A 461,373-nucleotide genomic window follows, 5' to 3' on the forward strand; every position below is an offset into this window, starting at 1 on the left:
TGCCAGTACTCCCACTGGCCAGCACGCAGACTTTAAGCCCATCATTTTCCATCACATTCTCTACTTCCTTTTACCTTAATTACTTGAATCTGGTGACGCAACAAGGTGAATTTTCACCATGTGCGAAAACTTTTTTGATCAGCTGTCTGCTAATTTATTAGTCACTCACTATTAGACCGCATTTTGGGGAAAAAGGCAATTATAGAGTGCGGAAGAAGGGCGGTTAAGGGGCGGAGCATAAGGGCGACTGGGCATAAAAAACCGGGCCTGGTTTTTGTGCCCAGTTGCCCTTATGCAGTAGCCCCTTGCCCTTCAGGAGCACGTTTCGACGCCAAATAAGCAAAGCACCAACGCTGACCGATTCTCTAGCAATAAAACCATATCGGGCATGAAAGCACAGAAAACTGAAAACAACATAGAAAGACAGCACACTGTAAAAAATCAGACTACAACAACTACTCCAAAAGCCCAATCAGTTGACCCAGCCCCACCAAACACCTACACTTACTCAAAACAGCAAAGGACGTGACACAATGGCAACAATTGGCGTAATCGGAAGTGGTCACATTGGCGCAACTCTGGCCAAGCAACTCATAGCAGCTGGCAACACCGTCATCATGAGCAACAACCATGGCCCAGAATCACTCAGCGGTTTAATTAAGGAACTCGGTCCTAATGCCAAAGCTGGTACACCAGCCGAAGCGGGTAAACAACCAATCGTCGTGCTGGCTGTTCTTCGTCCAGGCGTTGCCGACGTGGTAGCACAAACGCCAGACTGGACGGATAAGATCATTATTGACGCGACCAACGAACTGGGTCCAGACACGTATACAGATCCGGCTTATCCCGGCAGCGAATTGGTTGCCCACTTAGCACCCAACGCCCACGTCATCAAGGCCTTCAACACCCTGTTTGCCCGTTATATGACGGGGCAAACAGCAGCCGGCAAACGTGTTCTGTTCTACGGTGGTGATGATGCTGACAGCAAGCAAACTGCAGCCACCCTCTTCGAAAAGATGGGCTACGCACCAGTTGATCTGGGGACGCTAAAGGAAGCGGGGCCGATGATGGAATTCGGTGCACCACTTTCTGGTACCCACTTTATTCAACCGGACGAATAAGTGTTACATCTATACGGAAACGACTTGGTGAGCCTAGGTCCTTTTTATTTTTCACTGTGCCCCATGTAACCTCCCGTCACTGCAAATTCCTGAAATAACCACCGTTGGCGAGACTGGTGGCATGATAATCCATTGTTAGGATAATTGATTAAGCATAAAAATAGCTTAAGAGCGTGGAAGAAAACGGGTTGAGACCAGAACGTAAGGACAGGTAGTGGGAAATCCTGGGCTTGGATTTATCACTGCCTGTCCTTACGTAGCCGGTCTCAGTTTTCTGGAACGCGTTTCGGCTATGTTGCAATTAAGAAGATAAAATAAAAACCCCTCAGTCTTCGGTTCTAATCGAACCGGGCTAAGGGGTTTTTGTTTTTGAATTTCAGTTATATGCTACTTTAAAAACCAGTTTTTATTCAGCCGAGTGCGCCTTGCGACGTGGTTTCTGGCAGCAGAGCCGAAACGTGTTCCGCAAGGCAAGGGGCGGCCATGTAACGGACTCTGGCAAAAAATCCAGGCCCGGGATTGCGTGTTTTGTCTTCTGATAAGTTCTGGCTACTGGCGTTCTTGGCCTCGTAGCCGAAACGTGTTCCGCAAGGCTGAGGGCTACTGCGTAAGCCGACTCTGGCAAAAAATCCAGGCCCGGGATTTTCTGCCAGAGTCAGCTTACGCTCCGCCCTCAAAGCGCCTTGCTCCACACTCTCTAATTTATTGTAAAAATCTCCGAATTAGAATTACTACTCTGATTATTACTCCCGGTCTTAATAATCTCACCGGTATAGGCATTCACCCGCTTCAGGATCGTAGTTGATGAGCCGCTCATTCTGATTGCAAAGACCCACGTTGGGATGAACACGTACTGCCCTCGGGCCGTCAGCAGTCTTGTATAGGCGAGGTTGTCCCAGTCGACCCTCGCGCCGTTTGAGAGTTCGTTATATTGGTACAGCCACGTCAGCGCCTTTTCCTCCGAGATCGTCTTCGTCTTTTCCTTCAATAACTTAACGTCACTCAGGTAATTTTGACTGTAGCCGACAACTCGGCGTTCGCTATTCAGTGTGAACCGAATCTGGCCGTACTTGGAATAAACTGGGCCGGAAGCCACGCGTTGCACGTACACGACCTCTGTGTTGGTGGACAGCTGCTTACTATAGCTGTACGAATCACCAAACGCGACCAATACAGGATTGTCCACGATCTTATCTAACGTTTTCTTCGTCTTGCCCTTCGGTACGGTAACTGTGCGTTTAAATTCACTCACAAGTTCCGTGCCGTCAAACCGGTAGGACTGTTGTTGCAGTCCAGTGGCTTGCTGCCGCAACGCGGTGGTGTTATCCGCCGAGAAGTAGAACCCCTCATGCGCGCTGTTGGCAGGTTTATTAAAACTAATTTGGTCTTTTCGCATTTCTTCGAGAATGTTGCTGCCGCTGGATGAATCGGAGTTCGTCACGCTGCTGCGATTGTAAAAGACGAACAGGAAAACATCGATGGCGATGAAGATGATCAAGAAAATGCCCTGAATGCGTTTAAAGTTCATGAGTTGGTCCTCCTTCCCCCAAGCCTAGTTGTCATTGATGGCATCCGTGTACGGTTCCCACTTATGGTCGATCAAGACGTACCAGGTTGGCGACAGATTGACGGCCTTCTTGATATCGGTCGCCCGTGACCACTCATATCCTAATTTAATATCGGAGATCTTGCTCTGCTTGATACCCGCGTTTTTCAGATCCGCCATCAATGTTTTCATCGAAATCAACGTCGTCGTTGACCGTTCAGGTGGGATGGGAACCTGCAAACTATCCAGCGAGAAGTACATCCGGTATGACGTTTGATCCAGTGTCGTAAACCGAACTGCGCCGAACCCGGACTGGTCAAACACCGGCATCCCGCCAACGTAAGTCCGGAAAATCGTGGTGTCGTTACCGCTGTCATAGTAGAACAGCCGAATACTGTCCATTGGAATACCGACCATGACCATCTGCTTATAGGCATGGTTCATGGTGGAAAGGAAACTGCCGGACCCCGTCTTCGAGTTGTAGTTGGTAAACGTCACCGTGTCATTTGAATGATCAACGGTCATTTGCCGGAACCCGCGGTCGTTGTACTCGGTCTTGTTCTTTCGCCGTTTGACCTGAACGCTACTGCTATTATTAGTGGTCATAATTCGGTTGGCATAGTAAGTCTCTGTCTGTTGCGTGAGCTGAAAACTGTACGTTTTGAGCTTCACCGCGTTTGGATAGTAGACCAGCGGCTTGCCATTCAGTAATTTAATGTCGACCTGGTGCCGAACCATTTGATCGGACAGCACCTTCTTGAGTTTGTTGGAGTTGTTGCCCTTCAGCGTCACCCGATCGACCCGATAATTCTTATCATTTAACAAATACAGGTGGTTCGGATCATTCAACAGGATCTGAACCCAGTTGAACCGCATATTGGGAATCTTAAGATGATTTTGGAACACCTTGCGAAAGAAATTAACGGTCATCGATGTCTCGTAGTTCAGTAACAGCGTGTTTTTGCGGTGTAACTGTTTCAAATACTTGCTGCTGGACCCTTGGCTGACCGATTGAATGCTGGTCGATTTGAACCGGCTCATTTTATCGCGCAGCTGTGACACAATGTTGATCTGGCTATTGATCAGGATCTGTTGCTTGCCGGTCTTATTTGTTGAAATGATATAGGACGGCAAGTAAATATCCTGGAACGTTGTGTTATTCGTGTTATCGCTCGTTTTGGTGACCTTGGTACCACTGTTGCCATTTGAATGGGCCGGATTGGTCCACATCATGCCGGAAAGTACCAAACTGAGTACCAGAGCAACGCCAAGACCAGTTGGTAGTAGTAATTGTCTAAACTTCATCCCAGAGATCGTCCCCCTCATCATAAGGTTCATACGGCAGTGAAATGTAGAACGTTGAGCCGTGTCCCTCACGAGATTCGACCCAGATCTTACCGCCTAGTGACTGGACAACTTCCTTTGAAATGGCCAGGCCAAGCCCAGTGCCTCCCTGTGCGCGCGACCGCGCTTTATCGACCCGGTAGAACCGGTCGAAAACGTGCGGAATATCGGCGCGCGGAATCCCGAGACCCTGGTCAGCGATACTCATAATGACGTTGTTGTGCGTTTCGATCAGGCGACAGGTCACGACCCCACCATCAGGCGAATACTTGATGGCGTTGTTCATGATATTATCGAGCACCTGCGTGAACCGGTCAGTATCGATCTCGACCCACAGATCACGCTTTGTAAACTCACGCTTGATCGTGTAGTGCTTGTCGGAGCGTTCATTTTGTTCGTTTGAGTCGATGATCATATCGAACCGGTTCAGCACGTAGTTGAACAGTTCATTCAAGTTTACCAGTTCCAGGTTCAGTTTCTGCGTGCCGGAATCCATCCGCGACAAGGTCAACAGGTCGTTGATCATGCGAATCATCCGATCCGTTTCCTCCTGCGTGACCTTTAAGAACTTCGGTGCAATTTCAGGGTCCTTCCAAGCGCCGTCAGACAATGCTTCAATGTAAGACCGCACACTGGTCAGCGGCGTCCGCAGTTCATGAGAAACGTTGGACACAAATTGCTTCCGGTCCTGATCGATCTTCTGCTGTTCCGTCACATCGTGCAATACACAAGCCAGCCCGCTGATAAAGCCGGATTCCCGTTGAATTAGTGAGAAGTAGGCCTGCAGGATCAGGTCGTGGTCGTCAGTCGAAAAGTCCAGCATGATTTCATCTGGGTCTTCCAACAGGTCACGTAACGTATACTGCTTGCGGATATTCAAAATATCCAGAATTGATTGGCCGATTGCTTGATCGGAATCGACATCCAAAAATTCCACGGCCGTTTCATTAATGATCGTGACATTTCCGCGTCGGTCAGTCGCAATGACACCATCAGTCATGTGCGCCATCACAGAGTTCAACCGCCGCCGTTCAGATTCCGTGGATTCCTGGGCTTCCTCCACTCGAACAGACAGGTTATTAACGGCAATCGCCAACTGCCCCAGTTCGTCATTTCCGTAAATTTTCACCTGACCAGAGTAGTCCCCACGAGCGATTCGCAGGGTCTGCTCCTTCATTTCATTAATCGGCACAGTAATTGCCCGGGAAATAACGAGCGATAATATCAGTCCTAAGCCAACCGCAATAATCGCAGCCAGCAAATAAATGGTCGTTACCTGACTGATACTGTTATAGACGCTCTTTAAACTCGCCCTGATATACACCACCCCAACGGGCGTACTGCTCCCGCTGGATTGCTTGATCAAAGGCGTTATTTTCGTGTAGTAGTACTGGTTCGTTTCGGCGTCGTAAGTGGTTGATTCACTACCGCCGCTGTTATTATAAATGACTTTTTTAACGGCGTTATCCGTCGTTTTTTGGCCAACGATCGTTTGATTATTGGCTTCGTTCGTCCCCCGAATGGTGCCTTTGTTATCGATCACCCGAATTTCGGTGTTGGCCGTACTTGGGATGTTGGCATCGGACAGAAGAATGCGGATCTGCTTGTTGGCAGACGTCGTACTTGTCCGAGACAATTCATTGGTCAAATTCGTGCTCACGTAGCGTTGAAGGGAGATCTGGTTCTTAAACGTTCGCAGGTTTTGTGATTCCAGCTGCTGAACGAACACTGCCCCAACAATTTCCAACGTAATGATCAGCATCATTGCAAACACAAACGCAATCTTAAATTGAATCGACTGGTACCATCTTAGTTTTCGTTTCACTTAATGCTTACCCCTTTTAGAGCGTGGAGGAAAACGGGAGGAAGCGGAGTGTAAGGTGACTCTGGCGTAAACGCCCGAACTTGGCATCTACGCCAGAGTCGCCTTACATGCAGCTTTCTGTTTTCCGAAACGCGTTTCGGCACGGTGGTCAAGAAAGAATGCTCTCTTGTAAGCCAACTCATCCGAAAGAAAATAGTAGTCACCAAATTTGCACACACCAAAAAAGCCAGTCTTCAGGCTAAAAACGACAACCGACACTCAAACCCTTTAGGCTTGGGCGGCATCGCCATCGGTGTTACGCAAATAGTACCCTACCCCGCGTCGTGTCACGAGCCAGGTTGGGTGACTTGGATTGTCTTCGATCTTTTCACGGAGACGACGAACCGTGACATCAACGGTTCGAACGTCACCAAAATAGTCATAGCCCCAAACCGTTTGTAATAAATGTTCCCGGGTCATGACTTGGCCGATATGTTGGGCCAAATAGTGTAATAATTCAAATTCACGGTGGGTCAGCTCAATGTTTTGACCCCGTTTCGATACTGAATAAGCATCCGGGTGAATCACCAGGTCGCCAATTTCAATATCCTTATTTTCCTCTTCTTCCGGTGCAGCGGTACTAACAGTGTTTTGACGCCGTAAGTTTGCCTTGACCCGCGCAACCAGTTCCCGGTTAGAGAATGGCTTAGTAACATAGTCATCAGCGCCCAATTCAAGCCCTAAGACCTTGTCCAATTCGGAGTCTTTAGCGGTAACCATGATAATCGGCATATCGTGCTTCATGCGCACCTGACGTGCCACTTCAAGACCGTCAACCTCAGGTAACATAAGATCCAAAATAATCAGATCGGGGTCGACCTCTTCTACTTGTTGCAACGCTTCTTCACCATCTTGGGCAACAGAGACGTCGTAACCTTCCTTTGTTAAGTTAAACTTGATAATATCAGTAATTGGTTTTTCATCATCGACAACTAGAATTTTTTTCATCTGAATGTATCCTCCTTCAGATAACGATTCGTTTCAAGTAGGTTAAAGTTATTGTTTTAAGTGCTTTTCGGTTAATATTGATTCAAGTAGCACGGCCTGAACCAACGATTTCAGGAATTTGTGTTGACGATTGGTCTACACAACGCTTATTATATCACAGTATTCCTGATTACGCAGAGCACCGGTAACACCGTTCTATCACGCTTTTTTGCAAAAAAAACAACAAAATGCAAAAAAAATCAAAAAAGTTGTTGCCAACTCTAAATCTACATGATATTATATTTAACGTTGATTGATTGAGCAACACATCAACCGCAACACATTTTAAAGATATGGGCAGTTAGCTCAGCTGGCAGAGCAACGGACTCTTAATCCGTGGGTCCAGGGTTCGATCCCCTGACTGCCCATCATATACTATTAACCAGTTTTCATGCAGTGTCATAAGCACCGTGATTACTGGTTTTTTTGTACTTTTAACGCCGGTACCGTTGTCATTAGATGTCATTGTTTTTCAAAAAAAGTAAGCCAATTGGTAAGCCAAACATATAACAAAAAAGCCACTGTTTCCAGTGACTTAATACTTGCGCGGGGCAGTGACTGCTAGCCAAATTGGTTAGCAGTTTTTTTATTTATCAATATAAAAATAATCTTTCGGTGCTTCAGATGGCCGGCCACGTTTCCAATGACTATTTACTGAGCCATATTTACTAGGTACAGGATCAGGACTCATAGCTACAAATCTTCGCCCAACTGAATCCATGAATATGTTGATTCGACTGTACTCTCTAGTTGGTGTAACAAGCGTACAATTTTCGTGATTAATGCCATAAACATCTATAAAATCCATATTATCACATTGCTTTCCTGTATGCCTTTAATAAAAAAAGAACTGCTCCATCAAAAGCAGTTCTTCATAATATTAGACAAATTATTGTGGAACAACATTAGTCGCTTGAGGTCCTCGATCGCCTTGTTCAACATCGTAACTAACTTTTTGCCCATCGTCAAGACTCTTAAAACCGTCAGTTTGAATTGCTGAAAAGTGTACGAATACATCTTTATCATCTGAACCAGTGATAAACCCAAAGCCCTTATCAGCATTAAACCATTTTACAGTACCATTTTGCATATATATATCCTCCTAGGAATCAAACCAAAGTAACCAAATTGAATTAACACCTAAGAAAATAATAGATAGCAAAGATGAATGATACTTATAACTTCCGAACATGTCAATTTAACTAACTTTAACACTTTAATTCGCTGTATGCAACCCTAAATAATTCAAGCGCACAGTTTTTCATATAATTAAATTTGCTGGTGTTAACGGATAATCGTTCGCAAGCCTCGTTTCGGGTGAAACGTTTCTCAATAACATAATCGTGTAGGATAAATTGATACTGCGGATCATGGATCGCATTTAGCGCGTCATCGACCTCTTTCAGCTGATAAGATAGGTCAACATGGTTCACGAGGCTATTTTCAACGCCGTTGCCGCCACTGTGACTAGGAGCCACGCTTAAAGCCGGACTAGATACCTGACTAAACGTCCGAATTTCCTGTTTTAGTTTGGCATACTCTTTTAATAGATTACGAATCTTCTTAATATCTTGACGCATTGGAATCACACTTTCTGATTCCAAATATATGTATAAGGAGAGGGAGCCGCAATCTGCGACTCCCTTACTAACAATGAATTAAATGAATTACCCAAGGACACCTATATTATAACATTAAATTTAATAATTTTCACTTCTTTTATATTAAAGTGAAATAAATTCATCAATGCTTTTTATTCACTTATCAGCCCACGGAGTTGCTGGATCATGCTAACTACTTGGTAAGGAGTCTGCTTCATATCTACCACCCGGTTTTGATACCAGAATTGCGTTAGCAACGACACTGCAAAATCATATTGCTTATATTGGGTTAAATCAGCCGTAGTGCTAACAGCGGTCTGAATATATTCCTTAGCAGAATCTAAGTAGCCCAGAATTAAGGTATCATCTTCGGTCAAGTCCAATCGTAAGCTGGTTTTAATATCATCAACCGTCACAGCCATATCATCACTTCCTTTGTGGGGGTAACGATTCGTTCCCCCTTAGTTTTAATTTATGTATATAGGGGGTGTCCAAAGTGGCTCCCCCTTGTATGGGAGTGGCGAATTAACACCCCTTTATTTTCTTCTATTTACCGCTGGTTGCTGTTCCTAGTGCCACATTAATCGCAGCAGACTTATCAATCACTTCATAATCGTTCCGCACGATCACTGATAATCCTTGGCTGAACTGGTCGAACTTGTCCCATTGGGCGGTTACTTGGTTACGCCGGAAAACAGCCACGGCTTGTGACAAGTCCCCTACAATCATTGGGAACGTCCCGTCAGCGTTGTTGGCCAGTAACTTGTCACTAATCATGACGACTGGCGCCCCTAACAAGGTGAAGCCACTGGGTGCCGTTGGGTTCGGTTGTAATAGGTAACGCCCTTCGGAATCTTTCAAGGTATCAAGGTAGTTGAAACCGGACTGGTTCACTAACCACATTTTGCTCAAAGCGGGATCTAGCGCCACATTGAAAATCTTTTTGAGATCATCAATATTGGTAGCCGTTGCTTTGGCGAAACTGGTTCCCGTTAACAGGCCCATAATTTGGGTATTGTCAGTGTTATCAACCAATTGTTGTAATTGTGTTTTAACTTCGCTAACAATATCAACTTCGGCGTCTTCCACCACTTCATTAGATAAGGCAATTTTACCCGCACGGGTCTTCACATCAAACGGCACTTCCGTAAACATATTCGCATTAACGTCCGCAATATCGGCGAGTTCTTCCTTGGTGGCCAGTACGGCTGATTGTCGACTAGTCGAGATAGGATAAGTTCCAGAACCACTAGAGACTTGCTTAACCGTCGCATATTGGGCGAGATTGTAGGTGGATTGCTTTAATTGGAAAACAGGGGTGATCAGTTCCTTAGGAATAACCGCACTGGCACCACTCGTATTCAATCCGTCTCGGGTTTCACCGTGGCTTCGTACATAAGCTTCAAAGGCAGGAACACCGGTCTTGTTGTCATCTTCATTCGTGTTTGGATCAATAATTGTTTGCTTTGCCATATTATCAGGCTCCTTTTCTTGATTGATAAATTTTTCGTAACTACGCGTATCAACTTGTACATTCGTATCGTCGTAAGCAGGAACAGCCACTACTGACACATCGAACAGACTTTTGACTTGATTAATGGTGCGCGTGATATTGCCATCGTCATCTTTGGTCCATTCGTCGGTGTCGTCGTCACTATCAAAGCCAAATGAGCAGGAATCAACGTTCCCACTTTGAACTTCTTCGTAAACATCATTAGCAAACGACGTATTCGGTAGTTGCGCAATGAAATGTAGCCCCTTGTCGTCCGTTTCTAGCGTTAATGTTCCCGCCTTAACACTGGCTAACACTTGAGTGTAGTCGTGGTTATTGAGCATAAGAACGTTTGATAAATCGACACCATCAAGCGCCTTGGGGGTTACGATCTCGGTAAAACCACCTAAATCTTTACTTGGTGAGTTCCATACAATTGCGTAACCACTAATTGTTTTGCCCTTGTTTGTTTGGGAACCTTTAGGTTGCGGGTCTGCTGAATTTTCAGCTGGCCCATCTTCGGGTGTTTCTGGTTGTGGTGTTTGTGCTCGCAATTCGGCGTCAATCGTTAACCGTCGGTCTTGTTTCATGAATTAGTCACTCCATTCTTTTGTAAGTTTAGGAAAATATCGCCATCGTCAGTTGGTGGCAGGCCAATCTTGGCCCGGGCTTCATTGCGGCTCATAATGCCACCCGTAAATCCAGCCACCGCTTGGGCTTGCTGGGTCTGCGGATCAAGGCTCAATAATTTGTCCGTATTGAACGTGAAGTCATGGCCAAGCTTGAATGATAGTTCGCTGGTGAAGCTATCGAAGTAATGCTGTAACGTCCCTTGTAGATACTGCACGCCACTTTGCTCTTGGTTAGAATGATCGTTTTCAACCCCTAAGCGCTCCGGTGGTAAGCCAAAGGCTTTAGCAATTTGTCGGGTCGTCCAGTCATTAGAATTGACCAGCTTTAATACATCGGTATTTAAGGGTAGATTGCTAATATCCATACCATCATCAGTGACAATCGTATTAACCGCGTTTTCTCCGGTTGTAGTTTCATCAAACTGTTTTCGGACGTTTTCTTTGGCTTCTTTGCCTAAGTCCGTTTGGTGCAATTTAACAATGGTGGTGCCGTGCACGCCGGCAGTAAAAAAGCCGGTTAGCAATTTATTGCCGGCCGACTGAATCTGGCGCTCATCTTTGAGGGCATATAGTGGACTGATCCCCGATACCCCGTCTTTGGTGAAATATTTGAAATGCAAAATGTTGTTAGGCGCGATCTGACGACACGTTCCACTGGTTGGCGTATAAGTATAGGTCAACTTGCCGCTCACATCGTCTTGCTCAACCACCAATTGATTGTTTGGAATCAGTTTAAGGGTGTGATTAGGCAAAATCTCCGCGAAGCTATTGCCATTAAGAAGCAGGTTGGCCGCCAAGGCATATTTAAAATGGTAACCGTCCATATTGCTATTCGGGTTCTGATTAATCATGGTATTAAAAATGGCCGTATCACAAACGATCGGGTTGCTGGCAATATCACTGGCGATAATATTAATGGCCGCATAAATATCGCTATTCCGTAGCACCGCCGCACTCACAAACGTATAGGGGTCATTACTAGACAGACTAACCAAGGCGTCAGCCACTGGATCATGAGTGCCACTGGTGGTGCTTGCTTTAACAAAAATGCTCATGGGTTCACCTCCTTTTCTTCATAATTAATCAGTAGTGCCAAAACGATCAGGCTAACTCCGGCCAGCATGATGGCTGCATACCACCCTAACCAACCACCGACACCAACGACTAGCAGAATCAGCCCCATAATCAGCAGGATTGCAGATAGGTAATTAGAACAGATCTGTCGCAGTCGCATAATATTCGTTCGCATGTTGGTTCGCCTCGCTTTCTTGGTAATAGTCCATACCGGCCACATAAGCATTAATTAACGCCGCTATCGGGTCAATTCGGTTGCTATTGCGTGCCTTATCCAATTGCCAACCATTATTTAACACTTTCAAGATGGCGTTATTGACCGCATAAGCGAGAATCTGATTGCCATTGTGTTTAATGTGACCCGCATACAGCTGATCACGGAAATTTCGGGTGGGAATATTCAAGGTCAACGTCCCTTGACGCACTTCAAATAAAGGATAATTCAATTTTTCGAACTTAGTGATTAAGGTTTGGGCGTTGTATGGATCATAGGCCACGGCTTTCACTTTCCAGTTATATTGCCCGACTAATTGCTGTACATAGTCAAATAGCGCATCGTAATCAATAATGCCGCTGTCTAGTCGGGTGATACTACACTCGCCCGCCCGTTCCATCGATCGGTAATCAATACCATCACGTTTAATCTTAGAATCTAGGCCGTATTTAGTCCCCACAAACGCATGACTATCACAATAAAATTGACCGTTGCCAATTGGCACCAGCCAACTAACCGCGGTCAAATCATTACTTTTTGATAAATCAATGCCAATATACACATCGTGCCCCCGCAAATTGGGGAGTTCATCTAATTTACCAGCAGCCCAATCGTCGGCAGAAATATAGCTATCCTCACTGGCTTGCAACCACATATTGAAGTTCTTAACCAGCACCGGAATGAGGTTATTTTGCTTAATGGCAAGGTCAACATCGGCCTGAATTTTCTCCGTCATGCGTTGCTTAACATGTGGTTCACTGAACAACGGGTTTGCCTTGATCCAATTGGCTTGATCGTAAACTTCTTCGCGGTCGTCTAGTTCCCAAATTGCCACAAAGTAGCGATCAGCTTCAATCTTCCCCTTTAAAACGTCCGTCAACATCTCATATTCGGCGTGCATGGGGACGTTGAGGTTAAGCCCCGAAGTGGAAATCACCGCTAGCAATGAATTATCTTCTTGCGTTTGACCGGACTTTAAGACGTTGTATACCTTACGGTCTTTAGCCTCATGCCATTCGTCTAAAATAACCGTGGTGCCGGCATAACCATCAAGTGTACTGGTATCACTAGCAAGGGCTAGGGCTTGCGAATCAGTTTCTAGGTCGGTAATGGCTTGTTTCTGCACCTTAATGCGTTGCCGCATGTACTTCGACTGCTTACGGACTTGCCGTAAACCACTTGAAAGCATATCGTAGCCTAATTTAGCTTGTTTAAGGGCGTTGCTGACGAATAATACCTGTCGGTTACGGGCGGGCTGACGTTCTCTTAAAAGGCCATTAGCGGCCATACCAGAAGCGAGATAGGTTTTGCCATTCTTGCGTGCCATACTAATGAGCGCTCGATCATATCGCCGATTGCCAGTCAATTTTTCCCGCCACCCATATAACTCACTGATAATCCATTTTTGAAAGGGCTGCATGGTTAGCTTGGTACCGTCCGTTTTGGGCATTAATTCGATAAATTGAACCGCTTTTGTCGCCGCTTCTTCATCATAGTAGAATGGAAAACTCGCTTCTTTAGAACGGCTCAAATCGCGTTTAAATCGCTCACACGCCCATTTAATCTTTTGACCAGCCAGCACTTCACCGGACAAAACTTGATCAACGTATTCAATCATGACAACATCGCCTCAAAAGAATCTTCCGGCGTATCATCTTTCTGTTTATTCAATTCCATACGAGCCCGGCTAGATAATGACATGCCTAAATCATTAGCCAAGGATTTTAAGTCTTTCATGGCTTGAGATTGCAATGCTACATACGGGTTAGGCTTGCGCGCACCAGTTTCCTGATTAGTTTGAACCAATCCATTCTTACGAATATCGTTCTCGCAAGTCTGAATGGTGGCATAAGCCCGGCAGTAGCTTGCTAGAAGGGCCCGATCAAGTTCGCTAATGGGTGTGTTGGCTTTCAAGTACGGGGAAACGCGTTGCCATTCAGTCAAGGCACGGTCATGTAACCAATCAGGGGGCGTTAAATCGAGTGACGGGTAATCAAACAAGGCAGTCTCGGCGTCCTTACGCTGGTCGCGTTCTTCGTTCGTTAGATGTTTTTTTAGAGTTGATAGTTGCTTAATTTTTTGACCCATTTTCGGGCTCCTTTCGCTAAATTTATATGCAAAAAAGCCACCGCAGCATGGCTGAGGTAGCTTAAATGCACATATATTCGGAATTCGTTTATTATACGTAAATCGTAACACTTTCGAGGGAAAAGTGCAATATATAGTATGCTGTTATTGGTTAGCATACTCCATATAGTTATGCTTTACCCCTTGGCTTTTTATTTATGCAAATTTCGCATAAAGTAGTAGACATTTTCTGATTCCTGTCAATATTGGCAAAAAATCAAACTTTTAAAGGGAAATTTACGCACAGAAAGGAGTGTGCCCGCTCTTATCGGTTCATTCATAGCCCCCATATCATTGATACTCCGGCATTCATAGAACCTGCGTGTTCACATTAGCCACGCAGACCTAAGTCTGCATAATGCCGACTCAGCCGAAAATTCGGCTTAGCTCCCCAAAATTGGGGGCTCAAAATTGAGCCACGAAAGCAACCTATCCCGTCATCTTAACGGGTCAGCTAATGCACCAAGTTAGTGCGTTGGGGTCGTAACTTGCGACCACAGATAGTACAGCGGAAAATTCCGCTCAATAACTCGGCTGAAAGATGTCCCCAATTTTGGGGAGATATACTACCTAAGTTTAACTTAGCCAGCCATCTTTAATTCAGCTGAAAGATGTGCGCAATTTTGCGCAGATATACTACCTAAGTCCAGCTGAAAATTCAGCTCTACCTAACCATGTTCACTTGCGAATACTCTGTATAATCGCAACCAACATCTATTACCGACTATCGCAGTCATATCAAGGCCTAACGCTATTTCTTGTGCTACCCTCTTTTTGTCGTATTTCCCTAGCTTGTTTAGTCTTTTGATTATGGTGTCGGTAGCATAATGGTTGTAAGTTGCTTTCGTCTAGTCGCCGTGACCAATCATCACGCAACTCTACGATATGATCCACTACATCAGCCTTGCGTATCACACCATCTTGGTAGCATTGCACGCAGATTGGATTGTTTTCTAGGAATCGCCGGGACAACTTACGCCATTGAGATGACTTATAGAACTGCTGATAGCGTCCCTCATACTCGCCATACATGCGCTTGTGGTAGGTTTCGGCGTTAGCCTTATGCTGGTGCTTATCGCAGTAACGGACGTCATAGGGCACCAGCTGACGGCACCCAGCATGGTTGCATTGCTTCATAGGTTTTGCCATATAAATAGATCTCCTTACATACACAAAAGGCCGCCTGTAAAGACGACCTCTCATTTATTACCCGCGCTTCTGGTAGCGAACCAATGTGATGACATCAAATGAGTTAACCTCATCATCACCGGCTACGTTGTTGACCCGATAAAGGGTGTCACCGATCTTAACCAGTTGCTGCTGATTAACCTGCTCATTATGCCGTACCACAATCATCTTCGTATCTGTCAGGTTGTCTCCGGTTAGAGTAATTTGCTGATTAATGGTCTGGCTATACTCACCGAACCATAGTGAGAATTGCGGAACAAACTTCTGAACGGGCGCACCTGTATTAGGGTTCATCTCACCATTACCATATACCCCGAATTGGCAGCGGTGCTTCATACGCGATACATCATAGGCTTTCATTAACTAACCTCACTTATAAATAATCATGGCGCAATATTCTGAAGAAGAAGAATCTAAGTCTTTTCCAAATGCGTTGCTTGAAAACTTAATGTCAATAACACTGTCACTATCAATTAGGTTGGTTAATTCTCTGTTGATTGCTCGATCCAAATTCTGTGCGGTAATTTGGACAATTGTTTTTGTTTTAATCATTATAGTTAGATCCTTTCTGTATATTAATCATCTAATTGTTCCAACATCTTGTACGCATTTTTACGTTGTTCTTAATCGCTGAAAGGATTATTCAAGACTTGGCTTGAAATACTTCGGATAACATAGGCGTCAGCTAACCACCCTTGGCTTGATTTCATGAAGTGATTGTCACTGAATTGTGCATACATTGGATACATGAGCTTTAAATCTCTTACAGTTTCTGGCTCATATTCTCCATCTTTGTTTGGAGTAAAGCTTTCCACTAACCCATCATCCTTTGCTTTTTGAGTTGAATTGCCATTTTGATCTAAAATACCATTTTTCACCAAGGCTTTGTAAATATATGATTTCAACTTGTTAACTTTACTTGGGGGAACCGTCCCATATTGTTTGACATAAAGATCAAAAGCTTGCTCAACTAAACTTGGATAAATTACTTTCATTTTTCCTTTTCCTCCTGTATCTAAAACTTTTCGTTTTAACGTGGCACACGTGGCACACGTAAAAAAACGTTGATATAGCAACGCTTAAAAGTTCCTTGACGTGGCCCATTTGGTGGAACAACGTGGCACACTGACTTTCTTTGCAACGTTGTTTATAAACTTTAGCTATAATTCTCTAACATATCCGTGTGGTTGCTTGCCGTTAGTTCTAATTCGTTGTGACTTCCACCCGTCCATATTATCCATTAATAGCTTAATCCGCTTAGCTTCCGAATTAGTTCTTCCGGTTAAATAGCGATCCACTGTTTTGCAGAATACAACTGCCATAATTTCCCGCGTAGTCGTTTGTTTTAAAAGCGTCCGTTTCTCACTAACTTGTGCCAACAACCACGACGATTCACTGCCGTAGTCCCTAACATAGCTTTGCTTCAAGCTGGTACTCATGTTTTCCCAATCAACAGGCACTTCCATGGATAAAAATTCTTCAATGGCATCTTTCATGGGGTCGACAGTTTCAGCAGCCATCTGATACGTCTTTGCCTCTTTCATGGTCGCCTGATCCAGATATAGCAGTTCACCATTATCAAACCAATACTTGGCTTCCGCTAAAACTTGAAGAATGTAATTTTCGTCCGGGTGCCATACATCTAACTTGGCTTTACTAACGCCACATTTGATTGGAAAGAAGCGTCGCTCACCGGTGGCGTCTTTCAAATAGTCCGATTGGTTGGTTGTCCCGATGAAAACGCATTTACGGGGGTGTGGCAACGCATAGCGACCATAACTATTTCGGTAAATATCAGATTGCGCACTAATGAAATTTTTAATTCCCTCAATATCCGTTTTTTTCATCGCTGAAAGCTCGGCAATCTCAACTACCCAACTACCTTGCAATTGTTGGTAATCGTCTTTTTGTTTCCCCATGCCTTTTAATGTGTCGTTAAACTTATCCGGGTAAAGGTTTCGACCGGCTGTACTCTTGCCAAGTCCCTGACTTCCCTCAAGAATAGGCACAATTTCAAATTTAACGCCGGGAGCATAGACGCGGGCAATAAGGCCAGTTAGCCATTTTTTAGTAATGGTTCGGGTGTAATGATTATCTTCGGCACCTAAATAGTCAATGAAGTAACGTTCAGCACGAGGCTTACCGTCCCAAGCAACCTTTTCAATGCGTTCTTTAACCGGATTGACTAGCTTACAGCGAGATTCAGTGACTACCGTATCCGTAATATTTTCCTTACTGAACAATAAATCGTAACGATCTTCAAGGTAACTTCTCAATAAGGTATCGTCGCCATCATTCCAAAAACCTTTTTTAAATAATGGATCGTCCGTTTGTGGTGTCTTTACAATTTGCTCCGAGAACTCATCAAATACAACCAACCCTTTTAGTATTGGACCATTTTCCATAATCAAACGAATATTATATAATGACTTGGTTTTTATACCGCCGTTAGAATCCTGCTTAAATTCACTAGTCCAATCGGCGTCACGTTGCATTTTGATAACATTGTTGGCTGTTTCTCGGGTCTCTGCTGGTAAATCCATTGCTTTACCCATTAATGAACCCCCTTACTCTCTCGTTTTAAAATAGATTGAAAAATCACATTAACCTCTTTGCTTGGTAGTGCTGGATCAACAAACGAATCATTTATCACTGACAGCATGTTATAGACTGTCTTGGGATCAGCACCGACGCCAAACATACGACCGGCAATTTTAGTTAACCAAGCATTGCGATTACCTTGGGTTGTTCCGGTCACCATTTCATCTAGCAGACGCCCGGTATACTTCTTTTGCCGGGTGGTATAGGCGTGTTCTGACGCACTGTTCACTTTCTGTCCCGCCAACATATCAACTAGCCATTTAGGGGCCGGCTTAACATCGGCAAGCGTTCGGCCGTCTATTGGCTGGTACCGCTTGTTATTAACCATGGTGGGATAAACTGGTACGCCTCTGGTAATGATGTCAATTCCTGTATCTTTACCAAAAGCCGATTGAACAGTTTTGACTGGTGACCCCTTTGGGTAACTTAGAAACCAATGCAGTCCCCCTGACGGCGTTCGTTCGATATAACTATCTTTTGGTAACGGTTGAAAATGATGTTTCTTATATAACTGCTGGTAACTCGCTATGCCGTTAAAACCACTTTCGTGGCCAACGTCCATATCAACGACAAAGATATTTTTATCGGTTAATTTCAAACCAATGTTGTAAGCATGTTCGTTGTACCAATTTCGTATAGTTACTAAATCATTGCTAGCTGAATTAAATCCGTGAGTGCCTTTAATTGGGACTTTGGTATTCTCAACCAATGGATAAATTGAGAAACCGTGGTCTACGTAATCAAGGGCTTGGATTAGGTGGTTGATTTTATCATTCATATTAATCACCTAATATTTGGAACAAATGTCATTACTAACTTCTAACATCACACTAGCAATATTCGATAGATTACTTTCAAGATTGCTTGACTGCTCGCTTTTAAAGAAATAGTCACACCAATCACTATCATATTTCGCAACAGCTATTGCCATTGATAAATTATCAATACTTACTCTCAATGATTCCCACGCCGTTGCTAGTTTTTCAGATTGTTCCACTAATTCTTTATTTGTCATTTTCCATTCTCCTTATTCATGCTAAAATAAGGGAAAGCATATTTTGATGGATTTCTGACCTACTGTCGTCCAAAGCAAAGTAGGTCTTTTTTGTATACTTTCCCATGCGACTGACCTCACACTCAAAAATACCGACGCGGGTTCTTGATTAACTTAAATGCCACATTGCCAACAAACGACACAATCATAAACTTGATTACCCATAAAATTGTTGTTGCTATCATGAAATCACCTCCTCAAATTTATTCTGCCCCCGCACGGTACAATTAAATTGTTTTTGAGGCTAAATACTTATCTAGCTCTTTGCGTTCAATGCGTTTTAGTCTACCAATGCTAGTTACCTTTAAACCGTCATTAATCATCTTATAGACTGTATTCACACTACCAATGTGAAGCTCTTCCATCACTTGCTGGTACGTAAGCCAGCTTTTGTCCATGTTGTTCATATAAGTTCACCTCTTCTCTATTACATTTAAACAGTAACATAAATTACTGTATGGTTCAACTAAAAAAACCATTTGCAGTTATTTTTTTTACCCTTTGCAGTCAAGATTAAGTTGTTGTATATTCTAAATATAAGGAAGTGATTGTTTTTGATTAAAATAGATTTGAAAAAGCTGGCAAAATCAAAAGGTTTTACTCTGACAGACATTTCAAAGGCTACTGGTATTTCAATGAACACACTATCAGTATTAGGCAGAAACGTGTCAACAGGTATCCAATTCGATACTCTTGATAAAATATGTCGCTTTTTGACCTGTACACCGAACGATGTAATTAAAATTGTTTCTGATAGTTATATTGTCCATGTTGATGTTCAAAATATGAAAGAAAAGACAATACGCGCAGCAGCTACTAAGAAGTCTATATTGGATAATTCTCTAAAAAATAACATTATGTATAATATGGACAAAGAAGACACCATTTTTTATATAACTTTTCTTGCACTTGCTAACAAAAAGGCATTCTTTTCAATTGATTATTCAACATATGGCGCTGTAAATAAAAATGTAAAAGAACAAGAATCCAAATCACAAAGATGGTTGTCGTCTCTTGATAAAGAAAGCAAAATGTCAATTTGCAAACAAGGTATTGAAATATATTTGCAACATTATTGGGATGGTAACGTTCCTGAAAATATTTCTGTTTCTATAAATGATGGAAACGGCGGAAACGTGTATTCATTTGTTGATACTAAAAACGATAGTAAAGTTACATTAAGAAAACACCAATAAAAACTATATTTCTTACATAACACTGCCCCCGCACGGTACGTTATGGAGGAAATTATAAATGGCAACAATCAAGAAATATCAGGACAAGGACGGGAATACCCGTTATCAGTTTCAAGTTTATTTAGGTGTTGATCCCCAAACCGGCAAAAAGAAATCAACTCGGCGTCGGGGCTTTAAATCAAAAAGCGCTGCTCGTATTGCCTTATCCAGAATTGAAGTAGAGTTACAACAAGAAACAGTTTTACCAGTTGATAATAACATTATCTTTGTTGACGTTTACCATGAATGGTATGACCAGTATATTAATACCGTTCGTGAAAGTACTTGGGCACGTACCGCTGGCATGTTCGATAATCACATCTTGCCGTTATTTGGTAACAAACGGCTACGAACTATCACCGTTAATCAGTGCCAGTGTGCTGTTAATCTATGGTTTAAAGAAGTCACATATAACTATAAGCGTTGGTACAATTATCTAGTAGCAATCTTTGAATATGGTTTAAAACATGGCTATATCACACATAATCCAGCTAAGATGATTACAATGCCGGTTAAACCTGATAGTTGGGGTGATAAGCCTGACAACTTTTGGGATCGTGATCAACTCAAGACGTTCTTCAATTGCATTGACCAGCAAAAGGAACTCGAAAAGTATTGTCTCTTCCGGGTACTAGCGTTTGCAGGCGTGCGACGTGGTGAGTGTTTAGCCCTTACGTGGCAAGATATTGATTTTGTTCATAAGACCTTGCAGGTTAATAAAACGCTCACTCAAGGGAAACATGGCAAGCAGATCATTCAAGCACCTAAGACAAAAAAGGCCGCCGCACTGTCAGCTTAGACAATACAACGGTAGAAATATTACAACGCTGGCATAAACAGCAACGTGAATATTATTTATTCTTAGGCTTCAATACGTTACAGCCAGATCAGTTAATTTTTGCTAACACTAAGAACGGTTTTAAATCGCTTAATACTCCGGGTAAGTGGTTAAAACAGATCATCGCTGATTACCACTTAACCCCTAGTATTACCGTACATGGTTTTCGACACAGTCACGCCTCCGCTTTGTTTGCTGCTGGTGCCACCATTAAAGAAGTGCAAACCAGATTAGGCCATGAGGACGTTGCAACGACCTTGAATGTTTACACGCACGTCACTAAGGGCCAAAATCAGCAGGCGGCCAATAAGTTGGCCAATTATTTAGGCTTTTAAGCTTAGTATATTCAAGTGCTTTTTACTAAGTGTGCCACGTTGTTCCACCAAATGGGCCACGTCAAGGAACTTTTAAGCGTTGCTATATCAACGTTTTTCCACGTGTGCCACGTGTGCCACGTTAAAACGAAAAGTTTTAGATACAGGAGGAACTAGCCGTTTTTAGCGTTTCATAGTAAAAGTAAGCCAATTGGTAAGCCAAGGACAAAATGTTTCACATGAAACACCGCATAAGCACTGGTTTAATAGCGTTTATGTTTCAGTTGGGTTCAAACCCCTGACTGCCCATCATATCAACACCACTAATCAGCAGACACACCGCGTTAAACGCCGTGATTGCTGATTTTTTTGTGTTCATTTTTCATACGCTAGACCAATTTAGTAGTCAATGGTAGCCATTTTGGTAGCCACGAAACGACACCAATAAAATTTAATAGCATCAGTCATGAACGGTTAAGCATCTATCAAACGGATGCTTTTTTCCTTCACTCAAATCATGGTTATTTATGCCTCTTCACCAGCTATACTTAGAACTGTAGGATATTAAAGTAAAGGAAGATGGTATTTTTGATTAAAGGAATTCGCTTAGCTTTAGCCTTAGGAATTTTCGGCACCGGCATGTATACTACAACTACACAGGCCAACGCTGCAACATGGCATTCTGGTACGCCTGCTTCACTTCATAGTGGTTTCTGGAAAGCTAGTTATGAAAAGTATACTTATGCTCAATTTACTAAGTCTCATATATACTTGGTTATGTCAGATACTGCTACTTTCACTCATCCGTTTTACCGGCATATTTCCCACGGGTACGTTATTCGAATGAAAGATGCTACTGCTGGAACACCTATGAACCCAACTGGCGTTAAGTACCGCTACCTACGCGTAATTACTAGTAGTAAAAGCAAAATTAAAGTCTCATGGTCGTATAGTTATTCGAGATACATTAAAGGTCATTTCAAATACACCGCTTATCACCGTGAGCAGCACGATAAGTGGTTCTCACCCGCTAAAAGTTAATGGTTACAAGCACTCAAAATATTATGAAATCATCCAGCAAAAATCCAAACCATTTTTCAGTGCTACTTGAATAATAGAATGTAATTTCCCAGAGAATCGAGGTCCATATTATGGACAGTTCATTACAATTCAGCCTAAGTTTACTCAGAGACGCTTTCGCAAAACTATTAGCTACTTTCGAGTTATCTGGAATTACTGTTCAATCACTAGTTAGAACTGCAGGGATAAATCGTTCCACATTCTATCGACATTTCAATAATATAAATGACTTTACGGAATGGTTGTCAGACCAGATGCTAGAGGAAATCTCAAGTCAAGTAATACTGACTCCTGAAGACGAACTTGATTTTACAGAATTTTATCAGTATGCAACTAAAAATCGCCTGTTATTAAGTTCAATACTTACCACAAAGGGCTGGAAAGAATTCATAATCCGACTTCATTCTCTTGTGCTAAGACGCTATACATTACTTCTGAAAAAAAACATTTCAGACATACCCCCTAAAATACAAGCTGAATTTCTTATTGGTGGACAAATAAGCCTTTTTCATTGGTGGCTTAATCAATCAAATCCACCATCCACTTCAAAAATGGGAAAGTATGCCCAGCAACTTGGAATCCCTAAATAATTGCAACACATCTCATTGAAAGTGTTCTTCCTTGAAGATAAATTAGGACATAAAATATCCTTATTAAAAGTCAAAGAAGGTAATCACATGGAAATTAAAACGCAAGATGGATCATTGTTGAACGTAACAAAATATGGAAACGGGCCGGTCTTAATCCTAATCCCAGGTGCAAATGGAACAGGTGATATTTTTACTCCCGCGGCAAAAGTATTAGAAACCAACTTTACTGTCATTACGTATGATCGTCGCGGCTACGGTCGAACTGTTGTTGCACCTCCTTTGCCATCAGATGCCGCTAACGCAAACAGTGATTATCGACTCAAAGCTGATGTTCAAGATGTTTTCACGTTGGCTGATGAATTTAGTCCCAACAATCCAGTTTATGTTATGGGAACGTCTTCTGGATCAATCGTAGCCGAAGAAGCTTTTATTAAAAACCCTGAGCGTTTCCATCGAGTAGCAATTCATGAGACTCCACTTAATACAGTAATAGATAAAACTGGTAAATCAAATGCTCAATACGCCCAAATGATTCAAGAAGCATTAGGAGGTAACTTTGATGCACTAACAAATTTTTTTGAAAATAAAATGCACATTCAGCCTATTGATGCGCAAATGATGAATCTATCTAAGGACGCTAAACCAGATCCAATGAAAATGAAATCAATGATGTTTTGGCTCAAATATGAAGCTGCACAATATACAGGACAGGTTATTGATTGGTCAATATTTAAAGCGCATAAAAATAGAATCATCATTTTTAACGGTACTGATTCAGTAGGCTTTTTACCGCAAACAATTGATGATGAGATTAGTAAGGAAATTAATGTTCCCGTTACAGATATTCCAGGAGGCCATCTGGGCTATGCACAAAAACCATCAGCGTTTGCTGAAAAACTATCTGCCACTCTACTAGCCTAAATCATCAATAAATGATAAAAAGGCGCCAACTAAACCCGGCAATTTTGGGGTTTAGTTGGCGCCTCTTATTTTCTAGGAGTAACCCAGTCTTTTGCCACACGCTTTTTATATCAGTTAGTTTACTTATCCTGTGATATCTAGCTGAAATGCATCCGCGAGACGCTCAAAATAAAACAAAACATCCTTCTTCTTAATTTGAGGATTATTTAGCCAGGAGGCCATCATGCCAATCACACACCCATAAAGCAGCTCGACCGCCACTGGGTTTGTCTCGACATTTTTTGTCCATAAATTAACGTCAAGCACGAAACGCTGCTTGACAATTTCTTCAAATTTGCCGCGGAATTGCATCAAGTGTCGAAACAGGACCTGGTTATTATCAATCGTTTCAACTAAGTTAACGATGTTTTCTGACAACCTTAGATCTGTGTTAAGCGGGTCGGGAAAAACGCGATTCATCATTGCGGCTACCAAATCATTAAAAGTCGCAAAATGATGATAGAAAGTACTGCGGTGAATGTGAGCAGCATCGATAACTTGTAAGGCAGTTATATTGCCAGCCCCCGGTGTTTCAAACAAATGCAAAGCCGACTCAATAATGAGGGTATCGGTATCTGAATATTTCGACATTTTCTCCTCCAAAAAGGTACAGATATTTTTTTACACCTTGTTCTAAAATTGCCAGCTGACTATGCTTACTGCATTAAACCAATCAAGCATTTAGGAGGCTGATTAACATGACAACAAAACTTGATTTTCATTCACATTACTTGTTCCCCGGTCTATTAGATATTATCAACCAAGAGGCATCTGGTCTCGCCGGCGGGGTCAGAATGCCAACATGGTCAATCGATCAGGCATTAAAGATGATGGCAGATCAAGAGATTGACTATTCATTGCTGTCCGTCCCAAACCCTGAAATGTACACGGGCGAAGAGACCAGTACCGTTGATCTCGCGCGGGAAGCCAATCAGTATGGCCGTGATTTTCATCAAGCATATCCTGATAAATTAGGCTTTATGGCGTCACTCCCACTGCCGTATATTGACGAAAGCGTTGCGATGGTCAAAGAAGCACTCGATGAAGATAACGCTGATGGATTTATCCTTAAAACAAACGTTGATGGGCTTTACCTCGGGGATCCCCGGTTAGATCCAATCATGGCTGAACTTAATGCCCACAACGCCCTGATTGCGATTCATTCCGAAGCACCAACACCAGAAAATGCTGAAGTTAATCAGTTAACCCCCGATGCATCAATGGAATTTTTCTTTGACACCACCCGAACAGTTGTCAATATGACTGAGAGACAAATTTTTAGCCGTTTCCCAAACATTAATTGGATTGTACCACACGCCGGTGCAGTGCTCCCAGTGATTGCCCAGCGTATTTCAGCAGGTGCCGCCGCCTTCGGTCAGGATCACCCCCAAGACGACATCATGGCCGTTATGAACCATGTCTACTTCGATGTCGCTGGCATGGTTCTCCCCTATCAGCTGCCCTTACTGATGCAGATGGCTGATTCCAGTAAACTCCTTTATGGTGCTGACTACCCGTACACACCAGCGCCCGCAGTCACTCAAATGAGCCAACTACTTGAAACGACACCACTCTTATCTGCATCAACTAAAGCAGCCATTTTGTATCAAAATGGTGAACAACTATTACGTCACAACCAGACCGCAAAATAGACAAGTCTCATTATCGACTGCAGTGGTGTGCTGCAAAAACAAACGTCCATTTTGCGACTCAGCGATCCTCCCGCTTCCCGTTGGCCGCAATTTTAGCTACAATGAGTGAAAGATGGTCATTTAACTAAACGACTCTGCCACCGGAAACGAGGCCCACCATTTTGCCAGCACTCAAAACCCGTAAAAGCGACTTGCAGCTCCTAGATGCGCTCACTGTCCTGGTCGACGATAACGACCTCGATAAACTCAGTACGCGCCTCTTGATTAAGCGTGCAGGACTGTCTAAATCCACGTTCTACCGCCATTATGAGGATAAGTATGCGTTCTACGACTGGGCAATGGCCTATCTGCTGGGCAAAGATAACGAACCCACCTATCACCTAGAAACGCCGCTCTCGTTTTACACCAAGTATTTTGAGCACTACCAAACCTATCGTAAGGCGTTTAAAGCCTTCATTGTCAATGACCGGTGGAGCGGGTTCACTCAGAAGATGGTCGACTCTGGCATGGCAAATTACCGGGCAATTTTAGCCAAGATCAACCAGCCAAATGTGCCAATTACAACCGTGTCCGCCTACATTATTTCGGCGCACATCGGTGTCGCTGTGAACTGGATCCGCACCGATGATCCGACCCCGCCACAGGAAATGGCCGCGCAATTAACGCAGCTGACGACCGCTGTTTTAACCAGCTATGGCTTGGATTTTGCCACACTATTCAAGCTCGCCTGATCTGGGACACAATCGAAAATACTGGCTCTCCCTTTTTCTCCATTCAGTCACTAGAATGGTTAAAAAAAGGAGGGTCTTTTTATATGAAAAAGATTGATTTTCATTCTCACTATCTCTCACCAGGCTTCGTCGACCACCTGGCCAAGCACTATAACAGCATGGGTGATGGGGTAGCCACCCCATCATGGTCAGTTGATGACGCGCTAGAAATGATGGCCAACCAAGATATTCGATACTCACTATTGTCCATTTCAAGTCCGCAGGTTCACTCGGATGATGCAACGGAAACAGCCGAACTCGCCCAAGAAGTGAATGAATTTGGCCGTGATTTTTCCCGCCTGTACCCCGACCAGCTCGGCTTTATGGCCTCCCTGCCGCTCCCATATATTGACGAGAGTGTCAAAGCAGTCGAAACGGCCGTGAAGGATGACCAAGCAACCGGGTTCGTTCTGGAAACAAACTCTCGGGGCGTCTACCTCGGTGACAGCCGGTTGGATCCGGTTATGGATGCCTTAAACACCAACCACGCCCTGATTGCGATTCATCCGACCCAGCCCAACCCGATCACTTCCTCAGCCAATCAAAAAACCGCCATCCCGTTGATGGCGTTCTTCTTTGACACGACTCGAGCCGTTGCCAACATGTCTGAAAATCGGATTTTCAGCCGCTACCCGGACATTACCTGGATCATCCCGCATGCTGGTGCCCTACTGCCAATCATTGCACAGCGTATCACCATCGGTGCTTCTGCCCTGAAGCAAGAGGTACCGCGAGAAGACATGATGACGATTATGGGTAAGGTCTACTTTGACGTCGCTGGTGCAACCTTGCCTTATCAACTGCCAACACTGTTGCAGATGGCTGATCCCAACCGACTGCTTTACGGGGCCGACTATCCTTACACACCTGAATCAACCGTTGCAACGCTGGCAAAACAGCTAGATGAAACGGATCTGGTTTCTCCGGAATTAAAGAAAAATATCTTCTTTAATAATGGTCAAAAACTGTTGGCGACTCGCGAGATTCAAGTCAAATAATGGCGTTCATTTAATGAAAGGATCACCTCAAACATGAACATTCAAAACGTAACGGTTGCCGGTGGCGGTGTCTTAGGGAGTCAAATCGCTTATCAAGCAGCTTTTAAAGCCTTCAATGTCACACTCTACGATATTAACCAGCAGGCACTGACTGCTGCAAAGAATCGAATCACAGCGCTGAGAGGCGGGTACAAACAGGACCTCAACGTTACCGACAGTGATTTCGATAACGGCTTGGCGCACCTTAACTATACTGACGATATCGACAGCACTGTTAGCCACGCCGATCTCGTCATTGAAGCCATCCCAGAAAATGCGGCCATGAAAACGACCTTCTACAACCAGATCGGCAACTCAGCGCCTGACACAGCCATCTTTGCCAGCAACTCGTCAACCATGCTGCCCAGCCAATTTGCGGAGGCAACTGGCCGTCCTGAACGCTTCTTAAACATGCATTTTGCGAACCATATCTGGGTCAATAACACTGCAGAAATCATGGGCTCTCCAAAAACGAACAGTGCTGTGTACCAAGATGTTGTGACCTTCGCGAAGAACATGGGCATGGTGCCGATTCAGCTCAAAAAAGAGCAGCCAGGTTATGTTTTAAATTCGATGTTGACCCCGTTAATGGTGGCCGGAATGTCCCTCTGGGCGACCGATGTTGCGGACCCCCATACGATTGATAAAACGTGGATGATTGCGACCGGTGCGCCGATGGGGCCCTTTGCGATCCTCGATATGATTGGCACCCGAACTGCTATCACCGTGCCGCTTGCACAAGCTGGGGATCCGGATGGCAAAATTGCAGCGGCTATCAAAGCCAAACTACAGCAACGTTTAGATGACGGCAAACTGGGCATCGAATCCGGGGAAGGGTTCTACCACTACCCGAATCCAGAATTTCAGGACCCTGACTTTCTAAAAGCATAGTTGTTTGACCCTGTTCTACGCATTATACCGTTTCACCTCCCGCTAACGACATCAATTTCCAAAAACGACCCGCCAAGGTCACCTTCACATAAGCCTTGGCGGGTCGTTTCATTTCATTTTTTAGTTTGATTCAACAACGCATTCAACCGCCGAACAGACGCTCTTGCGACCCGCATGGACGTCACCCACATGATGACGTAAATGACGATAAATTCAATCGTGAAGGACAGCAGCCACGACCATAGGGGTGAGATTGGAAACCACCCTGCAAGCACCGCGAGCGGCGTAAACAGCACGTACGTGATAATGAAATTCGTGACCGTTTGGCGGGTAATGCTCCAGCGTTCCACCTCAAAGACTAGGGCGCCAACGGCAAACACAATTCCCATTAATGCCCATAGCCCGATTGAGGCGGCCGTGGCCATTAAACTGGACGAAAAGTGATTTACAAAGCTGGTTGATGATGGCATGAAAATGGGTGCTCGGTAAGCCAATGAAATCCCCATTGCGATCATAAACCCAATAAAGACGCCGACGACAACGCCAATGATGACACGACTCAGGATCGTTCGTTTCATTTTAAAAGCCCCTCTCTTAACTGTCGCATGCACCGCCGGGACGCAAAGGTCCGTTCGCCCGTCGTTAGGTTGACCTGATAACTCCCCGTTGGTGTGAGTTCAAAATCACGAATGCTGGCAACGGCGACGAGTTCGCTGCTTGAGACCTGAACAAACAGACCCTCTGGCAACAGTTCCTTCAATTCATATAACCGCTCCGATATCCGATACACCCCATCATCCGTTTCACAAACCACGTGCTTGTCTTCAGTATAGAACCGACTAATTTGGTACACCGACAATGGCCGCTGCCGCTTATCCTGAGTCCCCGTAATCGTCAGGTGGTTGGCAAGCTGATCAATGGTCTTTGCGAGGTGAACCAAGTCAGGCGTCTCCTTAGCGGCGTTGATCGTAATAAATGGCCGCAGGATCTGCTCAGCAATATTAAAGACGACGTTCATGGCTGTCCCTTCTTTCCTATCCTAGGCTTCACTCTTGAGTCTAGCGAACCACGTCCCAGAATGAAAGGATTTACGGACAAGTGGTCAAAAACAAAGATAAGTGGCGCAAAACAGGGATATAATAGAAGAAAAATAACCTAAGGGGAGGCGAATCTGCTTGAAAGCCAAACTCAAAGAACGGCTGGATGTCTTTGCAGACGCGGTAATTGCCATCAATATCACCATCATGGTCATGTCGTTGCCGCTCGACATTCATAACGGCGTGGTCGACTATCCGCAACTTTTTAAATCTATCGGCATCTATCTGGTCAGTTTTTGTTTCATAGCAAACTTGTGGTACCAGCACGCCCTGGTCTTTAACGAAGCTGAAACGGTGGCGAACCGCGTCATCGTGTTTGATCTGATTCTGCTATTCTTGATGTCGTTAATGCCAGCATTTACCAGATTAATGACGACCGTGACCAACTCAGATAACGTGATGCTATACGGCGGCCTAAGCCTGCTGATCTCATTTATCTTCAGTTGGATCTCACGAACTATCATTCAAGCCAAATACACGGATAAAGCCACCATGACCCAGATTTATAAAACGATATTCGGGTCGACCGTTTGGAACTCGTGGGTGATCTACATCGTGATCATCGGCCTCGGCTACTTCTTCCCAGAAATTGCCCTCGGCTTCTACCTGTTCATCCCACTTTGGTCGTTCTTCTCCCACACCCGCGAACAGGAAGAGTTTCAACAGATCGACCAAATGGAAGCCCAGGACCAGCAAAAGTTCCTGGCGTTACCAGCGCCGCAAAAGCGTGCGTTTCGCCGGTTGATCAGAACCTTCCAAATCGAACAGCGTCAGTCCGGCCACGACCGCGATAAACAGCATGCCGCCTGGATAAAATTTTCTGAGCAAGCGAAAACTGAATTCAATATTTCGGACGGAGCGCTGGCTAAGTGGATGAAGATCAACGGCAACGGCAATCGAAACAACAATCGGAACCATCAGGAGCACCAAGAAAACCGCGACGACCACCAGCAGGCACATCAAAATAAACAATAATAAAAAAATGCGTTCATCGATCATTTTCAGAATGACGATGAACGCATTTTTTTGTGTTCGTGGATAGATGCAGTATCACTGCAATTGTGGACAAGGTTCATAATTGATGACACTGCAACATTGCTTTTTTGAGACTATTAATTAAAAGATACCACCTAATTAGAGACTAGTATGAAGCATTGCTATCGATAACCTAATCAGCAGTCGAGGGCGGATTCTCTGCAAACTAGGGTCAAAGCTATTAAGATACTTAACTAACAGTACACTGTAAGCTCAATATGAGTGGAATGCAGCAATTTGGCACGGAGCTGTGGTGTCGACATCAGTTAGCGACCGTTCTTGGGTCGGTTACTGATGTGCGAGTCGATGGAGATCCATTCGAGAGCTGCGCAGCAGAAATCGAATTAGCTTCATCGCGAGCCACCACACGGAGTGCCAAATTGCGGAATGCAACGGACATAGAGGACCTATGCCCCTTGCTCAACCTTCTGAGAAGCAATGGTCTGCTCAATCGCTTTGCCAAGCCGCTGAATCCCAGTTACGATCTTCTCGTCGGTCATGTTGGAGTAATTCAAGCGGAACGTCCCAGGAATGACCTTGTCGGCGTAGAACGGTTCACCGGGGACAAACGCCACATCATTTTTGATGCAGGTATTAAAGAGGTCTTGGGTGTTAATGTCACCAGGCACCTCGACCCAGATAAACAGCCCGCCTTCAGGATGACTGTAGTGCACACCCTTTGGGAAATAGGTCTCGATGGCATCCATCATGACCCCTTCGCGTTCGCGGTAAACGGCTTTAATTTTCGCAATATGGTCATCAATGTTGTATTCACCCATGAATTTAGCGATGATGTGCTGTGTCAAATTGTCGGAGTGCACGTCGGCGGATTGTTTCATTAACGTAAACTTCTTAACAAGTTTCTTTTCGGCAACGATCCAACCGATCCGCAACCCAGGGGCTAAGATCTTCGAGAAGGTGCTCATGTAGATCACGCGCTCGTCATCGTCAATACTCTTGATCGGCGCAACGTCGTCACCAGCGTAACGGATGGCGCCGTATGGGTCGTCTTCAAGGATGATCACGTCATACTTTTTAGCAATTTCAATCATTTTCTGACGTCGGTCAAACGGCATTGTCCGACCGGTTGGGTTCTGGAAACTTGGAATGGTGTAGATAAACTTGGTGTTCGGGTTGGCAACTAAGGCCTGCTCCAACGCATCAATCTTCATCCCGTCGTCGTCCATCTCAACGCCAACTAAGTGGGCGCCATAGGTCCGAAAGACATCCAAGGCACACAGGTAGGTCGGTTGTTCAACGATCACCGTATCGCCGGGGTTCACAAACATCTTCGCGGTGAGATCGATGGATTGCTGCGACCCGGTGGTAATAATAATGTTGTCTGCCGTCGTGTGAATGTTGGACTTGACCATCCGCTTAACGATCTGCTCGCGAAGCTCAGGTAACCCGTTGGCAACACTGTACTGCAGCGCGGCTCGGCCAGATTCATCGTAGACCTCATCAGTTACTTTTTTAAGTTCGTCAACTGGAAATAATTCCGGTGCTGGCAGGCCACCTGCAAATGAGATGATCTTGTCAGAACCCGCCACCTTCAAAATGTTGCCGACGGGGTCTTCGTCGCTTTCTGGAACACGGTCTGAGTAGTGATAGTTCATGCTTGAGCGCCTGCCTTTTCTGTTGTCTGTGCGTCCGCTGTGTTTTCAGCAGGCTTGTGATATTTACGCATCATTTCGGCCATGTGGACTTCGTGAACCACAAACTCATGAGTCCGGCAAACGTAGTCATGTTCGCGGCCGATCTTTGCGATGTACCCGTTGATGTAATCCACTTCGGTTGGGCGACCTTTTGAAAAGTCTTGGTACATTGATGGGTAGTGATACTTGTACGCTTTAGAAACCGTGATCACAGAATCCGTTTCTTGTTGCCGGGTCTCAATTAAGTGAATACCAGCTCGTTCGCAGGCATCAAACGCTTCGTTGAAGAGTTGCTCAGACATTTCACGGACACCATCGTACTCAATGAACTGCCCCATTTGCATTTCAAACATGGTACAAAGGGTGTTCGTAACGGCGTTGAAAACGACCTTGGACATGCACATGCCCTTCCATTCGTCGGAGAAGATCGGCCCTAATTTTGCCTGAGTGAAGTCATCGAAAATGGCCTGAACTGTTTCGTCTGGTTTTTCGTTGTTGTAACGCGCCATGTGCATCTGTTCTGAATCAACGGCGCCCATGAAGTCAACGTTTGCTGGGCCATCCATCCGGGTGGCGATCATGGCGCTCCCACAAACGATGTGGTCTGCTGGGAAGTAGTCAGCAATTTTTTCAAAGTGTCCCATGCCGTTCATGGCTGAGAAGACGTACTGGTCATCGTGGAAGATGCCAGCCTTGTTATCGCGGTCAAGTTCCTCCGCAAGTTGCATTTGTTTTTTAAAGACGATCCAAACATCTGGATGACCGGTGTATTCTTCAGGGTAGTAAATATTGATTGGCACGATATGCCGATTTTCGTGGTCACGGGCTACAGAAACACCGCCTTGGCTACGAACCTGTTCAACGTTTGGTTCCCAAGTATCAATAAAGTCAACATCTACGCCGGCGTTTTCTTGTAACATGACACCGTACCGATATCCCATTGCACCTGCGCCAATAATGCCATACTTCATAATAACCACTCCTTAAATTATGTATTTGTTTGTCTGATCTACTATGCATTTTCTACGACAACGAAAAACGCCCTCTGGTCTCAAAGACCAAAGGACGTTTTCACGTGGTACCACCTTTTTTCAAATCAGTCTCGCAACTGATTCCTCCAACGTACGGCAGACTCGCTCTGCGATACGCGGCACGATAATGGGTGCACCCAGTTCACCTCGAAAAGTGAAGTTGTTCAACGCAATCTTTCTCATCGTAGTTTTAGTATCTTTTCACCGTACCGATACTCTCTAAGTAAAGCTATGACGTTACTCCATTGGGTTAGTCAAGTTGTCGTATTTGAAATGTTGCATGTAGCATAACCCCGAAGATGAGAAACTGTCAACTAATTTTAATAAATTAATTTTACTGGGGATCCTCCGAATGACTAGAAAGCGACTGGGGCAGTAAGGCACTCGGCCTGGCAATATTTTTTAAAATAAACTTGTGCGCTCGATTGCCATCACACTGAAAATAACCGCCGATAACGCTATCGGAAACCCCCAATTTAACAAACCATAACGTAGATAACGGCATGTTTCCCAAGCTTTCAACCGCACTTTGTGAATGAAATTGGTTGACAGCTAACAGTTATTAGGTATTTAATGGACATGTCCACAAAAGGAGGACGATTAGATGCCGCTTTACTCATTAAGCAAATTCATTGCTGGTATTTACCGGCATTCAAAAACTGAATTTAACCAACAGATTGCAGGTTTAGATGTTCGCGCCACTCAGAGTGACTTGTTGCTATTCATTTACGATAATCCGAACCTGGTTCAACGTGAAATTGCGACTGAAATGGTTATTGACCCGAGTTTATTAGCGCGTGATCTGCGTAAGCTCTCCCAGCAAAAACTCGTGACACGAACCAGTGATACGACTGATAAACGAGTCAACCGCATTAATCTCACACCGGCAGGCATTCGGGCCGCAGAGCGCTTGAAGCACACCATGATCAGCTGGTGGGACTCATTTTTCACACAGCATCCAGAGATCGACCAAACGGCCTTTTCAGATCAGTTGCAGAAGGTCTATGAAGCCCTTCAAAATACTAAGAACTAAATCCATTCAATTCAAAGGAGTCTTTTCGTGCGTGCAATAGTGAAACATTTTCTACTCTTATTTTTTGGGATCACCTTTATGTCAGCTGGCGTTGGGTTGTCACGGTTAGCGCAATTAGGGACGTCACCAATTTCCAGTATTCCCAATGTCACCAGTATCATCACGGGCTTTACGTTAGGCCAGTTGACAATTGTGTTCATGATCTTACTGATCGTACTCGAAGCCTTCATTTTACGCCGACAATTTTCATGGCAGAACATCCTGCAACTCATTCCGGGCATCGTATTTGGCTTCTTCATCGATGGGTTCGTTAAATTATTCAGTTTTCTGCCGATGACCACTTACTGGTGGCAGCTTTTCTTCACCGCCATTAGTATTCTGCTCCTATCCTTTGGGGTGTATCTGGAAGTCAACTCGCAGGCAATCATCATGTCTGGCGAAGGACTCACCGCCGCAATTAGTCTCGTCACGCACACGCCATTTCCAACAATCAAGGTGCGCCAAGACATTACGATGATGCTCATAGCAGCGGTCTTAGCACTGATCTTCCGTCACTCCCTGTCTGGTATCCGTGAAGGAACTGCGATTACGGCTATTTTGACAGGGCGATTCGTTAGTTTCTATACCAACAAAATGCCACGCTTTACAGCTTGGATGACGAAACCGGACCATCCTGAAGAGGATAAGGAATCGGTTGCGGAACAGCATTCGTAGAGAGTGGAGGAAAGCGTTCAGAAGGTGGAGCACAAAAGGACTCTGGTGAGAATTCCTGGGCTTGGAATTTTTGCCAGAGTCCTTTTGTGTGCAACCTTTTGCTTTCTGCAACTCGTTTCGGCCAAGCTGCCAAGCAACCACCAAAATGTTTCACGTGAAACACTTAATTACCAAAAGTATTTGACTCATCAATCAAAATGTTAGAACAAAGTCTCACTTTCACGCTTTCATTTTTGCGACGAAATGCAACACAGTGTCTCATTTATAAAAACAAATCATGAAATATCGTGTGAATACGATAAAAATCAAGAAAAAATTTCTTATCGTTCAAATAAAAATGAGCACCGATAAACACCGGTATAACAGGCATCCGTAGCTGTTATCACTTTACTTGTCAAAAGCCTTTACCAAATCTTTAACAACTTTATCAAAAAATTCATACTTTTATCATATTTTTTCTTTATTATATAGATATAGTCAATTACCAAGATAGTTGACTACCCCTTAAAATAGATAGCGATGTTTTCATGTTTTTTCTCCCCCTAAACAGTGAAAACTAAAAAATAGCGTTATCCACTCCCCCCTAGACCCACCGTCCCCTAACGGTGGGTCTTTTTTGTAGAGTGCAGAACCAGGGGCGGTTAAGGAGTGGAGCCTAGGGGACTTTATCCATGAAAGCCCGGGCCTGGCTTTCATGGGCGAAGTCCCCTAGGTGCAACTCCTTGCCCCGTGTCGCACGTTTCGGCTCGAGGACAGCAGCGCGCAAATGACATCGGAACCCTTGTAGTCTCTAATTCAAAATAACCATACCAACCACTCAACATCCCGAACGACTGACATTTTCTACTGTTTGATAACCCCCTACTTTCCAACACCGAACCCCAAATCAGGTCAATCATTTATCTAATCTGATACATAAGTATAGAAAAACCGAGCATGATTTAAATCATGCTCGGTTTGTTTTGCGTAGATTATTGTATTGTGGGAAGTGATTGTGGGTCTTTTTTAATGAGTGATGGTGGCAGCTACTTTCTATTAGCCTCGAGCTGAAACGTGTTCCAGAAGGCAAGGAGTTGCACCTAAGCAACTTCCGGCACAAAATCCAAACCAGTATGATTGCTACGAATTGCTACTGGCAGCCACCTTCTATTAGCCTTGAGCTGAAACGTGTTCCAGAAGGCAGGGGGCTACTGCAGAAGCAACTTCGACCAAAAAAGGCAAGGAACAGCCTTTTTCGGTCAAAGTTACTTCTGCTCCGCCCCCTAACCGCCTTCTTCCACACTCTACCCTTCTGGCGTATAAGCCACCGAAGAGAACTTATTAAACGACTTCACAAACAACAGCTTCACCGTCCCACGTGGACCCGAACGGTTTTTTTCGATAATGACTTCAACTTCACCCACATCTTGGGTCTCGTCATCTTGTCCGCCGCCGTCGTTATCATCATCGTCATCGCCGTCCCGCTCGTAATAGTCATCACGATACAGGAACGACACGATGTCCGCATCTTGTTCAATTGATCCTGATTCACGAATATCTGACAGCACAGGTCGTTTATCCTGCCGTTGTTCAACACCACGAGACAGTTGTGACAGCGCGATAACCGGCACGTGTAATTCCTTGGCCAGTTTCTTTAACTGCCGGGAAATTGCAGAAACTTCCTGTTGCCGGTTTTCAGCACCGGAACTTTCGATCAGTTGCAGATAATCGACCACAACTAACCCTAAGTTTCCGTTTTGCTCCTTATCCAATCGCCGACATTTTGCCCGAATTTCAGACATCTTAATACCAGCCGTATCATCGATAAAGATCTTCGCTTTGGATAAACTACCCATTGCCACGATCAAATTTTGCCACTCATTTTCTTCTAGTTGTCCAGTCCGCAAATGGTTGGCGTTGATACTGCCTTCCGCACAAAGCATCCGGCTGACCAATGACTCAGCACTCATTTCCAAACTGAAAATAGCAACTGCTTTATCCGTCTTCGTTCCAACGTTTTGCGCAATGTTTAACGCAAACGCGGTCTTCCCAACGGCTGGCCGGGCAGCTAGGATCATTAATTCATCTTCATGCAACCCGGTGGTCATGTCGTCCAGGTCCTTATACCCAGTAGACAGACCCGTAACGGTATCCCCCTGCTGAGAGAGCTTATCGATCTCTTCAAAGGTGTTGTTCAGCACGTCCTTAATGATCTTAAAGCCGGCCTGACTACGCGCCTCAGAGACGTTCATAATGGCTTGTTCGGCACCATCGATGATATCATCCACGGACTCATCTTCAGCATACCCATCCGTAACGATCTTCGTTGCCGTCTGAATCAGCCGACGCAGCGTGGCTTTTTCACCGATGATCTTTGCGTAGTACCCAACGTTAGACGCCGTTGGCACAGACGAAGCCAACTCGGCAATATAGGTCATGCCGCCAACGTCTTCAAGCTGATTCTGCCGTTTTAACTCATCGGAAACGGTCACGGCATCAATGGCCTCATCCCGGTCATTTAAATCTACCATGACCTGAAAGATCAGCTGGTGCGCACGCCGATAAAAGTCGTCTGCCTGGACTAATTCCATAGCGTCGACTAAGGCATCACCATTTAAAAAGATCGCCCCGAGAACAGCTTTTTCAGCCTCGATATTTTGTGGTGGTGTTTGATCACGTAACCCTTCACTCATTTGAATTCACCTGATTTCCTTTGGGGAAGAGTGTGGAAGGAGGCGGTTAAGGGGCGGAGCATAAGCGACTTTCGACAGAAAATCCCGGTCTTGGATTTTGTGTCGGAAGTTGCTTATGCAGTAGCCCCTTGCCTCCTGGAACACGTTTAGGCTACGTGGCCGAAACGTGTTCCGCAAGCCAGGGGGCTACTGTGTAAGCAACTCTGGTCAAAAAAGTCAGAACCAGACTTTTCTGCCCAGAGTTACTTACACTCCGCCCCCCTAACCGGCTTGCTCCACACTCTACTACTAAACGGGGCCACGACAACCAACCATAGGCTTTGCCGTCGACCCCGTCAATGAAACACAAACTTTCTCTATTTGGACTAACCGTTTTGGTGCATCCCACCGGTAACGCTACTTTTCGTCAACGTGCACCCGAATGGTTCCTGTTACATCTTTGTACAGCTTAACCGGCACGTTAATGTACCCAAGCATCTTAATTGGTTCTTTCATCTCAAGCTTGTGCTTGTTGATGGTGATGCCAAATTGCTTGTCGAGGGCTTGGATCAATTGCTTGCTGGAGATGGCACCGAACAAACGATCATCCGTTCCAGCCTTAGCTGTCAGTTGAACAACAGTCTTCTTGTCTTCCAAAACGGCCTTCAGTTTCACGGCTTCTTCACGGTCTTCTTCTTCGCGCTTTTCTTCGGCACGTTGCTGACCCTTTAATTGGCTCATGGCTGCTGAAGTGGCGGCTTTGGCCTTGTTTTGCTTAATTAAAAAGTTTTGGGCATAGCCGTCTGGCATGTCTTTGACTTCACCGCGTTTACCTTTACCGCGGACGTCTTGTAAAAAGATAACTTTCACAGGTAAGTCCTCCTTTTAAGGACGGTCTATTTGACCGCCTCATATCGCCCAAATTGGGCCTCATTAAATACTCTATCATAAATCCTAACTAAAGAGAACCTACTCCTTTTCGGGAGTCGGTTCTTCTTCGTCTTCGCCGTTTAAAATGGCGACTAATTGCTGTTTAACATCACTGACGGTACTGTCTGAAATCTGTGTCGCACCGCTGGATAGGTGACCGCCGCCGCCCATCTTTTCCATAATAATTTGAACGTTCAGCTGACCCGTGCTTCGAGCAGAAATCCCGATTCGGCCGTCATCACGTTTTGTAATGACAAACGACGCATCGATGCCCGACATGTTTAACAATGAATCCGCTGCTTGGGCAGCCGTCACGGAATCATAGATTTGGTCTTCTTCACCGGTAACCACTGCGAGGTCGCCATTGATAAATTCAACCAGCTCGATCAAGTGATTCCGTTGCAGATAACTGTCCACGTTTTCCTTCATAAACTGCTGCATTTGAACCAGGTCGGCACCGGCTGACCGTAAATAACTGGCCGCGTCAAACGTCCGAGACCCCGTCCGCAATGAGAACGACTTCGTATCAATAAAGATCCCCGTCAACATTGCAGTGGCTTCGATCTTATTAACTGGTTCGCTTTCCTGTGACTGGTATTCAAACATTTCAGTAATCAACTCACACGTTGAGCTGGCGTAGGGCTCGATGTAGACCAACATTGGGTTTTCAGGGAACTCTTCACCCCGCCGGTGATGGTCGATGATCACAGTCCGGTTTTCCAGCCGCTCATACAGCTCAGGTGAGATGGACAGCGACGTCTTGGAGTGGTCGACCATGACCAGCATGGACTGCTTGGTCACCTTGTTGAGCGCCTCATCAGGCGTGATGATGGCGTCAGCGATCTCGGGATAATCCTTGGTAGCGACCATGAGCCGCTGGACATCCGAGTGAATTTTTTCCTGGTCTAAAACGATGTAGCATTCCTTGCCATTCATTTGCGCGATCCGGCGAATCCCCATGCAGGCCCCAATGGCGTCCATATCAGGCTGCTGATGTCCCTGAACAAAAATGGTATCAGCTTGCGACATCAATTCTTGCAGCGCTTGGGAAATCATCCGTGCCCGAACTCGTGTCCGTTTCTCCATCGGGTTAGTCTTGCCGCCATAGAACCGCGCTTCCTCGTCCTGCGCACGGACAACGACCTGGTCACCGCCTCGACCCAGTGCCAAGTCCAAATTGGACTGTGCCTGATCAGCAAGTTTGGCTAAGTCAGCGCCACCATACGCGATCCCCATACTGAGGGTCAGTGGGAAGTTTTGCTTGGAAGTGTTCTCCCGGATAGTGTCCAGAATGCTGAATTTATCCTCTTCAATGGCCGTCAGCGACTTGGCATAGAGAAAGACCAAGAAGTGATCGTCATCCAGATGTTTGAGGTACATGCCAAATTTTTGCGCCCAAACGGAGAGTTCGTTTGTCACGTAGTTTCGCAGGTTCGACACGTCCTGGTCAGTCATGGATTGCGTTATTTCGTCGTAGTTATCCAAAAAGACCTGCCCAATGGCCAGCCGTTCGTTGTCGTACCGCGATTGAATCTGCGCAAAGTGGGTCACTTCCATGAGGTAGACGGCCCGAACATCTTTTTGGACGAGAAACGAAAATTGCCGTTCCCGCCACGTCACTGTTTGGGCATGCTCATCCGACGCATGGGCTTCGATGAGTTGTTCCAGTTCAGGGTCAACGTCGTTTAACCGTCGACTCAGCACCGTCTCGTCGCCAAAATAGCGCTGCAGGTATGGGTTCACCCATTCAATGGCATCGTTGTCACCAAACATCATGACCCCGACCGGCATGTCGATCAGTGCCTCCTGTTCACCTCGATTGATTCGAAATGACAGGTCAGCGATATACCGGTTCATGTCGGCGCTGATCTCATTCATGGTATTAAACGCGAACACGGAACTGACGATAATCAGTACCAGGAACGCAACACCCAGGATCCACGAGAAGATGAAGGCCATCACAACGCCGATCAGGGACAAGCACATGATAAAGAGCGCCAAGCCGCGCAATCGTTTATTTCTTAAAAATTCGGGTGAGTTATCCCTTGAGAAAAAACCGTTCATTCTAAGTCCTCTGTTTTCATTCGCTAATAATAATAGCCTTATTTTAGCACAAACCCGCACTCATATAAATCTGACGGCTTCCATGGTCGTTTTCATAAAAATTGGTGGTAATGGGTTTAACTAATGTGTTTTCTTGGTATTAGAGCCGTAACGTGGTTCAGAAAGCAGAAGGTTACATACAAGCCGACTCTGACACACCTCTAGGCCCGGGAATTTATGTCAGAGTTGGTCTTTCTTGGCATCATAGCCGTAACGTGTTCCGCAAGGCACGGGGCTAACGTGTAACGAACTCTGGACCGCCTTGCTCCCAATTTTTTGGCATCATAGCCGTAACGAGTTCCAGAAAGCAGAAGGTTGCACACAAGCCGACTCTGACATAAATTCCAGGACCGGGAATTTATGTCAGAGTCAACTTGTGCTCCACCTTCTAACCGCTTTCTTCCACTCTTCTCAAAAAAACACTTACGAAGCCGCCAATTTTCTGGTAGTGTAACCAATTGTGAAAAAGCATCCATTTTCAAGAAAGAGGTATTATTCATGGAACAACAAGCTACAATGAGTGCGTCACGGCCCCGGGTCGTGGTCAAGCACCCCGCTCTCGCCATGGCCAGTATGTTAATTGGCGCTTTCGTGGGGATGTTTAGTGAAACATCATTAAACATTGCCCTGCCAAAACTAATGGTCAGCCTGAGTATTTCGACCGCCACCGTTCAGTGGCTGGTCACCGGCTACATGTTAGTCATCGGAATTGTTTTACCGTTAAACAGTCTGATCACCAAGTGGTTTACTACCCGGCAAGTCGTTATCTTCGGATTATTGGACTTCTTAGTTGGCGCCGTTATCGCAGCGTTGGCACCAAGTTTTCCAATTCTATTATTCGGCCGGATGATTCAGGGTATCGCTACTGGCCTAATCTTGCCGCTGATGTTCACGGTTGCTATGCAGGTCTTTGCGCCGGCTAAACTTGGGGCAGCAATGGGTGCCTGTGCCATGGTCATCATGTTTGCACCAGCCATTGGCCCAACGCTGACCGGATTGATTTTAGCCAAACTTTCTTGGCATTGGATCTTCTGGGCCTTTGTCCCATTCCTGTTGATCGCACTAGTATTTGCACTGACATCACTGGAAAATGTTGGTAACATTAGTAAACCAAAAATCGATGTGCTTTCGATCCTAACCAGTGTCGTCGGGTTTGCCAGCATCGTGACCGCTGTCAGTTTCGCCAGCTCAAAAGGCTGGGGATCCCCACTTGTGTTAGGTCTGCTGCTATTTGGCATCATTGTCTTAGTCGTTTACGCTTACCGCCAAGTCCACATTGCCGAACCAATCTTGAACTTGAAGATCTTCGCTAATCCTGCTTTCCGAGCCGGCGCTTTGATGGTCATGCTTGACTTTGGCATCATCCTATCAGCTATGTACATTCTGCCAATGTACATGCAAAAGGGACTCCTGTTGCCCGTTGCAATGACCGGGATCATCATGTTGCCTGGTGGTATTGTAAATGCACTGGTCTCAGCTGTTTCAGGAAACTTATTTGATAATTTCGGTGCCAAATGGCTGACGCGGTTAGGGTTCCTGATTGCACTGATTGGTGCTATCATGCTGCTGACCACCAGTACACACACCGCTGTGGCCTTTGTAATTGCCGCTCACGTCGTTTTAATGATTGGCTGTCCTCTGGCTATGTCACCAGCTCAAACACATGCTCTGAGTGCATTAAAGGGGCCTGCGTCTGGTGATGGCAGTACCATCATGAATACGTTGCAACAGATCATCGGTGCAATTTCAACCGCTTTAGCAACGAGTTTGCTGGGCATTGGTGAAGCCGCCAGTCACGCAAGCGCACAGGGTGCCTTCACGGCCGGTGTGCACATGGCCGTTTATCTGCCAGTTGTGCTGTCCGTAGTTGCGTTACTGATTGCCTTTACCACCCGATCATTTAAGAAATAAGATAACTAAATGACTACCCAGATCGAAGGCCGCTCAGAAATGAGCGGTCTTTTTAGTTGGTCTCTTTAGCCACATCGACCCACCCAGTGGGATGCGAATACTGTTCAAGTTCAGCTAACGATAACCGAATAGCGGCATTGGTATCGCCAGCATCTGGATAAAGCGTGTCGTACTTTTTAAGCGACTCATCCAGATAAACTTTCACATCCGGGTTCAGTGCAAAGGGACAAACTCCGCCAACCGCGTGTCCGATTCGAGCTTCAACCTCATCGCGGTGGATCATGTTAGCCCGTTTGCCGAATGCGCGCTTAAATTTGCCGTTAGCGACGCGGGAAAGACCACTCGCAACAACTACGACGGCTTGCCCGTCAACGTCAAAGGCGAGCGTTTTTGCAATCTGATCAGGGTCGATGCCAAGGGTCGCAGCCGCTTCGGCAACCGTGGCCGTTGATTCATGGAAAACGTGAATCCGGTCAGAAAGGCCATAAGGTTCAAAATACTGTTCAACAGCTTCAAGTGACATAGCGTTACCTCCATTTCGTTGTCTTACATTCTATCATTTTATTTTAATATTTATAGCGTATTTTAATTTTATGTAAGATTCAAATTCTAAATCGTTTACATCTTGACACCACCCACCCAACATGCGATACTTACCCACGGTGCCAAACCATGGCAAGCAAAAACGATCGGCGCAGCAATGCGTTCAGAAGGTCGAGACGGCTTGCCGACTACATAGCGTTAGAGTGCAGAGCAAACCGGTTAAAGACTGGAGCAGAAGGCGACTATGATACAAAATCCAAACCCAGGATTTTATATCATAGTCGCCTTCTGTGCAAGTCTTTGGTTTGTGGCGCACGTTTCGGCTAGATAACAGTAGAACACGCATGTTAATACGGTTTTATGAGTAAGAAGTCCGAAAAGTATATCTAAAAAAGCCTGATCATATAAAATCAATTTGATTTTGTATGGTCAGGCTTTATATATCCTTATTCTGCAACGAACACAACAGTAGTATGAAAAACTAATTTTGGCTAGTCATTTCTGTGCTAAGTGGTCGGTCTTATTTTTGATGTTATTCAGTAAAAAGTCCCTGTCACTCCTTGCCCTCTACTGTCCTCAAGCCGAAACGTGCGACACGGGGCAAAGGGTTGCACCTAGCGGACTTCGGTCACAAATTCCAAGTTCGGGAATTTATGACCAAAGTCCACTAGGCTCCACCCTTTAACCGCCCCTGGTTCTGCACTCTAAAAGGGACCCCCAACCGTCTCCAGTCAGTGGTCCCTTCCTTTTTGCAATTAGTCTTCGGCAACGAAAGGCATTAAGCCCATGATGCGTGAACGCTTGATTGCGATTGTTAACTTACGTTGGTTCTTGGCACTAGTACCAGTAACCCGACGTGGCAAAATCTTGCCCCGTTCTGAAACAAAACGCTTCAGTAAGTCAGTATCTTTGTAATCGATGTATTCGATGTGGTTGGCAGCGATGAAGTCGACCTTACGACGACGACGTCCGCCTCTTCTTTGTTGAGCCATGTTATTCCCTCCTATTCAGATCCGTTTAGAACGGCAAATCATCATCGGAAATATCAATGCTGTCGCCGTTATTTGCAAACGGGTCAGCCTGATTTTGTCCGCTGTTTTGATTGTTGTTAGCCGCACCATTGGTGTTTGGATCACCAAACGGATTGTTGTTCTGAGGAGCACTATTATTACCAGCAGGCGCACTGTTGTAGTTATTGCTACCGCCGTTTTGGTTGTTGTTATAACTGCCGGAATTACCGTTACTGTTATTATTCGCTGAACGCGGTTCTAACAGTGCAAAGTTATCAACGACCACTTCGGTAACGTAAACACGCTGACCTTGTTGGTTTTCGTAGTTTCTGGTTTGAATTCGGCCGTCGATTCCAACTAACGCACCCTTGTGGGTAAAGTTAGCGAAATTTTCAGCAGATTTCCGCCAGATCACACAGTTGATGAAATCTGCTTCACGCTCGTTGTTTTGATTGGTAAATTGCCGATCAACAGCCAACGTAAAGTTTCCAACTGCCGCCCCACTTGGGGTGTACCGTAAATCAACATCTCTTGTCAAGCGTCCAGTTAGCAATGCTCGGTTGATCATAGGAATTGCTCCTCTCTATCTAGTTATAGTTGAATGTCTAAATTAGTCTTCGCGTTTGACGATCATGTGACGTAAGATATCGTCGCTGATCTTTGAAAGACGGTCGAATTCGTTTAAAGCTGCGTCGTCGTTGGAGTTCAAGTTAACGATGTGGTATACACCTTCACTGTAGCCGCCGATTTCGTAAGCGAAACGAAGCTTCTTCCAGTCTTTTGAATCAATCAATTCTGCACCATTGTCGGTCAGAACCTTGTCGAAACGGTCAACTAAGGCAGTCTTAGCTGCGTCGTCAAGGTCTGGGCGAATGATGTAAGTAATTTCATACTTCATGAAATTTGCACCTCCTTATGGACTTCAGGCCCTCTTCAGTTAGATTTAAGAGAGCAAGGAGAGTTATCCGAGAATGGATTACTCACAAAATAGTATTTTAGCAAATTTTCAGCTAAGATGCAACGCTTATTTAGACAAGAGATTTCGTATACCCTATATATACGAAATCAAAACGAGCGGTGTTTTTTTCTTTTTTGACTTTTTAAAAAAATAAAACTGACGCTTTAATTGCAGCGTTAACTCCGCCAACACTGGCCAGTAATAGTGCGTCGTTCAGCTGCTGGATCAAGCCACGAGCTCACAGTCCAATAATAGAACGGCCATTCAATTATCATTTTCTATCCTCTTGCCACTCTAACCACAAAAAAACGTCACCAGATCTTCATCCAGCAACGTTTCTTGTTTTAGTGTTTAGTCATCGTCATCCGTATCATCCGGATTACCCAGCATCCCTGAATCAGAGTCGTTGTCGGCATCACTATCATTTGTGGTGTCGTCATCGTCTTCTGCATCAGCAGCGTTTAGTAACCGGTCTAATGACGTGTCAGTCCCAGTAGTGGTTTCATTGGTGATCACTGGTGCATCACCATCTGAACCGCCATCATCCGTTGGTGTAACATCCTGCGCGTCATCACCATCGTCTGGGTCTTCCTTTTCAACAACAGCCATCGTAGCGACCTTGGAATCGTCATCCAGACGAATCAAGTGAATCCCTAAGGTTGCCCGACCCGTTTGTGAGACGTTTTCAACGCCGAACCGGATCATAACACCCTTATCAGTGATCAACATGATGTCTTCCTCACCGTTAACGGTAGTCAGACCAGCCAGTGGGCCGTTCTTTTCAGTGATGTTAATGGTCTTGATACCCTTACCACCACGGCCTTTCATGGCGTATTCATCGGCTGGGGTCTGTTTGCCATACCCCTTTTCGGAAATCACAAACACGTTGCTGGTTGGGCCAAGAATGGCGGAACCGACCACGTAATCATCATCCCGAAGACGAACCCCACGGACACCGGTAGCGGAACGGCCCATGGACCGTACGTCACTTGCTTGGAAGCTAACGGCATATCCGGAGTGCGTCCCAATGATCATGTTCTGGTCAGCGTCCACGATAGACACGTTGATCAGCTCATCGTCATCTTTCAAGTTCAAGGCTTTCAGACCATTGCTGCGAATGTTAGAGAATTCGTCGACAGGAGTTCGTTTAACCGTTCCTTTCAACGTGGTGAAGAACAGATACTTCTCTTGATCACCAGCAGCATCCGAGACATTGATCACCGCTTGAATGCTCTCCTTCGAGTCGACATTCAGCAGGTTAATGATCGGAATCCCCTTTGCGGAACGCCCATATTCAGGAATTTCGTACCCCTTCATCCGGTAAACCTTACCCGCGTTGGTAAAGAATAACAGGACGTCATGGGTCGAAGTGGAAATCAGGTGTTCGATGAAGTCATCATCATGGATGCCCATTCCCTGAATCCCACGACCGCCACGGTTTTGCGCCTTAAATTCGGTCGTTGGCAAGCGTTTGATGTACCCGTTATGGGTGAGGGAAACCATGACGTTTTCCTCTTCGATCAAGTCTTCGTCTTCGAGGCTCAGCACTTCACCAACCATCAATTCAGTCCGCCGATCATCGCCGAACTTCTCTTGAATTTCCAAGAGCTCTTCGTAAATGATCTGGTTTTGCCGGTCGCGACTTGCCAAAATAGCTTTGTAGTCTGTGATCGACTTTTGTAATTCATCGTATTCGTGCTCAACCTTGTCACGTTCCAAACCGGTCAAACGAACGAGCCGCATATCCAAAATGGCCTGGGCTTGTTTATCTGACAGTGGGAACCGTGACATTAATTCGGTCTTAGCAACGTCGGCAGTCTGGGAACCACGGATGATCGAAATGATCTCATCAATGTGGTCCAGGGCAATCTTTAACCCTTCCAGAATGTGCGCCCGCGCTTCCGCCTTCTTTAATTCGAAGGCGGTCCGCCGTTGAATGACTTCCAACTGGTGCGCCAAGTAGTACTGCAGGATTTCTTTCAAACTGAGCACTTTAGGTGAACCGGCAACGATGGCCAGCATGTTGAACCCAAACGACGTCTGCATCAATGTCATCTTGTACAGGTTGTTTAAAATAACCTCAGCACTAGCATCGCGGCGAACGTCCACCACGATCCGCATCCCTTCACGGTCAGACTCATCGTTAACATCCGTGATGCCTTCGATTCGCTTGTCACGGGCTAAATCAGCGATCCGTTCGATCAGCTTAGCCTTGTTGACCATGTATGGAATTTCGGTTGCAACGATACGTTGCTTACCGCTCTTATCAGATTCAATTTCAACTTTAGCGCGTAGGGTAATGGTCCCCTTACCCGTTTCATAGGCTTTCCGGATACCGGATTTACCCATGACCACGCCACCGGTAGGAAAATCGGGGCCTGGCAAAGCTTCCATCAGATCAGCGGTCGTTGCATCCGGATTCTTCATCAGGATGTGAATGGCGCTGATGACTTCCGCCAAGTTGTGCGGTGGAATGTTGGTTGCCATCCCAACGGCGATTCCTGAAGCTCCGTTAACTAAGAGGTTTGGGAACCGTGCCGGTAACACCGTTGGTTCCTTTTCGGTATCGTCATAGTTGGGTTGGTAATCGATGGTATCTTTGTTGATATCACGCAGCATTTCCAACGCAATTTTGCTTAAACGGGCTTCGGTATACCGCATGGCAGCGGCACCGTCACCATCGACGGACCCAAAGTTCCCATGACCGTCAACAAGGGGGTAACGGTAACTAAAGTCTTGGGCCATCCGGACCATAGACTCGTAAACCGCACTATCACCATGGGGGTGATACTTCCCCAAAACGTCCCCAACGATTCTGGCCGACTTCTTGTACGGCTTGTCTGGGGTAACACCCAGTTCGTGCATATCGTACAGGATCCGTCGGTGAACGGGTTTCAACCCATCCCGAACGTCAGGCAACGCCCGCGCCACGATAACACTCATGGCATAATCTAGAAATGATGTTCGCATGGTTTTCGCCAAGTCAACATCTTGAATTCGATTTGGTAAATCTTGATCAGCCAAATCAGTAACCTCCAATCAATGAGGCCGCGACATGATGTCTGAACCTCTGGCTTGTCCGTTTCTACGTTGTTTTACTTTGTTTATTGAGTTAATGGCATCTAAGTAACTTTCGACATAAAATCCAAAATTAGGATTTTATAAGCTACAAATCGCTACCTGCAAGCGGCTTTCTATTAGCCTTGAGCTGAAACGTGTTCCAGAAGGCAAGGAGTTGCACCTAAGCAACTTCCGGCACAAAATCCAAAACCGGGATTTTCTGTCGAAAGTTACTTATGCTCCGCCCCTTAACCGCCTTCTTCCACACTCTAGGCATCTAGGTTTTCTACATACTTCGCATTCTGCTCAATAAATTCACGCCGGGGTTCGACCTTATCGCCCATCAGTGTGGTGAACGCGTCGTTAGAATCCATGGCGTCGCTGGCATCAACTCGGAGCAACCGACGATTTTCTGGATCCATGGTCGTTTCCCAGAGTTGTTCAGCGTCCATTTCACCAAGCCCTTTGTACCGTTGGATAGCTGGTTTTGGTGACGGTGGCAGCTGGCCGACGAAGTCTTTTAATTCTTCATCGGAATCGATGTAACGGTGCATCTTCCCTTGGCGAACCTGGTACAGCGGCGGCTGAGCAATGTAAACGTAGCCTGCTTCAAGCAGTGGCCGCATGTACCGGTAGATCAAGGTTAACAACAACGTCCGAATATGGGCGCCATCGACATCGGCATCGGTCATGATGATCAGTTTGTGGTAGTTTGCCTTGCTGACATCGAAATCTTCGCCAAACCCAGTGCCCATCGCTGTAAACAGTGACCGGATTTCTTCGTTGGCTAAGATGCGATCCATGCTGGCCTTTTCAACGTTTAAGATCTTCCCACGAATTGGTAGGATGGCTTGGGTCAACCGTGACCGACCCTGCTTAGCAGAACCGCCGGCGGAATCCCCTTCGACGATGAACAATTCAGAAATTGCTGGATCTTTACTGGTGTTATCAGCTAACTTACCAGGCAGGTTACTGATTTCAAGGCCGCTCTTCTTTCGAGTAACTTCACGCGCCCGCTTAGCTGCAACCCGCGCCTTAGAAGCCAGCATCCCCTTATCAACGATCTTCTTAGCTTCATCAGGGTTTTCCATCAGGAACTTCGAGAAACGTTCGCTAAACAGGTGGTCAGTGGCCGTCCGGGCATCCGAGTTCCCAAGTTTCGTCTTCGTTTGACCCTCAAATTGTGGGTCCGGATGTTTAACTGAGACAACGGCGGTCAAGCCTTCACGGACATCTTCCCCGCTCAGGTTATCCTCGTTGTCCTTCATGAGATTGTTCTTGCGCGCATAGTCGTTGATGATCCGCGTCAAAGCACGTTTGAACCCTTCTTCATGCGTCCCACCTTCGTAGGTGTGGATGTTGTTGGTAAACGTCAACAGGTTTGAGTGGTAGTCGTCGGTATACTGCAACGCAACTTCAACCGTGATGCCCTTTTCTTCACCTTCAACATAGATTGGTTCAGGGAAAATGACATCCTTGTTTTTATTTAAATATTCAACGTAATGACGGATCCCGCCTTCGTACATAAAGGATTGTTCAGTTGGCTCGTCAGGCCGCTCATCACGGATAGTAATGCGCAGACCCTTGTTTAAGAAAGCCAGCTCGCGGATCCGGGTGGTCAGGATCTTAATGTCGTACGTAGTGGTTTCCCGGAAAATATCTGGGTCCGGCAAGAAGTGCACCGTGGTCCCGCGAATGTTTTCTGGTAACCCTTCGTCAATGACCTTCATTGGGGTCTTAACGTGGCCGTACGCAAAGTCCATGTAGTACCGCTTGCCGTCCCGAACGACCTTAACGTCCAGTTCGGAGGACAGCGCGTTCACAACGGATGCCCCCACACCATGCAGCCCACCGGAAACTTTGTACCCGCCGCCGCCGAACTTACCACCGGCATGCAGGATCGTAAAGACGGTTTCCAGAGCGGATTTCCCCGTCTTCTTTTGCGTGTCAACCGGGATCCCACGACCGTTATCAACAACGGTAATACTGTTGTCCTTTTCAACGGTCACATGGATGGCATCGGCGAAACCTGCCAGAGCTTCATCGATCCCGTTATCCACGATTTCCCAGACCAAGTGGTGCAGCCCTTGTGAGCTCGTCGTCCCAATGTACATCCCGGGCCGTTTCCGAACCGCTTCAAGTCCTTCCAACACTTGGATCTGGCTGGCATCGTATTCGCGTGCCTTTTCCTGCTTGCTTTCTTCCTTATCAGCCAAGTGATATTCCTCCTTTTGCTAAATACCGTTAGTCTCGTCATCAGCCGCATCCGCAGACGCGTCCTCATCACCATCGTCCGACTCAGAACTGATCTGACCGTTGTTGATGGTGAAGATCTTTGGTTGGTGAATCAACTTCTGGGCCACCCCGCTTAGACTCGTGGTGGTCAAAAATGTTTGCACCTTGTCTTGTATGGCAGTCAGTAGGTGAGTCTGCCGCATATCATCGAGCTCCGACAGAACATCGTCCAGTAACAGGACGGGATACTCGCCGGTTTGTTCGTGCATTAAATCAATTTCCGCTAACTTGACGCTGAGTGCTGTGGTCCGCTGTTGCCCCTGAGAGCCAAAGCTGGCGACGTCCTTGTCGTTCACAATGAATTTCAGGTCATCACGATGCGGTCCCAGCAGTGTCGTTCGTTGAAACAATTCTTTATCTCGCTTGGCCGCGTAACCGGCTTTTAAGGCCTCGTAAATGTGTGCCGTATCCACTAACGCATCGTCAGCGATACTCGTCGCATAATGAAAGGTCAGCGTTTCGCGCTGTTGTGAGATTTCTTGGTGGATCTGGGCGGCCCAGGTCTCCAGTTGTTTTAAAAACGTGATGCGTTGAAACATGATCTGCGCGCCATAATTAGCCAGCTGATCCGACAACACGTCGAGTAAAACAAGGTCCTTTTGCTGTTTAGCACCCAGTTCCTTCAGGTATTTATTACGTTGTTTCAGAATTGTCCGATATTGAGACAAGTTATACAGATACTTCTGGCTCATTTGGCCAAATTCCATATCCATAAACCGGCGGCGAATCTGGGGTGCCCCCTTGACCAATGACAGGTCTTCTGGCGCGAACAGGATCACGTTTAGCTGCCCAACATAGCGGGACAGCTTGGCCTGCTCTAAATGATTGACCTTGGCACGCTTACCGTGCTTTGACAGATCCAGTTCCAACGGAGTATTCCCGCTGGCCTTCTGCACCCGACCCTTCACCTGCGCTGTTTCCGCCTGCCAATTGATCAAGTCGCGGTCACTACTTGTCCGGTGATTGCGGGCTAAGGCCAAAAAATAAATGGCCTCCAGCAGGTTCGTCTTCCCCTGGGCATTTTCACCCAGCAAGACATTGACCCCGTCGCCAAACGCCACTGTCACGTCGTCGTAATTGCGGAAATTGTGTAACGCTAATGCCTGTAATTTCATGACTATTCAGCCTGATTTAAGCGTATAAAAAATAGCCCGACATCTTTGACATCAACCGTATCACCCGGATATAACTTACGTCCCCGGCGATTGTCCGGTTCGCCATTAACATCTACGGCATGCTCTTTGAGATACCACTTCGCCTGACCACCGGACCCAACGATTGCTTCTTCTTTAAGCATCTGGCCCAAGGTGATGTATGGCGGCTCAATGAAAACTTCCTTTTTCACGGCTTCACCCACCTTCATTTTCTCTGCTAATTATACGCTTTTTGAGGGTAAAAGTATACCTTTCAATCACGTACAAGCAATATGAGCGATTTTCTGGCTTGAATGTGTCTTTTATCAAAATCAGCCAAAATGCGCTTAGAATTTAAAAATTCATGGTTTCCAGCGAAATTACCCCTGTTTTTGGATTTTCGGAGACTGACTTTGAACGGATGTAACGAAAAGTTGGGTGATTTGTGGTGAATATGGGCTGATTTGGCTAGTTTAAGACATGGAAAACTGCTTTTGATGTTTGAAAATAAAAAGATGACTTAGTCAATGAACTACGGGCGAGATTTTGAATCGGTTTGGCTGATAAAAACCGGCAATGCACATTCAATAATTTTTTTGAGAGATGTGCCACGTCAGTTATGTGTATGCGTCATGGCTAATTTGATTGACTGTTTGTCGTTTTTTAAGGCAACGCTCTGTTAGGTACTCTTTTTGTCCAACTGATATTGCTTCTTTATTGCTTCGCGGATGATCAGTTTCAAGCAGACGGCCTCTTTGGCCATTTTGATAGACCTGGTGTTAGGTTCTATTTGGTGTCTTACCATTTTTCACAAAGTTATTTTGATGTAAAAAGAGACTTATTCCATTTTTGGAATAAGTCTCTTTTTTTGATTGATTTACTTGTTCATTTTGATACAAACTGGTTTTATTTGTTGGGTTTACGGTTGCTGTTATGCGGGTTTGTGCATTTTGGGTACCCAGCATCAAATATAAAACCTGGATTGGCCAATGAAAGTTACTGCTTTTTTTGGCAGCTGCTTTCTATTAGCCTTGAGTTGAAACGTGTTCCAGAAGGCAGGGGGCTACTGCAGAAGCAACTTCGACCAAAAAAAGCAAAACCAGGATTTTCTGATGAAAGCTATAAATTGCTACTGGCAACTGCTTTCTCTTAGCCTTTTGCCGAAACGTGTTCCAGAAGGCAAGGAGTTGCACCTAAGTAACTTCGACCAAAAAAGGCAAAACCAGCCTTTTTCGGTCGAAGTTACTTAGGCTCCACTCCTTAACCGCCTTCTTCCACACTCTCTAAAACGTTCTCACCGGCGTAATCAACTGAATAAAGTTCTCACTGTCTTCAGTTGGCACCAGCGTGAATGGTCTCAATGGTGATGTGAAGGCAATGCGGATCTCTGTTTGGCCGAAGGAACGCAGGGCGTCCTTCATGTAATCTGGGTTGAAGGAAATTTCCAGTTCGTCACCAGTCAATTCCTTTGGTGTCAACTCTTCTTCAACGTTCCCAACATCTGGGGAATTGCCGAAGATCGTTGCCTTTCCATCCTCAGAGTTCAGGGTCAATTTGACCACGTTATTCCGGGATTCATGTGACAACAGAGAGGCACGTTCGACCGAAGCCAGCAAGCTCTTTGCATCAAACTCAGCACTGGTCGTCGCTTCTTTTGGAATCAAGCGTGACGTGTCAGGGTAGTTGCCTTCCAACAACCGAGAATAAAACAGGCGGTCGTCGATCGTGAATAATACTTGATTGTCGGATAAGCGCATTTCAACATCAGGATTGTCATCGCTGATCATTCGTGACAGTTCCGTCAAACTTTTACCGGGAATGATGACGTCATAGGTCGCTGATGCTGATGTTGGCAGGGTGATTTTGCGTTGTGATAACCGGTGACTGTCCGTTGCCACAGCCAGTAGCTGGTCGTCAACTAACGTGAAATGAACACCAGTCAAGATTGGCCGACTTTCCTGATTTGAGACCGCGATAACCGTTTGATTAATGAGTTCGCGGAAGACGTCGCCGGATAAGGTGATGGCATCCGTTGCATCAATTTCTGGTAAGCGTGGATAATTGTTGGCGTCCAAGCCGTTAATTGTGAAGGATGCTGAACCAGAAGTGATCTCTGTTTGGAAACCTTCTGTCACATCTAACGTCATGTTGTCTTCAGGCAGCCGCTTAACGATGTCGCCAAAGAACCGGGCAGGTAACACGATGGCACCAGTGGATTCAATAGCTAACTGGTTATCTGGGTCATCAGCGTGGATCAAAGCTTCAATGGAAATGTCAGCATCGGACCCAGTTAAGGTCAAGCCGTTATCATCAGCAACTAGTTTCAAGCCAGTTAAAATTGGAATCGTGGTCTTTGATGAAATAGCCCGCGAAACGTTATTGAGTTCTTTTAAGAACGCAGCACGATTGATCGTAAATTTCATTTTGAGTGACACTCCTTAGTATCCATAATATAAAGATTAAAAGATAGTCGTAGTAGGGCGGTTGATACTGTGGATAAGTTTTCTTAAGATAACGTGTTACTAGGTTTTCCACTTGTGGATAACTTGTGCATAACTTTTAGACTTATCCCCAGGCCTCATTGTGACTTTCTTCTATAGAAGGTTCTAGTTAGCTTAATAATAGCCTACTTAACGCATTAAAAAAAGTAGTCGACTTCCTATTTTGTCAATCGATTACTTTCTATCTAACGCTCAGTTACTTTGGATCAGATAATCGCTAGTCATCCAGATTTAGAAAAATGAACTAGCGGTCGATCTCGGTTTTAAGATTACTAATTTCACTTTGCAGGTCGCTGTCAGTTTTGAGGGCTTCGGCAATCTTATCATAGGCGTGGATGACGGTCGTATGGTCCTTACCGCCAAACTCGTTCCCAATTTTTGGCAACGAGCTATCCGTCAGTTCGCGAGAAAGGTACATGGCAATCTGACGCGGCATGACGATGGATTTCATCCGTTTTTTACCCTTCAAGTCGGCCAGCGAGACGTGGTAGTACTTAGCGACCTTTTCTTGGATGGATGGGATCGTGACTCCACTACTATGCTTGTCGAGCTTTAAGCTCTTCAAGGAAGTCGCGACTAATTCAGTTGTGATCGGCTGGTGGACCAGCTTCGAATAGGCGTGGACTCGGGCTAAGGCGCCTTCAAGTTCACGCACGTTGGAGTCAATGTGGCTGGCGATATAACTCAGTGTTTCATCAGGGATGTCGATCGCGTCCGCAGTGGCTTTGTTGCGCAGAATCGCGATCCGCGTTTCGAGGTCCGGTGGGGTAATGTCAACGGACAAGCCCCAGGCAAACCGTGAAACTAGGCGGTCTTGCAACTTCGGAATCTCATGCGGTAACCGGTCAGAAGTGAGGACGATTTGCTTGCCGTCATCATATAAGGCGTTAAAGGTATGGAAGAATTCTTCCTGTGTCCCTTCTTTATCGGCAAAAAATTGAATATCATCAACGAGGAGCAGGTCAACGTTGCGATATTCTTCTCGAAACTGTTCTTGCGTTTTGGATTGGATCGCGGTAATGAAGTCGTTGGTAAAGGCTTCGCTGGTCACATACTTTACTTTTGTGTTCGGATCATCGTTTAACATCTTGTTGCCGATCGCGTGCATCAAGTGTGTCTTTCCAAGACCAACGCCGCCATAGAAGAAGAGCGGATTGTACATGGAGCCGGGTTCTTCTGAAACGACGAGGGCGGCGGCATGCGCCATTTGATTTCCCTTACCAATAACGAAGGTGTCAAAGGTATATTTCGGGTTCAATTTGGCGTCTTGGCTAACGTTGTGGGCATTGGTGGCCGGTTCTCGCGGCACCGTGGCGTTAGTCGCTTCATCTTCAACGACAAAGACAGGCTGGATGTCTTCTTGGGTTGCTTCGTAGGCAAACTCAACTAACGGTTGGGTTAAATTGCGTTTCCAATAATCCCGATGCAACTCAGACGGCAGCTTGATTGTAAGACGATGGTTGGTCAACTTCACGGGATCTGCAGTATCGATCCAAGTAGTGTAAGCCGTTGGTGCGACTCGCTTTCGGAAGTCATCCTTGATATCTCCCCACAGGGTGTCTAAATCAAGCACTGTTTTGTTACCTCCCCAATATTGAAATGATAAATTCAGTTTAGCATGCCACAAAAAAGTTTTCCACAGCCTTTTTACGTTGTGGATAATTGTTTCACAGGGTGTTTGGAAGTTATTAACAGGGGTGTGGATAACTGTGGACAAGTCTCTGTGAAACATTTTTATCCACAGGCTGTTGTGTAAAACAAATACAGTTATATCAAGTGTTTCACACGTTTGTCCCCAGAAAGAACACCCAAAAACGATTGCGAAACCACAGGGTGTGGATTGGTGGATAACTCAGTTAAAAAGATGTGAATTCAAAATCCAAATACACAGGTTATCCACAAGCTAAAGTCATGAAACAAATTTTAGAAACCCAAGAAAATTAAATTCAGTCTTTGTATTTAGGCGAGAGTATGGTACTATATTTTAGAAATGCATTTTACGATGTAAATATAGTGGTTCTTCGCCACAAAGCGCAGGAGGTGTTAGTTCTAATGAAGCGCACATATCAACCTAAGAAGCGTCATCGTTCACGGGTACATGGTTTCCGTAAGCGGATGAGTACGAGTAACGGCCGTAAGGTTTTAGCACGTAGACGTCAAAAAGGTAGAAAAGTATTGTCTGCATAAGACCACTGACCGTCAGTGGTCTTTTATTTTTATGACCAGAGATTCCACCTTTGGAGATGCACTATGCGAAAATCTTACCGCGTTAAAAAGGAGACCGAGTTTCAAGAAGTCTTTGAAGCGCGCCAATCAGTTGCCAACCGGCAATTTGTTCTATATAAAATGGAGAAACCTAACCAGAAGCATTTCCGGGTGGGCATCTCTGTTGGTAAGAAGATCGGCAACGCGGTTCATCGTAACTGGGTCAAGCGGCGGATTCGGCAATCCTTGCTGGAACTGAAGCCGTTCTTGAAGCAGGACGTTGATATTCTCGTCATCGCTCGGCCAACCACGTCTGAGATGCCCATGCCGGACATTAAGGCGCACTTGATTCACGTTTTAAAACTTGCAAAATTGCTTGATACTGAGTACAGCGAGGAAGACTAGTGAAAAAATTAAAACGCTTTGCGACGATGGGTAGCATTGTCGCGCTAGCCGTTTTCTTGACCGCCTGTGGTAATCAGCCGATTACGAGTCACAGTACCGGTTTTTGGGATGGCGTTGTTTTACTAAACTTCTCGAGAGCAATTATCTGGTTGTCGAACCTCTTTAATGGGAGTTATGGTATCGGGATCATCGTTTTCACGATTATCGTCCGGATCATTATTTTGCCATTGATGATCTTCCAAACCAGAAGTATGCGCAAGACCCAAGAAATTCAGCCGCAGTTAAAAGCACTGCAAAAGAAATACTCATCTAAAGATCAAGAAACAATGGCTAAACTGCGTGAAGAGCAGCAAAAGCTCTATAGCGAAGCTGGGGTCAACCCAGTGGCTGGTTGTTTGCCAATGGTTATTCAACTGCCAATCATTTGGGCATTGTATCAGGCGATCTTTAGAACGCACGTGTTGCGGACAGGGAGTTTCTTATGGCTGCAATTAGGGTCTCGAGATCCTTACTTTATCTTACCGATTTTGGCTGCCGTCTTTACGTTCTTTAGTTCGTGGCTCATGATGCAAGGCCAACCCGAATCAAACGGGATGACCACCATGATGACCGTCACGACACCAATTATCATTTTCATTACCGCCTTAAGCTTGCCAAGTGCCGTTTCCCTTTACTGGGTTGTAACGAATGCTTTCCAAGTGGGTCAGACCTTGGTTATTCAAAATCCTTGGAAGATCCGGCGTGAACGTGAGGCGCAGGAACGCGAGAAACAGGAACATGATCGCAAGGTCAAAAAAGCTGTTAAACGCGCAAAACAATCTCGTCGTAAGTAACTAAAAAATCGTGCCACCCGGGTGTGAATCCGGGTGGCGCGTTTTTTAGAGTGCGGAAAAAGGGCGGTTAAGGCCTTGCCCTTGGGAGCACGTTTCGGCTAAAGGCTAAGAGAAGGACGGGATGTGACTAGGCACAATTGTCCACGTCACAGATTGCAGTTGTGTCATAAATACATAGGAACCACAGAGTAGTAAACTGATTCAGGAAACTGCATGACAAGGTAGTATACGGTGTGAAGATTAAATATGAGAATCAGGTTTTTTGAGTCTTCTAGTTTATCTAGCCGAAACGCGCTCCAGAAAACTGAGACCGGCCATATAAGGGCAAGAAGTGACAAATCCAAACCCGGGATTTCCCACTTCTTGCCCTTATATTCTGGTCTCAACCCGTTTTCTTCCGCGCTCTCTTCTAGGCCACTGAGTCGAAACGCGCTCCAGAAAACTGAGACCGGCCATATAAGGGCAAGAAGTGACAAATCCAGACCCGGGATTTCCCACTTCTTGTCCTTATATTCTGGTCTCAACCCGTTTTCTTCCGCGCTCTGCTACAAAAACCACCAGTTTAAAGCGCTAACACTTAATTTTGCGCTATTATTAAGAGGGACCATGATATACTATATCTAATGGGGTTATACCCATGAAGGGAGAATTTACCATGACTGTATTTAAAGGCGATACCGTGGAAGCCGCTATTGAAGCCGGCTTAAAAGCATTGAGCTTAACCAGAACAGAAATCGAAACCACGGTTCAAGTAACGCCTCGGCGTGGTTTTTTCGGCATTGGCGCGCGTCAAGCAGAAGTTGATGTGACTGCTAAACAGACCGAAACCACGCACTCAGACGTCCAGGCGACTGCCGCTGCGGCAACAGAACCGCAAGCACAGCCCATGAACCGGACAACAACCGAAACAACCACCGAAACAACCACTGAAGAAACTACTGAAACTGAAGCATCCACTATTGAATTTGAAACAGAAGCCACCAGCAAGAAATCATACGCTGAAGTGGTTGCTGAACTAAAAGATTACCTAGATGAAATCGTTGCGCAGCTTGGCATTGATGCCACCAGCACGACAGAGATCAAGCACCGTCAAGTGACCGTTAACTTTAACACTGAAGCTGAGGGACTGCTGATCGGTAAACACGGCCGGACTATCAACGCTATGCAGAGTCTTGCTCAGGTTTATTTAAATCACAAACGCTTCTCAAAACTAGTTGTAACATTAGACGTTGCTAATTACCGGAGTCGGCGAATTGACACGCTGACCCGGCTAGCTGAAAACATGGCGCGCGAAGTTGTCGCAACCGGAAAACCAGTCTACCTGGATCCGATGCCATCCTTCGAACGTAAGCAAATCCATGCTGTTTTGGCCAATAACGACCACGTCATGACGTATTCAGCTGGTAGCGAACCAAAGCGCGCCGTCGTTATTTCACCGCGCTAACCACAAAATTTTAACGCATCGAACGGATGCTTATTTTGTGCTGACTTGAAAATGCAAGTTCACTAAAATTTTTAAAAATTAAATAGCGATGAAATGGTGGCATTTGCACCTAAATGATGCCACTTTTTGTGGTACGTTCAAATATATGAATTGTCGTTTTCTACCTTCCGGAAGGCTTTCTGTTGTCAAAGTAGCGCTCTAAGGTCGTTTCGTTCCACCGCTCGCCCTGCGGAACACGTTTCCACAATAGGTAAGTTAAGCTGGTCGGTTACTGATGTGCGAGTCGACTGAGATCCACTCGAGAGCCACGCAGTGGAAATCGAGTTAGCTCAGTCGCGAGCCACCACACGGAGTGCCAAATTGCGGAATGCAACGGAATTCAGACCTCGAGGAACCCATGTTTTTAAACAAAAACACCAAAATCCAAACACTTGTTTTGCCTGTTCGTCTTGACAAAACGACCGATTCCCATTAATATTGTAGACAATCATTCTTATCTTAAATAGATAAAGTAGTCAAAGTGCTTTATCCGTGCTGTTAGGGGCACGGATGCGCACTTTTTTTGTGCGTGAAATTCGTCACAATTCCAATGAGGAGGGATAACGCTATGACAGCGACAAGTGAATTTGATACGATTGCGGCCGTTGCAACACCGCCTGGCGAGGGTGGTATTTCAATTATTCGGGTGAGCGGGGACAATGTCTTTGATATTGTCGAACCGTTATTTAAGGGTAAAAACTTGAAGAATGTGAACTCTCACACGATTAATTATGGCCATATTATTGATCCGGCGACCCAGTCAGAGGTTGATGAAGTCATGGTCTCCGTCATGCGGGCACCAAAGACTTACACCCGTGAAGACGTGCTGGAGATCAACTGTCACGGGGGCTTGATGGCCACCAATGAGATCCTGCAACTCGTGCTCAGTAACGGGGCACGGCTTGCTGAACCAGGTGAATTTACCAAACGCGCTTTCTTAAACGGCCGGATCGATCTGTCACAGGCCGAAGCGGTCATGGACCTCATCCGTGCAAAAACGGATAAGTCAATGAAGGTTGCCCTGAATCAATTGGATGGCAATCTTTCACGGTTGATCAAAAGTCTGCGTCAGGATATCTTGGAGGTGTTGGCTCAAGTTGAAGTCAACATCGACTATCCGGAGTACGACGACGTGGAAACGATGACGACCAAACTATTATTGGAAAAGGCGCAGGACGTTAAGGCGTCGATTCAGCAGTTACTGAAAACGGCAAAACAGGGCAAGGTTCTCAGAGAAGGGTTGGCCACGGCAATCGTTGGCCGACCAAACGTTGGGAAGTCCAGCCTGCTTAATCAGCTGTTAAACGAAGATAAAGCCATTGTGACAGACGTTGCCGGGACGACCCGTGACGTGATCGAAGAATACGTTAACGTGGCTGGCGTGCCGCTTAAACTGATTGATACAGCCGGTATCCGTAAAACGGAGGATACGGTTGAAAAAATCGGTGTTGAGCGCTCGAGAAAAGCAATTGGTGCCGCTGACCTGGTCTTGCTGGTACTGGATACCAGTGAACCATTAACGGATGGCGACCGGCAGCTATTAGCCGACACTGCTGACGAGAAGCGCATTATCATTTTAAATAAAACGGACTTGCCGCTTAAGCTCGACATGGACGAATTGGCGAAATTGGCTGGGGATACCAAGCTGATCAAGACATCCATGCTGCAAAATCAAGGGGTCAGTGAGCTGCAGGACGAAATCGCCCACTTATTCTTTGATGAAGGCATCGAAAGCGGTCAGGGAAACGTCATGGTGACTAACGCGCGCCACATTGGCCTGTTAAATCAGGCAAGCCAGGCGCTCGACGACGTCATGACGGGTATTTCTGCGGGGATGCCTGTCGACCTTGTTCAAATCGACATGACGCGTTGCTGGAACGACCTTGGAGAGATTACCGGAGATAGTTACCAAGATGAGTTGCTGGATCAACTGTTCAGCCAGTTCTGTGTTGGTAAGTAACATCCGTTGACTCACAACGTCTTGCAGCGTAGCATGTGACACTCTAAGGTCGATGCAATGAAGTACGTGGCGTCACACGAATTATCACAAGACCATGTTCTTGTTAAAGGGGCCATGGTCATTTCATAACGATTAAAAAAAGAGCAACAGTCAAGGAGAGAAACGATATGCCTGAGATTCAACCATACCAAGGAACAGACTACGATGTCATTGTCGTAGGTGCCGGCCATGCCGGTGTTGAGGCCACGCTCGCAGCTGCGCGCATGGGCAATAAGACCCTGCTGATGACCATCAATTTGGACATGGTCGCTTTTATGCCATGTAACCCGTCAGTCGGTGGTCCCGCAAAGGGGATCGTCGTCCGCGAAATTGACGCATTGGGCGGTGAAATGGGCCGCAATATTGATAAGACCTACGTGCAAATGCGGATGCTGAACACGGGTAAGGGGCCTGCTGTCCGGGCGTTACGCGCGCAGGCCGATAAGCACGCCTACCACGCCGAAATGAAGCATACCCTTGAAAAGGAACCAAACGTCACGTTGCGTCAAGGCATCGTGGATGATCTGATCGTTGAAGATGGCGTCTGCAAAGGGGTCATCACCAACACGGGTGCGCGGTACAGCGCTAAAGCCGTGGTGATCGCGGCTGGAACTGCTGCCCGCGGGAAAATTATTATTGGAGAATTGATGTATTCATCCGGGCCCAATAACTCACAGCCAGCCATGAAGTTGACTAAGAATTTGGAAAAGTACGGTCTGGAACTCAAGCGGTTTAAGACTGGGACACCGCCACGAGTTGACGGCAACACGATTCAGTACGATCAGACCGAGGAGCAACCTGGCGACGTTGAGCCAAACCACTTCAGCTATGAAACACCGGATGAAAACTACCTGTCATTGAAGAATCAGCTGTCTTGCTGGCTGACGTACACCAACGAAACGACGCATAAGATCATTCGGGATAACCTGGATCGCGCGCCAATGTTTACCGGTGTTATCGAAGGTGTCGGCCCCCGTTACTGCCCATCCATTGAGGATAAGATCGTTCGGTTTGCTGACAAGAGCCGCCATCAGCTGTTCTTGGAACCAGAGGGCCGGAACACGGATGAATGGTATGTTCAAGGCTTGTCGACGTCGATGCCGGAAGAGGTTCAGCAAAAGATCCTCCACTCCATCAAGGGGCTCGAGCACGCTGAAATGATGCGCCCAGGATACGCCATCGAGTACGATGTCGTTTCACCTTATCAACTCCGGCCGACGTTGGAAACTAAGCTGGTCAAGAACCTGTTCACAGCGGGTCAGACCAACGGGACTTCTGGTTACGAAGAGGCTGCTGGACAGGGCATTATGGCCGGCATTAACGCCGGTCTGCGGGCACTGGACAAGGGCGAATTCATCATGAAACGCTCTGAAGGCTACATTGGTGTCATGATTGATGATTTGGTCACCAAGGGCACGAACGAACCCTACCGTTTGTTGACCAGCCGGGCAGAGTACCGGTTAATCTTGCGCCACGACAACGCCGATCTGCGGTTGACGGACAAGGGTTACGAACTGGGCCTGATCTCTCAGGAACGTTACGATGCCTTCACCCAGAAGCGTCAGACCATTAAAAACGAAATTGCGCGGTTGAATACGGTGCGGGTCAAGCCGTCGGATGCTGTGAATGCCTATGTTCAGTCTCATAATGAGAAGCCGTTGAAGGACGGTGTTTTGGCAGCAGACTTCCTGCGTCGCCCACAAGTGACGTATAAGGATCTGATGCAGTTCATTCCCGCACCCGATGTGCCACTGGATCGCCGTGAGATGGAAGAGATCGACGTCCAGATCAAGTACGCTGGTTACATTAAGAAGGCCGAAGAGAACGTGGCCAAGATGAAGAAGATGGAAGCTAAGAAGATCCCTGACAACATCGACTACGACGCCATTGATGGCCTCGCAACTGAAGCCCATCAAAAGCTCAACAAGATCCGGCCTGAAACGGTCGCCCAAGCAACTCGGATCAGCGGGGTCAACCCAGCTGATATTGCCATTCTCGATGTTTATATTGAGCAGGGTAAGATTGCAAAGGTTAAGTAGAATTATTAGTAATAGTGTGATTGTTAAATGCGTCATAATAAGGACCAGCCACTTTCAAGTTGAAGGCGGCTGGTCCTTATTTAGTATGTTATAGAAACAACAAGTATGACCTCTTATTAAAACACTGAACGTATACACGTGTATATTTATACAATTGCCTTTTGGCGTGGGGTGGTCAAACTGACAACAAAAAAGCCGCCAAATATGGCAGGCCAACAGGGTGTTATTTTTTAAATTCCGGGGCTTCAAGATCGATGTGGGTCAACGTTTCGCGTTCGGTAGCCCGACCAGCTTTCCGTTCTTGAACGCGTGCTTCATAGCCGGCGCAGAGAAATTTTTCCTCGTCTGTCTCGGGCACGATTTCTGGCAATTCAGGGTCGGCGGGACTTGCTGCAGTGACAAAGGTGACGAAACAGGTGAAGCCAAGGAAACGGCCACCAGTGGTCAGGTCTTCGCCCATGACCTTCACAAAGACTTCCATGGACCGCTTGCTGGTGCCAGTCACGTAGGAGTCGATCACCATGGTTTCCGGAACGGCAAAGGGATTTAGAAACTGCATGTGATCCATTGCTGCGGTGACCTGAATCTGTTTTGAGACCCGGGCAGCCGAAACGGAGGAACTATCATCAACTAGGGCCAGGGTCCGGCCACCAAAGACGGTTCCGTGTTCGTTAATATCAGCCGGAAAGACCCGGTGGTTGGTAAGGGAACGTGTTGCGCGACATGTCATTTTTTCTGTTGTCATGAGCTTGACCTCCATACTGTTGGTTCTAGTTTAGCATAAATTAAAAGCTAATTGGTTGCGCTTACGAGGGGATGGGAAGATAATTTGGAAAGAGTGTGAAGCAAGGCGGGTCAGAGTCCGTTACACGTTAGCCCCGTGCCTTGCTGAACACGTTTCGGCTCGAGGCTAATAGAAAGACAATCAAGAAAATCCCGGGCCTGGATTTTTTGCCAGAGTCCGTTACACGTTCGCCTTGCTGAACACGTTTCAGCTCCAAATAAGTAGAAAGCTTCGAACCAGTAAAAGGTTCCCACAAACAAAAGAGAGAAGGAATGCAAAATGACAAAACACCTAGAGATCTCGCAAGCCGCAGCCGACAAGATCAAGGCACATTTAACAGACGATACCCGGCTGTTACTCAGCTACGACGACGGGGTTGGCCCATATTCGCACCATGGTTTAGTGGCACTTCAAGTGTCATTTCAGTTAATTTTGATCAACAACGATATGCCTTATACGGACTATGATCAGGCCCTTGATTCTAACCTGGGGACCATCTACTTTAAGGGCTATTCCGAAAAATTCCTTGGCGAGAATATGAAATTGACGCTGCAGCCACGCTATAACACGCTGGTTTTGGCGGACGATAATGATGAAATTGATGAGAATGTGGAGATCGTTGACGAGCGGACACACTAATCCGATATGTTTCACGTGAAACAATTAGCCACTGAAAAAGGTCGAAATTCCGGTTACTCTAATTTAGAATGGCCGTTCTAAATTAGACGATTGCGCGTCAAATTATCTGATTATTATCAAAATGAACCCTTTAAATGGAAGCAACACGTTTTTTAAATCACGCGTGTTCAACATTCTTACAAAAAGTAAGTCAAATTACGTGACCTTTTTTTGTTCACGTCCTACAATGAATTTCGTAAATAGGAGTCAGGTTACCACTAGCCTTTATCTAGTGAGATTATAAGTAGATTAGGGAGCGAGACACATGACTAAAATGATGGCAGGTCAAGCGTTAGTAAAAACATTAGCTGATTGGGGCGTTGATCACGTCTATGGTATTCCAGGCGGATCCATTAACCACACAGTTGAAGGCTTATATCTCGAACAAGATAGCGTGAAGTATATTCAGGTTCGACACGAAGAAGTAGGGGCAATCGCTGCTTCGGCCGACGCTAAGTTTACTGGTAAGATTGGCGTGGCCTTTGGGTCAGCTGGTCCTGGCGCAACCCACTTATTTAACGGGTTATATGATGCCAAAATGGATCACGTGCCAGTGCTTGCCATTGTTGGGCAAGTTGGCCAGGATTCAATGAACACCAACTACTTCCAAGAAATGGATGAAACACCAATGTTTTCAGATGTTGGTGTCTATAACCGGACTGTGACGACCGCGGAACAAATTCCTTACGTGATCAACGAAGCGATTCGTGAAGCTTATCGTCAAAGCGGCGTTGCCGTTGTGATCTTACCTGAAGACCTGACGACTAAGGAAATCGACTACGTGCCATCCAAGACACCAAAAGTTGTAGCTGATAACTTTACGCAAACTGTTGATCCAAAAGCCATTACCGATTCACTTGAACTATTGAAGAACGCAAAACATCCGTTAATTTACGCTGGCCGTGGCCTGCTGGGCGCAAGAGACGTTTTGACGAAATTCTCAGAACAGTTCAACATTCCCGTGATGAACACGGTGCCAGCTACTGGTGTCATCAGCACTGACCATCCAAACTTCATTGGGACGTTTGGCCGTTTAGAGACTAAATCAGGTTTCGAAGCCTTACAACACACGGATCTCATCTTATTCCTCGGTTCAGAATTCCCATTCGCAAACTTCTGGCCAAAGAACGTTAAAATCATTGAAGTGAACACCAACGCCTTTGATATTGGCAAGACCGTTGACGTTGACTACGCTGTGATTGCGGATGCTAAGACCTATCTGCAAGCCCTGATCGACACTGGTGAGACCTTACCAGCTGGCACTTGGCTGAAAGCAAACCAAGAAAACAAGAAGAACTGGGATGCTCGGCTGGATCAATTAGCCAAGGATGACAGCAAGGGCTTGAACCCAGAATCAGTGACCGCTAAGATTGCTGAACTCGCTGGGCCAAACGATACCTACGCTGTGGATACCGGGAATGTTTCCGAGTGGGGCGTTCGTGGATTACCAATGAACAAGAACCAACGCTTCGCTATTTCCGGACTGTTCGCAACCATGGGCTTTGGCCTGCCTGGTGGGTTAGCCGGTGCGTTAAGTGTGCCAGATGCTCAAGCATGGTCACTTTCCGGTGACGGTGGGTTCGCCATGGTGGAACAAGACGTCATCACTGAAGCCCGTTATGAATTACCAGTCATTAACGTGGTCCTCTCAAACGATCGGTTTGGGTTCATCTACTACGAACAAGCTGAAACGAAACAACACTTCTACGGCGTCGACCTGACCCCAGCTGACTGGGCAAAGGTTGCTGAAGGCCTCGGTGGGATCGGCTTTACTGCTAAGTCCATCGACGAATTAAACGATGTGTTTGCTAAGGTCAAGGACCTGCAAGCTAACGGCAACAAGAAGCCAATCGTTATCAACGCCATCATCAAACCTGACGATCCAGTTGCCACTGCCTACATGCCATTAGATGAAAAACTCTACGGCAAGGATGCAGTCGCTGAATTTGCTGACAAGTATCACATCGATACTAAGCAACAACCTGCATTAGGTGAACTTCTGCGGGCTGAGGGCGATGAGCTTTAAGCGTTAACTATTGAAAGCCTGAGCGAGTGATGCTCAGGCTTTTTGTTTTGCGTTGGTAGGCCGTTGCATTCTGTAATTTGGCACGGCAGCGTAGTGGCTCGCGAATAAGCTAACTCGATTTCCGCTGCGCGGCTCTCGAGTGGATCTTATTCGTCTCGCATGTCACTAAATGGCCAAAGAACGGCCATCAAGTGACATCGACACCACGCTGCCGTGCCAAATTACGCCATTCCACTCACATTCCTGAAATGAATAACTATTAGGTGAAGGATGACAAGATAATTAACCCGGTTTGTAGATTATCCGCCCTCGACTGCGAATTACCTTGTGGTCAGCTAACCTAGTAGTGAAAAAGATAACCAATAGTAGATTGATGAATACTAGCTAATGGGGTGTTAGTTACGATAATGTACACTGAGTAGTTGACTGTGCATCGGTATGTTAGCGGAGTGGCGCCGGGCGGCATTGCCGGTTGTAGCGACCACACTACTACCGGCAGGGCCGCCCGATGGAACGCAGCGACCATTACCCACTAGTTACCCATTATTTATCAACAGAACAACCATAATTTGCCGGAAATCTAAAGTTTCCGCGTCAAATTCGCTAGAAACCCTTTAATTAAGCGCTAACTTTGGTATCATACAGGTAAACGGTCATTGGGGGAGTTTACTATGGCATCATGGTTTAGTCGGGTTAACAAGTTTGACGCGGGAGACGGTTCGTTACGAAGTCATGAGTTGGATTATGGGGCTTTGTACACAGCGTATGCCCATGATAAGGCGAACCATTTGAACCAGCAGCGCGAGCAGGCCAAAAAGGTCTCGGCGCAAATGAAAAAAGATCAAGAAAAATAAGACAAACAACAGTGGCCGGGACGGACTGAACTTAGGGGTTTAGTGTGTCGCGGTCTTTTTATCAACTGAGAAGGGAGGCTTTCGGATGGAACAGGGCTCACTATTTGATGACCAGCAGCGGCAAAATAGTCCGTTAGCGAACCGCGTGCGACCGGAAACATTGGCGGATTTTATTGGGCAGCAGCAGATTCTCGGCGATGGCCAGATCTTGCAGGACATTATTGCAAACGACCAGCTGTCTTCGATGATCTTTTGGGGACCACCAGGTGTGGGGAAAACAACGTTGGCGCAGATTATTGCCCACCAAACGAAATCACACTTCATCACGTTTAGCGCGGTGACTAGCGGGATTAAAGAGATCCGAAAAATCATGGAGGAAGCTGAAGGCAACCGGGAGATTGGCCAGCGCACCATTGTGTTTATCGACGAGATCCACCGGTTTAACAAGGCGCAGCAAGATGCGTTTCTGCCCTTTGTTGAGCGTGGCAGCATCATCCTGATCGGGGCAACGACTGAGAACCCCTCGTTTGAGATCAACGCAGCGTTACTTTCACGGTGCAAAGTTTTTGTGTTGAAAAAACTAACGGTAAACGATATTGAGCACCTCTTAGACAATGCGCTGAAGCATCCGGCTGGGTTCCCTGATTTGACCGTAAACATTGAATCGGATGCGCTCAAGATGGTGGCTGAATTTGCGAACGGCGATGCGCGGATCGCCCTTAACACGTTGGAAATGGCTGTGCTGAATGGCCATCGCGAAAACAAAACCGTGACCATCACCGTTAATGATCTGGATTCGCTGCTGAATACTAAATCGCTGCGCTATGACAAGCATGGCGAAGAGCATTACAATATCATTTCGGCGTTGCATAAATCGATGCGCAACAGTGACGCTGACGCTGCAATCTATTGGTTATCACGGATGCTGGATGGCGGCGAGGACCCGCTGTACATTGCTCGGCGGCTGGTTCGGTTTGCGAGTGAAGACATTGGGCTGGCGGATACGAATGCGTTGAATCTTGCCGTAAACGTGTTTCAAGCGTGTCAGTTTCTGGGAATGCCGGAGTGTGATGTGCACCTCACCGAAGCGGTGATCTATCTCTCACTGGCGCCAAAGTCGAACGCCGTTTATGCGGCGCGGAATCGCGTAAAGGCGGATGTGAAGCAGACCGGCAACGTGCCCGTGCCGATGCAGATCCGTAATGCCCCAACCAAGCTGATGAAGGATCTCGGGTACGGCGAAGGCTACCAGTACGCCCATAATTCAGCCGAAAAATTAACCACCATGACGACGATGCCTGATGAATTGGCTGGTCATGAGTACTATGAACCGACTGAACAAGGCAATGAAAAACGGTTTAAACAACGGCTCGCTTATTTGAAGGAGTGGCGGGCAACACATCAAGAACACTAAAAGAACGTTGTACTTGCTTAAGTACAACGTTCCTTTTATTTATGACGTTCTATTTATGAAGTTGATGATGGACCCGGTAGGCCAGACCACCAGCAATCAGGTTATAGATCAAGACCAGTCCAGCCATTGGGGCCAGACTATTGGTACCGAAGAGACCCACTAGGGGTGAGGATAACCCACCAAAAGCGTTTTGCGATAACCCGATCAATGCCGATGCCCCGCCAGCGTTCTGCGTTGTCTCGCCCATAATGATCGCGGTGGTCAGTGTCAGCAACATGCCCACGCCGATCACTAACAGGAAGATCAAGACGGCAATCATCACCAATCCCCAGTGCAGGTAGGCGCCCAGCAGTAAGGCCATCGCATCCGCCATGCACAGCCCGATGCCTGAACTCAACTGACGATAGGTACTGATGCCGGTCAGGCGGGCAGGTAGACCGCTGCCGATAACGATGCCCAACCCGTTTAACGCGTAAATGAGACTAAATGATTGCGCTGAAAGGTGGAATAATTGCTGGTAAATAAAGGTCGACGCGGCAATGTAGCTGAAGAGACTGCCGTAAACCACGCCGGTGATCAGCAACTGACTAAAGAATCCTTGCTGTTTCAGTAATGTGCCAAATGACAAAAAACTCTGAAATACCGGTCCAGTCAGCCGATTCTCAGGACGCAGCGTTTCGGGAATGCCGATCAGAATCAGCCCAGATAGCAGAAAGCCGATTACGCCCAACAGGATAAAGATGCCGGACCAGGGCACAAATTTGATCATAAAGCCGCCAATGATTGGCGCCAGAATTGGAAATAGACCGTTCACTGAATTCAATAACGCATAAAACTGCGTCAGTGCTTTGCCGCTGAAAAGGTCGCGGGCAACCGCTCTGGAGAGCACCTGGCCGGCGGCACCGGCGAGTCCCTGAACGAAGCGCAACCCGATCAGCAAACTGACGGAATGACTGACGGCGATTGCCAGCGAGGCTAACCCGAAAACAATAAACCCGATAAACAGCGGCTTTCGGCGGCCGAAGTGGTCACTGAGCGGCCCACTGATCAGCTGTCCCACGGCGAGGCCGAGGAGACAAGCTGTGATACTCAATTGCATCATCGCAGTGGTCGTGTGAAATTGGCGCACCATTTGGGGTAACGCCGGTAGGTAGAGGTCAATGGATAGTGGTCCAGTGGCGCTTAGGGTACCGAGGATCAGCAGGAACCGTAACCGGTGCTGATTGGCGGAATTAATCATAAAAACCGTCCTTTCTTAATAACGTTCACTCTATATACTACGGAATTGAGGTTAAAGATTGGCGAAAATTGGTTGAAACTTTTTCGGTATGACTTATTTTTAAATTTTTTTTGGCGGTTATCTTCCCTTAAGATGAATTCCCGTTTTACTAGGGATGAGTCAATTCCTGATTGAACTGAAAATTCATTTTCTTCCTATTATATAGGTTAATATAGGTTAAGAACCTCACGCCAAAAAAGCACGACGAATAAACCGTCGTGCTTTTTGATCTTCTAAAGAAATAGCATTAACTCATAAATAGTTTGGTAATGACTGATGCGCCAGTCTTTTGAACCCACTGATTTGACGCTTCCTGTGGGTGATAGGTATCCAAAACAAACGCGGGTTTTAAGGCTTGAATTAGGCTGAAATTGAGGTCTTTCGTATCCAAAGTCAGACCAATATCGGTGTTCTCTTTCAGCAATGGCGCTAATGCACTCAGTGTGGCCGTGGTGAGTCGGCTCAATGCGATGCTGTCGATCTGTGCCTGATGGGCGAGGGCAACACGTTCCTTGATGCCGGCAATGCCATAATCATCGTAGTGACAGAGGTTTAAAATGATTCCCGTGTCCAGACCCGCGATGCGCTGCAACACGTCATCCAGCGTCTGGCTTAGATTGGCTAAGGTCAGCGCGTGGCCGTGGCGGTCGGAGTCGTCGATCAGGACCTTATTGGCACCACAATCCGCAAGCATGCTGACCATATCCGCAATACTGTCAGCTTCTGTTAACGCATAGGACGCCTCGGCAAGCAGCTTAACGTCCGTCGTGGTGCGCATGCACTTGAGATACTGCGCATATTCGGGCAGACTTAACACCTTGTCGCTGCCTGTGCCCAGTAATTGGGCGGCCACCGAACGCTGGCCTAGATATAAGGTGTCAAACCCTTGGGATTCAAAGTATTCTGCCATGGGGGCGTTGGACGTTGCGAGGATAATGTGTGATGTCATGAAATCATTCCTTTCTGCGATGATGCGAATCTGGTGCCAATATGAAGTCTTCTATAGTGAAGCGAAACTAACAACACAAAACGCCCCTTGAGAAATAAACTCTCAAAGGGCGTTTTCGCGCGGTACCACCTTAGGTTACAGTTGCCTGTGTCTTATGGATATGCCAACACATATCCTCTGGATAATGGCCAGTACCAGAAAGCGGGGGTGCCTCGGAGCTACTTTCACCTGTAAGTTGGAGTCCGTTGCAGCGAACCGGACCTCTCTGAACCAAACTGACAGGGTACTTTTTCCAAGCCACTTTCTTGTGTGTTACACGTTAGTTTTGCTAACTATATCACAATAGATTTGAAAAACCTAGCAATTATCAAAATTAAATTAAAATGAGAGAAACTTTTGAACTAGCAATATAACCAGCTATTTTACTGGGGATAAAATGGCATTAAAATAACGGCTCAGCAATCGTTGTTGTCGTAAGCTGTGCTACAAAGCTATTTCAACAAAATTAATTTCAAAAAATTAGCTCGGCCTATAAAGTAGTATGCAATTTTCAATTGCTTATTTCGATTAAAAAATAATTAGAATTCTTGTTGACAATTTAAAATCGAGTTGATATTGTATTAACCATTACGAAGCACCAGCCAAGGACGAGGCGGCAAATCCTCCTTCGCGGCTGGTGGTCGTAACACATTGAAAACTAAATGAAGTGAAAGGATGTGACGCAATAGATGGATGCAGAAATCACACCACCAGCAACGACGACAACAGAGACAGGTGCTCGCATTTTAGTCGACACATTACGACAGCAGGGTGTTACCCAGTTATTCGGGTATCCCGGCGGTACGATTCTCTCCTTGTTTGATGCCATGTACGATCGTGAGTTCAATATCACGTTAGTTCGGCACGAACAGGGGGCAACGCACGCAGCTGAAGGGTACGCAAAAGCGACGGGGAAGACGAGTGTCGTGAGTGTCACCAGTGGTCCCGGTGCCAGCAACGCGGTTACGGGGATTGCCGATGCCATGATGGATTCAGTGCCGATGGTCGTTTTCACGGGTCAGGTTGGTCGTGGCGTTCTTGGGACAGAAGCGTTTCAAGAGCTCAATACCATGGACGTGACCAAGCCGATCGTCAAAGCCAACTTCCAGATCATGGACGTTAACGACCTGCAGACGACGATCACAGACGCCTTTGACCTAGCACAATCCGGACGAAAAGGGCCAGTCGTTATCGATCTCCCCAAAGACGTTTTGGATGAGACATCTGAATTTCGTCCCGCCGCTAAACCGCAGACCACGGCGCAACCTCGTTTTGATAAAACGACACTCGCAGCTGGGATGCAGGCACTGAGCAATGCCAAACGCCCAATCGCCATTGTTGGTGCTGGGACGGCTGCATCAGGCGGTGCCGAAAAATTCAACGAGTTTATACATAATTGGCAGTTACCAGTCGTTTCGACCCTGTTAGGGTTAGGAACGGTAGCGGACAGTGCTCCGCTGTTCCTAGGCATGGGCGGCATGCACGGTACATACGCCGCCAACATGGCCCTTGCCGAGACCGACTTTATCGTCAACGTGGGCTCACGTTTCGATGACCGGTTGATTCCTAAACCAGCCGGGTACGCGGATGATAAAACAATTCTACATATTGACATCGATACGAAAGAATTAAATAAAACGTTCGCGACCCAGTTTGCGATTCAGGCGGATGCGAAAACAGCCTTGACCGCAATGGCGGCAAGTACAGCACCTAAGCCGGATACGACTGCATGGCAGAAACGCACGCAAGAATGGGCAACCACCCATCCCAACCGCGCCGAGTCCGCACAACAAGCACCAGGATTTGATCCCCAAGCCGTCATCGCGGCTGCCGGGAAGGCCACAAACGGCGACGCCACGGTTGTCACCGACGTGGGTCAGCACCAAATGTGGGCGGCACAGGCTTACCCGTTTACCCGAACCAGACAAATTATTACCTCTGGCGGCCTTGGGACGATGGGCTACGGTCTCCCCGCTGCCATCGGCGCCAAGTTTGGTAATCCCGACAAGGATGTCATCTTATTTGTCGGCGATGGCGGGTTTCAAATGACCAGTGAGGAGCTGGAAGTCATCGCTAATGAAGACCTGAACATCAAGATCTTCTTACTGAACAACCACGCCCTAGGCATGATTCGTCAGTGGCAAGACCAGTTCTACGGCCAGCACCGTTACAAGTCCACGTTTGACCACCAGCCAAACTTTGAACGACTGATGGCGGCCTACGATCTGCAGTATCAAAAATTATCACCTGATGAGGACCTGGATGCACAAATGACAAGGATTTTTGCTGACACCCATGCCACCCTGATCGAAGTGACCGTGCCCGTTGATGACCAGGCGTACCCAATGGTGGCGCCTGGTCACACCAACGACGACATGTTTGGCATGTAACCCTGCGCAAAACCTTAAGGGAGGTGGGGCTAATAAGGCCAACTCGTCACACAGCAGTACCCTAACCGCGAACCACATATCGAGGCATTACTCGATTTAACTATTACTATCAAAAACATAGATTATCGGAGGAATTGTATATGAGCGTAGAAATGTTGTACGAAAAGGATGTTACCACTAACTATCTTCAAGGAAAGAAAATTGCCTTTATCGGCTATGGTGCCCAAGGCCATGCCCAAGCAAACAACTTACGTGACTCAGGTTACGACGCTATCGTTGGTGTTCGCCCAGGGAAGTCATTTGACGCCGCTAAGACGGATGGTTTTGAAGTTTACACACCAGCTGAAGCCGCAAGACAAGCCGATTGGATCCAAATGTTGACCCCTGATGAAGTCATGTCAGACGTTTACAAAGAATCCGTTGAACCAAACCTTGAAGAAGGTAACGTCTTAGGTTTCTCCCACGGGTTTAACGTTTACTACAAAGAAATCGTTGCCCCAAAGAATGTTGACGTTGTCATGATGGCCCCTAAAGGTCCAGGTAACCTCTGTCGTCGTACATACAAGGAAGGCTTCGGTGTGCCGGCATTATACGGTTATGACCAAGATTTCTCTGGCCATGCTGAAGACTTATCAAAAGAATTCGCCAAGGGCAACGGTGCTGCCCGTGCCGGCTTGTTGAAGACCACCTTCCGTGAAGAAACTGAAGAAGATCTCTTCGGTGAACAAAACGTTTTGATGGGTGGCGTTACAGCCCTGATCGAAACTGGGTTCCAAGTCTTAACTGAGGCTGGGTACTCACCACAATTAGCTTACTTTGAAGTTGAACATGAAATGAAATTGATCTGTGACCTGATCTACGAAGGCGGGTTCAACAAGATGTATCAAGATTGCTCAAACACTTCCGAATACGGCTCATACGTCGTTGGGCCAAAGGTCGTTGGTGCCGAATCTAAGCAGGCCATGAAGGATGCCTTAACTCGGATCCAAGACGGCAGCTTTGCTAAGGAATTCATGGCAGACTACCGGAACGGCTTCAAGGATCTTTACAAGATGCGCGAACGTTCTGCACATTCACAATTGTCAGAAGTCGGTGCTGAATTGCGTGCCCACATGCCATTCGTTAACGATGCTGACAAGTACAGCACACCAACTGCTGAATAATCTTTAGCTACTCCTGAGTAACACACCAACAACACTAACAACATACGAGAACAGCCTAGGTCCAGTCCCTCCAGTCTGAATTTAGGGCTGTTCTTTTGTCTTTGATTTAGCGTGTTAGTCCGTTGCATTGCGGTATTTGGCACTCCGTCGTGGTGGCTCGCGATGAAGCTAATTCAGCTGTCGCTGTGCGCCATCTGAATGGATCTCCATCGTCTCGCACATCAGTAACCGACCCAAGAACGGTCGCTAACTGATGTCGACACCACGACTCCGTGCCAAATACCTCCATTCCACTCATAGTGAGCTAGCTTTTAACGGTAGATAAACATCGAAAGACAGTCAGAGATGGTTTGTAGAGAATCCGCCCTCGACTGCTTTCATATATATCGACAGTGATGCTTATGAAACATAAAACAGCAATGGTGTTAACGACATAGTGCGGATATTTAACTAATCGTTCTACTATTCTAATATGACTATCATTAGTGGTGTAAAAGCTGTTTTTTCTTAATACCATCTTGAAAGGAAATGATCACATGAACCGGATTTTAAAATTTGAGGATGTTTCTGTTACTCGTGGGAAGAAGGAGATTCTTAAACATCTTAACTGGGAGGTCCAGAACGGGGAAAATTGGGCCATTCTTGGACTTAATGGCGCTGGGAAGACCACGATGCTGAAGATGATTCAAGGGGATCTGTGGCCCACTAGCGGTAAATTGGAAGTCCTAGGCGGCGTCTTTGGGCACATTAGTATTCCTGAGTTGAAGACTAAAGTTGGCTGGGTCAGCACCGCGTTACAGGACCAATTACATCCTGGCGACGCTGTGGACAGCATCGTGCTCTCCGGAAAATTTGCCAGCATTGGTGTTTATCAAGAGGTTACTAAGCGCGACCTGCAGGCTGCCCGGCAGACGCTGATCGACCTCGGCGGTGAGAAATTGCTCGGAAAACCGTACGCCGTTTTATCGCAAGGGGAACGGCAACTGGTGTTGATTGCGCGTGCAATGATGGCTAAACCGCAGCTGCTGATTTTGGATGAGCCGTGCAACGGGTTGGATCTCTTTGCGCGCGAAGAGCTTTTGAAACGGGTGGCGGGGATCGCAGAAATGCCCAACCATCCCGCTTTGCTACTGGTGTCACACTACACCGAAGAAATGCTGCCGTGCTTTAAGCACGTGCTTTTGCTCCGCCGCGGTGAAATCGTCCGGAAGGGTAAGCGCGAGGACTTGTTGACTGCACCGACGTTGTCTGAATTTTATGGTAAACCTATTCAAACGGTGACAATGCGTGGAAATCGACTAGCGGTTTATCCAAAATAAGTGTATGATGAGAAAATACTTAGAAAACACTCACTAAAAGAAAGGATGAGGTGAATGAAAAATGTACTTGTGATTGCGGATAGTGCCATTACCAGCGCAGGCGTGAGTTGTCTGATCGACCAACAGCCGGAATTTCAGGTGGTTGATCAAGTGACTGATGGCGCGGCAGCCTTTAGCGTGATTGAGCGGACAACAGTGGCGATGGTGATGCTCGACTTAACCATTCGTGGCGAAAACGGGCTGTTGCTTTTGGAACGACTACATAAACAATTTCCTGAAATTGGCATCCTCACATTAAGTTCACTGGGTGAGCAGTCGGACCCGGCGGATGCTGTGAGAAAGGGCGCGTTGGCCTATTTACTCAACGATTCTCCGGCCCGCGAATTTCATCGGGCATTGACTGCCGTTGCTAAGGGTCGGCTTTATTTGGACCAGAATTTACTGCTCAATAAGCGTGAGGCAACCCAGCTGGATGCGTACCGACCAGTGACGAACTGCGGTTATGACACCCTATCAGACCGCGAACGAGAGGTGCTGCCGCTGATCATTCTAGGCCATAGCAACAAGCAGATCGGTGAACGACTCTGCATTTCTGTCAAAACGGTGGAGGCACATAAGTCGAGTATCATGCGCAAATTGTCCTTGGATTGCCACTGTGACCTCATTCAGTACGCCATGCAGCACCATTTGATGACGTTTTAGGATCACTATTTTACTGGGGATGTCTTGCGAAACAGTAGATTAGATATACATAGGGGTTAATCTGAGCTCATTTTTCACTGATTTGACTGCCTGATTCGCCCACTTATTTCGATATAGCACAATTGTCGCTAAAAATAACGCGCTAAATGCAAGTCATACCTGCATTTAGCGCGTTATTTGGGTTCAAATTTCATAAAAGTCTTCCTATAGTAATGAATTATCTTAAACTGTTGTGTGCCGACACTGAAATAAACAATGGTTATTTTACTGGGGATTACTCAATAAGGGAGACTATGGCACAAAAACGCAGGTTTATCCCTACTAAAATATCATGTGATGATGTACTAGTAGGCTTCACACCAGCACTATGAGGAGTGACCATTAATGTTGGCAATTCTCAGTATCGCAACGAAGCGACATGCCAACGTTTCCCTCTCAGCTACAAAAAAACGTCACCGGAAATTCATCCAGTGACGCTATTCATACCATTATTTAGTGAAATCAACTTCCTTAGTTTCCTTGGTAGTCAGCAACGAGATCAACGCTGCAACCGCCATGACACCTAGGTAGGCGCCGACGGATTGGATACCCCAGTTAGTCGACAGCCAGGTGGCAATGGTTGGCGCAAAAGCAGCACCGACAATGGCCGCAACGTTATAGGAGATCCCAGCACCGGAGTACCGAACTTTTGTGGAGAAGAGTTCTGGTAACACGGCGCCGACTGGTCCAAAGGCCGTGCCCATCAGAATGAAGCCGACGATCAAGAAGGTCATGGCGCCGGCAACGTTGTGCTGACCCTGTAAGAGGTAGGGGAACGCAAAGGCGAAAACGACCAGCAGCGATGAGGCCGTGATCAGGACGCGGCGGCGCCCCAGCTTGTCAGCAAATTGAGAAGCAACCACTATCATGACGGCAAAGACCACGATGGCAGCCATCAGCATCAGCAAGTATTCCTTATTGGAGAACCCAAGCGTTGTTGTCGCATAGGAGAGTGACCAGGTGGCTAGGGTGTAGAACAAGGTGTATGTAACAGAAACGATGAAGGTGCCTTGCAGCAGTTGACGCCAGCTCGTTTTGAACACCGTTGTCAGCGGTGACTTGGTGACCGTCTTCTTTTCCTGCGCTAACCGGAATAGTGGCGTTTCCTGCATCCGTTCCCGAACCCAGAAGCCAACGATGACGAGCAGTGCTGAAGCTAAGAATGGGATGCGCCAGCCAAAACTGATCATTTGGGCGGGCGTCAAGACGGATTCCAAAATGAAGAAGAGTCCGTTACTTAAGAAGAACCCAAGCGGGGCGCCCAATTCTGGAAAGGCCCCATATAATGCCCGTTTATTTTCGGGGGCGTTTTCGGTTGCGACCAGTGCGGCACCGGACCACTCACCGCCTAGGCCGACACCTTGAATGAACCGGCAGGCACACAGTAAAATAACTGATCCAAGGCCAAGTGTGGAATACCCTGGCAACACACCGATGAGCACGGTGGAGCAGCCCATCAGTAATAGGGACACGATCAAGGTGTTCTTTCGGCCGATCTTATCACCGAAGTGGCCAAAGACCAACGATCCTAACGGGCGAGCAACAAAAGCGACGCCGAATGTTAACAGACTCAGCAGGACGGCAATGGTCGGGGTAACTTCCGGGAAGAAGACCTTGGGAAAGTACGCTGCAGCAGCGGTCCCGTAAGCGTAAAAGTCGTAAAACTCAATGGCGGTTCCGATCATGGACGCGAAAATAACGGTTTTGACAGAATCACGGGCTAGGGTTGCGGCTGGATTGGTCTTGGCAACGGGCGCCACGGATTCGACGGATGAAACATCAGTATCTTGCATAGGTATCGCCTTCCTAACGATTAATTTAGTTTTTTGAAACACTGAAACGGATAAGTTGTAGGTGGCACCTCCGATTGAATCTTCCGGTTCAAACAAAAAAGCCAAGAGCTTAACGGCCCTTGGCTTGTACCAAACAGGGCCCGCAATGTGCGGGCACTCAAAATGTCCCGCATCTTAGTTAATAATAATGTGGGCAATAATCATAATTTGAATGGCAAAAACTGTTTGGTTTGGCATTTGTCTGTCCTCGAATTCCTAGAATGGTTGTTAGCTTAGCAGAGATAAAATTAAAAGTAAATGAGAAAATTTTATATCGGTTAAATGAGCAACCCGGTATTTTTGAGGCATAAGTGGTACAAAAAGAAATCACTGGTGACGAAAATTATTTTTAATTAGGTTGAACCCTGGTCTTAAATTGGACTCAATTAGACGATCGTTTGAATATTACCTGAATAGTACACTAAATTGAGACGATTATTCGGATTTAACAATCATTTTTAAATTTAATTGTCCCAAAATCAGACAAGTGTAAGACCTTGTGATGACTTGTTTTTAACGCACCCTGAGACAAAAAATCGTGGTTATCGCATCTTAACGTCCATTGACAAATTAAAATCTCATGATAAAATTCATAATAATTTGAATAGTCATAGTTTCCTCGTTCAAATAATTTGTTATTGGAGGTATGGAAATGAGTGATACGTTAAACTTTAAGGTTAGCGGCGACGATATGCAAAAGCGTAGTGATGAGATCACAGTTGGAGTCGATCGAGCGCCGGGTCGTAGTTTGCTATACGCTACCGGGATGGTGAAGAACCCGGAGGATATGAAAAAACCCTTCATCGCAATTTGTAACTCCTACATAGAAATCGTGCCTGGGCACGTGCACCTTAGAGAATTAGCCGATATTGCCAAGGAAGAGATTCGCAAGGCTGGCGGGATTCCATTTGAATTTAATACCATTGGCGTCGATGACGGGATCGCCATGGGCCACATCGGAATGCGGTATTCGTTACCAAGCCGGGACCTGATTGCTGACTCAGCCGAAACGGTGATCAACGCCCACTGGTTCGACGGCGTGCTCTACATGCCAAACTGTGACAAGATCACGCCCGGCATGTTAATGGCGTCGCTGCGGACGAACGTCCCATGTACGTTTGTTTCCGGTGGTCCCATGAAGGCGGGCTTAGCGCCAGATGGCAAAGCAGCTAATCTATCGTCCGTTTTTGAAGCCTTTGGGGCGTTCAAGGACGGCAAAATGAGCAAGGAAGACTTCCTCAAGCTCGAACAAAACGCCTGTCCATCCTGTGGTTCCTGTGCCGGGATGTACACCGCTAACTCAATGAATTCACTGATGGAAGCTCTCGGGGTTGCCTTACCGTATAACGGAACAGCCTTAGCTGTTTCTGATCAGCGACGCGAATTGGTCCGCCAAGCTGCTCGGCAAGTCATGGTCAACGTGAAGAACGACTTGAAGCCGCGCGACATCATCACCAAGGACGCCTTGGACGATGCGTTTGCGTTAGACATGGCCATGGGCGGTTCCACCAATACCGTTTTACACGGGTTGGCCATCGCGCACGAAGCCGGCATCGACTACAGTGAACGCGACATCAACGAAATTGCTAAACGCACGCCGCATTTAGCCAAGATCGCGCCATCGTCCGTTTGGAACATGGAGGACGTCCACGCTGCCGGTGGGATCCCCGCCATTATGAACGAACTTATCGAAAAGGGGTGCCTGCATTCCGACCGCATCACCGTCACCGGTAAGACCATTCGAGAAAACGTCGCTGGCGCACACACGCTCAATCCAGAAGTCATTCGACCACTGGATAACCCGTACTCAGAACAGGGTGGGCTGTCCGTGCTCTACGGCAACATCGCCAAGGACGGCTCAGTCATCAAAGTGGCCGGGGTCGATCCCGACATTCACAAGTTTGTCGGTACTGCCATCTGCTTTGATTCCCATGACGCTGCCGTTGAAGGCATCGATAACGGAAGTGTTAAAGCTGGCAACGTCGTGGTTATTCGCTACGAAGGGCCAAAGGGTGGTCCCGGCATGCCCGAAATGCTGAACCCAACCTCCGACATCATCGGCCGCGGGTTAGGCCGCACCGTTGCCCTCATCACTGACGGGCGGTTCTCCGGTGCCACTCACGGTATCTGTGTCGGCCACGTTTCGCCAGAAGCCGCTTCCGGTGGTGAGATTGCCCTCATCCACGATGGCGACCAGATCACGATCGACCTGACCAACCGGACAATGGACGTTGACGTTTCCGACGCTGAGTTTGCAGAACGGCGAAAAGAGTTGAAGCCGTTTAAACCAAAGGTCCGCTTCGGTTACCTGGCGCGGTACCAATACCTGGTGACCTCAGCCAACACTGGCGGCGTCATGTTAGGGGCCGATGAACTCTTCGGCAAGGAAGACGACGCGGACTAACGCAGAAAGGTGGCGTTCACCATGGCAGAAGAAACGAGTACCGCTACCGATACGACTGCTGAGTTACAGGATCGGATGATCGACGCACTGCAATCCGTTATTGACCCGGAACTCGGCATCGACCTCGTCAATCTTGGACTAATCTACGGCATGAGTCTGACAGACGGCGTTGCCACAGTCACCATGACACTGACCACCGTTGGCTGTCCCATCTCACAAGTGCTTGAAAACATGATCGGCACCGCGCCTGAGAAATTACCCGAAGTCAACAACGTCAAAATCGACATCGTTTGGGAGCCAGCCTGGTCGCCCAGCAAAATGAGCCGGTATGCTCGCGTGGCGCTTGGGTATCATATGGGGTGATTGTGGGTACAAGTGCGTTCCGTTCTGCGATTTGGCACTCCGTTGTGGTGGCTCGCGATGAAGCTAACTCGATTTCCGCTGCGCGGCTCTCGAGTGGATCTTCATCGTCTCGCATATCACTAGGTGGCCGAAACCCTCGCCCACCAAGTGATATCGACACCACAACTCCGTGCCAAATCGCGCCACTTCACTCACGTAACCGCAACTAAGGACACGTTAGCCAAGCACCACATGACAGTTAGCTCAAGTACGAAGCTTATCCGCCCGCGACTGCGATTAAGACGATGTACTAGTAACGCGTTTCTGTTGCGTTACTGGTTCTCAGTGCAGGGCGGCTGTAAGTCAACGATTCGGTTGTTTTCCCGCAAATATCAGCGGAGTGGAGCCGGTCGGCATTGCAGGCTGTGGTGTCGGTATTAGTTAGCGACCGTACTTTGGTCGGTTACTAATACGGGAGACGTAGGAGATCCTTGAATTTCTGAGAGGAAATTCAATAGCTCCGAAGCGACCCACTTCAGCCTGCAGAGCCGACCGGCGTAACGCAGCGACAAGTACAACGCAGCGACAAGTACAACGCAGCGACAAGTACAACGCAGTGACAGTACAACGCAATACAGACAAAACAAACATAGGCATATTAGTTAGTGCATCAGACACAAGTGTTCTGTCTTCACTAGTAACACGGAGACGTTGATTTTTCTCGTTTACATTGTGGAAACGTGTTCCACAAGCCAACTCCCTACTGTGTAAAGCAACTTTGCCAGAAATTCAGAACCGGAATTTCCGGCAAAGTCGCCTTACATTCCGGGAGTTACCCGGCTTGCGCCACACTCTCCACCTTGACATACATAAAAAGGGGTTTACATTATGAATAAAATCGAAGCTTTCGGTAAGTGGTTAGGGAAATATTTCACCGTTATCGTTATTATTTGGGCCGCGTTTAATTACTTATTACCGGCAACGAGTACCTGGGTCGTTCCAAATACCTCGTACTTACTGGGCATCATTCTGTTTGGGATGGGGTTGACGTTGAAGGGTGAGGATTTCGCTCGGATCGTTAAACGGCCAGTGCCGGTTATCTTAGGAACGGTGGCGCACTATGTGATCATGCCGTTTATCGCGTGGTTACTTTGTCAGATCTTTCAGCTCTCCGGTGCCACAGCCGTTGGGGTTATCCTGGTCGGGTCCTGCCCAAGCGGGACGTCATCAAGCGTGATGGCCTATCTGGCTGGTGGTGACGTTGCGTTGGATGTGTCCATTGAAACGTTATCCACGTTGCTGGCACCGATTGCGCTGCCGGGATTACTGCTGCTGTATGCGGGCAAGTATGTTGCCATTCCAACGCAATCCCTGTTCTTGAGTACGATCCAAATCGTTTTGGTACCAATCATCCTTGGGGTTGTGATTCACTCGATCTTTGGCAAACGCATTGATACCATCACCCGCGCACTGCCGTTGATCTCACAATTAGCCATCCTATTGATCATCGGAGCCGTTGTTTCAGCTAACCATGACGGGTTGTTTACCGCCGCTACTGCTTTGGTTATCCCCGTTGTTATGTTGCATAATCTGTCTGGTTACGGGCTCGGGTTCTTGTTCTCCAAACTCATTCGGTTGAAGGATCCGCAACGCAAAGCCATCACTTTTGAAGTCGGGATGCAGGATTCTAGTTTGGGTGCCACGCTTGCCATGAAGTACTTTGCACCAGCTGCCGCCATTCCATCGACTATCTTCAGTATCTGGCACAACATTTCTGGTTCCATCCTGTCGTCATACTGGCGCGGTCGGACGGAACGCAAGGCTGGCACTGCCCAACAGAGCAGCTCCACAGCACCTGCTGGTCGGTAGATCAAAGTTAGCTAAACTGAACGCCAAGCGCTTCTCAAACGAGATGATTGCTTAGCGTTCTTTGTAGTCATTGATGGCCAGCAGTTTATAGTGCGGCACTATCGGAATTGCAAAAAACTCATATTGTTTTCATCATCGACAAGCGTAAAATGAAAGTAATCTTCGCATCCAAACCAAGCACCACCACATAGCAGCGTCAAAACGGTGCGGATGCCGTACATAAAAGCAGGTGGACACGTGAAAAAGAGTAGTAATTGGCAGCGTAATTTGTATTTTCTGTGGGTCGGGAATTTTATGACTGGGATGGGGTTTTCAATGACCATGCCCGTCATTTCCCTCTATGTCGCGTCGTTGGGGCACTTTACGACGTCGCAACTGAATCTGCTGTCCGGGTTTGCGTTTGCCATCACCTTCCTGGCGAAGGCCATCGTTTCCCCGTATTGGGGCAAACTCGCTGACCAGTATGGCCGTAAACTGATGTGTTTGCGTGCGTCACTTGGGATGACGATCACCATTACGGCGTGCGGCTTCGCGCCAAACGTCACGATTCTGATTATTTTGCGGGCGATTCAGGGCTGCTTCTCCGGGTATATCAACAACGCGAACGCCATTGTGGCCGCTAGTGTGCCGATTGACCGAAGCGGGAAAGCGTTGGGGACGTTGGCAACGGGGAACGTTGTCGGTACCCTGGTCGGCCCGCTACTAGGTGGGGCGTTGGCCAGTTCATTTGGCTACCGCGGGTCGTTCTTCGTTGCCGGGGCCATGATGCTGGTGGTCTTCTTGATGACGATGTTCTTTGTCCACGAAGACTTTACTCCGGTGGACAAAGTGCAGCTCCAACCCATGAAACAGGTTTTTCATACCCTGAAATACCCAATGTTGATCTGGGGATTGTTTATCACGACCCTGGTCATTCAAGCAGCCAATATGTCGATCACGCCGATCATTAGTCTGTTGATCAAACAGCTGATGCACCATGGCGGCCAAGTGGCAATGGTCAGTGGGGTGATCTCATCGCTGCCTGGGGTAGTGACGCTGATCTTCTCACCAATTTTGGGAAGTTTAAGCGACCACATCGGCCCTGAAAAGGTGCTGGGTGCCGGACTAGTTGCGGCAATCGTGTGTTTCATTCCAATGAGTTTTGCCCAAAATGTTTGGCAACTCGGTGTTTGGCGGACGTTGCTTGGTGTTTCGGATGCCGCAATGCTGCCAGCAATTCAAACCTTGATGACCCACTATGTACCCAAGGATGCCTTTGGTCGAATCTTCAGCTACAACCAGTCGTTTCAGGCGATGGGCAGTGTTGGCGGTCCAATGCTGGGTTCCGTCGTCGCCAACGCGTTTAGTTACCAGGGCGTGTTCATGATGACGGCCATTCTAGAAGGGTTTAACCTGATCTTCTTGGTGCCTGCAACCTGGGCGCTGGTAAAAAATGGCGGCACGATTCGCGAACAGCAACGGGCGCAAGCTAAGCAGCAACAATTGGCAGCTAAAACCGTGCACAATTAACCGACTGGAGGCAGGCGAATGACAACTGACCGCTTTACTGAAAAGACCATGACCGCATTGGCGACCGTGATCGATCCGGAACTTGGTGTGAACCTGGTTGCACTCGGATTGATCTACGACGTCACGTTAACCAAGGGTGATTGTGTCATCACCATGACGCTGACGATCGCTGGTTGCCCACTGACGGAATACCTGTATCAAGCAATTACCAAGGTCTTGATGACCCTACCAGAAGTGAACACGGTTCACATCAATCTTGTGTGGGAACCCGCTTGGTCGGTCAATAAAATGTCACGGCAGGCAAAACTAGAACTGGGCATTCACGGCTAGCGTACGAGTGATAACTAAGGTTAAAAAATAATTAAAAAATTAGTAAAAACGGGTGACTTTCTAATCTATCTTTCGTATAATAACCAAAAGCGCTTGTACAAGCGCCAAACTTACTTTGTAGGATTAGTAAGGATACCATGATAAGGCGATTTTATATCTGCCGTACAGCTCTAGCCCCTATTCCTTCAATATCGAAGGTGGGGGCTATCTGTTTATCTTGGGTCTTTGCTTGACTAGGGTAACGCATTGTTAATGGTTCGTTGCATTCCACATACACAGAGCTGACTTTATTCTTTAGTTAAGTATGGCGATAGCAATAAACCAAGTTCGAAGAGACTCCGCACTCGACTGCTGATAAGTTCATCGACAGCGATACTTCGGCATTGGTGGACTTGCTAGCAATGGCCAGTTAACGAACACCTACCGTTATTATGAAGTAGAAGTCTTCAATCTGCAGCTTAGTGGAAAAAGTCGACGATAATGGAATCATTTCATAGTGGTGATATGTAACAGAATGAGTGCTTAACTTTGAAAATGCGTTGGAAGTACAGCTCAGGTTATACATAGCAGCAATTGGCAACACGAAGGATACACTTTTGAGATATCCAGTCAGATTTGAATAGTAGGAAAAATGCACAGACAAAAGCGTTACTTAGACGGCACCATAAAGGCAGTCAAGGGCGGATAATACACAAACTGGCACTTCTGAGCGGTAGGTACTAAGCTAACCTCAGTTATGTCTAACCTCAGTTATGTCAGCACTGTGAGCGAAGTGCAGTGATTTGGGCACGAAGCAGTGGAGCCACCACAGCTTCCAGTGCCCAAATCACGGAACGTAGCGCCATTATCCACCAGAAACAGATTGCCCGCTTCAAAAGAAAGAGGTGGCATATGGGGGTTTTACTGAGTTTGAACATTGATATTGCGGCGGTGGGCTACGCGGTGTTGCAGACGGATGAGCGGGGGAAGCCTGAGCGCATCTTGAAACTCAACACGGTGCAGTTTACGCCGGCGGAAAATCCAAAGGACGGCGCGTCACTGGCATTACCAGCACGACAACGCCGCCATGCACGACGCTGTAACCGGCGCACCAAATTCCGGAAACAGCGGGTTAGACAGTTATTTCTTAAGTATGGGTTGTTGACGACCGCGGACATGACGGCCTACTTTAATCAGCAACTGCAACCAGCGGACATTTGGCAGCTGCGGGTTCAGGGTCTGGACGGAGAATTGACGAGTCGTGAGTTGTTTGCGGTGCTGTACTATTTGGCCGGTCACCGCGGCTTTAGGTCTAATGCGCGTTCGGAGACGACTGGTCAATCACCAGCTGAGTTAGGGCGACTGTTGCAGTCGATTCAGGCAACGAAGCAGGTCTTTCAAGCGGGTCATTACCGGACGTTTGGCGAGATGCTGGTACGCGACCCGCGGTATCGCGCCTGTAAACATAATAAGGATTACCAAGCAGACTATTTGGTGCATCCGTTGCGCGAGTGGATCGTGTCGGAGGCGCGGTTGATCATCAATCACCAGCGCCAAAGCGACCCGCGGCTGTCACGGGCGTTTCAGAAAGACTACATAGCACTACTTAAGAGCCAGCGCGACTTTGATACGGGACCGAGTGCCCCGAGCCGCTTTGGCGGGAATTTGATTGAGAAAATGGTGGGCAATGACCCGCTGAATGCGTGTGAAAAGCGCGCGGCAAAGGCCACGAGAACCTATTGCGAGTTTAAGTTAATGAAAACGGTAAACGATATCCAGTTAGTGGGCGGCGACTACCGGGGCCTGACGGCGTTGGATGTCAGTCAGCGCCACTGCCTCTTGGCCCTGGCCCGGCAACAGCAGCGACTTGATTTCTACCAGGCTCGGCAGGCGCTTAATTTACCAGCGGAAGTCAGGTTTAATCAGGTCGCCTACCAGGACGAACCGGTTAAAAAGGCCGAAAAACACACTGTTATCGTTGATTTTAAGGCAATCAATGAGATTCAAACGGCGCTTGGCAGCAGTTTGTACGCCGACGACACCGATCTGATCGACCGGGTGGGCACCATCCTCACCAATTACTCGAGCGACCAGTCGAAACAACAAGCACTGGAAGAGCTCGACGTGTTGTCTGACGAAGAGATCACGCGATTGGCCGCCCTCAATTACACGTCGTACAGCCAGTATTCGTTAAAAACGATGCGGCAGCTTTGGCCGTTTCTGTGGCGCGGGCGCAGTTTCGCAGTGTCACTTGAGACAGCGGGGTACGGTCTAAACGACCAGCGACTCGACCGCGTCGCCCTCTATGATCAGCTGACGAATCCGGTGGCTAAGCGCGCCGTTGTCATGGCGCTCAAGGTGGTCAAAGCCGTTCAAGCTGCCTATGGTCATCTGGACGCGCTTCGGTTTAGCGTGGCGCCAGCGATGACCCTGCCGTTTCAAAAACGCGTCGATGCCAACAAGCGCCAACAGCAGACGGTGAAAGCTCACGAGAAGTTAGTGGCAACGCTGAATCAGTTAGGCATTCCGGCAAACGGTGAAAATATTTTGAAGCACCAGCTGTTTACCGAGCAGCAGGGTATTGACCCCTACACCGGTCAGCCCATTGATCCAGAACGGTTGTTTAACGATGCGTACTACCAGATCGACCATATCATCCCGTATTCGGCTAGTTTCGATGACCGCTACTGCAATAAAGTGGTTACGGCAACGGCCAATAATCAGCAGAAGGGCAACCAACTGCCACTTGCATTTCTACATAGTGAGCACCACCAAAGATTTATCGCCTGGGTCACCGACACCATCACGTCGTATCGCAAACGGCAACACCTGCTTAAGACGGAAATTACCGCTCGTGATCAGTCCCGTTGGCGCACGCGGCACCTTGGCGATGACCGTCAATTCAGTCAGTTACTCAGTCGTTATTTTACACAAAATTTGCGTTTCCGGGCCGGCTATCAGGAACCCGTTGCGGCTGTGAGTTATCCGGCAACAGCCAGATTGCTGCAACGGTTCAGCGTGCCGCTGCCCAGTGAATCAACACTGCGGTACGCCGCTCAAGCCGTCGTCACGGGGTGCTTCACACCAGCGTATATTGATCTGCTGGCCACCTATAGTACGGCGTGGGAGATCAGCCACAACGAAGCCCTGTGGTCCGCTTTCAGTCAGTTGACCGACAGCGATGGGCAGCTGAATCCAAGTTATCTACAAGTGAAAAATCAGGTGCCGCTGCCCTGGCCAGACTTTCGTGCTGAACTCACCGGCCGATTGTCTGATGATCCGGCAACAACAATGATTCAACGCAGTTGGCACACCTATCAACATCGTGAAATTACCCAGCTTAAACCGGTTTTCGCAATCCGGGCACCGCACCACAGTATCGGCGGTGAAGTGCATAAGGAAACGGTGTTCTCACCCAAGCATTATGACCAAACGGGGGAAGTGACCCAGCGCGTTGCCATCAGCAGTCTGAAACTGGCAAAGAATGGCGACCAGATTACCGGCGCTAAAGGGATCTATGCGTTAGCGCCTGATGGCAGTAATCAGGTTGTCTACACGGCAGTGAAGGTGGCACTAACAGCCAATGGCGGCAGCGGCAAGCAAGCATTCCCGGAAAACCAGCTGGTCATTTCAACGGGGTCGCAGGACATGGTCGTCACGAAGGTCAAGGTGACCAAGAAGGCCACGCTGCTGACGCCGGTTCACCAGGGACGCGGGGTCGCCAGCAACTCCCACATGGTTCGCGTGGACATCTACCGCAACGCCAAAGGATACGCTGGCGTGCCGCTGTACCCGGCTGATTTTAAGCAGGCAGCGTTGCCCAACCGCGTCATCACCGCCCGCAAGCCGCATGACCAGTGGCAGCTGGTCACGGCCAACGACGCCTTCATCTGCGCCCTATACCCTGATGATTCCGTCCACATCGAACGGCAGCACCCGATCCGGTTAAAGTATCCGGATGGGCACACCGATGAGGTCACCAGCCTCGACTGTTACTTTGGCAAGATCAATATTTCAAACAACAGCGTAACGTTTAAGGCCCACGACGGCAGTTACGTCATTCAAGAAGTGGCGCTGTCGAGTTTGGATACGCTGCAGCTGTATCAGCAGGATTATCTTGGGAACCGCCATTTAGTGCGTTCGAAACGGCGGGCTGATAAAACGAGTGCAATGGTGAAGACGCGTTAATAGTCATCACAAAAAAAGGTACGTCAGTGTAGACGTAACCTTTTGTCGCGAGTCTGATGTTATTTTTAAAGCCTCGAGCGTTTTTTACTTTCAATATCAGCGATTTGCTGTCTGCCGCGGCGAATCTTTGCCATAAGTGCTGGATTGCTTAGGATTCGCATTGTTTCGACCATGCGGTCATAGTCGTTCTTGGACATTAGAACTGCGCTGTCTGAGTCGTCGTGGTTGGTGATGAGAATCGGATCTGCATTTGCGGTGAGTTGGGTGAGATAGTCGTCTAGGTGGTTGTTGATGGTTTCGAGTGGGACGGTTTGCATGGGTGAGCCTCCCTTGGGTGTTTAGTGTTAGTTTATCGGATGGTTTTGAAAGAGGCAATTGGTTAGGTTTGGAGCGGTTCTCTTTCCTATTGCCGAAACGTGTTCAGCGGGGCTGCCCCCGGCCATATAACAGGCACCATCAAAAATCCAATCGGGATTTTCGATGGTGCCTGTTATATTCTGGGGGCAAAACGCCCCACTTCACACTCTGTAGGATTAGTCAGGATACCATGACTAAAATAGCCAAAAGTTTGGTTGGAATTATTGTAGAAAACGAACAGGGGATTGTCAAGGCAGTCTTAGATGTTAAGACACCGGTTTTACACGTTTTTACGTTTATTTTGACGGTAAATGTGCTATGCTAATACTAAAGAAATTATGAGCACCAAACTGTTTTCGGCACCATCAAGCAATAGGACATTTAAAAGCGTCACTGACATAAAGTTGCCGGTGACGTTTTTTACTGCAGTTGAATAGCAACGGATGTTTTATGATGGACAGTTCTGTTACATAGTTGTTAGCTGAGTCAAATAAACGGAACAATCCCGCTTCGTTGCGCCGTTCGGCCCTGCCTGCGGAACACGTTTCCGCAATATACACTAGAAATTCAAGGATCTCCTACGTCTCCCATGGTCGTAACCGACCCAAGGACGGTCGCTAACGACCACCGACACTACAGCCTGCAATGCCGAACAGCTCCAATACGCTACGATCCTTGTACTAGTCACCATGGAATTGAACTGTAATAAAAGATATCATAAAACTTTTCAATTAAGTGTTACAGTTAGCCAGCACATTCTGAGAAGTATTGCTGTCAATGACCTTATTAGCAGTCGAGGGCGGATTCTCCGCAAGCTAGTTTTAACGCTATTGTGATACTTAACGAAATGAAAAATTCTGCTCAACATCAGTGGAACGCAGCAATTTGGCACGGAGCTGCGAGCCACCACACGGAGTGCCAAATTGCGGAGTGCAACGGACTTCAGGCATTATCTATATAACATTTTGACAACAAAACCCCTAAGATTTGTCAAAACCACCTGTAATGTTTGCGTGATACCTGGCAAATAGAGTAATATAGGACTGTTATAATAGAGAAAAATGTGACCCTAACACACTTGTGTTAAGGGAAGGGGTAGAAGAATGAAAGCACTTAAAGAGATCCTTAGCTGGATCGTGCCAATCGCCATTGGGCTGATCGTTGCGTTCGGGCTTAAGACTTATGTCCTGTCACCTGTCCGGGTGGATGGACCATCAATGGAACCGAACTTAACCAATAACGAACGTGTGTGGATGTTTAAACAAGAAAAGATCAAGCACTTGAGCGTCATCGTGTTTGATGCGCACGGTGAGGATCCGGAGGCTAAGCCGGGTACCGACTACGTGAAGCGGGTCATCGGCCTGCCAGGGGACACCGTTGCCTTTAAGAACAACACCCTCTACGTGAATGGTAAGAAGGTCAACCAAAGTTTCATCAGCAGGAGCCAAGCCACAGGCGGTACCGGTAGTGCTAACTGGACACTGGCCTCGTTAGCCAAGCAGTACGGTTGGGGTAAACACGTGACGAAGGTGCCAAAGAACGAGTACTTCGTTTTAGGGGATCACCGAAGCGTGTCTAACGATAGTCGTTACTGGGGCTTTGTCTACAAGAGCAAGGTTGCTGGCGTTGTGAAGGTGCCTGCATGGACGGGGACCAAGACGGAACGGCATAATATTAACAGTCTAGGATATTAAAATAAAAAGTGGCAGGTTCGGTTAAACGAATCTGTCGCTTTTTTTGTGTTATTGTGGCTGATACTGCTTGATGCCATTATAAACTTTACTGTTTTTTTCTTTGGCATTTCGGATATCAATATCAGTTTGTAGATCAAAAAAGAAACGCTCTGAAACACCAAAGAACTTTCCAAGTCTAACAGAAGTGTCTACTGAAATAGCGCGTCGATCGTGTAAAAGATCTTGAATTCTTGAGGTTGGGACTTGAATTGCCTTAGCGACTGAATAGGCTGACAAATGTAACGGGTCCATAAATTCTTCCTTCAAAATTTCACTAATTTTAGGTGTTGGTATTCTCATTTTTATATCTCCTCGTATTATATAAGTTGTTCCTTCGGTGTATTTGTAGCTCATTACTTGTGTTGCTATTTATTTGTTGGACACCACGTGATAATCTCTAATTGTCATTGGCTTTGGTCAACTGGTATAGGTTTAGACCTCCTTGTAGCCGCGACTACTTTATTAGACTGCCGCCCAGACAATCATCTAAATCACGAACCACATGCTGTTTCGATGACGACGTTCACTAGTCTGAGTAGGACTAGCCGCAGCTTGAACTTAGTCACCCATGAATTCTTATCTGCGAGGATGTGTTTAGTGATTGTAATTAGGGGTTATCACATGGTGTCCAACTTAAGACCAGACAATAATTATGAAAGGAGGCCATCCCAATGAAATTACTTGTCGGCATTGATGTTAGTTCGAAAACGCTTGAAGTTGTGATGATGACTTCTGAAGCGCTAAAACCTGTCTTCCAAGGTGCCTTTGAGAATGATCTCAACGGCGCCACGGAACTTAAGACCATCATCTTGGCATTGAATGAACAACGTCATTTTGAACAAATTACGATTGGTATGGAATCGACTTCCATTTATAGTTTCCATCCAGCTTATTTCTTTATGAACGATGACGATCTAGCTCAGTTCAATACCGAAGCGGTCGTTCTCAATCCCCGTGATACTAAGCGTTATAAAGACGTTTTTGAAGACAATAAAAACGACCACATTGACGCACTTTATATTGCTGACTACCTACGTAATGGTCGCTTCACCACCAGTCTGGTTCGTGAGGATGAATATATTGCGCTTCAACGCCTTACCCGTTCTCGTTTTGAACTTGTGACCTCATTAGCTCGTTCTAAACAACACTTCTTAGAGAACCTTTACTATAAAGTCAATAAACTCGCTGTAAACTCCTCAGGAGAAAAGGTGGCGGTCTTTGGTAGCTCTATTTTTAACCTACTCACTGATGAAATGACCACCGATGAGCTCATCAACGCCTCGACCGAAGACTTAATTGACTATTTAAACGCCGCTGGTCATGGCCGCTTTGCTGATGCTGAGAAGACCGCTAAAGCGATTCAAAGGGCCGTTCGTGGCTCGTATCGCTTACCTAAAGTCATCCAAAACTCTATCGATATCAATGTGTCTATCTATGCCACTGAGATTCGAACCTACCAAAAACTCATCAAAGAACTTGATAAACAAATCGAAGCGGTTGTCATGGTATTACCGGAAACTGAAATTCTTCAATCGGTTCCTGGTATCGGCTCAGTTTACTCGGCTGGTATCTTAGCCGAGATTGGCCAGATTGAACGCTTTGATAAAGAGACTCAGCTGGCTCGCTATGCTGGATTAGCCTGGAAACAAAACCAGTCTGGCGACTTTAACGGACAGATTACGCCTCGGACGCATACTGGAAACAAGTATCTACGCTATTACCTAATCGAAGCTGCCGGTTCGGTAACCCGCTATGATCCAGTATTTCGTTCCTATTTTGAAAAAAAGATGTCCGAAGTTACGAAGACTCCTAGAAAGCGCGGCCTCGCATTAACCGCAAGAAAGCTTATCAGGGTGCTTGACGTCCTACTCCGTCGACACCAACTCTATCAAAAGGAGGAATCGGTATAGGCATATAAAACCAGCTTAAGGTCAAGCCATCAGCTCTGATTTTCAAAAATCGAAAATCAGTGGGCTTATTTAAGTGCACCATTTTCCAAGTGTTGAGCAGAACCAAATCCCGTCTGCTTTAATTTATTTTATTGACTTATCACCACATGTCTATCCGCGATGATAATCTACTATTTCTACTTGAGTAAATTCATTATAGTTTTCAACTGAAAAGCAAATACGATACTGACGATTTATTCGAATGCTGTAGTCTTGCTTATTATTACCGACTAAGCGTTCCAAATGATTTGCGGGCGGTACTCGTAAATCGTTGATATTAAATGCATGATCAATTATTAGTAGTTTACGTAATGCGATCCGCTGTATACTTTGTGGCAACTTTGTTGAGCATTATTGATAGAAAATTTTTCTGGTTTCTTTATCGGCAAAGTTCTTAATCATAATAAATCACTATTTAAGCTCCTAAGTATTTATTACAACTCATATCATACACGTATTATGTGTACATGTAAAACAATCAGATTCCAATTTGATTTAGTTCGATATTGGGTTGTTATTATATATAGACGAAAATGTATTGATTTTAATTTTTAATTCTTAAATTAAATCAGATATAAATACTTGGTGTAAAATAGACTCACCATTATCATCCAAGGAGGTTATTCAATGACAACAACACCCAATGCACCACTGACACAAGACGATTTTTTGGCCTTTCATCAAGACCTTGAAGGCCAGCCGGCTGCTGATGTGATCAGTCGAGCCGTAATGAACAACGGCGTCAACGCGGCTTCACAGGACCCGCAGGCACAGACGCGGTTGAACCGGACGTTCTCCGTTGAGGTCCCCACTGGCGCTGTGACCAACCAGAAACAATCTGGCCGCTGCTGGGAATTCTCTCTGTTGAACACGCTGCGGCACCAGTTTGCGACAACCCACAAGGTCAAGGACTTTGAGCTGTCACAAAACTACCTATTCTTCTGGGACAAGGTCGAGCGCGCCAACATGTTTTACCAACACATTATTGAAACGGCCGACCGCCCCGCCGACGACCGGGAAGTGACCTTCTACCTGAAGATGGCTGGAGGCGACGGTGGTCAGTGGGCCATGGCAGCCGCCCTCGTGCAAAAGTACGGCGTGGTGCCAAGTTACGCCATGCCGGAGACCTACAACACGGAACATACGAGTGCGTTTGCGACGACGCTGGCACTGAAAATGCGCCGGGATGCCGTTGTGTTGCGAGACATGGTGGCCCAACAAGCGACGGGTGCTGATCTAGCGGCTGAACGCCACGCCATGGTCAGTGAAGTCTATCGGATGGCGGCCTATTCATTTGGCGAGCCGCCGACCAGCTTTGATTTGGAATACACGGATGACGATAAGAAGACGCACCGTGAGCCTGGTCTGACGCCGCAGAACTTCTTCAAGGACCAATTTGACGTTGATTTGGACGACTACGTGGTGGTCACCAACTCACCAGACAAGCCGTTGAATAAGCTGTACCGGTTAGCCAGTCAGGAAAACATCGTGGGCGGCAAGCAGATCCAGTTCCTGAATGTCGACATGGAGGTCCTCAAGAAGACGGCCATTCAACAGCTGCAGGACGGTGAAACGATCTGGTTCGGTAACGATGTGCTCCAGCAGATGAGTCGCGAACAGGGCTTCTTGGACGCTAATCTGTACCGGAAGGCAGAGCTGTTTGGTATCGACCTGACCCTCAGCAAGGCCAAGCGGTTTGAATACCACGAGGCAGAGGTGACCCACGCCATGACGCTGACAGGCGTTAACCTGGTGGACGGCCAACCGAACCGCTGGAAGGTGGAGAACTCTTGGGGCGAAAAGAACGGCGAGAAGGGTTACTTTGTGATGACGGACGACTGGATGGACCAGTTTGTGTACGAGGTCGTCGTGCATAAGAAGTACCTGACGGATGCCCAACAAGCGATTTTGAAAGACAAGCCAATTGAATTGGCGCCTTGGGATGCATTGGAGTAGAGAGTGTAGGAAAACGGGAGGAAGCGGAGTGTAAGCCGACTTTGACAGAAAGGCCCGAACCTGGCCTTTCTGTCAAAGTCGGCTTACATGCAGCTTTCTGTTTTCCGAAACTCGTTTCGGCTCGAGGACAGAGAACCACGAAGAAAGGCCTGAACCTGGCCTTTCTGTCAAAGTCGGCTTACATGCAGCTTTCTGTTTTCCGAAACGCGCTTTGCCAAGTTACCCTAGAACAAGTAAATAACCAACAATACAACTCAAACATGGGGGTGTCTTATAAGCTAAGACACTCCCATATTAGTATTTCTGCCAATATTACTTGAGCAAACCCGACTTTAACGCTATGGTTGAACTGAGATTAGAAGATGTGTGCTATAACGTTATTCTATCTCAGATGATTAATTTACTTTGGAGGCTACTTATGAAACACGGCTATCTCATCACCAACATCATTTTGGCGGTGATCTTCATTTTACTATCTGCGGTTATTTTCCTGCGTAAAACGGATGGGGCGGGTCTGGCACAATCGCCGCATTTACGACTGGTCACATTCGTTGTGCTCGTTATCTTCTTTGCACTTATTTTAGTAGGTGAACTGATTGTGTTTGCCGTTTCACGTCGCAAGCAGGCATAGAGTTACTTATGATAATACTTGTTATTAAAAATGACCATCCAACAGCATTAGCGTGTCTTTAATGCTGTTGGATGGTCTTCTTTTTTTAAAAGTAGAAGCAGAATTTGATGAAGACCGTTTTTTAAGAAGAGTATCCACTTGATTTAGATGCTGAATTATTATTATACAATAAGCTATTATGCTTTTTTGGAAAGAATTTAAGTTACAAAGCGTGAAAGTATTACAAAATAAAAACTATATTTTTGAGGTTGTAAATATCAAAAAACTAAAAAAATAATATCAGTTTTCAAATATTAAAGAGTATTTTTGGTATTGGAAATTTTTAATGTTCTGGAAAAAAGAGTGTTAATCCATCCTGATTTTAAATACTTGTTGGAGTTAAATTTTCGTGAACTATAAAACGATTAGCTTTTAATTAATTTGCTAAAATTTCCTCTTTTGACATGCATTTCCTTTTGTGAGAGACTCATGCCGTTATAATTTTACGTCGCTATCAAGCCAAAGGAGAATTAAATGCAAAATAAAATTTTAGATTTACAAAAGTTTGAAACTCGTAGCAAAGTGGGTCATAAAAAGTCACTTGTCAGTATTGCTTGTGGGAACGGGAGCACTGTGAGTTTATTTGCTTGTCCCGGCCACCCAGCTAAATAATAGGAGGATTTACTATCATGAAAAAAATTACCGAATTGCAGCGTTTATCTGAAACTGGGCAAGAGCCAGTAGCTGCCAGAATGTCCACTGTAAGTATTTCATTTTGTGGACGAAAAGGGCACTCAATTTGGAGCTTGACTTCATACTTTCTGTGCTAAATAGAAAATACAGTTAATGATTTAAACGTTTATTTTTAACTTGGAAGAATATTGTCTTTTATAAATTCACCGAAAGAGTCTGGATGTGATTATTGCCATTAATTACTTAATACGAATCAATCGATGGTGTGATAAATGATTAAAATAACTTTTATGAACTCGGATGATACGCATAGGCATTTTGCGTCTGCCAACTTTGTTCAAATAGCTGGGAAAAAATATTTAGCTACTGCTGCACACTGTGTCTTTGATCCATTGAAACAGGAGATATCAAAAGATATCCGAATGAAACTTAGAGTGAACGGAAAAACTGAAATTGGTATTGTGACAGGAGTAAGTATAGATAACCGGTGGAAAGAACAAGGATTATTACGATTTGATAATGCGATTTGTTCTTTTAAATTTGAAAGTAATTTTGAGCCGTTTGCTGTCGAAACAGCATTTAATTATCTGCCTGAAACTTGAAAGCTAATAATCACGCCAAAGGCGTGTGGTTATTGGCTTTTTTGGCAAAAAATAAACGCAAGCTCTCCTGCGTTGTATACTTTAGTCGACCAAAACCAAGATACAAAGGAGACTTACGTCATGAATATTATAAGACAAAAAAATACAGAAAACGAGCTTCACAATATTGTTCATCAATTTACTTCCCTCATTGGTCTATCTAAACTCACCAAGTTGGTGAATTATCGCCGGAATTCAGAAATCAGCTTGATGAAGGTCATTGAATGGCTGCTCACGACAAAGTTCCTGGGACGCTCGCTTTATCGAGCCCATGAAACACCTAACTTTACCAGTCGCACCGTCAGAAATAATTTGAACGATGGCCGGATCAATTGGCAACGCTTGATTTGTCAAGTTGGGAGTCATTTAATCAAGCATTTACGACCGTTTATTGACCGCCGGCGGCGGTTAGCATTGATCATTGACGATACACTCTTTTCCCGTGAGTACGCCACCCAAACCGAATTACTAGCGCGAGTCTTTGACCATGACAAACAGTTATATATTAAGGGATACCGGGCTTTAACTTTGGGTTGGAGTGACGCCAATACATTCTTACCGATCAACTTTGCATTAATGTCTTCCAAGAAGCCACAAAACGTCCTTGGAAAATCAGCTAAAACAACCGATCAACGAACAATTGCTGGCCGGAGACGTCGCCAAGCACAGCAAAAAATGAACCTCGTTTCATTGCAACTTGTCAAGCAAGCCCTCGCAAATGGCGTTCTAGCTGACTATGTGTTATTTGATAGCTGGTATAGCTCACCAAAAATGTTCTATGAATTAACCAAGTTGGGATTAAACGGCGTGGGCATGCTTAAACGGTCCAGCAAAATTTACTATCAATATCGCGGACGGCAATATTCAGTTAAAGCATTATACAAGCGACTGCAGGCCTCAAAATATCAACCCAAGCAAGCTTATCAATACAGCTGCTTTGTCGAAGCGCACGTCGGGAACCAAAAATTCAAGCTTCGCTTGGTATTTGTGGCTAATCGGGCCCGTCAAGATGACTACCTAGTACTGGCAACGACTCAGTTAGGCCTTCAGCCACAAGAGATCATTCAACTATACGCCCGAAGATGGCAAATTGAGAATTACTTTAAAGTTGCCAAGCAATACTTGCGGCTCGACAAATCACAAGTTCAAAATTATGACGGGCTTTGTGGCCATTTAGCAATTGTCATGATGACTTATGACCTATTAGCTTGGCAGGAACGGCAAAATCAGGATGATCGCACCATTGGGGATTTATTCTTTATAATGAATGAAGCCATGCCAGATATTGAGTTGTCTCAAGCACTGGTATGGCTTCTAAATCCGTTAAAAACGATTATTAATCATGAAGTTTATGCAAGAAGAGCCCAAATTATTCAGATGATGAATCAGTTCTTCACATTTTTGCCGAAACGGTTAGTTTCGCTGTTAACAGCAAGCTAAATGGTTAAATTAATTAAAATATGCCCTGTGATACCAAGGGATCAGTCTGTCTTCATACTTTCAAGTTTCAGTTATCTGCCTGAAAAATCTGATTCGGTCAGTATCGAGGGTGTGTCTGCTGGTCGGTTTTTCAATAAGTCAGTTGAGGCGATAGGGCATCCAGACTTATCTCTGTTAAAAAGTAATCAGATAGTAGGTATATCGGCAAAGATGAAACAAGGAGTTTCCGGTGGGCCATTATTTTCTAAGATTAACGGTGAAAAAAAACAAGTTGGTGTTATTACCGCTTCTTTACAAGAAGCCCCTGGATATATTTGGTGCACTGTTTGGAATCGTGAAGCATTTAATCTTGTGACATCGTTATGAAGATATTAATAAGTGATAAAGCGGAGGTAAATGATGGATATCCGGTATACGGACTTTCTTAATAAAGGGACAATTTTTTATTCACCAACCCAACATGAATCAAAACCTTATGATGCACCAGAAGTAGAGTTAGATGATTGGATTATTTCTAGTGATAAAGATTGGAAATATTATATTAATCGAACAAATAGCTTAGCTAAACAAGGTTGGAAGATTCACATTACGTCAACTTTAGGGGAAAGTCAGAACTGTCTGAACGTGGTTAGTAGTTGGTTAATTGCTAATCAGATTTCCTTTAAGTATGTTCCCAATGTTCTAAATTTATTATCAAAGAATTCAAAATATGGCGATCGTGCATCTGCTGGTAAGTTTATTACGGTTTATCCTAAAAATACTCAAGAATTTTGCAGTGCGTTAAAGGGGTTAGCGGATTGCACTAGTGGATTTGCTGCAGGACCATATATTTTAAATGACAAGCAATGGTTTGACTCAAATGTCTTTTTTCGATATGGCGCATTTCAAGAAATGTACGCATTTGAAGACGGCCGAAAGGTTTTAGGAATTGAAAATTCTAAGGGGGTCATGGTTCCTGACATTCGGGCACCATATTACGTTGTGCCGGATTTTGTTGAAGAGCCAGGGATAGTTGTTCAAATGACCGCTATTCAGGACAAAAAGTATTCTCAGGTAGATACATCTAAATTTGATAAATATGATGTTGAATCTGCATTGCATTTTAGTAATGCAGGAGGCGTTTACAAAGTTAATTACGATACAAAAAATTTCGTAATGAAAGAAGGACGAAAGGAGGCAGGATTAGATCGATTAAATCGAGATGGATTTCAAAGGTTGAAGAATGAAGCTGAGGTATTACATAATTTACAGAAAAAAGATTACGTTGTAAATATGTATGATTATTTTGAGATTTGGGAAAATAATTACTTAGTTGAGGATTATCTGCAAGGTCGAAATTTGTCATATTTTGTAGCTGAGGATTTCCCTTTTTCTAATTTTCAAGATAAATTAAAATATACTGGGCAGGCATTAAAGATTATTCTGAGACTCAAAGATATTCTAGTCGATTTGCATAAGGATGGCTTTACTTTTGGAGATTTACAGCCAAATAACGTTATGATTTTAGACAATCATGATATTAAATTAATAGACTTGGAAACATCAACTCCAACGAATAAAGTCTATTATCCTGGATTGCAAACGCCAGGCTTCGTGCTTCAAAGTGCGCGTTCCTTTGAAGAGGCTGACTGGTTTGCTTTATGGAGAATAGCCAGATTCCTGTTCTTGCCAATCGAACCAATTTCAGATTTGACTGCAAGTATCGAAAAAAATCAGGATATTTCTATCGAAGAAAACTTTGGGAGTGCCATATCAAACCAGCTCAAATCTTTACAGACTTTTATTGAGAGTTTTGTTCAATTTCCAGAAAGTGCTTCAGGACTGTCAGCGCCGAGTTATCAGTTTAAAAATAATATCAAGGACACATTAACGTTTCAGCTAAGACAAGGATTAATAGAAAATATTGATTCAACGAGTGATTCATTGATACCGGGGGATATACGTCAATATACTGACGTATTCGGCTCACTATCTGTTGCCTACGGAGGATTTGGCGCTGTAATGGCTTTAAACAGAACTGGCGATTTACCTCAGGAAGCACGAACATGGGCTGTTGGAACAGCAAATAGGATTATAAATATGTCCGATCCAGATCTTCCAAAAGGGATGTTTAATGGTCTTTCAGGAATTGCAGAAGTTTTATTTGAAATTGGAGAAAAAAAGCTCTCCAAAATGATATTCCAAAAGTGCTTATCAGAAAAAGATAACGGGGATTTAAGTCTATTCTCTGGTGTTTCTGGCGTTGGATTAATTTCATTATCTTTGTATGAACAGTCTGGTGATGAGAGTTTATTACAGGCTGCTGTTCTTGCGGGTAAAGAAATTACAAATAAATATAACCAGAATATAAAGCTTGTATCTTCCGATCCCTTTGGCATTCCAAATGGTATTTTAGGGGGATGGTCAGGAATTGCTTTGTTTATGCTGGAACTCTCTCTCTTATCAGGCAATGAAGAATTTAAAAAGACAGCAATTCAAATGATTCGACGTGAATTGGAAAATAACGTTTCTGTTGATGAAGAATTACACCTTGCGCAAGTGTCGGATTATTCGTTAGGAAAGGAACGACTGATTCCTTATCTTGGAGAAGGATCAGCAGGAATTGCTTTAACTCTGTTTGAATTTAATAAGATAGCTCAGTCATTTAATAGTGCGGCTGATCAAAAATTAATTGAAAATCTATGTAATGTAGATGAGACCTATTGTTCATATTCTTCAGGTATAACTAGGGGAATTGCTGGGTTTATTATTCTCGAAAATGCGAAAAAAGAATTGGGCTTAATTGATGATTATAACCTTTCAACTTTACGTAACTATTTAATGACATACAAAGACCACACGATAATTAGCCCTGGAAATTATGGATATCGTTGCTCAATGGACTTGTTTACCGGAAATTCGGGCCTGATTTTAACTTTAAGCGATCTTGATACAGGTTCATGGAACGGTTGGTTGCCTATAATACCCGGGAGTTTGTCAAACCTTTTCGGGGAAAATAAAGAATCCTAGTAAGAAATTATAGTATCAACAATTACAAAGTTAATACGAATTTTGAAGATGATTTTATCGGTGTATTCACTATTAGTGTAATGCCTTAATAACCGGTCAAATTGAAAGGGGGTGAGATGATGAATAAATTGATTAGTTTACAGAAGACTGCGATTGATGCAGATGTAACTCTGTTAAGACACGGTTCTTCAAAAATCAGTCTTGGTTGCCACAACATTAGTACAATCAGTCTTTATTTCTGCGAATAAGATTTGGAAAAGGATAGGGGTAGTATTATGAACAAATTGGTTAGCTTACAGAAAACAGCAATTGATGCAGATGTAACGTTGTTGAGACACGGTTCTTCGAAGATCAGCCTTGGCTGTCACAACATTAGCACAATTAGTCTCTATTTCTGTGAATAAATAAAACGCAAATAAGGACTAATGACCTGTACTAATTCAAAGAAATCTAAAATTGACATTAATGTAATTTTGTTAAGAGTAATTCTTCGAAGATAAAAGCTAGCATCACGGCAATAGCATCGTTATTCCTTATTTTTGTTTTGATTGTACTTGAGAGGGAATGAATAAATCCCCTCTTTTACATAGTGTTGGTCAGGAGGACAAACATGTACTTTATCAAAGAATTGATTGAAAAGCACAAGTTTCTTATGATTTGTTCGCTTTGTTTAATCATTATATATTCATTTAATGGTGTACTAATTTCATCCCTAGTTTACTATGCTGGAAAATTTAACGCTCACACAAGTTTAAAGTCTGTCTTGATTTATCTTGTACTTGCACTAGCTGCTTGGGGTGTGATTTATTTTGCTCAATTTCTTTTATCTGTAGTACAAAGTAAGGTCATAAAAGAAGTGAACATAAGCCTGAAAGGTGAAGTAATCACCAACACATGGTTTGCTAACGGAAAACATGAAAATTCAGCGGATATTATTTCGCTTTTGATGAATGATTTTAAACTGTTGGAAACGAATTATCTGACAGAGTTCTTTGAAATTATTGAAAATTTATTCTTACTGATAGTTTCGTTGGCATATATGCTAATTCTTAATAGGCTTGTAGCTCTTGTATTTATAGCCTTTTCATTTCTTCCGCTAGTAACACCAATTTTATTTTCTAAGAGGTTGAACTTGGCAGCCTCAAATTGGACAAAGAAAAACGATGCGCTCATTACAAAAGTGAAAGATTTTTATCAGGGATATTCAACGTTCCGAACATATGGAGTCCAAAAGCGTATTTACAGTATTCTTTATGGCAGAGTTGTTGATGTAGAAGATGGACAGTATCACCTTTCTGTAAGACAGTCGGGAGCCCAACTGGCTGGATCTTTGGTTGCAGGAATTGGTTTTATTGTTCCATTCTCTATTGGGTGTCTTCTAATTATTTCAACAAACTCGTTTACGTTTACTACTTTACTAGCAATTTTTCTCGCAAATGATCGTGTTATCAGTCCTGTTATGAGCATGGTTTCAAGTTTTAACCAGATGGAATCAACGGCTACTATTAGGAAGAAAATTCTACAAATCATTAATAAAAAGCCTAGCTTATATGAAAGAAATGATAGCAGTTCTGAACCTCAATCGGACAACGAAGAGAGTAAATTTGAGGCTCGTAATATGTACTTTAGAATTAGCGAAAGTAAATCTATCTCCTTTGATTTGAAAGTAAATAATACCGATAAGATTTTGATATTTGGAGAATCGGGCATAGGAAAAAGTACTTTATTAAAAACTTTAAACGGTGATGTCAATGCTGATTCTGGTAACTATATAGAAATTAAAAATAATGATGCTATTGTACGGAATCCGACTGAAGATGTTGCGTATATCAATCAAAATCCATATATTTATAAGGCAAATATTGCAGACAATATTTCGCTATTTAATTCTGAAGCACAATTAGATAAGTTAAAGTCTGCGTTTACCGAAGCGCGGCTGACAACTGACTATGAGTTGTCGGATATGTTTCAAATAAACCTTGGAGAAAATGGATCTATGCTATCTGGTGGACAAAGGCAAAAGGTTGAAGTAGCTCGAGCGTTGTTTGCAAATAAATCTTTAATATTGGCTGATGAAGTGACCGCGAATTTAGATAGTGAAAATGCAAAGGAAATCAGGAATTTACTTTTTAGATTATCTCAACCGGTTATTGAGGTGGCGCATCATTATGATATAAACGATAAAAGGTATACAAAGATTTATAATCTTCAAAATAATGGAACTTTAGTCCAAATCAAGTAGGTGAACAGTTTATGGAAGCAGCGTTACTGCAAATTTCGGGGTTAACCAAAACATACAATAAAAGGACCATATTAGATAATATCAATATGTCCGTGCAAGAAGGGACGATTGTCGGCCTAGTCGGACCAAATGGGGTTGGCAAAACAACCCTAATGAAATGCATCCTGGAATTAACACCTTTTTCTCAGGGGGAAATTGTCGTCAATGGCCAAACGATCACTGCCAGGAAAAAACCAAAGATAACTGAAATTGGTGCCTTGATCGAAAGTCCAGGACTATACACTTATCTGTCAGGAATGGATAACATTAGACTTTATACGAACGATGTCGATGAGGCACTTCTGGAACGCGTGATTACGATCTTCAAAATGGACCATTACATTCAAAAGAAAGTTTCCGGTTACTCATTAGGCATGCGACAAAAGGTTGGTATCTTACAGGCCATCATTACGGGGAAAAGGGTTGTGATTTTAGATGAACCGATCAATGGGCTTGATCCACAGTCTGTCGTGGATTTTAGAACCATCATCCAAGACTTAGCCGCGACAGGGGTCACCTTTTTAATCTCTAGTCATCTCATTAGTGAATTAGAAAGGTTAGCGGACAACCTTTATATTTTAAACAACGGCGGTCATCTTGAAGCATTCGATATTCGTGGTGGTGACGCTAATCATTGGTTTGAATTGGCAACGACAAATAACAACAAGCTGCTGACTGAGTTGACGCGAGCAACAATTTCATCTCATCAGGCCAATGGTCGCGTTGTCGTGAATCTCGCTACCGAAGCCACGACTAAAACGGTATTCAATATTATTGCCGCTAACCATATCGAAGTGACCGAAATCAGGCAAACGGATGATGATTTAGAGATGCAAATTTTAGATCAGATGAAACGAGGGAAATAGGATGGTGCATGGCATTGGTCTTGAGCTTTACAAATTACGAAGTCGCAAAGATGTTAGACTTATTTTACTAGTCATTAGTGTTTTTTACCTTGTCATGGTGGGCGTTACGGCTATAAAACCAGCTTATTTTGGTACCAAATTTATGGTCGAAAATTCGTTTTCCACGTTACAGTTCATCCCACTGATCGTTATGGTTTTTGCAGCGGATCTGATGTCCTCAGAATTTCAGCAGGGCACCATTAAGAATCTAATTATTGCGGCTAAATCGCGACTACAGATCATTGCCTCAAAGGCGGTTGCGTTGATTATCGTTATTGGCCTCATGTATTTAGGTATTTTTTTCCTGGATACCATTGTCAGTGGTGCCCTATTCCACGAGGCGTTCCAATCGATCATCATGAAGGACACATTTCTTTGGATCTTGGGTTCGGCATTTGAAACACTGTTACTTGGGTCGTTTGTCTTCTTTCTGTCAGTGATCTCTAAAACACCTGCGATACCAGTGGCCATTGGGGTATTGGTCTACTTAATGGTCGGGTTGATTGATGGGGCAAACTTCTCGTTGATCGCTAAATTAAGCCTATTAAAATGGAATATCGTCAACATGTTAAATTTCAAAGCGCAACTGATCAGTCATTCTTTGCAAACACAGACGGGGTTAAGTATCACTAATTTCGTTGTGGGTATTGTTGTGTATGTGGCGCTCTTTTTAGTTGCTAGTTATCTGGTCTTTAAAAATAAATCTGTGTAAGAGGTGAAGGACTCATGAAACACGGCTATCTCATCACCAACCTCATTTTGGCGGTGATCTTCATTTTACTATCTGCGGTAATTTTCCTGCGTAAAACGGATGGGGCGGGTCTGGCACAATCGCCGCATTTACGATTGGTCACATTCGTTGTGCTCGTTATCTTCTTTGCACTTATTGTAGTAGGTGAGCTGATCGTATTTGCCGTTTCGCATCGCAGACGGGTCTAAGTCACTTGAGATGAATTAAAAACGACCATGCAGCCTCATTAGGTAAACGCTAATGAGGCTGCATGGTCGTTTTTGAATCGTACGAGTTACGGCGGTGAGTAGCTAATCCCCATATGACCCGCAAGATTATGCTGAATAGTTCTTAATCAGGCTACTTGATGTTGTATTGTTAATCCCTTTCTTGATGTAAAATAAAATTAATCAGGGGACGATTATCTTTAAATCAGGAGGGTCAATCATGCACAAAACAATAAAATATCTTGCCACAATAGCAGGTATTCTGGCAACGATGACGGTGGCTGTTAACACAATCCAAACAAAAGCCAGCGCCAGTTCGTATCAAATCATCAAGACAAAGTATTATTCACACGCTCCAAAATTTCATGCCAAGAATAAAACGCAAAATGCTTACCTTTGGAATAAGACACACACAAAGAAACTGCACAATATCAAAAACTATCCCAACTCTATTTGGACGCTGACTAAGAGTGAAATTGTCCGCAAGGACGCGGTTTACTACTACGTTACAGCAGCATCACCTAATAAGCGGTATCATACGCCAGTTAACGGCCGTATCTGGCGAGGGTACCTCACCAAAGGGTATAACCAGAATTACGCCGTTTGGAATAATTTATTTGTAATACCAGGTAACCATGACTTTGTCTCGGATACAGACTACGCAAACTACATTCAAAAATCTCCTTCACAAGCGCTGACACGAAAGGTACTCGCGATGTTTCCGAATTCAAAAGTGTCCATCGATCTGAGTGAGAATCTGGTTGATTCAAAATATTATAGTAACGCGTTTACGGACACCATTTCGTTGCCGAGCGTCAATACTTATTTTGATCCAACAAAGTACACGAACCTCTCTACCAATCAACGAGCTGCAGCAATTGAACAAGCGTTGAATGATGCAGGTTATACGCAAGCCAAGCGGGATGCGATGAGTAATTATAAGATTGGGATTTACTATTGTACAAGGCTGGTGGATGTCGACGAGGTTGAATTTGGACTTCAGTTAGCGATTCCAGCAAATTAAGTTAAATAACGTCATCGGATATTGACTAAACTTACGGTCAATATCAGATGACGTTATTTTTGTGAGAAAATTTAGTTTACTGCTGTCTGATTCGCACTCTTATAAGCTTGAATCTGACAGGCCAATTGGCTCATTTGTTCTAATCCCATTAAGCTGTGGGTTTAAGTAACAATACCAGCGCAGACCCAAAGTACTTTGAAGTAGAAGGATAGGCTGATACCGCAATGTGCCATCCAGAAAAGTCGTTAATTGTTTTTCCCTTAATGAGTGAGTAGAATACTTGGCCCTTATCTTTCAACTGTGCGGTTAAGTTCTCAGTTAACAGTTGTTTTGAATAAGCATCATATGAGATCTTGCCAGCCTTTAATTCCGATAATAACGTTGCATTATCAAAGTAATCAAAGCCAAGCATCGCAAAGTTTGACTGCTCGTTCTTGGGTAGCGCTTCTTGCATATTTGCATAGACGTCGCCATCATGAGCAATGTTGCTATCAGCAATTTTTTGAAGACTAGCATCATATACTGTACCTGGTAATACATTCATGACCTGCTTTACAATTTCTGCTTCAGACAGTGACGCCCTTGTTGGAGTTGCTGATGACTTGTAGGCACCTTTGGTTAAGTAGTTGCGCCAAACGTATCCGCTAACTGAGTTACTTTTATTTTGGATATAGTAGAAAATTCCGGTTTTTTTACCATTAGTTAATTTAACGCTTTTTTTACGTACCAAGTTGTTCGTGGATAGTTTTTTAAGTTATGAAGTTTCTTCGTCAGTGTGCTGTTCCACATGTAGACACTCTTAGTTGCGTTTTTAACATGATAGGCCGGGGTTGATTTGGCATAGCTTTTTGTTGTAACTGTTCGGTAGGCAGTACTGGCTGAAACGTTTTGCGTTGTGAATCCTAAGTATAAGACCAAACTTGCGAAAGCAAGCTCGGCAATAAGTGTCTTTTTCATACGTGTCATCCCTTCTCTATAACTGAATTTTAACATAGGTAACTACCAAAACACCTTTTGGATTTTCTCTTTGGTACATAATCCGGGTATTTTTTATGTGTTTAAAAAAATTCAGCCTGAGACTTTGTCCGCATATCTAGATATTTAACATAGCAAAATCTGTGTTATACTAGTTTCAATCAAAGAGGGAGTGTCCATTATGAGTCATACAATTGGTAGAAAAATCAGAATCATTGCAGTAATGGTTGCGCTATTTGGAATTGGCCTAATTACTAATAGCGTCAGTGCACATGCGGCCTACTTCAATTATTATCAGAATAACCAACCAAAAAAATTACATAAGACGTACACCAGCAAGAAAAGTTATTCAGTAAAAAAGACATTTACGTTTGACACCAACTATAAGCTAAAGATCAATAATGTTTATCTTTATCAAGTGTCCAAAAAACATTCTAACTATCCGACTTGGGCCAAGATAACGGGAACTGCCTATAATAATACTGATAATGGGTATTACCGTTTTGGGGCAATCAGTGCATTTGACGGTATTGTCACAAATTACGTCGCACGATTGTACCCGGTTAGTAATGCCGAACCAAACCATTTTGCTTTTTCACAAGCAACCAGTTTAAGTCCAAAGATGTTCAACATTAAAACTAATGGCACTTATACAGATTTTCTTGGTCCGCATAAGTCTGAGAAATTTGAATTGTTACTGCATTCGAAGAAGACGGTGACTAAGCAGGGTGAGACTAGTCTTAGGTTGAATACAATTTGCATTAATTCAACTGGCAATAATGACCCAGGGTATGCTTGGGTAAACGTTAATTTAAAGTAGTTTGATCATTAAAAGAGACTGTCCATATGTTTGTGGACAGTCTCTTTTAATTAGTTTAATTCGATTAAATAATGGGTGATATGACGGCTAATTACTTTTCAATACCGGTTATGAATCCTTGTTCCATCATGCCATCTGCCCAGGAGTGAAACGTGAAGTTGTTAATGTAAATACCGATGACGAGTTTTTGGTTCCGTACACTAGTGGTATAGCCATTAGCTGCTAAATAAGCTTTGATTTTTGTGTACCTTTGGGCATTGGATGACGTGTTTTTCGTATTGAGATACGTATCTAATGAATTAATCCGTTTTATCGATTGGATATTGGTGATGTTATAAGTGTTTTTGTTGTACTTTAATGATGCCAGACTTAAATCAAGAGAGACAGTACTGTTGGGGAATAAGGCAAGTATCTTTCTAGTTAGTGCCTGAGATGGCGATTTTTTGATATAGGTTTGATACTCTGTTGAATTTCCAAAGTGCATAATATCTTCGTTATTGATCAGCTTGTAATTCGGATTGTGCCCGTTTGTAAGGTACTTATGCCATACATATCCACCAGCTAACTTAGTATCTTTTTCTGGAGAAATTGGATAGATATGATAATAAACAGATTTTTGGCCATTATGACTGAAGGTTGTAATGGCATTAACAGAGTATGTTGTGGCTGGATAGTTTTTTAAGTTATAGCGAACTTTTGTATGGTTTAGATTCCAAACGTAGATGGATTTGCTAAAGCTTGAAGCATGGACCAGCAATTGTGACGAATACTCTGGATGTGTGTATGTCGTTTTAAGTGTTTTATAGGCGCTAGCATGTGACTGTAACGGATTGAGGACCGTACTTGCGCTGATGGTGCATTGCATAATAGCTATTGTGATATTTTCTTGAGTTTCATAGCTATTTTTCTCCCCTGAAAATTGAATATGTTAGAGTCTTGTAACAGAAAGTCTCCTAAACTTACTGTAACTTTTCGTAATCGGATGATATTAATCTCACCCTTAGCATTCAATACATAAGACACTGTGTTCAATGATTTATTATATATTCATTAAATAAAAACCATTTAACGATTACATAATAATACAAATAGTCTTTGAAATATTTCGAATTTTTTTCTGCATTTGTAATAATAAGCAGTAACTTAATAGTGTTTTTAAAACATTAACGCTTAAGGGGAAAATCTAATTTTAAAAAACAGTTGCCGGCTAACGCTGATTTATCAGCGTTAGCCGGCAACTGTTTCGAAGTAAATTATTACTTTAATATCTCGGAAATAAAATGGAAACATAGGAAATATGAATGATATTAGTATTGAGATTGTAATCGCCGGTGATTATACAAAATAATGAATAGAGGTAATAATTATGGCCGTGACAGCAACAAAATTTGTGACGTTTAGTGGACTGCGATATACAAATGCAGTTCAAACATTTTATGTGGGAACTACGTATATTTACGCATTACAGCGTATTGACACCGATGCCATTTTAACGCGATGTGATATGACTGGGGCACGTATTGATGATATGTATCTGACGAACTTTGGGCATAGTGAAACGCTACAGTGGTTCAGTCATAAAGGAATTTCTTACTTCTGGATTGGTACTAAGGGTGAACAAACCTTAATAAGTGAAAATGATACAACTTATTGGGCAACTCAACTTGCTTGAATTACGTACGATCCATCTAAGACTGAGCCTAATGACTATAACTATACAGACGCAACAAGATTATCATCTGTTATCCGTGCCAATTACGATGGCTCATCGTCTGGTAATCTTACTCGGTTTGAAGCAGCTTTATCAAGCGACACAGATACACCAAGTAAAAAGCTTGAGTTGTTAGTTCTCTCCATCAATGATGCCTCTCCTCGAATCGGTAATTATACAATTTATGATAATGAGGCTTTGAATGATATCTTAGATACGAACAAAGCTGCCGGTCAGAAATTTACGTCGTTTCAAGATGTAACTGGTACTGTTTTGGCGTATGCGCCTTTAAACAAATTTCATGCCTATGGAGAAGTTGCTAACGAATCAATTCAAGGGTTAGAATTTTCAGATGGGCGTGCAATGTACTTTACAAGCGGTAGTAAAACACAGGAAACAAAAATTCAAAAATCGCTTTGGGAGTTCACCTCCAATGAAGTTCAGACGATATCTGATGGTACTGTCGGTGTTACTGAAACTGAGGGTATTCAGCTAAAAGGTGACGATATCTACTTTGCCGTTGCACATTATACAGGGGATTCAGTTTCAGATAACTATATTTATACGGTTCCTAAATCTATTTTTAGTTAATTGTATTTAAAAAGCCTCCCAAGTTGGAGGCTTTTTGAATACAGCCATTAATGTTCCAAGGGACTCAATGACTAGTTGGTTGGTTTTGCAAGGATAATACCAAGACCAGTATCATCTGTATCACCATAGTACTTATCAACATAATAAATCCCAATTTGGTATCCTTTAAGTGATGCTCGTTTTGTGGCATTGTAGCCTTCTGCGTTTAGAGCCGTCTCAATTTCTTGTAGGCGTGTTGTAGTTGAACGGGTGTCCTTATAACTGTGATAAAAATAGTTGTTAGCCTTACTTGGAATCACTGCATTACTATAGCTTTTATTAAATGTAACGGAATCATCTGCTAACATATCACGGTTTTCAACATAGTTTGAAAGTGATAGGGATAGCGAGCTATTTGGGAAAAGCTTTAAAACATCTCTGGTTAGTTGCTGGGAGCTTGACTGGTTAATATAGGATTGATAATCGGAAGTCGAAGTGAATCCTTGCAGTGCGAGGTTGTTCCAAACGGCATAGTTTTTGTTATATCCCTTAGTTAAATAGCCATGCCATACGTAGCCTTCAACATTGGTTTTATTGTTAGGCGTTGAAGCAATAACAGCGTAGTAAAGTGCACTTTTACCATTATGTTTAAGTGTGATAGCGGCAGTCGCATTCCAATTGGTATTGGGGTAATTTTTTAAATTATGGATCTTTTTTGTATGTGCTTTATTCCATACATAGGCGCTTTGCGATTTATTAGCGGCATGATAAATTGGACGTGTCTGATAATATTCAGTATGAGTAATAGTGTAGCTAATTGCGTTAGCTTTTTTAATGCCTGGAGTGCCGATTCCTACAAGAGCGATTGTCACAGCAAGGGCTAATTTGATTGGTTTCATGTTGTCTCCCCCAAAAAGGTAAATTGTAGTTTAATATTGTTCATTATAGTCTCTTATTATTATGGTTCAAGCGTTTCTGATTAATTTAACTGGTTGCTATAACTCAAGGTGCGCTTGAGTTAATGTTAATTTAAAGTAGTTTGATCATTAAAAGAGACTATCCAGTTGTGGACAGTCTCTTTTTAATGGGTTTAATTTGACGAAACAATGGAGAATATGACGGCTAATTATTTAGCCTTTGCTATCGTAATGTGGTAGTTCAAGCTTTCTCCAATACTACTATTAGGGTATTACGAGAGTTTTAACCCAGAGTACATCACGTTTTCATTGTCTTTATCGCTTGTTTCGTAAACGACATCATCAGCGATTTGGATACCAATCACGTCGTTAGACATTGATGCCCGTTTAGAAGCAGTATAGCCGTTTTCATCGAGTATCTTTTCGACAGTTGCGACGCGTGAACTGACCGGTTTTAGCGCAGTGCTGTTGAGATAAGCACCAATACTACGGTTGAAGTTAGATGATGTGTCGGTTCGATTTAAGCTTGAAATATTGACGAAATCCGTGTAACTAGTGTTTGCGAATGGTTTTGTTGCAGTAACGTTGTCAAACGATCTGAACAAGCTGACGCTAACTGGCGTGTTGGGGAAAAGCTTGAGGATGGCTCGCGTCAGGCGCTGGGTGCTGGCCGTCTTAAGATAATTAGTGTACGCTGTGTCGCTATTAAACATGTAAGGAGATTTTGCGATTGGCCGGTATAGATAACCGCTCCATACAAGACCGTTTACCTTACTGTTAGAAGCGGATTGGATGGTATAGTATATGCTACTGCCGTTTTAAGATGTGTGCGTCGTCGCTCTGTTAACACGCCAAATAGTACTGCCATAGTTCTTGAGATTGTGGGTATGTTTGGTATGTGTGGTGTTCCAGATGTAGGCGTTTTTTTGCGTTGGTTTAGTGTAATATGTTTCGACACGCTGTCCGTCAGATGTTGATGACCATGAGTAGGATTTAGCTTGAACGGTTGTCGCCACAGATATGCCAGCTAAAAGTGTGACAATTACTGAAACTGTTCTGATGACTGCTTTTTTATAAAACGTGATGCTGTCCTCTAATTTAAATTGGTTGTCCAAAGTATACACCCAGGCAAAATACAACCATAGGTGAATCGGATATCCATAGGCTCAATCTGGCACTAAAAGTTTCACGTGAAACAACGGTGTGCATTACAATTACTTTAGACTCTTACCGACAAATAAACGGCACAGTAAAAGAGACCAGCAAGCCAATAGAGGTTGCTAGTCTCTTTTTTGGAGACATAAGGCTCAGTCCACAGCCACCGATGCCATCTTCAAGGATGCATCGACCTTTTCAGCACAGGTTCGGCCTTCATAGACGCCCCAGATCACGAGGCTTGGACCGCGGCGACAATCGCCTGCGACGTAGATCTGGCTGTCGTTGGTTGTGTAATCGTCGTGGCACTCGGTGATGTTGAACGCGTCAAATAACCACTGTTCTGCGCCTGTGAAGCCCATGGCGAGGAGGATCAGGTCAACATTGATGCGTTTTTCGGTGCCTTTGATCGGTTTGAAGTCCGGCCCCACCTCGCTGATCTCTGCTGCGGTAACGTGGCCGTTCTTGCCGAACACTTGCGTGGCTGTTGCCGAGTAGCTGGTGACGTCGCCAAACAACGACTGGGCTTCCAGCTGACCGTAACCGTGCTTTTTGACCATCGGCCACTCAGGCCACTGGTTCTGCGCGGTACGCTCGTCTGGCAGCGCGGGGTTGATCTCTAGCTGGGTGATGCCGGCTGCGCCCTGACGGATGACGGTACCGATACAGTCGTTTCCTGTATCGCCGCCTCCGAGGACGAGGACGTGCTTGCCCTGGAGTTCCGTGGTAGCGCGAGTGCCATTTTTCAGGACGTGCTGCGTCGTCGTCTTCAGGTATTCGGCAGCCTGGTGCACACCGTCGAGGTCGCGACCAGGAACGTTGAGCTCCCGCGCTTGGCGGGCACCCGTACAGATGATGACCCTGTCAAAGTCCTGTTTCAGGTCGTCAGCCGAAATGTCCTTGCCAATCTCGGTGTTAGCGACCAGCTTGACACCAATTTGTTTCAGGGCGTCGAAGCGGCGGTCAACCACTTCCTTCGGCAACTTCATGTTGGGAATGCCATACATCAGGAAGCCGCCAAACCGATCGTCACGCTCAAAAATGGTAACGGAGTGACCGAGCTGGTTTAGTCGCCAGGCAGCGGAAATACCGGCGGGACCGCTGCCGATCACGGCAATTTTCTTGCCGGTGCGGTTGTTAGGTTTGCCGGAGTCCACCACCCAGCCGTTTTCGAAGGCTTTTTCGATGATGAATTTTTCGTTGTTGCGGATGGTGATGCCGGGGCCGTTCAGTGCCTGAACACAGGCAACTTCGCAGGGGGCCGGGCACACCCGTCCGGTCATGTCAGGCAGGTAATTAGTCCGCGTGAGCCGTTCGAAGGCGCGCTTGTCCTCGTTTTCGTAGACCATGTCGTTCCATTCGGGAATCAGGTTGTCGTTGGGACAGCCGCTGACGGCCCGGTTACCGGCGTAGAAGAGCCCGTGGTGACAAAACGGGATCCCGCAGTTCATGCAACGGGCGGCCTGCTGGCGGCGGTCAGCGTCGTCGAGGTCCAGTTCCATGATGTTAAAGTCCTTGATACGTTCAGAAATAGGCCGCATGGGGTCGTCTTTACGATCGTATTTTAAAAAACCATTTGGATCTGCCATGTTTTAGCCTCCTATTGCTGGTCGTTCGTGGCAGCGAAGAAGGCCTTTGACACAACTTGGTCTTCTGGGATGCCGGCTTTTTGGTACTTGGCGATCAGGTCACGCATCTTGTGGAAGTCGCGTGGGTAGACCTTGACGAAGTTTTGCTTCTGGTTGTCCCAGTCATCGAGGATCTGCTTGGCCTGAGCCGAGTTCGTGAAGTAGTAGTGCCGTGAAATGAGATCCTTTAAGTCGCTATCATCGTCGGATTCACCGAGTTTGTAGAGGTCGACGAGATCCTGGTTGCACTGGGATTTGAAATCATGGGTCCAGTCGTAGACGTAAGCAACTCCGCCAGACATACCGGCAGCGAAGTTCCGCCCCGTCCGGCCAAGGATGACGGCAACGCCGCCTGTCATGTACTCACAACCGTTGTTGCCGATACCTTCAACCACGACCTTGGCACCGGAGTTTCGAACGGCAAACCGTTCACCAGCGCGGCCGTTGAAGTAGGCTTCACCACTGGTGGCCCCAAAGCAGGCCACGTTTCCGATAATGGGGGAGTGGGCGTAGAGCGCCTGCGCTTGTTTGGGCGCTGCAACGATCAAGCGACCACCAGAGAGACCTTTACCGGCGTAGTCGTTGGCTTCACCAGTGAGTTTGAGTTCCTGTCCCTGGGTGATAAAGGCGCCGAAGGACTGACCGGCAGTGCCTTTGTAGCTAACTTTCATGCGGCCAGGTTTAAGGCCGTCGTTACCGAAGTGACTGGCGATCCAGCCGCCCATACGGGCCCCAACAGCACGTTGCGTGTTATCAATCGGCAGGTCAACCGCTGTTTCGGTGTCGGCCTGCAAACTCGTTTCGGCAAACTGGTCCAGATCAGGCCAATCGTACTTCGGCTTGAACGGATCGGTGACCTTGCGTTCGATCGGGATGGTCTTTTGAATCAGCCGGTCGTAGTTCAGCGTCTTGGCCTTACCAGCTGGCACGTAGCGTGGTGTCAGGTGTTCGCCGTGACCCACCATTTGGTTCACGGTCCGGTAGCCGAGTTTGGCCATCGTTTCCCGCAGATCCTGTGCGAGGAAGCGCATCATGTTTTCCACGTATTCCGGCTTGCCGGCGTAGAGTCGACGCAGGTCGGGGTTCTGGGTGGTGATACCGACGGGGCAGGTGTTGAGGTTGCATTTGCGCATCATAACACAGCCGATCGAGACCATGGTCAGGGTAGCAAAGCTGAATTCCTCAGCGCCCAACATGATGGCCACGGCGATGTCGCGACCAGTCATGAGTTTCCCGTCAACTTCCAGCGTGGTCCGTTGCCGCAGGTTGTTCATTGCCAGCGTCTGGTGGGCGTCAGCAAGACCCATTTCCCACGGTAACCCGCAATCACGAGTGGAGTTACGCGGTGCGGCCCCGGTCCCGCCGTCGTACCCGGCGATAACCACGGTGTTCGCACCTGCTTTGACCACCCCGGTCGCAATTGTGCCGACTCCAGTGGAAGAAACGAGCTTCACGTTGATCTTGGCGTAAGGGTTGACCTGCTTGAGGTCGTAAATTAGCTGCGCCAGGTCTTCGATGGAGTAGATATCATGGTGCGGCGGCGGGGAGATCAGCTGCACGCCGGCAATCGAGCCCCGGATACTTGCGACCCATGGGTAGGCTTTTTTGGCAGGCAGTTGACCACCCTCACCAGGCTTAGCCCCCTGGGCCATTTTAATTTGAATTTCTTCGGCACTCATCAGGTATTCGGTATTCACACCGAACCGCGCTGTTGGGACCTGTTTGATCTTACTGTTACGGTTCTCACCGTCGGCGCCGATCTTAAACCGGTTGCGGTTCTCGCCACCCTCACCAGAGTTACTGCGGGCGCCCAGCCGGTTCATGGCGATCGCAATCGTTTCGTGGGCTTCTTCAGAAAGGGCCCCGAAACTCATGGCACCAGACTTGAACCGTTTGACGATGGCACTGACGGGTTCGACCTCGCTGATCGGCACGGCCTTGTTGCCGGCTTGGTCGATCTGCCACATGGATCGCAGGGTAACGGGGTTATCTAGTGAATCTTGAGCCATTGTTTTTGCGTAGGTCTTGTATTCGTCGTAGTCGCCTGAGCGGACGGCCTTTTGGAACCGGTAGATAGCCATCGGGTTGTACAGGTGCGCCTCGCCGTCTTCCTTAAATTGGAAGCTCCCGCCTGAGGGCAGGTCGTCAATGGCCTTGCTGCTGTAGATGTCGTCGTAGTGGCGTTTGGTCTCGGTCTCGATCTGGTCGAGTGAGATGCCGCCTAACCGACTTGGGGTCCCGGTAAAGTACTGGTTGACCACGTCGTCAGCGAGCCCAACTGCTTCAAACAGCTGGGCGCCCTGATACCCGGCAACCGTCGAGATGCCCATTCGGCTCATGATCTTGATGATGCCCTTGGTGCCGGCATCACAGTAAGTGTCGATCTGATCACCCAGCCCGCGTTCCTTCAACGTTGCGAAGGCGCCGTAGGGGTGAATGGCAGCGGCACCGTAGCCCACGAGGCAGGCGAAGTGGTGGATCTCACACGCTTCACCGGTGTCCGCCACGATGGACGCATCGGTACCCTTACCCTGACGCACCAGGTCGTTGTGCAACCCGGCGACTGCTAGCAGGATCGGAATCGTCAGTTGTCCTTTTTGGGCGTGCTGGTCAGATAAAATCAGAATGGTGGCGCCGTTATCAATGGCGTTTTCGGCCTGCTTGAACAGGTCGTCTAACGCGTGCGCCAACCGGTTTGGCCGGTCGGTAATGTCGTAGGCCAGAGAGAGGGTGGCGACCTTCAACTCTGGCAGGTCCAGGGTCGTGAGTTTCGCGAAATCCTGATCGTTAAGTAACGGCGTTTCAATTTTGAGTTTTTGACAGTTCTCGGCAGCGTCCTTAGTGATGTCGGTATCGCGCCCGAGAAACAGCGTGGTACTAATGACGACCTGCTCACGCAGGGGGTCGATCGGCGGGTTCGTGACCTGGGCGAAGGACTGTTTAAAATAGGTAAACAGGGATTCAGCCTTGTGACTCAACACCGCAAGCGGCGAGTCAAAACCCATAGCGACGGTGGGATCACTGCCGTTTTCGGCCATTGGCATGATGGCTGTCTTGATCGCTTCGTAAGTGTACCCATACCGACGCCACAGGTGGTCCAGGTCGGTCGCACTCATCGTGTTGTCGGCCTTCACATCTGGTAGCGACTCGAGTGCCAACCGGTTCCCTGTTAACCACTGCTGGTACGGGTGCGCATTGGCGTATTTCTTTTTAAGGGCGTCTGTTTTATACAACTTGCCGGTACTGGTATCCACCAGCAGCATTTCTGCCGGTGCCAAGATCCCCTTATCCGCAATGTCGCCGGGGGCAATGTCGACCACGCCGGATTCAGAGGCAACGACCAGGAGGTTATCCTTGGTCAGGGTGTAGCGCGATGGCCGCAGCCCGTTCCGGTCCAAAAAGGCGCCGACTTGGATGCCGTCGGTGAAGCACAGGGCGGCCGGCCCGTCCCACGGCGCCATGAAGGTGGCGTTGTATTCGTCAAACGCGCGCTGCTGTTTCGGCAACTTTGCGTCTGGTCCCCAGGCTTCGGGAATCATCATCATGAGTGCCTGCGGAATATCGCGGCCGTGGCGGTAGAGGTACTCCATGCAGTTTTCGAGTTTGGCAGAGTCCGAATCGTCCTCGTCATAAATTTCGATACCGTGGCTAGTCATCCAGTTTTCGGCACCCTTCAACGTGTTAATTTCACCGTTGTGGGCAAGAAAGCGGAACGGTTGCGCGCGGTTCCAGCTCGGAAACGTGTTGGTCGAGAACCGCGAATGGATCAGACAAATACAACTGGCCATGGTCTCGTCGTGCAGGTCCGGGTAAAACAGACCCACTTGGTAAGCGTGCAGCATGCCCTTATACACGATGGTCCGGCTGGAGAGGGAACAGATCGCCAGCGCTTCTGGATCATAGGTCTTTTCCAGTTGCCGTCGCAAATGATAGAGGCGGTCTTCAAACGGTCGGCCTGCCGCGCTGTCATATGGGCGCTGGATGATAATTTGGATGAAACTGGGCATCGTCTGTTGGGCAGTCGGACCACAGTTTTCGTACACAAACGGTACGTTGCGCGTCCAGAGGACTTGGAACCCGGCGTCGCTGATCTTTTGCGTGACGGCTTTTAGCATAATGTCGCGCGCCTGGGCATCGTGCGGCAGGAAGAATTGCCCCACCGCGTAGTCACCCTTATCAGGCAGTGCGAGACCAGCCTGTTTCATTTGCTGTCTAAAGAAGGGGTCCGGCATCGCCATCAGGATCCCGGCACCATCACCGGTGTCCGGTTCCGCACCCGTCCCGCCACGGTGGTTCATCCGCCGCAGCATCGTCAGCGCTTTTTCAACGAGGTCGTGACTCGCACGGCCATCGACCTGGGTAATAAACCCCATCCCACACGCATCATGCTCAAAGCGCGGGTCATACATCAGCTTCTCATGTGAAGTTGGGTTTTGCATTCAGAACACCTACTTTTACTTAACAGTCTCAATTTTTGAATTTAGTGACACTTTTGGAAATATATTCTAATGATATTCTAATCTTAACGGGATTACAATGGGTTTTGCTAATAATTCTGATAATTTATTCAGGTTAGTTCGGTTTTTACTTCTTATTTTCGTGTGAAATTTGGATTAATAGACGTTATACAGTCGGAATTAATACCACTATGAATCCCTGTGAGGTTGGTATTCTTCGACTTTTGGTCTTTGCTGACGTCTTGTTTATGCATTTTCAATCAGTAAGTCTTATGTTATTCTCATTTAACTGGTGGATTATGATGAATTTAGTGTGACTTTAGCTAATAAATACTTACTGGATGATGGAATATTCAGTTTATATACATATGTGATATTTTCTGGGTGGGAGATTGCTGTTTTGTTCGTTCTGTTCCGCGATTTTGCGCTCCGTTGTGGTGGCTACTAGGTCAGTTCACAAACAGGTGATACGTCGCTCCATTCCACAATTTGGCACTCCGTGTAGTGGCTCGCGATGAAGCTAATTCGATTGTCGCCTTGCGCCACTCGAATGGATCTTCATCGTCTCGCACATCAGTAACCGACCAAAGAACGGTCGCTAACTGATGTCGACACCACAGCTCCGTGCCAAATTGTTCCATTCCACTAACGATGAGCTCACTTTTTACCACTAGTGAAGCATCGTAATGGCGTTAACCCATGTTCGACGAGAATCCGCCCTCGACTGCTAGTAAGTCCCTTGATAGCAATGCTTCACACGTAGATTAAGTGACCCATAATGATGACCCAACGTATCTTATGTGGCCGTACATATCAGTGCTATTGAATTCACCAAACATTGGAAAGACCCGAATTGAAAGATGTCCGCATGACAAACGTCGGGTATTTCTATTTACACTTACAGAAAGATAAAGGCTGTTTTCAATTAAAGCGCTACAGTGCCTGGCGTCATCGTTCAAAGCTTATTACGATTGCGGATGACAAGCAGTCAAGGGCGGATTCTATACAAACTAGGGTTAATTCTTGGTTAATTCTCAGTTTATTGAATGGGTAAGCTGACAGTCAGTGACGTGGAGCGACTTGGCCCGGCGTTGTGGTGTCGATGGTAGTTGGCGACCGTTCTTTGGTCGATTACTACCATGCGAGCGAATGAGATCCATTCGAGAGCCGCATAGCGGAAATCGAATTAGCTCATTCACGAGCCACTTCAACGCCGGGCCAAATCGCGGAACAGAACGGAATGACAACACAAAAAGCCCCTAAGCAACCGCTTAGGGGCAAAAGTAACACATTAATATAGTAGAAACACTACCCTTTGTCCATCACTTTATAAGCAGCCAGCAGCTCAATGGTCTGCGTTTGACGCAGACGTTCAGTGAGTTGGGCGAGTTGTTCCTTGGACATGTCGTGGGTGATGATGACGACGCGGGCGGTTTGGTCTGGGTTCTTGGTTTGGATGATTTGGCTGAAGCTGGCCTTGATATCGGTCATGATCTTGGTGACCTTCAGCATTTCGCCAGGGACGTCGGGCATCTTAAGCGCCAGGTAGTATGGGTAAACGACTTCGCTGGCCGCGGCAGAACTGACTTGATCCTGGAAGTTGTTAAACGAATTCCCGGTGGTCTTGAGGACGATGTTTTTGGTGACGGAAACGATGTCACTCAACACACTGTTAGCAGTGGGCAACCCACCGGCACCGGGGCCGTAAAAGAGGGTGTCACCCACGGCCTGACCCGTGACCATCACAGCGTTATTTTCGTTGTTGATGGTGGCTAACGGATGATCGAGTGGCACCAGGACGGGGCCAACTTCGGCGAATACGCCACCATTGATGCGGCGCGCAATGCCCAGCAGTTTAATGGTGTAGCCAAACGCTGCGGCTTGTTTCACGTCTGATAGCTGGATGTTTTGAATCCCTTCCACGGCCATATCGTCCATGGTGATGTGGGTGCCAAACGAGAACTGGCTCAGGATGATCATCTTGTAGGCGGCGTCGATACCGGCCACGTCGTTCGTCGGGTCGGACTCCGCAAACCCGAGTTCCTGGGCCTTCTTCAGCGCGTCGGCGTACTTCCAGTGGTGCTGTTGCATCTGCGTCAGGATGTAGTTGGTGGTCCCGTTCACGATCCCCTTGACCTCAATGATGTTGTCGGCTGAGAAACTGTTGACGATGGTGCGCAGGATCGGGATCCCGCCCGCCACACTCGCTTCGTACATCAGATCGCAGTGGTTTTCGCGCGCGATGGCTGCCAGTTCTTCGCCGGCGGAGGCAATCAGGTCCTTGTTGGCCGTGACCACATGCTTCTTGGCGTTGAGCACCTTAGCAATGATCTCTTTGGCCGGGTGAACGCCGCCCATGACCTCAACGACAATCTTAATTTCCGGGTCGTCGATGATCGCATTTAAGTCTTCAGTGACCGTGATATCGCCGGTGTCAACGTCACGCGGCTTGTTGACGTCGTGGACCACGATCGTTTTGACACTCAGGTTTTGACCCGTAATGTTAGAGACCTTATCCTGGTTGTTCATCACCATCTGAAGGACGCCCGTGCCGACGGTGCCTAGGCCAATGAGGCCGATTTTTATCGTATTCATGTCACAGCTCCTTGCTCTTTTTTCTCTTGGAAATAGTATAGCAGAGAACTTAGGATTAAAACATGGTTAAAAATAATCGGGAGTTACATGAGAGAACGCACCTGTCAGGATGGGTTTGTACAGTAACTGAACTAGTGGGGTGTTTTCCATGGGAAACTAGGTATGAAACAAAATTTGCCGGGTCATTAGCGCCGATGTTGGTCAAAAACGGTGCTTTTAACAGACTAGATGGAAGCATATGTTGCCTATTTTGCAACTAACTAGTCAAAACCAGTGAAATATTGGCTAATTTTGTTACCTAAAACACAAGTATTTTTCCTTAGTATGTTAACCGAACGAATGAGTTGCTGAATTTATTTTTAAAAGGTTTATGGCCGGATTTTATGATGATTATTGCGTGTTAGCATGCTTTCATGGACGCGCTTTAAGATTGAAACTTAATTTTTCAACACCGCATTTCACTAACTTGGCGACTCGTTTTTAAAAATAGTTTGGTAAAAAATATTGCGCTATTGTAGGAATTTTCACATAATGTGGGTGTGTTAAGGCGATACAGAACAAGTATAAAACTCAAAAGAAGAAAACGAGGGATCACGATTATGAAAGCAGCCGTAGTTCGTTCCAACTCAGATGGTTATGTTGATATTAAAGATGTTACGTTACGCCCAATCAAACCCAACGAAGTCTTGGTTAAAACCGAGTACTGTGGGCTTTGTCACACTGATATTCACGTTGCAAACGGTGATTTTGGTGAAGTACCTGGCCGGATCATTGGTCACGAAGGGGTTGGTATTGTTACCGAACTCGGGAGTGATGTGACGAATTTGAAGAAGGGCGACCGCGTTTCAATCGCCTGGTTCTACAAGGGCTGCGGTCACTGTGAATACTGCCTGACTGGTCGTGAAACACTTTGTCGTGACGTTCAAAACGCTGGTTATAACGTGGATGGCGCCATGGCTGAAGAAGTCATTGCTGACGCTGACTACGCCGTTAAGGTTCCGGATGACCTGGATCCAATCGAAGCTAGTTCCATCACCTGTGCCGGTGTGACCACCTACAAAGCCCTGAAGACCGCCAGCATCCACCCCGGCGAGTGGGTTGCGATTTACGGTGTCGGCGGCTTAGGCAACCTGGCCATTCAATGGGCTAAGAACGTCTTCAAAGCCCACGTTATCGCCGTTGATATCAACGATGACAAGTTGGCTTCTGCTAAGAAGATGGGCGCTGATCTGACCTTTAACTCACGGACAGAAGACTCCGGCAAATGGATTCAAGACAAGGTCGGCGGGGCTCACGCAGCAGTTGTGACCGCCGTTTCACAAGTTGCCTTTGACCAAGCTGTTGGGTCAGTCCGTGCCGGTGCTCGGGTGGTTGCTGTTGGGCTGCCTAAAGGGAACATGGAACTCTCCATTGTCAAAGTCGTTTTGGACGGCATTCAAATTGCCGGCTCCCTTGTCGGCACTCGGCAGGATCTTGCCGAAGCCTTCCAGCTTGCTGCTGAAGGCGCCATCCACCCAATCGTTGCTACCCGGCCATTAGCTGACGTCAACGACATCATCGACGAAATGAAAGCCGGCAAGATCGAAGGCCGGATGGTCGTTGACTTCGGCTTACCACTTGATGCGCCTGTCAAAAAAGAGGCTCACGCAGTTACCGGACGTTAATCACAGTGTTCCAAATTTAAACACTTCACATCTTTAAAGCTTTGTTGGTTCATTAGAATGACGGCTGTTTATCAATTTTTTCACACACCAAAAGAAGTCGGGGTTGAGCTCCTGGCTTCTTTTGTTTTGGGTTTTGACTTGCGTTTGATTGCCGTTCTGTTCCGCGATTTTGCGCTCCGTTGTGGTGGCTCGCGATGAAGCTAATTCGATTTCTGCTGCGCAGCTCTCGAATGGATCTTCATCGTCTCGCATGGCACTAAATGGCCGAAATCCTCGCCCATTAAGTGCCATCGACACCACTACTCCGCGCAAAATCGCTCCACGCCACTTATTGAGAAGAGCGATGTTTCTTTTGGTTAAAAATCGAAAGCGCGTTAACCCTAGTTCCTAGATTATCCGCTCTCGACTGCCGGTTTTTCGACCAATTGGTAACCTATTGATGCGGTGGGAATTAAGTGTCAACAGTGTGCTTAGGAATTAATTGAGCGCTTTTGATGTTACTCCAGGTTGGTTCGTTCAGTTATTGAACATGCTGGTTTAATAACGCCTTAGTGAGCGTCTCGGTTATACCAGCGCCCGTTCTCTTACTGGCGTGAAGTTAAGTTCCAAGTCCTCCAGGTCCAAGATCTTTCGTGTCACCATTGCGCAGCCACCCAGCAGTGAGGCATACTTTGTGTGGGCCACTAGACTCAGTGGGGTTGGGGTCTCCTGCATTGGGGAGAGTTGCGTGGTGATTGTCTTTAAACGGTCGAAAAGTTCTGGGATCGCATCCATTAGTGGGGACTTGTACATGATTTCGTCCGGGTCGTACAGTGATGTCAGATTCAGGGTAATCTGGGCCAACTGATTGATCCAGTCGGTCAGGATCATCTCCGTCGTGTTATCACGATGCTGGTGGTACTTTTTGACCTCCGCCAATGAGAGCTGATTTTCACCCTTGGCGTTGCTGATATGGCTAATGATCGTGGCTTCCGAGCTGGTGCTGGTCAGTTGTTGGCCGTTTTCTCTCACGTGGCCCAGTTCACCTGCGCGGCCCTGCCCACCCTGGTACAAATGGTGGTCAAGGAGCAGTCCCGTGTTTACCCCGCGTTGGATGCTGACGAGCACTAGGTTGTTTAACTGGTTGTCCCGATTATCGAAATCGCGGTGGTACACGGCTGCCAGGTTTGCTTCGTTGGCGATGGTCACCGGGACCTGATACCGGTCTTGCAAATAAGCCGCAATGTCGATGTCATGCATGTCCAGAAATGGCGAATCCATAACTTACCGGTCTGCGACGCGGCCGTGAATGGCCAGGCTGATGCCCTGCAGGCCGTTTGTTGTCCAGTTTGTTTTGGCCGCGTAGTCTACCTGCTGATCGATCCGTTTTAAGATCGACTCGATGGGCAAGTAAGTCGTGTTCACTGGTTTGATTGTCACCACACCACCCGCCAGATCATTTTGCATGATCAGCATGCTGGGGTAGCCCAGGTCGATATTTATCGTGTAGCCGTAGCGCGTATTCAACGACACGAGAACTGGTTTGCGGCCGCCAATTTCGGTCGGGTCGCCAATGCCGGATTCGGTAACCAGCCCGCGCTCTTTCAACTCCTTATAAAGGGTGGAAATGGTCGATTTCGTCACGTTCAGGTCGGTTGCAATCTGCGTTCGAGCAACCGGTTGGTGATTAAAAATGTACGCCAGCACCACCTGCAGATTTCGGCGGTGCAACTGCGTTTTGCTCATCATGGAGAGGGTCATGATAGTGCCTCCTTTGTTAACGCTTACATAAAGCTGCTATCTTGAGTTTACCGCATTTAGTTGTGGTGGTCACGGGAAAGTTCAGTTAGTGTACGAACTGGAGAGCGGGGCGTCATATGACCTGCAAAAAGAGGTGCCAACCAAACCAAGACTCTGGTTTTGACTGACACCTCATTAGTTAATTAGCGGATTTACAATTTAAGTCTGTTGCGTTCAAATTAAAATAAATGGCCAAAGAAATCAGCAATCTTTTGCATTAATGATTCTTGCTTAGCCGTTTTTGACTGGGTCGCCTTGTCACTACCAACCTTGTTTTTCGCCTGCAGAGTCAAACTTGTTGCGGTTGGCAGTCCGGTATTGGTGAATTTCGTCGTCGCAACGGTGGCGCCCTTTTTAACCGGCAACGTTTTGGCGGTGAGGGTGTCCTTAACGCTCACGTTGTTGGCATCCTTATTCTTGAGATACCAGACCAATACCTTCTTGGTGCTGGTTGTCGTTTTGACTTGATGATTTTTAACGTGGTAAGTCGGCGTTTTCAGCGTGACTTCCTTGTGGTTCAACACCTTATCTAGATGAGTGATCAGGCCGTTTGTCGTGGTGAAGATCGTGTCGCTGCCCAGCACCGTCGCAATCAGCAGGTGGCCGTCACGATAGTAGGTCGTGGTCAGACACAGGCCGGCCGTTTCCGTATAACCGTTTTTCAGGCCAGTGATGTGATTACTGCTGCGGTAGTACGCGCCGCCCTTCAGCAACGCGTTGACGTTGGTTAGCGTCTGATTACCGATAGTTTTTGACGTCAGGGAACTCCACCGGGTGATGCCGCCGTCCAGCTTCAGGAGCTTTTGCGCTACAATTGAAATGGCTTTTGCGCTGACCTCATTTTGGGCCTTCTTTGACGTCCCCGCCACCTGCAGGCCATAGTGGCGCAGGTCAGTGTTATCCAACCCAGACGCACTGATAAAGGTGGCGTCAATGCCCCATTTTTTCGCCTGCTGGTTCATTTCATTGATAAACTTGCTATTATTACCGCCAGCTACTAACTCGCCCAGGGCAATTGCTGAGGAATTCGATGACGCAATCAGTGCTGCTTGATAGAGCTGTTTGACGGTGTACTCCTTGCTTCGCTTGATCTTAAACGTACCCAGCGCGTAGTTTTTACTCATCTTGATCAGTTCTTTACTGACGGGAACCTTTTCGTTCCAGCTGATCTTGTGATCCTGAATCGCCTTCGTGGTGAGGTAGAGGGTCATCAATTTCGACAAACTCGCAATCGGCAACGCCTTGTCACCATTATCGCTGTAGAGCGTTTGTCCCGTTGTTGCGTCCATGACATAGGCACTCTTGACGGTTTTATAGTTCGACATTTTCGTATTCTTTTTTGCAGCAAATGACGGCAATGCTGGCGCAAACACCATCACCAGACAACTCAGCATGAGTAGCCAAGTCTTTGGTTGTTTTAGTTTCAGGTTTAAAATAGGACTAACCTCCGAGTATTGGGTTTTTGTATTTTTGAAGTATTGTTGTATTGGCCGTTCTGTTCCACGATTTTGCGCTCCGTTGTGGTGGCTCGCGAATAAGCTAACTCGATTTCCGCTGCGCGGCTCTCGAGTGGATCTTATTCGTCTCGCATGGCACTAAATGGCCGAAGACCTCGCCCATTAAGTGCCATCGACACCACTACTCCGCGCAAAATCGCTCCACGCCACTCAAATTGAGCGGACTTCAAGCAAGTGTTAAGTATCTAAAGACAGTTAAAGCTAGTTCCTAGATTATCCGCTCTCGACTGCTGGTTGTTCTATATTGTGGTAACCTAGTTGTCTGGTATGGCGGATGAGCTGGCCATTATGAAGTAACGTTTTGTTACTTATAGCGGTTGTTTAGCTCTTAATAGGCGTGCGTTTGACTATCCGTGGATGCAGTGGCGCTTTATAATGATGGGAAGAGCGGGGTAGTTGTGGATTTGGGGTGCAATGGGCTATGGTTTTTGGTTCTCGGTTATATTGCCGAAACGTGTTTTGCACGGGGCTAACGTGTAACGGACTCTGGGCTAAAAGTCAGGTTCGGAATTGGAGCCCTTTTTGTTACAAAGTAGTCTTGGCGACGCGCTTCAGTTTTATATTGCCGAAACGTGTTTTGCACGGGGCTAACGTGTAACGGACTCTGGCCAAAAAGTCAGGCCCGGACTTTTCGGCCAGAGTCCGTTACACACCGCCCCTAACCCGCCTTGCTTCACACTCTTACCTTAATCAAAAGTCACCCAATAGTATAGCATGCCAACTGGTGTTTGTTTTCCAACAAAAGTGTAAAGATTGCGTTGCGATTTGGTAAGGGTTTCTTAACTAATTAGATGGTAATTATAGTTTGTATAAACAATAAAAAAGACACCCATGATTAGCATGGCTGTCTTTCGGAAAAACACTTTATTGTCCGAGCGTTTCGGATCAGTAAAGGGAACATAGATTGGTTATTAGGTTATTTGGTATGTGATTACTATACCGCAAACCACGGGGAATTGCACCTGTTTTAACCATCTTTTTGAACAGGTGATAAATGAAACCATTAATTACATTTTATTTTCATTATCGTTTATATAAGTGATTATTTAATTTAGAAAAATAATGTTTACGTTAACGCCACTGTTTAGGGCGTTAACCAGTGTTCTTCACAAATTGGATCACGTGATGGACTGAAAAAGGGAGGTCATTTTAATGGCACTATTCATTCGCGAAATGAAAACGGAAGATCATGATACAGTGGCCTGGATCTATCAAATGGATCAGGCACAGTTTCCGTGGGTGGCAAAACCGGCGCTGACCGATTTTGACCGCGATTCCACTGGGGAATACATCTTGGTCGCTGAATTGGACGGGCAGGTGGTGGGGTTCGCCAGTCTGTACCGGTTAATGAACTTCATTCACTTGCTATTTGTGGACCCTAACTGTCGCAAGCAGGGGGTTGGCCACGCCCTGATTGAAGGGATGCGCCAACAGGCCAGCGGGTTGATCACGTTAAAGTGCGTGATGGCGAATACGGAAGCCTTGAAGTTTTACGACAAGGAAGGCTTTGTCATCCACCGGGAGAATCGACTGGCGGTGCCGGCTAACTACACGATGATCGACACGCTGGAAGACCGCTACTGGTGTCGAAAGCGGGGCGAGTAGCTGGTGGATATTAAAAAGATTCAGGCGTTTGTTGATCTGGCAGCCACGCTGAACTACACCCAAACGGCGGCGCACCTGTTCAGCTCGCAAGCGACCGTGTCGAAGCAAATCTTGTCACTGGAAAAGGAACTCGGCGTCAAACTGTTCACCCGCGCGCATCGGCAGGTCACGCTAACCGAGGTTGGGATCGCCATTTTACCCAATGCGAAACGGTTACTGCACGAAGCCAACCAGCTAACCGAAACCGTGAGCCAGTACCAGCAAACGGCCGACCTCACGCTGACAATTCACAGCATTCCGTCGATTTCACAGTATCGGGCGTTCAATTTGATTGCCGCGTTTCATACTGCGCATCCTGAGATGGCACTGCATTTCGCTGAGGCGGAAAACGAAAATCTGCTGACCTCGCTGGATAATGGGCACAGTGACGTAGTGTTTCTGCGGCTCTTTAGTCTGGCGGCCAGTCCATACGAACAACTGGTGGAGGAGCAGGACCAGTTTGCGGTCGTACTGCCTAAGACCAGTCCGTTAGCGCAGCGGCCATCCTTGACCATGGCAGACTTGAGCGGGGAATCGTTTTTACTTTTAAACGAGACCACCGACCTCTACCAGCCCGTTATGGACGCCGCCCACGCTGCCGGGGTCACGCCCAACATCATTTATAAGGGTCAACGCATCGACCTCATTCTTGGCATGATCAGCCGCGGCATGGGGCTCTCCGTCATGATGCAGCACTCCCTTGACCTCACCGACTACCCCGCCATTACCACGGTTCCCCTCGACCCGCAACGCGTCAGCTACCTGGCGTTTCTGCGATCACCACTGCATCATAGTCGGGCTGCCGATCTGTTTTGGCAGTTTGTTCAGGAGACCCATATTAAATGAGAGTTGCTGTGTTGGCCGTTCTACGATCTTGTCAGCGAGCACAGTTTTCGGCATTCCAATGAAGCCTACCAATTCAAAGAATTATTCCATAATGGAATGGTTCTTTTTTGAATAAGAATTGTTTCCGCATCCAAGACCCGGCATAATAGGACTCGTAAACAAGAAATGGAGGTCATGACATGAGTGAAGAACCGTATGATTTGAGAAAAGTGCTGGCCGAGATCAAGTCCGATCCGACGCAGTACCATGAAACGAATAAAGAAATTAACCCGGATGCTGATCTGGCGGGTGTTTATCGCTACATTGGCGCTGGTGGGACTGTACAACGACCAACGACGGAAGGGCCAGCGATGATGTTTAACAACGTCACTGGATTCCCAGATAGCCGAGTGCTGATCGGGCTAATGGCCAGTCGTAAGCGGGTTGGTAAGATCCTGCATCACGACTATAAGACGCTGGGTCATTTGTTAAACGACGCAGTGACCCATCCCGTTAAGCCGGTCAAGGTCGACCACGACGCTGCCCCAGCCCAAGAAGTCGTGCACAAGGCAACTGATCCGGACTTTGATATTCGTAAATTCCTCGCGGCACCAACCAACACCCCGGTTGACGCTGGCCCCTACATCACCGTTGGGGTGGTCTACGGTTCTAGTCCTGACAACCAGGAAAGCGACGTGACGATTCACCGGATGGTGCTGGAAGACAAGGACACTATTGGGATGTACATCATGCCTGGTGGTCGTCATTTGGGTGCTTTCTTGAAGGAATACGAAGCAAAGAACGAACCGATGCCGATTACGATCAACATCGGGCTGGATCCCGCCATTACCATTGGCGCGACGTTCGAGCCGCCGACAACCCCACTCGGCTATAACGAATTACAGGTCGCCGGTGCGTTGCGTGATGAACCCGTTCAGCTGGTCGATGGCGTTGCTGTGAACCAGTTGGGGATTGCCCGTTCTGAGTGGATCATTGAGGGCGAAATTTTACCTAACACTCACATGCAAGAGGACATCAACACCAATACTGGGTTCGCCATGCCAGAGTTTCCCGGCTATAACGGTACCGCTAATCCGGCCGTGAACGTGGTCAAGATCAAGGCAGTGACGCACAGGAAGGACAACCCAATCGTGCAAACGGTGATTGGCCCGTCCGAAGAACACGTGTCGATGGCAGGCATTCCAACCGAAGCCTCCATTTTGAACCTGGTCGACCGTGCTATTCCGGGTAAGGTGAAGAACGTGTACAACGCGCCAGCTGGTGACGGGAAGCTCATGACCATCATGCAGATCCACAAGGAAGACGAGGCGGATGAAGGGATTCAACGCCAGGCTGCAATCTTAGCTTTCTCAGCATTTAAGGAACTCAAAACCGTGATTTTGGTCGATGAGGACGTAGATATTTTTGATTGGAATGATGTGATGTGGACCATTAACACGCGCTTCCAAGCTGATAAGGATATCATGGTGCTGGAAGGCATGCGCAATCACCCACTGGATCCGTCAGAATTACCAGAATACGACCCGGCAAGAATCCGAATTCGCGGCATGAGTTCAAAGCTCGTGTTGGATGGGACTGTGCCGTTTGATATGAAGGATAAGTTTAAGCGGGCACCGTTTAAGGAGATGCCTGATTGGAGGGAGTATTTGGAGTAGAGTGTGGAGCAAGGCGCTTAGAGGGCGGAGCGTAAGCTAACTCTGGCAGAAATGCCTGAACTTGGCATTTTTGCCAGAGTTGGCTTACGCAGTAGCCCTCTAAGCGCCTTGCGGAACACGTTTCGGCACGGCTGCCAAGAAAGGCGTAGCCAGACCGATTCAGTTGAAGAAACCAGTGATTCCGGGCCTGACTTTTTGGCCAGAGTCCGTTACACGTTAGCCCCGTGCCTTGCGGAACACGTTTCGGCACAGTTGCCAAGAAAGTCAGTAGCCATACCCATTCGGCTGACAAAAAACCGGCAATACTGCCCTTGGAATTTTTGTCAGAGTTAGCTTATGCAGTAGCCCTTTGCCTCCTGGAACACGTTTCGGCACGGTTGCCAATCAACTCTGAACTTTAAATACAGAAAACACTCCTCTGAACACTTACCCATTACAAAAAAACAACCACCGAAAGGATGATCAAACATGAAACGAATCGTAGTTGGCATCACCGGTGCATCCGGCACTATCTACGGCATTAGTCTTCTACAGGCACTTCACGCCCAGCCAGACGTTGAAACGCACCTGGTCATGAGCCGCTGGGCCAAGGAGAACCTAGCAGTGGAAACGCCAGAATGGTCGCTCAAGGACGTGCAGGCATTAGCCGATGTTGTGGAAGACGACCGCAATTTAGGTGCTACGATTGCCAGCGGTTCGTTTCAGCATGACGGCATGGTCATCGTTCCCGCCAGCATGAAGACCGTCGCGGCCATTTCAATGGGGCTAGCGGATAATTTGATTGCGCGAGCGGCGGATGTGACACTGAAGGAGCGCCGACCACTGCTGATCGTACCGCGGGAATCCCCGTTTAATCAGATCCATTTGGAAAATATGCTGAAGCTGGCAAGAATGGGCGTGGAAATTATCCCACCGATTCCAGCCTTCTATAATAATCCGAAAACGATCGATGATTTGATCGACCACAACACCATGAAATTGCTGGATCACCTGCATATTCAAAACGACTTTCAGGGACGTTGGCAGGGTCTTAACGAAGCTAAATCGGCTGCTAAACGAGAGGGGAATGCCTAATGACCCGCACGTTTTCAGTTACGCAAGCTGGTTTTTCCATGCAGGCCATCGTTGACCGGCAGAGTCAGGACTTGCTGATTCAGTTGATTGGCGGCGACGTGCCGCACTATGGCGTGGTGACCACTGTAAGTCAGCAGGAAGCGCCGACAACCATTGCGATGCCCAGCCGTCCCGGTCATCACCACCAAGAAGGGGTGTTGACTGAGCAGTTAGCGACAATGCTGCAACCGCATTTGCAATCTAATGCGATGATCGTTGGCGGGATGCACGTTAATGAAATTTCGCCGGAACAGATGCAGGCTACCCAGGCGATGGTAACTAGTTTGGGCGAATAGATCATTGCCTGGTTAGGCGCACATCCGGCGGCGAAACCGGTGGAACGATTTTCGAAATAGAACTGAAAAGGATGACAATCTGCTATTTTGGCACTAAGTCATTCTTTTTTTGCTGCTATGCGGTACACTAGAAGTAATATTTTGAGACAAAACGAGGTGAGTGGCGGTGGCTAATAACGACCAAAATAATATCGTCAGTCTGGACATCATGATGATGGAATTTCAACGGGCATATCTGTTTCAACGCAAGTTTATTCGAGCTTATGCTAACGCACCGAAAGCCAAGTATGACATTACATTTGATGAGTATTTGATTATGCACGACATTGCCATGGCAACCACCGATATGGCTAGTTCTGATTTAGCGGAACGACATCAAGTCAGTAAACCGGCAATGACTCGGTTGTTAAAAGGGTTGGTCGCAAAACAGCTCATTATTGAGACTGAAGGTACTGACAAACGTCAGAAAATCTGGCAACTTACACCAAAGGGCCAAGAGGTCGACCGTGCCGTGACGGCGGATGAGCGCGTAAATGTCAAAACTTGGCAAGATCGTGTGGGAACTCGTCGAATTCAAGAGTTTTTCAGTTTTTTGGACGAATTTCAGGATGCTATTAGCGATACGCATGGTTATTTTCCTGTTGAAGGTGGTTCAATTACGAAAAGCAAAGAACAGCATACAGACGATTAAATTAAAAGATAACGCAACGTAAGTGACCGTTGCGTTATTTTTTTATCACTATATTAGTTAACAAGCTGAAACAATATATGTACGTTTATGGAATTTATGTAAACGCTTAATGAATATTTTTGTGAATAGTTAATTAATAATAAAACACTATATATTAGCGATTAAAACATTATTTCACTTGTATAAAAACTATAATGTGAAAAAAGTTCTTGACTCTGACTAATCTGGTGGTAAGTTGTAATCGTTAATAAGTTAAACTAAATTAGAAGGTGTTCAAGAATGAAAGCAGTCACGATTAAAGAACCAGCAAACGGGTACTTTGACATTAAAGATGTCACGCTACGTCCAATTGAAGCTGGGGAAGCATTAGTTGATATGGAATACTGTGGTGTCTGTCACACAGATTTGTTGATTGCCAGTGGTGCGCAGGGAGAACATCCTGGCCGGATCACAGGACACGAAGGCGTTGGTATCGTTCGTGAAGTTGCCCCGGATGTGACTTCAGTTAAACCTGGTGACCGGGTTTCGATTGCTTGGCTCTTTGCCGGCTGTGGTCATTGTGAATACTGTGAACAGGGTCTAGAAAATCTTTGCCGAAATCGTCACGAATCTGGTTTTGATGTGGATGGGGCGATGGCGCAACAGGCTATTGTTAAAGCTGACTGGGCGGTTAAAGTGCCAGCTGGATTGGATCCTGTTAAAGCAACATCCATTACCTGTGCTGGTGTGACGTCATATAAAGCAATCAAGGAATCAAACACAAAACCCGGCGACTGGATCGTTGTCTATGGTGCTGGTGGTTTAGGTAACTTGGCCGTTCAATACGCAAAGAACGTCTTTAATTTGAACGTTATTTCCGTTGATATCTTCGATGAAAAACTTGCCTTAGCTAAGGATGCCGGTGCTGACTTGGTATACAATGCCAGCAATAATGACTCGCCTCAATTTGTTCACGAGCACTTACCAGAAGGTGCTGCTGCAGCAATCGTTACAGCACCAGCTGCGACCGTTTTTGACCAAGCAGCAAACGTTGTAAAAGCTCATGGGACAGTAGTCGCTGTCGGGATGGCTGCTGGCAACATGGAAATGAGTATTGCCAAGATGATCGTTGATGGTACTCAGGTTAAAGGCACGTTAACTGGGACCCGGAATGACTTAGCTGAAGCCTTCATGTATGCATCAAAGGGACTCGTTTCACCAATCACGTCGTTACGTCGAATGAGTGATATCAACAAAATCGTTGACCAGATGCACGCCGGTAAGATTCAGGGTCGCGCTGTTATCGATATCAAAGCTGAAGCATAGAAAGGACTTACTAAAAATGACAGATTATAACTTTTTAAACCCATACCGTTTCCGTAATGGTGCCGTTGTCAAAAACCGGATCGTGATGGCACCAATGACCGAAATGAGTGCTCATGAAAATGGCGCAATTACTAAAGATCAAATCGATTATTATGGCATGCGTTCAGGTGGCGTTGGTATGGAACTTACGGCCTGTGCTTACGTGACACCTGCAGGTAAGGGATTTGAAGGTAACCTCGGTGTTGACAGCGACCGCATGATTCCCGGTTTAGCCAAGTTGGCGCAAGCAATGAAGTTAAACGGAACTAAGGCGATTCTGCAGATTTTTGATGCTGGTCGGATGACAAATTCTAAGATTCTGCGTGGACAACAACCCGTTAGCGCTTCGGCTATTGCAGCTGAACGCCCAGGTTCAGAAACACCGCGCGCCTTAACCGGTGCTGAAGTTTTGGATGAAATCAAAGCTTTTGGTGAAGCGACACGTCGGGCCATTGCAGCCGGATTTGATGGAGTTGAGATCCATGGTGCCAACACTTACTTGATTCAACAATTCTATTCACCAAATTCCAATCAACGTGAAGATAAATGGGGTGGCAACCTTGAAAACCGGATGCGTTTCCCACTGGCCGTCATTGACCAAGTGAAGGAGGTTGCCGATCAGTACGCTAATCACGACTTTATCGTTGGCTACCGGATCAGTCCAGAAGAAATCGAAACACCGGGGATTCGGCTGGAAGACACACTAACTTTCGTTGACCGTTTAGCGGATGCACCACTCGATTACCTTCATGTTTCCATGGGGAATGTTTGGCGGACTTCATTGAACGATAAAGAAGCAACAGAACCAATCCTTCCACAAATTTTACGTGTACTGGACGACCGGATTCCATTGATTGGTGTCGGCAACATTGAGAAGCCAGAAGATGCAGAAAAAGTAATTGATGCCGGTATCGATTTTGCTACTATCGGCCGTGAATTGATTCGCGAACCACAATGGGTTCAAAAAATCATTGCTAATGATGAAGGCACGATCCGTTACCAATTGTCACCATCTGATATTGATGACCTCAATATTCCAGCACCACTTTGGGATTTCTTGAACTTTGTTTTCAAGCCAATTGCGGGTATTTCGACTGAAGCAACACCTGAAGAAACTTTCGCTAATGCCACTGCGCCTTGGGAGAAGTTTTAAAGGATGGTTGTATAAAACAATAAAAAGGATGACAACGCGCTGTTAGCAGTCGCTGCCTTCCTTTTTTATTGCTTGGCACATCGGTGTTTCACGTGAAACATATGAAATGGGTAGAGATAAAGAGATAAAGATGAGACTAAAAAACGCCACATGTTCTAATCCCAATTATTAGGTTTAGAAATGTGTCACTTTTTAGTCATATGAAGACAATCTGTCAATAATTCTTTGAACGGGTGTCAGCCAACTGCTTGATTGCGGGACCATGGTGGCCGTGGCCACCCTTATGCTTGTAGTGGTGGTGGCGATGACCTTGAGATTGCAGCATCAATTGCTTTGTGCGTTCGCGTTCAATCTGCAACTTCTTGCGGTAAATGCCATTCTGTGCTCGGCCGTGAATAAATAGAGCAAGTGGAATCATTTCCAATGCCAGTCCTGCTGGAATTAACCAGGGATACTCTTTAATAATCTCAGTGTGTTTGTCAGCAATACGTTGTAAGTCTGACAGATCAACGGTAATCTCTTTTGCCATTTCCATCACTCCTTTTCTCTTTATCATACCTTATTTTTTGGGGAATGAAAGCGATTTAATTGTGAATGAGAGTGGAACAAAGCGGTTAAGGGGCAGAATGTAAGGGACTCTGGCAGAAATGTCCGTTTTTGGCATTTTTGCCAGAGTCCCTTACATGGCCGCCCCTTGCTTTGTGGAACTCGTTACGGCACGGATGCCTAGAAAGGACGGGTTTGGTGTTCTTTGTTAAGTTTAGAATTAAGCGATTGTGGTTCTCTGTCCTCGAGCGGAAACGCGTTTCGGAAAACTGAGGGCTACTGCCTAAGCAACTCTGACAAAAATACCAAGCCCAGGTATTTCTGTCAGAGTTGCTTAGGCTCCGCCCTCAAACCGTTTTCCTCCACGCTCTAATGCCTTATCTGCTGTTCATCAGTAATCAACGGGAACCCGCACTTGAACACTGTCAGCAAGAAGTTGAGCAATGGTTTCGTTACCTTCAACTCGTCGACATCGCTCAGTGCGAACGTGTAGCGGATGCTGTCTTCTTCGCCGGCTTCGACCTTTTGAACCCAGCGTGGTTCGCGGATCAGTTCTCGGCCTAACGCTGCGAAGTCTACGTTTTCGCCGATCAATTTTTCGACTTGAGCGGGACTGGCGAGGTGGCCGACGACCATCAATGGCAGGCCCGGTGCGAGCACTTCTTTGATTTTCTCGAAGACGGGTTGCTTGTCGTCGGCGTCCACAATGGAGCTGCCCCAGGCGTCGGCCAGCGAGATGTGCAGGTAGTCGATGGGGGTCTGGTTCAGCGCCTTCACTAAGGCGAGTGTGTCAGCCATGCGGATGCCTGGTGTTTCGCGTTCTTCAGGGGATAAACGATATCCCAGGATGAATGGTCGGTTGGCTTTGGCGATGACCTGGGCGCAGATTTTGACCACGGCTAATGGGAAAGTCATGCGCTTTTCCAATGAGCCGCCGAATTTGTCGTCACGCTGGTTGGTCAGTGGGCTGAAGAACTGCTGAATGAGGTAAGTGTTGGCACCGTGGAGTTCCACGCCGTCAAAACCCGCATCGATGGCGAGTTGAGTGGCCTTGGCAAAGTCCATGATGGTTTCTTCGACCTCAGCCGTAGAAAGGGCACGGGGCTGTTCGGCACCTGGTCGGTCAGCCTGAACGTTACCGGCTGAAACAGATTGTTCGCCGCGAAGGATCTTGGAGTTGCTCATGCGACCAGCGCTGAAGATCTGTAAAATGGCCTTGGTGTGGCCGACCTTCATGGCGTTTGCTAATTTTGTCAGACCTGGCAGCATGTCTTCGTGGGCGGCGCTGAGTTCGCCTTCAAAACCTTTGCCTAAATCGTTGACGTTGGCGCAGCCGGTGATCTGCATCCCGACCCCGCCAGCACGCAGGTTGTAGTAGGCCGTTTCGTCACTGGTGATGGTGCCATCCTCAAAACTGGACTGCTCGGTCATGGGTGACATGGCGATTCGGTTTGCGATAGTGACGCCGTTTCTTAAGGTGTAGGGCTTTAAAAATTGATAGTTGGTCATTGAAATCTTCCTTTCAAAACGACCGCCTAAGCCTTCACGGCAGCCGCTAATTGATGATAATACGCAATGGATTGAGGGTCGAGCCGCAGATCGGCGGCCAGTTCCTGATCCGTGAGCTTGTCGTGGGTCAGAAAATAGTTAACAACCATGCTCTGGTAGAGCTTGGTGGGCGTCAGCGGAATGCCGAGCACCTTTTCATCCGGTTTCAAATACTTATGCAGACCAGGCACAGTGAGGTGCGGGTCGCCGTCGAACCGTTGTTTTAAAAACAGGTCTTGGCTGTGCTGGCGCGCCTGAATCGGGGTGATGAACCGGGTGAATTCGGCCCAGAATGTCGTTTCCCATTCGTTAAAGGAATTCGGATCAAACTGGGTGTAAAATCCTGGTGTCAACATTTCCTTCACCGTATACCCGCGGTTCGTCAGCAACAACGTCAGTCGCGTATAGTATGACAACTGATCGTTTCCCATGATCTCCGGCAACGCGTACAGCCACTTCGTCGACGGTGCACGAAGCTGTTCCTTGGACTTCCCTTTTAAGGTCAGCGTCGGAAACTGCGAGATCAAATTGTGGGTAAACAGGTATTTGAAATAGATGTTAATATGTGACAGCATCTTATTATAAGTGCCATTCGTCACGTGACGCTCATTGATCAGCATCGCTAAATACTGCTCAACATCGCGGTCAAACAGCGCCGCTACCCGATGATCACGCTGATAGCCAGTGTTAAACGTACTCATATAACTAAACAGATCGGTCAGCACCGTCCGATACTCATTGATCGTCGGTTGCGCCAAACCTTCATTTTCCAGGTAGGGTTCGAAGACGTCCTGGTAGGGATATTGGGTTGCTTGCGCCATGTAAGCGCCTCCTTTATTTATTTTAACTTAGTAAGTAATTAAATACAACGGGTAAAGAATAATTTTTGTAAACGATTACTGTGTTGTGTTGCCAGCAGTGTTCCTGTAGGCTGATAATGGTAGTTTTAGAACTCGGCGTTTGCGTTCGACGTTCGTTGCATTGCGCGGTTTGGCACTCCGCTGTGGTGGCTCGCGATGAAGCTAATTCGATTTCTGCTGCGCAGCTCTCGAATGGATCTTCATCGTCTCGCATGGCACTAAATGGCCGAAAGTCACGCCCATTAAGTGCCATCGACACCACAACTCCGTGCCAAACCGCTCCATTCCACTGATTGTGAGCTAGCCACATATACTTGTTAAGTATCACAAGACAGTTAAGGCTAGTTCGTAGATTATTCGCACTCGACTGCTAGCCAGCCAATATAGTTGGAACCAATGTCAGTAACTTGCTGATAAGAACCATGATTACAAATAAGTAATGTGACGCAACGTAACGTTGCAAACTGGAAAAAGTTACGCAACGCAGCGAAAGTAGCGAACCAAACGCAATATAACATATAGAAGAAAAGCTTAAAGGAAGATGGTTGGTTGATGCGCGTATGAATTCGAAAATAATTTCTGGGTCGTTTTGGCTCTCGTTTGGGAGTATCTTTTCGCGGGTGTTGGGTATTGTGTACCTAATCCCGTGGTTGGCGATGTTGGGCAGTCCGAGTCATCAGACGACGGCGCAGGCAATTTTTAACAGTGCCTACACGCCGTATGCGCTGTTTATCTCGCTGGGAACGGCAGGCTTCCCGTCCGCCATCGCGCGGCGGGTGGCCTACTACAATGGCCAGGGAAAACCGCTGAGCGCCAAGCGGGTGACGCAGACTGGGTTTGTGATCATGTTGCTGTCCGGTATCATCTGCGGGATTCTGCTGTACACGTTTGCGCCGGTGCTGGCGGCCAGCAGTCCGGTCAAGTCGACCTGCGATGCAACGTTGGCGATTCGCGCCCTGGTGCCCGCTATTGTCATTTTACCATCCATGAGCGCGTTGCGGGGCTGGTTTCAAGGAAATGGCGACCTGAAACCGTACGGCCTGTCACAACTGTGGGAACAGTTGGTGCGGGTCATTGTCATTTTGGCGGGCACGTATCTGATCATTGAGGTGCTCCACCAAAACTATATCCAGGCGGTCTACGTCAGTGTGGCTGCCGCCTTCTTTGGGGCGGTGTTTAGCTACGGCTACCTGTTGGTGCGCCTGATCCGGCAACGGCGCGGGGCTCCGGCAGTCGCCGCGTCGACTGAAAAACCGTCCGTGAGCCAACTAGGTAAGACGCTGCTCATGATCAGCTATGAGTCGATTCCGTTTGTCATCGTTGGGTCTGGCATCACGCTCTGTCAGCTCGTTGATCAATTGTTCTTTAAACAGATTCTGGTCGGCAGCCTGCACCTATCGGCGGGCTACACGCAGTATCTTTACACGATTTTTTCCGCTAATCCGAATAAGATCACGACGGTGGTGATCTCCCTCGCCATGGCGGTGTCCGAGTCGTCCTTGCCACTGATCTCCGGCAAATTATCGTCGGTTAAAACGAGCTATAAATCGATTGAAAAACTGATTACGGATAACCTGAAACTGTTGCTGGTGACGCTGTTGCCGATGGTTATCATGATCAGTGCACTCTCCTATCCAATCTATGGTGTCTTTTTCAACTTCGATAACCTTGGTGCCCACTATCTCGTTTACAACGTCATTCAAAGTTTTGTTTTAGGACTTGGGATTGACGTGTTAACGCTGATGCAGTCGTTGCGGATGAGCAAGCTGGCCACCGTGACGTTGCTGGTTGGTCTGGGTGTTAAACTTCTTCTTCAATGGCCGCTCGTATACGCGCTTCAGGGATTAGGCGCCATCATTGCCACCACAATTGCGTTTGGCATCGTCATTTTGATGGGGCTCCACTTTATTTGTCGGTACTACCGCCTTCATTTACGCGAACTGTGGTCGATCGTGCGGCTGAACCTCATTTTCGCGGTCATTCTGCTGGCCGCAACCTTCCTGTTAAGCCACCTGTTGACGGCGGTTGCCTCAAAGATACTGGCCTTGTTGCTGGCGGCTGTATTAGGCCTAATTTACGTGGCGGTCTATGTGGTACTGGCCAACGCGACTGGTGTTGCCGAGAAAGTATTTGGGCAGCGCATTGGGCTGAGCATGCTGCATCGGTAATGATTATTTCCTGGGAAATACCGGGAAAGTTGCCTGATATTTTGGCGATATTGGATTGGAATTGTTAAAAAAGCAAAAATAAAAAGCCTAGCATAATTTTGCTAGACTTTTTTTGTTTACAGAGCTGAAACGTGTTCCAGAAGGCAAGGAGTGGCACTTGAGCAACTTCTGGCACAAAATCTAAATGGAATTTCTTAAGCTATAAATTACTACTGGCAGCGGCTTTCTATTAGCCTTTAGCCGAAACGTGTTCCAGAAGGCAAGGAGTGGCACCTAAGCAACTTCCGGCACAAAATCCAAAACCGGGATTTTATGCCGAAAGTTACTTAGGCTCCACTCCTTAGACGCCTTCTTCCACACTCTTACTTAGTCTTCGGCGCACTAGCTCTGACAAACACAATGTTCGTCTTGTCAGCGTCCACGTCACGGACGGCCTTGTAGCCGCTGATGTTGAGCGTCTTATCCTTGTTTTTCCCGTGGGTCTTCGTCTTGACGGTCAGCGTCTCATCAAATGGGACACCGGACATCTTACCGGAGAGCTTGATCACGGTTTGGTTATTATCATTTTGCTTGAAGCTGTAGTTGACCGTGCCTTCCTTGTTCAGCGCATTCGCCTTTTGCGCGTTACCGTAAGACATGTAGTACTTGTCAACGTTGTACATGGTGGCTTTGCCGGTATCTGAATCAAACGCGATGGCTTCCATGCCTGAATTACTCTTACCGTTAATGGACCCAGCTAGGTACCAGAAACCGTCCCCCTTGAGGACCGTGCTCTTCACGTCAGATGTTTGTGACGTGGTGGGCTCGTTTTTGAAGCTGGCCGATTCGTTGCTCTTTGATTGGCTTTGCTTACCGCAGGCGGCTAAAAAGATCGCCATCACTGCAACAAGACTGTAAAGCAGGGCTTTTGTCTGCTTCTTCTTCATTTTATATCACCTCATTGCCGATAGTATAGCATATCTAAGTGACACGCAGATAACCAGCCGTTTAATAAAAGGTTAAATTAATATAACGACTGCCCCTTTACACGAACATACGTTTCCTAGTAAAATAAGGGGTGCACAATAATCGGGAACGCGCGATGAGCCATGAAGTGGCTCATCTTTATCAGACAATTTACTGGCTATCGTCAGGGAAGTGACGGTGATCAGCGGTCTGGCGCGACCCAAACAGGGGGAATCACAGCATGCCAAAACGGTATCGCCGACGCAATAATTCATTTTTCACATATCTAGTGTTGTTTGTGGCCGTTATCATCGGCATCGCGGCCACAACGGGCGACAGTTCAAGCTCGAAAACGGCTGCCAGCCAGTCGACCATCACGGGCCAAGTGTCGTCGATCATCAAATCGTTTACCGCGGGTAGCAACAGTACCGGCAGCGGTGGCCTCGACACGAGTACCAGTACTGGGACCGGCACCACGAAGGCAAAGGGCACCACTGAACTGGCCAATTTGACCTACACCGATCAGCAGATCGTGCAGGTGAACAAAAATGTCCCCACGTTTACGCAGGCACAGTTGAGCACATCGAAGGGCGCCTGGCAGGAATACCATCAGTTGGATTCATTGAACCGAGTGACTGGGGCGGATGCGTTATTGAACAAGTCCCTAATGCCAACCGCAGAACGGGAACCGCTGTACGTGGATCCAACGGGTTTTCACAACAAGCGGATCACCTATGACGGCAAGACGGACTGGCTGTATAACCGCAGTCATTTGATTGGCTATCAGCTGACCGGTCAGAACAACAACCTGAAAAATTTAATGACTGGCACGCGGTCGTTGAATGCGCCCGACATGGAGCAGTATGAAGACGAGGTTGCCAGTTATCTCAAGGAACACCCACACAACTATCTGCGCTACCAAGTCACACCGATTTTTCGCGGCAAGGAACTGGTTGCCCGCGGCGTCCACATGCAGGGTGAATCGATCGGTGACCACCAGGTACGGTTTAATATCTACATTTTTAATATACAACCAGGTGCTACGATTGATTATAGTACCGGCTATTCGACTGTTTCGAATTCGAAGTAGGTCCTTTTCAGGAGGTCTAGGCCCGTTCCATTCCGCAATTTGGCACTCCGCAATAGTAGCTCGCGATGAAGCTAACGCGATTTCTGCTGCGCAGCTCTCGAGTGGATCTTCATCGTCTCGCACATCAGTAACCGACCACAGAACGGTCGCTAACTGATGTCGACAACATTGCTCCATGCCAAATTGCTGTATTTCACTCATTGTGAGCTTGCTTCGTACTACTGATTAAAAATCACGATGTCATTCAACCAAGTTTGAAGAGAATCCGTCCTCGACTGCTGATACTTCCAGTGAGAGCAATGTATAATACCGTGCTAAGTCTGGTGGTAATACTCGATTTACAGCTTAAAGATACTACTTTAGTGCGAACTTTTGAGCTGTTAATTATTTCGACTATGTAGCGTAGTGGAGCCGGCAGGGCCGACCGGCGCAACGAAGCGGCAGTTTCGTCTATCAAGAAATGAAATTTTCAAGCCAATCATTACAAAATAGTCACAATCATGCAAAAATCGAGAAAAGTTTGATGTTGAGACGCTCTGAAAGTGTTCTATTATAGAAGTATTGATGAAAATAAGAAGCGTGACATCATTTCAGATGTTACTTTTGGAAGAATAGCGTGTTTTAGGGGGATGTAAGTGTGAAGTATCGAAAGGCAGGCCTCGTTGCGTTCATTGCAGCGGTGGTGTTTATGCTGCCATTGTCAGCGTCAGCAAGTTGGAAGATCGTGCATCAAAAATCATCGGGGTTAGTGGGGTATCATCGCTACTTGATGCGCAAGATCAATGATAAAAAGGTGCACTTTGTGAAGGTGCCTAAAAGTTACGTGCACGCCAGCGGCAGCACGCATACGATTAAATCAACGAAGGGAATTAAAGTTTCATTTACGACCAAGTATCTCTTGCCGTCGCCCGGACGTAATAAGGCGCGCTGGGGAAATCCGCAGTCGATCGCTATTTCAAAGGGGCGGCTGATGTACGTCGTCTATTGTCCAACGAATTTGAAAAATAAGGGTCAAATTGTGCGGTATAACCTGAATACACTGGATAAACTGGGTATTCGATCTTCGCCAAAACTATTACAGTCAGTGTATGTGAAACATAAGGGCAAGTATTCTGCGCTGCAAAAGAGAATTCAAAAGGCTATCAAAGTCGGCCCCATGTTTACCACGGGGCACGGTCAGTCGTTAGCGTACAACTTCAAGAGCGGTGCGCTTTACATGTGGCGCGATAAGGAAAAGAGCGCCCGCGTGCCAACGAGTATGTACGGTGAGATCCAGCACATTAGTCCTAAGTCACTGCGGCCGGATAGAATGGTACGGTTTAAATTGTCCTCAGGTGGCATGCATTTGCCGGGTGGTCACGACCTCGCATTTGATAAGTCTGGTAACGCCTATTTCTGGACGAATCCTGGCGCTGGTGGCTACGTCTACAAGGGGAAAATCAGTGCCAAACACGTGTCGTTTCGCCTGACCCATCAAATTATCAAACACTTGCCAGGGACGCGGATTCAATCCATGGGTTATAACCCCGTACGAAAGCGGCTCTATCTGGTTTCAGATGGCTCCATTGCCAGCTTTTCTGCCAGCCGGTTGAAGGGTCGCGGGTCGCTGACCAACAGTAATTTTAACTGGTCGTCGTTGTCGCCAAAACGGGAACTAGAGGGATTGGCCTTCGATAAAAGTGGCCACGGGTACTTGCTGAGTAACCGCCAACCGGAAGTGCTGGAATCAAGTCACCGGTATTGATGAGAACACGGTGATTACCCTCAACTGACTAGTGAAATGTCGTTCATTTTCGATAATCAAGCATTCTCGACCCTAAAAGCGGCATAACACGGTACACTTGTGATGAGTCAAACATGATATTTAGGAGGCGTTGGTATGAAGGTACTTATTCTTGGCGCAAATGGCCAAATTGCGAAATTTGTTGAAAACCGGATTCTGACGGAAGATCAATTTAAGGATATTGAATTGACGTTATTCCTGCGGGATCGTTCGCGTCTGCAGCAGTTGGCAGATAACCCACGGGTAACGCTGGTTGAAGGTAACTTAACGGATGAAAAGGCGGTTCAACAAGCAATGGCGGGGCAGCAACTGGTACTTATTGCGACTGTTGATACCGACTCAGAAAACACCATTACAACCAATGTGATTCAAGCAATGAAGGCGCAACATGTGGACCGTGTCTTGGCTGCCAGTTCCATCGGTATCTATGCTGAGGAGCCAAATCCTCAATTTTATGCTTGGAATCAAAGTACGCTCAGTGGGGCTCTGGCACCGATGCGGCAAGCATCAGAGCTGTTACAGCAGTCGGGACTCACCTATACGACGATGCGGTTTGCCTGGTTAAATAACCACGATGCTATTAACTACACCATCACCGAAAAGGGTGAAAAATTCGCGGGCGGTTCCGGCTCACGAAAGAGTATGGCGGATGCCATTTTAAAGATGATTGCCGACCCAACATTGTACGCAAACAAGGTCATCGGCATCTCGGATCCTGAAACGAAGGATGCACCGAGTGTTGTGAATTAAATCGACTCAACAAAAAAATCTCGCTGAACACGGCTGTGTTGGCGAGATTTTTTTGTTGGAATCTGGTGACGATTTAGAATATTTCAGGCTTAAGATAATATGCGGATTACCGCTTGTCGAGCGCGGATTCAATGCCAAACTAGGGCTAATTCTGTTTTGATGCTTAAGTTATTTAAATAAGCACAATAATATGAGTTGCTCGGAGTGCATTTGGCGGTCGGCTGGTGCGTCGGTATCAGGTTGCGGACGTTTCTCAGGCCGCTTACTGATACGGGAGCCGGAGGAGATCCTTGAATTTCTGACAAGAAATTCAATAGCTTCGGAGCGACCCATACCCGCCGACCGCCAAATTCACGGAGAGTAACGGGCGTGACAGGTACGTGGCACTATCGGCGATTATTAAAATACCGATAAACAAGCCAAAGAATCAGGGCAACGATGACGGCGGTACCGATAAGTGGATTTTCACGAAACATCATGTGAAACATGTGGAACATGCCAAAGTGGTAGAAGCCAGTGATGAGTTGTGACAGCATTTAAAGATCTCCTTTAATATCATTTTGAACGCGTGTTTTGAAAATCAGCCTTTAAAACGATATAATTTCCCGTATAAGGATATAAGGGGGCGTCACATGTCGATTTCTTGGGCGATGATTTTTGAAATAATCTATTTCATTAACGTTATTTTAGCAATAATTACCGTATTTAGACAGCGAAAAGATATCGCTGCCATCTGGGCTTGGCTATTGGTGTTGCTATTTCTGCCAATTGTTGGGTTCATCCTGTACGCGTTTTTGGGCCGGCAACTGCCGCGAAACAAGATGTACAAGGTTAAATCCAACGTGACGATGCAGTTGGATGAGTTACTGAAGCGCCAGCGAGAATTTTTGGGAAACGAAAGTCTGCCCGCTGACCGCGTTTCCGATTCGATGAAGTCAATGGTCCGCATGTTCATGACCACGAACCGGGCTTTCCTTGCGCGAAAGAACCGCGTGAAGATCTTTACGGATGGTAACCAGTTATTTCATGACATGGTTGAGGACATGGCAAGTGCGAAGTCTAGTATTCACGTCGAATTTTACACGTTCTATAACGACAAGATCGGTAATCATATCCTGGATCAACTGGTGAAAAAGGCGAAGGCTGGTGTCGAAGTGCGGGTCATCTATGATCCGTTTGGGTCATTAGGGACTTACCGGCGCTTCTTTAAGCCGTTACTGGATGCCGGTGGCTATGCTGAACCGTTTCTTGCCAGATCACTCTTTACTGATTTTCGACTGAACTTCCGTGATCACCGAAAAATCGTGGTGGTTGATGGGAAAGTCGGGTACGTTGGTGGCTTTAACATCGGCGACCAGTATCTCGGTTGGAAGGAAAAATTTGGTAATTGGCGGGATACTCATTTGCGCATTACTGGCTCAGGCGTGTTTGGCCTCCAAAGCCAGTTCACACTTGATTGGAACGTGACGGCACGGTCAGCGCATTTGCCAACTGACCACGTAGATTCAAAGTACTTCCCACTGACCCACGTAAAGGGTGATAGCAACCTCCAGATCGTGACAAGTGGGCCAGATTCCGACCTGCAGCAGATCAAAATGGGTTATATTCGTTTGATCCAGTCGGCGAAGAAACGGGTCTGGATCCAAAGCCCATATTTAATTCCCGATGATAGTGTGATGGATTCCCTGCGGATCGCTGTCATGGCGGGTGTAGACGTTCGGGTCATGGTGCCGCACATGCCGGATCACGCCTTTGTTTACCGGGCAACCCAGTATTATGCCCATGAGTTGGCGAAAATCGGGGTCAAGATCTACTTTTATCAAAATGGGTTCCTGCATGCGAAAACCATGGTGGTCGATGACAACTTAGCGTCCGTTGGGTCAGCGAACATGGACTTTCGGAGCTTCAAACTCAATTTTGAGATCAACGCCTTCCTGTATGATGAGAAGCTGGCAAAACAGTTGGCCGACATTTACGAAGAAGACATTCGCCAAAGCGAGTTGATTACCGCCAAGATGTTCGCAGATCAGTCGTTTTACCTGCGTTTCAAGCAAAGTTTTTCCCGGTTATTATCCCCAATTTTGTGATGAGCTAATTGCTTGTAAACGGTTACATTTTCAGGTATGACATCCATGGAAGGTTAGATAAGACCAATGTAACACGGCACCACGTCACATGTAGCTTGTACCAGTTTAACAATTGTTCCAAGAAGCATCGAAACGTGAGAAGTACCGTTGCTGAGAAGCAACGTGGCCCGCTGTTTGGCGATACTAGACCATGCGGGTCGTGTGTAGGAAGTCATGGGAAGTACTCAGTGACGTTATGACCAGCAGAATGATCGAGGAGTCGGGTGGCTAAGAACGATGAGTGCCCGCTGAAAAACCTTCTGGCATAACCAGACGAAACCGCATAGATTAAGCTCCAAGATTAGATTCATCTAGGAATTGGTCGATAACCTTCTGCAAGGTACAACGGATGCATGCGTTAAGTGCATTCGGATATAAGTTCCAGAGCCGCTCCCCAGGTAGTTTGTGGGAGTGGTTTTTTTGTAGAGTGTGGAAGGAGGCGGTTAAGGGGCGGAGCGTAAGTGACTCTGGCAGAAATGCCCGAACTTGGCATTTTTGCCAGAGTCACTTACGTAGTAGCCCCTTGCCTCCTGGAACACGTTTCCACTATGAGGCCAAGAAGCGCGTCGCCAGCACCACCTAGTAATCAATCAAATCACAATCCCGGGCCTGACTTTTTGGGCAGAGTCCCTTACACGTTAGCCTTTCGGAACACGTTTCCGCCATGAGACCAAGAAGCACATCGCCAGCACCACCCAATCAAACAAAGCGTAATCCCGGCCCTGACTTTTTTGACCCGAGTCCCTTATGTAGCCCTCGCCTTTCAAAGGATCTTTCCATTGTTGGGTGATTCAAAGTAGCGCTTTAATGTCGCTTCGTTCCACCGTTCGGCCCTGCAGGCTGAGGTGGGGGTCGCTCCGGGGAGCTAGTGAATGTCTTGGCAGAAATTCAAGGATCTCCTACGTCTCCGGTGGTCGTAACCGGCTAAAGGACAACCGCTAACGACCACCGACACCACCGCCTGCAATGCCGAACGGTTCCACTACGCTAAAATTCTGGAGTAGTCGTCAAAGTTAATAAGTCTTCAAAAGTGGCATCACAAAACCTCTATATTAATCGTTACTAGTGACTAATACGTCATGAGAAGCATTGCTATTAATAGCCTTACTAGCAGTCGAGGGCGGATTCTCTGCGAACTAGTTTTAACGTAGTTGTGATGCTTAACTAGTGGTAAAAAGTAAGTTCAACGTTAGTGGAATGCAGCAATTTGGCACGGAGCTGTGGTGTCGACATCAGTTAGCGACCGTACTTTGGTCGGTTACTGATGTGCGAGACGACTGAGATCCACTCGAGAGCTGCGCAGCAGAAATCGAGTTAGCTCAGTCGCGAGCCACTACACGGAGTGCCAAATTGCGGAATGCAACGCACTATCACCCAACATTGGACGGACCCCTTTCAAAACACGTTTCCGCTATGAGTTCTAGAAAAACGTATCTAGAACCTCTCAAGTCAAAAAAACTAAGCATGTTGGCGTACATGCTTAGCTAGGTGGAAATCTGTATCTTTTCCTAATTTTGATAATAGCATTAAAATAATCAATAAGATAATTTTATGTTCGACACATAGCGAACCGAAAGGCACATTAAAAGTTCACAAAGAAAACGTTTACATAATCTGGTACACTAGACCCATAACCCTATGGAGGTGCACCAATGAACGAAGAATTACACGACGGCAGTCTCTACCTGCCAAACGGCGATGCCATGTTGCAGGACATGTTGGCTGAATGCGGCGAAGGGTACTATATTGAACCACCATTCCATTCAAATTGGGGTGGCCATCACGTTCATTTGGGCGCTCACGTGTACGCCAACTTTAACTTTACAGCTGTGGACGATACCCATATTTATATTGGCGCGCATACGATGCTCGGACCAAATGTGACGATTGCTACAGCTGGCCACCCAGTCCTGCCCGAATTGCGTCGGCAGGAGTACCAGTACAACATGCCAGTGCACATTGGCGAGAACTGCTGGCTAGGCGCAGGCGTTATCATTTTGCCTGGTATCACCTTAGGCAATAACGTGGTCGTTGGTGCTGGCAGCATCGTCACGAAGGACTTGCCTGATAACGTCGTGGCAGTTGGCAACCCAGCGCACGTGATGCGTGAAGTGAACGACCATGACCGTGCCTACTACTTTAAAGACCGACAGATCGACTGGTCAAAGGTTAGTGTGCCAGATCAAAAATAGGGACGCAACGCCACTTGAATTTATAACTGAATCGTCAAAAAAGCACCGACAAAACTGTGGAGGCAGTTGTGCCGGTGCTTTTTGGGTGTGTAGTAGAAATTAGCGCATCGCGGGTCATCACTGCGATGCCGGCGAGATGAAGTGTCTCGTACTTGATGACGCGCAGCACATTGCCGACATCTCCGGTTGGTAATGCCCCAGCTGTTAGCCTAACAGAGCGAACTCCGCGATGACTAGGCAACAGGTGTGAATGGACAGTAAGCAACAGGGGCTAAAGCCATTTCGCTGTTTGGCATTCGAAATAGGTGCCAGCAATGGGAAGCGATTGAGATGAAACGTCATATCAGCTGAATGACCACAAACTACGCTTGATGCTCCGGCTGATCGATCACGAACCGAACCTCGAACCCGGCCTCGGTCAACGCCGCCTTAACGGCATCGCGGTCGGCGCGGTCGACGTGCATTTCTATCATGATCTCACCTAAATTACGAGTGACCATCAGCGTTTGGATATTGAAGTGGTTGTCGGCCATTAACGTGCCGATCTCGCCAATGACGCCGGTGCGGTCGTTATCGATGAAGATCTGAACGACCGTGGCCTCCTTGTAGTAGTCGGTGATGTCCAAAAAGGCGTTTAAAATGTCGTTGCTGGTGATGATGCCGACAACGTCAGCGCCGTCCATGACGGGTAAGACGCCAATGTTATTTTGCCGCATCTGGTAAATCGCGTCTTCCAGCTGTGCCGTTTGTGGGACCGTCTTGACGTCTTTGATCATCACCTCGCCGACCGTCATCTTGTTGAAGAGGTAGTTGACCTCATAGATCGACAAACTGGTGGCCTTGGATGGCGAAGCTTCTGAGATGGACGATTCCGTCACAAGACCGACTAACTGATTGCCGTCGATTACGGGTAACCGATGGATGGCGTTGTCTTTCATGGTATTAATTGCCACGTTGATCTTAGTATCCGGTGAGATGGTGATCACCTTTTTTGTCATATAATCTGCAACACTCATTGTTTAACCCCCTAGATATGCTTTCTGGACGTCGGTGTTCGCCAGCAGTTCCTGGCCAGTCCCGGTTAACTTGACCTCGCCGGATGCCAGCACGTAGCCGCGGTCCGCGATGGAGAGGGCCTTTTTGGCGTTTTGTTCGATCAGCAGCACCGTGGTGCCCTGTTCCTGGATCGCCTTCACGATGTCGAAAATTTCATTGATGAAGATGGGCGCGAGTCCCATGGAAGGCTCGTCCAGCAAAATGAGTTTGGGCTTGGACATCAGCGCCCGACCCATGGCCAGCATCTGCTGCTCGCCACCGGAGAGGGTGGCGGCATCCTGATTCTCCCGTTGCTTTAAAATGGGGAACCGCTTGTAGATCTCGTCAAACGTGTCACTGATCTGTTGGCGGTTAGACTGGAGAAAGGCACCCATCTGCAGGTTTTCTTTGACGGTCAACCCGGGGAAAATATGGCGGCCTTCGGGAACTTGTGAGATGCCCTGAGCCACGATTTTAGGTGCTTTTTGTTTTTGAATTTGGTTACCTTCATAGGTGATCGTGCCGCTGACGGGTTTCAACAGACCAGAAATGGTCTTGAGAATCGTCGTTTTTCCGGCACCGTTTGCCCCAATCAGGGAAACGATTTCGCCCTCGTTAATTTCGAAACTGACGCCCTTGACGGCGGTGATGACACCGTAATTAACGGCAAGGTTGTCGACTGTAAGCATGGCCATTTCTAGGCCTCCTCTCCCAAGTACGCCTTGATAACGGCGTCGTTTTGTTGAATTTCATCTGGGGTGCCCTCAGCAAGCAGGGAGCCGTGGTCGAGCACGTAGATGCGTTCGGCCAAATTCATGACCAGTGACATGTCGTGTTCGATCAGCAGGACCGTGATGTGAAATTCACGTTGGATCTGGCGAATCAAGCGCGTGAGATCAGCTGTTTCTTCGGGATTCATCCCGGCTGCTGGTTCGTCCAAAAACAGAATTTTTGGTTTCATCGCGAGACCGCGGACGATTTCGAGTCGGCGCTGGATCCCGTAAGGTAGATTCTTGGCGAGGACGTCGATGTCGTCCTGCAGGTCAAAAATCTTCAGCAGGTCAATGGCTTCTTGGCGAATGCGCGCCTCGGTCTTGTAGTAGGTTGGCAGCCGGAAAACAGATTGAATGAAGCCTTCCTTGTAGTGGCTGGTCATGGCAATCAGCACGTTGTCAATGACGCTGAGATTCTTGAACAGACGGATGTTTTGGAACGTCCGTGTAAGACCAAGATCAGCGACTTTGTACGGCTTCATGCCGTTGATCGGTACCGTCCCATTTGGCCCGTTAAACGTGATGGCGCCCGAACTTGGGACGATCACGCCGGTCAGCAGGTTAAACACGGTGGTTTTCCCCGCACCGTTTGGGCCAATGAGGGCGACGAGTTCGTCGTCGTTTAACTGCATGGAAACGTTGGACACGGCGGCCAACCCGCCAAAGTTTTTGACGAGGTCGTCAACTTTTAGAATTGTGCTCATGCTTGCGTTTCCCCCTTTGGTTTGCGACGGCTAAAGAGTCGTTTAAATGAGAATTCCCAAGTGCCCAGCAGGCCGGATGGCTTGAAGACCATCATCACAACAAGGACGACGGCGTAAATGACCATGCGCAGGGTACCAAAATCTTGTAAAACGGTATCCAGCACGCCCAAAACGAAGGCGGCGACGAAGCTGCCGGTGATCGAGCCGGTCCCACCAAGGACGACGATGATCAGGATGGCAATGGATTCCATGATGTTGTAGTTCGTTGGCGCGATGGTTTGTACGTAAGAGGCTTGAAGTGAACCAGCGATGGCAGCGGTAGCGGCGCCAAAGACGAAGGCGGCTAGTTTCCACTTGGTGGTGTTGATCCCCACAGATTCAGTGGCAATCTCATCTTCACGCACGGCCATGGCAGCCCGGCCACCACGACTGTGAATGAAGTTCACGATAAGAATTGAGGTGACGCAGACCATGATGTACACCACTGGCCAGGTCGCAAATTGCGGAATGTTGAACATCCCGGCAGCACCGTTGGTAATTTTGAGGTTATTGATGATGATCCGAATGATCTCGGCTGCGCCCATCGTCGCAATGGCCAGATAGTCGCCCCGCAACCGCAACGTTGGGATCCCAACGATCAAGGCGGCCACGATGGCGATGATGATACCGACCACAATGGAGGTCCAAAAGCCAGCAGCGTTTGCATGGTCCGACGTAATGATAGCTGTCGCGTAGGCGCCGACTGCCATAAACCCAGCGTGGCCCAGCGAGAACTGTCCCGCGAACCCGATCACCAGGTTCAACCCAACTGCCAGGATGATGTTAATGCCGATCGTCACCAGCATGTTTTCGATAAACGCGTTGATCACGCCCACGAGAATGAGGGTGTTAATGAGGTAAAACCCCGCAATCATCACGATCAGCCAACACAGATTGTATTTGAAATTTGCTCTCATATGTGATCACACCTTCTCTTTCGTATTCTTACCGAAGATCCCGGATGGCAGGATCAACAAGATGATGATCAGCACGAGGTACACGGCCGCATCCTTGTAAGCGGAAAGGCCGATCGCCTGAACGCCCGTTTCGAGCAGGCCAATCAGGAACCCGCCCAGTGAGGCACCGGGCACGGAGCCGATCCCACCAACAACGGCGGCAACGAAGGCTTTGATCCCAGGCGTCATCCCCATCAACGGGTCGATCGAGTTGTAGTACAGTTCGATGAGCACTCCAGCAGCCCCGGCCATTGAAGACCCTAAGGCAAAGGTAAACGAAATGGTGCGGTTAATATTGATCCCGACCAGCTCAGCCGCGTCTGAATCAACCGACACAGCGCGCATGGCCCGGCCCATCTTTGTGCGTTTGATGATCAGTTGGAGCAGGATCATCAACAGGCAGGCGGTGACGAGAATCAAAATTTGAATGTTTGAAATTTGAACGCCACCAATGTGGTAGTTCACTTGTTTAATAATCTGCGGAAAACTCCGAGTACTTGAGCCATAGAGGTAGGACATCCCGTTTTCAAGGAAGTACGAGACCCCAATGGCAGTGATCAAAGCGGCGATCCGCGGTGAGTGCCGCAGTGGCCGGTAAGCCAAATATTCAATGATCACACCACTGACGGCACAGACCAGCATGGCTGACAACAGCGCGAAGATAAAGTTAAAGTGCCAGTAATTGATCACGTAGTAGCCCCAAAAGGCCCCAAGCATGTAGATGTCACCATGCGCGAAGTTGATCAGCTTAATGATCCCATACACCATGGTGTAGCCAAGCGCCAGCAGTGCGTAAATGCTGCCAAGCGAAAGGCCGTTTATGAGTTGTTGTATTAGTGTTTGCACATTTATTCCTCCAGAGAGTGCGGAAGAAAACGGGTTGAGGGCGGAGCCTAAGCGACCTCTGGCAGAAATGCCCGAACTTGGCATTTTTGCCAGAGGTCGTTTAGGCAGGAGCCCTCAGTTTTCTGCAGCACGTTTCAGCTAGATAAAAGTAAAGAGCCATTATCTGAAATTCGGCGAAAGTTAAAATAGAGTGCGGAAGGAAGCGGTCAGAGTTGCTTATACAGGAGCCCTCTGCTTCCTGCAGCACGTTTCGGCTAGGTAAAAGCAAAGAGCCGTGACAAGAAGTTAAACAATAAATAAATGGGTAAAGTTGTGGATGATATCGAGCTAACTGTCACTGCGTTCCACTGATAGTGGCTGTAAAAGTTGCCAAATAAGGAGACGATTACAGCGATAAAGTCGAACATTAAGCCTGAAATAACGGTGAAAGACGATCAACATGCGGTTACATCCAAAGGTTATCTAACATGGTGTAACAAGCAGTCGAGAGCGGATAATCCGCAAACTAGGGTTAATACACATGTGATGCTTAACCAACAGTCATTCATTTCAGCAATGTAAGTGGAATGGCGCAATTTGGCACGGAACCGTGGTGTCGACATCAGTTAGCGACCGTACTTGGGTCGGTTACTGATGTGCGAGACGATGAAGATCCACTCGAGAGCCGCGCAGCGGAAATCGAGTTAGCTTCATCGCGAGCCACAACGGCGGAGTGCCAAATTGCAGAATGCAACGGCCGGATTCAACTCATCTATCCATCAAACCCAATATGCGAAAATCATCCCCACCAAAGACAGGAATGATTTCAACAGTTAGAGATTACTTAACTTCAGTAGAAGCGCTAACCTTGCCATCAGTAAGTTGTTCAACGGCAATTGGTTTGTTGGCATCGTGCTTCTTGTCAACGGTGATGGTCCCGGTAACGCCGTCGAAGTTCTTGGTCTTAGCCAAGCCCTTAGCGATCTTAACGGAGTTAGTGGAGTTTTCCTTTTGGATAGCGTCCTTGATCATATAAACAGAGTCATATGCCAATGCTGAGAAGGTTGGGGCTTCAGCGTGATAACGTGCCTTGTAGGCAGCCATGAATTGCTTAGCGGTCTTCGACTTTTCAGCAACAGTGGTTGAGAATGGGGTGGTGTAGTAAACCTTAGAAGCGTTCTTGTCACCAGCGATTTGGGCCAATTTAGGATCAGCCATACCATCACTACCGACGATTGGAACGTTGATGCCCATTTGACGAGCTTGCTTGATGATCAAGCCGATTTCTGAGTAGTAGCCGGGTGCGTAGATGGCGTCGATCTTTTTGTTCTTAATCGCGGTCAAGATAGCGTTGAAGTCCTTGTCGCCTTCTTGGAAGGTCTGACTTGAAACGACATTGCCCTTGAATGTTTTCTTGAAGGCCTTCGTCAATCCAGTACCGTAGTCACTTGAATTGTCGGTCAGGATGGCGACGTTCTTAGCCTTGAGTGTGTTATATGTAAATTTCGCTGCGGTTGACCCTTGGAAGTTGTTTTGGTAACAAGCCCGGAAGACGTATGGTTGTACTTTGCCGTTCTTCTTCAACGTGTAATCGGGGTCGGTGGCTGAAGGACTCACACTAGGGACTTCAGCTTTGGTGATCGTTGGAATTTCGGCAGTACCGGCGTTGGTCGTGGCTGGTCCGACGATGGCGCTGACCTTGTCGTTGTTGACCAACTGAGCGGCAACGGAAGCACTGGTGCTGGTTGCGGTCTTGTTATCGCGGATGACCAGCTTGATCTTTTTCTTCTTACCATTCACTTTGACGCCGCCGTCTTTGTTGATCTGACTCACGGCCAATTGAATCCCTTGTTTTTGTTGTTGGCCATAGCCGGCTGCGGCGCCTGAAAGTTCCATGTTGACCCCAATTTTAATGGTGTTACCAGTAGCGGTATTGCCCTCCGACTTGGTCGTTGCAGTGCTGCATCCTGCAAAGATCCCAGCTGACATAACAATTGCGGCAATTCCTGCCATTTTCTTAAATGTGTTCTTCTTCATATTGAATTCCTACTTTCCAAATTTTTTTCGTGTGGTGCCTATGTATCCCTAATCCCAAAAAGTGAGTTGCTCGTGACGTCCCTCCTTTGTTTCGAGCAATAAAAAATCCCTCATCCAGTAAATGAATGAGGGGTAAAGTCGAAGTTATGAAGCAAGCCCTCATCATTAAAAACGAAGAAAATAGGGCTCAACTTATTTGAAATGGTTTAGTGGCCGTGGCGACTAAACGCTAGTTCAAAGTTGCGTCCTTAGTTTTTAATAATAAGACTAAATTCTGGCGAACAGAGGTTACTTGAGTTGCATGTGTGAACGTTGTGTTTTTCATGGTGGTAACCTCCTTGTCAGAATTTGTTTGCTTGATTGAATGACGTCAGTATAGCTGAGAAATTTTAACCCGTCAACAACTTTTTTAATTTTATTTTAATATTCAATGACGAATAGGCTTACAAACGTTGATATATCACTAGGAGTAATACGTACAATCTTTTTTGATTTTAATGCAACAACAAGCTATTTTAATGTGGGCGTTTTGTGTTTATTCAATTTAACACCGCACAAAAAAAGACCGAGAATTTCTCGATCTTTTCCAGTAATAAAAAACAATTGTTGTTTTAATGTCGTCTATAAGAGGTGTAAGGGTTAGCTTGCCTGCAAGATCCAGAGGAAGATGACGAAGACAACGGCAAGCCCGTACATAATTGGGCTGACTTCCTTACCGCGTTTGGCGGCAATCATTGATAATGGGTAGGTGATAAACCCAAGGGCGATCCCGTCTGAGATACTGTAAGTTAATGGCATCCCAACTAAGATCAGGAAGGCTGGGGCGGCAATTTCAAACTTGTCCCAGTGAACCTTAGTCAATGACTGCGCCATCAGGGTCCCGACAATAATCAGGGCTGGGGCGGTCACTTGGTCAGTGATGACTGTCAGCAGTGGTGACAGGAATGATCCCAGGAGGAAGAGAACGCCGACAACCACAGCGGTGAACCCAGAACGACCACCAACGGCGATCCCGGCTGATGATTCAACGAAGGCCCCCATCGGTGAAGTCCCTAAAATGGAACCAACGACCATTGTGGTGGAATCGGCGGACAGTGCGCGGCCGATTCGAGGAATCTTGTTGTCCTTAACGAAGCCGGCTTGTTCAGCCAAACCAACCAAGGTCCCAGTTGTATCAAAGAACGTCACGAGCAGGAAGGTCAAAACGACCACGGCTAATTGCAGCGTGTTGATACTGCCAATATGTGAGAGGGCAACCCCGAACGTTGGCTTAAGGCTTGGGACACCAGCAATCCATGAGGACGGTGCTTTGATCAACCCAAGAGAAAGCCCAACGATCACGTTGATGACCATCCCGATAAAGATGGCACCGGGGACTCGTGCACTCATTAACACGATCGTTAACAGTAATCCGATAATGGTCAACCATGTGCTGCCGACATGCAGTGACCCAAGTGCAACCATGGTTGATTTGTTGGACACGATCAGACCCCCGTCACTTAACCCGATGAAGGCAATGAACAGGCCGATCCCGGCGCTAATCGCCATTTTAAGGTCACGCGGAATGGCATCAACGACCATTTCACGAATCTTAAATGCGGTCAGGATCATGAACAAGATCGAAGCGACAAACACGCCGGCTAAGGCAGTCTGCCACGGCACCTTCATGCCCAATACAACGGTGTATGAGAAGAAGGCGTTGATCCCAAGACTCGCTGAAATGGCAATTGGGTAACGGGCGATGATGCCCATTAAGAAACAGCCAAACGCACTGGCTAACGCGGTCGCCGTAAAGACCGCACCCTTGTCCATCCCGGAGACACTCAGAACGTTCGGGTTGACGAACAAAATGTAGACCATGGAAATGAAGGTCGTTAATCCCGCTAAAAATTCTTTCTTGTAGTTGGTCCCTAATTCTTCAAACTGAAAATATGACGCAATTCTCTGACCCATAAATAAAACCCCTTAAATAAGTAATAATTTCAAATAATGTTCGTGTTTTACTTTTAAAAACCATTTTTAATAGTAACATTTATTTATTTACGTTTCAATAGCCGAATGTTTAAAAATCCAGTTTTGACAATAATGAGAATTTCATGAACGGCCTGTTATCACTGGTCAACCTCTGGTATAGTGGGCATTGAAGAGACTGAATATAACCGAATATGAGAGGAAATTGCACCATGACAAGATGTTTGATTTTAGGAATCGATCACCCCGTTGCACAGCAAATTGCCGAACAACTCACCGATATCACGGTGGTCGGGTTCGCAGAAGCGCCGGTTGCAGGTCTGTCGATTGCCGAACAGTTTAATGGGGATGCCCACAAGGCTAACACCTACCTGGATGCCGTGACGGATGTGGACGTTATTTACTCCGATTTCATCGGCATGGATGTGGATTGGAAGCTCGAAGCCGTTTTTGCGGCCATTCGTGAGACGGGGACGCAGTGTCGAACCGTCATGCGCTCGGTTGCCGGTATCGATAATGAAGTCACAGCCCCGCTGACCTATGCTGGCATCACAGATACTGATGAGTTCTTAAAACAGCAGCGTTACGCCATTAAAATTGTCGATGAGGCTGAGCTGCCGTACACTATTTTACGACCGGTTGCGCTCGATCCTGCAGCTTCTGGGGCGGCCCAATTGATCAACGAAGGTGCCCCCGTTCCGGCCACACCCGTGAGTGAGACGGCGTTCGTTAGCGTTGTGGTGGACGAAATCTTACACAGCACGCATCTGAACCAGTCGATTGCGGTCGTTTCACAATAATCTTTCCTATATATCACAAAAAAGACGGCCGATTTCTCGGTCGCCTTTTTACTACTGCTATGTGTGCGGTAAACCCGCGATAACGATTCTATGTGTCGATATGTGTTTAGGTTAGTGGTTGTTGTTTGAGAGACTTGCAGCGGGTGCGATGTTAAAAATCTTCGCAATTGCCCAGCTGCCCAGCAGACCGATCAACAGGAATGGGAAGAAGTCCAGACCCTGTGCAAACAATGGAATGGTTCCAGCAGCCCAACCGTTGATGGCTTTAGCCCAGCCCATGTTTGCAAAGAATGGCGGCATGGTGTGGATGAAGTCCAAGATGGCTGGAATGAAGGACAGAATGATCGTTGTCCGGTAGATGAAGGCATTCTTGCCGATAAAGGGATTGAGTAAGCCTAATGCGATCAAGGCGATTGCCAGTGGGTAAATGAAGCTCAAGAGTGGGGTGGAGTATGCGATGATCTGATCCAACCCAAAGTTCGCAACGATGAAGGCACCAATTGAAGTTAAGCCGAGGCAGAAGTGATAACTGAGTTTAGGAAAACGTTGGCTCCAGTCTTCTGACAGGGCGGTCATCATTCCGATACATGAAGTGATGCAGGCAAGGAAGGTAACGGCACCCAGGATGGCGGTTCCGGCAAGACCGGTGTAGTGCGCCATGATAGCGGTAAATGCTGACCCGCCATCTGGAGTGAGCTTCAAGTAACTCAAACTAGAAGCACCAAGGGCAATCAGGAAAATGTAGATGATGGCTTCGAGACCCATGCTGATGGCCCCAACTTTAGCAACGGCTTTTGACCGGAGTTTCGTGTCGTTCATCCCGAATAACCGAAGAGCGGCAATGATGGTAACGCCGAATCCTAACCCGGCTAAGGCATCCATTGTGTTGTACCCTTGCAGGAACCCATTGATCAGGTTACTGCCGGCACCGGTTGATTGTGGGAAGATCGAGATGTTGCGAACGTCGCCTTTGATGATAAAGGCTAAGAAGAAAATGAAGGCTAACAGGGCAACCAGAATTGGGTTTAAAATTTTACCAACGTAATCTGTGATCTTGTTTTTATTGTATGACAGCAGGAACGAGATACCGAAGAACAGGGCTGAGAAGATGATCAGGCCAATGCCGTCCCATGCCTTTGGCAGGAAGGGTTGAACACCAATTGAGAAGGTCGTGGTGGCCGTCCGTGGTGAGGCCACCAGGATCCCTAACGTTGCGTGAATCATAATGAGAAAGAATAGGGCGAACTTACGGCCAACGGGACGGGCGAGGTCGTACACACTGTCGCTACGGGTTAAACTAATGGCCAGAATGGATAATAATGGCAGTAAGATGGCGGTTAGTAAGAAGCCAATGGTTGCGGGACCCCAGTTGCCAGCAGCTAACTGACCCAAATGGATGGGGAAGATCAGGTTCCCGGCACCGAAGAAGAGACCGAAGAGTAATGATCCTAAAATAATATATTGACGCTTAGATAAAGATGTTTTCATGTGAATTCCTCCTGTTCGGGGTAACAAAAAACGCCCTTAGCTATATAGCTAAGGACGTGTTATTAACGTGTTACCACCTTGTTTTCCGACCGCTTCACAGTGATCGGCTTTTAAAGTACGGCCGGCAGATGCGCAATCTGTCCGCGATACTTCATTGCTATAATGGGCGCACTCCCAGTGACCACTTCGTCAAACGTCGCGGTCACGACTTGTAGATTACTTTCATCGGCTAGTTCAACTGCCCCGTTCCACTAAATGAGGCTCCCTGGAAATATTCCTAGCGACTACTCTTCTACGCATAGTCTTTGTTAAAAATATGAGTTGGAAAATATGTTATGTGCACACTATAAAATGGCTTAGATTAAATGTCAAGAAGAAAGTTAAAATAAATTTAGAATTTGTTTTGATCCCGGAATGTCAACTCAAGCGCAACACCATGGAGCCAGACCGTGAGCTAGCTTGCTAGCGCGGCCTCAATAAGCTCGGCGGCGTTAGCGTAGCCGAGTGTCCTGCGATGTTTTTGATTCAGCGCATCTTGAACCTTTGCGATATCATCTTCAGAGAAGCCATGCAGTGATAGGCCTTTAGGGATGTACTCTCGGATCAGGCCGTTCTGGTTCCCATTACTGCCACGTTCCCAAGGCGAGTACGGGTGCGCAAAGTAGATCTGAGCTCCTTGAACCTGGTCCAACAGTTTGAACTCAGAGCCGTTATCGAAAGTGATGGTCTTAAAGTAGCCAGGATGCTGGTCAATGGCGGCTTGAAGCTCTTTTAAGCAGGTGTCTGCGTGGTAGTTGGGAATCTTTACGATGATCTCATAGCGGATTCGCCGTTCGGTCAGGGTCATCAGTGCTGGTTCACTAGCTTGACGCTTGCCTTTAACCAGGTCACCTTCCCAATCACCAAAGCGTTCACGGTTATTAATAGTGTCTGGTCGTTCATCAATCGAAGTACCAGCCAGACGCTTATTTTTACGCGAGTGGTTGTGACGATTGGACTTTACATGGCGCCGCAGCTTGGCTGGCAGGTCGATATTCTTAATGTCTAAGCGGCCTTGATCAATATACCGATAAACGGTCGGCGTTGAAGGGCACGGCTGGTCAGGATGAGTCTGCTTAAAGGCGTGCACGAAACCATCAACACTATCAATCCGTGGTCGCCGCTTAAGCGCTGTTTTAAGCATCTTAAAGAACAGCCAGCAGACCTTTTCTAGTCCGCCAAAACGGCAGTTCTGACGCGCTTTATCATGAATAAGCTGGCTCGTGTCCGCAAAGTATTTGGTGAAAAAGAGATAGTCAGAATTACGTTGTCGAATGGTGCCACGCTTAATTTCACGCGAGATCGTGCTGCGACTGCGATTGGTCAGGCGCGCAATATCAGCCTGAGATTTCCCAGCATTCAAGTACGCTTCAATTTCACCTCTTTCTTCCGGGGTAAGTTGTTGATAATGCTTGGTAGTGCTATGCTTGGATTGGGTCATGGAGATGTCCTTTCTTTAGAGTTTCAGCACTTTAAGTTTAGGTCTCCATGGCCTATTTGTATAATTTGAACTTGTTGCACTTGGATTTTAAATCCGGGAATTTGTTTTGATCATACTAGTGTTTTTGTGATGTTGGTAAGGCCTGTAGTAGCTGGTAGTCATGGGCTCCCGTTAGGACAAGATAATCTGTTTTAGTGGATTCTCAAGAACCTGAAAAAAGTTTATGTTATATTTTTATTAGAAACTTTTTAGATTATTTGCCGCGATAGTCATGGGTGATAATCCATTGCATTCCGCAATTCGGCAGGCCGTCGTAGTGGCTCGCGACTGAGCGCCTTTAATTTCTAGTTTATATTGCGGAAACGTGTTCCGCAGGCCAACTCCCGGAGTGTAAGGCAACTTTGCCAGAAATTCAAGACCGGAATTTCCGACAAAGTCGCCTTACACTCCGGGAGTTACCCGGCCTGCTCCACACTCTAGCCTCAGCCTGCAGGGCCGAACGGCGGAACGGAGCGACACGATAGGACTAATTGCCTCACGCAACCACGCAACAGTGCGGCCATCAGTAACGCTAAAACTGGGATAACCAGCATTCTGCTTGTAATTAGACTGGTTATTCGGTATGATTCAGCTACTACTATAGGCACCAAATTTGAACGAAAGATGGGACAGTTATGGAGACAGCTTCAGAGAACCGAAAGATGAACGTGAAACGCTTGGTCGTTAAGGTCGGTACCAGCAGCCTCGTTTACCCCAATGGCAAGATGAATCTTGAAACGATCGATCAGCTTGCCTTTGTGTTGAGCACACTATGTGGTCAGGGCAAGGAAGTGATCCTTGTTTCTTCAGGGGCGATCGGTGTTGGACTGAATGCACTACGGCTAACGGAGCGACCCACGGACATTTCGGCGCAACAGGCGCTGGCATCTATCGGTCAAAGCAAGCTGATCACCCTGTTTAATCAGCGGTTTGACCACTACAATCAAGCGATTGGTCAACTGTTGCTGACTCACGATGTGTTTGATTTTCCAGCTAGTAAACAACACGTGCTAGACACGTTTGACCGGTTGTTAAGCATGCACATTGTCCCAATCGTTAATGAAAATGACTCCGTGGCCGTTGACGAACTGGACCATAAGACGAAATTTGGTGATAACGACCAACTGTCAGCAATCGTTGCCATGCGCACCGATGCTGATCTGCTGGTGATGCTTTCAGATACTGAAGGCTTCTATGATGCGAACCCAATGACCCACGATGATGCGCAGTTGATCTCAACGATTCACACCATCACTGACGACACTTATGCGGTCGCTGGCGGTAAGGGGAGTCGTTACGGGACGGGCGGTATGGTGACGAAGTTACGCGCAGCCGAAATGATGATGAACGATGATAAGGAAATGGTCCTGGCCAGCGGTGCTGATCCGGCCATTATTTTGGATATTTTAGCTGGAAAACCACTGGGCACTTGGTTTGTCCCAGAACGAAAGGGAGCACTGAAAAATGGATAATACGGCAACAAATCTGACCCAATTAGGCCAGTTAGCACAAGCGGCGGAAACGCAACTGGCACAGTTATCAGCCACCCAACGTAACGATGCGCTGGTCCAAATGGCGGCTGCCTTGGTTAACCACCAAGACATTATTTTAGACGCGAACAAACGTGACCTTGCCAATGCGACAGACCTCAAGCAGAGTTTCGTTGACCGGTTAACACTGACTGCTGACCGGATCGAAGCTATGGCTGAGGGCATGCGCCAGGTTGCGCAGTTACCGGACCCGATCGGTAAGGTCGACCGGATGTGGAAAAATGAGGCTGGTCTCATGATCGGCCAGCAACGGGTGCCGCTGGGTGTGATCGGCATTATCTTTGAGGCGCGGCCGAACGTTACGGCGGATGCCTCGGCATTGTGTTTCAAATCCGGCAATGCTGTGATTCTTCGCGGCGGCAAGGAAGCTATTCAGACTAATATTGCCGTCAGCGGTGTTCTGCGCGCTGCACTTAACGAGATCAGTTTGGATGAAAACGCCATTCAGCTGGTCCACGATACCTCTCACGAAACAGCTAACGAGATGATGGCACTGACCGATTATTTGGATGTTCTGATTCCCCGTGGCGGTCAAGGCCTCATTCAGCACGTTGTCCAAAACGCAACCGTGCCGGTTATTGAAACGGGTGCCGGCAACTGCCACATTTACGTCGATGAATTTGCGGAACTGAAGATGGCAACTGACATTACGGTGAACGCCAAGGTGCAGCGGCCATCAGTCTGCAATTCAGCGGAAAAATTACTGATTCACGAAGCCGTTGCGGCCGACTATCTGCCGACGATTGCTAAGTCATTGCAGGATCAGGGTGTTCAGTTGCGCGGTGACGCACGGGCACAGGCACTGGTTCCCGGGATGATTGCGGCGACGGATGACGATTGGGACGAAGAGTATAATGACCTGATCATGGCGGTGAAAGTGGTTGATTCAGAGGACGAAGCAATCGCCCACATCAACGCCCACAACACCAAACACTCCGAAGCCATCATTACCGACAACTATCAAAACGGCCAAAACTTCTTGCAACGCATTGATGCAGCCTGCGTCTACATTAACGCCTCAACCCGCTTCACGGACGGTTTCGAATTCGGCTTCGGCGCAGAAATCGGCATCAGCACCCAAAAACTGCACGCTCGCGGACCAATGGGCCTGAATGAGCTGACATCGACTAAGTATATTATTTATGGGGATGGACAGGTGAGGAAGTAGAGTGCGGAGAGAGGCGATTAAGGGGCGGAGCATAAGTGAGTCTGGTCAGAAAAGTCCGGTTCTGACTTTTGTGACCAGACTCGCTTATGCAGTAGCCCCTTGCCTCTCGGAGCACGTTTAGACGCCAAGAAAGCAGAGCGCAAGAGCTGACCGGGTCTTTAGCAAAAGAAATAGAGTGCGGAAGGAAGCGGTTAGAGGGCGGAGTATAAGAGACTCTGGCAGAAATGCCTGTTTTTGGCATTTGTGTCAGAGTCTCTTATACAGGAGCCCTCTGCTTCCTGGAGCACGTTTCGACGCCAAGAAAGAAAAGCGCAAATGATGACCAGGTCTTTAGCAAAAGAAATAGAGTGCGGAAAGAAGCAGGGACTCCTGCAGCACGTTTAGAAGCCAAAAAAGAAGACCGCAAAGCAAGACCGACCCATTGGCAAAAACAGCAGGAATCTTAGCCATAAGCCGAATCAGTCAGGACAATATCCCAACCTTGATCCGTTTCAACAAGCCCTAGACTCCTAATCCAATCATCAACACAACCTCCTATCGATCTCGCACCAACCACCAACTTAAAAAATCATAAATCCCCAGTTTTTATATCGTCTAACACCCCAAAGTTTGCTAAACTAGACGTAAAGAGGTGACGTGGCTGTGACGATAAAAACAAACCCAGAACAGTTGGCAATTTTGCGACAGCAAATGGATGATGCCAACCGCAAATCGCACTTCGTTATTTTTGAATCGACGGAACGCCAAAGCGGTGATTCACTCAGGTTGATCACCGATTACGAAAGCTTTCGTGAGATTCAGCAGGAACATGGTGACCAGGCAGATATGCACATTTTACAAGATATCGTCCCCATCACGGATAACCTGGCGAAGTGGGCAATTGCGGAGAGCCAAGCTGCTCGCGCAAACGATGATCCGAATGTATTGGCGGATCTTGAGCATTTTACGAATGAAGTTTTGATGGAGAATCATTTGGCGGTTAATAAGGAAGATGCCTAGAGTGCGGAGAGAGGCGGTTAAGGGGCGGAGCATAAGCGAGTCTGGTCAGAAAAGTCCGGTTCTGACTTTTGTGACCAGACTCGCTTATGTAGTAGCCCCTTGCCTCTCGGAGCACGTTTCGACGAGGTTGCCTAGAAGGGACAAGAACGTGACTTTTGTACCTGAGTTGGGGTAGACAATAGCACCGTTTGCGAAAATGGAACCAGCACAGCGTCCCTGTCAATCGAAAGCAACCATCCAAACCAGTAAAAAAGCATAAGAAAAAGAGACTGGCAGCACGCAAACGCCAGCCTCTTTTTTTATACAAAAAACCCGCAAACCAGCGCAAAAATGACACCCTGCGCAAAATTTACAAGTTCTCAACATCATCGCAATAATCTTTACAAAACGTTACCTGAAAGTCACAAAAAACACACCGAACAAACATTCGTCTGTGGTATGATAAGGACATTAAATAATCGCGAAAGGTGCCGGTGACATGTCTCTTCAATTTATTATCGGGCCGGCCAGCGTGGACCATCAGGCTGAGTTGCTAAATGCGCTTACGACCAGTCTTGAAGCCCATCCGGGCGACCAATTTTACTACATTGTACCTAACCATATTAAATTCGAATCTGAAGTTCAGATTCTTGACCGCTTGGCGCAACAGGCCGGAAAGCAAGATACTGGCTACGCACAGTCTGCTGTTCAAGTGCTTTCGATGACACGACTTGCCTGGTTCTTTATGAAAAATACGCCTGACTATCAGTTGCCACGAGTCTCTGAAGCTGGGTTGAATATGCTGGTGTACCAAGCCATTATTGACCACCGTTCGGAATTAAAACTTTTTGCGGGGGAGGCTGATCGGCCAGGATTTATCAGTTTATTGACGCGTCAATTAATGGAGCTGAAGACGGGGCAGGTCAGTGCGTTTGACCTTGGCCAGGTGGCCGAGAAGATCACGGGGTCAAGTGCCGACTTGGATGCCAAGCTGCATGATCTCGTTTTGATTTATGATAATTTTGATGCCGCAATGGCAAACAAGTACGTTGCGAATACTGACCTTTTAAATCAACTGAGTGACTACCTTAAAAATCGTGACCTGTCGCACACGCATTTCTATTTTGACGGGTTTTCTCAGACCCAGTTCTCAGCCCAAGAAATGGCATTGCTGACCACACTCATGCAGGGTGCCGATGAAGTCAAAGTGGCCCTGACTCTGGATCATGGAACACCGACGCCGGAAACGATAAACGAGCAGAGTCTCTTTTTTCAGCCGTCACGGACGTATCTTCGACTGTATCAAACCGCACGTAGTTTGAGCGTTCCGGTGATGACCGATGTGCTCGCGAAACAATCACGAGTTGCACCAGATCTGCAGCGATTGGAGACCTATTGGCAAAAAAGTGCGACCGGCCTTGGCCGACCACAGCCAGAAACCTTATCAACGGCGGACAGTATTCAAATCATTCAGGCAGACAATCGTTATGCGGAAGTTGCCCGGGTGGCGGCGATGATCAGACAACTGGTTGCCGAAAAGGGCTACCGCTACGCCGACTTTTTGATCGTGACCCGACACTTGGATAAGTATCAAAACGTGCTGGGCCCCATTATGAGTGCCCAAGAAATTTCCTACTTTAGTGATGTGTCGCAATTCATGGCAGATCACCCGTTGGTTGAGTTGATCTCGGCTCTATTTGAGGTGAAGCGGCGGCATTACCAGTATGCTGATTTAATGCAGTTGTTGAAGACCGAACTTTTGCTGCCAAAGACCGATGATGGTCAATCGATGAGTGTTCTTAAGTTTCGTGACGCCTTGTTCAAAACTGAAAATTGGGTTTTGAAAATGGGGTATCAGGGTGGCAAATGGCTGCAAAAGGAAGACTGGCCGTACGCGAGATTACGCACGGATGACCTTGGGACACAGACCAGTGCTGATGACACTGTTGGTCAGCAGATCAATGGTATTCGGCACTTTGTTCGCGACACACTGCCACCATTTTTCAAACGACTTGATCAAGCACAGAATGGGCGGGAAGCGGCTCAAATTTTGGTGCGCTTTTTGACCAATGCTGGGGTTGTAGATCAGTTGATGTCCTGGCGAGATCAGGCGATTGACAGGGGGGATCTGATTACCGCTGGGCAGCCTGAACAGACTTGGAATACATTTTGCGACTTGCTGGACGAGTACGTCACCATTCTGGGTGACCGTCAGTTTGTGTCTGACGACTTTTTAGCACTACTGTTGGCAGGCTTCGAGGGTGCCAATTACTCGCAAATTCCGTCAACGCTGGATCAAGTCGTGATCTCCGAAAGCGGGATCATTCAGATGAATAACCGTAAAATCACTTTCATGATCGGTGCGACCGATAAAGTGATGCCGGATAATACGTTACCGACTCGGTTGTTGAATGACCAAGACCGGCAGCAGCTGGTACTTCCTGAAGGTGAATACTTGGGCGATACCGGGGTCATGACACTTCAGGGTGAACCCTATTTGAACTATCTCGCGTTCATGACACCGAGCGAACGGCTGATCTTTACCTATCCGTTGAGTGAAGATGGGGAAAGTCAAAACCAGATCAGTCCTTACGTTGCCCAGATTCAGCAACACTTTAACCTGACGATTGAACATCATGCAGCGACTCCACAGGCAGATGACCAAACGCTTCGACCGTACTTGGGAGCTAAACGGGCAACACTGCGGCACCTAGTTCAGGCAGCAAATAACAGTCGTGAAAATAATCACGCGTTATCCCCAAGCTGGCAGTATGTCTACCATGTTCTGGATCAAGATGCCGGGACACATGATCTGACCGAGAAATTAATGGGCAGCATTGCGTACCGCAACCAACCAGTGCAGTTAACACCAGATATCGTTGACGGGCTCTATTCCACAACAATCAATAGTTCAATTTCAAAACTGGAGGAGTTTTACCAAAACCAGTACGCTTACTTTTTGAAGTATGGCCTTCATTTACAGGAGCGGGACGCCTTTGAACTATCACCTGCCAACACTGGTGAATTTTTCCATGCTTCGTTGGATATGTTGATGAAACGGGTGAATGCGGAACATATTGATCTGACGGCACTTGATGCCCAGCAACTGACACAGTTGGTGAACGAAATTACTACTGCTGTGCTCGATGATCCCATGAATTTACAATATGCCATTCTCAATAGCAGTCACCGGATGCAATATATTAAGCGTCAATTAATCGCCCTGATTCAGCAAACAGCTCGCGCCTTCCATGAACAGGGGAAGTATACACCGATGCGCGCCAAGCAAACGGAAGTGATGTTCGGGCATATTGGTGCGGAAAACGGTCTGCCTGCACTAAAGTTTGACCTCCCTCATGAAAAGAAGGTTCAGGTCCGTGGGAAAATTGACCGGATCGATACGATGAAAGTTGAAAACAGCAACCAGTACGTTGGCGTCGTGGATTATAAGTCCAGTGCTCATAAGGTTGACCTCAACGATATCTACCACGGTATCGCTATGCAGATGATGACTTATTTGGATGTGGTGCAACGCAACATGGCGCTGCTGACAGATGATCCAGATGCTGAGCTGGCCGGTGCGTTGTACCTGCATTTGAAGAATCCAACGCTGGCACCCAACGACTTAAAAACGGATCTGATGTCGGCCATTTTGTCTAAGGAACAGTACAAGGGACTGCTGGTTAACGATGATAACCTGTTACAGCACCTGGAACCGGACCGCGACTCGAACCCGGCGAGTGTTTATCCTTACGCTTACACCAAATCGGGGAGTTTGAAGAAAAATGTTGGGACCATCGTTACGGCGGATGAGCTGAAAGATTTGCTGTCGTTTACCGAAATGAAGATCACGGATGCCGCCAACGCTATTTTTGACGGGCATCTGGATCTCAATCCTGTGAAATATCCGAACGGGCGCACAGCAATGCAGTACTCACCATACAAGGCCATTATGCAATTTGATCCGATGCTGCCAGAAAACGACTACCGCTTATTGACAGCTGACCGGGACAAACAAGTGATCCTACAACGGATGCAAGAGGAGTTGAAACAACGTGGACTACACTAAAAGCCAACAAGCGGTACTTGACACCCACCACACGAATCTGCTGGTTTCGGCATCGGCCGGTTCCGGTAAAACGCGGGTGCTTGTGGACCGCGTCATTAACATGATCCTTGATCACGAAAGTATCGATCATTTGCTGATTGTCACCTTTACTCGAGCGGCGGCTAAAGAAATGAAGGATCGAATCGAATCGGCATTAAAACAACAGATCAACCAGGTCGACGCTGAAGAACGCCGGTATCTCACCCGTCAACTGGCACTTTTACCAGTGGCGGCCATCAGTACCATGGATGCATTTTGTCAGCAGATCGTTGAGCGTTATTACTACCTGATCAATTTAGATCCGGTCTTTCGAATTCTTGGTGATGCTTCAGAAAGTGCATTGTTAAAAGAAGAAGTCTGGGACGACGTTCGTGAAGACCTGTATGCCAACGATGAGGACGGCAAGTTTCAAGAACTGGTGACGAATTTTTCCAGCGACCGTTCTGACGATGGGCTAACGACAGTCGTTGACGACGTTTTTCGGTTCATGGGTGCTAAACCGGATCCTGATGACTGGTTAGCTCATCTTGGCGACAACTATGCGGTCGATCAGGACCTCATGACAGCACCAATCGTTAAAACACGGCTGTTGCCAATTATTCAAGACAAGCTGGCAAGCGCTAAATCAGAGCTGACGGCTGCTAAAAGATTAGCCGCGGATGAGCAGGTTGACCAAGTCGTGACCTACATGGACAGCTTGTTGGCACAACTGGATGAGCTGCACTCAGATGCAACGTCTTGGGATGCGTTTCGTGCCCAGGTTGAAGCATTCGACTGGGGCCGGTTGCCGAGTATTCGAAAAACAAATGAGGCTTACGACGGGTACCAGCTCGTTAAAGATCAGGTTGCCAGCCATAAGAAAGCGGCTAAGGAAGATCAGTTGGATGAGATCTTATCGTTCATGCCGCAGGATGAGATTGTGACGATTGCGACGATGCACCATAGTGAGCAGATCGTCCGCCAGTTGGCAACGGTCGTTCAGACGTTTAGCGACGCCTATGCCAAAGAAAAACGCCGGCGTCATGTCCTAGAGTTTAGCGATGTTGAACACTTTGCACTGCAGATCTTGGAAGCTCAAACAGATGAGGCCAAAGCGGTTCGTCAGCAATTGCAAACGGACTACCACGAAATCATGGTTGATGAGTATCAGGACACCAATGAATTGCAGGAAGCTATCGTGACGTCTCTTGCTCAGGATGACCCCGGGAACCTCTTCATGGTGGGCGATATCAAACAATCCATTTACCGTTTCCGATTAGCGGAACCGCAACTGTTTTTAACAAAGTTCCAGCGCTATCAGGCCGACCCGACAGCCGGTAAGGAGATCACGTTGGCGGAAAATTTCCGGTCCATGGCAAACGTGGACAATTTTACGAACCTGATCTTTACCCAGATCATGGATGAAAAACTCGGTCAAATCAGCTATAGCGGCTCTGCTAAACTCGTGTACGGCGCATCATATCCGACGAGTTTGCCGAACGCGGCATCACTGCTGATATACGAAACTGAGGCACCGACGGAAAAGGCACCTGGTGACGTACCTGATAAGGACGCTGGCCAGGTCACCGTTGTCGCCCAGCAGATTGCTGAATTAATGCATGATCAAACGACTATCTGGGATCGGCGGGCACAAGCCATGCGCCCACTGACCTACCAAGACATTGCGATTATTGCACCGACAAAAACAAACAATTTGGAGATTCAAGACCAGTTTGGCCGACTTGGGATTCCTGTCCAGATCAATGACGCCCAGAGTTACTTTAAAACCACTGAGATTCAGATCATGATGTCGCTGTTGCAGCTGATCGATAACCCTTACCAGGATATTCCACTGGCAGCAGTGTTACGGTCACCCATCGTTGGCTTAAACGAAAATGAGTTGGCCTTCCTCAGAATTACCGATAAGACGGACGATTATTTCTCAGCCTTGCAACACTTTTTGATTAACTACGAAGCCGATTATGCGGGGCAGGCATACGCTGACAGTCTGCAACCTAAAGTCGCCCATTTTATTGAACAGCTGACGACGTTTCAGACAATTGCGCGCAAGCAGCCCTTGGCGACCCTCATTTGGCAGATCTATCAGCAGACCGGTTTTCTGGACTACGTTGCTGGGATGCCAGCTGGGGTACAGCGACAAGCTAATCTGCACGCCCTGTATGAACGGGCGGCCGACTATGAGCGCAACGGATTTAAAGGACTCTTTCAATTCGTTCGGTTCATTGAGCGGATGCAAAACAACGATCAGGACCTGGCAGAAGCGGCAGCGGAGACCACCGATAACGCTGTCCAGGTTATGACGATCCACGGGAGCAAAGGTCTTGAATTCCCAGTGGTCTTTCTCCTCGACACGTCACGCAATTTCAACATGCAGGACACTACGGAACGCGCACTGTTAAATAACCAACTGGGTATCGGGATCGATGATTTTCAGCCAGATACGCGACTGGTGGTGCCGTCCATTCCTAAAATGGTGATCAAAGAAACAACTAAGCAGGAATCACTCGCGGAGGAAATGCGGAAACTGTACGTGGCGCTGACCCGGGCTGAGCAGCGGTTGTACATTGTTGGCGCCTGCAAACAACAGGCTGATTTATTAAAGACCTGGCAGGCGGCCGCCCAGGACCAGCAGCTGGTCTTGAACCCAACACTGCGGGGGAAGACGCATAACTATTTGGACTGGATCGGGATGTCGCTGGTTCGCCACCCTAAGTTTCAGGCGACTGATGCACAACCGCTTCAGGCACTGGCTGACGATCCAACTGACTTTGATATCACGTTTATCACCCCGGATAGACTGACTGAAATGGCAGCCTACCAAAAGCCGATTACTGGCAGTACCTGGCTAACTGATTTAAAAGAACAACTGAAAACCACCGATTTTGCGAGTGTGGACGTCGACCAGATCGACCAGGTTTTGGACATGCAGTATGGGTTTGAACCAGAGATGCGGACGACGGCGTACCAGTCAGTTTCAGAAATTAAACGCCTCTTTGAAGATCCCGATATGTTGCAATTAGGGCAGTATAACCCCCAGTGGCAGCAATCACACGGGAACCGGTTCGTGACGAGTGACTTTAAACAGCCAGCCTTTCTGCAGACGGTGACGGCGCCTACTTCGGCTGAAGTGGGGACAGCGACCCATTTGGTTTTGCAGGAATTATCGTTGACACAGCCCATTACGTTGGCGGCCATTGACCAGCAAATTCAAACCTTAGTTGCTGATCAGGTGATGGCCGAACCGATTGCGGCACAAATTGACCGTGAGCATGTGTTGCGGCTGTTTGATACCGAGTTGGGACAAGCAATCGTCGCCCATGGCACTCGGACGCAGCGAGAAACACCGTTTTCACTACTGCTACCTGCTCACCAAGTCTTTGAGGATCTGCACGATGAGCAGGCTAAAATCCTGATTCATGGGATCATTGACGGGTATTTCGAAGATGAAGACGGGATTACGCTGTTTGACTATAAGACGGATCACGTGGCCCCAGGTGAAAGCGGTATTGCGAAGATCAAGGATCGCTATTCAGGTCAGCTAAATTTATACGCGCAGGCCTTGTCGGATATGACGGGCAAGCCGGTGGTCAGAAAGTACCTGTTCTTGCTGGCGACGGGAGAAGCGGTGGCGATGTAGAGCGGTAGAGCGCGGAACAAGGCGGGTTAGGGGCGGTGTGTAACGGACGGTGACCGAAAAGTCCGGGCCTGACTTTTTGGTCACCGTCCGTTACACGTTAGCCCCGTGCCTTGTGGAGCGCGTTTCGGCACGGTAGCCAAGCCAGGCCGATCGCCCATATTTCGAAATAGAAGCCAAAACGGCTCTAATGAACCCACAAAAAAACAGCTTCCAACTGTCACGAATGACATCTGGAAGCTGTTTTTTGTCTCTAAATCATGCATCACAGGCTAAACAACGTTGTAATCACACCAATCATAAAAACAGCCACAACACTCATCACAATGATGGGGGCGTTTTTAAATGAATGGTTAGCGCGGAACAGCGCAACGATTGCTGTGATGACGACAATTAAGCCGACAATAAATAAAATGAGCAACTTTATTTGAACCTTTGTATCTGGCACAGTCATGGAATCACCTCATTTACAGAATGACGAGTTCATAGGCGTAACGGAGCGCTTTTGAGTCATGCATGTAGACCTTGCCACGGTAGTTAAACCCGCTTGTTTTGATCACGTGTTGCATGGCCTGGTTGTCAGGGTGCGTATCAATTCGAACATCCCGGTAGCCAAGAATACTTGAAATGGTGATCAACCCGCTCATAAGTCGATTAGCAAGATGCTGACCGCGAAAGTGGCTGGCAACGGCAATGCGATGAATGGCGGTGTAGCGGGCCAGTGTACCGGTCTGCCACTCGCCATCATCAATGGTGAGGTAGTTGACGTCGATCCCTTGATGCAACGCTGCAGTACCGGCAACGGTCCCGTCGACAACGAGCACGTAGGTGATCCCTTCGTCAATATCATTTTTGAGGTCGTCGTCGGCAGGGTAGCCATCTTGCCATTGGTCGATACCTTGCTGTTTTAAAAAGCCTTTTGCATCATGAATAATGCTGGTAATGCTTGGCAAGTCAGCCTGAGTGGCTTGCCGTAGATAGGTTGCAGTCATGACAGAATCCTCTTCTCAATTGACCGGTGGTGGATGCGCCGGCCGCGTTTTTTAACGGTGTTTATTATAGATTAAATTATCGTGAGGAACAAGCACAGCGCAACCAAGATTGCCTTAAGAAAATGGAAACGTTTTAATTTATCAACACGTGTTCATTAACTTCATGATACACTGAAATTGAGAGATCAATTCTAGGGGTGGTAATGTTGCATTATGGAGAAGTCAAACGAGGAACGTTTATTAACCGGCCTAACCGGTTCATCGCGACGTGTGAATTGGCCGGTCAACGGGTGGTCACACACGTTAAAAATACGGGGCGCAGCAAGGAACTGCTGATTCCTGGGGAAACGACGGTGGCGTTGAGTTATCAACCAAAGCCAACCCGTAAAACGGCGTACGATCTGGTGGCTGTTCAAAAACGCGGCCAGTGGGTCAATATTGACAGCCAAGCGCCAAACAAAATTGTGCTAGAAGCGTATAGCCAGGGCAAGCTCGACCTACCAGGGATTGGCACCTTAGCACAGTTAAAGCCAGAAGTGGTCTACGATCAGTCACGACTGGACTTTTGCAGCGAGACTGATTCGGGGGAAACACTATGGATCGAAGTGAAGGGTGTCACCTTAGAAAACGATGGTGTGGTTGCCTTTCCAGATGCACCAACAACTCGGGCAGTTAAACACGTTCATGAGTTGACACGCATTGTCAAAGAAGGACAGTCTGCTTGTTTGTTGTTTGTGGTACAGCTGTCATTCGCAGATGTCATGACCATTTATCAAGAACGAGCACCAAAACTTGCGGTCGCGATTCAGGAAGCACGGGCAGCCGGTGTTCACGTCGTTGCCATGGATTGTCAGGTGACTGAGGATACGCTGACACTACGACGCCCGGTGCCGTTTGATTCGAGTCTTGTTTTTCATGAAGCGATACATTAAAAAACTGTTCATGGGCTTCCAGGTGCACTGGACGCTCATGAACAGTTTTTTTAGATGTCACTTTAGCTAGCTGTATGGCCGCTTAGATTGGTGGCAATGAAACAGTATTTACTGAACACTAAGGCAACGCGCTTTACTCAAGGTGTAGACTCAGCGCCACGCCCATCCCGCCGCCTACGCAGAGGGTGGCAATACCTGTTTTTAGGTTTTCTCGTTTTAAATCGTGGACCAGAGTGGTGACGATTCTGGCACCCGACGCGCCCACCGGGTGGCCCAATGCGATTGCACCACCATTGACGTTGACCTTATCGTCTGGAATTTGCAGATCGCGCATGACGGCGACCGTTTGGGCTGCGAATGCCTCGTTGATTTCGAAGCGGTCGATGTCATCAATACTCATTTGTTGTTTTGCTAGGAGTTGATTGACAGCATAGAAGGGTGCATAGCCCATATAGTTAGGGTCGATGCCGGCTTCTTGGTACGTATCCAGAACGGCTAAGTAAGGGATATTGGCTTGCTCAGCTCGCGCTTTGGACATGAGGACCAGCATGCTGGCACCATCGTTTAAGCCCGCAGCGTTGCCGGCAGTCACCATACCGTTCGGGACGAATGCCGGTTTTAATCCGGCCAGGGCGGCCATGGACGTATCTGGACGGATTGGTTCGTCACGGGTGATGGTGGTCGTGCCCTTCTTTAAGGTGATCGTCACTGGCACGATCTCATCATTGAACGCGCCGGATTCGGTGGCTTTAACGGCTCGCTGATGTGATCTTAGTGCCAAAGCATCCTGTGCTTCGCGTGTGACATGATATTTGTGAGCAACGTTCTCGGCCGTGATCCCCATTGGTTTGTGTGAAAAAGCGTCCAGAAGGCCGTCATGCTCCAACCCGTCGAGCATTGTTGTACTACCGTATGGCTTGCCCTGTCGCATATTTGGGACAAGGTGAGGCACGTTTGTCATGCTCTCCGTGCCGCCAACCAAAACGGCTTCAGCGTCGCCTAACATAATGGCGCTTTGACCCAACCGGATGGCCTTTAGTCCAGACCCGCACACTTGATTGATGGTCATTGCGGTGCTGGTTTCTGATAACCCGCTTTTAAGTGCGATTTGACGAGCGACGTTTTGTCCCGCACCCGCCTGCAGGACATTACCGACAATGGCTTGGCTAATTATTTCAGGGGCAATGTGTGCCTGTTCGATTGCTTTTTTAGCCGCCAGCGTCCCCAGGTCAACTGATGACAAACTTGATAAGCTGCGCCCCATTTTACCGATGGGCGTTCGAACAGCGCTTAAGATGACCACTTCATTCATTTTTCGGTTCCTCTTTATGTCAGTATTAAAAACTAAGCATAACACGGTTCTAGTACAAAAGTCTGTTTTTGAGCCCGGTTGTGTGAAAGACTTAAGAAATTTGTATACCGCCTGGAAAAAAACGGGTTGAGACCAGAACGTAAGGGCAGTTAGTGATCAATCCCGGGGTTGGATTTGTCGCTGACTGCCCTTACGTGGCCGGTCTCAGTTTTCTGGAAGGCGTTTCGGCAGAGTGGCCTAGAAGAATTCTGCACACTATATCAACCAAAAGAAAAGCCAGTGGTCACCCTGCATCCCTTGTTCTCTGTTTGAAAACCAAGCGCCGGTTTCTTATAATAGAATACGGACATAAAGGAGCGGAAAACGATGAAACAAACTCACCAGACAGTGAAAAGACCAACTACTATAGAAGAAACGTATCAGGCATTTAGTCAGTCGACCACCTTTGATCGCTTAACAACTAACCAGAGACGCTATGCCAAGGCGGTTATCTTAAAGTTGAACCAAGCCAGTCGGAGATTCATCCTTGATTGGTCACCAGCGGATGTGGTGGATGCCCTAACTGGTGAGTTTGTGACAGACAATATGCAGTTACATAACTACTTTGTCGCCGTTGTTCCGATACTGACACGTTTCTTTCAGTTCGCAGCAAAGGCGGGATGGCTAACCGATGCTGTTCAGTTAGCGGATGCGGCTAAGCACACGCGTGAAGAGATGCTATTGCTGAGCCAGCGTCAGACTAGGCCGCATACTGTTGCCGAAGTGGCTGGTGAAGAGGGCCCCAATGCAATTGACCGTCTTAATGACCGATCAGACACATGGCTCGAGGCTATGCATCAGGTGCCAATGGTCAAAAACTTGTCTGATTCGGATCGCCATGATGTGGACGTTATCATTGATACGTTTGCTGGAATCGCCATCCTTGGGTTGAACAAGGAGCCTCATGATTGGCAACCGGAAACGTTACAACAGATTTTTTATAGCTACTTTGTTTCTGTATTAACCACGAAGGATAAACGTCGGCGCCTGTTCACACTTATTCCAATGGCGATGACGACGTTTATTAAGACGTTGGTCGGTACTGGCGAGGTATCAAACGCCGATCAGCTATTGGCGTGGATCGGTAGTCATCACGAGATGCTTGTTCATCTCTACAATGAAGAGCTTGATCATTTTTATGATGAGTTGACGAAGGCCATGCAGTCTGCTGGTATTGATATGACAAATAAGCAGCAGGTTGATACGTTTACGACTCAATATCTGCGCGAGCATCCAAGTCAGGGGGCAGCGATTTTTACGAAACAACAGCCTCAGCATGGACGACAACAGCGCAGGAAACGTCGTTAATTTCAATGGCTTCAATAAAAGTTGAAAAAAGATGAAAAACGGCTTGACCATTTTCAGAATTCTGGTATAGTTAAACCTGTTGTCGCGAACGGCAACGTTGACCTGTACCAATTTTAAATAAATAAATTTGGTTGTTGACAGAAATCGTTCGAGATGGTATTCTTAATAAGTTGCTTCGGGAGATATTGAAAAGCTTTGAAACGTTGATTTTAAAACTTTTCCTTGACACTGAAATGGCGATAAGATATAATTAAATAGCTGATTCGTAAAAGAATTTGCTAAGTAGACCTTTGAAAACTGAACAAAGTTTTGTTTCACAAAGTGCAGGGCATCTCAACTGTAAGTTGAGATCAAATGTAATTTGCGAACGTCAATTCGCTTATTAACAATGTAACAACAAATGAGTCACAAACAATCATAAAATGAGAGTTTGATCCTGGCTCAGGATGAACGCTGGCGGCGTGCCTAATACATGCAAGTCGAACGCATCCCGTTAAATGAAGTGCTTGCACGGATTTTAACATCGGATGAGTGGCGAACTGGTGAGTAACACGTGGGTAACCTGCCCAGAAGCAGGGGATAACACTTGGAAACAGGTGCTAATACCGTATAACAACAAAAACCGCATGGTTTTTGTTTGAAAGGTGGTTTCGGCTATCACTTCTGGATGGACCCGCGGCGTATTAGCTAGTTGGTGGAGTAACGGTTCACCAAGGCAATGATACGTAGCCGACCTGAGAGGGTAATCGGCCACATTGGGACTGAGACACGGCCCAAACTCCTACGGGAGGCAGCAGTAGGGAATCTTCCACAATGGACGAAAGTCTGATGGAGCAACGCCGCGTGAGTGAAGAAGGTTTTCGGATCGTAAAACTCTGTTGTTGAAGAAGAACACGTTTGAGAGTAACTGTTCAGACGTTGACGGTATTCAACCAGAAAGCCACGGCTAACTACGTGCCAGCAGCCGCGGTAATACGTAGGTGGCAAGCGTTATCCGGATTTATTGGGCGTAAAGCGAGCGCAGGCGGTTACTTAAGTCTGATGTGAAAGCCTTCGGCTTAACCGGAGAAGTGCATCGGAAACTGGGTAACTTGAGTGCAGAAGAGGACAGTGGAACTCCATGTGTAGCGGTGAAATGCGTAGATATATGGAAGAACACCAGTGGCGAAGGCGGCTGTCTGGTCTGTAACTGACGCTGAGGCTCGAAAGCATGGGTAGCGAACAGGATTAGATACCCTGGTAGTCCATGCCGTAAACGATGAATGCTAGGTGTTGGAGGGTTTCCGCCCTTCAGTGCCGCAGCTAACGCATTAAGCATTCCGCCTGGGGAGTACGACCGCAAGGTTGAAACTCAAAGGAATTGACGGGGGCCCGCACAAGCGGTGGAGCATGTGGTTTAATTCGAAGCTACGCGAAGAACCTTACCAGGTCTTGACATACTGTGCTAACCTAAGAGATTAGGCGTTCCCTTCGGGGACGCAGATACAGGTGGTGCATGGCTGTCGTCAGCTCGTGTCGTGAGATGTTGGGTTAAGTCCCGCAACGAGCGCAACCCTTATTGTCAGTTGCCAGCATTTAGTTGGGCACTCTGGCGAGACTGCCGGTGACAAACCGGAGGAAGGTGGGGATGACGTCAAGTCATCATGCCCCTTATGACCTGGGCTACACACGTGCTACAATGGATGGTACAACGAGTTGCGAACTCGCGAGAGCAAGCTAATCTCTTAAAGCCATTCTCAGTTCGGACTGTAGGCTGCAACTCGCCTACACGAAGTCGGAATCGCTAGTAATCGCGGATCAGCATGCCGCGGTGAATACGTTCCCGGGCCTTGTACACACCGCCCGTCACACCATGAGAGTTTGCAACACCCAAAGTCGGTTCGGTAACCTTCGGGAGCCAGCCGCCTAAGGTGGGGCAGATGATTAGGGTGAAGTCGTAACAAGGTAGCCGTAGGAGAACCTGCGGCTGGATCACCTCCTTTCTAAGGAATAATACGGAAGCCCTGCACTGAGACAAAACTTTGTTTAGTTTTGAGAGGTCTACTCTCAAACTGGTTCTTTGAAAACTAGATAATATCAATTTTCTTTTATTAATTAATAATTTCATTAATTAAGCCGAGAACACCGCGTTATTTTGAGTTTTTTTATTAGTAGTTAAACTACTTCGCATATACTCAATTAACTGAAATCACGTTAGTGATTTAGGTTAAGTTAACAAGGGCGCATGGTGAATGCCTTGGCACTAGGAGCCGATGAAGGACGGGACTAACACCGATATGCTTCGGGGAGCTGTACGTAAGCTTTGATCCGGAGATTTCCGAATGGGGAAACCCAGCCATCTTAACCGATGGTTATTGCTTAGTGAATACATAGCTAAGTAAAGGCAGACGTGGGGAACTGAAACATCTAAGTACCCACAGGAAGAGAAAGCAATTGCGATTCCCATAGTAGCGGCGAGCGAAGTGGGAACAGCCCAAACCAGGAAGCTTGCTTCCTGGGGTTGTAGGACTGAACATTTGAGTTACCAAAGTTGTTGGTAGTTGAACAGGTTGGGAAGCCTGGCCAAAGAGGGTGATAGCCCCGTAAACGAAACCAATAACCCTCAGTTCAGGATCCTGAGTACGGCCAGACACGTGAAACCTGGTCGGAATCCGGGAGGACCATCTCCCAAGGCTAAATACTCCCTAGTGACCGATAGTGAACCAGTACCGTGAGGGAAAGGTGAAAAGCACCCCGGAAGGGGAGTGAAATAGTTCCTGAAACCATGTGCCTACAATTAGTTGGAGCCCGTTAATGGGTGACAGCGTGCCTTTTGTAGAATGAACCGGCGAGTTACGCTAACATGCAAGGTTAAGTTGAAAAGACGGAGCCGTAGCGAAAGCGAGTCTGAAACGGGCGTTTCAGTATGTTGGTGTAGACCCGAAACCAGGTGACCTACCCATGTCCAGGGTGAAGGTGCGGTGAAACGCACTGGAGGCCCGAACCCGTGTACGTTGAAAAGTGCTGGGATGAGGTGTGGGTAGCGGTGAAATTCCAAACGAACTTGGAGATAGCTGGTTCTCTCCGAAATAGCTTTAGGGCTAGCCTCGGAATTGAGAATCGTGGAGGTAGAGCCACTGTTTGGACTAGGGGCCCGTCATGGGTTACTGAATTCAGATAAACTCCGAATGCCACAGATTTATATCCGGGAGTCAGACGGTGAGTGATAAGATCCATCGTCGAAAGGGGAACAGCCCAGACCACCAATTAAGGTCCCTAAGTGTATCCTAAGTGGAAAAGGCGGTGAAGTTGCATAGACAGCTAGGATGTTGGCTCAGAAGCAGCCACCATTTAAAGAGTGCGTAATAGCTCACTAGCCGAGTGATTTTGCGCCGAAAATGTACCGGGGCTAAGGATACCACCGAAATTGTGGATGTGACCATTAGGTCACGTGATAGGAGAGCGTTCTAAGGGCGGTGAAGCTAGATCGTAAGGACTAGTGGAGCGCTTAGAAGTGAGAATGCCGGTATGAGTAGCGAAAGATCAGTGAGAATCTGATCCACCGAATGACTAAGGTTTCCTGGGGAAGGCTCGTCCTCCCAGGGTTAGTCGGGACCTAAGCTGAGGCCGAGAGGCGTAAGCGATGGCTAACAGGTTGAGATTCCTGTACTAGTAAAGTGTGTTTGAACGATGGAGGGACGCAGGAGGCTAAGCCGTGCGCACGATTGGAAATGTGCGTTCAAGCAGTAAGTCAGGTTACCAGTTAAATGCTGGCAGCCGGGTTGACAAGCTGTGATGAGGACCGAATTTAAGTAGGGAAGTGGCCGACGTCACACTGCCGAGAAAAGCTTCTAGTGAATACTTTATTACCCGTACCGCAAACCGACACAGGTAGTCGAGGAGAGTATCCTAAGGTGTGCGAGTGAACTCTTGTTAAGGAACTCGGCAAAATGACCCCGTAACTTCGGGAGAAGGGGTGCTGCACGCAAGTGCAGCCGCAGTGAAAAGGCTCAGGCGACTGTTTATCAAAAACACAGGTTTCTGCAAAATCGTAAGATGACGTATAGGGGCTGACGCCTGCCCGGTGCTGGAAGGTTAAGTGGATGAGTTAGCTTCGGCGAAGCCCAGAAATGAAGCCCCAGTAAACGGCGGCCGTAACTATAACGGTCCTAAGGTAGCGAAATTCCTTGTCGGGTAAGTTCCGACCCGCACGAAAGGCGTAACGATCTGAGCACTGTCTCAACAAGAGACTCGGTGAAATTATAGTACCTGTGAAGATGCAGGTTACCCGCGACAGGACGGAAAGACCCCATGGAGCTTTACTGTAGCTTGATATTGGGTGTTGACACAACTTGTACAGGATAGGTCGGAGCCGTAGAGGCCGGAACGCTAGTTTCGGCAGAGGCGCTGGTGGGATACGACCCTTGTTGTGTGAACACTCTAACCCGCACCACTTAGCGTGGTGGGAGACAGTGTCAGGTGGGCAGTTTGACTGGGGCGGTCGCCTCCTAAAAAGTAACGGAGGCGCCCAAAGGTTCCCTCAGAATGGTTGGAAATCATTCGTAGAGTGTAAAGGCAGAAGGGAGCTTGACTGCGAGACAGACAGGTCGAGCAGGGACGAAAGTCGGGCTTAGTGATCCGGTGGTACCGTATGGAAGGGCCATCGCTCAACGGATAAAAGCTACCCTGGGGATAACAGGCTTATCTCCCCCAAGAGTCCACATCGACGGGGAGGTTTGGCACCTCGATGTCGGCTCATCGCATCCTGGGGCTGTAGTCGGTCCCAAGGGTTGGGCTGTTCGCCCATTAAAGCGGTACGCGAGCTGGGTTCAGAACGTCGTGAGACAGTTCGGTCCCTATCCGTCGCGGGCGTAGGAAATTTGAGAGGAGCTGTTCCTAGTACGAGAGGACCGGAATGGACACACCGCTGGTGTATCAGTTGTGCCGCCAGGCGCATTGCTGAGTAGCTATGTGTGGATGAGATAAACGCTGAAAGCATCTAAGTGTGAAACTCGCCTCAAGATGAGATTTCCCATTCCTTTATGGAAGTAAGACCCCTGAGAGATGATCAGGTAGATAGGCTAGAAGTGGAAGTCCAGTGATGGATGGAGCGGACTAGTACTAATCGGTCGAGGACTTAACCAAGTAAGAAAACGGTGGTTTCCGGTAGGAAAACGATATTATCTAGTTTTGAGAGCATCAGTTCTCAATAGTGTGGTGGCGATAGCCTGAAGGATACACCTGTTCCCATGCCGAACACAGAAGTTAAGCTTCAGCACGCCAAGAGTAGTTGGGGGATCGCCCCCTGCGAGGGTAGGACGTTGCCACGCAACCAGAGCCGCTGACCGTTGGTCGGCGGTTTTTTTGTGCGCAAATTGGGATTATTAAACTGAAGAATTAGTCGATCAGATAAGATGGGATGCAAAGCACTTTAGGACGCGACAGTATTTCAGCTTATTTTAAAGGGGATTCATAACAAAGGACCGCCGATCAAAACCATAAATAGGTTTTAATCGACGGCCCTTTTTAAATAACTACTGTAAAGAAGTGTTGTTTGATAACCTCGTTTACCACTCTGCCTTATCGTTTCGTTCGACAGCGTGCAGCCATTGGTCCGCAAGTTCATTAACAATAATGTCTTGAGTGAAGAAGCTTGGTGGTAGAAGTTCAAACCCATTCAGCGTTTTTACAATAAGACTGCCGCTATGGCTTTTTTGTGAGGCATATTGTTGACTCAAATTGGATGAAGGACGCTCGATCCGAAATTGTTTGGCAGTATCATCAAGTATTAACAGCATGTCAGTTGTTGAAACGGTCGTCGCATCAAAATAAGTAACGGGTTGGCTGCTACCAACTAGGTGAATACGGTTCACCCTAGTTGGTAGGGGGATAACATAGTGCCGATTATGATTATCTGTATAAAGCGTGCCACTAGTTGTTAAAGGCTGATAAGTTGGTAGTTGCTGACCAGAATTCAGAAATGTGTCACCTGAAAAGAAAGACGGGGTCACAAGAAAGTAATCAGAAGTTAGTTTAATCACTATTCCATTGGCAAGCTGTTTCAAAGTCACTTTTTTCATCAACTCTGGAATTGTCTTACTGCCGGCAACTGTAAATTGTGAAAGTTGCTCACGTATTGCGTAATCTTGACTATCGCTTGGCAAAAGATTGACGATACCGATCTCATCAATTTCCCTGGCTGCATTAAAATTGATGATTTCGCTAAAATTGCCCTCCACGTCATGGGTAAATACACCATTTGGTGCACCACGAAGGCTCAACGTGACTTGCCCATTAATTAAAAGTTGATTGAAGTTTGGATTAATAAGTCCTATTGGTGTATGAATAAATGTTTGATTTAAAGTCATAGGCTAACCCCATTTTTAGTAACCTAACTAAACAACAGATATGAGAGAAGCAAGACTTAAACTAATTGGCCTCTCTCCATTAAGTTTAACCGAAATGATAAGAAATGCGAGTAAAGAGCTTTCCAAAAGCATTAATAGAAAAAGTGTCCTTAGACATTAAAGTGGACTAATTATATGATCATTTGATTTACAAGTCGTTCTTTTTCAGATAATGTAGTTATTGAGGTGAATGAGATGAGAATCGTAGGGATATATGGGGGTCAATCAGCAGAGGGACTGACAGCCGATGTTGTAAAGGCGGTATTGGCCGGTGCCGTGGATGCAGAGTGTGAATTTGTAGATTTAAATACATATCATCTGACGCCTGATCAACCTGGAATTGCTAATCCCGATTTGGATCAGTTAGAAGAAAAGTTGGCGGCTGCTGATGTTTGGGTATTAGGAACACCAACATACTTTGGTACAGTGGCTGGGCAGTTCAAACAGTTCTTTGATTGTTTCCGTCACCGGATGGCCCGCATGACAAAACAGGGGGATACCTTACCTGGTAAGTATAAGGATAAACATTATGTGAGCGTGACGAGCTGTTTCGCTAGTGGACTCGATAATACGTTTACCCACCAGACCGATGCGACCCTGACAATGATCGACAAAGCGATGACAGTTGGTGGTCTTCATAAGGTGAGCGAATTTGTCTTACCGGGCACCTGGCAAATGACGCGTGTTCCTGAGGAGAAGATGACTGCAGCTAAAAGATTGGGTGCACGATTAGTTGGTAAGACACGAAAGGATGATGCAAAGTTGAAACGATACCTCCTATTATTTGTAATGATCGCAGTTATGGCGTTGGCGACAATGGGCATCCAATTACTGTTACCCGTGTTAACTGCTAACTTTTGGTTCCGCTACGCAAGTTTTGTCATTATCTTTTTTGTACTGTTGGCGGGATTGTTACACTACTTTACGTTCTTGAGACATAAACGGCGGTGATTAAGGTGAGTCGTACTCAGGTCTGACCAACGTTTGCTGTTTGCATTTGTCGCCTAGACGAGTTGACTAACTAATGAATGTTTTGCGGGAGTAGTTGATACGACTGCACCTTAAATGGAAAATCGTAAAACTGGTGGCGATATAGTGGCCCTCGATCTGATAAGCGTAGAATCGTTTTAATTGGAAAGGCTAAGAGTCCTATTTATTCAAGTGAAAAGTATTAAGATCTAGTGGGGTTCACTGTGCACCACAAGGCTTGCTAAAAGTAATTAGTAGTTTATCGGACTAATTATCGATGAATTGGTGTCTCTCATTACTTAAAGGGTAGATAGCAAGACAACAGAGTTAAGATAAATGATGTTTTTTAATAAAAATGGAAGTTTTTTTAAGGATTAAAAGTCGAAAGATAAAACTATCAAATGTTATTCTGAGGACGGACGTTGCATTTAAATGTGAACAACAAACTATATTTGTTTCATAATGTTCGTGATTCTATTAAACTTTGTGAAAATGATAGTGACGGCGATCGTCTTTTGGGGAAGATGGTTCCGTTTTTTTGTTGACAGTTTTTAGAGGCGATGATATAGTAATAAAGTTGTCGCGACAGGAAATGTCAAACAGCTTCGAATTTCTTCTTGAAATTAGTTGTTGACATTGCCGGTGACAGCGAGGTATAATTTAAAAGTTGACTCGTTAAGAGTTAACGGAATAGACCTTTGAAAACTGAACAAAGTTTTGTTTCACAAAGTGCAGGGCATCTCAACTGTAAGTTGAGATCAAATGTAATTTGCGAACGTCAATTCGCTTATTAACAATGTAACAACAAATGAGTCACAAATAATCATAAAATGAGAGTTTGATCCTGGCTCAGGATGAACGCTGGCGGCGTGCCTAATACATGCAAGTCGAACGCATCCCGTTAAATGAAGTGCTTGCACGGATTTTAACATCGGATGAGTGGCGAACTGGTGAGTAACACGTGGGTAACCTGCCCAGAAGCAGGGGATAACACTTGGAAACAGGTGCTAATACCGTATAACAACAAAAACCGCATGGTTTTTGTTTGAAAGGTGGTTTCGGCTATCACTTCTGGATGGACCCGCGGCGTATTAGCTAGTTGGTGGAGTAACGGTTCACCAAGGCAATGATACGTAGCCGACCTGAGAGGGTAATCGGCCACATTGGGACTGAGACACGGCCCAAACTCCTACGGGAGGCAGCAGTAGGGAATCTTCCACAATGGACGAAAGTCTGATGGAGCAACGCCGCGTGAGTGAAGAAGGTTTTCGGATCGTAAAACTCTGTTGTTGAAGAAGAACACGTTTGAGAGTAACTGTTCAGACGTTGACGGTATTCAACCAGAAAGCCACGGCTAACTACGTGCCAGCAGCCGCGGTAATACGTAGGTGGCAAGCGTTATCCGGATTTATTGGGCGTAAAGCGAGCGCAGGCGGTTACTTAAGTCTGATGTGAAAGCCTTCGGCTTAACCGGAGAAGTGCATCGGAAACTGGGTAACTTGAGTGCAGAAGAGGACAGTGGAACTCCATGTGTAGCGGTGAAATGCGTAGATATATGGAAGAACACCAGTGGCGAAGGCGGCTGTCTGGTCTGTAACTGACGCTGAGGCTCGAAAGCATGGGTAGCGAACAGGATTAGATACCCTGGTAGTCCATGCCGTAAACGATGAATGCTAGGTGTTGGAGGGTTTCCGCCCTTCAGTGCCGCAGCTAACGCATTAAGCATTCCGCCTGGGGAGTACGACCGCAAGGTTGAAACTCAAAGGAATTGACGGGGGCCCGCACAAGCGGTGGAGCATGTGGTTTAATTCGAAGCTACGCGAAGAACCTTACCAGGTCTTGACATACTGTGCTAACCTAGGAGATTAGGCGTTCCCTTCGGGGACGCAGATACAGGTGGTGCATGGCTGTCGTCAGCTCGTGTCGTGAGATGTTGGGTTAAGTCCCGCAACGAGCGCAACCCTTATTGTCAGTTGCCAGCATTTAGTTGGGCACTCTGGCGAGACTGCCGGTGACAAACCGGAGGAAGGTGGGGATGACGTCAAGTCATCATGCCCCTTATGACCTGGGCTACACACGTGCTACAATGGATGGTACAACGAGTTGCGAACTCGCGAGAGCAAGCTAATCTCTTAAAGCCATTCTCAGTTCGGACTGTAGGCTGCAACTCGCCTACACGAAGTCGGAATCGCTAGTAATCGCGGATCAGCATGCCGCGGTGAATACGTTCCCGGGCCTTGTACACACCGCCCGTCACACCATGAGAGTTTGCAACACCCAAAGTCGGTTCGGTAACCTTCGGGAGCCAGCCGCCTAAGGTGGGGCAGATGATTAGGGTGAAGTCGTAACAAGGTAGCCGTAGGAGAACCTGCGGCTGGATCACCTCCTTTCTAAGGAATAATACGGAAGCCCTGCACTGAGACAAAACTTTGTTTAGTTTTGAGAGGTCTACTCTCAAACTGGTTCTTTGAAAACTAGATAATATCAATTTTCTTTTATTAATTAATAATTTCATTAATTAAGCCGAGAACACCGCGTTATTTTGAGTTTTTTTATTAGTAGTTAAACTACTTCGCATATACTCAATTAACTGAAATCACGTTAGTGATTTAGGTTAAGTTAACAAGGGCGCATGGTGAATGCCTTGGCACTAGGAGCCGATGAAGGACGGGACTAACACCGATATGCTTCGGGGAGCTGTACGTAAGCTTTGATCCGGAGATTTCCGAATGGGGAAACCCAGCCATCTTAACCGATGGTTATTGCTTAGTGAATACATAGCTAAGTAAAGGCAGACGTGGGGAACTGAAACATCTAAGTACCCACAGGAAGAGAAAGCAATTGCGATTCCCATAGTAGCGGCGAGCGAAGTGGGAACAGCCCAAACCAGGAAGCTTGCTTCCTGGGGTTGTAGGACTGAACATTTGAGTTACCAAAGTTGTTGGTAGTTGAACAGGTTGGGAAGCCTGGCCAAAGAGGGTGATAGCCCCGTAAACGAAACCAATAACCCTCAGTTCAGGATCCTGAGTACGGCCAGACACGTGAAACCTGGTCGGAATCCGGGAGGACCATCTCCCAAGGCTAAATACTCCCTAGTGACCGATAGTGAACCAGTACCGTGAGGGAAAGGTGAAAAGCACCCCGGAAGGGGAGTGAAATAGTTCCTGAAACCATGTGCCTACAATTAGTTGGAGCCCGTTAATGGGTGACAGCGTGCCTTTTGTAGAATGAACCGGCGAGTTACGCTAACATGCAAGGTTAAGTTGAAAAGACGGAGCCGTAGCGAAAGCGAGTCTGAAACGGGCGTTTCAGTATGTTGGTGTAGACCCGAAACCAGGTGACCTACCCATGTCCAGGGTGAAGGTGCGGTGAAACGCACTGGAGGCCCGAACCCGTGTACGTTGAAAAGTGCTGGGATGAGGTGTGGGTAGCGGTGAAATTCCAAACGAACTTGGAGATAGCTGGTTCTCTCCGAAATAGCTTTAGGGCTAGCCTCGGAATTGAGAATCGTGGAGGTAGAGCCACTGTTTGGACTAGGGGCCCGTCATGGGTTACTGAATTCAGATAAACTCCGAATGCCACAGATTTATATCCGGGAGTCAGACGGTGAGTGATAAGATCCATCGTCGAAAGGGGAACAGCCCAGACCACCAATTAAGGTCCCTAAGTGTATCCTAAGTGGAAAAGGCGGTGAAGTTGCATAGACAGCTAGGATGTTGGCTCAGAAGCAGCCACCATTTAAAGAGTGCGTAATAGCTCACTAGCCGAGTGATTTTGCGCCGAAAATGTACCGGGGCTAAGGATACCACCGAAATTGTGGATGTGACCATTAGGTCACGTGATAGGAGAGCGTTCTAAGGGCGGTGAAGCTAGATCGTAAGGACTAGTGGAGCGCTTAGAAGTGAGAATGCCGGTATGAGTAGCGAAAGATCAGTGAGAATCTGATCCACCGAATGACTAAGGTTTCCTGGGGAAGGCTCGTCCTCCCAGGGTTAGTCGGGACCTAAGCTGAGGCCGAGAGGCGTAAGCGATGGCTAACAGGTTGAGATTCCTGTACTAGTAAAGTGTGTTTGAACGATGGAGGGACGCAGGAGGCTAAGCCGTGCGCACGATTGGAAATGTGCGTTCAAGCAGTAAGTCAGGTTACCAGTTAAATGCTGGCAGCCGGGTTGACAAGCTGTGATGAGGACCGAATTTAAGTAGGGAAGTGGCCGACGTCACACTGCCGAGAAAAGCTTCTAGTGAATACTTTATTACCCGTACCGCAAACCGACACAGGTAGTCGAGGAGAGTATCCTAAGGTGTGCGAGTGAACTCTTGTTAAGGAACTCGGCAAAATGACCCCGTAACTTCGGGAGAAGGGGTGCTGCACGCAAGTGCAGCCGCAGTGAAAAGGCTCAGGCGACTGTTTATCAAAAACACAGGTTTCTGCAAAATCGTAAGATGACGTATAGGGGCTGACGCCTGCCCGGTGCTGGAAGGTTAAGTGGATGAGTTAGCTTCGGCGAAGCCCAGAAATGAAGCCCCAGTAAACGGCGGCCGTAACTATAACGGTCCTAAGGTAGCGAAATTCCTTGTCGGGTAAGTTCCGACCCGCACGAAAGGCGTAACGATCTGAGCACTGTCTCAACAAGAGACTCGGTGAAATTATAGTACCTGTGAAGATGCAGGTTACCCGCGACAGGACGGAAAGACCCCATGGAGCTTTACTGTAGCTTGATATTGGGTGTTGACACAACTTGTACAGGATAGGTCGGAGCCGTAGAGGCCGGAACGCTAGTTTCGGCAGAGGCGCTGGTGGGATACGACCCTTGTTGTGTGAACACTCTAACCCGCACCACTTAGCGTGGTGGGAGACAGTGTCAGGTGGGCAGTTTGACTGGGGCGGTCGCCTCCTAAAAAGTAACGGAGGCGCCCAAAGGTTCCCTCAGAATGGTTGGAAATCATTCGTAGAGTGTAAAGGCAGAAGGGAGCTTGACTGCGAGACAGACAGGTCGAGCAGGGACGAAAGTCGGGCTTAGTGATCCGGTGGTACCGTATGGAAGGGCCATCGCTCAACGGATAAAAGCTACCCTGGGGATAACAGGCTTATCTCCCCCAAGAGTCCACATCGACGGGGAGGTTTGGCACCTCGATGTCGGCTCATCGCATCCTGGGGCTGTAGTCGGTCCCAAGGGTTGGGCTGTTCGCCCATTAAAGCGGTACGCGAGCTGGGTTCAGAACGTCGTGAGACAGTTCGGTCCCTATCCGTCGCGGGCGTAGGAAATTTGAGAGGAGCTGTTCCTAGTACGAGAGGACCGGAATGGACACACCGCTGGTGTATCAGTTGTGCCGCCAGGCGCATTGCTGAGTAGCTATGTGTGGATGAGATAAACGCTGAAAGCATCTAAGTGTGAAACTCGCCTCAAGATGAGATTTCCCATTCCTTTATGGAAGTAAGACCCCTGAGAGATGATCAGGTAGATAGGCTAGAAGTGGAAGTCCAGTGATGGATGGAGCGGACTAGTACTAATCGGTCGAGGACTTAACCAAGTAAGAAAACGGTGGTTTCCGGTAGGAAAACGATATTATCTAGTTTTGAGAGCATCAGTTCTCAATAGTGTGGTGGCGATAGCCTGAAGGATACACCTGTTCCCATGCCGAACACAGAAGTTAAGCTTCAGCACGCCAAGAGTAGTTGGGGGATCGCCCCCTGCGAGGGTAGGACGTTGCCACGCAACCAGAACCGCTGACCGTTGGTCGGCGGTTCTTTTGGTGCGCCCGGCATGGGCGCCAACTAGACGGTGAAAGTCCGTTGCGGGCCGTAGTAGTCGGAACCGCAAGTCAATGACAAGGGTGTCCATCGTGAGGTGGAATCTGAAGGAAGTCGGCGACAAAGTACCGCATTGATGTACAAGAATCAGCTATAAGGCTGTGTTGGTCGGACGAGGTTGCCAAACAAACCAAAGTCCAATACTACTCGAGGCCATCGCAGTAAAGCTGGCAATGACATGGTACGAAAGTGGGCGTTCTTACCCGGGGAGGCCTGTATCGTACGTTCCCGACAAGAGGCGCGCTAAGCGCCACAGGAACAAACATCGCAGTGATGTGGTGCAGAACGATACAGGAGTCAGCCGAGGCCATAGTAGTGGTATCTGCCACGAAGGGCTGAACAATAATAGGTCATCATTGATATTGGAGGTGGAGACAGTGCAACAACCGCAGAATACAGAAAAAGCTGACCGCCGGCGGACAGTAGGACTGGAAGCCCAAGAACAAGTCGGGGTGCGTAGCACTGACTCTGGTGAAAATACGATGATGAACGGCACTAAGTTTCAAGAGTTAGTCTTAGACCGAAATAACCTGAACGAGGCTTATCTTCGCGTCTGCAGAAACAAAGGTGCAGCAGGACTAGACGGAATGACCGTTGACGAACTGTTGCCCTACTTGAGGAAACATAAACAGGAATTACTGCAAGCTTTACAAAACGAGACCTATCGGCCTCGTCCCGTTAAGCGGGTTGAAATTCCAAAACCTAATGGTGGTAAACGCAAGCTCGGAATACCAACTGTGATTGACCGACTTGTTCAACAAGCCATGGCGCAAGTCATGGTGCCAACATTTGAGCGTGTCTTCTCAGATAATAGTTTTGGGTTCCGACCGAATCGAAGTGCTAAAGATGCCATTGATAGAGTGGTTCAGTTCTACAATCAGGGCTATCACTATGTCGTGGATCTCGATTTAAAAGCATACTTCGATACGGTCAACCACGATCTGCTTATTAAATTTATTGAGCAGTATATTACGGATCCATGGATACTGCATCTCATTCGTCGCTTCCTAACCAGCGGTGTCATGAATGGTGGTCTATTTGAACGAAGTGATAAAGGCACCCCTCAAGGTGGCCCCTTATCGCCACTTTTGGCTAACATTTATCTCAACGAACTGGATAAGCTGTTAACTTCCAGAGGTCATAAGTTTGTCCGCTATGCGGACGATTGTAATATTTATGTCCGAAGCAAACGTGCTGGAGAACGGGTTCTGACTAATGTTACTCGCTTTCTTGAAGGCGACCTAAAGGTCACCTTCAATGAGGACAAGACATCAGTAAGTTCGCCTCTGCGGGCCAAGTTCCTGGGATTTTCCTTGGGGGTTGGTCGAGGAGGTGCGTATGCGCGACCTGCTTGGCAGGCCAAGCAACGCATCAAGTCTGCACTCAGGAAAATGACCAAGCGCAATCGGGGCGTTTCGTTAAACCTGGCGTTTAACGAGATTCATCAAAAGATGCGTGGGTGGTTACAGTACTATTCGGTCGGGAAAATGACCAATTTTATCCGTCACTTAGACGAATGGTTGCGAGCAAGGATTCGCCAGTATATTTGGAAACAGTGGAAGAAGCTCAAAACAAAGGTCAATCATCTTGTAAAACTGGGGCTTTCTGGCACCAGTGCTTATACAATGGCCAATACCCGTAAGGGTTATTGGCGAACTGCGCATAGCAAGACATTGACCTATACTCTGACAAACAAAAGACTGGAACGCCTTGGACTCATCAATATGAGCAAGACACTCCAGTCAATACAAAGTGCTTAAATTATTGAACCGCCGTATACGGAACCGTACGTACGGTGGTGTGAGAGGTCGGTAATTGAATTAATCAATTACCTCCTACTCGATTGCATCTCAATCCGATTGATGACGCAGTAGTCCCTGAAAACCAGTCTCAAACCGACCTGTGAACCAATTTCAAACCGAAACGAACAATTGTCTAAAAAACAACAGAGTGTTCGGATTTAACTTCAAAAATCGGACAGTATTCAATTGAACGGGTTCTTTTAGTGAGAATATGCTAAAATGGTAAAGGCAGTTTTAATAATTATGAGATTGAGGGGCATAGATGATGAAACGTTATCGACGTTATCGGCTGACATTAGGTTGGCAGATTTTGATTGGGTTAGTTTTGGGTATTATATTAGGTGTGGTCTTCTACCAAAACAAGACTGCAATCACTGCGATGCAAAATATTGGGACCATGTTCATCAGTTTGATTCAAATGATCGTGTTACCCATTGTGGTATCATGCTTGACCGTTGGTATTGCGAATATGGGTGATATCAAAAAGTTAGGCCGAATTGGCGGTAAAACGCTTATTTACTTTGAATTAATGACAACGGTGGCCATCATTCTTGGCCTTGTGGTTGCCAATATTTTTCATCCAGGTGACTTCATCAATATCCACTCATTACATTCTCAAGATATTAGTCAGTATGTGCATACTGCGAACCAGGCAAAACATAACAGTGGTCTATGGTCGACAATCATGGGCATCATTCCAACTAATATTTTCTCATCCTTGAGTACGGGTGACATGATGCCAGTTATTTTCTTCTCGGTATTCTTCGGGTTAGGAACTGCGGCAATCGGTAAGCAAGGCCAGATCATTATCGATTTCTTGCAGGCCATTTCTGAAGTTATGTTTAAGGTGACAAACTGGGTCATGCACGTTGCGCCAATTGGGGTATGTGCCTTAATTGGCGTTACGGTTGCCCAAATGGGGCTTTCCGCATTGGCACCATTGGGGTACTTCATCGTTTTGGCATATGCCACAATGTTGGTGTTCATTTTAGTCGTTATGGGACTCGTAGCACGAGCCGTTCACCTCAATATTTTCACACTGCTGAAAGTCATCAAGGACGAAGTGATCTTGGCATTCTCAACCGCTAGCTCTGAAGCGGCATTGCCAAAGATTATCGATAAAATGGACAAATTTGGTGTGAGCCAAGGGATTGTATCGTTTGTCATTCCGACTGGGTATACCTTCAACTTAGATGGTTCTGCAATTTACCAATCATTGGCAGCCCTGTTCCTTGCTCAGGCGTACCATATTCACCTTAGCATCGGGCAACAAATTACCTTGCTAGTTGTCCTAATGATCACCTCAAAGGGGATGGCGGGCGTCCCAGGGGCCTCATTCGTGGTTCTGCTAGCCACTATCTCCACAATTGGCGTTCCAATGGCTGGCCTGACCTTCATTGCCGGTATCGACCGACTAGTTGATATGGGCCGAACTGCGGTCAACGTGGTCGGGAACTCCTTAGCCTCCGTGGTGATTGCTAAATCAGAAAAGGAATTTGACGAGGATCAGTCAAAGCAATTTGCGGCGACGTTTGATCATAAAAAGACAGTAACAGAATAACGACTGACTCAGTGTGTCGCTGAGGTCAGATTAAAAGCCCTCAGACTATCACTCCAAAATGGAATTTGGTCTGGGGGCTTTTTTTGTTTTGGCTTTATTGGCTGCTTTGCTGAAACGCGTTCAGCAAGGCACGGGGCTAACGTGTAACGGAGGCTGACCAAAAAGTCAGACCCAGACTTTTCAGTCAGCCTCCGTTACACACCGCCCCTAAAACGCCTTGCTTCACGCTCTAGTCATCGTAATCCATTCGAATAATCACTGGATCTTTAGTGAGGTAGTTACCAATTTCAGCCAGAAACTTTTGGAAGTGCGGGGTACCATTGTGGCTTTCAACCGCTGCAGCGTCTTGCCAATGCTCGATGATTTCATATTCGTTGTCTGCATCCACCTTCTTAAAGTGGTTGTAACTGACTTTGCCCGCTTCAGCGCGAGAACCGGCAACGAGTTCAGCGATAAAGGCTTCATAGGCTGATTGTTGGCCTGGTTTTACTGTTAATTCGACGTTAATGACTTTCATAGTGATCCTCCTAAATTGTAATCGTGATGCTTAATAAGAGTATAGCACGCCGAATTAGAACTAGGGTGGACAAAGAAAAAGCGCGTCAAGATATCGTAATCTCAACGCGCTGTTGCATGTGTGACTTAATGGTGCCTCGCTTATCCATGATGCGTGCAAACTGAGGCTGATTCCCATCAGGCTATGGTTGCCAACGCATCTGTTCAGATAAGTCAAAGCGTTATAGTATTTGTGTTTATGATGTTTTAAATTGGTATTCCTTAAGCAGTTGCTTGCTAAGATTAGGGCACAAACCAATCTCCCCACAAAGTTCCCTTTGCAGTGAAGCCCTGATACATCTACTGACCCCAAGTGATGAGTCACCATCTTAATTTGGGTGTCGTTGCCGAGACTGAGTGCTGCTAACTCTTGCTTTCCCATTCAATCGGATGTGCGATCAGTTAAGACTAACGGTTATAAACGAGAATTTCGCTGTCGGCTGCATGCAACGGCAGCCACGAAATGATAAAAGTCTTTCACTTTGCACGACCAGTTTAAACATCATACTGGTAGGCGGGAAAGCAAACGTCGGCGTAGATGATCGTCAGTGATCTACGCGACCCAATCACATTGGTGATGGTTTACGGCGACTCGCTTTCCCACGTGCGCGTCAGATGACGACGCTCCAGGATCATATGGTTCTGTTGTCATAAATCTCACCTCCAATGCGAACTCGTGCGTTAGGTGCAAAAAACGCTCAGCCAACTGATTGGCTGAGCGTCGTTTAAGATCGCATCATTAAATAACCCCATAAGGGTCGTTAGCCAATCGTTGAGCTTTAGCACTATACGGCGTAGTTATCAGATAACAGCTACATTAGACCGAGCCTTTTTTTAACTCGGACAGCTGACTCATTGGCGTTTTTCGACGTTTCTGAGCAGTAGCGTTTTCCGTATAGGAGCCTCACCTAACGGCTTCTTCAATTTCCATCTTTTATTATAGCTAAAAAATAACTTTGTAGCAAGGCAAAAGCCCTGTAGGTGTCGGACTTCTTACTATTTTCACTAAAAAGCACTATACTGGAGGTGAGCGGATTTTACTGCTGGTAAATTTAAAAGGAGTGATCATTGTGGCACAATCAGGTGTTGTTGTTTTTGATGAATTGAGTGATTCCGCAAAACAACGAGCCGTAACCGACTTTTGTAACTTTTATTTAAAGGAATTTAAGGGAAACAACTTGGAAATTATTGCTAATTTTCCAATTCAATACGAAGTTGAGCAACTCAACCACGACATTCAGGATAATCGAAGCTTGCAACCAGAAGAGTTACAAGACTTTTTACTCGAAAACGATAATCATTTATTAGGTAAAGTATTGGCAGCCTTTAACCTCTCATTTTTGGAAAATGGTGCCCTTGCCGATACAACATATGAAGCATGGTATCAAACACAGTATGACCAGATTCAAAAGGGGCTTTAGCCGTCTTTTGGCGTTAGATTAATGAGGCAGCTTGGGGGGAAGACTTGGGCTGTCTTTTTTGGTTGCTAGGGGTTTGGCAACCGAGAAATTATTGCTACTGCGCTCCCTTTATACGTAGCCTAAATGTGTTCAGTACGAGGCTGACGTGCAAGGAACTCTGGTCAAAAAGTCAGGCTCGGACATTTCTGAGTTTTGGCAACTGAGTGGTTATTGCTACCGCGCTCCCTTTGTACGTAGCCTAAACGTGTTCAGCATGGCCGCCCCTAAACCCGCCTTGCTTCACACTCTGCACAAAAAACGACCACCGCTAAGTGGACGTTTTTTATTGGGGTTGAAAAGTAGATTAGATCCAATTGTAGGGGAGAATTGGATAAATAAGAGGTCGGATTTGCCTAGTAAACCGATACTCTTTATGATTAAAGGAATGTAGTAGTTATTGATTACTACGGTTATTAGAATACTTCGATTACCTTAAATGAAGCTTAAGCATTCTTAAATTGAAAAATAACCGGTATTTTTGAGCGTCAGTTGCTTAATAGTTGTGAGTTGGGTATCATGGATAGGAATGCCTTTAAACCGTGGCCTGACGTGATTCATTGACTAGTGCCGATACGTTTTTAGGCAATAAATTGCGTTCACTTTTGGCTTAATTTTTTACTGTCCATGACATTTAAAGATGAGTGCACCTTAAGTTGAGACATTGAAGAAAAGGCTGGTTTTAAAATGAAAGTATTTGTAATTGGGGCAAATGGGCAGGTTGGCCGGCTGATCGTGGAACAGTTAGCTGCCAGTAAACACAAAGTCGTCGCCGGTATCCGCCACCCGGATCAGGCGCTGTTTTTTGAGGATCTAGGTGTTCAAACCACCCATTTTGACCTGCTTGACCGTCCCGAACAAATGGGGGTTACATTGGATGGTTTTGATGCCGTGATCTTTGCTGCTGGGTCTGGTGGAAAGACCGGGAATGACATGACACTACTAGTGGACCTTGATGGTGCCGTAAAGAGTATGCAGGCCGCAGAGATTGCCGCTAGTAATCGATTTATACTCATTAGCGCCCAGTTTGCTGAAGATCGTAACCGGTGGTCAGAAACCATTAAACCGTACTATGCAGCTAAATTTTATGCGGATGACTGGCTGCGTCACCGGACGACCTTGGCCTACACGATTATTGAACCGGGTGCCTTAATATTTGATAAAGGTACCGGTGCAATCAACACCGATGGCATTACCAGTGGTAGTATAGCTCGTGAAGATGTGGCGAGTGCCGCAGTAGCAGCGCTGACGATCCCCGAGACGATTGGGAAAACTGTGCCGATGATTACCGGATCAGTCCCAATCAGTGACGCACTTCGTCGGGTATAAGGGCCTTATCAGTGACGCTGTGCTGAGAATTTGATAAACTATAGGCAAATATTGTAGATCAGACAGTCAGTTTTCTAAACTGGAGGTTGATATCAATGACTCAGCTACTACTGGAACCACATCAAGTTGATCTATTAGACTACCGGCCAACACCACTTTTAGCAGCACCAGCGGTCGTGATGCGATTACCATCGTTTCAGATGGAGCGCGAGATTATCGCTGAAGTTGCGGCTGCTTATCAACAGCAGTCACAGTGGGAAGTTGTTCGCGCGAACTTGACCCGCCAACTTGTGGGCCTTGCGCATGGTGGTCAAACAAGACAGTAACGAACCGGCACAGGGACACGTCACGAAGGCGTGTTGCCTGTGTTTTTAAATACCCAACTACACTATGAAACGAGATGATGCAATGACCGTATTTTACCAATGGATTCCCTATTTAGTCGCGCTATTTGCCCTCATGGTCTGGCTGGGTCAGCTGACGAGTACTAAGCGCACAGCAGGAGAAATGATCACGATCGTGAGCTTCGGCGTGTACATGGCCGTTTTAGGCTTCTTAACGCTGACACCCACCGCGTACAATTACGGGGTGCCAACGCTAACGCCGGTCTGGTTTGGACCAGTGCCGATGAACTTTAGGGCCTTTCAGGGCATGTCTCTAGACTTCTACCTGAACATCCTCATGACGGTGCCATTAGGTGTCTATCTGGCCCTGTGGAAGCCGTTAAAGGCCTGGAAAGTGGTTGTAGCCGGTATTTTGTTAGGGCTGACCATCGAAGGCACGCAATTTTGTCTTGACTGGGGCGTTCACTTGGAACGTTGGGTCGATATCAACGACGTTATCACCAATGCGGCGGGCTTGATGGTCGGCTATGCCGCGGTAGCATTGTTTTCTCGGACACCATTTAAGATACTGATTCATTTCTTCAAAGTTAGGCCACACGCACTAAGAACAGTTAAAAAAACGGCTTAGAGATCTTCTGATCTTTGAGCCGTTTTTGTGTGGACTGACCTTATTTGAAAACATTGGTTAGGCTGACAAAAATACAGGGTGCTTTGGCCGGTGTTAGCGTTTGGCCTGCTTCACCACTGATAGCCAGGCACAATTATCACACATCGCAAAATAATCAAACATTGCGACTGCTATTTTATGGTCTGGCCAAGTGATTACGAGCTTCTTGTCACCTTTCCTCATCATGTGAAGAATGACGCGTACTATAAGGGTAACATCATTTCGAAAAAGGGAGTCGAGTGCCATGCAAACGATGAAACCACACCTTGGCGGCATTTCACAGGAATGTCGTGACGCGATGCAAACGAAGATCAATGGGTTAGCGAAGCCAGTCGGCGGATTGGGTAAATTAGAGGCAATGGCAGTGCGGATCGCGGGCATTGAGCAAACCACGAATTTACGCACTAAACACCGGTGTTGTCTGGTCTTTGCGGCTGACCACGGGGTCGAACGCGCTGGTGTTTCAGCCACACCGCGAAAGGTGACGTGGCAACAGGCAATCAATACACTTGCGGGGCATACCACGGTTGCGGCACTGGCAAAGGCCAATAACTGTGACGTGAAGGTCATCGATGTTGGCGTGGACTACGACCTCAGCGGAACGGGTGTGATCGATAAAAAGATTGTGATGGGCACCAAGAACATGGTCAACGAACCCGCAATGACGCGTGACGAAGCGGTGCAATCGATTCGTGCTGGTTACAATGTTGCCCAACAGGCAATTGCAGCGGGCAACGATCTGTTGCTAGTCGGTGAGCTAGGGATGGGCAACACAACACCGGCGTCGGCTATTATCAGTGTGATCTTAGGTGTTCCGGCCGAAGAGGTGGTCGGGCGCGGGTCGATCATTTCCGATAAACGGTTGGCACATAAAACGGCTGTGGTCAATCAGGCCATTAGGGACTGGCAACCTGATGCAACGGATGCGGTGGACGTTCTAGCGAAAGTTGGCGGTTTTGAGATCGGTGCCAAGGTGGGCGCAATGATCTGTGCCGCCGAAAATAAAACACCGCTGATTCTGGACGGGTTCATTTCTTATTCGGCCGCGGTCCTGGCAGAACGGCTGGTTCCTGGAATCACTGACTATCTAGTGGCCTCGCATTTCTCACGTGAAATCGGCTCGCAAAAGGCCCTTAATTGGCTAGGATTAACCCCGTTGCTGGATCTCAATATGGCGGTTGGCGAGGGGAGCGGCGCCGTTATCTCGCTGGGATTGATCGATTCGATGCAGTCAATTTTGGAAAATATGAATACCTTAGCAGAATTGGATATCCGGTACGTGAAATAGGCACGAAAAAAGCCCAGCGCAAGCGCTGAGCTTTTTGAAATCAGATAGCGATTTATTGTTCTTCATACCAAGTGTAGTGGAAGTTACCTTCGCGGTCGGTACGTTCGTAAGTGTGTGCACCGAAGTAGTCACGTTGGGCTTGCAGCAAGTTAGCTGGCAAGACTTCTGAACGATATGAATCGTAGTAAGTGATTGCGGCACTGAATGATGGTACTGGAACACCCATCTTAACAGCTAAGGCAACAACTTCACGGGTTGATTCTTGGTACTTAGCGGCGATGTCCTTGAAGTAGTCGTCCAAGAGCAAGTTCGTCAAGTCTGGCTTCTTGTCGTAAGCATCGGTGATGTTTTGCAAGAAACGGGCACGGATGATACAACCGGCACGCCAGATCTGAGCTAATTCACCGTATTGTAAGTCCCAATCGTAGGCTTCGGAAGCGAACCGTAATTGTTCGAAACCTTGAGCGTAACTCATGATCTTACTGAAGTACAAAGCTTCACGGATCTTTTCGACCATTTCGGTCTTGTCGCCGATTTCTTCTTGTGCCTTAGGGGCAGCCAAGACTTTAGAAGCAGCAACACGTTCGTTCTTCATCATTGAGATGTAACGGGCGTAAACGGCTTCAGTGATAACGGATTGTGGAACTTGGACGTTCAATGCATCTTCTGAACTCCACTTACCAGTCCCCTTGTTGTTCCCACGGTCTAAGATCATGTCAACAATTGGTTTCGTCTTGTCAGCGCCAAGGTCATCTTTATGAGTCAAGATGTCAGCAGTGATTTCAATTAAGTAGCTGTCCAATTCACCCTTGTTCCATTCCTTAAAGGTGTCAGCCATTTCATCAACTGAAAGGCCAAGGACGTTACGCATGATGTTGTATGATTCGTCGATCAGCTCTTCATCACCGTATTCGATACCGTTATGCACCATCTTAACGTAGTGACCGGCACCGTTTGGCCCAATGTAAGTAACACATGGCTTGCCGTCTTGGTCAGCCTTGGCAGCAATTTGTGTCAAGATTGGTTCAACTAAGTCGTAAGCTTCTTTTTGGCCACCGGGCATCAGTGAAGGACCTTGAAGGGCACCTAATTCACCACCGGAAACGCCCATGCCGATAAAGTTGATACCGGACTTGTCGAGCTTAGCGTTACGCGCCATCGTATCGTGGAAGTTTGTGTTCCCACCATCGATCAGCACGTCACCCTTGTCGAGCAATGGGAGTAATTCATCAATAACGGCATCAGTTGGGGCACCAGCCTTAACCATCAAGAGAATCCGACGTGGTGTTTCCAAAGAGTTCACAAATTCTTCAACAGTGTGGCTTGGGATAAGCTTCTTTTCACTGTGATCTTTCATTACTTGGTCTGTCTTTGAAGCAGAACGGTTGTAGATACCAACGGTAAAGCCTCGGCTTTCAATGTTAAGGGCTAAGTTCTTACCCATAACAGCCATACCAACAACACCAATGTTTGCTAATTTCTCAGCCATTACAAACCTTCCTTTAGATAAAAATTTTAGTTTTAGTTTTTACTACGCAAATAGTTTAACATTTCACAATTTGTTTGTGAAGTAAAAAGGTCACATTTAAGCCAATTATTCCTCAGTCAACTTTCATAAAGCAAGTGGTGGGGGCGTTTTCATAGTTTTTAAGTAATTGAAAAGAATGCTATATCTCTGGCAATTAAACGGGAAATATTTCTGTTGAACAGGTGTCATTTTCATTCACAATTGACGAGATTGTGATGATCGATAGACATATTAAATGAGAATGTTGGGTAGTGATTTAATAGAAAGAAGCGTTTGTATTCAGGTTCTCAGTCCGTTACATTCAGCAATTTGGGACGCCACAGTGGTGGCTTGCGATGAAGCTAATGCGATTTCTGCTGCACAGCTCTCGAATGGATGGCCATCGTGCACATCAGTAACCGCCACCAATTAATAGGTTACAGGATAAGACTATGATGCAGTATCAATGAGTACTGCTGATTGCCACAATGCAGCGGCAGTTTATTTCCATTGAAGGTCATCAGGAAAAAAGTCAGTATTACCAGCAGGAAGTGCAGACTATGTTGGCATAACGCCAACAGTCAATATAAAATATTCCATTTGTATATAGGGTAATGCCCGAAAATAGTAGTATTTGCATAAAACGGTCCAAATCTACCATTAATTGCGCTATACTTAAAACCAAAATTAACACAATCTCACTAAATCCTAATTTTTAGAAAGGAGCGGCACATCATGAACACCATTATTTCGGCAACACACTTATCGGCTGGATACGGGCATCAATGCATCATTAAAGATCAGAACATAGCGGTACAAGACGGGGTAGTGACTGGGTTAATCGGCCCTAACGGCAGTGGTAAGTCGACCTTGTTAAATGTGCTCAACGGTTTTGAGACACCCATGAGCGGTGAAGTGATGTTACAAGGGCACCCGTTACTGCAACTATCAGCCAAAAAACGGGCGCAGAAGGTCGCTTTCTTAGCTCAGCACCCAGTTGCCCCGGATGGCATCACAGTGCATGAACTGGTCAGTTTTGGCCGTTATTGTCATAGCCACGGGTTTCGATGGCTGAACCCGAAAGATCGCAATTCTGTTGCCCAAGCGATTCAAACCGTCCATCTGACAGACTATCGAGACCACCTAGTTGCCGACCTATCAGGTGGTCAGCGCCAACGGGCATTTATCGCCATGACCCTGGCGCAAGACAGCCCCATCATGATGTTGGATGAACCCACTACATATTTAGATTTGACCAACCAATTGGAAACACTGGCGCTGTTACGGGTATTGAACCGGCAGTACCACAAGACCGTGGTGTTGGTGCTGCATGACCTCAATCAGGCCGCTTACTACTGTGACCAGTTGATCTGCATGTTTGACGGGACGGTCAAGGCGGTTGGCGCACCTGAAGACGTCATCACGCCGGCACTATTGCGTCAAGAGTTTCACGTGTCTGCCGATATTGTTTACGACAATGACGAACACCGGCCGCAACTCACAAATTGCCATCCGCTGGCTGCGGTGGTCAACTCATGAGATCGCGTCGTGTCGGCCTTGCCATCCTGCTGATCTTATTGGTGTTCAGTACCGGTTTAAACTTACTTGGCGGGCCAAAATGGTTTGCCATCACAACGCTGTTTCAGTCACCGGCTAAACTCACAAGCACCGTTTTGTGGCAAATGCGGCTGCCGCGAACTTTGTGTGCGCTTATGGTTGGCGCGCTGCTTGCAGTGAGCGGGCTATTGTTGCAAACCATTTCGCATAATCCGATTGCTGATCCATCGATTCTCGGAATCAATTCCGGGGCGACGCTGGCGCTTATCATCGGTGGCGTTAGTGGGGTTTCGTTGACGATAGGACATTCGGTGGTGCTTGGACTTATCGGTGCCGTTGTCGCTTTCGCTGTCGTGATGCTGCTGTCCGTTTCACATAACGGTATTGATCCGTTGCGATTATTACTTGGCGGGACTGTTTTTTCAGGGTTTATCAGCTGCATTTCGTACGCCGTCAGTATCGTGACGAACACAACGCAGGCGTTTCGTAACCTGCTGATTGGCGGGTTTAGCGGTGTCGGCTACAACCAAGTTATTTTGCTTGCCGGGGTGTTCATTCTCGTTGGCGGGTTGGCATTTTGTTTTCGTTCCGGATTTACGGTTATGGCTCTGGATCAGCAGACGTCACGTGGCCTTGGGGTGGCTCAGGGCCACCTCTGGGTCGTGGCAACGGTGCTGATCGTTTGTGCCACGGGTGCCAGCGTGGCTGTTGCGGGCAACATTGGGTTTGTCGGCCTCGGGATTCCACAGCTGATCAATGGGTTGTGGCCGGGGTCGTTCAAACAAAATCTGTCGCTGACCATGACCGGTGGTGCGATTTTTATGGCATTGGCTGATCTGGTTGCGAAGACGGTGGTGCCGGGGACGGAATTACCGCTGGCTGCGCTGAGTGCGATCATTGGCGGCTGCTTCCTGTTTGGCATTGTTGCCTTTGGAGAGCGGGTGATCCGTGAATGACGCGTTCGGTAAAAACGACAGTGAGCTTCATGGCCGCGATACTGCTTTTGATTGCAGCTATCCTTTGGCAGTTATCGACGGGTGACATTCATCTAGGCCTCATTGAAACCTTGCGGGCGGTCTTTGATATTGCCCCAGACCAAACCGCATGGTTCGTGGTGTGGCAGCTACGGATGCCGCACCTGTTAGCGGCGGTTATTACGGGCGGTGCGTTGGCTATCAGCGGCATGATCCTGCAAACGCTGACCCGGAATCCGCTGGCCGACAGCAGTATTCTCGGGATTAACGCTGGCGCCAGTTTAGGTGCCGTGCTGTTGATCGGTGCGAGTGGTGTTTACCATTTTCACTATTCGGATAATGGTCTAGCGCTGGTCGTATTACTCGGGGCACTCCTGAGCGCCTCGCTCGTTTTTTTCGTGAACCGGCAAGGGTCGGCAACGCGCGTTTTACTAGGCGGGGTCGCGCTCACGTCCGTTCTAAATGGGATTATTTTACTGATTCAGCTACAGCTAAACCAGTTTGATTTTGAAGAAGCCTTGATTTGGTTGAGCGGGAGCTTCTGGGATACCGACATGGGTTTTTTGATGCGGTATTTCTGGCTGTATCTCATTTTGCTGGTGTGTACCGTGTGCGCGCTTCGTCTTTTAAGCGGGTTAACGCTGGGACAAGAAATGGCTAAGGCTATCGGGGTCAACGTTAAGTTAGCCCAGCGCTTGTTGATGCTGCTGGCAATAGGGTTGACCACCGTGGCCGTTTCGGTGGGCGGTGCGATCAGCTTTGTTGGGCTGATGGCGCCAAACATTGCCAAACGACTGGTTGGGGCCAGGCCACGATTGCAATTGCCGTTAAGCTGGTTGATTGGAACGCTGATCATGGTGGTCGCTGACGTGATCGCCAACAACGGGTTTGGCAAGGTGACCTTGCCCGTGGGATTGATTGTCGCAATGATAACCATGCCGTACTTTATTTACTTGCTATTTTTCCAAAAACGACATGTTTAAAACTTATAAATTTGGGTGGGTGATAGTTGATGAAACAGTTTAAACGAACCATGATTGCAGTGTTAGGAATCGCATTGAGTGCAGTGTTGCTTGTTGGATGCAGCTCAAGCAAGTCTAGCTCTTCTAGGAAATCCAGTTCAACTCGGGTCGTCAAAACGAGTGACGGGTCAGTGAAGGTGCCAAAGCATCCCAAACGTATCGTGACCAATGTCTATACTGGTGATGTGTTATCTCTTGGCGGTAAGGTCGTTGGAGCAACATCAACCGACTTGGCTAGTCCCTACATTTCAAAAACGACGTCTAAGTCGATCAAGAATCTTGGACTGACGCTGAAGCCAGAAGCCGTTCTGAAACTTAAGCCAGACCTCATCGTGACGAGTAATAAGGCTGATGTGAAGGCGTTGAAGAAGATCGCGCCGGTTGTTTATATCGCTTATGGCAGTACCGGCAACATCAAACAAACGGCAACGAAGTTTGGGACTATCTTGAACCGAAAGACCCAGGCGAAGAACTGGATCAAGAAGTTTAATAAACAGACTGCAACGCAAACGGCGCGACTAAAGAAGGCGGGCATTGACCCGGCCAAGACGACTGTGGGCATGTTCGATCTGCAAAATGGAAAACTCTTCGTGGATGGCGCTAAGTGGGGCCGTGGTGGCGAAGCGCTGACGACCGGCTTGAACTTCCAGCTGCCAGCAGCGTTCAAAGCGTTGGATAAGGGTGCCGGCTATAAGCAGATCTCACTGGAATCGGTTGGTAAATATTCAGCAGATTGGCTATTCTTCTCACAAACAACGAATACATCAGCGGATAAGTCAACGCTGCAGGATCTGAAGACGAATCCATACTGGACGAAATTGGCCGCAGTTAAGGCAAAGCATGTGATTCAGTTACCGTTTAATAAGATGTACTACTTTGATCCGGATGCTGTTTATCAGCAGGAGAAGTTGATTACGGATGCGATGGTAAAATAGAGCGTGGAAGAAAACGGTTTGAGGGCGGAGTTTAAGTGACTCTGACAGAAATGCCCGAACTTGGCATTTGTGTCAGAGTCGCTTAGACAGTAGCCCTCAGTTTTCTGGAACGCGTTTCCACTAGATATGGGCAAAGCACGTCGCCACAAGCACTCAGCGTCAAAAATATTCGATTGGTTTTTTACCAGAGTTGGCTCATGCAGTAGCCCTCAGCCTTGCGGAACGCGTTTCCACTAGATATGGGCAAAGCACGTCGCCACAAGCACTCAGAGGCAAAAATGTTCGATTTAGATTTTTACCAGAGTTGGCTCATGCAGTAGCCCTCAGCCTTGCGGAACGCGTTTCCACTAGAGAAGGGCAAAACACGTCGCCACAAGCACTCAGAGGCAAAAATGTTCGATTGAGTTTTTGCCAGAGTTAGCGTTTATGCAGTAGTGTTGAACCTTGCAGACCACATTTTAACGACTCAGTGGTATAGAACCACGTCACCAACAGAGCGCTAAAAAAACAATCTGTAAATCGCTCAAGTTTGAATAACACAACGTTATCTAACAACAGAAAAAGCACCAGTCAGCATTCCTAAGTGAAATGCTGACTGGTGCTTTTATATTGTGGCTTTTGCTTTCTGGGCAACGTTGCCTAAACGAGTTCCACGAGGCAAGGGGCTACTGCGTAAGCAACTTCCGGCACAAATGCCAAGTTCGGGCATTTCTGCCGAAAGTTACTTACGCTCCGCCCCTTAACCGCCTCGTTCCACTCTCTCTACAGCACCGACCTCTTCAACCAAGGCCACTTACTCCGCATCCACGGGATGATCCAACGATCCAAACCAATTTTGCTTGCGTTTAAGCCGGCCGCCAGAATAATAAATTCTAGAATTAAATATAGCGGGTTGACTGAGACGGTTCCGGCGAACAGGTAGCAAAGGTTCATGATCACACCGAAGAAGGCAGCGGTTAGTGTTAAGGTGCCAAATAGAATGCCAAGACCAACCAGTAATTCACCCCATGGGACAATGAAATTGAAGACCCCAATGTGCGGTTTTACGGCACTCTTCAAGAAACTGGTAAACCACGGGTATGCCGGATGACCTGTTGAATTCATCACAGGATTTTTAAGCGCGCCCATGATAAAGCCTGAGGCATCAAACCCCTTGGTCAATTTCTCGAAGCCATCCAACGTCCATTCGATGCCAAGGTATAATCGCAGAATCGTGACAACGACCATGCCGGAAGTTGATTTTCGTAACCATTTAATCATTTTACTCACTCCTTTTCCTGAACTAAAGTAAGTATAGTTCTAGGCTTGTGAAATAGCAATCATAATTAAATGAGAATCGTTATAATAGTTAAGCACTTATAAGAAAAAATGGATTGAACATAGAATTAGGCTTAATTTAAAAGAGACTAAACGAGGTTATTTCAGCAGACTGTTGGGTATTATTAACAATTGTGTAAGCGGTTTATTTATTAAAAATATTTAGCATTTTAAAATTTTATTTTGATGATAATAATTTAGAATGCTAAAGTCGAGTATAAGTAGTTGTATTTTTCACAAGATAGGTTTTTAAAAAAGGGGACAAAAAAAGAGTTGTCCGAAGACAACTCTTTTGTCGTTTCAAATAGTGATTACTTGTTTAAGCGATAAACCCACTGACGGTGATCACGTTGAATCAATTCATCAGCTGCGGCTGGGCCCATTGAACCTGGGGTATAGTTAGGGAACTCTGGTTGTTGCAGATCCCAAACTTTGCGAATTTGGTCCACGAAGCGCCATGCGTAGGAAACTTCTGACCAGCTTGCAAAGTTAGTCCCGTCACCCTTCATGGTATCGTGCAGCAAACGTTCGTATGGTTCTGGCGTTTCCTTTGAGTCCTTGTCGTCCACGAAGTAGTCCAAGTTAATTGGTGTTGTCTGGAACCCTTGACCGTTTGTCTTGGCGTTTAAGCGCAAGGTAAACCCAGCCTTAGGTTCGATGTACATCGTCAAAACGTTGGCTTCCAATGGGGCGTTGTGGTTCTGTGGGAATGAGAAGATGTCGATCAATGGCTTCTTGAAGACAACGTCCACACGGGTGAACTTGTCGGCTAACATCTTACCAGTCCGGATGTAGAATGGGGTACCTGACCACCGGTAGTTATCAAATAACAACTTACCAGCAACGAACGTTTCGTTGGTTGAATCGTGAGGGACATTGTCCTCATCACGGTAAGCCCGTTGTGAATCGCCGGCACCGTATTGACCACGAACGAAGTTGGTTGAGGCGTCAGCAACGTTGTAGACCCGAAGCGAACGTAAAGCCTTCACTTTTTCAGCCCGGATATCAACGTCAGTAAAGGATACTGGTTGTTCCATGGCTAACAGGCTGACGATCTGCATGATATGGTTTTGCACCATGTCACGTAAAGCACCTGAGTTGTCGTAGTATGATGCACGTTCTTCAACCCCAAGCTTTTCTGAAAGAGTGACTTGGATGTTGTCGATGTAACGGTTGTTCCAAAGGGATTCAACCAGTGTGTTACCGAAACGAACGGCTTCAATGTTTTGAATCATTTCTTTACCTAAATAATGGTCGATCCGGAAGATCTGATCTTCTTCAAAGGACTTAGATAAGGCATCGTTTAATTGTTTTGCGGAGTCGAAGTCACGACCGAATGGCTTTTCAATGATCAGACGATCAAAGCCTTGGCTATCAGTCAAACCAGTTTCCTTCAAGTAGCCAGCAACGGTGCCGAAGAATGAAGGTGCAAGTGACAGATAGAAGATCCGGTTACCTTGTAACTTGAATTGCTTGTCGAGTTCGTTGGCTCGGTCACGCAATACGGAATAGTGTTCCTTGTCGGTAACATCGTGCGCTTCGTAGAAGAAGTGAGAAATGAACTTCTCAGCTTCCTTATCACTCTTGGCAGTGCCAAGTGATTTGCGAACTTCGTCTTGGAAGGCTTGGTCCGTTAATTTGTTACGAGAAGTCCCGATAACAGCAAAGTGTTCACGGAGCGTTCCTTTTTTGTATAGGTTAAACATTGATGGGTACAATTTACGGTAAGCTAGGTCGCCAGTACCCCCAAAGAAGATAAATAGTGAAGTGCGTTCAGTAGCCAATAAAATTCACTCCTTAAATGAAATAGATAAAGTAGTAATCATCGGTGCATCCAGTTGAATAATGGTGGAACCCATTTCGTCTAGACCACTTGTTGTCGAAGTTATTATATAACAAATTTGAAGTAAAAAAAGGGATTCAGCTCAACTTTCTTAGATGGTTAACGATGTGTATTAAAAATGTGTGCCATAAGGCTATATGAAAACTGCTTTCACACAAAAACATCTTTTTGAAAGAAAATGAATTGAAAGTGTTTTCTATTTCTTTTTTAGTAAAATTCAACCGGTTGCAGTAAAATTATTTCTTTAGAATGGTATAAACCAATTATACCTGATTTGAGCTAATTAGGCCACCCTTAATTGAATGCTGGAAAGGGCAAAACAATAAAGGTTGAAATTTTTTAAATATCGAGTAAACTAGCTCTTGTTTAAAAAAACGAAGCGCGTTTCATAATAAGTAAACATGCGCTAAACGAAGGGATTGGTTGACTCATGACATTGGCAGAATTAGCGGCTAAATCGGGCGTGACGACCGAGAAGATAGCCAGTTACACGCAGGCCGGCCTATTGCCGTGTAAGGACGAAAAAACGACGTATACGGACAAGGACCTGTACTGGCTCGATATGATTACCTGTTTTGTGGATAACGGATCGAGTTTGGATGAGATGAGGGCGTTGATGCCTATTTGTGAGAGTGTGAAGCAAGGCGGTTAGAGGGCGGAGCATAAGCTAACTCTGGCAGAAATGCCTGGTTTTGGCATTTTTGCCAGAGTTGGCTTATGCAGGAGCCCTCTGCCTTGCTGAACACGTTTAGGCTACGTAGCCGAGAAAGCTGTAGCTGGGACAGTCTAAGAGAATAAAAACAGAAATGCCCGAACTTGGCATTTTTGCCAGAGTCCCTTACATGGCCGCCCCTTGCTGAACACGTTTTCTACGTGGCCGAGAAGATGGTAGCCGGGACAGCTCAGAAAACAAACCAGAAAATCCCGTTCGCCTGAATTATTCATAGTTCATAAAAATCCCGTCAGTTTTCGTATTTTTTCGAAAACTGACGGGTATGTCTTTATCTTTTGCTGAAATACGATGTTTATCAGTTCTAGCTAGTGAGATCTTTCAACTAACTCAGAATTGCTTTGAACTTTTGGATACACTTGTCCCTTGGTTGTACAGATTTTTTTAATTTTGCCGGTTATTCAATAGCCTGGATACGCTGTAGAGCCTGGTAGAACAGCCGATGGTAAACATGATACGAGCTCAGCCGCAACTGAATGCGTCGGCCAGTATGCACAACACGTGCCGCAACTTTGAATAAACGGATCCGCAATGTGCTAACGCACAAGCCGGAATCATGTTTTGTCAGTGCTAGCTGCTTTAAAAAGTTGACAATATTGTAAGCCAGTACACTAACCATCATCCGGGCAGCATTGGCATTAAACGTTGGACTATCAGTCTTATCGAAAAAGAAACCTGTTTTAGCTTCTTTGATGTAATTTTCCATTTGGCCGCGTTTGTGATACAGTTCGAAGGCAGTTTCAGCCGTTAAATTAGTCAGATTAGTGACGATAAATTCATGTGAAAAGATCAGTTCACCAGCTACTCGAGTTGATTTAATATAAATCTGCCGTGGCTTAGGCCACGATGCTGATTGATAGATTTCAGAGTAGTAATGAGTCTCTTCCTCTTGCCACTGGGTTTGATCACTGATCTTGACGAACTTTTCAGCTAGATTCTGTAATTTTCGATTGCATTTGAGTCGAATAATGTAAAACACATCGTTGGCTTCACAGACATCGTAAACTTCTGGCGTGGCGAAGCCACTATCACCACGAACCAGAATGTCAGTCGTGGGCAGCTGAGTTTGATAATGCTTTAATAGTGGTGTTAAAAAAGCTTTTACATCTTTGCTGGTGTAGGCATTTCCAGGACGCAAGACAGCTTTCAATAAGTTACCATCTTGATCAGTTGCCAGTAATGGATGATATCCTTCAGTACCATAATGTGCGTTGTAGTTAGTGGCTTCCTGTTTGCCATAAGTGTCTGAGTGAGTCGAATCGATATCAATAATCGTGGCTGTCTGGTTGGTTAATAGTCGAACACGGTCGATCAAAGCCTCATTTAAAGTCTGTAATGTGCTAACACTATCTTTATCAAAGCGTTGCCAAAAACGTGATATTGTTGCTTGTGAAGCCAAAGACGGTTTATCCAATAATAATTTAAAAAGCGGTTCTTTTTCTAAAGAAGTTGCCGCAGAATCTGCGCTATAACCAGCAATAATCTGAAGAATTAACTGTTTTAAGATACTAGAATTACTGTGTTGACAATATCGTCGCTGGTCATTGAACCTCAATAGTTTGTCGGCCAAGATGGTGAACTGGAATTTTGCCATCAGCTCTACACACAATGTTAGCCCGCCATCGGAAGATAATTGACCACCCGTATGCGATACTAAAATGTTTTTGTTGAAATTTAATGCCATTTCCTGTAAAGTTTTCAATATAGAGTCCTCTTCTCTCATGTGGTTTTGTTTAGCAATTTAACTATACCAGAGCTGGGGCTCTTTTTGTGTACTTAAAAGGTGAAAATACAAAATACCCATCAAACGCGTGATGCATGTGTTTGATGGGTATTTTGCATATCTTTGTGAATAAATCAGGAAAACGGCTTTTCCGTTCTATGAGCAGATTCCGATGCCGTTTCTCATGTGGCGGTTAAGGCGGCCCAACGTTGAGCTGCTGGCATTTACGGATGAGGGCAAATTAGTTGGTGCATCCTACACGATTTCTCGTCGACAACAGACCTATGTCCTGTACCTGGCCGTTTCGGAAAAGGTGCGCAGTCAGGGGTATGGGTCGCAAATTTTAGCCGCCATTAAGCGCCGCTACGTCAACCAGCAGATCATGCTGAACATTGAGCCGGTGACCCCAGACGCGCCAAATGTTGATCAGCGGCAAAAACGGCGGCAGTTTTACTATAAAAACGGCTTCCGTTCCACGCATTTGATGCTGACTGAAATGGGTGACGACTACGAACTGCTGACAGGCAGCGGCAGTGTTAGGGCGGATGACTATCTTGCGTTGATGAAACAGTTTAATGGCGGTATCGTCGACATGCTGTTTCGAACGAAGGCGCGTGAACTTTAGAAATGTTTCACGTGAAACATCCGTGATTGGCACTTGTTAAGTAGTTGTCGGCATTGGTAGGGCGTTTGCGAGAACGATTCCGCGATATATTAGAAATTCAAGAATCTCCACATCTCCCTTGTTCCTAGGCGAGAAGAGAACCCTCACCAACTAATGCTGACACCACAGTCTGCAATACCGAATGGTTCCACTACGCTACGGTACTTGTAATACTCATAATTGATGGCAAGTCTTCATTATAGGTAGCATGAAACCTGTTAATCAATTGTTACAAGTGGCAGCTCATTATGAGAAGCATTGCTGACAAAGGTCTTATTAGCAGTTGAGGGCGAATTCTCTGCAAACTTGGGTTAATGGTATTGTGATGCTTAACCAGTGGTAAAAGGTAAGTTCAACGTTAGTGGAATGCAACGGAATTGGTTACTAAATCCGGGTAAATATCTAAATGATCCGAACGGCCGTCCTTCATCATCATTTTGAAGCCATTTCACTAGCTGTTTCGGCACGAAGCGCGCATAATGCAACCATTAAATCCTGTATCAAAATGGAGGGGATCATCATGGTTCAATTTGATTGGCAAATCGTTGAAACAGCTGAGTATTCGCATGATACAGCACCAAGCTTTGTGACGTTGACGACCCGAAGTTATTTGACAATTACTGGGCAGGCAGCTGACCGCACGCGTGATCCTGAGTTTCAGAAAAAGGCGGACGTGGTCAAGGCGGTCGCTGAAAAAATCAGCCGGGGGCCGGACGCCGGTATTATGATCGACCGATACCGAAGCTATCGGCCATACCCGCTCCAGGCCGTGTGGTCGGGTGGCGACACGATTGAGGACCGGCACACGTTCAAACTATGGGTCAAACAGCCCTTGTTTGTGAAACCAGAGTACGCTCGCCAAGCATTGACACAGCTTGATCTGGGTGAGCTAGGTGAACAAGTCGCGTTTGAAAATCTAGCTGAAGGAACCGAAATCCAAAGCTTTAGTGCTACTCCCTTAACGAACACTAGTCAGGCGGTGCAAACGCTGACGGATGCAGTCTCTGAACGCGGCCTTAAACCACTCAGCACGGATAGTCATCGAGAAGTTTATATTGATGGCTATGGTCCGAATGTTGCCGTACTATTGCGGTACGCAATCGACCCCGATACTGGTCAGATCGACGAGGGCCGAATGGCAGTTAATTAAAAATAATAAAAAACCTGTTTGGATCAAAAACGATCCAAGCAGGTTTTTCGTCTTTATTGTCAGTTATTAATTAAGAAAACAGCTTCTTCGTCGCCTTAGCTAACGTCTTCATATCCTTATCATACCGCGGTGTTTTCACCAGGTTGTCCATGGAGATCCCGGTAAAGTGGTATGCTGCGATCTCACCCGAACGAACGGCAGACTGTTCCGTGAAGACCATTTGATACGGCTGCTCAGCAAATTCGCCAGTGAAGGCTAAGTTCGTTGAGTGTTCCGGAATGACTTCGGGACGGTCAGTCTTAGCCCGGTTGTTGAACAGAGCTGAGGCATATGGCATGTAGACGGGGATGTTGTTGATGATGCTATCCATGATCTCGTCTTTCTTGTCCATGATGTTTGTTGGTCCTGGATCGACCTTAGAGAGTTGGCCGATCAGTTCCTCAGCCATTTCTTTCCCGGTCATTTCAATATAGGGTTTCTCCACGAACTCACCCTTGCGGCGAGGATAGAGGAAGTAGCCCCAAATAACGGATTCGTTTGGCTTTTGGGTCGTGAAATGGGGTTGGTGGTGAACCACGATCGACATGTTCACGTCCTTTTGACCAAGTGTCGTGATCGGCTTCGTTGACAGGAATGAGTTCAGCGCGTTACCAGGCACTTGGGTCGTGATCCGCGTGATTTCGTTTAGCAGCAGATGGTTCTTGGTAGTCAACGTGAAGCTGGACCACTCACTGGCGTTTCTGTCGGCAAAGAATTTGTCAGGATTACCAAGGTTGTAGAAGTGCTCAGTTGCTTTCTTCCACAGACTAGCGGCAGCACCGTAGTCCATGTTTTCGGCAGCCGGTGTGTTGAAGTCGCCCAACGTTGCAGAATCAGTGATCGAGCCGTTTGTGAAGAAGACGGCTGTGTCATCATCCACAGCAACCGTTTCCGATTCATTGGTCTCGGTGTTTTCCATTTCCAGGCCAGTGACGGTGATTTCATCTTGTAATTCGGTATCTTTGAAGGTGAAGTCCGTTACCCGACGATTCAAAATAATCTTGCAGCCCTGTTCCTTCAAGTAGTTGATCAGGGGTAGCATCATGCTTTCATACTGGTTGTAACGTGTTCGGTTAACGCCAACCAAGTGCTCAATTTGCGTAAATTCATAAATCATTTGGTGCATGTACCGGCGCAGTTCTTGGGCTGAACTTTGCACACGGAAGGCGAAGGTCGTTTCCCACATGTACCAGAAATTTGTTTGAAACATGTGTGGATCATCCTTGAAATAGTCTGCGATGGTCACGTTGTCCAGTCGCGTCTCTTCCTTGTCAGGCATCAGGATCAATTTAGTGAGCAGGGAACGATCCTTATTATTCAGTCCCAAGTGGCCGCCATTGACGATGCCGACACCGCCTTGTAACAGGCGCGCTTTATCATAGGTGCGATGGTGGGCGTCAAAATCGTGGGTGTCTTCTGCGGCCGTCATGTTCTTTTCGGTAGCGGATGGAATCCGACCCATCAGATCCATGAGATCAACGTAGGTTCGGTAGTTCAGCATCCGGCCGCCACGGGCAACGAAGCCCGTATGGTTGTCAACTGGATAATCGGTATTCCAGTATTCGCCCTTGGCTTCAGTTGCGGTCGAGCCGTCGTTTGAGCCGTGGTCATCGATTGAATAAAAGGTGATCTGGTCGCCTTTCCAGTGGGCCTCCTGAATTAAGTAAACGGCAGCGGCCATATTTGCGAGGCCGGCACCGATCATGATTGCTTTACGTTTTACCATACTAATCCCTCCAAATTCTAAAATGAGTGATGTCACAGGTACGTTGTGTCAGTCAGCTGTACGGATGCTTGTTTTTTTTAAATGACATCGCGTACGCTTTACTTTTCAAGGAATTATCCTACCTCTATTGTAACTGGCACTATCGCAACTAAAAATGGTCAACTCAGTCTGTTTGCCCAAAATCAGACAATTTTTGACCATTATGAATTGCGTTTGCTACCGAACCATCAAGCACGGTTTCCGCCCGTTTGACCAACGCTTCTTGCGGTTCCGCCAACCCGTTTGCCAGCCATTGCACAAGCTGCATCACAAGTGCCCAACCAAAGAAGTTGACAATGGCATCCCGCAACGCCGGTTGGACGTGCGCGTCAACGTCGAGCACGACTGCGGCCACCATTCTGCTGGCAACGTCATACAGCGTATTTTCCAAAATATCACGCGCCAGTGAGTGAAAACTTTTGAGGCACAACTCACGGTTATCAGCGATGTACGCTAGAATCAGCCGGTAACCGTCTTGCCAGCGGTTGACTCGCAAGTAGTGGTCACTGAGCTGGTCAACGATTTCACGTTGAAACGTCCATTCCAAGAGGGCGTAAAGGTCCTCAAAATGATAATAAAACGTATTTCTGGTGACTTGCGCCTGCTGTGTCAGCAGCTCAATGGTGATCTTATTGAACGGGGTGGTGGCCATCAGCGTTTTTAATGCCTCGGCCAGCTTCCACTTAGTTGCTTGGGCTTTAATCGTGATCAACTCCTGTGCTAGGTTCTATGTCTAGTTTACCGCGAAATGGAAGCGGTAACTATGGCTTGTGCTAAATTTTAAAGACCGTTTTTTTAAAAATAAAACGTTATTTAAAAAATAATAATAACGTTTTAAATATGAAATAAGGTTTATATATCATTTATTAAGTGCTATTATAGGCCTATAAGCACCTAACAGTAACGTTTTATTTTGAGCAAAGGAGTATTGGCAGATGACAACAAAACCGATTACTTTAATTACGAATGTGAACCAGTCGATGGGGGTCGAAATTGCCACGCAACTGGGGCAGGCGGGGCACCATGTTATTCTTGGCGTTCAGGATAGTCAACGAGGGGAACGATTGGCTGTCTCTTTGGGAAAGCAGGGCATTCAAACCAGCGTCGTTCAGCTCGATGCGACCTGCCGCGCGTCAATCAATGGTGCCAAGGCGTTTATTGAAATGAACTATGGTTATTTGACAACGCTGATCAATAATGGCGGCGTCTCCTTTGATCGCCAATTTTCAGCGACAACCCTATCATCGTTTGTGATGCGACAGGATTTTGAGACCAACTTCTTTGGCATGGTGGACGTGACTCAGGCGATGTTGCCTCTCCTAAAAAAAGGAACGTCCGCTCAAATTATTAACGTGACTGGTCGATTAGCTGGTGTGTTGCAGTCTAAGCATATAGGGACTGGTTATCGGGCATCGCAGGCAGCTGCCAATCAGTATACGATCGATTTACGCCAAGCGTTGAAGGACTCATCGATTACCGCAAATTTTGTGAATTCGGACTGGCTGGAACAGCATATTAGTGCGGGACGTGAGGTTGTTGTTCATGATCCAACGTTGCGGCTGGTGACGAAGACGTTGCAGCGAGGTGACCGGAGCACGCGCCGAGCATTGCCTTCTGGTGTGCGTTTTGACAGGGCGGCCGAGGAAGCGGATTAGAAGCCGACTGCGGTGAGTAGAAGAGATAGTAAAATTGACTATTAAAACCGCGTTTCAGAGCACTGTTTGGGTGACTGGAACGCGGTTTTTTTGTTGTGGGTTATAAAAAGAGGTAGCTTTGATTTTTGATCTTTCTAGCCTGCGTAGACTAAACGAGTTCCGCAGGCACGGGGCTAACGTGTAACGGACTCCGGCCAAAAAGTCAGACCCGGACTTTTCGGCCGGAGTCCGTTACACACCACCCCTAACCCGCCTTGCTCCACTCTCTACTCCGCTGTCAATCCCCCATCCACCACAAACTCCGCACCTGTCGAATAACTGGCATCATCCGAAGCCAAATAGAGCACCATCTTCGACACTTCCTCTGGTTCAGCAATGCGCTGGAGGGGAATTGTCTTGGCAAATTGAGCCACTGCGTCATCCGTATCACCCTGGTGGATCATTGGCGTTGAGATAACGCCTGGGTGCACCGAATTGACCCGGATGCCGTAATGGGCCAGTTCTAGCGCAGCCGCCTTCGTCATTCCACGCACAGCGAACTTCGTATCTGTGTATCCGATGGCACCGCCGACTAACCCGTTAATGGATGAGACATTGATGATGCTGCCATGACCCGCATTTTTCATTTCCGCAGCGACATATTTCATGCCCAAGAAAACGCTCAGTTGATTAATTTTGAAGATCTTTAAATAGTCCTCAGTCGAAACATCAAACAGGGATTTTGCGTAGGTGATTCCGGCGTTGTTGACCAGAATATCAATTTGACCAAAATGAGTCATTGCTGTTTTGACAACGGTCTGCCAGTCACTTTCGCTTGCCACGTCTTGCTTGACGAACACTGCGTTATCGCCTAACTGTTTGGCCGTTTCCTGGCCTTCAGTTTCGTTGAGATCGGTTAAAACGACTTTAGCGCCCTCTGCGATAAATAGCTTGGCGTGCGCGGCGCCCATTCCTTGAGCGGCACCCGTGATAATTGCAACTTTACCCGTTAATTTTCCCATAATTCTTCAAGTCCTTTCTAATTGGCAGGTTCATCTGCTTCAACACATTTTGCTAATGTTGCTTTGATCGAGGCGACGACATCATGGTCTTTGATCCCCAGAATGGCCGTTTCATCAGGATCAGTACACTGCGCTTCTTCCTGCAATTTTTCGGATAACGTAATGTGAATACCGTGTTCCTTGCCAGCGGCAGCCGTTTGGGCATCGAGTTGTTCGAATTGCGGCTTTAATTGGTCAAATGGCACAACTGGAACTTGCGTCATTGTTTCTTGGTGAAGCGCTTCCACAATCATGTCATAGAAATCTTTGTAGGCCAAGTTATATGCATTTATGGCATAGGTGTGGCGGTGTTCCCCGTGCTGGAGGGCACCCACAGCAGCTTCAGCCACCTGCTCAACCGTCACAGCCGAGGTGCTGCCCTTTAACGCTGGGTAAACAGGCTGGTTACGAATCTGATCCACAAACATTTTCCAAAGCGGCATTCGACCTGGCATGGTGCCGAAGATGTATGGAAGCCGCAGAACAGTCACGGTCATCGCACCTTCACCCTCAGCAAAGGCAACCTGTTCTTGTAATAATCGCGTGTTTGGATAGGGCTGCAACTGATAGTCAGGATAGGTGTCGCGCCATAGGCTGGCAAATTCGGCGGTGTAAGAGCCAAAAACAACGAAGTTCTTGACGCCTGCTTGTCGCGCTAAACGGGCCAGACGTTGGGTTGGGAGCACATTTGCGTGGTAGTAAAAACTGAGTGCGGGGGCTTCCGGCAAAGCACGTTCGTCAGCGCCAGCGGCATACATGAAGCCGTCACAATCACTCAACAGGTCAACCACTTGCGCATCTGATAGCTCGTTAATGTTGCCGAGACTGAGCTCAACGGTGCTTGGCAGAAGGTTATCTGCCGGCATTGGCGGTAATGCCATTGTTTTGACTTGATACCCCTGGGCTAGCAATTCCTTAGTGGTGTAGTACCCGAGAAAACCAGTACCACCTAAAACAAATATTTTTGATATATGTGCCATCTCCTTGCTTGATATTAATTTCACAACCAGTATAATCGGAGCTGAATAAAAATAGTGACGATTTTTCCGCTAAGTGTTCGAAAGGAGACACAAATGAATTCTGACTACCCATACGTCAGTACCAACTACCTGTCTAGTCATTACAAACCACAGGATCTGAGTATTGCATTGGAGACGATTACCGCAGATGTTGCACCGTATATTCGCGATGAAGCCGAATTCTGGGTCGTCACTGCTGGCACCGCTGAGGTTGAGATCAACGGGACGGCGTTTCAATTGACAGCGGGGGATGTGGTTCAGCTGATGCCACATCAGATTCGTCGCGTGTCGCTAGCAGGTGAAACAACATTGACGATGTATGCGATTCGGCTCTCCATGGGACTTTTACTGCTGTCCTCCAACGATGAAAAACAGTACGCTGTTGCCCTGCGAAACGCTGAACACTTCTTCCCAGTCGTGCATCTAGCTGCTGATTCAAAGACGTTCTTGGAACAATTTTGCGCTAATGCAGTTCTGCAAAAACAACATCATCCGGCTAATTCTGAAAGCCTGAATCTGGCCCTGACTTCCTATCTGATCTATTTGTTTCACGTGGAACCACACGTTGCCGTTTCTGTATCACAAGACGAGCAACCCTGGGTCTGGCTGCGCTATCTGCAATTTCATCATCCGTCGCATTTAACACTGTCGGGGATGGCAAAAGTGTTCGAAACGACAGCTCAGGAGTTGCAAGCGGCGCTCATTGAACTGACTGGGTTTAACTTTAATCAACTCCTAAACCAGGTACGTATTCGCAACGCGGCAGGGCTGATGCAATTTCCGGAGTTGAGTATCCGCAAGATTGCCGCTATCTGCGGCTATCGAACCATCAGCACGTTTTACTATCAGTTTGAAAAAATCAACACTGTTTCGCCGCAAGCTTATCGGGATGCACTTAAAACACACCACCAGTTGGTCGGTAATAGCGATGGGTGGACTATTGGCGTCTACCTCTTTGAACACTGTGCGCAACCGTTGACCTTACCTGAAGTTGCCCAAACATTGACTTATTCTGAAGATACAGTCAATGAACGCTTGTTAACCTATTTTGGGCAAACGTTTAAACCGCTACTGAATCAGTTTCGGTGCGAAGTTGCCCGACCGCTGGTGTTGGGCAGTCGACTGACGTTTAATCAGATTGCGGTTCGGGTCGGGTTTCAGGATAGCGTCAGTTTTAAACGGAATTATCAAACGACTTGGCAGGTGACACCGCGACAGGACCGGCAGCGGAACGTTTATGAGGTGGTTGCGGGAAAGATCGTTACGCGGCGTGGGTAGGAGCTCTTGTGTTGGGGCTTTCTTAATAAAAGAAACCTTTTAGTGATTGACTATGTATTTAGCGCACCTTTGCTTTTTTAAATATTCAGCCAAGTCAACTAATTCATGATTGGGTCTTTCTAGGCTATATTGCCGTAACGAGTTCTGCAATGGGAGCTTTACATTGTTGGGTGATTCAAAATAGCGCTTTAATGTCACTTCGCTCCACGGTTCGGCCCTGCCGGCTTAGGTGGGGTCGCTCCGGGGAGTTATTGAATGTCTTTGCAGAAATTCAAGGATCTCCTACGTCTCCCTGTGATCGTCACAGCTAATAAGTCGTCGAAAGTGGTATCACGAAGCCTCTAAATTAATCGCTACTGGTGACTGACACATCATGGGAAGCATTGCTGTTAATAGCCTTAATAGCGGTCGAGGGCGGATTCTTCGCGAACAAGGTTTAATGCTATTGTGATGCTTAACTAGTGGCAAAAAGGGTGCTCAACGTCAGTGGAATGGAGCAATTTGGTACGGAGCTGTGGTGTCGACATCAGTTAGCGACCGTACTTTGGTCGGTTACTGATGTGCGAGACGACTGAGATCCACTCGAGAGCTGCGCAGCAGAAATCGAGTTAGCTCAGTCGCGAGCCACCACACGGCCTGCCAAATTACGGAATGCAACGGACTATCACCTAACATTGGAATGCCCTTGGGGCGCCTTGCTTCACTCTCATCTCAATAACAGTTAAAATCAAGTTAACTCATTTTGACTGGAGGCATTCTTGTGGCTTACGATTACGATACGATTATTATCGGCGGTGGCCCTGGTGGGTTAGCCGCAGCTTATGGATTAGTTGGTAAGCAAAAGGTGTTAGTGATTGAAAATAATTTGTGGGGCGGCACCTGTCCTAACTTTGGGTGCGATCCCAAGAAAATGCTTTACGGGGTCGTTGAATCCAAACGACAAACGCAACGGTATGGGCAAAGCGGCATTACTGGGGCAGTCAACATTGATTGGCCAGCATTGATGAGTTTTAAACGCGGCTATACCGACAAGATTCCTGGTGGCACCCATGATGGATTAGCGTCTTCAGGAATTGCTACGTTATTTGGCAGCGCCGAATTCGTTGACGCGCACACCCTGCGTGTGAACAATAAACAAGTGACTGGTGATGCCATTATTATTGCAACGGGGGCGACACCAGCGATTCCTAACGTGCTAGGGAAGGCACATTTTCAAACGAGTACGGATTTCTTATCCTTACCTGAACTACCGCATGAAATTGGGTTTGTTGGGGCCGGCTACGTTGCCATTGAACTGGCCAATATCGCAGTTGAGGCGGGCGCAAAGGTGCACGTTTTCCAGCACAACGATAAGCTGCTTCGTGGTTTTCCGGAAGCTGATACGGCAGTGCTTAAAGAAACTTTGGCTGCTAAGGGTATCCAATTTCACTGGAACACAACCGTTACAGGCGTTTCTGAAGCAGGCAGCGGCGTTATCGTTCATACGGATGACGAAGATGTTGCCTTGGATACGATCTTTGCTGCAGCGGGTCGGCCAGCCAATATTGCGGGGCTAAACCTTGATGCTGCCGGCATTAGCGCGTCAGCTAAAGGTGTTGAAGTGAATGACCACTTACAAACGGCGGCGTCAAATGTGTACGCGATTGGTGATGTCATTGACAAGAAACAGCCGAAGTTAACGCCAGTCTCTGGGTATGAAGGTCGGTACGTTGCTGCCAGCATTCTAGGTCAGCAGGCGGCCATCAGTTATCCACCAATTCCGCATACAGTATTTGCGGGACCTGAGCTCGCCCAAGTGGGGGTAACGGTGGCAACTGCCACAGCGCATCCTGACGACTACGACGTGCGGACATCAAGTGTTGGTTCTTGGTACACGTACAATCGGCTCCAGGATAAAACGGCACGGGTCACAACGATTATCGATAAGGCTAACCAACAATTGGTGGGGGCCGTGGTTCTAGCGGTGAATGCTGAGGAACTGATCAACACGTTCTCCGGCATTATCAGCCGACATGAAACTGCGGCGGAAGCCAAGGATTGGATGCCTGTTTATCCAAGTGCTGAAAGTGACCTGCAGTATTTTTATTAAGTTATAAAAGACAATTTTAAAAGTAAACCTCAGTGCCGAAACGGCTGCCTGAGGTTTTTTTGTCACTGGAAAATTATTTTTTGAATTTTGTTGACAGGAAACAAAAATAAGCTATAATGTTTCCTATCAACAAAATTTAAAATAATTAAGGAGCACCACTAAAAATGACAAAATTACTTGTAATCATGGCACACCCACACACTGAAACAACTGGAAAATCCGTTCAGGTTGCCCAAACCTTTATGACGCAATATCAACAAAACCACCCAGAAGACGAGATCGTTGTCCGCGACCTCTTCACAACGTCGGTGCCGCCACTCAACGACGAGACCTTTGATGCTTGGCTCAAGGTGAAGTACGGCAAGACACTCAACAGCGATGAAGAAACTTTACTGGCAGCTCATTCAGACTGGCTAGAAGAGTTTGTAAGTGCTGATAAGTACGTGTTCGTCAATCCAATGTACAACCATTTCTTGCCGGCAGAACTGAAGTCCTACATTGACGTTACAGCAGTGACCCGCAAGACGTTTAAGTACACGGCAAACGGCCCAGTGGGATTATTGACCGGTAAGAAGGCACTGCACATTCAGGCCGCCGGCGGGCTATATCACGATCCAGAGCATCCAAACGCGCAAGCTGATTTAGGCGACAGCTATCTGGACATGATCCTTAACCTCTACGGGATCAAAGATACCAATAAAATTTTCATCGAGGGCTGCGACCAAATGCCAGAACAAACTGCGACCATTTTAGCTGCAGCGAATGACGAAGCGACCCAGTTAGCCAAAACATTTTAGTCTCAGGCGTACCATCAATTTGGTATACTGTCACTAGCATGAAAGAGATGGGGCCGATGACATGACGAAAGAAATGGAAAACCGGATATTTGATGAACTCCGCCAGATGATTACGGAACGGGACGCCGTGAATCGCGAACAGTCGTGGATCGTTAACCACCTGGAAGAGCCAGCATTAAGTGCGATGGTCCCGAAAACGTCGATCGTAGGGCTGCACATCCTGTCGGCTTTGAAACGTCAGGATATGACGGGCATCGAATTGGCACAAACGCTAAATGTGACTCGTGGTGGCGTCACTCGGGCCGCTAAGACATTGCTGAAACTGGCGTTGATCTCAAGTTATAAACAAGCTCAAAATCAGAAGAATTTGTATTATAAATTGACGACAAATGGGCGAACGATTGCTGACACACACGATGAGATGCACGCGACGCTTGAAACACAGCGGTTAAGTGTGATTCATGAAAAATATAGCGATGATGACTTAGAACTCATCGGGAATTTTCTTCACGATATGTTGTTGGCTGAAAGAAACTTTAAATAGGCCCCTTTAAGCGCCCCATCTAAAACTTGGTTTAGATGGGGCGCTTTATAGCGGTATAAATCACGCGTAGAAAGCTAGTAATCCATTCAAATTGTGTTATATTAAAGAAAATGATTTTATTAAATACAATTAGCAATGGCAGATTGCAAGAAATAACTTGAACGAATTTAATGACGTAAATTAAGCAAGAAGATCTCGATTGGTGTATGCCAATTAAGACATTTAAGTGGCCGTGAATTCAAATACCAATTAATTTGAACCAATTGGTGATCACTTAGTTCTTCAATGGCTTGGCCTTTGGGAATAAAGCGCCGCAAAACTCGGTTACGGTTCTCATTACTGCCTCTTTCATGCGGTGAATAGGCATGGGCAAAATAAACCTGTGTACCAGTTCGCCGTTCAATTGTCTGATAGTTAGCGAACTCTTTACCATGATCCACAGTAAGCGTCTTGAGCTTGTCTTGAAGTTGACGAGCTAGTTCAAGTACGGTTTGAGTCATGGACTGACTGTCGCGACCATGGAGCCTTTTAACAATTGTCAGGCGACTTTTACGCTCCACAAAAGTAGCCACAGCTTGACCTTTACGTTTACCAGAAAGTACGGTATCAGCTTCAAAGTGGCCGAATTCCTGGCGAGTTTCGATTTTATGAGGACGCTTCTCAATTGAGCGGCCGTGACTGAACGTACCACGCTTTTCTTTAGCACGATGACGACGAATTCCATGATCAGGCAAATCGGGCAACTGTACATCAAGCCAGCCTTGATCAATCCAGTTATAGACCGTCTTGTAGGCAATCCCCACCACATGGGCAACTTGTTCAGGGGACCACTTCTGGACTTGAATCTTTTCCTCGATCAAGTGTTTAAGGTTTTTAGTAAGCGAAGACTTTCGCCCCCGTTGACTAACCTTTCGTTCAAAGTCAGTTTGCGCTAGCTCAGCCTGGTACTCACCATTTAGTCGGTGAAGTTCGTTAAAGATGGTGGTCTGACTAAAGTCTAAGTAGTTAGCGATGTATCGCAAGGAACGTCCTTCATTATGAAGCGTTTCAATGACAACACGGTTCTGGAATGATACAATAGTGGTGCTCATCAAGGTCCTTCTTTCTAATGGATTGTGTGGTAACACCATTAAAGACCTTGATAGGTTTTTCTGTCCACTTAAATGTTCAACTTAAATTTTACAATCTGCCAAAATGAAAAACGATTTAGATATTATGGCAGCTAATTTTGCGAAGTCGTCGCTGAGCGGCGCGGTGATGTATACGATTGGCTTCATTGCCAGCAACCCGGATCCTAAGTTGGTTGTCCCGCTGGAGCAAAATATGAAGCGTCTGATATTAAACGGTCTGTGGCAAATATTAGAAGAAATATCAGATCCGGATAAAGAGAAGAATCCGGATACAAAATAATTAGTACTATTTTTAACAAGGACTTTATCCCGCTGAAACCCGCATTATATTAGGATTTGTTTGACTTTTCTTGTAGTTAAAATGAAACAATTTTAATTGAATTGTTGGTTGAAGGTCATTCGAGTTCTCGATATGATAGACCCATAAAGTGATAGTGAATTGAGTCTAAGCTACGATGAGTTGTGAGTATTCAGGTTTATCACATAGGAGTTGGCTTATATAAAGCACTACTTTGACCTTTGAAATGAGTCACATCATTGCAAGATGGATAATTGGAGTTATCCGGGGGATCTTGTGTGAATAACGGGGGGTCGTTATTCAACGAGGGTGTAATTTAAAAAGGTTTTCGAATAGAAGCTTAACAATATAAGCGTGTCTCAGACATGGGACCAACATAAAAAAAGACGCAAAGGCTTTAGGGGCTGGAGGGTCTTTTTTTGTGGAAAGAGTGTGGAAGAAGGCAGAGTGTGGAAGAAGGCGGTTAGAGGGCGGAGCAGAAGCTAACTCTGGCAGAAAATCCTGGGTCTGGATTTTTTGCCAGAGTTGGCTTCTGCTCCGCCCTCTGCCTTCTGGAACACGTTTCGGCTACGTAAATTGGAAGCGCAGTAGCCGAAATAACGCGGTTGCCAAAAATGCTGACTCCCGATTATGACTATTAGGCTAGCGTCAGTTCTACAATAATTTTCTGTAACTCATTTAGGCTACGTAAATAGAAAGCGCAGTAGCCGAAATAACTCGGTTGATAGGACCCGGAAAACGAATTGAATACAAAACGAAAAAAGACACCCGCAAAGGCTGGTTCACCAGCTCTTTGTGGATGTCTTTTTATGCTCACGGTTGAAAATAGTTTTGGATTTATCAGTTGTGAGTCGTGGTTTCAACTCACCGATTGCTTTTGGCACCGCGTTTCTCGGCCACGTAGCCGAAACGTGTTCCAGAGGCCAGGGGGCTACTGCGTAAGCAGCTTCCGGCACAAATTCCAAGTTCGGGAATTTCTGCCGAAAGCTACTTACGCTCCGCCCCCTAAACGGCCTCCTCCACACTCTACACCATTGCATATCCCACCACCACCAGCAACGCCGGCAACATATTCGCGACCCTGACCTTAGTATCCAACAGCAGATTAATGCCGATACAAAAGATCATCATCGATCCCACCAACGAAATGCCGTTTGTCATCGCGGTTGTGAGGAACTGGTTGATGAAGACTGCCAGTAAAGTGATGCTCATTTGGAAAATAAAGAGTGGAATGCTGCTGAAAATTGCGCCCACACCAAAACTCGCTGCATAAATGGCAACGATAACGCCGTCCAGAATCGCCTTTGTAAACAGCATCGTTGGGTCGTGGTTCACAGCGTCCTGCAACGAACCGATAATGGCCATTGCCCCAATACAAATGGTCAGTGTGGCACTGACGAAGCCTTCAATGAACAGGGAGTCACTCTTAGCGCCAACCTTGCGCCGCAACCAGTCGCCCAATTTAATAAACTGGTGGTCAATGTCGATCAGTTCACCGATCAAAGACCCGACCACAAGCGAGATGGTGGCCATCAAGGTACCATGGGTGCCCACCTGGCCGTGTTTAACAACCAGCATTTGACTTAAAACGCCGGCAATACCAATGAAAATGACAGCAACGCCAATGGCCTGAATAATTGTTTTTTGCAGCTTATCGTTTAGCAGCTGCTGAAAAATGTAGCCGATCAAACCGCCTACCAGGACGGCTGCAGTGTTCACAATGGTGCCGATACCTACTATGTAAATGATGCTCACCTCTCTATGTCACGTTTAAATGGTCAGAAACTGACCATATTGACTAAGTGTACCACGTGTGTGATAGTCGAGACAATTACGAGTTAGTGGGGCTGTCGCAGGTGTTTTTTGACTGAAAATGAATCGTTTTGCTAAATAACTACCCAGTTAAAGCCGGCAAACACAGCGAGATTTTTACAATGCCGTGCCAATTTTGTAATTTTGTGACTGTGAATTAGGGCTATATTTGTACGAATCAGCCCCTTTTTTTAATGGCTAAATTTATTACTATGTAAAATGTAAGCGGTTACTTTAATGCTGGAGAAAATCTGTCTCTAGCAATAGGAGGTAAATGATGGAAATTAACGCGCTAAATGCGGCTATTATTGGCTGCGGTGTCATCAGCGACATTTATATTCAATCCCTGCAAGAAAAATTCAAGATCATTGAGCCGGTTGCGTGCTATGACCGCGATGAGGCGCGGATGAATACGCAGGCGGAAAAGTACGGCTTAAAACCCATGAGTTACGAGGCCATTCTTGATGATCCATCGATCGACATGATCATTAATTTAACTAACCCTGCAGCGCATTACGAGGTCACGAAACAAGCACTGTTACATGATAAGCACGTCTTTTCCGAAAAGATGATTGCGGTTGACCTGAAACAGGGACAGGAACTCTGTGACCTTGCGGAAGCCCATCATGTTCGTTTGGGCGTGGCGCCAGATACGTTCTTGGGTGCTGGTATTCAAACGGCACGGTACATCGTGGATAAGGGCTTAATTGGCACACCGTTGTCAGCAGTCGTGTCACTGAACCGTGACTTCGACGTTTATGCGGATATCTTTCCGCACATGAATCAGGCCGGCGGGTCACTGCCATTTGATACCGGCTGTTACTACATGACGGCGCTGGCCAACATTCTTGGCCCTGCGAAACGGGTAACCAGTTTCGGCCGTAAATATCAGCCTGACCGCGTTGGTAAGCGCGTCGATAAGCCATGGTTTGGTGAGAAGTCAACGGTCGCTGCTGATAACATTCTCACGGCAGTCGTTGAATATGCGAATGGGACGTTAGCGACCGTTCATTTTAATTCCGAGAACATTTTAACTGAGGTGCCGCAACTTGATATTTACGGGTCGGACGGCACGCTCAATATGGGGGATCCGAACAACTTTGATTCGCAAAACTATCTGCAAAAACCGCAAAATGAGCGAACAGCCTTTCCATTTACCCACGGCTACCGCGAAAACTCGCGTGGATTAGGTGCAGCTGAGATGGCTTGGGCAATTCGCCAAGACCGGCCGCACCGCGCAAGCATGACCATGGCCTACCACGTGTTTGAGCTGATTCATGGCATGTATATCAGTGCAACGACTGGGCAGATCTATGAGCTTCAATCTACGTTCGACCGTCCAGAGGCGCTGCTTACGGGCTATGTGGACCGCGGTTTCTGGGGACCAACGCAGGAAAGTGCTCTGGCATTCTAAACGACATTAAGGAGAGAACATCATGACAATTAAACGCATTGCGCACGCATCATTTAAAGTAACCGATATGGCAAAGGCCGTTGCATATTACTGCGATGGTTTGGGATTCACCGATAAATTTGAACTTCAAGATGACCAGGGCCGCCCGTGGATCAAGTATCTGGAGATCACACCGGGACAATTCTTGGAACTCTTTTACGACCCGGACAACCAGCCAAAAGCGACTCACGGCTATGATCTGGACGGCTTTTTGCACATCAGTTTAGAAGTCGACGACATCCAGCAAACAAAGCGCGACTTGGAGGCCAAGGGTCTTGCGGTCGATAGTGAAATCAAGTATGGCCCAGATTACTCCTATCAGTTGTGGAGCTCGGATCCGGATGGCAATCAGATTGAGTTTATGCAGTATACGGGGAAGTCGTTGCAAATGAGGTAGAGCGTGGAACGAGGCGGTTAAGGGGCGGAGCATAAGGTACTTTGACCCGAAAAGTCCGGGTCTGACTTTTTGGGTCGAAGTGCCTTATGCAGGAGCCCCTTGCCTCGTGAAACGCGTTTCGGCTCGAGGACAGAGACCCACACAGAAATGCCTGTACTTGGGCATTTTTGCCAGAGTTGGCTTACATGCAGCTTTCTGTTTTCCGAAACGCGTTTCGGCTCGAGGACAGAGACCCACAAAGCAATGCCAGCACTAAGCATTTTTGCCAGAGTTGGCTTACATGCAGCTTTCAGTTTTTCGAAACACGTTTCGGCACGGTTACAAAGAAAGACTTCACAGTTAATTTTTTTGTTTAACCACTAACAAAATCAGGAGGATCAACAAATGAAAATGCCAACAATGGCCGAAGTAGTTGCCGAAGAAGCAACCCTTCAGTTCACAAAATTCGATAACCAAACAGCGCTCACAATCGGTAATCAACTGGTAGCACTGGCACAAGAACGGCACGCCGCAGTGACAATCGATATTACACGTTGTCGCCAGCAGCTCTTTCACGCCGCATTACCAGGAACCGCAATTGATAACGATGAGTGGCTGAAACGTAAAATCAACGTTGTGTATCAGTTCGGCGTCAGCAGCCTTCATAAACAGCTTGAAATGACCGCTCAAGGGCGTTCAATTGAAGAAGCTAGTCTTGTTAACAAGTACCAGTTTGCGGCTGCTGGCGGTTGTTTTCCGGTGGTTTTAAAGGACACTGGGTTGATTGGCACGATTGCCGTTTCCGGGATGGCTTCAGAGGAAGACCACCAGTTGATCGTTGACGAACTAACCGCGTTTTTGACACCAATCAAGTAGGCCGTTGGCAACCGAGACTGCTCGTTGTAAACTAGGGACAGTTAATAACTAGTAAGGTGCAATGAGGAGGGCCATCATGGAGCGATTACCACTGATCAACACGCAATTTACATTGTTTGGCGGGCATAAAGAAACGGTGCAGCCCGGCTGGCACTGGAAACCCGAAGCACATCTCGCTTTTGAACTGATGTACATCATCGCGGGAACCCAGCGCACGGAGTCCGAAATTGGTGAGCTGGTTGTTCACGCTGGCGAGTTCATCATTATTCCTTATGGCATCCGGCACAATAATTTTGCGATTGGTGAGACCCCGCTGACCTACTTTGCGGTGCACTTTAACCTTGAAGAACCCACGCTTAAATATTTGTTGACTAGACAGTTCTCCAACCGGATCATCAAGGCTGGCGACGAAGCGTACGAGGGGCTGAAACGACACGCATTACAGCTGATTGATCAGTTTCGACCCGAGTATAGTTTGACGGATAAGCTCAACATCCAAGTGACGATGATCAACCTGATTGCGTTTCTGGTCAATATGGTGCAAAAAGACACGCATTTTGACGTCCGCGAAACCAACATCAACCAGTTCTTGTTGTGCCAAAAAATTGCGGGTGACATGAAGAAACAGTTGGATAACCAGATCTATTATGCGAGCGAGCCTACCCATATTTCGGTAGCTAAGATCGTGTCAAAATACAACATTAGCCCAAGCTACGCGCTGGATCTGTTCCGAAAGTTCTACCAAAAATCCCCGCAGGCTTATTTGATCGATTTGAAGCTGGAAGCGGCAAAAAATTTGCTGCGCCAACCGCAAACACAAATCAGTCAAGTAGCAGAAAGATTGGCTTATTCGGATGCCAGTCATTTTAGTAGGGAGTTTAAGAAGCATTTTGGGGTGGCGCCGAGAGCGTGGAGCAGAGCGTGGAGCAAGGCACTTTGAGGGCGGAGTGTAAGCAACTCTGGTCAGAAAAGTCCGGTCCTGACTTTTGTGACCAGAGTTGCTTACACAGGAGCCCTCAGCCTTGCGGAACGCGTTTAGTCCATGTAACAAGGGAGCACAGCTGCCAAAATTACTCAATAAAATCACCCACAAAGTCCAAGTCTGACTTTTGTGACCAGAGCGACTCACACAGGAGCCCTCAGCCTTGCGAAACGCGTTTAGTCCATGTAACAAGGGCGCGCAGTAGCCAAAACTACTTAGCAAAATCACCCCAAAAAGTCCGGGCTAGACTTTTTGCCCAGCGGGACTCACACAGTTAGCCTCGTGCCACGCAAAACGCGTAAAGTCTACACCGCAGAGCGCCCAGTAGCGCCAAACAAAAAATCGCCCACCAACCATCACAACACCCAACAATCATGGTCAGTGGCGCGATTTTGTTTTCCCTAAGCTTGTTGAATCAGTGTCCGAACCACATGACAGGGATTGCCAACGGCCACGACACCTGCTGGGATATCATGCGTCACAACGCTGCCCGCGCCAATGACCGATCCAGCACCAATCGTAACGCCGGGCAAAACGATCACGCCGCCACCAAGCCAGCACTGGTGTTCAATATGGACGGGCAAGGCTCTGGTCCGCACAAAATGTTGTTCCGGATGAGCGTCCCAGTCTGCGTTTAGTCGGTCGTCAACGGTCACAGGATGAGTTGCCGTATAGATCTGCACGTTTGGGCCAATCATGGTCTCATCGTCAATGGTAATTCGATTTGAGTCCATTAAACTGCAGTTCATGTTGACGGAGACTTTATTGCCGATGTAGATGTTAGCCGCCATGTCACACAGAAACGGCGTGCCAATAGTGGCATCATGCCCAATTGCGCCAAGGTATTTTGTCAGTAGTTCGTGGCGAGCCTGACCACTGTCGTAAGCCGTTTGGTTATAGGCGTTTAAAAAGGTGTAGGTTTGAGCCTTATGGGTTTTAAACGTCGCATCATGTGCATCGTACAGGTCACCGTTAAGGCATTTCTCCCATTCTGTTGTCATTTGAAAGACTCCTATCTGTTTACTGAGTATCTTCATTCTACAGCAGGTCGTCTGGTGGTGTGAAATCGGACGGCGGATTGACTGAAAAACTTTAAATAATGGCAAAAATAAATCCAAAATACAGGTAAAGGGATTAAACTAGAGGTATCAAATGACGCGAAAACAGCCAAATGAACTTGTGTCAGGGAGGATATTGAACAATGAAAGCGGCCTATATTAAACAACTTGGCGATGCCAGCAGTATCCAAGTGGGAGAATTACCGGATCCAGAGATTCAGCAAACGGATGTATTGGTGCAGGTGGAAGGCGTGGCGGTCGACCACGTTGACACCTATGTTCGAAGTGGCGCCTACAAAACGGATATTGCGTTTCCCCACGTTATTGGGCGGGATATGGTTGGCCAGGTTATCGCTGTCGGGTCAGCAGTTACGGCGTTTAAACCGGGTGACAGCGTCTGGACGAATGCTATGGGCTACGATGGTCGTCAGGGCGTGACGAGTACCTTGGCAGCAGTGCCGGCAGACCGCCTCGCACCAGTACCGGCCGGCGTTGATCACTTACAGTTAATTGCCTCAGTGCACTCGTCAGCAACCGCAGTAATCATTCTAAACGACGTTATGCAAGCTGAATTTGGGCAATCAGTCCTGATTGAGGGCGCTGCCGGTCACGTTGGTGCCAAGCTGGTCCAGCTCGCAAAACGGATGGGGTTAAACGTTGTCACGACCTCAAACGAACGGGACTTTACCAAGCTGGCTAAATTTGGTAGTCAAGGCACGTTCAACTATCATGAAAATTTTGCGGAAAAGGTGACGGCACTCCTTCCAGCCGGTGTTGATCACATTATTGATACCTCAGGTAATGTTGATTTTCAAACGAACATCAATCTCTTAGCAAGAAATGGCGAAACGACGCTGATCACCGCACCAAAGAGTAATTTGTTTACGTTCAATGTGCGCGATTTCTACATGAATCAAAAGCACGTGAACGGGTTTGTGATCAGTCATGCGTCGCTTGATCAGTTGCAACAGGCAGCTAAGACGATTAACGCAGCGTTTAGCCAGGGCCTGTTATTGGATGATGCGATTTTGATCAAGCACTTTGACGATGCCAAGTGGGCGCATGCGGCGTTGGAGACTGGGCAGGATAAGCAGAACCGAATTGTTTTGGTACCGTGAGCATGAAGGAAAACCGCTGAGACCAGTACGTGTTACGGCGCGGTTGTCTTTAGTGATGGGATTACGGCGTCATTCTATTGTTTTGACTATTAAAACCACCTTGCCAGATTTTGGAGGGTGGTTTTTGTTTTCTGCTTGATTTGGGGTGGTGTGTATTTCTGTTATATGGACTGAACGTGTTCAGCAAGGCACGGGATTAACGTGTAACGGACTTTGACCAAAAAGTCAGGCCCACTCATTGTGGGTTTATTATACAGCGTGATCTAGGCTGCTGTGCTTCGCGGTTATATAGACTAAACGTGTTCAGCAGGGCAAGGGGCGGCCATGTAACGGACTCCGGCAAAAAATCCAGACCCGGGATTTTCTGCCGGAGTCCGTTACATTCTGCCCCTTAACCGCCCTGCTTCACACTCTACATCAAGTCCAACACCCTCTCCACATTCGGTTCAAACAGCCCCTGATCCACTGGTCTTGAACTTGCCGTCATTAAGCCCAAGTGACCGATGATGAATTCTAGGAATAGTGCTGTATTCGCCTTAACCTGGTCTTGATCGGTTGTGATGCCCGTGATTAGTTTTTCTGACAAGTCGTGCAGGGCGGTCATTTGCTCTGCGACTTGCGGATCATCGCCAAACGCTGAGATGCCCCAGACCATGTCATTAAATGAAAGGCCTGATTGTGTAAAACTGACGAATTTAAGTGCCAACTGGATGAGCGCATCTTTGCCAGAATAGGGCAGCAATTCATGGTATAAATAGGTGACGAGATGGCTGACATAGGTGGCCACAACGCCGCCCTTCACATCCGCGATATTGGTGACGTAGCGGTACATGGACTGCGGTTGAATCCCGACGGCTCGTGCTAGACCGTTATACGTCAGGTTGTTAAGTCCCTTTTCCCCAGCGAGGGTCACCGCTTGGTCAAGAATGATCTCACGGGTTAGTTGTCCCTTTTTCAAATGAAAGACCTCCAGAATCTTTTGTCTTGCAAAACTCATGACATAAGTTTATACTACATTCCATGAGTTAAAGATACCATATGAAATTTGATTTGAACACTAAAAACAATGAGATTTAACCCATTAAGGAGGATTTGCTGATGACAATTTTAAAGCGCGATGGTGCTGATTTAAGCTACACGACAACGGGTGAGGGTCCGGTATTGATCTTGATTCCTGGTGCCAACGGTACGGGTAACATTTTTACGCAGGCCGCTGCCTACTTTAAAGAACATTTCACCGTTGTTACGTATGACCGGCGCGGCTTCGGCGACAGTAAGCTAACGCAGGCGTTGCCTGATGAAGCGGCTGACATTCACAGCACGTACCGCTTGAAGACGGATGCGGACGATGTTGCCGCACTGGCAACGACGCTTAGCCCAGACGAGCCCGTTTCCATTATGGGGTCCAGCTCAGGGTCGATCGTCGCGATGGAAACGTTGCAGGACCATCCGGAAATTGTGAAGCAGATTGCCTTCCACGAACCGCCAATCAACAGTTTCCTGCCAACTGCCGATCAGGATCAGGCAGACAACAACGCCATTGTGAAGGCCGCCTTTGATCAGGATATGGGTGCCGCAATGAAGCTGTTTGGCAAGGCGATGAAGATGGGCGAAATGGACGCTAAGATGATGGCGAAGCCGGCCGTTTCATTGGATGGTAACGACGATCCTGCCGTAGCTGGGATGAAGTTCTGGTTCCAGTATGAAATTCGTCAGTACACGAGTCGAAAGATTGATATTGACCAGTTGAAGCAGTACAGTGACCGGATCAGCCTGTTAAACGGGACAGATTCTCGCGGGTCATATCCACAAGATGTTAACCGTTTCTTGGCTAATTATTGGGGTGTCACGATTTATGACATTCCTGGTGGTCACTTGGGTTACGCGCAAAAGCCAGAGGGATTTGCGACGACACTTGAAGCTATTTTCAGATAGGAGAATCATACGATGAGTTTTAACAAAATTGATTTTCACGCACACTACCTGTCACCAGGGTACAAAAAATATTTAAAGGACCAGTTCAATGATATGGGTGACGGTGTGAAAACACCTGAATACACCATTGATACAACGCTGGAAATTATGGACCAAGTCAACATTGACTACTCCTTGATCTCGATTTCATCACCGCACATCAACACGGGTGACCAAAACGGGACGATTGAATTAGCGAGTGAAGTGAACGAATATGCGGCGGAACAACACGCCAAGTATCCGGATAAGATCGGTTTTCTCGCCTCATTACCACTCCCGTATGTCGATGCAAGTATCAAGGCCATCGATAACGCGTACGCAAACGGTGCCACCGGATTCACCTTGCCGACGAACAGTCGCGGTACCTACGTTGGTGACCCGAAGTTAGACGCTATGATGGCGCACTTAAACGAGCGTCACGCGTTGGTTGCACTGCATCCTAATGCCCCAGCTAACCTGGATCCAAACGTTGCCGGACAGATTCCAGCACCGATTGCTGAATTCTTCTTCGACACCACACGGACAGTGCTGAATATGCTGCAAAACCAGATTTTTACCCGCTACCCAGACATTAAATTTATCATCCCACATGCTGGTGCTGTTTTACCAATTATTGCTAACCGGGTGTCATTGGCACAGTCACTGAATCCCGAATTGACGGATACTCAAGTTGACATTAAAACGGCAATGAATGGATTGTACTTTGATGTTGCTGGGATGGTCTTGCCGCAACAGTTACCAGCTCTGTTACAACTGGTTGACCCAGACAAGCTGTTATACGCTTCAGATACGCCTTACACCCCAACGCCAGCTGTGTTGAATTTAGCAGACCAATTGGAAACGACCGGGTTATTGTCTGAAACGATGAAGGCCAAGATCTTTAAAGATAATGGGACAACCTTACTGGACTCGTTGAACACGAAATAAACTGACTTTATTAAAAATGCCGCTTCACTCATTTTGATACTGAGTGAAGCGGCATTTTCTTGTATTTGGGTTCAAGTTAAAGACAACATATCTCGCAACCGCAACTGTCCGACAACGCCACCGTCAATTAAAATATCGGTGCCGGTTAAATAGGCCGGGGCATCAGTGACTAGGTAGGCTAAGAGATCGCCAACTTCCTGCGGGGTGCCAAAGCGTTTGATTGCCGCGTAGTTGACCATTGCGCCAGCGCCCTTATCCTTTTCTAGGCGGCCCATACTGGTATCAAATGAACCAGGGGAAACCGATACAACGTGGGCGCCACGGGAACCGTAAACGGGTGAGATGTGTTCCGTATACCACATGACGAAATTTTTGCTCAATGGATAAGCCATCTGTGCGCGTCTGTTTTTTGGTAACAGCTGACAGCGTTGCAACAGGCGGTGGTAGAGAATCTCGGAGTCCCGGTCAACGGTCTTGTAAGCGTGTTTAGGAATCATCATTTTAGGCAGCATATACCCCGCCATCGACGCGACGTTCACCAGACTAAAATTGTGGTCTGTGAGGTCAATAAATGCTTGGTCGACATTGACGGTTCCAAGCGCGTTGATGGCAATGATCTTTCGATAATCACCCATGCTGGGACTGACACCAGCCGTGTGGATCACGCCGGAAATGTGACCCAGGTTGGCGGCAGTATCAGCCATGTAGGTGACATCCGCCTCCGATGTGATATCACAGACGACAGTTTCAATGGTGGCTGCTTGTCCGGCCAGCGCTGTTTTCGCGTTTGCGAGTGCCGCGCCGTTTAAATCAGCGAGTAGGATGACCGTATTTTCACGGCTGCTTAATTTTCTTGCAGTGGCAAATCCCATGCCGCCAGTGCCGCCGGTAATTACAATGACGTTCGTCATATGAACACCTCCAGTAACGATTTGTTTTCTTGAGCTCATTGTATCACCAGCGATGTAAGCGGTTAATAAAAACGGACTCGTCTCGGCGTATTTTTCCTTGATTCTGTCGTTGAACCAGCTCATGATAAAGGTATTATTATTGGAGGTGCTGACATGTCACAATCATTTACGGGTAATTATGAAACGGATCGGTTTACGATTCAGCTGGACGACGCAATGGGGGAAATCGTTTTGGGAAACGGCGATGCGCAGCCAATCGATGGCTCAGTCAACCTCTTCTTTAAAAAGGGCCAACTAGTTGGCGTGTCTGAGTTGGCAAAGAATCGCAAGTATGACAGGCTAGCCAGCATCACTCCAGGACCCGATGTGCCCTATCAGTACCTCGCACGCATGATTGCGGATGATGCCATTCAAGCGGGAATTAAACTCACGGGCGAAGCGACGACAACCAAGGTGCCAACTAATCAGGTAAAACCAACTAGGGCGTATCTTGATGACCTGCTGCCAGTGTTGACGTTTATGGGACTTAGTTTGGCCAATGCACCAGTAACAAAAAAGGGTGGCAAGCCACGGCACAGTTGGCGTCAGGAAATTGCCATCATGCCGTTTACGGTTGATCATGAAGGGGCTAAAGCAACGGTCTACTGGACGAAACGCAATGCATTGGTCATTAAGGCCGGCGCGCAGATGAAGGCGGAGGCCCCGTTAAATAAGGATGGCTCCCTGGGCTTCTCGGCTAGGTTTACGCAGCAATTGCGTGATGAAAATAAGGCCAGTTTTGATCAGAATTTTGTGACAACGACGGATGTACAGCTTAAAAGCGTCAATGAAGTCGGACTGTTTTTGTACTTTGGTGGCACTAACAGTTGGTTGCAGCTGATTAATGCGGATGGGGAGTCGATTGGGGATTTGACCGTCGCTTAAACGTTCTGAAAAATCGATATCAACCCGCATAAACTCAAAAAAGACGCCGACCGGAATCCTAATTCGGGAATTCCAGACAGCGTTTTTTTATTTTCATATTTTTGCGTCACATCAAAAAATACTTAAGTTAATCCTGATTCGCCAAATTCCCCAACGGCAAGAACGACAACCCGATCCCGGTAAGCAGCACCAGCCCAATCACGATTATTGTCGAAGTAACAGTAACCTGCGCGATACCAAGCCCGATCCAAGACAGAACGAGGGTGAGCACACAGTTACCGCCAATGGCTGTCACAACGGCGTTACTTGGGCGACTTTTCCAGAAATGGCGCGTTGTTCGCGTCATTAGAATGGTGACCATGGCACTGAAAATCAAGTAAATAAAGAGCAGCGTGCTGATTCGTCCCGGTGTAACGCCTGTGACATGCAGCCAAGCGAGAAGACCAAAGCCCACGATCGTCCACCCACTCGCTAAGAGAATGGCGATGCGGCTGAGTTTCTTCAGGTTCCACTGTTCTGGTTGGTGGGAAATGACGGTGTTGTCGGTGCCGAGAACCAGCGTGACCAGGTCGTTTAAAATAGCGACAAGCACCATGGCGTTAAGTGAAAGCGGGATGTTGCCCAACCACAGGTAACCCCAGTGTTAGAAACAACGTGAGTTCAGCAGTTCGCGACAGTTTTGTGATCGCCCAGGTCATCATCCGCTGGTAGACCCGGTGGCCGCTATCAAGAATGTCGACAATGGGGGTCAACCCGGGTGTCATTAACACCATCCGGGCTGATTGTTTTGCCAGGTCGACCGCGTTTTCAACGGCGATGCCAACGTCGGCTTGTTTGAGTGCCGGCGCATCGTTAACACCGTCGCCAGTCATACCGACAATGTAGCCGGCCGATTGAAGTTGTTTTGTAATGGCGAGCTTATTTTCTGGAACGACGTCCGCAATGCCTGCTAGTTGGCCGATATCGGTGGTGTCAGTGATGTCGCTAAAGGATAAAACTTGCCCTGAAAGGCCAACTTCACCAGCAATCGTTGCCGCTGTTGGTTGGTGGTCACCCGTTAACATGATGACCTGAATGCCGCGCTGCTGCAGATCAGCGATGGCCTGTCTACTCGTTGAACGCGGTTGGTCCTGCAGAATATACACACCTAACAACTGGTTATCTGCTAAAACGGCAACCGAACGACCACGAGAGAGTATTTCCCGGGAAATGATCGGTGTATTTTCTGCTTGAGCGCTGAGTACCCGGTAAGCGCCTAACCGCACAGTCTTTGGTGCTTGCCCGTCAACTGTGACGGTAGCTTGAGAGTAGCCAAGACCAGGTGTAAACGGGACGTACTTAGTGACCTGTGAAGCGGGCGATGCGGTCTTAGCAGCGGCATTTTGAATGGCCGTGTCAACAACGCTGGGATGCCGTTCATCAGTGGCACCCACTGCGAGCGCAAGGACCTCGTCATCCGTGAGTGTGCTGGTGTTTTGAAAGGCGACAACACTCGGTTTATTGGCCGTGATCGTCCCAGTCTTGTCGACTAAGAGCAAGTTTAAATTAGCTGCTTCCTGAATCCCGGTCAGGTCGCTGACCAAAACGTGATGCTGACTTAACACCTTGGCTTCGACGGCGTTAGCGACGGCAAAACTTGAGGGCATGGCAATTGGAATCGTCGCAATAAACAACATGGCTAAAAATGGCAGCAACGCAATCAAATTTTCACCGCGAATCACGGCGGCAATGATTAAAATGACTGCTAGAACGCTATCAAGAATCGCGAGATAACCGATGATTTTACCGAGTAACTGTTGGAGGTGGCCGTTGGGCGAAGCCTGTTTGACCAGGCTGATCGTTTTTCCTGTTCGGCTGGCCGCTCCCGTTGCGGTCACACGCGCTAAGCTTTGACCATGAACGACCTCGGTGCCAGCAAAGACAATGCTATCGACGGGGTGAGTCACAGCCGCTGTCTCGCCTGAAATGGTACTTTCGTCAAGTGAGAGGGTGGCCGTTAGCACTTGAACATCGGCTGGCAGCAGGTCTCCCGGTTGAAGGCTGATCAGGTCACCAACGACTAAGTCGCGTGCCGAAAGGGTTTGCCAACGATTATCGCGATTGACGGCAACGGTGACGGTGAGGTCATGGGAGAGCTCATGAAGGACGCGGCTCGCACGACCTTCTTGAATGGCACCATTCAGCGCAGCAAAACCTAACATTAGGGCGATAAACCCCGCCTGCAGGTCCTTGCCTAAAACGATTTCGAGGATCAGGGCAGCTTCCAGGATCCAGGCGGACGGTTCCCACAGGCGTTTCATCGTGGCTTTAAAAAAGCTGAATTGCGGTTCTGGCACCTCGTTGGGGCCTGCATCAGCAAGGCGTTTAGCTGCTTCCGTGCTGGTTAATCCGGTCAGTGTGGTCATTGCAATCACCTCTTCAATAGAATTCACTGTCACTTGCTAGGTGACACTATGTAGCCCCGAAGCAAACTGCTCCGGGATGTGTTGCGTTAGTCAAACGAAACATCGTCAGGGAAGTGCGCTAATCGCGTGCTGTCTTCGCCCAATTCTTCTTCGATCCGTAACAGTTGGTTGTACTTTTCAACCCGTTCAGACCGGGCAGGGGCACCGGACTTCAGTTGGGCGGCGTTTGTTGCCACCGTGAAGTCAGCAACGAAGGTGTCGCCAGTCTCACCAGAACGGTGTGACATCATGGTTGTGTAGCCGTTTTTACGGGCTAACCGAATGGCTTCAAGAGTTTCAGTGACGGTTCCAATCTGGTTGAGCTTGATCAGGATCGAGTTGGCCATTCCCTTTGAAATGGCATCACGAATCAATGCAGGATTGGTGCAGACGGGATCGTCAGCAACGATTTGAACCTGCTTGCCGTATTTTTGTGTAAAGGTTGCAAAGTTGTCCCAGTCGTCTTCAGAGTAGGGGTCTTCAATTGAAATAATTTCTGGGAAGGTCTTTAAAAGATTCGCATAGTAGTCGCTTAATTCGGCTGGTGTGTAGGTCTTGTCTTCGAAATCGTAGTTCTTGGTGTTCTTGTTGTAGAAGTAGGATGCGGCGGCATCAAACGCAATGGTGATTTCCTTACCAGGTGTGTAGCCAGCTTGTTCAATGGCTTCGTGCAGCATCTGCAGGGCTTCTTCAGAGGAGTTCAGGTCGGGCGCAAACCCACCTTCGTCCCCAAGACCAGTTTGATAGCCAGCCTTTTCGATAACCTTCTTCAACGTGTGATACGTATTGGCGATTTTTTCAAACCCGTCGCGGAAGCTGGTCCGTTCAACGGGGGTGATCATGAATTCTTGGATATCGATGCCGTTGTCAGCGTGTTCGCCACCGTTGATGACGTTGTGGAACGTTTGCGGCAGTTCCAAGTCGGTCCCGCCAAGGTAGCGGTACAGTGGTTGATGGGTGGCAATGGCTGCCGCCCGTGCCGTCGCCATTGAAACACCGAGGATGGCGTTGGCACCAAGCCGGGCTTTGTTTGGGGTGCCGTCAAGGGCAATCATCAGTTGGTCGATGTGGCCTTGATTGAATGGATCAGCGCCCTTTAATGCGGCGTTGATTTCAGTATTGACGTTGTTAACGGCCTTGCTGACGCCCTTACCCATGAGTCGGGTGCCGCCGTCACGTAATTCAACGGCTTCTTTTTCACCGGTAGACGCACCAGATGGTACCTCGGCACGGCCAAGTGTCCCGTCGGATAAAATGACATCGGCTTCGACTGTGGGGTTCCCTCTGGAATCAAAAATTTCGCGTGCTTTTACTTGTTCAATGACAACTGTCATGATAATTCTCCCTTCAAAATGCATGTCCCTAACAAAAAAGATGACGTCTATTACAGAAGTCACCGGGGGCTTCCGTCCGGGGGCTTCCGTAATAGACGTCATCAAATTAGGTTCAATTATTTACGGCGAACGTCATCGCCTGTTATTATTTTTACAAACACAGCGTACACCATTTTTATTTGAAAAACAATGTAAATGTATGAAAAATTCTGGATGACTTTCATAACCGCTTTCAGCCTGTTAAGATGAAGTATTAGCAACAGCAAGGAGTGGTTATGACGAATAAGAGAGTGCTTTTTGATTTAGATGGGACGATCATCAATTCGGAGCAGGGCATAGTAAACGCAATCAAGTATGCTGTTCATCAACTGAACCGGCCAACCATGGACGACGCAACGCTGCGACGGTTCATTGGGCCGTCGCTCGTGCAGGGCTTCCAAGACATTGCCGGCTACTCGCACGCAGTTGCATTAGAAGCAACAGAGGCCTATCGCGAGTACTACCGCGATGGGCGGGCTCTTTGAAGATGAAGTTTACGCGCACGTTCCTGAGGCCCTCGCCCAGCTGCAACGCGATCACGACCTCTACATTGCAACGGCGAAACCCGAATCATTTGCAGCGCAGATTATTGATCATTTCCACCTAAACAGCTATTTTAAGGGTGTTTATGGCGCCACATTTGACGAAACACGCGTGAAGAAGGCAGCAATTATTGAGTACGCTCTTAATGATATTGGGGCAACAGGACAGCGGCAAGCCATCATGGTGGGTGATCGGGACAGCGACATTCTTGGCGGCCATGCCAATGCACTGACCAGTATTGGGGTCACGTATGGATTTGGCAGTCTGGCTGAGCTCCAAGCTGCACAGGCTGAACAGATCGTTGCCACACCTGAAGCGCTACCGGCTGCGGTGGCGGCATTGGATGCAGACTAGAACGCACAATAACGGGATAAAATGGCTATAAAAAAGTCACGGTCAAACACTGATCGTGACTTTTTGCGTTGTGCTACTTTTGGTGCGCTAAGGCAATTTGCCCGATCGTAAACGGCACGCTGCGTTCAAAAGGCGTTTCAATGAGGTCACCAAAGGCTTCTTGGTATTTGCGCCCATCCAAGATGACGGGCTTTTTTGTGAGATAGTACATCTCTACAATTTCTTTGAGGTCGGCATCAAACAGCCCTAAAAGGCGTAGCACCGGTTTTGTGAGGGTGAACAACGGTTTGTGATCTCCCGAAGCATCACTCGCGAGTTTAATCAGCCGGTCACCAGTGATCTGCTGACCGGGAATGTTCCAAATCCCAGTAAAGTTGGTTTTACTCAATGCCACATTTAAAATCATTTCAGCGGCATCTGGCAGGAAGACGTATTCTCGCGAGACACTGCGGCTGCCAATGTAAAACGTGGGTTTGCAGGCGGCGATGCCCATCATTGTTAACCCGAGATAGCTGCTGGCTTGGGTGCTGGGTCCAAAATAGTCGGGTAGCCGAATTAGGCAGGTGGGCACGCTGTGAAAGGTGTCACTGAAAAGGTATTGGGTGAGTTGTGCTTTGATCTGTCCCTTTTTAGAAATGGGGCGCAACGGGGCCGTTTCCGAGACGGGGTGACCAGTGCTGGCACCATAAGCGTAGATGCCGTCAACGTAAACTACCCGGACACCTAATTGCTTCGCCGCTGTCATGACGCTTTCAGCTAAGGGTAACTGGCGCGCCACGGTCTCGTGATAGGGCACGGCGGCACACTGAATAATGAGGTCTGCTTCGGCACCAGCAGTCACGATACTGGCGACATCAAAGACGTCTCCCTGGGCGTACGACACGTGTGACGGGAAGTGGGCGCGTAATTTTGTGAGTGATCGACCGAATACGGTCACAGTTAAATCACGTGCGAGACAGGCATCGACAATTGCAGTCCCGGTGCCGCCCGTCGCACCTAGAACAAGAACGTTTTGGATCATGATGAGGCCCCCTGATCTTGCCAGTCAAGAATGGCAATAGCTTGCGAACAACTGTAATACTTTGATTGGCCAGTGGTTTTAAACTCAATCACGGGTTCGTCACGGTTAAAATGGGGCGCGATGGTTTCATCAAAACAGGCCTGCCAGTCGGTTGTATCGTCATCAGCTTGCCGAGCAGTTAACAGGTCTTCTGGTCGGTCCCAGATAATCAATTTATCAGCGAGATCATGTGCAGTCATGTAGGCTTCAACTGTGGGCAATTGCGCCCGTTCCCGGTTAACCAATGACCGCGACATCATCAAGGTTTGCAGTTCAGCAAGGTCGTCATCAGTCGCATAGCTGCGGATAAATACCCGAGCAGTATTGCGATAGGACATCAGTTTGCGCTGTTCCTTGTGTTTCGCATTGTATTTTTGTTGCGCCTTTTTTTGAGCGACTGTCTGTGCCATCATCATCGCTCCTTTTTTCGTTTGAGACTATTATAGCACATGTACTAATGAAACGTGCAGCAAGGCGTTTTGAGGGCGGAGTATCTTTCTAGTATTGGGTACAGGCCGTTGCATTCCACAATTTGGCGGGTCGTTGTCGTGGCTCGCGATGCCCCTAATTCAACTGAACCAGTGCCATCTAAATGGATGGCCATCGTCTCGCACATCAGTAACCGACCATAGAACGGTCGCTAACTGATGTCGACACCACGACAACCTCTCAAATTGCTGCATTCCAGTGACGGTGAGCTACCTTTCTACCACCAGTTAAGTATCACAATGGCGTTAATCCATGGTTGAAGAGCAATCCGTCCTTGACAACAGTGCTTCGAAAAATTCTTGGTAGTAAACAAGAGACGTGACACAAAAACGACGTGACCTTCAAATGAAATCGAAATTCGCGTCGTTAGGAAACTGCTATTTTTAGCCCAGTTTCGTTTTTGGTGAGTGGCTAAGTTAATTAGTCAGATTTGGTGAGTTTACCAATGGCGATTGGCAGTGAAACCGGCAACTGAATCCTCAGTTTTCTTCCTGCGTCGCCTGCTTCCGGAAAATAAACACTTTACTAAACAGGTAGTTGACGACAACGATGACCACGTTATCGATCACCTTTGTGAGCAACGGCGAAGCATGCAATACTGAGATGCCCAGCCACATCATGCCCATGTCCATAAACAAAGAGACGATTCGAAAGAAGAAAAACGAGCCAAGTTCGGTGAGAAATGCTTGTGAGGTGGTTGTTTTCGAATCAAAGACCCACAGCTTGTTGGTGATGTAGGCAAAGAGGACGGAAACGAACCAGGCGATGACCGTGGCGACCTGATAGTTCCAGTGGGCGTGGGTGTCGAGGATGTCGAAAACCCCAATGTTAACAAGGGTGGTTAACACGCCGAAAACGAGATAGCTGATGACACTGGCGTATTGGTGCCATAATTGCTTGATTTTAATCATTGAATGACTTCCTTACTGGTCGCGTCTAACGCGCAGCAGCGGTGTAGATAAAACTGCTGTGTGGATAGGCGTGCGTGTTGATTTTGAGCGGATCAGCCGCTAATTTGTAGCGTTGCATTTTGACGAGTGAGACAAGTTGCGCGCGCTGAGTGGTATTTTTAATCTGAATCTGATAGGTGCCCTGTGGCAGTTGCTGCTTCGTAAAGTAGTTGTCGCGGCCGCTAGTCAACCCATATCGGGCATGAGTCTTCTGGTTGACCAACCATGCTTGGGCCTGTGAGCCGGGTATTTTTTGAAGCGTAAAGTCGTTGATTGCCCGGTTCACGGTGACGTTTTGTGTCATCGTAGTTCCCGGCTGCATGGCGGTTGGTTTCGCGTCGAATTGCAGGGATAATTGACTGCGCTGAGCAGCCACGATCACGCGTTTATGCGACGTTAACGGGATGACGGATAATACCAGAATGGTACTTGCCAGAATGACGGACCCCCAAGTCAGTGTTTGCCGACTGTTAGGGCGTTTCATCCATGCCGGATACTGGAGGACTGGGGTTGGCAAGGCCATGATCATGAGTAGCAACGGGAACAGTGCCTGTCCGTACCGGTTCTCCGTTTCCCAGAGGAAGGTGTGGAATGCCAGATAGCCTAAGGCCGTTAAAATGGCGAGATCCATAACGGGAACGGTCAGGGACTGTTTGCGTTTCATCAACGCAATGCACTTCATCAAAATATAGCAGTCAAACGTCACGAAATAGACGCGCATGACCACTTCGCTGAGAAAGTGGATCCGACTTTGGTGGTCGAGATACCAGCTTGGTGCCTGGCGAAACCCGCCCATGTAGGACTGTTGGATACCGCCAACGTTCAATAAGATGGCGGCTTTTTGCAACCAGCGTTTGACAACGCCAACGGGTCCCAACGCGCGTAACCGATCGGGCAGAGCCGTTTTAAGAAACTGTTTTCGGGCGGCTTCATTAGGAAGTTTAGCTTCGGTCTGCACGTCGTCAAACATGTATTTACCGGTTCCCTGTGGGTTGTAGCTCATCCAGATCCAGTGGGCGGTCGGCACTTCGTACGTGGGATTATTGGTGAAGTGGGCCGCTTTAAACACGCCAGCCTGCGCGGGAACGGATGCGGCAAACCCAATTAAAACGATTGCCAGCGGGAGGCCGTATTTGACCAGTCGTTTACGATCTCGGATGAACAGGGCCACGATGATCAATACGGTGGCGATGGCTAACACAATGAGGTTGGGTTTGACCAATTGGCCTAAAACGATGGTTAAAAATAATGTTGGGCCAGCTAGCCACTTTTCCCACCGCTGGTACTGCTGCCAGCGGGCAATGATGTTGAAGCTGACGGCGAGGCAGAAAAGAATCGGCAGGTCAGAATACAGGACCTGCAGGTAGTAGGTGTACGCAAATGGGCTGCAGAGAAAGAACAGCAGCATGCCCAGCACAAGGTCGTTTCGCTTACTGAAGCGGTGAATCGTCCGCAGACAGATGGCGATGAAGCCGTCTAAGAACCCAATCGACATGAGGTGGATCGCCGTGTTGGTGGTGAGGTGAAACACGTTGGTGATCTTCAACCATTCGGCCAACATATACGTGATCGGCACGTTATTTGGGAAGCGCCAGAAATAAAGGGTACTGCCCCAATCGTAGTGACCGCGGCTCAAGAGCTCGGCCTGGTAGATGACCCGAAACGGATCATGGTAGACAGTGGCCGGGAAAAAATGCAGTTCCAAAAGTTGCAGTATAAAGATCACAACTAAGCCGATTCCGGTGATCGTTGTGATCTGACGGTAATTGAAGCGGTCCACCAAAACTTTAAAAGGCCGCCAAAAGGCCCAGACCAGTAAACAACCGATCAAGACCAGACAGCTGACCCAGAAATTTTTTGGATAGATAATGTTTGATAGGATGCCAATCAAAACGCCACCGCTTAACAGCAGCGGCAGCACGTTCATCAGTGGTTTGCCTTTAATCATGAGTTGCCCCCCAACTATGGTTTCAATTGTGAAACGCGGGCGCTGTTTAACTTCGTTCATGACCTTGCCAACGTATTCGCCGATGATGCCTAGACTGGCCATCTGTAATCCCCCTAAGATCCAGATGGAAATCATCAGCGATGACCAGCCGTGAACGGCGAGGCCAAGGAACTTTGACAGTAACGAATAAACGAGCGCTGCGACACCGAGTAGTACGGTGATTACTCCAAGAACCAATATAGCACGAACGGGGGCTATTGACAGCGATGTAAGCCCTTCCCAGGCAAAAGAAATCATTTTCTTAAGCGGATATTTAGATTTACCGGCTGTTCGCGGTCGGCGCTTGTAATAAACTTTGGTTGACGAGAACCCCAGCATGGGGATCACCCCGCGGATAAACAGGTACGTTCGGGGTACTGCAACAGTGTTTTGACGGCTCGTTTTGACATCAAGCGAAAGTCGGCGTGATTTTGGACCATGCGCACGCCTAAAAACGCTAGGGTCCGATAGAACAGCAGGGCGGAATTGCGTTTGAACCAAGTGTCCGTTTCACGGTTGTTTCGCACCCCGTAAACGATGTCCTTGCCGGCAACAAACTGGTCAACCATTTCGGGAATCACAGCCGGATCATCCTGCAGGTCAGCGTCGATGGTCACCACGGCTGCCGCGGTTTTAACAGCCTCCTGCATCCCTGCCATCAACGCGTTTTGATGGCCAAAATTGCGACTGAACTTTATCCCAGTAATCCGTGAATTAACCCGATTTTCTTCGGTAATGATGTCCCAAGTGCGGTCGGTGGACCCATCGTCAACGACAACAATGTTGGATTTGAAATCAAATAACTGGTTTTGAATCAACTGATCCTCAATCTTTAACAGCGTCTGCAGGCTTTCGTGGAGGAGCTCCTCCTCATTGTAAGCCGGGACGACGATGGTTAGTTTTTCCATCTAATTCACTTCTTTCTCTCCTTGGGCGTGACGCGCCAGTCGCGGGGCGATCAGCTTAAGATAGGTGACACGCATGGCGGACCACCAAACAAGTGCCAGCAATAGCGCACCCAGGACGTCACTTGGATAATGGTCACGCAGATAGACCCGCGCAAACACGATGACCGCTAGCCAAATGACGGCTAGTAGGGAGATTGCGAGTTGCGCTTCCTGGTCTTTGAAGTAGGGCACTAAAACAAAAATGACGATGAGGACAAGCGTGGCAGTGCTAATGGTGTGACCACTTGGGAAACTAAAGCCAGTGTCGGGCACCAACTGGGCACTTGGCCGCGGCCGGCGAACGAGTTCCTTAGTGACAAACGCCACGCCGTCAGCGCCAAGTTCCGCGCACATGATCCAGATAGCGTTGAATCGGTCGTGAATGAACCAGCAACAGCCGGCCAGCGTTGTCGCAATGGCCAGATTTACCGCAGGACTGCCCAAGAGAGAGACTTCTTTGAGGGTGAACGTGCGATTCGGATTATCAAAGTGAGATAACAGTATCTGAAAATGGTGATCAAATAAGTGCAGCCAGGCCGCGTGTGTCACCACGCCTGACGTGAGAATCAAAAAGAGGACTAGGGCAGTTCCGCCGACCACTAGCCACAGCGGTTGTTTACGCATTGAGATTAGGTCCTTTACGATTTTTGACGAGGGTAGCAATGGCAGCTGGTAAGATCGAAACCACCACAATGGCAATCATGATCAGTTCAAAGTGAGCTTGCACGACCGGGATATTGCCAAAGAAGTAGCCGGAAAGAATGGCAATGGCAACCCAAGCAACGCCACCCAGGATGTTATACAAAATAAATTTGCGGTACGGCATTTTGCTAACGCCGGCAGTGAATGGAATCAACGTCCGGATGATCGGCATAAAGCGTCCAAGGAAGATGGCACTGTTGCCGTGTTTTTTAAAGAACCGTTGCGCCGATGCAAGGTGCTGCGGTTTGATCACGCGTTGCCACCTTGGTGAGGTTAGCCGGTGACCGAAACGGTGGCCAATTTCAAAGTTGACACTATCACCCGCGATGGCCGCGAGGGAAAGCAGCCCAATGAGCACGAGATGGTTTAACGGATGCGAAGCCATGGCGGCCAGCGACCCGCTTAAAAATAGGAGCGAGTCGCCCGGCAAGAAAGGGAAAACAACCAGACCAGTTTCGATAAAAATAACGGCAAATAACCCAACGTAAACCCAGGCACCGTACTGACTGATCAGAATCGGCAACAGATGGTGAATGTTGAAAATTGATGCAAGTAATGCAGTGATCATGGAAAGACCCCTTTTCGGTGTATTTCGGTTAAGTGTTTTTAGTAGTATTGATAACACCGTCTATCATAGCGGGAAGGGGGTGGTTGAAAAAGAGGGGGAAAATAAATTGAAAATGAGAAAATTTCAGAGAGCGCGGAACAAACCGGTTAAAGACTGGAGTAGAGGGGGACTATTTTATAAAATCCCGGGCTTGGATTTTGTAAAATAGTCCCCCTCTGTGCAAGTCTTTGGTTTGTGGAGCGCGCTTCGGCTATGTCGCCAAGAAAGACCACCCCTACAGTTTATAAAAAATGCAGCAAACACAAAAAAGAACCTCACTGAAATCCAGTAAAGGATCTAGCAAGGTTCCATTTAGATGAACAAGATAGTTCATTCTCGGTATTTCCTAAAGGATCGCTTAACGCCATAACAAGGCAGGTTACCCTAATCAATCTGCTTAGCAGTCGTCTCCGGTCCCCAAACAAACGCGATAATTGCAGCAACAATAGCCAAACCGGCAATGAAATAGAGTACCATGCTGACGGAGGAGACACTCAGGAAGAAGACGACCAGGTATGGCATCCCAAAGTTAGCGAGTTTTGCCAACCCATTTGCGACGCCTGATCCGCGGAACCGGTACTTGGTTGAGAAGAGTTCAGTGACGTAAACACCAATGATCGTGGCGTTGAGAATGTAGAAGCAGCAGGTGAGCAGGAAGCCAACGATGACGATGCCGACGGGTGAATTTAGGTGGGCATACGTGATACCGAAGACGGCCACCAGCGCAAAGGCAATAATGATGTTGAGTTTCCGGCCGATTCTTTCAACCAGTCGTGAACCGATGAAGGCCCCAACTGGCGCACCGATCATCATTAGGGTTGAATAAACCAGCGAATTAGCAATGTTCACACCCTGTTTGACCAAAAGGGTGGGTGCCCATGAGGTAAACGTATATTGACACACCATGGCGGCAATGGCGAGGGCAATCGCAACGAATGTATTGCGGCCCAGGTGTTTATCGACATCGGATTTTTCCGTGGTGCTCGTTTTTTCAACCACTTCAGCAGGTGCCTTATGCTCAGCATCCATTTCGGCATTCAGTATGTCCAACGTTTCTGCCGCAGCGTCGTAGTGTTGGTGTTCAATGTTCCAACGGGGCGATTCTGGCAAGTTGTGACGGAAGTAACTGAAAATGATGGCAGCAATGCCGCTGATGAAGAACATGCCACGCCAAGTAAAGCGGGGGATAACGATCAAACAGAGTACCATTGCGATAGGCGCGCCGATGTTGGCGATAAACGAGGCCGTGGTGCACCATTTACCACGCGTTTTGACTGGTGCGAATTCGTTGATGATGGAAAAACTGGTGACCAGTTCAGCGCCCAGCCCAATTTCACTGATAAACCGGCTGATAATTAAAATAGTCATGTTGGGCGCGAAGGCACCGATGAAGGTAAAGACACCAAACAGCAACAGGTTCCACTGGAAGGCCTTCATCCGGCCTTTGGTATCACCAATGACACCTGCGGCCACTGACCCGATAAATAGGCCTAAAAAGCCCAGTGATAGGAAGACGGAGTTTTGCGCTGTGGTGGAAAAATGAGTTGCCGTAAAGGAGCTCATTGTCCCACTGGCGAGGTAAATATCCATAGCGTCTAAGAACAGACCAGCTGCCGTCAGGAAAAAGATGCGGCGAAACGTCTTTGTCGTTTGAATGGCGTTCATTCTATGTAATAATGCGTCGGCCACCTTTGGCTGGTAAGCGTCGGTGGTGCTTGGTGCTGACATTGCGCGATCTGACATATGTGTATCCTCCTTAGTAAATGTTGTGATGAAAAATAAAAACGCCCTCAAACGAGTTAATCGTTCAAGGACGCTTCCGCGTGGTAACCACCTGTATTCGCAACCCGTTCACACGAGCTGCCTCAACGAGTACGTATTCATACTCTGACCTGATAGTGGCGGTCCAACCACTAGCTCTCGAAAAAGCTAACTGGGTCATTCATCTTTCAAGATAAGGTCGTGACGCCTTTCCACCACCGGCGCTCGCTTGACATGACGCTTATCTCGACTCCATGAATCCTCTTCATCACGTTGTATTAACTTAACAGAAGCTATTTTACTAGTTTATAATTAGAAATGTCAACGGTTTTCTAATTGTATTCTCATTTTATATAAAGCCTGAGTCGTCAGATGATTCATAATCGCGTGATTGATTGGGGCTTCCATTGCTAGGTGATAGTCCGTTGCATTCCACGATTTGGCACTCCGCTGCGCGGCTCTCGAGTGGATCTTCATCGTCTCGCATGTCACTAAATGGCCAGTTCGACTGTTACATTGTGGAAACGTGTTCCGCAAGCCAGAACGCTACTGTGTAAGGACCTATTGACTCAAATCCAAGCCCGGGATTTCAGCCAATAGGCCCTTACACTCCGCATTCTAACCGGCTTGCTACACACTCTGGCATCTTCGACACCACTGCTCCGTGCCAAATCGTTCCATTCCACTGACGTTGAGATTACTTTGTACAACTAGTTAAGCATCGCAATTTCATTAAAAATAGTTTGCGGAGAATCCGCCCTCGACTGCTAGTAAGATCATTGACAACAATGCTTCTCACAATCTGCTAGTCACTGATAACAATTGATTGATAGAATTCGTAACACGACTAGAAAGATCCGATTGATTTAAGTGGTTTGACGACTATAACCACCGGTAGGCATCAAGTATAATAAGACCAGTTGGGAGTTATCACAGAAAGGAAGTGCCACCATGCAGCCATTTATGAGTCGCGATACGATTAATGTTAAGTTGATTCGGTATCTGGACGACCAACTTGAAACGGTTCAAATTGGCCAGGTTGCCCGGGCGTTAAACGTGGATCGCAACACGGTTAAAACACATCTTGCAGCACTGCAATCCTTGATTCAACAGCATTTTTCAGCGGCTGACATGGCACTAACAGTGTCGCCTAAAACTGGCGTGCAGTTTCATCGGCGTGCGACCGTGAATTTGAATCAGATCATGTTGTTGCTGACGGATGAATCGCTGCTGACGATACTGTTAAAAGCGACGTTTGATGGGAAGGTTCACAGTTTAAGCCAATTTAATGACCTGAACTTTGTCAGTGATTCGACTGCCAAACGGCACGTAAAGGCGTTACAAACCCACTTGGCGCTGTTCGGACTGCGGTATTCACCCGCCAGTAATGAACTGGTTGGCAATGAAGCGTTGATTCGGTTGTGCTACTACCGAGTGTACTGGGAGACTTATTCACACTTTGAGTGGCCTTTTCCACAGTATTCACAGGTGGCCATTATTGATAAGATTCAAAGTTGGCTAAGCGACCGGCAAATTCATTTAGGAGAAGCGGCGCAGTTGCAGCTTGCCTATTGGTGGGTCATTTCAACGCAACGACAACGTCTGGGACATCTGATTGAATTGCCGCAAGCCGTTTTGGAAGCACAGATTCACACACGGCCGGTTGCTCAGTGGATGACGCCACTCATGCCAGCAGGGCAGGAAGCGGTCTTTTTGAGTTACTGCTGAGCGTTTTTCTGTATCCGGCAACAGCCCGTTCAACTCAGTGTCGGCCACTTGGTTGGTCAGGCCACTCATCAACTACTGACAGCGTTGGAAGCGCGATTTGATCAGCAACTGACTGAACAGGATACGCAGGAAATTTGTTATCAGCTGGATCGGATGCACAGTTATACGCTGATTTTTCCAAAGGGTGGGCTGATATTAGAACGTGATAGTTTACAACAAACACTGACGCAACAACGCCCCTGGGTGGTCGCAACTCTAGCTGACCTGTTAAAAAAGTGTGCCGAGACGGATAACGACGCCTTTCAAAATCAGTCTTATTTGTTAGCAAATTTGATTCCATTAGTGCTGCGCTATTTTGATACGAGCGTGTTGAATCCGCCGCTACGGGTCTTTTTAGCACTTGATGCGGCGCCCGCTTATCGGTCATGGCTTCAGGCGCAACTTGTTGCGCATCTTTCGGATCAATATCGCGTTCAGTTTGTCCCGAAGCGGTCAGAATGTGATCTTGTCGTCACAAATATGGATATCGCGGTATCGCAACCGCTCATTTCAATCAACACGCCGCCGAACCATCGTGATTGGGCAACATTACAGGAATTTCGGATATAAAAGGTCATTTTTTCATTACTTGATGATGAAAGAGTGACCTTTTTTAGATACCAAACGGGCGCTAGAATGACAGTCAGTTGCTAATCAAATTTTAATAAACGGAGGCATACATATGACAATCACAGCAGCAACATTTACCAGTGACGACCAGACGATTATTCCTGGCGTTGCGGATGCACAGTCAGCACAAACGGTACAAGAGGCGGGGTTCTCAGCCGCCTATCTTAACGGCTACGATGTTGTCCGGACACAGTTAGGGCAAACAAACGAGGGTCTGACATCACCGTCTGAAATGGGCGATGTCCTGCGTCACGTGAAGGAAAACGTAACCGGGCCAGTCATTGTGGACGCCGAATCGGGGTTTGGTAATCAACTGACCACTTACTTTGTCGCTCAGAATCTAGAACGCTCGGGTGCTGCCGGTCTGGTGATCAACGACCAGATTTTCCCGGCCCACACCAATGACGCAGAAGTTGCCATCATTGCCTTTAGCGATTTTGTGGCGAAACTGAAGGCGGCCAAGGATGCGTTTGACGATGCGCAGACGCTGTTGTTTGCAGAATTAGATGGTGTGCAAGCCTACGGTGCGGATGGTTTAGCAAAGCGGGTAGCTTATTTGAAACAACATAACCTCGCCGATGTCATTTTGGTGGGCCATGTCAGTGAGGACACCTTTGCGGCTGTTGACGCCTTGGCAGAAACGCAGGCGATCGGCGCGGTGATAAACGATGTCCGGGACGGCTATTTTAGTGGCGAACCGGCAAGTCATTTTACAGCGGTCTTTCACACAGGAGCGATTTCAGCAGCCCGCAAACAGGCCGAACAACTGGCAATTCAAGCATTCAACGCAGAAGTGGAGGCAAGATAAATGACAAAAGCAGATCGGATGAGAGCAGCGTTTAAAGAAATGTGTTTCAGCGGTGACCTGGTCAATTTGGTTGTGGCTCCGGATGCCTTAAGTGCCAAAATTGCGGAACGGTCAGGATTCAAAGCCATTTTCCAAGCAGGGTATGCCACCTCAGCTAACAAACTCGCCCAACCAGATCGCGGGATCGCCGACTTCGGCCTCATGAGCAACAGCGCCCGCGAGATCATCAACGCCGTCGACATTCCCGTGTTTATTGATGCCGACACCGGTTACGGCGATGAGCAAAACATTGCCCGGTTGGTGCGCGTGTACGAAAACATGGGTGCAGCTGGTCTTTTCATTGAAGACCAAACCTGGCCAAAACGATGCGGGCACATGGATGGCAAGACAATTGTGCCCGAAGACGTGATGATCAGTAAACTCAAAGCGGCTGTCAATGCGCGACAGCATGATGATTTCTTGATTATGTCCCGGACGGATGCATACGCCGTGACAGGGCTGCAAAGCGCCATTGACCGGTCTCGCCACTACCATGAAGCCGGAGCAGATCTGGTATTTGTTGATGCACCGAAGACCAAGGCTGATATGCAAAAAGTGGCTGACAGCTTCCCGGATGTGCCAGTAATGGCTAACATGATTGAAAATGGCAAAACGCCGCTGATGACCAACGACGAGATTCACGACATGGGCTTTTCAATCGCCGTTCACCCGAACGTGCTCGTGTACACCGAAGCCTTTGCAACGGAGCGGTTGCTTAAGGACATGGTGACGCTTGGCACAACCAAGAATCAAATGGATCAAATGGTGACCTTCCCACAATTCAACAAGTTCATTGGGCTAGACGACATTAATGCTTTGGAACAGAAGTACGCTACTGCACCGATTCAGCTTTAAGCCGTTGTTGATCGCACAAAAAAAGGAACCCATTTCGGTTCCCTTTTTTTGTGAATTTTTTTAATGCTCATCTTTCGTAAACGTCAGCGAAAAAATCGTCCCATGCGGTTCGTTATCCGCAACAGTTAAGGTCGCGTGGTTCAGTTCTGCTAACTGACTGGCAATGGCAAGTCCCAATCCAGTTCCAGCAATCGTGCCGCGGATATCACTGCTGCGGTAAAAGCGTTCAAAAATGTGCGCTTTATCCGCATCGGTGATGCCGGCACCCTGATCGATCACCTGAATGCGTACGTGATTGGTCGTTGTCGACAGGACCAGTTGAATCGGTTCGCTGACCGGTGTGTACTTTCCGGCGTTGTTGAGCAGGTTAATGATGATCTGCTCGATACTATCTGCGTGCGCGGTAATGTGAATGTTTTCAGGGATGACAGTCGTCAGTTGCTGCTGCAATTCAGGCCGCATTTTATCAGCAATCTCAGTCAATGAGGCACTAAGATCATACGGGGCGAGTGGTAAGACTGCCCGATCGGCGCGCGAAAGGCTCAATAGTTCTTCCACCAGCGATTGCATTTGGTGGGATTCATCGTTGATGTAGTTGACCGATTTAGCGATAACTTCTGGATGTTCTTTACCGCGCCGCTGAATGAGTTGGGCGTGGCTGCGGATGGTTGCAATCGGCGTCCGCAGTTTGTGCGCCGCGTTTGAAATAAAGAGTTTTTCCTGTTCTGACTGCTTGTACAGCTGACTTAACAGGCGGTTAAAACTGTTGGCGAGGTCGGTGACTTCCGTTGGCCGTTTAGGGACGGGCAGCATAAACGATTTTTGCTGATTTCCGGTCGATGCAGTTCCGGCACTATCTGTCAGGGCACTGAGCGGTTTCGTGATGCGCTGAGAGATCACTTTGATGTAAAAGGGTGTAATGAACAGGGTCAAAATAAGGATGAAAATGGCCACGATCACCACCCGCAATAGGAGGGCGACCTGATCATTCAGGCTCATCCAAAGTTGATAGTTGATGCCCTTCGCATGGCCCGTGTTGTAGTATTCAAAGCCAGTGTCATCAACGTAGTACAAGTTTTCAATAAACGGAATTTTGGTTTGTCTGTGTTTGAGCAGCCGCTTTGTCCCAGGCGAATAGTAGTACTTGGCATCCGCATCTTTGCGCATATTATGGACCAGTACCTGACTGGTACTGGTATCAAGCGTGCTGTTCAACCGCCAATTTTTCCAGTCGTCGTTGCCGTCGATAACGGTGTTTTCAAGACTATTGATCACGTGCTGTGAATCAACCGCGCTCGTTTCCAGCAATTCGTGACCCACCGCAACCACTGTGGTGAGACTGGACAGCAGGATGATCAATGTGACTAAGAATAGGAAACTGCGCAGCATAATTGCGGAGCTGTTTTGCCTTAATTTTGCCATAGCGGTGCCTCACTTAGTCGTTGACGGACAAGACATACCCCACACCGCGGACCGTGTGGATCAGCTTGGTCTTGTCGGGGAAACGGTCGATCTTATTGCGCAGGTAACGGATGTAGACGTCGACAATGTTGGGCTGGCCGTCGAAATTAACGCCCCAAATCGCATCTAGCAATTCGTCACGCGTAAACGTCTTGCCCACATTTTTCATCAATTCCAACAGCAGGTTGAATTCACGCTGGGTCAGCTGAATGTTGTGGTCACCGCGCATGACCTGTAGTTTGGTGGTGTCCACTACGAGGTCATCTAATTGGTAAACGTCATCGGTCTGGCTGCCGGAAATTTGGCGGGGACGGCGTAAAACAACTTGCATTCGAGCCAGCAGTTCCTCAATGTCAAACGGCTTGGTGACGTTGCCATTAGCGTTGTCGCAGATATGTCTAAGGAAGATGATATTAAGAATCTAGTTAAGGAAGCTGTTGAAACCTATGGGCAGCTTGATATTCTCGTGAACAATGCTGGTATCATGGATAACTTCAAGACTGTTGGTAACGTCACAGATGATCTCTGGAACAAGGTCATTGCCATCAACCTGACCGGGCCATTCTTAGCAAGTCGTGAAGCCATCAACGTGATGAAGGATCAGGAACACGGTGGGGTCATTATCAATAATGCCTCAGTCGGCGGTCTGTACGGTGCACGTGGTGGGGCGGCATACGCTGCTTCAAAGCACGGTCTATTAGGGTTGACGAAGAACATTGCCGCCACCTATGGCACGTTTGGAAACATCTGCGCCAATGCAATCGCTCCCGGGAGTGTTGCCACAAACATCGGTAACAGTATCACGGATCCGGATCCCCTTGGTGGCCAAGCAATTGCGGCCACAGGTGCGAATGACTCACCGATGGGACAACCGGAACAGATTGCCGCAGTGGCAGTTTTCTTGGGGTCAGAAGATTCCAGCTTTGTGAATGGTGACGTAATCAAAGCGGATGGCGGTTGGACAGCAAGATAGCATTTAAAATCATAACTTAAACATAAAACGAGACTGAGAAATTACCCATTTCCCAGTCTCATTTTATGTTTAAATACAAAGGCCTTATTTTTGGTACGCAGCAACTAATCCAGGCAAAATGTCTGTCAGTTTAACGGTCCCTAAGACGGGTGCGGCCTTGCGGAGATCTGCGTAAAAAGCCTCATTGCGTTGCGCAGCGCCCATCAATGTAAAGCCTTGAGCGGCGTCTTCAGAGGCCCCTGACTGCAGCATCCCAGCCCTTAACTGGTCATCTGAAATCTGAACCCAGTGGAGATCAGGAATGTTTAAGGCATCCGCAAACGCCGCAACGATTTCTTGACCGGTCAGCCACTGACTAATAACGTAGTGGACACCGTTAGTGGGTTGCGGGTCATTCAGGGCAGTCACAATGGCAGCAGAAATGTCCTTAGGGTCTGTCCAACCAGTTTCAACGGTGTCGGCATAGTTGTGCACGATGGCGTGTTGCGCCTTGATCGTCGCCAAATTGCCGTACATGTTTGAAAAGAAGCCAACTGCGCGCACGTTAGTAATGGTGACGTCAGGCAGCGTTGCCAAGATTCCTTCAATGATGTTGTAGATGTGAAGAACGCCAACTTCATCTCCCTGATCAGCACCAATGCTGCTGAGATTGACGATGCGTTTGACCTGCGCATTTGCCAAAGCTTGTTTGTAGATCGTTGCCAGTTTTGTCGCTGCATCATAGGCGGTTTCCTCACCGAGAAATGCGGTGACCATCAAGTACACGGCATCGGCACTCGTAAACGCTTTGGTGAGAAAGGCGACATCGAAGATAGAACCAACGGCGGCCTGGGCACCGAGTGCTTCAATTTCAGCAACACGGTCCTGAGAGCTAGTAATCACAGTGACATCGTGTCCCTGAGCAACCAGTGCAGGGATGGTGTAGCGGTTGATATGACCGAGTGACCCAATTAATGTAATTTTCATCATTTTTGCCTTCTTTTATTAAGGATAACTGTATCTTTTATGCTGGCAATTATAAAAGATACAGTTATCCTTTGTCAACCTTGAATTATTAAAAAAACTCGGTATGATTAATAACATGAAGAAAAAAGACACGCATAAAACTGAACAGCTGTTGCAGGCAGCCCGAGATATTATCATTTCCGATGGCGTCGCGGCAGTCTCGACGACCAAGGTGGCAAAAATGGTGGGCATCGCCCAGTCCAATGTTTACATCTATTTTAAAAATAAGGACGAGCTCCTACTCAGCGTTTTTCATCATGAACAGGCCCGCGTTAAGGCGTTTTTTGATGCCCGGATTGATCAAACGGCTGATCTCACAACACGCTTGAAAGCCTACATTGACGCCATGGGCGAGCTTGCGGTGACGGAGTGGGATACGATGACGATTCTAGAACAGATCAAGGCGATGCCGCATACCCCAGTGGCAGCTGAAGACGCGTTGCCAAGCGATGACCAGACTGTGCAGGCGCTCATGCAGGACGGGATTGACGCCGGTATTTTAAAACCAGTTGATCCGCGATTTCACATGACCGTAGTGTTTGGCTTGGTTCGCCGGTATAGTGACCTCGTGCGAAATCACGGCTATTCAGCTGAATTTGCGCCGATTCGGGCGATGATTTGGGATGCTGTTGCAGTTTAGCGATAGATTTGTGGTGTATGTACTATAGTGCTGAGTACCTGATTGATTGGTACTCGGCTTTTTTTTGTTTGATTTGTTTTACGAAACCCCTTTTTAAAAGGTATTCTAGGCCACATAGCTGAAACGCGTTCCAGAAAACTGAGGGCTACTGCCTAAGCAACTTCGGGCGCAAATGCCAAGTTCGGGCATTTCCGCCCAAAGTTGCTTAGGTTCCGCCCTCAACCCGTTTTCTTCCACGCTCTTACCAAACCCTCATGAGAAATACCCTCAAATCCGATAGAATGAACAATGAGATTTTAGAAAGCAGGGAATTTTTTTGCAGAATAACGACCATCCAAAGGGGAACTTTATCGGTCTCATTCCGTTCATTTTCTTTTTGATTTTATATATTAGTTCCGGCATCATTACCAGGAATTTCGACAATATGCCATTGCTCATTGCCATGATTTTGGCCAGTATCGTGGCCTTAGCGCTCAAGGGTGACAATAAAAACGATACGTTTGAAGATAAGCTGACCGTCTTTTTCAAAGGTGCAGGACAGGAGACCATGATCTTGATGATCGTTATCTTCATGCTGGCCGGTGGGTTTTATTACGTGACCAAGTCCATGCATGCTGTTGAAACAGTCACCAACATTGGGCTGACCTATCTGCCGCGACCATTCTTGGTTCCTGGTGTGTTCATTCTTGGCTGCATCATTAGTTTTGCGATGGGCACTTCAATGGGCACTGTTGCGGCGCTGATGCCAATCGCTGCCAGTATCGCCACCATCGGGCATATTAGTATGCCGCTGATGGCTGGTGTCGTGGTTAGCGGCGCCATGTTTGGCGATGATTTGTCGTTGATCTCGGCCTCCGCAATTGTTTCGGCGAAAACGCAGGGCGTGACCATTTTTGATAAGTTTAAAACAAACACGATCATGGTCGTGCCAGCGGTGCTGATCACGATCGTCTTGCTGGCGACTGTTACGGTTGGAAGCGGTGACGTTGGCAATCTTGGCACGATCAACTGGGTTAAAATTTTACCGTATATCATTGTCATTGGGCTGTCGTTTATGAATATCAACGTCATGATCGTCCTCACGCTGGGCATTGTTTCTGCGGTGGTGATCGGAATGATCTACGGTGATTTCGGGTTCGTTGCGGCCCTGGATGCCATCCACAAGGGCATGTTATCTATGGGTGACATCGCGTTTATTTCGCTGATTGTTGGTGGCTTGGCCGCACTCATGACACACATGGGCGGGATTCAATGGCTACTGGATAAAATTACGAAACACGCGAACGGACAGCTCGGTGGGAAGTTCGCGATTGCGTTTCTGATTTTGCTACTAGATGTGATCACAACGAATAATACGGTCTCCATCATGATTGCGGGGCCTATTGCAAACGACTTGGCGGATACCTACCATATCTCAAAATCGTATACTGCTAGCATTCTTGACGTCTTTTCCTGCGTTGGTCAGGGGTTGATTCCCTATGGTGGTCAACTCTTGATGGCGGCGGGAATTGCGCAGATCTCTGCGGTGTCAATTGTGCCTTACAGTTGGTACTGCATCGTGCTCGGCATCGTGTCGGTGATTTTCTTGTTGACGCGATTTTCACCTCGAGATGGACGGAAGCAGTTTTCGGCTTCGGCGGAATAGGACGCTGTTTTAAATGAATATGATAGTTGTACACAAAACAGGCGCCTTTCAAATGTGAAGGGCGCCTGTTTTGTGTTTATTGTTTTGTTGGCGACGTGGTTTTATGGTTACGTTGCCGAAACGTGTTCCAGGAGGCAAGGAGTTGCACCTAGTGGACTTCGCCCGCGAAAGCCAAACCCGGGCTTTCACGGACAAAGCCCACTAGGCTCCACTCCTTAACCGCCTCCTTCCACACTCTTGCTTTTAATCGTTCAAAGTAAACTGCAACTTCATCTGAGGTTCACCCAACGCCAAAATTTGGCCTAACAGCGTGTTCGCATACTTCTTCGCAACATCGGCCATCTTTGCGTTCACTTCAGTCAGGTAGGCTGCGGTATCGCTCTGGTTAGCGACTTCCTTATCCGCCTTGATCTGGATGTTGCGGCAATCGGCCACCGTGTTTTCTTCAAACAGGTTCTCCTGGTCTTCGTACAACGCAAAGTTGCTGTCGCCCAAGAGTGCCAAGATGTTGCTCAACCAATACATGTTAGCTGGATCACAGTCACCGGTGGTGTTCTTGTAGGCTTCTGGTGTGTCGTTAATGTTGGCATAGAACGGAATAACGGCGTTAAACGTGTTTGGTCCAAAGGCTAACCAGTGAATCCCAGCGATTTCTGCCGGTACATCGTTTCGAATCTGCAAAATGTGCAGTTCCTGGTTCCGGTTGATACCGATTGGGCGGAACTTCTTCTTGTCGGCTTCAGAGCCGGTACCGTATGGGTCGTACTGCGTGTTTTGGTAGTGAGAACTCAAAACAAACTTCAGGTCTTCAACACTGATCTTCTTGTCAGTCCGGCAAATAAAGGGCAGGTCCTGATCAATTGGGTCGGTATCAAATTCTGGGTTGAAGTATTTTTGGCCGTACCAGGCGCGTGGGTTGTTGTAACGGGTATCCTTGACCGTTGCACTGCCGAAAATGTGGCGCAGGTTGACCTTGTCTGAATCTGGGTTCAGATGGTAAGTCTCAATGAGTTCTGGCAGATCAGCCGCGAACAATGTATCTTCTGACGCAAAATCGAAGTCGTCAATGTTTAATCGGTTGGGTGCAACAACGTACGCGTCGTCAGGAATCCGAATCGCTGCCCAGTGGTGGCCACCGATGGATTCAAAGTACCAGACCTCATCCTTGTCAGAAAAGGCCATGGCGTTCATTTCATAAGTGCCATACTTTTCAAGCAGGGCACCTAACCGTTTGACCCCTTCACGCGCTGAGTTGATGTAGGGCAAGGTGATCGTGGTAATGTCTTCTTCACCGATCCCGTCGTCAACCAGTGGGTCAACGCCAAGGATGCGGGCGTTTGATGTGATGGTTTCAGTCGCTGTCATCGCAACGTTTTTACTGTTGATCCCGGCTGCGGCCCAGATCCCGTGGCCGTCGGTGGCGTCAGGTGTTGAAGAGTAACGCAGCGGGTTATCAGGCAAGTCAATCTCAACCTTGCTTAAAACTGCTTTGTAGTGTTTTGGCTGGTCTTCAGGCTGCACCAAAATGAATTTTTGTGGGTTTAATGGACCCGCACCGTCTTCGTTTCGGGCAATCATTGTTGAGCCGTCGATCGATGCCTTTTTACCAACGAGGATCGTGGTACAAGACCCTTTGATACGCTTTGTCATAACCATATCGCTCCATTTCATTTTTGTAATCTAATCCTTCTCTATTCTATGCCAGAATAGGAATTTAGGCTACTACTTGACGGTAAATAAAAGACTTCCAAGACTCACGTAAACGTCAGTTTTAGAAGCCAAATAACCTAGTTTTGAAGTCGTTTACCGGGCGACTGTTTCTGGTGAATTAACGAAAAGGGGCAGTTGCGGTTTGCCGAAATAGTAGCCTTGCGCGAGACAGACGTTTAACTGGTGCGCCATGTCAATCACTTCGGTCTTGGCCTCAAGGCCCTCTATCGTGAAGGCGAGTTTTGCGGCTCTAGCCGTGTGGTACCAGAAATTGATTCGCTGTGTGAGCTGGGTGGCACTATTTTCGTGCCGCATGTTTTGGAGAGCAAACTTCAAGCCATCGACGTAGTTTAGCGTATCCTTGGCGAGTTCATAGCTGTTGTCACTGCCAACGTCGTCCAATTCAATTCGAACGCCGCCAGCCCGGTAGATCTCGCTGATCCGCTGAACGGTGTCCGTTTCCGGAATGTCCATGATCTCGACGGTCAGGTTATCGGGTCCGTCGCCGCTCTGATAGAATCCAACGATGTCCACAGCGATGCGGGGATTTGAAAATTGAGAGGCGGTCAAATTAATGGCAACATTGCGGCATGAACAGTTGACGAGCGCTTCTCGCAGCAGACTGATGGTCTTGTTGGCGGTTAGGTCAAACTTGTTGGGCAGTACCCAGATGCCGCGGGTGTGGTCGTATTGACGAAGCAACAGCTCGTTTCGGATGAGTGGCCAGCCCGGCTGACTGAGGTCGTGAATCCCTTGGGTGAAGTAGGCGTATGTCGTTTCGGATTCAGAATCGGCGCGAACACGTTGCACAACCCCATCCACGGTAATAATGTCGCGACCGTTACGTTTGCTGGTGTACAGATTTTCGTCGGCGCGCTTATAAGCGTCTTCAATGGACGTATCGCAATCATTTAGCGCGGTGACGCCAATCGAAATGGTCACCTTGATCTTGTCGTCGTTGTACGTGAACGGGTGGCTGCGGACGGCCTCCCAACAGTTGGTGATAATCGGTAAGACGTCGCTTGGTGCCATGTCAGGGAAAACGATATTGAACTCCTCACCACCAGTCCGGTAAATTTGAGGCTTGCTGTCGAAGCTTAGCAGGGTGTCCTGCAGGGTGGTCGCAATGCCGACGAGCACCTTATTTCCCACAAGATGACCGTACTTATCGTTAATCAGTTTAAAATGGTCGACATCCAGTGCCACTAGGGATACCGGTTTGTGTGTTTGGCGCGATTCGTCATACATTTCGGTAATGTCGCGCTGGTAGTGCGAATACGTTTTAGCGTTCGTGAGCGCATCGTAATTGGCCAGTTGCGCCATGTGCTCGTTATGCTGTTCTTGGTAGTACTGTTGGATCCAATACCGGCTAGTGAAGGCGGCCATTAAGACAAACATGATGATGGCTTCGGCGGCCACTTCGTAGCTCATGCGCATCCCACCCGAAACATTGGGTAGTGTGAGCCAGAAGAGCATGCTGAGGACAGCGGCTCCGGGCAATGCCAGCCAGTAGGTCAATCGAATTTTTTCGTGATAGCGTCGAATAGCCGCCAAGATAACGACGAGGCCAAGGAGCGACAGCATAAAACGGGCCGAGGTGAGGTCGCCGATATGGTGCGCGATCCAAATACTGATGAGGGCGATTGACCGCTCCGAATATTCCCAGAGGTTGATCTTATCGTCCAAGAGCGGAAAGGTGAGGACAAAAAGACCAATATTGTGATACATCATGGCGTTTGAAGCCCCAACATAGCCGGCAAGATGCAATATACCGCCGACTACGAGGGCAAGCGCCATGAGGTAGAGTCGACCAGCAATTTGCTGACGATGCGTCTTGGTATTGTGCTGAAACACGTCATTCCACACCCTAAGGTAGTAGGTGACAAATCCTGACATAAAGAAAATAGCGATCAGTAGCTGGGTGAGCCAAGGTCCCAGTGAGACAAGTTGCATTTCGTGCACCGTTTTGTGCCTCCTGACATTTTGGGTGCCTGCATTCGTGATGATGCAAACAAGTTGGTGGGCGATAACATGCGAAAAGGGCGGTATGTTGCACTAAATACCGCCGTCAACGGGCTTGTTGTTGTACGGATGAGGTGAGAAACAAAACACTTTTCTTTAGTTGTACGTGTTTACGTGATAAACGTCAATGTGAATGAGTGAATTTGTATCTATTACTGGGTAAGTGCGGGTTTGTTCTTTGAGTTGTATGTAGTGTGGATAATTGACTTTTGTCAGTTGGGGTTGGAAATTTTTTTTGTACTGGGGAATCTATTTTTCTAGCTTAATGAGGGAGATACTGCGCCTAGTCGACTTCGACAGAAAAAGTCAGGGCTGGTCTTTAACAGTACCTGACTTTTTTAACGCTTTCTAACGACACGTTTTTAATATAGTTTACTTATTTTCTATAGTTAATTTGCTAAAGTGGCGATTTACATAGTTTGACTATCTTACCTAGCCTAAACGTGCGACACGGGGCAAGGAGTTGCACCTAGTGGACTTCGCCCGCGAAAGCCAGGCCCGGGCTTTCACGGGCAAAGTCCACTAGGCTCCACTCCTTAACCGCCCCTGGTTTTGCACTCTTGCACTCTAACACTCTATCAATGCCGGCATCCCCGTATAATACCCTTGAATAACGTCGCACGGGTACTTCGTGCGGATGACTTCCAAGTCTTCTTCATTTTCCAGACCCTCAATGGCGAGCATTTTGTCATATTTTTGCGCCATGTTGTACCAGTATGAGACGTGCGATTCGATGTCACTAATATGGTTAAATGGTCGGAAATTTTGCAGCGCGAACTTGTACTCATCAATGTAATCGTCTAACGCTAAAACAAGTTCGGGTGTATTGTCGCCGGTGCCCACGTCGTCGATGCAGACAAGCAGGCCTTCGTCATGGAACCGTTTAGCTGCGCGTGACAGTTGGTTGAGCGTCACACGCGGGTCAGTGCGCTCCGTTAACTCGGTAAACAACTGAATGTCGGTGGTGTCTTGCACACTGGCAACGGCGTCAGTAAAGACGGGATCAATAAACTGAATTTGCTCGAGGTTAAATGAAAGAAGTTCGATGTTGTCGGGCATTGCCTGAACAGTGTCAGATAATAGGTGCTGAATTTGGCCAGCGGTAATGGCACAGAAATCCTGCGGTAAACACCACTGGTTATTCTGATATTCACGGATGAAAAGCTCATAGCCGATTGGCTGTTGAGTGGCTCCGTCTGATCTAAATTTTGGCTGACCATAGAACTTTAGCATATGCACGCCCCCACGTTAAAATAAAACGGCCCAAACATGTCTTTCACATGTACGGGTCGTATGCTCGAAAGGGTTCTCATCGAGCTTGAGCAAAATTATTTAAGTGATTAATGTCGCATCGGTTTCACAGTTTCAAATATACCATTCCACACACTTATTATAGTAATTGCTGACGAGAATTTCAACTAATTTGTCATATTTGTCGGTAATTAATTTTGATTGAAAATACCTGCTCATCATGATAACTGGCACTTTCCGGTGTTTGTTTATATTATTTGTTTAATTAGACCAGTATCGACTAATAGCTGCTCAAGATGGTTTACGGGTGCATCAGAAGCCTTAGACCAATCAGAAGGATTTGGGCCGATGCGGGTGTAGTCGTTAGCTAAGACGGCCTGATTCGTGAAATGGTCAGCAAGATAACTTACCGTTAGAATACCTGAAACACGTATGGATGACAACTGTCACTGCTGATTAATTTTAGTTTGTCGGCCAACTGAAATTGACTTCTTTTCAATATAGTATAGAATACTACATAAATAGTTTTAAAGACTAGATAGAATGGAGCATGGTTATGAATTCGCGAATTGGCTTACTGGTCGACTCCGCGGCGGATGTGCCGTCTGCAGTGCTGGCCGCCAACGACAATATTGAAGTGGTGCCGTTGAACCTGATGATCGATGACGTTGCGTATTTGGATCGGGTGACGATCACACCAGATGACTTTTATCAAAAACAAGCCGTGTCTGATACGCAAGCGAAAACGGCGAGTCCTAGTATTGGCGAGACTCAGCAACGAATCGAAGCCTTAAAGCAGCGGGGCTATGACCAGATTATTGGAATTACGATCTCCAGCGGGTTATCCGTTACGAACACAGTGTTTAACAACGCGGCCACTGTTACACAGGATGCAACGGTGACGATTATTGACACCAAGAATATTGGCATCGGTGCGGGGTTACAGGCCGCCTATGCCGAAAAATGCATTCAGGCTGGGTTTTCGTATGAGGTAATCGTTAAGGCCATACAGGATTCTGTTTTACAAAGTCACGTCTATTTTTACATTCCAACGTTAAAATATCTGCGTGCGGGTGGTAGAATCGGAAGGGTAGCGGGATTAGTCGGCACGATGCTGAGTATTAAACCGGTGATCTCCTGTGACGAACATGGCATCTACTATCCGGTGGCCAAGGCGCGGACAGAGACTAAGGCAGTTGCTAAGCTGGTTGCCTTAGCGTTAGACCACTGCGTACCGGGAACGACATTTCAAGTTGCGGTTACGCATGGCGCTAATCTCGAGCTACTGAATCAGGTGGTCCACCAATTACAAAGAAAATTGCCTGACCAGCCGATTTTAACTGGTGATGTGTCCCCAGCACTTGGGGTTCACACCGGTCCCGGCCTAGTGGGCATTGCTGTTCAAGTTGGTGACCTGCCGCATTAAAAGGGAGGGGCATTGCGGTGTCCAACGAGCAAAGTATAAAACTGCCATTGTGGGCCGAGCTGCCTCAATTGAGCCTGCATTTGGATCAGTTATTAGATATCACAAATATGTACCTGGAACCGATTATCGGTGACGCCATTACGAAGACGATGATGCACAACTACTTTAAGGCCGACATCATTATTCCACCGGTCAAAAAACGGTATTCGCAAAAACACGTTGCGGGGGCCATCGTAGTCGGGTTATTGAAAAATGTGTTTACGTTAGATGAAATCAAACAGGCGCTGGTTTGGATCTTGGCGGATGCCACGGCACAGCAGGGTTACGATAATTTCGTCAAGATGTTTAACGAACAGGCGGCCAAGCCGCAGTTGGAACCGGCCAGTGTGACAAGCATTGACCTGGACCAGGCGTCGCAGTCAACGGTGTTGCAGTATGAGGCAGTGCAATCGATCCTGTATTGGCTGGCAGCTAAGAATCGGTTAGCAGCAGCTGTGAAGGCGAAGACGATTGACTACCAACACCGCGTGACAGACGCGTGCGGTGGTGCCTTTTTTCTCGGTGTTGTTTCACGTGAAACATAATAAATTGGGGAGACACAACATGCCAACTAAATTACTTAAAAATGGATTGCACATCATCATTGGGGCAATGGTGTATGCGATTGCCATTAACTATTTTCTGATCCCTAACCGAATCGGTGAGGGCGGGGTGACCGGTCTGACAACGATTGGGTACTATGCGCTACATATCCAGCCGGCACTAACGAACTTTGTTTTGAATGGCATCCTTTTAATCGTGGGATTTCGCTATTTAAAGAAGAGTACTGTTTTTTACACATTATGGGCCGTGATTTGGATCTCAATCTTTCTGAAGGTTCCAGTCCTGTTTCCGTATAAAACGGACCAGACACTGATTGCGGCCATCTTTGGCGGCGTTTTGATGGGTATCTCTATGGGGCTGATTTTTCGGGCGGAGGGGACGATTGCTGGCAGCACGATTCTGGCTAAGATCATGAACCGTTATTTTGGAGTCCGAAACGGATCGGCAACGCTGTGTTTTGATTTAATGGTCGCCATTCCCTCTGGGCTGATTATTGGGTTTCAGAATATGTTACTGACGGTGATCGAACTCTATATTTCTGCGGTAGTGTTGAATAAGTATCTGGAAATGTTGGGGACGGAGCGCGCCATCATGGTCATTTCAAAGGAAAACCAGCGAATCGCGAAATCGCTATCGGAAAATATCGGCCACGGGGTGACAATGTTGAAGTCGAGTGGGTTTTACAGTAAATCTGACGAGGAAGTGCTGTATTTTATTTGCACGCCGCAGCAGTGGACGCTGGTGATTCCAATCGTGCAGTCGATCGATCCGGATGCGTTTGTGATTACTGAGGGTGTTAGGAGTGTAAGGGGACAGGAGTTGAGTCAATTGTTGTAGAGTGTGGAGCAAGGCGTTTTGAGGGCGGAACACGTTTCGGCAATGTGAAAAAGGAGCGCCGAGGCCAGCACCATTCGGTTGAAGAAAACCAGAAAAGTCCGGTCCTAACTTTTAGCCAGAGTGGCTTACGCAATAGCCCTTGCCTTGCGGAACACGTTTCGGCAATGTGAAAAGGGAGCGCCGAGGCCAGCACCATTCAGTTGAATAAAACCAGAAAAGTCCGGTCCTGATTTTTAGCCAGAGTCGCTTACGCAGTAGCCCTCAGCCTTGCGGAACACGTTTCGGCAATGTGAAAAAGGAGCGCCGAGGCCAGCACCATTCGGTTGAAGAAAACCAGAAAAGTCCGGTCCTGATTTTTAGCCAGAGTCGCTTACGTAGTAGCCCTTGCCTTGCGGAACACGTTTCGGCAATGTGAAAAGGGAGCGCCGAGGCCAGCACCATTAGGTTGAAGAAAACCAGAAAAGTCCGGTCCTGATTTTTTGGTCATCGTCCGTTGCACGTTAGCCCCGTGCGGAACACGTTTCAGTAATGTGAAAAAGCCGTACATTGAATGGTTGCATTGATTTATGAGAAGTGGGATTGCTGGTTTTGGCGACTGATTTTCTATGTTATATTGCCGAAACGCGTTCCAGGAGGCAAGAGGTTGCATGTAAGGGACTTCCGCAAGTAAAGCCAAGACCGGGCTTACCGGGCACAGTCCACTAGGCTCCACTCCTTGGGCGTCCTTCCTTCACGCTCTGACTTTCTATGTCACATAGCCGAAACGCGTTCCAGGAGGCAGAGGGCTCCTGCGTAAGCAACTTCCGGCACAAATGCCAAGTTCGGGCATTTCTGCCGAAAGTTACTTACGCTCCGCCCTCTAACCGCCTCCTTCCACGCTCTGCTCTCTTGACTTTCTCTCACCAATTCCTCATAATGTACCCAGTTAGCTCAGAAGATGAGTATTAAATTCACCTCGTACATAGAGAATCGTGGTTGCTGAAAAACGATCCTGGTGACTTAAGAAGATGGTCTTCTCCGTATTTGGCAAGTGAGGGAATCCTGAACTTGCAGCGGTTGTCACCCGTTACCGTGGCCTTGAGTGGTCTGGTTCAGTCTGGACTATTAAGGTGGTACCACGGCAATGTCGTCCTTTATCTATTGATAAGGGACGTTTTTTTATTCCCTGAGCTAGCGGCAATTAGAGGGGGTATTACTAGTGAAATTTGAAGAATCAGATATTTTGCAACATCTGCCAAAACAGTTTTTTGCGAGCCTTGTTAAAAAGGTGAACGCGAAGGTGGCGACTGGCGCCGATGTGATTAATTTAGGACAGGGAAATCCCGACCAGCCAACGCCCGACTTTGTGGTGAAGGCCATGCAGGATGCCACCGCTGAACCTGACAACCATAAGTATTCGCTGTTTCGTGGCGACCCGGAATTAAAACAGGCGGCCGCTGATTTTTACCAGCGCGAATACGGGGTAACTCTGGATCCAGAAAAAGAGATTGCCATCCTTGGCGGGTCAAAAATTGGCTTAGTGGAGTTACCGTTTGCCGTTTTAAATCCCGGGGATACACTGTTGTTGCCAGATCCAGGCTATCCTGATTATTTATCAGGGGTCACGTTGGCCAAAGTTAACCTCGAGCTGGTAAAACTTACTGAACAAAACGACTTCCTGCCCGATTATGACACCATTGATCCAGCCGTCGTCAAGGCAGCCAAGTTACTTTACCTGAACTACCCGAATAACCCGACCGGTGCCGTTGCAACACCAGAATTCTTCAGGAAAACAGTGGCGTTTGCGCAACAAAATGACATCGGCATCGTCCACGACTTCGCTTATGGCCCGATTGGGTTTGATGGTCACAAACCGATCAGTTTCCTGCAAACGCCTGGAGCCAAGGATGTTGGTGTCGAAATGAACACCCTCTCCAAGTCGTTTAACATGGCCGGCTGGCGCATTGGGTTTGCGGCTGGGAATCCTGACTTGATCGAAGCTATCAATCTGATTCAAGACCATCTATTTGTCAGCATTTTCCCAGCGATTCAAAAGGCGGCCATTACTGCGTTGAACAGTGATCAAAGCACCGTTAAGGCCCTCGTTGCCTTGTACGAAAAACGGCGCAACCAGTTCTTTAAAGCCGCCCGGGCGATCGGCTGGGAACCCTATCATTCAGGTGGGGCGTTTTACGCCTGGATGCCGGTGCCAAAGGGGTACACCAGTGAAAGCTTTGCGGATCTATTGCTGGAAAAGGCGGCCGTGGCGGTTGCGCCTGGTAATGGGTTTGGTGAAGCTGGCGAAGGCTACGTCCGCGTTGGCCTGCTGATTGACGAGCCTCGTTTCACAGAAGCTTGTCAGCGAATTGATAAGTTGGGGTTGGATTTTAGTTAATTGTGTTTAAACCATTAAAAATGGGTTTCTTAGCCTGTTCTTTCAGTGTGAAAGAACAGGCTAGGAGACCCGTTTTTGGCGTTAAATAACGCGATTTTAGACTGTTATCGTTGAAGAATATGCCGCCATGGAATGACCCAGATGCTGACGTTTGCCAGCAGCGCGATGAACACGATGGGTGGAAAGACCCACAGCGCAATCAGTGCCACGACGTTGACGGCAATCGACGCAACTTCGCGCGAGATGCGCGGCGAGTCGATTTCGTGGTTTTCATGCAGGACGGTGCGCCGCAACCAGAGGAAGGCCAGGTTGAACAGGATGATGTCGAACTGGTAAACAAAGGCGGCCAGCGGTGACATAATGTCGGAGCCAAACCAGGCCGTGGCAGCAGGTGAGAGCGACAGCCAGAACAGGAAGTTGATGTTGGTCCAAAGAATCGGTTCCGTGACCGTTTTAACTTGGGTGAAGATGTGATGATGATTGATCCAGATAGCGGCGATGCCGATGAAGCTTGTGGTGTAGGCGATGAATGTTGGCACTTTAGCGGCTAATTCCGCTAAGGTGTGGTTCGTATCAGATAGATGCAGATCTAAGACCAGAATGGTAATGATGATGGCGACAACACCATCAGTAAAGGCTTCGAGCCGTGATTTCCCCAATTTAGAATTCCCCCGTGTTTGTTCGTTTGCGTTAAGTTTAACTCGCGAGAGCTTTGATGCATATTAATAAGTGGTCTTGGTTATACTTGTATTAGTCATAGTCGTTGATTTGAAACTAGGAGACCTAATTATGAATAATACCTATATTAAAGATTACACTAATTCATTTCTAATTAATAATCATGAGTATATTGTGACTGCTCCAGCAAGATTTGATAGAAAGACAGATGAGTTGGTAGACGATTTAGAGCTTGACGACATTGCAAATGAAATTGCGGAACAGCTTTATCGTGATGATACAGGGTTAGTTAGCCCAGCAGATATTAAAAAATATCGAAATAATATCAAATTAACACAACTTGAGTTCACAAAACTTCTGGGATGGCACCAAAATACAGTTGCTTTGTATGAGGTGGGTGCGTTTCCTTCAGAAGCAGATAATAAAGTCTTGAAGGCATTAATGAAAAATAACGATTTTTTAAGCGGGCTGCTCGCTGATGACGATAAAGTACCTGACAAAGTTGCTAATAGGATTACCGCGTTTTTAAATGGTGAAAATTAACATATTATTGGTCAAAAAACCATCTCAACTGAAGAAATCAGTGAGATGGTTTTTGTTTTGGAATCAGATGATAGTGTCTTTCTTAATAATAAACCACAACGGGTTCATTCGTTGAAACAACTTCCCACAGTGCCTTGATCTTTGAAGGCGGGTTATTGATACACCCGTGGGAGTGGTACTCGCTCCGGTCGCTAACGTTACCATAGACGCTGGACGGCTGCCATGAGGAATCATGCAACCCAACCCCATCTTCGGTAAACGGCATCCAGTATTTAACCTTTGATGCGTAGGAGGTCGAGGTCCCATTGTCGTTTTCGCCACGCAACGTTGCGTTACGCTGTTTGTAGAGGACGTAGAACACACCCTGCGGCGTCTTGTCACTCCCGGTCACAGTCCCGGACATTACCGGTGTACTGAAGACCAGTTTGTTGTTGACGTAGGCGTATTCTTCCAGCGTCTTCAGGTCAACTTCGACCCGGGTACCGCCGACGCCTGACTTACCGTAGCCAAGCCCTGAAACATAGTTTTTCAGGTTCAGGGTCTGAGTGCCAGACTTCTCAAACGCTGCTAGAATAGCAGTCTTGAGTTTCGTTTGTTCGATCGACCAGCCGTAAGTACTGCTGCCGACCTTGGTCTTGATGGTCGTGCCGCTATGAGTCTTGTAGCTAAATGACTTGCCCTTGGTATCGTGTTCGTTGGCCAATTTTGCAATTTCCGTGGCTAACGTTGAACTGTCGTACGTGTACTTGCCGTCAACGGAGGCGGTGACGCTCTTCAGATAGTCACTCGCCTTAAAGTGCCAAGTGGTGCTGCCATAGGTCACATTAACGGTTCGATTCAGAAGCGACTTCAAATTGGTTTCAGTCGTCTTAATGGCTGAACTGTCAGCCTTTACTGGTGTGTCGATGGTCTTTTTAACGTCGATTTCCAAATCAGTTTTAGCCTGTTCCTTAAACGATTTCACCATGGTGGCTTCGTCGAGGGCGGTCCCGTTTTGACTCTTGGTGACCGTCGTCTTGCCGTCAGCATAGGTGACCTTTGCGTTCACTGGTGTTGTCCGATTGGCGTTGATGGTCTCGATTTCTGATTTGAACGCCGGCAACAAGGTGTTGATCCGGTAGTTGTAGTCAGAAGCTGATACGGTGTTAGCAACCTTTAGCGAAACGGTCTCTAGCGCGTGCCCGTCATTGTTTCGTTTTTGCAGCAACTTATTAACGGTTGCGGTTGAAACGTTAATTTTTGACTTCGACACGGCAATCGTATTGCTGCTGGTCGTTGAGTCGCTGTTATTAATTTTATCTGCTGCTTGGCTCGCGGTCATGTTAGTGACTGTGATGCCGTTGATCTTAGCCGGTTTAAAGCGTTGATTGTAGTAGCTGACGTAGCCGACTGCTCCTCCGGCACCAACAACGATGAGGGCGATGAGACCAATTAATACCCACTTCTTCGTCGCCGAATGTTTGGTTGTTCTTCTTTTGCGTGCCATATTGTTATGTCGCCGTCCTTTGATCAATTTGACTAGGTCCGATTATGGACGGTTAGTCTTAACCCTTCCTAAAATAAACGATAAGAATTGATTACGATTGCAATGAAACTGTGTTTAAAATGTCTTTTTGAAACAGTTAGTGGTGATATGTCTGTTTTAAGCGCTTCTGCGGTTAGAGTCAAGGAGTACTTGTTTAAGATTGCGTGGTAGTTGACTTAAAATGCTGGTATATCGCCGGTTTTAGGTGGTCTTATCAGGCATTCACCTCATTTAGTTTACCACTTTTGCTGGCAGAATATATTTTTAGTAAGTGGATTTTCAACGGTTAAGCAGCAATTGTTGAAAAAATTAGGATGCTCAGATAAAGGACATTTGACCTGATTTTGATGTTGAAATGGAGGCGTCAATTATGCGAGACCTTAAGGTAAAACAACTGGGTGAGTTGAAAGTCCTTATTTTGCCGGATGACTTAGCTCTGCTTCCCGTTGATCAATTGTCCTACGAGATTCGAGAGAACAAGTTGATTCTTGATTCACAGTCAGCCGCGATTCGCCATGATCGTGAGTTGATCGAAAAAAGGTTCACCGATTTTGCGCATGATGACTGGGTGGATAAAGATGAGATGATCCGCCAGTTTGGTTGTTATGGTTGGGGTAAATAAGTTGATTGAAAAAATCCCAGGGATGTTGCCTTGGGATTTTTTTACCGATTTGGTGATTCGCTTGGATTTTGATCGATACTGTAACAACTGCTTGTCTATATAGCCGGTTACTCCAACGCAGTGACAACTTGCAGCGTAGCAGAATAATAGTTCCTCTTCTCAATCGTAGTTGGCAACTGTTTTTTCGTTTTATTTGCCAACGACGTGTCCTTTAACGTTCTAGCCGCCATGTTAATTGGTGCTGTGAAGGCCGTGTTCTCATAGTTGTTGACCGCTTTGCCAGTCAGGGTATAAACCACCGTAATTTTGGTCTTCTTATTATAGAAGGTGAGTTGTTTCTTCAACGCTGCCTTAGAAGCACTGTCCTTAGCAAGCAGGTAACCTTGGGCTAGGCGCCAAGGGACACGGCAGGCGTTGTAGCCAACCTGGTCGTCCGTTGCGCTTTCGAACTGGTAGGCCTTGGCGGCAGTGAGTGAAATACTGCTGCCCTTAGCGAAGATGAAGTCCGGAAACAGGCCGGTTGAGTGGCGTGCACTTAACTTTTTGATGGCCGTTTGACTATGGGTTGCCACTTTCGTCCAGGTGCTGTCTTTAGTGTAGGTTGCAAAGGTCTTGAAGTAGCCGACCATGAGATCCGAAGTACGCAGTTTGCTGGCATCGTAACTGCTGGTTGCCCAGTTGCCTTCCTTAGGCAGGTAGGTCGTGGTATTGATCTCATCCTTTTTGATGACCGTCAAGAGGTTCTTAGCCGCTGCCTTATAGTTGACGGTTTTGCTGCCCCACTGTTTGTCGGCGAGAATCAGCGCGTAGGCAATGTCCAGATCGCCGTCCGTGGCACTGTTGCGCTGTGACCCGGTACTAGTCAAATGGCCGGACCGCATGGTTTGCTGCCAGCACATAAGCGGATCTTGACTGGAAATGCGATGGGCGCGGTAGTAGCGATAGAACGCATTAAAAGTGGTGTGCGTGTTCGCGCCTTTCTTGGCAGCCAGCACACTCGCCAGCATGCCGTACCCCTGACCCTCTGAAACGACCGTGGTCGCACCACTGCCATTGTTGTTGCGGACATATTTTTGCGTTTTACCGCCAACATAGTCTTTTTGCCACTGGTTGTACCAGGTGACCGCCTGGGTCGTTTTAGCGTGTGCCGTGGGCTGGGAGACGCTGCCAAATACTAATCCGATGCCAAGGCACATGCCAAGCGCGATTTTTTCGAATTTAGAAATCATCTAGTAGACCCTCCTTTTGAGCTGTTGTTTCCATTATAAGACGTATATATGGGTTCCTGTGTTTTTGAATTTCGCCAATTATTGAAATATCGTGAACAGTCGCAGGATCCTTAGCTCAAAATAAAATTGCGGTATAATGGGGTTTATTTGATTGAAGAGGGGGTGGCAGAACGTGAGGCAATCGATAGCGTCAGAACAGGCTGATGTGGGGGATTATTTAAAATTAGCAGCGTGTACGGCAGTGATGCTGCAGCCGATTTTAGCGCTGGCGTTAACGTTGCATCCCAGCAATTTTGCGCAAGTCGGCATCGGATTTGCATACAACCTGGTGAAGTTTACCGCACCGGCCTTCATTTTCGGTATCCTATACACCACAATGCGGCAAACGTTGTGGCCGGTGGTCCCGTATAGCGACTATCTGCGCAACCAGTGGCATGCGTTGTTTGTGCCAACACTCTGGTGGACCAGCATTTATTTGCTGGTGATGCCCTGGGTGCAGCAGGGGTCCCGCTACCGCTCACTAGGCGGGTTTATCTGGCGGTTTATCAACGGAAATGCGGCGCCACATCTGTGGTACAACACGATGATGCTGCAGTTTATCGTGTTGATGCCGCTGTTCTGGCACCTTGCGCGGTGGTGCGGTGCCAGTGCGAAACGGGCGTGGCGCATTGTCGGCAGCACGGTGCTGTTTACGGTCATCTGGCTGGTACTTTACGACACACAGGTCTTCCACGGGCCGCATATGCATAGCTGGTATCTGTTGGATAGAGTGTGCCTGAGTTTTTTGATTTATGGTATTTTCGGCACGCTGACCTGGTCGTTTCGTAACTGGGTGTTGCCGTGGCTGCAACGTTGGTGGCTGGGGTTAGCCGCTGGTGCGTTGGCCGCATACTACTGGATCAACCGTGATCTGTTTGCGTTTGTCTTCCCAGTGAAACTGACGGATGCGCCGTATTATCGACCCGGGATGGTCATTTATGATCTGCTGATGATCGGACTGGTGGTCGCACTTGGGGCGGCCCAGATTCGCCACAAGCGACCCGTAACGGTGTGGGTGCACCGCTTCGCAAATTTTGCGTATAAGGCCTTTTTAGCCAATGTGTTTTGGGAACAAGTCGTCTGGCTGACTGTGGGGAAAATGCTCGCCCAATCGCACCTATTCTGGGGCATCCTGTTGACCTACGTTGCCACGTGGGGCCTGTCGTTTGCCTCGGCATTTGGCTTGCACGCGGTCTGGCAGCCACTTAGAAAACAACTCAAAAAATAGGGTAGCCAATCCTTAGACTGGCTACCCTATTTTAATCCGCTAAATTAAGCAGCATCTGATCAACAACGGATAGAAACGTGTTGAGATCATCAGTTGTGATCCGTCGTGTCATGCGCTGTTCCAGACCGTTGATGTCGGCGAGAATTTGGGTCTCGAACTCGTGCGCTTTTGCGGTGGGGATGATTTGTTTCAACCGGTTATCATACACCGTTGGCTGGCGGACGATGAGCCCGTTTCGCACCATTTCCTTGAGCATGTTTGTTGCAGTCGGGGCACGCAGGCCGTACTCGACTTCAATGTCCTTTTGGAACACGGGATGTTGTTTGGACTGGCTTAAAATGTAGAGCAGGACCCGGCCCTGGGTCCGCTAAACTCATACTTACTGGCAAATTTATCCAGTTGACGCCGAATCTTGTTTGCCAGCATGGAAACGGCCTGACCCGCGTCTTTTTGATTTTTCATGGTTAGCCTCGTTTGGATGGTGTTGGTGATTGATTTGAGTTCTCGTAAGTTAAACAGAATAAAGTATACCGCTAATCCAGTAGACTGAGTAGCTAATTCAGTATTCTGAGTTTGGTATCGGAACGGTTTCTTTTTAGATTAATGATATTGCTATCATTCCATTAGATTATTTAGTGGTACACTGTGGGCGGAGGTGAGTGCGATGACAACTGTGCTTGTTCATCAAACGAACGCTGAGCAACCCGTCAAGTTATCAGATGGGACGAATGGCGTCGTGGAACATTGTAAGACGCCGGATGGTGCCAATGGGTATCTGTTTAAATTCTTTGATCAGTTACATGGCGATTTTTGGTGTGATGCGATTACGGATGGTGAGACGGTGACCGTGGATTCGATCAATCGGCATGAGGTGTTTCGGGTTGCGGTGAAGTGAAGACAGTTTTGAGCTAAGTAGCATAAATTAAATATAACTCACAAAAAACGTTATCATTGTCAAAATATAAAGACAATTGACGTTTTTTTAGGTTTTAAGGAAAACAGATACTAATTTAGTGTCAGAGTACTTGATTTTGAGGGTCTGACCAAAGAATACTTACGTGACCTATTGGGTTGCTATGGATCGACTAATAATGTGCTTGATTTTATTAATTTTAATAATTTATGTAATTTAAATTTTGAGAAGAATCGTTACGTAGCTACAATCAGAAGGAAAAAGTGACATTAATTTGTTTTTCTATAAGGGAGGATTTTTGAAAAACAGAAAATTTGATTAATGATGTTAACCGTTTTAGAATAAAATTTAGGTACATTGGAGTTAGCAAAAATGAAAGTCTACCACGGTACAACGATTGACAATGTAGCATCCTTGCTGAATCATCCCAAGGTTTTGAAGGAAAATATTAATTTGGCGACCCATATGGTTAACGTTTTGGCATAAGGCAGTGAAAAGCTTGAGGGATTAGAAGTTAACAAACCGCATATTAGAGACAATTTAGATGGTATTTTAATTGAAATGCTCATTCAAGAATTTAAGCTTAATCCCGAGGTTGTCATTAAGGACACGTATACAGCTTTTAGAAGAAAAACGATTTCTAATTTTTTTAAAGGCAGAGAGATTTGTATTAGAAATCCGCGTGTCATTGTAAACTGTCAAGTTGTTGAGTAAATTAAAGAGGTATCGAAGATGAAAAATCAGTTTCCAGGTGCCCATAGGATAACGCTCCCTGAAGAAATTCAGGATGTCGATGAATGGCTAACACAGGAAATGATTGAAGATGCATTAACAAGGGCCGGTTATAAATTCAAACGAAGGAAGGCAAAAAAAACAGCATAAGTTTTTCTCCCTGCTAAAGAAAAGGGGACGAAAGGTTAACTCAGATTAACGGAATCAACAAAGGATGATTAAGTACATCGGCAATTCTCAAGATTAACATCGAGAATTACAGATGTTTTTTATATGTTAAATAATATTTTTTATGTACACCTTAAAATGTGCTATAATACCACTGGAGGTGAGGAACATGACCACAATTTACATCCATCGCATTGACCAGGTTCAACCGCTGAGGCTTTCAGATGGCACGGCAGGCACCTTAATCCCATGCAAAACACCAACCGGACGCGGCTTTACATTTACCTTTCTAAACCCACTTCACGGTAACTTCTGGCGGGCGTCCATCATGGATGGTGACGTGATTCGAGTAGCATCGATCAACGGCGCGGAACAGTTTCAGATAGCCTTACATTGACAGTTTTATATACGCACACATCTGGCTTGACCTTAGACATCATATGTTGGCAGATATAAGATCTTCAGTGACACACAAAAACAGCAATCAACCCATTATTCGGATTGATTGCTGTTTTTGTGTGGGGTTTATTTTTCCATTCGTGACTGGTGCATATCATCCCAGCGCAACCGGAACAGTTTGACGATTTCGGTGACGACCAAAACGACAATTCCGGCAATGATTGGGATGCCCCAACCATACCAGAAGTTCACGCTTGTGGTGTGGAAGATGCCCTGCATAAACGGCAGGTAGATGATGCCCAACTGAAGGACGATCAGCAACCCAATGATGTAGAATGCCATCTTGTTTTGGAAGAAGTACTTTGAAATAACTGGGTGGTTATTTCGCAGATTGAACAGGTAGAAGATCTTCCCGAAGATGACCACGTTCAACGTCATGGTGCTCCCAACGGCCGCGGTGATCGAATGGTTGACCAGCGTGTCGTACGCAAGCATTCCCAGACCAGAAATCAGCAACGAAACATAGATGACTTCAACCACGTCAAGCTTGCTCATGATACCAGCCTTCACATCACGCGGCCCGCGGGCCATGATGTCGTTTTCGGCGGGTTCAAAGATAAACGCAAACTGAATCGTCAGGGCTGAAACCATGTTGATCCAAAGCAATTGAGTTGGAAATAGCGGCAGTGATTGGTCAAGGAGAATACTCATGACCACGATCAAGCCTTCCGCAAAACTCGTTGGCAACAGGAAGCGAATCGTTTTGCGGATGTTGTCAAAGACGTGTCGGCCTTCACGCACCGCCGTTAAGATGGTGGTGAAATTATCGTCGGCTAAGACCATATCGGCCGATCCTTTGGCAACGTCGGTCCCCTTGATCCCCATGGCGACCCCAATATCGGCTTGCTTGAGAGCGGGGGCGTCGTTGACCCCATCACCGGTCATCGAAACCACGTGACCGCGGGCCTGTTGGGCGCGCACGATTCGCAGTTTATCCGCCGGTGTGGTTCGGGCAAACACGGTGTAGGTGTCAATTTTATCGGTGAGTTCTTCGTCACTCATCTCATTGATTTCGGGCCCGGTAATGGCCTTTGGTACTTCGGCTAAATGCAATTGACTGGCGATGGCCGCTGCTGTGTCGGGATCATCACCGGTGATCATCTTGACTTGAATGCCGGCAAATCGTAGTTGCTGGACAGCTTTGGCAACTTCGGGACGTGGTGGGTCAATGATGCCGACCATCCCAACAATAACCAGACCGTCCCCGATTTGGTCGGGTTCGATTTCGGTTTCATCTGACGCAACTGGCTGGTAGGCAAGTGCCACCACTCGTTTTCCTTGATGCGTCAGTGTATCTAAACGGGATTGCCACTGGTCCAGTGACGTGTCCCCGCCGTGAGCTTGAACAAGGTGGATCAAGGTCTGCGGTGCCCCCTTAACCAGGAGAACGCGGTCTTGATCCATATCGACTAATCGTGCTGAATAACGGAAAGCAGAGTCAAACGGCAGCGATTCAATTTCATTTATTTCGGGTTCGTTACCAGTCAGTTTGTGGTACAACGCAGTTAACGCCCCATCGGTCGGTTCACCGGCTAAGATCCACTGGCCGTTTTCTTCATGGAAGGCGGCGTCAGAGGTTTGACCAGCAATGTTGACCAGCCAATTCAGGTCATGGTTGTCCTGCCAGTCGACCGGCTGCACATCATCGTTTAACACTTGACCCTCAGCATCGTAACCCACCCCAGAAACAGTGTAGGCATGGTGGTTCGTCAAAATGTCAGTGACCGTCATTTCGTTCTTGGTCAGCGTCCCGGTCTTATCCGTGTTGACAATGTCCACGGCACCCAGCGTTTCAACGGCTGGCAGCGTCTTAACGATCGCGTGCTGCTTCGTTAACCGCCGCGTTCCCATTGCCAGCACCACCGAGGTACTTGCAGGCAACCCTTCAGGCATCGACCCGACGACCATGGTGATCACGGCAATCAGCAGCGTTGGCAGGCTGTACACGTGGGTGATCATCCCAAGGATAAACAACAGTACCGCCGCAATCACAATCGCGATAGATAAGCCCAACCCAAGACGATTCAAGTTTTGCATCAACGGGGTCGGCTTGGCCTTCACTTCCGCAACGTCCTGCTGGATCTTCCCAATTTCGGTATGGGTCGCAGTTGCGACCACGATACCCAGGCCAGAACCGCTCGTGACTGCAGTCGACGCAAAGGCCATGTTGCTGCGCTCGGCTAACGGTAAGTTATCTGCGGTGATCGGTTCTTCAGTCTTTTCAACCGAATTCGTTTCCCCGGTCAGCACGGATTCCTGAATGTTCAGGTTATCGGCCGAAATCAGCCGCATATCAGCGGGCACTGAATCACCAGCCTCCAGTTGAACGAGGTCACCAGTGACGAGTTCACGAGAAGGCAGCTCGAGTTTTTGACCATCACGGATGACGTAGTTTTCAGAGACCAGCAGTTCCTTGATCTTATCCAGGGCGTTATCCGCTGAAATTTCCTGGAAATACCCGATCAGCGCGTTGGCGATGATCACCAACCCGATAACGATCGAGTCCGAATAGCGGTGCAACAGGAACGTGATGATGGCAGCGGCTGCCAGAATGTAGATGATGCTACTATTAAACTGTTTTAAGAATCGCAACAAATTGGACGGTTTTTTTGCCTGGAGTTCGTTTGGCCCCTGCTGGGCAAAGCGAGTCTTTGCCTCCTGCGTGGTCAGTCCGTCTTCACAGTTGGTATGCCACTGGGCTTCCAACGCGGGTGTTGACTGCGCCCAAATTTGTTGCTGACTGGGTCCGGCGTCCGGTTGTTCCTGCGGCGCGTCGGGTGTTTGATTAGAAATTGAGTCTGTTTCGTTTGCCATTAAAAAATCATCCTTCCGAAAATAAAATTAGCGATCTGGTACGTCAATGTTCAAGAATTTCACGAGCAAGGTGCATCCCTTCTTTCTGGTTTAGTCGTCCTTCTATTATATCGAAGTTTGTGCCACTTGAGAATCGGAAAGAATTGTCGAATTGTAATTTAATAATCTTATAAACTTTATAAGTGCTTGTATTGAATACGGGTAGATTGCTAAGTCCGTTGCATTGCGCGATTTGGCACTCCGCTGTGGTGGCTCGCGATGAAGCTAACTCGATTTCCGCTGTGCGGCTCTCGAGTGGATCTTCAACGTAGGAGATCCTTGAATTTCTGATAAGAAATTCAATAGCTCCGAAGCGACCCCACCTCAGCCTGCAGGGTCGAGCGGTGGAACGAAGCGGCATGCTGACACTATTAAAATCACTCAACTGTGGGAAAGCACCTCCACAAGATAACCAGATACAAGTGCCAAATACGATGGTATGAATCAACAAGTTGAAAATTCCCAGTACAGAATACGGGAAAAGGAAAGGGGTTTCGCGGTATGATAAAGGGTGAACATCAGTTACGAGATTGGGAACGCAACTCGTAACGTTGGGGGCGCAAAACACTGAGAGATGAAGGAGTGTTTCGATATGAGCGATAAGATCAACTATAACAATTTTGACTACTACACCAACCGAGAATTAAGCTGGCTGGATTTTAATGACCGGGTCTTAGAAGAGGCTCGCGATGAGTCAAACCCGTTTTTGGAACGGTTATCTTTTTTGAGCATTACGCAGAGTAACCTGGATGAATTTTTCATGGTGCGGGTGGCCTCACTGGCTAAGCTGGCTGCGGTCAACTACCCCGAACCAGAGGCATCCGGGATGACGGCCGAAGAACAGCTTAAGGCAGTCAACCAAAAGGCCCACGTGCAGCTGACTAAGCAGTATCAGACGCTGGATAATCTGTTGCCGGATTGTGAACAGCTGGGGATTCAGCTGAAAACGGTGAAGCAACTGAGCGATAAGCAGTACCAGTTCATTAAAACCTATTTTCATGATGACCTCTATCCCGTCCTCACGCCAATGGCGGATGACAGCTCACGGCCGTTTCCCTTTATTGCGAACGATACGTTGAATTTTGCCATCCAGTTGAAAAAGGGCGGTAACGATGAACCGCTGTACGCCACACTTCAGATTCCTGACGTCTTCCCAAGGGTGTTGAGGCTGCCGGATGACGACAACGCGTTTATCTTGATCGAAGACGTGGTCAAGGAGTTTGTGAGTCAACTTTTCGTGAATTACAAAATCAAGTCCAGCAGCGCGTTTCGCGTTATTCGGGATATGGACCTCGATGTTGCCGAAGAGGATACCTCTGACCTGCTGAAAGAAGTGCAGCAGCAGTTGAAGTTGCGCGAACACGGTGATGTGATCCGGTTGGAAGTTGAGAGTAGTATCAGTAAGAAATTATTGAAACGATTGACCACGGAACTCAACGTTGATGCGTTTGCCATCTATGAGGTTCCCGGTCCACTTGACCTGACCTTCCTAAAGCACGTGGTGAAGGAAACAAACGGGCATGATGCATTGAAGTACGCGAAATTTAAGGCCTACCAGCCAAAGGCGTTGTCCGCCCAAAATAATATTTTTGACGCAATCAGTCAGCATGATTGGCTGATGCAGCACCCCTACGACAAGTTCGACCCCGTTGTGGAGTTTATTCGGCAGGCAGCCAGTGATCCCGATACCCTGGCCATCAAAATGACCCTATACCGGGTATCTGGGGATTCGCCAATCATCCGGTATTTAGGACAGGCTGCGCAAAATGGGAAACAAGTCACTGTGTTGGTTGCAGTGAAGGCACGATTTGATGAACAAAATAACGTGCACTGGGCGAAAAAACTGGAAACGATGGGCTGCCACGTCATTTACGGATTGATTGGGTTGAAGACCCACTGTAAATTATCGCTGGTCGTTCGGCGTGAAACGGATGGTATTCGGCGCTACATGCACATGGGCACTGGGAACTATAATGATGCGACCGCTCATTTTTACACTGACATGGGATTATTTACAGCGGACAACGATATGGGGATCGATGCCACCAACATTTTTAACATGCTGTCTGGCTATTCACGGCCACCATTTTTCCATGAGCTGCACATTTCGCCAGAAGGCATTCGTGATTTCATCGATGAAAAATTGGACGCCGCCATTCAAGTGGTTAAGGATGGTGGAACCGCTCACGTGCAAATGAAGATGAACTCGCTGTCTGATCAAGGCATCATTGCGCATATGTATCGTGCCTCTCACGCGGGCGTCAAAATTGACATTATTGTGCGGGGCATCTGTTGTCTCAGAACCGGGATCAAGGACGTGAGCGACAACATTACGGTGCACTCGATCGTTGGCCGTTTTCTGGAGCACAGCCGAATCTATATTTTCGACTTTAATGGCGAGTCGACTGTTTATTTATCCAGTGCGGATATGATGACGCGGAATCTGAATCGGCGGGTGGAACTGCTTTTCCCAATCAAACAACCTGATCTGCGTGACCGGGTCATTGCGATTTATGCTATTATGTGGACAGATAACGTCAAGACACGAGTTCTGACGGCGGATAACACTTATAAACGCGTCAGTCGCGGCGGGGCACCAGCCAATGACTCACAGGCGGTGTTCGTTGCGGATGCCGAAAAGAAAGTGGCGTTCGCTCAGGCCCGTGCAGAACAGAATAAGTTATCTAGTCTGCAGTCGGCAGGAGAGGGTCAGCCAGCCGCAACTGAGCAGTCTGATGCGGTCGACCCGGGCAACGATAATGGAAGTGACGCTTAGTGGAAAATTTTGCGGTAATTGATTTGGGGTCAAACTCGGCGCGTCTGAGTGTAACCAGAATTGATGATAACGGGGAAACAACGCCCGTGACGCAGTTGAAGTCGTACGTTCGCCTGTCTGAAAACATGGGGGTTGAACGGGTGCTGCAGCCGGAAGCCATTGACCGAACGTTAGCGGCATTGAAAGAATTTAAGACCGTGTACGATCGAGAAGAAAACGTGAGCGTCAAAGCCATTGCAACGGCGGCTACCCGGCAGGCAAGCAATCAAAAACAGTTTTTAAAACAGGTTGCCGAATTGGGCATCGATCTGAAGGTGATTCCGGGCACAACGGAAGCCTACTATGATTATTTAGGCGTCAGCGAGACCTTGCCGTTACCGAACGCTGTTATTTTGGATACTGGCGGGGCAAGTACGGAAATTATTTTGGTGCAAAATAACAAGGTGCAGCACCTTATCAGCATCCCCATTGGTAGTGTGACACTGACGCAGGGGTATTTACCGGCGGATGTCATTCCTGCTAGCAACCTGTTTAACGTCATGACCTACGTGAATAACCTGCTATCAGGTATCTGGTGGTTGCGGAATGGCTTGCATTTGCCGATTATTGGGCTGGGTGGATGTAACCGAACGCTGGCAAAAATCGACCGCCGCTATAATCGTTTTTCAGATTACGAGGATATCCACGGCTACCAACTCAGCCGTGAGGTGGTGGATAATACCTTTTCAAAGATCGTCGACCGTGATCTGGATGGTCGAAAACAGATTCCAGGATTGAGTAAGGACCGCGCGGACATCATTGTCGGCGGCCTGATCCCGCTAGTCTTGATGATGCGCTATTTGGATTCGGATAGGATTACGTTTTCAAATAGTGGGTTGAGGGATGGGGTGTTGTTTGAGCATTTGGGAGAGAGTGGAGCAAGGCGCTTAGGAGGCGGAGTGTAAGTAACTCTGGTCAGAAAAGTCCGGGCCTGACTTTTTTGACCAGAGTTGCTTACACAGGAGCCTCCTGCCTTGCGGAACTCGTTTAGTCAATGTGAAAAGGGAGCGCCGAAGCAGTTAGCACTCACTTGAAAAGAACCGGTCAGCCCGGGCCTGGATTTTTTACCAGAGTCCGTTACATGGCCGCCCCTTGCCTTGCGGAGGCTTGTGGTGTTATGTCAATGTGACAAAGGCGCACCAAAGCCAAAACAATACCGACAACCAGATAAAGCAACTTTAAAAATAATTCTATAGCTAAAATAGCCTCCAATTCACCGGCGAATTGCCAGTGGATTGGAGGCTATTTTTAGCAGGAGGTTGGTGTCTTTCTAGGCAACCGGGCCGAAACGTGTTAAAAAAGGCCGCTCCCGGCCGTATAGCGCACCCTAGTCAAGAATCCAAGTTCGGGATTCTCGACTAGGGTGCGCTATACTCTGGGAGCAAGACCGCCTTTTTTAACACTCTACGAAAAAAGAGGTCCCTTTCCAGGAACCCCTTGGGGAGTGAGACACTCATTCATTCGCGATGAGAGGGCCATCTAAAAAGCGTCGAAACCAACTGTGGTCGACGCTTTAGCCCATAGAAAGTAGTTTTGAAAGTTGCTGCTTTGAACTCTTAAGTTCGGTTATATGTTAAGATAACCAAAAACAAAAGTCAATTAAATAATTTTGTAAATTATTATGTCATAGTAAATAACGACAATATGCGGATTTTGTAATCGTAAACCAGCCTAATATAATAGACTTTTGTTTAATATTGGCAATTCAGCTGATAAATGTTAGGGATAATAAAAAAATATCTATTAAGTTTAAAATTTTTATAAAACTGATTAAGTAAGTAAAGAAAACGCTAACTATATTTCACATGTATGATAATTTATTAAGTATTACCTAAAATTCTATTTGAATTCCATAAACTTTATTGTACAATGTTTGTGGTCACAAATAGAAAGGTGGTTTTAAATTTGGCAGATCAACCAAGAAAGCACCGTTTGATCGAATACGCCAACGGAAAATCGTTGGAAGAGATCAATGGTACTGTTGAAGTTCCAAAGAATATCGGATTTTGGAAGGCATTATTCATGTACTCCGGGCCGGGCGCACTTGTTGCAGTGGGGTATATGGATCCAGGGAACTGGTCAACTTCCATCACCGGCGGTCAAAATTTCCAGTATTTATTAATGTCTGTTATCTTAATGTCAAGTTTGATCGCGATGCTGTTGCAATACATGGCGGCTAAACTTGGCATCGTGAGTCAGATGGACCTTGCTCAGGCCATTCGAGCACGGACCAGTAAAGCGTTGGGGATCGTGTTATGGATCCTCACAGAATTAGCTATTATGGCGACGGATATCGCCGAAGTGATTGGGGCAGCCATTGCACTGTACCTGTTGTTCCATATTCCATTAGTCATTTCAGTTTTAATTACGGTTCTTGATGTTTTGGTCTTGCTATTATTAACGAAGATCGGGTTTCGAAAAATTGAAGCCATCGTTGTTTGCTTGATTTTAGTTATTTTACTGGTGTTTGCTTATCAGGTTGCGTTATCAGACCCTAACTGGGGTGGTGTTATCGCTGGCCTGGTACCAAACGGCAACACATTCTCCGGCTCAATTCACGTTAACGGCGATACGCCGCTGACTGGGGCTTTGGGCATCATCGGGGCGACAGTTATGCCGCATAACCTTTACCTGCATTCCGCTATTTCTCAAACGCGGAAGATGGATCATAACGACGAAGCGGACGTTGCGCGGACAGTGCGGTTCTCAACTTGGGATTCAAACATTCAGTTGTCGCTGGCATTCGTTGTTAACTCTTTGTTACTCATCATGGGGGTCGCTGTTTTCAAGAGCGGTGCCGTCAAAGATCCTTCCTTCTTCGGGTTGTTCCAAGCACTTTCAGATACGTCAATGCTGAGTAATGGTGTGCTGATCGGGGTTGCTAAGTCGGGGATCCTCTCCATTTTGTTTGCGGTTGCCTTACTGGCTTCAGGTCAAAACTCAACCATTACTGGAACGTTGACCGGTCAAGTCATCATGGAAGGATTTGTCCACATGCGGATGCCACTATGGCTACGTCGATTGATCACCCGTGTCATTTCAGTGATTCCAGTCATGTTCTGTGTGGCTTTGACGGGTCGTGAAACGCCGATTCAACAACACGAAGCACTTAATAATTTAATGAATAATTCCCAAGTATTCTTGGCGTTTGCCCTGCCATTCTCAATGGTCCCATTGTTGATGATGACCAACAGTAAGCTTGAAATGGGCGAACGATTCAAAAACCACATGTGGGTCAAAATCTGCGGCTGGTTCTCAGTGATTGCACTGACTTTCCTGAACTTAAAGGGGTTACCAGATTCCATTGCCGGGTTTTACGGTGAAAACATTACGGCTGCACAGACCCAAACGGCGCACATGATTGCCTACGTTCTGATCGTTGGTGTGTTAGCGTTACTTGCTTGGACGATTTATGATCTGTACAAGGGTAACAAACGGTTGGCGGCAGAAGTTGCTAAACATGGGGCGTTGAACGCCGAAAATTAGGAGGTACTTGCGATGGCTAAGACCGATTTTACAAGTATTTTAGTTGGGGTAGATGATTCTGAGGATGCATTATTAGCATTTGACTATGCGATTCACTACGCTTTGGATCTCAACGCGAAGTTAACGATTGCGTCAGTATTGGAAAATGACGATATGAGCGTCTATCAGGCACTGGATAAGGGTTACATTCATGGCGAACGTAGTGAACTGGAGGAACATCTTTTAGATTATCAACGCCAAGCTCAGGATGCGGGTGTTAAAGACGTCGACCTTATTGTTGATGAAGGGGACGCGGGCGAAACCATCGTGAAGAATATTATTCCTCACGTTAAGCCAGACGTACTGATTATTGGGTCGATCGCAAAAAAAGGGATCAAGCGCCGGTTTGGGAGCCAAGCTGCCTATATGGCTAAGTACGCGCCAATCTCGGTACTCGTTATTCGGTAAAAAACATCCTGAATTTGCTGATTAGGGGTGTTCGTAACAAAGAGAGCTGGTCAAGATAAATGACAGAAACAAAACCAAGAAAGTTTAGACACATTTTAGTTGGGGTAGACGATTCGCCGGATGCCCAATTAGCGTTTCGGTATGCCATGAACCGAGCTAAGAGCGATGGGTCAACATTAACGATTACCTCGATTCTTGAGTCGGATGAGATGAACGTTTACCAGGCGCTCAGTAAAGATTTTGTGCATGGTCAGCGTGACGCACTCGTTCAACATGTTGAAGGCTACCGCAATTTGGCATTGCGATTCGGCATTCCCGATGTGAGCGTCGTTGTTGCGGATGGTGATCCAGGTGAAACCATCGTTAGGGATGTGATTCTGGCTGTTAAACCGGACCTTCTAGTGGTCGGGTCGTTAGCAAAGAAGGGCATTCGAAAACGATTTGGCTCTCAGGCTGCCTATATGGTTAAGTACGCACCGATTTCAGTGCAAGTCATCAGATAGGAACAGTAAAATAAGCACATTAGGTCGGATACCATGTTGTATCAGATGACCTAATGTGCTTATTTGCGAACAATTATTTCGAATTCTGGAGCGTTTTTCAAGGGTGCCAGCGACAAAACATGTTAAGCTTGATACAGTTTTAAACACAACTTAATGAAGAGGTGCATCACATGAAAATTGGGGTTATTGGCGCAACCGGCCGAACGGGTCAGGAGATCGTTAAGGAAGCCATTAGTCGCGGCCATGAGGTCACGGCCATTGTTCGCAGTAAAGACAAAGCGGCATCCCTGTTTGGCAATCAAGTGACCATCATTAAACAGGGTGCATTAACACTGACGCATGATGATCTCTCAGAGTTTGATGAAGTCGTCGATGCTTTCGCTTCACCACAGGCCTATCAGCATTTGGACCTTGCGAGTCGGTTGATCAGTGCGTTCCGCAATGACGACACGACCAACTTGTTCTTCATTCTGGGTGCCAGTTCTTTAAAACAAGCAGACGGCACCATGATGTTGGATACGATTTTGAAAGACAACGCTGGTCAGCCGTGGATTCAAACGCCTGTCCAACAAGTTCATGAATACAACTATTTGCAGTGGATCGATAATGTGAACTGGACAGCAATCTCACCGCAGGCAACATTCACCCCCGGCCCTAAAACGACTTACCGGATCGGCAAGGACGAGATCCTGTTGAACAAGGCTGGCAAGTCGGAAGTCTCTACGGAAAATCTTGCCAGTGCGTTGCTTGATGAAATTGAGCAACCGAAGCATTTACGGCAACGATTTACGGTTGTTGACGACTAAGGAGGTCTAATAGTGAAAGCAATTGTGCTACGTGAACCTGGTGGCCCGTCAGTCTTGAAAATGACAGACGTTCCAACACCAAAGGTCAAGCCCGGCTGGTCGCTCATCCAAGTGAAAGGGTTTGGCATTAATCGTTCTGAGATTTTTACCCGAAACGGGTGGTCACCTACAGTGAAATTGCCACGGATCCTTGGCATCGAAGGCGTTGGCGTCATTGCTGAAACGACGGATGAAGCCCGGTTGCCGATTGGGCAAAAGGTTGCCACGATCATGGGTGAAATGGGACGAAACTTTGATGGCAGTTACGCTGAATATATGTTGATTCCTAATGAACAGATTTTTGCTGTCGAGACCCAGTTATCTTGGGCTGAATTCGCCGCGATTCCCGAAACTTATTGGACGGCTTACGGCTCGTTGCTGAATCTTAAACTTGCGGATAATGATTCCTTACTGATTCGTGGCGGCACCAGCGGCGTTGGCTTAGCTGCTATGAAATTGGCCAAGGCTATGCGCACAAGGATAACCGTCATTGGCACGACACGAAGGCCTGAGAAAAAGACTGAGATGCTGGCTAATGGGTTTGATGATATTATTTTGGAACAAGCGGGTCACGTTCAGGCTGGTTCCCGTCAATTTGATAAGGTGTTAGAACTCGTTGGATCATTGACGTTGCAAGATTCTTTGACGCTGGTGGCCAAAAATGGCATTTTGTGTGTCACAGGGTCTCTTGGTGGTGTTTGGTCCAGCAAGGACTTTGATCCGATGGGGTTTGTGACAGCAGGGACCTACCTGACGTCGTTTAGTTCCAGTGATGTCACTGAGCAAACATTCAATGATATGCTGCAGGTCATCGAACAGCACCATATTGATGTAACGCCCACTAAAACGTTTGATCTGGCTCATACGGCGGATGTGCAAGCTTTTCTTGATTCAAGCGACAGTTTTGGTAAGGTTGTCGTACTACCTTAAATCGTCCATTAAAATAACGTCCTTATAAATTCAGTCAGAATTCATAAGGACGTTATTTGAGCTGCTCGCAATGAAGATTAATTTTCCCACTCGCTCATGTCTGGACCAGCTGGAATAACCTGGTCGAAACTCGTGACCTTCTGTGTGGTTTGATAGAAATGTTGTTTGATCTTATCGAAATCAGTATCGGCCTTAATGATTGGATTGCTGTACATCACCTTGGCATAGCGCCAGAGGTTAGGGTAATCCTGAAGCCGGTGTTTGTTTAATTTTGCGGTGTAGTACCAAACGAGGTCAAATCGTAGTAAGCGGGCAAACAACATCAGGTCAGCGGTGGTCATGTGATCGCCGAAGAGGTAGGCCTGGTTGGCCAAACGCTGGTTGAAATCCTCCAGTTCGTCAAAAAACCGGTCGGAGAGGCGGTTGAAGCCCTCTTGTGAAATAGCTGTTGAGGCCCCGTTAATGATTTTTGATAGGTCAGCGATGCGTTTGCTTAAGGCAACGAGCTCGTCGTGGTCGGCATCTGGGAACAGGTCTGGCGCACCAGGAGCCGTGTAGTCACGCCATTCAGTGCCCAGTTCCTCGAGTAATGTAGCTGATTGACTGGTGACAACTGCACCAGTTTGAACATCAACCAAAGCTGGAATGGTTGGGCGACTATCAAATGATGGGTCAGCCTTCTTGTAAGCAGTCGAGACACGGCTGATCTCTAAAATCGGATCGTCATCATTTTCGTCTGGTCCAAAGAACCAGTCGTCATCGATTCCGGTATGACGCAGGGAATAAATGGGACTGCTGGCAATGACCTTATCAAGCCCTAAGAGGTCAATTTCCATTTTGACGGGGTTTGCCCACGGGCAGAAGTACGCCCAGATCAGTGAGTAGCGATTGGGTTCAACGGGCAGGTCCCCAGTTGAAAAACGTTGGTCTAACGTTGCAGATGGTTTCTTTTTTGGTTGCCAAGAACATGCGGCACCTTCATTTGATTCGTTTGCCATACGAAAACACTTCCTTTTAGATCGATTATAAAACCTTTGCTCAAAAAAGGACACGCGATGGCTTATTAAGTTGTGATTGGGTGACAATAATGGCAACAAGAAATAATGAAAATGATGTCTTTTGTGAATTTTTCATTAATAGACTAAAGTTGTAAGATTGTTTGGGTAAGGGGCGACTATATTTATTTAAAAAATCTTAATCTTTGGTATAACGGACGCTAAACCGCTTTCTATAATAGTCTGTAAGTATGGATTACAGTTACCAAGTTGTGACCTATTTGTGAAAATAGTATGACTTTTTAGTAAATTGTGAACTAGTAAGCAAATTATATGCTATACTAACTTTATTCAAAACAAAACTTAAAAATTAACTCGGAGGGATTCACATGACTGATCGTTTAAAGGGTAAAGTTGCAATTGTTACTGGCGGGACTTTGGGAATTGGCTTAGGCGTTGCCCAACGCTTTGTCGACGAAGGCGCTAAGGTCGTTATCACAGGGCGTCACGCTGATGTTGGTGAAAAGGCTGCTAAGAGCATTGGCGGCGAAGATGTCATTCGTTTCATCAAGCACGATGCTACGGATGAAGAAGGCTGGGTCAAGTTGTTTGACGAGACTGAAAAAGCCTTTGGGCCTGTTACCACGTTGGTGAACAACGCCGGGATCGCCATCAACAAGAGTATCGAAAACACGACCACAGAAGAATGGCACAAACAATTAGCTATCAACTTGGACGCCGTGTTCTTTGGGACTCGTTTAGGGATTCAACGGATGAAGAACAAGCACCTTGGCGCTTCGATCATCAACATGTCCTCAATTGAAGGCTTTATCGGTGACCCTAACTTGGGTGCCTACAACGCGTCAAAGGGTGGCGTGCGGATCATGTCGAAGTCAGCAGCCGTTGACTGTGCGCTGAAAGACTACGATGTTCGAGTTAACACCGTGCACCCAGGCTACATCAAGACGCCGTTGGTAGAAGATCTGCCAGGTGCCGAAGAAGCCATGTCAGCCCGGACAAAGACACCAATGGGTCACATTGGTGAACCAGACGACATCGCCTACATCTGTGTCTACTTAGCCTCAGATGAATCCAAGTTCGCAACAGGTTCAGAGTTTGTTGTGGATGGTGGGTATACGGCACAATAGAAAAGAGTGTGGAAGAAGGCGTTTAAGGGGCTACTGGAACACGTTCCGGCGTGGCGGCCAAGAAAGTCAGAGTGTGGAAGAAGGCTCCGCCCTCTGCCTTCTGGAACACGTTTCAGCGTGGCAGCCAAGAAAGTCAGCCACAAAAAGCGCGTCCCAACCAGTGCCAAGAGCAGGCACAATCAAAAAATAGCAATGCAGGCAACCAGCTAACAAAAATCGCAGTGAAGTGCAGATTCGAAAAGCTGAAAACCCACAAAAATAGGTACTAGGATCATCCATGAGAGGTGACCCTGGTACCTATTTTTAAAGACGATTAGTTACAATTTGAATCGATATTGGATGCAATGGCCTTCCTGTTAACTGCGTTGTGACTCTCTTAGCCCCTGTGGCTTGCGATGACAGTCATCACTAAAATAATGGCGGATAGGAAAATTGTTTGACCGTGAAAAATACCAATTAGCAGGCCATTCAACGCCGCCCCGACGACAAATCCAAAAAGAATCGTCCCGATAGTCGTTAGGTTGTCCCAAGCCATTGTGTCGCGTTTAAAAATACCATCATAAATGGCCTCGGCAAAAGTTCTGAGGTTACCTGTCATCATGAGTGAGGTGAATCCTTTACCTTTCAATTGGCGAAATTCCTGGAGTTGGGCGGCCGCTGCCATTGATAACAAGCCAACAGATACCATATTTGGCATGACCGCTGCGAATGCGCCAGCCAACACTATCAATACAATTTCATAGGTTACGATGAACGTTTTCCGACTCATTCGAAGCCCTTCATGATAACGATGTTGGATGAACCTGGCGACAATCGTGCCGACCATAAACATCAAAATCGCAATCAAATAGTGGCTCGCCCGTGACCAGTTTCCAAGGCCAATGTGGCTGCCAAGTAGAATCAAGTTCCCAGTTTGTAGACCAGCAAACACCTCGCCATGCGTAAAGTAGGTGTAGGAATCCAAACCGCCCGCGGTGGCAGCGAGCAACGCTCCGGTTAATAGCCGGTCATATCGTGGTTTTGCAAGTGTCATGAATCATTTCCCCCTCTTAGTAACAGCACCTAACGCATTGTTGCCTCGCCGAACGCCTTAAGCTGTTGCTTACCCCAGTCATGAAGACTGAACAAAATATGCTGCATTTCAACACCATCATGCAGTAACCGGTAGGCATATTCGTCATCATCGGCCACTAGTCCCAAACTAATGAGTTTAGTGAGGGCCAAGAGCAGGTTCAAGGTTGAAATGCCGCGAATCTTTTTGCGTAAAATCATGAAATCAGAAAAGTCAGCTGTTAAATTTGTGAGGATCAAGGCGTACCACTTATTATTGAGTAGTTCTAAACCAACGCGGGTACTGACGCTGATATCATGCTTCGTCAAGATTATCACTTACCTTTTATCAGATACCTGCAAGTTTACCGTTATCAAGCAAAGGTTGCCAGTAAAGCAACTTGGTTGAACCTACGAAAAAGTTCCTCAAAATCCAAGCAGGCACATTGACTTTACTGGATTTTGGGGTATTATATTCTCAAGCAAAAGCACGGTGATCGTGCATGGGCAGGCTCATTCTCCTGCCTAATTTTCTGGAAATCGATTGTTGTAAAGGGGATACTAAAAAATGAAACGAACATGGTTAATTACAGGTATGACAAGTAACTTTGCACAAAGATTGATTCAAAATCTGGCTAAAAAGAGCAATAAAGACGTCAAGGTCGAAAAACAGAGTCATCTGCCGATGTTGCCACAGGCAGCTACGGTGGATTTGATGATTAATGGAAGAATATAGAGTGCGGAAGAAAGCGTTTAAAGACTGGAGCAGAAGGGCACTCTGATAATGAATCCCGGGCCTGGATTCGTTATCAGAGTGCCCTTCTGTGCAAGTCTTTGCTTTCTGGAGCACGTTTCGGCTAGGTAGAATAAGAGCACCAAACTAGTGCAAGTCTTTGCTTTCTGGAGCACGTTTCGGCTAGATAAACTAAGAAAACCAAACCGGTTCTGGGTCTAAAAGTAAAAAAACTGCATAAATTCACCTCCCAAAAAAAGAAGCCGCAATCACAGGCTTCTTTTATTTTCCCCAGTCACCGACAACTCAAGCCTTTATAATAGACCTAAACCCCAAAAAAGAAGGCCCCCAAAATGCCCATTGAACTCCTAGTAACGGTCAACGAAACCTATATCCCACCTCTAAAAACACTGCTCAACTCAATCCATCAAACTGAATCCCAACCCATCCACGTTTGGCTGATTCACCGCCAAATCGACCCGACACAACTCAAAACGTTGTCAGATTGGATCACTGGCCACAATATGACGTTCACCGCCTGCCAAGCAATCCCAGCCGTTTTCGGCAACGCGCCGATCACTGCTCAGTATCCAGTTGAAACCTATTTCCGGCTTCTAAGTGGGCAAATTCTCCCGAAGACACTTCACCGGGTGCTCTATATTGATCCTGATATTCTGGCTCAGGGTCCTCTAGATGAGCTTTGGCAGTTAGACATGCAGGGACGCCCATTTGCGGCTGCCGCTCATCAAGACCAACAACTTGAGAATCGCCAACGGATGCAGATCAATCACGCCTATTACAATACTGGTGTGCTTTTGATTGACTTGGATCGCGTTCGCCAGCTGATTAATTTTCGGGACATTACGGCCTACATCACTACTCATGAGGATCTGCCACTAGTTGACCAGGACATTTTAAACGGTCTTTACGGCAATCAGGTGACGCCAATTGACGATAAAATTTGGAATTTTGATGTGCCGAGTTACGCAAACTACCTAGAAGGTGGTTTAACACCTGAGTGGATCGCAGCTCATACGCGATTGTTGCACTATCAACGGCAACCAAAACCGTGGCAGCCGGAATACGCCGGACCATTAGGAAAAAATTATCAACAAGCGCAGATTAGCGAGTGAAAATAAGCGTCAGGACTGATGTCGTTTTTGCAACAACCCACCCATATTTGATGAAATTGCTTCTATATAATTAGACACTTACAAACATGTGTCAAAACTTGAAAGCGGCGAAAGAAAAATCGGCCAAATATTTTGACAAAATTAAAAAAGACAACTATTCTTATTAGATAATCAATAAATATAAGTACAATGAAATCTTTTTGATTAATTTAGGTCCTAATGCTTAGTCATCTAAATAACTTGCATGAGAGAAGGAAAAATCGGTGTTAGAGAAAACAGTATATCGTCAATTACTTAGTCGCGCATTTAATATCCCAGTTGCAGTCACATATTGGGATGGTAAAACGGAAAACTATGGTGAGGGCGATCCGGTTGTTAAAATCAAGATCAACAGAGATATTCCTATCAAGGAAGTCACTGCGTCACCAACTAGCGTGTTAGCTGAAGCGTACATGAAGAAGGACATTGAAATCGATGGCAGCATTCAAGCCTTGGTCACTGCCGCCTTCAGCAACACGGGGAGTTTCTTGACAAACAACCCATTTTTGAAGCACTTACCAAAAACGAGTCACTCTGAGAAAGCTAGTGAAAAGGACATCCAATCTCACTACGATATTGGGAATGATTTTTACGAACTTTGGTTGGATGACACCATGACTTATTCATGTGCCTACTTCGAACACGAAGACGACATGTTGGAACAAGCCCAAATGAACAAGGTGCACCATATCATCAAGAAGTTGCAGCCAGAACCAGGCAAGCGCTTATTAGACATCGGGAGTGGTTGGGGCACATTGCTGTTCACGGCCGCCGAAGAGTACGGTCTGAACGCTACTGGGATCACGTTGAGCCAGGAACAGTACGACTACACGAAACAACAGATCAAGGAACGTCACCTTGAAGGTAAAGTCGACGTCATCATGGAAGACTACCGTGAGATGAACGACAAATTCGACTACGTGACCTCCGTTGGGATGTTCGAACACGTTGGTAAGGAAAACTTGGGCACCTACTTCCAGAAGGTCAGTGATCTGATGGAAGATGATGGTCGCGCATTGATCCACGGGATTACCGGTCAACACGAAGGTGCCGGGATGGATCCATTCATCAGCAAGTACATCTTCCCAGGCGGTTACATTCCAAACATGGCTGAAAACTTGACTCACGTGATGGATGCTAAGCTGCAATTGGCAGACTTGGAACCACTGCGTCGTCACTACCAAAAGACACTCGAAATCTGGGACGCCAACTACCTCAAGGTCTTCGATAAGGCCGTTGACAAGTACGGCGAAGAATTTGCCCGGATGTGGGACATGTATCTTCAAGCATGTGCCGGCTCATTTGAAGCTGGTAACATCGACGTGATGCAGTACCTGTTGACGAAGCAGCCTAGTGGGACTGGGTTGCCGATGACTCGGGACTACATGTATGAGGATAGTAAGGCAAAGCAGACGAACTAGTATCGTCTTTGTCTAAAACACTGTAATACCATGTAACAACTTAAAAAAATCTCGTTGACGATTGGGTCGACGGGATTTTTTTCGTTCCTATGATTATTTTTAATAAAAGTGTGTCTAGAAATGATATCTAAACACGCTTTTTACACGCTAATAATATTTTATAATTACTCTGGGTGGTGCTCTGTGCTCACATTATCTAGTGCATGAGGATCCTCGTCTAATAATTGATAAAATTGTTTAGCAACGTCGCTGGGGCGATGACTGCCGTTCTCCCATGATTCAACGTCAGTGGTGGAAATATCCAATAATGCGGCGAATTGCTGTTTAGTTCCTGCAACTTTTTTGCGAATACGGATTAGGTCATCAGGTTTGTAATCAGGGACGTCCCGGACTTCCATTGTGACGGTTTCAATGTTTGTTGGCAGACCGTTTTGCTCGTCTTCTAATTCTTTGATGCTCTGTAATATCGTACTTTCTTTTTTCTTCTGCATGATTAATGGGCTCCTTTATAGCGTCGAATGAAGCTTTTCATTGTGTTCTTTTCAAAATCCGACAGGGTCTCTTGACTGTGCTTGCTATAAACCTTGAAAAAAAGCAATTCGTCATTGAATGGCATAAAGTAGATGATACGATACCCACCACTTTTTCCATAGTTTACGATATTAGCGGAAAAACGCATCTTTATGGCACCACCTGTGTGAGGAATCATATCACCTGGAAAAGACCTACCATAATTATTATCTGGTGTGTTTTTTAAGTAATTGATAAATTGGAGCCTTAATGACACCTTATCTAGTTCTGATAAGCCTAGTTTCTGCCATTCATTGTTGAAGGCCTGGGTATATCTGAAATTAATTTTGGACATATGGTTCTCCTTTTTCAAGGCAAATCAAGTATACGATATTGCCATAGTATTGCAACTGAAATGAACAAACTGTTGAACTGCAGTTATCATTTGAATTGTTACAATAGTTAAAGACGTTTTAGGAGAGACATTTGTTTTTTTAGTTTAGCAATGAACGCATTTCTAACGTCTATACAACACAAAAAGCGCCTAGTAGTTAATACTTGCTAAGCGCTTTTTTTGGTGAATTTGCCTATTATTTGGCTAGTTTAGAAAAGCATTCTCTGCCTCATGGTGGAAACGAGGGTTCGTGTAAAGAACGCTGAACCAAAAGTCAGGCCCGGACTTTTCAATCACTGTGTGCTTTTTGACTTCTGGTTTTCTTGGCCTCATTGCCGAAACGTGTTCCGCAGGGCACGGGGCTAACGTGTAACGGTCTCTGGTCTAAAAGTCAGACCCGGACTTTTAGACCAGAGACCGTTACACACCGCCCCTAAACCGCCCTGCTCCACACTCTACTCCGTTCTCAAAGCCGTCGCCGCATCCTTCTTCGACGCCATCCGTGCCGGCACATGCCCGCCCAAAACGGTGAGCACGGTACTAATCAAAATCAGCACAATGGCCGCCACAGGATTCAACTGCGCGACGTTGCTCAAATTGGTCATACTCTTGAGCACGATGTTGATTGGGAAGGTCGCAGCCCATGCGATGAAGATACCGATGAGTCCCGAGGCCACCCCAAGAATGGCGGTTTCGGCGTCAAACACCCGGGTGATGTCCTTCTTCCGCGCACCCAGTGCTTTGAGGACCCCGATTTCTTTCGTCCGTTCCAGTACGGAGGTGTACGTGATGATGCTGATCATGATCATACTGGTGACCAGCGAAATACCGGCAAACGCAATCAGCACGTAGGTGATCGCGTCCATCAGGCCACCGGTCAGCTTGGATACGGAACCGGCCATATCGGTGTAGATGACCTTATTGGCCTTGGATTTTCCTTTGTTATAGGCGTTCAAATAACTGAGCACCTTATCCTTATTCTTGAAATTATTCGGGTAGATCATGATGCTCGATGGTGTCTTGGAACCGCCGAGGGCTTGAATGACCTGCGTCTTGTCCACAGAAGCACTCAAGGTGGCGCCGGTTAGCACGTTTCGTGAACTGGATTTCTGCGCTTTGACGATGGCGGAGTTCGCGTTTTGATCGACCAACGCCTTGGTCAAATTGTCGCTGTACGCAAAACCGGTTGCCAGAATATTCTCCTCATTTGCCGACCGGACCCGCAGGACACCAACGACGCGCAACGTTTTGTTGCTGCTGTTGCTGTACATGGTCTTGTAGTCGGTATTCGGCAGGAACATGCCGGCTGCGGACTTGTAGTAGGTGTCGTTGTCGACGGTCTTAAACGTCGTACCAACGATCTTGTTGAAGTCGACCTTTTGGTTATTCTTCACCTTGAAGCCCAGATTCGTCAGCGCGTTGATGTTCGTCGAGTTGTCCTTGTTAATAATTAAAACGACATCCGTGGTCTTAGTCGGGTAGGCGCTGGCCATCACTTTGTAGTGCTTCTTGAGAAAGCTGGTCTTGCCCTGATTATCAACGGGGTAGGAGGAAACACCAATGCCCGCTGAACTCGCCAGTGCGCTCGACATGTTCAGGCCGCTAGATTTAGACTGACTCTCGTTAGACAGCTGGACCGGCTTGATCTTACCGTTCACATCGCGCAGCAAGTTCATACCGGTTGTGTACGTGATCCCGACGTTCTTGCTGTATTTTGGATTGAGTCTTTTCACATAGTTTACGTAGTTTTGCGTGATTTTATTAGTATGTTGCGCCTTATCCTGGTCACTGATTTGCGCCACGACGGACTTTTCCTTAGAAAAATGTTCCTTTTTGCTGGTGTCGTTGGCCGGGTCTGGGAGGTGGCAGTCTGTGAAATCGTCACTGGATACTGGGCCAGGGTATTGGATTGCGTTTGATCGATCTGTTTCTGGAACCCATTTGACAGGGCGAGAACGACTGCGATTCCGATGATGCCAATACTGGAGGCAAACGCCGTCAGGAAGGTTCGCCCCTTCTTAGTGCGGATGTTAGTAAACGACAATTTTAGCGCTGTCCAGTAGGTCATTTTCGTCTTGGTCAGGTGAAACTGTTCGTTTTCTTCCAGCTCATTGTAGGGGTTCGTGTCATCCACGATTTTCCCGTCTTCGAAACGAATGATCCGGTCGGCATATTGGTCGGCGAGGTCGGGGTTGTGGGTGACCATGATGACGAGGCGCTCTTTTGACAGTTCCTTAATGATCTGCATAATTTCTTGACTGGTTTCGGTATCCAATGCGCCGGTCGGTTCGTCACACAGTAAAATTTCCGGGTCGTTGGCGATCGCCCGCGCAATGGCCACCCGTTGCATTTGCCCACCAGACAGTTGGTTCGGCTTCTTATACATATGGTCTTCCAACCCGACACGTTTCAGCGCTGAAATGGCCTTTTCCTTTTTCTCGGCAGTGGGCACACCACTGAGTGTCATACCCAACTCAACGTTGTCGATGATGCCCAGGTGACCAATCAGATTGTAACTTTGGAAAATGAAGCCGACCGAGTTGTTCCGGTACGCGTCCCAGTCGGAGGCTTTGAACTCCTTGGTGGACTTTCCCTTAATAATCAAATCGCCGGAGTCATAGACGTCCAACCCGCCAATATTGTTTAATAACGTGGTCTTCCCAGAGCCACTGGGGCCAAGGATCGCGACAAATTCCTGTTGCCGAAATGAGACGGACACATCATCTAACGCCTTCGTGCTCGTGTCGCCCACCTGATAGTATTTTTTTAAATGTTGCAGTTCGAGCATGTGATCCCCTCCGTTTTTTGAAACGGATGTGTGGGTAAAACCAATAATGTAACCGATTTCACACAGTTGTTTAATTCTGATTATAGGGGTTGGGATTGGAAAGTCAACGAAGAACGCGCTAGTCAAAAAAGACACCGACCGCAATGGCCAGTGCCTTTAGTTAGCAGTGTCTTACTTTTTATCAACCGTAATATCACGGCTGTTTTCAAGAATCTTAGTCCCCTTGATCGATTGCAGGTGCGCGATGTCACCGGTGAATTCGAAGCACCCAAGGTACTTGCCGTCTTCATCACGGATAGCGAAGTATGAAATGTAGACCATCTTACCCTTTAGTGGCAGCCAGAATTCAAATTGGTCACGGGTGCCGGCGTGAAATTCCTTGAGGATCTGTTCCACTTTATCGCTGGCTTGCTTTGGGTGGCATTCCAGCACTTCTTCGCCAACTTGTTTTTGCGTCCGGCTGAAGATCCGGTTGCCGTCATCGGTAAACCACTTGAAATGGTCGGTGGCGTCCACAAAGTCAACTTCGAAGGGCAGGGTGTTCAACAGGACGCGCAGGGTTTCCAACGGAATATCGCCAGTGGGGAAGTGTAAAACGTCATTGCCGTCTAAAGTCACTTTTTTATCAGTCATGTTAATTTCCTCCTATATGTGAAGCGTTGTTAGTGTTCAGAAGCACCGGTCGTGGCATCAGCCGCAGCCGGTTGGTCTAAATCAGAAGAGTAATCGCTGGTCGTTTCCTTTGATGCCCCCGTAGTTGCATCATCGTGTTCGGAAGCACCAGTGTTGGTGTCAGTTTCCGGCTTTGGATCGTCTAAGTCTGAAGAATAGGTGGGCCCATCGTCCGATTTATGAGATGCGCCAGTAGTGGCATCTGCTGGTTTCTCGGAAGCACCTCTAGTGGCATCCGTTCCCGCAGCCACCGGCGTGTCTAGATCAGACGAGTAGGCCATGCCGTCAGCCGGTTGTTTGGAAGCACCAGTCGTGGCATCAGCGGCCTGAGCCGGGTAGTCGAGGTCGGACGAATAATCTGACGCCGTATCCTTTGAAGCACTTGAGGTCGCATCAGTGTACTCAGAAGCACCAGTCGTGGTGTCGGTCGTCGGCTGTGTCGGTGCATCCAAATCAGAGTAATAGTCGAGGCCACCAGCTGGTTTCTTCGATGCGCTCGCAGTCGCATCGGTCTTCACAGGGTGGTCGAGGTCAGACGAATAATCTGGCGTGGTGTCCTTTGACGCACTGGTCGTGGCGTCTAGCTGCGTGTCACCAGTTGGCACGTAATTGAAGCCCATATAGCCGGTAAATTTGTTAAAACAGTGGTCTAACCACTTAACGGCCAATGGATCAGCCAGCTCGTCACCGTTAAAGGCGGCAGCAACGTCGGTCAGAACAAACTGATCACCGGTGAGTAACCCGGCATTTAGTTCGGGCGACCGTAGAATAGTTGAAAGATTGTCGAGTGCGTCGTCAACGCCCTGGTCATCCAGGGATGCGCCAACCAGCATCGTTGGCTTGTTTTTAAACGAATGGCCCGCCACCGCCAGCCAATCAAGCACGGAACTTAGGGCTGATGGAATGGCATGGTGAACCTGTGGGGTGCCAATGATTACCCCATCTGAGGCAGTAATAATTTCAAAAATGGCTGAAACCTTGCTAGGAACTTCACTAATATCCTCAGAAAAAAGCGGAATGTCGTTTATCTCACAAAGCGTGATGTCTGCGTCGCTTGAAAAGTGTGTTTTCAGGTAATTTAACAGCTGACGGATGTAAGGTTTTTGCGAATTCGTTCCGACAATGGCAACTAATTTCAATATGACCCCTCCTTTATAAAGAAGAATGTAACCCTTTACACTGTTGATTATAGTTTATTCCGAAAATATTTCAACCGTATTCCGTATATACGTAAAATAGGTTTCTAAAAATAGATATTGAGAAAAGTTGCTACAATAAGGCTTTTCGGTTGACGTAAGCACAATTTTGCACGATAGTTATTTTGTTAACGCTTTTATTTAGACTGGTTCTAATCACCTGATAAATGAATTGTTCAAAAATATACAAAATAATGGGGCGTATATTCTATAAAATATGCTAAAATCGAGTTAATAATTATTACGGATATATGTATTCGTTGTGAGGAGGAAACAAAATGAGGTTAAAGGGGTTAAGAAACATTATTGGGATCCTTGGGGCGCTGGTGTTTTTTGCGCTGGGGATGAGCGCGGTGACTACGCAGGCGCATGCGGATAGTAGTTCGACTACATATAGTGTGCCGATTAGTGTGCCGATCGAAGTTGATCAAACGGATACGACAACTCCGTCACTGGCGGAACAATACTTTCCTGCAAATGCAACGGTCACACTAAATGGGGATAAGTATGACGTCGATATTGATTTTTCCTCTAAAGGTTATTCCTATATTCAAGGTATTACCGCAAATGGAGTAGAGGCAACTAAGGGCGCTACTGATTCTGATGGTGGAGGCCATTGGAACTTCAGTGTTTCTGATAAATCGCCAATTGTTGTTCTAGGATTTAATATTGTTGTTGGACCGATGAAGATGAATGTAAGTGCAGACCTTCATATTACTTGGGATGGTGTACCTGATCTAGATAGTTCATCATCTTCGAGTTCAAGCTCCATTGTCGAGAGTAGCTCAGCATCAAGTAGTGCAAGTTCTAACGATACATCGACGACCGGAGAATCTAGCTCAAGTAGTTCTTCAAGTTCTTCATCTTCTAGTCAGCCAAGTCAATCTTCATCTATTCCAGGAAAGACAGTTGATCCAACTACAGGATGGACATACGTTGTACTTCAGGCTGACAGTAACAGTAAATCAATCGCCGACCAGTACTACACTCACGTTGCTAAGATCACACCAATTGCTGACAACAAATATCAAGTAACGTTGGAAGTTAGCTATGCCAAGAGTCTCGGTATGGGTAGTAAAGGCGTTGTTCCATTGACAATCGACGGGCAGAAAGCTCATAATGTAACTTATGGGACGTCAGGTAGCAATTATACCGTTACTTATAGTTTTGACATTGATAATTTAGATGCGTTAAATAACGTCATTGATGGGACGATTCACGTCACCGTCCCAGTAGCTAATATCAGCCAAGACTTCGGTGTTCGATTCAAATTCAGTCACGCCGCCTCTGCTGATACCGGTTCAACTGGTGCTGATAAAAAAGATTCTTCTTCACCAGCCACAACAAACGGCAACGGCTCAGGCACCACAGCCACGGCCACTTCACCAGACAAAAAGGCTACAGCAACCGTCAACCCAGGCAGCAACAATGCCACGGGTTCATCAAGCAAGAGTTACCTGCCACAAACAAACGAACAAAAACAACAAAGCCTCATGATGCTTGGCTTCTTGGCCGTCGCATCCCTGATCGGCTTTACAATCTACAAAAGGAGACATGCATAAATGAAAAAAGTAGCGACACGTTGGTTAATTGGACTTGTGATGACGATTGCGGTTTTGATCGGCATTCAAGGGCAAACGGCCTACGCGAAATCCATTAGTTATCAAGCTTTAACATACGGCACCAACAAGACGTCGATTGCCAGCGGCTACTTTGTTCATCCCACTAGTGTCACCGTCAAAAATCATAAGTACGTTGTTACCATGCGCATTAAAACGGCGAAGAAGTTGACGTCCTATCCCGTTAAGGTCTTATCCGTCAACGGTGGCAAACCGCAAAACGTGCGTAAGGTGAAGGATAGTGCTGGTAACTCTAACCTGTACTACTCGTTTACGACCACGAACCTAAAAAAACGGATCAATGCGAAGCTAGCCATTGATGTGCCAAAGGTTTACAAGGCCAATCACATGATCACGTTTAAATTCAGCACGGCCGGTCTCCCTAGTTTGGCGAGGCAAGGCAGCGCGGCGGTAACGACTAAGGCTGATACTGCAAGCACGCAGCCCAGCAAGGGTCAATCATCGACTGCAAGCACGCAGCCCAGCAAGGGTCAATCATCGACTGCAACAAAAAGCCAATCTGCAAGTAATCGTGAACCAAACGAAAGTAGTTTAAGTGCGTTAAAGGCCAAGAACGAGAGTAGTTCAAAGGCGGCTAGTGCGAGTGTTGCGCCTAAGAAGGACAGCAGCAAAGCCAGTTCTAGTTCTAGCAGCGCTTCAAGTAGTGTTGGGGCTTCAAGCACGCCAAACCAAACGGCGAAGGCCGAAGATAAAAAGGATCAGAGTCAACCCAAGTCGAAAACACCCGTGTTGATCGTCGGCATCATTGTGATCATCGTGGTCGTTGGCGGCGGGGCCTTCTGGTTCACCGGCGGCCGTGGCCGTCACAGTGGGGGGAATTAGGGTGAAATCGCCTCGAAAAATTGCCGGTATCGTGATCGGCATCATCATTGTTTGCGGAATTGCGGGCGCGTTGGCCATCCATGCCACGTCGTCTAAGTCGAAGAACGCGCGCATTGTCGCAACCACATACGGGATCGTACAGATTACGAATCGGCTAAAACTCCCATTGGTGGGGGTGCCGACAACCGCAAATAAGATGCCAGCACGCTACAAAAACGTGAAACGCATTGGCAGTCCGATGAGTCCGAGCGCGGAAAAGATTGCGTCAACGCACCCGACCACGGTGTACGCGGTCAGTGTGTTGAAGGATCAGTTTGGCAAGTCGTTTAAGCAACAGCATATTAAGCCGCATTTCTTATCGTTACAGAGCGTTGCTAATTTGAAGTCAACGCTGACACAAATGGGTAACCAGTATGACCGCAAGTCGGAAGCCAAGTCTGCCGTTAGCGAGATCAATCAGGCTGAAACGAAGGCTAAGAATCGGGCCGCGGGCAAAACTAAACCGCGCGTTCTAGTCCTAATGGGGCTGCCAGGGGCCGGTTATATGATCTGCACCAACAAGTCATACGTAGGCGACCTTGTTCGGCTGGCTGGCGGGAACAACGTCTTTTCGTCAAAGACGCAATCCTATGTGCAACCCAGTGATGAGGCAATTGCTAAGGCTAAGCCCCAGGTGATCTTACGCCTCGAACACGCGATGCCGACGATGGTCACCGAACAATTCAATACTGAATTTAAGCAGCAATCATTTTGGAAACAAACGCCAGCGGTGCAGCAAAAACGGGTCTATGACCTGCAGGAGCCAAACTTCGATGCGACAGCGAACATGCATGCCGCAAAGGCACTGGGCTTGGTTTCAAACTGGTTGTATCCAGCGAAATAGGATGATTAAACCAGATGTTCGTTGTGGACGTCTGGTTTATTCTATACATATGACAAAAAGGAGGAACTACCAAATGTCAAAAGCAGGCTGGGCATACACCGTGGTCTTGATCGGCCTCATTGTGACCTGCGTCATCGCGCTGATGTGCGGCGTGACCTTCTACACGCCAACACAGATCTGGCAGGCATTTTCGGGTCAACGGCCAGCCATTTTAAACAATATCCTGACGTTTCGGTTATCGCGGATCATCGCCAGTATGGTTGGCGGTGGTGTCCTCGCGGTGGCCGGCGCATTAAGCCAATCGGTGTTCCGAAACCGGTTGGCTGACCCAACGATTCTCGGGGTGACGAGTGCGGGCGACTTGTTCATTTTACTGGGCGGCTTTGTGTTGCCGGCGTTACCGTTTGAAAAACTGGTGTTGGCATTGTTAGGGGGTGCTGTCGCGTTGGCACTGCTGACCAACCGGCGAACCCTGAGTCAACCGTATATGCTGATTATTGTTGGGGTGGCGCTGAACTTGACTTTCCAGGGCTTCAATACCCTATTTACACAGGGCATCAGTGTGACCTCTGATACCAGTCTCAACGGCATCACGTGGTCATCAACGCTGATGTTGCTCCTTGTCGGCTGTGTGGGCTTGATCTTGGCGCTGATCCTCTCGCCGTGGGCCAATAATCTAAAATTATCGGATGAACAACTCATGACAGTCGGCATTCCCGTGAAAACAATGCGCGTGGGCTTACTGGCGCTGGTGGCTTTTTTGTCAGCAACAGTGACGTCGGTTTTGGGCACAATTCCGTTTGTCGGCATCATTGTGCCCAACGTGGCGCGAAAACTGGTTGGGCATGATTATCAGACGTTGATTCCATTTTCGTTACTGAGTGGGGCTTGGTTACTCTTGATCTGTGATACGGTTGGTCGGCTGATTATTTTACCGAGTGAACTGCCTGTGGCCACATTAATGACTGTCATTGGTGGCCCATTCCTGATTTGGCTTGTCTTGAAAGGGGGTCTTGGCCGTGGAACTGAAACACGTTAGTTTTGCGTATACTCCGGATCACCCGCTGGTAAAAGACTTCACTGCCCAAGTACCAGAAGGCCAAATTTTGACGATTTTGGGGCCAAATGGCGCGGGTAAGTCGACACTCTTAAACTTATTGGATGGTCAGTTAATGCCTAGTGAGGGCGAAATTTTGCTGGCTGATAAGCCGTCGGCAGATTATAGTTTGAAGGATCGGACCGCTCAGATTGCGGTTGTGAGTCAGCAACACCAAACATACGATGACATGACTGTCCGCGAAATTGTTAAGATCGGCCGACGTCCGTTTCATGGGTTATTGGATACGGTGACGGATGCTGAAGTAGCGCCGTTTTTAGATCAGGTTCAATTAACGGCATACGCTGACCGGGCACTGACTTCACTTTCTGGTGGTCAGCAGCAACGCGTATGGATCGCGATGGCCCTGGCACAGGAACCGAACTATCTGTTGTTAGATGAACCAACGACCTATTTGGACATTCGCTATCAGGGCGAATTGATGGCGTTGATCAAACAACTGCAACAGGATCAGAGCATGACCGTTATCTTGGTGCTGCATGATATCAACCAGGCGTTGCAGGTGAGTGATGCGGTCTGGCTAATTAAAAATGGGGCGCTGGTTCAGGCTGGGACGCCGCAGGATGTGATTAATGAGCAGTTGTTGAGTGATGTGTTTGAGATGACTGTTCGGATTGTGGACCTGCCGGATTACGGGCGGTATGTGATTCAAGTGCCGGAGGTTGTTGGACAGGATTTTGATTAGGACACTTATATATACGAAAAGCGTTCCGAGGATGGTCTTTTTTGACCGGGCTCGGAACGCTTTTTCTTTGGAGGTTTGGGGATTTTTATTTAGGAATAGTGTTTGATGCTTTTTATGCGGAGGGCTTACTTTATTTAGTGAACCTTCCAAGTTTTTTGGAGTGGGTTTTCGTTGATTTAGTGCTTGTTGCTGCGCTGGTTTTGGCAACGTAGCCGAAACGTGTTCCAGGGGGCTGAGGGCTCCTGCGTAAGGCACTTCGACCCAAAAAGTCAGGCCCGGACTTTTCGGGTCAAAGTGCCTTACGCTCCGCCCTCAAAGCGCCCCCTTCCACACTCTTATACTACCAACTAGCCTTCTTAACCCCCGGAATCTGCCCTAAATGCGCATACTTGCGGAAGTTCAATCGTGACATTTCGAACTTTCTCATATAGCCGTGGGGACGGCCGTCTATTCTGTCTCGGTTGTGCAATCGGACTGGACTTGAATCCTTTGGTAACTTAGCTAATGCTTCGTAGTTACCCTCTTTTTTGAGTTGCCGACGGATGTCAGCGTACTTTGCGACTAGTGCTTGTTGCCGTTGGAACTTTGCGATTTTTGATTTCTTTGCCAAATTTTGGCCTCCTAATGATGTAGTGTTTGGGTAATGGTGTTGGTTTTCTCGGCCACCGTGCCGAAACGTGTTCCGCAAGGCTGAGGGCTCCTGCGTAAGTAACTTCCGGCACAAAATCCAAAACCGGGATTTTCTACCGAAAGTTACTTACGCTCCGCCCTCAAAGCGCCTTGCTACACACTCTATAAAATGATCACGAACAATCTACCATATTCAAAAAGAATAACGGTTACGGTTTAGAATTATGCCTGAAAGTCGTTGTTAAAGCAAGTAAATAGCTTACGAATTTGTAAAACGTAACATTTACTATTTACAAAACTGGTTGACTTTGGTAACCTTTAAAACGTAATAATTACTATTTAAAATCATTTGGAGGTTATTGGTATGTTTAAAGGTAGATTAGAACGTAGTTTGGTCGCGATAGCAGCACTGATTGGGGTTGGTGCCGCTTTGACCGGTTGCGGGAAAGCGTCGACTAGTAGTAACGGCCACAAAATCGATGTGGTCACGAGTACTGATTTTTATGGTGGCGCGGCTAAGGCTGTGTTGGGCAACAAGGGGACGGTGCATTCAATCATCAATAAACCATCAGTGGATCCCCACGACTATGAGCCAACACCGGTTGTGGCCAAGCAAGTGCACGCGGCGGATGTGACGGTCGCAAACGGTATCGGCTACGATAGCTGGATGACAAAGCTGACGGCAAATAGTAAAGCGACTAACATCAAGGTCGGCGACGATCTAATGGGTAAAAGAGACGGCGACAATCCGCATATCTGGTATAATCCGGCAACGATGCCGAAGCTAGCAAATCAACTAGTAGCAACCTTTGCGAAGGCGCAGCCAAAGAACAAAGCCTACTTCGAGAAAAACGCGCAGACCTACATTAAATCACTGAAAAATATCCAGACTGAGATCACAACCATCAAACAATTAGCCCAAAAATTGCCGAATAAGCGCGTGTACGTCAGCGAACCGGTCTTCGACTATGCGTTGGAAGCAACTGGTTTTAAGGTCGCAAACAAGTCATTTGAAGAGGCTATTGAAAACGAAAGTGACCCATCGCCAAAGTCTATTGCGGCAATGCAGGCGGGCATTAAACACCACAAGGTTGCCTTCTTTGTCAACAACAGCCAGGTCACCAGCAAGACAACGAAAAATATTATGAACCTGGCAAAGGCCAACCACGTACCGGTGTTACAAGTCACAGAGACATTGCCAGCTGGCAAGAATTACGATCAGTGGATGATGAGTCAGTACCGGCAGTTGACGAAAATTTTGAAGACTGAAGTCGGAAAATAGCGGGATGTCTGTGTCTGGTTAACCAATAGTCATGAAAAATGAGTCCATTCAATTATGACTTGAGAACAACCGGCAGTCACCACGCCATGAGAAGCAATGCTGTTAATAGGCTAGGCACAGTCGAGGGCGGATTTCTCTGCAAACAGTCTTTGATTATATTTCGATAGTTAACAAGTGGAAAAAGTAATTTCAATGTCAGTGGAATGTAGTAATTTGGCACGGCGCTGTGGTGTCGACATCAGTTGGCGACCGTACTTTGGTCGGTTACTGATGTGCGAGACGATGAAGATCCATTCGAGAGCTGCACAGCAGAAATCGAATTAGCTTCATCGCGAGCCACTTCAGCGTCGTGCCAAATTGCGGAATGCAACGGACGTTTAACACCATCATTTTACAGACTTGCACAGAAACAAATAAACCGATAAAATTAAACTAAATTGAAAACGCACTAGGGGTGCCAGAAATGGCTGAGATAGAAGAAATTCTGATCCCTTCGAACCTGTTAAGTTAATTCTTGCGAAGGAAAGTGTCGACATCCATCGGGTAAAATAAGGATCTCTCACTGGTTGCGGTTAACCGTATTCAGTGAGAGATTTTTTGGGTTAAAGCGTCCGATGGCAGTTAAAATGAGGAGGGTTTCACTTGGGTAACACGAAGTTGAGCGGTTTGTTCCTGTTGTGGGCGGGGGCCGCGATTTCCATCGCTGAAATTGTAACGGGGACGCTGGTAGCGCCGCTGGGTTGGCTGGAAGGGCTGACGGCGATTTTGCTGGGGCATTTGATTGGCTGTTTTGTGTTTCTGCTGCCGGTTGGCTATTTGTCGGCTAAGCGAGACCAGACGGCGATTCAAGCAACAGGCTCAGTGTTTGGCAGCGCTGGCGTCGGGTTGTTTTCGATTCTAAATGCGGTTCAACTATTGGGCTGGACGGCGGTGATGATCGTCAACGCACAACAGGCGATGAACGGAATCGCTAAAACGCTATTCCACTACCAGTCTGCGGTGGTGATGTCAGTGATTGTGGCGGTTCTGATCGTTGTTTGGCTGCTGATGGATCACAACTGGCTGTTCAAAATTAACAACGCAATCGTTATTCTGTTAGCCGTTGGCATGCTGCTGATCCTATGGACGATCATTGCCCATAGCGGCGGACACACTGCGTCCAATTTGGCACCCATGAGTTTCGGGTCGGCTGTTGATTTGAGTGTGACCATGGCGCTGTCGTGGCTGCCGCTGATCGGTGACTACACGCAGCATACTGACAAAACGTTTCAGGCCAGTTTGGCCAGTGTCAGCGGCTACTTTGTGGCCAGTTTCGGCATGTTTGCGTTGGGGATGTTCACCGTTATTTTAACCGGTGAATCCAATTTTACAGTGGCTCTGTCGCAAACAAAACTGGGGTTGATTGCGCTGTTTATCATTGTGTTTTCAACGGTCACAACAACATTCATGGACGCCTATTCGGCAGCAACGAACATTGCTAATTTGGTCAAAGCCAAGCGCGTTAATGTGATTACTATCATCGTTACTGTGCTTGGTTTGGTGATTGCGCTGGGCGTTTCTATGGCGTACTACGAAAACTTTCTGTACGCGATTGGGGCCGTTTTTGCGCCGTTGTTTGCGATCCTCTTCGTCAGTGTGTTCTTCATGCACGCACGGCTAGCCGTATGGTTGAACTTTGTTTGGTGGTTAATTGGTGTGGTGGGCTATTCCTGGCTGCAGAAACTGGACTTCTTTTTGGGGACAACGTTCTTCCTGGCGCTTATTTTGGGTGTCGGCGTCTACCTGACTGGTCTGGTGGCTAGGAAATACCCATTGCTGGACTAGACAAAGGGGTTATTTGGTCTCATGACAAAACGCGTTTACTATCTCGCCATGACGTCGGTGCTGGTGGCACTGGGCGTTATTGGTGGCAGTTTATTTGAATTTACGGTCGGTGTTGCCAAGGTGGCACCAATGCAACATTTGATCAATGTGGTTTCAGGCGTGTTACTCGGGCCATGGTTGGCAACCACGCAAGCGTTTTTAACGTCCTTGATCCGCAACTTGATGGGAACGGGTACAATTCTGGCGTTTCCCGGCAGCATGTTCGGTGCTTGGTGAACTCATTGGCACAGGCATTATTGGCGCCTTTGTGGCTTACCCGATTGCTGCGCTATTTCTGGGAACGAAGGGCGCACTTTGGGTGTTTGTCCCGAGCTTTTTCTTGAGTGCTTTGGTTGGCGTGATTGTTGCCTACGTTGTGCTGAAAAGCATGTGGGCGACGGTGATCAAACCGCAAATGGATCGATTGAAATGAAAAAAAGCGATGGTCACCAGTAACCCGGTGGACATCGCTTTTAGTTTTGTTTTGGCATTAATACCATATCTAAGTGTGGAATATCATCTTCAAGATAAACATCAGATTTAGGTTCAAACCCAAATGATTCATAGAATTCTTGTAGGTATGCCTGCGCTTGAATCTTGATCGGCTTATTCGGGAAACGTTGTGCAATCACGTCCAGCGTTTCTTGGACGATTTTTCTGCCAAGGCCATCTTTCCGAAATTGGTCAACAACCAGTACCCGACCGAAATTTACTTCGGTGTCTCTATTCATGACTCGGGTGTAGGCTTGTAGGTCGCCATTATCGTTAAAAAGGGCCACGTGCAGGTCGTCGAAATCATCATCGTCCACTTCCTGATAGGAACAGTTTTGCTCGACCACGAAGACCGCAACACGGGCTTTAAGGATGGTAATCAGTTGTTGGGGTGTCAGTTCATCAGTTTGTTTGATAAGAAGCATACGCATTCCTCCCATGAATTAAATGAATGCATCGAGTATAAAACTATTTTGTGGTAAATGCAACTAAAACTATTTGTAACGTGTAGAATTAGATGATTTATATAAATCTTGTATGCCGCTTCGTTCCGCCGGTCGGCCCTGCAGGCTGAGGTGGGGTCGCTTCGGAGCTATTGAATTTCCTTTCAGAAATTCAAGGATTTCCTATGTCTCCCGTATTAGTAGCCGACCCCAAAACGGTCGCTAACTAATACCGACACCACAACCTGCAATGCCGACCGGCTCCACTACGCTACAGCGTCCAATCAGCCCCAACATTCTGTGCCATCTGGTTCGTCAGTTCAAGTAATTTCTGCCGGTCGGCTTCACTGATACCGGTCAGGGCGACTTCATTTGAGTAGTCGTTTTCCCGTTTCAGCGTTGGGTAAACGGCCATGCCCTTATCCGTTGCGAACAGTGCCTTATTCTTATCGTTACCGGGCTGTTTGCGCCGTTCAACTAGCCCTTTTGCTTCCAGTTTTTTGATGGCTCGGGCAGCGGTGGAACGGTCGATCTTCACCAGTTCGGCCAAGTGGCTCTGGACGATACCAGGATGCTCGCAAATGCGCACGAGGTACACGTACTGGCCTTTTGTGAGGTCGAATTGTTTGAACTCCACGTTGGCAATGGCGTCCAGTGCGCGCGCAATCGTGCCGATATTTTTTAAAACGTCATCTTCCATTTAATGACCTCCGATCCTAGTGGGTGCTGATCATGTGGTATTCACTATCAACTAAGCGGAAGGTGTCTTCCAGACCGCTTGTGACGGCGACTTCGTGGTTCCGAGTGACAAAGACAGCCTCAAGTCCCGGTTGGGCTTCGATCAACGCCGGTCCCTTTTCCATGCCTTGATAAAACGCTTGGGTGGTCCAAATATCACCGTCGATGGAGCGGTCGCTGACGATGGTCACGCTGGCCAGGTCGTTTTTGATCGGGTAGCCGGTGTGCGAGTCAAACATGTGGTGGTATTCTTGGCCGTCAATGACGAGAAAGCGTTCGTAGATGCCAGATGTGACCAGCGATTTTTCAGCAGTGTTTAGGACGCCAGCTGGCACATCCCGTTTTTCGTCCGGACTCTGAATCCCGACACGCCATTTTTGGTCGTCATGGGTGCTGGGTCCGACTAACAGAATGTTGCCGCCGAGGTCGATGATGCCCGTTTTGACGCCGCGTTGCAGCCACAGCGTTTTGATGGCGTCGGCAATGTAGCCCTTCGCAATGGCACCCAGGTCGAGTTCCATGCCTTTTTTTGTCAGGAAAACGGTCTGGCGCTCATCGTTGAGTTCGATGTTGTCTGGGTCGATCAGCTGCAGCCGTTCTTGAATGTCGGCGTCCTTGGGCAGGTTAGCGCCGTCGAACCCGATGGCCCATAGTTTAACGAGCGGGCCAATGGCAACGTTAAACCCAAGGTGCATGGCGCTCACCGCCACCGCTCGTTTGACCAGCAGGTAGGTGATGGGCGATACCCCAACGGCGTGGTCGCCCGCCGCGTGGTTGATGGACATGACCTCAGACTCATTCCGGTTGACGGTCAGCAGGTCTTCGTAGTGTTGAATGAGTTGGAAACCGGCAGTGATGTCGGCTTCAGTAGCGGGTTCGGCAACGGTCAAATTGATGGCCGTGCCCAGTCCGTAAAATTCTTTATGCAGCAAGATTAGTCGCGCTCCTCGTGTGTGGTTTCAAAAATTCTGGTTGCTAGGTCGATAAAGCTTTGCGCCTGTTTTGTCGGCTCATTTTGATTGTTGTAAACGATGGCGATGTCGCACTGTAATGCGGTGGGTGTCAATTTGATGACCTGGGTCCGTGCCAATAATTCCGGTGTGAGTGCCGACTGTGGCGCAATCGTGGCACCCATACCACCGGCTGTGAGACTCATCGCGGTGGTAATGTTGGCGGTGCGCAGTACGATGTTCGGCCGGACGTTGTACTTGGTCAAATAACTGTTTACGATCCGTTGAAAGCCGGTCCGCTCAGTTTCGACAACGAAGTCCTTGCCGTTGATCAGTGGGCTGATGTCCAGTTGTTCTTCGGGTACGTGTTCGATTGCCCACTGTTTTGGCAGCAGTAGCGCACCGCCATCGGTATACAGTCGCTGATAGTGCAGGCGTTCGTTATAGGCTGGCGTAATGCCGACGTACAGGTCAAGTTCCTGGTTCAACACTTCTTCTTCCATTGTAGCAGACGTTTTCTCGCTGAGCTGCACCTGAATCTGCGGGTAGCGCCGGTGAAATTCAGGCAACACGGCAGGCAACACCACCTGGGCCAGCGATTGGTTGACGCCGATAGTGAGTCGGCCGACTCGGTTATCCGCAAAGTTATTGAGGTCGTGGGTCATGGTTTGATAATCGGCAACCAGTTTGCGGACTCGGTCGAGGTAAAATTCTCCGGCGTAGGTGAGTTTTAACGGATGTTCGGTTCGGTCGAGAAACGAGATTCCGTACTGTTTTTCCTGATTGCGGATGATCTTGCTAACCGTGGGCTGGGTCATAAAGAGTGCTTCAGCGGCCTGTGAGACATTGCCGTAAGCCTGGATGGCCTCTAATATCTGAATCATTTGGCGTTCACGTTCCAACTGTTTCACGAAATAACCCCCTTCAAACGTGGTAGATAGTTATAGTATGCCAAAAACGGCATAGTTTTTCAATTAAGAATCTATTTCACAAACAAGATTAGCCGTTGCATAATGGTAGTGTCAAAATAGATAAGAAAGCGTTTTAATTTTATGCTCACCAAATAACAGCTGGGCGCATCAACCTGCCAACCAGCTCACTTTCTTAAACACGTTGGCCGCGGGGACTTACCCGCGTTGTGTCAGTACTAACTCCATTATTTGAGGTGAAAACTGTGAAAATAACGGCACTTGTTGGATCAAACTCGAAACACTCGTCTAACCGCAAACTCTTACAGTTCATGGCCCGTCACTTTGACGACCAGGATATTACGGTGGCCGACATCGACCAGATTCCAATGTTTAATGAAAACTATCCGGGCGGTGACCCTCAGTCGGTCATTGACCTGGCGCACCAAATAGAATCGTCGGACGCGGTCATTATCAGTTGCGCCGAACACGCGCACACGGTGGCCTCGTCACTGAAGAGCGTTATCGAATGGTTGTCCTACAATCTTCATCCGTTCGCCAACCAACCCGTCATGATCGTCAGCGTCTCGTCGAAGCCACAGGGTGGCTCGCGTGCCCAGATGGCCTTGCGCGGCATCCTGAACTCGCCCGGTGTCAACGCGGAAGCCTGGCAGGGCAACGAATTTATGCTGGGTAACGGCGACACCGCGTTTGATGACAACGGTGACCTGAAGGACGCTGGGACTGTTAAGTTTCTCGAGTCTTGCTTCAGCGACTTTTTGACGTTTGCTGAACGCAAGAACATGGGTAAAAAGGAGGCCGCTAAATGAAAATTGCTGCCATTGTCGGCACGAACGCTGACTTTTCCTATAACCGTCTGCTGCTAAAGTACATGAAGAAACATTTCAAGCAGCTGGCTGACATTGATGTGCTGGAAATTGCTCAGCTACCAGCGTTTGACCAGGATCTGTCCTACGAAGAACAGTCCATGGCTGTTTGGCAGTTCAAACAGGCCGTGAAGAACGCGGACGGGGTGATCTTCTCGTGTCCCGAGTACGACCACGCCATTCCAGCGGCGCTAATCAGCGCCATTGAGTGGCTGTTCTACAACCCTAAGAACATCTTAGAGGAAAAGCCAACGATGGTCGTTGGCGTGTCTTACGGGACACAGGCAACGTCGCGGGCACAGGAACAAGTGCGGGCCATTCTGGCTTCACCTGACTGTAACGCCGCCGTGTTGTCCGGCCATGAAGTACTAGTTGGCAAAGCTGCCAGCAATTTCACCAAGGACGGCAACATTACCGATGCCGCTGCTGTGAAGAACCTGGAAGAAAGCTTTACCAGCTTTGTTCAACTGATTGATGCCTTAGAAAATCGTACGAAGGAGGATGATCTTATGACTTTGAAACAACCATTCGTCAACGAAGCCTATATTAACTTCCCTACTGGCCGGCTGACCTTTAAGGAAGCCCAACAGATTTTTAGTACCATTCCGTTTGAAATTGATTTAATTGACCGGACCGACCACTTTGCTTGGTACTCCGATAAACCAAATCGTGAGCACGTCCGCCACGTGAATGAAATTGGTGAAACCGTCGAGGAATGTCACCCACCGAAGGCCTTGCCTGCTGTCAAAGCCATCATCAATAGTTTCAAGGATGGCTCACGGGACATGGTCGAACGGCCATTGATCATGCACGGTCATCGAACACTGATTCAGTACTATGCCTTGCGTGATGTAGACGGGTCCTACCTTGGCACCATCGAATTTACGGGTAGTGTGGAACACATTATCGGCTTATTTGAAAAGGGTGCCTTTGCGGATGTCATGAGCGGTGCGTCAAAGCACGGGTCAGACGCTGCTGATACGACCACCGCGGCTTCTGAAGCCACCGGTGCGCCAGTGGACGATGCTGCGGATGGTGCTGCTGACGCAACGACCAGTGCGTCAAAGACGGAAGCGGCCTCTCCAATTGCCGTGCCTGCTCAGGACGACCAACATTTTAAAGCTGGCAAGTACACGGTTCAGGCCAAGGGACACAACGGTGATTTTCCGCTTGATGTCACCCTGTCAGACGACCGGATCGAAGCCGTTGAAGTGAAGGGCGATACTGAAACGAAGGGAATCGGCGACACGGCTTACGTGAAACTACCTGCTGAAATCGTTGCTGGTCAAACCTTAAATGTGGATGTTGTGACCGGTGCTTCTGACACCAGTCACGGGATCATCAACGGGGTTGCCGAAGCCGTACAACAAGCTGGCGGGAACCCGGATGCGCTGAAGGCCCGTGCGAAATACGTGAACCCGAATGCCGATACCGAGGATAAGACCATCGAAACGGATGTTGCTGTGATCGGTGGCGGGGGTGCTGGCTTGTCAGCAGCTGCCACTGTGTTAGATCAGGGCAAGAAGGTCGTTTTACTTGAGAAGACTGCGGCACTTGGCGGCAACACCGTCCGTGCCGGGGGCCCAATGAACGCGGCTGACCCAGACTGGCAGAGCAAGTTCGATGCCCTTCCTGGTGAAGACAAGTCGCTGCAGGCTTTTGTGGACATGTACGTCAACGATATTGATGCCGACTACCAAGAAGACTTCAAGACCCTGCAAAAACAAATTACCGATTATTTGGCTGATACCAAGAAATCTGGCCACGAGTACCTGTTTGACTCCGTTGAACTGCACCGGATCCAGACTTACTTGGGCGGTGTGCGGACCGATCTGAAGGGCAACCGGATCTTCGGGAAGTATCCACTGGTTAAGAAGTTGACTGACAACGCGCTGGCCTCACAAAAATGGCTGGATAAGATCGGCGTTGACTTTGATTACTCGCAAGTCACGATGCCCGTTGGTGCGCTCTGGCGCCGTGGTCATAAGCCTGTGCAAGAAGCCGGCTTTGGCTACATCTCAGCGTTAGGCGACTACATCAAGGCCCACAACGGCCAAATTTTGCTGGAAAGTCCCGTGACGGAACTGATCCATGAAAATGGTCAGGTCAAGGGCGTTATCGTGAAGAAGGCCAATGGTCAAACCATCACCATCCACGCGCAAGCCGTTATTTTGGCTGCCGGTGGCTTTGGTGCCAACACGAAGATGGTGCAGAAGTACAACACGTACTGGTCAACCATCGATGACAACATTGCCACAACGAACTCGCCAGCCATCACTGGTGACGGGATCCGACTTGGCGAAAGTGTCAATGCTGGGGAATTCGGGATGGGCTTCATCCAAATGATGCCCGTTGCGGATCCTGAGACCGGCGAACTGTTCTCCGGGATTCAATGCCCACCCGCAAACTTTGTGATGGTCAACAACAAGGGGAAGCGGTTCGTGAACGAATTTGCTGAACGTGACGTGCTGGCTCAGGCGGCCTTTGATAATGGTGGGTTGTTCTACTTGATCGCCGATAACGAGATCAAGAAGACGGCTTACAACACCAGTGAAGACAAGCTAGAACAACAGGTCAAAGAAGGCCGGTTATTTAAGGCGGACACCCTGGATGATTTGGCAGACCAGATCAACGTGGACGCTGCGGCCTTGAAGGATACCGTTGCCAAGTACAACAGTTACGTCGATGCCGGCAAGGACCCAGAATTCGGCAAGAACGTCTTTGATTTGAAGGTTGAACACGCGCCATTCTACGCAACGCCGCGGCGGCCAGCCATTCACCATACTATGGGTGGTCTGACCATTGATCCGGATGCGCATGTTTTGGATAAGGACGGTGCTAAGATCAGCGGTTTGTACGCAGCTGGGGAAGTTGCTGGTGGGTTACATGCCGGAAATCGTCTCGGTGGGAACTCATTAGCTGACATCTTCACCTTTGGTCCAATTGCTGCTAAGACGGCAATTGGCGAGCTGGTGGATACTGTTTCTTCAGCTTCTAAGACTGATTAGCGGTTAAATATATTTTTAAAAATCGGTTTCTCTTTTGACGGAGAAATCGATTTTTTGCGTAAATTGACCTTTACACGATCTTTACAAGTTCGACATAAAACATTTACATTAGTTTTTTATAATGACATCAGCAGCTAAACGAAACTAAAAGGATGTAGTAATTAGTTTAATTTGCTGAATTTATAACTGAAGGGAATTATGATGAAAAAAAGTTTGGTGAAAGTGGCATTAGGTGTTGCGCTATTAACAGTTGGAGGAACGGTTGCCAATGCTTCGGTTTCAGAAACAGCAAATCAAGATATTCATAGTGGTCAAGCATACGCCTCAGATACGGCTGTTGTTAACCGTTCGTCTGAGGGAAGTAAAATAATCGTTGGGGGTAAAGATTCTCTTGGAAAAATGACCACGCACCCTTTGGGAGGAACATTCAATTATGGGGTTCATGGACTTTTGAAATTTTCTCAATTTGCGGACTTTAAATGCAACCGTACACATCGAGCCACAGCCATGATGAATAAGCATTACACAAAAACAGGGTGGGAGGCTAAAAATACTTGGGCGAAAGCAGAAACTCCTTCATATTGGAGTTATAGTTCTAATAATTCATATTACGATTATAAATAGAAATCTGTGACTGAAAAAGGAAGTGCCGTGAAATGAAGATAGTCAACAAATTACTGTTGATTTTCATGACGACGCTTTCTTTTTTGATTATTTTTCCTGCTTTTATGAATGCTCACTACAATCAGGTAACTTCATCTATTGAAAAGGAAATGTACAGAGTGAATTTACCAATTAGTATTGATAGAGATACTTCTATGAATCTAACTAAACTGAATGGTTTAGTAAAAAAGCATTGGAAAATTATCAAAAAAGAAAACAATATCGTCACAAAATCAACCACTTATTTCTATTTTCCAAATGAACAAGGAATACAAGTAAAATCATCGAAGGATATTATTGAGAAAGATATTTTTGGGAAAATTATCATTGAAAATATCAATAGTCTGCCATCTAATAGTCTACTCGGAGGAACTTTTTTTATGAAGCCAAGTCAAAAATTATCCTCTTATGATGTGCAGAAATATTTAGTGAAGCAATTTAACGAGCCAAGGATAACGGTTGATAAAGCTAGACAAAAACAATACACACCTTTTGTTGCTCATAAGCAACAATTATTATTAGTTTTAATAATCAGTATTATGCTTTTACTGTTTGCACAGATTATTGAACAATTGCTATCCTTTAAAGAAATAAGTCTTCGAATACTATTTGGATATTCAAGGTGGAATATAATTTGCTTTCAGGCAAAAGCCAACCTGAAGAACCTTTTTCAATCCACGTTAATAGTAATCCTGTTAACTGGGTTAATATCAATCAGATTTATTTATGAAAGTTTCTGGTGGCTCATATATAGTGATCTAGCGGTAATAGCATTTGTATCAATTGCCATGACTATTTCGATGATTCTATATATAGCATATGTATTCATATATCAGCCTAAAAATTTTTACTTAAAGGGAAAATATCCAGCAAAAAGAATTTTTCAAATGAATATCTTCTTTAAAACCATACTTATGCTGGCTTTAGTAATTGTTAGCTTGAAATTTGTTCCAGAAGTTACGCAAACTGCTCTGTCATTGTCAAATAGTAATAAGACGAATACTGTTTTAGCAGGATACTCTAATGTACCTTTAATGCCAACTAGAAGTATGCTTAAATTTGAAGAGGAAAGGCCAGACTTGCATATTAAGGCGACGCAAAATTTATTTACAAATTTATACGCACACAAGTTACTTATTTTTGCACCAACTGATGAAACTAAAAATAGGCTGTTTGAACATAAAAGGATTAAAAAGAGCACTATTAGAAGCAATATCGTTTATGTTTCTCCTGAATACATTAGAATTAATGATTTGAAAACAAATCAGGGGAAAAAGTTAACAATCCATGAAAATACAAATTTTGCTACGGTTCTCATTCCGAAAAATCTTTCCAACCATACAGATAAAATTATGAAAATTATGCAAAAAAGATATTTTGAAGAAGCGTCCTCATTAGGTAGGAGCTTAGGAGTTTCTGATAAGCTGGGAAACAACGTTAAGATACCAAAGTTGCATTATCAGTCTATTAAAAGTAATCCAAAATTAATCAAATTTTTTGATGAATATTCAGCTTTGAAGAATCCGATAATCTTTGTTTTACCACAGCAGCTTATGAAACTTCCAGCTTCAGTTTTTGCTGATAATATTGCAGGAGATTCAAATAATTTTTTCTTCCAGGATAAAGACGGTCAAGTTGAAAAGTTCATTAGGAAAAGTATCATTTCAGGAGATTACCCGAAAATGGTTTCTGCACAAAAACTAGTTGCGACTATTTTTGATCAGAACGTAAAAGCAAATACAATGATTGGAATACTTAGTTTTCTGCTGGTAATCAGTTACTTAGCATTAACTCTATTTGCTGCAGAAGCCTATTTAATTACTAATGGTAAGACGTTCTTTTTAAAGAGATTGTCCGGATATTCTCTTCTTCAGATATCCAGTAGTTATTTTTTAATTAGTTCCATTTTCTGGAGTGGTGTTATTTTTGTTCAAATTTTAAATCGTGACGGCATATCCTCTATCGGTTTCTGTTTGATACTTGGGTTAACAGATCTTTTTATCAGTTATAGCGCAATCTATTTAAAATTAAAAGAAATCCGAGGTACTGATATTTGGAAGTGACTGTGAAAAGTATAAGTAAAAAGTTTAATGATCGAAAGATATTTGGACCAATAACACACCAATTTAAATCTAATAGCTTTACTGCTATAAAAGGGGCAAGCGGGACAGGAAAAAGTACATTTTTGAATATAATTGGTTTAACTGAAGAAGCCTCTACTGGGAAGGTTTTGTTTAATGACGTTGATGTTTCAAACGTTAGCAAGTCAAAAATTCGCAATTACTACAAAACAATTTTAAGTTTTGTTTTTCAAAATTCTTTACTAATTCCTAACTTAACTATTGAGGAGAATTTATCAATATCAAGCAAGTTTTTGAAAATAAAAAAAGGTGAGGAAAAAGAACTCTTTAAAATTGCTCTAAGTCAAGTTGGATTGGATAACTTCAATCTTAAGCAACGTGCTTATACACTAAGTGGTGGTGAACAACAAAGAATTGCAATTGCGAGAGCTTTCATTAAGCCAAGTAAAATCATTATTGCTGATGAGCCTACTGGATCATTAGACGATGAAAATGGCTTTGTAGTTATGAACTTACTAAGTAAATTACAACAGAGTGGTAAAACTATAATTTTAGTGACTCATGCCAATCAATTTGATGAATTTTTTGACGAAGTTATGTATATATGATGAATCTTAGATTTTTGTAATTTTTTTTCAAAGTATGGCGATAAGTTTCCAATATTTTGAATTACCAACTAGCTATTCTACGTTTTAGTGGGTAGCGAGTAATTATTTTTGGTGTCGATGTTTTTAAGAATGCTCACTTTTAAAAACTTTCAATTTCAAGCATCTCTATCGTTTTTTACAATAAAACCCTCACAACAATTATAGGGGAATGTTGTGAGGGAGTCTCCAATAGCCTAGTACTCAATTACAAGTATCGAGTAAAGTAATTATACCTTGAAAAGGGTTTAAATACAATGCTTTTTGCAAAAATGTATTGCGTACAATTTATTCTTAAGACGGTGGTTTAACAAACAATATTTATAATTATGTTGGTCATTCGTTAATTGTCGTTGTATTGAAATAAGCTATTACACAAATTAGACCTAATAGTGATGCATAATATGACTGATAATGAGACGTTATTATAGACGTGTTTATGACCAGAAAGCACCTCAGAAACGATTAGTCGTTATTGCGTAAAGTATGTGGTCTACAATAGTCGGATGATACTGTTGGCAATCGAGTAGGAGGTAATTGATTAATTCAATTACCGACCTCTCACACCACCGTACGTACGGTTCCGTATACGGCGGTTCAATAATTTAAGCACTTTGTATTGACTGGAGTGTCTTGCTCATATTGATGAGTCCAAGGCGTTCCAGTCTTTTGTTTGTCAGAGTATAGGTCAATGTCTTGCTATGCGCAGTTCGCCAATAACCCTTACGGGTATTGGCCATTGTATAAGCACTGGTGCCAGAAAGCCCCAGTTTTACAAGATGATTGACCTTTGTTTTGAGCTTCTTCCACTGTTTCCAAATATACTGGCGAATCCTTGCTCGCAACCATTCGTCTAAGTGACGGATAAAATTGGTCATTTTCCCGACCGAATAGTACTGTAACCACCCACGCATCTTTTGATGAATCTCGTTAAACACCAGGTTTAACGAAACGCCCCGATTGCGCTTGGTCATTTTCCTGAGTGCAGACTTGATGCGTTGCTTGGCCTGCCAAGCAGGTCGCGCATACGCACCTCCTCGACCAACCCCCAAGGAAAATCCCAGGAACTTGGCCCGCAGAGGCGAACTTACTGATGTCTTGTCCTCATTGACGGTGACCTTTAGGTCGCCTTCAAGAAAGCGAGTAACATTAGTCAGAACCCGTTCTCCAGCACGTTTGCTTCGGACATAAATATTACAATCGTCCGCATAGCGGACAAACTTATGACCTCTGGAAGTTAACAGCTTATCCAGTTCGTTGAGATAAATGTTAGCCAAAAGTGGCGATAAGGGGCCACCTTGAGGGGGTGCCTTTATCACTTCGTTCAAATAGACCACCATTCATGACACCGCTGGTTAGGAAGCGACGAATGAGATGCAGTATCCATGGATCCGTAATATACTGCTCAATAAATTTAATAAGCAGATCGTGGTTGACCGTATCGAAGTATGCTTTTAAATCGAGATCCACGACATAGTGATAGCCCTGATTGTAGAACTGAACCACTCTATCAATGGCATCTTTAGCACTTCGATTCGGTCGGAACCCAAAACTATTATCTGAGAAGACACGCTCAAATGTTGGCACCATGACTTGCGCCATGGCTTGTTGAACAAGTCGGTCAATCACAGTTGGTATTCCGAGCTTGCGTTTACCACCATTAGGTTTTGGAATTTCAACCCGCTTAACGGGACGAGGCCGATAGGTCTCGTTTTGTAAAGCTTGCAGTAATTCCTGTTTATGTTTCCTCAAGTAGGGCAACAGTTCGTCAACGGTCATTCCGTCTAGTCCTGCTGCACCTTTGTTTCTGCAGACGCGAAGATAAGCCTCGTTCAGGTTATTTCGGTCTAAGACTAACTCTTGAAACTTAGTGCCGTTCATCATCGTATTTTCACCAGAGTCAGTGCTACGCACCCCGACTTGTTCTTGGGCTTCCAGTCCTACTGTCCGCCGGCGGTCAGCTTTTTCTGTATTCTGCGGTTGTTGCACTGTCTCCACCTCCAATATCAATGATGACCTATTATTGTTCAGCCCTTCGTGGCAGATACCACTACTATGGCCTCGGCTGACTCCTGTATCGTTCTGCACCACATCACTGCGATGTTTGTTCCTGTGGCGCTTAGCGCGCCTCTTGTCGGGAACGTACGATACAGGCCTCCCCGGGTAAGAACGCCCACTTTCGTACCATGTCATTGCCAGCTTTACTGCGATGGCCTCGAGTAGTATTGGACTTTGGTTTGTTTGGCAACCTCGTCCGACCAACACAGCCTTATAGCTGATTCTTGTACATCAATGCGGTACTTTGTCGCCGACTTCCTTCAGATTCCACCTCACGATGGACACCCTTGTCATTGACTTGCGGTTCCGACTACTACGGCCCGCAACGGACTTTCACCGTCTAGTTGGCGCCCATGCCGGGCGCACCACAAAAACACCCCAGCTGAGAAGGGGCTGAGGTGTCAGAGAAACGGATGTCGCAATTTTGCACTTCAATTGATGAATCAGCAAGCAAGGCTTACTTGTTTGAGTCGATATCATCACGACTTTCAGCGAACTTCGTCTTGATGAAGTCGGCAGAAGTCTGTAACTTCTTAAGTTCTTCTTCAGTTAGATCGAGTTGCAGCTGTTCTTGAACGCCGTCCCGGCCAACGATGGCGGGATATGAAAGGTAGGTGCCGTACTCTTCGCGGTAGTTTGACACTGGCAGTTCAGTTTGAGCGTCACTCATGATCGTGTAGGCTAGCCGGACGGCAGAAGTAGCAACCCCGTAATTGGTGTACTTTTTGCCATGGAACACGGTGTGCCCACCGATGCGGGCCAAATGATCAAGTTCGTTTAAATCGAGGCCACGTTTTTCAGCAATTTCGGTAATGGGATGACCCAGAACCCGAACCGTTGACCAGGCTGTAAATTGGGAGTTACCGTGTTCGCCCAAGTTATAGCCGACAACGGAACGTGAGTCGATGTTTAACTGTTCAGCAACTGAACGACGCATCCGAGCGGAATCAAGCAAGGTCCCTGTTCCGATAACGTGGTTCTTAGGCAGGCCGGTCACTTCTTGGTAGATTGAGGTGATCACATCCACTGGGTTGGTGATAACAACGATCTTGCCGTTGAAGCCGGATTCCTTGATCTGCTTAGCAGCGCGCGGTACTTGAACTCGGGTAAATGGGAGTTCAGCGAACCGGTCGTCCGTTGGGTTATCCTGCAACTTGATGTTCCCAATGGCTGAGATGATGACGTCAGCATCCGATAACTTCGAATAGTCGTTGGTGAAGATGTTAGTGTGGTATGGCAAGTTCGCAATGGCATCGCGAAGGTCCAACGCATCAGCTTCCACCTTGTCTGTCCGTGTATCGATCAATACTAAATCATCCGCAAAGCCCATGGCAACGACGTAGTGTGCTGCAGCTGCGCCAACGTTACCCATACCGATAATACCAATTTTACGTGTCATTTTAAAAATCCCTCCAGATTTAATTTACTAAGTCAGGCACTGGGGCATGCCCAGGTACAGCTGCTTAGTGATCATTTTGAAGCTCGAAACGGGCGATAACTGAAAAACACATCCCGTTATTGTGTGGTTACTATGTAATCTTGCGTGCTGTGACGCCGGTTTATTTCATTGGCCTGACCTCCTTTGCGAGTCCTTGTGCTATAAAAAAAGCCAGAAGCTTAATGAACAGCCCCTGGTTTGCACCAACACTGCCCGTGGATTATACGGGCACTAAATCAACGGCCCGTACGCTAAATGACGACGACCCGGATGACTAAAGATTTAGTTGACGTGTTCGTGTTTTTCATAGTCAATTACCTCGCTTGTAGTATGTGCTTAATTTATCATTAAAGGAACATAAAATCAAGATTAAAAACAGATTAAATGTAATCGATTTACAATGAATGCCGTTCTCATGGGGCTGGTTACCACTAAAAAGTTTTCCAAGTCTGAGTTAAAAGGGTGGTATTTTGCAAGAAAAGAGACTACCTTATCATGAGAGAAAGAATTCAATTATAGATTGTGGATAGATTAGAGGGTAAACGATGCAAATTAAAAATTTAAACGGAATTACGGATGCCCAGATGGATCAGTTAATGGGCATTTGGCTGTCGAGCAACTTGGCCAGTCATGACTTTATTCAACCAGAATATTGGCGGCATCAACGCGAGGCAGTCGCTAAAGAACTACGTGAAGATGATGTCATTGCGGTGATGGACGAGGATGATGAAACGATTCTCGGTTTTGCGATGCTGGATGGCGAGGTCGTCCGCGGCGTGTACACGAAGACAACTGACCAGAGAAAGGGCGTGGGCGGCATGCTGATGTTTGCGTTAAAGGCAACGCACAACCACCTGAAACTCAGCGTCTTCCAAGAAAACGAAGCAGCAACGGCATTCTTCCAGCATCACGGGTTTAAGACCGCAACTGCGCATAAGGATGAGACGGTTGGGGAAGAGATGTGGGAGATGAAGTTGTAGAGTGCGGAAGAAGGGCGCTTAGGGGCGGAGTGTAAGCGACTTTCGGCATCAAATCCCGGTCTTGGATTTGGTGCCGGAAGTTGCTTACACTCCGCCCCTTGCCCTTCAGGAGCACGTTTCGGCTATGTAAGAGTAGAACTGCAAGCAATGTAGCTAGAGTTCGCAAAAGACTCATAAGAGTACCTGCCATATCTTCTGAACAGGGCTTTTAATAAAAAGTAACAACAGACATTCCCAGAATATAAAATAACAGCACCAAAAAAACGCCAACCATCAGCATTAACTGCAGATGATTGGCGTTTTACTATCCACAAAACATGCCAACCTACCGACCAAAGTTGATCTTTCCCGACAAAACAGAGAAGTACTTTCCAAGTTCAGTAACGGCATCGCCGCCACCAGCGGGACCACCATCACCGTGTTGATGACCATGGCCGCTACCGGAAAAGGCAACGCTCTGGTGGGCAAATTGGTCGCGTTGGTTCGCGTCTTCTAACTGTTTCAAAGCTTCACGCTGAACACGCTCATGAGAAGCGCGTCGAGCGGCAGCTGCCTTCTTAGCTGCAGTAATTTGTCGTTGCTGGGTGGCAGCGGCTTCGGCGGCCTTTTGCGCAGCAGCTTGCTGTGCTGAGGTTGAGTCGTTTGAAGGCGTGTTGTTCTGGGCCTGAGCAGCCGTCTGCGGTGTTGCATCCGCCGTAGATGGGGTGGTTGCGTCAGTATTTGGAGATGGTTCATTGTCAGCCAACGTTACAAAGGCGGCACTGGCTGTTGGTAAGTCAGCATCGTTTGCGGCCGTTGACGACGTATTAGGAGTATCAGTTGCCATAGGAGTAGTGTTTTCACCGTTATTTGTTGAAGCAGCGGTGGTGTTGCTGTTGCTTGAACCCGGTTGTTTCATGGTTGATGGTAATTTGACCCGGGTTGCAAGTTTTGGTGTCTTTGAAGAATTTGAGTTGTCGCCGGAATTTGATTTGGCGCCAGCGTCAGTCTTTTTAGTACCAGAAGCCGTACCGTTTTCTTTTGATCCAGTACCTTTCGTGTCATTATTACCAGTAGTATCTGTTGCACCATTACTGCCAGTGCCAGTTGTGCCATTAGCGCCGGAAGCGTTACTATCCGAGTCGCCACTGCCATTAGTGTCACTGCCGGTACCAGTAGAACTATTGTCACCTGTGTTATTGCCAGTGCCGGTAGAACTGCTATCACCAGTGTTGTTGCCAGTAGAGCCATTGTCGCCAGTATTATTACCAGAGCCAGTAGAGCCATTGTCACCAGTATTGTTACCAGTACCAGTAGAACCATTGTCACCAGTATTATTACCAGTACCAGTAGATCCGTTGTCACCAGTATTGTTACCAGTACCAGTAGAACCATTGTCACCAGAATTGTTACCAGTACCAGTAGAACCATTGTCACCAGTATCATTGCCGGTAGAACCGTTATCGCCAGTATTACCACCAGTACCTGCTTGCTTCTTTAGCGTCACAGTAAGCGTCTGACCAGCAGTCGTGTACCAAGCGGCACCTAACGTTTCGTTGTTTTGAACCAGATAGCCATCCTTTAAAAACCCGCTGACAACAGTTGTTGTGTCAAACGGTACCCGATCACCAACAACGCCGGTAAAGGTTTCAGTGTCGAGAATCTTGCCAGTATCTGCATCGACATAGTTCACAGTTACAGTACCGTAATCCTGCGCAGACAACTTAACGAGATGGATCGTCAGGTTGTTCTTAGTGCTATCCGCATTTGTCCAGAGATAGGGAACCGACGCCCGCTGACCAGAAGCTAATTCGTAACCGGCTGGCACAACTGCCGTGTAAATGTGCATTGAATTGGCCGTTACCGTCATGGTTTTAGGGGTACCAACAGTGTTACCGTCCTGATCGACGTAGGTCACAGTCCCAGAAACGAGGATCGCTGGGGCCTTTTTGACCTGCACGGTTAACGTGCCATCAGGGGTGAAGGTGTATTGCACCTTTGCGTCTTGACCATCGGCCAGAACGTAACCCTGAGGCAACGTTGCGGATACATCAAGCGTGTCCGCAACATCCTGGACACCACTGATCGTTGTTGAACCGACCTTACTGCCATATTCATTCACATAATTGATGGTGTTTGAAATGGGTGTGGTCGATGTTGATGATGAGTTATCAGCACCTGTGGAATCAGTGTCGGATCCACCATTAGAATCGGTCGAGCTATCTGTTGAAGAGTCTGAAGATGTCTTAGTCCCTGAATTGTCAGTGGTAGACGAACTCGTCGAACTAGTTGAATCCGTGCCAGTTGTCCCAGTATCGTTACCATCCGAACCAGTGCCATCAGAGGGCTTGGTGGACGAACTTGAACTGGAAGAACTGGTGCTGGAACTAGACGAGCTGGGGCCTGGCTGAATGACGTTAAAACTAGTAGACGCATTCAGAATATCCTGAAGCGTTAACTGAGCCGCAATCCGCTGTTCGCCACTGTCGTTCAACGTATAACTGCCAGTACTTGAAGTCGGCGTTGCCTCAATATCTGAAGAAATCAGGTTGATGTTAAAGATATTTGAGTCACCTAAATCATCGCTGACATAGGCATTTGCCGTTTGACCCTTCAACGCTGCAGCAACCGAGTTTTGATCCGTAATGCCAGAAATCACTGGCAGGTGCACAGTTAATCGCTCATAAAAATCGAGGGCAATCGACGAAGACACACCAGTTGGCCCATTTTTTATCTGTAAGCTGGACAATTGCCCCTGGATGTTTCTTTTAAGCACGTCGTCAACCATGGCACCATCGAGATAGATGCCATAGTAGGTCTGGCCATCAATGGTCAATGAGCGGAAACTACCGCCATCATAGCCGTCACCATCAATTTTACGACCGTTAATGACATAGGTGCCCTTACTCAGATCTTGGTCACTATTAAAGAGAAGGACGAATTGAGAGTCTGCAGAATAGACCGTGTGCCCGCCAACAGTCGTGACGTTAGTGGCAAACATGGTGTAATCAGAGGTTGATCCAACTAGCTTCCATTGATTAGTTGTCGACGTAAACGTGTCGCCAGACTTACTAAAGCTTGAACCAGCTACTGGCATGGTATCCTGTGCTGCTGCGATTTCAGATGATGAAGACGCATTATCAGCATGGACAGTCTTAGCTGGTGCGAGCTGCGTCGTCTGGCTTGCTAAAAATAATACGGATGATGCCACACCTAGCGTGAGCCATTTGCTGAATTGGTGGTCGTGCTTCTCCCCTGTGACCTTCATCATTCGCCCCTCCTTTCTGGCATTCCCCTATGAATCGTTAGTGGTGCTTAACTGTTTTAATTTACTATGTTTACGTTCCAAGATCATATCAGCAAGATTCGACCAATCATTAGGGGTCGGCGGATCTTGCCAAACGACTTGCGGTGCCGTGACTTTCTTTGAGTGAAAGTCAGAAATGTAGATGTCGACATCGTCGCTCAACTCGCTCTCCAAAACGAGGTTGGCGTTATCAAATGCATTGAGTGATTTCTTAACGTAGCTGCTATACAGGCATCCCTGTGAGAAGTCTACGAAGATGTGTACGCGATCGACCACGGCTTCCGGCGGTACGGAATTGATCAGTGAGAACATGTAGCTAAAGTACAGGTTGACCTGACTGTTGCCGTTGACCGGCACGAGATGTGACTGCACAAGGTTCGTAATGAAACGCGTGATGATCACGTCAAAGGCCGGGTACAGATCCCGGAAGAAGGTGGTCTTGCTGGGATCGGTGAACGTGGTGGGCTCAATGTAAAACGACGTGTACTGCATGTGGACGCTGAACAGACTGTCGCGAAGTTCTGTCCAGTTTAACTTGTCGCGTGAAACGATGATCCGACCGCCCTGTAACGAGGTGATGAAGTCATCTGTCAGGCGCTTGGCTAGCGGAAAAGTTGCCGCAAGTTCCTGGTCATCTTTAGGTGAAACGAGATCCTGTGATAATAGGAAGTAGTAGACGTAATCCAATTCCTGTTGGCTGACGCTGTATGTGTCGCGTAATAAGTCTTGAATCTGTGTCAGAAAGCCAGTTGCTGTTTCGTCAGTAACTGGCGTTTTGATCGTTTCTTCAGTTAAATTTTCTTGGTTGCCTAACCGTTTGAGCCAGACCTTCAAAAAGAAGCTCAATTTGACTTCCTGAGTAGGTGCAAGTGTCCGGTCAAAACACTGATGGTAACAGTCCAGTAACTTCGTGACGAGGTCGTCCAGATCTGGAAATGGATCATCAATGTCGTTGAACAGGGTGTAGTACAACTGGAAAAGATGGAGGCGGATGGTGAACTCGGGATCTTCGACCAAACTTGTGGGCTCGTAGAAGTTTTCCTTCTTTAATAGCTTCGCTAAAGCCCGTTCGCCGCTGTAAAAGGTGGACCGGCTCAGGTGATTCGCTTCGGCAGAAGCCGTTTTACCCGATAGTGTTGAGTAGAAGAATTGGTACTCCAGAATCACATACTTAGTTGCCCGATAAAGGTACTGCAGTTGAATGCGCTGCAAACATATCTGCTGTCACATTGTTGACGTGCCAGATGCCTTGAATGGCCTCATCGACGTAACTCGGAGCCTCACCTGCGACCAGGCTTAAATCATTATTTAAATTATCGAAACATTTATCTAATTGGTAACGGGTCAGTTCCAGCTTTTCTGCGAGCTCGGCACGTGAGATAGTCCCGGAGTCCGAGTCTGTCAAAAGGTGCAGCACGATAAAGCTGGTCTGGTCGTCATCGTTAAACAAAGTCGCATAATTCATCTGTGGGGTTCACCTCCGGGTCTGCTCACCCTCCCCAATGCTAATGATTACACATATTTAACAAATAGTGTGTGTGCGTTTTTTGCAAAATTTCAAAAAAACGCACACGCGCAAAGGGTTGAGTTTTAGACGTTTTCACTCTAGAATTTTGGGTATAGAGAGGTGACACATTACGAAAATAATGGTCACGCTATTACCACTTGATTATACACCATCTGCGTGGATTATTAATCTGATTCACAACGGTAACTGATCGGGTAATAAAATCTATGGCTGCTTGAGACAAAACCGAATCTCAACTCATTGTATGCATTGACAATGTGGTTGGTCATAAGGGTGACCAGTCATCTAAAAACAGTTTTCGTTAATGGTGCCGATGCCAAAGAACCGGTGAAGTTGAAAATCGATTTATAGGACAGTTTCAAGTGGCTGGCAACAGTCATTGGCGTGAGTAACGTCAACACAAGCTCGGGGGAGTGAGGTGTTGACAGCTTACATACCAAGATCAAGAGGGAATTTTAAGGGTTATCAATAGATAGGGGGAAATGCGATTGCGTGCCATTGATTTAATTGGTAAGCGATACAACCGGTTAACGGTGATCGCCCGAGCAACATTAAATGCTGCGAATGGCGATGCCCGTTGGATTTGTCAGTGTGACTGCGGTCAACAGTGCGTAGTAGATTCCTACCGCTTGCGGAAAGGGAGAACCAAGAGCTGCGGGTGTCTACGACGCGAAGACTCAGCCAGACGGAGCAGTGACAACGATGCCTTCATTCAAATGAAAGCAAACAACGCGTCACAGCTCAAAAATGAAGACGGCGTTTGCTACTCGTCACTACGACGCAGTAAGCAAAACCGCTCCGGCCACATTGGCGTTTCATACGTCAAACGAACGGGACTATATGTTGCCCGCCTGCGTTACAACGGTCAATACGTGTTGAACAAGACGGTGACAACATATGAACGTGCCTGCCAGCTTAGGGAAGAAGCTGAAGACACATACTTACATCAACTGAGTGAAACGGCTGAGCCAAGATTACTGGCCGGTCGGTAGATTCACGACGTTTAGGAAAATAAATCGAGACTAGGGAGTATCGATTTATGCGGCAAGGTAGTTTCATTGCAACACGAGTGGATAACTAGGGAGAGTTTCAAAAAGTCATCGTTGCAGCGTAGGAAACTGTTACAACGCATTCAAATAAGACTGTCAATTCCTAGTATTGGAGTTAACAGTCTTATTTTGTTTCATCACCACTGTGCCTGGCTGAATACCATCTAAGTTTAGCTGGTGCATGGATTCTAAATTCTTACAGTATTGTTTTAGCGCTGGATTGAGGGATCTGGTGCTTTTTTTGCGTTGATAGGGAGTCCGTTACATTCCGCAATTTGGCACTCCGTGTGGTGGCTCGCGATGAAGCTAATTCGATTGTTGCTGCGCGCCACTCGAATGGATCTCCATCGTCTCGCACATCAGTAACCGACCATAGAACGGTCGCTAACTGATGTCGACACCGCAGCTCCGTGCCAAATTGCTGCATTCCACTCACATGGTGCATATTTCAGACGGTTGTTAAATATTGAAATTCAGGCAAAGACAGTTTGTAGAGAAATCCGCCCTCGACTGCTTATGGCCCACTGTTAACAATGCTTGAAACTAAAGTTAGAATCAAACAGTTTGTAGTTGATCGATACTAATACAACGGTATCATTGTTGTTGATTAGTCTAGCAATTGTAGCGTAGTGGAGCCGGTCGGCATTGCAGGCAGTAGCGACCCCACTACAGCCTGCAGGGCCGACTGGCGCAGCGAAGTGACAGTCAACCACTCAAATATGACTACATACGCGCTTAATAGTTTCTTACCAATCTTTATCAGGCCTTTATTTCATTTTAAGCTGCCATTAAGCCCACGACCGTAACATAGATTTCGAACATCAAGTTCATAACAACTACAGCACAGATCAGAAAGAAAGTCCTTTTTATGGAAAAACTACTGAATACGCACTGTAACGCAACGATTTCGATTCCACACTCGCTTATTAACACAGGTTCATTAACTAAAGAAAACTAGCTCCTGCATTGAGCTAACCCCAAATAAAGAGATTTCTGAACAACCAACATTCCTCAAGCATAAACAGGATTCAAGAAACACCTCTCAAGCAGCAACATCCCACTTAAAGAGATTCCAAATAAAGTAATACCCCCAAACAAAATGCCTAACGATTCCCAAATTACCCCATTCACCTCTCTATAAAATCTGATCAGCGTCCTCCAAACACTGATCACACCAAGGTAAATCGTCCCAACTCATCCCACCCCCTTGATGATGCGGGACCGGTAAATAAAAAAATATTGCACACCCACTAGAATACAGCGCTAGTGGGTGTTTTTGTAGAGTGTGGAGCAAGGCGTTTTGAGGGCGGAGCGTAAGGCACTTTGACCCGAAAAGTCCGGGCCTGACTTTTTGGGTCGAAGTGCCTTACGCAGGAGCCCTCAGCCTTGCGGAACACGTTTCGGCACGGTAAAAGCGAAGCACGTCGCCAAAACTGCTCAGAAACCAAACAGCAGAAAAGTCCGGGTCTGACTTTTTTGCCAGAGTCCGTTACACGTTAGCCCAGTACAAGGGTAAAAATTAATTCAAAATACTTAATCAAGCTTAAAGTAATACCTAATCCACATACAATTATGATGCAAATATTCCTACCAGGACTATTTTTAACTTAGAAATTATACCAATGATTATTTTGCAAATTTTTTTGATACGTCAATCCTTGCTATTAATGGACTTTAACACCCTATATCAAAATATTCCAATTTTGTAACAAAAAATTAAAATTTGATGAGACAACACTCCGAAAACCCGCTAACTCATGCGCTCACAATGCATTTAAATTAGCCTTGAGTATAATTATTAGCGTTTTTTAATGTGCTATACTAGTCTCATACAGTTTTAACTTACTGATTTCACTCACGAGAGGATTGATTTAATTTGACAGAAGCAACAGATTATTTAGCATCAGTTCGTGCACAACTTGAACAGCGTGACCCTAACCAGCCTGAATTTTTGGAAGCTATCGATAATTTCTTTAAGACAATCGCACCCGTTTTGGAAAAACATCCGGAATACGTAAAAGCCAATATCGTTGGCCGCCTCGTTGAACCGGAACGGGCCTTCCAATTCCGGGTGCCGTGGGTTGACGATGATGGTAACGTCCAAGTGAACCGTGGTTTCCGGGTTCAATTCAGCGCTGCCATCGGCCCTTACAAGGGTGGGTTGCGATTACACCCAACCGTCAATTTATCAATCGTGAAGTTCCTAGGGTTTGAACAGATCTTCAAAAACTCCCTGACCGGCCTGCCAATTGGTGGTGGTAAAGGTGGGAGTGACTTTGATCCGAAGGGTAAGTCCGACGGCGAAGTCATGCGCTTCTGTCAAAGCTTCATGACCGAATTACAACGCCACATTGGGTTAGACATTGACGTGCCAGCCGGTGATATTGGTGTCGGCTGTCGTGAAATTGGCTTCTTATACGGCCAATATCGTCGGTTACGCGGTGCAGAACGTGGCATCTTAACCGGGAAAGGCTTGAGCTACGGCGGGAGTTTAGCTCGGACTGAAGCCACCGGTTTTGGCCTGTTGTACTATACCAAGGCGCTGTTAGCTGCTAACAACGAAACGTTAGACGGCAAGAAGATCAAAGTTTCCGGCTCCGGGAACGTTGCCATCTATGCCATCCAAAAGGCAACTGAATTAGGTGCCACAGTTGTGACGGCTTCTGATTCCAACGGTTTCGTTTACGATCCTAATGGTATTGACTACAAGGTCATTCAACAGATCAAGGAAGTTGAACGCGGCCGGATCAAGGATTACGCCGACCGTGTGTCAACAGCGGAATACCATGAAGGGTCCGTATGGGACTTCGATGCTGACTACGACATTGCGTTACCATGTGCCACTCAAAACGAAATCGATGCTGACCAAGCTGACCGTGTCATCAAGAACGGTGCGACCGTGGTGGCTTCAGGGGCCAACATGCCATGTACGCCAGCTGCTGTGACTGCCTTCAGCAAGGCCAACGTGCTCCTCGGCCCAGCTAAGGCTGCCAATGCCGGTGGGGTTGCCGTTTCTGCCCTTGAAATGAGTCAAAACAGCGAACGACTTTCTTGGACCTTTGAAGAAGTCGACAACCGGTTGAAAGACATTATGCAAAACATCTTTGATGAATCTCAAGCCGCTGCTGAAGAGTACGGCTTGGGCAAGAACTACCTTGCTGGCGCCAACATTGCCGGCTTCAACAAGGTGGCCGATGCCATGTTAGCTCAGGGTGTTATCTAGGCTTCAATAAAAGAATAAATTGTCACACAACATTAGTGAACCCCCAGTCAGAACCCGTTTATTCTGATTGGGGGTTTTGCGGTCTCTTGGAAATTTAACACAAGTGTGCAAATCTTTAGAAACCGGTTTTGGGCGTGGCATGCTAAACTAGGAGGAGACATAATAGGAAAGAACTGATGCGGATGCGAATTCGACCGGCACGGAAAACAGACGATTTTCAGGCGATCGCACAACTATATTTGACCACTTGGCGGGCGACGTACGCGGGGTTGTTTGACCAGACATTTTTGGATGGCCTGACAACAGCTGTGTGGCATCCAGATCAGCAGTGGCGGCGGATGTTTCTGGCAGAAACGGATGCGGGTGAACTCGTGGGTGTTTGCACGTATGGGCCTTCGCGAACACCTGAGTTGGCTGACTGGGGCGAGGTGTATGCCATTTATATTTTGCCGGCATACCAGCACCGGGGACTGGGACCGCGGCTGTTGACCGCGGCCCTAGACCAGTTGAAACGACGGTACCGCACGGCATATCTATGGGTGCTGCGGGATAACGTTTCGGCGGTGCACTTTTATCTTGAACAAGGCTTTGTCCTGACCCAAACCGTGCGCGATGACCACGACTGTATTGAACAGGTGTACTGTACGCAACTTATTTAGGAATTGTGTGGCGTCTCGGCTGACAGATGAGATGGAGTTTGCTATTGTTAAGAGAGTAGATTAGGACCTAAAATAGGAGGGACCCGCTGCATGTCTGAACAGGGAAACTACGTTGTTGTCGCAATGGAAAATACGAAGAACGCAAACCGGATCTTTAATTACGCCTTGGACCTTGCTGCAGAACGGCATAAGTCAGTTTACGGCATCTACGTGATCGACACTGTTCAAACGCTGCCTTACGATGAAGACCAGTGGGAGACCTGGATTGAAACGCAAGAGGCGCTCGGCGCGTTCAACATGCAACGGCACAGCGAAATGGCAGCGGAGGCTGACTTGCGTTTCATCTGGTCCGTCATGTATGGCGACCCGGTGCTCAAAATTGCCCGGTTCGCCAACCTCGATAACGTCTGTCACCTCGTGATGGGTGCGTACGGCGAGCGCCATTTAGCAACGGACCTGCTGGGACACAAAGTTCCCGATATCCTGAGCCACGTCAGAGAAAACGTCACGCTTGTTCATTAATAGGATTTAGTGTCATTAAAAAGAAAACGTGTTTTGTGAGTTGCAATTTCGGTGTCCGTCACTTATAGCACACGCTACATTAACTAGGGGGAATCATTATGTGGCTTGTATTAGTCATTGTTTTTATTATTTCAACGGCCATCGGCGGGGTAGCCTGGTGGTACGCAGCACATTACGACGGGTTAGTAGGCGTGACCCGCGCGATTACATTTATCAGTATCATCTGTCTGGTCGGCAGTGGGGTCGGCCTGTGGAAGAACGGCTTTACGTGGGGGTCAAGCAACAACGCGACCAATTCTGCGAAGTCGTCTAGTTCTTCAAAGAAATTAGCAAACTCACAGTTCTTTGCCGAGCGGGACTCCGAACAGACGGCTGCTAAGAATCTCGCCAATAATGAAACGGCTGTGTTGAAGCAGTTGAACAAGATGTACGTTAATCAGGGTCCAGTGACGTTTGATAAAGCGACAAAGACCTACACGGTTACCGCTCAGAAGCCAAAGTTTAAAAAGGCAATTGCCACCATTTGGAAATATCCAAGCAAGAACCAAAAATCACTGACGTCGTTGAAGACAAACTATCTGAAAGTTAGCAAGTCGATCAATAAAACGCTGAAGGCACAGTATACCTTGCAGTTGAAGAATGCGGCCGGGAATGTGATCATTACTATTAAGAATGGGACGGTTACGTTTAGTGGGTTGAATAACTAAATAAAAAATACCGGCTCAAGAAAAATACTCCTGGAGGTATAAGGTGTCAAAAGACTGAATTAATTTTATTTAAGTCTTTTTATTTTGCACAAATTTATAATTTTTTATCAAAAAATTCCTAGTAATAGGGTTTCGCTTGCCAAGATCAATTGAAAGTTAACCCATCTTTACCTAATAAATATTCACACATAAAATAAATATTTTAAACACTTGTTGGTTATAATGTATCTGATTAGCACTTATTTCAAACAGAACAAAATTTTTGTTAAAAAACTTATTCACACGTATTTACTTCCCAGATTAAAACCCTTACAATGTCTATGTACTTATAAAATTAAATATTTGGAGGAGTTGACTTCGATGGGGAAAAAGAAGTTTACCACGACGCTTGATAGCGACATGATCAAACAATTGAAGATCATCGCTGTTGAAGAAGATACCAGTGTCGCAAGTTTGTTGGAGAACCTTGTGCAATCGTATCTGTTAGCAAAAACGTCGTAATTTAGCATCACTGTATGGGAGTGCAGACGGCAATTTAAGAACGGGGGATTCTTTAATCATGGTTGGCAAAAACAATCGCGTAAAAGACGTAGCAACAAATGAAAAGAAACATTACAAGGATTATAAATCGGGTAAACGATGGGTATTTGCTAGTATCGCAAGCCTATCATTAGGGACCGCATTATTTTTTGGGTCCGGATTAACGACGTATGCTGATAGCAGCACACCTTCCAATTCAACAGACACGTTAAGCGACAGCACAGCAGATGCGGCCGCAGCCACTTCGTCTACAAATAAAGTGACGTTGACATCACCCTCAACTGGTAGTTCAGATACGTCAAACAGTGCTGATACGAGCAGTGATACGACTGCAACTGCAGATTCGGACACATCTTCGAGCACAGTTGCAGACAGTGACTCCTCATCGTCAGATAGTTCAGTGGGTTCATCAGTTGAGGATGATACGCAGGCATCACAATCTGACACAGACACAACAGCTGCTAACAAAGTAACAACTACGGATACAGGAAGTACTACAGCAACAAGTAAGCCAAATTCAGCAACTACTAAAAGTACAACTGCGACAAATAATGGTGTAACTAATGACCAGATCACTGATAGCACACCTGCCACAGATATAACAACCGACGCATCCACCGTGGACGATACCTCAACGGGGGATGGGTCGGATAAGACTGTGTCCTCAGATACAGTTGACAACGTGACAGGTGAGGTTTTAGACACACCAACGATCTCTACTGATTCACTGGCTGTCAATAGTGAGACGATCATTAACCCGACTGACGCAGATATTGATACAGCCAAGGAAACAATGGAAGCTGCCTATAAGCTGACGGGGCAAGCTCAGCAGTTGAACATGATGCTAGATGAAGCAACACCAAGTGAAACTAGCGCTACAGTGACGTTGACATCCGACACCACTACGGTGGGGTATGAGACGGGTGTGACAGCAATTACGTTAACACTAACCGCCACAGGCGCTGAAACGGGTGATACCTATTCAGTTACAATCCCAACAACTAGTGTTCTTGGGTACGACGGCATAGATCCGTTGTCCGCAAATCAAGGTACTGTCACTACAACAAAGACAGCAGATGGGACGATCGTTACTGATACCATTGTTAAAAATACGGCCGACATGTCTCAGCAAATTACGTTATGGGTTTCGAACAACTATGCAGCAAAACCTGAACCGATTGCTGACGTCGGCACGGGCGTTTACAACATTACGTTAGCTGTCAACGGGACCACGACAACAACAATCCCAATTACACAGACAGTGACACCGACAATTAATTTGGATCCAATCACACGAACATCGCCGGATACGACAAATGTTCCGGCCGTTCAGCCTAATACCGATTATGTCTATGACTTTGATGTGAACGAATCCGAGGGCCTTATAAATAACGGGTATCAAACAAAACAAGTTAACTCAAATGTAAATTATGGAACGACGATTACGATTCCGGTTCCAGAAGGGTTTACCCTGGATAGTACCCTCACCGATAGCTTAAACAATTTTAATGATGCAACAACGATTACACAATCGGCTGCTGGCGCAGATATTATCATTACCGTTCCCAAGGGGTCTGGTAAGCAAGGTTGGGAAGGTCAAAATGGGTATCAAATTGCAGGGTCTTATGGCGTTACACAAACTGCTGATGATCAAACGTTGACCGCAGCCGGCCCAATTCAGTTTTCGCAGGTGATTTCAGCTGATGGGGCAACGCTTGATGGCACTGGATCAACGATGTCTGAAACCATTGCCGGAACAAGTGATATTGCCTCTGTGAGTGGTATCAGCGTTTCTATTGGTGGTAACAGTTATGGGGCTGGTGCACAAAATCAATTGACATTAAGTACTGACCCCGCCGATGCAACCAGTTACTTAGCCACTTACGGACTTTCTTCAATGATTGCGAGTGCTTTGACGGATGATGCAGTTGTGACCATTTCTGTTCCTGACGGGATAAAAATGTCATCATTGACGGTTCCAGATTCTGGTGCGAATTCATCACAGTATCTGACTGGTACAACACAGTACAGTTACACAGTAACGTTAGCTGATGGGACGACTCAAGAGGGCGTTGTTGATGCTGGTGGCGAAATTACGGCTGCAGCTGGGACGACAATTCGGTCGATTGCGCTGACGCCTAACTACCTGTCTTCAGGTGCCTATACAGTTGGCGCAAACCACGGTACCGATTCAGGATTTGTTTTATCAGGTTCTGTTTCACAAACCTATGATAATGGAAATGCGGTGCAAGTGGGTGATGAAATCAACTTTGGTATCAGTGTCACACTGGCCTCTGATCCAACAACAGTTATCGCATCACAAACTTATACGGAAACGATTTCTGTTCCGATTGATGGTGTCTATGCCTATATGTGGCAACCTGCAGATGGTCAGGTTGCAGGTAAGGTGTATGCTGGCCGGATTTCAGTTGGCAGAACTGGTGGCAACAAGCACACGACTGACAATGTTTATGAACCAACTTTCTACTATGTATTGCCATCAGGAACCAGCATTTATGGCATGAGTGGTATTTCAGATGACGCAAAAGTGACGGAATACTTGAGTGATGATGGTCGCACAGTTGTTGAGGTTGATTACTCAGGAACAGGAGAATCTGTTAACACCGATTCAACTGGGCCAGTTCAAATTGATTTATCAAACAACCCGGATGCACTCCCCGGAGAATATCCGTTCTCGATGTATGTCTACTCACCGACAACTGCCCTAACTAATGGGACGAAGGTAACGGATACCTCATACACAAATGGAAATGCTGATGCCTATTTAATGATTGGCGGTGACATGAATTGGACGATTAGCTCTGCCAGCGTTTTTGATGAGTATTCATTTGCCCAAGGAAATCAAGACGTGACCGGTATCAGCGCTGGTACTTCTGATGATCAAGGGACTGATGACGCAACCTTTTACACAACACTCATTAACACGGTTGCTGATGGTGCTGATAATACGGCTACCAGTGTCATCAATTTACCAACTGACGGCGATGCTAGTGGCTCCGGCTATACGTTTGACTTAACCGGTCCAGTCACATTACCAACAAATTATATTACCAGCACAGGTACAGGTGACGCTATTCAAGGCACAGTGCTCTATTCGACCTCAGCACAAACCGTAACAAACGGGCAAGCTGCCCCAGATACCACGGGTTATGTAACCGCAGATGAAATTGGTGACAATTGGTCTTCAGTTCGGTCAATTATGATTGAAGTGGATAATGTCGCCAAAGGGACATCAACAGGTCGAATTGCCATCAACGGCACGATTGAAAATATGGAAAATCTGGCAGGCCAGACTGGTTATCTATCCACCGCCGTTTTCGTCAACGGAAATAGTGCAAGTACTGAGGCTAAAGCAGCATCAATTGCCATCACTGGGACTTCCAGCGTAACAACTCGTTTCCATTACGTTGATGCGGATGGCAACGACCAGTACATTACATTGGATGACCTCGCACAAAACGACCTTCAGGATAACGTGGACACGCTCAAAGATATTTATCCAACTAGTCTCGATGGCTTTTCTGCAGCTGATCAGGCACTAATTCCTGAGGGTTACACATTAGCAAGCGATGATTACACACTTGTTTCCGGTCCCAATGCTGATGGCATTGAATCCACCGCAACGACCAAGGTTGGCGATACCGCAATTTACAGCACTGACGGCGAAATTGTGCAGTATGAACTGGCCAAGAGTGCAGACTTAACCGTGACCTATGTTGACGATGACAATGGCGGCAGCACAGTGGGTGACGTGGCTACTGTTTCTGGCGTGCTCGGGACTAGTGGCAGCTATCAGACTACGACACCAACAGGATACGATTTGGCAAGTGGGCAAGCTAGCACATTAGCGTACACGTTAACGGATGATGATACTGACAACTTAACGGTCCATCTGGTGCATAACATCACGACCACTGGCACAGTGACAACAACGAATACGGTCACGTACACTGGTCTGCCAGCAGACAAAACGCCTGCCACTCAAACGGCAGATGTCACTTGGGCTATTGAAACGGATGATGTGACAGGTCAGACAACATACGTACCATCCACGGCCGGCACCACCACTTATCAAACGACTAATGTTGCTGGTTACAGTTTTGATCCCTCTCAAGCTGAGGTTAGTTTTACCACTGCTTCTCAATCGGACGCACCGACGGACCAAAACACCGAAGTTGCATACACTGCTGATAAGCAAGCCACAGATATTGAGTTTGTCGATGATGACGAAAACGGTGCTTCAGTCGGCGACTCGACAGCACTTAATGGGACAACGGACCAGGCTGTTGATTGGACCGCTGCAGTTCCTGACAATTACGATTTAGCTAAGAACCAATCGGCGTCTGGGACGTATACGTTCCAAGCTACTGACAATGCGCCAATTGTTATTCACTTAGTCCATCAACATACCACGACCTCGATGACCACAACGGACACTGTTTCGTACACGGGGCTACCAAGCGATAGGACGGTGTCGGATAATAGTGCTACTGTCAATTGGACTGTTGATACAGATCAGGTTACGAATACGGTGACCTACACAACTGCAACTCCAACTACGGAAATTGCATCGCCGACAGTAACAGGGTACACAGCTGCCGACCCTTCCGTGACCTTCACTCAGTCTGCAAGTACAACGACGGAACCAGTCGACCAGCAACAAACCGTTAACTATACGCCAAACGCAACGTCGTTTACGGTTTCTTATGTGGATGATGATAATGGCGGCGCGCAGGTTGGTCAACCTGCGACCGTTAATGGGACGACTGATGAAACCGGCGCGTACACAGTTGATGTGCCAGCGGGTTATCAATTGGCCGCGCAACAGGATGTTACGATTGGCGCTGATAATACCGTTGCTTACACGTTGCCAACGGATAACATGACGATTCATTTAACGCACAAACATGCTGTTTCAACCACAACTACGACGAATACTGTGACGTACGCTGGGTTGCCAGAAACTAAAACACCTAGTGATGACGTTTCGACAGTGACCTGGAATGTCGATACTGATGAAGCAACTGATACGACAGTCTATACACCTGATAATGCAACGACTACTGTTTCAGTGCCAACGATTGATGGGTATACAGCCGCGGCAAACGAAGTGACGTTTACTCAAGGCACAACACCTGAAAATCAAACGAAGACAGTGACTTATACGGCTGACCCAGAAAGTTTGACCGTAACCTATGTCGATGATGATTCTAGCGATGAAGCCCAGGTTGGCAACACGGTGACGTTGACGGGTAACATGGATGACACAGGAACTTACACTGTGACCATCCCAACCGGTTACGCCTTAACAGCTGGTCAGACTGAAATCAGCGATGCAAATACGATTGCCTACACACTGACGAACGATGATAGCGATAATTTAACGATTCATCTGTCACACGTTCATACCTCAAGTACAGTTACGACGACAGATACAGTGACCTATACCGGTCTGCCAACTGACAAGGCACAGACGCCGAAGACTGTCGCTGTTGATTGGACAGTCGATACCGATGAAGCCACTGGTCAGAGTACCTATACACCATCAGTAACATCAACTGTAATTGATTCGCCAATAGTTGATGGTTATGCGCCAGCCAGCACAACGACTGACTTCCCGCAGGAAACCATTACGGATGTCCCTACAGATCAGACAACAACAGTCGCGTACACGGCTACTGGTCAAAGTCTGACAGTGACATACGTTGACGATACAACTGGTGATACGATGACAAACTTGGGTGGCACGTTAACTGGTGTTACGGATGAGACTGGTACGTACACGGTTCAGGTGCCAACCAACTATGTTTTAAGTGACGGTCAAACGGCTGAAGTTGCTTACGCATTTACTACCGATAATACAGATAACCTGACGATTCACTTGAGTCACGGTATCGCAACTGGAACGGCAACCACTACGCGAAATGTTTACTTTGTTGTTCAGGGAGATAATGCACTAAACCCTGATCCGGTTCAACAAACCGCAATGTGGAATGTGACTGAAGATATGGTCACTGGCGCCGTTACTGCGACAACTACGGATAGTTATGGTCAAGTCTATACACCGGCTGTTTCAGGTTATACCGCAAATACAACCACAGTACCAAGTGAGACGTTAGGCACAATTAACACGTTACCTACGAATGCTGAGGATGCCTTTGTGACCTACGCAGCTGACCCACAAACAGCCACGGTTGAATACATTGATGATGATAATGGTGAGAAGACTGTTGGCACGCCAACTACACTAAACGGCGTTACGGGAACGACTACCGACTGGAATACGACTGATTTGCTAACGGGGTACCACCTTGCGACTGACCAGGCAGCGGCACTTATGAATTTACGGCTGGCGATGATCAAGTTGTCCAGATCCACGTGGCGCATACGCATACACAATCGTCAATGACGACCCAGGATACAGTGAGCTATGAAGGCTTACCAACTGATAAGGCACAGACCGCAAAGTTACAATCAGTTACCTGGGACGTCGACACCGACGAAGCTACTGGTACAAGCACCTACACACCAGAGACAGCACAGACTGCGATTGAGAGTCCCGCCGTTGACGGGTACACAGCGGATCAGACGACGGTCTTGTTTGATCAAGCTTCTGATACGACCGCACCGGAAAATCAGTCAAAGACTGTGACCTATACAGCTGATCCTCAAACGCTAACTGTGACCTATATTGATGATGCGACTGGTGAAACGATGCCCGCGCTCGATACAACTTTAACCGGTACGACGGATGAGACTGGCACCTATACAGTATCAGTACCGACTAACTATGTTTTGAGTCAGGGACAATCAGCCAGTGTCGCCTACACGTATACAACGGATAATACGGATGATATTACCGTTCATTTAACACACGCTATTGCTGATGGGACGACGAACACGACACGGACGATTTACTACGTGGTTGAAGGCGATAACAGTCAGAACCCAACGCCAACCACGCAGACTGTGACGTGGAAGGTTGAACGTGACATGGTGACTGGTGCAATTGTTGCCACAGCCGAAGGCGATTACGAGGCTTCAGATAGCCCTGAAGTGAGCGGCTATACCCCTGATCAGGCCACGGTTGCAGCAGAAACACTGGGCGCAATCGATACCCAGCCAACGGATACAAAGGTATATGTGGCATACACGGCTGATCCTGCGACTGAAAAGGTCACCTATATTGATGATGCAACTGGCGAAGAAATGCCGACGCTTGACACCACCATTGATGGCTACACTGGGATGAAGGGCACCTATGATGTAACAGTTCCGAACAACTATGTCCTAGGTCAGGGTCAATCTGCTGAGGTCGCCTACACGATGCAGCCTGGCGAGACGGCGCTAACCGTTCATTTAAACCACATGATTGTTGACGGGACAGCCACAACGACGAGAACGATTACGTACGTTGTCCCTGGTGACCCAAGCGCAGCACCAAAGACGGTTACCCAAGATATCACGTGGAAGGTCGTTCGTGACATGGTGACTGGATCAAGTTACGCGACGGCACAAAATGGATATGATGAAGTTGATACTCCAACATTGGTTGGCTACACAGCCGATAAGTCAAGTGTTGCGCAAGTATTGTTTGGCAACGAACCTACGAGTGATTTAGCGGATTCAACCGTTGTTGTCACATACACAGCTAACCCAGTTGCCCCAGATAATGGTGGCAATGGTGGGAATGACAGTGACGGTGGCACGCCTACCACAACGGGGACTGATTCATCGACTCCGGGTAACGATACGGCGACTGACAACGATGGTGACACCGTTTCAGGCAATGACAATGGCAAGAGTGGCGATTCTGGTGACACAACTACCAGCAGTTCTAGTCATGGCGATACCGTTACTCATGGTCAAGCTAATGAAAATTCTTCAGTGGCAACAACAGCTAAAGGTGATACCACAACTGGTAAGCAAGAAACTACTAACCGGACATTGTCTGGAACACTGACCACTTCAAGCGCTGATACAGGTGGTGACAAGTCAGTAACTGGCACGGCTGATAAGACTTCTAAGTTGCCGCAAACGAGTGAGCAACAAAGCGGTGTATGGGCAATTGTTGGAGCTTCATTGATGGGCTTACTTGGTTTGATTGGTTTTGGTAAGAAGAAACGTGAAGATGATTAGTGACTAGGAAATGATGAGTTACTAATGAATATAAGCGACTGAATGTAATTAAGCATTCAGTCGCTTTTATGGCCTTCGGGAGCGCGTATTTTGAATAGGACGTTACTGCAGACAAAAAAGCACCTAAATTGGGTGCTCTTTTACGTTGATATTTATTCAAGTGACCCCAAAGCCTTCGCGAGGTCATTTTGTTCACTGACAAAATGATCATATTCAGGTGTATTCAGGTAGTTATTAATACTGATGATGGCGTGCGCATCAGGCACTATTGCCTGAACGCGCTCCAAATAATCATGACGCACAAAGATGGTCGCGTTGGTGGTATTTTTTAAGCGGTTGATTGGCTCCGACGTGAGGGCAAACTCATTGTGCCCGGCACGGCGCAATTTGTCGTGCAGAATTCTAGCGCCCATTGATGGTGATCCCATGCCAGCATCTCCGGTCACAATCACATGATTGCTCGTTGATACTGCTTGAGCGTCGACTTGCTGGTGACGGTACTTGGGTGCGATCCAAGCCAACCAAGCCGCAGTAATTGAAAATGAGACTAAGGTTGAGGACAAAATACCGGCAATGACACCAATGTAATTATGCCAGCCACTTGGTGTGAGCATCAGAATAGTAATAATGGATCCAGGTGACGGGTCGGCACGCAGGCCAACGTGCATCATACTAAAGGTGAAAGTGCCTGTGACACCGCCACAGATAACTGATACTAATAGCTGGGGGTGTTTTAGGACATATGGAAAGTAGACTTCGTGAATGCCACCCAGTGCGTGAATAATAAGCGCATTGCCAGCATATTTTCTAGCACGGTGATTGCCAAACAGTGCAAATGCCAAAAGCAACCCGATTCCAGGTCCAGGATTGGTTTCTAGCAGGAACAAAATGGAGTGGCCAGAAGCAATGGCTTGATTAGTCCCCAGCGGGTTTAAAATGCCGTGGTTGATCGCATTGTTTAGGAAGAACACTTTGGCTGGTTCGATGACGACATTCATCAGTGCTAGTAAGTGGTTCACAAATAACCAGTGGGTTGCAGTCTCCAGTACCTGACTGAACCAGTCGATGATGGGGGCCAATACAAAATAGGCGCCAAGGCTGGTGACCATGCCAAGAAAGGCTGCCGTCAGGTTATTGACTAGTAGTTCAAATCCCTGGCTAACATGCTTACGCAATGACGTATCGGTGATTCGCATCAGCCAACCGACTACTGGGCCAATAATCATGGCACCGAGTAATGCCGAGTCTTTCATCCCACAAATTAGACCAAGTGTCGCAATTGCCGCGACCAGGCTGCCACGTTGACCGCCCTTGATCCGTCCACCAGTGGATGCTAGCAAGATTGGTAGTATATATTTTCCCATCATCGTGACAAGTTGATTGATTTGCGGATTGGGGAACCAGCCAGAGTTACTAAAAATTGCCGAAAGTAACCCCCAAGCGATGAACGCTCCAATGTTGGGCATCACCATGTCGGTTAGGATGGTGCCGATTGCCCTGATTTGTCGGTTGATTATTTTTAAGTATTTCATGCCCCGCCCCTCTTTGCGACGATATTTACTCGAGTTCAGTTAGGCGAGGGCGGCCAAAATAGTAACCTTGAACGATATCGGCCGGATAGTTGGTCGCCACTTTCAGGTCACTTTGCGCTTCAAACCCCTCAATTGCTAAAAATGTATTATTAATCCGCGCTTGTTCCCACCAAAATTGCAGTTGGGGACTCACACTTGTGATGAAGTCTCGCTTGCCCCGAAAATTCTGAAGCGCAAACTTATATTCTTGGACCACATCTGACATCTGTTCAGCTAAGGTAATATCATTGGCACCGGTGCCCACATCATCGAGACAGACCCATAATCGTTGTTGCTGCAAGGCACTAGCGGCTGAACGAAGCTGCCCGATGTTGATGCCGTATTTGTGTTCAGTTAGTTCCACAATGATCTGAGTATCAGGGCAATCACGTTGTGCTGCACCAAGTTCTGTCGCATATTGGGAATCAATGAACTGGGGTTGATCGAGATTCAATGATACCAGTTGAATGCTGTCTGGCAGTGACTTTATAGTTGACACCAATAGGCTCGCAATGTCTTTTGGTGAAAATTTGCCGAAGTCTTTTGGGAACACCCATTGACCTTCTTTTAATTCACGCAAAAACAGTTCATACCCGATCAATTCGCGGGCTGAGTACTTTTCTTGACTCATAAAGCGCAACATGTGTTCACCCCCAAAACCTTTGGTGTAAGTCTATACTATGCATTATAGACCAATTCCCGGCTAGTCACACTATCAGTATAAGAATATTTACACTTTACCGTATATATTGGTTGAGCTAGTATCCAATCACGAATTCGATGCTTGAGGCTTAGCAAATAAACTTGTCACAAGAAAGTTGAACAAATAGTCTTACACCGATGAATCTCATTTTAGTGAATGGCCGATTAACAACATATTTAAATGAAATAGACAGTGAAAAGTGGGCTAAGTGCGGCTATTGCATTTGGTCTCCTTTTCCGGTATAGTCGTTTTTTTATGTGACGGTTCGTCATTCTTTTACACGATATAGGGAATCACTGGTTACGAACTGGAGAGTTCTGTTTGAGTTTTCTGGCTGCAGAGCTTGGCTGGCGACGTGGGGCTATGTCACATTGCCTAAACGTGTTCAGCAAGGCACGGGGCTAACGTGTAACGGGCTCTAACCAAAAAGTCAGACCCGGACTTTTCGGTCAGAGCCCGTTACACACCGCCCCTAAACCGCCTTGCTTCACACTCTGTTCGTCTTATACGAACAATTAGTTAAGCTTTCAAATTCACTAAAAAGAAGTAAGCAAAAACTAGTGCATTACCCAGCAACATGTGTTACAGTATCATAGTTGAATACGGGAATTAGTTTTATAATAAAACTAGTATATACGTATTTACTTTCAGACGTGTAACAACTACAATTAGATTGTAATCATTAAAAACTAAATATTTTGGAGGAGGTGGACTTCTTGGGGAAAAAGAAGTTTACAACAACGCTTGATAGCGAGCTTATTAAGCAGCTGAAGATTCGCGCGGTGGAGGAAAACACCAGTGTAGCTAGTCTTTTGGAGGGATTAGTTAAGCAGTATCTTCAAATCAAAACGTTGTAAAAATGCATCAAGCATAGGTAATGGGAGCAATATAGGCATTTAAAATGAATGGGGGTTCTACCATGGTCGGCAAGAACAATCGGAGTAAAGAAGTACAATCAAATTTGCAACAACACTACAAGGCATACAAATCAGGTAAGCGCTGGGTTTTCGCCAGCATCGCTAGCCTGTCTTTAGGTATGGCCTTGTTTTTTGGCGCCGGTGTGACATCATACGCAGATTCAACATCAACTAGCACAGCAGACACAACCGCGACTGCCACCAGCAGTGCCAACCAATCGTCACAGTCGTCTTCAGATACAACCAGTGAGTCAACAACGGCTGATAGTGATGCAGCATCGACCACTTCAACAACGACAACGGATGATGCCACAACAGCATCATCAAGCAATGACGCAACGTCGGCTACGTCTTCTAGTGATGCATCAACGCAATCAACTGACGCAGCAACTGCATCTTCAACCACTGCTGCAACTGCCCAAACGGAGGCTGCAACTGCATCAAGTGATGACAGCACTTCTACTGATCCGGCAAGTGACGCAACTACTACTAACGAAAATACAGACAACTCATCAACTCAAACCAATACAGCTTCAAACTCAAACAGCACCAGCAGTGACACGGCCAGCACGGACACCTCAACCGACGTCAAAACAACTGACCTAGGATCAACGGACAACGACACGCTTAACGCTGCCAAAACAGCCGCTGCAGCCGACTACGCAACAACTGGTCAAGCACAAAAGATCGTTGCCTCCTCCGCAGCGCAAACTGCTGAGATCGACGCAACCGTTGGAACGACCACAAAAACGTACGACAACGACGCGTCAACACCATTGAACTTCACGGTCACTCTGGCTAACGGGGTGAACGCGCCGAGTGAATGGTATGCCACTGACACGGCAAACGAATACTATGTTGCCTCAGATTCTGGCAACCTGGATATTGATACAACTGACCAAAACGTTGGCACGTACGCTGTGACCCTTTCAACAACCGGTCTGGCAAACTTGCAGGCGGTTAACATTGGCAAAACGATTACGACCGACAACATCGTTGCTGGTTCATTAGTCATCAGCAAGGTTGAAGCGGCCTCAAACTCAATCGTGATTGCCGGCGATAACAAGAATTACGACAATGATGCCTCAACTAATCCAACAAGCTACGTTGTCACACTGGGCAGCGATTTGGTTGCACCAGAAAGCTGGACAGCGAACACCGATGGCACTTACACAGTTGACCTTTCAACCAACGATATCGATGCTGATATCACCAGCCAGCAGCCAGGCAGTTACGAAATCACGTTATCTGCTCAAGGCATCGCTGATTTGGAAGCTGTTAACACGAACTACACGATTCCAACGACAGCAGTACGTTCCGGCTGGTTCAACATCGTTAAAAATGATCAGGCGGTTGTTGGCTCCATCAGTATGAATAAGGGTACCAGCTTACCATCAGGTCTGTACGTTACCATCAACAATGCAAGCAGCTACCAAGTTCCAACCGACTGGACTGCTAGCTATACTAACGCAGCCCAATCCAGCATTGTGTACACTGTGCCGATGAGTTATTTTGATACATCAGCTGTGAACACTAGCACCGATGGCCAGTACACGATTAAATTGAGCGATGCAACGATTAGCTCATTGAACGCTTCGAATGCTAGCCTGCAATTGACCGCTAACAATGTGTCAGATGGTACGGTTACGGTTCATGATGCAACATCGACCTCTACTGAGTTTACGCCAGCCAATATGTATACGACAATTTCTAATACCTCAGCTGTATATTCAAGTGGGTCGTTGTTGAATCTTAACCTCAGAATTTTGAACAATAATACGGTTGCTAACCTGGATAACCTAACTGAATATTTGGTTGTTCCAGCAGGTTTCGTTATTGGTGAAACTGATAGCACTGGTAATGCAGTGGTCGCATCTGATCCAGCAAGTACGATTACTTCCGAAATCACGCAATCACTTACAGATTACAATGTTGCATACACGGGCTTGTCTGTTACCCAAGAAACGTCATACAAAGATCGTCAAGTCTTCAAGATTTCATTTGACAGTGTCACAACGTTCAACGGAAGTGTCACGCTAGATAACTTGTTCCCTGTTACCATCGTGACAGATCCTAACTCAACTGTAACGAGTGGGTACATTGGTCCGAACACTTCAGCACCTGACAGTGGGGCACTTTACATTACCGATAACTTTGCAGATACTCAAGGTGACTATGCCGTTGATGGGTATGGTGCTTATGTAAATGTTCCTGAAATTGCCAATGCACTTGGAATAGACGACGCTTATATTTTAAATAGTACTTACACTAACTATATTTACCAATATGGCATCGTCCAAGCTCAAGTCCAAGACACCTACAACTTCGTAGGCCCAGACGGCGTTTCTCTCGGCAGCAAGACCATAATCGGCACACCGCAAACAACCTACAACACGCTGTCACTCGTCCCAACGACCATCGTCCAAAACGGCATCACTTATGAACTCAAAGACGGTGCAGTAGCCACTTACGCAACCTACCCAGCAATCACCACGACCGTTTCAGACGCGGCAACGGTTGCTACGGGGAACACGTACACGGTGCAATACCTGCAGGTTATGGACACCACGCAAGCTGCCGGTGCCATCACTGATCAAACGATGTCATGGACGGGCAGCACACCAACCAGCTACACGGTCACTTTGCCAACTGGTTTGACTGCGCCAACAGGTTGGACTGCTAACGGTGACGGTACCTACACTATCGCAACCACCAGCGGCGACCTGAACGTCTCTGCCGTTTCACCAAACGTCGGCAGCTATGACGTCAGCCTTTCCGCTACGGGTCTCGCTAAGCTGGCAGCCGCAAATCAGGACTACCTGTTTGACAGCAACGTTATCGCACCGGGGACTGTGACAGTAAAAGCGGGTCAATCTAACTATACGGTGACGATTACCGATACGGCTGGTAACAGTCTGCAACCAACGATCACTGAAAACTACACTTGGCCAGATGGCACCAGTGTTGATGGTGTCAACGTTGCGGTTAACGGCTATACTGCTGATGAGCTTCAGCAGGTCGTTGCAACGGCCAACACGAACTCACCCTACAACACTGAGGGCATCACCAAGATTACCTTCACAAATAATGGCGATGGGACGACAACCGCAACCTTCTTGAACACCGACAGCAGCAAGGATACAAGCTCAACTGTCTCTGCGCCAATTACAGCACTGATGGCAGAATTCGGTATCGGTGTCGGCAGCACGCCACAACTGACAGACCAGATGAAACAACAAATGGCTCAATTTACAAACATTGATGTCATCTACAATACTCAAGCTGCTTCAGCAACGGTTTCGTACGTTGACCAAGACGACAACAACGCGGTGATTAGCACTGATACAGCCGGCACATACGTTGGCGAAAACGGCAACTACATCATCACGATTCCGGCTGGTTACGCTCTTTCAGACGATCAAACCGCTACGATTCTTTCACAAGACGGCATCAATGCGGTTGCGTACAAAGTAACGGCTGATGACTCAGATGATCTGACCATTAACCTGGTGCACAAGTTGGACTACGGGACGGCAACGTCGACTCGGACAATCACTTATCAATTGGCCGATGGTGACGCCAGCAAGACGCCTGCTTCAACCACGCAGACGTTTAACTGGAACACGGTAACCGACGAAGCGACCCACGAAACTTACGCCACGATTTCAGGGAACACGACCTACGTTGTTTCACCTGAAGTTGCAGGTTACACAGCAAATCTGACAACGGTCGGTACTGTACCAACGCAAGCCTCGGTTGCTTTAACGGATATCGCAAAGGTTACCCCTGATGTGACCGTCACTTACACGGCAAATAAGCAAACAGCTGACCTGGTTTACGTTGATGATGATGCCAGTGATAACGCGGTTGTTAAGACTGATCAATTGACTGGTACAACGGATGCTACCACTACTTGGACTGCAACCATTCCAGCAGGCTACGAACTCGCATCCGACCAAGCTGCTTCCGGCAGTTACACCTTCGCAGCCAGCGACAACCCTGATGTGACGATTCACTTAGTCCACAGCCACACACTGACCCAGAATGCTGCTACAACGACGGATACCATTTCAACAACGGGCCTCGCAACTGGCGACACCACCACATCGTACACGGTGAACTGGGATTCAGACACAGACAATGTGACGAAGACCACCACGTACACCCCAACGAGTGACGAACCAGCAACCTACACCCCAGCAGCAGTTGCCGGCTACACGGTAACACCAGGCTCAATCGACCTCACAAAGACTGCCACGACTGACACGCCAACTGACAACACCTACACGGTTACCTACACCGCTGACGCTCAGGCCGTCATCGTTAACTTCGTTGATGACAAGGGTAACACCTTGGCAACAACCACGATCAACGGTCAAACGGATGCAGCTGTTGATTACAGCTCAGCCGTTTCACAGGAACAAGCCCTCATCAACATGGGCTACACGCCAAAGGCTGGCACAACGAACACGTTGACCAGCGCCGCAACGACGTTTGATAACGTGGCCGATCCGGCCGGCAGTGCCTCACAAGTTTACACGGTTACCCTCGTGAAAAACAGCAACGTGAAGGTGACTGCGACGATCGTGCCAGTTGACGACAACGGGAACACGATTCCAAACACCACCAGCACCACGGTTTCAAACTATCCTGGCACGAGTGTTGACGTGCCAACGGTTCAAGGCTACACCGCCACCGTTTCGACTGTGACGATTCCAGCCGAAAAGACGCCAACAATCAAAGTGACCTACACCGCCAATGCCCAACAGGTCGTTGTGAACTTTGTGGATGACAAGGGGAACGACCTTGCCTCAACCACAATTGATGGTGTCTCAAATGGCACGATCGATTACAGCAGTGCGGTTGCTCAGGAACAAGCGCTGCTTAACCAGGGCTACACGCCTCAAAGCGGCAGTCTGAACACACTGACCAACGCTGCCAAGACGTTTGATACCAACGATGGCGTGAACCAGACCTATACGGTAACGTTGGCTAAGGTTGCGCCCGTTAAGGTCACGACGACCATTTCAGTGGTTGACCAAAACGGCAATGCGATTCCAGGCGCCAGTGACGTAACAACCACCAGTTACCCTGGTGACGCCATTAGCGTTCCTGAAATTGCGGGTTACACGCCGGAAACGACCACAGTAGCTACGCCTGCAACGAAGAATGGCAAGATCACTGTGACGTACACGGCTAACGTCCAATCGTTTGACGTGACCTACGTGGACGACGTGACTGGCCAACAAGTTGGTGTCACTGAAACCGTTACTGGTGTGACGAACGAAGACGGCACCTACACCGTTACCGTTCCTGCCAATTATGTTCTGGCTAAGAACCAGGATGGTCAGATTGCCTACACCTTTACTGCTGATGGGGCTGCCAACCAGACGGTTCATTTGGCCCACAAGATCGTTGACGGCACAACTACCACAACGCGGACGATCAACTACGTATACGCCGATGGCACCCAAGCCGCAGCGCCCGTTACCCAGACAATGAACTGGAAGACGGTCAGCAATTTGGTTACCGGCACGTCATACGCCACCGCGCAAAACGGGTACGACGCTGTTGTAACCCCTGACCTAACTGGCTACACAGCTGACAAGGCCAGTGTTGCCCAGGAATTACTTGGCAATATTGCCACTGCTGACTTAGCTGACAGTACTGTCACGGTAGTCTACACTGCAAACCCAACTAACCCAGACAATGGCAATGGCGGGAACACGACTGACCCAACCAACCCAGATAATGGGAACGGCGGGAGCACAACTGACCCAACTAACCCAGACAATGGGAATGGCGGGAGCACGACTGATCCAACCAACCCAGATAATGGCAATGGTGGAACCACAACACCTGGTAACAACGGCAACGATGTCGCTACCAACCCCGGCGATGCAGTCGTTGTGCCAAATGATGGTGACAACGCTTCTGGCTCGAATCAGACAAGCAACGGTACTGGGACAACCGGCAACGATGTGCACACGACCACGAATCAGGTCGTAACAGGCACAGACAATCACCAAACTGGCCAGCCTACTGGTAACAATGGCCAATCAACCGGCTTGACGGATGTGGCAACAACCACTGGCAACGCGACTGCTTCGGCAACGAATAGCCAAGTTGGTGCTGCTGACGCCACTACTGGTTCAGCAGTTACCGGCAAGGATGCTGCTAAACAACAAGCAACTGGCAAGCTCCCACAAACCAACGAGTCACAGTCTGGCGCATGGGCAATTGCCGGGGCATCACTCCTTGGACTGCTTGGCCTTGTAGGTTTTGGTAAGAAACGTAAGGAAGACTAAGTAGTTTGACTTAAGAACGGTGAATAACCTGTTTTCGATGTTCATAAAATAAAAGAAGTGTCATCCGAAGGCCACTAAAATGTGGACTTTTGGATGGCACTTTTTTTGAAGGATAATTGACAGGTGCCATATTTCAGGATGAAATGGGGCTGTTCAATAAAATTTATACCCATCAATTTCGAGTGTTATGTTGTCTATACAACAATACTTAAATACCTTGCGTCATATCTTACATCTTGGCGAGTCATACGTATTTACTAAGACGTGGGAACCGTATACAATGACACTATACTTTCGAGTAAATCTATTTTGGAGGAGATGAACTTCGATGGGGAAAAAGAAGTTTACCACAACATTAGACAGTGATCTGATCAAGCAACTGAAGATCATTGCGGTGGAAGAAGATACCAGTGTCGCAAACTTATTGGAGAAGCTTGCCAAGGATTATCTGACCACAAAAGTATCATAATCATCACGTCATTGTTTTTTAGAGGAGATGAACTTCGATGGGGAAAAAGAAGTTTACCACGACGTTAGACAGTGATTTGATCAAACAACTGAAGATTCGTGCGGTGCAGGAGAACACCAGCGTAGCCAGCCTTTTGGAGAGGTTAGTGCAAGCGTATCTGAAGTCGAAATCATTGTAATTTGACTGTTCGATTATTGTCATAGGAGTACAAACGGGGGTATTTGACTATGGTTGGAAAAAATAATCATGTACAGGATTTAAGGGATAATTTAACAACCCATTACAAGGCGTACAAGGCTGGCAAGCACTGGGTGTTTGCGAGTCTTGCAAGCCTTACTTTGGGTGCAACCATTTTAGTAAGCGGTAACATTACGACTCATGCGGATACAACAAGTGCGGCTGATTCGGCCACGACAACCACAAATGACGGTAGTGACAGTGATTCAGCGGCGCTACAGTCGTCATCTAGTGCCACACTCAGTTCATCAACGGCTAGTTCAACGGCAACTGACGCGAACACAACCGGTGAAACGACCGCAGATTCGAGTAGTAGTGCGGCAACGGATGCTTCAACGATTACCGGTACAACCAGCGACAGTTCGACTACGGGTAGCACAGTAACTGATTCCAGCAGCAGTGCCACCGATTCGAACACCAGCTCTGCCAATAGCACGACGACCGAGACTGATTTAGGGGCCACCGATAGTGCAACCTTAGCCGCAACGAAACAAGCTGCGGCAGCGACCTTCAGCGCAACCGGTCAAGCACAGAAAATTACGGCCTCGTTAGCTGAAGCTGAGACAGCGGACGCAACAATCGGCTCCGTTACCAAAACATATGACGGCGCTGCGGTTGAGAACTTTGACGTGACGCTTGCTGATGGTTTAGTTGCGACAGATCCAGCAAGTACCGTGCAATCAGATATTGAAGCGACATTGACGCAGTATGGTGTGACAAGTACTGGACTTACTGTGACGCAGGAAGCAAACTATAACGATCGTCAGGTCTTTAAGATTCAGTTTGCCAGTGTTACGACGAACAATGGTACTGTTTCTACGCAGAGTTTCCCGATCGACATTACAGTTGATCCAAATACCACGGTGACATCCGGGGCCTTCAGTCAATATAAAACGCGTGACCAAAGTGTGCTGTACTTAACTGATGATCCCGCTCAAACTCAGGGTGACTATGTTGTAAATGATTTGGGTGTGTACACAACAGTACCCGAGGTTGCGAATGCTTTGGGACTCACGGATGCATTTGCCTATGATAGTTCAACCGGTGGGCAATATGTCATTGTAAAGTCTCAAGTTGAAGATGTTTACTACCTCCAAAATGAGAACGGCGCTATTATTGACACGGTAACCACGACTGGAAATCCAGGCGACACGTACCTTACATCGTCAGTTGTACCAACGACGGTTGTGAATAACGGCATCACGTATCAGTTGGTTACGGGTTCTGTGCCAGCAACGAATACGTACACCTTAGATACTTCTACTCTTTCCAGTGCCAGTTCAACCATCATTGGCGGCCTCTATTACGTTCAATACAACCAAGTGGTCAGCGCACCAGGTGCAATCACGGACCAAACCATGACTTGGACGGGCGAAACACCAGACAGCTATACGAAGACACTACCAGCTGGCATGGTCGCACCAACTTCTTGGACAGCAAATGGTGATGGCACCTACACATTGCCTGCAGATAGCGCAGATCTCGATACCAGTGCTGTTAAAGCGGATCCTGGCACCTACACGATCTCTCTGAGTGCCCAGGGACTGGCTGATTTGGCTGCTGCTAATACTGGTTACTTATTTGACAATCAAGTCGTGACTGCTGGGACGTTAACGATCACTGATGCTGAAGCAAAGTACACGGTCACGGTTCAAAATGATTCTGGTACTGTGCTGAGTACTACCAATCAGGATCTGACTTACCCGACTGGAACTGATGCTAATGGTGTTGACATCAGCGTGACTAACTACCCAGCAAGTGACTTGAAGACAATCACTGTCACCCAAAGCGACGGGACGGTTATCACGTACACGACGAATGGCGACAATTCAACCAAAGTAACGACAACCACAGCTGATGGCACGACTACCAGTCAAACACTGGCAGTTGGCATTACAGATGCTTCAATTTTGACGCCTTATGGGCTTGGGTTCGGGACTACGCCTTCGCTGGATGATACGGCTAAGATCGCCATGGCACCTTATTCAAGCATTGTTGTCACGTATGGCACGCTATCTAACCCAGGCAATGGCGGTGGCACCACTAACCCGTCAAATCCGGGCGATAACAATGGTAACGGAAATGGTGGTACGACGACACCAGGTGGCGATAACAATGGTAATGGCGGCACCACAACTCCAGGCGGCGGAAGTGATGTTACGACCACACCGGGGCAACCAGTTGTCGTTCCAGGTAACAATGGCAATGGTGGTAAGGGTAGTCAAACCAGTAATGGTAAGGGCGATAACCCAACCACGACGACACCTGGTTCAGGTGTTTCGTCAAATGGCGGTAGTGGAATTTCAACTACTACTGCACAAGCAACGGAGTCTGCAGCTATGAACGCCGAATCTGGCGCTAATAACACTCAAATGACTCAGAATGTTGCAGCAAACGCCGATAAGTTGCCACAAACAAATGAGCAACGGAGTGGTGCTTGGGCTGTAGCGGGCGTAACCTTGCTTGGATTGCTTGGCCTTGTAGGCTTAGGCAGAAAGAGACGTAAGCAAGATTAGTCGGTCAAATTTGTAATCAAGAAAGACACTCATCGTATGTAAGTGATGGGTGTTTTTTTTGCGTGCTGATTGCTGATCCTAAATGTTATTAAACTGTAATATAAGGGTTCTTTGTGATAAACACGACATAGCATACAATACGGTTAGACGTGTAATGGTTGTAAAATCAAGTCTGATATAACACGGTGGGTGGGATTGAACTTGTGTGATGAAGTGTGTTTTAGGTTAGCTGTAGAATAAAACAACAAAACTAGCTTGTAATGCCGTTAAATAGGCTTTATGATAATAGGACTAAAGGGGCAATTTTAAGGCTATTTTGGTAGTTGGAACCTAAATTTGGTCGGTAACACTTTAGATAAGGAGTCTTTCCACAATTGAACGAGTAAGATGTCGCTTCTTAGCGAAATAGACCAATACAGGCAGTCTACTTGTTCCTTAATCGATACTATCAAGTCGACCTTAGTATGAAGCATAGCTATTAATAGCATTAGCAGCAGTCAAGGGCGAAGTTCTCCGCGAACAAGGGTTAATGCAATTGTGATGCTTAATCTGGGCAATAAGTAAGCTCAATGTTAGTGGAATGGCCCAATTTGGCACGGAGCCGTGGTGTCGACATCAGTTGGCGACCGTATTTTGGTCGGTTACTGATGTGCGAGACGATGAAGATCCATTCGAGAGCTGCGCAGCAGAAATCAAATTAGCTTCATCGCGAGCCACCACGACGGAGTGCCAAATTGCGGAATGCAACGAACTGATTAACTGATTATTCACACTTCAAAGGGAGAAACAAGTTTCAAGCAAAGGGGGAGATTGGGTTGCTTTGGCAGCTAGGTGTCAGGCTATTCATCATCTTCTGGGTGATCGTGGCGTTCTTCGCAATTTGGGTGGCGCGTTTCTACTACGCGACTAGAAAGCGTACGAACGACTACTTCGATGATCCGGACCTTAAACTACAGTATTTTATACAAGAACAGGTCAATTACCGCGGCAAGGTGATCGGCTATGAATGTTTATTACGCCAGCAGCACCACGACGGCACGTGGACGCTGCCCAAGCAACTGGCAGGGATGCCGTTGCAACGGGTGGTGGTTCTCTTGGAGGAGACGTTCCGGCACTTACCAGTGGTGCATTACAGTCTATCGATCAACCTCACCTACGAGCAGATCATGGATCCTAACTTTCCATTGTTTGTCAGGTGGGCAATCAGTAAGATCGACCCGATGGACCTTGTGATCGAGTATCACGCAACGCAGCAACTACATAGTATTAGGCAAAAACAATTTATGCGTCAGATCACTAACGCAAAAGAGTATGGGGTTCGCATCGCCATTGACAACGCTGATTCAGAATTGACGAGTCTGCACAATATCGAGTGGCTGCTGCCGGCAGTCGACATTTTGAAATGTTCCATGCGGTCGTTTCGAAAGGAAGACCCGAATGTCTGGCTCGATTTAAATCTGCAATTCTGGAACAATTTGGCTAAGGACAACCACATATCTCTGTATTTAATGGGCATTGAGGACGCCAAGGATGAGGCCCTCGCCGAACAACTACAGATCGATTTTCGTCAGGGATATTTGTTTGGCAAGCCAGTCAATGAGATTGAGACTGGAATTGAGGCGACAGGCCATGCAACAGACGCACACCACAACGATCAAACCCTGCAAGTCACCGTCAACGACGGCGGCGACGCCACAGCCGACCCCGTCAACGGGCGACCGTGCTAAACAGCAATTGTATACGGACCTTTTCTTTGAAAAAGGGCACTGGGGACTCAAAATCAAGGAGTCGCTGGTGGCCTTGTTTGGCTTAATTTCGATGATCGTGCCGATCGTGATGACAGGCATTATTTTGACGCACCGGTCGATTCGTCTGTTTGGCGTCACCATTGATCTTCGTGGTGGGATGTATACGTTCGGATTCTTAGGGATTATCCTGCTGTTTTGTTTTGCGGTCACCGCGGTGTTTGCGATTTCGATGGTCCTGATTCAAAATCGAAAACGAGAGCGGCTGATCGAACAGTGGCCGACGTTTGATCCGTTGGATGAGCGGAACCGTGAGACTGAGTTGACGAAGTTCATGACAAAACGATTTGGTGAAGAGAAGTTTCGGCAGAACGTCCGGTTGTATCGGGTTCAGCCAGAACAAAATTTGGATACGCACGAGTTAGCTGAAATGGGCCAGGTCGATAAGGATAAAATTCTGGCAGAGCGTCAGGCCGAAAGAGAGGCCCTTGAGGAAGTGGGTGAGCGGCGTGCTTAACGGTATCTTTTCAACGAATTCGTTTGGTGACATTATACAGTTTTTAATGCTGATTCTGTGTTTATATCCAATCGTCGGCTCGTTCTTTTGGTTCTGGGGTGCGTTGTCGTACCGGTTCTTTAAAATCAACAAATGCGATGATTGGCACAGACTTAAGCCCGAAGACCAGCCGTTTATCACGATTATGATTCCCGCCCACAACGAGGAGATCATGATCGAACAAACCATTACCTATTTGTTTGAAAATCTGGATTACGAAAATTTTGAAGTGCTGGTCATGAACGATGGGTCGACCGACCATACCGCTGATATCGTCCACCGGTTGATGACAAAGTACGATCGGTTAAGGACTGTTGAAATCATTAAGAATAAGGGCAAGGCACACGCGTTTAACATCGGGATGTTCTTCGCTAAGGGCGAGTATATTTTGAGCAACGATGTCGACACGATTCCTGAACCAGAGGCGCTGATGAAGTACATGAATTTCTTCATTCACGACCAGGACATGAATACGGCTGCGGTGACCGCCAACATGGACGTGCAGAATCGAACGAGCATGCTGGGCAAGTCGCAAACCGTTGAGTTTTCCAGTATCGTGGGCGTTATCAAGCGTAGTCAGAGTGCCGTCAACGATTCCATGTACGCGTATAGCGGTGCCAACACGTTGTACCGAAAGAGTTCCCTGATTGAGGTGAATGGATTTCGGCAGGACCGGGCAACTGAGGATATCAGTGTGGCCTGGGACCAGCAAGTTAGCGGCAGTGTCCCACGGTTTGCCCCCAATATTATCTTCCATATGAACGTTCCTGAAACTGTGAAGGACCTCTATCATCAGCGCAAACGCTGGGCGCAGGGCGGCACGGAAGTCTGGTTAACCAACCTGAAGCCGTTTTTACGTCATCCCTTTCAACGGCGGTTTCAAATGTCGATGTTTATTGACTCAACGCTGTCCATCGTTTGGTCGTTCTTCTTTGTGATCTCGAGCCTGATCTTCGGCTTCTCCATGGTTAGTTTTCTGTTACAGGGTGACTGCAACTGTTTCTTCAAACGCTTTGCATGGCCTGCATCGTTGTGGCATTTGAACTTGTGGCTGGGTTGGTCCAGCTGGTGACAGCGCTGTTACTTGATCATCGAGGGGCCAAACTGAAATACTTGCCATTTGCACCGTTATACATGTTGTACTACTGGATGGTGAATCCCTTTACGGTTGTGACGACGTTTATTCCTGCGGTGAAAACAATTTTTGGCGCTGGATCTGGGACCTGGGTCAGTCCAACGCGGCGAAAGTTTTCAGAGTCGAAGAAGTAAACTGAATTTTTATACACATTACGGTCGGCCATTTTTCTGTTGGCCGTTTTTCTAATCAGCAAATTAAGTTGAAAAAATTTTGCGATTAACCAAGAATAGGTCAACGCCTTATCATGCATGGCCTGGTGGGACATTGTTGACGCCCTTAACAAGTCGATTCACATTAAAATAACCTAATAAAATTGTTGACAAGCTGCTGAACCCTGATTATGATGGGGTCATAAATTAATAAACGCTATGAGAAAGTTGAGTAGCGATTAGGTGTCCGCAAGCGAGCTTCGTTTGGTGAGAGGAAGTGGGACACTAGTCGTGAAAATCCCTTTTGAGCGATGTACCGAACATCAGTAACGTACATTGGGCACACCCATTATCGTGTTAGCGTATCGCAGTTATGCCGTACGTGAAGAGGTTACATCAGCAATGATGCAACAATGATAAGGTGGTAACGTGCAGAGGCACCCTTAATTTAGACAATCGTCTGAATTAGGGGTGCCTTTTTGATTACATAAGGACTCATAGAGAAAGCGGGTGGTTTCAGTGGAAGATCAGATTAGTGGCATTAGCCAGATTCAAATTTATAGGTTACAGGTCGTTTGCGTCATCAAACATAATATGGGGGTCTTCAGTTATGGAACCAGTCAAAGATTTAAATCCAAAGCCTTTAACAGGCAAACAGTATTTCGTTGTTAGCTCAATGCTTTTCGGGCTCTTCTTCGGAGCCGGTAATCTTATTTTTCCAATTCATTTAGGGCAGCTTGCCGGGGGTCACTGGGTGTTAGCGACAGTCGGCTTCCTGGTAACCGCCGTGGTCTTACCACTCTGCTCCGTTCTGGCCGTTAGTGTGACCCATTCAAAGGGTGTTTATGACATTGGTCGGCCGCTGGGACCAGCGTTTGCGTTAGGCTTCATGGTCCTGATCCACGCCACCATCGGCCCGTTGTTTGGGACACCACGGACAGCCACGATTCCATTTTCAGTCGGTGTTCAGCCATTATTGCCCGCTAGTTGGGCGCACGTGGGTCTGTTTGTATTCTCAGCATTGTTTTTCGGAGCAGCCTTTCTCGTTTCCTACAAGGAATCCAACATCATGAATTCCGTTGGGAAAGTGCTCAACCCACTATTTCTTGTGATGTTATTCGTCGTCTTCCTCATGGGATTCGTTCATCCCATGAGCAGCGCTGGCACTCAGGCCGTGACCGCTGCATACAAGCACGCTTCCTTCTTTAACGGGTTTTTGGAAGGGTACAACACGATGGATGCCCTGGCCGGATTGGCCTTTGGGGTCACGGTCGTTACGGCTGTTAACCAGCTAGGCAAAACGACCGCTAAGAGTAACGCTAAAGTAACTGCCAAAGCTGGTGTTTTCGCCACTGGCATGATCGGCGTGATCTACGTTGGGTTGATCTGGTTGGGCGCCACAACGCTTGGCCGGTTCACGGTCTCCGCGGATGGTGGGACGGCTTTTAATCAATTGGTGACCTACTACATGGGTGCCTTTGGCCACGCACTGTTAGCCACTCTGCTGACAGTGACTTGCCTGACCACTGCCGTTGGGTTGATTGCTGCATTCGCACAAGATTTCCACAAACATTTTTCACGGTTCAGTTACCGTCAATGGTTAGGCTTCATGGCCCTAGCGTCATTTCTGACCGCTAACTTCGGCTTGGATACGATCATCCAGTGGTCAACACCAATGCTGATGTTCCTGTACCCATTCGCAATGGTGCTGATCTTGCTGTCGATCTTCTCACCACTATTCCATCGCGACCCAGTAGTCTACCTGTTCGTCGTGGTCTTTACAGCGGTACCAGCATTCCTGGATATGATGGCATCGTTCCCGGCTGTTGTGAGTCAGAGTGCCTTAGGAAAGGCATTGGCTGGCTTCCAACAAAGCGTCTTGCCATTCGCAAATCTAGGCATGGACTGGGTCGTCCCAGCGGTTGTCGGTGCGGTACTTGGGTTAGGCGTTCACTTCTTGAGACCGGTATTTGCAGGTAAGCGGGATGTGAATTCGGCGCATGTGAGTGGTCGTTAGAGTTTGGAGCGAGGCGGTTAAGGGGCGGAGCGTAAGTAACTCTGGCAGAAATGCCTGAACTTGGCATTTTTGCCAGAGTTGCTTACGTAGTAGCCCCTTGCCTCGCGAAACACGTTTCAGCGTGGCAGCCTAAGAGCTCGACGCCAGAGGCACTCATCCAAGAAAAACCACAATTCTGAATTTGATATATGTGCCGAAGTTGCATATACAATAGGCTTTCACCTCATGGAACAAGAAATTGTCTAGAAGTGACAGCCAGGCACACCAAAAAATACTTTAATTTGTTTTCCAACCTTAAATCACACATAGCAATCTAAACAACAAACACATAGTCTCACCTTAACCAGCAAAATAATAGCGTCACTGACAGGCGTCAAGATTGAGCGGTTAAGCGAAAACACCCCTGTACATCTGACTGTGTACGGAGGTGTTTTTTTCTGCTTGATTTCTTAAGAACCAACTAAGAAATACCTGTCTAACATCGTTCCTAAGCCCGTCATATCAGGCTCATGGTACAATGAATCCAGCATCAAATGAGTGAAAAAAGGGGAGATAAGCACCATGTCATTACTAGCTATTATTGTAGACATCATTGCGTTAGGCGGCTATTATTTCCAGCTGAACGCCGCAAGTGTTGGCGTGTATTGGGTTGGCTTTATTTTAGAAATTATTTTAACTCTGATCTTGATTGTCTTTTGTTTCAACTACAAAGGACGTCGTTTCCGGAATCCGTGGATCTTTGGGTTTTACATGGCGACTTTGCCGTATGGGATTATTTTGATTTCGATGGTGCTTAATTTGATTATGGTATTTCTTTATGGGTTGAATGTTTTTGGTGTGAATTCGGTGGTGTTTAGCGGGTATTAGAGAGTGGAGGAAGGCGGGTTAGGGGCGGTGTGTAACGGACTCTGGCCGAAAAGTCCGGGCCTGACTTTTTGGTCAGAGTCCGTTACACGTTAGCCCCGTGCCCGAAACTCGTTTCGGCGTGGTGGCCTAGCAAGCCGGATTGATTACCACGCTTGATAGTTAAGCACTAACCTTAAAACCCACCCTCCAGGTAAATGGAAGGTGGGTTTATTTTTTCGATTAGTTCTGGCGACGTGAGTTCTGGCCACATAGCGGAAACGTGTTCCGCGAGGCAGAAGGCTCCTGTGTAAGCAACTCTGGTCAAAAAAGTCAGACCCGGACTTTTCTAACCAGAGTTACTTACACTCCGCCTTCTAACCGCCTCGCTCCACACTCTATTTTATTGCCTTCTGATCCGTCTCAGGTCCCCAAATGCCAATCACAATGGCAGCAATAATGGCCATCGCAGCGATTCCATAAAAGATAAACGATGCTGAAACCTGGGTGATCATGAACGCAACTGCGGTTGGCATCAGGACGTTCAGCAGCTTTGAGATCCCGTTTGAGATCCCGGCACCGCGGAACCGGTGGGTGGTCTCGAAGAGCTCGTTGTTATACACACTCACAACCGTCGCAACCAAGATGTACAGGGTGACTGTCAATAGAAAGCCGTTGATCAGGATTCCCGCCGTGGTCGTTTCATAAGCGTAACCAATCCCTAAGATTGCGGTGGCGATAAAGCCAGTTAGAATCACTTTTTTTCGACCAGCGCGGTCAACCAGTGCTGCACCAATGGCTGCACCGATTGGCGCGCCAATCATCATAATGGCTGAGAAGCCGATTGAACTGACAATGTTGATGCCGCGATTCAAAAGCAGTGTTGGTACCCAGGAGGTAAAGGTGTATTGGCACAGCAGGGTTGCACTAACGGCGACGATGGCGATAAATAGCCCGTGCGCAAAACTAATGTGGCTCGTCGGTTCGGCCTTGTCGGTGAATTCATCCTCGTCGTATTGGCCGCGTGTCGTTAATTCGTTGATAATCGTTTCCGCTTCTTCGTTGCGGCCCTTCGCCAACAACCACCGCGGTGATTCTGGGAAGTGACGACGCAGCAGCCAGAGCAAGAGCGCCAGAATCCCCATGATGATGAACATGGACCGCCAGCCAAATTTTGGAATGGCGAAGGTGGCAATCAACAGCGCAATTGGTGCCCCAGTGTTGGCAACGATGGCGTTCATACCTGACCAATGACCACGTCGTTTGATAGGCGCAAATTCGTTAACGACCGCGTACCCGGTCACGATTTCAGCACCCAACCCAATGGCGGCAATGAAGCGGCAAATGATCAGTAAGGTGATGTTGGGCATGAAAGCTGCGAGTAGGGTGAACGCGCCGAACAGTAAGAGGTTGATCTGGTACGATTTTTTGCGACCGAAGAAGTCACCGATGTATCCAGCAAGAATAGATCCGATGAACAGGCCGAGAAACCCGCTGGATAGGAACGTGGAGCCCTGCTGAATCGTCGCGAACTTCTGGGCGATCATTGTACTATTAATGGCGCTGGCCATGTACACGTCAGCGGCATCAAGAATCATGCCGGCACTGGCGAGCGCGAAGACCTTGTAAAACAGGGGTGTTTCGCGGGCAGTGTTCAATTGTGTTTCCAAGTTGAGTGCGTTAGTTGCCATAAATGAACCCTCCAATATGTGTTAGTCATGTGATGTGAACGCTATGTTTGGCGCTTGAGGAACGCCAGAAATGCTTGATGATGCTGATAAGTAGGTGCTATGTGTCGGGTGGTTGACCCGTAAGGTTTGAGATATATGTTTGGAAAGATATGGTTTGAAGAGTGTTGCTAAGTGAGCCTAATATGTGTGATGGCGCTATGTGTGGCATGATGCTAAATAATCTATGGATTGAGACTATGTGTTTTCATGAAGTTAAATGACACTATGTTTTGTATCTATGTGTGTGATGATTTGGATGACGCTATGTGTGACGCAATCAGTCCGTCATGTACTGTGCCATTTTCTCTGGCGCGTAGGCAGCGTCCCGAGCGTTGACCTTGTCTAATCCGACAAAGTCGTTGAACTTGGTAAAGGTGATCATCCGGTCCTCGAAGGACTTGGTCGTGCCTTCGCGTTGCAACGTTTGGATCAACTGCTCCTCGGCGTAGGCTTGGGTGTAAGTCATGGCGGTTGGGTGAACGACGATGTTGAAGCCTAATTTTTCCAAGTCTTCAGACCGTGTTAACGGTGTTTTGCCACCCTCAATCATGTTGGCCATTAACGGCGTGTCCGGAAAGGCATCGTGAATCTGTTGGAGTTCATCGATGCTGCGTGGTGCTTCAATGAAGATGAGGTCAGCACCGGCGGCTTTGTACCGCCGACTGCGTTCGATGGCGTTATCTAACCCGTAAACGGCGCGCGCATCGGTCCGGGACATGATGAGAAAATCATCGTGCTTGCGAGCTGCCTTAGCTGCCGCAATCTTTGCTTCGAGGACTTCAGTTGGTTCGACCTTTTTGCCATCCATGTGGCCGCAACGTTTCGGCCAAACCTGGTCTTCAATGAAGATGCCAGCTGCGCCAATGGCTTCGTAACTTTCAACGGTACGGCGGACATTATCGAGGTCGCCGTAACCGGTGTCTGCGTCGGCAAATACTGGGATGGTTGTGGCGTTAATGATTTCGCGGCAACGATTGAGTGCGATGCCGAAATCGCTGATACCTCGGTCAGGCATGGCTAAGGTTGAAGCGCTGGTGGCGTAGCCGGCTGAGAAGATGGCCTGAGCGCCACTGTCTTCTGCAATCTTGGCGGCTAGCGCATCTGGCGCAACCATCATCCGCACGATGTGGCCACTCATGACGGCCGTTTTAAAGGTATGACGCATTTGATCATTTTTCAGCATAGGTGGTGTCCTCCTTCAATAACGTTTGTAACGCGGTGTGTTGCGCCTGCAAAGCCTTGTCAGCGAGGTAACCGGTGTCAAGCCAACCGGTGATACCGCTGATCTTGGTCGTTTCCGGCGTCCAGGTGGCGAGTAGCGGTAGGTCATGATCCGAGCTGACTAACGCTTGTAGATCGGCCGTTGTGTAATGGTCGATAATGATGGCATCGGCGCCTGCGTTTGCGAGGTAGTGCATCCGCTGGCGGGCACCGTCAATGCCGTAATCCCAAATGCCTTCAAGTTTGATCCATAATTGGGTAGCCGGATTCTCAAGGCTATCCTTAGCGGCCCGCGCCTTGCCCAGCAGGTCAGCTGGTGTTGTGGTGGTTGGCCGTTCCAGGTTATGGGCAGGATAGGTTTGGTCGTTTAGCAGTAAGATGTCACCGCCGGATCGTTCCAACTCTTGGGCGGCGTAGAAGGTGTTCAGCGGATTGCCGAACCCTGACTGCAGGTCTGCGATAAGCGGTGCGGTTTTCTTTAGCTGCATGTCGCGGAGAAAGGCGGCGTACTCTGAAATGGTGAGCAGGCCGGGATTTTCCTCAGCCAGTAGGGTTTTTGTCGCCAACGTTGCGTCCAGTAGAATCGCTGGTGCCTCGCTGTTGGTGAGTAAGTTCAGTGTGTTGCCGTCGCCAACTGCCGGAATTAATTGGCCTGGTGCTGTCTGTAATGTGCTTAGTAATGTCATTTTCGGTTCCTCCTTGTCCTTGCCGTAACCATGAAAAAACGCCCTTCAAAGATATTGTCTTCGAAGGGCGCATTGATATGCACGGTACCACCTTGTCTTTACTACAAATTGTAGTCTTAACGAGCATGCCCGTAGGCAGATTCGTCGGCCGTGATAATGGTGGCACCCATTAGATACTTCGTTTGTCGCATCTACAGCTCCGAGCTTACTTTCCTGACAGTGGGTCGCGTTCTCACACCAACCGAACGCTCTCTTGGACCTGAAATCAGTACTCCCTGCTCTTCATTGCTTTTAATCATTTTTTAATATACGAGTAGTGTAACCGATGATTTTCTCATTGTAAAGCCATTTTTAATAATTATTTTTGAAACTAGCTTGAAAATCCTGCCAATTCAACGAAATTTAGCGTAAACTTTTTTCAAATACCAGACCGGAGGAACAAAAAATGCCAAACGAAATTGTGGAAGATGTCACGATTGGATTGGACGATGTCGAGCCTAATACGACCTACGTGAACTGTGAGGTGGGGTACGCCAATCATAACAGCGATGTGAGCGACGTGGTGTTTGACCACTGCACCTTTAAGCAGCATAACTTCAGTAACGGCGCGTGGGTCGACAGCGTCATCAAGAATTGTGATTTCACCAACGCGGATTTTACGCGAAGCTACTGGTTGCGCTGTCAGTTACAGGATGTCAAGCTGATGGGTGCCAATTTCGGTGATTCGGCCATCAAGAAGTTGACGGTGACGAACTGTGTTGCGGATTACTGCAATTTTAGCGATAGTAAACTGACCGATTTTTCGGCCACTGGCGACCGGTTTATTGAGAGCTATTGGAATAACGTGACGTTTGCGGGGCAGGCAGTGTTTGCTGAGTGCAACTTAACGGATGCTGATTTTATGGACAGCAAGCTGAAAGGTGTGGATCTGAGCACGTCCCAAGTTGCCGGGATTCGATTGAATCTGCAACTGGCGCGGGGATTGAAAGTATCGACGTTTCAGGCGGCGGATATTTTGGCTGGGGTTGGCGTTGAGGTGATTTAATCAATTTGCCGATGCAAAATATGATCAAGCGCGGTTGGCTGGTCTTTTAACAGTTGTAATAACCGACGCGCACTACCACGAGGTTTTGTTTTTCCAGTCTCCCAAGAGATGACGGTTCGTTTCCGTATACCCATTATCCACGCGAAGTCTTCTTGAGTAGCATGTGTTTTTTTGCGAATTGCGGTAATGCTTTTGGGTGAGTAGTCAGGTATTTCAACATTCTCAAGCACTATTGTATTTGTAATCACGTGATTTGGTTCACCTCGTAATTCGGCTTCGAATTCTTCAAGACTCTTCTCGATATCACTTTTATGCGTCAATTTAATAGTCCTTTCACTTAGTTAATAATTAATTACGTTAACCATTTTAAGATACCAATTTCTGAAATAAATAACAATTAATTGGACTATAAAAACACCCAGCAATTGATGTGTCGATTGCTGGGTGTTCTCTTCTCTTTCATCTAATTATCCGCCAACCCATCATTATCCACATCTTCACTAGGCGTCGGAATATGTTGTCCGCCATCCTTCAACCGCCCCTCCTCATGGGCGATTTTCTCGCCAAGGTAGGCAATCGTTTCATCCATTGCTTGGCGTTGCGCAATGGTTTTATCGCGGGTCGTCCGCAGCAGCGTGATCATCTCAGTAGTTGGCATGCCCGTAAAAATGGCCTTGATCTCTTCGACCGACAGGCCAGCGCGCCGGTACATCGCGATTCGATGCACGGCTGATTGTTCGACTGGGGAATAGTCACGGTCACCGCGGGCGTCGCGCTTAGGTGTCACGAGACCTTTTCGTTCATAAAATCGCAGTGCGTAGGTCGTCAGGCCACTTTCAGCAGCCATTTCTTGAATGCGCATCAAAACCGTCTCCTTTTATGTTGACTTACACCAAGTGTAACCGAGTAAACTGGTTTAGGCAATTAGGATTAGGGAGGCCGATACATGGCAACTACAGCAGAAAAACAACAAAATACAGCAATGCACGCATTCGCACTATCCAACGTCATGGTTGGACTGGAATCAACAATCGTGGCCACTGTCATTCCGGCCATTGTGGACGAATTACACGGTATTCGGTTAATGAGCTGGGTCCTGACCGCATACCTGTTAATGATGGCGGTCACGGCACCTATTTGGACGAAACTCTCTGAGCGGTACGGGACGAAACGGTTAATGATCATTGGGACAACGATCTTTGTCTTGGCTTCAATTACTGAAGGGTTATCGGTCAACATGTACATGCTGATCGTGGCGCGGTTAGTGATGGGTATCGGCGCTGGCGCAATGGCGCAGTTACCGTACGTGATTTACGGGACACAATTGCCGACCGAAAAACGGGTGAAGGCAATCGGTAACGCCATTGGCGCCTATTCGATTGCTTCTGCCATTGGGCCACTGATCGGTGGCTGGATCACGGATAGTATCGGCTGGCGCTGGGTATTCTTCATCAACGTGCCAATCGGACTTCTGATGATCTGGCTGATCGTGCGCAACTACCATGAGCAGTTCACACCGAATCGGGAGACCATTGACTACCGCGGGGCGCTGAGCCTCTCTGTTGCCATCATTTCACTGATGCTGATGATTCAAGAACTTGGTGCCCAGAACCCGAAAATGGTCGTTGTGGCGGTCGAAGCCGTCATTGCTATCGTGGTTGGCGCCTACTTCTTCTGGACGGAACGTCACGCAGTTGACCCGATCATCCCAATGAATTTGTTTGGCAACCGGTCGTACATGGCCAAAAATGTGATGATGTTCTTTCAGTACGGCATGGTCAGCTTTGTGAACAGTTACATTCCGATGTGGGGGCAAGGCATCTATGGTCTGTCAGCGCTGAAGGGTGGTTTGATTCTGGTGCCATCGTCCATTCTGCTAGCGGTTGGAACTCGGATGGTGAGCCCGTTAATGGCAAACAACTCTGAGAAACGGTTGATTCGAACTGGGAGTTACGCCATGCTGCTGGCCATTGTGATTTTGGCAGTGGTCCAGCAAACGTCTAGTGTGTGGTTCCTAGCCTTAGCTGGCGCAGTGTTTGGTATCAGTACCGGAATCGTCAATGGCACCTCGCAGGTAGCCGTTCAGGATGCCGTGGCGCAGGACCAAATTGGTCCAGCAACAGCGTTGAATTCACTGATTCGGACGATTGGGTCGACGATGGTGCTGTCCATGTTGTCACTGAGCCTGAACACGACGTTTAAAAACGCCATTAACGCGCACCATGGCAAGATTCAGATCAACCAACTGAACGCCATCAGCAGTTCGGCTTCGGCAGCTGATCTGCCAAGCAAACTGGTACCGTTACTGCGGACCATTTTATATCAGGGCTTCCATTACCTGGCCCTGTGGAGCGTTTTATTCATGGCACTGAGTATTCTGTTTACCTATGTGGATCCGTGGAAAACGCGGGATAATCTGAAGTAATTCAAAAAGCAACCCACCATTTGCGGTAGGTTGCTTTTTACTACGCATTCAAACGTTCCGGTTCCTTTAAAACGAGATGACCTAAGAGTGACACAATCAAAAAGCCAAGGGCAACTAGGCAGACGCCGTTCCACCCAGCCCGGCTCCAGGCCCAGGTGGCGGTCAGTGTGCCAAGTGATCCGCCCATGAAGTAGCCGAACATGAAGACCGAGTTATTGCGGCTGCTTTGGGCTTTATTGAGTGACTGAACAATGGCCTGATTCGAGACTTGGCTGAACTGTGTCCCAAGATCAAGCAGCACGATGCCGACAATGAGTCCCAGCATCCAGTGACCAATTAGCCAAAAGAGCAGAAAGGCGAGGGTTGAAAAGCCAATCGACATGCCAATGGTCAGCCGAGGTGACCTGTGATCGACCATGGTGCCAATATACGGTGCAGCGGTAACGCCAGCAATGCCTAATAGGCCTAGCAGACCGACGATGTTGCTGCCATAGTGGTACTGGGAGGCGAGATAAAACGCCAGCGTGGACCACATGACGTTGGAGACGCCAAACATACAAAAGCCGTTTATCGTGGCACCTTGAAGTGGTCGCTGGGTGATGAATAAGTGGGGTAATGACCGGATGACGCTGAAATAGTTGAGGCTGTGATGCCCACGCGGATCTCGCGGTAAATACTTGTGCACGACGCCGAGTAAAACGATGTCCAGCACCGCGGCAATCAAGTAAATTTGTTGCCACGGGATGACGCTGCCAAGCAACCCGCTAAAGGATCGCGACAACAAGATTCCCGTTAACAGACCGCTGAGTACGGTGCCCAGAACTTTCCCCCGTTGTAAGGCTGGTGCCAGAAAGCCGGCGTAGGGGATAATGATCTGTGGGGCAACCGAGGTGATGCCGATCAGCGTCGTTGCCACCGCGAAGACGCCCATGGTTGGTGATAGGAACGCAAGTAGCAGCGCAATGATCGATAACACCATCATGAACTGAATCAGGTGGTAGCGGTCAAAAATATCGCCGAGGGGCACGATCAGTAATAGCCCGAACGCATAGCCGAGCTGGGTCAGCATGGCGAGAATGCCAACGACTGCTTTAGAAATTTGAAAATCGGTAGCGATCAGCCCTTCGATGGGTTGAATGAAGTTTAAATTGGCGACGATAACGCCCGCTGTGAAGGCCATCATCAAAACTGTTTTTCGTGGTAAAGCTGGTTCTGTTTCCATTGTAAGACTCCCGTTTTAGTAGATTTTGAGTTGTTTGGATCTACTGCGCGGAAAGGGGTTCTCGGTGCGTTTGATGAGCCAGTGGAATAAGTGATAGGTCATGAAAAACACCTCTTTGTTCGGTTAGTTTCTTAATGTTAAAATAACGCCGATAAAAATCAGCAGGCACCCAAAAACAAAGCTGATATGCAGGGCTTCTCCCAAAACGAGCCAACCTAAAAGACTGCCGACTAGCGGCTGGAAAAAGAAAAATAGTCCAGACTGGCTTGCCTGCAAGAGTTGGAGACCTTTATTCCACAGCACAAACGCAACAGCAGTGGAAATGATGCCGAGGTAGAGAATACCGCCGCCCACTTTGGGTGTCAGCATAATGGCCCAGTTGAAAGCGTGGTAGCCAATCAGGATGACCGGTGTCAGACCAATAAGGACAACTAATGTGCCGATTGTTGTCACCTGCAGGGCTGAGTATCGAGCCGGTACCTTTTTTAGTAAGACAGACATTAACGCCCAGGTGAGGGCGGCAATCGTTAATGAAATCACGCCTAATGTTTGGTGCGCATGAACGTGGAGGCCACCACCAGCAAGGATGACGCCAATTGTTGCGCAGGTTACGGCTAACACGCGCGTGAATGTGAGACGTTCTTTGAGCAACCATGCCGCAAAAAGCGTCATAAAGGCCGGTGTTGTGGCGGTGATGATCGACCCAATTTGGGCGTTTGCGAGCATGGTACCCGTTTCTTGAAACACAATTGAGGCGAGCTGTCCGATAATACCAATACTGATAAGTAAGGGCCAGTCCTTTTTAGCAACGTGCCAGTTGATATGTTGTTGCAGGCCCAATAGGACTAATGCTACGATAGCAATCACGTAGCGTGACCACACCAGTAGAAAAGGCGAAACACTGGGAACAACGACCTTGACGACGACAAACATGCCGCCCCAGATGCTAGCGGCGATCGTGAGGTACAGACTGCCAATGAGTTTTGATTTAGTGGCTTGTTTCTGATACATTTTTTGGACTCCTTAAGTTAGTTGGCGGATGTTCGCCTAACTGAGCTGAAGGATGGATTTGCTCAGTAGCGGCTTACGCAACGACTGGCACATCATTTTCAAATAATGGGGCGTATAACATGGTGAGTCCTCCCTTAGATGACATGAATGCTACAATTATAGAACAATTAAGAACAGATTTCATTTTTTGGTGACTTTAGTGTTAAGAACTCCGCCAATATGCTATCCTGATAGCGAGGTGAAGAACATGAAAATTGCCATGCGAAACGGAAAACCATTTATCATTAAAGATGAAACTCACGGGTCACCTGTGCAAAACGCCCAGACGATTATCGATGTGTTGCACCAGGCGCCGGGTAACAGATTGTTAGGTGAATCGGAAGCGTTTACCCAAGATGAATTGGAACAGCCGATCACGGATCCCAAACAGGTCTTTGCGGTGGGGATGAACTACCGCGACCATTCAGCGGAAATTCATATTGAGTTGCCTAAAGCACCAAGTATTTTTACGAAATTCAGCAGTTCGTTAGCACCATCAGTTGTTGACGTGAAGGCTCATGGGCCGCAGACAGACTGGGAAACTGAGATCGTCGCTGTGATTAAGGATGGCGGCAGAAACATCTCAGTTGAAGACGGCTGGAAGCACGTTGCCGGTGTCATGGTCGGGGAAGATATTTCGGATCGCGAAGTACAGTTTGAAAATGATAACCCGCAGTTCTCAATGGGCAAGTCGTTCGAAAATTACGGGCCAATCGGTCCTTGGTTGACCACGGTTGACGAACTGGATAATCTAGACGATGAAGTGATCACCACAAAGGTGAATGGTAAAACCATGCAAGAGGCACCGTTAAGCCAGATGATTTTTTCGATTCCCGAATTGGTGCACTATCTGTCAACGGTGACCGAGTTGCGGCCGGGTGATTTGATCTTTACTGGAACGCCGAGCGGTACCGGCGTTGGCCATGACCCGCAGATCTTTTTGAAGGCGGGCGATGAGCTGACCGGGAGTATTACGCATTTGGGGACTTTGAAGATGTCGATTAAATAAACCAATTTTAAAAAGATGGACTATTTCATGAACTCAGGTTTGAGTATTATGAAATAGTCCTTTTTGTGACCAATTATGGGTTGTGGCTGTTAAGTTGACAAATGGAAAACCATTCCCAACAGATAGTAAATATTTGATTGGTATTTCTATACTGATATTAGTGTTCTATAATGTTTTTAGGGGAGATGATAGTTTGAAAAATGGATTAATGACGGTAACAGTATTTGCCTTAGCAACAACCCTAGGTCTATCTGCAACAGTTGGTGGCACCTCAGCAAAAGCGGCTACCTGGCACAAGGGAACGCCTAAGGTCTTTGTGGGTCAGAAGTATCGCGGCCCATATATCAAGTCCTTGCGAGACATTGCACGACATTATGAACACGTGTCGGCTACGAAGACAACTTATTCAGTCTATGGATTTCAGTATGCTTTCAAAATGACAGGGACTTCTTATAAGTACGCAAATAAAACGTACTATATACGCGGTAAATCATTTGGTGAAACAATGACCGTTAAAATTAAGCGTTTAAGTACGAAGAAAATTAGAATTCTGCCAGCAGGTACTTGGCAGACGATGATGCGTTATTAGCATAAATAGAAACAACACCTTTTTGGGTGTTGTTTTTATTTATGCTAAGCACGCCCATTCTGACAGCGCTCCACAAAATCCTCAAACAAGGCGTTCTCCTCAGGCATCGTTTCATACAAATACTCGGGATGCCATTGAACGGCTACTACTTGGTCGTTATCTTGCGATTCAATCATCTCGACAGCGCCGTCGTCAGCTCTTCCGGAAACCATTAAGTGGGAGCCGGGATTCTTTACCGTTTGGTGGTGGTTGGAGTTGACGTACGGATGTGAGCCCAGAATTTCGGCTGCAATCGTGTCACCCTTAATATTGACGTGGTGGGTCGGATAGATCAGCGGGGCTTCCTGCTGGTGCTTTAGGCGGGCATCTGGAAACTGACTTGGAAAGTCCTGGTACATGGTGCCGCCAAGCGCGATTGCGATGATTTGAGCCCCACGGCAAATACCGAAGATGGCCTTGCCAGCAGAAAATGCTTTTTGACACAGCGCAACCTCAAACTGGTCCTTTTTCATAGACGTGGCACCGATCTCACGGATGGGTTCCTCGCCAAATAGCGTGGGGTCGATGTCGGGACCACCCAGAAACGCAAACCCGTCACAGCGGGTTACATAGTCTTCCGCAAGTTCTGGATTGTTACTCGGCAGCATCACAGGAATCCCGCCAGCGGCAATCACCGCCTGCATGACGTTATCGTAAGCGTAGTCGCGAAAGCCGAGGTCCGTTTTTACAGTGTCGGCTGGCATGCCGATCAATGGTTTCATTGTCATCACTTCTCAGTCCGTTTTAAGACTAGGATACGCCTTCTTGCGATTGTGGTATAGCCAATTTAGGGAAGGATAAGTAAAATTCGTGTTATAAGTTCACAAAAAGAGTTGTGTATAATCACTTTTTGTAGGTAAAAGGTCAATAACGTGGACAATTTTTTTTGAATCATCAATAAAGTACAGAACGATATATTTTCCGGAAACAATGGGTATTCCTAATGTGGTGTGGTTTTGAAGTAGTTGACGACCCATTTTTTTGTCAGTATTGAAGCCACGATCAGGAGAATCGGCAAGTTGCCGAATATCAATAATCATTTGTTTTACGCGTAAATCAGCTGCCTCGTTTGCATATAGTACGTCAGCAATATAACTGTGAATAGACTTAATTTGGTTAAAAATGTCATTAGAAATTTGGATGGCATATTTACTCAAAAAATTCACGCTCCAGTTGATTTAGGGTAGTATAATTTCCTTTATTAATTTCTGATTCATTATGTTGCACTCTTTTTTGTAATTGGTCAATTAATTTTTCGCGTTCTAATTCATCATTAGTCTTAAAAGGAAGTTCTTTCCTGCTGGCAACAAATTCAAGAAACATGTTAAATCCTTGAGAGGCATCTAAATGTTTTTCAGCAAAGACGGCTTTAGCTTCCTGTAAGACCTGACTATTCGTTCTAAAGTTTACCTGTGTGTCTTTTTTTAATTGGTTCAAAATAAGTCCCCCAATCTGAAATGTATAGCTGCGTATATACACTAGCATAATTTCTCATTATATTCTAGAAAATTGACCTGAATTTAAAATTGTATCAAAAAAAGGTCACTAGAAATTATTTCTGGTGACCTTTTTGATACAGGTTTAATAATTATTCCGGCTTCTCCACTTTATGCCCCAAGACATCCTCTAACACGCGAACGTCATGGTTATTCTGACCAAGAATCGTCGTCAGATAGGCTGCCATTGCTGGTCGGTCTTCCTTTTCAGCTAAGGTAATGGCACGTGTCACAAACAGGTTTTGCGTATTGAAATCTTCAATCGTTGTCGTCAGTACGTCTTCGGTGGCGTGGTACTTTAGCCGACCGTCCTCTTCCAACATTTTATAGTCTTCGTATTCAGCCGTGGTCGACGGTGGCAATTGGCCCTCGTCTAGCAGTACATCAGCGAGGTCATCGTAGGTCTGGCGTGCTTCAGTAATCAGGTCGCGGTACAGGGACTTGATTGCCACACTTTCAGGCCCGGTTAGGAACCACAGTGCTTGGTGGAGCTTCGTAATGTTGATGTTTAGATTTGCCACGATGTGACCGGTCATTGCCCCAGCCGTTGGGGTGTGGTGGTCGGTATCGGCTTGCTTTACTTCAGCCTGGTAAGCTGTCTCAATTTCGTCGTTTGTCATGTCCTTCTCCTTAGGCTTCAGCCTTGACCTTGATGTGTTCAACGGTGTAGCCGAGCTTCGTGATCACTTCAGCGAGTTCGTCTGCGGTGGTTTGACTGTCATCAAAATCGACCTTGACCTTGCTGGCATTGAATAAAACCTGAGCCTTTTCAACACCGGGGTGTTTGGAAACGGCACTCTGAATCTTTGTCATACATGATGGGCAGGTCAGTCCATCTAGTTGTAATACTGCGCGTTTTGTCATGATAACGACCTCCTAAGTCTGTTGTGTTTGTCTTTATGAGTCTAGTGTAGTTGGAAATGACTAGTTTGAACTTGACGCAGGTCAAGTTTGGCCACTTTTTTAATTCGAGTGCGCCATCGTCGTTTTACCCGTAATGGCTGGACTAGTGGGTAACTTTCCGTAGTTAATGAGCCGCATCGCGTTGAAGATGACCACGAGAATGCTGGCTTCGTGCACGAACATCCCGCTGGCCATGTAAATGAAGCCGATAATGAGGCCAATCAGCAGGAAGATGACGACGCCGATGGCGATTACAATATTTTCCTTGGTGACGCGAACGGTCTTCTTTGCCAGGGCGAAGGCGTGAACGAGGGCCTGAAAACTGGATTGCATGAGCACAACGTCAGAGGTTTCGATGGCCACATCGGTGCCGCTGCCCATGGCGATCCCGATATCAGCGGTCGCGATAGCGGGACTGTCGTTGATGCCGTCGCCGACGAAGGCAACGTGGTGGCCGGCTGCTTGAGCGGTTTTAATGGCAGCCACTTTTTGTTCCGGTAACAGCTCTGCGTGGATTTCATCGATCCCAATTTGGGCAGCAACGGCATTTGCTGTGGCCTGGTTATCACCAGTCAGCATCACGAGGTGCTTGGCACCGTGGTCACGTAACGCTTGAAGTTGGGCCTTCACTTCTGGCCGAACCACGTCAGCCACCCCCACGATAAGGGCAAGTTGACCGTCAATAGCTTCAATGACCACTGAGCTGCCAGTGTTTTGGATGCTGGCTAAATCAGTTTCTTGAGTTGGCGTCAATGTGATCTGGTTTGCAGTGAGCAACGCTTTGTTACCAACTAGCACGTGATGGCCGTCCACGTCAGCGATGAGCCCTTGTCCCTTGACCGTACTGTTTTCGGTGACAGTCATCGTGCTAAATGGGAGCGTCATTTCAGTCACGTGATCAATGACGGCTTTGCCCAGCGGATGGTCGGAGAGTTGTTCAACTCTGGCAAGCAGGGCGAACGCAGTAGTTTCGTTATCAGTATAAGATTTAACCTGAGTGACGGCCGTGTTGCCCGTAGTCAGGGTGCCGGTTTTATCAAACATGAACGTGTCGATCTTTGAAAAATCATCCATCACGGCACCACCCTTTAGGAGGATGCCGCGTTTGGCGCCGTTACCGATACCGGCAACGTTTGCGACTGGCGCACCAATCACGAGGGCACCGGGGCAGCCGAGGACCAGAACAGTAATGGCGGTGGTGAAGCTCTGGGTGGCCAGATAAACGATCAGTGCAATGACGAGCACTGCTGGTGTGTAGTACTGGGCAAACCGATCGATAAAGGATTCCGTTTTCGACTTGGTATCCTGCGCATCTTCGACCAGTTCGATGATTTTCCCAAACGTGGTGTCGTCGCCGACCTTGGTTGCTTCAACGGTTAACGTCCCGTTACTGAGTTCGGAGCCGGAAAAAACAGTGTCGCCAGGTTGTTTTGTGACCGGTGCAGATTCACCGGTGATCACGGCTTCGTTAAGGTAGCCGGAGCCCTCGATGATCGTGCCGTCGACTGGGATGGTGCCACCGGTTTTGACGAGCACGTTGTCGCCCTTGTCCACGTCGTCGAGGTCAACTTCTTCTGTTGTGCCATCGGCGTGCAGCAGTTGGGCAGTTGCGGGTGCCATTTCGGTGAGCGATTTAATCGAATCACGAGTTTTGGCCAGCGTCCGCTGTTCCAGATAACTCCCGAAAAGAAACAGGAAGGTCACGATGGCGGATTCGTTGTATTCACCAATGATGAAAGCACCGATGACAGCAATTGAGACTAATAGTTCAATACTGATGACCTTGACCCGCAGTGCCTGGTAGGCGTGGATCATGATCGGGATAGCCGCAATAATTGATGCCAGCATCATGGCAATGGTATAGCCAAACTGGTTGTGCAGCCCGAACTGACTGAGGTAGGCCGCAACGATTAAAATGGCGCTGATCAGTGTGATATGATTTTGGTGGTCTTTGATAAAGTGTTGAAACTTCATAGGAGTCGCATCCTTTCGTGTGTTCGCTTGATTGACTACAGCATACGGCCATTTGCTGGAAAACAACTTGACGGGTATCAAGTTAGCGATAAAAGTTGCGAAATTTGCAACTTTACTAGAAAATGGGGAGTGTAGATTAAGGAAGAGGAATGGAAAAACCACACATGTCAGAACAAAAAGTTCGGCTTAAACTGCCGCAAAAAGTTACACAACAACTTGAATTAAAGGATGGCGACCAGGTGAAGATCACGTTGCGTAATAACGACGCGCTGATTCAATCCCACGCCAGTGAAATTTCGTTATACCAACGCATTTCATTAGCGTGGTTCGTCCTGCCAGCGGTTGCCTGCAGTCTATTGTTTAATGGGTTCTTCGCTGTTCGGGGAGATAATCAGATTCCGTTGAGCGGGAACACCTCGTTAGCGACGGGGACGATCCTGCTAGGCGTCATTATGGGCACCATATTATTTGGCATCTTTTTCGTCCGGGAACGACGCAACCAGACCAACACATTTTCACAGAACATCTACTGGCGGAATTTTCCGGTCATTATTTTGTCGTTTGCTTTAATTTTGGGGCTCACGTTATTGGGAAGTTTCTGGTTATTTGAAACGATGTTTGACGGGTTATCTTTTGACCGGTTGACGGCAACGATCATCTTTTTCGTTTTTGAAACGATCATTAACTACTTGATGATCCTGCTGGCTTTTTCGCTGGCGCCGAATATTTTGATCCGGCTATTCACATTAGTCATCGTCAGCGACGTGCTGATCGCCATGGCATCTAACACATCGCGGCGCTGGTGGCAGTATAATCTCAGCTTCCTGGGGACAAAGTTGGCCAGCAACAGTTGGCAATTTAACATTACGTTGATCTTCTCCGCGTTGATCATGGTTGCCCTAGTAGACTATATTTTCGTCTCGCTGCATGCCATTTATCCGCACTCTTGGCGGCTGAATATTTTACGCAGTATTTTGACATTGATGGCGGTTGACCTTGGCGCCGTTGGTTTTTTTCCAAACAACGCTGCGTCACATTACATGCACGATAAGGTGGCAGGGTTTCTGGTCTACTTCATCATCGTTTTGATTGTCGGCATTCGCTGGTTACTGCCCGGAGTGACGCGCGAATTTTTGACATTGTCTTACACGATTGGCGCAATTTTGGTCGCCGCTGATATTTTATTTCAGGGGATCGGTTACCTTTCGCTGACCGCGTTTGAAATTATTGGGTTCGCGCTATCGTTTGGCTGGGTGGTCATGCTATTGCAGCTTTTGCAACAGCTGATCGGCCGCGGAACGCGGGTGTTTTATGTCAAAGCGAAGATCAAGCCTTCTGAAAATGACAAAGACCTGTTATAATAGTGGCGACTGCAACAAAAATAGTGAAGGGATGTGCTTACGATGAGTCAGTTCGTTGTTGAAAAACCATTTTGGGATATTTTTCCGGAGGTCCGCATTGCGTTGATCCGGGTAACTGGGTTGGACAATCAGGACCACGGTCAGTTGCCTGCGTCGATCTTAGAGGACGCAAATGCGCACGTTGCGGATTTAATTCCCGATGATCCAATCAGTGCCAATCCGCTGATTCACGAGTGGCGCGAGGCGTTTCGGAAGTTCAAGACCAAGAAGGGCGCCCGCTGTGCCGTAGAAAATTTGCTGAAACGCTCAAAGAACGGCAATCCTGTGCGGTCGATCGACCCCATGGTGGATCTGTATAATGCGTGCTCGCTGCGAACGGGTTTTCCAGTCGCAAGTCTGGATACGGCATCGATTCAAGGCGATATCCGTTTAACGGTAGCCAAGGGCGGCGAACCCTTTCAGGCTATCAGTGAAGATGAACCGGAACCGGCATTGGATGGGGAAGTCATCTACGCAGACGACGCTGGTGTTGTGAGTCGCTGCTGGTGCTGGCGCGATGCTGAACGGGTCGAGACCCGCGATGATACTACCGCTGCTACGATGTACATTGAGTGTTTGAAGCCGGAGTGGCAGGCGGATCATGAAGCAGCTGTGAATCAACTGACCAGTCAAATTGAGCAGTATTTGGGGGCGCAGACGGAGACGGTTTATGTTGATGAGGCGCATCGTGCGGTAGATTATGACTGAGAATGGTACAGGGCGGAGAATCGACGCTAATGTCAAGGTCGTTAAATGGTAAGGCTATAACCAGAATTATTTGTAACCTGCTTGAATCAACCGACTAGCGTAGGTCACGCATATTGCGTAAGATGACCATGACGGCAACACCTTCGGCACACAAGGAGGCCAACAGATGGTAAAACAGCTTACGTATCCAGTCATTATTACTGAATTTAACGATGAAGATGGTCACTATTTCGGTGCAACATCACCAAATATTCCTGAAATGGTGACGCAAGGCACGACTTTCGCTGAGGCAGCATATTGGTCGAAAAATGCGATTGTCACAATGTTGGATGGTGAAAAACCCTATCCTAAGCCACAAGATCCCGATAATTGGATACTGAATAAAAATGACCGTGTGATGACTGTCACCGTCACGATGACAAGCGCTGCTCAGTTCGATTGAGTAGCGCTTTTTTAGCGTCGTAATCCAACACTATCAATAGATTTTCTAAGCGTTTTCACATTTAATTTGGTAAAATAGAACCAGTTAAGACTCAAAAAGAGGGGGAATCATCGTGAAACGTTTTAAAAAATTGCTACTCGGCACCAGCGTGTTGCTAGCTGGCGTCTTATTGGCTGCCTGTGGCAACAATGGCAAGTCGACCTCCAAGAAGTCGATCTCGCTGATGCAGACGTCCGACCTGACAAGCTTGGATAACACCAACCAAGCCACCATGCCAGAATTTAACACGCTGACTAACATTTCAGAGGGGCTGTACCGTCTGAATAGTAAGAATCAACCTGTGGCGGCCATGGCAACGAAAATCGTTAAACCAACGGCAAACGGCACTAAGTACGTCTTCCATATTCGCAAGGATGCCAAATGGAGCAACGGGGATCCGGTCACTGCGGCTGACTTTGAGTATTCTTGGAAACGGTCGCTGAATCCAAAAAACAATCCAGTTTATACGTATATTTTCAGTGGGATCAAGAACGCGGATGCCATCATCGCGGGTAAGAAGTCATACAAAACGCTTGGTATCAAAGCAACCGGCAAGCGAACCTTGACGATTACCTTGGACCACCCGATGACCTACTTTAATAAGTTAATGGCCATGCCAGTCTTCATGCCACAGGATAAGACCTTTGTGCAGAAGGTGGGCGTGAAAAACTACGGGACATCTTCCAAGAATACCGTTTCAAATGGCGCGTTTAAGATCACTGGCTGGACCGGGACGAACGACACGTATACGTTAAAGAAGAATACCCATTACTGGGATAAGAAGGCTATCAAGCTAGATGAAATTAAGTATCAGACCGTCAAGGATGCCAATACAGCGCACAATTTGTTTACGTCTGGCAAACTGGATGATGCGACGATTTCTGGTGTAACGGCTAAGAATCTGCAGAAGAACAAGGACCTGAAGTCGGTACCAAAGGCCTGGACCTACTACCTGCAAGTCAACCAGCGTAACGGTCAACCACTGGCCAACAAGAAGTTGCGGCAGGCCATTTCTCTGGCCATCAACCGGAAATCTCTGACCAGCAAAGTCCTCGCTGACGGTTCAACGCCAGCCAGCAGTTTTGTGAGTCCGGGGACTTCGACAGATCCAACGACGGGTAAGGATTTCAGCAAGGAAACGAGTACGTCGACTGCGCAGAATGTGACCAAGGCCAAGCAACTGTGGGCTGAAGGCCGCAAGGAAGCCAATATCACTGGGACGCTGAAGTTGTCGATCATTGGCGATGACCAGGATGTGACGAAGAATGTTGCCCAATTTGTGCAAAGCCAGATTCAGGAAAATCTACCAAATGTGAAAGTAGAAATCAGTAATTTACCTGATAAGGGCTTCCAGGATAAGAAGACTAACGGTAACTTCTCGTTGAGTCAGTGGTACTGGCTGGCAGATTTCGCCGATCCAATCAACTATCTGGGCATTCTAACATCCGGCAACACGATGAATCCGGGTCACTATAGTGATCAAACCTATGATAAATTAGTGGCGGATGCCAAGAAGGCGGGTAACCAATCCACGTATTGGCGTGATTTGAGAGCGGCTGAAAAGCGCCTGCAATCGCAAATGGGTATCATTCCGTTGTACTACGTGAAGGAATCGCATTTGGTGAACCCGAAGTTGACTGGGGTTGAGTATCATGTTGCTGGATTTGCGGATTATACTAGGGCGTATTTGAAGTAGTAGAGTGTGGAGCAGGGCGCTTTGAGGGCGGAGCGTAAGGCACTTTGACCCGAAAAGTCCGGGCCTGACTTTTTGGGTCGAAGTGCCTTACGCAGTAGTCCTCAGCCCTGCGGAACACGTTTCGGCAATGAGGCCAAGAAAGTCAGCAGCCAAAAGCACTTAATAGCAGAAATGCCTGGGTTTGGCATTTTTGCCAGAGTCCGTTACATGGCCGCCCCTTGCCCTGCGGAACACGTTTTGGCAATGAGGCCAAGAAAGTCAGCAGCCAAAAGCACTCAATAGCAGAAATGCCTGGGTTTGGCATTTTTGCCAGAGTCCGTTACATGGCCGTCCCTTGCCCTGCGGAACACGTTTCGGCAATGAGGCCAAGAAAGCCAGCAGTCAAAAGCACTCAATAGCAGAAATGCCTGGGTTTGGCATTTTTGCCAGAGTCCGTTACATTGCCGCCCCTTGCCGAGAAACACGTTTCGGCAATGAGGCCTAGAAAACTAGAAGCCAAAAGCACTCAATAACAGAAATGCCTGGGTTTGGCATTTTTGCCAGAGTCCGTTACATGGCCGCCCCTTGCCGAGAAACACGTTTCGGCAATGAGGCCTAGAAAACTAGAAGCCAAAAGCACTCAATAACAGAAATGCCTGGGTTTGGCATTTTTGCCAGAGTCCGTTACATGGCCGCCCCTTGCCCTGCTGAACACGTTTCGGCAATGAGACCAAGAAAGCCAGCGGCCAGAAGCACTCAACAGCATCAATGCCCAAACAACAGCTTTCCAGAGTTAGTTTTTACCTTACAGTCACCATCGCAAACACACCAAAAAACAGATTAAACACAGAAAAGAATCCAATGAAAAAAGCACGCGAGAACCCCAAAAAATCTCGCGTGCTTTTTTGCATTCATTAATTTAATTTTAATATGTCTAGACCAATTATTAGTTATACTAGCATCAATAGAATAGTTCGGCGGTGGTAGCTCCAGACAAGGGGGTGGTTACTATGAGTGTTTTTTAAGTAGTGATCAAGAATCTGAGTGGAAAGGAGAAGGGCCAGTGTCCATTCAGGATACGTTACAATTTGCGCTAGCTTTCGCGATGCATGATATCGCGTTAATAACGCTGATTGTGGTCATAGTTAGGGACAAGAAACAAAAACAACCGCCAAGCTGAGCGATAGCTGACGGTTAAAATTACTATATATTTAAACCTGAAGCGGCCATTACCGAATTTACTCTACGAGGGAAGTATTACAGTACTTCCCGAGGTCGCAAACTCATTATAACATGGGCTTGCGACTTTTTGTATTGAAAAGGGATGAAATGAGCATTGTAGAACCTAACGCTAATTGTGGTCATAGTTAGGGACAAGAAACAAAAATAACCGCCAAGCTGGTGCGCAGCTGACGGTTAATGCATTAAATATTTAAACCTGAAGCGGCCATTACCGAATATACTCTACGAGGGAAGTATGTCCAGTACTTCCCGAGGTCGCAAACTCATTATAACATGGGCTTGCGACTTTTTGCATTGTAAAGGAGTGAGGTTGATTGTGGCCTTTTTTGAGCGTGTGGTGCTGGCTGCGGCTTTCTTGGCAACGGAGCCGAAACGTGTTCCAGAAGGCAAGGGGCGGCCATGTAATGGACTCTGGCACAAATGCCAAGTTCGGGCATTTCCGCCAGAGCCCATTACATTCTGCCCCTTAAACGCCTTCTTCCACACTCTACTCCTGATACCACTCAACCACCCGTCCATTCAATTCCTGAACAGTCCGATCATTTGATGCGAAGTGTTTTTTAAACCAGGCAAGCTGGTCCACACTAGCCGTTACTAGTGGGTTTGTAATGACGACCCACTCCACACCTTCAGTCAACGGCGGGGTGGTTAAGGATCCCAAGTAGTGGAAACCGTAGCTTTTTTCGTGGACCCAATTTTTGATCAAAAATTCAACCGGGATATCCTCATCCGGTTTGAAATTATCGATAATCTCCTGCAACGTTTCGTCCGCTGGTCCGTGTTTGACCATCAACGAAACAACACAGAGTTGGCCAATGCTTGATTGGTAGACCATGTGAATCTCTAGTGGCGTGGTTTCCCCGTCAATTAAATGTTCCGATGTCCAGTGGAAATGCAGTTGAACGAAGTGGAACGGCCGGTTGAAAATGCTGGCGTGGCCGGTTCCTGTGACTTGAATTGTCGTGCCGTCATCACGGTCTAATTTTAGATGGTGCTTATTATTCATGGTAAATGGTAAGTACTGATTGATGACAACGGTGTTGGCTGTATCAATGTCGATGGGTGACTGGTGGTCGTTAACCGTGGTCCAGTCAGCTTGTTGATGATAGTCGGTCATAGAATCATCCTCTCTGAAAACGGTATCGTAAGTCTTATTTTAATACAGAATCCCGACGATTACCGCAAAATACGCGTTCTTTTTAATAATGAACATAAATTAAGTCTTTACAAATCATCATTAATTCAATAGCATAATTCTCATAGACTTTTAATTGAGAGGAAGAACGGCAATGACAACGAAAACGAAGGGACTCATCTGTGCCATTGTTGGAACAACATTTTGGGGCATGTCTGGGTGTGCTGCCCAGTTTCTATTTTCACGCCAACCTGTGGAACCGGGCTGGTTAGTGGGTGTGCGCTTACTAATATCAGGAGTGTTGCTGCTTGGCTGGAGTGCCATTACGACGCCCAAACAGGTAATGACTGTTTGGCACCATAAGCGAGACGGTCTGCTGCTAATTGCCTTCGCACTATTCGGTATGGTGCCATCACAGTTTTCATACTTCATGGCGGTGAAATACGGCAATGCGCCAACGGCAACGATCCTGCAATTCTTAGGTCCACTGTTTATTATTATTTATTTGGCAATCGCAAACTGGCAACTGCCGCGGCGCATTGATGCCATTTCGATGATCATTGCGCTGTTTGGCACCTATTTATTGGTGACTAAGGGCCAGTTCACCAGTCTGCAATTAGCGCCGCCAGCAATCTTTTGGGGTGTCATGGCGGGTGTCGGTCAAGCGCTGTACACGCTAATTCCGATTCGCTTGTTAAAAACGTTTGACGCTAAAATCGTGACGGGATGGGCAATGTTGATTGGCAGCGTGGCATTTTTACCGCATTTAGTGACGACGCCATTACCAAAACTACCCGTAATTGGTTGGGCTGGCGTGTTCTTTGTGGCAACGGTAGGCACCATGTTTGCTTATTTGCTGTACCTGCAGAGCTTAAAATATCTAAAACCGTCAACAACTGGCATGTTAAGTTCGTTTGAACCCTTTACGGCCACCGTACTATCAGTGGTTTTGCTGCACACTGCCTTTGGGTTACCGGAAGCGTTGGGCGGCGTCATGATCCTCGCTACTGCGTTTCTTCAAGCGCTTGCCGTGAATGGCTTGCCTAGATGGTTGAAGCGAAGCGCTAAATCATAATGAACCAGAAAAAACCAGTGACCGATGGCTATCGCTTGCCGGTGTTTTTGATGCCTTGTCTGTTAATTGTAACCCTAATATTGAAATTAGGGTTACAGTTCGCTATAATCAATCGTGACAGATTATAGAATATGTAGGATTGATTGGAGTTTAACATGACAAATAAGCAAGGCATCACGCAACTCTCCGTTCGCGACCTCACGATGGTGGCAACGATGATTGCGATTTTAATCGTTCTGGGGCTGTTCCCCGGTATTCCACTTGGCATCATTCCGGTGCCCATTGTGCTTCAAAATATTGGCGTTATGATCGCTGGCGAATTACTGGGACCACGAAATGGCAGTCTTGCTGTTTGGCTGTTTTTGGTGTTGGTTGCGCTTGGGCTGCCACTGCTGTCTGGCGGACGTGGCGGCTTGGCGACCATGATCGGCCCAACTGGCGGGTACATCGTTGCCTGGGTGCTGGTACCGTTGTTAATTGGTTGGGGGCTCAAACTCACGGGCCGCAGCGGCGAACTGTATTGGCTGGTCGAACTTGCCATTGTTTGGTTGTTTGGCGTTTTGTTTGTTGATGGCCTCGGTGCAATTTGGGTATCCGCGCAATCTAACATTGCCTTGTCCGCAAGTTTGACGTCCAGTATTGCCTTTATTCCTGGTGATACGATTAAGGCCATCATTTCAGTAATTTTGGTTCGCCGATTGCGAAAAAGCAGCTCAATTTTTTAATTCACGGAGGCTCAATTTTGAAACAAACAACAGCACAAAAAATCTTGATTCAGTTAATTGAACACGCCGACTCTTGGCTTTCGGGTGATGCCCTAGCGACCCAGTTAGAAATTAGCCGGGAGTCTGTTTGGAAAGCCATCAATACGTTGCGAAAACAGGGTAATGAGATTGAAAGCCGGAAAAATATGGGCTACCGGTTCGTTAAAAATGCATCGCTTAATGCGGCAATTATCAACTACTATACGAATCAGGATTTCGCAGGTCGATTGTACGTTGATGATGAAGTAACGTCGACGCAAAGCGTTGCTAAGGCGTTCTTGAGTCATCATCAAGTTACGCAGCCCACGGTGTTTGTGGCAAACGCGCAAACTGAGGGCTATGGTCGGCGTGGCAGAGCGTTTTTTTCGCCGGCAGAAACTGGCCTTTACTTCAGCATGATCTTGCCAAATCCGACTCATGAATGGCCAAAAGCTGGGTTGATGACCACGACCTTTGCCGTTTTGATCACGGATGTTCTCCGGCAGTTTTTCCCGGACCAGGACTTTCAGTATAAGTGGGTCAACGACATTTATCTGAATCACAAAAAGGTGGTTGGTATCCTGACTGAAGCAGTTTTGGATTTGGAATCCAGCTCGACAGCAGCTTTTGTGGTCGGTATCGGGATGAATGTGGCGACCCAGCTGTTTCCGAATGACCTCAAGGCTAAGGTGACCAGTATGAGTGCGACGCCGGTAGACCGGAATTTATTGGTGAGTCGACTCATTGAAACGATTGCGGCGCACTACATGGACTATGCAAATCCGGAATATCTTGACGCCTATCGGCAACACGCCGTTGTGTTAGGTCGGGAAGTCCACCTACAACTGGGTGACGAAACGGTGGTTGGCGTGGCGCAACAGATTGAGGCCGATGGCGCGCTGACCATTAAAACGACTGACGGTGAGCTGCGCACGTTTACCAGCGGCGAGGTGACCAAAGTGCATTACGCCGGTCAGCAGGAGGATTCTCAGAAATGACACAAGTGATTTACGGGTTGGAAACGGATGACGCTGGGCGGTGTGTGCATTACCATCAGGAAAACGATATTGCTGGGTTGAAATGTCAACAGTGTCAGGCCTACTTTGCGTGCTACCAGTGCCATGATGCGTTGTGTGACCACAAGTTTGTTGCGTGTGATAAGGATGATGATCCAGTAATGTGTGGGCTTTGTCACACGGTGATGTCATTTGCTGCATATCAGCAGGGGACTTGTCCGAATTGTCGAGCGGCTTTTAATCCGAAGTGTGAGGGGCATTGGGGTGTTTATTTTAAGTGAATTACTTGGATAGCACAGTTTAGAATTGTGCTATTTTTCAGACTTCTTTGTTCTTCTTTAAAACTTAGATATGAAAAAAAGGACCATCGCGATGATGGTCCTTTTTGTGTGCTGTTCTCTATTGCCGAAACAGGTTACACAAGGAGTCTTTCTGTTATTGGAAGATTCAAATACCAGTTGGTTAATCGCTAATGCTAAGTTAGCTTTGGCGTGAAGCATTGCTGTCAAGAAGGTTGGCAGCAGTCGAGGGCGGATTCTCTTCAAACTTGGTTTAACGCCATTGTGATGCTTAATCATTGGTAGAAAATAAGCTCAACATCAGTGGAATGGAGCAATTTGGCACGGAGCTGTGGTGTCGACATTAGTTAGCGACCGTTCTTCGGTCGGTTACTGATGTGCGAGTCGATGGAGATCCATTCGAGAGCTGCGCAGCAGAAATCGAATTAGCTTCATCGCGAGCCACTTCAGCGGAGTGCCAAATTGCGGAATGCAACGGACTATCACCTAAAATTGGAAAGATTTTTCGCCCTCAAAACGCCTTATTTTACACGCTATCTTCCCGCTGTTGCTTCCACAGAAGTATCTGAATCAGCAGCGGTTTCAGATTTTTTTACAGTTTGTTTGCTAGATTTAGACATGAATAAATTCATGAGAATGGCGCTGATAGCGCCGATCGTGATCGGTGAGCCTAACAGATATTGAATCATTTGTGGGGCTTCACTAACGACCTTTGAAGGTACCAGAACAACGGCCATGGTCAACACAATCGGAATTCCGATCACGTAGATGGCACTGTCTGAAGTGGCCAGATTACGAATGACGTTTAAGCCGTTCAACATGATGACCACACAGATAATGGAGTAAACACCGCCGATAACTGGTGCTGGAACAGCAGCCAAAAAGGCGGATAACTTGCCGCAGAAGCCTAAGACCATGAACCAGATACCAGCGGAGACGAAGACACGTTTGCTGGCAACACCAGTGACGGAAACGACACCAGCGTTGGTTGAGTACCCGGTCATTGGGGTGGCACCGAGAAGGGCTGAAATCAAACAGCTCAGACCTTCTCCGATGATCCCGCGGTTCCACTGCTTGTCGGTAATCTTTTCACCTGTAACGGCACTCATGGCGAACCATGTCCCGGTCGTTTCAGTGGTCAAAACCATGTAGATGACAACGAATGTCAAAATAGCTGGCAGTGAGAAGTGAAGGCCGTAGTGCAGTGACGTGTATTGCGGCAGTGCGAACCACGCCGCTTTTTGAACTGGGGTCCAGTCAAATTTACCCATGGCGGTTGCGACAATTGAACCGGCAATCAAGGCAATGACGATGGAACTCACCTTGAGCACTTTCTTCAATTGTGGTACCCGGACACTGAGAATAATTGCAAGTAACATAACGGCAGCAGTTGATGCTGCGATGATGATGTTGGTGTTCACATTACCGCCGGCGTGAAAAATGTTGTCATTCAAGGCGCCTGGCAATAAGGACAAGCCAACACAAGTGATGATGGTTCCGCCAACGATGGCGGGGACTAACAAGTTGATGATCTTTTGGAAGACGCCAGAGACGCCTAAGATAACCAGTAACAGAGATCCGACGACAAGCGAGCCAAGAACGGTCGCCATACCGCCGTGAACGCCGCCGTTAGCGAGGTAGACCCCAGCTACGGCGCCCACAGGAACGAACGAAGGCCCTTGTGATACGGGCAGCTTCATGAAGAATTTCGTTTGCAAGATCGTCCCGATACCGGCTGCGATGAAAGCAGCTTGAAGGAAACCAGTCTTTTGTGCGAGTGTCATTGACAACAGGCCGGCCATGATAAGTGGTGCGACGTAAACGTCCATTGCCAACACGTGTTGTAAGCCTAAAAATCCTGACTGAGTGTACGAAACTTTATCGTCTGGTCCATAAAGTAAGCCATTTTCATTGCGATTCATATGATTATAATTCTCCCTTGGTTTGTTTTCCTTGAACGTAAACTTGAACAATATCTTGTTCTTCTGTCTGATACAGTAACGCGTCAAAGATGTCGTCGTCCTTGTCAGGTGGAATTATGTGGGTCGACAATTGGACGATTTGGAGATCGGCCAGGTAACCTGGTGCGATCTTTCCAGTCTTAAGATGTAAACTTTCGGCACCGCCAAACGTTGCCATGTAAAACGCGGCCTTTGCGGTGATGGCACTGTTAGCCACACCGCGGTGATCAGCAGCTAGCTGATTATCCACGCCGTCTTGCAACATGCGAGAAGACATGACTGCTTGACGAATATTGTGATACAAACTTGGCGAATAACCACCAGAAATATCAGTTCCTAAGCCCATTTTGAGCTGGTGATTCAGGATCCGTTTCACTGGCAGCACAGCATTACCAAAGTAGACGTTTGAGATCGGGCAGTGCGCAATGGCAACCTGCCGGGTCTTAAACAACTGGTAATCCTGCTCGTTTAGTAGTGTTCCGTGAGCCATCACCGCTTTATCAGTGAGGAGGCCGTACCGGTCAAGTACGTCGGCGTCGCGCATATGGTAGTGCTCGAGCGCAAACCCGTTTTCCCAATCAGATTCACTGCAGTGGGATTGGACGGGCAAGTCGTACTTTTGAGCTAAATCGCCCAGCCCCTGCAAGGATGCCGGGGTACAACTTGGGACAAATCGCGGTGTGATCACCGGGGTTTGTTTCAAGTCAGTGGTGCGATTTAAATCTGCTAACTGATGGATAAACTGTTCAGTTTGGTCCACAGCGACCTGGGCGGATGCGTCCTGGTAATAAGTTGGCGTCTCCCTCGGATTTATCCATGGCAACTTTTCCGATAAATCCACGTTGACCATGTCTGATGCACGCTTTTGCCAGTTCAAGATTCGCTGGATTATGGATAGTGCCGAAGAAGAGCGCGGTGGTGGTCCCGTTACTGAGTAGTCTCGAGACCAGGGCATCGTAAATGCGTTTCGCGAACGCCGGGTCCGCATACTTAGCCTCCAGCGGGAAAGTATACGTATCAAGCCATTCGTTAAGTGGTCGATCCAGCGCCAGTCCGGCATTTGGCCATTGTGGCGCGTGGATGTGTAAGTCAATGAAACCGGGGAGTATATATTGATCGGCAGCGAGTGTCACCAGGGTATCAGACCTGGAAGCTGCCTGCCGGACTGACTCGAAGTCCGGTTCGGTTCGGGCAATGATTCGTTCAATGTAACCACTGTCGTCGATACAGATCAACTGGTGTTCCTGATAGGATACCGTGGTTGGACTGGTCGACGTAAAAAGGGAACCCTCAATGACTCTCATAAATGAAATCGGAATCGCCTCCATATTTAATTGACTTGAGCATTTGCAACCTTAGAAAAATTACAATAACGAACTTTCATTAGACACCCTAATGAAACATTCGCAGAAATGCTTTGTTGGCTATTATAAGCATTACAGGAGTAAGGTTCAACGGTTAAACACGAACTATTTAAATTCTAATTTTACAGTGAGTATTAATTTTGTAATATGAATTTTATTTATTGCTTAAAATCGCCGTGTGGCAGGGAATGTGCTCGGTTTCATGACCCTTAATAAATAGTCACTACTTGCATATTTAATCGAGATTGGGTAAGATTATCTCTAATGATATTTTAATCTTCTAATGACAATCTTATAATTTGGAGGGATGTCCATGGATACAGCACCAGTAAAACGCAGTGAAAAACGAATTGCCGCGAATATCTTCAAGGGATCGTTAGGAAACATGATCGAATGGTTTGATTGGTACGTTTACGCGTCATTTGCCGTGTACTTCTCGGCGGCCTTTTTCCCAGCTGAGGATAAAACGGCTGAGTTGCTATCAACCGCTGCCGTGTTTGCCGTCGGTTTTTTGATGCGGCCGCTTGGGTCGTTTGTGATGGGCCGGTTTGCGGATCGGCAGGGGCGTAAAGCTGCCCTGACTTTGTCCGTGACCATTATGGCCACCGGGTCGTTAGTGATCGCACTGACGCCAGCTTATAAGACGATTGGTGTTTGGGCACCCATCATTTTGGTTGTCACGCGGTTGTTTCAGGGACTGTCACTTGGCGGTGAGTACGGCACTTCGGCGACGTACCTGTCAGAAATGGCGTCTCCAAAACGGCGGGGGTTCTATTCGTCATTTCAATATGTGACCCTGATTTCCGGCCAGTTATTTGCGCTGCTGGTGCAGATTATTCTGCAGAGCTTTCTGTCAACGGCACAGCTCTATTCGTTTGGCTGGCGGATTCCGTTCGTGGTTGGTGCGATTGGCGCCGTTGGGGTCCTTTGGCTGCGGCTCACCATGGAAGAATCCGACCAGTTCAAAGCTAAGAACGCGAAAAACAAGAAGTCTGGGACAATGACCCTATTAATGAAGTATCCGAAACAATTCTTTACGGTCGTTGGGCTGACCTTTGGTGGGACGATCTGCTTCTATGCGTACACCACTTACCTCCAGAAGTTCATGATCAACACGACTGGGTTAAATGCGCGAGTTGTTGCCGTGATCAACTTTGCGGCGTTGTTGATCATGCTGATCTTGCAGCCGATTTTCGGTGCCTTGTCGGATAAAATCGGCCGGAAACCACTATTGCTGTGGTTCGGTATTGGCGGCACGCTGTTTACGGTGCCGATCTTCTCCATCTTGGCGCATGTGCATTCGTCCTGGGCTGCATTCTTCTTGATGCTGGCAGGGGTCGTGATCGTTTCCGGGTACACGTCGATCAACGCGATTGTTAAGGCGGAGCTGTTTCCTACTGAGATTCGGGCGCTAGGCGTTGGATTTCCGTATGGACTGACCGTTGCCATCTTTGGCGGAACCGTTGAATACGTTGCCCTTTGGCTGCGTTCCGTTAATTTGGAATCGTTATTCTTCTATTATGTAGCCTTTGCGACGTTTGTTTCCTTGATTGTTTACTGGCGGATGTTTGAAACGTCTAAACAGTCGACGATTGACGCTGAAGATGTCGACCATGACGCTGATGGGTCGCTTGGTCAGGTTCAGGGGCGTTAAGGTTTGGACGTGAATTTTGTTCCATGCAGTGACCTTGTTGATGATCACTGCTTCAAGAGTCTATTTTTAATCATTAAAAAAAGGTATCTAAGCAGTTGGACCACTGCTTAGATACCTTTAGTGTTTTAAAGCTCAATCAGTACCAATTGCAACGCTTTCGCGACGGCTTCCGCTCTCGTAAAGACGCCCAGTTTGTTGTAGATGCTAGTTAGATGGGACTTGATGGTGCGTTCGCTGACGGCTAAGTCTTCGGCGATTTCCTTACTATGGTAGCCTTGCGCTACCTGTGTTAAAATCGTGTGCTCTTTCTCAGATAACACGACTGTGGGTTGTGCTGGTTTGGGGGCAGCAAAGGCCTTACCAGCAATTCTTGGTTCAATGTAGGTCTCGCCCTTCATCGCACCGCGAATCACGCGTAGAATCGTTGCCTTATCCGCATCCTTTAATAAGAAGCCTTTCGCACCTAACTGCATCGCTTCTTGAATCGGTTTTTGGTCATCGAAGGTGGTCAGGACAATGACGGGTAAGTCCGGATTTGTCTCATGGAGTGATTTAATGAGGGCGATCCCGTCTAATTTCGGCATGCGAATATCTGTGATCACCAAGTCGGGGTGCAGGGCAGCAACCTTTTGCCGACCTGCTTCGCCATCGGCTGCGGTGCCGACCACGTTAATGTCAGTGACGGTTTCAAAAATGAGTTCGAGTCCCGCCCGTAAGATCTGGTGGTCGTCGACAATGAGGAGGTTGATCATTCTGCGAGTTCCTTTCTGTCTGCGGGCAGGGTCAGCGTGACGGTGGTGCCTTCATCAACGGCACTAATGACCGTAATGACGCCGTTTAGCCGGTCCGCGCGTTCATAGATACCCTGAAGACCGTAATGGCCAGTTTTCTTCAGGGCTTTTTTGTCGTGGGTGTTAAAGCCGGTGCCGAAATCGATAATTTTTAGTTTGAAAATATCATCTGTCAGACTGCCGCTAATGATGGCTTGGTCTGTCTGCGCGTGCTTTGCCACGTTGGTTAAGGCTTCCGTCACGATGCGAGTAATCTCGGTCAGCTGCGATGGGCTGTAATCCGGGATATCGTTTAACTGAATCGTGGTCGTGACCTGGTAATTCTTATGAATGGCGTCCGCAACCAACTGCAGGCGGACGGGGAGGCTTTCCTCCGTTGTGCTACGCAGATCCGTCAGCGTGATCCGTGACTCGTGCAGGGCAGTTCTGGCAGTGGTCATACTCGTGTTGATAATTTCTTCAGCCCGGTCAGCGTTGCCCTGGTCCAGAAAACTTTTAGCGGCTTCCAACTGCATAACGACGCCAGCCAATCCCTGCGTTAATGTGTCGTGCAGTTCACGCGCGACCCGTTGCCGTTCTGCGCGAACCGTCGATGCTTCGACCTGTTTGTAGGCCAACTGCAACTCAGTGTAGAGATTCTCCACACGTTCCCGTTCTTGGACCTGGTGTTGATAGAAACGCCAGTAGTAGAACACGATGGCCATTAGGAAAATGAAGCTCGACAACACAATGATGCCCTGAACCCAACCCACAATGGCGGTGTAGCCCACCCACATGCTGAGATAGGCGACTGTCAGGCAAGTCATGACCCGTCTTGAGTAGTGGTAGCCGATCATGGTCTCAATCATTAAAACTGGGTAGGTACCGACCATGATCACGGGCATGCTGCGGCTCAAAAACCCGGCGTAAATGAAAATCAGCATGATTGGACAGCCCGTTAAAAGCCAGTGGTGGCGCTGATATAGCCAGGGGCCAAACCAAATGGACAAAATGATGCTCGCCACGGCCATGATAATGAGCAACGGCCGAAACGATTGATTCACACTGACAAATTCGGGTGCGAATCGTTCACGCATATCAGATAGTTGGGGAATTGAGTTGACCACATAAATAGCCATGAATCCCAGCATGATCATCCAAATGATGAAGGGGCCACGAATGTTCCGCAGATTTTTAAGCGTCTGTTCCTCATTTTCAGGGGTCGGGTGCACGATAGTCACTTCCTTTACGTTTTTTTATTACCACCAATATAACCCAAAAACCCGCCGCGGGGTGGCCCGGACGGATTTTTGAGGAGAAATCTTGAGAAATTGTGCTGTTTGCAATTCATTAACGCTTTTGATTGGGTACTAAGATGACTTAGGACCCTTTAAATGCCGTTACATTCCGCAATTTGGCAGGCCGTCGAAGTGGCTCGCGATGAAGCTAATTCGATTTCTGCTACGCAGCTCTCGAATGGATCTTCATCGTCTCGCATATCAGTAACCGACCAAAGTACGGTCGCTAACTGATATCGACACCACAGCTCCGTGCCAAATTGCTCCATTCCACTGATGGTGAGCTTACTTTTTACTACTTGTTGAGCATCACATTGGCGTTAAACCAAGTTCGAAGAGAATCCGCCCTCAACTGCTAGTCAGATTATTAACAGGTATGCTTCTCACCATGTTTTAGTCACAAGTAGCGATTGATTAACAGGCTCCATGACACTTTTTTATGAAGTCTTACCATCTATGGCTGACGACTACAACTATCGTAGCGGAGTGGAGTCGTTCGGCATTGCAGGCAGTAGTGTCGGTGTTTGTTGGCGAGGGTCCTTTCCTCGCCTACAAACACGGGAGACGGAGGAGATCCTTGAATTTCTGAAAGAAATTCAATAGCTCCGGAGCGACCCACTACAGCCTGCAGAGCCGAATGGCGCAACGCAGCGGCATTTCACTTTAGTCCGCAGCCAAAGCATCGATCGGGTTCAGTTTAGCTGCCCGACGTGCTGGTAGGAAGGCGGTGACAAGTGAGATGACGACGCCGATGACGAAGACGGTCACAACGTTGCCGACTGTAATTTGGACAAAAGCGTAGTTCGCAATTGACGCCAGCATGTGATTAACGGTCACCTCCCCAATGAGGGCAATAACGGTGGCAAATGCTGCACTTAGTACACCGATGATCAGCGATTCACTGATGAATAATCGCCGGATGTCGCGTTTCGATTCACCCAACGCTCGGAGAATCCCGATTTCCTTAGTTCGCGCACTGACTGACATGTACATCGTGACGATGATCATCAAGGCGGAAACGACTAAGGAAATGGCGGCAATGGCCGAGAGAATGTTGGTTGCCAGTTTAACGTAAGTTTGAATCTTACTAATGATCGAGTTGACCGAGGTTGCGCTGTACAGGCGTTTATCGTTGGTCTTTAGTTGATTGATCTTCTTAGTGACCCCGTTGACGTTGCCGATCTTATCGACCTTCACAACGGTGCTGGTGGCCTTGTCACTCACGTTGGCTTTGTTCATTGCTGCGGTGAGGGTCTTGGTGCTAACAAAGTTGTCGCTTGCCATGCTGGCAGCCGCGGATTTACTGGTGATCCCGGCGATTTTTGCTTTGAATTTAACGGTCACTGGTTTGCCATTCTTGTTTGTTGTCTTGTAAGACAGTGTGATGGTTTTGCCAATCAGGTCTTTCCAATGATTTTTAGAGAGTGATTTGGCTACGCTGTCTTTATCGATAACGATCTCACCAGCCTTTGGTTTATGGCCGTATTTAATGGTGTTGGACGTTGCACTGGCATTCCAGTTTTGGAGGCTTGAGATCGTTGCCTTTTTGTCATTGTAGCTCGTGGTGACGCTGCTAGCCGTGTAGACCTTTGACACACCTGTCACGTGCTTGATGTTGCCAAGCTGTTTGAGTTGGGTCGCACTGAATGTCGGGGTACTGCTGCTGGCCGTTGAAGCGCCAGTCATGCTGGAAGCAGATTGCTGCATGGCCTGTTGCTGCTGGGCTTGCGCTTGTTTACTACTGCCACCGCTGCCGCTTGTACTTGCCGTGGCTGACTTTTGGTAACGGCTAATGCTGACTGCCGTGGGGTTCACGAGGTCGTTGACCTGCTTATTGATATACCCGCTGATCCCGTTTCCAAGACCTGAAAACAGCATGACAGCAAATAAGCCAACGGCGGTCCCTAAAACGATCAGTGAATTGCGCCAGAAGTTGAAGTTGAAGTGTTTGTAGGCGGTCGTGTAGGATACCGCAGCCGGTAGCAGGCGCGATTTTAACCGTGGCGTATCGGTCACTGGATAGGCGTCTCGCAGCTTGGTATCCTTATCGATCTTTCCATCCGCCAAATGCACGATCCGGGTTCCAGCGTCCGCAACGGATTGCGAGTGGGTCACAGTGATGACCAGCCGGCCTTCTTGTGCGATGCCGTCGAGAATCTCCAGCACTTCCTTAGTGTTTTCGGAATCCAGGGCGCCGGTTGGTTCGTCAGCGATAATGACTTTCGGGTCACTGGCAAGCGCCCGGGCAATGGCTACCCGCTGTTTTTGCCCACCGGAAAGCTGGTTGGGATACTTGTGTGCCTGATCTTTCAGACCAACGCGGTCGAGAAGTTCGGCAGCGCGTTTCTTTTGGTCAGCCTTAGATAACGTGGTCATGTCAAGTGGAATCAGCACGTTATCCATGACGGTCAGGTGACCGATCAAGTTGTAGGCCTGGTAAATGTAACCGATCGTGTCGCGCCGGTAGTGGTCAAGCGCTTTTTCGTCGCTGTGATTCAGCCGCGTGCCATCAACGGTCACGCTGCCTTGAAACTGGCGATCCAGACCGCCGATAATATTCATTAGGGTGGATTTTCCACCGCCAGATTCGCCCAGGATGGAAACAAACTCACCCAGATCGAAATTTAAATCGATTCCCTTTAAAACGGGAAATTCTTCCTTACCTAAATAGTAGGATTTGTGAATGTCTCTTAGCTCTAAATAACTCAATGTCTGCCTCCCGCAATGTTGTTCGATTAACTGTGACCAACTATACGGGTTATTTGTGTTGCCCACATCGGCCAAAAGACCAACTGGGGGTTCCCTTTTGGGCAAATGTCATTTTTTTGAAACGATTTTGCGGGTCTCAGCCATCGACTGCGTAGGTATGACTAGAGCGGTTAAATCTAAAGGAGTGATGATGATGTTCAGATCTTATTGGAAGTTTTATGTCATTGGAATGGTGGCACTGTTGATGATGGAGGTGGGTGGCGTGATAACGCACGACAGCGCCATAAGGACGACAGCGGATGCGACCCAAGTGAGTCAGGCAGCCCCGGCGATGGCGGTACCACTTCGCCGGATGAGTAACGGCTTTAAGTCTGGTGGCGCCTACGTGACCCCGGCAGCTTACCGGTGGGCAGACCGTGTCGTGACCTATCGCATTACGGATAGATCGGCATACTACCGACAAATTTGGCAACGCGCGGTGCAACATTGGAATGCGGCGGGGGTGGTATCGCTGATTTCGGCACAGCCGGGGGCTCCGGCTGAGTTGCAGATGTCGGCAGTGACGCCAATTCCTACGGGGTATGGGCAAATTATTGGACTGACCTATACGTCATACCATCGTAATACGCAAATTGGCAACCGGCCGGTGCTTGCGAGCGCCCATTCATACCTATATAAGCGCGTTGCAAAGCAAATGGCCTATTCGCAGGTCGAACGCGAGCACGTGGCAGAGCATGAGATCGGGCATGCGCTGGGCCTGACGCACGCGGCGAGCAAACGCAGCGTTATGTATTATGCTAATCGGCAATCAGCAATCACGTTGGCGGATGTTGCTGGGTTGAAACAAGCCTATCAATAGAAAAAAGGTTTATTTTGAAATTTATAAGCAACAACTCGAAAAGAAAATGGCGGAAATAAGGTCATGTATCCGTTTTAAAAATCCATATTTTTGAAATAAATGACACTTAAATTAGAAAAACTCGACAATTCAAGACGATAATGTATTCAATTAAAAACTTTTTTGGCTAAAACTTACGGTTGAAATACTTAACAATATAAGTATTTGAGTACAACTGAATTCGATTACATTACCAGTGATGCGCAATTCAGTGTTTTAACAGTAAATCACAAACTTTCCAAGTGTTTTCATTTTTTCAAAATCGGTGAAAATATTGAATGGTATTTCATTTCAGCAACGGGTATGATACATATCGTTGCTCAAGTTTGAAACACAAACAAGACAACGCGTATCACCAAGTTGTTTGAATCGTCCAAATTTTTCTGGTTGGGGAACCGGTTGAATTTGACCATTCGGACCACCGGGCGGAGCCGGTGGTTGTAACAATGACGCGATACTATAGGATGGCAACTCTTAGTTGGGATTAGGGCCCCGACATTTTTTATTCAGAGTTTATGAAAAAGCACAGCAAAAGACATCGAGCCGTGAAAAACGGCAATTATTTTTCATTAAACGATTGAATAAAAAAGGGAGTTCTACCATGACTAACAACCATTTCACCAAAATTTTAACCATTGCTGCAACTGTATTAACGATGACGACCGGTGCTGTTCAAGCAACCGCTGATGCCACAGCGTCTTCTAACGATGTTGTGAAAACTGTCTCTGACGCAACGGCGGCCACAGGTCACTCGAAAGCAGCAGCCATCACCAGTCTTGCCCACATGTCATTCGGGTTCAAGACCGGTGCTAACATGACCACACCGGCAACGTACCGGTGGACCAGCAAGACCATTACTTATAAAATAAACGATAAATCAACGTACTATAAACAGGTTTGGAACAGTGCTGTGAAACACTGGAATGCCACGAAGGTGGTTAAATTAGTGCCCGTCCAAGCTGGCAAGACAGCCAACATTACGTTAGCTTCAGCGAACAGTGACACGACCAAGACCTCTGGTGACATTGTCGGGATGACGTTTAGTTCTTATCACACCACTCAAAAGATGGGGAACCTAAACGTGATGGCGGGTGCGACCTCATACGTTTACAAAAATATTGCGAATAAAATGCACTATTCACAACTGGATCGCGAACACGTTGCTGAACACGAACTTGGCCATGCGCTGGGGTTGGAACACGCCGATACCAAAAAGAGCGTGATGTACTATGCGAACCGGAGCTCGGCGATTACGAGTACCGATGTTAAGGGATTGAAAGCTGCTTATCAGGGACAGTAGTGGAAAAAAGGGAACCAGTTATAAAAAACTGGTCCCCTTTTTTTCTCTCGAACTGGCCCTTGGGAAATACCAGCCATGTCGTATACTGAATTTGTTATCAAAGTATTGCGGACCAGGCCTGGGCAAGCACCTTGATACCGGCGATGATGTGGTCGTCGTCTGTTTGACGAAAACTGAATACGATACTTTTATATGCCGGCTTGCGGTTGCGCCAGCAGCGGTCTGGGTTTACCAACCCGACGCCTGCTTGACCTGCAACATCAATTAAATGATCAACAGTAGCATCACTGTTGACATGAAAGACTGCGAAACTACCTGCTGCCGCGCCCATGGGTGTGAGCTTGTCGCCGAAGGTTTCAGCAACCAGACTATTGATGAGTTGACGACGATTATTGTACACGATGGTTAACTGACGGATGAACCGTTCCAGATCATCGTTTGCAATGAGTTGAGACAGAATCTGTTGTTGCCATTGTGAATTACGGTTGGGTAAATGGCGATATGTCGTTTGAAATGAGGCTACCAGAGCTTCTGGTAACACAAGGACGCCCAAGCAAAGCGACGATCCCAGTGTTTCATCGTAGTTGGTGTAGTAAAAACAATTCTGACCACCCATTTCATGGAAAATTGCGGGAGCAGCTTGACCGGAATAGGAGAGTGAGCCATCCGTATCGAGTTCGATCAGGTAGCAATCATCTGCAAGCAGTTTATGAGCTAATTCCTGACGCTGTGCCATGCTGAGACCTTCGCCTGATGGGAAGTTGTGCGTGGGTGCCAACAGGTACGCTGCTGTCTTTGGCAAACGTTGCCAGTCACGGAATGGCATCGTCGGGATATTGAGCGACGTCCACACATCCCGGGCGTTTGGCGCCACAGGTTCGGCCACCGCCAACGTCGTTTTCCGCCATTCAGGCATGAGTCTTGCAATGATGCTGGCGGCTTCATTAAAGCCGCTCGTGATCACGATCTGTTCCGGCGTCACATCAATATTTTTTAACCGGTTCAGGTAGGTCACCAGCTGCTGGCGGTATTCCAGATCGCCGTTCACCGGTTGGATATGCTCGATTCCATGGCTCATGACCCGTTCCTCCGCCGATAACCAGGCCTGTTTTGGAAACAACCGTAAATAGTCAAAGTTTTCTGTGAAATCGTATTGAAACGCGCCGCGATGTACCGAACGCTGCGTTGCCGGCTTTTCTTCAACAACAAATGGTAAGTGGTGGGTGACGTGGTAACCGGCGCCAGGTCTGCTCACCAGATAGCCTTCAGCTACCAGATCCTGGTAGGCGTGATCCACAGTGTTTCGGCTAACAGCCAGTTCCTGTGATAAGTATCGCGTACTGGGCATTGCTTGCCCCGGTTGTCGCACGCTAGTTTCGATCTCGGCGCGAATTTGCCGGTATAACTGCAAATAAATTTTCTCGCCGCCATTGCGATCAATGAGTAACATAGCATCACTTCCAACTCTGTTTTGACACTATTGTACCAAGAAAGGAAAACACAATGAAAATTTTATTGATCAACGCACATCCAGATTATCGTAACACTGCTCGGACCATTAACCAGTTAAATGCGCACGCTGTCGCGGAAATTAAACGACTGGCACCGACTGCCGATGTCGACCAGCTAACCTTGTACGATCCGGCAACCGTTTTGCCACAAATTACTGAAACAAGTTTGATGCACCCCGACACGGTTGAAGACAGACAAAATGAACTGATTGAGCAGTGGAAGGCTGCGGATGTCGTCCTCATCATGATGCCGCTGCATAATTTTAATGTGGTGACAAAGTTGAAGGACTATATCGATAACATTTTGATTGCAAACAAGACCTTTAAGTATACGGCCGATGGTTCGGTAGGGCTGTTAGATGGCAAGCAACATGTGGCCTATATTCAGTCAAGCGGTAGTGATTACGAGCATGACATCCGGTATATCAATGCGGATATTGCGCCACACTATGTGCGGACCATTTTGAACTTTATGGGAATCTCTCAGATGACGTTGATTCGGGCTGAGGGATTGGATTTAGTTGGGAATGATAAAGCGGCCATTGTTGAGGGGACTAAGCGGGAGTTGTCGGGGTATTTGGCGGATGTTTTAGGGTAGATTAAAACCACCTGAACTTGGGATTATAGTCCTTGTTTAGGTGGCTTTTCTTGGGATAAGTGCGATTTAAGATTGTGCACTTCTGTCCTCGAGCCGAAACGTGCTACAGAAGGGCAAGGAGTCCCACTATGCTCCACTCCTTGGGCGCCCCTGGTTTCGCACTCGTGGATGGCTTCCTTTATTGTTGAAAGGTGCGATTAACACAGTGCATTACTGTCCTCGAGCCGAAACGTGCAAAAAAGGGCAGGGAGTTGCACATAAGCCGACTCTGACACAAATTCCAAGCCCAGGAATTTCTGTCAGAGTCAACTTATGCTCCACTCCCTGGGCGCCCTTTTTTGCACTCGTGGGTGTTTTATTCTTTAGTCGAAAGGTGCGATTAAGATTGTGCACTGCTGTCCTCGAGCCGAAACGTGCTACACGGGGCAAGGAGTTGCACCTAGTGGACTTCGGTCACAAATTCCCAAGCCCAGGAATTTATGACCAAAGTCCACTAGGCTCCACTCCTTAACCGCCCCTGGTTTCGCACTCTACAAAAAAACACCGCGATCATATTTCGCGGTGTCTCTCTTAAACGGTATCAGCTAGTTAGCCATACGCTCCGTAGCTGATGCCTTAAGATTATTTCCAATAGTCAAAAAGCATCACCTCCTTTATTTATTGCCAATAGAATACTGCGAATAAAAAAGAAAGTCAACAGATGTTACTCATCTGTAATTTTGATTAGTCAAACTCTTCGTATTCGTTAGGATCTTGGCCATCGACACGGCCATCAGCCTTGTTTAAACGATTAATATCTTCAATCTCATCTGGTGTTAATTCAAAATCAAAGATGTCCAAATTTTGACGTTGGTGTTTCAAACTGCTGGATTTTGGCAACGGCACGATACCGCGTTGGGTGTGCCAGCGCAGGATGATTTGGCCGGTGTTTTTGCCATACTTTTTGGCGAGTTCCTGGATAACTGGTTCTTTCAGCGAGGCACTGCCGCGACCCAGTGGACTCCAGGCTTCTGTCGCGATGCCACGTTCTTGGTCAGCCTTTAAACCCGCTTCGTTGATCCAGTATGGGTGGACTTCAATCTGGTTAACCGCGGGCGTGACACCCGTTTCGTTTATCAGTCGGTCCAAATGGGCTGGTTCGAAGTTTGAAACCCCGATTGACCGGATGAGACCCAATTTTTGCGCGGTGATCATTGCGCGCCATGCTTCAACGTAGTGGTCGCGCTTTGGCAGGGGCCAATGAATCAAAAATAGGTCGAAGTAGTCCAATCCCATGCGGGCAAGGGACTCTTCAATGGCGTTCAATGCGTCGTCATATTTGTGATATTTGCCAGGCAATTTTGAGGTAATAAAGAACTCGCTGCGAGGCACACCAGATAACCGGACAGCCTTGCCGACGATGCCTTCATTATCGTAGTTTGTTGCACTGTCGAGGGATCGATAACCGTCGTGGATGGCGGATAAGATTTGGTGCAGGCCGGCGCCACCACGAATTTGGTAAGTGCCCAGACCGATTTTTGGCAATAGGTTGCCATCGTTTAATTCAAAGTTTGGTGTTGTCATGTGTAAAACCTCCTGTGAAATAACGCAATACCTCTTTAGCATGTCGCTTAAGGCTAAAAAATGCAACCATTTTGAGTTGCCTTCTCACATTTACACAACCTTTACAAGAACAACATCATTTCTTTACATTGGTTGGCTATACTGAGGTTATCGGCTGAATTGTCGATAACCTTTCTTTGGTGATTCATCCCGCTTACATCCCTTGTGAGGTTTTCTTTTTGGGGGAACCCAGCTGAAAACCTTACTTTTACGCAATTAAAAAACACATCGGTCTGCATGAGCCGATGTGTTCTAAAAAAATGATCATGTTGAGTTAACCATTTACTGCCTGTTTTGTCCTGAAATTGTGCTTCAAATGCGGCCATACCAATTTGTCTGACATCGCAATGAAGAAGCCATTTCCGATGATTGAGCAGATGGTCCCGATATTCACTGACAAGATTTCATGAGTGAAAATAAACGCAATAATGATGGCAATCAACGGTGGAATAAAATCAATCAATTGAGATGCCGTTGCATTCCCTTTAAGATACAGGAACCGCAGAATATTTGTTGTGTCATCATTGGGGTGCATCACGATATTTGCGCGTTGATAGAGGGAAATCCCAATACAGAAAACGATGATGCCGCCAATACTTAACAGGGCACGCCAGAAAATGTTCAGACCACCAACGCCCATCGCATCAAAAAAGGACACGAAGAAGGAAACAAAGTAACTGAAAAACATGGCATAGATGATTTCACCGACCATCCGTGGAATGTCCAAATGACGAATGAGGACTTGATTTGTGAGTGTATTCAACACACCGATGATCATGAGAATGACCCCGATGTTGACCCCGAGCCAGTGACTCAGGTTTACGGCGGAAGCGGTCCATAGACCACTTCCCATATTTGCTGAAACGGCTAGAGCGTTCCCGGAGGCATTTAGCAGCAGCCCCACGACTAGACCAATTAAACGATCTCTTAAATTATTTTTAATGGGTGTCGTCTCCAGTTAGTTTCGTTATCAAACCAATACTAGCACATCAAAGAAACCCTTTTCAATGCTGAAAAAACAGTGAATTAAAATTTGGCTGTTTGCAAGTGAGCGTTGTTGTACCAGTGCTGGACACGATTTTTAGTTGTATCTTCAATCGTTAGTCAACGAACACCGGTATGCTTGACATCACGGATGAACAATAAGTAAAAAAGAGGGATGATATAAGTTAAAAAGGTTAGGCTAAAATTGAAAAACAAATCACAATTTGGCTCTGAAAATTGACCATTTTTTACTTAAAAACACCTAAACAACTCATTTTGACTTTTGGTTAAATGTGTTTTTGAGTGATTATTTTGAAATTTTTTACTGAAGGCCTTTATAGAAAGAAGGCGTTTTTTAAAAATTCATTCAGGAAATATTGTTTGACTTTCTAAACAATTCCAGTTATATTTAAGCCATCAAATTACAGGAGGTTACACGATGACTCAATTTACGTTCAGTGCAGTACAAAATAACTGTTGTCGGATGTCGCGTTTTTGGCGATGTTCGGCCTGTTAAGCATTGACTTTTTGAGGGTAGTGTATCCGAAAAGTCCTGCTAGCTCAGGCTAGACATGGACTAAGGGCGCGAGAATTCATTTCGAATTCCGCGCCCTTTTTGTAGTTTCAGGAAGGAAGAAAACCGATGATCATTCAAAGCGTGTCACAACTTATTGGCAACACACCGTTACTTGAACTCCCAATTGACGTCCCAAATGGCAGTCATATTTACGCCAAACTGGAAATGTTTAATCCCGGTGGCAGCATCAAGGACCGGTTGGGACAGTACCTGATTCAAGATGGTATCGACAAGGGTAAAATCAACGACCAGACAACGATTATTGAACCAACGGCAGGCAATACCGGCATTGGTGTTGCCTTGGCAGCACAACAGCACCATTTGCCAACGATTCTCGTTGTACCAGAGAAGTTCAGCTACGAAAAACAAACGTTGATGCGCGCTTTGGGAGCAACCATCGTCAACACTCCTTCCGAAGGCGGCATCAAAGAAGCCATTCAAAAAGCACGTGAGATTGCAGCTGATACGCCAAACAGTTACGTGCCGATGCAGTTTGAAAACCCTGCGAACCCAGCAACGTACTACCACACGTTAGCGCCGGAACTGATTGCTGATCTGGGTGATCAAGGCATCGACGCGTTCGTTGCGGGTGCTGGCAGCGGCGGCACCTTCGCCGGCATTGCCAAGTACCTGAAAGAGCAGAATCTCAAAACGAAGAGCATCGTCGTTGAACCAGAGGGCTCGATCTTAAACGGCGGCCCTGCTCACAGTCATCGTACCGAGGGTATCGGCGTTGAATTCATTCCGCCGTTTTTCCAGGAGGTGACCATTGATGAAACGCTGACGATTCCGGACGCGGATGCCTTTGAACAGGTTCGCCAAATGGCGGCAACACAGGGATTATTTATCGGCAGTTCCAGCGGTGCAGCCTTGGCGGCCAGCCTGAAGGTTGCCGAAGAACTACCAGCTAACAGCACCATCGTGACCGTTTTCCCAGACAGCAGTGAACGGTACATGAGCGAGCATATTTACGAAAAAGAAGCTTAATAGTCAAAAAATGGAGGATGACCTTATGAAATTTGAAACGAAATTATTACACGGTGGTATCAGTGAAGATGCAGAAACAGGCGCAACGTCGATTCCAATCTACATGGCCTCAACGTTTCATCAGCAAAAAATCGGTGAAAACAAGTACGAATACTCCCGGACAGGCAACCCAACTCGGGACGCTGTGGAAGCCTTGATTGCCGACCTTGAAGGCGGCACTGCCGGTTTTGCGTTCGCTTCCGGGTCAGCCGCTATTGATACAGTTTTCTCCATGTTCTCGGCGGGCGACCACTTCATCGTTGGTAACGATGTGTACGGTGGCACGTTCCGCCTGATCGATAGCGTCCTGAAGCGCTTTGGCATGACTTTTACGGTAGTCGATACTCGCGATCTTAACGCGGTGGAAGCTGCCATCACCCCAGCAACGAAGGCCATTTATCTGGAAACCCCAACGAACCCGTTGTTGAAGGTGACGGACATTGCCGCGGTCGCAAAAATTGCGAAGAACCACGAACTCCTGAGCATTATTGATAACACCTTCTCATCCCCATATGTTCAGCGACCGTTGGAACTGGGCGTGGATATCGTTTTACACAGCGCATCGAAGTACCTTGGCGGCCATTCTGACGTCATCGCCGGCGTTGTGGTTGTTCGTGATCCAGAACTCGCAGAACGGATCGGGTACCTGCAAAACGCCATCGGCAGCATCCTGGCACCGCAGGAATCCTGGTTGCTGCAACGCGGGATGAAGACGCTGGCCATCCGGATGCAGGCGCACCTCGCTAACGCCCAGAAGGTCTTTGACCACCTCAGCGACCAGCCATCCGTTGCGAAGATCTACTACCCAGGCGACCCGAACAATCCCGATTATGAAGTAGCAAAAAAGCAGATGCACGGGTTTGGTGCCATGATCTCGTTTGAACTGCAACCAGGGTTAGATCCAAAGAAGTTCGTGGAAAACTTGCAGGTTATCACGTTAGCTGAGAGTCTGGGCGCTCTGGAAAGCCTGATTGAGATTCCAGCACTGATGACGCACGGGGCCATCCCACGTGAGATTCGGTTGGAAAACGGTATCAAGGATGAGCTCATTCGCTTGTCGGTCGGCATCGAAGACAGCAATGATCTTTTGGCTGACCTTGACCGCGGGTTTACCAGCGTCCAACAGGGGAAAGACCATGTTACAGACAGCACGCGCCATTCTTAAGCGTGACCCCGCAGCGCACAGCCTGTGGGAAGTGCTGCTGACCTATCCGGGACTGCACGCGTTGTTCTGGCACCGAATCGCTCATTTTCTAGCGGGGCACGGCCGCTACATTCTGGCAGCGCTGGTCAGTCGGTATTGCACGCACCGGACTGGCGTGATCATTGCGCCGGAAGCGCAGATCGGTAAACGGGTGTTTATCGACCACGGCACCGGCGTGGTGATCGGTGCTACGGCCATCGTGGAAGACGATGTCACGATTCTGCACGGCGTCACGCTGGGCGCACGTGATAGTGAGGTTGACGGCAGACGGCACCCAATCGTTCGGCAAGGCGCATTCATTGGCGCTAACGCCCAGATACTCGGTCCCATTTCGGTGGGTCGACGCAGTAAGGTCGGTGCCGGCGCAGTCGTTTTAAAGGATGTGCCGGACAACATGACCGCCGTGGGTAATCCCGCTCGACTCGTCACCCATAAACGCACGGGATGGGTGACTTACCGGTACAGCGAGATGATCGTTGGTCAGCGGATGGAAGGGTAGTTTGAGTTGCGTTAGTGAAGTGCGCGACAGAAACGATTATATATGAAGAAAAGTTCGCAGTCTTGTTGGCTGCGGACTTTTTGATTGGTTAAACAAGGCACTTAATACTGCCAAAGTACATTTTTGAGCTTGTACCAGAAATGATTGTAAATTCTTATAATGACATCAAACTGTAATCGTTTCCAACACCAGTTCAAGATATAATAGGGGCAAATATAGCAGGTGACGGACAGCCAGAATTGTTTTGATCGTTAGTAGGGTCACTTGTCAGCGAATAGCGGGCAAGAATGGATAACACATAAAACAAACGCGGGGGTGCGCTTATGGTAAATCTGTTGGATCAGCAACCTTTGGTAATTGATGGCGGCATGGCGACCGAGTTAAGCAAACAGGGGATCGACACGACGAGTCCCCTCTGGTCGGCGATGGCAGCGGCTAAATTTCCCAATGCAGTACAGGGGGTTCACCGTCAGTACTTTGAAGCTGGTGCTAGTGTTGCGACAACGGATAGTTTTGTAGCGAGTATCCCAACCTTAGTCAACGCAGGGATGTCCTTGACAGATGCCCGCCACTTGGTGCGAGCAACCGTTAAATTAGCAAAACGGGCTCGGGATGCCTATCGAGCAGACAGCGGAAGCGAACGGCCGCTACTGATTGCTGGCGGCGTTGGTCCGTATGCGGAATACAGTGATGATCCAAGCAAGTCAGTCGGCAATTACGCGCTAACGATACCGGAATATCAGCGATTTCACCGGGAGCGGATGCAGTTATTGGCAGCGGCCGGCGTGGATCTATTTGCGTTTGAAACGCAACCGAACTTTACTGAAACACAGGCGTTAACGGAACTGCTGGAGTGTGAATTTCCTGATAAAACGGCCTGGCTATCGTTTAGTGTGGACGACCAGGGCAACCTATGGGATGGTACGCCGTTGTGGGAAGCCGTATCCTACTTTGAACCGCACCCACAGATCGAAGCTATCGGTGTTAATTGTTTGGCGCCAGACGATATTTTAGACATGGTGGCAACAATCAAACAGGTGACGACAAAACCAATTATTGTGTATCCCAACAACGGGGCGGTCTTTGACGCAGAGACGCAAACCTGGTCAGTGGATGATCAGACACCGACGCTCGCATCCCTTGCGCCACAGTGGTTAGCGGCCGGTGTCAGCATCATTGGCGGTTGCTGCGGCACAACGCCTGACGACATTCACTCATTAGCGCGTGTCGTTAATAAAACATCAGTTAAATAATCAACAAATGTTCCTTATAATGTTTGATAAATCCAGAATCGACAATTCTTGAATCTGGTGACGAACTGGGTAGAATGAGGGTACTAAATGACAAAGGAGTGAGTCACGATGTACCCTGAAAACGGCCTTGTTGCAGATTTTGAACTGGTATTTCAACGACGTCACAGTAACGCTCAGGAACAGGTTAGTCAGCAGTTAGCACTTCTCTCCACGCAACCAGTTAGTCGATGGACAACGCCGTTAAGCTGTGTTTATCTATTAGGGGGTTCGGATGGTATCCGAGCTGCCATCCAGGATGAACTCACCTTAGAAAACAGGGTGCCAGACTTTACTGGTATGGACAGCGTGGCTGAATACTTTGAAGATAAATTTGATGAGGTCACTGCGATGCGGCATAGTCAGTGGCACGGTCGGCTTGAGACAGACGTTGCTGAGGTTACCAGGCAGCACGCGCGCCACTTGCCCATTCTGCTCAGCGACGTGTTCTATATGTGGGGCATGGGTTATGAGCAGGGGTACCGGTTTACGGTCATCTACAATGCGTGGCTGCTGCGCAAGTATAGTGGGAAAACGGCAATCACGCCTTACTCCCCCGTGTTCTTTAAACGGGTGCACGATGATGCGATCGATATGATGTGCGAATTGATTGAAAATGACAGTGAATTGGATGATCTGCTGTGTGCAATCAGTGAAAATTTAGCAATTAAGACACCAAGTTTTAATGAATAGCGTCCAAAACGCCTCGTCGAATTGACGGGCGTTTTTTTGATGTCAAAAGAATCGTTTATTGAGGATGAGTCAGTGCACTGATTTCAGTGAGTGCCGTCACTATTTCCGGATTTTTGAGTCATGGCATTAAAAAAATTAACTTGACCAGAACGAACGCATGTTTGTATAATAGGGTTAACCAAACAAACGTTCGAGGCGAGCATCATGGATATTAACTACGACAATGAGCCACATGGGGTGTTTTTTCTCATTGACAATAAGTCCTTTTACGCCAGCGTTGAAGCGAGTATGCGTGGGTTAAATCCACTGGAAGTCCCGTTAGTCGTGATGAGTGAACAGGAAAATACCAATGGCGGGTTGATCTTGGCCACGTCACCGGAGGCTAAGAAACGCTACCACCTGCAGGCCAATGTTTCACGTCAGCACGATCTGCCGACAGATCCGGCCTTAATGGTCGTCCCGCCACGGATGAATTTATACATCAAACGTAATTTACAAATTAATGATATTTTTCGCCGATTTGTTGCCGATGAGGATCTGCTGCCCTATTCAATCGATGAATCGATTCTGGACATGACCCATTCTTGGCGCTTATTTGGTGATAGTCCAGAAGCAGTTGCCCGAAAGATTCAGTTGACCGTTCGACAAGAACTTGGACTGTACACCACCATTGGCATTGGTGAAAATCCCGTCCAGGCGAAGATTGCCCTGGACATTTACGCGAAACACAACCGTGATTTAGTGGGTGAGATTACGTACGACACGGTTGATCAGACGATTTGGCCGATCAAGAACATGACGGATGTATGGAGTATTGGCCACCGCACGGAAAAACATCTGAACCGGCTAGGCATCCATAGTATGTGGGACCTTGCCCACTATGATCCGTTTGCGCTGAATCAGGAAATGGGGTTGATCGGGATGCAACTGTTTGCGTTAGCCTGGGGCATCGACCACTCGCAACTTCGGGAGCGTCGCGGTCCAAAAGAGGCCAGTATTGGTAACTCGCAGGTGTTGCCGCGTGATTACCAAACGCAGGCGGAGATCGAGACCGTCATCAAGGAAATCGGTGAGCAGGTGGCATCGCGATTACGGCACCATCGCAAGCAGACCAGCTGCATTTCACTGGCGATTGGGTTTTCTTATGCTGCCAGTGAGGCGGACGGTCGCAGCGGGTTTCACCAGGCTAAACGCATTGAACCGACCGACCGGAATCACGATATTGTGGCGATCCTGATCAGTATGTTTCGATATCAGTGGGAGGGTCAAACGATCCGCAACATTGCGGTGTACACAAGTCGGTTGAACAGTAAGCAAAGTCAGCAGCTGACCTTTTTTGAACCGCCAAGGCCACAAATTAGGCGTGATCAAAGCGACCATCTCGTTGACCAGATTCGTGACCGATTTGGGTTTACGAAACTTGTCTATGCCAGCAGCCTCTTGAAAGGGGGAACCGCGATTGAGCGTGCCTCACTTGTCGGTGGTCATAACGGCGGTAATGCCTATGCCTAGTGATCTCAAACTGATTACCGAACGCATCGACCACCTGTTTAAACGTAAAATGCAAACGCGTTATTGGCTAATGGTGACCGACGACGTCTACGATAAAACGTACAATTTCTTTTTTAATTTCCAAAAAAAGGGTCAACGATTACGCTCTGTCCCGCTACACACTGTTTCGAACTACGACCTCGGCTACCTCGAACGCCTTATTACCGGCCTGCGCAAGCACACGCAGCTGACCATTGAGTACGTGGGTTTCACGGGGCAGCGGTGGCCCGTCAGTCAGCGCATCATTCAACGAAAGAAGGAAGCCGATGAATAAGCCAGCACCCTACGACCCAGCGCGGGTCCAACTGTTTTTTGACCGTTACTATAAAGACCGCGGCGTTGTAAAGTGGCAGGGGTTCTACCTGTCAGACCACACGGCAGCCCTGAAGAAACAGGCCGCGCAGGAGGCCAAGACCTACCCAGCAAAGCCCAAGCAGACCATGGAAACGATATCGAGCCTGTTAGCGGACGCGTTTGCGAACGGCAACGTGGTCAGTATTCAGCTCAATAATCTAGACGTAAACGGTGAGTACCACCCCGATGTTGTGGGCCGATTGGCCGGGTATCAGGATGAGATGATCTATATGAATGAGAAGGCACCAATGATGATTTCGGAGATTCGGCATGTAGAAATAGAGCGTGGAGGAAAACGGTAGGAAGCGGAGTGTAAGCTAACTCTGGCGGAAATGCCCGAACCTGGCATTTTCGCCAGAGTTGGCTTACACTCCGCTTTCTGTTTTCCGGAGCGCGTTTCGGCTCAAGGACAGAGGACCACACAGAAATGCCTGACCCTGGCATTTTCGCCAGAGTTGGCTTACACTCCGCTTTCTGTTTTCCGGAGCGCGTTTCCGCTATGATGCCTAGAAAACGAAGCTTTAATAATTGAGACAAAAACACCTGTCTATGAACAGCCAACTCGGCAGTTCATAAGCAGGTGTTTTTAATTTAATCACCACTCAAATATGCAACCGCCGCCGTCCCAGCAGCCTTCGCCGCAATGATCAGCGCGGCTTCATTCATCATAAAGTCAGGACTATGATGCGGGTGGTTAGCGCCGTCCGCAGTTTGACAACCGACGTAGAAGAAACAGCTAGGTGTGTCTTGCGCAAAGTAGGCGAAATCCTCAGAAGGGTCTTGTGGACCGCAGTCAAACACAGTGGTGATCTCCGGAATCTTGGCAGCCTTAATGCTGTCGGTCACCTGAGTCGTCAGAGCGGGATCATTGACCAGTACCGGATAGTTGTCGTCGTAGTCAATATCCGCGCTCACCCCGAACATCGTTTCAACGCCGTGCGCAATTTGTTCGATCTGGTTGCGCACGGTTGTCCGCGTCGACTCCTTCATTACCCGAACGTCGCCCTTGAGCGTGACGCTTTCCTTGATGGCGTTGTACGAGCCGGCACCGTCAAAGGAACCAATCGTCACACTAGCGGTATCAAAGGGATCAATACGCCGGGAAACGACCGTCTGCACCGCCGTTACAAAATAGCTGCCAGCAACAATGGCGTCGTTTGACAGGTGCGGCATTGACGCGTGGCCACCCTTGCCCGTAAAGGTGATGGTGAAGTTTGCCCGGCCAGTCTGGGTCTCATTCAGGTGGTAGCCTATGGAACCGGTAGGCATTGAGCTCATGACGTGCAGGCCGATCACGTTAGCCACGCCGTTGAGGACGCCGGCTGCCAGCATGCCCTTAGCACCACCTGGGGAGACTTCCTCAGCGTTTTGGTGAACGATGCGGATACTGCCGTGCAGCTGATCCTTTAGTTCAATCAACGCCTTAGCAAGCACCATCAGATAAGCGGTGTGGCCATCGTGGCCACAGGCATGCATGACGCCCGGGTTAACTGATTTAAAGGGCAGGTCGTTGTCCTCTTGAACTGCCAGAGCGTCAAAGTCGGCGCGTAAGGCGAGCTTAGGCCCCGTCTTGCCGCTGTCGATGTCCACGGCGAACCCGTAACCTTCGCCATAGTCGGTAATTTTACAATCGAGATCCTTGTAGAAGGCTTTAATATATTCTGCGGTTTCCTTTTCATGAAACGACAATTCAGGGTGTTGGTGAAGATGTCGGCGGATGTCGATCATCGTCTGTTTGTTTGCGTCTAATTTAGCCATGAGGTCAGTTTGTACTGTCATGTGATCAGTCCTTTCATTTTTGTTTGGCGGCCCAGCGCTTAATGACCGGCCGGAGTTTGCTGAAAAACGCTTCAGCAATCAAGAAGCCCACCGCCAGTGACATGGCGATGGTGAGCGTCTTCAGCAGATTTTGCAACGCGGTGTTGTCCTGACCCAACGTGAAGCCCTTCATGCTGAGAAAAATAATGGCTCCGGGCACGAGTGAGACAAGGCAGGGGATGTACAGCACGTTAACGGGTGCGCGCACAACGATTGCTGCGACGTTTGCCAGTACGCCAATGGTGATCGCAGCCAGCAGGTTTGGCAAAATAACGTTACTGGTCGCATCCTGTACCAGCAGGTAAACGACCCAGGCGAGTGCACCTGTCAAGCCGGCAGGGAGCAGTGTTCGGCGCGGTACGTTTGTGATGACGCCGAAGCCAACGGTGGAGAGAAAGCTGAAAATAAACCCAACTAGAATTTCCATGCTACAGCCTTCCCGTTAAAAATGACCCAGTAAACTCCCGATGATCACGCCAGCACCAATTGCACAGGCGGTCATCGTGGCGTCCACCGCACGCACCATACCGGAGATGGTGTGGCGACCAATAATTTCTCGCAGCGAGTTGGTGATGGCAACGCCTGGCACTAACGGCATAAGTGCACTCACGATGATGCTTTGCGCACTGGTGGCAATGCCGATTCCCTGCAGACTAGCGGCTAACAGGCCAATGACGAGGCCGCCGATACCCATACTAAAGTAGGGCGTGACAACGACGCGACCGGCCCACTGAGCCGTGAGGTAGCCGATGATACCGACAAAGAACGCCAGTGTCAGGTCCTGCCATGTGGCCTGGAACAGCAGCATCGGTGCCACAGAGACCAGACCGGCACCGAGGATCTTCTCCGGCCAGTTAAAGTTGATAACCGCGTGGTCGATTCGCTCGATGCCTGTTTTAAGCTGTTCAAACGTGATCTGATTAGCGGTGAACTGACGAGAAAGGGTGTTGATCTCATCCACTTTTTGCAAATTAAAGTCGCAGGTGCGCACCTTGACGAGGTGGGTGGTCGGATTATGATTAGAATCAACAAAAATAGCGGTCATTTCGGCGTGGCAGCTGATGTCGATTCCCGCTGCTCGGCCAATGTACTCGACGGTGGATTCGACCCGTGCAGTTTCAGCCCCGCTTTCGAGCAGAATTTTGCCAGCGTGGCCGCAAAGCTCAATGATGTTCCGTTCTGTATCAGAATCCACAGGCGCGCCTTCTTTTGTTTTATAAGATTGGTATTAAAATTAGTATAAGCTTGAATACTTGAGGGCGTCAACTACCTGAAAGTCACAAAAAATAAGCATTCCCAGTGATACAGGAGTGCTCATTTTTGGTTATTTGTAATTGCGTTAGTCTGGATCGGCTAATGATTTACCGCTAGTAATGTGTTTGAACCCGCTAAAAGCAGCGTCGATGGTCTGGAACTCGTCATCGCTTAAGGCAACAGCCATGGCCTTAGCGTTAGCAGCCACTTGTTCCGGCTTCTTAGCACCAGGAATCACCACGCTGATCAGTGGGTTCTTGATGTACCAAGCCAGAATCGTTTGGGCAACTGTGGCATCGTGGGCTTCAGCGATTGGGCGAACCTTATCGACAGCGGCCAAAATGTCGCTGTAACGTGGTTCCTGGAAGTCGTCCATTTGGCTGCGAATGTCATCTTGCGGGAAGTGAACATCCTTAGTGTACTTACCCGTCAACAGGCCGGAAGCCAGCGGGAAGTAAGGCACGAAACTGATGTTGTTTTCCTTAAAATAAGGTAACATGTCGGCACCATGATCCTGGTGGAGGAGGCTGAATTCGTCCTCAACAACATCAAGGTAGCCGTCCGCGTTGGCGTCTTTGATCTGGTCAAGACTAAAGTTGGAGACACCGATGGCACGAATCTTGCCCGCTTCACGAAGCCGTTGCAGTGCACCGACCGCCTCAGCCTTTGGCGTGTCGTGGTCTGGAAAGTGAATATAGTAAATATCAATGTAATCGGTGCCCAGCCGCTTCAAGCTGGCATCGACTTGTTCCGTCAGAAACTTCGGGTCGTTTTTGATGACTTGTTCGCCGGTGGAAAAGTCGTGCGCACCCTTGGTTGCAATGACCAACTTTGAGCGGTTAAAGTCCTTGATTGCCTTCCCGACCAATTCTTCGGAGTGGCCAAGGCCGTATACGTAAGCGGTATCCAACAGCGTGATGCCGCTTTCGATACCCGTTTTAACAATGTCTAACCCCGTTTCATCCTTCAGGTTAGGGAAGAGGTTATACCCGCCGACTGCGTTAGTACCAAGCCCTAAAGCAGTTGCGGTGACGTCAGACTTACCAATTTTAACTTGTTGTGACATACGAATTCCTCCTTAAATTGCTGTAAGCGTTTTACAGTTTCAATTATACAAAAAATTAGCTGGTGATGATATGGTTCTGGCTGGTTTCTTTGGTTCTATAGTTCTATAGTCTTCGAGGAGTATTGTGGTTGAAGTTCGTTGCATTTCGAAATTTGGGACTCCGCCGTGGTGGCTCGCGATGAAGCTAATTCAGCTGTCGCTATGCGCTATCTGAATGGATCTTCATCGTCTCGCATGTTAGTTGGTGACTGGTCTTACTGTTACATTGTGGAAACGTGTTCCGCAAGCCAGAACGCTACTGTGTAAGGGACTATTGACTCAAATCCAAGCCCGGGATTTCAGCCAATAGTCCCTTACACTCCGCATTCTAACCGGCTTGCTACACACTCTGGCATCTTCGACACCACAGCTCCGTGCCAAATTGCTCCATTCCACTTATGTTGAGCCCGTTTTTTTCACGAGTTAAGCATCACAATTGCGTTAAAACTAGTTCGCAGAGAATCCGCCCTCGACTGCTTATAAGGCTATTGATAGCAATGCTTCTCATGACGTATTAGTCACTAGTAACGATTAATATAGAGGTTTTGTGATGCCACTTTTGAAGACTTATTAACTTTGACGACTACTCCAGAATTTTAGCGTAGTGGAACCGTTCGGCATTGCAGGCTGTGGCGTCGGTGGTCGTAACCGGCTGTCCTTTAGCCGGTTACGACCACGGGAAACGTAGGAGATCCTTGAATTTCTGCCAAGACATTCACTAGCTCCCCGAAGCGACCCCACCTCAGCCTGCAGGGCCGAACGGTGGAACGAAGCGACATTAAAGCGCTACTTTGAATCACTTAACAATGGAAAGACCCTTAATCGTCTATAATAAGCATCACAGCTAATAGCATCATCGCTGTTGAGGGCTGATTCTCTGCAAAACGGCCCTCGAGTCGAAACGCGTTTCAGGAGGCAGAGGGCGGAGCGTAAGCCGACTCTGACACAAATTCCAAGACCAGGAATTTCTGCCAGAGTCAGCTTACGCTCCGCCCTCTAAACGCCTCTTTCCACGCTCTAAGCCACTTACTTGCTAACCCCCGCTCAAATCGGTATGCTTTAGACACGATTAAAAGCGCTTACACAAAAGAAGGAGGCACTATTATGAAGGTTGTTGTCATTGGCGGTGTTGCGGGCGGACCGTCGTTTGCGACGCGGTTACGCCGGTTGAATGAAGACATGGACATTGTGATGTTTGAACGTGGCGACCATATTTCCTACGCCAGTTGTGCGTTACCGTACTACTTAGGTGGCGTGTTGCCGAGTCGAGATGTGCTGATCGAGCGGACACCGGAGATTTTAAGACAGAAAAATAACATTGATGTGCGGATTCACGAAGAAGTGACTGCCATTGATCCGGATGCGCAGACGCTGACGGTGTCGAAGCTGGAAACGGGTGAGGCCTACACTGAAACCTACGATCGACTGGTGTTATCAACTGGCGCTAGACCAGTATTGCCGCCGATCAAGGGCTTGGCTGAGGCTAAGAACGTCTTTACGCTGCGGAACGTGACGGATGCTGATCATATCAAGGCGTTCATCGATGCCAACCAGCCCAAGAAGGCTACGATTGTGGGCGCCGGGGCTGCCGGCATTGAAATTGCCGAAAGCTTTCAGCGGCTCGAGATGCAGATCACGTTGGTCGACCAGGCTGATCGCGTGATGACCCCGTACGATACTGAAATTACGGACATTGTGGCCCAACACCTGCGCGACCACGACGTTAATTTGCGGCTGAATGAGACCGTGGCCAACGTGGCGGACGGCGGGCAGACGGTCGTTTTAGCTGATGGGTCTGAGATCGACACTGATATTTTGATGCTGGTGACTGGTGTGACGCCAAATAACGAAGTTGCGCAAGCGGCCGGCGTTGCGCTGGCGGATGATGGTCACATTATTGTGAACGACCAGATGAAGACGAACGTGCCAAACATTTACGCGATTGGTGACGTGGTGGAAACGACCAGCCTCATTACTGGGTTGCCGATTCAAAGCGTGCTATCGAGTGCTGCTAACCGGCAGGGGCACCTCCTCGCCGATATTATCAACGGCGCGGACATGACGTATCCCGGGTTCATTGGCGTGAGCGTCGCGAAGCTGTTTGACCTGACTGCCAGCAGCGTCGGGTATACCGAAATGGGCTTGCAGGCCGCTGGTATCACTGACTATGAGACGGTCTTTGTCACGCCGTTTGACCACGCGTCCTTCTACCCGGATGCTCACCGGTTGAATATTAAGCTGCTCTTTATCCCGTCGACGGGTCAGATTCTGGGTGGCGAATTCCTCGGTGAGCGGGGCGTTGATAAACGATCTGGCGAGTTGTCGGCCGCTATTGCGGGTGGCTTGGGAATCAATGATCTGCCAAACTTGGAGTTACCATACTCGCCGCCATATTCATCTACCCGAGATCCGCTAAATGTGGCCGGGTACGTGGCAATCAATCAGCGAAACCCAGCGTTGAACACCATTAAAATCGCGGAATTGAGCGATGATGATAAGGCTGGTGCCCAGTTCTTGGATATTCGCGAGGCCGGTAAACCAGCGAGCGGATCCATCAAGGCTGACTTCGAGATTCCGCTGAGTGTGCTGCGGGACGAACTGAATCAGTTGGATGCTGAAAAGCCAGTTTATATTCTGGCACGTAAGGGATTAGGGCCTTACAATGCATCGCGGATCCTTGCTGGAAAAGGATTTAACGTTAAGATTGTTGCAGAATAACCAAAAATGCTTCAGACCTCTATTGGCCTGAAGCATTTTTAATTAGAGATTGTTCAAGAAGTTTTGAAAGCCTTGCATTAGATGGGCAATCGCACCTGGATGCGCTTCTAATAGACTGAACAGGAAGGCAATCAGGAACAGAATGACGATCATGATGGCATGCCACTTGCGTTGGCGATTGACCACTGCGATGTACTCGCGCATCACAGCGTTTGGTAGGAAGAACCGGGCTGTCCGCGACCCGACACCACTCGCTTTTAATCCAACGGCCTTAGCAAACATTGCAGCCCGGAAGGTGTGGTAATTGTTGGTGACAAAAATCGTTTTTGGCTTTTCGATTTTAAGGCTGTCGATAATTTTTTTTGAGAACCGCATGTTTTGCAGCGTTGTTTTAGATTCGAATTCGGCAATGGCATCGTTGGGGTCGATGCCGTGGGCGACGGCATACTTGCGCATGGCCTCACCCTCGGGCACCGTTTCGTCGCCGCCCTGACCACCAGAAAGAATCATTTTGGCACGCTTGTGTTTCTTCTGGTTCTGTTTTTGATAAAAGGCAATGCCCCGGTCGATCCGCTGCCCTAACAGCGGGGTGACCTGGTCGCCATTCATTAAACCAGCACCCAAAACGATAATGAAATCCTTGTTGAGTCGGGGCCAGTAAAGCTGATACAGCACCAGCATCGTTAAATAGTTGTAGAACCAAAAGACAGCGTACGCAATGCAGAGCGCTGGAAACGAGATCAGCAGGTTTGACCAAAAGTAGGGCAGATGGTCGGAAATGAGACGTTCCACAAACGGCATGAGCAAAATGATAATGCCAAGATATAGCGTCAGCATGTTTGCGGGGGAGTGATTCTCTCGCCGCCAAACGATCGCGGCGTTCCATAGCAGCAAGAACGCTTGGAGCGCAAACGCCACGCCGATACAAAACAGGAAAAAGATGAACAGTAATCCAATCGGATAAATCAGTTTATCATTATTCGTTGCGAGAATCGTGAGGCCCAGATCGACCCAAAACGAATAGAAGAAAATATTAAACCAAATGCCGTTGCGTAACTTTGTCCGGTCACGCAAATAACTGAATAGAAAAATCACGAGCCAGATGAGACAAAAGACCCAGCCCACCTTGAGAGTGGTGATGTAGTTTGAAGCCATTTACGAAATACCCCCTAGAATTACTCTTCTTGATTATAGCCTACTCTTAATGTTCCGGGTAGTTTTCGTTACGGCAGGATGAGAATCGGGTGAAATTCAGAAATCACGGGGGTAAATAGCGTATAATAATGGCTGTTACCATTATCAAAAAATCGAGGATAATCATGGAAAATCGAGATTTTTACGACGACATTGTGGATAAGCGCACCATTTCTGATTCGCGGCGATTACGCCAAGGCTTTTCCATTCGCTTTCGCACCGCAATGGATTTTGTGGTAGATAAATTACAGTTTTTGAGTCATGAATTTGAACTAGAAAACAACTATGCGTTAATTGATAGTATCCAACACCGTATTAAATCGCCGGATAGTATTCTGGAAAAAGTTGACCGAAAACACCTGCCGAAAACGCGGCAAACCCTTTTTACTGGGTTGCACGATATTGCGGGTGTCCGGGTAATTACCCGATTTATCAGCGATGTGTACACCTTGGAGGATATGTTGCTCCACCAGCCGGATGTCCGGGTCGTGCAACGCAAGGATTACATCGAGCACCCTAAGGACAACGGCTATCGCAGTTTGCACATTATCGTTTCCGTGCCGATCTACTTTAGCTCTGGCACCGAAAACATTGATGTTGAAATCCAGATCCGCACGATTGCCATGAACTTCTGGGCATCGGTAGAACATGAGTTGAACTATAAAAAGGATATTCCAAATAAAGATGCCATCCGCGCTGATTTAGCACATACGGCGCAGAGTATTACCAAGCTTGATACGAAGATGGATTCGTTGCGCGCCGATATTTGGCATCAGGCGGAAGATGTGCCGGATGCTGAAGATAGTGATGAAGGCGATTGAGCTTTTTTGTGGATGTGAAAGGCGCTCCTCTTTGGTGAGGAGCGCCTTTTTGACGTCGTTTTTTTGGCGACGCGCTTTCATGCCTCATTGCTGAAACGTGTTCCAAACAGAGGGCCACTGCGTAAGCCAACTCTGACCAAAAAGTCAGACCCAGTATTTTGATCTTTTCAGTTGACTGGTTAAGGCTACGGCTTTCTTGGCAGCCGTGCCGAAACGTGCTCCAGAAGGCAAGGGGCGGCCATGTAACGGGCTCTGGCAAAAAATCCAGGATCGGGATTTTCTGCCAGAGCCCGTTACATTCTGCCCCTTAACCGCCTTCCTCCACACTCTAGTCTTCCAAATCAATCCGCTTACTAATCGGGTAAATAATAAACCCACCCGCGACCATCGACAGCAACTCGCCGATACCAATTGTTAACCAGCTCATCCAGAATGGAATGTGTGAGACCCAGTAGAGTTCGCCCGCGATGGTGAACATTGAGATGGCCACGATAATGGCTGTGATGACATACTTCACGCGCATGTCCTTGATTTTAGCTGTCACAAATCGGACTAGAATCAAGACTAACAACGTTGAGAGACTACCAATCGGCACATCAAACGCCCATGTTGGTGACGCAAAATTAGCTAAAAAGACACCCAGCGTGACGCCCCAGACATAGCGCTTGTTATACAGGGCCAAATAGTTAAACATTTCTGCAAATCGAAGCTGAACAGCTCCGAAACTAATTGGCGCAAGCACCAGCGTAATGGCAACGTATAAGGCTGCCACGACCGCTGTTTTCGCAACGCTTTGGGTCGACAAAATAGGTGTGTTGGTGGAATTTTTCATATTAATCTCCTTTGTAGCCGCAAGGGGCTAGTCATAACTACGACCAAAGGAAAGATGAAGTGTCGTAGTGGCGTCGGTCAGATTTGACGCCGTTTAAATGAAAGTTGTCCGGGTTCTAGTGTGCAACAAAATTTGGGTGTTGGCAAGTTGGATTTTTTGCGGAGGTGGTGAGATGTGTGGTGCTTGTATTGCTGCGTTAGCCGACTTGGGTTAGCATTCTTGCTTTAGTTTCTTCAAGGTTGGCTTGGCGACGTGGGTTTTGGCTTCTTAGCCCAAACGTGTTTCAGAAGGCAGAACTCCTGTGCAAGGCACTTTGAGAGAAATGCTAAGGGTGCTTTGGTGAAAAGTGTGGAATTTGCGATGAGCGGCCATGTAACGGACTCTGGCAAAAAATCCAGGATCGGGATTTTTTGCCAAAGTCCGTTACATTCTGCCCCTTAACCGCCTTCTTCCACACTCTACTTTGCAATCCACCCACCATCAATCGGAATCGTCACCCCATGAATATAGTCGGCTTTCGAACTCGCAACAAACAGTGTCAGATCAGCGACTTCCTCCGCTGTTGCCCAGCGTTTTGCTGGTGTTTCTGACGCCACCCATTTTGCCATGTGGCCGTCGCCCGCAAAGTCGGCGGCGTTCATTGGCGTATTGATTGCGCCTGGGGCTAAGCAGTTGGCGCGGATGCCCTGGCCCGCATAGTCGATATCCAGTTGCTTGGTCATACCGATGATGGCGTGCTTGGCCGCTGTGTAGGCGATGCCGCCGCCACCCGCAACTAGGCCGGCAATCGAGGCCATGTTGACGAACACACCGTGGTGTTGCGCCAGCATTTTCGGCAACGCGGCCTTGACCATCAGAAACTGACTGTTGAGGTCCACGTTTAAGATGTGCTGCCAGTCCGCAAAACTCGTGTCCATCGCTGGTTTGTAAGCATCCAGAACACCCGCGGTATTGCAAACGATATCCAGATGGTCGCTAATTTTGGTGACGAGCGCTAAGGTTTTGCTGCTTGTTTCAGGTTGGCTAACATCACCAACCAACGTGTGCAGTAACCCAGAATTGCATTTCGCCTCAAGCTTCTTTAAGCCGTCCTTGTTGGTATCCACAGCGATAACGGTTGCGCCGGCAGTAATGAATTTTTCCGCCTGGGCTGCACCAATACCAGAAGCCGCGCCGGTGACGATAACCGTTTGATTCTTGAAATCCTCGGTCATTAGTCAGTCACAAGTTCCCAGTCTTCGGCTAAAATGTCACAGTCGGTTGGTGACCACATGCTGAAGGCTTCATCCTCGGTCTTGATCAAGAAATAGGGGTTTAACTGGTCGCCTTCAAAGGTGCTCATTGGTTGGAGCTGGACGTACAGTTCAGTACCTTCCCAGCCAGTTCGAACGACCCGGTCGCCCTTTTTGAGATACGGTAAAATTGCTTCGAAAGTCATGTTTGGTTCCTCCTGAAATTTCGGTTTACAGTTGAGTTTAACACAGTTGGCTTGTTTTAGTTGCAGTTAAGATGGGTCATGTATGTTGGCTATAGGAAACAAGTCGGTTTGAAACTGTTAATTTGAAGTAGGGTTTCTCATAGTATTCTCATTATGCTACACTAGAAGCAACAAACTTAAGTGAACTTCATCACAACTAACTGGAGGCCTTTCCATGAACATAGACGAACTAAACCCAGATATTACCAGCGTCGCACCATCAGCACTTAGAGCCTTTGACCACAAGATTAGTCAGGACCCAAACATTGTTAAACTCACGTTAGGCGAACCTGATTTTAACGTGTCGGAACATATTAAGCAGGCGGCAATTAAGGCGATCACCGACGATAGATCCCATTACCCTTACTATTGGGGCATTCAGGAATTGCGTGACGCAGCCTCGACCTACTATCGCGAGAAGTTTGGCTACAACTACACCGCTGACCAAATTGTGTGTTCAGTTGGCGCGACCGAGGGTTTAGCGGCGACTTTCAAGACGTTGTTTAAACCTGGGGAAGGCGTGATCATTCCCGCCCCAGCTTATCCCGTTTATAAAGCCTTAGCTGGCGTCAATCATTTAAAACCGATCTTGGTCGATACCAGCAGTTCAGACTTTGTGTTGACGCCGGAGGAAGTGCAAGAGGCTATCGATGCCAATCCTGAGACGACAATCAAAGGCGTGGTCATCACGGACCCTTGCAACCCGACCGGTGTGATTTACACCGAAGAACAACTGCACGCGCTGGTTGACGTTTTCCGCGACAATCAGATTTGGATCATTAGTGATGAGATTTATGGCGAACTGCTGTATGGCGGTGCAAAGCATTATAGTTTGTCAAAATGGTTACCGGATCAGACCATTATCGTGAACGGCTTATCGAAATCACACGCGATGACTGGCTGGCGAATCGGGTTTGTGTTTGGTCCGACTGGGGTGATCGATGAAATTGCCAAGGCACACCAGTTCCAAGTCACGACACCAACTTCAATCGTGCAGTACGCGTCGGTTGAGGCGCTGACGCACGGGCAAGATGATGCCGAAAAGATGCGGGTTATTTATGAAAAACGCTGCACCTATTTGGCTGATGAATTGACCAAATTGGGCTTTGATATGGTGAAACCTGGCGGGGCCTTCTACATCTTTGCGAAGATTCCAGCTGTGTGCCAGCAGACGAGCGTTGAATTTGCGGATGAGTTGGCCGCTACCTATCACGTTGGCGTCATGCCTGGTAAACCATTTGGCGATGACCGGTACATTCGAATCAGTTACGCATCAAGCATGGATAATATCAAGGCTGCCGTTGATGGGATGCGTCAACTGCTGCAGGCTAAGGTGAATGCTTAACAAAAATGAGTAAAAAAGACCATTTCATTTAAAACAATGGTCTTTTTTTGCGTAGTTATAGGGTATAGGGAAAAAGTTTCCGTCATTAGCCGGCAATTAGTGGCTAATTTGTAAAAATTCCAAATAATAACGGATTCTTAACCGAAAACGCCTGCAATACCTGTTAAAATAGAAGTATCAAATCCAAATTAAGTGGGGGAATACGAAATGATCGCATGGATAATTGCAATTGTTGTCATTGTACTGCTGGCTATTTTATACGTGTCAGCCTATAACGGCTTGATCAAGGGCCGGACTTACGTTCAAGAATCATGGAGCCAGATCGATGTTCAATTGAAACGACGGAATGACTTGATTCCAAACCTGATCGAAACGGTAAAGGGGTACAGTCATTACGAACAAAGCACCCTGGAAAAGGTTGTTGGTCTGCGGAATCAATTGATCAACATGCCAGCGGACGACCACCAAAAAATGATGGACGTTTCTGACCAACTGTCCAGTTCATTGAAGAGTATTTTCGCGGTTGCTGAAGCCTATCCAGACTTGAAAGCAAACGATGAATATACCAAGTTGATGGAAGAACTGACCAACACGGAAAATAAGATTGCTTATTCACGGCAACTGTATAACTCAAGCGTGGCCAGCTTCAACTTGAAGATCCAATCCTTCCCAAGCAACATTGTGGCAGGCATCCACCACTTTACAATTTCAGAATACCTGCAGGTTCCAGAAGAAGAGAAGGAAGCGCCGAAGGTTTCGTTTGACAAATAGAGTGTGGAACAAGGCGGTTTAGGGGCTAACGTGTAACGGACTCTGACCGAAAAGTCCGGGCCTGACTTTTTGGTCAGAGTCCGTTACACGTTAGCCCCGTGCCTTGTGGAACACGTTTCAGCTATGAGGCCTAGAACAAGCAGCTTCAAACCTACAAATAAACCACCAAAAGAAAAAAGGGAGAACCAGCCATGCTATTCGAACAAATTGCGCGGAACAAACGGCGCACGATTTACGTTCTCATTGGCTTTGTGCTGTTACTGATTGCTATCGGCTATGCCCTAGGGTACGTCTTTTACAACAACGGTGTGATCGGGATGGTGATTGCCGTCGTGGTTGCCGCGGTGTATTGCGCCATCATGATCGGCAATTCGACCAGCGTGGTGATGTCCATGAACCATGCACGAGAAATCAAGCGTGCGGAAGATGCACCTGAACTCTGGCACGTGGTTGAAGACATGGCCTTGGTTGCCCGAGTGCCGATGCCCCGGGTTTTTATCATTGATGATCCAAGTCCCAACGCGTTTGCGACCGGAAATGATCCGAAGCACGCGGCTGTTGCGGCCACTTCAGGGATTCTTGACCGATTGAATCGGGAAGAACTTGAAGGGGTGATGGGCCATGAAATGACCCACGTGCGCAACTATGATATTCGTCTGCAGACCATTGCACTGGCACTATCAGCTGCTATCGGGCTGCTCGTGAACTTTGCCTCCCACTGGTTCTGGTGGGGTGGCGGCGATCGACGGCGTGGCGGTAAGGATAGTGAAGGCAACGGTTATGTGCAATTGATCATGATGGTCATTTCCATTTTGTTACTGATTCTCGGACCAGTAGCGGCAACCATTGCGCAGATGGCGCTGTCGCGAAATCGGGAGTACCTCGCGGATGCGGGAAGTGTCGAACTGACCAGAAATCCGCAGGGCCTGATCTCAGCGTTGGAAAAGATTTCAGATAGCAAGCCAATGAAAAAGGCCGACCCAAGTAGTGCGGCCATGTATATTTCAGATCCGTTTAAAAAGAAGCGCTCGATGACGCACCTCTTTGATACTCATCCGCCGATGGAGGAGAGGATTGAGAGGTTGGAAAAGATGTAGAGCGTGGAGGGAGGCGGTTAAGGGGCGGAGTGTAAGTCACTCTGACAGAAATCCCCGAACTTGGGATTTTTGTCAGAGTGATTTACACAGTAGCCCCTTGCCTCCCGGAACGCGTTTCGGCAATATAAACTAGAAAACCAGTTCCAAAAAAAAGACCGAGAAGAAAATTCCCAGTCTTTTTTGTCATCTATAGACCATCACCGCTCCAAATGCGTCTCAGCCAAAGCCTGCAAAACCTCAATCGTCTTAGCAATCCTTTTCTCCGAAAACTGTGACAGCGCAGCGCTATAAGCTGTATCCATTTTAATGTGCATGGCATCGTGCTGTTTGGCAAGCACTCGACCGGCATCAGTCACCCGCAAATCATAAGCCTTATTGTTATCTGGCAGTGCCACTTTAACTAAAAGGTCAGCCTTAATAAGTTGCTTAACGTACCGGGAAACCATGCCTTGAGAAAAAGAAACTTGTGCAGTTAACGCCTTATTAGACAGTTCGCCAGCATCGTTGACGAGACTTAAAATCTCGACTTTTGAGTGGTTTAATTTCATTTTTGTGATCTTATCAAGTTGCGACTCGCTGAGTTGCTGACTTGAAATAACGTCGTCTGTCAATGAATTTTGAAAAAGATCACGTTGCTGATAAACGCTATCAATGGCTTCACGAAGCTGATTGAGCGTGTCTTGATTAGTTGCCATATTAAAACTCCTTAAAATATATTACTAGTAATCTATTTACATTACCGGTAATAGATGTTATTCTTATTTTAAATTACTAGTAATCAAAACGCAATCTTAAATCGAATTCAATAGAAAAGGAAGTTTTAATATGAAAGCAGCAGTTGTAACAGATTTTAACCAGGCACCACAATACACAGATTTTACTGATCCAACAATTGAAGCAGGAGAGACTGGCATCACCGTTTTAGCAGCCAGTGTGAACCGACTTGTCCGTTCGCAAGCCGACGGAAGTCACTATAGCAGCGACCACCAGCTTCCGATGATTCCCGGAGTCGATGGCGTGGGCACAACTGACGATGGGCAGTTAGTCTACTTTAATGCTAATAAACCAGTGTATGGTGCTTTGGCAGAACGCACCGTTGTCAATTCTCATTTAGTTTTACCATTGACCGGAGACGTTGCGCCTGAAGTCGTTGCCGCAACGGTGAATCCAGCAATGTCGTCTTATATGGCCATTGAGGCACGATTAGGCGCCGAAAACATCAAGGACAAAACTGTTTTGATTTTGGGCGTGACTGGCAATGTCGGGAGGTTGGCCGTCACTATCGCAAAACACTTCGGTGCTGCTAAGGTGATTGGTGTTGGCCGAAATCCAGAACGGTTAGCTGACGCTCAAAGATTAGGCGCTGAGGTTGTGAACATGGGTGATGAAACCGCATTGAAACAGGCTCTTCCAACCCTTGCAAACGTTGATGTTGTGCTCGACTACCTCTGGGGCGACGCGACGGCACAGTTCATGGTCCCGATGCTACAGCAACGAGAAAATCGTTCGCAACCATTGACCTGGATCGAAATTGGCTCGATTGCTGGGCAGACAGTTGCACTACCCGCTGCCGCCCTTCGGAGTACGAACCTGACATTGATCGGTAGTGGCCTTGGTTCCATTAGCCGACGTGACTTTTTAGGCAATATGCCAGGGCTATTGGCGCTGATCGAGGATGGGACGTTAGCAGTTGCTACCACGGCTTACCCCCTGAGCACCGTTCACGAAAATTGGCCAACGCAGACGACAGCGCGCGTGGTCTTCAAACCATAATGTCACTTTAATGACGGTTTTTAATCCTTGGCAATAACGGCTAAGTATTGAAAACCGTTTTTGGTTTGCTTAACGGGAATTCTGAACGCTTAATTCAGGGATTAAGCGTGCTATAATGAAAGTAACACCTGCCAATTGTTTAGACAGGCCATTCTGAAGTTTGGGGGTCTTATTCATGTCTACTAAGCATCCGCAAAGTCCCGTACAGATCGTCGGTTGGGTTATTTGGGGGTTGGAAACGTTGGTGATCATCGGTAGTGTTGGCGTTACCAGCATGACCGGGTCACTATTTGGCCATTACAGTATGATGGGCAGCGGCATGATGGGTGGCAGCAACATGATGTCATCAGGCCGCTGGCTGATTGGACTGGGCAGTATTTGGCTGATCTGGCGCGTTGGTTTGCAGATTCTCGCCCTGTTTGGGATTTGGCACCTGCATGATCACAACGCCGATACGTGGCCAATCATTTTGATTGTTACCGGCGTCCTCGGCGGCTGGCTCTACCTGATTCCTGGTATCTGGGGACTGATTTATAATGGTCAGCAACGCAATCAAGGGAACCGAAATGTTCAGGACAGACGAAAAGTAAATTAATGATGACAAACGGACGCGCCAGTTGCGAGTCCGTTTTTTGAAAGGAACGACAAATGACAACAAGTACACTCTATCAACACGGCACGCTTGCGCTAATGGTACCCGGGTTATTAGCCGGTACCATGACGATGAAAGAACTTCTGACCCACGGTGATACCGGTATTGGCACCGGGGAAGGCCTGGATGGCGAACTGATTATTTTAGACGGCATCGCGTACCAAGTCGACAGTTTTGGCAAGGTGAACCAGATTGGACCCGACTTCACGACACCGTTTGCGTCAGTTCACACGGCAGATTTTAAGCCACTGGCCACAGTTAAAGAGATCCTGACGCAGCCAGATCTAGAACGGTTAGTGCGCAATAAAACGCGGTGGGCAAACACCTTCTTTGCCGTCTTAACACGTGGCGAATTTAGTGATGTCACAACTAGAGCTGTCGCAAAATCGCAAAAACCATACAAGACGTTGGCTGCGACAGCGGACCAGCAAAGTATCTTTCACCAGGACGAGGTCCGCGGAACAATGCTGAGCTATTACGCACCAGAATTGTTTGACGGGGCGGCGGTTGGTGGGTTTCACCATCACTTCCTATCCGTTGACCACGATTTTGGTGGCCATGTGTTAAACGCTAACCTGAAGACGGGCAACATCGATGTGCAGCAGTTTGCGACGTTAGAACAACATTTGCCGGTGAAAAATGCTGACTACATGAACCACGATTTTTCAGATGATGCCATCCATGATGCCATTGCCCATGCTGAGCACTGACTTGATTGCATTCGCGCAGTACCGCGCATTGATTACCAAATTGAAAATAGAATTGAAAACTTATGAGGACAAGAAATTGCGACAGGGTGTCGCTCTTTTTTCGTCCTTTTTGTGAAACAATAATCAATTAATTGATAGACGGCTCTCAGTCATACTAGTGCAAACGATAGAAAATAAACGAGACGGATTTCAACATTCAGTCATAAATTGACAAAATCCAATCACCTTTGCAACACTTATCGATAAATAACGTGAGCTTCAGTATTTGACTATTCGTCCCATTATGCATATGATATGAATAAATTATGCTGTTAGACATGTGGTGATAAGTCAATAAAATAAATTAAAGCAGACGGGATTTGGTTCTGCTCAACACTTGGAAAATGGTGCACTTAAATAAGCCCACTGATTTTCGATTTTTGAAAATCAGAGCTGATGGCTTGACCTTAAGCTGGTTTTATATGCCTATACCGATTCCTCCTTTTGATAGAGTTGGTGTCGACGGAGTAGGACGTCAAGCACCCTGATAAGCTTTCTTGCGGTTAATGCGAGGCCGCGCTTTCTAGGAGTCTTCGTAACTTCGGACATCTTTTTTTCAAAATAGGAACGAAATACTGGATCATAGCGGGTTACCGAACCGGCAGCTTCGATTAGGTAATAGCGTAGATACTTGTTTCCAGTATGCGTCCGAGGCGTAATCTGTCCGTTAAAGTCGCCAGACTGGTTTTGTTTCCAGGCTAATCCAGCATAGCGAGCCAGCTGAGTCTCTTTATCAAAGCGTTCAATCTGGCCAATCTCGGCTAAGATACCAGCCGAGTAAACTGAGCCGATACCAGGAACCGATTGAAGAATTTCAGTTTCCGGTAATACCATGACAACCGCTTCGATTTGTTTATCAAGTTCTTTGATGAGTTTTTGGTAGGTTCGAATCTCAGTGGCATAGATAGACACATTGATATCGATAGAGTTTTGGATGACTTTAGGTAAGCGATACGAGCCACGAACGGCCCTTTGAATCGCTTTAGCGGTCTTCTCAGCATCAGCAAAGCGGCCATGACCAGCGGCGTTTAAATAGTCAATTAAGTCTTCGGTCGAGGCGTTGATGAGCTCATCGGTGGTCATTTCATCAGTGAGTAGGTTAAAAATAGAGCTACCAAAGACCGCCACCTTTTCTCCTGAGGAGTTTACAGCGAGTTTATTGACTTTATAGTAAAGGTTCTCTAAGAAGTGTTGTTTAGAACGAGCTAATGAGGTCACAAGTTCAAAACGAGAACGGGTAAGGCGTTGAAGCGCAATATATTCATCCTCACGAACCAGACTGGTGGTGAAGCGACCATTACGTAGGTAGTCAGCAATATAAAGTGCGTCAATGTGGTCGTTTTTATTGTCTTCAAAAACGTCTTTATAACGCTTAGTATCACGGGGATTGAGAACGACCGCTTCGGTATTGAACTGAGCTAGATCGTCATCGTTCATAAAGAAATAAGCTGGATGGAAACTATAAATGGAAGTCGATTCCATACCAATCGTAATTTGTTCAAAATGACGTTGTTCATTCAATGCCAAGATGATGGTCTTAAGTTCCGTGGCGCCGTTGAGATCATTCTCAAAGGCACCTTGGAAGACAGGTTTTAGCGCTTCAGAAGTCATCATCACAACTTCAAGCGTTTTCGAACTAACATCAATGCCGACAAGTAATTTCATTGGGATGGCCTCCTTTCATAATTATTGTCTGGTCTTAAGTTGGACACCATGTGATAACCCCTAATTACAATCACTAAACACATCCTCGCAGATAAGAATTCATGGGTGACTAAGTTCAAGCTGCGGCTAGTCCTACTCAGACTAGTGAACGTCGTCATCGAAACAGCATGTGGTTCGTGATTTAGATGATTGTCTGGGCGGCAGTCTAATAAAGTAGTCGCGGCTACAAGGAGGTCTAAACCTATACCAGTTGACCAAAGCCAATGACAATTAGAGATTATCACGTGGTGTCCAACAAATAAATAGCAACACAAGTAATGAGCTACAAATACACCGAAGGAACAACTTATATAATACGAGGGAGGACTGGTCATGAAAAAGTTCGTCTCATTACCGGTGGTGGATTCAAGTCTATACATGTTTGGCGGTCACATGCGGACAGTACCCGGCGAGTGGAGCTTTTTTGAGCAAAAGCACCAGGCCTTCGAACTCATGTGTATCGTGGATGGACAGCAGACAACGAGATCAAGGACGCCTCAACGTTCACCTATGGTCCGGGGAGCGTGTTGATCATTTCGCCAGGGACATTGCACACGAATTGGAACGCCAGCAAGACCGAGTCAATGACATACATCACCTTTCACTTTAATATCGAAAGTCTGACCTTGAAGTCGGAGATCATCAGCACAATTGCGAACGCGGTCATTCCGGCGGATGCACCGATTGCCAAACTGGCGATGAAGTCGGCTGAACAAATGGTGGCTTACAGTGACGACCCAGGGTTAGATAAGGAACAAACCAACATCAAAATTCAGATTGAACTGCTGAATTTTCTGTATGGGTTAATGGAGAACATTAATGCATATAAACCCAAAAACGCCAAGTATTCCGAACGAGAAGCCAAGGTCAGCCGTGAAATGGCAACGCTTATCGAAGATTACATTGATAAAGAAGAGGTGCCGATTTTCTCGTTTGGCGATATTTGTCAGAAATTAGGTATCAGTACAGGCTACGGTCACCGGACGTTTAAGAAGGTATACGGCATCACACCGCTGCATTTCATTGAGGAACAAAAGTACCGAAAAGCTAAACTGTTACTGGGGTCGCCGGAGTATTCGATTGAAGAGATCTCCTATATGATGGGCGCCAGCAGCATCTCCAACTTTAGTAAACAGTTCAAGAAATGGTCGGGCGTCACGCCAAGTAAGTATCAGCGCCAAATCGTTACCAAGCGGAAGGTTCGCAACGTGAAGGAGAGCGGTTATTTCGAGTAGTTGCCGGTCATGGCTGTGCAACACGATGTATAAGGTTCTGCCGGAAATTGTATAAAATATGAGTTGTGCCCTAATCAATTGCTGATCTGATTAGGGCGCTTTTTTTACAGGTTTTTGGTCACAATTTAACTAAAAATAGGCATATTTGAAGATAGCCCCACAAAATGAAACCGGATATAATTGGTCTCGTAATCAGTTAGTTCATTCGAAAAACTAAGTAGCACTTATTTTAAACCAACTCACATTCACAATTTCGTGATGAACTGCACGATGACAATCACTCAAATTTCTACCTTGTTGTCCGTAACCAAAACTTGTTTTAACTCATAGATTGGGGGAATCATCATGGCTTCTAATGCAGGCCAAGATTCATCTACACAAAACAATGAATTTGCTAAGCTCTCCTGGCGCGAGCGGATCGCGTACGGGGCTGGTGACTTCGCGCAAAACCTGATTTTCGGGACGATCGGTTCCATGTTACTGTTCTACCTCACCACTGTTTACGGGATTTCCGCCGCAGCCGGTGCCACAGTTTTCTTAGTTGTTCGTTGGATCAACGTTTTCTGGGATCCGTGGGTCGGTGCTTACGTTGACCGTTCTGCTGTGACAAAGGTTGGGAAATACCGGCCATTCCTGTTGAAGTTCGGTGTGCCATTAACCATTTTATCAGCGCTTTTATTCCTGCCAATTCAAGCCGTTCGTGGCAACGTCATTTACGCGTTCGTTGCTTACATGTTAACCGCCATGGTCTACTCATTGGTTAACATCCCATACGGTGCCTTGAACGCTTCTCTTACCCGTGACAACCAAGAAGTTTCAACCTTGTCGACTGTCCGGATGACTGAAGCCAACATTGGTAACTTATTGGTTTACACATTCCTGCCATTATTCGTTCAAATAGCTTCACCAGACAAGCAATTGAAAGACATTGGGTTGTTTGGTATCAAGCTTCACCTTGGGAACTACAGCTCACCACACGCTGGCGGTGCTTACTTCCTCGTTATGTCGATCTACATGGTCATTGGATTCTGCATGTTGCTGTTCACTTACTTTGGTGTTAAGGAACGGGTTCTCCCTACGGAACAAGAAACAGACTCCGTTAAGTACTCTGATCTTTGGACTGAATTAAAGAACAACAAACCACTTCAAGTTTTGGGTCTGTTCTTCCTGGTCGGCTTTACCTTCATGTTCTTTGGGAACACTGTATGGCCTTTCTACACCCAATACAACATTGGTCACCCAGAATGGATGGCTTCAATTAACTTGATCGGGTCAATTCCTGGTATCTTCTTAGTCTTCTTATGGCCAATCGTTCGTAAAAAGATCGGGAAGAAGGGCTTCTTCTACCTCTTCTTGGTTCTGTTCATTATCGGGACGTTAATCATCTGGGCATGGTCATTACCACAATTCAAGAACCAAACTACCCTTGGTTACATTGGTCGTTTCTTACAACAATGGGGCTTAACTGCCGCTACTGGGTACATGTGGTCAATGGTGCCAGAAGTCGTTTCTTACGGCGAATACAAGTCAAAGAAGCGGGTTGCTGGGATCATCAACGCCATCATGGGTCTGTTCTTCAAGATCGGGCTTGCACTTGGTGGGATCATTCCAGGTTACATCAACGCCTACTTCAAGTTTAACGGTGCTGCCGCTACCCAACCACACGCTGCTTTAATGGGTATCCAGTGGTCAATGGTATGGCTGCCAATCATCATGGCCGTCGTTGCCATCATCATCATGAGCCGTTACCCACTGACTGATGCCCGCGTTGACGAGATCAACAAAGCCATCGTTGCTGATAAGAAGAACGCTTAAAGTTGCTAGAGTGTGGAGGAAAACGGTTTGAGGGCGGAGCCTAAGTAACTCTGACAGAAATGCCCGGGTTTGGTATTTTTGTCAGAGTTGCTTAGGCAGCAGCCCTCAGTTTTCCGGAACGCGTTTCAGCTATGTTGCCTAGAAAGTTTAGTCCGTTGCATTGCGTGATTTGGTGCTCCGCAGTGGTGGCTCGCGAATGAGCTGACTCGATTTCCACTGCGTGGCTCTCGAGTGGATCTCATTCGTCTCGCATGCCACTGCTCCGCACCAAATCACTCCATTCCACTCACATAGTCGTTCTCGCATAGGTTCGTTAAGCATGCGATTGTCAGTTAACCCTGGTTCGCAGATTATCCGCCCTCGACTGCGTTTAATCGTATTCGGTAGTAACCCCGCAATGTTGTCGGTGGCTGGATAGTGTTTGAGGTTGCATTATGAGTCAGTCATCACCAATGATTGATGAAGATTAAGATAATTCATTTTCAACCGCACGTATCAGCGGAGTGGAATCGGTTGGCATTGCAGGCAGGAGTGTCGGTGTTAGTTAGCGGGCGTTCTTTGTCCGGTTACTAACACGGGAGTCGTAGGAGATCCGTGACTTTCTGAAAGAAAGTCACTAGCTCCGGAGCGACCCCACTCCAGCCTGCAGGGCCAACCGATGGAACGCAGCGAAAGTAACACCAATATCAAAAATATGTAAATAAGTCTGTAGGAGGAATTATCATGAAGATTCAAAACCCTGTATTGCATGGTTTTAACGCTGATCCAAGTATGATTCGCGTTGGTGATACCTATTACATTGCCAACTCAACCTTTGAATGGTTCCCTGGTGTTCGGCTGCACGAGTCTAAGGACTTGGTGCACTGGAACCTGTTACCATCACCATTATCAACAACCACGTTGCTTGATATGAAGGGGAACCCTTCATCAGGTGGGATCTGGGCACCAGATCTGACCTACGCTGATGGCAAATTCTGGTTGATCTACACCGACGTCAAGATTACTGAAGGCGCCTTCAAGGATATGACCAACTACCTGACAACAGCTGATGATATTCGCGGCCCATGGAGCGACCCAATTGCCGTTAACGGTGTTGGTTTTGATGCCTCACTGTTCCACGACGATGATGGTCGTAAGTATCTGGTCCAACAGACCTGGGATCACCGTGAATACCACCATCCATTTGATGGCATTACGTTGATTGAGTTTGACACCGACACCATGCAGTTGAAGCCGCATACCGCCAAGACCATTTACACTGGGACTGATGTCAAATTGGTTGAAGGTCCTCATCTGTACAAAATCAAGGGGTACTACTACCTGTTTGCTGCTCAAGGCGGGACCGTTTACACCCACGAAGAAGTCGTTGCCCGTTCTAAGACACTTGATGCGTTGTCCTTTGAATCTGAACCAGATGGCCCATTCATCACCAACTTTGATACGCCACGGCTGGGCATTCAAAAGCAAGGTCACGGTGCTTTAGTCAACACGCCAAGCGGCGACGAATGGTACTATGCTTCACTGTGTGGCCGTCCATGGCACCACGAAAACGAATCCTTCACTGACCCTCGCGGCTGGTGCACCCTGGGGCGTGAAACCTCGATCCAAAAGGTTGAATGGGATGACGAAGGCTGGCCACGGGTTGTCGGCGGTCACGGTGGTCAAATGGAAGTGGACGCACCAAAGGATGCTATCTTGACGGATGCCCCTGCTAACGGTGACCAACACGACGAATTCGATACCCCTGAATTAAACGGCGAATGGAACACGCTTCGGATTCCATTTGACGACAAGATGGGCTCATTCGGCGATGGCAAGTTGACCCTGATCGGTCAACGGTCACTCGCAAGCGAATTCGACGTTTCCATGATTGCCAGAAGATGGCAGGCCTTCAACTTTGATGCTGAAACCAAAGTGAAGTTTGACCCATACACATATCAGCAAATGGCTGGTTTAACCAACTTCTATAACGATAAAAACTGGTCATTCGTCTTCATTACCTGGGACGAAAAGAAGGGGCATGTGATCGAAGTTGCCGAAAACGATCGGAACAACTACACCTCATACCTCAAGGACGACGCCATTCAGATTCCGGAGGGTACGGAATATGTTTGGTTCAAGGTCAAGGCCCGGACGCAGTCTTACACTTACGAATACTCATTTGACGGTGAGACGTGGCACGAAATTCCAGTTGAATTGGATGCTGCTCACTTGTCAGATGACTACATTCTTCAAGAATACGGTGGCTTCTTCACCGGTGCCTTTGTTGGCCTAGCAGCCGTTGATTACAGTGGTTACAAACAACCTGCTGAATTCGACTACTTCGACTACAAAGAACTCGACTAACTCGCTGTTAGTGGATGTGCTTGATTTCTCTGAAACGCACTTGGATTAAATTCCGGTGCGTTTTTTTTGAAATGATATTTGCTCGTATAGTCCGTTGCATTGCGCGATTTGGTGCTCCGCTGTGGTGGCTCGCGAATGAGCTAACTCGATTTCCACTGCGTGGCTCTCGAGTGGATCTCATTCGTCTCGCATGTCACTAAATGGCCAAAGGATGGCCATCAAGTGACATCGACACCACTGCTCCGCACCAAATCGCTCCATTCCACTCACATAAGCGTTCTCGTATTTGTTCGTTAAGCATGAAATTGTTAGTTAAACCTAGTTTGTAGATTATCCGCCCTCGACTGCTAGTAACTCACTGTTAGCAATGCTTCTTACAATCTTGCAAGCGGTCAGAATACTTCGGTTGGTGTAGTGGAATTCGCCATTTTTGTGGTCAACATTTCGTTACTAAAAAAATTCACAACAATTTATAAAATATGTTGCGATTTTATCAGTTGCGGCTGACCTTAGCTATAAGACGTAACAGCTACAAGGACTGAAGATAGCAACGATTCATTGCAATTTGCAGTCTAGGTGGAAATATGGCGCTAGGTAACTCAAAAAAACGCTCTTAATCAGGTCGGAACTTTGATATAACAGGCGATAAATTGACCTTATGGGATATTCAAACCGGGTAAAGGCTATGTTATGCTAAATGTAAATGCACACGTGATACGGATTAACTTCTAAATGGGGATACGCCTGGTCCAAACACTGACGACGTAAAAAGCTGGAAGTTTTATTGGAGGAGTCACAATGAAAAAAATTAAGGGAATCGTGCTCGCAGCACTCTCTTTGGCACTGATGGTGGGGATTTTTGCAGCTGCCAAGCCGGCACAGGCTGCAACGAAGGTGCCATCAAGTTTACGGCACAGCTGGTACATGACGTTGCCATCAATTAAGGACCCGTCATTTATCAAATTTACGTCAAGGTCAATCGATGTGGGGGACAAGTCGTACCACAACAAGATTTCTGGCAGTAACTTGCAAGTGATCAAGAAGAGCGGCGGTTGGTATGAAATTGGCTATAAGGGGATTACCAACCCAACCTACCGGACAAAGAAGATCAAAATTGGTAACACGAAGCGGACGGTTCTGTTGAAGAAGTACAGCAAGAATTCGCACTATGCTGATGTTTTCTTGAATGGGAAGAAAGTTAAGTTGCTGTTGCAGTATTCTTCTTACTTCCTTGGGTAGAGTGTGAAGCAAGGCGGTTAGAGGGCGGAGCGTAAGCCAACTCTGGCAGAAATGCCTGAACTTGGCATTTTTGCCAGAGTTGGCTTACGCAGTAGCCCTCTGCCTTGCTGAACACGTTTCGGCAATAGAGCAGAGACCCACAAACCGGCAGAAATGCCTGGGTTTGGCATTTTTGCCAGAGTCCGTTACATGGCAGCCCCTTGCCTTGCTGAACACGTTTCGACAATAGAGCAGAGACCCACAACACCGGCAGAAATGCCTGAACTTGGCATTTTTGCCAGAGTTGACTTACGCAGTAGCCCTCTGCCTTGCTGAACACGTTTCGGCAATAGAGGCGAGAAACCACGTCACCAATAGTATTCAGTAACAGTTGAACACCTGAACTATGGCATTCTGTGTGTATTGCATAGGTGATGATTCTTTGCTGAACAGTTTCAACAATAGCGCACCAGTTCGCATCGCCGAAACACCCCAGCAACAAGTCTAAAACTAAAAAACGATTCAACGTTAAAAAGCGCCTACCAAGGGCGCTTTTTTGCATCACAAAATTCATTTTACATTCCCATAAAACCCAAGTATCATAGGACTATCGAACAAAACGGAGGCCTCACCTTGAACAAAATCGCCCTTGCAAGCCAGTTTCTCACAGCACACCTGAACCAGTTTGAGTGTCCTGTGTGCCACGCCCCATTTACAGCAATAGATGACGGCACGTTGCGTTGCCAAAACGACCACACTTTTGATCTATCCAAGAAGGGGACACTTTTCTTTCTGAACGCCCCCGTTAACACGGAATATACGGATGAGATGCTGCGCAACCGGCAACAGATGCTTACCAGCGGTTTCTTTGAACCGATGCTGGGTGAGGTCGTCAAGCATCTGCAGGGTGATCTTGTTTTGGATGCCGGTAGTGGGGAAGGGACAACAACTAAATGGCTTGCTTCCCACTATCCATCAGGTGATTTTGTTGGGTTGGACATCTCAAAGCCGGCAATCAATATCGCTGGTTCCGGCGTGGTCAGTGATCCGCAGCCGTTGTTTGCGGTTGGTGACCTTGCTAAGTTGCCGTTTGAAACCAATGCGCTGAGCAGTATCGTCAACATTCTGTCGCCAGCAAATTATCAGGAGTTTGACCGGGTGCTGCAGCCGGGTGGTGTGCTGATCAAGGTTATCCCAAACAGCCATTATTTGACCGAATTACGCCAATTTGTTTATCCTGAAGGGGAACATGCCACTTACGACAATGCACCAGTCAAGCAGCATTTTATTGCTCAATATGGTGAGGTTGACTTCGTGCCAGTCCAGTACCAGTTTGAGTTGACGCCAGCCTTGTTTAAAGCACTTTTTGCAATGACACCGCTGACCTGGCAGGCTAGTGAAGAACGACGAAATGAGATCTTAAACCAGGGATTACCTAACATAACAGCTGACTTTGAAGTTGGTATCGTGCATCTGTAACTAAAAGCGCCCAATCTGTTGAAGATGGGCGCTTTTAATTTGTCTATCACTAAATAAGCAACGATAGTTATATAAAATGATGAAAAAATGAATTATAATCATTTTGTAATGTTATACTTAGCTTTAAATTGATCGACACAAACGACCGTGAGGAGATGCGAGATGACTGCAACGTTTAGTGCGTTACCATATTGGCTTTGGGGCATTGAACTCGGCATTGCGGCCTTCTTCATGTTCGGCTTTTTGACGGTCTATTTGAATATGACGCGACGGGCATTCGATACGGAAAACGACTCAGCCGCTCACCGTCTCTTGTGGCGAGTCGGTCTGGTCGTGCTGACGTTTGTGACCGGGATCGCGTTGAATATTCAGGGTGATTTTTCGGAAACGAATTCGTTGATGTATTACAGTCTGGCAGTGTTTGTTTTCGTGTTTCCACTGACTGATGAAGAGATAAATTTTGTTGAGTACGCCATTCGAGCAGTTGGTGTCGTTGGTATTGGCCTTGCCCATCACATGCCAGTCATGGGTGCAGTGCGGACGTTTGGTTTCGCGGCCCTGCTGGCGTGGGTCGTGGTGGTTTACCTGTTTCATAAACGCGTGCGGCATAAGTTACTGATCAACCTGGTGATGAGTGTGATCTACGCAAGCCTGTTTTGGTTGACATTACCGCCGACTGCCATTAAAGTGGCGGGCACTCAAGGACGAATCGAAACGCAGGGGATGATGATGTACATCATCATTTCGACTGGCGTGTTCGTTTTCTGGAATAGTTTGTGGGCCAATCGTCAGCGGACGCAACACTACGCAAAGATTGCCAGCTTCGATGCCTTGACGCACGCAAAGAGTTTTTCGTTGTACCAGCATGAAGCTGCGACGATGTTCGCAGATGCTCGCGTTCGGCAGTCACCGTTCACGATGGTGGAACTGGATGTCGACCATTTTAAAATCGTTAACGACCAATACGGGCATTTAGCCGGTAATAAAATGCTTATCCAGGTGGCAACGACCCTTAAAACCTGTTTGAAACAGGCGAGCGCACAGTATCAGGTCTACCGGACTGGCGGAGAAGAGTTTACCTTGGCGCTACCGAACACGGATCTGACGCAGGCTTTACCAATTGTGACCCAGTGTTGGCAGTCCGTCCGCAAACAGGTCTGCCACTATGAAGACCAGGCGATTTAGGTCACGATATCGATGGGCGTGTCGCAGGTTCAGACTGCGGATAAATCGGTGGAAGATGTGTATAAACGGGCGGATGACAGTCTTTACGTTTCGAAACGAAATGGCCGCGACACGATTACGGTCGACGGTCAGACACGCCAGGTCAAGTTGAAGGCGGGTATTAATGATAACTACGCGTTCTTTGTCCAGGGCGTTTACGACGATGAGACTGCGGATCAGGCACGGATTCGAAATGAGTTGACGCTGTATCATCATGATAATCAAACGAACCAGTGGGAACCAGCACCAGCCACAGAGCTGAGCGTGGAGCGACTGTTTCAGCTGATTCGCGAAGCGGTCGTGAATTTGGTGCTGCAACGGGTCCAGTTACCCATTCCGCAAGCGCGATTTTTAGATGCGAAGGTCATTGATAAATTGTCGCAGTTTATGCGGTCATCGGACGGACCGGAAACGTTGACGCTGGTGCTGATGCAGCTACCGGATAAAAGTGCGTTGCAGGCAGCTGTCCATGCGTACCACTTAGCGGGCATTGACGTCATTTTAGATGTGACCTCATGCGAGAAGCAAGCCTTTGCGCAACTGCAGGAAAGTCACCCATTTGACGGTTTAAAATATACATTACCGGCTACCGAGGGAATGACAAACCGCGCCAAGGCGTTACTGTCAGCACAAGCCTGGTACGTCCAGGCATTGGAGTGGGCAATCCCGATCATTATCGGTGGCATTAAGACCAAAAGCGAAGTTGACTGGGCGCAATCGCAGGCGAAGATTCATTTGTTGATTGGGGATTATTATGAGACAGCAGAGTTGCCGATAATTGGGTAGCGTGTGGAAGTAACGCTATGTCTTCTGGAGGGTCTTTCCAATGATAGGTAATAGATCCGTGCCAAATTGCTCCATTCCACTGACGTTGAGAACCTTTTTAACACTAGTTAAGCATCACAATAGCGTTAAAACCAGTTGGCAGAGAATCCGCCCTCGACTGCTAGTAAGGCTATTAACAGCAATGCTTTTCATGACATGTCAGTCACCAGTAACGATTAATATAGAGGTTTCGTGATACCACTTTTGAAGACTTACTAGCTATGACGACCACTGCCAGAATCAAAGCGTAGTGGAACCGTTCGACCGCACCTCAGCCTGCGGGGCCGAACGGTTGAACGAAGCGACATTAGAGTGCTGCTTTGAATCACTTAACATTGGCAAGATCCTCCTCAAAACTAAACCTCGGATACATCGAGCAATACTACCAAACAAAAAATAAAAAAGGCGTCGCAGCATCATTGCTGTGGCGCCTTTTAACATTAAATCCTACTTAGTTACATAAATATAAAGCGTACTGGTCGAATACCCCAAACTAAACGTGACGCCATTCGAGTGAATGGTTTCAGTAGTTGTTTGACTCGAATTCTTCTTATTTGAATTATTCGAGAAAGTCTTCAACACATGTTTAGCATTGGCGCCAACCCCGGTTGCCAGGACTGAGAAGGTCATCGCAAACTTCTTGGCTTGCGTGTCGTTCTTCAGTGCTGAGATTGGGACGATGAGTGTTGCACCCATGAGCTTGCCGTTGTAAACGTTGGTCCGCACTTTGTAGTGCTTGGTTGTCTTGATGGTGTGGATACCGTTCTTTGCAGTGGCTGGCAAAGTATCGTTTTTAACACTCGCCTGAGCCTTCTTCAAAGCGGGGGCAAGTGATGCCTGTGTGGCCTTTAACTTGGCGGCTTGCGTCTTCAAGGCTTCACCCTTAGTTGCGAGGTCTTGCAAAGTTGCAGTAGCCGAAGTGTCGCCCTTCGCGAGCTTGGCCTTGGCTGTCTTGACCTGTGCTTGAATCGAGGCGGACTGCTTCTTTAGCGCAGCGGCCTGATCCTGCAGGTTCGTTGCCTTGGTCTGGTTACTCTTGGAGAGTGCCTCGCCTGCTAACGTTTGGTTGTAAGCCGTTTGGAATTTGGTATAGGTCATAATGGTCTTGCGTTGGGCAACCGTTACTGTTTCAGTATTGCCGTTCTTAACGCTGACCTTGACTGTTTGCTTGTAAGGCTTGGCCGGAATGGTCAGTGAGTAGCCTTCAGATTGCGATTTTGTTGTTTTGGTACTGCCACCGTTGATGGTGTAGCGAACAGTACCCTGATTGGTCTTACCCTTGATGACGGCGGCCATCCCACTTGGGGCAACGGAGTGGTCCTGTACGGAAACAGAAGCCTTGCCGCAGCCGGCGAGTGCGAGACCCAGCAGGACAGCTGAGAGTAAAACACCAACTTTTTTCGTCATGTTGTGGCCTCCTTTAGTCGAATGACACGTTGTCAGAGAATTGTGAGTTGTACAGTGTTGCGTAGAAGCCGTTTTGGGCCAGCAATTCGTTGTGGGTCCCGGTTTCAACAACGGCCCCGTGGTTCATCACGATGATGTTGTCGGCATTTTGAATGGTGGATAGCCGGTGCGCAACGACGAAGCTGGTCCGGTTCTTCAGCAGTTCGCTCATGGCGTGCTGGATCTGAACTTCGGTCCGGGTGTCGACGGAGCTGGTGGCTTCATCCAAAATGAGGATCTCAGGGTTCGCAACAAACGCCCGCGCAATGGTCACAAGTTGACGTTGTCCCTGTGAAATGTTGGAAGCTTCTTCGTTCAAAATAGTATCGTAGCCGTCTGGCAGCTTGCGGACGAATTCGTCCACGTGGGCGGCCTTGGCGGCGTTCATGATGTCGTCCTTCGTCGCGTTTTCGCGGCCATACTTGATGTTATCGTAGATGGTCCCGGTAAACAGCCAGGTGTCTTGCAGCACCATGGCGAAGTGTGAACGCAGGTCTTCACGGTCGAGGTCACGGGTGTCAGTACCGTTCAAGCGGATGGCACCGCCCTTAACGTCGTAGAACCGTTCCAGCAGGTTGATGATGGTCGTCTTCCCAGCACCGGTCGGCCCAACAATTGCGACCTGTTGTCCCGCCTTAACAGTCAGGTTGTAGTCAGTCATCAACAGCTCATCTTCGTAACCGAACTGAACGTGTTCGAGTTCGATGAGGTTGCTGGTGTCTTCAACGTCGCGGTTTTCCTTGGTGTCCTTCATTTCTTCTTCATCCATGACTTCAAAGACCCGTTCGGCTGAAGCGATGGTGGATTGAATGGTGTTCATCAAGTTGGCCAGTTGTGAGATAGGTTGTGAGAATTGATTGGTATACTGCAGGAAGGCTTGCACGTTCCCTAAGGTAATGGACCCGTTGGAAACGCCGATCCCACCGATAACGGCAACGAAGACGTAGCCGATGTTGTTCAGGAAGATCATCAATGGCATGATGATGCCGGAAATGAATTGGGCTTTCCATGCAGCTTGGTAATAGTTCTTATTTTGAACTTCGAAGCTTTCAATCGTGTTGTCTTCCTTATTAAAGCTCTTGAGAACTTGTTGACCAGCGTAGTTTTCTTCCACTTGGTCGTTTAATAACCCAAGGGATTTTTGTTGCGCAGCGAAGAACTTTTGTGACCGCGGAGCAACGATGCCGACGATGATCAGGCTCAGTGGAATGGTGACCAGCGCGATCAGCGTTAACTTCCAGCTGATGGTGAGCATCATCCAAAGGGTCCCGATAAAGGTCACGGTACTCGTAACCGCTTGGGTCAGGGGTTGTTGCAGGGTGCTGGCGATGTTATCCATATCGTTGACAGCCCGGCTCATAATATCCCCGTTACTGTGCGTGTCGTAGTACTTGATAGGCACAACGCGCATCTTTTGTTTCATGAATTTTCGCAGTTTGTAGACCGTCTGTTGTGAGATCCGCGTCATGATGTACTGTTGCAGGAAACTGAAGATGGCGGAAGCGGCGTACATCAAACCAACGATGAGGATGATGTGCACGATCTTCTCGTAGTTGATTGGCAGTCCCGCAATGGAGAAGCCGGCTTTTTGTTCAGACTGGCCCTTCATAACGCCCTTGAAAATTTCGGTCGTGGCTTGACCTAAAATTTTCGGGGTTCGGATCTGGAAGATAACACTAATGATGGCGAAGGCCAACACGAAGCACAGGCCGACCAGCCGGTCTGACATGTAGCTCATGATCCGACGGGTGGTGCCCCAGAAATTCTTGGGCTTTTCGACGAGCCCGCCGTGGTTGCCGGGACCGTGTCCGCCCATCATACCACGCTGTTGTTGTGGTCTTGGCGTCTCTTTATCAGCCATTATTTGTCATCCTCCTCTCTCAGTTGTGAATGAATGATTTCTTGGTAAACGGTATTGGTCTTCCGGAGTTCATCATGGGTACCCTTACCAACGAGTTTCCCGTTATCCATAACGAGGATCAGGTCAGCATCGGCAACCGTGGCGATCCGTTGGGCAACAATGACCGTGATCGATTGTTGAATGTGCTTGTCGGCGCGTAAGGCAGCCCGCAAGTCGGCATCGGTCTTGAAGTCCAGGGCGGAGAAGGAGTCATCGAAGACGTAAACGGATGACTGCTTGACCAGGGCCCGCGCAATGGCTAAACGTTGCCGTTGCCCTCCAGAGAAGTTGCCGCCATACATGTCAAGGCCGTCTGGATCTTCTTCAACGAAGTCCCGAGCCCGGGCAATGTCCAGTGCGTGCCAGATTTCATCATCGGTGGCGTCCGGTTTCCCGTACTTCATGTTATCCCGCAGGCTCCCAGTGAATAGAGTGGCCTTTTGTGGGACAAGGGAAACGGCATTACGGAGCTGGGTAGTGTCGAGCTTACTGATGTTAGTGCCGTCGAGTTCAATGTCGCCTTTTTCAACGTCGTAGAACCGTGGGATCAGGTTGATCAGGGTCGTTTTCCCAGAACCAGTCCCACCAATAATGGCCACCGTTTGCCCGCTGGTAGCGCTGAAGTCGATGTCGGTCAAAGCCGGCTGTTCAGCGTTGCGGTAACGGTAGGTGACGTGGTTGAAAGCCAGTGAGTGGTCAGCAGATTTGTCATCGAGTTCAGCTGGGGTGTCGGGAACGGTCATGGTGGACTTCAAGTTGAAGACGGCTTGGATCCGCTTGGCGGATGCTTGCGCCCGAGGGATGAAGATCAGCACCATGGAAAGCATCATGAAGCTCATGAGAATCTGAGTGGCATAGGTCATGAACGCAATTAAGTTCCCGACTTGCATGGCTTGACCACCAATGAGTTTGGCACCGAACCAGATAATGGCGACGTTGGTCCCACTCATGATCAAGGTCATGACAGGAAGCGCGAGCGCCATAATGGTGTTCACGTTAATGGCGTTCTTGGTGTAGTCGACGTTGGCGTCTTCAAACCGGTCTTGTTCGAATTGGTCTTGCCGGAATGCCCGGATGACCCGAACACCAGTTAACCCTTCACGAAAGACCCGGTTGATGCGGTCAGTCTTGGTCTGCATGGCTTGGAACATTGGCACAGCGAACCGCAACATGATCCCCATAAAAATGGCAAGTAATGGAATAGAAACCAGGAAGATCATGGTGAGTTGGTGGTCCTTAGAGTACGCAAGGAAACTAGCCCCAATCAACATAATTGGCGCCATGATCATCATCCGCAACATCATCATGGCCACGTTTTGGATCTGAACAACATCGTTCGTGGTCCGGGTGATGAGGGATGACGTTTCGATTTGGTCGTATTCATCGTTGGTAAAATGAATAACCTTACTATAGATATCCGTCCGTAAATTCTGACCCAACTTTTGTGAGGTCCGGGCGGCGAGGAAGACGTTACAGATGGCCGCTGCAATACTCAGCAGTGAGTAGCCGACCATTTGGACACCGATCTTCCAGATGTAACTGATATCCCCCTTAGCAACCCCGTTGTTAACAATATCTGACGTTAAGTTAGACATGTGGTGATAAGTCAATAAAATAAATTAAAGCAGACGGGATTTGGTTCTGCTCAACACTTGGAAAATGGTGCACTTAAATAAGCCCACTGATTTTCGATTTTTGAAAATCAGAGCTGATGGCTTGACCTTAAGCTGGTTTTATATGCCTATACCGATTCCTCCTTTTGATAGAGTTGGTGTCGACGGAGTAGGACGTCAAGCACCCTGATAAGCTTTCTTGCGGTTAATGCGAGGCCGCGCTTTCTAGGAGTCTTCGTAACTTCGGACATCTTTTTTTCAAAATAGGAACGAAATACTGGATCATAGCGGGTTACCGAACCGGCAGCTTCGATTAGGTAATAGCGTAGATACTTGTTTCCAGTATGCGTCCGAGGCGTAATCTGTCCGTTAAAGTCGCCAGACTGGTTTTGTTTCCAGGCTAATCCAGCATAGCGAGCCAGCTGAGTCTCTTTATCAAAGCGTTCAATCTGGCCAATCTCGGCTAAGATACCAGCCGAGTAAACTGAGCCGATACCAGGAACCGATTGAAGAATTTCAGTTTCCGGTAATACCATGACAACCGCTTCGATTTGTTTATCAAGTTCTTTGATGAGTTTTTGGTAGGTTCGAATCTCAGTGGCATAGATAGACACATTGATATCGATAGAGTTTTGGATGACTTTAGGTAAGCGATACGAGCCACGAACGGCCCTTTGAATCGCTTTAGCGGTCTTCTCAGCATCAGCAAAGCGGCCATGACCAGCGGCGTTTAAATAGTCAATTAAGTCTTCGGTCGAGGCGTTGATGAGCTCATCGGTGGTCATTTCATCAGTGAGTAGGTTAAAAATAGAGCTACCAAAGACCGCCACCTTTTCTCCTGAGGAGTTTACAGCGAGTTTATTGACTTTATAGTAAAGGTTCTCTAAGAAGTGTTGTTTAGAACGAGCTAATGAGGTCACAAGTTCAAAACGAGAACGGGTAAGGCGTTGAAGCGCAATATATTCATCCTCACGAACCAGACTGGTGGTGAAGCGACCATTACGTAGGTAGTCAGCAATATAAAGTGCGTCAATGTGGTCGTTTTTATTGTCTTCAAAAACGTCTTTATAACGCTTAGTATCACGGGGATTGAGAACGACCGCTTCGGTATTGAACTGAGCTAGATCGTCATCGTTCATAAAGAAATAAGCTGGATGGAAACTATAAATGGAAGTCGATTCCATACCAATCGTAATTTGTTCAAAATGACGTTGTTCATTCAATGCCAAGATGATGGTCTTAAGTTCCGTGGCGCCGTTGAGATCATTCTCAAAGGCACCTTGGAAGACAGGTTTTAGCGCTTCAGAAGTCATCATCACAACTTCAAGCGTTTTCGAACTAACATCAATGCCGACAAGTAATTTCATTGGGATGGCCTCCTTTCATAATTATTGTCTGGTCTTAAGTTGGACACCATGTGATAACCCCTAATTACAATCACTAAACACATCCTCGCAGATAAGAATTCATGGGTGACTAAGTTCAAGCTGCGGCTAGTCCTACTCAGACTAGTGAACGTCGTCATCGAAACAGCATGTGGTTCGTGATTTAGATGATTGTCTGGGCGGCAGTCTAATAAAGTAGTCGCGGCTACAAGGAGGTCTAAACCTATACCAGTTGACCAAAGCCAATGACAATTAGAGATTATCACGTGGTGTCCAACAAATAAATAGCAACACAAGTAATGAGCTACAAATACACCGAAGGAACAACTTATATAATACGAGGGAGGTTAAGGTTGGCAAATACCTGGACGATCATGAACAAGACAGCCCCCAGTACGGCGGTGTAAGAAATGCGTCCTTTGGCAATTTTGAGCATCTTTGCGCTCCTTTCAAATGATGACTAAGTGACAAAACGAAATGGTGGCTGCGCGAATTCTGGTGCACAATCGTAAAATTGTGTGGAATCAGAATTGTTGCGGAAAAAGATTGCAATGCCGAATGTATGTTCGTATAATGAAGGTAATACAAAACGGGGTGATCAAATGGCGGACAACAATCACATTGTCATTCAACTACCAAAAACGATTGATATGAATCAAATCGCAGCAATCTTGGAAACGGCCTTTGAATCAAATGGTATCGAGTCGTATCACGTGACCTATCAGCAGGAAAAGTAGTCGGGGGACTGCTTTTTTTTATTGGTGCGCCCGGCATGGGCGCCAACTAGACGGTGAAAGTCCGTTGCGGGCCGTAGTAGTCGGAACCGCAAGTCAATGACAAGGGTGTCCATCGTGAGGTGGAATCTGAAGGAAGTCGGCGACAAAGTACCGCATTGATGTACAAGAATCAGCTATAAGGCTGTGTTGGTCGGACGAGGTTGCCAAACAAACCAAAGTCCAATACTACTCGAGGCCATCGCAGTAAAGCTGGCAATGACATGGTACGAAAGTGGGCGTTCTTACCCGGGGAGGCCTGTATCGTACGTTCCCGACAAGAGGCGCGCTAAGCGCCACAGGAACAAACATCACAGTGATGTGGTGCAGAACGATACAGGAGTCAGCCGAGGCCATAGTAGCGGTATCTGCCACGAAGGGCTGAACAATAATAGGTCATCATTGATATTGGAGGTGGAGACAGTGCAACAACCGCAGAATACAGAAAAAGCTGACCGCCGGCGGACAGTAGGACTGGAAGCCCAAGAACAAGTCGGGGTGCGTAGCACTGACTCTGGTGAAAATACGATGATGAACGGCACTAAGTTTCAAGAGTTAGTCTTAGACCGAAATAACCTGAACGAGGCTTATCTTCGCGTCTGCAGAAACAAAGGTGCAGCAGGACTAGACGGAATGACCGTTGACGAACTGTTGCCCTACTTGAGGAAACATAAACAGGAATTACTGCAAGCTTTACAAAACGAGACCTATCGGCCTCGTCCCGTTAAGCGGGTTGAAATTCCAAAACCTAATGGTGGTAAACGCAAGCTCGGAATACCAACTGTGATTGACCGACTTGTTCAACAAGCCATGGCGCAAGTCATGGTGCCAACATTTGAGCGTGTCTTCTCAGATAATAGTTTTGGGTTCCGACCGAATCGAAGTGCTAAAGATGCCATTGATAGAGTGGTTCAGTTCTACAATCAGGGCTATCACTATGTCGTGGATCTCGATTTAAAAGCATACTTCGATACGGTCAACCACGATCTGCTTATTAAATTTATTGAGCAGTATATTACGGATCTATGGATACTGCATCTCATTCGTCGCTTCCTAACCAGCGGTGTCATGAATGGTGGTCTATTTGAACGAAGTGATAAAGGCACCCCTCAAGGTGGCCCCTTATCGCCACTTTTGGCTAACATTTATCTCAACGAACTGGATAAGCTGTTAACTTCCAGAGGTCATAAGTTTGTCCGCTATGCGGACGATTGTAATATTTATGTCCGAAGCAAACGTGCTGGAGAACGGGTTCTGACTAATGTTACTCGCTTTCTTGAAGGCGACCTAAAGGTCACCGTCAATGAGGACAAGACATCAGTAAGTTCGCCTCTGCGGGCCAAGTTCCTGGGATTTTCCTTGGAGGTTGGTCGAGGAGGTGCGTATGCGCGACCTGCTTGGCAGGCCAAGCAACGCATCAAGTCTGCACTCAGGAAAATGACCAAGCGCAATCGGGGCGTTTCGTTAAACCTGGTGTTTAACGAGATTCATCAAAAGATGCGTGGGTGGTTACAGTACTATTCGGTCGGGAAAATGACCAATTTTATCCGTCACTTAGACGAATGGTTGCGAGCAAGGATTCGCCAGTATATTTGGAAACAGTGGAAGAAGCTCAAAACAAAGGTCAATCATCTTGTAAAACTGGGGCTTTCTGGCACCAGTGCTTATACAATGGCCAATACCCGTAAGGGTTATTGGCGAACTGCGCATAGCAAGACATTGACCTATACTCTGACAAACAAAAGACTGGAACGCCTTGGACTCATCAATATGAGCAAGACACTCCAGTCAATACAAAGTGCTTAAATTATTGAACCGCCGTATACGGAACCGTACGTACGGTGGTGTGAGAGGTCGGTAATTGAATTAATCAATTACCTCCTACTCGATCTTTGTGGGCATCGTGTTGGTTTGGGAGAAGCCGAAGTGGTCAAGATCTTCCTTGAATTCTTGATGCTGTTCAAAGAAGTCGTGCATCACCCTTGACGATTCCCAAGTGGGTAGTTTGTCTGCCATATCATCTGATAATTTTTTGAGTAAGTGCAGTAATTGCGCCTGCTCCTCATCGGTTAACGATGCAAAGATGACTTCAGACAATTTATCCCGCAACTCATGAGCAGAATCGAGGAACCGCTGCCCACGAGCGGTCAGTGAGATGAGCATGATTCGCTTATCTTTTGGCGAGGCGTGACGTTGAACGAGGCCGCCTTCGACAAGGCGATTGACTAAGCCACTGGCAGAACTGGGCTTGATACTCAGCTTCTCGACAATTTCCGAGTTAGTCATCTGAGGATTCTTGGCTAATAGAAAGATGACTCTCAGTTGGCCGGGATTTGGATGACGATGGCTATGCAAGTCGCTCTTCTTAATATGGCCTGTCATATGGCGCGTTTCATGGAACAAATGCGCGAACACCCCGAAGAGCTGACTGGTTTCAGTTGACATGGTGCTCCTCCTTTTCTTAGAAATAAATAGTTAGGATAATTTAAGAAATCCTAACAAACGTTACTTACTATAGTCCGGTAGTTAGGATGTGTCAACAAATCCTAACTAATTTCCAGAATGTTTTTTTACGAGTGTGCAAAAAGGCCAGCTTCCAGCGGATTAGGGCTGAAAACTGGCCTTTTATTTTCTAATTGTCGAAACGTGTTTCAGCAGGCAAGGAGCTGCTACGTAAGGGGCTTTTACCAAAAAAACAAACCCAGTTTTTTCGGTAAAAGTCCCTTACGCTCCGCTCCTTAAACGCCTGCTTCCACACTCTTAGATTTCATCCGGAAATTCATAAATCGCACGCGCGCCACCAATGAGTTTTGGCCGGGAAGTTAGAAAGGTCGTGTGGGCCTCGCCGATTTCCTTCACGCTAGTCTGAATCGGAATCTGAACGAACTTGACGTGCATCCCAATCTGGGTGTCGCCAATGTCCATGCCACCGTCAGCAACGATGTGCTCGACTTCAACGGGATCTTTGAACGTCCGATAGGCAGCAATTTGTGCTGCGCCACCCGCGTGCAGGGAAGGCACGACGGAGACGATTTCGTACCCGCGACGGTCAGCAACTTCGCGCTCCATGAGTAGGGCACGGTTGATGTGCTGGCAGCCTTGAACAGCGAGAGCAACATGATGTGCACCTAAAATAGGAAGTAACGTATCAATAATAGCGTCACCCACATCCTGGCTGGACGCATGGCCCATCCAAGCGCCAGTGACTTCACTGGTACTGCACCCGAGAACGAATAAGCCGTTTTCCGGTAAATGCACCTTGTCGAAGTAGTCGGATAGTGCTTGCGTTAATTGGTTTTTAATTGTTTCTAGATCCATTCTCTTCGCTCCTTATACGTATAATCAATAAGCTTACTATACATTGAGAAGCGGAAAATTACAATCAACTCAGCGTGGAAAATGATAATTCGATTAAAAATTATGTGGCGGGTGAAGGTGAGTTAGATTCAATACTGGAGTGAACTGGTTTAACCGTTGAAGTGGTACTGCCGGATTGGTAACTGTGTGCAAAATAAAACCGACCACCTTGGTTGAGCTGAAAGTGGCCGGTTAGTCATTATTTGACGGCTTTCTGAATCTTTTCTAGCTGTTTAAACTGACTCATCATCCATGACTCGTAGGTTTTACCGGCAGGCATGGACTCGGTGACCTTTAGAATTGGAACGCCATCCTTTTTTGCAAGGGTCATCATGTTTTTAGTGATCTGATTGATTTCCTGCGTATTTACTACGAAGAATTTGATTTTATGTGTCTTGATATCTTGTTGCATGGCCTTGATTTCGGCAGGCGATGGATCTGTATCGTTTTCGACAGCCATCGAGTAGCCGGTATCAGCTACTTTATAGCCGAGGTCATTTAGAGTGTAATCAAAGACTGGTTCGCTGACATCGACCTCGGCGCCGTTTGCGTTCTTTTTTAGTTGGTTGAGTTTTTGTTGGAGCGGTTTGAGTGAAGCGATGTAGTTCTTGGCATTTTTTTCAAAATAGGCTTTGTTTTGGGGTTGGAGTTTGCTGTACTTTTTGACGAGGTATTTTGCTAAAGTCGGCATAGTCTTTAGGTTGTACCAGATGTGCTGATTGGCATCGACTGGCTTGCCCATGACTGTTTGGCCTACATTGATTTTGGTGGTGTGGGTTGTGTCAGTCGCGATGCGGGTCATCCAGGTATCGTACCCCAACCCGTTGTAGATAATGACGTCCGCATCGCTGACAATTTTTGCTGTTTTAGTCGTCGCTTCATACTCGTGCGGATCCATGCTGGGTTTGTTGATGATGGATTTTACCGTACCTTTGTTGCCTAGGACTGCTTTTGAGGTTTCACCGTAGAAGTCTAGGGAGGTGACTACGTGGATTTTACTTGGGTGTTTTGTGATGCTGGAGGCCGTTTTACTAGTACAGCTTGTTAGTAGGACTGCTACCAAAATAATAGATAGAGCAGATAATACTCGAAAAATTCGATGTTGATGAACTCTAAAAACTAAGCCTCCGTTAAAAAGTAATAATTACGATTCAAAATAATATTCTGACAGAATTTTCAGTGAATTGCAATGTGTTTGGTAAAAACTTTGGATGAGATTAAAAATCGGTCGGTATTGAAGCCTCAGTTCTCATGTAATTATTTGTGGATAATGGTCTAGTCCTATAATACACTATTACATGTATGTGACGGGTATATAGGTGTTAATAAAATAAAGCTATGAATGGTATCGGTTTCGTATTAGGATAAAATCAAATGATTAAAGGAGCGTCTATCTATGGATAAGAAATATAGCATTGGCTTAGATATTGGTACCAGCTCAATCGGATTTGTCGGGGTTGATGAAAACGGTTGGCCACTAAATATCAAAGGGAAGCGGGCAATTGGTGCACATTTGTTTAGAGAAGGGGAAGCGGCTGCTGAAACGCGTGGTTTCAGAACGACACGGCGCCGGTACAATCGCCGAAAGTGGCGATTGCGGTTACTCAGAGAGATATTTGATGAACCTATCAGTCGGGTAGATCCTACTTTTTTTGCTCGGATGAAAGAATCCTCAGTATCTCCAAAGGATCCTAACTATGACGGTTTAGCGAAAGAAATTTTGATTCCAAGAGATAAGGATGGAAAGATTCTTTATCCGACAATCTATCATTTACGTCACGCACTGATGTATGAAGATCACCAATTCGATATTCGTGAGATTTATTTAGCTATTCACCATATCGTCAAATACCGGGGCCACTTTTTACTGGACGGTGCGGCTAAGAACTTTGAGTCCTCTAATCTTGATCTAAAAAGTGACATTCACGAAATAAATGCTATTTTAGTAGGCATTTTTGGTAATGAACAGGTACAGTTTAATGATCAATACGTTGAAAAATTAAAGGAAGTGCTACTGGATAGTACCCAATCACGTTCAGATCGACAGAAAGCTGCTGCAAAATTGTTGTTGCCAACAAATGATTTAGACAAAGATACAACGAAAATTCTAAAAACAGTTTCAACTGAGATTACGAAAGCCATCACAGGATTGAAAGCAAAATTTTTTGTGATAACCGGCAATGATATCGCAAAAGACCAACAAAAGGATTGGACTTTTAGCATTGATACATTGGACGAAAAAATGAGCGTTATTGAACCCTCATTCTCAGAAAAGAACTTTTCCTTAATAACAATTCTACAGAAATTGTATTCTAGTGTGACGCTGGCTGGAATAGTTCCAAATGGGCTTAGCCTATCCGAAGCAATGATTCAGAAATATGATAGGCATGCGTCCGATTTAGTTTTGCTCAAAAAGTATTGGGACACTAAGCCAAAAGTTTTGAAGCACCAGCTTCAAAACACTTATGCAGAATATATTGAAATCCATCAGGTAGTTGATGAGTTCTACAGTGATCTTAGTAAGTTAATTAAAAATGATGATGACACTCTAGCGCAAGAAATCAAGTCTAAAATAACGATTGGAAATTTTTTGCCAAAACAACGGACAACCGAAAATGGTGTAATCCCATATCAATTGCAACAAAGAGAGTTAGATACAATTATAAAAAATCAACAAGAATATTATCCATGGTTAGCTGAGGAGAACCCAGTCGCTGACCATCAAATTGCATTTCCATACAAGTTAGATGAGCTAGTCGGATTCCGAATTCCCTACTATGTAGGACCGATGATAGCGAAGGAAGATACTTCCAATTCAAAGAATAGTAAATTTGCCTGGATGATTCGTAAACAGAGTGGTGAAGTAACGCCTTGGAACTTCGATGAAAAGATTGATCGCACAGCGTCAGCTACTGCATTTATTGATAGAATGACAACTACCGATACTTATTTAATTGGTGAGGATGTATTGCCAAAACAAAGTTTAATCTATCAACGTTTTGAAGTGCTAAATGAGTTAAATAAGATTTCTATCGATGGGCAACCCATTACTCGTAAACAAAAACAGAGTGTATATACACACGTATTTGAAAAGAAGAAAACGGTTCAGGTTAAGGATGTTCAAAAATTTTTGGTTAGCTCAGGAGAGGTTATGAGTTTGCCAAAGATTGGTGGTTTAGCTAATGAAAAACAATTCAATAGTTCACTATCAACGTTATATGATTACAATAAAATAATTCCTGACGCACTTGAAGATAGAAATAAAGTTGATGATATCGAAAAAATAATTTTATGGTCAACTATTTTTGAAGACAACTCAATTTTTGTGGAAAAACTGGATTCAATTGACTGGTTAACTAGCAGTCAAAGGAAAAGACTTGCTCAAAAAAGATATCGTGGTTGGGGTCGATTGTCTTTACGATTACTCACAACTTTTAAAAATAAAGATGGTTACAGTATCTTAGATGAACTGTGGAACTCTAATCATAATTTTATGGAAATTCAAGCACAATCTGATTTTTCTGAACAAATCGCAACAGCAAACAATAATAATTTGAGTCAAGTTCTTCCTGCCAAATGGGAACCTGGACGCAAGAATTTGGCATCGTTGGATGAATTCATTTCTAATCTGTATACTTCTCCTCAGAATAAGAAGGCCTTGCGTAAGGCTATCAGAGTGGTTCAAGATATGATGACAGCAGCCGGCCATATGCCTGAAAAAATCTTTATTGAAGTCGCACGTGACACGTCAAATAGTCACCAACAAACAATTGCTCGCCAAAGGCAATTACAACAGCTTTATCAATCGGAAGCTAAGGAAGTCATTGATTCTAGTGTTCGTAGTGAGTTAGACGATATTTTAAAAAATCGAGCTAATATCAAAGATCAATTATTCCTGTATTTCCAACAAGGTGGGCGGGATCTTTATACAGGAAAAGCAATTAACATTGACAAATTATCGCTATATCATATTGATCATATATTGCCTCAATCCTTGGTTAAAGATGATTCATTAGACAATCGCGTTCTTGTTAGTCAAAAAACCAATGAGGACAAAGGTGTTACATTCGTCTCAGATAAATACATGAATAACATGTTGCCAACCTGGAAACGATGGCATGAAATGGGACTGATTTCTGCCAGAAAATTAAAAAATCTAACGATGAGACCAGATGAAATTGACAAATATGCACCCGGTTTTATTCAACGACAATTAGTAGAAACAAGACAGGTTACAAAGCTAGTTATTGAACTTCTTGATGCTTTATTAGGAAACAGTCAAACAGAAATCATCACAATTAAAGCGTCACTTTCTCATCAATTCAGACAACAGTTTGATCTCGTTAAGATCCGTGAAGTAAATGATAATCATCATGCATTTGATGCTTTTCTAGCTGCGCGTATCGGCACTTATCTATATAAAAGGTATCCCAAACTGCGACCATATTTTGTGTACGGTCAGTATATGCAAAATCATAAAAATTTAAAAAGTATCAATCTAATAAAGACGCTTGATTCTGATAAAGCAATTGTTGATGAAGGTACTGGAGAAATTCTATGGGATAAAAAGTCGGACTTAGCTAAAATGATAAAAATATATAATTATCAACGTCTTTTAATCACCCATGAAAGTCGTACAAGCTTCGGGGCAATGTATAAGCAGAAAATTTTAAAGGCAACCGACGCAAAACAAAACGGTGGAGGTTTCAAGTTGGTTCCAACCAAACGTAATTGGCCAGTTGATATTTATGGTGGTTACACTGGTCAGACTGCCGCCTATTTGACAATTGTCAGAGTCTATTCAAAAAAAACATCTGAACTTCGAGTTTTGCCAATCTATACAAATAAGGTACAGCAAATAGAGAAAGCGATGACGCAAGGCGATAAAGCTACTATGTTAGCATTTAAAAAAGTCATTGCACCTCAATTAGGTAAAGAAAATAAAAAGACACATGAAATAAAAATCCCTGAATTTGATGTTGTGATTCCCAAGGTCTTACTAGATCAGTTAGTGATTGATGATATTGCCGGAAGTCCACACCGATTTAGACTTGGAACAGATACGTATTATCATAATTCTCAACAATTATTTTTACCGTTATCGATGCAAAGACAACTAATGGATCGTGAGTCAGATGATAAAGTATACCTTGATATTTTCAATGATGTACTTAAGCAAGTAGATAGTTATTTTAATTTGTATGATGTGAATGGCTTTAGAGCAGCTCTGCAAAAGAGTAAAAAAGCCTTCGAGCAATTACCGATTAATGATTTTCCTAAAGATGTGCCAGACAATAAAAAGAAGAAAGGAAAGCGTTCAATTTTAAAGGAGATTTTTATTGGGCTACATGCGAATGCAACATTAGGCAACTTAAAACAAATGGGCATTAAAACAGATTTTGGAAAATTACAAAAAAGTAACGGTTTACGGATTACTGAGAATTGTAAAATTATCCATCAGTCGCCGACTGGGTTGTTTGAACGAATCGTACCGATTAAATAATTCAAAAAGTCGAACCATCAAAAGATAGTCCGACTTTTTTATGTAATGGCTCAAATGATGAGCTCAAAAGAGAAAACTTGGCATAAGCCTTGTTTGATTTTAACTCTGAATATCAAATCAATGAGGTTATTAAGTTGATCAGACTTAACAAGAAAAATATATCATAATTTAGCAAAAAGATAAAGGGGTTGATTTATTTGGCATGGCGAACAATTATTGTTTCTCGACACGCGAAGATATCATTATCTGCAAATAATATCGTAATTCAAACGGATCAAGATCGATTTCATGTGCCTGTTTCTGATATTGATGTATTAATGTTAAGCACATTACAAGGGGTAATTACAACAGCTGCAATTAATGCATTAAATCGAGGTCAAGCGGTTATTATTTTTATCGATGAAAGTGGGAATCCCAGCTGTGAGATTCAGACAACAAGTTCACCCCGGCGAAACGCCCATAGAATTACACAGCAAGTTAATTGGATAAAGGAGCGTGTTGAAAGACTTTGGACATTGATTGTAACTAGTAAAATTAAAAACCAACTTGCGGTGTGTGAGCATTTAGACTGTCCAAACTTAATTATTGAGACGGCTTTAAATGAAATAGAAATCAATGACGTTAGTAACAGAGAGGCAGTTGCTGCCCGAGCATATTTCCCAGCTATATTTGGAAAAGGGTTTTCAAGAGATGAATTAAATGAAAAAAACGCAGCGCTTAATTATGGGTACGCAATTATTCATTCATTGATAAATCGAGAAATTACGATTAGAGGAAATATGACCTGCATTGGGATACATCATGATAGAACCGATAACCAATATAATTTGGGCTCAGACCTAATGGAACCGTTTAGGCCTATTATCGATCAGTGGGTAGCAACTCATGGAATTGTCACCTCAACATTCAAATTTAACGAGTTTACGCCTGATATAAAGTATGGCCTCGTTGATTTACTAAATTTAGAACTTGTTTTTAACGGTAAAAAAGGACTTTTAAGGAATATTATTGGTGACTATGTAAATGATTGTTTACGTTTCTTAAATCAAGAAATCAATCATATTAATGTTGAGGTGACAATTCCAAATGAGGTATCGAGTCGTGAGATTAATGGTTTTATTTGATTTGCCGGTAGATACAACAGAAGATCGACGTAATTATCGGCATTTTCGCAAAAAGTTGATACGTGAAGGCTTTTATATGATGCAGTATTCGGTCTACGTTCGAGTGTGCGCGACGAGACAGTCTGCAAAATTTCTCGAGAGGAGGATAGCAAATAACGTACCTGAAAGTGGGCTTGTTCAAACACTCATTGTGACGGAAAAGCAATACCAAGACATGCACTTTTTAGCTGGAGAAGAAAATCATGACATTATTAATTCTGGTGAAAGGACAATAGTGATATGAACTTAACATATTATTCTTTAAAACCAATATCAATAAAACGTAAGTGTTTAACAGTCATTGATATTGGAAACGTCAAAGTCTACTGGGATTTCATTCAAGGATTAAATGAGTTGAACGATTCGATTAAAACTAGTACGGATGATCTTGAATTGAAAGATCCGCATCAATTGTGTACCTTCTATGGTGATTTACTAACTCTTGACTTAAACAAGGTGTTTGAGAGAAAAGTTTCGCAACATGTTGTTGATGAAATGAGTCAGGAAGAACAGGTGAAACT

371 protein-coding genes, 1 tRNA gene, 6 rRNA genes, 13 pseudogenes, 3 riboswitches and 2 other annotated features (2 of these 396 cut by a window edge) are annotated in these 461,373 nt (G+C 47.1%); of the genes and pseudogenes, 221 read left to right on the top strand and 170 right to left on the bottom strand.

The annotated features are described in order from the left end of the window. Positions 1-52, bottom strand: partial view of an MBL fold metallo-hydrolase gene (locus tag AYR61_RS04355; RefSeq protein WP_065901847.1) — the 5' portion only. Its footprint begins 755 nt before the window's first position; 52 of the gene's 807 nt are visible here — the first part of the coding sequence; the start codon lies at positions 50-52; the stop codon falls past the left edge of the window. A gap of 481 nt (positions 53-533) precedes the next feature. Here AYR61_RS04355 and AYR61_RS04360 point away from each other — a divergent pair, with 481 nt between their 5' ends. Continuing rightward, positions 534-1,121 carry an NADPH-dependent F420 reductase gene (locus AYR61_RS04360; protein WP_054711782.1) on the top strand — a complete coding sequence of 196 codons (588 nt, stop codon included), beginning with the start codon at positions 534-536 and terminating at the stop codon, positions 1,119-1,121. A 697-nt stretch (positions 1,122-1,818) separates the two neighbouring features. Here AYR61_RS04360 and AYR61_RS04370 read toward each other — a convergent pair. The 4 genes from AYR61_RS04370 to yycF all read right to left on the bottom strand — a co-directional run bounded on the left by AYR61_RS04370 (position 1,819) and on the right by yycF (position 6,823). After that, positions 1,819-2,649, bottom strand: coding sequence for a two-component system regulatory protein YycI (locus tag AYR61_RS04370; RefSeq protein WP_056987344.1), 831 nt, complete (start codon positions 2,647-2,649; stop codon positions 1,819-1,821). Positions 2,650-2,673: 24 nt separating this feature from the next. Next, the gene (locus AYR61_RS04375) at positions 2,674-3,972 is read right to left on the bottom strand and encodes a YycH family regulatory protein (protein ID WP_065901849.1); all 1,299 of its coding nucleotides are present in this window, start codon (positions 3,970-3,972) and stop codon (positions 2,674-2,676) included. Beyond that, positions 3,962-5,836 (bottom strand): cell wall metabolism sensor histidine kinase WalK, encoded by a 1,875-nt coding sequence (gene walK / locus AYR61_RS04380; RefSeq protein WP_083220030.1) that lies wholly within the window; start codon positions 5,834-5,836, stop codon positions 3,962-3,964. The genes AYR61_RS04375 and walK overlap by 11 nt, the downstream gene beginning before the upstream one ends. Before the next feature lie 267 nt (positions 5,837-6,103). Continuing rightward, positions 6,104-6,823 carry a response regulator YycF gene (yycF, locus tag AYR61_RS04385; RefSeq protein WP_065901851.1) on the bottom strand — a complete coding sequence of 240 codons (720 nt, stop codon included), beginning with the start codon at positions 6,821-6,823 and terminating at the stop codon, positions 6,104-6,106. A 334-nt stretch (positions 6,824-7,157) separates the two neighbouring features. Here yycF and AYR61_RS04390 point away from each other — a divergent pair. After that, positions 7,158-7,230: transfer RNA gene (locus tag AYR61_RS04390), tRNA-Lys, on the top strand. A 521-nt stretch (positions 7,231-7,751) separates the two neighbouring features. On the opposite strand, the gene AYR61_RS04395 is transcribed toward AYR61_RS04390, so the two are convergent. The 16 genes from AYR61_RS04395 to AYR61_RS04470 form a co-directional block, all read right to left on the bottom strand. Beyond that, the gene (locus AYR61_RS04395; protein ID WP_042522391.1) at positions 7,752-7,952 is read right to left on the bottom strand and encodes a cold-shock protein; all 201 of its coding nucleotides are present in this window, start codon (positions 7,950-7,952) and stop codon (positions 7,752-7,754) included. Positions 7,953-8,070: 118 nt separating this feature from the next. Further along, positions 8,071-8,442: a hypothetical protein gene (locus AYR61_RS04400; RefSeq protein WP_054711791.1), complete on the bottom strand. Its 372-nt coding sequence runs from the start codon at positions 8,440-8,442 to the stop codon at positions 8,071-8,073. Positions 8,443-8,615: 173 nt separating this feature from the next. After that, a complete protein-coding gene (locus AYR61_RS04405; protein ID WP_065901853.1) occupies positions 8,616-8,885 on the bottom strand; it encodes a head-tail connector protein in 270 nt (89 codons plus the stop codon). 124 nt (positions 8,886-9,009) lie between these two features. Continuing rightward, entirely contained in the window at positions 9,010-10,545 is a 1,536-nt protein-coding gene (locus AYR61_RS04410; protein WP_054711795.1) for a phage major capsid protein, read from the bottom strand. Further along, positions 10,542-11,642 (bottom strand): phage portal protein, encoded by a 1,101-nt coding sequence (locus tag AYR61_RS04415; RefSeq protein WP_054711797.1) that lies wholly within the window; start codon positions 11,640-11,642, stop codon positions 10,542-10,544. Before AYR61_RS04415 ends, AYR61_RS04410 begins: the two co-directional genes overlap by 4 nt. Continuing rightward, positions 11,639-11,836 carry a hypothetical protein gene (locus AYR61_RS04420; protein ID WP_042522387.1) on the bottom strand — a complete coding sequence of 66 codons (198 nt, stop codon included), beginning with the start codon at positions 11,834-11,836 and terminating at the stop codon, positions 11,639-11,641. The genes AYR61_RS04415 and AYR61_RS04420 overlap by 4 nt, the downstream gene beginning before the upstream one ends. Then, on the bottom strand, positions 11,796-13,493 hold the full coding sequence (locus tag AYR61_RS04425) for a terminase large subunit (RefSeq protein ID WP_065901855.1): 1,698 nt from the start codon (positions 13,491-13,493) through the stop codon (positions 11,796-11,798). The genes AYR61_RS04420 and AYR61_RS04425 overlap by 41 nt, the downstream gene beginning before the upstream one ends. Further along, positions 13,490-13,963, bottom strand: a complete 474-nt coding sequence (locus AYR61_RS04430) for a phage terminase small subunit P27 family (protein ID WP_054711942.1) — start codon at positions 13,961-13,963, stop codon at positions 13,490-13,492. Before AYR61_RS04430 ends, AYR61_RS04425 begins: the two co-directional genes overlap by 4 nt. A 777-nt stretch (positions 13,964-14,740) precedes the next feature. After that, positions 14,741-15,151: an HNH endonuclease signature motif containing protein gene (locus AYR61_RS04435; RefSeq protein WP_054711944.1), complete on the bottom strand. Its 411-nt coding sequence runs from the start codon at positions 15,149-15,151 to the stop codon at positions 14,741-14,743. Between the two features lie 57 nt (positions 15,152-15,208). Next, positions 15,209-15,550, bottom strand: a complete 342-nt coding sequence (locus tag AYR61_RS04440) for a phage head closure protein (RefSeq protein ID WP_065901856.1) — start codon at positions 15,548-15,550, stop codon at positions 15,209-15,211. A gap of 9 nt (positions 15,551-15,559) precedes the next feature. After that, entirely contained in the window at positions 15,560-15,742 is a 183-nt protein-coding gene (locus tag AYR61_RS04445) for a sporulation protein Cse60 (protein ID WP_054711946.1), read from the bottom strand. A gap of 71 nt (positions 15,743-15,813) precedes the next feature. Then, complete coding sequence (locus tag AYR61_RS04450) at positions 15,814-16,185, bottom strand: hypothetical protein (protein WP_065901857.1); 372 nt, start codon at positions 16,183-16,185, stop codon at positions 15,814-15,816. A gap of 165 nt (positions 16,186-16,350) precedes the next feature. Continuing rightward, positions 16,351-17,745 carry a virulence-associated E family protein gene (locus AYR61_RS04455; RefSeq protein ID WP_065901858.1) on the bottom strand — a complete coding sequence of 465 codons (1,395 nt, stop codon included), beginning with the start codon at positions 17,743-17,745 and terminating at the stop codon, positions 16,351-16,353. Then, complete coding sequence (locus AYR61_RS04460) at positions 17,745-18,569, bottom strand: bifunctional DNA primase/polymerase (RefSeq protein WP_054711951.1); 825 nt, start codon at positions 18,567-18,569, stop codon at positions 17,745-17,747. The genes AYR61_RS04455 and AYR61_RS04460 overlap by 1 nt, the downstream gene beginning before the upstream one ends. Before the next feature lie 9 nt (positions 18,570-18,578). Then, positions 18,579-18,806, bottom strand: coding sequence for a hypothetical protein (locus tag AYR61_RS04465; RefSeq protein ID WP_054711953.1), 228 nt, complete (start codon positions 18,804-18,806; stop codon positions 18,579-18,581). A gap of 266 nt (positions 18,807-19,072) precedes the next feature. Beyond that, complete coding sequence (locus AYR61_RS04470) at positions 19,073-19,252, bottom strand: helix-turn-helix domain-containing protein (protein WP_054711955.1); 180 nt, start codon at positions 19,250-19,252, stop codon at positions 19,073-19,075. A gap of 147 nt (positions 19,253-19,399) precedes the next feature. Here AYR61_RS04470 and AYR61_RS04475 point away from each other — a divergent pair, with 147 nt between their 5' ends. The 5 genes and pseudogenes from AYR61_RS04475 to AYR61_RS04495 all read left to right on the top strand — a co-directional run bounded on the left by AYR61_RS04475 (position 19,400) and on the right by AYR61_RS04495 (position 23,823). After that, positions 19,400-20,041 carry a helix-turn-helix domain-containing protein gene (locus AYR61_RS04475; RefSeq protein WP_054711957.1) on the top strand — a complete coding sequence of 214 codons (642 nt, stop codon included), beginning with the start codon at positions 19,400-19,402 and terminating at the stop codon, positions 20,039-20,041. A gap of 58 nt (positions 20,042-20,099) precedes the next feature. Continuing rightward, a pseudogene (locus tag AYR61_RS04480) lies at positions 20,100-21,253 on the top strand (site-specific integrase). 567 nt (positions 21,254-21,820) lie between these two features. Continuing rightward, positions 21,821-22,273 carry a hypothetical protein gene (locus tag AYR61_RS04485; protein WP_054711959.1) on the top strand — a complete coding sequence of 151 codons (453 nt, stop codon included), beginning with the start codon at positions 21,821-21,823 and terminating at the stop codon, positions 22,271-22,273. Between the two features lie 110 nt (positions 22,274-22,383). Continuing rightward, a complete protein-coding gene (locus AYR61_RS04490) occupies positions 22,384-22,902 on the top strand; it encodes a TetR/AcrR family transcriptional regulator (protein ID WP_054711961.1) in 519 nt (172 codons plus the stop codon). A gap of 21 nt (positions 22,903-22,923) precedes the next feature. Further along, the gene (locus tag AYR61_RS04495; protein WP_225356531.1) at positions 22,924-23,823 is read left to right on the top strand and encodes an alpha/beta hydrolase; all 900 of its coding nucleotides are present in this window, start codon (positions 22,924-22,926) and stop codon (positions 23,821-23,823) included. 123 nt (positions 23,824-23,946) lie between these two features. Here AYR61_RS04495 and AYR61_RS04500 read toward each other — a convergent pair whose 3' ends face one another. Next, entirely contained in the window at positions 23,947-24,465 is a 519-nt protein-coding gene (locus AYR61_RS04500) for a TetR/AcrR family transcriptional regulator (RefSeq protein ID WP_191982279.1), read from the bottom strand. Positions 24,466-24,560: 95 nt separating this feature from the next. Between AYR61_RS04500 and AYR61_RS04505 the strand changes: the two genes are divergently transcribed. The 4 genes from AYR61_RS04505 (at position 24,561) to AYR61_RS04520 (ending at position 28,212) form a co-directional block, all read left to right on the top strand. Beyond that, positions 24,561-25,514, top strand: coding sequence for an amidohydrolase family protein (locus AYR61_RS04505; RefSeq protein WP_065901862.1), 954 nt, complete (start codon positions 24,561-24,563; stop codon positions 25,512-25,514). A 161-nt stretch (positions 25,515-25,675) separates the two neighbouring features. Next, positions 25,676-26,245, top strand: coding sequence for a TetR/AcrR family transcriptional regulator (locus AYR61_RS04510; protein WP_065901864.1), 570 nt, complete (start codon positions 25,676-25,678; stop codon positions 26,243-26,245). A gap of 83 nt (positions 26,246-26,328) precedes the next feature. After that, on the top strand, positions 26,329-27,282 hold the full coding sequence (locus AYR61_RS04515; protein WP_065901866.1) for an amidohydrolase family protein: 954 nt from the start codon (positions 26,329-26,331) through the stop codon (positions 27,280-27,282). A 33-nt stretch (positions 27,283-27,315) separates the two neighbouring features. Further along, positions 27,316-28,212, top strand: a complete 897-nt coding sequence (locus AYR61_RS04520) for a 3-hydroxyacyl-CoA dehydrogenase (RefSeq protein ID WP_056987495.1) — start codon at positions 27,316-27,318, stop codon at positions 28,210-28,212. Positions 28,213-28,325: 113 nt separating this feature from the next. On the opposite strand, the gene AYR61_RS04525 is transcribed toward AYR61_RS04520, so the two are convergent. Beyond that, entirely contained in the window at positions 28,326-28,790 is a 465-nt protein-coding gene (locus AYR61_RS04525) for a DUF3021 domain-containing protein (RefSeq protein WP_065901868.1), read from the bottom strand. Further along, on the bottom strand, positions 28,787-29,230 hold the full coding sequence (locus tag AYR61_RS04530) for a LytTR family DNA-binding domain-containing protein (RefSeq protein ID WP_054711974.1): 444 nt from the start codon (positions 29,228-29,230) through the stop codon (positions 28,787-28,789). The genes AYR61_RS04525 and AYR61_RS04530 overlap by 4 nt, the downstream gene beginning before the upstream one ends. A 157-nt stretch (positions 29,231-29,387) precedes the next feature. Between AYR61_RS04530 and AYR61_RS04535 the strand changes: the two genes are divergently transcribed. Next, entirely contained in the window at positions 29,388-30,284 is an 897-nt protein-coding gene (locus tag AYR61_RS04535; RefSeq protein ID WP_065901870.1) for a TMEM175 family protein, read from the top strand. 467 nt (positions 30,285-30,751) lie between these two features. On the opposite strand, the gene AYR61_RS04540 is transcribed toward AYR61_RS04535, so the two are convergent. Both AYR61_RS04540 and AYR61_RS04545 read right to left on the bottom strand, forming a co-directional pair. Next, positions 30,752-31,960, bottom strand: coding sequence for an aminotransferase-like domain-containing protein (locus AYR61_RS04540; RefSeq protein ID WP_065901872.1), 1,209 nt, complete (start codon positions 31,958-31,960; stop codon positions 30,752-30,754). After that, positions 31,957-32,970: a ketopantoate reductase family protein gene (locus tag AYR61_RS04545; protein ID WP_065901874.1), complete on the bottom strand. Its 1,014-nt coding sequence runs from the start codon at positions 32,968-32,970 to the stop codon at positions 31,957-31,959. The genes AYR61_RS04540 and AYR61_RS04545 overlap by 4 nt, the downstream gene beginning before the upstream one ends. 664 nt (positions 32,971-33,634) lie before the next feature. On the opposite strand from AYR61_RS04545, the gene AYR61_RS04550 reads away from it, so the two are divergent. Both AYR61_RS04550 and AYR61_RS04555 read left to right on the top strand, forming a co-directional pair. Continuing rightward, positions 33,635-34,063 carry a MarR family winged helix-turn-helix transcriptional regulator gene (locus AYR61_RS04550; RefSeq protein ID WP_054710706.1) on the top strand — a complete coding sequence of 143 codons (429 nt, stop codon included), beginning with the start codon at positions 33,635-33,637 and terminating at the stop codon, positions 34,061-34,063. A 27-nt stretch (positions 34,064-34,090) separates the two neighbouring features. Beyond that, the gene (locus tag AYR61_RS04555) at positions 34,091-34,777 is read left to right on the top strand and encodes a YczE/YyaS/YitT family protein (protein ID WP_225353212.1); all 687 of its coding nucleotides are present in this window, start codon (positions 34,091-34,093) and stop codon (positions 34,775-34,777) included. 1,283 nt (positions 34,778-36,060) lie between these two features. Here the strand turns inward: AYR61_RS04555 and dnaB are convergent. From dnaB to AYR61_RS04570, 3 genes are all read right to left on the bottom strand, one after another. Next, complete coding sequence (gene dnaB / locus AYR61_RS04560) at positions 36,061-37,449, bottom strand: replicative DNA helicase (protein WP_056987230.1); 1,389 nt, start codon at positions 37,447-37,449, stop codon at positions 36,061-36,063. Positions 37,450-37,845: 396 nt separating this feature from the next. Beyond that, complete coding sequence (gene rplI, locus AYR61_RS04565) at positions 37,846-38,298, bottom strand: 50S ribosomal protein L9 (protein ID WP_065901876.1); 453 nt, start codon at positions 38,296-38,298, stop codon at positions 37,846-37,848. Positions 38,299-38,397: 99 nt separating this feature from the next. Continuing rightward, positions 38,398-40,422 carry a DHH family phosphoesterase gene (locus AYR61_RS04570; protein WP_083215480.1) on the bottom strand — a complete coding sequence of 675 codons (2,025 nt, stop codon included), beginning with the start codon at positions 40,420-40,422 and terminating at the stop codon, positions 38,398-38,400. A 537-nt stretch (positions 40,423-40,959) separates the two neighbouring features. Here AYR61_RS04570 and AYR61_RS04575 point away from each other — a divergent pair. Then, complete coding sequence (locus tag AYR61_RS04575) at positions 40,960-42,372, top strand: DHA2 family efflux MFS transporter permease subunit (RefSeq protein WP_065901877.1); 1,413 nt, start codon at positions 40,960-40,962, stop codon at positions 42,370-42,372. 52 nt (positions 42,373-42,424) lie between these two features. Here AYR61_RS04575 and AYR61_RS04580 read toward each other — a convergent pair whose 3' ends face one another. The 8 genes from AYR61_RS04580 to yaaA form a co-directional block, all read right to left on the bottom strand. After that, positions 42,425-42,895 carry a YbaK/EbsC family protein gene (locus AYR61_RS04580; protein ID WP_065901878.1) on the bottom strand — a complete coding sequence of 157 codons (471 nt, stop codon included), beginning with the start codon at positions 42,893-42,895 and terminating at the stop codon, positions 42,425-42,427. A 775-nt stretch (positions 42,896-43,670) separates the two neighbouring features. After that, positions 43,671-43,907, bottom strand: a complete 237-nt coding sequence (gene rpsR, locus AYR61_RS04585; RefSeq protein ID WP_054710713.1) for a 30S ribosomal protein S18 — start codon at positions 43,905-43,907, stop codon at positions 43,671-43,673. Positions 43,908-43,932: 25 nt separating this feature from the next. After that, complete coding sequence (ssb, locus tag AYR61_RS04590; RefSeq protein WP_054710715.1) at positions 43,933-44,493, bottom strand: single-stranded DNA-binding protein; 561 nt, start codon at positions 44,491-44,493, stop codon at positions 43,933-43,935. Between the two features lie 42 nt (positions 44,494-44,535). Beyond that, a complete protein-coding gene (gene rpsF / locus AYR61_RS04595; protein WP_065901879.1) occupies positions 44,536-44,823 on the bottom strand; it encodes a 30S ribosomal protein S6 in 288 nt (95 codons plus the stop codon). 411 nt (positions 44,824-45,234) lie between these two features. Continuing rightward, a complete protein-coding gene (gene gyrA / locus AYR61_RS04600) occupies positions 45,235-47,907 on the bottom strand; it encodes a DNA gyrase subunit A (RefSeq protein WP_083220032.1) in 2,673 nt (890 codons plus the stop codon). A gap of 305 nt (positions 47,908-48,212) precedes the next feature. After that, on the bottom strand, positions 48,213-50,159 hold the full coding sequence (gyrB, locus tag AYR61_RS04605) for a DNA topoisomerase (ATP-hydrolyzing) subunit B (protein ID WP_065901881.1): 1,947 nt from the start codon (positions 50,157-50,159) through the stop codon (positions 48,213-48,215). 18 nt (positions 50,160-50,177) lie between these two features. Continuing rightward, on the bottom strand, positions 50,178-51,353 hold the full coding sequence (recF, locus tag AYR61_RS04610; RefSeq protein WP_065901883.1) for a DNA replication/repair protein RecF: 1,176 nt from the start codon (positions 51,351-51,353) through the stop codon (positions 50,178-50,180). Positions 51,354-51,355: 2 nt separating this feature from the next. After that, a complete protein-coding gene (yaaA, locus tag AYR61_RS04615) occupies positions 51,356-51,601 on the bottom strand; it encodes a S4 domain-containing protein YaaA (RefSeq protein WP_162231468.1) in 246 nt (81 codons plus the stop codon). 638 nt (positions 51,602-52,239) lie between these two features. Here yaaA and AYR61_RS15135 point away from each other — a divergent pair. Then, a complete protein-coding gene (locus tag AYR61_RS15135) occupies positions 52,240-52,524 on the top strand; it encodes a hypothetical protein (RefSeq protein WP_156652819.1) in 285 nt (94 codons plus the stop codon). Between the two features lie 130 nt (positions 52,525-52,654). Here AYR61_RS15135 and dnaN read toward each other — a convergent pair whose 3' ends face one another. After that, complete coding sequence (dnaN, locus tag AYR61_RS04625) at positions 52,655-53,794, bottom strand: DNA polymerase III subunit beta (protein ID WP_056987232.1); 1,140 nt, start codon at positions 53,792-53,794, stop codon at positions 52,655-52,657. A 322-nt stretch (positions 53,795-54,116) separates the two neighbouring features. Beyond that, positions 54,117-55,445 (bottom strand): chromosomal replication initiator protein DnaA, encoded by a 1,329-nt coding sequence (gene dnaA / locus AYR61_RS04630; protein ID WP_065901887.1) that lies wholly within the window; start codon positions 55,443-55,445, stop codon positions 54,117-54,119. Positions 55,446-55,924: 479 nt separating this feature from the next. Between dnaA and rpmH the strand changes: the two genes are divergently transcribed. From rpmH to mnmG, 6 genes are all read left to right on the top strand, one after another. Next, the gene (gene rpmH, locus AYR61_RS14830) at positions 55,925-56,059 is read left to right on the top strand and encodes a 50S ribosomal protein L34 (RefSeq protein ID WP_054702263.1); all 135 of its coding nucleotides are present in this window, start codon (positions 55,925-55,927) and stop codon (positions 56,057-56,059) included. A 63-nt stretch (positions 56,060-56,122) separates the two neighbouring features. Then, entirely contained in the window at positions 56,123-56,482 is a 360-nt protein-coding gene (gene rnpA, locus AYR61_RS04635) for a ribonuclease P protein component (RefSeq protein WP_054710729.1), read from the top strand. Positions 56,483-56,508: 26 nt separating this feature from the next. Continuing rightward, complete coding sequence (gene yidC, locus AYR61_RS04640) at positions 56,509-57,315, top strand: membrane protein insertase YidC (protein WP_054710746.1); 807 nt, start codon at positions 56,509-56,511, stop codon at positions 57,313-57,315. Between the two features lie 655 nt (positions 57,316-57,970). After that, complete coding sequence (gene jag / locus AYR61_RS04650; protein WP_065903788.1) at positions 57,971-58,759, top strand: RNA-binding cell elongation regulator Jag/EloR; 789 nt, start codon at positions 57,971-57,973, stop codon at positions 58,757-58,759. A gap of 607 nt (positions 58,760-59,366) precedes the next feature. Then, positions 59,367-60,758 (top strand): tRNA uridine-5-carboxymethylaminomethyl(34) synthesis GTPase MnmE, encoded by a 1,392-nt coding sequence (gene mnmE, locus AYR61_RS04655; RefSeq protein ID WP_065901889.1) that lies wholly within the window; start codon positions 59,367-59,369, stop codon positions 60,756-60,758. A gap of 167 nt (positions 60,759-60,925) precedes the next feature. Continuing rightward, a complete protein-coding gene (mnmG, locus tag AYR61_RS04660; RefSeq protein WP_056987234.1) occupies positions 60,926-62,836 on the top strand; it encodes a tRNA uridine-5-carboxymethylaminomethyl(34) synthesis enzyme MnmG in 1,911 nt (636 codons plus the stop codon). 223 nt (positions 62,837-63,059) lie between these two features. Here mnmG and AYR61_RS04665 read toward each other — a convergent pair whose 3' ends face one another. Next, positions 63,060-63,581 carry an acyl-CoA thioesterase gene (locus AYR61_RS04665; RefSeq protein ID WP_056987235.1) on the bottom strand — a complete coding sequence of 174 codons (522 nt, stop codon included), beginning with the start codon at positions 63,579-63,581 and terminating at the stop codon, positions 63,060-63,062. Positions 63,582-63,899: 318 nt separating this feature from the next. Here AYR61_RS04665 and AYR61_RS04670 point away from each other — a divergent pair, with 318 nt between their 5' ends. From AYR61_RS04670 to AYR61_RS04685, 4 genes are all read left to right on the top strand, one after another. Further along, positions 63,900-64,259 carry an iron-sulfur cluster biosynthesis family protein gene (locus AYR61_RS04670; protein WP_065901890.1) on the top strand — a complete coding sequence of 120 codons (360 nt, stop codon included), beginning with the start codon at positions 63,900-63,902 and terminating at the stop codon, positions 64,257-64,259. Positions 64,260-64,563: 304 nt separating this feature from the next. After that, on the top strand, positions 64,564-66,324 hold the full coding sequence (locus AYR61_RS04675) for a thiamine pyrophosphate-binding protein (protein ID WP_056987236.1): 1,761 nt from the start codon (positions 64,564-64,566) through the stop codon (positions 66,322-66,324). A 671-nt stretch (positions 66,325-66,995) separates the two neighbouring features. Continuing rightward, positions 66,996-67,178: a hypothetical protein gene (locus tag AYR61_RS04680; RefSeq protein WP_054710734.1), complete on the top strand. Its 183-nt coding sequence runs from the start codon at positions 66,996-66,998 to the stop codon at positions 67,176-67,178. Positions 67,179-67,263: 85 nt separating this feature from the next. Further along, positions 67,264-68,592: a replication-associated recombination protein A gene (locus AYR61_RS04685; protein WP_056987237.1), complete on the top strand. Its 1,329-nt coding sequence runs from the start codon at positions 67,264-67,266 to the stop codon at positions 68,590-68,592. 49 nt (positions 68,593-68,641) lie between these two features. Here the strand turns inward: AYR61_RS04685 and AYR61_RS04690 are convergent, their stop codons facing one another. Both AYR61_RS04690 and AYR61_RS04695 read right to left on the bottom strand, forming a co-directional pair. Further along, positions 68,642-69,832, bottom strand: coding sequence for a multidrug effflux MFS transporter (locus AYR61_RS04690; protein WP_056987238.1), 1,191 nt, complete (start codon positions 69,830-69,832; stop codon positions 68,642-68,644). 286 nt (positions 69,833-70,118) lie between these two features. Then, the gene (locus AYR61_RS04695; RefSeq protein ID WP_054710736.1) at positions 70,119-70,820 is read right to left on the bottom strand and encodes a hypothetical protein; all 702 of its coding nucleotides are present in this window, start codon (positions 70,818-70,820) and stop codon (positions 70,119-70,121) included. 728 nt (positions 70,821-71,548) lie between these two features. Here AYR61_RS04695 and ilvB point away from each other — a divergent pair. The 4 genes from ilvB to AYR61_RS04715 all read left to right on the top strand — a co-directional run bounded on the left by ilvB (position 71,549) and on the right by AYR61_RS04715 (position 76,433). Beyond that, positions 71,549-73,249, top strand: a complete 1,701-nt coding sequence (gene ilvB, locus AYR61_RS04700; protein ID WP_065901891.1) for a biosynthetic-type acetolactate synthase large subunit — start codon at positions 71,549-71,551, stop codon at positions 73,247-73,249. A 140-nt stretch (positions 73,250-73,389) separates the two neighbouring features. Continuing rightward, positions 73,390-74,412: a ketol-acid reductoisomerase gene (gene ilvC / locus AYR61_RS04705; protein WP_065901892.1), complete on the top strand. Its 1,023-nt coding sequence runs from the start codon at positions 73,390-73,392 to the stop codon at positions 74,410-74,412. Positions 74,413-74,948: 536 nt separating this feature from the next. Beyond that, positions 74,949-75,731: an ABC transporter ATP-binding protein gene (locus AYR61_RS04710; protein ID WP_065901894.1), complete on the top strand. Its 783-nt coding sequence runs from the start codon at positions 74,949-74,951 to the stop codon at positions 75,729-75,731. Between the two features lie 54 nt (positions 75,732-75,785). After that, a complete protein-coding gene (locus tag AYR61_RS04715; protein ID WP_054710738.1) occupies positions 75,786-76,433 on the top strand; it encodes a LuxR C-terminal-related transcriptional regulator in 648 nt (215 codons plus the stop codon). Between the two features lie 488 nt (positions 76,434-76,921). On the opposite strand, the gene AYR61_RS04720 is transcribed toward AYR61_RS04715, so the two are convergent. After that, positions 76,922-78,265 carry an MFS transporter gene (locus tag AYR61_RS04720; protein ID WP_065901896.1) on the bottom strand — a complete coding sequence of 448 codons (1,344 nt, stop codon included), beginning with the start codon at positions 78,263-78,265 and terminating at the stop codon, positions 76,922-76,924. A 691-nt stretch (positions 78,266-78,956) separates the two neighbouring features. On the opposite strand from AYR61_RS04720, the gene ilvD reads away from it, so the two are divergent. The 6 genes from ilvD to cas9 (AYR61_RS04750) all read left to right on the top strand — a co-directional run bounded on the left by ilvD (position 78,957) and on the right by cas9 (AYR61_RS04750) (position 88,925). After that, on the top strand, positions 78,957-80,708 hold the full coding sequence (gene ilvD / locus AYR61_RS04725) for a dihydroxy-acid dehydratase (RefSeq protein ID WP_065901898.1): 1,752 nt from the start codon (positions 78,957-78,959) through the stop codon (positions 80,706-80,708). A 21-nt stretch (positions 80,709-80,729) separates the two neighbouring features. Then, complete coding sequence (locus tag AYR61_RS04730) at positions 80,730-81,071, top strand: metal-sulfur cluster assembly factor (protein ID WP_056987164.1); 342 nt, start codon at positions 80,730-80,732, stop codon at positions 81,069-81,071. An 867-nt stretch (positions 81,072-81,938) separates the two neighbouring features. Further along, the gene (locus AYR61_RS04735; RefSeq protein WP_054712060.1) at positions 81,939-82,919 is read left to right on the top strand and encodes a bile acid:sodium symporter family protein; all 981 of its coding nucleotides are present in this window, start codon (positions 81,939-81,941) and stop codon (positions 82,917-82,919) included. A gap of 237 nt (positions 82,920-83,156) precedes the next feature. Then, entirely contained in the window at positions 83,157-84,428 is a 1,272-nt protein-coding gene (locus tag AYR61_RS04740; RefSeq protein WP_082615608.1) for a multidrug efflux MFS transporter, read from the top strand. Positions 84,429-84,446: 18 nt separating this feature from the next. Next, positions 84,447-84,758, top strand: coding sequence for a metal-sulfur cluster assembly factor (locus AYR61_RS04745; protein WP_054712062.1), 312 nt, complete (start codon positions 84,447-84,449; stop codon positions 84,756-84,758). An 891-nt stretch (positions 84,759-85,649) separates the two neighbouring features. Then, entirely contained in the window at positions 85,650-88,925 is a 3,276-nt protein-coding gene (gene cas9, locus AYR61_RS04750) for a type II CRISPR RNA-guided endonuclease Cas9 (protein ID WP_065901900.1), read from the top strand. A 65-nt stretch (positions 88,926-88,990) separates the two neighbouring features. On the opposite strand, the gene AYR61_RS04755 is transcribed toward cas9 (AYR61_RS04750), so the two are convergent. Continuing rightward, the gene (locus AYR61_RS04755) at positions 88,991-89,242 is read right to left on the bottom strand and encodes a type II toxin-antitoxin system Phd/YefM family antitoxin (protein ID WP_065901902.1); all 252 of its coding nucleotides are present in this window, start codon (positions 89,240-89,242) and stop codon (positions 88,991-88,993) included. A gap of 1,143 nt (positions 89,243-90,385) precedes the next feature. On the opposite strand from AYR61_RS04755, the gene lepB reads away from it, so the two are divergent. Then, the gene (gene lepB, locus AYR61_RS04760; RefSeq protein WP_065901906.1) at positions 90,386-90,976 is read left to right on the top strand and encodes a signal peptidase I; all 591 of its coding nucleotides are present in this window, start codon (positions 90,386-90,388) and stop codon (positions 90,974-90,976) included. Positions 90,977-91,024: 48 nt separating this feature from the next. Here the strand turns inward: lepB and AYR61_RS04765 are convergent, their stop codons facing one another. Then, complete coding sequence (locus AYR61_RS04765; protein WP_225356516.1) at positions 91,025-91,369, bottom strand: HigA family addiction module antitoxin; 345 nt, start codon at positions 91,367-91,369, stop codon at positions 91,025-91,027. A 317-nt stretch (positions 91,370-91,686) separates the two neighbouring features. On the opposite strand from AYR61_RS04765, the gene AYR61_RS04770 reads away from it, so the two are divergent. Next, positions 91,687-92,925, top strand: coding sequence for an IS110 family RNA-guided transposase (locus AYR61_RS04770; protein ID WP_065901908.1), 1,239 nt, complete (start codon positions 91,687-91,689; stop codon positions 92,923-92,925). A gap of 150 nt (positions 92,926-93,075) precedes the next feature. Here AYR61_RS04770 and AYR61_RS14835 read toward each other — a convergent pair whose 3' ends face one another. Next, complete coding sequence (locus AYR61_RS14835) at positions 93,076-93,303, bottom strand: type II toxin-antitoxin system RelE/ParE family toxin (RefSeq protein ID WP_169790386.1); 228 nt, start codon at positions 93,301-93,303, stop codon at positions 93,076-93,078. Between the two features lie 288 nt (positions 93,304-93,591). Here AYR61_RS14835 and AYR61_RS04775 point away from each other — a divergent pair, with 288 nt between their 5' ends. From AYR61_RS04775 to AYR61_RS04825, 14 genes are all read left to right on the top strand, one after another. Beyond that, a complete protein-coding gene (locus AYR61_RS04775) occupies positions 93,592-94,920 on the top strand; it encodes a C1 family peptidase (protein ID WP_056987161.1) in 1,329 nt (442 codons plus the stop codon). 418 nt (positions 94,921-95,338) lie between these two features. Beyond that, entirely contained in the window at positions 95,339-95,551 is a 213-nt protein-coding gene (locus tag AYR61_RS04780) for a DUF3923 family protein (protein WP_054712863.1), read from the top strand. Positions 95,552-96,064: 513 nt separating this feature from the next. After that, positions 96,065-96,202 (top strand): class III lanthipeptide, encoded by a 138-nt coding sequence (locus AYR61_RS15845; protein WP_156319412.1) that lies wholly within the window; start codon positions 96,065-96,067, stop codon positions 96,200-96,202. A gap of 293 nt (positions 96,203-96,495) precedes the next feature. After that, positions 96,496-96,825, top strand: a complete 330-nt coding sequence (locus AYR61_RS04785; protein ID WP_065901910.1) for a trypsin-like serine peptidase — start codon at positions 96,496-96,498, stop codon at positions 96,823-96,825. A 120-nt stretch (positions 96,826-96,945) separates the two neighbouring features. After that, entirely contained in the window at positions 96,946-98,304 is a 1,359-nt protein-coding gene (locus tag AYR61_RS04790) for an IS4 family transposase (RefSeq protein WP_065901912.1), read from the top strand. Then, positions 98,305-98,670, top strand: a complete 366-nt coding sequence (locus tag AYR61_RS04795) for a hypothetical protein (protein WP_065901914.1) — start codon at positions 98,305-98,307, stop codon at positions 98,668-98,670. A gap of 30 nt (positions 98,671-98,700) precedes the next feature. Further along, positions 98,701-101,313 carry a class III lanthionine synthetase LanKC gene (gene lanKC / locus AYR61_RS04800; RefSeq protein ID WP_083220034.1) on the top strand — a complete coding sequence of 871 codons (2,613 nt, stop codon included), beginning with the start codon at positions 98,701-98,703 and terminating at the stop codon, positions 101,311-101,313. Positions 101,314-101,432: 119 nt separating this feature from the next. Continuing rightward, entirely contained in the window at positions 101,433-101,561 is a 129-nt protein-coding gene (locus AYR61_RS15850; RefSeq protein ID WP_191982556.1) for a class III lanthipeptide, read from the top strand. Between the two features lie 27 nt (positions 101,562-101,588). After that, complete coding sequence (locus AYR61_RS15855; RefSeq protein WP_191982282.1) at positions 101,589-101,717, top strand: class III lanthipeptide; 129 nt, start codon at positions 101,589-101,591, stop codon at positions 101,715-101,717. 206 nt (positions 101,718-101,923) lie between these two features. Continuing rightward, entirely contained in the window at positions 101,924-103,555 is a 1,632-nt protein-coding gene (locus AYR61_RS04805; protein WP_083215483.1) for an ATP-binding cassette domain-containing protein, read from the top strand. An 11-nt stretch (positions 103,556-103,566) separates the two neighbouring features. After that, positions 103,567-104,460 (top strand): ABC transporter ATP-binding protein, encoded by an 894-nt coding sequence (locus tag AYR61_RS04810; protein WP_054712508.1) that lies wholly within the window; start codon positions 103,567-103,569, stop codon positions 104,458-104,460. A 1-nt stretch (position 104,461) separates the two neighbouring features. After that, a complete protein-coding gene (locus tag AYR61_RS04815) occupies positions 104,462-105,211 on the top strand; it encodes an ABC transporter permease (protein ID WP_054712511.1) in 750 nt (249 codons plus the stop codon). 14 nt (positions 105,212-105,225) lie between these two features. Beyond that, a complete protein-coding gene (locus tag AYR61_RS04820; protein ID WP_054712514.1) occupies positions 105,226-105,438 on the top strand; it encodes a DUF3923 family protein in 213 nt (70 codons plus the stop codon). Between the two features lie 238 nt (positions 105,439-105,676). Continuing rightward, complete coding sequence (locus tag AYR61_RS04825; RefSeq protein WP_054712517.1) at positions 105,677-106,480, top strand: hypothetical protein; 804 nt, start codon at positions 105,677-105,679, stop codon at positions 106,478-106,480. 148 nt (positions 106,481-106,628) lie between these two features. Here AYR61_RS04825 and AYR61_RS04830 read toward each other — a convergent pair whose 3' ends face one another. After that, complete coding sequence (locus AYR61_RS04830; protein ID WP_156652803.1) at positions 106,629-107,024, bottom strand: hypothetical protein; 396 nt, start codon at positions 107,022-107,024, stop codon at positions 106,629-106,631. Positions 107,025-107,182: 158 nt separating this feature from the next. Then, entirely contained in the window at positions 107,183-107,437 is a 255-nt protein-coding gene (locus tag AYR61_RS04835; RefSeq protein WP_054712522.1) for a hypothetical protein, read from the bottom strand. Positions 107,438-107,636: 199 nt separating this feature from the next. Between AYR61_RS04835 and AYR61_RS04840 the strand changes: the two genes are divergently transcribed. Beyond that, a complete protein-coding gene (locus AYR61_RS04840) occupies positions 107,637-108,275 on the top strand; it encodes a hypothetical protein (RefSeq protein ID WP_054712525.1) in 639 nt (212 codons plus the stop codon). A gap of 91 nt (positions 108,276-108,366) precedes the next feature. On the opposite strand, the gene AYR61_RS04845 is transcribed toward AYR61_RS04840, so the two are convergent. Next, positions 108,367-109,140 (bottom strand): hypothetical protein, encoded by a 774-nt coding sequence (locus tag AYR61_RS04845; RefSeq protein WP_156652801.1) that lies wholly within the window; start codon positions 109,138-109,140, stop codon positions 108,367-108,369. A gap of 501 nt (positions 109,141-109,641) precedes the next feature. Between AYR61_RS04845 and AYR61_RS15770 the strand changes: the two genes are divergently transcribed. Together AYR61_RS15770 and AYR61_RS15860 are read left to right on the top strand one after the other, a co-directional pair. After that, entirely contained in the window at positions 109,642-109,947 is a 306-nt protein-coding gene (locus AYR61_RS15770) for a helveticin J family class III bacteriocin (RefSeq protein WP_054709312.1), read from the top strand. A gap of 237 nt (positions 109,948-110,184) precedes the next feature. Then, the gene (locus AYR61_RS15860) at positions 110,185-110,577 is read left to right on the top strand and encodes a hypothetical protein (protein ID WP_065901918.1); all 393 of its coding nucleotides are present in this window, start codon (positions 110,185-110,187) and stop codon (positions 110,575-110,577) included. A gap of 71 nt (positions 110,578-110,648) precedes the next feature. Here the strand turns inward: AYR61_RS15860 and AYR61_RS04860 are convergent, their stop codons facing one another. From AYR61_RS04860 to AYR61_RS04885, 5 genes are all read right to left on the bottom strand, one after another. Continuing rightward, entirely contained in the window at positions 110,649-111,455 is an 807-nt protein-coding gene (locus AYR61_RS04860) for a hypothetical protein (RefSeq protein WP_065901920.1), read from the bottom strand. 290 nt (positions 111,456-111,745) lie between these two features. Beyond that, positions 111,746-112,186: a hypothetical protein gene (locus AYR61_RS04865; RefSeq protein ID WP_065901922.1), complete on the bottom strand. Its 441-nt coding sequence runs from the start codon at positions 112,184-112,186 to the stop codon at positions 111,746-111,748. Between the two features lie 594 nt (positions 112,187-112,780). Further along, on the bottom strand, positions 112,781-114,217 hold the full coding sequence (locus tag AYR61_RS04875) for a glutamate synthase subunit beta (protein ID WP_065901924.1): 1,437 nt from the start codon (positions 114,215-114,217) through the stop codon (positions 112,781-112,783). Positions 114,218-114,228: 11 nt separating this feature from the next. Beyond that, positions 114,229-118,695, bottom strand: a complete 4,467-nt coding sequence (gene gltB, locus AYR61_RS04880; RefSeq protein ID WP_065901926.1) for a glutamate synthase large subunit — start codon at positions 118,693-118,695, stop codon at positions 114,229-114,231. A gap of 1,326 nt (positions 118,696-120,021) precedes the next feature. After that, positions 120,022-121,308, bottom strand: a complete 1,287-nt coding sequence (locus tag AYR61_RS04885; RefSeq protein WP_056987279.1) for a homoserine dehydrogenase — start codon at positions 121,306-121,308, stop codon at positions 120,022-120,024. A 599-nt stretch (positions 121,309-121,907) separates the two neighbouring features. On the opposite strand from AYR61_RS04885, the gene adhP (AYR61_RS04890) reads away from it, so the two are divergent. Next, a complete protein-coding gene (gene adhP, locus AYR61_RS04890; protein ID WP_054709326.1) occupies positions 121,908-122,972 on the top strand; it encodes an alcohol dehydrogenase AdhP in 1,065 nt (354 codons plus the stop codon). Positions 122,973-123,005: 33 nt separating this feature from the next. Here the strand turns inward: adhP (AYR61_RS04890) and AYR61_RS04895 are convergent, their stop codons facing one another. The 4 genes from AYR61_RS04895 to AYR61_RS04910 form a co-directional block, all read right to left on the bottom strand. Further along, positions 123,006-123,263 carry a hypothetical protein gene (locus tag AYR61_RS04895; protein WP_065901928.1) on the bottom strand — a complete coding sequence of 86 codons (258 nt, stop codon included), beginning with the start codon at positions 123,261-123,263 and terminating at the stop codon, positions 123,006-123,008. A gap of 273 nt (positions 123,264-123,536) precedes the next feature. Further along, positions 123,537-124,232, bottom strand: a complete 696-nt coding sequence (locus AYR61_RS04900) for an ROK family protein (RefSeq protein ID WP_065901930.1) — start codon at positions 124,230-124,232, stop codon at positions 123,537-123,539. Positions 124,233-124,235: 3 nt separating this feature from the next. Further along, the gene (locus AYR61_RS04905) at positions 124,236-124,712 is read right to left on the bottom strand and encodes a helix-turn-helix domain-containing protein (protein WP_065901932.1); all 477 of its coding nucleotides are present in this window, start codon (positions 124,710-124,712) and stop codon (positions 124,236-124,238) included. A gap of 218 nt (positions 124,713-124,930) precedes the next feature. After that, entirely contained in the window at positions 124,931-126,076 is a 1,146-nt protein-coding gene (locus AYR61_RS04910; RefSeq protein WP_191982284.1) for a D-alanyl-D-alanine carboxypeptidase family protein, read from the bottom strand. Positions 126,077-127,420: 1,344 nt separating this feature from the next. Here AYR61_RS04910 and AYR61_RS04915 point away from each other — a divergent pair. From AYR61_RS04915 to AYR61_RS04950, 8 genes are all read left to right on the top strand, one after another. Then, positions 127,421-127,873, top strand: coding sequence for a GNAT family N-acetyltransferase (locus AYR61_RS04915; RefSeq protein ID WP_056987281.1), 453 nt, complete (start codon positions 127,421-127,423; stop codon positions 127,871-127,873). Between the two features lie 3 nt (positions 127,874-127,876). Then, the gene (locus tag AYR61_RS04920) at positions 127,877-128,758 is read left to right on the top strand and encodes a LysR family transcriptional regulator (protein ID WP_083215485.1); all 882 of its coding nucleotides are present in this window, start codon (positions 127,877-127,879) and stop codon (positions 128,756-128,758) included. Positions 128,759-128,937: 179 nt separating this feature from the next. Then, the gene (locus AYR61_RS04925; RefSeq protein WP_065901938.1) at positions 128,938-130,413 is read left to right on the top strand and encodes a UbiD family decarboxylase; all 1,476 of its coding nucleotides are present in this window, start codon (positions 128,938-128,940) and stop codon (positions 130,411-130,413) included. Positions 130,414-130,881: 468 nt separating this feature from the next. Continuing rightward, complete coding sequence (locus AYR61_RS04930; protein WP_065901940.1) at positions 130,882-131,487, top strand: UbiX family flavin prenyltransferase; 606 nt, start codon at positions 130,882-130,884, stop codon at positions 131,485-131,487. After that, the gene (gene lpdD / locus AYR61_RS04935) at positions 131,487-131,822 is read left to right on the top strand and encodes a prenylated flavin chaperone LpdD (RefSeq protein WP_065901941.1); all 336 of its coding nucleotides are present in this window, start codon (positions 131,487-131,489) and stop codon (positions 131,820-131,822) included. The genes AYR61_RS04930 and lpdD overlap by 1 nt, the downstream gene beginning before the upstream one ends. A gap of 166 nt (positions 131,823-131,988) precedes the next feature. Continuing rightward, entirely contained in the window at positions 131,989-132,513 is a 525-nt protein-coding gene (locus AYR61_RS04940) for a MarR family winged helix-turn-helix transcriptional regulator (RefSeq protein WP_054709346.1), read from the top strand. 279 nt (positions 132,514-132,792) lie between these two features. Then, a complete protein-coding gene (gene adhP, locus AYR61_RS04945; RefSeq protein ID WP_065901942.1) occupies positions 132,793-133,818 on the top strand; it encodes an alcohol dehydrogenase AdhP in 1,026 nt (341 codons plus the stop codon). A gap of 16 nt (positions 133,819-133,834) precedes the next feature. Beyond that, on the top strand, positions 133,835-135,010 hold the full coding sequence (locus AYR61_RS04950; protein WP_065901944.1) for an NADH-dependent flavin oxidoreductase: 1,176 nt from the start codon (positions 133,835-133,837) through the stop codon (positions 135,008-135,010). Between the two features lie 214 nt (positions 135,011-135,224). On the opposite strand, the gene AYR61_RS04955 is transcribed toward AYR61_RS04950, so the two are convergent. The 3 genes from AYR61_RS04955 to AYR61_RS04965 all read right to left on the bottom strand — a co-directional run bounded on the left by AYR61_RS04955 (position 135,225) and on the right by AYR61_RS04965 (position 137,925). Continuing rightward, a complete protein-coding gene (locus AYR61_RS04955; protein ID WP_054709353.1) occupies positions 135,225-135,539 on the bottom strand; it encodes a hypothetical protein in 315 nt (104 codons plus the stop codon). Between the two features lie 386 nt (positions 135,540-135,925). Beyond that, the gene (locus AYR61_RS04960) at positions 135,926-137,065 is read right to left on the bottom strand and encodes an NADH-dependent flavin oxidoreductase (protein ID WP_056987285.1); all 1,140 of its coding nucleotides are present in this window, start codon (positions 137,063-137,065) and stop codon (positions 135,926-135,928) included. A 26-nt stretch (positions 137,066-137,091) separates the two neighbouring features. After that, positions 137,092-137,925, bottom strand: a complete 834-nt coding sequence (locus AYR61_RS04965) for a phage integrase N-terminal SAM-like domain-containing protein (protein WP_065901946.1) — start codon at positions 137,923-137,925, stop codon at positions 137,092-137,094. Between the two features lie 599 nt (positions 137,926-138,524). Between AYR61_RS04965 and AYR61_RS04970 the strand changes: the two genes are divergently transcribed. Next, positions 138,525-140,132 carry a polysaccharide biosynthesis protein gene (locus tag AYR61_RS04970; protein WP_065903793.1) on the top strand — a complete coding sequence of 536 codons (1,608 nt, stop codon included), beginning with the start codon at positions 138,525-138,527 and terminating at the stop codon, positions 140,130-140,132. Positions 140,133-140,494: 362 nt separating this feature from the next. Here the strand turns inward: AYR61_RS04970 and AYR61_RS04975 are convergent, their stop codons facing one another. Continuing rightward, complete coding sequence (locus tag AYR61_RS04975; protein WP_054709360.1) at positions 140,495-141,058, bottom strand: hypothetical protein; 564 nt, start codon at positions 141,056-141,058, stop codon at positions 140,495-140,497. Positions 141,059-141,318: 260 nt separating this feature from the next. Between AYR61_RS04975 and AYR61_RS04980 the strand changes: the two genes are divergently transcribed. The 3 genes from AYR61_RS04980 (at position 141,319) to AYR61_RS04990 (ending at position 144,700) form a co-directional block, all read left to right on the top strand. Next, positions 141,319-142,167, top strand: a complete 849-nt coding sequence (locus AYR61_RS04980) for a DNA/RNA non-specific endonuclease (protein ID WP_065901948.1) — start codon at positions 141,319-141,321, stop codon at positions 142,165-142,167. 637 nt (positions 142,168-142,804) lie between these two features. Continuing rightward, positions 142,805-143,911 (top strand): hypothetical protein, encoded by a 1,107-nt coding sequence (locus tag AYR61_RS04985; RefSeq protein ID WP_065901950.1) that lies wholly within the window; start codon positions 142,805-142,807, stop codon positions 143,909-143,911. A 135-nt stretch (positions 143,912-144,046) separates the two neighbouring features. Beyond that, positions 144,047-144,700: an NAD(P)H-binding protein gene (locus AYR61_RS04990; protein WP_065901951.1), complete on the top strand. Its 654-nt coding sequence runs from the start codon at positions 144,047-144,049 to the stop codon at positions 144,698-144,700. A gap of 386 nt (positions 144,701-145,086) precedes the next feature. Here AYR61_RS04990 and AYR61_RS15320 read toward each other — a convergent pair whose 3' ends face one another. Then, a complete protein-coding gene (locus AYR61_RS15320; protein WP_169790388.1) occupies positions 145,087-145,236 on the bottom strand; it encodes a hypothetical protein in 150 nt (49 codons plus the stop codon). Positions 145,237-145,332: 96 nt separating this feature from the next. Here AYR61_RS15320 and cls point away from each other — a divergent pair, with 96 nt between their 5' ends. Both cls and AYR61_RS05000 read left to right on the top strand, forming a co-directional pair. Next, positions 145,333-146,787, top strand: coding sequence for a cardiolipin synthase (gene cls / locus AYR61_RS04995; RefSeq protein WP_065901952.1), 1,455 nt, complete (start codon positions 145,333-145,335; stop codon positions 146,785-146,787). A gap of 1,691 nt (positions 146,788-148,478) precedes the next feature. Next, positions 148,479-149,018 (top strand): sugar O-acetyltransferase, encoded by a 540-nt coding sequence (locus tag AYR61_RS05000; RefSeq protein ID WP_083215486.1) that lies wholly within the window; start codon positions 148,479-148,481, stop codon positions 149,016-149,018. A gap of 362 nt (positions 149,019-149,380) precedes the next feature. Here the strand turns inward: AYR61_RS05000 and AYR61_RS05005 are convergent, their stop codons facing one another. From AYR61_RS05005 to AYR61_RS05035, 7 genes are all read right to left on the bottom strand, one after another. Continuing rightward, positions 149,381-150,034, bottom strand: a complete 654-nt coding sequence (locus AYR61_RS05005; protein ID WP_054709372.1) for a CBS domain-containing protein — start codon at positions 150,032-150,034, stop codon at positions 149,381-149,383. Between the two features lie 3 nt (positions 150,035-150,037). Then, entirely contained in the window at positions 150,038-150,748 is a 711-nt protein-coding gene (locus tag AYR61_RS05010; protein WP_054709375.1) for an ABC transporter ATP-binding protein, read from the bottom strand. Positions 150,749-150,750: 2 nt separating this feature from the next. Beyond that, complete coding sequence (locus AYR61_RS05015; protein ID WP_065901954.1) at positions 150,751-151,530, bottom strand: ABC transporter ATP-binding protein; 780 nt, start codon at positions 151,528-151,530, stop codon at positions 150,751-150,753. Further along, complete coding sequence (locus AYR61_RS05020) at positions 151,527-152,486, bottom strand: branched-chain amino acid ABC transporter permease (protein ID WP_054709379.1); 960 nt, start codon at positions 152,484-152,486, stop codon at positions 151,527-151,529. Before AYR61_RS05020 ends, AYR61_RS05015 begins: the two co-directional genes overlap by 4 nt. A 6-nt stretch (positions 152,487-152,492) precedes the next feature. Beyond that, a complete protein-coding gene (locus tag AYR61_RS05025) occupies positions 152,493-153,371 on the bottom strand; it encodes a branched-chain amino acid ABC transporter permease (RefSeq protein ID WP_065901956.1) in 879 nt (292 codons plus the stop codon). Positions 153,372-154,190: 819 nt separating this feature from the next. Beyond that, entirely contained in the window at positions 154,191-155,387 is a 1,197-nt protein-coding gene (locus tag AYR61_RS05030) for an ABC transporter substrate-binding protein (protein WP_054709383.1), read from the bottom strand. Between the two features lie 639 nt (positions 155,388-156,026). Beyond that, positions 156,027-157,340, bottom strand: a complete 1,314-nt coding sequence (locus tag AYR61_RS05035) for an NCS2 family permease (protein ID WP_054709386.1) — start codon at positions 157,338-157,340, stop codon at positions 156,027-156,029. Between the two features lie 230 nt (positions 157,341-157,570). On the opposite strand from AYR61_RS05035, the gene AYR61_RS05040 reads away from it, so the two are divergent. After that, positions 157,571-158,158 carry an NAD(P)H-binding protein gene (locus AYR61_RS05040; protein WP_065901957.1) on the top strand — a complete coding sequence of 196 codons (588 nt, stop codon included), beginning with the start codon at positions 157,571-157,573 and terminating at the stop codon, positions 158,156-158,158. Between the two features lie 111 nt (positions 158,159-158,269). Here the strand turns inward: AYR61_RS05040 and brnQ (AYR61_RS05045) are convergent, their stop codons facing one another. Next, positions 158,270-159,646: a branched-chain amino acid transport system II carrier protein gene (gene brnQ, locus AYR61_RS05045; RefSeq protein WP_065901959.1), complete on the bottom strand. Its 1,377-nt coding sequence runs from the start codon at positions 159,644-159,646 to the stop codon at positions 158,270-158,272. Positions 159,647-160,100: 454 nt separating this feature from the next. Further along, positions 160,101-161,126 carry an IS30 family transposase gene (locus tag AYR61_RS05050; protein ID WP_056987289.1) on the bottom strand — a complete coding sequence of 342 codons (1,026 nt, stop codon included), beginning with the start codon at positions 161,124-161,126 and terminating at the stop codon, positions 160,101-160,103. Positions 161,127-161,800: 674 nt separating this feature from the next. Here AYR61_RS05050 and proB point away from each other — a divergent pair. From proB to addA, 5 genes are all read left to right on the top strand, one after another. Next, positions 161,801-162,637 carry a glutamate 5-kinase gene (gene proB, locus AYR61_RS05055; protein ID WP_065901961.1) on the top strand — a complete coding sequence of 279 codons (837 nt, stop codon included), beginning with the start codon at positions 161,801-161,803 and terminating at the stop codon, positions 162,635-162,637. Beyond that, positions 162,630-163,883 carry a glutamate-5-semialdehyde dehydrogenase gene (locus AYR61_RS05060; protein ID WP_065901962.1) on the top strand — a complete coding sequence of 418 codons (1,254 nt, stop codon included), beginning with the start codon at positions 162,630-162,632 and terminating at the stop codon, positions 163,881-163,883. Before proB ends, AYR61_RS05060 begins: the two co-directional genes overlap by 8 nt. 642 nt (positions 163,884-164,525) lie before the next feature. Then, positions 164,526-164,882: a hypothetical protein gene (locus AYR61_RS05070; protein WP_054709398.1), complete on the top strand. Its 357-nt coding sequence runs from the start codon at positions 164,526-164,528 to the stop codon at positions 164,880-164,882. Positions 164,883-165,360: 478 nt separating this feature from the next. After that, complete coding sequence (locus tag AYR61_RS05075) at positions 165,361-168,930, top strand: PD-(D/E)XK nuclease family protein (protein ID WP_065901964.1); 3,570 nt, start codon at positions 165,361-165,363, stop codon at positions 168,928-168,930. Beyond that, the gene (gene addA / locus AYR61_RS05080; RefSeq protein WP_065901965.1) at positions 168,917-172,606 is read left to right on the top strand and encodes a helicase-exonuclease AddAB subunit AddA; all 3,690 of its coding nucleotides are present in this window, start codon (positions 168,917-168,919) and stop codon (positions 172,604-172,606) included. The genes AYR61_RS05075 and addA overlap by 14 nt, the downstream gene beginning before the upstream one ends. A gap of 262 nt (positions 172,607-172,868) precedes the next feature. Here the strand turns inward: addA and AYR61_RS05085 are convergent, their stop codons facing one another. Further along, positions 172,869-173,057 (bottom strand): hypothetical protein, encoded by a 189-nt coding sequence (locus AYR61_RS05085; protein ID WP_056987291.1) that lies wholly within the window; start codon positions 173,055-173,057, stop codon positions 172,869-172,871. Positions 173,058-173,070: 13 nt separating this feature from the next. Next, a complete protein-coding gene (locus AYR61_RS05090) occupies positions 173,071-173,595 on the bottom strand; it encodes a GNAT family N-acetyltransferase (protein WP_065901967.1) in 525 nt (174 codons plus the stop codon). A gap of 203 nt (positions 173,596-173,798) precedes the next feature. Here AYR61_RS05090 and sfsA point away from each other — a divergent pair, with 203 nt between their 5' ends. Then, a complete protein-coding gene (gene sfsA / locus AYR61_RS05095) occupies positions 173,799-174,527 on the top strand; it encodes a DNA/RNA nuclease SfsA (RefSeq protein ID WP_065901969.1) in 729 nt (242 codons plus the stop codon). 133 nt (positions 174,528-174,660) lie between these two features. On the opposite strand, the gene AYR61_RS05100 is transcribed toward sfsA, so the two are convergent. Continuing rightward, positions 174,661-175,839: an acetyl-CoA C-acetyltransferase gene (locus AYR61_RS05100; protein ID WP_054709408.1), complete on the bottom strand. Its 1,179-nt coding sequence runs from the start codon at positions 175,837-175,839 to the stop codon at positions 174,661-174,663. A gap of 366 nt (positions 175,840-176,205) precedes the next feature. Between AYR61_RS05100 and AYR61_RS05105 the strand changes: the two genes are divergently transcribed. The 4 genes from AYR61_RS05105 (at position 176,206) to rrf (AYR61_RS05120) (ending at position 182,495) form a co-directional block, all read left to right on the top strand. After that, the gene (locus AYR61_RS05105; protein ID WP_054709411.1) at positions 176,206-177,186 is read left to right on the top strand and encodes a hypothetical protein; all 981 of its coding nucleotides are present in this window, start codon (positions 176,206-176,208) and stop codon (positions 177,184-177,186) included. Between the two features lie 418 nt (positions 177,187-177,604). Continuing rightward, positions 177,605-179,168, top strand: a 16S ribosomal RNA gene (locus AYR61_RS05110). Positions 179,169-179,390: 222 nt separating this feature from the next. Beyond that, positions 179,391-182,310: ribosomal RNA gene (locus AYR61_RS05115) — 23S ribosomal RNA — on the top strand. Positions 182,311-182,378: 68 nt separating this feature from the next. Next, positions 182,379-182,495 (top strand): 5S ribosomal RNA (gene rrf, locus AYR61_RS05120). The 16S, 23S and 5S rRNA genes sit together here, the layout of an rRNA operon. A gap of 237 nt (positions 182,496-182,732) precedes the next feature. On the opposite strand, the gene AYR61_RS05125 is transcribed toward rrf (AYR61_RS05120), so the two are convergent. Further along, positions 182,733-183,533 carry a hypothetical protein gene (locus AYR61_RS05125; RefSeq protein WP_065901971.1) on the bottom strand — a complete coding sequence of 267 codons (801 nt, stop codon included), beginning with the start codon at positions 183,531-183,533 and terminating at the stop codon, positions 182,733-182,735. Between the two features lie 234 nt (positions 183,534-183,767). Here AYR61_RS05125 and AYR61_RS05130 point away from each other — a divergent pair, with 234 nt between their 5' ends. From AYR61_RS05130 to AYR61_RS05155, 6 genes are all read left to right on the top strand, one after another. Further along, entirely contained in the window at positions 183,768-184,523 is a 756-nt protein-coding gene (locus AYR61_RS05130) for a flavodoxin family protein (RefSeq protein ID WP_065901973.1), read from the top strand. A gap of 844 nt (positions 184,524-185,367) precedes the next feature. Next, positions 185,368-186,931 (top strand): 16S ribosomal RNA (locus tag AYR61_RS05135). 222 nt (positions 186,932-187,153) lie between these two features. Next, positions 187,154-190,073: ribosomal RNA gene (locus tag AYR61_RS05140) — 23S ribosomal RNA — on the top strand. A 68-nt stretch (positions 190,074-190,141) separates the two neighbouring features. Continuing rightward, positions 190,142-190,258, top strand: a 5S ribosomal RNA gene (gene rrf, locus AYR61_RS05145). Positions 190,259-190,730: 472 nt separating this feature from the next. Further along, positions 190,731-192,113 (top strand): group II intron reverse transcriptase/maturase, encoded by a 1,383-nt coding sequence (gene ltrA / locus AYR61_RS05150; protein ID WP_065901823.1) that lies wholly within the window; start codon positions 190,731-190,733, stop codon positions 192,111-192,113. 307 nt (positions 192,114-192,420) lie between these two features. Next, a complete protein-coding gene (locus AYR61_RS05155; protein ID WP_054712058.1) occupies positions 192,421-193,716 on the top strand; it encodes a dicarboxylate/amino acid:cation symporter in 1,296 nt (431 codons plus the stop codon). A gap of 229 nt (positions 193,717-193,945) precedes the next feature. On the opposite strand, the gene AYR61_RS05160 is transcribed toward AYR61_RS05155, so the two are convergent. Further along, positions 193,946-194,233: a putative quinol monooxygenase gene (locus AYR61_RS05160; protein WP_054712037.1), complete on the bottom strand. Its 288-nt coding sequence runs from the start codon at positions 194,231-194,233 to the stop codon at positions 193,946-193,948. 795 nt (positions 194,234-195,028) lie between these two features. Then, positions 195,029-195,194: riboswitch (M-box (ykoK) riboswitch) on the bottom strand. 147 nt (positions 195,195-195,341) lie between these two features. On the opposite strand from AYR61_RS05160, the gene AYR61_RS05165 reads away from it, so the two are divergent. The 5 genes from AYR61_RS05165 (at position 195,342) to cobT (ending at position 199,356) form a co-directional block, all read left to right on the top strand. Next, positions 195,342-195,692 (top strand): hypothetical protein, encoded by a 351-nt coding sequence (locus AYR61_RS05165; protein ID WP_065928618.1) that lies wholly within the window; start codon positions 195,342-195,344, stop codon positions 195,690-195,692. Between the two features lie 723 nt (positions 195,693-196,415). Further along, positions 196,416-197,057 carry an SDR family oxidoreductase gene (locus AYR61_RS05170; RefSeq protein WP_054712041.1) on the top strand — a complete coding sequence of 214 codons (642 nt, stop codon included), beginning with the start codon at positions 196,416-196,418 and terminating at the stop codon, positions 197,055-197,057. A gap of 95 nt (positions 197,058-197,152) precedes the next feature. Then, positions 197,153-197,383, top strand: coding sequence for a hypothetical protein (locus AYR61_RS05175; RefSeq protein WP_054712043.1), 231 nt, complete (start codon positions 197,153-197,155; stop codon positions 197,381-197,383). 64 nt (positions 197,384-197,447) lie between these two features. After that, complete coding sequence (locus tag AYR61_RS05180) at positions 197,448-198,029, top strand: VanZ family protein (RefSeq protein WP_082615606.1); 582 nt, start codon at positions 197,448-197,450, stop codon at positions 198,027-198,029. Positions 198,030-198,312: 283 nt separating this feature from the next. Next, on the top strand, positions 198,313-199,356 hold the full coding sequence (gene cobT / locus AYR61_RS05190; RefSeq protein ID WP_054712049.1) for a nicotinate-nucleotide--dimethylbenzimidazole phosphoribosyltransferase: 1,044 nt from the start codon (positions 198,313-198,315) through the stop codon (positions 199,354-199,356). 52 nt (positions 199,357-199,408) lie between these two features. Here cobT and gndA read toward each other — a convergent pair whose 3' ends face one another. After that, positions 199,409-200,845, bottom strand: a complete 1,437-nt coding sequence (gndA, locus tag AYR61_RS05195) for an NADP-dependent phosphogluconate dehydrogenase (protein WP_065901975.1) — start codon at positions 200,843-200,845, stop codon at positions 199,409-199,411. Positions 200,846-201,598: 753 nt separating this feature from the next. On the opposite strand from gndA, the gene AYR61_RS05200 reads away from it, so the two are divergent. Genes AYR61_RS05200 through AYR61_RS05215 form a run of 4 tightly spaced genes read left to right on the top strand, consistent with a single transcriptional unit; the run spans position 201,599 to position 205,351 of the window. Further along, positions 201,599-202,402 (top strand): ABC transporter ATP-binding protein, encoded by an 804-nt coding sequence (locus AYR61_RS05200; RefSeq protein WP_065901977.1) that lies wholly within the window; start codon positions 201,599-201,601, stop codon positions 202,400-202,402. Continuing rightward, positions 202,399-203,376, top strand: coding sequence for a FecCD family ABC transporter permease (locus tag AYR61_RS05205; RefSeq protein WP_065901978.1), 978 nt, complete (start codon positions 202,399-202,401; stop codon positions 203,374-203,376). Before AYR61_RS05200 ends, AYR61_RS05205 begins: the two co-directional genes overlap by 4 nt. Beyond that, a complete protein-coding gene (locus AYR61_RS05210; protein ID WP_054712051.1) occupies positions 203,373-204,377 on the top strand; it encodes a FecCD family ABC transporter permease in 1,005 nt (334 codons plus the stop codon). Before AYR61_RS05205 ends, AYR61_RS05210 begins: the two co-directional genes overlap by 4 nt. Positions 204,378-204,427: 50 nt before the next feature. Continuing rightward, a complete protein-coding gene (locus tag AYR61_RS05215; protein ID WP_225356517.1) occupies positions 204,428-205,351 on the top strand; it encodes an ABC transporter substrate-binding protein in 924 nt (307 codons plus the stop codon). 762 nt (positions 205,352-206,113) lie between these two features. Here the strand turns inward: AYR61_RS05215 and AYR61_RS05220 are convergent. Then, positions 206,114-206,611 (bottom strand): DoxX family membrane protein, encoded by a 498-nt coding sequence (locus tag AYR61_RS05220; RefSeq protein ID WP_056987144.1) that lies wholly within the window; start codon positions 206,609-206,611, stop codon positions 206,114-206,116. A 368-nt stretch (positions 206,612-206,979) separates the two neighbouring features. Further along, complete coding sequence (gene zwf / locus AYR61_RS05225) at positions 206,980-208,452, bottom strand: glucose-6-phosphate dehydrogenase (RefSeq protein WP_054712055.1); 1,473 nt, start codon at positions 208,450-208,452, stop codon at positions 206,980-206,982. 489 nt (positions 208,453-208,941) lie between these two features. On the opposite strand from zwf, the gene AYR61_RS05230 reads away from it, so the two are divergent. Continuing rightward, positions 208,942-209,163, top strand: coding sequence for a helix-turn-helix domain-containing protein (locus tag AYR61_RS05230; protein ID WP_065901981.1), 222 nt, complete (start codon positions 208,942-208,944; stop codon positions 209,161-209,163). A gap of 475 nt (positions 209,164-209,638) precedes the next feature. On the opposite strand, the gene AYR61_RS05235 is transcribed toward AYR61_RS05230, so the two are convergent. After that, positions 209,639-210,943 carry an IS1380 family transposase gene (locus AYR61_RS05235; RefSeq protein ID WP_065901982.1) on the bottom strand — a complete coding sequence of 435 codons (1,305 nt, stop codon included), beginning with the start codon at positions 210,941-210,943 and terminating at the stop codon, positions 209,639-209,641. Positions 210,944-211,130: 187 nt separating this feature from the next. On the opposite strand from AYR61_RS05235, the gene AYR61_RS05240 reads away from it, so the two are divergent. Together AYR61_RS05240 and AYR61_RS05245 are read left to right on the top strand one after the other, a co-directional pair. Beyond that, on the top strand, positions 211,131-211,589 hold the full coding sequence (locus AYR61_RS05240; RefSeq protein WP_263850106.1) for a GNAT family N-acetyltransferase: 459 nt from the start codon (positions 211,131-211,133) through the stop codon (positions 211,587-211,589). A gap of 559 nt (positions 211,590-212,148) precedes the next feature. Further along, a complete protein-coding gene (locus tag AYR61_RS05245; RefSeq protein WP_065901987.1) occupies positions 212,149-212,778 on the top strand; it encodes a hypothetical protein in 630 nt (209 codons plus the stop codon). Positions 212,779-212,848: 70 nt separating this feature from the next. Here AYR61_RS05245 and AYR61_RS05250 read toward each other — a convergent pair whose 3' ends face one another. After that, the gene (locus tag AYR61_RS05250; protein ID WP_065901989.1) at positions 212,849-214,543 is read right to left on the bottom strand and encodes an oleate hydratase; all 1,695 of its coding nucleotides are present in this window, start codon (positions 214,541-214,543) and stop codon (positions 212,849-212,851) included. Between the two features lie 163 nt (positions 214,544-214,706). Continuing rightward, a complete protein-coding gene (locus tag AYR61_RS05255) occupies positions 214,707-215,294 on the bottom strand; it encodes a TetR/AcrR family transcriptional regulator C-terminal domain-containing protein (protein ID WP_225353274.1) in 588 nt (195 codons plus the stop codon). A gap of 223 nt (positions 215,295-215,517) precedes the next feature. On the opposite strand from AYR61_RS05255, the gene AYR61_RS05260 reads away from it, so the two are divergent. Further along, positions 215,518-216,237 (top strand): SDR family NAD(P)-dependent oxidoreductase, encoded by a 720-nt coding sequence (locus AYR61_RS05260; protein WP_054711427.1) that lies wholly within the window; start codon positions 215,518-215,520, stop codon positions 216,235-216,237. Between the two features lie 266 nt (positions 216,238-216,503). Here AYR61_RS05260 and AYR61_RS05265 read toward each other — a convergent pair whose 3' ends face one another. Next, on the bottom strand, positions 216,504-217,238 hold the full coding sequence (locus AYR61_RS05265; RefSeq protein ID WP_054711425.1) for a glucose 1-dehydrogenase: 735 nt from the start codon (positions 217,236-217,238) through the stop codon (positions 216,504-216,506). Positions 217,239-217,255: 17 nt separating this feature from the next. Continuing rightward, complete coding sequence (locus AYR61_RS05270) at positions 217,256-218,257, bottom strand: NAD-dependent epimerase/dehydratase family protein (RefSeq protein ID WP_065901991.1); 1,002 nt, start codon at positions 218,255-218,257, stop codon at positions 217,256-217,258. Positions 218,258-218,350: 93 nt separating this feature from the next. Between AYR61_RS05270 and AYR61_RS05275 the strand changes: the two genes are divergently transcribed. The 4 genes from AYR61_RS05275 to AYR61_RS05290 all read left to right on the top strand — a co-directional run bounded on the left by AYR61_RS05275 (position 218,351) and on the right by AYR61_RS05290 (position 223,004). Further along, positions 218,351-219,574 carry an AraC family transcriptional regulator gene (locus AYR61_RS05275; protein WP_065901993.1) on the top strand — a complete coding sequence of 408 codons (1,224 nt, stop codon included), beginning with the start codon at positions 218,351-218,353 and terminating at the stop codon, positions 219,572-219,574. 760 nt (positions 219,575-220,334) lie between these two features. Further along, positions 220,335-221,663: a dihydrolipoyl dehydrogenase family protein gene (locus tag AYR61_RS05280; RefSeq protein ID WP_065901995.1), complete on the top strand. Its 1,329-nt coding sequence runs from the start codon at positions 220,335-220,337 to the stop codon at positions 221,661-221,663. 164 nt (positions 221,664-221,827) lie between these two features. Then, positions 221,828-222,460: an FMN-dependent NADH-azoreductase gene (locus AYR61_RS05285; protein WP_065901997.1), complete on the top strand. Its 633-nt coding sequence runs from the start codon at positions 221,828-221,830 to the stop codon at positions 222,458-222,460. A 61-nt stretch (positions 222,461-222,521) separates the two neighbouring features. Continuing rightward, on the top strand, positions 222,522-223,004 hold the full coding sequence (locus AYR61_RS05290; protein ID WP_054711416.1) for a helix-turn-helix domain-containing protein: 483 nt from the start codon (positions 222,522-222,524) through the stop codon (positions 223,002-223,004). A gap of 167 nt (positions 223,005-223,171) precedes the next feature. Here AYR61_RS05290 and AYR61_RS05295 read toward each other — a convergent pair whose 3' ends face one another. Then, positions 223,172-224,095, bottom strand: coding sequence for an IS30 family transposase (locus tag AYR61_RS05295; RefSeq protein ID WP_054712567.1), 924 nt, complete (start codon positions 224,093-224,095; stop codon positions 223,172-223,174). Between the two features lie 103 nt (positions 224,096-224,198). Between AYR61_RS05295 and AYR61_RS05300 the strand changes: the two genes are divergently transcribed. Next, entirely contained in the window at positions 224,199-224,414 is a 216-nt protein-coding gene (locus tag AYR61_RS05300; RefSeq protein WP_065901999.1) for a hypothetical protein, read from the top strand. 1,044 nt (positions 224,415-225,458) lie between these two features. On the opposite strand, the gene AYR61_RS05310 is transcribed toward AYR61_RS05300, so the two are convergent. Continuing rightward, the gene (locus AYR61_RS05310; RefSeq protein ID WP_225353268.1) at positions 225,459-226,187 is read right to left on the bottom strand and encodes a DUF554 domain-containing protein; all 729 of its coding nucleotides are present in this window, start codon (positions 226,185-226,187) and stop codon (positions 225,459-225,461) included. A 331-nt stretch (positions 226,188-226,518) separates the two neighbouring features. On the opposite strand from AYR61_RS05310, the gene AYR61_RS05315 reads away from it, so the two are divergent. The 4 genes from AYR61_RS05315 (at position 226,519) to AYR61_RS05330 (ending at position 229,889) form a co-directional block, all read left to right on the top strand. Next, positions 226,519-227,658, top strand: a complete 1,140-nt coding sequence (locus AYR61_RS05315) for a Gfo/Idh/MocA family protein (RefSeq protein ID WP_065902001.1) — start codon at positions 226,519-226,521, stop codon at positions 227,656-227,658. Between the two features lie 22 nt (positions 227,659-227,680). After that, positions 227,681-228,094, top strand: coding sequence for a VOC family protein (locus tag AYR61_RS05320; RefSeq protein WP_065902003.1), 414 nt, complete (start codon positions 227,681-227,683; stop codon positions 228,092-228,094). Between the two features lie 384 nt (positions 228,095-228,478). Next, the gene (locus tag AYR61_RS05325; RefSeq protein WP_065902005.1) at positions 228,479-228,949 is read left to right on the top strand and encodes a heme-degrading domain-containing protein; all 471 of its coding nucleotides are present in this window, start codon (positions 228,479-228,481) and stop codon (positions 228,947-228,949) included. A 76-nt stretch (positions 228,950-229,025) separates the two neighbouring features. Further along, positions 229,026-229,889 carry a helix-turn-helix transcriptional regulator gene (locus AYR61_RS05330; protein ID WP_065902007.1) on the top strand — a complete coding sequence of 288 codons (864 nt, stop codon included), beginning with the start codon at positions 229,026-229,028 and terminating at the stop codon, positions 229,887-229,889. 443 nt (positions 229,890-230,332) lie between these two features. Here the strand turns inward: AYR61_RS05330 and AYR61_RS05335 are convergent, their stop codons facing one another. Beyond that, positions 230,333-230,932 (bottom strand): sugar O-acetyltransferase, encoded by a 600-nt coding sequence (locus AYR61_RS05335; protein ID WP_065902009.1) that lies wholly within the window; start codon positions 230,930-230,932, stop codon positions 230,333-230,335. A gap of 200 nt (positions 230,933-231,132) precedes the next feature. On the opposite strand from AYR61_RS05335, the gene AYR61_RS05340 reads away from it, so the two are divergent. Beyond that, a complete protein-coding gene (locus tag AYR61_RS05340) occupies positions 231,133-232,107 on the top strand; it encodes a zinc-binding dehydrogenase (protein ID WP_065902011.1) in 975 nt (324 codons plus the stop codon). Positions 232,108-232,519: 412 nt separating this feature from the next. Here the strand turns inward: AYR61_RS05340 and AYR61_RS05345 are convergent, their stop codons facing one another. Continuing rightward, positions 232,520-233,065: a TetR/AcrR family transcriptional regulator gene (locus AYR61_RS05345; protein ID WP_054707633.1), complete on the bottom strand. Its 546-nt coding sequence runs from the start codon at positions 233,063-233,065 to the stop codon at positions 232,520-232,522. 140 nt (positions 233,066-233,205) lie between these two features. Between AYR61_RS05345 and AYR61_RS05350 the strand changes: the two genes are divergently transcribed. Together AYR61_RS05350 and AYR61_RS05355 are read left to right on the top strand one after the other, a co-directional pair. Continuing rightward, positions 233,206-234,042, top strand: coding sequence for an alpha/beta fold hydrolase (locus tag AYR61_RS05350; protein ID WP_065902015.1), 837 nt, complete (start codon positions 233,206-233,208; stop codon positions 234,040-234,042). Between the two features lie 12 nt (positions 234,043-234,054). Next, a complete protein-coding gene (locus AYR61_RS05355; protein WP_065902017.1) occupies positions 234,055-235,008 on the top strand; it encodes an amidohydrolase family protein in 954 nt (317 codons plus the stop codon). A 71-nt stretch (positions 235,009-235,079) separates the two neighbouring features. On the opposite strand, the gene AYR61_RS05360 is transcribed toward AYR61_RS05355, so the two are convergent. Beyond that, complete coding sequence (locus tag AYR61_RS05360) at positions 235,080-235,919, bottom strand: SDR family oxidoreductase (RefSeq protein ID WP_065902019.1); 840 nt, start codon at positions 235,917-235,919, stop codon at positions 235,080-235,082. Positions 235,920-236,072: 153 nt separating this feature from the next. Between AYR61_RS05360 and AYR61_RS05365 the strand changes: the two genes are divergently transcribed. Then, a complete protein-coding gene (locus AYR61_RS05365; protein WP_065902021.1) occupies positions 236,073-236,843 on the top strand; it encodes a hypothetical protein in 771 nt (256 codons plus the stop codon). Positions 236,844-236,970: 127 nt separating this feature from the next. On the opposite strand, the pseudogene AYR61_RS05370 reads toward AYR61_RS05365, so the two are convergent. After that, a pseudogene (locus tag AYR61_RS05370) lies at positions 236,971-239,248 on the bottom strand (HAD-IC family P-type ATPase). Positions 239,249-239,334: 86 nt separating this feature from the next. Further along, the gene (gene eno / locus AYR61_RS05375; RefSeq protein WP_065902023.1) at positions 239,335-240,621 is read right to left on the bottom strand and encodes a phosphopyruvate hydratase; all 1,287 of its coding nucleotides are present in this window, start codon (positions 240,619-240,621) and stop codon (positions 239,335-239,337) included. A gap of 85 nt (positions 240,622-240,706) precedes the next feature. Beyond that, positions 240,707-240,770: riboswitch (Fluoride riboswitch) on the bottom strand. A gap of 126 nt (positions 240,771-240,896) precedes the next feature. Between eno and AYR61_RS15685 the strand changes: the two genes are divergently transcribed. Together AYR61_RS15685 and AYR61_RS15690 are read left to right on the top strand one after the other, a co-directional pair. Beyond that, complete coding sequence (locus tag AYR61_RS15685; protein WP_054707613.1) at positions 240,897-241,145, top strand: HAD hydrolase-like protein; 249 nt, start codon at positions 240,897-240,899, stop codon at positions 241,143-241,145. Then, positions 241,129-241,557, top strand: coding sequence for an HAD hydrolase-like protein (locus AYR61_RS15690; RefSeq protein ID WP_054707610.1), 429 nt, complete (start codon positions 241,129-241,131; stop codon positions 241,555-241,557). Before AYR61_RS15685 ends, AYR61_RS15690 begins: the two co-directional genes overlap by 17 nt. A 73-nt stretch (positions 241,558-241,630) precedes the next feature. On the opposite strand, the gene AYR61_RS05385 is transcribed toward AYR61_RS15690, so the two are convergent. From AYR61_RS05385 to AYR61_RS05420, 7 genes and pseudogenes are all read right to left on the bottom strand, one after another. Next, positions 241,631-242,578: an NAD-dependent epimerase/dehydratase family protein gene (locus AYR61_RS05385; protein WP_065928639.1), complete on the bottom strand. Its 948-nt coding sequence runs from the start codon at positions 242,576-242,578 to the stop codon at positions 241,631-241,633. Next, positions 242,575-243,027, bottom strand: coding sequence for a hypothetical protein (locus AYR61_RS05390; protein WP_065902024.1), 453 nt, complete (start codon positions 243,025-243,027; stop codon positions 242,575-242,577). The genes AYR61_RS05385 and AYR61_RS05390 overlap by 4 nt, the downstream gene beginning before the upstream one ends. 558 nt (positions 243,028-243,585) lie before the next feature. Next, a complete protein-coding gene (locus tag AYR61_RS05395; protein ID WP_065902026.1) occupies positions 243,586-244,017 on the bottom strand; it encodes a GtrA family protein in 432 nt (143 codons plus the stop codon). 2,005 nt (positions 244,018-246,022) lie between these two features. Next, positions 246,023-246,951, bottom strand: a pseudogene (locus AYR61_RS15500) (glycosyltransferase family 2 protein); the annotation flags it as partial. Beyond that, complete coding sequence (locus AYR61_RS05405) at positions 246,952-247,614, bottom strand: phosphatase PAP2 family protein (protein WP_054707595.1); 663 nt, start codon at positions 247,612-247,614, stop codon at positions 246,952-246,954. Further along, positions 247,607-248,260: a VTT domain-containing protein gene (locus AYR61_RS05410; protein WP_065902027.1), complete on the bottom strand. Its 654-nt coding sequence runs from the start codon at positions 248,258-248,260 to the stop codon at positions 247,607-247,609. Before AYR61_RS05410 ends, AYR61_RS05405 begins: the two co-directional genes overlap by 8 nt. 423 nt (positions 248,261-248,683) lie before the next feature. Continuing rightward, entirely contained in the window at positions 248,684-250,042 is a 1,359-nt protein-coding gene (locus AYR61_RS05420; protein ID WP_083215492.1) for an MFS transporter, read from the bottom strand. A 969-nt stretch (positions 250,043-251,011) separates the two neighbouring features. Here AYR61_RS05420 and AYR61_RS05425 point away from each other — a divergent pair. The 4 genes from AYR61_RS05425 to AYR61_RS05440 all read left to right on the top strand — a co-directional run bounded on the left by AYR61_RS05425 (position 251,012) and on the right by AYR61_RS05440 (position 254,159). After that, positions 251,012-251,788 carry a helix-turn-helix domain-containing protein gene (locus AYR61_RS05425; protein ID WP_065902031.1) on the top strand — a complete coding sequence of 259 codons (777 nt, stop codon included), beginning with the start codon at positions 251,012-251,014 and terminating at the stop codon, positions 251,786-251,788. An 84-nt stretch (positions 251,789-251,872) separates the two neighbouring features. Next, entirely contained in the window at positions 251,873-252,397 is a 525-nt protein-coding gene (locus tag AYR61_RS05430; RefSeq protein WP_191982286.1) for a hypothetical protein, read from the top strand. A 112-nt stretch (positions 252,398-252,509) separates the two neighbouring features. Then, a complete protein-coding gene (locus AYR61_RS05435) occupies positions 252,510-253,265 on the top strand; it encodes an isocitrate lyase/phosphoenolpyruvate mutase family protein (RefSeq protein ID WP_065902036.1) in 756 nt (251 codons plus the stop codon). Beyond that, positions 253,266-254,159: an isocitrate lyase/PEP mutase family protein gene (locus AYR61_RS05440; RefSeq protein ID WP_065902038.1), complete on the top strand. Its 894-nt coding sequence runs from the start codon at positions 253,266-253,268 to the stop codon at positions 254,157-254,159. 60 nt (positions 254,160-254,219) lie between these two features. On the opposite strand, the gene AYR61_RS05445 is transcribed toward AYR61_RS05440, so the two are convergent. Both AYR61_RS05445 and AYR61_RS05450 read right to left on the bottom strand, forming a co-directional pair. Beyond that, a complete protein-coding gene (locus AYR61_RS05445; RefSeq protein WP_065902040.1) occupies positions 254,220-255,581 on the bottom strand; it encodes a HAMP domain-containing sensor histidine kinase in 1,362 nt (453 codons plus the stop codon). A gap of 13 nt (positions 255,582-255,594) precedes the next feature. Further along, a pseudogene (locus AYR61_RS05450) lies at positions 255,595-256,002 on the bottom strand (response regulator transcription factor); the annotation flags it as partial. Here AYR61_RS05450 and AYR61_RS05455 point away from each other — a divergent pair. Continuing rightward, positions 255,946-256,593, top strand: a complete 648-nt coding sequence (locus AYR61_RS05455; RefSeq protein ID WP_225356518.1) for an SDR family oxidoreductase — start codon at positions 255,946-255,948, stop codon at positions 256,591-256,593. The pseudogene AYR61_RS05450 and the gene AYR61_RS05455 sit on opposite strands and share 57 nt — an antisense overlap. An 84-nt stretch (positions 256,594-256,677) precedes the next feature. Here the strand turns inward: AYR61_RS05455 and AYR61_RS05460 are convergent, their stop codons facing one another. After that, positions 256,678-257,562, bottom strand: coding sequence for an SDR family oxidoreductase (locus AYR61_RS05460; RefSeq protein ID WP_083215494.1), 885 nt, complete (start codon positions 257,560-257,562; stop codon positions 256,678-256,680). Positions 257,563-257,674: 112 nt separating this feature from the next. Between AYR61_RS05460 and AYR61_RS05465 the strand changes: the two genes are divergently transcribed. Both AYR61_RS05465 and AYR61_RS05470 read left to right on the top strand, forming a co-directional pair. Continuing rightward, complete coding sequence (locus AYR61_RS05465; protein ID WP_065903810.1) at positions 257,675-258,238, top strand: TetR/AcrR family transcriptional regulator; 564 nt, start codon at positions 257,675-257,677, stop codon at positions 258,236-258,238. 316 nt (positions 258,239-258,554) lie between these two features. Beyond that, complete coding sequence (locus AYR61_RS05470; RefSeq protein WP_065902046.1) at positions 258,555-259,883, top strand: Na+/H+ antiporter NhaC family protein; 1,329 nt, start codon at positions 258,555-258,557, stop codon at positions 259,881-259,883. Positions 259,884-260,126: 243 nt separating this feature from the next. Here AYR61_RS05470 and AYR61_RS05475 read toward each other — a convergent pair whose 3' ends face one another. The 3 genes from AYR61_RS05475 to AYR61_RS05485 form a co-directional block, all read right to left on the bottom strand. Continuing rightward, positions 260,127-261,533 carry a C69 family dipeptidase gene (locus tag AYR61_RS05475; RefSeq protein WP_056987076.1) on the bottom strand — a complete coding sequence of 469 codons (1,407 nt, stop codon included), beginning with the start codon at positions 261,531-261,533 and terminating at the stop codon, positions 260,127-260,129. 153 nt (positions 261,534-261,686) lie between these two features. Further along, positions 261,687-263,546, bottom strand: a complete 1,860-nt coding sequence (locus AYR61_RS14855; protein WP_225356533.1) for a sensor domain-containing diguanylate cyclase — start codon at positions 263,544-263,546, stop codon at positions 261,687-261,689. Between the two features lie 636 nt (positions 263,547-264,182). After that, positions 264,183-264,848 carry an EAL domain-containing protein gene (locus tag AYR61_RS05485; RefSeq protein WP_056987070.1) on the bottom strand — a complete coding sequence of 222 codons (666 nt, stop codon included), beginning with the start codon at positions 264,846-264,848 and terminating at the stop codon, positions 264,183-264,185. Between the two features lie 574 nt (positions 264,849-265,422). Here AYR61_RS05485 and AYR61_RS05490 point away from each other — a divergent pair. From AYR61_RS05490 to AYR61_RS05505, 4 genes are all read left to right on the top strand, one after another. Then, entirely contained in the window at positions 265,423-266,292 is an 870-nt protein-coding gene (locus tag AYR61_RS05490; protein WP_065902048.1) for a DegV family protein, read from the top strand. Between the two features lie 17 nt (positions 266,293-266,309). Beyond that, positions 266,310-266,876, top strand: a complete 567-nt coding sequence (locus AYR61_RS05495) for a DUF1836 domain-containing protein (protein ID WP_065902049.1) — start codon at positions 266,310-266,312, stop codon at positions 266,874-266,876. Positions 266,877-266,895: 19 nt separating this feature from the next. Further along, positions 266,896-267,732, top strand: a complete 837-nt coding sequence (locus AYR61_RS05500) for a YitT family protein (protein ID WP_065902050.1) — start codon at positions 266,896-266,898, stop codon at positions 267,730-267,732. A gap of 1,198 nt (positions 267,733-268,930) precedes the next feature. Beyond that, positions 268,931-270,106, top strand: a complete 1,176-nt coding sequence (locus AYR61_RS05505) for a pyridoxal phosphate-dependent aminotransferase (RefSeq protein WP_065902051.1) — start codon at positions 268,931-268,933, stop codon at positions 270,104-270,106. Positions 270,107-270,210: 104 nt separating this feature from the next. On the opposite strand, the gene AYR61_RS05510 is transcribed toward AYR61_RS05505, so the two are convergent. Then, on the bottom strand, positions 270,211-270,765 hold the full coding sequence (locus tag AYR61_RS05510) for a TMEM175 family protein (RefSeq protein ID WP_056987069.1): 555 nt from the start codon (positions 270,763-270,765) through the stop codon (positions 270,211-270,213). Between the two features lie 130 nt (positions 270,766-270,895). Here AYR61_RS05510 and AYR61_RS05515 point away from each other — a divergent pair, with 130 nt between their 5' ends. Next, positions 270,896-271,327 carry a transcriptional regulator gene (locus tag AYR61_RS05515; protein WP_065902052.1) on the top strand — a complete coding sequence of 144 codons (432 nt, stop codon included), beginning with the start codon at positions 270,896-270,898 and terminating at the stop codon, positions 271,325-271,327. A gap of 82 nt (positions 271,328-271,409) precedes the next feature. Here the strand turns inward: AYR61_RS05515 and AYR61_RS05520 are convergent, their stop codons facing one another. Continuing rightward, the gene (locus tag AYR61_RS05520; protein WP_065902053.1) at positions 271,410-272,813 is read right to left on the bottom strand and encodes a L,D-transpeptidase family protein; all 1,404 of its coding nucleotides are present in this window, start codon (positions 272,811-272,813) and stop codon (positions 271,410-271,412) included. A gap of 409 nt (positions 272,814-273,222) precedes the next feature. On the opposite strand from AYR61_RS05520, the gene AYR61_RS05525 reads away from it, so the two are divergent. Beyond that, entirely contained in the window at positions 273,223-273,474 is a 252-nt protein-coding gene (locus AYR61_RS05525; RefSeq protein WP_056987068.1) for a hypothetical protein, read from the top strand. Positions 273,475-273,581: 107 nt separating this feature from the next. Here AYR61_RS05525 and AYR61_RS05530 read toward each other — a convergent pair whose 3' ends face one another. Continuing rightward, the gene (locus tag AYR61_RS05530; RefSeq protein WP_056987067.1) at positions 273,582-274,703 is read right to left on the bottom strand and encodes a glycosyl hydrolase family 8; all 1,122 of its coding nucleotides are present in this window, start codon (positions 274,701-274,703) and stop codon (positions 273,582-273,584) included. Positions 274,704-274,875: 172 nt separating this feature from the next. On the opposite strand from AYR61_RS05530, the gene AYR61_RS05535 reads away from it, so the two are divergent. Next, entirely contained in the window at positions 274,876-275,970 is a 1,095-nt protein-coding gene (locus AYR61_RS05535; protein ID WP_056987066.1) for a hypothetical protein, read from the top strand. 31 nt (positions 275,971-276,001) lie between these two features. Here the strand turns inward: AYR61_RS05535 and AYR61_RS05540 are convergent. Continuing rightward, a pseudogene (locus AYR61_RS05540) lies at positions 276,002-276,325 on the bottom strand (MarR family winged helix-turn-helix transcriptional regulator); the annotation flags it as partial. A 309-nt stretch (positions 276,326-276,634) separates the two neighbouring features. Here AYR61_RS05540 and AYR61_RS05545 point away from each other — a divergent pair. The 3 genes from AYR61_RS05545 to AYR61_RS05550 all read left to right on the top strand — a co-directional run bounded on the left by AYR61_RS05545 (position 276,635) and on the right by AYR61_RS05550 (position 278,180). Then, on the top strand, positions 276,635-276,865 hold the full coding sequence (locus tag AYR61_RS05545; RefSeq protein WP_054707519.1) for a hypothetical protein: 231 nt from the start codon (positions 276,635-276,637) through the stop codon (positions 276,863-276,865). Positions 276,866-277,615: 750 nt separating this feature from the next. Beyond that, positions 277,616-277,765, top strand: coding sequence for a hypothetical protein (locus AYR61_RS15145; protein WP_156770461.1), 150 nt, complete (start codon positions 277,616-277,618; stop codon positions 277,763-277,765). 187 nt (positions 277,766-277,952) lie between these two features. Further along, the gene (locus tag AYR61_RS05550) at positions 277,953-278,180 is read left to right on the top strand and encodes a hypothetical protein (RefSeq protein ID WP_065902055.1); all 228 of its coding nucleotides are present in this window, start codon (positions 277,953-277,955) and stop codon (positions 278,178-278,180) included. Between the two features lie 128 nt (positions 278,181-278,308). On the opposite strand, the gene AYR61_RS05555 is transcribed toward AYR61_RS05550, so the two are convergent. Further along, positions 278,309-281,056, bottom strand: a complete 2,748-nt coding sequence (locus AYR61_RS05555) for an HAD-IC family P-type ATPase (protein WP_065902057.1) — start codon at positions 281,054-281,056, stop codon at positions 278,309-278,311. 631 nt (positions 281,057-281,687) lie between these two features. Here AYR61_RS05555 and AYR61_RS05565 point away from each other — a divergent pair. From AYR61_RS05565 to AYR61_RS05595, 7 genes are all read left to right on the top strand, one after another. After that, the gene (locus AYR61_RS05565; protein WP_065902059.1) at positions 281,688-283,871 is read left to right on the top strand and encodes an RNA degradosome polyphosphate kinase; all 2,184 of its coding nucleotides are present in this window, start codon (positions 281,688-281,690) and stop codon (positions 283,869-283,871) included. Next, the gene (locus AYR61_RS05570; protein ID WP_054707505.1) at positions 283,871-284,815 is read left to right on the top strand and encodes a Ppx/GppA family phosphatase; all 945 of its coding nucleotides are present in this window, start codon (positions 283,871-283,873) and stop codon (positions 284,813-284,815) included. Before AYR61_RS05565 ends, AYR61_RS05570 begins: the two co-directional genes overlap by 1 nt. A 964-nt stretch (positions 284,816-285,779) precedes the next feature. Next, the gene (locus tag AYR61_RS05575) at positions 285,780-287,396 is read left to right on the top strand and encodes an Nramp family divalent metal transporter (protein WP_065902061.1); all 1,617 of its coding nucleotides are present in this window, start codon (positions 285,780-285,782) and stop codon (positions 287,394-287,396) included. Positions 287,397-287,408: 12 nt separating this feature from the next. Then, positions 287,409-287,843 carry a universal stress protein gene (locus AYR61_RS05580; RefSeq protein ID WP_065902063.1) on the top strand — a complete coding sequence of 145 codons (435 nt, stop codon included), beginning with the start codon at positions 287,409-287,411 and terminating at the stop codon, positions 287,841-287,843. A gap of 59 nt (positions 287,844-287,902) precedes the next feature. After that, positions 287,903-288,346 (top strand): universal stress protein, encoded by a 444-nt coding sequence (locus tag AYR61_RS05585; RefSeq protein ID WP_056987062.1) that lies wholly within the window; start codon positions 287,903-287,905, stop codon positions 288,344-288,346. Between the two features lie 170 nt (positions 288,347-288,516). After that, positions 288,517-289,152: an NAD(P)-dependent oxidoreductase gene (locus AYR61_RS05590; protein ID WP_065902068.1), complete on the top strand. Its 636-nt coding sequence runs from the start codon at positions 288,517-288,519 to the stop codon at positions 289,150-289,152. Positions 289,153-289,164: 12 nt separating this feature from the next. Continuing rightward, a complete protein-coding gene (locus tag AYR61_RS05595; protein WP_065902070.1) occupies positions 289,165-290,121 on the top strand; it encodes an alcohol dehydrogenase catalytic domain-containing protein in 957 nt (318 codons plus the stop codon). Positions 290,122-290,198: 77 nt separating this feature from the next. Here the strand turns inward: AYR61_RS05595 and AYR61_RS05600 are convergent, their stop codons facing one another. Then, on the bottom strand, positions 290,199-291,119 hold the full coding sequence (locus AYR61_RS05600) for a glutathione S-transferase C-terminal domain-containing protein (RefSeq protein ID WP_056987061.1): 921 nt from the start codon (positions 291,117-291,119) through the stop codon (positions 290,199-290,201). Positions 291,120-291,505: 386 nt separating this feature from the next. Between AYR61_RS05600 and AYR61_RS05605 the strand changes: the two genes are divergently transcribed. Continuing rightward, entirely contained in the window at positions 291,506-292,264 is a 759-nt protein-coding gene (locus AYR61_RS05605; RefSeq protein ID WP_065902071.1) for an SDR family oxidoreductase, read from the top strand. Positions 292,265-292,640: 376 nt separating this feature from the next. On the opposite strand, the gene AYR61_RS05615 is transcribed toward AYR61_RS05605, so the two are convergent. Next, complete coding sequence (locus AYR61_RS05615; protein WP_065902074.1) at positions 292,641-293,297, bottom strand: YoaK family protein; 657 nt, start codon at positions 293,295-293,297, stop codon at positions 292,641-292,643. A 29-nt stretch (positions 293,298-293,326) separates the two neighbouring features. After that, positions 293,327-293,644, bottom strand: a complete 318-nt coding sequence (locus tag AYR61_RS05620; protein ID WP_065902076.1) for a winged helix-turn-helix transcriptional regulator — start codon at positions 293,642-293,644, stop codon at positions 293,327-293,329. 238 nt (positions 293,645-293,882) lie between these two features. Between AYR61_RS05620 and AYR61_RS15150 the strand changes: the two genes are divergently transcribed. The 3 genes from AYR61_RS15150 to AYR61_RS05630 all read left to right on the top strand — a co-directional run bounded on the left by AYR61_RS15150 (position 293,883) and on the right by AYR61_RS05630 (position 296,640). Beyond that, entirely contained in the window at positions 293,883-294,050 is a 168-nt protein-coding gene (locus tag AYR61_RS15150; protein ID WP_156319223.1) for a hypothetical protein, read from the top strand. Positions 294,051-294,400: 350 nt separating this feature from the next. Next, the gene (locus AYR61_RS05625; protein WP_065902077.1) at positions 294,401-295,180 is read left to right on the top strand and encodes a glycosyltransferase family 8 protein; all 780 of its coding nucleotides are present in this window, start codon (positions 294,401-294,403) and stop codon (positions 295,178-295,180) included. A 263-nt stretch (positions 295,181-295,443) separates the two neighbouring features. Then, positions 295,444-296,640 (top strand): SAM-dependent methyltransferase, encoded by a 1,197-nt coding sequence (locus AYR61_RS05630; protein WP_065902079.1) that lies wholly within the window; start codon positions 295,444-295,446, stop codon positions 296,638-296,640. Between the two features lie 164 nt (positions 296,641-296,804). Here the strand turns inward: AYR61_RS05630 and AYR61_RS05635 are convergent, their stop codons facing one another. The 5 genes and pseudogenes from AYR61_RS05635 to AYR61_RS05655 form a co-directional block, all read right to left on the bottom strand. Then, positions 296,805-297,131: a helix-turn-helix domain-containing protein gene (locus tag AYR61_RS05635; RefSeq protein ID WP_054707470.1), complete on the bottom strand. Its 327-nt coding sequence runs from the start codon at positions 297,129-297,131 to the stop codon at positions 296,805-296,807. A 2-nt stretch (positions 297,132-297,133) separates the two neighbouring features. Next, positions 297,134-297,505 carry a hypothetical protein gene (locus tag AYR61_RS05640; RefSeq protein WP_054707467.1) on the bottom strand — a complete coding sequence of 124 codons (372 nt, stop codon included), beginning with the start codon at positions 297,503-297,505 and terminating at the stop codon, positions 297,134-297,136. A gap of 494 nt (positions 297,506-297,999) precedes the next feature. Next, positions 298,000-300,332, bottom strand: a pseudogene (locus tag AYR61_RS05645) (ABC transporter ATP-binding protein/permease). Between the two features lie 171 nt (positions 300,333-300,503). Continuing rightward, positions 300,504-300,965, bottom strand: coding sequence for a PAS domain-containing protein (locus AYR61_RS05650; RefSeq protein WP_065902080.1), 462 nt, complete (start codon positions 300,963-300,965; stop codon positions 300,504-300,506). A gap of 29 nt (positions 300,966-300,994) precedes the next feature. After that, positions 300,995-302,143, bottom strand: coding sequence for an NADPH-dependent FMN reductase (locus AYR61_RS05655; protein ID WP_065902082.1), 1,149 nt, complete (start codon positions 302,141-302,143; stop codon positions 300,995-300,997). Positions 302,144-302,478: 335 nt separating this feature from the next. Between AYR61_RS05655 and AYR61_RS05660 the strand changes: the two genes are divergently transcribed. From AYR61_RS05660 to AYR61_RS05680, 5 genes are all read left to right on the top strand, one after another. Next, positions 302,479-303,762 carry an NEAT domain-containing protein gene (locus AYR61_RS05660; protein WP_065902084.1) on the top strand — a complete coding sequence of 428 codons (1,284 nt, stop codon included), beginning with the start codon at positions 302,479-302,481 and terminating at the stop codon, positions 303,760-303,762. After that, entirely contained in the window at positions 303,763-304,662 is a 900-nt protein-coding gene (locus AYR61_RS05665; RefSeq protein WP_065902085.1) for an NEAT domain-containing protein, read from the top strand. A gap of 1 nt (position 304,663) precedes the next feature. Continuing rightward, a complete protein-coding gene (isdE, locus tag AYR61_RS05670) occupies positions 304,664-305,545 on the top strand; it encodes a heme ABC transporter substrate-binding protein IsdE (RefSeq protein ID WP_054707446.1) in 882 nt (293 codons plus the stop codon). 73 nt (positions 305,546-305,618) lie between these two features. Continuing rightward, complete coding sequence (locus AYR61_RS05675) at positions 305,619-306,584, top strand: FecCD family ABC transporter permease (RefSeq protein ID WP_156770462.1); 966 nt, start codon at positions 305,619-305,621, stop codon at positions 306,582-306,584. Beyond that, positions 306,565-307,347 carry an ABC transporter ATP-binding protein gene (locus AYR61_RS05680; protein WP_065902089.1) on the top strand — a complete coding sequence of 261 codons (783 nt, stop codon included), beginning with the start codon at positions 306,565-306,567 and terminating at the stop codon, positions 307,345-307,347. The genes AYR61_RS05675 and AYR61_RS05680 overlap by 20 nt, the downstream gene beginning before the upstream one ends. 340 nt (positions 307,348-307,687) lie before the next feature. On the opposite strand, the gene rpsN is transcribed toward AYR61_RS05680, so the two are convergent. Continuing rightward, entirely contained in the window at positions 307,688-307,957 is a 270-nt protein-coding gene (gene rpsN / locus AYR61_RS05685; protein WP_054707440.1) for a 30S ribosomal protein S14, read from the bottom strand. A gap of 384 nt (positions 307,958-308,341) precedes the next feature. Here rpsN and AYR61_RS05690 point away from each other — a divergent pair, with 384 nt between their 5' ends. The 3 genes and pseudogenes from AYR61_RS05690 to thiW all read left to right on the top strand — a co-directional run bounded on the left by AYR61_RS05690 (position 308,342) and on the right by thiW (position 311,555). Further along, a complete protein-coding gene (locus tag AYR61_RS05690; RefSeq protein WP_065902091.1) occupies positions 308,342-309,259 on the top strand; it encodes a metal ABC transporter solute-binding protein in 918 nt (305 codons plus the stop codon). A gap of 440 nt (positions 309,260-309,699) precedes the next feature. Then, a riboswitch (TPP riboswitch) is annotated at positions 309,700-309,801 on the top strand. 100 nt (positions 309,802-309,901) lie between these two features. After that, positions 309,902-311,083 carry a putative hydroxymethylpyrimidine transporter CytX gene (gene cytX, locus AYR61_RS05695; protein WP_065902093.1) on the top strand — a complete coding sequence of 394 codons (1,182 nt, stop codon included), beginning with the start codon at positions 309,902-309,904 and terminating at the stop codon, positions 311,081-311,083. 21 nt (positions 311,084-311,104) lie between these two features. After that, positions 311,105-311,555 (top strand): annotated as a pseudogene (thiW, locus tag AYR61_RS05700) (energy coupling factor transporter S component ThiW). Positions 311,556-311,595: 40 nt separating this feature from the next. Here the strand turns inward: thiW and AYR61_RS05705 are convergent. The 4 genes from AYR61_RS05705 to AYR61_RS05720 form a co-directional block, all read right to left on the bottom strand. After that, entirely contained in the window at positions 311,596-312,039 is a 444-nt protein-coding gene (locus AYR61_RS05705; RefSeq protein ID WP_065902095.1) for a GNAT family N-acetyltransferase, read from the bottom strand. A gap of 289 nt (positions 312,040-312,328) precedes the next feature. Then, positions 312,329-312,757, bottom strand: coding sequence for a MarR family winged helix-turn-helix transcriptional regulator (locus AYR61_RS05710; RefSeq protein ID WP_065902096.1), 429 nt, complete (start codon positions 312,755-312,757; stop codon positions 312,329-312,331). Positions 312,758-312,773: 16 nt separating this feature from the next. After that, a complete protein-coding gene (locus AYR61_RS05715) occupies positions 312,774-313,727 on the bottom strand; it encodes an FAD:protein FMN transferase (protein WP_056987055.1) in 954 nt (317 codons plus the stop codon). 2 nt (positions 313,728-313,729) lie between these two features. Beyond that, positions 313,730-314,656, bottom strand: coding sequence for a LysR family transcriptional regulator (locus tag AYR61_RS05720; RefSeq protein ID WP_056987054.1), 927 nt, complete (start codon positions 314,654-314,656; stop codon positions 313,730-313,732). 263 nt (positions 314,657-314,919) lie between these two features. Here AYR61_RS05720 and AYR61_RS05725 point away from each other — a divergent pair, with 263 nt between their 5' ends. The 6 genes and pseudogenes from AYR61_RS05725 to AYR61_RS05745 all read left to right on the top strand — a co-directional run bounded on the left by AYR61_RS05725 (position 314,920) and on the right by AYR61_RS05745 (position 321,900). Then, positions 314,920-315,483 (top strand): NADPH-dependent FMN reductase, encoded by a 564-nt coding sequence (locus tag AYR61_RS05725; RefSeq protein WP_056987053.1) that lies wholly within the window; start codon positions 314,920-314,922, stop codon positions 315,481-315,483. Next, positions 315,480-316,412, top strand: a pseudogene (locus AYR61_RS15865) (NAD(P)H-dependent oxidoreductase); the annotation flags it as partial. The gene AYR61_RS05725 and the pseudogene AYR61_RS15865, both read left to right, overlap by 4 nt. 231 nt (positions 316,413-316,643) lie before the next feature. After that, a pseudogene (locus AYR61_RS15870) lies at positions 316,644-318,548 on the top strand (flavocytochrome c); the annotation flags it as partial. Positions 318,549-318,746: 198 nt separating this feature from the next. Next, positions 318,747-319,172, top strand: coding sequence for a hypothetical protein (locus tag AYR61_RS05735; protein ID WP_156652783.1), 426 nt, complete (start codon positions 318,747-318,749; stop codon positions 319,170-319,172). Between the two features lie 65 nt (positions 319,173-319,237). Then, complete coding sequence (locus AYR61_RS05740; RefSeq protein ID WP_191982287.1) at positions 319,238-321,274, top strand: hypothetical protein; 2,037 nt, start codon at positions 319,238-319,240, stop codon at positions 321,272-321,274. Beyond that, positions 321,271-321,900 carry an ATP-binding cassette domain-containing protein gene (locus tag AYR61_RS05745; protein ID WP_191982288.1) on the top strand — a complete coding sequence of 210 codons (630 nt, stop codon included), beginning with the start codon at positions 321,271-321,273 and terminating at the stop codon, positions 321,898-321,900. Before AYR61_RS05740 ends, AYR61_RS05745 begins: the two co-directional genes overlap by 4 nt. 641 nt (positions 321,901-322,541) lie before the next feature. On the opposite strand, the pseudogene ltrA (AYR61_RS05750) reads toward AYR61_RS05745, so the two are convergent. Next, a pseudogene (gene ltrA / locus AYR61_RS05750) lies at positions 322,542-323,925 on the bottom strand (group II intron reverse transcriptase/maturase). Positions 323,926-324,451: 526 nt separating this feature from the next. Next, on the bottom strand, positions 324,452-325,393 hold the full coding sequence (locus AYR61_RS05755) for an L-lactate dehydrogenase (protein WP_054707408.1): 942 nt from the start codon (positions 325,391-325,393) through the stop codon (positions 324,452-324,454). Between the two features lie 584 nt (positions 325,394-325,977). Here AYR61_RS05755 and AYR61_RS05760 point away from each other — a divergent pair. After that, complete coding sequence (locus tag AYR61_RS05760; RefSeq protein WP_065902102.1) at positions 325,978-326,412, top strand: GNAT family N-acetyltransferase; 435 nt, start codon at positions 325,978-325,980, stop codon at positions 326,410-326,412. 325 nt (positions 326,413-326,737) lie between these two features. Here the strand turns inward: AYR61_RS05760 and AYR61_RS05765 are convergent, their stop codons facing one another. From AYR61_RS05765 to AYR61_RS05775, 3 genes are read right to left on the bottom strand one after another with little or no spacing between them, the layout of a single operon-like run. Further along, positions 326,738-329,662: a beta strand repeat-containing protein gene (locus AYR61_RS05765; protein ID WP_156770463.1), complete on the bottom strand. Its 2,925-nt coding sequence runs from the start codon at positions 329,660-329,662 to the stop codon at positions 326,738-326,740. A 24-nt stretch (positions 329,663-329,686) separates the two neighbouring features. After that, positions 329,687-330,910 carry a hypothetical protein gene (locus AYR61_RS05770; protein ID WP_065902106.1) on the bottom strand — a complete coding sequence of 408 codons (1,224 nt, stop codon included), beginning with the start codon at positions 330,908-330,910 and terminating at the stop codon, positions 329,687-329,689. Further along, entirely contained in the window at positions 330,870-331,163 is a 294-nt protein-coding gene (locus tag AYR61_RS05775) for a hypothetical protein (protein WP_056987047.1), read from the bottom strand. The genes AYR61_RS05770 and AYR61_RS05775 overlap by 41 nt, the downstream gene beginning before the upstream one ends. Before the next feature lie 779 nt (positions 331,164-331,942). On the opposite strand from AYR61_RS05775, the gene AYR61_RS15155 reads away from it, so the two are divergent. The 8 genes from AYR61_RS15155 to AYR61_RS05810 all read left to right on the top strand — a co-directional run bounded on the left by AYR61_RS15155 (position 331,943) and on the right by AYR61_RS05810 (position 346,086). Beyond that, on the top strand, positions 331,943-332,218 hold the full coding sequence (locus tag AYR61_RS15155; RefSeq protein WP_156770464.1) for a hypothetical protein: 276 nt from the start codon (positions 331,943-331,945) through the stop codon (positions 332,216-332,218). Positions 332,219-334,151: 1,933 nt separating this feature from the next. Further along, complete coding sequence (gdhA, locus tag AYR61_RS05785) at positions 334,152-335,498, top strand: NADP-specific glutamate dehydrogenase (protein WP_056987046.1); 1,347 nt, start codon at positions 334,152-334,154, stop codon at positions 335,496-335,498. 176 nt (positions 335,499-335,674) lie between these two features. Further along, on the top strand, positions 335,675-336,157 hold the full coding sequence (locus tag AYR61_RS05790) for a GNAT family N-acetyltransferase (protein ID WP_054707387.1): 483 nt from the start codon (positions 335,675-335,677) through the stop codon (positions 336,155-336,157). 90 nt (positions 336,158-336,247) lie between these two features. Continuing rightward, positions 336,248-336,679, top strand: a complete 432-nt coding sequence (locus tag AYR61_RS05795) for a universal stress protein (RefSeq protein ID WP_054707384.1) — start codon at positions 336,248-336,250, stop codon at positions 336,677-336,679. A gap of 98 nt (positions 336,680-336,777) precedes the next feature. Then, a complete protein-coding gene (locus tag AYR61_RS05800; RefSeq protein WP_065902110.1) occupies positions 336,778-337,386 on the top strand; it encodes a hypothetical protein in 609 nt (202 codons plus the stop codon). Between the two features lie 360 nt (positions 337,387-337,746). Next, positions 337,747-337,887, top strand: a complete 141-nt coding sequence (locus tag AYR61_RS15330) for a hypothetical protein (RefSeq protein ID WP_169790382.1) — start codon at positions 337,747-337,749, stop codon at positions 337,885-337,887. A gap of 58 nt (positions 337,888-337,945) precedes the next feature. Then, positions 337,946-344,356 (top strand): mucin-binding protein, encoded by a 6,411-nt coding sequence (locus AYR61_RS05805; RefSeq protein ID WP_065902112.1) that lies wholly within the window; start codon positions 337,946-337,948, stop codon positions 344,354-344,356. After that, positions 344,353-346,086, top strand: a complete 1,734-nt coding sequence (locus AYR61_RS05810) for a mucin-binding protein (RefSeq protein ID WP_065902114.1) — start codon at positions 344,353-344,355, stop codon at positions 346,084-346,086. Before AYR61_RS05805 ends, AYR61_RS05810 begins: the two co-directional genes overlap by 4 nt. 152 nt (positions 346,087-346,238) lie before the next feature. Here the strand turns inward: AYR61_RS05810 and AYR61_RS05815 are convergent, their stop codons facing one another. Both AYR61_RS05815 and AYR61_RS05820 read right to left on the bottom strand, forming a co-directional pair. Beyond that, positions 346,239-347,618, bottom strand: coding sequence for a PTS mannitol transporter subunit IICB (locus tag AYR61_RS05815; protein ID WP_065902116.1), 1,380 nt, complete (start codon positions 347,616-347,618; stop codon positions 346,239-346,241). A gap of 25 nt (positions 347,619-347,643) precedes the next feature. Beyond that, positions 347,644-348,300, bottom strand: a complete 657-nt coding sequence (locus tag AYR61_RS05820; protein WP_065902118.1) for an EAL domain-containing protein — start codon at positions 348,298-348,300, stop codon at positions 347,644-347,646. Between the two features lie 776 nt (positions 348,301-349,076). Here AYR61_RS05820 and AYR61_RS15335 point away from each other — a divergent pair. From AYR61_RS15335 to AYR61_RS05855, 10 genes and pseudogenes are all read left to right on the top strand, one after another. Beyond that, complete coding sequence (locus tag AYR61_RS15335) at positions 349,077-349,217, top strand: hypothetical protein (protein WP_169790381.1); 141 nt, start codon at positions 349,077-349,079, stop codon at positions 349,215-349,217. Positions 349,218-349,279: 62 nt separating this feature from the next. Further along, entirely contained in the window at positions 349,280-355,585 is a 6,306-nt protein-coding gene (locus AYR61_RS05825) for an MBG domain-containing protein (protein WP_065902119.1), read from the top strand. Between the two features lie 328 nt (positions 355,586-355,913). Beyond that, complete coding sequence (locus AYR61_RS15340) at positions 355,914-356,054, top strand: hypothetical protein (protein ID WP_169790380.1); 141 nt, start codon at positions 355,914-355,916, stop codon at positions 356,052-356,054. Positions 356,055-356,091: 37 nt separating this feature from the next. Continuing rightward, positions 356,092-356,232: a hypothetical protein gene (locus AYR61_RS15345; protein WP_169790379.1), complete on the top strand. Its 141-nt coding sequence runs from the start codon at positions 356,092-356,094 to the stop codon at positions 356,230-356,232. A gap of 49 nt (positions 356,233-356,281) precedes the next feature. Then, positions 356,282-358,807: an MBG domain-containing protein gene (locus AYR61_RS05830; protein WP_065902121.1), complete on the top strand. Its 2,526-nt coding sequence runs from the start codon at positions 356,282-356,284 to the stop codon at positions 358,805-358,807. A gap of 815 nt (positions 358,808-359,622) precedes the next feature. Then, positions 359,623-360,534, top strand: coding sequence for an EAL domain-containing protein (locus AYR61_RS05835; protein WP_065902123.1), 912 nt, complete (start codon positions 359,623-359,625; stop codon positions 360,532-360,534). Next, the gene (locus AYR61_RS05840; protein ID WP_225353079.1) at positions 360,437-361,069 is read left to right on the top strand and encodes a hypothetical protein; all 633 of its coding nucleotides are present in this window, start codon (positions 360,437-360,439) and stop codon (positions 361,067-361,069) included. Before AYR61_RS05835 ends, AYR61_RS05840 begins: the two co-directional genes overlap by 98 nt. 46 nt (positions 361,070-361,115) lie before the next feature. After that, a pseudogene (locus tag AYR61_RS05845) lies at positions 361,116-362,377 on the top strand (glycosyltransferase family 2 protein). 228 nt (positions 362,378-362,605) lie between these two features. Beyond that, positions 362,606-362,843: a binding site (T-box leader), on the top strand. A 162-nt stretch (positions 362,844-363,005) separates the two neighbouring features. Continuing rightward, the gene (gene brnQ, locus AYR61_RS05850) at positions 363,006-364,412 is read left to right on the top strand and encodes a branched-chain amino acid transport system II carrier protein (protein ID WP_056987038.1); all 1,407 of its coding nucleotides are present in this window, start codon (positions 363,006-363,008) and stop codon (positions 364,410-364,412) included. Between the two features lie 561 nt (positions 364,413-364,973). After that, entirely contained in the window at positions 364,974-365,279 is a 306-nt protein-coding gene (locus AYR61_RS05855; RefSeq protein WP_054707337.1) for a hypothetical protein, read from the top strand. 374 nt (positions 365,280-365,653) lie between these two features. Here AYR61_RS05855 and AYR61_RS05860 read toward each other — a convergent pair whose 3' ends face one another. The 3 genes from AYR61_RS05860 to AYR61_RS05870 all read right to left on the bottom strand — a co-directional run bounded on the left by AYR61_RS05860 (position 365,654) and on the right by AYR61_RS05870 (position 368,892). Next, on the bottom strand, positions 365,654-366,946 hold the full coding sequence (locus AYR61_RS05860; RefSeq protein WP_054711890.1) for an MFS transporter: 1,293 nt from the start codon (positions 366,944-366,946) through the stop codon (positions 365,654-365,656). Between the two features lie 316 nt (positions 366,947-367,262). Continuing rightward, positions 367,263-368,168 carry an isocitrate lyase/PEP mutase family protein gene (locus tag AYR61_RS05865; protein ID WP_156319366.1) on the bottom strand — a complete coding sequence of 302 codons (906 nt, stop codon included), beginning with the start codon at positions 368,166-368,168 and terminating at the stop codon, positions 367,263-367,265. After that, a complete protein-coding gene (locus tag AYR61_RS05870; RefSeq protein ID WP_065902125.1) occupies positions 368,155-368,892 on the bottom strand; it encodes an isocitrate lyase/phosphoenolpyruvate mutase family protein in 738 nt (245 codons plus the stop codon). The genes AYR61_RS05865 and AYR61_RS05870 overlap by 14 nt, the downstream gene beginning before the upstream one ends. Positions 368,893-368,952: 60 nt before the next feature. Further along, positions 368,953-369,187, bottom strand: a binding site (T-box leader). A 150-nt stretch (positions 369,188-369,337) separates the two neighbouring features. Between AYR61_RS05870 and AYR61_RS05875 the strand changes: the two genes are divergently transcribed. Next, positions 369,338-369,937 carry a pentapeptide repeat-containing protein gene (locus tag AYR61_RS05875; RefSeq protein WP_054711884.1) on the top strand — a complete coding sequence of 200 codons (600 nt, stop codon included), beginning with the start codon at positions 369,338-369,340 and terminating at the stop codon, positions 369,935-369,937. Here AYR61_RS05875 and AYR61_RS05880 read toward each other — a convergent pair. Both AYR61_RS05880 and AYR61_RS05885 read right to left on the bottom strand, forming a co-directional pair. Next, complete coding sequence (locus AYR61_RS05880) at positions 369,934-370,257, bottom strand: helix-turn-helix domain-containing protein (RefSeq protein WP_054711883.1); 324 nt, start codon at positions 370,255-370,257, stop codon at positions 369,934-369,936. The genes AYR61_RS05875 and AYR61_RS05880 overlap by 4 nt on opposite strands. Before the next feature lie 143 nt (positions 370,258-370,400). Continuing rightward, positions 370,401-370,799 carry a MerR family transcriptional regulator gene (locus tag AYR61_RS05885; protein WP_054711880.1) on the bottom strand — a complete coding sequence of 133 codons (399 nt, stop codon included), beginning with the start codon at positions 370,797-370,799 and terminating at the stop codon, positions 370,401-370,403. An 84-nt stretch (positions 370,800-370,883) separates the two neighbouring features. Here AYR61_RS05885 and AYR61_RS05890 point away from each other — a divergent pair, with 84 nt between their 5' ends. Beyond that, complete coding sequence (locus AYR61_RS05890) at positions 370,884-372,362, top strand: MDR family MFS transporter (RefSeq protein WP_056987037.1); 1,479 nt, start codon at positions 370,884-370,886, stop codon at positions 372,360-372,362. A gap of 40 nt (positions 372,363-372,402) precedes the next feature. Here AYR61_RS05890 and AYR61_RS05895 read toward each other — a convergent pair whose 3' ends face one another. Both AYR61_RS05895 and AYR61_RS05900 read right to left on the bottom strand, forming a co-directional pair. Continuing rightward, positions 372,403-373,584 (bottom strand): MFS transporter, encoded by a 1,182-nt coding sequence (locus AYR61_RS05895; RefSeq protein WP_065902127.1) that lies wholly within the window; start codon positions 373,582-373,584, stop codon positions 372,403-372,405. 123 nt (positions 373,585-373,707) lie between these two features. Continuing rightward, the gene (locus AYR61_RS05900; RefSeq protein ID WP_056987036.1) at positions 373,708-374,595 is read right to left on the bottom strand and encodes a DMT family transporter; all 888 of its coding nucleotides are present in this window, start codon (positions 374,593-374,595) and stop codon (positions 373,708-373,710) included. Between the two features lie 247 nt (positions 374,596-374,842). Between AYR61_RS05900 and AYR61_RS05905 the strand changes: the two genes are divergently transcribed. Next, entirely contained in the window at positions 374,843-375,643 is an 801-nt protein-coding gene (locus tag AYR61_RS05905) for a fumarylacetoacetate hydrolase family protein (RefSeq protein ID WP_054711873.1), read from the top strand. A gap of 193 nt (positions 375,644-375,836) precedes the next feature. After that, a complete protein-coding gene (locus tag AYR61_RS05910; protein ID WP_054711872.1) occupies positions 375,837-376,232 on the top strand; it encodes a hypothetical protein in 396 nt (131 codons plus the stop codon). Positions 376,233-376,276: 44 nt separating this feature from the next. Here the strand turns inward: AYR61_RS05910 and AYR61_RS05915 are convergent, their stop codons facing one another. From AYR61_RS05915 to AYR61_RS05940, 6 genes are all read right to left on the bottom strand, one after another. Next, positions 376,277-376,999 (bottom strand): gamma-glutamyl-gamma-aminobutyrate hydrolase family protein, encoded by a 723-nt coding sequence (locus AYR61_RS05915; protein WP_082409359.1) that lies wholly within the window; start codon positions 376,997-376,999, stop codon positions 376,277-376,279. 93 nt (positions 377,000-377,092) lie between these two features. Then, the gene (locus AYR61_RS05920; protein ID WP_054711868.1) at positions 377,093-377,428 is read right to left on the bottom strand and encodes a type II toxin-antitoxin system RelE/ParE family toxin; all 336 of its coding nucleotides are present in this window, start codon (positions 377,426-377,428) and stop codon (positions 377,093-377,095) included. Further along, entirely contained in the window at positions 377,421-377,708 is a 288-nt protein-coding gene (gene relB, locus AYR61_RS05925) for a type II toxin-antitoxin system RelB/ParD family antitoxin (RefSeq protein WP_054711866.1), read from the bottom strand. Before relB ends, AYR61_RS05920 begins: the two co-directional genes overlap by 8 nt. Positions 377,709-377,859: 151 nt before the next feature. Then, a complete protein-coding gene (locus AYR61_RS05930) occupies positions 377,860-378,387 on the bottom strand; it encodes a ferritin-like domain-containing protein (RefSeq protein WP_056987035.1) in 528 nt (175 codons plus the stop codon). A gap of 10 nt (positions 378,388-378,397) precedes the next feature. After that, positions 378,398-378,631 (bottom strand): heavy-metal-associated domain-containing protein, encoded by a 234-nt coding sequence (locus AYR61_RS05935; protein ID WP_054711864.1) that lies wholly within the window; start codon positions 378,629-378,631, stop codon positions 378,398-378,400. A gap of 99 nt (positions 378,632-378,730) precedes the next feature. Beyond that, positions 378,731-380,644: a heavy metal translocating P-type ATPase gene (locus AYR61_RS05940; RefSeq protein ID WP_065902130.1), complete on the bottom strand. Its 1,914-nt coding sequence runs from the start codon at positions 380,642-380,644 to the stop codon at positions 378,731-378,733. A 164-nt stretch (positions 380,645-380,808) separates the two neighbouring features. On the opposite strand from AYR61_RS05940, the gene AYR61_RS05945 reads away from it, so the two are divergent. From AYR61_RS05945 to AYR61_RS05960, 4 genes are all read left to right on the top strand, one after another. Beyond that, positions 380,809-382,005: a hypothetical protein gene (locus AYR61_RS05945; RefSeq protein ID WP_065903830.1), complete on the top strand. Its 1,197-nt coding sequence runs from the start codon at positions 380,809-380,811 to the stop codon at positions 382,003-382,005. Positions 382,006-382,047: 42 nt separating this feature from the next. Beyond that, the gene (locus AYR61_RS05950; protein WP_056987034.1) at positions 382,048-382,752 is read left to right on the top strand and encodes a B3/B4 domain-containing protein; all 705 of its coding nucleotides are present in this window, start codon (positions 382,048-382,050) and stop codon (positions 382,750-382,752) included. A gap of 166 nt (positions 382,753-382,918) precedes the next feature. After that, positions 382,919-383,194: a hypothetical protein gene (locus AYR61_RS05955; protein ID WP_065902132.1), complete on the top strand. Its 276-nt coding sequence runs from the start codon at positions 382,919-382,921 to the stop codon at positions 383,192-383,194. Positions 383,195-383,306: 112 nt separating this feature from the next. Next, positions 383,307-384,929, top strand: a complete 1,623-nt coding sequence (locus tag AYR61_RS05960; RefSeq protein ID WP_056987033.1) for a peptide ABC transporter substrate-binding protein — start codon at positions 383,307-383,309, stop codon at positions 384,927-384,929. A gap of 1,708 nt (positions 384,930-386,637) precedes the next feature. Here the strand turns inward: AYR61_RS05960 and AYR61_RS05965 are convergent. Further along, the gene (locus AYR61_RS05965) at positions 386,638-387,267 is read right to left on the bottom strand and encodes a carbonic anhydrase family protein (protein ID WP_056987032.1); all 630 of its coding nucleotides are present in this window, start codon (positions 387,265-387,267) and stop codon (positions 386,638-386,640) included. A 172-nt stretch (positions 387,268-387,439) separates the two neighbouring features. On the opposite strand from AYR61_RS05965, the gene AYR61_RS05970 reads away from it, so the two are divergent. From AYR61_RS05970 to AYR61_RS05985, 4 genes are all read left to right on the top strand, one after another. After that, entirely contained in the window at positions 387,440-388,360 is a 921-nt protein-coding gene (locus AYR61_RS05970) for a DMT family transporter (protein ID WP_054711914.1), read from the top strand. Positions 388,361-388,515: 155 nt separating this feature from the next. After that, a complete protein-coding gene (locus AYR61_RS05975; protein WP_054711913.1) occupies positions 388,516-389,085 on the top strand; it encodes a biotin transporter BioY in 570 nt (189 codons plus the stop codon). Positions 389,086-389,102: 17 nt separating this feature from the next. Next, on the top strand, positions 389,103-390,101 hold the full coding sequence (locus AYR61_RS05980) for a biotin--[acetyl-CoA-carboxylase] ligase (RefSeq protein ID WP_056987031.1): 999 nt from the start codon (positions 389,103-389,105) through the stop codon (positions 390,099-390,101). After that, positions 390,098-390,400 carry a CHY zinc finger protein gene (locus AYR61_RS05985; RefSeq protein ID WP_054711911.1) on the top strand — a complete coding sequence of 101 codons (303 nt, stop codon included), beginning with the start codon at positions 390,098-390,100 and terminating at the stop codon, positions 390,398-390,400. The genes AYR61_RS05980 and AYR61_RS05985 overlap by 4 nt, the downstream gene beginning before the upstream one ends. A 551-nt stretch (positions 390,401-390,951) precedes the next feature. On the opposite strand, the gene AYR61_RS05990 is transcribed toward AYR61_RS05985, so the two are convergent. Both AYR61_RS05990 and guaD read right to left on the bottom strand, forming a co-directional pair. Beyond that, a complete protein-coding gene (locus AYR61_RS05990) occupies positions 390,952-392,340 on the bottom strand; it encodes a uracil-xanthine permease family protein (RefSeq protein ID WP_065902133.1) in 1,389 nt (462 codons plus the stop codon). Positions 392,341-392,344: 4 nt separating this feature from the next. Continuing rightward, positions 392,345-393,707 (bottom strand): annotated as a pseudogene (gene guaD, locus AYR61_RS05995) (guanine deaminase). Positions 393,708-394,056: 349 nt separating this feature from the next. On the opposite strand from guaD, the gene AYR61_RS06000 reads away from it, so the two are divergent. Further along, complete coding sequence (locus AYR61_RS06000; RefSeq protein ID WP_156652776.1) at positions 394,057-395,397, top strand: MFS transporter; 1,341 nt, start codon at positions 394,057-394,059, stop codon at positions 395,395-395,397. Positions 395,398-395,522: 125 nt separating this feature from the next. Here AYR61_RS06000 and AYR61_RS06005 read toward each other — a convergent pair whose 3' ends face one another. The 3 genes from AYR61_RS06005 to AYR61_RS06015 all read right to left on the bottom strand — a co-directional run bounded on the left by AYR61_RS06005 (position 395,523) and on the right by AYR61_RS06015 (position 400,174). Further along, a complete protein-coding gene (locus tag AYR61_RS06005; protein WP_054711905.1) occupies positions 395,523-396,149 on the bottom strand; it encodes a response regulator transcription factor in 627 nt (208 codons plus the stop codon). Next, the gene (locus AYR61_RS06010) at positions 396,146-397,408 is read right to left on the bottom strand and encodes a sensor histidine kinase (protein WP_191982289.1); all 1,263 of its coding nucleotides are present in this window, start codon (positions 397,406-397,408) and stop codon (positions 396,146-396,148) included. The genes AYR61_RS06005 and AYR61_RS06010 overlap by 4 nt, the downstream gene beginning before the upstream one ends. 720 nt (positions 397,409-398,128) lie before the next feature. Beyond that, a complete protein-coding gene (locus AYR61_RS06015) occupies positions 398,129-400,174 on the bottom strand; it encodes an ABC transporter ATP-binding protein/permease (protein WP_065902134.1) in 2,046 nt (681 codons plus the stop codon). A gap of 187 nt (positions 400,175-400,361) precedes the next feature. Here AYR61_RS06015 and AYR61_RS06020 point away from each other — a divergent pair, with 187 nt between their 5' ends. Further along, positions 400,362-401,033 (top strand): matrixin family metalloprotease, encoded by a 672-nt coding sequence (locus AYR61_RS06020; RefSeq protein ID WP_191982290.1) that lies wholly within the window; start codon positions 400,362-400,364, stop codon positions 401,031-401,033. A gap of 640 nt (positions 401,034-401,673) precedes the next feature. Then, entirely contained in the window at positions 401,674-402,372 is a 699-nt protein-coding gene (locus tag AYR61_RS06025; protein WP_065902136.1) for a M57 family metalloprotease, read from the top strand. Between the two features lie 97 nt (positions 402,373-402,469). Here the strand turns inward: AYR61_RS06025 and AYR61_RS06030 are convergent, their stop codons facing one another. Then, positions 402,470-403,822 (bottom strand): aminotransferase-like domain-containing protein, encoded by a 1,353-nt coding sequence (locus tag AYR61_RS06030; protein ID WP_056987028.1) that lies wholly within the window; start codon positions 403,820-403,822, stop codon positions 402,470-402,472. Between the two features lie 53 nt (positions 403,823-403,875). Between AYR61_RS06030 and AYR61_RS06035 the strand changes: the two genes are divergently transcribed. Beyond that, positions 403,876-404,481, top strand: coding sequence for an FMN-dependent NADH-azoreductase (locus AYR61_RS06035; RefSeq protein WP_054711894.1), 606 nt, complete (start codon positions 403,876-403,878; stop codon positions 404,479-404,481). A 723-nt stretch (positions 404,482-405,204) separates the two neighbouring features. On the opposite strand, the gene AYR61_RS06040 is transcribed toward AYR61_RS06035, so the two are convergent. Together AYR61_RS06040 and AYR61_RS06045 are read right to left on the bottom strand one after the other, a co-directional pair. Then, on the bottom strand, positions 405,205-406,044 hold the full coding sequence (locus tag AYR61_RS06040) for an aldo/keto reductase (RefSeq protein ID WP_054712414.1): 840 nt from the start codon (positions 406,042-406,044) through the stop codon (positions 405,205-405,207). Between the two features lie 313 nt (positions 406,045-406,357). Beyond that, positions 406,358-406,936, bottom strand: a complete 579-nt coding sequence (locus tag AYR61_RS06045) for a hypothetical protein (protein WP_065903832.1) — start codon at positions 406,934-406,936, stop codon at positions 406,358-406,360. A 774-nt stretch (positions 406,937-407,710) separates the two neighbouring features. On the opposite strand from AYR61_RS06045, the gene AYR61_RS06050 reads away from it, so the two are divergent. From AYR61_RS06050 to AYR61_RS06085, 8 genes are all read left to right on the top strand, one after another. Further along, positions 407,711-408,631, top strand: a complete 921-nt coding sequence (locus tag AYR61_RS06050) for a PLP-dependent cysteine synthase family protein (protein WP_065902140.1) — start codon at positions 407,711-407,713, stop codon at positions 408,629-408,631. 25 nt (positions 408,632-408,656) lie between these two features. Next, positions 408,657-409,835: a trans-sulfuration enzyme family protein gene (locus AYR61_RS06055; protein ID WP_065902142.1), complete on the top strand. Its 1,179-nt coding sequence runs from the start codon at positions 408,657-408,659 to the stop codon at positions 409,833-409,835. Then, positions 409,807-410,373 (top strand): serine O-acetyltransferase EpsC, encoded by a 567-nt coding sequence (gene epsC, locus AYR61_RS06060; RefSeq protein ID WP_054712422.1) that lies wholly within the window; start codon positions 409,807-409,809, stop codon positions 410,371-410,373. The genes AYR61_RS06055 and epsC overlap by 29 nt, the downstream gene beginning before the upstream one ends. 323 nt (positions 410,374-410,696) lie before the next feature. Next, complete coding sequence (gene mmuM / locus AYR61_RS06065) at positions 410,697-411,626, top strand: homocysteine S-methyltransferase (RefSeq protein WP_054712425.1); 930 nt, start codon at positions 410,697-410,699, stop codon at positions 411,624-411,626. A 108-nt stretch (positions 411,627-411,734) separates the two neighbouring features. Further along, on the top strand, positions 411,735-412,355 hold the full coding sequence (locus AYR61_RS06070; protein ID WP_054712428.1) for a hypothetical protein: 621 nt from the start codon (positions 411,735-411,737) through the stop codon (positions 412,353-412,355). A 204-nt stretch (positions 412,356-412,559) separates the two neighbouring features. After that, positions 412,560-413,867, top strand: coding sequence for a Y-family DNA polymerase (locus AYR61_RS06075; protein ID WP_065902144.1), 1,308 nt, complete (start codon positions 412,560-412,562; stop codon positions 413,865-413,867). Next, a complete protein-coding gene (locus AYR61_RS06080) occupies positions 413,860-414,180 on the top strand; it encodes a hypothetical protein (protein ID WP_056987080.1) in 321 nt (106 codons plus the stop codon). The genes AYR61_RS06075 and AYR61_RS06080 overlap by 8 nt, the downstream gene beginning before the upstream one ends. Beyond that, complete coding sequence (locus AYR61_RS06085) at positions 414,173-414,562, top strand: hypothetical protein (protein WP_056987081.1); 390 nt, start codon at positions 414,173-414,175, stop codon at positions 414,560-414,562. The genes AYR61_RS06080 and AYR61_RS06085 overlap by 8 nt, the downstream gene beginning before the upstream one ends. Positions 414,563-414,851: 289 nt before the next feature. On the opposite strand, the gene AYR61_RS06090 is transcribed toward AYR61_RS06085, so the two are convergent. From AYR61_RS06090 to AYR61_RS06105, 4 genes are all read right to left on the bottom strand, one after another. Further along, complete coding sequence (locus AYR61_RS06090) at positions 414,852-416,039, bottom strand: amidohydrolase (protein ID WP_065902146.1); 1,188 nt, start codon at positions 416,037-416,039, stop codon at positions 414,852-414,854. 13 nt (positions 416,040-416,052) lie between these two features. Next, a complete protein-coding gene (locus AYR61_RS06095) occupies positions 416,053-416,505 on the bottom strand; it encodes a threonine/serine exporter family protein (RefSeq protein WP_065902148.1) in 453 nt (150 codons plus the stop codon). Positions 416,506-416,520: 15 nt separating this feature from the next. Continuing rightward, positions 416,521-417,273, bottom strand: coding sequence for a threonine/serine exporter family protein (locus tag AYR61_RS06100; protein ID WP_065902150.1), 753 nt, complete (start codon positions 417,271-417,273; stop codon positions 416,521-416,523). Positions 417,274-417,417: 144 nt separating this feature from the next. Further along, complete coding sequence (locus tag AYR61_RS06105) at positions 417,418-418,398, bottom strand: aldo/keto reductase (protein ID WP_054710647.1); 981 nt, start codon at positions 418,396-418,398, stop codon at positions 417,418-417,420. A 1,143-nt stretch (positions 418,399-419,541) separates the two neighbouring features. Between AYR61_RS06105 and AYR61_RS06110 the strand changes: the two genes are divergently transcribed. Next, positions 419,542-421,155 carry an FAD-dependent oxidoreductase gene (locus tag AYR61_RS06110; protein WP_065902152.1) on the top strand — a complete coding sequence of 538 codons (1,614 nt, stop codon included), beginning with the start codon at positions 419,542-419,544 and terminating at the stop codon, positions 421,153-421,155. Positions 421,156-421,197: 42 nt separating this feature from the next. On the opposite strand, the gene AYR61_RS06115 is transcribed toward AYR61_RS06110, so the two are convergent. After that, complete coding sequence (locus AYR61_RS06115; protein ID WP_056987084.1) at positions 421,198-422,310, bottom strand: YdcF family protein; 1,113 nt, start codon at positions 422,308-422,310, stop codon at positions 421,198-421,200. A 164-nt stretch (positions 422,311-422,474) separates the two neighbouring features. Between AYR61_RS06115 and AYR61_RS06120 the strand changes: the two genes are divergently transcribed. Continuing rightward, positions 422,475-423,170 (top strand): GTP pyrophosphokinase, encoded by a 696-nt coding sequence (locus AYR61_RS06120; protein ID WP_065902153.1) that lies wholly within the window; start codon positions 422,475-422,477, stop codon positions 423,168-423,170. 328 nt (positions 423,171-423,498) lie between these two features. Here AYR61_RS06120 and AYR61_RS06125 read toward each other — a convergent pair whose 3' ends face one another. The 3 genes from AYR61_RS06125 to AYR61_RS06135 all read right to left on the bottom strand — a co-directional run bounded on the left by AYR61_RS06125 (position 423,499) and on the right by AYR61_RS06135 (position 425,440). Further along, positions 423,499-424,002, bottom strand: coding sequence for a QueT transporter family protein (locus AYR61_RS06125; protein ID WP_156319320.1), 504 nt, complete (start codon positions 424,000-424,002; stop codon positions 423,499-423,501). 458 nt (positions 424,003-424,460) lie between these two features. Further along, positions 424,461-425,216 (bottom strand): 3-oxoacyl-ACP reductase, encoded by a 756-nt coding sequence (locus AYR61_RS06130; RefSeq protein WP_056987085.1) that lies wholly within the window; start codon positions 425,214-425,216, stop codon positions 424,461-424,463. Beyond that, positions 425,216-425,440 carry a DUF2829 domain-containing protein gene (locus AYR61_RS06135; RefSeq protein ID WP_054710656.1) on the bottom strand — a complete coding sequence of 75 codons (225 nt, stop codon included), beginning with the start codon at positions 425,438-425,440 and terminating at the stop codon, positions 425,216-425,218. Before AYR61_RS06135 ends, AYR61_RS06130 begins: the two co-directional genes overlap by 1 nt. Positions 425,441-425,654: 214 nt before the next feature. Between AYR61_RS06135 and AYR61_RS06140 the strand changes: the two genes are divergently transcribed. The 3 genes from AYR61_RS06140 (at position 425,655) to htpX (ending at position 428,692) form a co-directional block, all read left to right on the top strand. Then, a complete protein-coding gene (locus tag AYR61_RS06140) occupies positions 425,655-426,824 on the top strand; it encodes an aminotransferase class I/II-fold pyridoxal phosphate-dependent enzyme (RefSeq protein WP_065902155.1) in 1,170 nt (389 codons plus the stop codon). Between the two features lie 207 nt (positions 426,825-427,031). Beyond that, a complete protein-coding gene (locus AYR61_RS06145; RefSeq protein ID WP_054710659.1) occupies positions 427,032-427,595 on the top strand; it encodes a LemA family protein in 564 nt (187 codons plus the stop codon). Between the two features lie 191 nt (positions 427,596-427,786). Beyond that, positions 427,787-428,692, top strand: a complete 906-nt coding sequence (gene htpX / locus AYR61_RS06150; protein WP_056987086.1) for a zinc metalloprotease HtpX — start codon at positions 427,787-427,789, stop codon at positions 428,690-428,692. A 197-nt stretch (positions 428,693-428,889) separates the two neighbouring features. Here the strand turns inward: htpX and AYR61_RS06155 are convergent, their stop codons facing one another. Next, on the bottom strand, positions 428,890-429,387 hold the full coding sequence (locus AYR61_RS06155; RefSeq protein WP_054710661.1) for a MarR family winged helix-turn-helix transcriptional regulator: 498 nt from the start codon (positions 429,385-429,387) through the stop codon (positions 428,890-428,892). 130 nt (positions 429,388-429,517) lie between these two features. Here AYR61_RS06155 and AYR61_RS06160 point away from each other — a divergent pair, with 130 nt between their 5' ends. The 3 genes from AYR61_RS06160 (at position 429,518) to budA (ending at position 431,827) form a co-directional block, all read left to right on the top strand. After that, positions 429,518-430,465, top strand: coding sequence for a quinone oxidoreductase family protein (locus AYR61_RS06160; protein WP_056987087.1), 948 nt, complete (start codon positions 429,518-429,520; stop codon positions 430,463-430,465). A 175-nt stretch (positions 430,466-430,640) separates the two neighbouring features. Then, positions 430,641-431,060, top strand: coding sequence for a hypothetical protein (locus tag AYR61_RS06165; RefSeq protein WP_054710667.1), 420 nt, complete (start codon positions 430,641-430,643; stop codon positions 431,058-431,060). Positions 431,061-431,113: 53 nt separating this feature from the next. Continuing rightward, complete coding sequence (budA, locus tag AYR61_RS06170) at positions 431,114-431,827, top strand: acetolactate decarboxylase (RefSeq protein WP_054710669.1); 714 nt, start codon at positions 431,114-431,116, stop codon at positions 431,825-431,827. Positions 431,828-432,292: 465 nt separating this feature from the next. Here budA and AYR61_RS06175 read toward each other — a convergent pair whose 3' ends face one another. After that, a complete protein-coding gene (locus AYR61_RS06175) occupies positions 432,293-433,531 on the bottom strand; it encodes an IS110 family RNA-guided transposase (RefSeq protein WP_065901908.1) in 1,239 nt (412 codons plus the stop codon). 494 nt (positions 433,532-434,025) lie between these two features. On the opposite strand from AYR61_RS06175, the gene AYR61_RS06180 reads away from it, so the two are divergent. The 4 genes from AYR61_RS06180 to AYR61_RS06195 all read left to right on the top strand — a co-directional run bounded on the left by AYR61_RS06180 (position 434,026) and on the right by AYR61_RS06195 (position 440,205). Next, a complete protein-coding gene (locus AYR61_RS06180) occupies positions 434,026-434,805 on the top strand; it encodes a helix-turn-helix domain-containing protein (RefSeq protein WP_318529587.1) in 780 nt (259 codons plus the stop codon). A gap of 345 nt (positions 434,806-435,150) precedes the next feature. Continuing rightward, a complete protein-coding gene (locus AYR61_RS06185) occupies positions 435,151-436,620 on the top strand; it encodes an MFS transporter (protein WP_065902157.1) in 1,470 nt (489 codons plus the stop codon). Positions 436,621-437,343: 723 nt separating this feature from the next. Further along, complete coding sequence (locus tag AYR61_RS06190; RefSeq protein WP_065902159.1) at positions 437,344-438,966, top strand: glycoside hydrolase family 43 protein; 1,623 nt, start codon at positions 437,344-437,346, stop codon at positions 438,964-438,966. A gap of 798 nt (positions 438,967-439,764) precedes the next feature. Then, complete coding sequence (locus tag AYR61_RS06195) at positions 439,765-440,205, top strand: hypothetical protein (RefSeq protein ID WP_065902160.1); 441 nt, start codon at positions 439,765-439,767, stop codon at positions 440,203-440,205. Here the strand turns inward: AYR61_RS06195 and AYR61_RS15160 are convergent. Continuing rightward, entirely contained in the window at positions 440,165-440,758 is a 594-nt protein-coding gene (locus AYR61_RS15160; protein ID WP_156652789.1) for a hypothetical protein, read from the bottom strand. The genes AYR61_RS06195 and AYR61_RS15160 overlap by 41 nt on opposite strands. Before the next feature lie 59 nt (positions 440,759-440,817). On the opposite strand from AYR61_RS15160, the gene AYR61_RS06200 reads away from it, so the two are divergent. From AYR61_RS06200 to AYR61_RS06210, 3 genes are all read left to right on the top strand, one after another. Further along, on the top strand, positions 440,818-441,663 hold the full coding sequence (locus tag AYR61_RS06200) for a methyltransferase domain-containing protein (protein WP_065902161.1): 846 nt from the start codon (positions 440,818-440,820) through the stop codon (positions 441,661-441,663). 162 nt (positions 441,664-441,825) lie between these two features. Further along, entirely contained in the window at positions 441,826-442,848 is a 1,023-nt protein-coding gene (locus AYR61_RS06205) for a GGDEF domain-containing protein (protein ID WP_065902163.1), read from the top strand. 12 nt (positions 442,849-442,860) lie between these two features. Next, the gene (locus AYR61_RS06210; protein WP_065902166.1) at positions 442,861-443,673 is read left to right on the top strand and encodes an EAL domain-containing protein; all 813 of its coding nucleotides are present in this window, start codon (positions 442,861-442,863) and stop codon (positions 443,671-443,673) included. A gap of 486 nt (positions 443,674-444,159) precedes the next feature. Here the strand turns inward: AYR61_RS06210 and AYR61_RS06215 are convergent, their stop codons facing one another. The 4 genes and pseudogenes from AYR61_RS06215 to AYR61_RS06230 all read right to left on the bottom strand — a co-directional run bounded on the left by AYR61_RS06215 (position 444,160) and on the right by AYR61_RS06230 (position 450,038). Continuing rightward, positions 444,160-445,119 carry a PspA/IM30 family protein gene (locus AYR61_RS06215; RefSeq protein WP_065902168.1) on the bottom strand — a complete coding sequence of 320 codons (960 nt, stop codon included), beginning with the start codon at positions 445,117-445,119 and terminating at the stop codon, positions 444,160-444,162. Positions 445,120-445,132: 13 nt separating this feature from the next. Then, entirely contained in the window at positions 445,133-447,019 is a 1,887-nt protein-coding gene (locus AYR61_RS06220; protein ID WP_065902170.1) for an ABC transporter ATP-binding protein, read from the bottom strand. After that, a pseudogene (locus AYR61_RS06225) lies at positions 447,019-448,656 on the bottom strand (ABC transporter ATP-binding protein); the annotation flags it as partial. The pseudogene AYR61_RS06225 and the gene AYR61_RS06220, both read right to left, overlap by 1 nt. 143 nt (positions 448,657-448,799) lie before the next feature. Further along, positions 448,800-450,038, bottom strand: coding sequence for an IS110 family RNA-guided transposase (locus AYR61_RS06230; protein ID WP_065901908.1), 1,239 nt, complete (start codon positions 450,036-450,038; stop codon positions 448,800-448,802). Positions 450,039-450,607: 569 nt separating this feature from the next. Here AYR61_RS06230 and AYR61_RS15350 point away from each other — a divergent pair. After that, positions 450,608-450,793: a hypothetical protein gene (locus AYR61_RS15350; protein WP_191982291.1), complete on the top strand. Its 186-nt coding sequence runs from the start codon at positions 450,608-450,610 to the stop codon at positions 450,791-450,793. A gap of 459 nt (positions 450,794-451,252) precedes the next feature. Beyond that, positions 451,253-452,635 (top strand): group II intron reverse transcriptase/maturase, encoded by a 1,383-nt coding sequence (gene ltrA, locus AYR61_RS06240; protein WP_065902174.1) that lies wholly within the window; start codon positions 451,253-451,255, stop codon positions 452,633-452,635. A 75-nt stretch (positions 452,636-452,710) separates the two neighbouring features. Here the strand turns inward: ltrA (AYR61_RS06240) and AYR61_RS06245 are convergent, their stop codons facing one another. The 3 genes from AYR61_RS06245 to AYR61_RS06255 form a co-directional block, all read right to left on the bottom strand. Then, positions 452,711-453,274, bottom strand: coding sequence for a MarR family winged helix-turn-helix transcriptional regulator (locus tag AYR61_RS06245; protein WP_065902176.1), 564 nt, complete (start codon positions 453,272-453,274; stop codon positions 452,711-452,713). A gap of 315 nt (positions 453,275-453,589) precedes the next feature. Further along, positions 453,590-454,147 carry a TIGR01440 family protein gene (locus tag AYR61_RS06250; RefSeq protein ID WP_054710691.1) on the bottom strand — a complete coding sequence of 186 codons (558 nt, stop codon included), beginning with the start codon at positions 454,145-454,147 and terminating at the stop codon, positions 453,590-453,592. Positions 454,148-454,385: 238 nt separating this feature from the next. Then, positions 454,386-455,249 carry a metal ABC transporter solute-binding protein, Zn/Mn family gene (locus AYR61_RS06255; RefSeq protein WP_225356521.1) on the bottom strand — a complete coding sequence of 288 codons (864 nt, stop codon included), beginning with the start codon at positions 455,247-455,249 and terminating at the stop codon, positions 454,386-454,388. 333 nt (positions 455,250-455,582) lie between these two features. On the opposite strand from AYR61_RS06255, the gene cas9 (AYR61_RS06260) reads away from it, so the two are divergent. The 4 genes from cas9 (AYR61_RS06260) to csn2 form a co-directional block, all read left to right on the top strand. Continuing rightward, positions 455,583-459,689 carry a type II CRISPR RNA-guided endonuclease Cas9 gene (gene cas9, locus AYR61_RS06260; protein WP_065902179.1) on the top strand — a complete coding sequence of 1,369 codons (4,107 nt, stop codon included), beginning with the start codon at positions 455,583-455,585 and terminating at the stop codon, positions 459,687-459,689. A 197-nt stretch (positions 459,690-459,886) separates the two neighbouring features. Beyond that, positions 459,887-460,813 (top strand): type II CRISPR-associated endonuclease Cas1, encoded by a 927-nt coding sequence (gene cas1 / locus AYR61_RS06265; protein ID WP_065902181.1) that lies wholly within the window; start codon positions 459,887-459,889, stop codon positions 460,811-460,813. After that, positions 460,791-461,096, top strand: a complete 306-nt coding sequence (cas2, locus tag AYR61_RS06270; RefSeq protein WP_304621840.1) for a CRISPR-associated endonuclease Cas2 — start codon at positions 460,791-460,793, stop codon at positions 461,094-461,096. The genes cas1 and cas2 overlap by 23 nt, the downstream gene beginning before the upstream one ends. After that, positions 461,093-461,373, top strand: partial view of a type II-A CRISPR-associated protein Csn2 gene (gene csn2 / locus AYR61_RS06275; protein ID WP_065902183.1) — the 5' end (the start) only. Its footprint extends 385 nt past the window's final position; only the first 281 of its 666 coding nucleotides appear in the window; the start codon lies at positions 461,093-461,095; its stop codon lies off the right edge, out of view. Before cas2 ends, csn2 begins: the two co-directional genes overlap by 4 nt.

This window comes from Secundilactobacillus paracollinoides (assembly GCF_001702155.1).
Taxonomy (GTDB): domain Bacteria; phylum Bacillota; class Bacilli; order Lactobacillales; family Lactobacillaceae; genus Secundilactobacillus; species Secundilactobacillus paracollinoides.

Excerpts from the sequence above, each read along its gene's own strand:
- AYR61_RS04360 (WP_054711782.1), top strand. The coding sequence starts at position 534 with ATGGCAACAATTGGCGTAATCGGAAGTGGTCACATTGGCGCAACTCTG.
- AYR61_RS04370 (WP_056987344.1), bottom strand. The coding sequence starts at position 2,649 with ATGAACTTTAAACGCATTCAGGGCATTTTCTTGATCATCTTCATCGCC.
- AYR61_RS04375 (WP_065901849.1), bottom strand. The coding sequence starts at position 3,972 with ATGAAGTTTAGACAATTACTACTACCAACTGGTCTTGGCGTTGCTCTG.
- yycF (WP_065901851.1), bottom strand. The coding sequence starts at position 6,823 with ATGAAAAAAATTCTAGTTGTCGATGATGAAAAACCAATTACTGATATT.
- AYR61_RS04395 (WP_042522391.1), bottom strand. The coding sequence starts at position 7,952 with ATGCAAAATGGTACTGTAAAATGGTTTAATGCTGATAAGGGCTTTGGG.
- AYR61_RS04400 (WP_054711791.1), bottom strand. The coding sequence starts at position 8,442 with ATGCGTCAAGATATTAAGAAGATTCGTAATCTATTAAAAGAGTATGCC.
- AYR61_RS04405 (WP_065901853.1), bottom strand. The coding sequence starts at position 8,885 with ATGGCTGTGACGGTTGATGATATTAAAACCAGCTTACGATTGGACTTG.
- AYR61_RS04410 (WP_054711795.1), bottom strand. The coding sequence starts at position 10,545 with ATGAAACAAGACCGACGGTTAACGATTGACGCCGAATTGCGAGCACAA.
- AYR61_RS04415 (WP_054711797.1), bottom strand. The coding sequence starts at position 11,642 with ATGAGCATTTTTGTTAAAGCAAGCACCACCAGTGGCACTCATGATCCA.
- AYR61_RS04420 (WP_042522387.1), bottom strand. The coding sequence starts at position 11,836 with ATGCGAACGAATATTATGCGACTGCGACAGATCTGTTCTAATTACCTA.
- AYR61_RS04425 (WP_065901855.1), bottom strand. The coding sequence starts at position 13,493 with ATGATTGAATACGTTGATCAAGTTTTGTCCGGTGAAGTGCTGGCTGGT.
- AYR61_RS04430 (WP_054711942.1), bottom strand. The coding sequence starts at position 13,963 with ATGGGTCAAAAAATTAAGCAACTATCAACTCTAAAAAAACATCTAACG.
- AYR61_RS04435 (WP_054711944.1), bottom strand. The coding sequence starts at position 15,151 with ATGGCAAAACCTATGAAGCAATGCAACCATGCTGGGTGCCGTCAGCTG.
- AYR61_RS04440 (WP_065901856.1), bottom strand. The coding sequence starts at position 15,550 with ATGAAAGCCTATGATGTATCGCGTATGAAGCACCGCTGCCAATTCGGG.
- AYR61_RS04445 (WP_054711946.1), bottom strand. The coding sequence starts at position 15,742 with ATGATTAAAACAAAAACAATTGTCCAAATTACCGCACAGAATTTGGAT.
- AYR61_RS04450 (WP_065901857.1), bottom strand. The coding sequence starts at position 16,185 with ATGAAAGTAATTTATCCAAGTTTAGTTGAGCAAGCTTTTGATCTTTAT.
- AYR61_RS04455 (WP_065901858.1), bottom strand. The coding sequence starts at position 17,745 with ATGGGTAAAGCAATGGATTTACCAGCAGAGACCCGAGAAACAGCCAAC.
- AYR61_RS04460 (WP_054711951.1), bottom strand. The coding sequence starts at position 18,569 with ATGAATGATAAAATCAACCACCTAATCCAAGCCCTTGATTACGTAGAC.
- AYR61_RS04465 (WP_054711953.1), bottom strand. The coding sequence starts at position 18,806 with ATGACAAATAAAGAATTAGTGGAACAATCTGAAAAACTAGCAACGGCG.
- AYR61_RS04470 (WP_054711955.1), bottom strand. The coding sequence starts at position 19,252 with ATGAACAACATGGACAAAAGCTGGCTTACGTACCAGCAAGTGATGGAA.
- AYR61_RS04490 (WP_054711961.1), top strand. The coding sequence starts at position 22,384 with ATGGACAGTTCATTACAATTCAGCCTAAGTTTACTCAGAGACGCTTTC.
- AYR61_RS04505 (WP_065901862.1), top strand. The coding sequence starts at position 24,561 with ATGACAACAAAACTTGATTTTCATTCACATTACTTGTTCCCCGGTCTA.
- AYR61_RS04515 (WP_065901866.1), top strand. The coding sequence starts at position 26,329 with ATGAAAAAGATTGATTTTCATTCTCACTATCTCTCACCAGGCTTCGTC.
- AYR61_RS04520 (WP_056987495.1), top strand. The coding sequence starts at position 27,316 with ATGAACATTCAAAACGTAACGGTTGCCGGTGGCGGTGTCTTAGGGAGT.
- AYR61_RS04525 (WP_065901868.1), bottom strand. The coding sequence starts at position 28,790 with ATGAAACGAACGATCCTGAGTCGTGTCATCATTGGCGTTGTCGTCGGC.
- AYR61_RS04530 (WP_054711974.1), bottom strand. The coding sequence starts at position 29,230 with ATGAACGTCGTCTTTAATATTGCTGAGCAGATCCTGCGGCCATTTATT.
- AYR61_RS04540 (WP_065901872.1), bottom strand. The coding sequence starts at position 31,960 with ATGAACTATCACTACTCAGACCGTGTTCCAGAAAGCGACGAAGACCCC.
- AYR61_RS04545 (WP_065901874.1), bottom strand. The coding sequence starts at position 32,970 with ATGAAGTATGGCATTATTGGCGCAGGTGCAATGGGATATCGGTACGGT.
- AYR61_RS04550 (WP_054710706.1), top strand. The coding sequence starts at position 33,635 with ATGCCGCTTTACTCATTAAGCAAATTCATTGCTGGTATTTACCGGCAT.
- dnaB (WP_056987230.1), bottom strand. The coding sequence starts at position 37,449 with ATGAGTGAAGGGTTACGTGATCAAACACCACCACAAAATATCGAGGCT.
- AYR61_RS04570 (WP_083215480.1), bottom strand. The coding sequence starts at position 40,422 with ATGAACGGTTTTTTCTCAAGGGATAACTCACCCGAATTTTTAAGAAAT.
- AYR61_RS04575 (WP_065901877.1), top strand. The coding sequence starts at position 40,960 with ATGGAACAACAAGCTACAATGAGTGCGTCACGGCCCCGGGTCGTGGTC.
- AYR61_RS04580 (WP_065901878.1), bottom strand. The coding sequence starts at position 42,895 with ATGTCACTTGAAGCTGTTGAACAGTATTTTGAACCTTATGGCCTTTCT.
- rpsR (WP_054710713.1), bottom strand. The coding sequence starts at position 43,907 with ATGGCTCAACAAAGAAGAGGCGGACGTCGTCGTCGTAAGGTCGACTTC.
- ssb (WP_054710715.1), bottom strand. The coding sequence starts at position 44,493 with ATGATCAACCGAGCATTGCTAACTGGACGCTTGACAAGAGATGTTGAT.
- rpsF (WP_065901879.1), bottom strand. The coding sequence starts at position 44,823 with ATGAAGTATGAAATTACTTACATCATTCGCCCAGACCTTGACGACGCA.
- recF (WP_065901883.1), bottom strand. The coding sequence starts at position 51,353 with ATGAAATTACAGGCATTAGCGTTACACAATTTCCGCAATTACGACGAC.
- yaaA (WP_162231468.1), bottom strand. The coding sequence starts at position 51,601 with ATGAAGGTGGGTGAAGCCGTGAAAAAGGAAGTTTTCATTGAGCCGCCA.
- dnaN (WP_056987232.1), bottom strand. The coding sequence starts at position 53,794 with ATGAAATTTACGATCAATCGTGCTGCGTTCTTAAAAGAACTCAATAAC.
- rpmH (WP_054702263.1), top strand. The coding sequence starts at position 55,925 with ATGAAGCGCACATATCAACCTAAGAAGCGTCATCGTTCACGGGTACAT.
- rnpA (WP_054710729.1), top strand. The coding sequence starts at position 56,123 with ATGCGAAAATCTTACCGCGTTAAAAAGGAGACCGAGTTTCAAGAAGTC.
- yidC (WP_054710746.1), top strand. The coding sequence starts at position 56,509 with ATGGGTAGCATTGTCGCGCTAGCCGTTTTCTTGACCGCCTGTGGTAAT.
- jag (WP_065903788.1), top strand. The coding sequence starts at position 57,971 with ATGACTGTATTTAAAGGCGATACCGTGGAAGCCGCTATTGAAGCCGGC.
- mnmE (WP_065901889.1), top strand. The coding sequence starts at position 59,367 with ATGACAGCGACAAGTGAATTTGATACGATTGCGGCCGTTGCAACACCG.
- mnmG (WP_056987234.1), top strand. The coding sequence starts at position 60,926 with ATGCCTGAGATTCAACCATACCAAGGAACAGACTACGATGTCATTGTC.
- AYR61_RS04665 (WP_056987235.1), bottom strand. The coding sequence starts at position 63,581 with ATGACAACAGAAAAAATGACATGTCGCGCAACACGTTCCCTTACCAAC.
- AYR61_RS04670 (WP_065901890.1), top strand. The coding sequence starts at position 63,900 with ATGACAAAACACCTAGAGATCTCGCAAGCCGCAGCCGACAAGATCAAG.
- AYR61_RS04675 (WP_056987236.1), top strand. The coding sequence starts at position 64,564 with ATGACTAAAATGATGGCAGGTCAAGCGTTAGTAAAAACATTAGCTGAT.
- AYR61_RS04680 (WP_054710734.1), top strand. The coding sequence starts at position 66,996 with ATGGCATCATGGTTTAGTCGGGTTAACAAGTTTGACGCGGGAGACGGT.
- AYR61_RS04685 (WP_056987237.1), top strand. The coding sequence starts at position 67,264 with ATGGAACAGGGCTCACTATTTGATGACCAGCAGCGGCAAAATAGTCCG.
- AYR61_RS04690 (WP_056987238.1), bottom strand. The coding sequence starts at position 69,832 with ATGATTAATTCCGCCAATCAGCACCGGTTACGGTTCCTGCTGATCCTC.
- AYR61_RS04695 (WP_054710736.1), bottom strand. The coding sequence starts at position 70,820 with ATGACATCACACATTATCCTCGCAACGTCCAACGCCCCCATGGCAGAA.
- ilvB (WP_065901891.1), top strand. The coding sequence starts at position 71,549 with ATGGATGCAGAAATCACACCACCAGCAACGACGACAACAGAGACAGGT.
- ilvC (WP_065901892.1), top strand. The coding sequence starts at position 73,390 with ATGAGCGTAGAAATGTTGTACGAAAAGGATGTTACCACTAACTATCTT.
- AYR61_RS04710 (WP_065901894.1), top strand. The coding sequence starts at position 74,949 with ATGAACCGGATTTTAAAATTTGAGGATGTTTCTGTTACTCGTGGGAAG.
- AYR61_RS04715 (WP_054710738.1), top strand. The coding sequence starts at position 75,786 with ATGAAAAATGTACTTGTGATTGCGGATAGTGCCATTACCAGCGCAGGC.
- AYR61_RS04720 (WP_065901896.1), bottom strand. The coding sequence starts at position 78,265 with ATGCAAGATACTGATGTTTCATCCGTCGAATCCGTGGCGCCCGTTGCC.
- ilvD (WP_065901898.1), top strand. The coding sequence starts at position 78,957 with ATGAGTGATACGTTAAACTTTAAGGTTAGCGGCGACGATATGCAAAAG.
- AYR61_RS04730 (WP_056987164.1), top strand. The coding sequence starts at position 80,730 with ATGGCAGAAGAAACGAGTACCGCTACCGATACGACTGCTGAGTTACAG.
- AYR61_RS04735 (WP_054712060.1), top strand. The coding sequence starts at position 81,939 with ATGAATAAAATCGAAGCTTTCGGTAAGTGGTTAGGGAAATATTTCACC.
- AYR61_RS04745 (WP_054712062.1), top strand. The coding sequence starts at position 84,447 with ATGACAACTGACCGCTTTACTGAAAAGACCATGACCGCATTGGCGACC.
- cas9 (WP_065901900.1), top strand. The coding sequence starts at position 85,650 with ATGGGGGTTTTACTGAGTTTGAACATTGATATTGCGGCGGTGGGCTAC.
- AYR61_RS04755 (WP_065901902.1), bottom strand. The coding sequence starts at position 89,242 with ATGCAAACCGTCCCACTCGAAACCATCAACAACCACCTAGACGACTAT.
- lepB (WP_065901906.1), top strand. The coding sequence starts at position 90,386 with ATGAAAGCACTTAAAGAGATCCTTAGCTGGATCGTGCCAATCGCCATT.
- AYR61_RS04765 (WP_225356516.1), bottom strand. The coding sequence starts at position 91,369 with ATGAGCTACAAATACACCGAAGGAACAACTTATATAATACGAGGAGAT.
- AYR61_RS04770 (WP_065901908.1), top strand. The coding sequence starts at position 91,687 with ATGAAATTACTTGTCGGCATTGATGTTAGTTCGAAAACGCTTGAAGTT.
- AYR61_RS04775 (WP_056987161.1), top strand. The coding sequence starts at position 93,592 with ATGACAACAACACCCAATGCACCACTGACACAAGACGATTTTTTGGCC.
- AYR61_RS04780 (WP_054712863.1), top strand. The coding sequence starts at position 95,339 with ATGAAACACGGCTATCTCATCACCAACATCATTTTGGCGGTGATCTTC.
- AYR61_RS15845 (WP_156319412.1), top strand. The coding sequence starts at position 96,065 with ATGCAAAATAAAATTTTAGATTTACAAAAGTTTGAAACTCGTAGCAAA.
- AYR61_RS04785 (WP_065901910.1), top strand. The coding sequence starts at position 96,496 with ATGATTAAAATAACTTTTATGAACTCGGATGATACGCATAGGCATTTT.
- AYR61_RS04790 (WP_065901912.1), top strand. The coding sequence starts at position 96,946 with ATGAATATTATAAGACAAAAAAATACAGAAAACGAGCTTCACAATATT.
- AYR61_RS04795 (WP_065901914.1), top strand. The coding sequence starts at position 98,305 with ATGGTTAAATTAATTAAAATATGCCCTGTGATACCAAGGGATCAGTCT.
- lanKC (WP_083220034.1), top strand. The coding sequence starts at position 98,701 with ATGATGGATATCCGGTATACGGACTTTCTTAATAAAGGGACAATTTTT.
- AYR61_RS15850 (WP_191982556.1), top strand. The coding sequence starts at position 101,433 with ATGAATAAATTGATTAGTTTACAGAAGACTGCGATTGATGCAGATGTA.
- AYR61_RS15855 (WP_191982282.1), top strand. The coding sequence starts at position 101,589 with ATGAACAAATTGGTTAGCTTACAGAAAACAGCAATTGATGCAGATGTA.
- AYR61_RS04805 (WP_083215483.1), top strand. The coding sequence starts at position 101,924 with ATGTACTTTATCAAAGAATTGATTGAAAAGCACAAGTTTCTTATGATT.
- AYR61_RS04810 (WP_054712508.1), top strand. The coding sequence starts at position 103,567 with ATGGAAGCAGCGTTACTGCAAATTTCGGGGTTAACCAAAACATACAAT.
- AYR61_RS04815 (WP_054712511.1), top strand. The coding sequence starts at position 104,462 with ATGGTGCATGGCATTGGTCTTGAGCTTTACAAATTACGAAGTCGCAAA.
- AYR61_RS04820 (WP_054712514.1), top strand. The coding sequence starts at position 105,226 with ATGAAACACGGCTATCTCATCACCAACCTCATTTTGGCGGTGATCTTC.
- AYR61_RS04825 (WP_054712517.1), top strand. The coding sequence starts at position 105,677 with ATGCACAAAACAATAAAATATCTTGCCACAATAGCAGGTATTCTGGCA.
- AYR61_RS04830 (WP_156652803.1), bottom strand. The coding sequence starts at position 107,024 with ATGAATGTATTACCAGGTACAGTATATGATGCTAGTCTTCAAAAAATT.
- AYR61_RS04835 (WP_054712522.1), bottom strand. The coding sequence starts at position 107,437 with ATGAAAAAGACACTTATTGCCGAGCTTGCTTTCGCAAGTTTGGTCTTA.
- AYR61_RS04840 (WP_054712525.1), top strand. The coding sequence starts at position 107,637 with ATGAGTCATACAATTGGTAGAAAAATCAGAATCATTGCAGTAATGGTT.
- AYR61_RS04845 (WP_156652801.1), bottom strand. The coding sequence starts at position 109,140 with ATGCAATGCACCATCAGCGCAAGTACGGTCCTCAATCCGTTACAGTCA.
- AYR61_RS15770 (WP_054709312.1), top strand. The coding sequence starts at position 109,642 with ATGGCCGTGACAGCAACAAAATTTGTGACGTTTAGTGGACTGCGATAT.
- AYR61_RS04860 (WP_065901920.1), bottom strand. The coding sequence starts at position 111,455 with ATGAAACCAATCAAATTAGCCCTTGCTGTGACAATCGCTCTTGTAGGA.
- AYR61_RS04865 (WP_065901922.1), bottom strand. The coding sequence starts at position 112,186 with ATGTTTAATAGCGACACAGCGTACACTAATTATCTTAAGACGGCCAGC.
- AYR61_RS04875 (WP_065901924.1), bottom strand. The coding sequence starts at position 114,217 with ATGGCAGATCCAAATGGTTTTTTAAAATACGATCGTAAAGACGACCCC.
- gltB (WP_065901926.1), bottom strand. The coding sequence starts at position 118,695 with ATGCAAAACCCAACTTCACATGAGAAGCTGATGTATGACCCGCGCTTT.
- AYR61_RS04885 (WP_056987279.1), bottom strand. The coding sequence starts at position 121,308 with ATGAATACGATAAAAATCGGCCTCATTGGCCTAGGCACCGTCGGCACG.
- adhP (WP_054709326.1), top strand. The coding sequence starts at position 121,908 with ATGAAAGCAGCCGTAGTTCGTTCCAACTCAGATGGTTATGTTGATATT.
- AYR61_RS04895 (WP_065901928.1), bottom strand. The coding sequence starts at position 123,263 with ATGGCACTTAATGGGCGAGGATTTCGGCCATTTAGTGCCATGCGAGAC.
- AYR61_RS04900 (WP_065901930.1), bottom strand. The coding sequence starts at position 124,232 with ATGGATTCGCCATTTCTGGACATGCATGACATCGACATTGCGGCTTAT.
- AYR61_RS04905 (WP_065901932.1), bottom strand. The coding sequence starts at position 124,712 with ATGACCCTCTCCATGATGAGCAAAACGCAGTTGCACCGCCGAAATCTG.
- AYR61_RS04910 (WP_191982284.1), bottom strand. The coding sequence starts at position 126,076 with ATGTCGAACTATAAAACCGTCAAGAGTGCCTATGTCATGGACGCAACA.
- AYR61_RS04915 (WP_056987281.1), top strand. The coding sequence starts at position 127,421 with ATGGCACTATTCATTCGCGAAATGAAAACGGAAGATCATGATACAGTG.
- AYR61_RS04925 (WP_065901938.1), top strand. The coding sequence starts at position 128,938 with ATGAGTGAAGAACCGTATGATTTGAGAAAAGTGCTGGCCGAGATCAAG.
- AYR61_RS04930 (WP_065901940.1), top strand. The coding sequence starts at position 130,882 with ATGAAACGAATCGTAGTTGGCATCACCGGTGCATCCGGCACTATCTAC.
- lpdD (WP_065901941.1), top strand. The coding sequence starts at position 131,487 with ATGACCCGCACGTTTTCAGTTACGCAAGCTGGTTTTTCCATGCAGGCC.
- adhP (WP_065901942.1), top strand. The coding sequence starts at position 132,793 with ATGAAAGCAGTCACGATTAAAGAACCAGCAAACGGGTACTTTGACATT.
- AYR61_RS04950 (WP_065901944.1), top strand. The coding sequence starts at position 133,835 with ATGACAGATTATAACTTTTTAAACCCATACCGTTTCCGTAATGGTGCC.
- AYR61_RS04955 (WP_054709353.1), bottom strand. The coding sequence starts at position 135,539 with ATGGCAAAAGAGATTACCGTTGATCTGTCAGACTTACAACGTATTGCT.
- AYR61_RS04960 (WP_056987285.1), bottom strand. The coding sequence starts at position 137,065 with ATGACCAACTATCAATTTTTAAAGCCCTACACCTTAAGAAACGGCGTC.
- AYR61_RS04965 (WP_065901946.1), bottom strand. The coding sequence starts at position 137,925 with ATGGCGCAAGCAACCCAATATCCCTACCAGGACGTCTTCGAACCCTAC.
- AYR61_RS04970 (WP_065903793.1), top strand. The coding sequence starts at position 138,525 with ATGAATTCGAAAATAATTTCTGGGTCGTTTTGGCTCTCGTTTGGGAGT.
- AYR61_RS04975 (WP_054709360.1), bottom strand. The coding sequence starts at position 141,058 with ATGAAGAAGAAGCAGACAAAAGCCCTGCTTTACAGTCTTGTTGCAGTG.
- AYR61_RS04980 (WP_065901948.1), top strand. The coding sequence starts at position 141,319 with ATGCCAAAACGGTATCGCCGACGCAATAATTCATTTTTCACATATCTA.
- AYR61_RS04990 (WP_065901951.1), top strand. The coding sequence starts at position 144,047 with ATGAAGGTACTTATTCTTGGCGCAAATGGCCAAATTGCGAAATTTGTT.
- AYR61_RS15320 (WP_169790388.1), bottom strand. The coding sequence starts at position 145,236 with ATGCTGTCACAACTCATCACTGGCTTCTACCACTTTGGCATGTTCCAC.
- cls (WP_065901952.1), top strand. The coding sequence starts at position 145,333 with ATGTCGATTTCTTGGGCGATGATTTTTGAAATAATCTATTTCATTAAC.
- AYR61_RS05000 (WP_083215486.1), top strand. The coding sequence starts at position 148,479 with ATGAACGAAGAATTACACGACGGCAGTCTCTACCTGCCAAACGGCGAT.
- AYR61_RS05005 (WP_054709372.1), bottom strand. The coding sequence starts at position 150,034 with ATGAGTGTTGCAGATTATATGACAAAAAAGGTGATCACCATCTCACCG.
- AYR61_RS05010 (WP_054709375.1), bottom strand. The coding sequence starts at position 150,748 with ATGGCCATGCTTACAGTCGACAACCTTGCCGTTAATTACGGTGTCATC.
- AYR61_RS05015 (WP_065901954.1), bottom strand. The coding sequence starts at position 151,530 with ATGAGCACAATTCTAAAAGTTGACGACCTCGTCAAAAACTTTGGCGGG.
- AYR61_RS05020 (WP_054709379.1), bottom strand. The coding sequence starts at position 152,486 with ATGAGAGCAAATTTCAAATACAATCTGTGTTGGCTGATCGTGATGATT.
- AYR61_RS05030 (WP_054709383.1), bottom strand. The coding sequence starts at position 155,387 with ATGAAGAAGAACACATTTAAGAAAATGGCAGGAATTGCCGCAATTGTT.
- AYR61_RS05035 (WP_054709386.1), bottom strand. The coding sequence starts at position 157,340 with ATGGGTCAGAGAATTGCGTCATATTTTCAGTTTGAAGAATTAGGGACC.
- AYR61_RS05040 (WP_065901957.1), top strand. The coding sequence starts at position 157,571 with ATGACAAGATGTTTGATTTTAGGAATCGATCACCCCGTTGCACAGCAA.
- brnQ (WP_065901959.1), bottom strand. The coding sequence starts at position 159,646 with ATGAAAACATCTTTATCTAAGCGTCAATATATTATTTTAGGATCATTA.
- AYR61_RS05050 (WP_056987289.1), bottom strand. The coding sequence starts at position 161,126 with ATGACCCAATCCAAGCATAGCACTACCAAGCATTATCAACAACTTACC.
- proB (WP_065901961.1), top strand. The coding sequence starts at position 161,801 with ATGGAGACAGCTTCAGAGAACCGAAAGATGAACGTGAAACGCTTGGTC.
- AYR61_RS05060 (WP_065901962.1), top strand. The coding sequence starts at position 162,630 with ATGGATAATACGGCAACAAATCTGACCCAATTAGGCCAGTTAGCACAA.
- AYR61_RS05075 (WP_065901964.1), top strand. The coding sequence starts at position 165,361 with ATGTCTCTTCAATTTATTATCGGGCCGGCCAGCGTGGACCATCAGGCT.
- AYR61_RS05085 (WP_056987291.1), bottom strand. The coding sequence starts at position 173,057 with ATGACTGTGCCAGATACAAAGGTTCAAATAAAGTTGCTCATTTTATTT.
- AYR61_RS05090 (WP_065901967.1), bottom strand. The coding sequence starts at position 173,595 with ATGACTGCAACCTATCTACGGCAAGCCACTCAGGCTGACTTGCCAAGC.
- sfsA (WP_065901969.1), top strand. The coding sequence starts at position 173,799 with ATGTTGCATTATGGAGAAGTCAAACGAGGAACGTTTATTAACCGGCCT.
- AYR61_RS05100 (WP_054709408.1), bottom strand. The coding sequence starts at position 175,839 with ATGAATGAAGTGGTCATCTTAAGCGCTGTTCGAACGCCCATCGGTAAA.
- AYR61_RS05105 (WP_054709411.1), top strand. The coding sequence starts at position 176,206 with ATGAAACAAACTCACCAGACAGTGAAAAGACCAACTACTATAGAAGAA.
- AYR61_RS05125 (WP_065901971.1), bottom strand. The coding sequence starts at position 183,533 with ATGACTTTAAATCAAACATTTATTCATACACCAATAGGACTTATTAAT.
- AYR61_RS05130 (WP_065901973.1), top strand. The coding sequence starts at position 183,768 with ATGAGAATCGTAGGGATATATGGGGGTCAATCAGCAGAGGGACTGACA.
- AYR61_RS05155 (WP_054712058.1), top strand. The coding sequence starts at position 192,421 with ATGAAACGTTATCGACGTTATCGGCTGACATTAGGTTGGCAGATTTTG.
- AYR61_RS05160 (WP_054712037.1), bottom strand. The coding sequence starts at position 194,233 with ATGAAAGTCATTAACGTCGAATTAACAGTAAAACCAGGCCAACAATCA.
- AYR61_RS05170 (WP_054712041.1), top strand. The coding sequence starts at position 196,416 with ATGAAAGTATTTGTAATTGGGGCAAATGGGCAGGTTGGCCGGCTGATC.
- AYR61_RS05175 (WP_054712043.1), top strand. The coding sequence starts at position 197,153 with ATGACTCAGCTACTACTGGAACCACATCAAGTTGATCTATTAGACTAC.
- AYR61_RS05180 (WP_082615606.1), top strand. The coding sequence starts at position 197,448 with ATGAAACGAGATGATGCAATGACCGTATTTTACCAATGGATTCCCTAT.
- cobT (WP_054712049.1), top strand. The coding sequence starts at position 198,313 with ATGCAAACGATGAAACCACACCTTGGCGGCATTTCACAGGAATGTCGT.
- gndA (WP_065901975.1), bottom strand. The coding sequence starts at position 200,845 with ATGGCTGAGAAATTAGCAAACATTGGTGTTGTTGGTATGGCTGTTATG.
- AYR61_RS05200 (WP_065901977.1), top strand. The coding sequence starts at position 201,599 with ATGAACACCATTATTTCGGCAACACACTTATCGGCTGGATACGGGCAT.
- AYR61_RS05205 (WP_065901978.1), top strand. The coding sequence starts at position 202,399 with ATGAGATCGCGTCGTGTCGGCCTTGCCATCCTGCTGATCTTATTGGTG.
- AYR61_RS05210 (WP_054712051.1), top strand. The coding sequence starts at position 203,373 with ATGACGCGTTCGGTAAAAACGACAGTGAGCTTCATGGCCGCGATACTG.
- AYR61_RS05215 (WP_225356517.1), top strand. The coding sequence starts at position 204,428 with ATGATTGCAGTGTTAGGAATCGCATTGAGTGCAGTGTTGCTTGTTGGA.
- AYR61_RS05220 (WP_056987144.1), bottom strand. The coding sequence starts at position 206,611 with ATGATTAAATGGTTACGAAAATCAACTTCCGGCATGGTCGTTGTCACG.
- AYR61_RS05230 (WP_065901981.1), top strand. The coding sequence starts at position 208,942 with ATGACATTGGCAGAATTAGCGGCTAAATCGGGCGTGACGACCGAGAAG.
- AYR61_RS05245 (WP_065901987.1), top strand. The coding sequence starts at position 212,149 with ATGGTTCAATTTGATTGGCAAATCGTTGAAACAGCTGAGTATTCGCAT.
- AYR61_RS05250 (WP_065901989.1), bottom strand. The coding sequence starts at position 214,543 with ATGGTAAAACGTAAAGCAATCATGATCGGTGCCGGCCTCGCAAATATG.
- AYR61_RS05260 (WP_054711427.1), top strand. The coding sequence starts at position 215,518 with ATGACAACAAAACCGATTACTTTAATTACGAATGTGAACCAGTCGATG.
- AYR61_RS05265 (WP_054711425.1), bottom strand. The coding sequence starts at position 217,238 with ATGGGAAAATTAACGGGTAAAGTTGCAATTATCACGGGTGCCGCTCAA.
- AYR61_RS05270 (WP_065901991.1), bottom strand. The coding sequence starts at position 218,257 with ATGGCACATATATCAAAAATATTTGTTTTAGGTGGTACTGGTTTTCTC.
- AYR61_RS05275 (WP_065901993.1), top strand. The coding sequence starts at position 218,351 with ATGAATTCTGACTACCCATACGTCAGTACCAACTACCTGTCTAGTCAT.
- AYR61_RS05285 (WP_065901997.1), top strand. The coding sequence starts at position 221,828 with ATGACAAAATTACTTGTAATCATGGCACACCCACACACTGAAACAACT.
- AYR61_RS05290 (WP_054711416.1), top strand. The coding sequence starts at position 222,522 with ATGACGAAAGAAATGGAAAACCGGATATTTGATGAACTCCGCCAGATG.
- AYR61_RS05295 (WP_054712567.1), bottom strand. The coding sequence starts at position 224,095 with ATGAGCACCACTATTGTATCATTCCAGAACCGTGTTGTCATTGAAACG.
- AYR61_RS05300 (WP_065901999.1), top strand. The coding sequence starts at position 224,199 with ATGAAAAACGATTTAGATATTATGGCAGCTAATTTTGCGAAGTCGTCG.
- AYR61_RS05315 (WP_065902001.1), top strand. The coding sequence starts at position 226,519 with ATGATGGAAATTAACGCGCTAAATGCGGCTATTATTGGCTGCGGTGTC.
- AYR61_RS05320 (WP_065902003.1), top strand. The coding sequence starts at position 227,681 with ATGACAATTAAACGCATTGCGCACGCATCATTTAAAGTAACCGATATG.
- AYR61_RS05325 (WP_065902005.1), top strand. The coding sequence starts at position 228,479 with ATGAAAATGCCAACAATGGCCGAAGTAGTTGCCGAAGAAGCAACCCTT.
- AYR61_RS05330 (WP_065902007.1), top strand. The coding sequence starts at position 229,026 with ATGGAGCGATTACCACTGATCAACACGCAATTTACATTGTTTGGCGGG.
- AYR61_RS05335 (WP_065902009.1), bottom strand. The coding sequence starts at position 230,932 with ATGACAACAGAATGGGAGAAATGCCTTAACGGTGACCTGTACGATGCA.
- AYR61_RS05340 (WP_065902011.1), top strand. The coding sequence starts at position 231,133 with ATGAAAGCGGCCTATATTAAACAACTTGGCGATGCCAGCAGTATCCAA.
- AYR61_RS05350 (WP_065902015.1), top strand. The coding sequence starts at position 233,206 with ATGACAATTTTAAAGCGCGATGGTGCTGATTTAAGCTACACGACAACG.
- AYR61_RS05355 (WP_065902017.1), top strand. The coding sequence starts at position 234,055 with ATGAGTTTTAACAAAATTGATTTTCACGCACACTACCTGTCACCAGGG.
- AYR61_RS05360 (WP_065902019.1), bottom strand. The coding sequence starts at position 235,919 with ATGACGAACGTCATTGTAATTACCGGCGGCACTGGCGGCATGGGATTT.
- AYR61_RS05365 (WP_065902021.1), top strand. The coding sequence starts at position 236,073 with ATGTCACAATCATTTACGGGTAATTATGAAACGGATCGGTTTACGATT.
- eno (WP_065902023.1), bottom strand. The coding sequence starts at position 240,621 with ATGACAGTTGTCATTGAACAAGTAAAAGCACGCGAAATTTTTGATTCC.
- AYR61_RS15685 (WP_054707613.1), top strand. The coding sequence starts at position 240,897 with ATGACGAATAAGAGAGTGCTTTTTGATTTAGATGGGACGATCATCAAT.
- AYR61_RS15690 (WP_054707610.1), top strand. The coding sequence starts at position 241,129 with ATGGGCGGGCTCTTTGAAGATGAAGTTTACGCGCACGTTCCTGAGGCC.
- AYR61_RS05385 (WP_065928639.1), bottom strand. The coding sequence starts at position 242,578 with ATGATCCAAAACGTTCTTGTTCTAGGTGCGACGGGCGGCACCGGGACT.
- AYR61_RS05390 (WP_065902024.1), bottom strand. The coding sequence starts at position 243,027 with ATGGCACAGACAGTCGCTCAAAAAAAGGCGCAACAAAAATACAATGCG.
- AYR61_RS05395 (WP_065902026.1), bottom strand. The coding sequence starts at position 244,017 with ATGATTAAAATCAAGCAATTATGGCACCAATACGCCAGTGTCATCAGC.
- AYR61_RS05405 (WP_054707595.1), bottom strand. The coding sequence starts at position 247,614 with ATGCGTAAACAACCGCTGTGGCTAGTGGTCGGCGGAACTGCCCTAGTC.
- AYR61_RS05410 (WP_065902027.1), bottom strand. The coding sequence starts at position 248,260 with ATGATCACTGCATTACTTGCATCAATTTTCAACATTCACCATCTGTTG.
- AYR61_RS05420 (WP_083215492.1), bottom strand. The coding sequence starts at position 250,042 with ATGTCAGATCGCGCAATGTCAGCACCAAGCACCACCGACGCTTACCAG.
- AYR61_RS05425 (WP_065902031.1), top strand. The coding sequence starts at position 251,012 with ATGCAGCCATTTATGAGTCGCGATACGATTAATGTTAAGTTGATTCGG.
- AYR61_RS05435 (WP_065902036.1), top strand. The coding sequence starts at position 252,510 with ATGACAATCACAGCAGCAACATTTACCAGTGACGACCAGACGATTATT.
- AYR61_RS05440 (WP_065902038.1), top strand. The coding sequence starts at position 253,266 with ATGACAAAAGCAGATCGGATGAGAGCAGCGTTTAAAGAAATGTGTTTC.
- AYR61_RS05445 (WP_065902040.1), bottom strand. The coding sequence starts at position 255,581 with ATGGCAAAATTAAGGCAAAACAGCTCCGCAATTATGCTGCGCAGTTTC.
- AYR61_RS05460 (WP_083215494.1), bottom strand. The coding sequence starts at position 257,562 with ATGATGAAAATTACATTAATTGGGTCACTCGGTCATATCAACCGCTAC.
- AYR61_RS05465 (WP_065903810.1), top strand. The coding sequence starts at position 257,675 with ATGAAGAAAAAAGACACGCATAAAACTGAACAGCTGTTGCAGGCAGCC.
- AYR61_RS05475 (WP_056987076.1), bottom strand. The coding sequence starts at position 261,533 with ATGACAAAGCGTATCAAAGGGTCTTGTACCACGATCCTCGTTGGTAAA.
- AYR61_RS14855 (WP_225356533.1), bottom strand. The coding sequence starts at position 263,546 with ATGCAACTTGTCTCACTGGGACCTTGGCTCACCCAGCTACTGATCGCT.
- AYR61_RS05485 (WP_056987070.1), bottom strand. The coding sequence starts at position 264,848 with ATGCTAAAGTTCTATGGTCAGCCAAAATTTAGATCAGACGGAGCCACT.
- AYR61_RS05490 (WP_065902048.1), top strand. The coding sequence starts at position 265,423 with ATGAATTCGCGAATTGGCTTACTGGTCGACTCCGCGGCGGATGTGCCG.
- AYR61_RS05500 (WP_065902050.1), top strand. The coding sequence starts at position 266,896 with ATGCCAACTAAATTACTTAAAAATGGATTGCACATCATCATTGGGGCA.
- AYR61_RS05515 (WP_065902052.1), top strand. The coding sequence starts at position 270,896 with ATGAATAATACCTATATTAAAGATTACACTAATTCATTTCTAATTAAT.
- AYR61_RS05520 (WP_065902053.1), bottom strand. The coding sequence starts at position 272,813 with ATGGCACGCAAAAGAAGAACAACCAAACATTCGGCGACGAAGAAGTGG.
- AYR61_RS05525 (WP_056987068.1), top strand. The coding sequence starts at position 273,223 with ATGCGAGACCTTAAGGTAAAACAACTGGGTGAGTTGAAAGTCCTTATT.
- AYR61_RS05530 (WP_056987067.1), bottom strand. The coding sequence starts at position 274,703 with ATGATTTCTAAATTCGAAAAAATCGCGCTTGGCATGTGCCTTGGCATC.
- AYR61_RS05545 (WP_054707519.1), top strand. The coding sequence starts at position 276,635 with ATGACAACTGTGCTTGTTCATCAAACGAACGCTGAGCAACCCGTCAAG.
- AYR61_RS15145 (WP_156770461.1), top strand. The coding sequence starts at position 277,616 with ATGAAAAATCAGTTTCCAGGTGCCCATAGGATAACGCTCCCTGAAGAA.
- AYR61_RS05550 (WP_065902055.1), top strand. The coding sequence starts at position 277,953 with ATGACCACAATTTACATCCATCGCATTGACCAGGTTCAACCGCTGAGG.
- AYR61_RS05555 (WP_065902057.1), bottom strand. The coding sequence starts at position 281,056 with ATGGCAAACGAAACAGACTCAATTTCTAATCAAACACCCGACGCGCCG.
- AYR61_RS05565 (WP_065902059.1), top strand. The coding sequence starts at position 281,688 with ATGAGCGATAAGATCAACTATAACAATTTTGACTACTACACCAACCGA.
- AYR61_RS05575 (WP_065902061.1), top strand. The coding sequence starts at position 285,780 with ATGTTTGTGGTCACAAATAGAAAGGTGGTTTTAAATTTGGCAGATCAA.
- AYR61_RS05580 (WP_065902063.1), top strand. The coding sequence starts at position 287,409 with ATGGCTAAGACCGATTTTACAAGTATTTTAGTTGGGGTAGATGATTCT.
- AYR61_RS05585 (WP_056987062.1), top strand. The coding sequence starts at position 287,903 with ATGACAGAAACAAAACCAAGAAAGTTTAGACACATTTTAGTTGGGGTA.
- AYR61_RS05590 (WP_065902068.1), top strand. The coding sequence starts at position 288,517 with ATGAAAATTGGGGTTATTGGCGCAACCGGCCGAACGGGTCAGGAGATC.
- AYR61_RS05600 (WP_056987061.1), bottom strand. The coding sequence starts at position 291,119 with ATGGCAAACGAATCAAATGAAGGTGCCGCATGTTCTTGGCAACCAAAA.
- AYR61_RS05605 (WP_065902071.1), top strand. The coding sequence starts at position 291,506 with ATGACTGATCGTTTAAAGGGTAAAGTTGCAATTGTTACTGGCGGGACT.
- AYR61_RS05615 (WP_065902074.1), bottom strand. The coding sequence starts at position 293,297 with ATGACACTTGCAAAACCACGATATGACCGGCTATTAACCGGAGCGTTG.
- AYR61_RS15150 (WP_156319223.1), top strand. The coding sequence starts at position 293,883 with ATGAAACGAACATGGTTAATTACAGGTATGACAAGTAACTTTGCACAA.
- AYR61_RS05625 (WP_065902077.1), top strand. The coding sequence starts at position 294,401 with ATGCCCATTGAACTCCTAGTAACGGTCAACGAAACCTATATCCCACCT.
- AYR61_RS05635 (WP_054707470.1), bottom strand. The coding sequence starts at position 297,131 with ATGCAGAAGAAAAAAGAAAGTACGATATTACAGAGCATCAAAGAATTA.
- AYR61_RS05640 (WP_054707467.1), bottom strand. The coding sequence starts at position 297,505 with ATGTCCAAAATTAATTTCAGATATACCCAGGCCTTCAACAATGAATGG.
- AYR61_RS05650 (WP_065902080.1), bottom strand. The coding sequence starts at position 300,965 with ATGACTGATAAAAAAGTGACTTTAGACGGCAATGACGTTTTACACTTC.
- AYR61_RS05660 (WP_065902084.1), top strand. The coding sequence starts at position 302,479 with ATGAGGTTAAAGGGGTTAAGAAACATTATTGGGATCCTTGGGGCGCTG.
- AYR61_RS05665 (WP_065902085.1), top strand. The coding sequence starts at position 303,763 with ATGAAAAAAGTAGCGACACGTTGGTTAATTGGACTTGTGATGACGATT.
- AYR61_RS05675 (WP_156770462.1), top strand. The coding sequence starts at position 305,619 with ATGTCAAAAGCAGGCTGGGCATACACCGTGGTCTTGATCGGCCTCATT.
- AYR61_RS05690 (WP_065902091.1), top strand. The coding sequence starts at position 308,342 with ATGTTTAAAGGTAGATTAGAACGTAGTTTGGTCGCGATAGCAGCACTG.
- AYR61_RS05705 (WP_065902095.1), bottom strand. The coding sequence starts at position 312,039 with ATGCTTCTTATCAAACAAACTGATGAACTGACACCCCAACAACTGATT.
- AYR61_RS05710 (WP_065902096.1), bottom strand. The coding sequence starts at position 312,757 with ATGGAAGATGACGTTTTAAAAAATATCGGCACGATTGCGCGCGCACTG.
- AYR61_RS05735 (WP_156652783.1), top strand. The coding sequence starts at position 318,747 with ATGATGAAAAAAAGTTTGGTGAAAGTGGCATTAGGTGTTGCGCTATTA.
- AYR61_RS05740 (WP_191982287.1), top strand. The coding sequence starts at position 319,238 with ATGACGACGCTTTCTTTTTTGATTATTTTTCCTGCTTTTATGAATGCT.
- AYR61_RS05755 (WP_054707408.1), bottom strand. The coding sequence starts at position 325,393 with ATGACACGTAAAATTGGTATTATCGGTATGGGTAACGTTGGCGCAGCT.
- AYR61_RS05760 (WP_065902102.1), top strand. The coding sequence starts at position 325,978 with ATGCAAATTAAAAATTTAAACGGAATTACGGATGCCCAGATGGATCAG.
- AYR61_RS05765 (WP_156770463.1), bottom strand. The coding sequence starts at position 329,662 with ATGATGAAGGTCACAGGGGAGAAGCACGACCACCAATTCAGCAAATGG.
- AYR61_RS05775 (WP_056987047.1), bottom strand. The coding sequence starts at position 331,163 with ATGAATTATGCGACTTTGTTTAACGATGACGACCAGACCAGCTTTATC.
- AYR61_RS15155 (WP_156770464.1), top strand. The coding sequence starts at position 331,943 with ATGAAAGCAAACAACGCGTCACAGCTCAAAAATGAAGACGGCGTTTGC.
- AYR61_RS05790 (WP_054707387.1), top strand. The coding sequence starts at position 335,675 with ATGCGGATGCGAATTCGACCGGCACGGAAAACAGACGATTTTCAGGCG.
- AYR61_RS05795 (WP_054707384.1), top strand. The coding sequence starts at position 336,248 with ATGTCTGAACAGGGAAACTACGTTGTTGTCGCAATGGAAAATACGAAG.
- AYR61_RS05800 (WP_065902110.1), top strand. The coding sequence starts at position 336,778 with ATGTGGCTTGTATTAGTCATTGTTTTTATTATTTCAACGGCCATCGGC.
- AYR61_RS15330 (WP_169790382.1), top strand. The coding sequence starts at position 337,747 with ATGGGGAAAAAGAAGTTTACCACGACGCTTGATAGCGACATGATCAAA.
- AYR61_RS05805 (WP_065902112.1), top strand. The coding sequence starts at position 337,946 with ATGGTTGGCAAAAACAATCGCGTAAAAGACGTAGCAACAAATGAAAAG.
- AYR61_RS05810 (WP_065902114.1), top strand. The coding sequence starts at position 344,353 with ATGACGACCCAGGATACAGTGAGCTATGAAGGCTTACCAACTGATAAG.
- AYR61_RS05815 (WP_065902116.1), bottom strand. The coding sequence starts at position 347,618 with ATGAAATACTTAAAAATAATCAACCGACAAATCAGGGCAATCGGCACC.
- AYR61_RS05820 (WP_065902118.1), bottom strand. The coding sequence starts at position 348,300 with ATGTTGCGCTTTATGAGTCAAGAAAAGTACTCAGCCCGCGAATTGATC.
- AYR61_RS05825 (WP_065902119.1), top strand. The coding sequence starts at position 349,280 with ATGGTCGGCAAGAACAATCGGAGTAAAGAAGTACAATCAAATTTGCAA.
- AYR61_RS15340 (WP_169790380.1), top strand. The coding sequence starts at position 355,914 with ATGGGGAAAAAGAAGTTTACCACAACATTAGACAGTGATCTGATCAAG.
- AYR61_RS15345 (WP_169790379.1), top strand. The coding sequence starts at position 356,092 with ATGGGGAAAAAGAAGTTTACCACGACGTTAGACAGTGATTTGATCAAA.
- AYR61_RS05830 (WP_065902121.1), top strand. The coding sequence starts at position 356,282 with ATGGTTGGAAAAAATAATCATGTACAGGATTTAAGGGATAATTTAACA.
- AYR61_RS05840 (WP_225353079.1), top strand. The coding sequence starts at position 360,437 with ATGCAACAGACGCACACCACAACGATCAAACCCTGCAAGTCACCGTCA.
- brnQ (WP_056987038.1), top strand. The coding sequence starts at position 363,006 with ATGGAACCAGTCAAAGATTTAAATCCAAAGCCTTTAACAGGCAAACAG.
- AYR61_RS05855 (WP_054707337.1), top strand. The coding sequence starts at position 364,974 with ATGTCATTACTAGCTATTATTGTAGACATCATTGCGTTAGGCGGCTAT.
- AYR61_RS05860 (WP_054711890.1), bottom strand. The coding sequence starts at position 366,946 with ATGGCAACTAACGCACTCAACTTGGAAACACAATTGAACACTGCCCGC.
- AYR61_RS05865 (WP_156319366.1), bottom strand. The coding sequence starts at position 368,168 with ATGCTGAAAAATGATCAAATGCGTCATACCTTTAAAACGGCCGTCATG.
- AYR61_RS05870 (WP_065902125.1), bottom strand. The coding sequence starts at position 368,892 with ATGACATTACTAAGCACATTACAGACAGCACCAGGCCAATTAATTCCG.
- AYR61_RS05875 (WP_054711884.1), top strand. The coding sequence starts at position 369,338 with ATGCCAAACGAAATTGTGGAAGATGTCACGATTGGATTGGACGATGTC.
- AYR61_RS05885 (WP_054711880.1), bottom strand. The coding sequence starts at position 370,799 with ATGCGCATTCAAGAAATGGCTGCTGAAAGTGGCCTGACGACCTACGCA.
- AYR61_RS05890 (WP_056987037.1), top strand. The coding sequence starts at position 370,884 with ATGGCAACTACAGCAGAAAAACAACAAAATACAGCAATGCACGCATTC.
- AYR61_RS05895 (WP_065902127.1), bottom strand. The coding sequence starts at position 373,584 with ATGGAAACAGAACCAGCTTTACCACGAAAAACAGTTTTGATGATGGCC.
- AYR61_RS05900 (WP_056987036.1), bottom strand. The coding sequence starts at position 374,595 with ATGTATCAGAAACAAGCCACTAAATCAAAACTCATTGGCAGTCTGTAC.
- AYR61_RS05905 (WP_054711873.1), top strand. The coding sequence starts at position 374,843 with ATGAAAATTGCCATGCGAAACGGAAAACCATTTATCATTAAAGATGAA.
- AYR61_RS05915 (WP_082409359.1), bottom strand. The coding sequence starts at position 376,999 with ATGACAATGAAACCATTGATCGGCATGCCAGCCGACACTGTAAAAACG.
- AYR61_RS05930 (WP_056987035.1), bottom strand. The coding sequence starts at position 378,387 with ATGACAAACGACGAAATTGAGACAGCTTACCAGGCTGAAGTAAAGCAA.
- AYR61_RS05935 (WP_054711864.1), bottom strand. The coding sequence starts at position 378,631 with ATGACAAAACGCGCAGTATTACAACTAGATGGACTGACCTGCCCATCA.
- AYR61_RS05940 (WP_065902130.1), bottom strand. The coding sequence starts at position 380,644 with ATGAAGTTTCAACACTTTATCAAAGACCACCAAAATCATATCACACTG.
- AYR61_RS05945 (WP_065903830.1), top strand. The coding sequence starts at position 380,809 with ATGTCAGAACAAAAAGTTCGGCTTAAACTGCCGCAAAAAGTTACACAA.
- AYR61_RS05950 (WP_056987034.1), top strand. The coding sequence starts at position 382,048 with ATGAGTCAGTTCGTTGTTGAAAAACCATTTTGGGATATTTTTCCGGAG.
- AYR61_RS05955 (WP_065902132.1), top strand. The coding sequence starts at position 382,919 with ATGGTAAAACAGCTTACGTATCCAGTCATTATTACTGAATTTAACGAT.
- AYR61_RS05965 (WP_056987032.1), bottom strand. The coding sequence starts at position 387,267 with ATGACCGACTATCATCAACAAGCTGACTGGACCACGGTTAACGACCAC.
- AYR61_RS05970 (WP_054711914.1), top strand. The coding sequence starts at position 387,440 with ATGACAACGAAAACGAAGGGACTCATCTGTGCCATTGTTGGAACAACA.
- AYR61_RS05975 (WP_054711913.1), top strand. The coding sequence starts at position 388,516 with ATGACAAATAAGCAAGGCATCACGCAACTCTCCGTTCGCGACCTCACG.
- AYR61_RS05985 (WP_054711911.1), top strand. The coding sequence starts at position 390,098 with ATGACACAAGTGATTTACGGGTTGGAAACGGATGACGCTGGGCGGTGT.
- AYR61_RS05990 (WP_065902133.1), bottom strand. The coding sequence starts at position 392,340 with ATGAATCGCAATGAAAATGGCTTACTTTATGGACCAGACGATAAAGTT.
- AYR61_RS06000 (WP_156652776.1), top strand. The coding sequence starts at position 394,057 with ATGGATACAGCACCAGTAAAACGCAGTGAAAAACGAATTGCCGCGAAT.
- AYR61_RS06005 (WP_054711905.1), bottom strand. The coding sequence starts at position 396,149 with ATGATCAACCTCCTCATTGTCGACGACCACCAGATCTTACGGGCGGGA.
- AYR61_RS06020 (WP_191982290.1), top strand. The coding sequence starts at position 400,362 with ATGATGATGTTCAGATCTTATTGGAAGTTTTATGTCATTGGAATGGTG.
- AYR61_RS06025 (WP_065902136.1), top strand. The coding sequence starts at position 401,674 with ATGACTAACAACCATTTCACCAAAATTTTAACCATTGCTGCAACTGTA.
- AYR61_RS06030 (WP_056987028.1), bottom strand. The coding sequence starts at position 403,822 with ATGTTACTCATTGATCGCAATGGCGGCGAGAAAATTTATTTGCAGTTA.
- AYR61_RS06035 (WP_054711894.1), top strand. The coding sequence starts at position 403,876 with ATGAAAATTTTATTGATCAACGCACATCCAGATTATCGTAACACTGCT.
- AYR61_RS06040 (WP_054712414.1), bottom strand. The coding sequence starts at position 406,044 with ATGACAACACCAAACTTTGAATTAAACGATGGCAACCTATTGCCAAAA.
- AYR61_RS06045 (WP_065903832.1), bottom strand. The coding sequence starts at position 406,936 with ATGGGAAGTGGTCTATGGACCGCTTCCGCCGTAAACCTGAGTCACTGG.
- AYR61_RS06050 (WP_065902140.1), top strand. The coding sequence starts at position 407,711 with ATGATCATTCAAAGCGTGTCACAACTTATTGGCAACACACCGTTACTT.
- AYR61_RS06055 (WP_065902142.1), top strand. The coding sequence starts at position 408,657 with ATGAAATTTGAAACGAAATTATTACACGGTGGTATCAGTGAAGATGCA.
- epsC (WP_054712422.1), top strand. The coding sequence starts at position 409,807 with ATGTTACAGACAGCACGCGCCATTCTTAAGCGTGACCCCGCAGCGCAC.
- mmuM (WP_054712425.1), top strand. The coding sequence starts at position 410,697 with ATGGTAAATCTGTTGGATCAGCAACCTTTGGTAATTGATGGCGGCATG.
- AYR61_RS06070 (WP_054712428.1), top strand. The coding sequence starts at position 411,735 with ATGTACCCTGAAAACGGCCTTGTTGCAGATTTTGAACTGGTATTTCAA.
- AYR61_RS06075 (WP_065902144.1), top strand. The coding sequence starts at position 412,560 with ATGGATATTAACTACGACAATGAGCCACATGGGGTGTTTTTTCTCATT.
- AYR61_RS06080 (WP_056987080.1), top strand. The coding sequence starts at position 413,860 with ATGCCTAGTGATCTCAAACTGATTACCGAACGCATCGACCACCTGTTT.
- AYR61_RS06085 (WP_056987081.1), top strand. The coding sequence starts at position 414,173 with ATGAATAAGCCAGCACCCTACGACCCAGCGCGGGTCCAACTGTTTTTT.
- AYR61_RS06090 (WP_065902146.1), bottom strand. The coding sequence starts at position 416,039 with ATGACAGTACAAACTGACCTCATGGCTAAATTAGACGCAAACAAACAG.
- AYR61_RS06095 (WP_065902148.1), bottom strand. The coding sequence starts at position 416,505 with ATGGAAATTCTAGTTGGGTTTATTTTCAGCTTTCTCTCCACCGTTGGC.
- AYR61_RS06105 (WP_054710647.1), bottom strand. The coding sequence starts at position 418,398 with ATGTCACAACAAGTTAAAATTGGTAAGTCTGACGTCACCGCAACTGCT.
- AYR61_RS06110 (WP_065902152.1), top strand. The coding sequence starts at position 419,542 with ATGAAGGTTGTTGTCATTGGCGGTGTTGCGGGCGGACCGTCGTTTGCG.
- AYR61_RS06115 (WP_056987084.1), bottom strand. The coding sequence starts at position 422,310 with ATGGCTTCAAACTACATCACCACTCTCAAGGTGGGCTGGGTCTTTTGT.
- AYR61_RS06120 (WP_065902153.1), top strand. The coding sequence starts at position 422,475 with ATGGAAAATCGAGATTTTTACGACGACATTGTGGATAAGCGCACCATT.
- AYR61_RS06125 (WP_156319320.1), bottom strand. The coding sequence starts at position 424,002 with ATGAAAAATTCCACCAACACACCTATTTTGTCGACCCAAAGCGTTGCG.
- AYR61_RS06130 (WP_056987085.1), bottom strand. The coding sequence starts at position 425,216 with ATGACCGAGGATTTCAAGAATCAAACGGTTATCGTCACCGGCGCGGCT.
- AYR61_RS06135 (WP_054710656.1), bottom strand. The coding sequence starts at position 425,440 with ATGACTTTCGAAGCAATTTTACCGTATCTCAAAAAGGGCGACCGGGTC.
- AYR61_RS06140 (WP_065902155.1), top strand. The coding sequence starts at position 425,655 with ATGAACATAGACGAACTAAACCCAGATATTACCAGCGTCGCACCATCA.
- AYR61_RS06145 (WP_054710659.1), top strand. The coding sequence starts at position 427,032 with ATGATCGCATGGATAATTGCAATTGTTGTCATTGTACTGCTGGCTATT.
- htpX (WP_056987086.1), top strand. The coding sequence starts at position 427,787 with ATGCTATTCGAACAAATTGCGCGGAACAAACGGCGCACGATTTACGTT.
- AYR61_RS06155 (WP_054710661.1), bottom strand. The coding sequence starts at position 429,387 with ATGGCAACTAATCAAGACACGCTCAATCAGCTTCGTGAAGCCATTGAT.
- AYR61_RS06160 (WP_056987087.1), top strand. The coding sequence starts at position 429,518 with ATGAAAGCAGCAGTTGTAACAGATTTTAACCAGGCACCACAATACACA.
- AYR61_RS06165 (WP_054710667.1), top strand. The coding sequence starts at position 430,641 with ATGTCTACTAAGCATCCGCAAAGTCCCGTACAGATCGTCGGTTGGGTT.
- budA (WP_054710669.1), top strand. The coding sequence starts at position 431,114 with ATGACAACAAGTACACTCTATCAACACGGCACGCTTGCGCTAATGGTA.
- AYR61_RS06175 (WP_065901908.1), bottom strand. The coding sequence starts at position 433,531 with ATGAAATTACTTGTCGGCATTGATGTTAGTTCGAAAACGCTTGAAGTT.
- AYR61_RS06185 (WP_065902157.1), top strand. The coding sequence starts at position 435,151 with ATGGCTTCTAATGCAGGCCAAGATTCATCTACACAAAACAATGAATTT.
- AYR61_RS06190 (WP_065902159.1), top strand. The coding sequence starts at position 437,344 with ATGAAGATTCAAAACCCTGTATTGCATGGTTTTAACGCTGATCCAAGT.
- AYR61_RS06195 (WP_065902160.1), top strand. The coding sequence starts at position 439,765 with ATGAAAAAAATTAAGGGAATCGTGCTCGCAGCACTCTCTTTGGCACTG.
- AYR61_RS15160 (WP_156652789.1), bottom strand. The coding sequence starts at position 440,758 with ATGAATTTTGTGATGCAAAAAAGCGCCCTTGGTAGGCGCTTTTTAACG.
- AYR61_RS06205 (WP_065902163.1), top strand. The coding sequence starts at position 441,826 with ATGACTGCAACGTTTAGTGCGTTACCATATTGGCTTTGGGGCATTGAA.
- AYR61_RS06210 (WP_065902166.1), top strand. The coding sequence starts at position 442,861 with ATGGGCGTGTCGCAGGTTCAGACTGCGGATAAATCGGTGGAAGATGTG.
- AYR61_RS06215 (WP_065902168.1), bottom strand. The coding sequence starts at position 445,119 with ATGACGAAAAAAGTTGGTGTTTTACTCTCAGCTGTCCTGCTGGGTCTC.
- AYR61_RS06220 (WP_065902170.1), bottom strand. The coding sequence starts at position 447,019 with ATGGCTGATAAAGAGACGCCAAGACCACAACAACAGCGTGGTATGATG.
- AYR61_RS06230 (WP_065901908.1), bottom strand. The coding sequence starts at position 450,038 with ATGAAATTACTTGTCGGCATTGATGTTAGTTCGAAAACGCTTGAAGTT.
- AYR61_RS15350 (WP_191982291.1), top strand. The coding sequence starts at position 450,608 with ATGCCGAATGTATGTTCGTATAATGAAGGTAATACAAAACGGGGTGAT.
- AYR61_RS06245 (WP_065902176.1), bottom strand. The coding sequence starts at position 453,274 with ATGTCAACTGAAACCAGTCAGCTCTTCGGGGTGTTCGCGCATTTGTTC.
- AYR61_RS06250 (WP_054710691.1), bottom strand. The coding sequence starts at position 454,147 with ATGGATCTAGAAACAATTAAAAACCAATTAACGCAAGCACTATCCGAC.
- cas9 (WP_065902179.1), top strand. The coding sequence starts at position 455,583 with ATGGATAAGAAATATAGCATTGGCTTAGATATTGGTACCAGCTCAATC.